The organism is Caldifarcimen microaerophilum (assembly GCF_055387105.1).
Window position 1 is genome coordinate 114,574 of record NZ_AP038914.1, and the last position, 461,373, is coordinate 575,946.

Genomic DNA, 461,373 nt, shown 5'->3' on the forward strand with positions numbered 1-461,373 from the left:
CACCCCTTCCCGTTTGCTCACGTCTTCCGGCGCGATGTGAAGGGTCCCGTCCGGCTGGACAAAGATGTGAACACTCTCCCGGGGAAGATCCACCCCCTGAGGGACCACAAGCCGGGTGGGAAGGGGAAGTTCCAGGAGATCCCGGGGGTCCCGAACCTCATGGGTTCCGGGATAACCCCGGAAGTCCCTCCAGTCCCAATCTGGCGCGGTATAGACATAGTTTTCGTCATGGATCGTGGCCACAAAGGGGATCTTCCGGGCGAGAAATGCTTCCCAGAATCTGCGGGGAAGGGGATGGGTCTCGTCCACCCTTCCGTCGGGGTGAACGATGCGGGCCCCGTTTTCGGCCACGAAGGGGAGGTCCGCCCGGAGTTCCCGAACATAGGGCAGAGCGGTTCCCACCCTCCGGGCGGTGGCCACCAGGACGTGCCCCCCCATGAACCGGAAGGCGTGGACGGCATCCCGAACGGCGTCCGGGATCACCTTGTTCCGGGTGAGGAGGGTTCCGTCCAGATCCAGCACCAGAACCCGGAAGGGGGGCATCTCAGAGTCCCGCAGCCTGTTTCGCGAGTTCGATGCCCTCCACCATATTCCGGAGCTTGGCAAAGGCCACCTCCCAGGACCGGGTCCTGAGGCCACAATCCGGAGCCACATACACCCGTTCCGGCTCCCCGATCACATCCAGGGCGAACAGAATTCGATCCCGGACGAGTTCGGGAGGTTCGATGAAGTCCGAGTGGACGTCCAGTACCCCCAGCCCCACCACGAACCGGGTGTCCTTGAGAAGGTTCAGGGTGTCCACGTAGCCGGGGCGTTTTTCAGGAGACACGCCGGGTTCCCGGCTGTCCCGGTTGGCATATTCAAAGTGCATTTCGTGGATGACCCCTTCCAGATCCCGGATGTGAGGGAACAGAGTGGAATAATCCGAGAAGCAGATGTGCATGCCAAAAAACACCTGATCGGCCAGGTCTCCCACGCTCTCCCGGGTGACTTCCACAAAGATGGGAATTTCGTCCGGGTGGGTGGTGGCCGCCGGTTCGTCGATCTGGAGAAACCGGGCGCCGGCTTCGGCCAGGGCTTTCAGGTTGGGATACAGGATCTCCCGGGCCATGTCCATGAGGAACGCCCGCCGGGCATCTTTGCGAGCATGAAGTCCCGCTGCGGTTCCAAGGGGAACGTCCCGGAGATAGAATTCGTCAAAGGACCAGTCCACCAGGGTATAGACACCCGTGACCGGAATTTTCACCGGCCGGGTGGCGAAGGACGCGATGGTGCGGTATTCCTCAAGGTGATAGGGTTCGGGAAGGGAGGGGCGTTCCACCACCGCGGCTTTGCGATAATATTTGTTGTCAAAACTTTTCACGTGCCCCAGAAACCGGAACCCCCGGATCCGGCGAATGGGGTATTCGTACATCTCCACCCGGTGCTGCTCCCCGTCATACACGACATCCAGTCCCGCCTTCTCCAGAAGCCGCACGGCCATCCGGGAGGACCAGGCCACCAGGGCTTTTTTCTCTTCCGGAGAAAAACCTTCCCGCCGGGAAAGAACCTCCAGAAGGGCTTCACCATCCGGGAGGAGATCCAGGCGTTCCAGCCAGATCCGGGCTTCCTCCAGGTCACGATCCGAGAGGGGACGCCCTCGCAGGGCCTTGACCCGCCAGTTGGGCTTGGCCAGCGATCCAATTTCGTGGGCAAGAAGAGGCTTTTTCATGCGTAACGCTCCCTGAGTTCCTGAAGAAACCTCACTTTCCGGTCCGCCACCTCCCGCGGAAGGAAATGGAAGTCCGCCGAACCGGAAAACCCCAGGAAAGCGGGGTTCATGGAGAGGGCGATCTCCACCACCTCCTGAACCACCTCCGGGGTTTCCATGAGGGAATTGGTGGTGTCCACCACCCCCAGCACCAGCCCCATGCCTTCGGGAAGGCGAAAGGCCCGGAGATCCGTGTGGGTGAGGTCCACGCCCACCCCGTCCACGGGAAATCCTGCGAGCGCATCCGCCAGGGGTACGGCGGAGCCAAAATAAAGATGAAGCACAAAGGTCAGGCCTTCTCCCTGTTTCCGGAGATGTTCAAACACGGTACGCTGGAGATGAAGGGCATCGGGATCTCCGGTGTAGGGGGCAAACCCCTCCATCCAGGTGATGTGCCGGATCCCCCGATTTTGGAGCCCTTCCAGCACCCTGCCGAGAAGGGCTCCCGCACGATCCAGGTTGAGATTGCTCATGCGGGAAAGGGTCAGGGGGCTCGGGAGGATGGCGTGGTTGCCAAAACGGAAATACCGGTCCAGCCAGGCATCCGGAACCTCATCGGGCAGTTGGTCCGGAAAGTGCAGTTTCCGGAAGAAGGTGTTGGTTTCAAAATACCGGGTGAGGGCGCCGATCCGGGCTCCCCCGAGCTCGCCAAAGGGCCGGACCAGATCCTGCCACGCGAGAAGACCGTCGCTCACCCATCCCGAGGTTTTCTGCAGGGCCTTGAGGGCTTCACCATCCTCCTGGAACGCCCGTTCCAGGGTGGGGGTGTCGATCCGCCCGCGGTCGTGATCCCGGGTGGCCTGAATCAGGGATTCGCTTCGGGGATAGAGTCCCGTGAGACAGACGAAGGTGTCCATCCAATCACCTCCTGAATCCGGTGCAAGGTATAGGCCGCAAGGGCCAGGTTGTTGTACATCACGTGCTCCATGTTGATCCCCACATAGGGGGCGTAGGGTTTTAGCTCCTCCACGAGACGTTCAATGGCCTCCAGACTGATCCGCTCCATGGTATCGGGGTGTTTTTCGAGCGTTTCCAGGAGGGGTGGAGGAATCACCACCCCCAGCCAGTGAAGAAACTCGAGATCTTTGGGTCTGGAGATGGGTGCCACGCTCACGTAGATGCGGGCGGGTGGGAGACCCTCGTGTTCGGCAAGCTCAAGATAGGCTTCCAGGACCGGAACGAAATGGCTTAAATCGTACACGATTTGCGAGAGAAAGCCCTTCATCCCGGCGCGGGTTTTTCGGAGGAGACGCTGAGGTTCACCCCTCCGGTGGAAGATGGTGATCCCGAAGGCTTCCGCACCCCGGGGGAGGAGACGCATGGCTTCAATGGGGGACGGTCCGGGATAGGAAATGGTGCGAGATTCGCCCCCCACCAGGACAAGGTGGGGAAAGTGACGGGCGGTGGCCGTGGCCCATCGCTGGAATTCATCGGGGGGGAGGAGAACGGTCACCTTGTTGATGAGGAACCGGACGTCGGGGAGGAAGCCCCGGAGGATCAGGGCAAAATCCACGTTGTCCACCTTTTCCCGGAACGGCACCACCCGGGGTCCCCGGGTTTTCTCCTCCACAATTTCCGGCAGACTGATGGTGCGGACCCCGGCCATGCGGGCCACACTGGCGATCTCAAAGGCTTTCCGGCGGATGCGGGTCTCATCCCAGTCCGCCGGGGGTGGAATCACGGTCAAAATCCGGTGCACAACCCTCCCCCTTTTTCACATCTTCTGCGGGTGTGAAGGATACAAATCCGGAGAGAACCTGTCAAGTTGACCGTCAACCCGGATTGGGTTATAATTGAACAACTGAAGCAGGAGGTCAGCAGGATGCGGGATCAGGCGGCGGGGTTCTTCTCCATGTCTCTGGGGCGGATGGGCGTTTATCCTGCTTCTCTCTTCCCCACAACCCGGCATCGCCACACACAGGTCCATTCGGACCGGGGTTTTTCCCAAAAACAGGAGGTTGGATGATGCGATGGTGGACAGGTGCAACCCTGGCTCTCGTCCTGGGAGCCCCAGCCCTTCAGGCCGGTGAAGGCCTGCGGGCACCGGAGCGTCCGCGGGACGTGCACGCGGCGAAGAAGGAAACGGTCCGCAAGGGCGCTCCGAGCGTGCAATACAAAAACGGCGTGATCCCCTGGCGAGGGGCGCGGGTCCTGGGCTTCACTCCCACCCAGGTCCTGGAGACCTTCGACAACGGGATTGACACCTCCCCCACCGGTCTCTGGGAGAGCATCCTGGACGGGAATGGTGACGGTGTGGCCTGGGACACATCCTCCACCGTACCGGGTGCCCCAACCAGCTTTGTGAATCCGCCCGGCGCGGTGTATGATGACGATGCAGCGGGGAGTGGCGCGGGGCCCGGTGTGGAGGCCATCACGACCAAGCCCATTGACTTCACCATGTTCCAGAACGGTGACACCGTCCTCCTTTCCTTCTACTCCAACTTCCAGATCTACAACCAGGGCGGCGGCGAATATGCGGCGCTGGCGGTCCAGCCTAAGGTTTATGGCGTCTGGGGGAACTGGGACACGGTGTGGATCCATACGGGAAGCGACCGCATCGCCCAGGAGATCGTGGATCTTTCTCAGTATGCCCTTGCCGACAGCATCAAACTCTCCTTCGTGTTCGTGGATTCGGCCGGCACCTGGGGCTGGGGCTGGGGGATTGACGACATCGCCCTGGGCACCCTCACCTCCACCGTGTTCCTCTCCGAAGACTTTGAGGCCTGCAACCTGCCCGCCGGCTGGACCACCCAGGACGGCAACAGCGACGGGTTCACCTGGACCGTGGGCACCACCAGCGACCTCTCCTCCTGGACACCGCCCAACTATGGCACGTGCTACGCCTATTACTCGGACGACGATGCAGGGTCGGGGGCCGGTGCAGGGGAAGAATGGCTGATCTCCCCCGCCGTGAGCCTTTCCGGGTTCAACGGGCTTCTGGGGCTATCCTATGACTTCGGATTTCGCATCATTGATTCGGTGAATGAGTCCACGGTGGTGTATGTCCGGACCCACGACGGGACGGCCTGGGGGAACTGGACGGAGGTGGCTTCTTATGGCGGCGCAGACATGAGCCTCAGCGAGGACCTGGACATTTCCGCCTTCCTGCCCGCCGAGAGCATCCAGGTGGCCTTTGTGTATAAGGACCTGGATGATGGTTGGTACTGGGCGGTGGGCGTGGACAACGTGATGCTGTATGAAATCATCCCGCCCACCACGGACGTGGGGGTGGTGAGCCTGGACCCCGGTGCAGCGGGCGTGGCACCGCCCTCTTTCGATCCCACCGTGGTGGTTAAAAACTACGGGATCACCCAGCAGTCCTATCAGGTCCATCTCCGGATTGAGGACACCCAGGGGAACATCCTCTTTGAGGACTCCACCGCCCTGGCCTATCGCCACAGCGGGACGGTGGACACGGTGATCTTCCCCACCTACACGGCCAACCTGGGCGACACCCTGGTCCTCACCGCCTGGACGGATCTTGCGGACGACAACCCCAACAACGATATGCTGTCCCACACGGCTGTGGTGGTGAATGCCAATGACGCGGCGGTGACGGCCGTTTCCGGGCCGGCTTATGGCGACCCCCTGTTCTCCTATGTTTTCCAGGTGGACGTGGCCAACGTGGGCGCCAATGCCCTTTCCCCGGTGGACGTGGAGGTTTCCTTCATTGATCAGGCCACAAACACCCCGGTGTTTGTGGAAACCCTGACAGTGGCCACACTGGATCCTCAGACCACGACCAGTCTGACCACCTCGCCCTTCCAGCCGCCGGCGGAGAACACCACCTATCTCGTTCAGGCGGTGAACCTCACCGCGGACGACGACGCCACCAACGACACCGCCACCTTCACCTTCTCCACCCAGATCGCGCCCATGGGCACCGTCCTGGCTTCCTACACCTTTACCACCCTCCCCACCTATGACCTGGCGGGGATCACCTATCGGGAGGACAACCAGAAGTTCTATGTTGTGAGCATGAACACCCCCGGCGTGTATGAACTTGATCCCGTGACCGGCTCCCTCACGCTCCTGTTCAACACCAACAATTTTGGAGCCCCTGGCGGCGACATCCCCTGGGGCATCGCCTTTGACCCCACCGACACCACCCTCTGGCTCACCCAGATTGGGCAGGATGCATCCAGCAACGTCCAGTATCTGTACGGCGTCAAATACGACTTCACCGGTTCCGTCCTGGACACGGTGGATCTCATGGCCCTCACGGGTCAGGGCTACATCGCCGGCATGGACTATTTCCCCCGCACCTATGAGAACGGGCAGACGGTGGGCGGTTACTTCTGGGCCGTGGGGGTGGCGGATCCCACCTGGCAAAACATGGCCAACATCTGGAAACTGGACCTTGCAAACGGCACGGTGGTGGCGCAGCTTCCCAACCCCGATGCCTCTTCCTATCGCGGTGTGGCCTATTACGCGCACGGCGTGAACCTGGTGTTCCTGGGCGGCTGGAACCAGGACGCCGTTCAGGTCTGGGATTCCACCCTTTCCACCATGCTCGCCTCCTACACCGCGAATTCGGTGGCCGACTTTGACCTGTGGGAGGATCTCACCCACTATCAAGCCCTCCTGGTTCAAACCGTTCAGGATCCGGACAACATCATCCAGGTGGTGGCTCTGGGCATGCCCTGGCAGGTGGACGTGAACGAGACGCCGGCACCCGCCGTGATTTCCTTCGCACCTCGTGGGATTTCCCGCGGCATGGCGGTGGCGACGCTGGCCCTTCCGGCTGCAGCCGACGTGAAGGCCGAGGTGTTTGACGCCACGGGCCGGCGGGTGGCGCAGGTGTTCAGCGGCAGACTCTCGGCGGGTGTCCACGAACTGCGCTTCAACGCGCCGCGGGCCGGGCTCTATTTCTGGAAGGTGAAAGCGGGTGACCGGACCTTCCAGGCCAAGACCGTGGTGGTGAAGTGACGATGACGGGAGGGGCTTCGCCCCTCCCGATGCAAAACCGGGGGCGCCTTCGGCGCCCCCTTTTATTTCGATGGGAATTCCTGCGGAATTCCCATCGACCTCCTGAAAACCCAGACCCCAAAGATCTCTGAAATTCCGTCCCCGCCTCATCGGAACCGATCCCCTTTCTCCTCCCCCTGGCGGATGTCCCAGGAACCGTCTCTCCATTGCCGACTTCCCGACTTCTGGGCTTCCGTACATCCGTTCAATCTTCCTGCAGGTCGTGCACAATATTTTGTGATTTTGTGTATCGAAGGGATACGCCATGACTCCCCTACCGCGGCCAGAATCTTGACTCAACCTTCCTCGCGTGGGGATCCCAACATGGAAGATTGTGCCGGAACTTACGGGATCCCCATGCATTCCTCCCGGGAACGCATGGGTTGATCTTTCGGGGTCCCCATCCAGTTTCCAGAGGAAACTGGATGGGGCGGCTTCTCCCCTCTCCTGGTGGGACGGGTCGGGGAGGGAGAACGATCGGGGCTTTGGCCCCTATAGACGAGACCGCGGGAGCACCCCGGTGCTTTTCTATGCCATGATTGTTGTATCAAACGGGGTGCCGGGGTCCCCCTGCTATCCCTTTTACAATCAGGCGGGTGTTCTCCGGGGCCCCCAGGCGATTTCTAAAGAAATCACTTGGGGTGTTCTCCGGGCCCCCCCGTGATTCCTGGAGGAATCGCAGGGGGTGGGGATTTCAGGGTACCACGATTCTGCGCACGTCCTTCCCGGACCGGAGCACATACACTCCGGGTTCCAGCAACCACACCTCCACTTTCCCCGGTGCAAGTTGTCTCCGTCCCACCCTCCGGCCGTCGGAGCGAAAGACTTCCACCACCGTCCGGGACGACGACACGAGACGAAGGCCCCGGGGCATCACCCGGACCACAAGGCCGCTTCTCCGCGAAGGTCCTTCGGCCACGTCCGTTCGCCGGAGTACGGTGACGGTGGGTCCGGGCTGGAGAGCAAGGGAGAGGTCCCCGCCGCTTGTGTTGATGGCTCCGTTTTCATCCACATCCAGCCACAGACCCGCATACACCTGCCAGCTCCCCTCCGAAAGGGTGTCCGGAAGGACAAACAACCGGCTGAAGGTCTGACTCCCGGGGATGTACGTTACGGGAAGGTCCCGAGGGGGGTCATCCACCCACACCGTCCAGTGGAGAGACGCCCCCACCATGCCGTGGGGAAGGGTGTCGCCCGCATAGGAGATCACGGAAACCATCAGGGTCAGGGTATCGCCCGGCTCCAGGGTGTCCGGCCAGGCATCCACCGACACAATCCCCACCGGGGACGCCAGGACATATCCACCGGGTTCGTAATAGTGGTCTGCCATCCAGGTCCAGGCTTTCCCCTGCGATGCCCAGCGGGACGTTCCCCACTGGCACATCCCCCGACCGTGACCGAAACAGGCGTGGCCTGCATCCACCCCATCCGGAATGCAGGGCCAGGACGAACCCGTCCCGGCATAACCGTCTCCACATCCGCAGTCGTTGTTCTCGGCAGAGTATTCCGAATATGCATAGGCCCCGTTGTTGGAAAGCAGGACGCCTGTTGTGTGTTTCACCGCGTCCACCACGGAGGCATACACGTCGCTTCCGTCCCACACCTGGCAGTAGGTGTTGTTGCAGATGTCGTAGGTGCCTGAGATGGGATGGGCGGTGTACCAGGCGCCGTATGTGCGGTACGCCACGCTTCCCGCCCGCAGGGAATGAGTCGGCCAGGAGGCAATCCACTCCTCATCCAGCCCGCTCCGGACATAAGTTTCCAGCGGCATAATCTGAACGGACGAACAGGAACGCCCCGAACAGTTCGTTCCCACCCGGATCACCTGCGGCGGAATCAGCAGGTCGGTCTGGAGAGCCGAGCGGTCTTCAGGAGGTGGGAAATCCCCCGTTCCCTGACCGTGGAGTTCTTGCACCGTGTCCACACCCTCGCCCGGCTGAAGGGTTACCTTCAGGATCATGGCTCCTTCCACCGCCAGCACCTCCCGGATCAGCGTGCGGTATCCCGTGAGGGAGAACCGGAGGGTTTGACGTGGCAGGGTGTGGTGATCCGCAACGCCCGCCGGAAGGGAGAGAACAAAGCTCCCGTCTTCATTCGTCCGGATCCGGTCGTTCACCCAGACGCCTTTGAGGGGCTTTCCATCGGGGTCGGTGACATAGCCCCGAACGGTGAGCATACCCTCCACCATTTCGGGAAACGGCGGGGGTGTGAGGGGTTCCAGCCAGACCGTCACGTGGGGAGGCGCTTCCTTCCGGGTATCCAGCGTGAAAGACAGGCTCCGGTAGCCCGGCGCATGGACCGTATAGCGAGTTCCGGAAGCCGAGGTCACAGACCGGACGGAGGCGGAAACCACCCGACCAGTCCAGGCATCCCGCACCACGAAAGGAGACCCCCCTGCGGTGAGGAAGAGGAGCAGGCTAACCATCTCCCTCTATCCTCCTGTGTATTCTCGTCAGCGAACAAGAACCACCACGGGCATTTGAACCATTGTTTCATCTCCGGTGACCCGGAGGATATACACCCCTGGAGAAAGGGATAGCGGGATAAGCGTTTCTCTGGAAAGGTTCCGGGTGAGGCTCAACCGGCGACGCCCCTGGGCATCAAAGGCCTCAAACCGGACACGTCCCTGAAAGCCCGACAGAAGAAGGCGATCGCCGAGCCACAGGGCCCGGGGCTCCGGCTGCGGGGAGATTTCCGCAACCGGCGTGATGACCGGGGCTTTCCAGATCCCCCGACCATGGGTCGCCACCACCAGTTCGCCTCCCCGGAGCTCCATGTCGTACACCTGGGCGTTGAGGGACCCGAGTTTCGTCCACGTGGTCCCCCCATCCTCCGTGGAGAACACCCCCTGTTCCGTGCCCACATACACCACCCCCGCAGAGAAATCCACCGCCATGGACAGGCAGTCCAGCGTGCCGGGAAGGTCACCGGACACATCCGTCCAGGTTGCGCCCCCATCGGGGGTGTGAAGCACCCGGGGGCCGGACGCGTTGGGGAACCACCACCCCACGCAGGCATACACCTCTCCCCCATCCGCAGGGTTCACCACGAGATCGTTGATGCGCTCATAATTCCGGCTCAGGACAGGACTGCGGTTCTCCCAGGTGAACCCCTGATCCGGGGTGAAGAACACGCTTCCATCGGAAAGACCGACATACAGACTCTCGCCCGAAGCCGCGGCCAGAGAGAGGATCACGGCGCCCGGGGAGAGGGTCCCGCTGATGGACGTCCAGGACGCGCCGATATCCGTGGACATCCACACCCGCTCGGTGCCCACAAAAAGCAGGGAATCTCCCACGTTCTCCAGAACCCCGTTGGCCCAGTCCGCATCATCCCCCGCACTTTGCCAGGGCTCCGGTACACTTTCCTGGGTCCAGGTGGGACTGGGATAACCTGACGTCAGGCGATAACGGGTGAGATACCACATCCGAATGTAGGTTTTGAAAAACCGGTCCTGGCCTCCCTGAAGGGTCCAGGTGGTGGGACCTCCATCCCCCGAGGCATACACCCGCCATTCCGGGTGGTTATACCGGATCATGGTCCCGTTGTCCTGGGTCCCCCCCACCACAAGGTCGGGGCTTGTGGGGTGAACGCTGAGGGTGTAGAACTGGGTGAGGGCCAGGGTTCCGTTCAGGTTGATCCAGGAATTGCCCCGATCGGTGCTTTTCCACACACCGCCATCGGTGGCCACCCACAGGGTGGTGTCGGGACCAAAGGCGATGTGATGGATGTCGGGGTGGAGCCGTCCGTTCGAGCCCCGATCCGTGAGATCCACATAGCTTCCGGCCTGAAAATCGCCTCCTCCGGCATCCGTCACCGTGATCCGGACGAGTCCAAACGTGGAGGGATCGTAGGGGAACACCCCTCCGGCGTACACGGTGAAGGGATCGGCGGGATCCACGGCCAGGGTGTGATTGTAGAAGCCCTGGCCTCCGAGATAATCCGGAGCACCGTCCACGAGATCCCAGGTCACACCGGCGTCCGTGGAGATATAGAGACCGAGCAACGTGTAATCGAAGGAAGAGCCAAAGCTTGCATACATCACGTCAGGATTGGAAGGGGCAAAGGCGAGTTGCGCCCGATAATAGCCGGAGGAGGGCAGGGACGGGATCTGCGTCCAGGTGTTTCCACCGTCCGTGGAGCGAAACACCCCACCCTCACGGTCGGCAGCCAGAACGGTGTCGGGGTGAAGGGGATGGACCAGAACGTCCGTGGTGGGTCCGGAACGGCGCCAGTTCCAGGTTGTCCCGCTGTCCGGTGAAAAGGCAAGCCCCGTTCGGTTGGCCACATAGATCCAGGAGGGACGTTGCGACGGGATCACGATCCGCGCAATATACTTGCCCACCTTCAAACTGGAGGCGATCTTCACCCAGGTGAGCCCACCGTCCGGCGACCGGAAGAGACCGTCGCCGTATCCGCAGTCCCAGCAGTTATGAAATTCGCCCGTTCCGTAATACAGAATGTTCGGGTCGGTGGGGTCAAAGGCCAGCGCACCCCCAGTGAGGACGGGGAGGTGATCGGTGAGGGGAACCCAGGTGGTTCCGCCATCTGTGGTTTTCCACACCCCTCCACCTGCAGAGGCAATATAGGCGGTCTGGGGATCGGTCGGATGGGGAAGCACCCAGGACACCCGTCCGCTCACGGTTCCATCGGACCAGTATTCCCCGGTCGCGGGGGAGGGCCCCAGGAAAACCCAGGGAGAATCCTTGGCCGTGCGGTGAATGAACCGGGTTCCTTCGGGGACCCGGTCCGGTGCGGTGGAAAGGGGTGGATCAAAGAATTTTGCATCCAGAAAGGTTTCGCTCATCCCGGGGATGTTGCCTTTGCGGTTTCGGGAAAGGTGGGAGAGATTCTGCTGGTGGGTGGAACGAACTTCCAGGGGATGTTCCTGATGCTCCCGGATTTCCCGGGAGATCTTGAGATCCAGCTCGCTGGGGGAAACCCCGGCGAGGAGAACAACGGAAAGCAAGAACATGGGAGCACCTCCCGGTTCGGACATAGGGTGCACCGTTTTTCGAGTTTTGTCAAGCCCGGATTTGACAGACCCCCCCGGAAAGGATACACTTTAACACCATCTCAGTCAAAGGAGGAAGGCCATGGCACTCAAACATCCCACCCGAGGGGAACATTATGTGGTGGAACTTTCGGGATGCGATCCCGAGGTGATCGGAAACGTCGCCCGGGTCCAGGATATTATGACCGAGGCTGCGGAGCGGGCCAACACCCAGGTGTGGGCGGTGTCCTTCCATCGGTTTCCGCCGAACGGCGTGTCCGGTGTGGTGGTGATCTCCGAGTCTCACCTGTCCGTGCACACCTGGCCCGAAGTCGGGTACGCCGCCCTGGACATCTATACCTGCGGCGAGCAATCCCTTCCTGAAAAGGCCGTGGAATACGCATCCCAGGCCTTTCGGGCTCAGAGCATGCACATCACCGAAATCACCCGGGGACTGGACGATGGCGACCAGGTGTTCTATCACAGCATCATCACCTGGGAAGAGGATGTGAAGCCGCGGGAGACCGAACCCTTCGTGGAGAACAAAAGCCGGACATCTGTCCACACACACGAAAACAACGAGAATCCCTGACCCGCACCGGATGATCGTTTCTCCTTCCATCATCGCCGCGGACTTCTCCTGTCTGCGGGATCTTATCGAGGCCAGTCGTGACGCACCCTGGCTCCATCTGGATGTGATGGACGCGCACTTTGTTCCCAATCTGACCTTTGGTCCCCTTGTGGTGAAAGCGATTCGCACCCACACGGACCAGGTGCTGGACACCCACCTCATGATGACCCACCCCCACCGGTATCTGGAAGCGTTCATCCAGGCCGGGAGTGACCTGGTCACCGTGCACGTGGAAAGCCAGGCGCCCTTTCCCGAAACCCTCCGGCGCATCCGGGAACTCGGCGCTTCGCCGGGCATCGCCCTCAACCCGGAAACCCCCGTTTCGGCGGTGGAGCCTTATCTCGAAGAAGCGGACCTCGTGCTGGTCATGAGTGTCCATCCGGGGTTTGCGGGGCAGAAATTCATCCCGGAGGTTCTCCCAAAGATCAGACATCTTGTGGAACTCCGCAAACAAAAGAATCTGTCCTTCCGGATTTCCATTGACGGTGGCATTCAGGAGGAGACCGCGCCCATCGCGGTGGAGGCGGGGGTGGACGTTCTGGTGGCGGGGAGTTTTGTCTATCGCTCCTCCTCTCCCCGGGAACGAATCCGATGGCTTCAAAACCTTGGAGGTGCACGATGAACGTGGAATCCATCCGGACCGTGGGGGTGATCGGTGCCGGCACCATGGGCAACGGGATTGCCCATGTGTTTGCCCAGCATGGGTTTGATGTGATTCTTGTGGATGTTTCGGAAGATGTGCTCCAGAAAGCCCTGGGCACGATTGAAAAAAACATGAGCCGTCAGGTGAACAAAGGCATCCTCACAGAAGAAGCCAAACGCGAAGCCCTCGCCCGTATCCGGACGGCCACCCGCCTGGAAGAACTCCAGGACGTGGACTTCGTGGTGGAAGCGGTGGTGGAAAACAAAGAGGTCAAAAAGGACGTTTTCCGCAGGCTGGACGAGCTCACGCGTCCCGAGGTGGTCCTTTCGTCCAACACGTCCTCCATTTCCATCACCGAGCTGGGAGCTGTCACGTCCCGACCTGAGAAGGTGATCGGTATGCACTTCATGAACCCCGTCCCGGTGATGAAACTCGTGGAGGTGGTTCGGGGCCATGTGACGGCGGACGACGTGGTGGAGGCCGTGGTGCAACTCGCCCAGAAGCTTGAAAAAGTGCCTGCGGTGGTGAACGACTATCCCGGCTTCGTGGCCAACCGGATCCTCATGCCCATGATCAACGAGGCCTGCTTTGCCCTGATGGAAGGGGTGGCGGATCGGGACGCCATTGATACGGTGATGAAACTCGGGGCCAACCATCCCATGGGTCCCCTGGCCCTTGCCGACCTCATCGGGCTGGACGTGGTGCTCTTTATTCTCGAAGTCCTCTATCGGGATCTCGGGGATCCCAAATTCCGTCCCTGCCCCCTTCTTCGCCGGATGGTGGCGGCCGGACACCTGGGGAGAAAGACGGGACGGGGATTCTATGTTTATGAATCCTGACCGGAGGGCGGGAAGGGCAGCGTCAGCCCGAATTCCCGCTCGATAAACGCCGATAGAACGGTGAAAAAGGATTCCTTCCCGCCGCAGGACGTGCAGATCCAGCGCACGGGGTCTCCGCCGTTTGCCATGCTCTGTCCGCAGAGGCGACAGGAGGGAAGGGGGTGCCCCAGAACCTGAAGAAGGTCCAGCCAGAATTCCGCGAATTCTTCCCCGGACTTTAACCGGGGCCACCGATCCCAGAACAGGGGAAGGACCTCAGGCCCCGCCTCTGCGGGAAGGTGGCGAAGGAATCGGAGAATGGGGCCCGCGTATCGGGCCCACGACCACCGGGCAGGAGGGGTGAACACCCTCTTCTGAACCCGGATCTGTCCGGTGAGCGTGACGATGCCCTCCGCAAGACTCCCCGGGGGAAGGAGGAGGCGGCCCCGGTCCACGGAGAGAGCCCTGCCCTGATCGTTCAGATACCGGGGCGGTTTTCTTCCAATCACCAGGAGACGTGTCCGTGCCAGCGCACTTCCCCTCCAAGTTCGACCACCGGAGAAGGACCGGCCACCCCGAGTCCCCGCAAAAGGATCTGCCAGTCCCCCCAGCTTCTGCGAACCCCAAATTCCCCATAACCAGACGACACCGGAACGGAGGCGTGCATCCACCAGAGGTGGGTGGATTCACTCGCCATGCCCGCCCGGAGAAATCCCCAGGACCGGGAATATCGAACCTCCACCCGATGGACCCCTTCACTCACCCCCCATTTCCAGGACCACGGGGACTGGACCAGGCGGATCCAGCCGCCGCCTTCCCAGAGCCCCCCATACCCCCTCAGATGCTCTGTCCGGATGGAGACGTAGCCCCGAAGGGAGACATCTTCCGGCGTGCCCACCCACTGAAGACGGATCCCCCAGGAAGGAAATCGCAGGGACAGCCGGGTTTCGTGCTCCTCACGCAGGGGAGACCACCGCCAGATCCACCGGAGGGCCTGTCCGGGATACAGCCCCACCAGGGCAAGGGTATGGGACCCGGTTGTCTCCGGGAAAAGTTCCACGCCCAGGAATCCCGCACGAACACCGGCCCAGACGTTTTCCTGATGGGGGGCATACCAGATCCAGAAGTGTCTTCTGAACCCCACGCCGATCAGAGAGTCTGGCCAGACAAGATCCCACCGCCAGTCCCTCCATCCCGGATGGAGCCACACCCGAACGACGGAATCCATGCGGGGATGCTCAGGCTCTTCCTCCGGCATGCGGAGGCGGGACCACAGGGAGCGAGGAAAAGGACCCGCCCATCCGGTGATCGGGCGGAACGTCCCCGCATGAAACCAGCGGGAGGAAAAAACCCAGCGATAAGACGTGTCCGCCATGCGCAACTGCGACCAGAAAGACCAGGTGCGTCCGGAGACTTTTCCGCTCACACGGGGGCGTGTGGTGGTGGATGCGAGAACCCGGAAAAAGAGGTTGTCTCTGGGCTTGAGAAGAAGCCAGGAGTCAAGGAAGGGCCGAAGGTCCGGAGACAGGCCGGTGCGCCGGAAAAAATCCTCCCAGGAACGAAAGGAACCTGCCCGGCGCGCCTGAAGAATGGCCCGCACATCTGAGTCCGAGAAAAGGGGAAAGCGGGCAAGGTCTTCAGGGGCAGCTTCCTGGACCCACACCGGGTCGGGAAGCTGCCATGTGCCCCAAAGAACTTCAAGACTCTCCGGTGGAAGAACCGCCGGGTCCCCCACCAGCAAAAGGGTGAGGATCACCTCGTGCTCACCCTCTCAGGGCAGGGTGAGCGAAATGAACCCCATACGCTCAAGCAAAAGTCCCAGGATGCCCAGAAAATTGAGCACCGTAAGAAGCCAGAGTATCCACACCAGGCGGGTCAGGGTTCGGGTCGTCCCCCGGAGTTCAGCAATGTCCACCGCCGCGGTCTCCAGGGCCTTCCCCCGCCGAACCACACTCTGCAGGCGAGAAATAATGGGGTCGAACGCCTTTTTCAAGGCGTCTTCGATCCGGCTTTCCACATCCCCCGGCATCCCAACAGCTCCCCCGCCTGCACCTGCCCCTTCGATCTTCAGGAGAATCTCGTCCAGCTTCTGGAGCACCGTATCCATCTCCCCGCCGACAGGAATCCCCACACCACCGACGGCCCCCACGTCGGCATCCGCGAGCCCTGCGCTGGCCAGGGACGGAAAATCTTCCCCCCCACCGGCTGCTCCGGCTGAACCGATCTTTTCCACAGCCTCCCGGAGTTCAGGCACCAGATGCTCCAGAGACATGGCGATTTTCTGAATGTCCTCCGAAAGGTGCTCCACGCCTGAGGCTACGGACGCAAGTTCGTTTTTGAGGGCGTCCATGTCCTCCTTGGAGGCCATGTGGGTATAGATTCGTTTGAGAAGCCCCACCAGGGCTTCCTGGAACGTCGGGGGTTTGCGTTCAGCCATCCCCCACCTCCTCAGGTTTGATGTTCATCCGCCCTTCACCCGTTGGGCAAAAGGGCGCGCACGCGTTTTTCATCCGCAGCAGAGACCAGTGCAGGCTTCCGGAGACGCCGAATCCGCTTGCTGGGCTTTTTGGTTTTCAGATGACTGTTCCCCGCTTTGAAGCGGCGAATCTTGCCCCCTCCGGTGATTTTGAACCGTTTGGCGGCGGAGCGTTTGGTCTTAACCTTGGGCATGATCTTCCTCCTTGTTTTCTTCGACAGCTTTCTTCATGGCCCGTTTTTTCGATGAAAGCGGACGGATCACGGTGATGAGGTTCCGCCCCTCCAGACGGGGAGGCTGTTCCACCTCGCCCACATCCTCCAGGGCCTCGAGCATCCGATCCAGTGCCTGGCGTCCTACCTCCGCGTGGGCGATGGTCCTCCCCCGATAATAGATCCGAACCCGGACCTTGTACCCCTTCTCCAGAAACTCCCGGGCCCGGCGGGTTTTCACACCGAGATCATGCTCTTCAATGGTGGCCGAGAAACTCAGTTCTTTGACCTCGCCTGCGTGGAGCTTCGCTGAATCGGCCTTTTTCCTCGCCTCTCTGCGTCGTTTCTTTTCCTGATACATAAACTTCCCATAGTCCAGAATCCGCGCCACAGGGGGGCGTTCATTGGGCGCCACTTCCACGAGATCCAGCCCCATTTCCTCGGCCATACGGATGGCTTCGCGGGTGGGCATCACCCCAAGGGGTTTCCCGTCGGGACCGATCACCCGAACCCGCGGAACACGGATTTGATAATTCACCCGATACCTCAGGTCAGCGATGGTGCACCTCCTGGTTGGTTGTTTCCGAAAGAACAAGGGTTTCACCCGGATGATTGGCTTTCACAAGCCTCGAAAGAATTTCGTCCACCGGAAAAGCTCCCTGATCCCCGTCCCCGTGAAGGCGAACGGCCACCTTCCCGTCGGCCATTTCCCGCTTGCCCACCACGAACATGACGGGGATCTTCCTGCTCTCCGCTTCCCGGATCTTGTATCCCACCCGCTCGTTCCGGTCGTCCACCTCCACCCGGATCCCTGCCTCCTTCAGCCGCTCGGCAATCGTACGGGCATACGCGTTCTGGGCATCGGTGATGGGGAGAATCATCACCTGGATCGGAGCAAGCCAGAAGGGAAAGTTCCCGGCGTAATGTTCGATCAGCACACCCAGGAACCGCTCAAAGGAACCAAACAGCGCCCGGTGGATCATATAGGGACGGTGTTCGCCTCCATCCGGCCCCCGATAGGTCAGCTGGAAACGCTCCGGGAGGTTGAAATCAAACTGAACCGTGGACAGCTGCCACCGCCGCCCGATGGCATCCCGGAGGATGATGTCGATCTTGGGCCCATAAAACGCGCCACCCCCTTCATCCACCGCGTATTCAAGGTCCATCTCCTCCAGCGCCTCCGCAAGGGCCCGGGTGGCGTGATCCCACATCTCGAGGCTCCCCACGTATTTCTCCGGGCGGGTGGACAGATAGATCTCAAACGTATCAAATCCGAACATGCGCAGGAGATCAAAGGCAAAACGGACCACGCCCTGAACTTCTTCCTTCGCCTGATCCGGCGTGCAGAAGATGTGGGCATCATCCTGGGTGAACCCCCGAACCCTCAGGAGTCCGTGGAGCACCCCAGAACGCTCATACCGGTAAACGGTGCCGATTTCCGCAAGGCGAAGAGGAAGATCCCGATAACTGCGGGCCCGGTGTTTGTAGATCTGGATGTGGAAGGGGCAGTTCATGGGCTTGACAAAATACGATTCGTGCTCCGAAAGTTTCATTTCCGGAAACATGTTTTCCCGATACGCCTTGAGGTGACCGGACGTCTCCCACAGAAGGGATCGTCCCACATGGGGGGTATAAACGATCTGGTACCCCCGGGCGTCATGCTCTCTGCGCCACAGATCCTCGATCACCCGCCGGATGGCTGCCCCCCGGGGAAGCCAGATGGGAAGGCCCGGCCCCACTTCTTCACTGAAGGTGAAGAGTTCCAGTTCCCTTCCCAGTTTCCGGTGGTCTCGACGCAGGGCCTCCTCCCTCCGGGCCAGGAAGTCCTGGAGTTCCTCCTCCGTGGGGAAGGAAACCCCGTAGATCCGTTGAAGGACCGGGTTGCCTTCCTCTCCCCGCCAGTACGCCGAGGACGCCGAAAGGACCTTCAGCGCGCCGATGTACCCGGTGCTTGGCACATGGGGACCCCGGCAGAGATCAAGAAACTTCCCCTGGCCATACACCGTCACCGTGTCGCCTTCAATCTCCTCAAGAATTTCCAGCTTATACGGTTCGTTGAGTTCTTCAAACAGTTTCCGGGCTTCTTCTTTGGTCAGGACCTTCCGGAAGACCTTTTCGTCCCGGGCCACGATCTCCTTCATCCGGGCCTCGATGGCCTCCAGGTCCTCCGGAGTGAAGGTGTAGTCGCCCATATCAAAATCGTAATAAAATCCCTCTTCGATAGGAGGTCCGATGGTGAGTTTGGCCTGCGGGAAGAGTTCCTTCACCGCCTCGGCCAGAATGTGGGCGGTGGAGTGCCAGTAGACCTCCCGGCCCTGCGGATCCTCAAAGGTCAGAACCTCAAACACCTGGGCATCGTCTTCCACCGGGCGAAAGAGGTCCCACAGCATCCCATCCGCAGTGCGGGCCACCAGATACCGGCGATCCGGGGGCAGCACGTCCAGCAGGGTTTGTCCCGGCTGGACCACATACTCCTTCCCTTCCGGTGTGCGAACCAGCGCCATTCCTGATTTTCCTCCCGTGCGGTATTTAATGGTACAGGATAACGCGGCAATTTTTCAACTTACCACTTCGCCACCGCCCAAGTTTGCGCGATACACATAGTGCCCCACGAATGAATTGGCATCAAATGCCACGCCATCCCCTGAACGTCCTTCATGATCTCCATACAATCGCTCTGGGCGAAACGATGGCACGGAGACGACGAAAAAGGCGACTCGCTCGCAAAGCTTTTCTCCCTCCAGGTAGTCTGGTGTATACGGGAGAACACGATCAGGATTTCAAGATCCGGTGGATGCGCTATGACACGGATCATGTCCAGGAGGGAGAGACCGCAGATCCTGACAAAATCCCTGCTCTGGTCAGGACACCAGGGTTCACCTGGGTGGATGTGGTGGGTCTCTATCGCGTTGACGTCCTGGAGCACCTGGGGCGCATCTTCAACATTCACCCCCTTGTTCTTGAGGACATCGCAAATGTACACCAGCGCCCCAAAATTGAGGATCACGATCAATACTTTTTTTCGTCCTGCACGTCCACGATTTCGATGAGACAACCGACGAGGTTTCGTCCGAGCAGGTGAGTTTTATCCTGATGGATCATGTGCTCCTCACCTTTCGAGAAAGCGAGAGAAGCAAGTTTGAATCCGTAAGAGGGCGCATCCGGCAAGCACGGGGACTGATCCGCCGACGCCTTCTGGAAGATCTGCTCTATGTCCTGATGGACACCGTTGTGGATTATGAGTTCATGGTGCTTGAAAAACTTGAAGAGAAGAGTGAACCCTTCGAGGAGCATATTTTCTCACAGCCCCCGGTTCTGATGTGGTTTCCGACCTTCACGGTTTACGAAAAGACCTCCATGAGTTGAGGAAGTCCATCTGGCCGCTCTGCAATGCTCTTGCCTCCATTTCACGGGGGGAGTTCCCCCGGTTGAACGACGTGAAGATTTATTTTCAGGACGTCTATGATCACGGTCTTCGCGTCATGGACGCTCTGGATTCGTTGCGGGATACGGTGGGAGGGCTTCTGGATATGTACTTTTCCAGCATCAGCACCCGAACGAATGAAATTATGCGCGTGCTGACCATCATTGCCACCGTATTCATGCCCATCACCTTTATTACAGGAGTTTATGGGATGAACTTCCGCTACATGCCAGAGCTCTACTGGAAATGGGGTTATCCGGCGGTGCTTCTTCTTATGGTTCTCGTGGCAACAGGCATGGTTCTCTACTTCCGGGGAAAGGCTGGCTCTGAGAAGAACGTTCCCCCTCCATCCTGTATCTTTCCCTTCCTATGGTTGTCCTGCTTTCCCTGCTTGCCTCCGCGGTCTGGTCCCTGAACCCGGTGCTCCTTGCGCGGGCGCTGCGAAGGGAGCACCCGGTGGGCATCCATGCGTTCCGGATTGCGAGCATCGCCGTGGTGCTGCTGCCGTATGTGCTGTGGAAGGGCTCGGTCCCCAATGATCCCATGACCTGGCTTCTTCTCACGGGGGCAGCCCTTGCCGGACCGGTGTTTGCCTGGCTTTTCTATATCCTTGCCCTGGAACGTCTTCCCATTTCCATTGCCCATCCCCTGGTGAACAGTTTTGCCCTTTTTGCCATCGGGTTCGAAATCCTGATCTGGGGGATCGTCCCTCCGCCCCTCGCCTGGGTGGGGGTCTTGCTGATCCTTCTGGGGATGGTCCTGTTTCAGCAGGAATCCCGTGAGGAATCGGGCGCCCGTCGGTCCATGACCGTGGCCGGTCTTCTCTTTGCCCTGGCCACCAGCTTCCTCTGGGGGATGGGAAGTGCGCTGTTCAAGGCGCTGGTGGTCCGGATGGATATTTACACGCTTCTTTTTTACCGGAGTACCATCGCCACCGTCCTCCTTTCCCCCCTCCTCTTCCGGTTCCCTCTCCGGACATGGGAGGGCCGGATCCTGGCCGCCCTTTCCGGAATCCTGAACGACGTGGGGGGACTCTGGCTCTATCTCACGGCCATCCGGCACGCGCCCCTGTATCTCGTGGTTCCCCTTTCGTCCCTGAGCCCTGTGCTGGCCTATTTCTGGGCCCGGGCGTGGTTTTCCGAGGCCTTTCGGGCCCGGCGGTGGCTTGCGATCTTCGCCATCGTGATCGGAACCGTGCTCCTTTCCCGGGTGCGCGGTTGAAGGTCTCACGCGCAATGCGTATCTTTCATTTCATGAAACGAAATCTCCTTCTCCTCGGGTTCTTCGTCCTCTTCGCCTGCAGAACGGTCCCGCCCGGAACCGGATCACCGGGGCGATGGCCCCACCTTCCGGAACAGGCGTTGTTCAGGGGAGACATCACCCTTCAGACGCAAACCGCTGTCCATCGGGGAGACTTTCTTCTGCGATACGATCCCGACAGCGTTGCCTTCCTTGCCAAAGGCATCCTGGGCTTCTCCCGAAGCTTTCAGGGAACGGTGGCGGAAGCCCCTTCCGAACTCCAGGCCCTCCTGAGCCTCATCCACCCCTCCTTCTGCGGCACTCACCAGATCTGCACACCCGCCGGCACCCTCTCCGTCCACGGCTCCCCCCTCCCCACCCACCTCGAAATCCCCGGACGCCTCCGGATCCGGATCCTCCGGTGGACCCGTGAAAGGGGGTACGACCTCCCGGTGGAATGGGTGTTTGAAGGCGAGGAGGGGAGCGGGAAGATACGGGTGACGGATTACCGGGTGGAATAGACGATCACATACAGCCCGTCCACCATGGGCCAGTCTTTCCCCACCCGGCGATAGTGCTTTTTGCGCTCCTCTTCGGGGAGGCGGATAAAATCCTCCACCGGAATCACGTCCGCCCGGACGAAACCCCGGGCCAGGTCGGTATGGATGGCCCGGGCGGCCTCCACGGCCGGTGCACCTTCCGGAATCAGCCAGAGCCGGGCTTCTTTCTCGTTTCCGGTGTAAAACCGGATGCGGCGTGTCGCCTGGAGCAGGGCTTCCAGAAGGGTCTCCCGGAGAGAACGGAGCCCATAGGCTTCCCGCAGTTCTTCGGCCTCCTCAGGAGGAAGGTCCCGGAGTTCTTCCTCCACGGGCAGCACCGTCTCCACCACCGGAAGGTCCAGATCCTCAGGCGGAGGTGGACCTTCTTCTCCACGGTTCCAGACGATGATTTGAGGCAGCAGGGTGACAAAGCCATATCCCAGGAGTTCGCGCCGCTCCGGATCGGTGAAGGGCACTTCTGACAGGGGGGTGCCCTTCTCCAGCGCCTCCCGGGCCTTCTGAAAGGCCGAGAGACGGTGTTCGGGCGCATGGCGGCTCCGCACTTCTTTTTCCACCCGATCCATCTGACGCTCCACCCGCTCAAGGTCGGCAAGGAGCAGGCGGTCCATCAACGCGTCCACCGACCCCCCGGAAAACGCACCCACCACATGAATCAAAAGGTCAAAGCCAGAGATCTCCGTGAGGATCTGACCGATCCGGTCTTCCCGGAACGCCTTGCCGAATCCGTCGTAATCCACAAGCTCCAGGGGATACCCCGTGATTTTTCTCGCCTTCACCACCTGGGCCAGGGCAAGGAGCCGTTCGTCTTCCAGAAAGACGGTGACGGGGGAGCGTTCCAGCCCCGACAGGGCGCGAACCAGGGACGTTTTTCCGGAAAAGGGAAGGCCGATCACGCCGGCGATCACCGGTGGACCTCCAGGAACGCATCCCGAAGTGGGGCTTCGTTCTCAAACACCTTCCGCAGGACCCGCTCTTCTTCCTCGGTGAGGATCACGTTCCGCCGGCTCATCATCCGTCGGGCCACCTCCAGGGCCTTGTCCAGGCCAAACACCTCGCACCGGTCATCGGTGAGGAGCACAAAGGAAGGCACCATTTTCGGCGAAAAGGTGGTCCGGGCATACACCGCCCCCACCCCGATGGTGGTTCCTGTGGAAAGGGCCGCCTGGATGCCTATCTTGCTGTGATCCCCGAAAACACTGCCCAGGAACGCCGTTTCCGTGTTCACCTCTCCGGAGGGAAGATGCAGCCGCACAGGTCCATAGGTGTTCTTGAGGTTGCTCGTGGTGGCCCCGGCCCCGATGTTCACCCAGGATCCCACATAGGAGTTCCCTAAGAATCCGGCATGCTGTTTGTTGGAGAATTCCTGAAAGATGGAGGCGTGGATTTCTCCACCCACCTTCGAGGTGCTGCCGATGGACGTGTCTTTGAGGTGACTGTGGGACCGGATCACGCTGTGGGCGCCGATATACACCGGTCCTTCCAGGACCACAAAGGGCTCGATTCGCACGTGTTCCTCGATGTGGATGGGGCCGTTGCGAGAATCCAGCACAACGGGACCTTCGATACGCGCGCCGGGAGCCATGTGGAGGGCGTCCCCCAGCACGGTGGGGGTGTGCTGAAATTCCCCCTGGAGGTCCCGGGGGAGTTCCAGCCGCATATCGTCAAAAAAGAACTGCTCCCGGTGGAAACGAAACACGTCCCCCCAGCCCCGGAGGACATGAAAGCCCTCCGGGAGAGGGTGGCCGTCTGCGCCGTCCATGAACGCCCGGAGAAAATCCTCATACTCCAGATAGCCCATCATCAGGCGCCCCCGGTCGTCCACCAGCCGGTCACCGGGCGCGAAGTTTTCAAGGAGAAGCTCCACTTCGCTTGTTTCGGGAGGAAGAAGGGCGGCGTTGATCCAGATGCCCCGGGTCCCGGGCGCAACCTCCCGGGTGTTGCGGGTTCGGCGAAGAAAACTGGCAAGAACCGTCCTGCGGGTGGAATAGAAGGAGAGCGAAACCCGGAGACTCCGTTCCCATTTCTCAAAAATCCGGAGCATGCCCACCCGCAGGGACCAGAGGGGACGGGTGGCCGTGATGGGCCAGAAGGCCTCAAAGGTCGCATCTTCAAAGATTACGATGTGGGTTTCCATAGAACCTCCTCCAGAAAATCCCGAAGGTTGTGCCGTTCAAGCGCCTGAAACAGATCAGAACGAAGACGCGTTTCTCCCCCCACCCGCGAGAGAAATTCCTCCCAGAGATGTTCCTGGATCACGTTGCGGAAGGTGGACCAGATCCGCTCCTCCCGCCGTCGGGATCGAATTCCCGTGGATTCCAGGTATTCCCGATGTCGTGCAATGGCTTCCAGGACGTCGTCCAGGCCCTCTTTGCGCACGGCAACCGTGGTGAGAACCGGGACCTCCCATGGGCTTGCCTCAAGATCCGGAGGGAGGTCCACCCGGTCATGCCCGGCCTTGGTGGAGGTGAGGGCTTCGCCCATCCGGAGCGCGGTTTCGATTTCCCGAACAAGCCTCCGGGCGCCTTCCCGATCGGCTTTGTTCACCACGATGATGTCCGCGATCTCCATCAGCCCCGCCTTCATCGCCTGGATTCCATCACCCGATTCGGGAACCAGCACCACCACCACCGTGTCGGAAGCCTCCAGCACGTCCAGTTCGATCTGACCCACCCCCACCGTTTCCGTAAGAATCACGTCAAACCCCATGGCGTCCAGGAAATCGGCGGCGATCACCGTGGCCCGGGAAAGCCCACCCAGACTTCCCCGGGTGGCCATGCTCCGGATATACACCTGCGGGTGCATCCCCGCTTCCGTCATCCGGATGCGATCCCCCAGAAGGGCCCCCCCCGTGAAGGGGCTCGTGGGGTCCACGGCAAGCACCCCCACCCGGTGGCCCTGTTCGGCGAAGGCCAGGGCGAGGAGATTGGTGAGGGTGGACTTTCCGGCTCCCGGGGGCCCGGTGATGCCAATCCGGTGAGCTTTCCCCGTTTCGGCAAGAACTTCCTGAAGAAGGCGTTCCCGGAACTCCGGATCATTTTCAATGCGGGAAAGGATGCGGGGGACGATCAGGCGATCCCCTGCCTCAACCCGGCGTTTCAGCTCATGCACCTTCATGGCAGATCCTTCGTTTCAGGCGTTCCCGGATCAAAAGGGTTGTGCTCCAGCCCTCCCGGAGTGGAACGAGTTCCACCCGCCCCCCGTGGGACTCCACCCAGGGACGCCCCACCACGTCTTCCGGCCGATAATCCCCCCCCTTCACCAGAACATCGGGGGTGAGCATACGGATCAGATTTTCCGGGGTATCTTCGTCAAACCAGGTGACCGCGTCCACCCACCGGAGGGCAGCCACAAGTTCGGCCCGGACCTCCAGGGGAAGAAGGGGACGACGGGGACCTTTCAGGCGAGCCACCGAAGCATCCGTGTTGAGGGCCACGATCAGCCGGTCTCCCAGCCGGGCCGCCTCGCGGATCACGTGAAGATGGCCGGGGTGGAGGAGGTCAAAGCACCCGTTGGTGAACACCACCACCTGACCCTGCGCTTTCCACGTGCGAACGAGATCCCGCAGTGCCTCCCGGTCAAGGATGGGGGCCGGTGTGGATTCCATCGGCGGATCAGAGCACCGAAAGGAGGTCTTTCATGGCAATGAGCGCTGCCCCATAGGCGGGTGTGGCCACGGAGTGCTCCACCCGCGCTCTGGGGAACTGCTTCTGAATGGCCTGCCGGGTGCGGTGGAAATAGTAGGTATTCTGAAAAATCCCCCCGGACATCTTGACCGTGAAATCCTCGGGAAGCTGCAACTCCCGGTACGTGGATTCCACGAGCCGGGCGATCTCGTCGGTTCCTTCTTCCACGATACGATCCGCCACCGTATCCTGAGCCATGGCTGCATCCAGCACCAGGGGCGCAAGATCCGCAATCCGCTTCTGGGGATCGGCATAGAAATAGGGAATGGCCTCCACGAAATCCTCCATGGCCGTCTTCTCCAGAATCTTTTCCACGAGCTGGGTGGCCGGTCCCCGTCCCTCAAAGGCCTTGATGGCGGCCATGAGTCCCTGAAGGCCCAGCCAGAACCCGCTTCCTTCGTCGCCAAGGAGAAAACCGTAGCCTCCCCGCCGGACTTTGTTGCCCAGGGCATCCTGGCCATAAGCGATCATCCCCGTGCCTCCCACCACCACGATGCCCGGTCGTCCCAGGAGGGCGGCATACGCTGCCGTTTCCAGGTCACTCGTCACCACGATATGTCCGATGTCGGTGAGGTGCTCTTTGAGGGCGTTTCGGAGGCTTTCCCGTTCCTCATCCCGATAGAGTCCCGCCACACCCACCCCCACGGCCTGGATCTCCTGGCCGCTCCGGGAGAGGAATTCCAACACATAGAGCACGGTGTGCACGACGTATTCCTGGGGAACCAGCTGATAATTGAGACCGGTGGTGATCACGCTGTCCTCCACCTTCCCCGAAAGGGAAAGAAGAACCCCTTTGGTGCTGGTTCCACCGATGTCAATTCCGACAATGTATTTGCTCATGGCACCCTCCTACCGGAGCACCTGGGCGGCTTTCAGAAGGGCCGCGACAAAACGGTCAATCTCCTCCCGGGTGTTATACAGATAAAAACTTGCCCGGGCAGTGTTTCCGGCAGCCAGCCGGGTGAGGAGGGGCTGGGCGCAGTGATGGCCCGACCGGATGGCAATCCCCTCCTGATCCAGAATATAGGCCACATCATGGGGATGCACGCCTTCCAGGTTAAAGGTGATCACCCCCACCCGGCGGTCAGCCGTTTGAGGACCATACAGGATCACACCGGGAATTTCCTGAAGGCGTTCCAGGGCATAGCGGGTGAGCTCCACCTCATGGGCAAGGATGGCCTCCATGCCCACGGATTCAAGGTATTCCACGGCCGCAGCCAGACCGATCCCGCCCGCGATGTTGGGAGTTCCGGCTTCAAACTTCCAGGGAAGTTCGTTCCACTTCGCCCCTTCCAGCGTGACTTCCGAGATCATGTCCCCGCCATACAGGAAGGGCTCCATGGCCCCCAGGAGATCCTCCCGTGCCCACAGAAAACCGATGCCCGTCGGACCCAGCATTTTGTGCCCCGAGGCCACGTACACATCCACCCCCAGGTCCTGCACATCCACCGGAAGGTGGGGAACCGCCTGGGCTCCGTCCACCACCACCAGGGCCCCCGCTTCCTTCGCAAGAAGCGCGGCTTCTTTCACCGGATGGACGATTCCCGTGATATTGGAGACATGCCCCAGGGCAACGAGCCGGGTGCGGGATGTCAGAAGTTTGCGTACATCGTCCGGCGTCCACCGCCCTTCATCGTCCACGGGAACGTATTTCACCTGTGCGCCGGTCACCCTTGCCACAAACTGCCAGGGCACCAGATTGGAGTGGTGTTCCGATACGGTGGTGAGGATCTCATCGCCTTCTTTCAGATTGTGAAGGGCCCATCCGTACGCCACAAGATTCAGGGCTTCGGTGGCGTTCCGGACAAACACGATTTCCCGCCAGGAGCGGGCGTGGATGAACCGGGCGACAGCACGGTGGACCTGTTCGTAGGCTTCGGTGGCTTCAAAGCTCAGGGTGTGGGGGCTTCGGTGAACGTTGGCGTTGTAGGTTCTGTAAAACCGGTCCATCGCTTCGATCACCTGCCGGGGGCGCTGGGTGGTGGCGGCGTTGTCCAGATACACGAGAGGTTTTCCGTTGACCTCTCGATTCAGAATGGGAAAATCGTTGCGAAGGGCTTCGACGTTCATTCTCCCACCTCAACACGTGCGCGATCCAGGCCATAGAGGGCGGCCTTCAGGACCTTGAAGGACAGAAGGGCACACTTCAGGCGGATGGGGGAGAGGGGAATCCCCAGAAGCTTCAGGAATTCGTCTTTGGAGAGGTTTTTCACCTCCTCCAGGCTTTTTCCTTTCACGTGCTCGGACAGAATGGAGGCGGACGCAACGGAGATGGCACACCCCTGACCCTTGAACCGGATGTCTTCGATGTGGTCGTTCTGGATTTTGAGCTGCACGGCGAGGTGATCCCCACAGGAAGGGTTCCCGTCCTCGAACGAGTGGGTGGCGTCGGGGAGGTCTTCCCCGAAATTCTGGGGATTTTTGTAATGTTCCAGAATCCATTCCCGATAAATATCCATCCTTCCCTCCTTCGGGCGTTTGTGGATATTCTAAAGACCCGTGCCGGGTGTATCAACGTCACCCGGTGAAGGTGAGATCCTCCACGGTGGTCAGGCGCCCGCGATACAGAAAGGTGATCTGACGCAGTGCGGCCTGCATGTCAAATTCGGTGAGGGCCGAGATTCCGTCCACGGGGACCACGACGTTGTAATACCGGAGGGCGGCGCTTCCCGCGGTGTGGAGCACGCAGATATTGGCCACCGTTCCCACCACCACCACGTGTTTCACGCCCCGAAGGTGAAGTTCGTGGTCCAGGGCTGTGCCGTAGAAACCGTCGTACCGGAGTTTTTCAAACACCCGTTCGTTTGGAAGGGGCGCCAGTTCTTCCACGATTTCCCAGCCCCAGGTGCCTTTTCGGCAGTGTTCTCCCCAGATTTCCCATTCCGGATCGCCTTCGAAATGGGTGTCCTGGGTGAACAACACGTGGGCCCCGCTTGCGCGGGCTTTTTCAAGGAGTTTCTGAATGGCGGGGATGGTGTCTTTCGCGGTGGGAACGACGAGTTTCCCGCCTTCCTTCACAAAATCGTTCTGCATATCCACAACGATCACGGCGCTTTCCCGCGCCGGGAGCTGAACGGGTTCGGGTTCAGGAATATCGGGACGTTCCACCATCCGGCTCATGGTCCTCCTCCTGTTTCTTCCCGCGTGTCCGACTGATTTTAGTTTACGATCTCACAACCGAACCTTCAGAGGCGTATTGCCTCACGAGAAAATCTATTCGAACCCAAGTCGTTGCCTCATGAGAAAATCTATCCCAACACATGGAGATCTTCCTCCGCAGGCTCTGGAGGGGTCGCAAGGGAGAAAAGACGTTCCTGTAGTGAGAGAATCCGTTTCCTTAATTGAACCACACCCAGCTAAGCAAATCGCTCCCGAAGTTTCTCCTTCACCTCCTCCGGTACCCTCGGATTCCTTTCACCCCACGGAATTCCTTTGGAATTCCGTGGGGACCCCGTAAAATTCGCGACACGATTTTAGCAAGTCCAAGTCTTCTCCACGTCTTTTCCACCAGCTTCATCGTCGGTTTGAAAAAGTTGACGAAAATGGAATACAACCGCTCCACCTCCTCCAGCACCTCCAGTGCCTGGGGCGTGTCATACCGGAAATGACCCACCAGTCTCCGCGCCACATGGCCGTTCTTCTGTTCCACATAGCAGTTGTCGTTTTTCTCATAGGGCCGGGATCGGGTGAAGGTGATCCCCTTCTCCCTGCACCAGGTCATAAGATGATGGTTGATGAAGGAACTGTCATTGTCGCAGTCAATGCCCTTGATGGGGAAAGGAAATCGCTCCACGAGAATTTTCAGCGCTTGATGGGTCCATACCCGGGCGCGGTTTTTCACAGGGTGCATCTCCGTCCAGCCGGTATGGACGTCTGTTGCCACTAAAGTCAGGGCAAAATCGCCCTTTGCACTTCCTCCATCATGCCCCACCAGGTCGATTTCGATGAAGCCGGGTTCGGCTTCGTTCCAGTCGGCGAAGGTTCGAATGGGGATCTGGTGTTTGAGGTGTTTCCCAGGACGGGCAGGATCACCCCACGAAATCTCTTGGAGATTTCGTGGGGACCCCGAAAGTAAGGGGGTCCCCGTGGTGTTTCCTTGAGGAAACAGCACGGGGTGAAGGCTGCACGGGAAGTCCAGGATGGTCCATAGAGCAACGAGGGCTTCCCGAATGTCTTCGCCGTAGATGGGTTTGCGTTTTCGCTGGATTTTGATGTTGGGATCAGCGACGACGCGGATGCGAGGGCCGTTGGGGGTATGGAAGGTGACGGTTTTTCGGGCATTTCGGAGGAGGAAAGAGGCGTAGGCGCGGTTGTAGCCGGTGAGGGAACAGAATTCGTCGAGGATTCTATACGCTCACCCCATGAAATTCCTGGCAGAATTTCATGGGGACCCCCGAAAAGCAGGCAAAGATTGATTTTTACGGGCCCCCCTGCGTTTCCGTGCGGAAACGCAGGGGGTGAAAGAAGGGTACGGGAGATTTCATGTGGATTCTTTCGTGAGGCAACCATGTCTTTTCGTGTAGATTTTAAATGAGGCAATGCGAGAGGTTGAACTGTCCTGTTCTCCGGTGTACAATCACACCCGCCGGAGAGGGGTAGGATGCGTTTGCTGGTATGGGTGCTGATCGCTGGAGGGTATCTCATGCTTCCCCGGTTCTGGGGACCGGGGTGGGTCGTGGTGGGCTCAGCTCCGGTTGTGAACGCGGGGGACCGGAATCCTGCCGAGTGGAAACTGTATGTTTTGAACATCCACAATCATGTCCGGGTTCTTTCCGCAGCGGCCCGGTTCCCGGACGGTCGGGTGTATGTGGTGGCTGCCGAAGCGCCGGACACCGCCCCTTCACTCTGGAGCATTCCCGCGGTCCGTGTGGTCTCCCTCACCCTTCCTCCGGAAGCCTGGCTGGGGCGCGAAGAAGGACCTCATCGGTTTGTTCTGGAAATCACACTGACCTATCCGCGGGCACGAGGCATGCCCTGGAATTACCGGTATGAGCAGGTCCAGGTGCTCCGAACCTGGACCCAAACCCTGAGCGTGGTGAAATACTGATGGAAAAGCACATCGTGGTCCTGGGCGGCGGGGCCTGGGGGATCACCCTGTCCATCCTCCTTCACCGGAATGGGCACCGGGTTACCCTGTGGACCCGCTCCGAAGAGAAAGCGGAGCTCCTCCGCACCCGACGGGAAGATCCGCGACGACTTCCCGGAGCCTATCTCCCCGAATCCGTGGAGATCACCACCGATCTTGCCTGTGTGGAAGAAGGAGATTACGTGCTCTTTGTGGTTCCCAGCCATGCCCTCCGTGACGTGGCCGCGCGGGTGGCCTCCTTCCGGTTTCCGCGCCGGGTGATTTCGGCGACGAAGGGCCTGGAAATCGAAACGGGTAAGCGGATGTCCCAGGTGCTTGAGGAAGAACTGGGTCCGGTTTCCATTGCCGTGCTGTCGGGTCCCTCCATTGCCCGGGAGGTGGTGGAAGAAGTGCCCACATCCGTGGTCATGGCTTCCATAGACGAGGCCTATGCCTGGGAGACCCAGGCCCTGTTCCACGGGGAATGGTTCCGGGTGTATGTGCAGAAAGACGTGGTGGGGGTGGAACTTGGCGGGGCCCTCAAAAACGTGATGGCCATTGCGGCCGGCATGGTGGACGGCATGGGGCTGGGCATCAACGCCAAAAGCGCCCTTCTCACCCGGGCCCTTCACGAGATGGTGCAGTTCGGCCTTCGTCTGGGGGCCGAACCCATGACCTTCGCCGGTTTGTCCGGCATGGGAGACCTGATTGTCACGGCATTTTCCCGCCATTCCCGGAACCGCCATGTGGGTGAGGCCCTGGGGGAGGGGGCTCCGCTGGACCGGATCCTTTCGGGCATGACCATGGTGGCCGAGGGGGTGAAGACCACGGAAGCCGCCTATCGTCTGAGCCTGAAGCACAACATCCGGGCACCCCTCACCCATGCGGTTCATGCCGTCCTGTATGAGGGGAAAACGCCGGAGGAAGTTCTGCGGTCTCTCCTTGAGCGACAGCCCAAGGTGGAATTTGATTTTTCTATCATCCGAGAGCCATGACCCGGATCCACCGTCCCGCGGTGGCAGGCCAGTTTTATCCCGCCCATCCCGGAGAACTCCGGCGGACAGTTGAGGAACTCCTTGCCCGGGTGGAGGCACCGGAGATTCCGGATCTCGTGGGCGTGCTTTCCCCCCATGCGGGCTATAGGTTCAGCGGTGCAGTGGCTGCCCTTGCCCACAAAACCCTGGCCACCTCGGTCCCGGAGCCGGAAGGGATCCTCCTTCTGGGCCCCAGCCATTTTGTGCCTTTTCGCGGGGTGGCTGCCCCGGAAGCCGATCAATATGAAACCCCTTTGGGCACCCTTGCCCTTCCCACTGAAGTGCTCGAGGATCTCCAGCGAGAAACCTTTCTGTTTGTCCGCAGTGAAGTGCCTCACCTTCGGGAACACTCTGTGGAGGTCCAGATCCCGTTCCTCCAGGTGCTTTATGGCGAGGCCCTTCCACCCCTTCTTCCCCTGGTGGTGGGCACCCTGATGCACGAAGACCTGGATGACCTTGCCCATGTGCTGGCACCCCTTGTGGACACGTGGGTTGTGGTGGTGAGTTCCGATCTCTACCATGGATACAGCGTGGAAGAGGCCCAGCGGATGGACCAGGAAACCCTGCGTGCGGTGGATCAGATGGACGCCCACACCTTTCTGGAGAGCCTTCTCGCCGGGGATGTGATGGCCTGCGGGGGAATTCCCATTGCGCTGTTCAAGCGGATGCTGGAAGCCCGGGGGTCTCACATCTTTGACGTGCTGGCCCACACGAATTCCGCAGAGGTCACGGGCGTGTATGAGGGCTATGTGGTGGGATATGCCGCGGGTGTATGGATGGAGGAAGAGAACGATGAAGCCTGAAGAGCGACGTCCAGGGGGATGGGTGCTGGGGCTTGTCATGGCGGTGGTGTTTGGCGCCGCCAATGCCTATCTCGGTTTGAAGGCCGGAATGACGGTCTCGGCTTCCATTCCTGCGGCGGTGGTTTCCATGGCCATTCTGCGGGGGCTGTTTCGCACGGGCAGCGTGCTGGAAAACAACATCGCCCAGACCATCACCTCGGCGGGTGAGTCTCTCGCGGCCGGGGTGGTGTTCACCATTCCGGCTCTGCTTCTTCTCAACCTTCCCGCCGGAGTGATCCGAATTTTCCTGCTTTCCGCCATCGGGGGCGTGCTGGGCATCCTGGGCTTTGCCTTTTTTCGCAAACAGCTGATCGAGGAAGAGCACGGTGTTCTCCCCTACCCTGAAGGGACGGCCTGTGCGGAAGTGCTCCAGGCACCCGAGAGAAGCCGTGAAGAGGCCCGCTTTGTGTTCATCGGGATGGGGGTGGCGGCCTTTTTCAAAACGCTGTTGCAGGGGGGTCTCTTCCGGAGCATCCCGGGCGTATTGTTTCCCTCCTTCACCTATGTTGCCATGGATCTCACACCGGCTCTGGGCGGTGTGGGCCTCATTCTCGGGAGAAAGATTGCGTCCTGGGTGTTCGCCGGGGGCGTGCTTGGATGGGGGGTGCTCCTTCCTCTGATCCTTTTCCTCCGGGAACAGGGGCTTGCTTCGGCCGACGAAGCCTATGCCCTCTGGAGTTCCACCATCCGGTATATCGGCGCGGGGGCGGTTCTGGCCGGGGGTGTGGTGGCGTTTCTTCAGGCGCTCCGGGCTCTTTTCGTTCGCCGGGATCACCTGCTTGCGGGAGGGCTATCCGGCCGCTGGGTTCTGGGGGGACTGTTCCTGCTTGCCCTGGGTCTTCTGGGGTTTGGCCTGCATCCCGTGGCCGTGGTGGCCACCCTTCTGTTCGGTCTTCTCTTTGCCGGGGTGTCGGGGCGCATCACGGGGCTGGTGGGGAGCTCCTCCAACCCGGTGTCCGGGATGACGATCGCCACTCTGGTCCTGATCTCCCTTCTCCTGGTGCAGATGGGCCAGTCCGGTCCATCCGGCATGCTGATGGCCCTCACGGTGGGGGCGGTGGTGTGTATCGCGGCGGCGGTGGCCGGGGATACGGCGCAGGATCTCAAGACGGGCTTTCTCGTGGGGGCGACCCCCCGGGTGCAGCAGATGGCCGAACTGCTCGGGGTGCTGGTTTCCGCCCTCGCCATTGGGTGGGTGGTGCTGCTTTTGCACGAGACGTACGGCATTGGATCCCGTGCCCTTCCCGCCCCCCAGGCCACCCTGATGCGTCTGGTGGTGGAGGGGGTCTTTCAGGGAGGACTACCCTGGACGCTCATCGGCATCGGGGCTGTGATCGCTCTGGTGTTCGAGCTTCTGGGCATCGCCTCACTTCCGGTTGCGGTGGGGCTTTATCTCCCCCTGGAACTTTCTCTCCCCATCTTTTTCGGTTCTCTCCTGTCCCGGGGGACGGGACAGGAGGTGCTCTATGCTTCCGGGATCATCGCCGGGGACGCCCTGGTGGGGCTGGCCTTTGCCTTTCTTGCCACCCTGGGGTTTCACGCCGCGTTCCCGTGGAGCCTGCCTGCGTGGCTGGGTGTGCTGATCTGGTGGGGCGTGTTGATGGGCTATCGAAGGGAGAGGAAATGATTCGTGGGCCGTGGAGGACTCGAACCTCCGACCCCCGGATTAAAAATCCGGTGCTCTACCAGCTGAGCTAACGGCCCACGCGGGGGTAAGTATAGGGAAAAGTTCCCGTTTTTTCAATCCCTCGCTTGACAATCCCGTGGCCGTTGTAAATAATCTGGGCGTGGTTCAATGGAGGGTTTCGGGCATGAAAGAACAGGAGGGTGACGATGCGAAAGGGAGGGTCTTTTCTGGCGTTTCTCTCCGGCATGGTGGTGGGTGCGGTGACGGCCGTTCTTTTTGTCCCTGAGTCCGGTGAGGAAACACGCAGGCGCCTGAAAGAAACCGGACTTCGACGGCTCCGGGACCTGGAAGACGAGGTGCGGCGACTGCGGGAAGAAGTTGAGCGGAAGTTCCGGGAACTCCGGGAAGCCCGCGCGACCGGAGAGGCGGAGGAAGAGAGCGGAGAAGAGCCGTCCGGTGAAGAAGCCCAGGTGAATGTTGAAATTTCTGGTGAGACAACTGAACAGGAGACCGAGGCATGAAGACCATCCGTGTGGGGATCAACGGGTTCGGCCGGATTGGCCGCCAGGTGTTCAAAATCGGATATCGCCGCCCGGAACTGGAATTCGTGGCGGTGAACGATCTCACGGACAACCGCACCCTGGCCCATCTGCTGAAGCATGACTCGGTTTTCCGCACGTTTGAGGAGCGGGTGGAAGCGAGAGAAGACGGCATTCAGGTGGGCGATCGGTTTCTGAGGGTTTTTGAGGTGAAAGATCCCGCCGGTATCCCCTGGGACGAACTGGGTGTGGACGTGGTGGTGGAGGCCACCGGACGATTCCGCTCCCGGTCCGATGCGGCCAAACATCTCCGTGGAAGCGTGAAAAAGGTGGTGATCACGGCGCCGGCCAAAGGGGAGCCGGCGGACTACACGGTGGTGCTGGGGGTGAACGACGAGGGCCTGGACCTTGAGAAACACCACGTCATCTCCAATGCGTCCTGCACCACCAACGCCTTTGCCCCCCTCGTGAAGATCCTCCACGAAAACTTCACCATTCGTCGGGGCGTGATGACCACCGTCCACAGCTACACCAACGATCAGCGCCTTCTGGACGCCCCCCATTCGGATCTCCGTCGGGCCCGGGCAGCCGCCCTTTCCATCATTCCGACATCCACCGGGGCGGCCAAGGCCATTGTGGAGGTCTATCCGGAGCTGAAGGGCCGCCTGCAGGCCCTTTCTCTGCGGGTGCCCACCCCGGACGTTTCCCTTGTGGACTTCGCTGCTGAAGTGGAGCGGGCGACATCCGTGGAAGAGGTGAACCGCCTCTTCCGGGAAGCGGCTGAAGGGTCTCTGAAGGGCATCCTGCGATATCTGGACGAGCCTCTTGTGTCCACGGACTTCATCGGTGACCCCCACTCCTCCATCTTTGACGCCACGCTCACCCAGGTGGTGGACGGCCATCTTGTGAAAGTGTTTGCCTGGTATGACAACGAATGGGGCTATTCGGCCCGTGTTGTGGACCTTCTGTCCCTGATTGCCCGGCGACTGCCATGAACCTGCCCACGCTGCACAATTTTTCGGACGATTTCTGGAAAGGCCGGCGGGTGTTTGTCCGCCTGGACCTGAACGTCCCCCTGCAGGATGGTCAGGTGGCGGATGACACGCGGATTCGTGCGGCACTGCCCACACTGGAGCACCTCCTCTCCCGGGGAGCCCGTGTGGTGGCCGCCTCCCATCTCGGTCGCCCCAAAGGAAAACCCGACCCCCGGTTCTCTTTGAGGCCTGTGGCAGACCGTTTGCGTGAACTTCTGGCTTATCCGGTTTCCTTCGTGGAAGCGGTGGTGGGCGCTGAGGTGGAACGGGCGGTGGAAGCCCTGCCGGAAGGGGGACTTCTCCTGCTGGAAAATCTCCGATTTCATCCGGGTGAGACCGCCAACGACCCCGAGTTTGCCCGAATGCTGGCCGCGCCTGTGGAAGCCTATGTGAACGATGCCTTTGGGACGGCCCATCGTGCCCATGCGTCGGTGGCGGCTCTCCCGCGGCTTCTTCCCCACCGGGCGGTGGGATTGCTCATGGAGAAGGAGCTTCGCTGGCTTTCCTTCGTGAAAGAGCGGCCGGAACGCCCCTATATGGTGGTGCTGGGAGGTGCCAAGATTTCAGACAAAATTCCTCTGGTGGAGGCGTTTCTGGAGCGTTCGGACCGGATTCTGGTGGGGGGTGGCATGGCCTACACTTTCCTCCGGGCCCGGGGGGAGCCGGTGGGACGCTCTCTTGTGGATGAAGAGCATCTGGACGTGGTCCGGGGCTGGCTGGAAAAGGCCGGAGACCGATTTGTCCTCCCGGAAGATCATGTGGTGGTCCGGAACTTTGAAACGGGCGAAGGACGGCAGGAGGTTGCCACCATCCCGGAGGATGCCATGGGCGTGGATATCGGTCCCCGCACGAGGGCGCGGTATCGGGAGGTGCTGGGAGAGGCCCGAACCGTCTTCTGGAACGGCCCGGTGGGTGTGTTTGAAAAGGCCTTTGCTGCAGAGGGGACCCGTGCCCTGGTGGAGACGCTGAAGGAGTTGCATCGTGCGGGGCGGATCGTGGTGGTGGGTGGGGGTGATACGGCGGCAGCAGCCCGGACCTTTGGCATGACAGAACAGGACGCCACCCACATTTCCACGGGAGGAGGGGCCACCCTGACCTTTCTCTCGGGCAAACCCCTGCCTGCCCTGGAGGCACTCTCAGGATCATGATCTGGGCCCTGCTGTTCCTGGTGGGTGTGACCATTCCCGAGGCGGAGGCTGACCTGCGGGCCGGTCGCTATGCCGAAGCCCTCCAGAAGTTTGAAGAACTCTATGCCCTGGATCCCTCCAACCTGAAAATTCTTGAGGGACTTGCCCGTTCCTATGAGGGTCTGGGGCAATACGAGGATGCCCTGCTCTATTACACCCAGCTCTACCAGGCCGACCCCGGGAACGTTCGCTTCCGCCAACGGACCTTCCAGCTCGCCATGCTGCTTGCCCGCCGCTACCGGGAGATGCGGGACTGGGATCAGGCCCGATCCTATCTGGAACTTGCCGTGGAGGTGAATCCCCGGGATGGGCGGGCCTGGTTGTGGTATGCCCAGGCGCTGGAACGCCTGGGAAGACGACAGGCGGCCCTTCGGGCTTATCGCCGGGCTGCTCGTCTGGGGGTTCCGGAAGCCCGGGAAGCGCTGAAACGACTTGCTCCTCCAGAAACCCCACCCCCCCAAACAACTGGACAGCCGGAAACGGTGCAGAAAAAATCCGCGGCTGCCCCGGTGGAAACCGTGCAGACGCAAACGGACAGCCTCACCCGCCTGGTCACCGCCCTCAAGGAAAGCCTTGCCGCGCTGATTCTGCGGAAGTCCTATGATTCCGCCATGGTGCTTGCGGACAGCATCCTGAAGCTGAGCCCCAACGATCTGGGCGTGGCCAACCTTCGCCTTCAGCTTGAGGAGAAACTTCGTCCGGAAAAGGGAAAACCTGCCCCTCTGCCCATACAGGAACCGGAGCCTTCGGTTCCCTGGACAGAGCGACTTCTGGACCGGCTTGCCGCATGGGGAGCCCCCCTTGCGGCCTTTCTGGCCCCCTATCCGGACTGGATGGTCTGGGGAGGGGGAGGGCTGCTGCTCTTGATTCTGATCCTGTTGTGGGCAAGCATCCGGGCTTCTCGCCGCCGGAGGCGGGTGACACGCACCGTTCGTCCCGGCCCCGCCCCTGCCCCAGGAACCCGGACCGCGACGTCGGTTCCCTCGCCTTCCCCGGCCCCATCGGAACAGCCTGCATCCCGTTCTTCCGCTCCATCCTCTCCTGAACCCCGCCCGCAACCTGCCCCATCCGCACCGGCGCAGGGAACGTCATCGCCGGCGTCTTCACCCCCATCGCCTTCTCCGGCGAAGCCCGAGGTCCCCGTTCGGGAAGAACCGGTGGACGAGGTGTGGGCCACCAATCTGGAAGAAGCGCTGAACATGGCCCGGGCGATGGATGAGGAAGAAGAAACCCCACCCGTTCAGAAACCCCGCGGCAATCCCAGGAAGATGATCAGCGCCCTGGTTCTCATCGCCATGGGGCGCAAACAGGGGGGCTTCCAGAAAGACCTCACCCATGGGGTGTTCTTTGGTCCGGGGGGATATATCATCCACGCCCAGTGGGGCAACGATCTTCAGGGAGAAGACGCCCTCCGGTATATCATCGAAAACGTCAACCCGGAGGAACTCAAATTCGTGCCGGGGGCCATCCCGCCCGTGAAATTCACCATGAAGATGTCACCCAAGGCCCTCCGGGAGTTTTTGAAGCGCTATCAGCAGGAAGGGTGAGATGTGGTATGTTCTGGCCGCTGCAAGCCTCCTCTTTTCAACTCCCGACACCACCGACAGCCTGCGCAAAGCTGCAGAAGGACTCAGACCCCGAGAAGATTCCACCCAGCAGGCCATTCGTCATGTAACCCGGCGGGTGCTCTCCAATGAGGAATTCTTGGATGCCCTGATTCAGGTGGGGGCGGTGTTCCTTGCGTACAGCGTGATCGGAGATCCCCGGCACCGCGCATTTCCCATCCGGGAGATCCGGGCAGGGGGCATTCACACGCCCAATGACCTGTATCAGGGGTATTTTCTGGAAGGTCGGGCACTGGATTTCCCCGGGAGGATGGGGGGATTGGCTCTGGGGGCTTCCTGGCTCCATTTTGAAGACCCTTCCACCATTCTGGTGGTGGGGCTGGGTGGACTGGTCTGGACCCTGGGCAACCGCTTTTTCCCCCTGGTTCTTTCGGTGGGCGGATCCTATGCGGATGCCAATCTCCCGGACTATCCCCTGTATGGCGTGGGGGGATACGCGGAATTTCAGCCCTTCCACCTTGCCCTTCCCGTGTGGCCGGTGGTGCGTTATGAGCACCATGTGTACACCTACGACTGGGGATACAAACCCGGGAATCTGTGGGGGTGGAGCTGGGGGGTGCGGGGTGCGCTGGGACCCTTCCGGTTCTTCTATCTTTTCCGGGATCTGAGAGCGGGCGGCACGCCCTTTGTGTTTCGCGTTCTGGGCATCGGTATCGCAGGCTGATGGAGTTTCCCCGTGAGATTCGCGGTCTTCTCGAGGTTTTGATGAAACTCCCCGGTATCGGGGAGAAAACTGCGGAGGAAATCCTCCATGCCCTTCTTTCTCACCCGAATCTCCTGCAAGAACTTCGCTCCGCCCTGGAGGAAATCCAGGGACTTCAGGTGTGCAGCGTGTGCGGATCCTGGACCCGGGAAAGCCCGTGCACTTTCTGCACGGACCCCTCAAGGGAGGCCCGTCTTCTCGTGGTGGCTTATCCCCGGGATGTCTGGTTGTTTGAACGCACCGGGTTCCGGGGACGCTATCACGTTCTGGGTGGCCTTCTCTCTCCTCTGGATGGCGTACATGCGGAGGATCTCCGGATGGAATCTCTTCGTCTGCGCCTTCGCGAAGAACGGTGGGATGAGGTGATTCTCGCGCTGGGTTCGACCTTTGAAGCCGAGACCACCGTATCCTTTCTGGTGGAATGGCTCCGGGATCAGGGAATCGCCCTTCCCATCACCCGGCTGGGCGTGGGGTTGCCGGTGGGCAAGGCACTGGATCGACTGGACCTGGACACCCTCCGGGAAGCCCTGGCCAGCCGAAAACCCGCGGACACCGCTCCTTCCTGAACCTGTGCCCCGTATTCTTCAGGTCTCCTGGGTGGCGTTCCTTTTCCTTTTTGCGTGGCTTGCCTTTCCCGTGTTGCCTGTGGACTTTCGGGACGGCTGGTGGTATGCCTGTTTCGGTCGGGCCATGGCAGAAAGCCGCAGCCTCCATGTGCCCGTGACGGAGTGGGTCCTCCGGGGGACGTGGTTTCACCGTCCTGCGTGGCTCTATGGACTCTGGGCGTATGGGCTTTTATCTCTTTCGCCGGTGGTATGGCTTCTTGGGGAAGCCGTTCTCTTTGGTGGGATTTTCGGGAGAATGTTCTGGCGTCTGGGAGATGAACTGAGCCTCTCCCCGGTGCGCCGAAGTTTTGCCCTGCTCCTTGCGGGCTGGCTGGTTTTCCCCCAACAGTGGCTTCGTCCGCAGATCGCCCTTGTCCCCATCGTGGCAGGACTGTGGCTCTGGATTGCGCGGGATCTCCGGGGAAATCGTCCATCTCCCGCATGGATCGTCCTCCTATCCGCCCTTGCAGGCAATCTCCACGGGGGTGTTCTCCTCCTCGGGGGAATGCTCGGAGTGTGGGCAGTGATGCAGAAAAATCTGTCCCGGACGGCGCAGGGGTTTCTCGCCTGGGGGCTGGGAAGCTCCCTCCATCCCTATTTCCCCGAACCCTGGCGAACCAATCTGGAATTCGCCCTTCACCCCCCCGGTGTGGCGGAATGGGAGCCCCTTCTTGCCCGTGGTTTCCGGGAGTCCCCCGGGGTCATGGCGCTCTGGCTTCTCCCGGTGCTGATCCTGATCCTTGTGGCGTGGAGGCTCTGGAATCGCAGGGAAGCCCGGTTTTTCCTGATCACCACGGCCCTCATGTTTGTCTTTGCCTGGTTCAGGGCCTCCCGTTTTGTCACCTGGGCGCTTCTGGGAGCAAGCCTTCTGGTACCTATGGCCTGGCCGCGGCGGTGGAGGATCTCTTTCCCACTGTTGGCAGGAATCCTGTTTTCCCTCGCCCTTCTGGGGGTGTTTCGTTTCCCCTGGGTGGAGGATCGGGTGCGCATCCGGGACCTGGCTCAGATCCCGCCGCCTCCGGGGCTCACCTGGGGTGTGGGGCGGGTGGCCCATGTCCTGTGCTGGGTGTGGCCGGAGACACCCCTCCTGAACACCGGACTGGACGCCATCCACCCGGACCTTGCCACCGCCCGGCGTGCGGACGTGCGGTTCGTGGTCACCCATGATGAAGAAAATCCCGGCGCTGGCAGGGTTCTCGCAGAGATAGGAGCAAAAGAAGTCCGGCGTTCCGGGGCCTATGCGTTGTGGGAAATGCCCTGAGAAATCCTGTATTCTGAACACGCCGCAGGAATGAAATAGGGAGAACCGGAATGTGTACCGCGATTGTTCTGGTTGCGGTTCTGACGGGCCAGATCCAGCCCACCTGCAACTTTTTCTTCACCGATACAACAGGGGATACCCTGACCTGGATTCTGTCCACCGATGGGGTGGGGGCGACCTTCAACGTCTCCGTCACCCGGGAACCGTCCGGAGAATACGTCTACACCTACGGATTCCGGAACGACCCGCAGAGCACGCAAAATGTTATGGAATTTCTTGTACAGATTGCCGGATGGGATACGACGCGAGACACGTTCATCGTGGTGGATTCGATGAAGGGACCCTATGGCTGGGGCGGCTCCACCACACCCCTCACCGGGACCTATCCCTCCTGGCTTGATCCCAACCGGGATTCCCTTCCCATCGCCATTGTGGACCCCCTCACCGGCGAAACCCTGCGGGCCGGGAAACTCCCGCCCGAACTCTGGAACCCCCGTCTCCGGCATCGGTATGGTTCTTTTGCCTGGAACACCTTACGGCGTCCCATCGCGCCCGGGGATACGCTGGACAGCCTGGTGGCCTTCGTCCCCTATCCTCCCGACCCTGCGCATTATTTGCTGATGGGCGACATTCTTTCTAATGTGGATACGGCCGATACGAACCCCCTCTATCCCAACTCCCCTCCCAAATGGTGGGTGGATTCAGGAGCCTGGCATGCCTATGTGGCCATGGACACCTGTGAGAATGAGCATGATTATCGGGAGTTTCCCTTCGCCGGTGTGGGACCCGGCTGGCCCGTTCCGGACTGGCCTTCGGCCTATGGGCATCTGATGGACCGCGTCCAGCGGGTGGATTCTCTGGGCTGGTTTCTGGATCCTGCCCTCCGAACAGAACTGGAGCAGGACCTGAACGCTGTGTATGCAGCCTGCAAGCGCGGGAATGTTTTGGACGCCTTCCGAAAACTCTCCCGGGCTATGAACCGGCTGAATGCCGGACGGGGAACGCGGATCAACGACTTGGGGTATTTCGTGCTGTATTACCGCTTTCTGGAGACAAGGGAAAAACCGCTGAATGCATCGGGAGTAGACGGGTTCCGGTAAGGGTGGCTTTCCGGAAGTGTTCCGTGCAAAAGCCCCATGAATACTCGCTTGAATTCGGAACACAAAAGATTTGTGACAAACGCCCACCCTCCTGAAGGTTCGCCCGTTCCTGTCTATAATTGAGACATGCTGCGCTTCGTTTCCATCGCCGATCTCCATCGCGCATACCGGGAAGGATTGCTCACGCCCCTCGAGGTGGTGGAACACTATGAGCAGGTGATCCAGGAGCGGGACCCCCACATCAACGCTTTCATCACCCCCACGCTGGAACTCGCCCGGGAACAGGCCGCCGCTCTCAAGGACCCGCAACCCTCTTCGCCCGTCTGGGGTGTACCTCTCGCCATCAAAGACAACATCGCTGTTCGGGACGTGGAACTCACCTGCGGTTCCCGCATCCTTCTGGGCTATCGCGCACCTTACGATGCGACGGTCATCGCTCGCCTCCGAAAGGCCGGCGCGATTTTCCTGGGCAAAGCCAACATGGACGAGTTTGCCATGGGTTCATCCGGAGAAACGTCCCACTTCGGACCCACCCGGAATCCCCTGAATCCCGAATTCGTTCCGGGAGGGTCATCCTCCGGATCCGCCGCGGCGGTGGCGGCGGGCGAGGCGCTGGCGGCCCTTGGCTCTGACACCGGGGGGTCCATCCGTCAACCTGCGGCGTTCACGGGACTTGTGGGCTTCAAACCCACCTATGGACGGGTTTCCCGATATGGCCTGGTCGCCTTTGCTTCCAGCCTGGACCAGATTGGCCCCATGACCCTCACGGTGGATGATGCCATCCGGATCTATGCCGTGATCGCGGGTCCTGATCCCCGGGATGCCACCAGCCTGGAAACGCCGGTTCCCCCTTATCCGGAACTTCTCAGGATCTCCCGGGAGGTCCCTGTACGGACCGTTGGGGTCATTGAAGATTTTCTTGAATCTCCCCACCTGGACAGCCGGATTCGGAACCGACTCGAAGACGTGATCCGTGATCTCGAAAACGAAGGCTTTATGATCAAACGAATCAGCCTTCCCTCTCAACGCTATGCCATTCCCACCTATTATCTCATCGCCACCAGCGAGGCGTCCTCCAACCTTGCCCGGTATGACGGCACCCGGTATGGACTGCGGGAGGAGGGGAACGATCTCCTCTCCATGTATGCCCGGACCCGGGGGAAGGGGTTTGGTCGGGAGGTCAAGCGCCGGATCCTTCTGGGGACCTTTGCCCTTTCGGCGGGATATGCGGAGGACTTCTATGTCCGGGCCTTGAAGATTCGGCGTCTCATGGCTGAGGATTTTGCCCGGGCCTTTGGTGAGGTGGACATCCTGCTTGCCCCCACCACCCCCTATTTCCCCTTCCGCATCGGGGAGAGAAAAGATCCCCTGGAACTCTATCTTGCCGATCTCTTCACCGTGGGGGTGAACCTGGCGGGCCTTCCGGCCCTTTCGCAACCTGTGGGGAAGGTGGATGGATGGCCGGTGAGTGTGCAGTGGATTGCTCCCCACGGAGAAGAACCAAGGCTCCTTCGCATGGGATTGTTCATGGAAGACCTGTACAAGGAGGATTCTCATGGCACTTAGAGACAATTGGCCGAAATATGTGTGGATGACGCGGGACGGGAAAGATGGAGATTTTATCCCCACCGAGCAGGCCACCGTCCATGTGATGACCCATGCCCTTCATTATGCGTCCAGCGTGTTTGAGGGCATTCGTGCCTACAACACGAAGCGAGGGACGGCGGTTTTCCGTCTGAAGGACCACCTCCGCCGGCTCCTGGACTCGGCCAAAATCTACCGCATGGAGACGCCCTACACCGTGGACGAACTCGCCGAGATCACCCTGGAACTCATCCGGAAGAACGGGCACAAAGCCTGCTATATCCGTCCCCTCATCTTCCGTGGGTTTTATGAACTCGGTGTGCTCCCCTTCAACTGTCCGGTGGAAGTGGCCATCATGACCTGGGAATGGGGACGGTATCTCGGGCCCGAGGCGATTGAAAAAGGTGTGGACGTGATGGTGTCTTCCTGGAACCGGATGCGTCCCAACACCATGCCCGCCATGGCCAAAGCCACCGCCAACTATGCCAACGGCCAGCTGGTGAAAATGGAAGCCCACCTCTACGGGTTTGCCGAGGGGATCATGCTCACCTCGGAAGGCTATGTGGCTGAGGGTTCTGGAGAAAACCTCTTCGTGATCCGCGACGGTGTGATCTACACGCCTCCCATCCATCAGTCCATTCTCCCCGGCATCACCCGGGATTCGGTGATCAAACTGGCCCGCCATCTCGGCTATGAGGTGGTGGAAACCCTGATCCCCCGCGAGATGCTCTATATTGCGGACGAGGTGTTCTTCACCGGAACCGCCGCTGAAATCACCCCCATCCGGTCCATTGACAAAATCCCCATCGGGAAGGGAGAGCGGGGACCCATCACCCGCCACCTTCAGGAAGAGTTTTTCAAAATCGTGAACTGGGAAGTGGAGGTGCCATGGGAGGATTGGCTGACACCCGTATACGAGAACTGAAGGTGGTGATCGGGGCGGACCACCGGGGGTTTCCGCTGAAGGAGGCCCTCCGGGTCCGCCTCCAGCAGGCGGGCGCGGAGGTGGTGGATGTGGGCACCTATGAGCCGGAGCGAACCTCCGATTACCCCGATTTTGCCCAAAAGGTAGCCCGGGCCGTGGCTTCTCAGACGGCCCATTTCGGCATCATGATCTGCCACACGGGCCAGGGATCCTGCATCGCCGCTAACAAGGTGGCCGGTGTGCGGGCGGCGCTTGTCTGGGACCGGGAAATCGCCTATCTCGCACGGGCGCACAACGACGCCAACGTGATCTGTTTCCCCGGAAGTTTTATCCCCATCGAAACGGCGTGGGAAGCCCTGGTGGTCTTCCTCACGACCCCCTTTGAAGGGGGCCGTCACGCCCGCCGGGTTCAGAAAATCGAGGCCATTGAGCGGGAAACCCTTGCCTCTCCTTCGAGGGAGGCCGTGGAGGGGTGAAGCCATGGAGGTCCTGACCCTTCAAACAAGGCGCCGAACGGAGTTTGTGGACATCACGGATCGGGTTCAGGAGGTGGTGCGGCGTTCGGGGATTCGCTCCGGGATCGTGGTGGTGTATTCCCCCCACACCACCGCCGGGCTCACCGTGAACGAGCACGCCGATCCGGCCGTCCGGGAAGACATCGGCGAGACCCTGGACGATCTTGTACCCCGGAGCCGGCCCTACAAGCACCTTGAGGGCAACGCCGACAGCCATGTGAAATCCAGCCTCATGGGACCGTCCCTCTCCCTGATTGTGGAGGACGGAAAGATCCAGCTCGGAACCTGGCAGGGGATCTTTTTCTGCGAGTTTGACGGTCCCCGAACGCGGAAGGTGTGGATCCAAATCCTGGGCGAATAGATTTGAATGGAAGGTCCATTCTCCCGCCCGCCTTTTCCTCCCCTTCGTCCTGACCCCCGGGAGTTTTCTCCTGAGATTCAGAAAACGCTGATCCGCCTCCAGAACCGTCTCCGGGATTTTCGGTTTCTCACCGTGCTGGGGATTTCCCTTCTGCTCGCTGCAGTCGTAGCAATCCTGTTTCTCCGGATTTTTGTCGGCCTGTTCCTGATCCTGCTCGCCTTCCTTGCAGGGATTGTCGCGAGCATCGTGGATGCCACGATTCGGTGCCCTTTCTGTGACGAGCATCTCCGTCTCCGGTTTCGAGGAGAGGTGTGGATGACGGTCAACTTCTGCCTGTATTGCGGGAATCCTCTGTCCGTTTCGGCTCCACCTCCCGTGGAGGTCGTATCGCCCGAGGATCTTCTCCGTATGCACCGGAGGGCGCGAGAGATGACGGTGTTTGGGGGACTTTCTGCGCTTGCAGGCGTGTTGTTTCTGGGATTGGCCCGGATGTTCTCGGCCCAGAAGACCGCGATGACCGCGGCTGTTTCGTTCGGTGTCGGCGTTTTGTTTCTGATGCTGGGGGCAGGAATGTATTTTCATTTTCGCTACCGGTGCCCTTCCTGTGGGCAGTGGATCCCCACCCTTCTTCTGGAATCCGTCCGTTTCTGCCCTCGTTGTGGGGTGCCTTTTCATCCTGCCGGACCCGACCGGGCGTGACCGCCGAACACACCCGACCCCTGTCCCCTGCGTTGCAGGGTGGGACGCTCGCCCTCTGCATGAGACCGGAAGCCGCACCTTGTTCATCTGGGATGGGGGGTGTATGATGAAAGGCTTTCTCTGAGTTTCTCCCGTTTTGCCCGGAGGTCCGCGTGGTTTCGTCCATTCGCCGCCTTCTCGTTGCCAGCTTCCTCTGGTCGTTCGGAGGGATGTTCGTGTTTTTCATCCTGAACTTCCACCTGGAGGCGCTGGGCTACTCCCGGGACGCCATCGGTCTGGCCCAGGCGGTGATTTCAGGGGTCGGGGTGGTGTTTCTCCTCCCCGCCGTCTCAGACCGGGACGAAGCGCCCCGGAGCTTTCGTGTGGAACATCCTGCGTCATGGACGGCCCTGAGTTTTCCTCAGATTCTTGTGGGGTTTGGAGCCGGGCTGGTGATTCCCTTTCTCAACCTGTACCTTCGGGAAAAATTCGGGCTGGACTATGCCCAGGTGAGCTGGATGTTTGCGGTTTCCTCCCTTGCCACCGCCCTCTCCATGCTCCTTCAACCCCGGTTGAGCCGACGGTTCGGTCTTGTCCCCACCATCGCCCTCATGCAGGGCCTTTCCCTTCCATTTCTTGCTGCCCTTGCCTGGGCGCCCTGGGTTCCGGTGGTCACGGCAAGCCTCCTCATCCGGGGTGCCCTCATGAACTCCGCGTGGCCCGCCTTCAACGCCCTCTCCATGCAGTGCCTGGGGCAGGAGGAGCGGCCCGGTTTCATCGCTGTCCAGAGCGCCCTCTGGAGTCTCACCTGGGCGGTCTCCAGCGCCCTGTCCGGAAGGGTGCAGGATGCTCTGGGCATCCGGGCTTTCACATTCTTTTCGGGGGAACACTCCTGCTGTATGGACTGGCCACCCTCTACTGGGCGTGGATTTTCCCCCGCCTTTCTGGCGTGTGTGGACGGTCCCGGCCGGGTTCTGTATAGTTTTCCCTGATGCGGTGCCCCGCGTGCAGTCGGCGAACGGAAATCCGGGTGGTCCGGGAGGTGATGGTCCACGGGTGCCCGGAAGGCCACGGGATTTTTGTGCGGCAGGAAGAACTGATGCAGATTGTTTTTGCCGAACTCCCCTCCCTTCCCGTACCCCTTCCGCCCGCGCCTCCACCCCAGCATCCCTGCCCCTTTTGCGGCCATGCGCTGAAAGAACGGCGAGTGGGACCCGTTCCCATCTGGCAGTGTGAGGGATGTGGCGTAATCTGGGTGGAACGCCACCGGTGGGGGGAACTCATCGCGCTGAGCCGTCACGTTTTCCCCTTCACCCGTTCACAGTGATCATGACCTGGGGACTGTATGTGCATATCCCCTTCTGCTCCCGGGCCTGTCCCTACTGTGCCCATTTCAAGGTGGAGTCCGTGGACCGGGATCTCCACACCCGCTTCGTGGAAGCCCTCCTCAGAGAAGCCCGGATGGAAGCCCCTCGCTGGCCCACCCGTCACCTTCGGACCGTTTTCTTTGGAGGTGGAACCCCCAGCCTGCTGGATGATGCCCTTCTGGCCCGGCTGATCCAGGGTCTTCAGGAGGTGTTTGATTTTTCGGAAGTGGAAGAGTTTACGGTGGAGATGAACCCGGAACACGTGACACCGGAGCGCCTCGCGCGGATGAGAGAATTCGGGGTGAACCGGGTTTCTGTGGGCGTCCAGTCGTTTTCAGAGAAGCATCTTCGCTTCCTGGGCCGGACCCACACCCCCCACACCCTCAACAGGGCGCTGGACGCCCTTTCCTCCTCCACCCTCACCTCCTGGAGTATGGACCTGATGTTTGGCATGGCGGGCCAGTCCCCCGACGACTTCAAAGACGACCTGCTGCAGGCCCTGTCCTTCGATCCCCCGCACCTTTCTACGTATGAACTCACCCTGGAGCCCGGTACGCCCTTTTCCCTCCGGGCCCGGAAGGGAGAGCTTCTGCTTGCCGACGAGGAAACCCGGCGGGCCATGTATGTGCTTCGGGAAGAGATCCTGACGTCGACAGGTCTCCAGCGGTATGAAGTCTCCAACTTTGCCCGGACAGGGCACGAAAGCCGTCACAATCTCCTCTACTGGCTCCGGCAGAACGTGCTGGGCCTGGGTCCGGGAGCGGCAAGCCTGCAGGGCAGGATCCGCTGGACCAACCGGCACCGGCTGGATGCCTATCTTGAAACTCTGGAACAGGGGATATCCCCTCCCCGCTCGGTGGAGCGCCTGTCGGATCGGGAGGTCCTTCTGGAACGGGTGTTTCTCGGTCTCAGACTTTCTTCCGGGATCGCCCTTCCGGGGGCCCTTCGCGACAGGGCTCTGGAGGAACTTCCGTCCCTGGTGGAAGAAACGACGAAGGGGATTCGGCTTTCCTTCCCGGAGGGTGTTCTCCGGGCTGAGGGCGTGGCCCTTCGCATGGTGGAACTGTGGGAGGAACACCATGAACGCCTGGACGCTGGCACAGTATCTGGACCGTCTGTATCCCCCCATCCCTGAAGATGCGTCGCTGAACGGCCTTCAGGTGGAGAACTCGGGACGGGTGGGGAAGGTGGCTCTTGCGGTGGATGCGAGTTTTCACGCCATCCAGGAAGCGGCACGACAGGGCGCCCATTTTCTGATCGTTCACCACGGGCTTTTCTGGAAAGGTCAGGACATGCTACCCCGGGGAACACTGGGCAAGCGTTTGCGGCTCCTGTTTCAGCATGATATCGCCCTGTATGCGGTGCATCTTCCGATGGACGCCCACGCCGAACTGGGGCACAACGCCGAAGCCGCCCGTCGCCTCCAGCAGGAGATTCCCTGCACCGCCCTGCCTTTTCTTTCAGGAATGGGGCGGATCCTGACTCTTGAGCGTCCCCTGCCAGTGCGCGCCCTGATCCGTCTTCTGGAACGGGTGCTGGAGGCCCCCCTCGTGAGCCACTGGGCCCATGGCCCGTCCGCCATCCGGCGGTTCGCCTTTGTGTCGGGATCCGGTCTTCTGGGCCTTCAGGAGGCGCTCAACCACGGGATTGACGCGTTTGTGACGGGTGAACCCAAATACAGCGCCTTTTTCACGTTAAGAGAAACAGGTGTCCACGGGATTTTCCTGGGGCACTATGCCACCGAACGCCTGGGACTTCTGGCTCTGAAAGACCACCTGGAGCTCCAGGGCCTCTCCACCGTATGGATTGAGGAAAACGTTCCGATCTGAGTCAGTCGGAGCGGAGGCCTGAACCCGCAAGGTGCCGTCCCCCATCCACCCGGATGATTTCGCCGGTGATGGAGGTGGTGGCAAGGAGGAAGCGGGTGAGATCCGCGAGGTCGTCCATGGAGACCTCCCGCCGGAGAGGGGTCTGGTCCAGCACTTTCTGCCAGGCTTTTTCCGGGAGGTCCGGGGGCCGCCACACCGGTCCGGGGGCGATGGCGTTCACCACGCCCCAGGGGGCCATTTCCTTGGCCAGCGCACGAACGGCCGCGTGGAGAGCCCCTTTACCCAGAAAATAGGGAACGTAATCCGGATAGGGAGACGTGTCCACCGCCCAGTCTCCGAACACCACGGCGTGAAACTGGACTTCCAGACAAGCCGGATCCGCATCTTCCCGAAAAACCTGGACCATTTCCACGAGGCTTCCGGCCATGGCGTAGAAGTGGTCCATGAGATGGGACGGTTCCACCGATCCGAAGGGGGTTCGCCGGTAGGGCGAGGCCAGATGGACCAGCCCGTGGACGGGCCCTCTTTCCCGGGCAAGCCTTGCCACCCGGGTGCCCTCCCCGGGATGGGCAAGGTCGGCCTGAAGGACATCCACCCGTCGTCCCAGGGCCTGGCCCTCTTCCCGGAGGGCCTCGACCGCTTCCCGGGAAGATCGGAACACGACCACCAGATCATGTCCGTCCTTGAGGAGGCGGGAGGCAATCACCCGCCCGATCCGGCGGGTTCCGGTGAGGACGATCCGGCTCATGACAGAACGATACAGTGTGAATGTCGAATCTTCAGGGAAGCGGGGGCGACGGAGCAGCAGGAGAAGATGTCACAGAAGAGGACCGGACGTTTCAGGGCCCTCCGCGGTTCCTCGAGGAACCGCGGAGGGCATTCCTGGATTATCCGGACTGAAGGCGTTTCTGGGTTTCTTCCCGCAGGGCACGGAGTTCGGACAGTTTCTTTTCCACCTGGGCCATCATACCGGACATTTGCGCTGCGGACTGCTCAAAGGAGCGTCCCAGAACCTTGAGAAACAGAAAGAGGAAACCCAGGCCGTGCTGAACGTCGGGGTCCGAAAGCGCCTTGACGAATCCCATGGGCCCCATGCGGGGAGGATTTTTGAGAAGTTCCGGTGTAAACTCTTTCCCGAGCTCCTTTGCGAAGTTGTTGAACATCACGGTGATGATGGTGGGCTCGATGAGCTCCAGGATATGGAGGAAATAGGAAAGGTTGGCAAAGATTTTGAGGAGCTTGGGATCCGTGAGATAGGCTGTGGCATCTGAAAATACGTGGGCAGCTTCTTTCAGAAATTCGAGGCTCCCCTCCTGGTGCATCTGCACCAGGAGGTCCATGGTCTCCTGGAGTGCCGCGAGGGCCTTTTCGTCTTTGACTTCAAACGTCATGAGAAACCTCCTTTTGGTCACAGAAGCTGGGCAAACCAGAGGGCTTCAAACAGCATCTTGGCCAGACGAACCGCCTTCCCCCGTCCCAGCACACCGCAGGAAGGCGGGCCCTCCAGTTTCATGATCTGGGTGAAATCACACATGGGAAGCACCGCGTCGTCCCCGAAATCCATGATGCACATGGCCACAGGGTTGAAGCTCTCGCCCACAAATCCGCCCTTGATTTCTGCGGTGATCTCGTTGGCCACGTATTCAGCCTGAAAGTGCACCACCACGCCGGCAGGAGGGAGGTTCAGGGAAGGGTTGATCATGTCGCCGATCAGAAACATGTTGGTGTGCCGGGCGTGCCGGAAGGTCTCCGGGTCCACAATGGGAAAGCCGCGGGGGTCATGGGGGCCCAGATTCTGGAGGAGCCGACTGGGCTTGTGTGGGGGCACCATGATGAGGAGGTCAAACGGAACCTCCCGGCCGTCTTCACTCACCACCACCTTTCGGGATTTGTCAATGCGGGTCACGTTGAAGTTGCCTTCGAACACCACACCTTTGTTTCCGAGGATTTCCGTGATCAGACCGCTGATGGCGGGCCCCATCCCCGCAAGGGGCGCCGGATCGGGATGAACCAACGTGATGCGGGATTGTTTGCGAAGCATCCGGGAGCGGAGGACAAAATCCAGCTGACCGGCCACCTCATAGGGGGCGGGAGGACACCGGTAATAGGGCCCTGTGACCCCGATCACCACATCTCCTCCCTGGAAGGCCTTGATCGCTTCCCGCATCTTCACAGAAGCCTCCGGAGACCAGGGATGATGGGCCACATCAAACCCTTCCATGAGGTCATCGTGGAGCTCCGCACCCAGAGACACCACCAGAAAGTCATACGCGAGCTTTCCGTTTTTGAGTTCCGCCTGCCGCTCTTCCGGATGAATGGCCACCACCTCGTCCTGAATCACCCGGATGCCTTTCCGTTCGAGCCGTTTCAGGGGCCGACGGACCTCTTCCAGTTCTTTGTATCCCAGCGCGACCCAGGGGAACGAGGGCATGAAATAGTGATACGGCGAACGGTCCACCAGGGTAATCTCCACATCTTCTCCCCGCAGATTTTTGGCAAGCCGGTTGGCCGCCACCACGCCCCCGGAGCCACCTCCGAGGATCAGGATACGTTTCATGGATCACCTCCCTTGTTTGGATGGGGCCATCGAGACAAGCCCGACAATTTTAAGTATACAGATTCGAACGGGAACAGTTTGTGGAAAGGAAAAACTTGACCTCAGAATTCCCGGTTACGGTCCCACCACGATCCGGCGGAGGGATGCGCCAGGGTCAGCTGGGATCATCCAGTAGAGACCGGGAGGAAGGCGGCCTGCCCTCGCCCGGACAAGACGCCCATCGGGTGTGAGGAGAAGCGCGGAGGAAGGAACTTGCCGGATCAACTGGAGGTTTCCGCCGGGTGGGCGCCCTTCGTCAGCGGAAACCGCACCCACCCGGTAGACCCGGAGGGAGTCCACCGCGTCCATCCACAGCGCACCGGAGGATGTTCCGAGGGACACGCTGGAGGAGGCCACCGGAAAGGTGTCCAGCTGTCCACCGGGAATCCACCCTCCCGAACCCTCTCTCACAAAGGTCTGGAGTGCGCCTGTTCCGTCCGATTGCCGCACCCATACCACCAGATCCAGAAAGGAATCCCCGGAAAACTCAAGGGATGCCATGGTGATGCCTGAATCGGCCACCAGAGGTCCCCACGCGACCCCCTGGGGCTGATCCTGAAAGGTTGTGATCCCGTTGCCCGAGATCGGAGATGCCCATTCAGGTGCGCCCGAAGGTCCGACACCCATAGAAACCATGTGGAGGGTGAGAACAAAAAGGGTGTCGCTGCCCGTCCCTGTGGTGTCCCCGCTCGAGTCCAGATCAACGCGATCAAATCCCACAGGGGTTGCAATGCGAACGCGGTCCACCCATCTGTCCCCATCCCGATCCAGAGCGAGGAAAGCGTAAAACTCCTCGGGCTGGCTATAGACCAAGCGGGGATGCAGGCCGAAGGTGTCCAGGGTGTGGGCTTCCAGCATGCCGTCACGGAGGAGAAGGAGATCCGTCTCACCTGCAGGCGACCAGAAGTCTCCGCACAGAAAATCCACCCATCCCGTGATGCCCGATGCCACCGTCACCGGATCCGCCCCCGGACGAAGGCGAACCCGGAGATCCACAGGCTGTGTGGATCCGCTCCCGGCGGCATACACCACGTCCAGCACACCGTCTCCCTGCACATCGCACAGCGCCACATCCAGCACCCCGGCCGTGTCCTGAAAGGTGTCCGCGGGGATGAATCCGGAGGATCGGTGAAGATACAGGGTGATGAACTGGCCGAGACGGTGGCCCACCGCCATATCTCCCGTGCCATCTCCATCCAGGTCACCGGATGCAAAGGATCGGAAATCCGCAAACCGTTCCAGCGTCTGACCCGGTTCAAACTGCGCGCCGAGCAGCGCTGGAAGGAAGAAAATCAGCAATCCCACGCAGTCTGTCCGTCCCATCCAGCCAAGGATCCGGGATGGGGGCCGGTCTGTCAAATCGGGGAAGCGGATAACCGATGATGCGGTCCAGAAAAACCGTCCTCTTTCGAACTCTTCCGGGGGCGACGGGCGCATTTCTGATGGAAAGCTCAAGAATGAACGGGTGGGAGAAAGACGCCCACACTTTCCACAACCCACGGAACCCCCGCCCAATCAGGGGCTCATGGGCGATTCCCTTATAACCCTGCGGGGGGCTGGGGCGTGGGGGTTGAACGCAACCGCGGATCGGACGCGTACACCGCGTCCACCCGGCGCCGGATTTCGCTCACCGACAGTCCTTTTTCCACACCGTCCTCCACCCGGAGCATGATGTCCACGCAGATGTTGCAATAGGCGCCGTGATCATCATAGCCCTTCGAACCCCGCAGAAAACAACTCCGGATGCTCCGGTGTCCGAGCCGCCCGCATCCACAATAACAGGGCACATAGTCCAGCGCCGGATGACCTCTGAGCCGGTCTGCCGCAAGATAGGCCGCATAGGCCCGGGGATTGGATCGTGCGGTCACTGGGATACGGGTGGACTCTCGCTGGATCACCCAGAATCCCCAGAGGAGGAACAGGCCGGCTCCTGCCCCCCAGACAACCCACTTTTTCCGGTTTTTGCGTGTTCTTCTCATGGTCACACCTCCCGATCAGGAAGATCTACCTGTTTCCACAGCATCTAGGCGTTGATGGCCACCACGACCGTGGAGAGGCTCATGAGCAAAGCCCCCACAGCCGGAGACAGAAGGATCCCCTTGAAGGCCAGGACGCCTGCGGCCAGGGGGATGGCCACCAGGTTATATCCGGTGGCCCACAGAAGGTTTTCCTGCATCTTCCGGTACGTAGCCCGGGAAAGAGAAAGGAGGGCCACCACATCCCGTGGGTCGTTCCGCACCAGCACGATGTCGGCGGACTCCACCGCCACATCCGTTCCTGCGCCGATGGCAATCCCCACATCCGCCTGAACCAGCGCGGGGGCGTCGTTCACCCCGTCTCCCACCATGGCCACAACCTTTCCCTGCTCCTGGACTTCCCGAACCTTTGCCGCCTTCTCGTGGGGAAGCACTTCAGCAAAGAACTGATCGAGCCCCAGTTCCCTGGACACCCAGGCGGCCACCGCCCGGGCATCCCCCGTGAGCATCATTACTTCCAGCCCCATGGTTTTGAGACGCTTCACCGCTTCCCGGGATTCCGGACGGATCCGATCCGCCAGGGCAATGGCTCCCAGAGGTTTCTCCTCTTCGAGCAGAAACACCACGGTTTTGCCTTCCTCCATCACCCGCCGAACGTCCGGATGATCCACCGTCACATCGCGCTCTTTCAGATACCCTGGGCTCACCACGCGATAGATTCGGCCCTCCACCCGTCCTTCCACGCCCCTGCCAGGAAGCGCCCGGAACTCCTCCACCTTCGGAGCCGATCCCTCGAAGCTTTCCACAATCCCACGGGCGATGGGGTGTTCAGAGGAAGACTCCAGCGCCGCAGCGATCCGGAGAATTTCCCCTTCCGGCCGATCGCTCAGAGGAATGATGTCGGTGACGCCGAACCGGCCTTCGGTGAGGGTGCCGGTTTTGTCAAAAATCACAGCCTGCAGAATCCGTGCCCGTTCAAAGGCCGAGCGATCCCGGATCAGAAGGCCGTTCCGTGCGGCAAGGGTGGTGCTCACGGCAACCACCAGGGGAACGGCCAGCCCCAGCGCATGAGGACAGGTGATCACCATCACCGTAACCATCCGCTCCATGGCAAAGGCAAAGTCTTTCCCGAGAGCAAGCCAGGTTCCCAGCGTGAGCAACCCCACGCCAATGGCGATCAGGGTGAGCCAGAAGGCCACCCGGTTGGCCAGGTCCTGGGTTTTGGAACGGGTTTCCTGGGCCTGTTTGACAAGCTGGATCACCTGTGCAAGATAGGTGTCCGCTCCGGTTCGCTGCACCTCGATCACCAGCGCCCCTTCGCCGTTGATGGCCCCGCCGATCACTTCGTCTCCCGGTTTCTTTTCCACCAGTCTGGACTCTCCGGTCAGCATGGATTCGTTCACACTGGAGCGCCCATCCACCACCACACCATCCACCGGAATCCGCTCCCCGGGCTTGACCAGAACCCGATCGCCGGGTTCCAGCATATGGACCGGGACCTCTTCCACCGAGCCATCCGGGCGAAGGCGATGGGCCTCTTTGGGAATCAGCGCCGCAAGTTTCTCCAGGGCCCGGGAGGCCCCCAGAACGGATTTCATCTCAATCCAGTGACCCAGCAACATCACGTCAATCAGGGTGGCGAGTTCCCAGAAGAACATTTTGCCGGGGAAGCCAAAGACCACCGCCGAACTGTACCCATAGGCCACGGTGATGGCCAGAGCGATCAGGGTCATCATGCCCGGCCTTCTCCGGGCCAGTTCTTTCCTCATCCCGGAAAGAAACGGCCAGCCACCGTAAAAGTAAACCGCAGAGGAAAGGCCCCACAGAATCCAGAGCTGTCCCGGAAAGGTGAAGCGGAAACGGAACCATGTCTGAAGAGCGGGGGACAGGATCAGAATTGGAAGGGTGAGGAGCAGACTGATCCAGAACCGACGGCGGAATTCGGCCACGTGATGAGCGTGCCCCCCTCCATGATCTCCTCGGGCACTTTTGTGTCCGGTGTGCCCCGAATGGCTTTCCCGGTTCACCGGAGAATGCCGGTGATCCCCGTGGGCACGGTCGCTGTGCCCATGGGAAGGTCCAGAATGCTCTGGATGGGGCCTTTTCATGTTGTAACCTCCTCAGGGGCGTGTTGCGGTTCGCCCCCGTGGTGGGGCCGGACACAACAATCCAGAACTTCCCTCATGGATCCTGCATCCGGCAGATGCAATCTTCCCCCTGAGAATGATCAGCCCGGCATGTCATGGATTCCCTCGCACCGCAACCCAGAAGGGAAATCCCTCCACCGGAAGGGTTTTTTCCACCTGAAGAGACGGGAGGTCCACCACCACCACACCTGTCAGGGTGGTGACATAGGCACGCTTTCCCTGGAGATCCGATCGCACGCCATGAGGTCCCTGTCCCACCGGAATCCTCCGAACCACGGACAGATCCCTGACGGAGACCACGTTGAGACGGTCGGATCCGATCCCGGTCACCAGCACATAACGCCCATCCGGTGTGACGTCCACACCGTGATGTCCCCGGGTGAGGGGAATCCGGCGGATGATCTCCCAGCGGGTGAGATCCACCACGCTCAGGGTGTCGTCCTCCGCGCCTGCAACGAACAGAAACTTCCCATCCGGCGCGAGATCCAGATTATGGGGAGCACCGGGAACGTCCAGGCTCCGCAGGATTTTGTGGGCTTTCCAGTCCACCTCCACCACCCGGTTTTCCCCCTGAACCGTCACATAGGCGGTTTGCCCATCGGGAGAAAACCGGATGTTGTGGGGCATCTTGCCCACATGAATTTCCCCCACACGTCTCCCTTTCTGAAGGTCCAGCACCGCCACCGTTCCGTTCCCCTCTTCCGCAACCAGAGCCACAGATCCATCCGGGGAGACCTTGACCCCTTTGGGACTCTGTTTGACCGCTATGGTATCCAGAATTTCTCCGGTGGACGCCCGGAGCATGAACACGCGGTTTTCGGCAGAACTCACGGCGAGAAGCGTGTCCCCACCCGGACTCATGGACACGTAGGTCGTCACTGGACCCGTGGGGACCACCTGGATGGAATCCCCATGGAGAATTCCCACCCCTCCCCCGGCGCGGAGGGTGAACACCGTGGGGCTCATACCGATAAGAACACTCAGGAATCCCAGCATGGCTTGTTCTCCTTACCCGTGGGCCAGCAGCCCCCCAATGGACGCGGTGACGCTCACAAGAAGAGCGACGACAAGGCTCCAGATACGGGCCCACCGGCGGGTGGCCGGGAACCTGAAAAGGAGCGCCCAGAGAAAGAGGGAAAGGGTGGTGGCATAGCCCAGGATCTCATGGCGCTCCACCCAGGGGGCTTTGGGAGTACCTTCGAAGGGAGAGGCCTGAAAAAGACCCGTGACGACGGCTACAACTGCCGAAATCGCGGCAAGCCACACCAGGATCTCCCCCGATGCCTCCAGTCCCGGCCACCGGAGGGCAAGCCACACGAAAAGGACAGCCACCAGGCTCAGGGCAATGGGGAAGTGGATGAGCTTGTTGTGGAAATGTTCGGTGAGGCTCCGGATCAGGCTGGGCCCTTCCGGTTCAGAAGACAAAGTCCCGGGGGAGGGTTCCCCTCCCCCGGGGGGCTGAAGCTGGCCGTCCTGGACGGTGTCGGGCACCGGGGACACGGCATGCCCCTCATGGGCCGACAGGAGGCCACCGCCCAGGAGGAGAAAACCTGTGAGAATCACCCCTCTCATGGATTTTGTTCTCCCCTCCGGAGATACGCCTCCGGGTTCTTCTTGAAGGCCTCCAGCGTTTTGCGGGAGGCAAAATAGAGAGCTTTCCCCTGATAGCTGTAAATGATGGCCCGGGATTTTTTCACCCGCTCGCCGCTCACCGGATCCCGGGCCCAGATGAAGCGGTCGGGATTGGCTCGAATGGCCGCAGCGCACCCCGGACAGCAGCCGTAGTAGGTTTCCCCCTCAACCTCCACGGGGATCAGGTCTCGAGGATACACGTCGTCCTGAGTCATGCACACGCGAGATGCGGGAACCACACCGTCCGATGGAACAGACGCGGCCATCCCGGGTGGAACGAGATCCTTCCCCGCTTCTTTCCACTGGAGAATCCCTCCCGCGTTGAAAACGTGACGATAGCCCTGTTCCCTGAGCATGCGGGCAGCCTGCTCCGCCCTCCGTCCAGAGCGGCAATAGAGAACCACCGTGTCTTTTTCGGGATCTACCGGAACAGGGCGTTTCTTCGTGGCAAAAGCCTCCACAGGGATCAGCGTATCGGTTCCGGGAATGATCCCAGCCTGATGTTCTTCCAGCGTGCGGACATCCACAAGAAGAAACGACCGTTTTCCAGCTTCACGCTCTTTCAGCCAGCGGGAGAGCTGATCGGGCGTGAGGCGATGGCCCGTGGACAAAAGGGCGAGGGTGATCATCCACAGCGCTTGCATGGCCCCTTCCTCCTTAGGGTGCAAACCCGTGTTCGAGATTCAGGATGGTTTCCCGATCCATAAAGTAGTCGTTGAACATGGTTTCGTATTCGAAGGAGAGGAGGAGTTTCAGCGAGTGGTTGGTCTCGTAACCGGTCAGAGGAACCAGTCCCGGGGAAATGGTTTCGAACTCATACTGGAGACCAATGTCCATCCCGGCCCCGATCTGGTAAAATGCGCCCGCGATTGCCTTCATGCGCTGTTCTCCCTGATCGGGATAGGCACGCAAAGCCCCGGTGAGAGCCACGAGAAGCCGGGGAACCTGATAGGGGCTGCGCAGAAAACTCAGACTTGCCACAACCGCGTAACTCCGGGCTCGAGCAAGATCCCGCGGTCGCTGGAGTGAGGACTGACGTAATGTCTCCACCCCCGGAGTATAGGAACCCTGGAGCCTGAATTCCCAGTTGGCAAGGGGGTTCTGGGTGAGATTCAGATCAAGTCCCGCAGTCACCGTGTGAAGCAGTGCGTCGTTCAGGTCATCCAGCTGCTGGACATCATATCGAACCCCCAGTTTTCGTATGCGACCGGAAAATCGAACCGGGTCGGGAAGGCGATAGGCCATCTCAAGAGAAGCCATCTGCACGCCAAACTTGTCCAGAGGGGCACCTGAAGCATCGGTGACAGCCAGATTGCTCACCTGCAGTCGTTCCACGATGCGTGCCTGGTGCTGGAAAAGCGTGATCCGGGCCACATTTCCATAAAGATCGTACTCGGTTGCAGGGGCATCGGAAAAAGCGTTGAGCACATAGGCATAATCCACCAGATCGTCGTCCCGGAGGGTGGGAAATTCGAGGACAAAGTTTTCCAGGCGGCTTCGCCCCACAAGCAATTCCCACGACTGACTCCACCAGAACACGTGGGCCTGATCGAAGTAGATCTGCCCCAGACGGCTGTCGGCATCGGGGAAGGTGAACCCGATCACCGTTCCCATCACCTGACCCCGGTTCACCCCATAGAGTTTTCGGTCCAGCCGGAGAAGCAGATAGGTGTCGGAGAAGTCGTTGATCAGTTCGGTCTCACGATTCTGGCCGATCAGAGCGACGTCGGTGTTCAGAGAGACCAGTCCCCGTCCTCCAAGGGTGATCCGTGGACGAACCTCCTGGGCCCTTCCGAAAGCAAGAGGAATGAGAAGCCCTGTGATGAGAAACCATCGGGCGATCAGCGTCTTCACATGGAGCTTCATGGTGCACCTCCTCACTGATCCAGGCTCACCATGGGTTTGAACCCATCCCGTTCGGCCATCTCTTCATATACGAGCAGGGTGAGCATGCCACCGGGATACACACCGTTGTTGGTCACGCGCGTTGTGATGTGATCGTGAAAGGTCCAGTAGCCGGGATTGTATCCTTCGATGACGATATCTTTGGTCTGACCCGGCGCGATGTCCAGCGTGTTCATCTTGATGGGGTGGGGGAGGGGATTGCCATCCACCGCCACCCACCAGAACTGGTGCCCGTGGAGGTGAAGGGAATGGATAAGCTCTCCCGCGTTGATCAGACGAACCCGGATGGTTTCTCCCTGGCGAATCAAAATAGGGTCGGTCATGGGATAGGATTTTCCGTTGATCGCAAAGAAGTTGGGGGTGAGATCTGCACCTTCACGGCTCTGGTTCCGTTCAGGAAGATACGGGGGGATCCAGCCCTCTTCCACCGCTTTCAGAAACTCCTGAACGTTCTTGAACACCGCCAGGGTACGCGCGTCGAGTTTCCCGTGTTTCATGAGCCAGATCCGCTGTTTCATCCGCTCAAGCATCCGGTTGAACTCATCCCGCAGAAAGAAGGAATCAAAAGTCTCCAGGACCAGTGTGTAATCCCGGCTGTACTGAAAAGTCTTCTTGATGGGATCATCGTCGGATTCGATGATGATGGCTCCATGCATGGCGTGGGCCATATGGAAAGGTGTGGCGAAATGGCAGTGGTACCAGCGGGTCCCGGCAGGATACGCCCGGAACTTATACACAAAGGTCTGTCCCGGCATCACCGGTTTCTGGGTAACGTAGGGGACGCCGTCGTGTTCGTAATACACGTCCACACCATGCCAGTGGATGGTGTGGAGAAGTTCGGTTTTGTTCGTGAATCGCACCCGCACCCATTCCCCTTCCTTCACCCGGAGTTCGGGACCCGGAACCTGGCCGTTGAATGTGAGCATGTGAAGCCTGACACCTGGAAGGAGTTCGTGGAGGGTGGTGACCACATCAATGTTAAATTCCCGGTCATAGGTGAGCCCCTCATCTTTCTGTGGGGGGATCGGTATTTCTTCTTTCTCCCTCCACTCAAAGGTTTTCCAGTCATACGCACCCAGTTTGCCGGCCATCAGCATGCCTGCGGCTCCCGCTGCTGCGGTCTTCAGAAACCCTCTCCGGTCCATTCTGCGCTGGGTTTTCTGGGATTTGTTCACGTCGGGCCTCCTTGTTTCCCGGTTTCCCCTACCCCCACCCGGGTCCATCACACGAACCTGGACTCAAAGGGCACCGGGTTCTGCACCGTGAAGGCCGCCGGGCACTTCTGGTCGGCCAGGGTGCGGATTTCCTCCAGCACCTCGCCCGGCGCGTCAGACTCCACATCCAGTTCGATCCAGACCTTTTCCACAATGGGTCCCTCTTCGATCTCAAACACCGCCTTCATGTTCACCACCGAGGCTCCCCGAACGGAAAGTCTGCGGATGTCCACCCCCTTCTGGGCCGCGATGGTCATGAAGGTGGTGGCATAGCAGGAGAGCATGGCAAACACGCAGTACTGCACGGGATTGGGGGCCGTGCCCTCACCGCCGCTCGGTGGAGGTTGATCCGTCACGAGTTCCACCGTCCCCCGGGGATATTCCAGGGTGGCTTTGAACTGGCCCGGTCCATCCACCACCAGCCACTGGCCTTCCACCAGGAACTCCTTCTTCTCCGGGAACTCACCCCGGAGGATCTTCTCCCGTGTCTCCTCGAGGGCCTTCAGGTTGATGCGGTTTCTCAACATGGTCATCCTCCTTTTTGGGTTTTATTTGGATGGGACCTAAAACGCGTAGTGCATCCCAACAATGCCCTTTTCACCTCCTTTGGCCTGAAAATCATAAAGGTATTCTGCGAGCAACTTGACATTGGGGGAAATATAGACTTGCAGATATCCGTTGATCCAGGTTCCTCTGTCCGGAAAAGATCCCGTTTCGGCACCCACGTGCTGGAGAGCCACCTGACTGGATGGTTCTTCAGGCTTGAGATTCCTGAATCCCTCCACTCGCAAACCCGTGAGCCACACGGAGGATGGGATATATGTGAGCTCGATATACCCCGTTACAAATTGACCCGGATCACCGTCTCCGTGGGGGTTGCTCTGGGTAGCATAGTATCCTACACCGGAAAGGAGCATACGCGGATTCAGAAACAGATCAACATCCACTCCACTTCGCGTGTATTCGTCAGAAACATGCCCTCCTTCCGCCATCAGGACCGGCGCCGGCGCGTCTTGTGGAGGCTCAATTTCAGCTTCTCCAACCTGTGCAAACAGACCTGCCTCTCCCCGCGCAAACGTGCGCCGAATTCGGGCAAAAACCCCACGATAATCTGTTTCGCGAATAAAATCCAGAAAGGCTGTCCACTTCCCCAGGAGGTTCAGTGCAATTTCAAAAGCATGTTTGGAAGAGACCAGCTGGTCGGGATTCATCCCCAGACGTGCCTCATATGCCTTGGGTTCAAAATGGGTCATCAGAGTTTTGCCCGGAGAATTGGCAAGGGGAAGCTCGAATTTACCGAGACGAAAGGAAATCGGCATCCCCGGAACGGTCCAGCGAGCCCAGGCTTCATGAAGTTCGCCAGGACCGTCGTTGAGCACCAGATGGTGATGGAGGTAGGCCGAAAGGTTGGGACCGATCTGGCCTCCCGCGAAAATCTGGAAGGCCTGAACCTCGAACTTTCCCTCCTTCACATCTCGCCCTTCAAAACCAAAACCGGACATTCCCTGGAGCGCCACGGGGAAAAAGTCCTTCCACTCCCAGGGTCCCTGGAAGGCGGAAGGATCCTGCAGGGTGTATCCCCTGTCCCGGAAGGTTTTGCCAAAGGGATTGAGCCGGGGATACGCCACGTGGCAGGACTGGCAGTTCATGCCCGTCTGCCGGGCGAAAGCCGGCAGACTGCTTGCGTCCTCGGGCATGCCCAGGAATGCCAGCAGGGCCGCCAGAGTGAGGATACGGCGTCCGTCCTTCATGGCACACCTCCTGCTGGGGATGGAGGAACAGACGATTCCTCCATCGGTTTGACCTTCGGGAAACCTTCCCGAAGGTAGGCCACCACACTCCAGATATCCTCTTCGGTGAGCAGGCTGTCAAAAGCCGGCATGGCCGTTCCCCGCAACCGTCCTCCCCTTCGGATACGTTCAAAAAAGTATCCATCCGGAATGGCCGGGACCTGCGCAAGAGCCCGGAGGGCCGGGGGCGGTGGAAAGAGTGCCTGAGCAGCCGGTCCATCACCCCATCCATCAATCCCGTGACAACTCGCACAGAACGTCTCATACACCCATCGTCCCCGGGCCAGGACGGAATCCGTAGGAGGAAGGGGGTTGCGGGCAGCAAAATCCCCTCCATAGGGAGGCATCATCCACCGGTGGTGTCCCCACCACCCTCCCCACCATCCTCTTCCCGGAAATCCCCACACCCACAGGAGCCCAAAAAATCCTGCCAGCACCAGGGCGGCACCCAGCCAGAGATCCTTTCGGGATCTCATGGAGAGGTTTCCTCTGTGCGTTCCGAAGCATCTTCCTCCTGAAGGGAAGGAAATCCCGCTCGCATATACAGGATGATCTTCCAGATCTGCTCTTCGTTCAGAACCTCTTCCCATGCTGGCATGGCGCTGCCAAAGGCCTGACCACCTTTCTGGATCCGCCAGAAGAGATAGCCGTCCGTGGTCATGGGCATGGCCACCGTATGGGCCAGAGGCGTGGGGGGCGGATTGAGCTGCTGGCCGGCGGGCCCATCTCCCCATCCTCTGGAGCCGTGACAGGTGGCACAGTACTGCTCGTAGAGTTTTCCTCCTTCTGCAATACGCTCCGGTGTGGGGTCAAGGGGATTGGTCATCCGGGCATATTTTGGGGGTATGGAGTGAAAGGCCTGCATCCGGATCCGCATCCAGCCCCCTTCCATCATCATGGGTCCTCCCCTCATCCCGGGCACGGCTCCCAGGGGCAGGGCCAGCAGCAGACCACCCAGGGTCCATAACAACCGGGATCGTCCGGGACCGTTCATGACGTCTCCTCCAGGTCTTTTTTCATGTTCAGGTACTCCTCCCGGGTGATTTCTCCCCGGGCATAGCGTTCTTTCAGGATGGTGAGGGGATCCCTCTGTGTTCCGGGAGGCGGAGATCCCGGTGCGTTGCCGTTGGGGAGAAAAGAGCGGATAAGATAGAAAATCCCCACCAGAATGAGCAGCCAGAACAGCACACCCAGAAACATACCCCATCCTCCACAGCATCCCATGCCCCACATCATCATGATGGCCTCCGTTGCAGGGGAGGGCGGGGCTCACGCCCCACCCTCCGGTTTTTCGCTCGATCATTCATCGCTTTTGTCCGAAGGTGCAGAGGGACCGGGCATCATGGGCATGTTTCCCATCCGCTGCATCATCTCCTGCATCTGGGGAGACGGCATACCGTGCATCATGGGCATGCCACCCATTCCCATCATCCCCTGCATCCCGAAGAGCCTGGAAAAGGCTTCGGCCCCCAGAACCTTGCGAAGTTCCAGAATCCCTTCCCGGTTGATTTTCTGAAGTTTCATCCGGGCCTGGTTCAGGCGATCAAAGGCTTTTGCAAGGTCGCGCTCCGAAGTTTTGGAGTCCTGGAGCAGCGTGGCCAGCTGGATCTTCGCGATCTGGACTTCCGTTTTCTGCCGGAGAAATTCGGGGAGTTTCGTGTTGACAAGATCCCGCAGGACTTCACCCTTGTCAGGTGCCATCTGCCGGGCCTTCATGAGGAGGTGGGGAAACATGGGCTCCATCATCATCATCCCGTGCATCCCCATCATGCCTCCCATCATTCCGTGCATGGCCATCATCCTGCCACCCATGCCACTCATACCGCCCATCCCGCTCATGTTCCCCATGGGCTGGGCAGATAGGGTTCCCACCAGCAGGAGTGCTCCTGCAAGCGTGGAGAGTTTCTTCATGGTCCTTCCTCCTTTTTTGAGGTTGATGTACTTCATACCCGGGAGAAGTATACACCCCCGGATGAAGCCTGTCAAATACCCCATGGATGTATCTGGTTTCACATCTCGCGCTCCCGCGCTGCCATGCTCCGGATCCTCCGGGCGTGGATGAGGTAATACACCGCCGGAAGCACGAAAAGGGTAAGGAACGCTGTAGAGAGAATGCCTCCGAACATGGGTGCGGCGATGCGCTTCATGATGCTTGCACCCGGACCGTGCCCCCACATCAGGGGCGCCAGACCCAGAAGGAGGGCCATCACCGTCATCATCACCGGGCGAAGACGTTCCACCGCTCCGGCAAGAATGGCCTCTTTCAGGTCCTCCAGGGTTTTGAGCCGTCCCGCCGCTTCCCATTCCTCCCGGTATCGGTCCAGGAACATCCACAGGATCACCCCGATTTCGGCCGCCACCCCCAGGAGAGCGATCACGCCGACCCCGACCGCCACGGAGAAGTTGTACCGGAGAGCCCACAGGAGCCAGATGCCGCCCACCAGCGAAAAGGGCAGGGTGAGCATCACCGCAAGGGTGGGAAGCATGCGTCCAAAGTTGAGATACAAGAGGAGAAACACCACCGCCAGGGTGAGAGGAAGAATGGTGGCCAGGCGCTGGTTCGCCCGGGCCATGTATTCGTATTGCCCCGAAAAGCTGATCCGATAGCCTGGGGGAAGATCCAGGTTTTCATCCAGCATGGTGCGGAGTTTCCGGACAAATCCGCCCAGATCATCCGTCTTCACATCCACGAACACGAAAATCACGGGCACCGCGTCTTCGGAGAGCACCAGGTTGGGTCCTTTGCGAAGCTGGATGTCCGCCACCTCTGAAAGGGGAATCCACGCACCGGGCTTGCCCGGGAGGGTGAGGGGAAGGTTCCGGATGGCTTCCACGTCGTCCCGCAGATCCCGGGGGAGGCGGACGATCATCCGATATCGTTCCCGCCCCTTATAGATGGGAAGGCCCATCAATCCTCCCAGGGCCATCTCCACCACCTGGTTGACATCCTCCAGACGGAGCCCATACAGTCCCAGTTTGTGACGGTCGGGACGGATGTCCAGATAGAGATTCCCCAGAAGACGCTGGGCCACCACACTCCGGACTTCGGGAAGCATTTTGGTGTGCATTTCCACCTGGTTGGCCAGGACCTGGAGGGTCTCCACACTGGGCCCATAGATTTTCACCCCCACCGGTGTACGGATTCCCGTGGTGACCATGTCGATCCGGTTCTTGATGGGCATGGTCCAGATGTTGGGGAATCCGGGGACCTTGAGCACGCTGTCCATCTCTTCCACGAGTTTCTCGAACGTCATCCCCTTGCGCCATTCTCTGGGATCCTTCAGGAGGATCACGGTTTCGATCATGGAAAGAGGTGCGGGATCGGTGGCCGTTTCGGCGCGCCCTGCCTTGCCAAACACCAGTTTCACCTCCGGGAAGGTCATGAGAATGCTATCCTGAATCTGAAGAATTCTCCGGGCTTCGGTGACCGATAGGCCGGGAAGGGTGGTGGGCATATACAGGATGCTCCCCTCTTCGAGCGGAGGCATGAATTCCGAGCCAATCCGCCGGGCGACAGGGATGGACACGAGAAGCACCACCAGAGCCGCTCCCACCATCCGCCACGGATGCGCCAGGGCCCGGCGGGCAAGGGGTTCGTAAAACCGGTGCAGGATCCGGTTGACGGGGTTTTTGTGTTCAGGAGCCACCTCGGGACTGATCAGAATGGAAAGGAGAGAGGGGGCCAGGGTGACGGAAAGGATGGCGGCAAAGAGCATGGAAAAGGTTTTGGTGAAGGCGAGAGGTTTGAAGAGACGTCCTTCCTGAGCTTCCAGAGCAAAGACGGGGAGAAAGGAAACGGTGATCACCAGGAGGGAGAAGAAGAGAGGACGTCCCACTTCGACGGTGGCCTGATGGATGGCCTGGAGACGTTCCTGATAGGTGAGCCGCCCTCCCTTCCGGTTCTGAGCTTCCTCAATGCGTTTGTGGGCGTTTTCGATCATCACCACCGCCGCGTCCACCATCGCTCCAAGAGCAATGGCAATGCCCCCCAGGCTCATGATGTTGGCCGTGATCTTCATGCCCGCCATGGGGATGAAGGACAGGAGGATGGCCACCGGGAGGAGGAAGATGGCCACCAGAGCGCTCCGCAGGGACCAGAGGAACACGATGGCCACGAGGGACACGATCACAGACTCCTCCACCAGAGCCCGAAGCAACACGCCGATGGCTTTGTGAATCAGCTCGCTCCGGTCATAGGTGGTGACCACCTTCACCCCTTCTGGAAGGGTGGACTGGAGTTCCTGGAGACGGGTTTTCACCCGGTTGATCACCCGGAGGGCGTTTTCTCCCTGTCGCATCACCACCACACCGCCCACCACATCCCCCTGTCCGTTGAGATCCGCCACGCCCCGGCGGGGGGCCGGTCCGAACTGGACGTGGGCCACGTCTTTGACATAGACGGGCCTCCCGTCCCGGCCCCAGCCCACCACCGTGTTTTCGAGATCCTCCAGGCTTCGGACATACCCCAGGCCCCGGATGATCACCTCCCGGCCTTCCCACTCGAAGTTTCGTCCTCCCACGTCCCGGTTGGCCTTCCGAACCGCCATCATGAGATCCCGAACCGCGAACCCGTGGGCGGCGAGTTTCACCGGATCCACGACGATCTGATATTCTTTCACCAGACCCCCGACGCTTGCGACTTCGGACACGCCCGGCACGGCCTGGAGGGCATACCGGAGATACCAGTCCTGAAACGTTCGAAGATCGGCGAGGCTCCAGCGACCGGTGGTGTCCACCAGGGCATACTGGAACACCCAGCCGAGACCTGTGGCATCCGGTCCCAGGGTGATGCCCGCATCGGGGGGAAGGTCTTTCTGGACCTGTGCAAGGTATTCCAGCACGCGGGAACGGGCCCAGTAAAGATCCGTCCCCTCCTCAAAAATGACATAAACGAAGGCGTTACCGAACATGGAATAACCCCGCACCGTTTTCACACCGGGTGCGGAGATCAGGCGGCTGGTGATGGGATAGGTGACCTGCTCCTCCATGAGATCGGGACTCCGTCCCATCCAGGAGACGTGCAGGATCACCTGGGGATCCGTGAGATCCGGGATGGCGTCCAGCGGTGTGCGAAACAGGCTGTATGCCCCGATCAGCGTGGCAAGAAACGTGAGGAGAAACACCAGCCCCCGGTTCCAGAAGGACCAGTCAATCAACGCGCGGATCATGGTCAAAAGCTCCTTTTGTCTTTTGTTGAGGATTCTCTGCCTTTCTCATCAGTGCGCATGTCCTCCCCCACCGGTGACGGAAAGCCGGCTCTCTGCATCCAGCAGGAACGTCCCCTGCGCCACCACCGCTTCGCCTTCTGAAAGGCCTTCGGTGATCGCGGCCCAGGTGTCGGTAAGGGCCGTCACCTGAACTTCCCGGGGCATAAAATGGTTGGGAGAAGTTTCCACGAAAACGATCCAGGTGTTGCCGGTCCACACAAGCGCGTTTCGGGGGACACGCAGCACATCCGACAGGGTCCGGGCGATCCGGAGCACCGCACTCATCCCGGGACGGAGTTTCACGCCGGGATTGGAAAATTCCGCCCGCATCTGGAGGGTTCTTGTGCGGATCTCCGCTGTGGGAGAGAGAAAGATCACTTTCCCGGTGAGGGTTGTGCCGTCCATCAGGGACACGTCCACCCGATCCCCTTCCCGGACAAAGGCCAGATCTTTTTCAGGGAGGAAGGCTTCCACCCACACCCGGGAGAGGTCCACAATTTCAAAGGCCTTCTGCCCCGGACGGACCCGGTCTCCCTCATACACCCGTTTGTTCATCACCACGCCCGAGACGGGGGAAAGGAAGGGAAGTTCATACAGCACCGTGTCCTGCGTTTCCAGATAGGCGATCACTTCCGGGGAAACACCGAGAAGCCGGAGACGGGTGCGCACCCGGGCCTCCAGGCGGGCATCCCCGCGGGCCCGAGCCTGAAAGAACTCCTCCTGCACCTCGGCAAGGGTGGGGGAATAAAGCCAGAACAGGGTGTCTCCCTTCCGAACGGTTTTCCCCTCATAGTCCGCCAGAAGGCGGGTGATCCATCCATCCACCCGGAGGGTGATGGACACCCGGCGATCCTCCGGCGTGCGCACTTCCCCGGCAAGCCGAAGTTCTTTTCGCACCGTTCCCCGCTCCACCTTTGCTACCGCCACACCGATGGCCTGACGGATGGCCGGAACGAGCTGCACCATGCCATAACCTTCCGGCATGGCAACCTCCTGGCCCGCCCCGGCATCCGTCGGTTTTTCCGACGTCTGGTGCTCCGAGGGGGCCGCATGATCACTGTGCTGGGCGAAAAGACGCCCCGCGGACAGCAACAAAAGCGCAAGCCAGAAAACCTGGCCAGGCCGGTGAAAACGAACTCCAAACATGGTTCTTCCTCCTTTTTATTCCACATCCCAGCGATCGTACAGGGCCCGAAGCTGGACCCGGGTCACAAAGAGATCCCGCCGGGTTTCGTCCAGGTTTTTCAGAATTTCGAAGCGCTTGCCGTAGACGTCCAGCCATTCCAGATAACTGCGTTTCCCCGCTGTGAAGGATTCCTCCACCGAGGCGAGGAGCGTCTCCACTTCCCGAAGAGCTTCCTCCAGACGAACCTTCCGCACGGCAAGTGCTCGCAGACGGGCGGTGAGACTCTCCACCAGCGAACGGGTGGCGAGATCCGCCTCTCTCCGGTTTGCCCGGGCGGCGGCGAGCATGGCAGACGTGGAACGGTAAAGGGAAAGCTGCTTGACAGGAAACAGAAGGGGCACGGTGAGCATGGCCTGAGTCATGGTCATGCCCGACCGTTCCATTTGCATCACCTGAACCTGGATGGAGGGGAGGAAACTCCACAGGGCCCGACGGTTCTCCCGGAGACGCAGGCTTTCCAGCAATCGGCTTCTTTCCTGAGGCAGGCTCGGCGCATCAGGAGGGGAAAAATCGTCCTCCGGGATCCCCTCCACGGCCGGAAGGCTGTCCAGGTCCAGCAGGGCCTGAAGACGTGCCTGCGCTGCATCTTCCATGGCCCGGGCCTTTTCCAGCTGGGCTTCCAGCAGGAGACGTTCCACCTCAAAGCGGGTGGCCTCCATCAGGGGACGTCCGGTCTCATAGCGCTTCCCTGCGACACCGGTCGCCTCTTCCAGCCGCTTCCGATAATCTTGAATATAGTGGATGAGCGACCGGGCGTAAGCAAGGTCCGCATAGGCCCGGGAAACTTCAAAAAGAATCTGGCTCCGCGCAGAAGCGACACGCCAGGATGCAAGGTCGCGACGGGCCTGTGCTGCACGGTAGTTTTCCCAGAGCACCAGAGGAAAGGGCGTGCGCTGGGCAATCATCCATCCCCGCTCACTCCAGGGGGCCTCCATGGGGTCGAAGGTGTATCCCACCATGGGATCGGGAGGGAGGAGGGCCGGGAGGGTCTGTTGAGAAGCCGCCTTTGCCTCCATACGAGAGGCCTGGATGGAGGGATTGACTTCAAGGGCTCGCCGGAGGGCTTCCGGATAGGAAAGCGTTCCTCCGGTCTGAGCCAGCATCATCCACAGGATCATGGCCGGACCTCCGGGGTTTGAGGGCCATGGGTGCCCCATCCGATGGGGCGGGGGGTGCAGGGTTGGGTGGTGTTCCTCATACCTTTCCTCCTGTTTGGTTTTAAGGTGCTGGAATGCCCAAAACCCTCGGCCGCCTCAGGAGCGGCGGGTCGGGAGGAGGAAAGGCGGGATCAGCAGAGGAGGGCGACGGTATGAGCCCGGATCAGGGACAGTGGGGGTGCACGTCCCTCCGAAGAGGAACGGATCGGCTGCGTCTGTTTTCCCGGGAAAAGGGGGTCCACAGAGAGGGGAGAGCCCACGGAATACACACCGGGGAGTTCTGGAGACTTCAGGACAAGGGTGTGCGTCCCTTGAATCCCGTGGCAACCAACCATCGGGGCTTCATGGGGCAAATCGCACATATCCGCGGATGCATGCCCCATGGAAACGCAACACGAAACCTCACACGATGGCTCCGCCGCGGTGTTGGGAGCGTTTCCGAAAAGAACCACTGCCAAAATTACCGGATACATGACCATAGTATATGCCTCCGAAAAAGCTCTGTCAAGGTCGAGGATGAAGGTTCGGGCCTCACCATGGACAATATGAAACCAGGCCGAAACAAAAAGCGGGAGGAAAATCCATGACACCGAACGAGGCTTATGAGAAGTTGCTTGCCTGGAGCAAGGAACTGGCCCATCTCTCGGCTGCCACCAGTCTTCTTTACTGGGATATGCGCACCAAGATGCCCCGGAAAGCCACACCCTACCGGAGTGAGGTGGTGGCTTTTCTCGCCGGCGAACTCCACCGGCGCCGCACCCGCGCCGAGGTGGGAGAGTGGCTCGCTGCTGCATCCGAAGGGGACTTCACAAAGGATCCCCTCTCCCCTGAAGCGGTGAACCTCCGGTGGTGGAAACTGGGATATGAGCGGAGCCAGAAATACCCCGAAGCCTGGGTGAAGGAGCGGGCACGCCTTGCCACCGAGGCGGAAAAGGTGTGGGAGGTGGCGCGGCGGGATGACGATTTTTCCCTCTTCGCGCCGTACCTTGAGCAGCTGGTGCAAATGGCCCGGGAGGAAGCCGAATTTCTGGGCTATGAAGACGATCCCTACGATGCTCTGCTGGACCTTTATGAACCGGGCATGACCACCCGGCGCCTCCGGGAAATCTTTGAACCCCTGGCCCGGGAACTTCCGGACATCATTCGTGACCTCCCGCAGGCCACCCCCGATCTCCGCCCTCCCTATCCCCAGGCGGTTCAGGAGGAGTTCATCCTCCAGGTGTATGCCCACTGGGGGTTTGACGCAGAGGAGTTTCGTCTGGATACCACCGTGCATCCCTTCTTCACCCGGATCACCCCCGGCGACCTCCGGATCACCACCCGTTATAGCGAAGAGGATTTCCGCCAGGCCGTGTTCGGGGCCTTCCATGAAGCCGGCCATGCCCAGTATGACCGGGGGCTTCCGGCAGAACACTGGGGCACGCCCCGGGGATCGTCCATTTCCCTCGGCGTTCACGAATCTCAGTCCCGTTTCTGGGAAAACTTCGTGGGGCGGAGTCCCGCCTTCTGGGAGTTTTTCTATCCCCTCTTCCAGAAGATGTTCCCGCAGCACAAAGAAACCTCCCTGGAATCCTTCCTCCACACGGTGAACGAAATGCGTCCTTCGCTCATCCGGGTGGAGGCGGATGAAGTGACCTACAATCTGCACATTTTCCTCCGGTTCGAACTGGAGCACGCCCTTGTGAACGGCGAACTTTCCGTGATGGATCTGCCTTCGGCGTGGAACGAGCGGTTCCGGGAGCTGCTGGGCCTGGAGGTCCCCTCCAACCGGGAGGGCGTGCTTCAGGACGTCCACTGGTCCCATGGTTCTTTTGGATATTTCCCCACCTACGCTCTGGGCAACATCTACGGTGCGGCGTTCCATGCCCGTCTCCGGGAAGAGCTGGACCTTGAGGATCTCTTCCGGAAGGGCGAATTCCTTCCGGTGTATGAATGGCTCCAGAAAAACGTCTATGCCTGGGGGAAAACCTTTGGTCCGGAGGAGCTTGTGGAACGGGTGACCGGCAAGCCGGTTTCCGCCGAACCCCTGCTTGCCTATGTGAGGGAGAAGATTGCCTTTCTGAAAACCCTCCGGGTATGATTTTCCTGATCGTTTCCTTCTCCACCCTGGGGCTCACCCTGCGCTCGGCGGCAGGGCCCGCCGAGCGCGCCCTCCTCGGATTTCCGGAAGGGTTCTATCAGCCCGCCAGGGCCTGGTGGACGGCGCCCGGATTCTGGATGGGTGCCAGCGTGGGCTGGAAAGGTGAGCGTTCCGACACCCTGGTTCTTCTGGACGATCCGTCCATCGACCCGGACTCCGTGCCCTTTGAGGTCCCCATCCGTCTCCCCCTCACCACCCACCTGGATGCAACCGGCGGCGTGAGTTTTGTGGGCGGGGCGATCTCCACCCGGTGGGGCATGATGGGTGTGGGCGCAGGGGGTGGACTGGGCAACACCCTCGCTCTGGGGGGATCTTCCCGGCAGGTGCTCACGCTGGATGTGACCTTTGAGGACACCCTGACCCACCAGGATATCCCCGATCTGGACCCTCAGGAGCGGATACCCGTGTCTGTCCGGCTGCAGGGAGACCTGGAGATCACCCTCACCGGAGACGTTTCGTTCGGGGAGTCCCGAACGCCTTTCTTTCTGCATCTCGTCCGGGAAAAACCCTGGGGAAGCTGGGGGGTGGGACTTCTTCTGGAAGACGTGCGGATTCGCGGGGCGGGAAGCGCGGGAGTGGGGCTGGATGCATCGGCCACCACACGGGCAAGCGCCGTGGTGGATACGACGACCGGCTGGTCCCTGGTGGGGAATTTTGCCGGAGCCTTTCAGGACAGCACCCTCTTTGCGGTTTCGGTCACGGGCGAACTCCGGGCGCTCCAGCCGTCCCTCGGTGTGGGAGCCCTCCGCAGGTTTTCCCTCTGGCGCCTCCGGGGAGCGGTGGATGCGGGACTCTGGGCCACCCTCCCGGTGGACGCTTCGGGGGACCTTCGTGTCCGTGTGCTCGTGCCCACCTCCGAGCCTGCAGATGTCGCGTGGAGCTGGGACAGTCTCCAGGTGGACACCACGGCGCGGGTGATCCAGGGGGGTGGAACCCTTCAGATGGGAGCCCTGAAGGACACCGTGGTGGATCTGGTCCACGAGACGGGGACCTTCCACCTCCCCGGTGTCTGGGGAGGTCGGCTCGGGCTGAGCTTCGGCGTGGGCAGGGTGGACGTGGCCCTCTCAGGGGCGTTCACCGGACAGGGAGGGAGTCTCGAGCGGACGGATCTTCTGGCGGATCTGGGGTTGAATTTCCGGGTCTTTTCCCTTCACGGGATGGGAGGTCTGGTTTCTGCCCGCACGCACCTGGGCGAGGTTTCCACCGGGTGGCTCCCCATGGCCTATGGCGGCCTGCGTCTTGCGTTCCGGGTGGCCCGGCTGGACATCCGAACGGGGTTGCTGTATCAGAGTTCCCAGGCCGCCTTTCAGTTCCTTTCCCGGGAGGGAAGCCTTTCCCGGCCGATGTGGCTTCTTGCGGTGGGATACCGGATGTGAGTCATGGCACAAAATCGGGCGTTTGAGGCACTGCCGGAGCGATACGATTCCTGGTTTGAGCGACATCCGGATGCCTATGAGGCCGAACTTCGCGCGTTGCGGAGGGTACTTCTCCCCTTCCGGAAAGGGCTTGAAGTGGGTGTGGGAAGCGGGAGGTTTGCCGCCCCTCTGGGCTTTGCCTTCGGTGTGGATCCCGCCCTCGCCCTTCTCCGACAGGCCCGTGCCAGGGGACTCCGGGTGGTTCGGGGTGTGGCGGAACATCTTCCCGTACGAACCGAATCGGTGGATGCGGTTCTCCTGGTGACCACGGTGTGTTTTGTGGATGATCTGGACCGCACCTTCCGGGAAATCCACCGGGTGCTTGTGCCCGGCGGGTTTCTGGTGACCGGGTTTGTGGACCGCGATTCATGGCTGGGCGAGCGTTACCTCCGGGAGAAAGAGCGGAATCCCTTCTATCGGGACGCGACCTTTGTTTCCACGCCTGAACTTCTGGAAAAACTCAACGCAGCCGGGTTTCGGGCGGAGCAGGTGATGCAAACCCTGTTTGAGAGCCAGGAGCACCCCTATGGCGAGGGACGAATCCAGGACGGATACGGCACGGGAGCCTTCGTCGCCCTCCGTGCCCGGAAGGCTTAAGCGCTGGCTGTTTGCAGCCCGGATCCCCACCCTTCCGGCCGCCCTATCCCCTGTGGTGGTCGGGAGTGCGCTGGCCTTTCGGGACGGATCCTTCCATTGGCTCGCGGGACTGGCGGCGCTGTGGGGGGCCCTCTGGATCCAGATCGGCACCAACTTTGTGAACGACCTGTATGACGGCCTGCGGGGGGTGGATCGTCCGGAGGATCGTCTCGGCCCCCCCCGGGCGGTGGCCCTGGGCTGGATTCCTCCGGACACCATGCGCCGCGCAGCCTGGCTGGCCTTCGGGCTTGCGACACTGGCCGGGGTGTATCTCGTGTTCCGCGGAGGGATCCCCATCCTCGTGATCGGTCTTCTCTCCATTCTTGCAGGATGGGGATACACCGCCGGGCCCTTCCCCCTTGCCCGCACACCCCTGGCCGATCTGGCGGTGCTGGTGTTCTTTGGTCTTGTGGCTGTGGGGGGGACCTATTATGTCCACACCCTGTCCCTTTCGCCCGATGCTCTCCTTGCCGGTGTGGCCGTGGGTGGACTGATCACCAACATTCTGGTGGTGAACAACGTTCGGGACCGCTTCTCCGATGCCCGTGCCGGCCGGAAGACCGTTCCCGTGCTGCTGGGGAAGCGGGGAGGACTCCTGGAATATGCCTTTTTCCTCGCCCTGGCTTATGGCATCGCCCTTCACCTTCAGGCCTGGCTTGCCGGCATCACCCTGCCCTTTGCCCTTCTCCAGTTCCTTCGTCTCGCACGGGAGGAAGGCCCGGCCCTCAACCGGGTGCTTGCAGGGACCGGAGCCACCGTGTTTTTCTATGCCCTCACCTTCTCGCTGGATGTGGCCTTTTTGCGTTGAAAAATGACGGAAAAACGTGTATACTAAAAGTCTCATATCCCTTTCTTTCTGGGTCATAGCATTCGAGCAAGGAGGCGCAGGATGGAAGTTCTTGTGCTCTTAAAGAAAGTCCCCGACACGGGAATCCCCCTGAAGGTCACGTCGGATGGTTCGGACATTGACCGGACGGGGATCACCTATGTGATGAGTCCCTACGACGAGTATGCCCTGGAGGCCGCCCTCCGTCTCAAGGAAGCCGGGAAGGTGAGCGGGATCTCGGTGCTCACACTGGGCGACGCCGGTGCCGAAGAAATTCTGCGAACCGCCCTCGCTAAAGGTGCCGACCGCGCGTTCCGGATCGATGCGGAGAACTTTGAGCTCCTGGACGGATGGGCCACCGCCCGGGCCATCCACGCGTGGTTGAAGGATCAGAGCTTTTCCCTGATCCTTGCCGGGAAAGAGGCGGTGGACGACGCCTCGTCCCAGGTGCCTTTCTATCTCGCATCCTTTCTGGGATGGCCGGCGGTGAGTTATGCGGTGGACATGGACGTGGAGGGCGAACGGGTCCTGGTGGAGCGGGAGACGGACCGGGGCGAGGAGAAGCTGGCCCTTCCCCTTCCGGCAGTGGTGGCCTTTGATCGGGCAAGATATGAACCCCGCCTGCCCAACCTCCGGGGCATCATGCAGGCCAAACGCAAGCCCATTGAGGTGATCAGCATCGACGTGCCCGCTCCATCCATCCAGCGGACAGGACTGGAGATGCCCCCACCCCGGGAAGCCGGCCGGGTGACCACGAGCGAATTCCCCCAGAACGTGGAAGAACTCATCCAGTTTCTTGAGGAAAAGGGTCTCATCTGAGGAGGTGGACCATGATTGTGGCCTTTGTGGAAACCCTTGACGGCGTCCTGAAAGACGTGGCGTTTGAAACCGTTTCGGTGGCGGCACGGGTGAAGGAGGCCCTGGGGGGCGAGGTGGTGGCAGTGGGTGCCGGGAAAAAACCGGAGAACCTTGAACACCTTGGAAAGTTCGGCGCGGACCGGGTGATCTTTGTGGAGGATGAGCGGGTGGAATACGCCGCTCAGGCCCGGGCCCATGCCGTGCTGAAGGCGCTGGAAGGCAAAGAGTTGAAGGCGGTGGTGTTCCCCGCCACCAAGCCCGGGAAAGAAGTGGCGCCTTTTGTGGCAGCGGGACTTTCGTCCCCCATGCTCACGGACATCGTTGACCTTTCCTTTGACGGTTCGGCCCTCGTGGCGAAGAAACCCCTGTATGCCGGCAAGGTGATCGGCACCTTCCGTCTGGAAGCCCCCGTGCTCATCTTTTCTCACCGTCCCAAAGCCTTCGGGGCGGACGAGAAAGGGGGCGAGGCTCCGGTGGAGGTGATTCAGGTGGACCTCCCCGATGAAGCCCTGCGGCTGGAGGTGGTGGAGATCAAAGAGAAGGAGAAGGGCGAGGTGGATGTGGCGGAAGCCGATTACATCGTTTCCGGGGGCCGCGGTATGGGTGGACCCGAAAACTTCAAACTCCTCTATGAACTTGCGGACGTGCTCACGAAGCTCACGGGCAAAAAAGTTGCCGTGGGTGCCTCCCGTGCTGCGGTGGACGCGGGATGGATGCCCCACTCCCACCAGGTGGGTCAGACCGGAAAGGTGGTGTCTCCTGAACTTTACATCGCCGTGGGGATCAGCGGTGCCCTCCAGCATCTCGCCGGCATGCGCACGTCCAAGTATATCGTGGCCATCAACAAGGACCCCGAAGCCCCCATCTTCAAACTCGCCGACTTCGGCGTGGTGGACGATCTCTTCCGGGTGGTTCCCGAACTCACGAAGCGCCTGAAGGAGAGGGCCGGGGGATGAAGACCTCCCTTGCCCACACCCTGGAATTGGAGGAACACCGGATCCTCCGGGAAACGGTCCGCAAGTTCGTGGACGAGAAGGTCCGCCCCGTGGCGGCCGAAATGGACGAACGGGATCACTTTCCCCGGGAACTGTTCCGGGGGATGGCGGACCTGGGGCTCACCGGTCTCATGATTCCGGAGGAATACGGGGGGTTTGGGGAAGATCTCCTGGCCACCGTGATCGCGTTCGAAGAGATAGGGCGGGCCAGTCCCGCCCTGTCTCTTTCTCTGCTGGCCCACACCATCCTCGCGGGTGTTCCCATCACGAGATACGGCACGCCCGAACAGAAATCCAGGTATCTTCCGAAACTCGCGTCGGGCGAATGGATCGGAGGCACCGCCTACACCGAACCCAATGCCGGTTCGGACGCGGCGGCCATCCAGACCCGGGCGGAAAAGGTGAAGGGGGGCTGGAGGCTTTACGGCAGCAAGGTGTTTATCACCAACGGTTCGGAGGCCAGCCTCCTGGTGGTGTATGCCAAAACGGATCCCGATGCAGGACACCGGGGCATCACCGCCTTCCTTGTGGAGGTCCCGACGGAGGGGTTCAGCGTTTCCAAGAACTTTGAAAAGATGGGCATGCGGGGGTCTCCCACCTCCGCCCTGTATTTCGACGGCGTGTTTGTGCCCGAAGAAAACGTGCTCGGAACGCTGAACCGCGGGTTTTATCAGGTGATGCACGGGTTCAACGTGGAGCGGATGACCATTGTGGCCATTTCCGTCGGGATTCTCCAGGAAGTGCTGGAATGGATGCTGGAACATGCCTCGGTGCGCAAGCAATACGGCCGCCCCATCGGTGCCTTTCAGCTCGTCCAGGAGAAAATTGCCCGGACCTTTGTGGATCTGGAACTTGCCCGCACCTACCTGTATCTTGCGGCCCGGGAATACCATCCCGAGGAAGACTGGCGCTTCCCGGCCGCAACCATCAAGATCTTTGCCGCGGAACAGGCCACCCGCAGAGCTCTGGACGGCATTCAGGTCCTGGGGGGCTATGGTTACACCCGGGAATATCCCCTGGAGCGTCTGATGCGGGATGCCAAACTCATGGAAATCGGTGCCGGAACCACCGAAATGATGATCCGGGTGATCGCCCGGAGTTTGCTTCGCCGGTGGGGACTCTCCGAGGAGGACCTTGAAGGTTCGTGAGGATGGACCTATAGATAAAGCGGAGGCTGGCTTAAGGAGGTTGGCTTATGCGACTGGATGAATATGAGAAGAAAGGGGAGCGCCCGTGGTTGACGTTTTATGGGAAGAACGTTCCCGCCCATATTCGCTATCCTGAGGTGCCCCTCTATTTTCTTCTGGACGATGCCCGGGCTCGGTTTCCCCACCGTCCGGCCACGCTCTTTTTCAGGAAAACCCTGACCTATGAGGAACTCTTTGAGCGGGTGGAGGCCCTGGCCACGGCGTTCCAGAAAACCCTGAAGATCCAGAAGGGAGATCGGGTTCTGCTGGTGCTTCCCAATTCTCCCCAGTTTGTCATGTCCTTCTATGCCATTCTCAAAGCCGGGGGCATTGCGGTTCAGGGAAACCCCCTCTACACGTCTGACGAACTCCGGTATGAGGTGGAGGATTCCGGCGCCCGCTATGCCATCACCCTGGATTTTCTCTATCCCAAACTGGAACCTCTCCTGGAGGAGGGCCTTCTGGACGGCATCGTGGTGGCCAGACTCCAGAGCGAAATGGGCTTCCCCTACAACATGCTTTTCCCCCTGAAGCTTCGCAAAGAGGGGCGCTCGGTGAAGGTTCCCGACCGCCCGGGCATTTTCCATTTTGAAGAGCTCCTCAAAACCGAGCCGGACTGGCGAGCACCCTCCATCCATCCGAGGGAAGATGTGGCGCTGTTTCAGTATACGGGAGGGACCACCGGAAAACCCAAGGCGGTGATGCTTTCTCACTTCAATCTGGTGGTGAATACCTATCAGATCATCGCCTGGTCGGAAGATGTGCGGTATGGGGAGGATAGCCTGCTTGCGGTGATTCCCTTTTTCCACGTGTACGGGATGAGCGTCGCCCTGAACTTTGCCATCGCCACTGCCAGCCGCCTGATCATCCATCCCCAGTTCCACGTGAAAGATGTGATACGGGATCTGGAACGCTACAAAGTGGCCTTCTTTCCCGGCGTGCCGGCCATGTACATTGCCATCCTCAACCATCCCGACGTGAAAAAATACGACCTCTCGTCCGTGCGGGTGTGCCTTTCCGGTTCGGCGCCTCTTCCGGTGAAGGTGAAGGAGGATTTTGAGCGCCTCACGGGCGCCAAGCTGATTGAGGGCTACGGTCTTTCGGAAGCCTCTCCCGTCACCCACAGCAATCCGGTGTATGGCCTCAACAAACCCGGATCGGTGGGCATCCCCTTCCCCGACACCCTGGCGGCCATCGTGGATATGGAGAAGGGGGAGGACGTGCTTCCTCCAGGGGAAGAAGGGGAACTGGTGGTGAAGGGACCTCAGGTGATGCTCGGATACTGGAACCGGCCGGAGGAAACCGCGAAAACCCTGCGGAACGGCTGGCTCTATACGGGGGACATCGCCCGGATGGACAAAGACGGGTATTTCTATATCGTGGACCGCAAGAAAGATATGATCATCGTGGGGGGCTACAACGTGTATCCCCGGGAAGTGGAGGAGGTCCTTTATCAGCATCCCAAGGTGAAAGAGGCGGCGGTGGTGGGCGTGCCCCATGAGTTCTACGGTGAAGTGCCCAAGGCGTTCATCGTGCTCAAGGAAGGGGCGACCGCCACGGAGGAGGAGATCCGGGAGTTCCTTGCCCAGCATCTGGCGAAATACAAAATCCCCCATGAGATTGAATTTCGGGATGAACTCCCCAAAACCTTTGTGGGGAAAGTCCTGCGTCGGGAACTCCGGGAAAAAGAAGCCGAAACCAAGGAGTGAGTCATGGTTTATCAGGACCTGGTGGTCCGGAACAACACCAAACTGGTCCTCCTGGTGGCCGATGGCCTGGGAGGGTTGCCCCATCCTGAGTTTGAACACAAGACCGAACTGGAATACGCCCACACCCCCCATCTGGATCGTCTGGCTGCCCGTTCGGCCCTGGGGCTTCACCTGCCCCTTTCACCCGGCCTCACGCCCGGGAGCGGTCCTGCCCATCTGGCCCTTTTCGGATATGATCCCTTCGAATACCGTCTGGGCCGGGGAATCCTGGAGGCGCTGGGCCTGGATGCACCGCTGGAGCCCGGCGATGTGGCCCTCCGGGGGAACTTCGTCACCCTGGATGCTTCCGGGAACGTGGTGGATCGTCGGGCGGGCAGGATTTCGGATGACGAGGCCCGTCCCCTCCTCCTCCGGCTCAAGAACGAGATTCCTTCCGTGGAAGACGTGGAACTCGTCTGGGTGCCGGGCAAAGAGCACCGGTTCGTTCTGATCCTGCGGGGGACCGATGTGTCCGATAACGTGTCGGACACGGATCCGGGACGAGAGGGCGTCCCGCCACTGGAGGCCCAGCCCACGTCTCCCGCGGGGGAAAAGGCGGCCCGGGTGATCCAGGCCGTGATGGAAAAAGCCCGGGAGGTGCTTGCCGGGGAGAAGGCCAACGGTGTGGTGTTCCGGGGTGCGGCTTCCCTTCCTTCCATCCCCTCCTTTGAGGAGCGGTGGGGACTCAAGGCGATGGGGCTTGCCTATTATCCCATGTACCGCGGCCTGGCCAAACTGGTGGGCATGACCGTTCCCCACGTGGAAAGTTTTGACGAAGCGCTGGAAAAGCTCCAGCAGGCGTGGGAGAGCTTTGACTTTTTCTTCATTCATTTCAAGGAAACCGACAAGAAAGGAGAGGATGGAGATTTCGCGGGCAAGGTTAAAGCGATTGAACGGCTGGATGCCGCGTTACCCACGATTCTGAAACTCAACCCCACCGTTCTGGTGGTTACAGGGGATCACGCCACGCCGGCCCTCTATCGATCCCATTCCTGGCATCCCGTGCCCCTTCTCCTCCACGGCCCCTTCAGCGGCCACGACGGCGTGGAAGCCTTTTATGAGAAGGTATGCCGTCAGGGAAGCCTTGGAGTGATGGGCGCTCCGGCCATTCTCCCCCTCATGCTTGCCAACGCAGGGCGGCTCAAACGCTATGGAGCTTGAGCTTTTCCAGGACCCTGTCCGCGTTCCCCTGGGGGATCGGGAACTCGAGATCACACCGGTGGGGGAAGGGGTCTTCCGGTTTGCCCTGGACGATTCGGTGAAGATCATTGCCGTGGAAGGGGACCGGGCCCGTATCCAGCTGATGCCTGCATATCTGGATCGTCCGGCCCTCCTCATGTTTGATCCGCCCATCGCCCTTGCCCCCAGAGGACGGGCGGAGATTTTTGTGACCCTGCCCGTGGGCGTGGAAGTGGTCCTCCTTGAGAACGGTTCGTCTGTGCCTGTATACGAGATTCTTCCTCCAAAATTGAAGCGTGCCTGGTTTGGGGACATGGAGAGCGGTGTGCTCGTCTATGCCGTTTCCGCCCAGATTGTGGAAGATCCCTCGTCTGCTCCCGCAGATCGGTTTACCGTGCTCCTCCCCCTTTCCATCCGATCCGAGGACCAGACCTCCCACGATCTTCGCCATCTTCTTGTGGACACGCCCCAGCTTTCCATCTATGAGAACGAGGAGGGCGTCCGGTTTACGGAAGTGGTGGACGTGATTGTGACGGAGGAGCGGATGGAAATCCGGTACACGGACCGACCGCCGGACCGGGGACTCCGGGAGATCCGGAAGGGGCTTGAAAGTGCCCAGCTCCATGGCCTGGATCGGCTGGCCCGGAGGACGCTCTCCCGCTGGAAGCAGCTTCTCCGTCCCTTTGATCCCTTTGGAAATTGAGGAGGCCAACCATGGAATGGGCGTCCGCATTGTTCCAGACTGCGCTGAAGACCGTGGAAGCCAACCGGGAGGCGATCCTCGGATTTGGCCTGAAACTCCTTGGAGCCCTTGCCCTTCTTCTGGCCGTACGCATCTATTTGCGGCGCTTTCACCGGCGGTGGTTGCGTCAGCTGGAACCCCAGCTCGGACGCCACACCACCGCGGTCATCACCCGGTTCTCCGCCTATGGCGTCTGGCTCCTCTGGTTTCTGGGGGTGCTTGTGCTGTTCGGCGTCAACCCCGGAACGCTGTTTGCAGGTCTGGGGCTCTTTTCGGTGGCCATCGGTTTTGCCGCCCAGAAATCCGTGTCGAACCTGATTTCAGGTCTCTTCATCCTCTTCGACCGTCCCTTTGAAATCGGCGATTTCGTGGATATTGGGGGAACCATTGGCACGGTTGCCGCCATCGATCTTCTGTCCACCAGGCTGCGCACCCCGGACAACCTCCTGGTCCGGATTCCCAACGAAACAGTCCTGGGGAGCGTCATCCGGAACTTCACCCACTTTGACATTCGCCGGCTCGCCCTCCAGGTGGGCGTGGCCTATGATGCAGACCTGAAAAAAGTTCAGGAGGTCCTCTACCGGGTTCTTTCGGAACATCCCATGGTGCTTGCGGATCCGGCACCCCGGGTGATGCTCACGGAGTTCGCGGATTCTTCCATCAACTTTGAGGTGTGGGCGTGGGTGGAGCGGGTGAACTTTCTGGATGCGAAAACCCAGATCGCCCAGGCCATCAAGGAAGCCTTTGATCGGGAAGGGATTGAGATCCCGTTCCCCCAGCGGGTGGTGTATCTCCATCAGAGCGCGTGAGATGCGCTGGACGGGTGAACGGGTGGCGGTGACGGGCTGCGGGCAGGCGGGGCGTTCCATCTTCCGTGCCCTGAACACCCTGGGCGCGCGGGTGTACCTCTCGGAGTTGCGCCCAGGCTGTGATCTCGTGGGGCCCCGGGTGGAGACGGGCGGACACGGCCCCCTTCTCCACGAGGCCGACTGGATCCTTCCCAGTCCGGGGATTTCGCCCTTCCGGTATCCCCTGCGCTCCCTGCCCATGCCCCGGATTGGAGAGCTGGACGTGGTGGCACCCACCTGGACTGGACCAACGGTCGCCGTCACGGGAACCAACGGGAAAACCACCACCGTGGCCCTGCTTTCCCACGTGCTTCAGGTGTCCGCCTGGGGCAACATCGGAAACCCTCTGGGAGATTCCCTTTTTTCCCGGGGGCTGCGGGTCCTGGAACTCTCCAGTTTTCAGCTTCATTCTACGCGCCTCTTCCGGCCCACCATCGGCGTTCTTCTCAACATCGGCGAGGATCACGGAGACTGGTATCCCTCCCAGGATCTCTATGTCCAGGACAAGCTCCGGATGTTCCGGGATCAGACGCCGGAGGAATGGGCGGTTCTCCCCCGGGCGTGGGAGGAACGACGTCCGGGCAGAGGCAAACGCCTGTTTCTGGACGGAATCCCCGGGATCGTGCAGGAAGGGGACCGGTATGAGATTCAGGTGGGCAACCTTCACCGGTCCGGGACCCTGCCCCGCTTCTCGCCTTTCCGGGTGTTTGATACTGCGGTGCGGGTGGTTCTGCTGGTGGGCACACTGCTCGGTCTGTCGGTGGAGCGGCTTCACGGTCGTATCGTGTCCTTTGAGGGACTCCCTCACCGGATGGAAGCCCTGGGGGAGATTCGGGGACGGCTCTGGATCAACGATTCCAAGGCAACCAACCCCCATGCGGTGGAGGCGGCCCTCCAGGAAGCCGAACGGCCGGTGGTGCTTCTTCTGGGAGGGCTCAACAAGGGGCTGTCTTTTCGGGGGCTGGCGGATACAGTTCGTCGGTCGGTTCGTCACCTGGTGGTGTTCGGTGTATCCGGTGAGGAGATCGCCCGGGAACTGGAAGGGACGGTGCCCCTGACGCGGGTCTCAAGTCTTGAAGAAGCGGTCCAGACCGCCCTTCGGGTTTCCCAGCCCGGAGACTGGGTCCTCTTTTCGCCAGGCTGTGCGAGTTTTGACGCCTTTCGCAACTATGCCCATCGGGGGGAGGTCTTCCGTGAGATCGTACGGTCCCTCGCTTAATCCGCCGGTGGTCCTTGCGCTTGCGGTGATGTTTCTCCTTCTCGTGGGGGTGGTGGAATACTACTCCGCCATGGTGTATGCCGAAACCATCGAAATCACCCGGCTCTTCCCCCCGGAGTTTCTCAAATACGGTCTGCGGATCCTCCTTGCCCTGGGGGTGTTTATCTGGGTTCAGTGGGTGGACCTGCGGGCCTGGATCCACCCGGATTACGTTTCCACCGACCCCGGCTGGATCCAGCGAATCCCCTATTACCGGATCATCGCGGTGGTGACCCTGGTGCTTCTTGTGCTGGTGCCCTTTTTCGGAAAAGAGGTGGGGGGAGCCCGCCGGTGGATTTTCGGATTTCAGCCGGCGGAACTTGCCAAGGTGTTCTGGGTGATGTACCTTTCCCGGTATCTCTCAGAACTTGAAGAGGATCCCACCCGCAGTTTTTCGGCCTGGATTCCACCTCTCGTCGTGCTGGGACTTCTGTCCTTTCTCATTGCCCTTCAGCCCAACATCTCCACCATCGGCTTCCTGTGGCTCGTGTTTTTCGCCTATGTGGTGCTTGCGGGTCCGGTGTGGGCCCTTTTTCTCTTCGCCCCCCTGGGAATGGCAGGGTTTGTGGGGATGATCAAACTCTTTCCCCATGCCGCCCGGCGGGTGGAAAGTCTGGTGTCGGGGGAACTGCCGGAACAGGTGCAGATGGCGCTGGCTGCCATCCACGAAGGAGGACTGCTGGGCAAGGGACCCGGTCGGGGTCTTCTCAAGTTTGAGATCCCCCAGGCCCACAACGACTTTATCTTTGCCGTGATCGGGGAGGAAATGGGTGTGGTGGGGATGACCCTGGTGATCCTGGCCTTTCTCGCTTTGCTGTGGGCAACCTATCAGGCCCTTCAGTCCCGCCGGCTTTTTGACGATGAGAAGCTCCTGGTGTATGGCGCGGGCATGGTCCTGGTGCTTCAGGCGTTGGTCCATATCGGCGTAAATCTGGGGCTTCTTCCCCCCACGGGACAGGTGCTGCCTTTTGTGAGCCGGGGAGGCTCCAACCTGGTGGTGAGCGCATGGTGTCTGGGGATTCTCTGGAAAGGCCTCGCCGAATCGCACTCCTGACCGGAGGGACCGGCGGGCACATTTTCCCCGCCCTTGCCGTGGCCCATGCGGCCAGAGAGGTGGGGGTGGACGTGGTGGTGGGGATCGGAAGTCCCCACCTTGAGCGGGACTGGGGCGATGCGGTGGTGTATGAGGCCCCCCGTCTGCGTCCGGTCCACCGGGCGTTTCGGTCCCTTCCCCGGATCCTCTCACTTGCGGGAGAATGGCGAAGACGCCTGGCGGATGCGGATGCGGTCCTCGCCTTCGGAAGCTATGCCTCCTTTCCGGCCCTTCTCGGTGCGCTCCTGGCCCGGAAACCCCTGTATCTCCACGAACAGAACGTCCTGCCTGGAAGGGTCACCCGCCTCTTTGCGCCCTTTGCCCGGCGGGTTTTTCTCTCCTTTCCCGGCAGTCTTTCCCGGTATCCCCGGAAAGGCGAGTGGGTGGGGAATCCCATTCGTCCGGAGCTCTTTGCTTCAAGGGAAGGATGGACCCGGGAAGCCGCACGCCGGTTCTATGGCCTTCCGGAAAACAGCCTGGTGGTGGGCATCTTTGGAGGAAGTCAGGGGGCCCGGGGGCTCATGGAGAAAACCCTCCCGGTGCTGGTTCAGAAGGATGTTCCGGCGATCCCTCTTGTTATCACGGGAGAAAAACTCTTTCCGTGGGTGGAAGAGCGCTTTGGCGGGACCCGGGCGGTGCTCGTTCCCTTTGAGGAGGATATGGGACGGTTTTACACGGCGGTGGACGGTGTGATTTCCCGGGCGGGGGGCGGATCCATTGCCGAACTCATGACGTTTGAGATTCCCTCGCTGTTCGTTCCCTTTCCGTTTGCGGCGGACAACCATCAGGTGGCGAATGCGCTGGAGGTGGTGCGCATGGGGGCCGGAGAGATGATGGAGGAGAAGGACCTCCATCCCCGGCGCATCCGGACCTGGATCCGGCACCTTCAGGATCGGGATTACCGGGAGCGCCTCCGGGCGGGCATGCGAAAGCTTGCCCGTCCCCGTGCCGCATGGGACATGGTGAACAGGGTGCTGGAGGATCTCTCCCATGCCCCTTCGTCGGATTGAAGCCGTCTGCGCGTAAGGATCGAAATCCTGCGTGAAATGTTCCATTGTACACGACCTCCGGTGGTTTTGGGGGATTCATTCTCACCGGTCAGGTCGTCACAGGGAAGAAACGCGCTTCACCACCCATTCCAGATGTTCCCGCACCAGCGGGGAGGGCTCCTCCCTGAGGCGGGCACGCAGAAAGGCAAGGGCACGGTCCCGATCCCGGGGAACGCGGCGAACACGATCCAGCCAAGCCAGGGCGGCATTTCGCCGTAAGATTTCTGCCCGGATTCTTCGCAGGGGCGTGCCCGCAAAGCGGGTCCGGAACGTTTTTTCCTCCATGCTGGACGCTTCTTCAAGGGAGGGAACGTCCGGAATCCTGAGCTTCAGGGGAGTCTCCGGACGAACCTTTTCGGAAAGGATGTTCTGGTTCCAGGGGCACACGTCCTGACAGATATCACAGCCAAACAGATAACCCGCCATACGATCCCGCAGGACCTCCGGAACGGGATCGGTCCGGTTTTCGATGGTCTGATAGCTGATGCACAGCCGTGCGTCCAGAACGCCGGGTTCCCGGAGGGCTCCGGTGGGGCATGCCTCCAGGCACCGGGTGCAGGAGCCGCACAGCGTGAACACGCGTTCCGGGTCTTCGGTGCCTTCCGGGTTCTGGTCGGCCCATCCCTTCCGGTTGAGGTGCCACCATCGGGGGCGGGGGGAAGAAGGGAGTTCCAAGTCGGTGAGAATGGCGGCGATCAGGGTGTAGCTTCCCCATCGAGGATGAATGAGAAGGGTGTTTTTCCCGATGAATCCCAGGCCGGCCAGGGTCGCGTAATCCCGTTCCAGAAGGGGACCCGAATCCACGAAAAAGCGGGAGCGCGCGGACAGTCCGGCTTCCTCGAGGAACAGCCTCCACACCCGGCGAAGACGCCGGTGAAGCACGTTGTGGTAATCCTGATACCGGGCGTAGTGGGCGATGCCTCCACCGGAAAACGGGCTGTAGGGGGCAAGAAAAACCACCACCGATCGGGCACCCGGGAGAAGTTCCTCTGGATTCACGCGGAGATGGGCGGTTCGGGCGAGCCAGTTCATATCGGCTGCATAGCCCTTCTCCAGCCAGCGAAAAAAGACCTTGCGGGAGGGAGCCGGCACGGCGGGAGCCACACCCACGGCCACAAACCCGGCGTCCCGGGCGAGGCGTTCCAGGCGGTGGATCACGGGATTCAGGGGGAGACCAGGATCTTTTCGAAATACCGGATGGTCTTTCGAAGGCCCTCTTCCAGCGGAACCCTGGGAGACCACGCGAGAATCTGGCGGGCCCGGGAGATGTCCGGCCGACGACGGCGGGGGTCGTCTTCCATGGGATCCACAAACTGGATCCGGGCAGAGGATCCTGTGAGTTCCAGAATTTTGCGGGCAAGATCCAGAATGGTGTATTCTTCCGGATTTCCAAGATTCACGGGATAGGCGTAGTCCACATCCATCAGCCGGCGAATCCCCTCCACCAGATCCTCCACATACTGAAAACTCCGGGTCTGGGACCCGTCACCGTGCACGGTGAGATCTTCTCCCAGCAGAGCCTGACGGATGAAGGTGCTCACCACCCGGCCGTCATAGGGGTCCATCCGGGGACCGTACGTGTTGAAAATTCGGCAGATCCGGGTGGACAGGCCGAACATCCGGTGATAGGCCATGGTGAGGGCTTCGGCATAGCGTTTCGCCTCATCATAGACGCTCCGCACCCCCACGGGGTTGACATTACCCCAGTAATCTTCCGGCTGGGGATGGACCAGAGGATCCCCATACACCTCGCTTGTGGACGCAAGGAGAAAGGACGCACCGGTTCGGCGAGCCAGCTCCAGGAGATGGCGGGTTCCTTCGGCGTTCACCCGCAGGGTTTCCAGGGGTTTTTCCAGATACCGGGGGGGACTGGCAGGGCTTGCCAGGTGAAGGATCCAGTCCAGTTCTCCCTCCACCGGGAGGGGCTCCACCACGTCATGCTCAAGGAATTCAAAGGTCGGATACGCCTGAAGGGGGTCCAGGTTTTCCCGGCGCCCGGTGAGAAAGTTGTCCACCCCGATAACCGTGTGGCCTTCCTGAAGAAGGCGCTCGGCCAGATGACTCCCCACAAAACCCGCAGCGCCCGTAAGAAGAATCCGCATCTTACTGGGTGGCCGTGCTGAAGAGCTGCCAGAGGTTCACGGCCGAGACCACGGCCAGGGAAAGGTCCCGCAAGATGGACACGATGCGCTGGAGGCGGACGGTGCCGATGGTGGGAACCAGAATCACGTCGCCGGGTTCCAGGGGCCGGAGGGTGTCCTGGCCGAAGAGCACCCTTTCCAGATTGATCACCTCGTGGGTTCGGGATTCGGTGTGGGCGATGCGAATGGCCTTGAGGTTGGCACGGTCGGTGGGACCGCCGGCCATGGCCAGCGCATCCAGAAGGGTTCCACCGTCCTTGATCCAGAAGGTTCCTGGCCGTTTCACCTCTCCCATCACCGAGATCCGGATCTGGATGCCGCCCCCTTCTTCCGGAGGGGCGGGACGGAAGTCCTGGGCAGCCAGCAGGGAGGGAAGGAGAAGAAGCCAGCTCCACTTCATCAGTACGCTCCTTTTCCGGTGATCACGACCCGAAAGGTTTTGAGAAGAATATACACATCCAGCCACATGGACCAGTGCTGCACGTAATAGGCATCCAGAAGCTGCTGCATCATCACGTCCCCGTCGCTGCGGACGAGAACCTGCCAGAGCCCCGTGATGCCCGGAAGGGCCCGCTGACGGAGGCGCCGGATCACGGGAGAATAGCGGTCCAGGTGATAATCCGGGAGGGGACGGGGCCCCACCAGGGACATTTCGCCCCGGAGGACATTCCAGAACTGGGGAAGTTCGTCGATGCTGGTTTTGCGCAGGATTTTCCCCACAACGGGAAGAATGCGTGGGTCATCTTTGATTTTCTGAAACTGCTCCCACTCCGCACGGAGATGGGGAAAGCGTTTGAGATAATCAAAAAGCCTTCGCTCCGCATCCACATACATGGTGCGGATTTTCCAGACCCGGAAGGGTTTTCCGTGGAGCCCTTCCCGGACGTGGCCGAAGAAGGGTCCGTGACGATCCATCAGGAACACAACCAGGGCGGCCAGGGCGATGACGGGGAGAGAAAACAGGAGAAAAATGAGGGCCAGGATCCAGTCCAGGGGGCGTTTGAGGAAACGGTAGGGCCAGGTCTGAACGTCCGAGCGGTGAAAAGGCCCCTGGACCCGGAGAAACTGATACACCGCGTTAAACCCGAGAAAATGGCGAACGAAGTCCCGGATCACAAAACCCGTGAAGGCAGACCCCACCAGGATGGGAAAAAGAGGAAGGGCGCGGTGAAAGGGGATGGAGAGGAGAAAACCGGTGATCACCCAGGAGAGAAGGTGAATGAAGAACATCCGCCGGAGTTCCGACACTTCCTGAAGGGGCGGATGGCGAAAGAGTCCTGCCGCCAGATAGGAAACCCCAAGCACCGCTCCCCACAGGAGGGGCAGGGACCAGCCCGGAAACACCATCTGGGCCACCAGACTCGCCAGGGTCCAGTTGGCCAGGTCCCCCAGCCCATGGGCCAGGCGCCAGATTCCTGGAGAAGGCAGGGGAAACCGTTCAGACTCCACCCGGGGCGCGGGAAAGCTCATGGACGCACAAACCCTCCTGTCCGCGGCATGGGGATAGTATACACAATTCCGGAGGGAACTTCAAAAACCCCGGTAGGTTCCGGTGCATCCATCGTATTCTGCGAGATAGCCGCCGAGATGAGCATGTCTCCCCCGAACCACAAATCCCGCGGGACCTCTGGGGCAGGGGAGAAACTGGACTTCCAGGGTCACGTCCCGACTGACCTGAACGATGTTCGACTCCGTCCGGATCCCGTTCGTGAGGGAGCAGGATGCCGGACCGGGTCCACAGGGGTTGGGCTGCATGGCGGTGGGAAGCTCGCCATAGAGGGATTGAAAATGGGCGATGGCGCTCACCGCGTTGCGAACGTCACTTCGGACCGCTCCCCGATACGCGCTTTGACGCTGCCGGGAAAACATGGGTAAAGCGATGGCCGCGAGAATGGCCACAATGGCCACCACCACCAGGATCTCAACAAGGGTGAAACCTTTTTGCCGTTTCATCGGGCAGTATAATACAGAAGCACGCGGGAACCTTCATGCAGGCCCCCAGGAATTTGAAGGTTCTCACAGGGGTGCGTATAATTGAGCCAACAAGGAGGCGAGACATGAAGAAGGGCATTCATCCAAAATATGAGCCGAAAGCTGTGATCCGCTGCGCATGCGGGAACGAGATCGTCACCGGGTCGGTGGTGGCCTCCGTGGAGGTGGAGGTGTGCTCCAAGTGTCACCCCTTCTATACCGGTGAAATCCGGCAGATCTTCGCCGAGCGCGGCGGTCGTCTGGAACGGTTCCGGAAAAAATACAACTGGGATCACTGAGATGAGACGCGCGCTTGGGCTTTTGTTGCTGGGAGCGGTGGCCTGTGCTCCCCGTCAGACGGTGCAGGAGGAAACCGCCGAAGTGCCGGCGGAAACCCTGACGGTGCTGGACACCATCCAGGTGGAGACGGTCACGGTTCAGGAAGAACCCGTGATCACGTTTGATGAAACCCCTGCTCAGCCTTCTCCTGAGGCCCCGGCGACGCCCCCGCCCCCTGCCGAGCCGGCCCCGCCTCCTGAACCCCGGGGGATGAAAGTTCCCGGCTTCCGGGTCCAGGTGTTTGCGTCCATGTATCGGGACAAGGCCGAGGCGTTCCGGGACGGCATCGTGGCCCAGTGGGGGGTGAAAGCCTATGTGGTGGAGGAATACGATCCCGCCCGGGGGCTCACCCTCTTCAAGGTCCGTGTGGGCAATTTCCGGGATCGGGCCGCGGCGGAGGCCATGCGGGACCGCATCCGCACCGTGTGGGGTTACACCGACGCCTTCGTGGTGGAAGATCAGGTGGAAGTGGAACGCTGACCCCCGCTTCAGTGCAATCGGGGGGGTGGTGTACTGATGTTCGCTGCGGGATTCCGTATATGATTCGTCTATTTCCCCGCTTTTCTGTGATGCCGTCCCGGTCCCATGGTATCGGTGGTTAGGCAAACTTCAAAATACCTTTCAGAGCCGAGTCACATTCACCGCAAGCGAATGTTCCAGGCGTTGGATTTGTTCATGAATTCACGGGTTTGCCGGAAGGTGCTGTGAGAGGACAGGAGGTGAGCCGACCGTAATGGCCGTGTTCAAACTCAAAGCCCCGTATCCCCCGGCCGGGGACCAGCCGAAGGCCATCCGGGAGATCGTGGAAGCCTTCCGGAGCGGGGAGCGGTTCGTCACCCTCCTGGGCGTCACGGGAAGCGGCAAAACCTTCACCGTGGCCAATGTGATTGCCGAACTCGGCAAACCTGCCCTGGTTCTCTCCCACAACAAAACCCTGGCCGCTCAGCTTTTTGCCGAACTCAAAGAGTATTTCCCCGACAACGCCGTGGAATACTTCATCAGCTATTACGACTATTACCAGCCCGAAGCCTATGTCCCCGAAACCGACACCTACATCGAAAAAGAAGCCGACATCAACGAGGACATCGAGCGTCTGCGCCTTCGAACCACAGCAAGTCTCCTGGAGCGAGACGACGTGATCGTGGTGGCCAGCGTCTCCGCCATCTATGGCCTGGGAGACCCGGAGGAAACCCGGAAGTTCTTCTTCCTGATCGAACGGGGCATGGAACTGGACCGGGACGCCTTTCTCCGACGCCTGGTGGACATGCAATACACCCGGAACGACGTGGCCCCTGAACGGGGCACCTTCCGGGTTCGGGGGGATGTGGTGGAGGTGGTGCCGGCCTATGAGGAGTTTGTGGTGCGGGTGGAGTTCTGGGGGGACACAGTCGAGCGAATCACCCTGCGGGATGCCACCACCCGGGAGGTGCTGGAGGAGCGCACCCGGTATGCCCTGTATCCCGCAGGCCACTGGCTCACGTCCGAGGAAAAACTCCAGCGGGCCATTGCTTCCATTGAAGCCGAACTGGAGGAACGCCTGAAAGAACTCCGCGCCCAGGGGAAATTCCTGGAAGCCCAGCGCCTGGAACAGCGCACCCGGATGGATCTGGAGATGCTCCGGACCACCGGAACGTGCCGGGGCATTGAGAACTATTCCCGCCACCTTTCCGGACGGCCTCCCGGCTCAAGGCCTTTCTGCCTTCTCGATTATTTCCCGGAGGACTTCCTTCTGGTGATCGACGAGTCCCACGTGACCATCCCTCAGCTTGCAGGGATGTATCGGGGAGACAGGGCCCGCAAAGAAACCCTGGTGGAGTTCGGGTTTCGCCTGCCTTCCGCCCTGGACAACCGTCCTCTGAAGTTTGAGGAGCTGGAAGCCGAGTTTTTCCGGCAGGTCCTTTTCGTTTCGGCCACACCGGGGCCTTATGAACTGGAAAAATCCTCGCGGGTGGTGGAGCAGATCATCCGGCCCACGGGACTGGTGGATCCGGAGATTGAGGTTCGTCCAACCGAGCATCAGATGGACGATATCCTTGCGGAGGTGCACCGCCGGATCGAACGGGGGGAGCGGGTTCTGATCACCACCCTGACCAAGCGGATGGCCGAGGATCTGGCCCTGCACCTCACCCGGTATGGCGTGCGGGCAAAATATCTCCACTCCGAGCTGGACGCCATTGAGCGGGTGAAACTCCTCCGGGATCTCCGTCTGGGGGAATTTGACGTGCTGGTGGGGGTGAACCTCCTGCGGGAGGGGCTGGACCTTCCCGAAGTTTCGCTGGTGATGATCCTGGATGCGGACAAAACGGGGTTCCTCCGGTCTGAGCGCTCCCTCATCCAGATGGCCGGGCGGGCTGCCCGGAACGCTGCGGGGAAAGTGATTCTGTATGCGGACGAGATCACCGAAGCCATGCGAAAAGCCATCGAAGAAACCGAACGGCGGCGCAAACTCCAGATGGAATACAACCGGGTTCACGGCATCACCCCCCGAACCATCCGGAAGTCTGTGGACGAGATTTTGAAACTCACCCGGGTGGCGGATGAAAAGGTGTTCACCCGGGAAGACCAGGGGGTGGAGGAAGAAATCCAGATGCTGGAGCGCAGCCTTCCCCCCTATGCCCTGGTGGAGGAACTGGAGCGCAGAATGCGGGAAGCGGCCGATCTCTGGGACTTTGAGCGGGCGGCCCGCTTCCGCGACGCCCTGTTCCGGGTGAAGAAAAAAATCCGGGAAGCCGAAAGCCCATCCTCCTGAAAAGCTTGCACGTTCAACCCAATGATCCACCGTTGAGGCCGTCCGGGCGGGCTTCTGACTGCTCTTTCTTTGGTCCCCACGCGGTTTTCCAAAGAAAACCGCGTGGGGTGCGTTAGGGGGGGTTGACAACGGGCCGGTTTCGTCGTATAGTATATACAGGACCTGTTGAGAGGAGGTGGTCTATGAACATGTTCAGCCATCCCGCGTGGGGCAGGCTTCTCCGGGATGAGACAGGTGCAACCGCTGTGGAATATGCCATGATCATCGGACTGATTGCCCTGGCGACCTTTGCCGTATATCGCTCGGTGGGTCAAAAGGTCTTCAGCATCATGGAGCAGATGAACATCCACCTCGGAAACGCCACCAAGACCTATTCTCCCAGCTGATGGCTGACCCCGTCTGGGAACCGTCCTTCTATTCTCGCAAAAGCCGGCTCGCCGAAATTCTTGAAAGGAGGGGGTTGTCGTATTCCGAATTCCTTGAACGCTCTTTCCACGACGTGGAGGCGTTCTGGACGGAGTTTTTCGAGGACGCCCATCTCCCCTGGCCGGTTCCCTTCTCCCGGGTCCTGGATCTCTCCCGGGGCAAGCCCTGGCCCCGGTGGTTCGTGGACGGGCGGATCAACCTGGCCTGGTGGGCCACCGGTCGGTGGGCACAAGAGGCTCCCCATCAGGTGGCCGTGATCTGGGAAGACGAATCGGGAGTCGTCCAAACCCGCACCTTTGGAAGTCTGGATCGGGACGTTCGCCGCTTTGCAGCAGGCCTTAAAGCCGTGGGGCTTCAGCCCGGTGACCGCGTCGGGGTTTTTCTTCCGCTGAACCTCCACGCCGTGATTGCCCTCCTGGGCGTGGCCGCGGCCGGGGGGATCGTGGTTCCCCTCTTTTCAGGCTTTGGCGAAGAAGCCATCCGGATTCGGATGGAAGACAGCGAGGCCCGGTTTCTGATCACCCAGGGGAAAGCCTCCCGTCGGGGAAAAACGGTACCCATGCTGGACATCGCCCGAAAGAGTGTGGCGGGTCTCCCCCACCTCCAGCACATCATCGTGTTCGGTCCTCCCGACCTTCAGGAACCCGTGGAGATTTCAGCCGACGCCCTGCTGGATCACGATCCGATGGAAGGGTATCCCTGGTTTGACGCGGAAACGCCCTTCATGCTGATCTACACCTCGGGAACCACCGGAAAGCCCAAGGGAACCGTGCACGTCCACGCCGGATTTCCCGTGAAAGCGGCTCAGGACATGGTGCATCTCTTTGATGTGCAGCCCGGGGATGTGATCACCTGGCTTACCGATCTGGGATGGATGATGGGTCCCTGGCTGGTGCTCGGGGGCCTTTCCCTCGGAGCAACCGTCCTTCTGTATGACGGGGCGCCGGATTATCCTGTTCCCCACAGGCTGTTCGACGTCTGGCTTCGCCACCGTGCAGGTCTGGTGGGGCTTTCGCCCACCTTTGTCCGGGCCGTTCGGGGAAAGGTTGACGACTGGCTTGCCCGGCAGGACCTGGGAACCATCCGGGCCATCGGCTCCACCGGAGAACCCTGGACCGAAGAAGCCTGGTGGTGGACGTTTGAACACCTCGGACGGCGAAAGGCTCCCATCCTGAACTACTCCGGAGGCACCGAGATCTCCGGGGGGATTCTGGGCTGTGTGGTGGTTCGCCCCCTCGCACCCCTTTCCTTCAACACCGCTGTGCCCGGTGTCCAGGCCGATGTGGTGGACGAAGAAGGGAAATCGGTGGTGGATGAGGTGGGCTATCTCGTGGTGCGCAACGTCAATCCGGGCATGACCCGCGGGTTCTGGAACGCCCCCGAGCGGTATCTTTCCACCTACTGGTCCCGATTCCCTGACATATGGTTCCACGGAGACCTTGCCCGCCGCACCCACGATGGTTTCTGGTTTATTCTGGGACGGGCCGATGACACCCTGAAGGTGGCCGGAAAACGTCTGGGCCCTGCGGAAATGGAGAACGTGGTCGCCCGTCATCCGGCTGTGAGGGAAGCCGCGGTGGTGGGCATCCCCCATCCGGTGAAGGGGGAGGTTCCGGTCGTTTTTGTGGTCCTGAAAGAAGGGGAACCCTCCGAAGAACTTGTGGAGGAAATCCGGCACTGGGTTGCCGAACGGATGGGCAAAGCCCTGGCCCCCCATGCCGTTCACGTTGTTCCGGATCTTCCCAAAACCCGGAACGCCAAGGTGATGCGCCGGGTGATCCGCCGGGTGTATCTTGGGGAAGACCCGGGTGACCTCTCCGCTCTCGTCAACCCGGAAGCTCTGGAGGCCATCCGGGCACTGCGCTCCGGAAAAGAGAACGCATGAGCCTCTTCCCTCTTTTCCTGATCGTTCTGGAAACTTCTTCCACGGTTATCCCGGGGCTGGATCTTCCGCCTTCTCCTCCTGCGGTGATCCGGGACCCCTGGTGGGGACGGGACAAGGCCTGGCACTTTGCCGTCAGCCACACCCTGAGCAATGCCCTGGAATCCCGAACGTCCCTGGGGTGTTTTGAAGCGGCCAGCTTCACGTTCGGCGTGGGGGTGGTGAAAGAACTGGTGGACTGGAAAATCCGGCGCACCTTCTTTTCCTGGAAAGACCTTGTCTATGACGCCCTGGGTTCCGCGCTGGGGTGCGTCCGATGGTGAGTCTGGAGCCCTTTTCCATTGGCACGTTCTCGGATCCTGATGGCGGGACCGGTCTGACGGTTCTTCTGATGCCGGAAGGAGCGCTGGGGGCCGCCGAGATCCGGGGGATGGGCCCGGGGACCCGGGAACTCGCCCTTCTTTCTCCTTTCACCGCGCCGCGGATTCACGCGTTGGTGATTTCAGGGGGGAGTGCCTTCGGCCTCGCAGCCTGTGACGGTGTGGTGCGCTTTCTGGAAGAACAGGGTGCGGGGCACCCCACCCCCTTTGCCCGGGTTCCCCTGGTGGCGGGGACGGTGATATACGATCTCAACATCGGAGATCCCCGGCATCGGCCGGGTCCGGAGGAGGGCTATGAAGCCGCCCGGCATGCCCGTCCCGAGCCTCCGGAGGAGGGTTCAGTGGGAGCGGGCACCGGCGCAACTGTGGGCAAATGGGCCGGGCTTTCCCATGCCACGAAATCGGGTCAGGGATTCCGGATGATCCGTGAAGAAGACGGATGGGTGGGTGTACTGGCGGTGGTGAATGCGGTGGGGGATGTGCTCGCCCCGGACGGACGGGTGCTGGCGGGTGCCCACGACGAACGGGGGTTTTTTCAGGACCGCGGAGAGATCTCCTTTCGTCTCAGGCAGAACCTCCCCAACACCACCCACCTGGTGGCCTTCACCCCCCTTCCCCTATCCCGGATCCAGACCCATCTTCTGGCCCGACGTCTTCACCTGGCCATGGGTCGGGCGATCCGACCCCTTCATACGCGATGGGATGGGGATGGAACGTTCGTGTTCACCCTCCGGGACGAGCCCATGGATGAGGGAAGGTTTGAGCTCCTGAGCGAAAGGGTTCTCCGGGCGGCGGAGGATGCCATCCGCCGTGCCGTACGATTTGCCTCCTCCCTGCACGGCTTTCCCGCTCTGGAGGATCTCAGAAGCGGGTGGCCGACGGAAAGTGAAACCGGGGAAGGGCCATAGCCGGAAAGCGCCCGCCGGTGGCGGGCTGGATGTCATACCGCTCAATCGTTCCCACAAGCTCCCGCTCTCGGGAGATACCGGCGATTTCTCCAAACACCTCAAGAAGGGAAACGTGGAACCGGAGGTTTCTCACGCCCCCCACGATCTCCCCCTTTTCCACAAGAAAGGTTCCGTCCCGGGTCATCCCGGTCAGGCGTGCATTCCGGGGATCCGTGACGTTCACATAGTGGAAGCGGGTGACCAGAAGGGCCCGGTCAAACTGGTTCAAAAGTTCCTGAAAGGAGCGATCTCCCGGCTGGATGTGAACGTGGGCGGGATAGGGGAATCCCCCGAAGAAGTTCATGCCATGGCCGGTGCTCACCGCGCCCATCTTGGTCGCAAGGCGCAGGTCATACACCGGTCCGTGCACCACGCCCTTCTCCACAAGGACAAAGGGGTGTTTGGGAATTCCTTCTGCATCAAAGGGCATGGGAAATCCGTCCGTGGGATCGTCCACCACGTGGAGGGAAGGATCGAACACCCGGCTGCCAAACCGGTCGAGAAAGGCGGAATACTTTTCATCCACCGCCTGGGCGCTGAAGCCGATCCACCCGAGAAACCCGAAGAGGTCGGCCACCGCAAGGGGCTCCAGGATCACGGGCCAGTCTCCGGGTGAGACCTCCCTCGGGTTCGCCGACATCCGCGCCTTCCGGACCGCCCGTTCGGCCACGGCGTGAGGGTCAAGCAAACGGATATTGGGATGGGTTTGCTGTGCCCAGCCCGTTCCGCCTTCTTCGGCAAAGGCGTTCACCCACAGGGCAGCCCCCGTGGTTCTCCAGAAAAGGCGGAGCCCCTCGGTGTTGAGCAGGGCCACTTCGTACGTCTGGGTCTGGGTGGCCCCGAACACCTCCACATCACCTGCCATTTCAAAGACCCTCTTGACCTGCTCGGCCCGGTCGGTGGGCGTGACCTGGGCGGTGGCCTCCACATACCCCACATCCGAATCTTCCTCCCGCCCGGGGACCAGGTGGGGGAGATAGGGATCATCCGGCGCGTGTTCCAGAAGGGCGCGCGCCTGCTGAACCCCCTCCAGAATTCCGTCCAGATCCGTGCGGGTCCACCACACCACGGCGGCCTGACGACCATGACGGAGGCGAAGTCCAACATGGATAGAGGATCGGTCCACGCTCTGATGGATCCGGCTGTGGGCAAACCGGGTGAGACCGAGCACCTCATGGAGCACCACCACCTCGGCGGCATAGCCTTTGGCCGCCCGGAGCACGTTTTCTCCAATGTCCATCAGGGTTTCTTTCATGTCACCACCCCAGAAGCTTTTTGGACAGGGCCTTGTATTTCAAATGTTCCGCAAAGGTCCGGGCGAAAAAGTGTCGTCCCCCCGGTGCCGCCACAAAATAGAGATAGGGCACGTCCGCAGGATACAGCACGGCACGGATGGAGGATTCGGAGGGGGAAGCGATGGGGGTCGGAGGGAGACCGGGGTTGCGGTAGGTGTTGTAGGGAGACAGGACGTCCACATCCTCAAACGTGGGACGTTTTCCGGTGGGGAGGATATACTTGATGGTGGGGTCTGCGGCGAGGGGCATCCCCCGGCGGAGCCGGTTGTGAAACACGCCGGCGATGATGGGTTTTTCATCCTCCCATATGGCCTCTTTCTCCACAATGGAGGCGAGGGTGAGCACTTCGTGCAGCGTCCAGCCCATGCTGTCAGCCCGGGGTTTCAGGACCTTCCAGCGCTTCATCAGCTCGTCCACCATGGATTCGATCACCTGCCGGGCCCCCACACCCAGGGCGAAATAGTACGTTTCAGGATAAAGATAGCCTTCCAGATGGGGCAGGGTGTCGGGAATCTCGGGGTATTTCCGGTGGAGGTTCTGGATAAGGTGGGGATCCTGGGTGCGCGCCAGGAACGTGTCGGCGGGAATCAGGAGGGAGTCTTCCACAATCCGGGCGATCCTTTTCAGGGTGGCCCCCTCCGGAACAGTGATCCGGACAAGATACACGCTCTGGGGCCGGAAGGCAAGGGAAAGGACGATTTCCGCAAGGGGAGCCGGACGGGTGAACACATACCCTCCCGCCCGGATTCGCCGATCCAGTCCCGTGGTTCGAAGAAGGGCATACATCATGACCGGATGCCGAAGCACGCCCTTCTCTTCAAGGAGATCCACCACCTGGGAGGCCCGCGCCCCCTCCGGGATCAGGATCCGGACCTCCTCTTCGCCTTTCACCAGGAAGAACACACCATACAGCCATGCGGCCAGAAGAAGAAGGAACGTGAGAAATGCGGCGTTCTTTCCCACTTCTCGGGGAGACATGGTCACGGGGTTCAGGACTCGTCGTCCTCGTCTTCCGCTTCGGCTTCTTCGGCAAGCTGAACGGGTTCCGCGTGGTGGATGAACACCTCGTATTCCATCTCGTGGAGGATGCTGGCAAGGCGGTCAAACCGTTGAGAGGGGGCGTCCTCGCACTGAAACACCTCCACGCGGCCTTCCACCTTCCAGGGGATTTCGGAAGGCCGGAACATTTTGAGGAGCACCTTGCGGATGCGCAATTCGTGGACGGGATCGTCATACCGGGCGATGAGATAGCGGGAGGGATATTGCATGTTCTCATCCTGGAGGGGCGAGGCCTCCTGAAGAAGGGCAACCCGGACGAAAGGAATGGACGACACGCCCGGCAATCTCCGTTTCCGATAGCGGAACACCCGGAGCACGTTCCCCGTCGGAATGAGCTCCACAAGCCCGGCACGGGCGTCCTGGAAGTGGATGTTGGACGACCGGGGAATCCGCGAAAGTTCCCGCAGTTGTCGGGCGTATTCCCGGTTCCGGGTTCGGCGCAGAAGATCCAGAACCTCACGGATCTGGAGGTTCAGGTTCTCCACCCGCTCATACATCTGCTCCAGGTCCTGATGGATCTGCTCCAGATCCTTTTTCCGCTTCATCATCCCCGGGTGACCTCCTCAAGCCATGCAAGATAGGCCGGATGGCCCCCCACCACGGGAAGGACCAGAAACTCCGGAACCTCGTAAGGGTGCAGGGCGACCAGTCGCTCCCGCAACGCCTCCACCCGATCCGGATGGGTTTTCAGGATGGCGAACACCTCTCCGTCCTCCACCATCTCCCCTTTCCAGCGATACACCGACTGCACGGGAAAGCGGGAGATGCAGGCCGCTAGGCCCTCTTCCACCAGGGTGGTCACGATGGACCGGGCGGAGTTTTCGTCCGGAAAGGTGGTGAACACCACCACCGCCCGTTCAGGACGATCCTTCATGGCCCTTTTCTCCAAAGAGGCGGACGTATTCCTTGTACATGCACCGGTCCTGAATCACAATCAGACCGGCCTCTTCGGCTTTTTTCGCGGCCTCATCGTGACGGATCCCCTCCTGGAGCCAGAGCACCTTGACATCCCCACGCTGTTTCAGGCGTTCCAGCACCTGATCCACCACCTGGGGGATTTCGTGGGAAGGTCGGAACACGTCCACAATGTCAATGGGTTCGGGGACGTCCAGAAGGGTGGGATAGGATGTGCGTCCCAGGATTTTCTCGTGGAAGGGGTTCACCGGAATCACGTTGTATTTCCGGGCGATGAAAAAGGCGGGAACCCGCCGGGCGGGCTTATCCGGGTTGTTCGACATGCCCACCACCGCGATGGTCCGGTATTCGGTGAAAATGTTCCGAAGGAGATCGTCCGTAATCGTGGTCATGGTTGCACCTCCCTTTGCCTGTGGAGGGAAGTATAGAGGACGGGCAAAAGACTTTCAAAATGCGGAAAAATCCGCTGATTCCGCGCTATTCCACGACGATCTGAAGACGGCCCACCAGGGGCATGATGAGGGACTGTTTTTCCAGACTTCCCCGCTGGAGCATCACGTGGTTGGTGCGGGCCGGAAACTCGCCCATGACAGGATCCACCCAGACCCACTGGCCGTTGAGATACAGGGCGTCCCAGGCGTGATAATAATAGGCGCCGTTCTGATACACCAGACCCACGATCACCTCGGTGGGAATCCCCAGCGCCCGGGCAAGCCCGCCGAACAGGGTGGCGTGTTCGTTGCAGTCTCCCTGCATGGACTGAAGAACTTCGGTGGATGTGGGAATGGTCACAGACGGGACCTTGCTCAGGCGGTCAAACACCCAGCGAAGGAGGGCTTCTGCCATGGCCACGGTGTCCGTGAGCCCTTCGGTGATCTGGCGGGCGAGGTCCTGGACCACAGGATCAGAGGGCTGGAGATAGGGGTCATCGGAAAGGTACGGCGTGAGATCCTTGACCGTGTCCCGTTCTGTTGGACGCCAGGGGTCCCGGAACCGGATTTCCACCCAGGCGGTGTCTCCCCTCCGTCGAAGAAGCCGCTGGGGACCGAAGTCCAGCACCACCTCATCTGTCACAGGAAAGATCTTGAGCACCAGACGATGGGCCCGACCGATTTTGAACACGCTGCCCTGGGGACGGATGGAATAGCGTTCCAGAAGATTGACAAGCTTTTCGGGCAAACTCACTTCGTTCCGGGGCTTTCGAACCGCTTTCAGGTCCAGGTCCCCGGAGAAGGCAACGACCACTCCGTTTTCCACCCGATAGGTCGTCTGTCCCCCCGTGTGCACAAGGGCAAAGCCTTCGGAGGTTCTCCGGATCACTCCCGGCGAAAGGTTCAGAACGGACGGATCAAACACCCGAACGGATTCCTCCTTCACCATGCCCTTTTCGATCATGGGGATCAGGAGAGCGGGGAGAACCAGACGATGCCCTCCCAGGGAGAAAGTCCGGGTCACCGTGTTTCCTGAGGGGGTTGCAAGGCGAATCTCCAGACTGTCCTGCCAGATGCGCCCCTCCATGTCCACCTTCTGGTCCGTGGTCTCCATGGAAAACCGGAACTGTTCCACCTGCATCCGGCTGTCGGTGACCGCCCACAGGGTGGTCCGCATTTCCTTCGCAGCACCCAGCATATTCACCCGGATGTGGAAGGTATCGTTGATCACCCAGCCTCGTTTGGCGGGGTGGTAGGCCACCACCTCGTAACCCACGGGAGATCCTTTCAGGGTGATGGAAAACGCCACCTCCCCTCCCCGCAGAAGTGCGGGATTTACCATGAAACCAAGAAGGGGCCAGACAGTGAACCAGCGGGGAACGATCTTCATGGGATCACCACCTTGATCGTTTGATGCCCTTCCCGCACGACAAAGGTTCCGGAAAGGCGATGGACGCCCGGCTTGAGCCAGCGCATCCGCCCCAGGGGGTCCACCACCTGGAGAGCCCGATGGACCACCAGCGCGCCGGGACGCAGGGTGAACAGACGGACGCCCGCCTTTCCTCCCTCCTCCTTCACGCCGGTGGGCGTGAACTGCCAGACATCGGAGGAGGCACCGGCCGTATACACATAGGCACTTCCCAGAGAAAAGGACGACACGGCCACATCCTGATAGGTTCCTGCCAGAAAACCCACCCGGGTGCAGGAGGCGGGGTTCAGAATGTCATACACGCTGACGCCCTGGTTTTCTTCGATCAGGAAAACGTACTGGGGAGAACGGTAGCGAACCCGTATCACCGGTGCGGATGTGGGGCACTGGCCGAGGCGAACGGGCGAAGACGGGGTGTTGATGTCCCACACTTCCAGTCCCTGATCGGTGCCTGCAAAGACCCAGAGGTTGACCGAATCCAGATCCACCGCGCGGGCGGTGGCGCCGAGGGTGGCCGTTCCCGCCTCCACGACACTGGAGGGATTGGTCACGTTCAGGATCCGCAGGGCGGTGCCTCCCACGACATAGGCAAAATCTCCCCACACCCGGAGATCCTGAAGCACGCCGCTCCAGCTTCCCATGAGGGAGGGGAGGTACGGATTGGTCACATCGTAGATATCCATACCCGAAGGGGTGGCGACATAGGTCACGGTTCCCCGGGCGTCGATGGCCAGGGCGCTTCCCCCGGTGGTGTACGCAGCCTGGATCTGGGAGGGATTCCAGACATAGAAGACCTGCATGCCCGAGTCCGGTGTGGCCATCACGAGCACGTCGTTCCCGGAAAAGGCGAGATCCACCCCCTGACCGGACGGGATAGAATCCAGGGCGGAAGGGGTTGAGGGGAAAGACACGTCCACGCTGTACAGGTGGGATGTGCCACCCACCCAGAGGGTGCTGGAGAAAAGGCGCAGACCCCATGCTGCATCCCCCACGGGAAGGGGGGCCACAAACTGAAACCCCTGAGCCACCATGAGCCAGATCATGCCGCTTCTCCTGTTGTGCAACGATATTATACACCGTCCCCATCGGGGCTGCAATCACAGGGGGTGGGGAAGTGGAAAGAGAACGGTGGTGGGCCCGGGTGGAATTGAACCACCGACCTCACGCTTATCAGGCGTGCGCTCTGACCGACTGAGCTACGGGCCCAGTGGAAGCGTTATCATTATAACCTCGGGACAGGGACCTGTCAAGGTAGGCCCCCCGCGGGGCGTAGGGCCTTCCCGACCCGGTCAGGGCTCCACGAGCGCCGGCGTGTATTGCTTCAGCCGGCCCTTGAGGGTCCCGAAGAAGAATTTGGCCGTGATTTGAACGGGGATTCGCCAGGCGTCGTCCGTGATCCAGACGAACATGTCCCCCGACGTGTTCAGGATGTTTTTCCCTTCAAACTCGGGCTTCAGCACGAAGGTCGGCATGGGCACGCCCTGAAGAACCAGGGTATCCCGGCGGACCACACGCACCGGGAGAACGCTGGACCGGTGGTCCACATGATAGGGAAGGAAAAGGGTGTCGCCCACATCCAGGGAGTCCACCAGGCGGACGTAATAGAACACCGAGAGGGGGTCCAGGGCGCCAGGGGGAACGTCCCGCACCGTGTCCGGATCTTTGCCGGGGGAAACGTAGACGGCGAAGGAATCTTCGGAAAAATAATCAATCACCCGCTGATAGGTCTTCCCTCCCTCCCGGAGGTCTTTCTCATACCGGAGGCTTGCCCGTCGGGCAGTGTCCATCCAGGAATAGATCCAGTCCGCCACCGTGTAGACCCAACCGAAACTCCCGGCCGTTCGGGCAAACAGGGAGAGTTTATAGGCGGTTCTTCCCCTCAACGTATCCAGCCCGTGACTGCGGAGGGTGAGTTCTCCGGCATACAGAAAACCGAAGTGGACGTCCATGACGATGGTTTCCCCCCCCGCGAGGAGGGCCTCCACCCCCGTGTTCCAGCCCGTGAGGGCAAGCAGGAGGAGCCCGGTCATGAAAGGGCTTCCACGAGCCGGCGATAGGTGGCTTCCAGGGCTTCCGGAATCACCTTCGTGTCGGCGATCACGGGCATGAAGTTGGTGTCCCCCTGCCAGCGAGGGACAATATGGAGGTGGAGGTGCTGATCAATGCCCGCCCCGGCAATTCTTCCAAGGTTCATTCCGAGATTGAAGGCGTGAGGCGAAAACACCCGCCGCAGAAGTTTGAGGGCTTTCTGGGTGAGGTGGTCCATCGCCAGGAGTTCGTGATCCTGGAGGTCTTCATAGGCGGCCACGTGGCGAAGGGGAGCCACCATGAGATGGCCGGTGTTGTAGGGGAATTTGTTCATCATGAGGAGGGCGTGATCGGTGCGCACAAGCACAAGGTTGTCCACGCCGGGTGGCTCCTGGGCCACCCGGCAGAACAGGCACGTGTCCTCTTCGTCCACGCTGGAGAGATAGACCATCCTCCAGGGCGCCCACAGAACCTTCATCCGATCACTCCGAGCTCTTTGCCCACCTTTTCAAACACCCCCAGGGCGAAATCCAGGTCTTCCCGGGTGTGGGTTGCCGAAAGCATCACCCGGATCCGGGCTTTCCCACGAGGAACGGTGGGATAGCCGATGGCCTGGGCAAAAATCCCTTCGTCAAAGAGCCGGCGGGAGAATTCCTGAGCGAGTTTGGCTTCGCCCAGCATCACCGGCGTGATGGGCGTGACGCTCTTGCCCAGATCAAATCCGAGTTTGCGCATCTCTTCTTTGAAATAGCGGGTGTTCTCCCACAGACGGTCCACCAGTTCGGTGGACTCCGCCAGAATGTCCACGGCCGCAATACAGGCGGCCACGTCCGGTGGTGTGACGGCGCTGGAGAACAGGAAGGGCCGGGCTTTCTGCCGGAGGTATTCCACCAGTTCCCGGGACCCCGCCACATAGCCCCCCACCACACCAAAGGCCTTGGACAAGGTTCCCACCTCCACGTCCACCCGCCCATGAAGGCCAAAGTGATCCACAATCCCCCGTCCGCCGTGGCCGAGCACACCCTCGCCGTGGGCGTCGTCCACCATCAAAATGGCGCCGTATTTCTCGGCAAGATCGGCGATCTCCGGAAGGGGAGCGATGTCCCCGTCCATGGAGAACACCCCGTCCGTGACGATGAGCATCCGCCGGTATTTGCCCTGGGCCTCCTGGAGTTTTTTCTCCAGGTCTTTCACGTCGTTGTGGGCATACCGGATGATCTCCGCCCGGGAGAGCCGGCACCCGTCAATGATGGACGCGTGGTTCAGCTCGTCGGAAAAGATGGCGTCTCCCCGCCCCACCAGGGCCGGGATGGTGGCAAGGTTGGCGTTGAACCCGCTCTGAAAGGAGATCACCGCTTCCGCACCCTTGAAGGCTGCAAGTTTCTCCTCAAGTTCCAGGTGCAGTTTCATGGTGCCCGCGATGGTCCGGACGGCGCCGGGTCCCACGCCATAGGTGTCAATGGCTTTTTGGGCCGCCTCCCTCAACGCCGGATGGTTAGCAAAGCCCAGATAGTTGTTGGAGCACATGTTCAACACCCGCTTGCCGTCCACCACGATCCAGGCACCCTGCGGGCTTTCCAGGGTGCGGATGTGGACATAAAGCCCCGAATCCTTGAGTTCCTGAAGTTCTCCGGGGATGAAATCCAGTCCGGGCATGGTGTCCCTCCCTGTTAGCGGCGAAGCATCTCTTCAAGGTCCTGAATGAGTTCCCGGTATTCGTAGATTTCCTTGATGAGCTTTTCCATCTGTTCCCGGTCGCCTTCTCCCTCTTCCCGCTCCAGACTCTCAAAAAACGCCTGCCCCAGGCGCGCATACGCATCCCGCAGCTCTTCCCGGAGACGGATCAGGTGATACCGGGTGCGCAGTTCGTCCATGGCCTCCCGGGCCTTGGTGGCCGTCTCCTGGGCAAACTGGCGAAAGAACTCCCGCCACACGCGGAGTTCCCGATGAAGTCTTGCCTCATTCATCATTCTCCTCCTTGTTCAGGCCGGCTGGAGATAGTCAGCCAGAATCACACGGACCTTGTCCTGAAAACGGACCCGGATCTGGTCCCCCTCCACCGCCAGGACCTTGCCAAAGCCGAATTTCGGATGAAACACCCGGCCCCCCCGCGCGAAAGGTGAGGTACGCCGCACGGGTTTTTCTTCCTGGGGCTTCTGAGGGGCAGGGGCAAACCCTTCCAGGTGAAGGGGCTCTTTGAGATGATCCGGAATCTCCCGAACAAACCGGGAGACCTCCAGGTGGGGATACCACCGGCGAATCCCCCGGGTGCGGGCAGAAAAGAGATAGGCCTCTTCTTTTGCGCGGGTCAGGGCCACATAGAAAAGGCGGCGCTCCTCCTCCACCTCCGATCCCACCGCGTTCTGATGAGGAAACACCGTCTCTTCAAGACCGGTGATGATCACCACGGGGAATTCCAGGCCCTTGGCCATGTGTACGGTCATCAGGGTGACCGCGTCTCCGGGGAGGGGCTCGTCCATGCTGGTCCACAGGGCGATGTGCTCCAGATAGTCCGCAACGAGTCCCGGCGGGTTTTCCTGGGCAAACCGGGCCATGCTGGCAAGGAGTTCTTCCACATTCTCCCAGCGCATCCGTCCTTTCCGCTCGTCCCCATCATATGCCTTGATATACCGCTCATAACCGACCCGTTCAATGATCTCCCGGGTGAGGTCCGCCACGGGAACCTCCCGGGCCTTTTCCCGAAGTTCATCAAAGAAGGCGTGCAGGTTCCGGAGGGAGGTGGAAGGATGCCGGGCCATGGCATCGTGGAGGGACATCCCTTCCGAAGCCGCGAGTTCCATCAGGCTTGCCTGGGTGCGGGGACCGATTTTGCGGGGAGGGACGTTCAGGATGCGAAGGAGGGAGATGCGGTCGGAAGGCTGGACGATCACGCGGAGATAGGCAAGAAGATCCTTGATCTCTTTCCGTTCATAAAACCGGGTGGCCCCCACCAGTTTGTAGGGGATTCCCATCCGGCGGAAGGCTTCTTCCAGAGCGCGGCTCTGGGCGTTGGTGCGATACAGGATCAGAATCTCCCCCGGCGAACGGTTCAGATTCCGGATGAGGGTGGCCACGGCCAGGGCTTCTTCGTATTCATCCCGGGCCTCAAAGAAACGGATGGGAGAACCCGTCTCGTTCCGGGTGAACAGGCGCTTGCCCAGGCGCTCCCGGTTGTGGGCGATCACCGCGTTGGCCGCTTCCAGGATTTTCTGGCTGGAACGGTAGTTCTCCTCAAGATAGATGATCCGGGCACCGGGAAAGTCGTTCTGAAACTCCAGCACGTTCCGGATGTCGGCGCCCCGAAAACCATAGATGGACTGATCTTCATCCCCCACGGCAAACAGATTTCCGTGGATTTTGCTCCACCGTTTGAGGAGTTCATATTGAATCCGGTTCGTGTCCTGATATTCGTCCACGTGGATATATTCAAACCGCTCGGCAAAGCGGGTTTCCACCTCGGGGAAGCGGTCAAAAAGTTCCAGGGTTTTCACAAGGAGATCGTCAAAGTCCATGGCCCCCATATCCCGGAGGGTTCGCTCATAGGCCCGGGCGAGTTCCACATCCTCGGGGTCCATGTCCGTGAGGCGCTTCTGTTTGTATCGGGAGAGGAACTCCAGAAAGGCTTTGCGATCCCGACCTTCCGGGAGGAGGTCTTTCAGGATCCGGCGCTGATCTTCCCGATCCAGCACCACGAATTCCCGGGGATAGCCGAGAAGGTGGGCATGTTCCCGCAGGATCCGGAGTCCCAGGGCGTGAAAGGTGCCGAGCCACAGGGCGCGGGCCCGCGCGCCGACCAGGCGTTCCAGGCGCTCCCGCATTTCCTGGGCGGCTTTGTTGGTGAAGGTCACCGCCACCACCCGGCTGGCCGGGACATCGCGGGTGGCAAGGAGATAGGCGATCCGGTGGGTGAGGACCCGGGTTTTCCCCGAACCCGCGCCCGCCAGCACAAGCACCGGTCCGTCCAGGGTGGTGACCGCTTCTCTCTGGGCTTCGTTCAGATTTTCAAGAATGAGATCGGTGGAAACGCGCATGAACTCCATCCTCTCGGTTTGTCGGTTCTGTGGGGAATATACAGCACCCGGCACGGAACGTCAGCGCACGCTGAGTGAGCGACGACGCCCCTGAAGGATCTTCACAGATCCCCACCCGAAAAGAGAAAAAACATAATACTTACTCGCCTTTACCCACCGGCGCCTTCCCACACTCCCAGCGCGACGGTGTGGGTGTATCAGGCGACCATGTTCATGTTTCGCGACACGAGAAGTGGACTTCTACGTTCAACCGGCCTTGTACCGGGATAGGCGTTTTTCAGCCTCTTCCCGGGACAAAATCTCCAGAGTCTTCTTCCGGGCCTCCAGAATGCGCTGAACGGCCAGAATGCACGAAACCGGAAACGTCCACCGCGTGATTTTTCCGAGGGGCCCCTCATATTCGGAAAGGGGAAAAGGTTCATCGTCCGCGATCGCGTCAAAAGCTCGAAGCGCCCACCAGTTTCCCTGCTTGCCTTTGCCATAGCCGAGTTCTTGGTGCTGCGTGAAGACGATGAATTGCTCCTTCTCAACGTACCCCCATGCCATTTCCTGTCTCCTTGCCATCACTTCAACGTTTGCCTGCTCTTCCCGGTCCCTTTCCGCTCACGGCACCACGATCCGTCCCCGGTCCACACGATCCCTCCACCTCACCTCCACCACGTGCACACCGCCTTTCAGCACCTTCCCCAGATCCCGCTCCACATACCCCCCTTCCCTCATCACAAGCCGCTCCTCATACCGCTTCCGTCCCACCACATCCCACACACGAATCAACACCTCCCCACCGTCCGGCACACCCACCCGCAGCACGCCCTGCCGCATCAACCGACCCCGATCCCAGCCGAACCGGACCACCGGACGCACGTCCTCATCCATCACCCCACTCTGTCCTTCGCCCCGCCCCACCGACGCCAGAACCTGACCACTCCCGAACAGGGCAATCCGACGAAGGCCCACCGCCTTCCCTTCCTCACCCCACAACCGGAGCTTCAGCGTGTCCCCCGCGCCTGAACACACCGGCAGCCGTACGCCCTTCCACACACCCGATTCCACCGGGATCGCCTCCGCCCCACACCCCAGAAGTTCCGCCCACACCGTGTCGCTTTCCACCTTCATCATCAAAAGATCCACCACGCCCTCAAAGCCCGAAACCGGAATGGCATACACCAGCGTATCCCCCACGTCCTGTCCAAACGCCTCTCCTCCCGTCGTTCCGTCCCGGGCCACAAGCCACCGTGAAGGGGTTTCTCCACCGAGCACTTCATACGCCACCCGGTCGGTCCGGAAACCTTCAAGGGGAACAGGGAGATCGCCCCACACCATCGACCCCTTCACCCCGCCGAAGCCCGCGTGGATCACCAGACCCGAATCGTCCGGAAGCACCGTCCCGATCTGAATCCTGGGGGCCACAGCCACCACAAACCCGCCTTTCCCGGCTTCCTCCACCACCAGACGGGTGTTTTCCCCGTCGTTCAGCGTGGACACCCGCCACAGCCCGATCCAGGACGTATCGGGATTTCCGCCGAGAAGGGAAGGAGGCCCTTCCTGGCGAGACGCTGGAGCGGGGGAGGTGCTCCAGACATAGCCGAGGCTGGTGCTGTCGATGGCCACACCGCCATACAGGCCCGGTCGGCGGCGGGCGGTGAAAAGGTCCAGACGATACCGGGTCCGTCCGGTCCGAAAGTCCATCCCCGCATACACCGGCTGAACCTCGGCATGGGCCAGGCCCGGAAGGCCCAGGTCCACGGTTCGATACACCCGGTTGTTGGCCACATCGATCACAAAGGCCTGGACGCTGGCCGTGGAATCTTCCGGCGAGCACACGACCACCGCATACCCCACCGCCTCCTCAAGATCACAGGCACGGAAAGAGCCAGGGAGGTCCAGGGCTTCCTGCCCTACCGTCTGATACCGCCAGCCTCGTGTGTTGTGATGCCCGTCATCAAACCTGTACACGACGCCGATCCCCGGCGAAAGTCCTGCGATGTCCACGTAGGGAAAGTCGGTAAAGTCCCTATTGATTCCCACCTGCTGCACACCGGATGCCACTTCCCAGATTCGGATACCGCTTTGTCTGTTCGACTCGAGCCTCCATGGAACGGCCACCCAGAACCGGCCTACACCATCTGACACGCTGAGGGGACCCTTGAGATCTTCCTTCCCTCCAAGGGTATCCAGAACGGTGGAGGTGTATCCTGACCCGCCGTCCCAGATCACGGCGCGGATGGCGTGAAGACCCGCGGTATCCTCAAACACCACCCACAGCCGCCCGAGACTGTCTACACCTGCACCCATACCATGTTCCTTCACCACGCCCTGAAGGGGAACGGTGATCTCTCCCACCCCCGTCCACGTGTTCCCGTTCCGCTCGTACCGGCGGATATAAAGGTTCCCGTTCCCGAGGAGCTGGGCTGCCCACACGGTGTTCCCCTGTTCGGCCACCACAGGTGGGATGGGGACCCAGGGGGAATCCACCCGGGTGGTCACGCCTGCCGACACCCACACCGGCCAGTTGAAACACCGGGGACGGCTGTCTCTGAAACTCATGAGATACCCGAAATATGAATAGGCCGGTGCGTTCTGGTTGATCCAGGCAAAGGCCAGGGCGTTTCTTGTGAACCGTTCGGCACTGGGCAGGCCTATCTCCCCGTCCAGCGCGTGTTCCGCATACCCCACGTTCCGGAAATTGGGCCCCGAAAGGACAAGCCGAAACGCGGTATCCGGCCCGAACGCCCGAAAACTCCGAACACGGTATTCAAACGCCTGGCCCGGAGAAAGCACGTCCTGGACCAGTGTCGCCGTGGAACTCCACACCGTGTCGATTACGCTCCAGGAACTCCCGCCCGGCGTTGTCCGTTCGATCACGAATCCGCTTCCTTTGGCAACGTTGGGGTAATAGGCCAGCCGGATGTTGATCTTCGTGGAATCGCTGCAGTCGCTCCAGAGGGGAACATGGCCGGGTGGGTCGAGAATCCGGAGGGTTTCGCGGGATGGAGGTGGTGGGGAAGTCAACGCACGGTTTCCGTTGGGGCCGAGGGGTCGGCGGGAATAAAGGTAGAGGATGACGGTGTCATCCAGGGTGGGGAAGGCGTTCCAGAGGGGGACGTTCCAGGGGATGGTGCCGGTTCCGGAAGAGGAGGTGCCCAGGATATAACCCCGGCCGGAGCCGGCCATCTGGATGCTTGCGGCCACGTGAACGGCCCAGGAAGGTTTGTTGTTCCAGGAGATCTGGATGCCGGAGTCGGTGATGGTGGCGGCGTCGAGGGTGGGGTTGGGGACGATGAGAGTATCGATCCACACAACGTCGGAGTAAAAATGTTGGTTGGTACCGTTGATGACCGTGTCCCGTGCAGCGTACAGGCCGATACGGATGGCGTTCGTCCCGGTATTCGGTGGTATATGATTCCATGTGCTGTCGGACCAGGCGATGAACCCGCTCGTTCCGTTGGCATCAGCAATCTTCTGACCCCACGCAACCGTATCCCCATCCCACGTCCTTAACCAGAAGGCCACCGAATACCGCGTCTCATAGGACGAACGATCGACCCACGAGAACGCCAGCCCCGAATCGGTGATGGTGAGAGAGGGATTGCCGGGGGCGTTGAGTTTGGGTTCCACGGGAAGAACGTAGGGCCAGTAATGCTTCGGGTCCTGAAGGGGATCTTCGCCCGGACGACATACAGGGTCACCGTTCTTGAAATACGTCTGATAAAACACGTTGTTGTGGATCTCCGGACGCGTCTGATATGGTCCACGATAATCCGATTTTAGCATGGGATGAAAAGCCGACCAGTTGTTGATCTCCGCTGTTTTCACTTCCCAGAACAACGTATCCCTTCTTGCAGGCGGTCCCTGAGGCGCAAGCCAGTCCGAAAGATCCACCCGCAAATGATTCCAGCCACCCCGCGGATCCTCCGCCTGATATCGACCAACGAACCGAAAATCCAGCGAATCCAGCACAACGTTCGTATCACTCACCGGCTTCACATACACCCGTGTTGGTCCAAACGTGATCAAATCATAATTCAGCCAGACTTCCTTCCGCCAGTTCTGTGTGTCTTCCACATAGACAGGGGTATTCGTGTATCTCAACGTTGCCCGACCCGACGATGGATCGTATCTTCGAAAATCCAGACGAAAAACCCCCGGTTGAGGAAACACATTCCCCTGCACATCCCACATCCCTCCAAGCACCCCCGCTTTCCGTGAAAACACCCACCTCCCATTATAGTCAAAGTACCTTCCCGATGACGGCCCCGCCGCAAAACGATCCATATACACCGCCTTCCACCCCGGAGAAAGAAGAAGCCGATATTGCCCCTGGTAACTCGATCGCTGATTGGGAGGCAACACCGTGCTGTAACGCTGCCACGCTGCAATATGTCGTCGATACCGCTGGTATTCCTCCTGATCCAGATCCACCGCACACGACGCAAGCTGGTCAAATTTGGTCGTGTCCGACAAATAACTCATCCACCCTCCAGGAAGATCATCAATACAGTCAAAATTCAACGCAAAAGGCTGAATCGGAAGGGTCATGTTCCGTAGACCATATTCGATCACCTCATCGTGCAGAAGCTTGTCCACAAGATACGCCACCATACCCAAGGTAGCCAAAGCTCCTGAATACGGCGGAGGCAAAAATCTCGAGACCCATCCCACCAGAGCACCCCAACACAGATCACTGGTACCCACATAAGGAGCCAAACGATTGGCTTCGTGTTCTTTCACATCCCAAAAACTCCACTCCGGATGCAGCATCGCCCATCCCACGTTCGTCACATCTGTTGCATTCGTTTTCTCGTAACCCATGACAAGAAATGCCAGAATCGCTGAACCTTCAAGAAGAGCTGACAACCGCTCCGCTGTCATCCCGCTCGCACGATATCCCACCCCATGAAATGCTTCCACAAAACCCTGCACCCATGGAAGAATCGTATCCTGATACATGGACATCCAGTGCCGACCATCGCGCCTGTACACTTCCATCGGCCCGTATTCCCCGGGAACAATGGATCCATTGGTAATCAGATTGATCCACATCAGCTTCAATGGCGTTGCCACTTCCGAAGGAGGAATAAAACTTGGCGACATCGTCTCAAAAAAGATCTCGTAGATCTCAAGGAAACTGTTCCCGTCTTCCGGAACAAACCCAAGAAGGTTATACCCATAACCTGCATGAGCAGGCTGATACACCATATGCACAAACAAATCCTGAATCACGTGAGCATAGGCGCCATAAATCAGGGCCTTCTTCTTGGGGGACCAGTCCGTGCGTGACCGCGCATACTGCACCATCTGCCATAACCTGGCTACGTTGGCATTCGGCGGCGGATCATTGGGGTCATTGAAACGAATCAGCCGCAGCCGATTGGTGTTTTGCCTGTCGACCAGGGTGGAATAGGTGTTCTCTTTGATCCGAAGAGGAGCCTCCACATCCACACACGGAGCCTGAATCTCATACAAATTCTTCACGATCTTCGCAGCTCCCCGTTGACTCGCTTCATCCAGAAGATCGGGCAACATCGCCCCCCACAGATAGGCGTGCCACGTCATGACCGCATTAAATCGAGTCCAGTAGTCTCCACTCCACAGGTCCATCAAGGCCTGGTAGAACTCAGGATCAACACTTTGCCATACCTCGGGCGTCTTCCATGTAAGATAAACGTGTTCGGGAAGACTCCATGCATTCAGAATCGATATCCCTCCAAGGAGCATACCGACAGACACACCCCATGACCTCATGGTGTACCTCCCGGTTCCACAAACGTCAACAACACATCCCATTGCCCAAACCGTTCCGCCTCATCGTACAGATTTTCTGTCCACACCACCGCAAATCGCCTCCCCACGCTATCCCACGCCGGTTGAAACACCACCGGCGGTCTTCCCTGATCAAACTTCCGGATGACCCGCGCAGGGCTCCAGCCTGATCCATCAAAAAATCGCACCGCCATGTTGAGCGTATCCCCATCGGCCCCTTCCACATGACCCCAGTACACCACAACGGCCTCTCTTTCTCCTCCCACGGTCGCCACGTCATAAGCCCCGTAATTCGCCGGTCTCGGCACCTCGATCCAATCTCCCTTTTGCCCCCAGTAACACACCACTTCCACATCCCTCGGCGTGGGATCTGTACCCCGGAGCAGGCCACAAACCCACACCCGTCCCTGAAACAGGCTGATCCCGTGAGGTGCCGCATCCATTCTCCCCACCGGATAGGTTTCCCATGTTCCTGATGGTGTGCGAACCGAACATTGAAGCACATCCCCAAACCCCGAGGCTCCCCACACCACATGCACCCCGCCCGTTGAGTCCACGGTCATGAAGGGATTGAGTCCGATGGGAACGTTTTCTTCATACACATCCCACACCCCATCGGGCGACCTTGAGGCATAATGCCCTCCCCAGATCACATGCACCCGCCCCGCCGGATCCACACCCACACGCGCCTGTTGGATCCCAATGTTGTTCGCTTTCACGGTCTCCGGAGCCATCCAGGTCCCATCTACGTCTCGCATGCGATACATCACCATCATAGGTGGATTAATCGCCGTTGTATCATCCATGTATTCCTCCCACACCACATGCACCCGTCCCCACCGGTCGACGGCGACAAAACACCCCCATGTCGGTCCCGTTGAAACTGTATCCACATCTGTCCATTCTCCCTGAATCCGTGCACGAAAAACACACCTCAGATTGCCGTAATCATACGCTGACGTCGTCGATCCCCAAACGAGATAAAGATTCCCTCCCGAGTCTGAAACCATATCGGGAGACGCGGAATATAGCGTATCACACGACACGTTGATGGGATCTCCGTTCAGACAGCCCTGATTCGTTGAAGGTTCCTCCTTCGTCGGCGCGGAACACCGCATGCCGAGAGAAAGAACCGTCAAAACCAGAACCAACCATCCCCGCCTTTTCGTCATGTCTGGAAGGTAAAGAAAAACTTCCGAAAATTCAAGCCCCCGCGCTCTGACCGCGGAACGAACCTCGAGATGGCGTTCGTTCCGGTGCCGAACGGAATGTGGTTCCACGTGCTGTCTGTCCAGGCGATGAAGCCGCTCGTGCCGTTGGCATCAGCAATCTTCTCGTCCCACACAAGGGTGTCTCCACGCCACGTTCTTAACCAGAACCTCACCGAATATTGTGTCTCATAGGACGAACGATCCAGCCAGGTGAAAGAAAGTCCCGAATCGGTGATGGTGAGTTGAGGATTGCCGGGAGCGTTGAGGCGATCGACAAGAAAAGGAGCCGCCACCCACACGGTGTCATTCAGCCACTGTTCAGCCCACACCGTGTCCTCCGATCCCACAGGGTTGAGTATGCCTTGCAACGTATCCCCGTTTTCTCCCCACGGATGGATTCGAAGAAGCCCGGTGGAAAGTTTCACCCCCACGCGTCCCACCTGAGAACCAAGAACAGGATTGTCCCACCAGACCCGTACGCGCTCTTCATCCAGCGCCTCCGCATGGACCACCGGCCGCGCAATCGGATGGCCATATAACGTCACTTCCGCCATCTTTCGAACAGGATGCTCTGAATGCAGAACTTCCCATCCATTCAGAAAAGAAACGATATCTTCGGGTTGATAGGTACTCAGGACCGCCTTGATTTTCAGCCCTGGCTGTTGTTGTCCTGGAAGCCGCCCATATCCCTCATCGTCCAGGATCACACCGTCCAGGTCCGGGGTGGTGTCGTGATCCCAGATATCCCAGAAAACCTGCATCACGGCGCCTTCCACAATCGTTCCATCCGTGTTGTTCAGATCGCATCCTACCCGAGCCGGATACCATCGACCGTTTTTGTAGTAAGAATAATACGGTTCCGGGTACACATTACTCCAGTGGTAAGCAACATGATATTTCGTTGTCCCGTCCGGCTATATGTTTACATCCGGAAGGGGGGAGTCGGTTCATGATGGCCTCCCGGATGCTTTGATGGCTTCAAAAGCTGGAATGACAACCTCTCCTCTGTACACCTCCTCCGGTGTCGCATACCCCAACGCCTCGTGAGGACGATCCGTGTTGTACAGCCTGATCGCCTCTTCCACCGCCCGACGCAACGACCCCTCGTCCGGAAATCCCTCCCCAAGCCCATACTCCCCCTTCAACGTCCCAATCGCCCGCTGGGCCCCCACGGCGTTTCCTTCAGGAAACGCCGTGGGGTACTCTACGCATTCCCCTTCCGACCCATGCTCGCCTGAATTCCCTGCCTTTCCAGATACTCCACGTACCGCCGGTTCGTGTACTGCACCCCATGGTCGCTGTGATGCACCATCCCCTCCCGCTTCCACAACGCGCCTTCCACCGCCATCTGCAGTGCCTCCAGCGCATAGGTCCCCTCCAGGCTCCGACCCACCCTCCATCCCACGATCTTCCGGCTGTACAGGTCCATTACAACAAACAGATACCGGAAATCCCCGCCCACCGGCAAAAACGTGATATCTGCCACCCACACCTGGTCCGGACCCGTGACCCAGAAACCCTTCAGACGATTGGGAAAAGTCTGATCTCCGGATCTTGTGGTCCGAACCCGGGATCGCGGGGATGGCACCGTCAGATCCGTCTCTCGAAGAAGGGCATACAGCCTGTCCCGTCCCATCCGGATCCCTTCTCGTTCCAGAAAGGGCTTCAACTTCACAAGAAGTTTTCGCCCGCCCATCCGGGGGTGCTTCCTCCGGATCATCTGGACCATGAAGATAACCTTCTCCTCCTCTTCTCGCCTTCGTTTCTCCCGACGCTTCTTCTGATAGTACGCCTGGCGGGTGATCCCCATGGCTCTGCATACGGCTTCCACCGTCACCCCCGGTCCTCCTTTTTCTCTCGCCCGTTCGATGATCTCCGTCCGTTTTTTTTCGCGAGGTCCTTTCCATACGTCTCCTGATAGATCTCCAGCGTACCTTCCAGAACGGCCTTTTCCACGGCCAGACGGGCGATGGTTTTCTCCATCCAGGCAATCCGGCGACGGAGTTTCCGGATCTCGGCTTCGGCGTCGTTTTCCGTTCCCGAAGTTACAGGTGGATGCACGCTGTATTGCTCAATCCACCGCTTGATCGTCATGGTGCCTCCAATGCCATACTTCCTCCGGAGGGATGATAGCGAAGCCCCTTCCTCATATTCCCGGACCACCTGAAGTTTGAAGGCTTCCGTGTACCGTTTTTTCTTGCTTTTTCCAGACATTTCTTCTCCTCCCCCGACCCCCCTATGATACACCCAAAAATGTAAACGTTTTTCCGGACGGGTCACTCGCAACAGCGGATGGACGGCCATTCCCTCCCCCTTGACGGGGGAGGGTTCGGGTGGGGGTGTCCATGAGGTTTACGGTTTGAAAGGTTTTGCGTAAATTAAACATGGAGACGTGAAACAAGGAGGTTGGGTCATGCATCGGTGGATGTTGATGGGAGGGGTGGTGGCTATGGTTTTTACCCTACCTTCCAGGGTCTACGGGCAATCCATGCAACCTGAAGACTACACCTGTAGCAAGGTAAGAGGCACCAGCAAAAAGTTGAAGCTGTCCGATATTCAGAAGGGATGGGACGATGTGAAAAGAAGGATTAAGAGCAGAGAACAGGCGCTTGAGTATTTCAGAAAACTGCAGGATTACTCGTTCCAGGAAGCGATGGAGACAGGAAGATACGCATCAACCTGGATCAGCATTGCTTTTCGGGTTGTGGGGCAATATTTGACCTGTGAGGACAAGCTCAAGATTATTCAAAGGGATCTGGAGTTTTACAGGAAGCATGAGGATATGCTTCCCGAGACGTATCCGTGGCAACTGAAAGGCATGGAGTGTGCGAAGGACTTTATTCGATCGGAGTTGAAGAAGAAAAACCTGAGCCGGATGTACCGGGGATGGCTCATCGTCCAGGCAAGCTATTTCTGGTATGAAGAATTCAGAGATTCCCTCCTCGCCGTCGCAAAGGACAAACGATACCCATGGGGCGTGAGACAACTCGCCGTCTTGAGTATTCCTCTGCATGACACCTCGGAAAAAGTAATCCAAACTCTCGTTGAATTGGCAAACGACAAAACGAAGTTTAAAATCCCGGTCGGTGGACGCGTGAAGCCAAAACCTATGAAGGACTGGTATCCTATACGGGAAGTAGCAATCATTACTCTGTATTACATGAAAAAACAGGATCGCCTTCCAGAGAGAATCCGTAAAGAATGGGAATCTTATGAAGTTCCTAAAGCTCAGAACAGACCCACCCTTCTGACACAGAATTCACCACCTTTAAAGAAACGTGCCCTTGTCCCGGTAGCAATTTATTATGCCAAAGATGCCGAAGTCCAGCAAAACTGGCCTGCATGGTATTATTACTGGAAGCAGGTGATTGCAAATGCGGTTGGATTTCCCGAACACAAAATCCTGTACCTTACCTCCTCATACCAGTGTCCCCACAGGGGTTCCAGAGACGTTATTGGCTGTTATTTTCTGGGGGGCGACGCGGTGTACGTCACCCCTCTTGCAGCGGAAGCGGATGGACCTTATGGAAGCGATCGTCGGTACGAAGGGATTGATCTGATGGGGGTAACGGTACTGCATGAAAAAGCTCATTACGACTATTTCTGGACAAACTGGGCTCCATTGCTGCAGGATGAGAATGGGGGAATCGACCTGAACCGCATTCCACTGTTTGATCACGACAGAGATTTGATGGTGGATTCTCTGGAACCCAACACGGTGATGGTGGGAAATGCACAGGTGTGGTTTAACCCACGTAACCCCCAAACGCACAGGTTTTATATGCAACCTGTGGATGACAACGAACTGTGGGCGTATTTGCACGAGTGTCTCTGGGAAAAAGGGAGTGTGGATCATCTGGACTGGTCATGGGGGCCATACAGCAAACAGAAGAACCTGGAATTGCCCCCGGTTCTCACCGATCCCGAAGTGATCATCATCAAACCCACTTCAGACCAGGATCGGAAATGGGTCTGGGGAAAACCCGGTGAAAAGCTTCCTCTCCTGGCTGAAGAACGGCTGGAAGGGGTTTACGATTCACAGGGTTTGGTCTATCTTGATAAGACAACCGTCCAACCAGGAGGTTTGATATGATCCTTGCATTCTGGGTATGGATGATGGTGGCTGAACCGCCGACGCCGGGAGCACCTCCGAAATCCAGAGTTTTTGTCCTCAAAAACGGAGTGGAAGTTCATCCCCTCCCCGATGGCATTGCGTTCATCCAGAACGGAAAAACTCTCCATAAGTATACCTTTCGGGAACTGGGAGGCGAGCCCAAGGATCCATGGTGCAAGGCATTCTTTGTAGACGACCTGGAAAACGGGACAGTACTGATAGGATTTTGCGAACAGTTCCTCGGAGCCGAAGGAGGACAACGTGGTTCGGTAGCATGTTACTTCACCGATAAAGGCGAGAAGAAATGGTGCGCAAAAGGAGACTTTTCCTCATGGTATGCAGATACGCTTGCCAGGTTTTTCGTGGGAGGACCCATTTCCACGTGGCCTGAAGGACCTGTTGAGGTTTTCAGCGAGAAGAAGCATATCGTCCTCGAAGGACGGGGGTATTTCGATGTTATCTTCAGAGATTCTCTGATCGTGTTTGATTTCTCGGATTTGCCCTTAAACTGGCGTACCTCAGGATCGGCTACCCGTCAACCCATGAAAGAGGTCCTTGGGCTCCTTTTTCAGGACGAGCAGGTATTTGTAGTGGACACATTCCTTCCCGATGACTTCTACAACGTAACGGATGCACATGTTTCCGATAAGGAACTCATCGTAATCCTTCGACCGCGAACTAAAAAAATTCAAGGTGAAAAGGTTCTTCGACTTTCATCCTTTCGCCCATTGGAAGAAGACACGTTGAAATTTTCCCCACCTGGAGGCAACCCATGAGCGGAACCGTGATGTTGACTCTACTGCTTTATCCCTGGCCTCTGCTCCCACAAACTTCTCAACATTCAATCTCTGGCACGGTTGGAGAATACCGTGCAAATCCCCCGCATCTCCACTCAGGTGTCGATATTCCCGGCTCATTTGACGTATACGCACACGAAACGCTTGTGGTAAGGTATGTTGCGATCGTACCAACACGTACCTGCGGAAGTAATGATACAACCGTTGTAACGGAAACTCTAAACGGTACCGGTTTCGACTTCGTTCACACCCGCCCCGCCGATGGGGTGGAGGCGGGCGATACCCTGTATCCCGGTGATGTTGTCGGCCACACACAGGCCGCGAACAACTGCTGGAACGAACACCTCCACTTCGAAGAAGCGGATGGCGGGCTCAATCCCCTGCGAGGTGGGGGACTGGATCCCTACACCGATACCGCCCCACCCGACATCGAGTCCCTGCGCGTCGTGCACCATGACAACAACATCCAGACCCTCGACACCCTCTGGGGCAAAGTCGATCTCGTCGCCAAAGCCCGGGACCCTCAAAGCCTCGGAACCAGCCACACAGGCCTCTACCGCGTCGGATTCAACCTCCACCGGCCCAATCAATCTCAACCCTTCCACACCCACGAAGCCGTCCGCTTCAACAGCATGCGCGATAAGACCTGGAACCTCGTGTACCATTCCCAATGGAGCTCCATGAGTCCCATGCGGATGTGGTATATCGTGACCAACACAGGAAGTGAAGACCAATTCTGGAACACCAAACTGAGAGCCGGAGAACAGTGGAACGGAGGGAATGCCACCACGCCGGCGGAGGCAAAGACCGGAGATGGAATCGTGGAGATCCACGCATGGGGATGCGACATTCAGGGGAACTGTGATACACTGGTTCAGCGCATGGTGGTGGACAATTTTGGGCCGTATGTGGAGATGGTGGTGATGGGACAGGGGGCGAAGGGATACCTGGCCGGATGGCCGTCGAGCGGCGTGGACGAAAACAATCTCGGGGACCTGATTGTGAGCCAGAGAGACACCCTGGTTCAGGGCCAGGCTGTTGACCTGTGGTTGCTGTTTTCGGAACCTCTGGATCCTTCGAATCGGGATCTGGAGATTTGGGTGAGATATGAGAACACGGGAAGGGAATACGTTGTGAGTCGTGTGGATGGAAGATGGGAAGATCGCGACGTGGACGGGGATGGAAATCCGGAGAGTTTCTGGGATGGTGAGATTTTGATTCCTGGGGATGCGTCGAAAGGAGACACGGGGAAGGTTTACCTTGTGATCGGAGGGACCCTTCGGGACCAGGCGGGGCATGAACTGGACCGTGATCCCCGAACGATACCCCATCGGGATGATCAGGGGAGAATGGTGGGGATTGAAGCGGGAGCGGACGAGAATCACTGGTTCTGGGTTAAACCCGGGGGTGTATGCCTTCTTTCCCACTCTCCTGGTGACGGAGATCAGGGGGTGCCGGTGATTTCGCCGATTGTTCTTTCTTTTTCCCGCCCCATGGATACGAGTTCGGTGAGGGCGGGATTATCCATTTCACCTTCTTTTCTCTGGCAATGGGAATGGACCTCGGACCTCAAAACCGTGACCATCCGCCCCACCGACACCACCAGAGACCTCTGGTATGCCACCACCTACACCGTCTCCCTCGACACCACCATCGTGCGCGATACCGCCCACAACCCCCTCAACGCCTCCCACCAGGGGAGGGGAGAAAGATTCCTTTGGAAGGGGTTTACGGTTTGAAGGAGTTGGCGTAAATTAAACATGGAGACGTGAAATAAGGAGGTTGGGTTATGTATCGGTGGATGTTGATGGGATGGGTGGTGGCTATGGTTTTTACCCTACCTTCCAGGGTCTACGGGCAATCCATGCAACCTGAAGACTACACCTGTAGCAAGGTAAGAGGCACCAACAAAAAGTTGAAGCTGTCCGATATTCAGAAGGGATGGGACGATGTGAAAAGAAGGATTAAGAGCAGGGAACAGGCGCTTGAGTATTTCAGAAAACTGCAGGATTACTCGTTCCAGGAAGCGATGGAGACAGGAAGATACGCATCAACCTGGATCAGCATTGCTTTTCGGGTTGTGGGGCAATATTTGACCTGTGAGGACAAGCTCAAGATTATTCAAAGGGATCTGGAGTTTTACAGGAAGCATGAGGATATGCTTCCCGAGACGTATCCGTGGCAACTCAAAGGCATGGAGTGTGCCAAAGACTTCATTCGGTCGGAGTTGAAGAAGAAAAACCTGAGCCGGATGTACCGGGGCTGGCTCATCATCCAGGCAAGTTCCTTCTGGTATGAAGAATTCAGAGATTCCCTCCTCGCCGTCGCAAAGGACAAACGATACCCATGGGGCGTGAGAGAAGATGCCGTGGTGAGTATTCGAGACACATCAAAAGAAGCCATTCAGACCCTTCTTGAACTTGTGAACGACAAAACAAAAATCAAAGTCCCTGTCTCTCCATGGTCCAAACGGAAAAAAGACTGGTATCCTATTCGTGAAGTCGCTATCATCAAACTCTACAAATTGAAAAAACAACACCTCCTCCCCGAAAAGGTCCGCCGGGAATGGGAAAAGCAATACGAAGGCCCACAGGTCCAATATCTGAAGATCACCCCTCAAGGGAAAAAGAAGCGCGCGCTGGTTCCTGTGGCAATTTACTTTGAGAAAAATGCGGTGATCGAAGGGACAAATTGGCCTGCATGGTTTTACTACTGGAGACAGGTGATCGCCGATGCCGTCGGATGGACACCCGATAAGATCCGATTCCTGCAATCCCCCTCGGATTGCAATGTCCAGGGTCTGGAACTCCCTGGAGGGTGCTATCAGCCTGGTGACAACGGCGTGTTCGTGACCTCTCTGGCTTCGGGTGCAGGACATCAATACAACAGCGATGAAACGTATGAAGGAATTGACCTCATGGGAATGACCGTGGTGCACGAAAAAGCCCATCATGATTACTTCTGGACAAACTGGGCTCCGGTGCTCCAGGACGAAAATGGCAATCTGGATTTTGATCGCCGACCGCTCTATGACGGAGACAACGACTGGATGGTGGACTCGGAGGAACCAAGAACAGTGATGGTGGGAAACGCACAGGTCTGGTTTGATTCTCTGAAAACAAAGACCCATATGTTCTATTCCCAAAGGATGGCAGACAATGAGCTGTGGGCATCGCTGCATGGCTGTCTCTGGGAGAAAGGGAGTGTGGATCATCTGGACTGGTCGTGGGGGCCATACAGCAAACAGAAGGACCTGGAATTGCCCCCGGTTCCCACCGATCCCGAAGTGATCATCATCAAACCCACCTCAGATCAGGATCGGAAATGGGTCTGGGGAAAACCCGGAGAAAAACTCCCTCTCCTGGCTGAAGAACGGCTGGAAGGGGTGGCCTCGATTCGATGGGGACTTAAGGTGGGAAATGACAGTTTCAGCGTCGAAACGGATCCGGGACAAGAAGGAGAAATGGTTAATGTTCTTCCTAACTGGCCCCTGGACAACAACGATTTCGGATATGCATTGCTGGAAGTAGAGCCTCAATGGTTCGTATGCCTGACTGACCACTCACCCAAAAGCGGAGATCAGGGGGTGCCGGTGATTTCGCCGATTGTTCTTTCTTTTTCCCGCCCCATGGATACGAGTTCGGTGAGGGAGGGATTATCCATTTCACCTTCTTTTCCCTGGCAATGGGAATGGGGGTTTACGGTTTGAAAAGTTTTGCGTAAATTAATCATGGAGACGTGAAACAAGGAGGTTGGGTCATGTATCGGTGGATGTTGATGGGATGGGTGGTGCTGGGAATTGTGGGGAGACTGGAGGCACAGCAGTATGATGAACCTACGGATTACACCTGTGAGATGGTTCGAAGCCCAAGCCCAAAGTCTGGTTCTCCTTACGGAAGATGGAAGGAGGTCAGTTCGCGAGAGGAAGCAATTACGTATTTTCAAGAGTTGCAAGAGTGGACTCACCAAAAGGCCATAGAAGAAGGTGCTGAACGGTCTGGATTCCTGAAAAACGTGCTCTACCGCATCGGGAATTACCTAACTTGCGAGGATAAGATGAAAATCATCGTGGAGGACATTCGATTTTACGATAAACATCAGGATCTGCTTCCACAGAAAACTTTCCCCTGGTCTCTCAAAGGCATGGAGTGTGCCAAAGACTTCATTCGGTCGGAGTTGAAGAAGAAAAACCTGAGCCGGATGTACCGGGGCTGGCTCATCATCCAGGCAAGTTCCTTCTGGTATGAAGAATTCAGAGATTCCCTCCTCGCCGTCGCAAAGGACAAACGATACCCATGGGGCGTGAGAGAAGATGCCGTGGTGAGTATTCGAGACACATCAAAAGAAGCCATTCAGACCCTTCTTGAACTTGTGAACGACAAAACAAAAATCAAGGTCCCTGTCTCTCCATGGTCCAAACGGAAAAAAGACTGGTATCCTATTCGTGAAGTCGCTATCATCAAACTCTACAAATTGAAAAAACAACACCTCCTCCCCGAAAAGGTCCGCCGGGAATGGGAAAAGCAATACGAAGGCCCACAGGTCCAATATCTGAAGATCACCCCTCAAGGGAAAAAGAAGCGCGCGCTGGTTCCTGTGGCAATTTACTTTGAGAAAAATGCGGTGATCGAAGGGACAAATTGGCCTGCATGGTTTTACTACTGGAGACAGGTGATCGCCGATGCCGTCGGATGGACACCCGATAAGATCCGATTCCTGCAATCCCCCTCGGATTGCAATGTCCAGGGTCTGGAACTCCCTGGAGGGTGCTATCAGCCTGGTGACAACGGCGTGTTCGTGACCTCTCTGGCTTCGGGTGCAGGACATCAATACAACAGCGATGAAACGTATGAAGGAATTGACCTCATGGGAATGACCGTGGTGCACGAAAAAGCCCATCATGATTACTTCTGGACAAACTGGGCTCCGGTGCTCCAGGACGAGAACGGAAATCTGGATTTTGATCGCCGTCCACTCTATGACGGAGACAACGACTGGATGGTGGACTCGGAGGAACCAAGAACAGTGATGGTGGGAAACGCACAGGTCTGGTTTGATTCTCTGAAAACAAAGACCCATATGTTCTATTCCCAAAGGATGGCAGACAATGAGCTGTGGGCATCGCTGCATGGCTGTCTCTGGGAGAAAGGGAGTGTGGATCATCTGGACTGGTCATGGGGGCCATACAGCAAACAGAAGAACCTGGAATTGCCCCCGGTTCCCACCGATCCCGAAGTGATCATCATCAAACCCACTTCAGACCAGGATCGGAAATGGGTCTGGGGAAAACCCGGTGAAAAGCTTCCTCTCCTGGCTGAAGAACGGCTGGAAGGGGTGGCCTCGATTCGATGGGGACTTAAGGTGGGAAATGACAGTTTCAGCGTCGAAACGGATCCGGGACAAGAAGGAGAAATGGTTAATGTTCTTCCTAACTGGCCCCTGGACAACAACGATTTCGGATATGCATTGCTGGAAGTAGAACCTCAATGGTTCGTATGCCTGACTGACCACTCACCTGGAGATGGAGATCAGGGCGTGCCGGTGAACCAACCTATCATCTTGAGTTTCAATCGTCCGATGGATACGGCCTCTGTGAGACAGGGATTGAACATCACACCGGGATTTCAAAAATCACTGATCTGGAGTCCCAATTTAAAACTTGTCAGCATCTTTCCTTTGGATCCCACCAGAGACCTCCGGTATGCCACATTTTCCCCCTCCCCCAACCCCTCCCACCAGGGGAGGGGAGAAAGCACTCGCAACAGCGGATGGACGGCCATTCCCTCCCCCTTGACGGGGGAGGGTTCGGGTGGGGGTGTCCATGGGGTTTACGGTTTGAAGGATTTGGCGTAGATTAATCTTGGAGACGTGAAACAAGGAGGGTTAAAATGAGGTGGTTGGTTGTTTTTCTGGTCATGGCTACACCAGTCTGGCTTGAAGCCAGAGATTATACCTGTTACGATGTACGTCAGGGTAGCGGCGGAGGCCAGAACCAGAAAGAGTTAACCAATCCATACATTCCCTTTGATAGCACCCGAATCCAATCGAGGACAAGTGCCCTGGAATTTGTCAAGGAAGTGCAGCGAAGGGCTCATCTTCAAGCCCTTGAAATGGGATCCGAGCGGAGTGTGCCCGTGGATTGGGCACTAAGTAAAGTGGCGAAATACCTCACCTGCGAAGACAGTCTGAAAATCATCGTGGAGGACATTCGATTTTACGATAAACATCAGAATCTGCTTCCACAGAAAACTTTCCCCTGGTCTCTCAAAGGCATGGAGTGTGCGAAGGATTTCATTCGATCGGAGTTGAAGAAGAAAAACCTCAGCCGGATGTACCGGGGCTGGCTCATCATCCAGGCAAGTTCCTTCTGGTATGAAGAATTCAGAGATTCCCTGTTTGCCATTGTACTGGACACAACCTGGCCACGGGATTTCCGAATCATCGCCATTACCTCCCTGCGTGATACCTCGGATACAACCCGTAACTTCCTCCTACACGTTCTCACAACTCCAGAACTGGAAACCTGGAAAGCAAGAGTCTACGAATTGGGCTCCATTCAGCACGAAGCCTACATCATGCTTAACTTCCTTGGGCTTGGAAAATATATCCCCGACAGTATTCGAAGTTACTATGAGGAAAAAATCAGAAAGGAAGTGTGGAGTTTCCCAAAATATGTGACGACTTTCAACGTCGCCTACTATTTCCCATACCGTCGAAAGCTTCAGGGATACCTACCGGCCTGGTTTGCTTTTTGGAAAAAAGCGATCGTTCAATTTACTCCCGCTTTGAGTGAAGGTGAAGTGGTTTTCGCAGATGTTTCCCAATGTCATCACGACAATGCGATGGGATGTTACCTTGGAGGAAGAACGGTTGCGGTAACAGAGCGTGCGGGTGGAATGGGAAGTCCCTACGGAATTGGTCCAGACTACGAAGGGATTGATCTGATGGGGATGGTGGTGTTTCATGAATTGGCCCACAGGAACATATCCGATGCCTCGAGAGAAGGGGATATCGATTCCGATGGAGACAGGATTCCGGATCGTGTAGAAACGGCGGGGATATGGGTTGGCCAGGGCACGTTTCGGCCCAATGCGTACCTTTTTACCTCAGATCCCACACGCAGGAGAACTCACACGTTTTATGGATTTACAGCGCCGCCGTACGCTCCTGATAAGGAGTTCGATGATGAAGAGATTTATGCACTTGCACAGGGGTGTGTATGGGAACCCCATATGGCGGATGCGCTGGACTGGTCATGGGACGACGGAGGGAGTCTGAGCCGACAGGAAGATATTCCACTGGGAGGGCTTGTCGAAGACAATTTAATTCGGATTGTTTTTCCGCGGTCAGAATGGGATCGGCGGTGGGTGATGAGAGCGAATGAGAGTTTTGTTTTGCGTGCAGAGGCAAAAGATACGAACGTCAAGATGATTCGTTGGGACATCGAGGTATGGGAACCCGAGAGAGGGAAAAGTGTGGTCAAGACGTACTGGACGAGTCCCGGGGAGGACCTGGTCCTGACGGAAGAGGAGGTTATGAACTTGGAGAACTGGTATCCCAAGCGTATTGAGGATTTTGGGGTGAAAGAGGTGCGGGTTGAAGGGGTGATGGGGGTATGTCCTATTATGGATTTCGAAGAGAGGAAAAACGGTGCACAGGGTGTGCCTGTCACTGCCAATATTCGACTCCATTTCACCCGCCCCATGGATACGAGTTCGGTGAGGGCGGGATTAAACATATCACCCTCTTTTCTCTGGCAATGGGAATGGTCCAGTGACCTCAAAACCGTGACCCTCCGCCCCACCGACACCACCAAAGACCTCCGGTATGCCACCACCTACACCGTCTCCCTCGACACCACCATCGTCCGCGATACCGCCGGCAACCCCCTCAACGCCTCCCACCAGGGGAGGGGAGAAAGCACTCGCAACAGCGGATGGACGGCCATTCCCTCCCCCTTGACGGGGGAGGGTTCGGGTGGGGGTGTCCATGGGGTTTACGGTTTGAAGGATTTGGCGTAAATTAATCTTGGGGACGTGAAACAAGGAGGGTTAAAATGAGGTGGTTGGCTGTTTTTCTGGTCATGGCTACACCAGTCTGGCTTGAAGCCAGAGATTATACCTGTTACGATGTACGTCAGGGTAGCAGCGGAGGCCAGAACCAGAAAGAGTTAACCAATCCATACATTCCCTTTGATAGCACCCGAATCCAATCGAGGACAAGTGCCCTGGAATTTGTCAAGGAGGTACAGCGAAGGGCTCATCTTCAAGCCCTTGAAATGGGATCTGAACGGAGTGTGCCTGTGGATTGGGCACTAAGTAAAGTGGCGAAATATCTCACCTGCGAAGACAGTCTGAAAATCATCGTGGAGGACATTCGATTTTACGATAAACATCAGGATCTGCTTCCACAGAAAACTTTCCCCTGGTCTCTCAAAGGCATGGAGTGTGCCAAAGACTTCATTCGGTCGGAGTTGAAGAAGAAAAACCTGAGCCGGATGTACCGGGGATGGCTCATCGTCCAGGCAAGTTCCTTCTGGTATGAAGAATTCAGAGATTCCCTCCTCGCCGTCGCAAAGGACAAACGATACCCATGGGGCGTGCGCAGAATTGCAATTGGAAGCATACCTGAATGGGACACATCAGAAAAAACAATTCAAACTTTGCTGGAACTCGTAAATGACAAAACCAGGCTTAAAAAACCCGTATCTCCATGGTCCAAACAGAAGGAAGATTGGTATCCCATTCGGACAGTAGCGATCATCAAGCTGTATCGGATGAAAAAGCAAGATCGTCTCCCCGAAAAGGTCCGCCAGGAATGGGAAAAGCAATACGAAGGCCCACAGGTCCAATATCTGAAGATCACCCCTCAAGAGAAAAAGAAGCGCGCGCTGGTTCCTGTGGCAATTTACTTTGAGAAAAATGCGGTGATCGAAGGGACAAATTGGCCTGCATGGTTTTACTACTGGAGACAGGTGATCGCCGATGCCGTCGGATGGACACCCGATAAGATCCGATACCTGCAATCCCCCTCGGATTGCAATGTCCAGGGTCTGGAACTCCCTGGCGGGTGCTACCAGCCTGGTGACAACGGCGTGTTCGTGACCTCTCTGGCTTCGGGTGCAGGACATCAATACAGCAGCGATGAAACGTATGAAGGAATTGACCTCATGGGAATGACTGTGGTGCACGAAAAAGCCCATCATGATTACTTCTGGACAAACTGGGCTCCGGTGCTCCAGGACGAAAATGGCAATCTGGATTTTGATCGCCGTCCATTCTATGACGGAGACAACGACTGGATGGTGGATTTTATGGAAGGTGATACAGTTTTTGTGGGCAACGCAAAAGTGGCTTTTGATCCAACTTTTATGGAGACTCATAGGTTTTATTCGCAGCCTTTATCGGACAATGAGCTGTGGGCATCGCTGCATGGCTGTCTCTGGGAGAAAGGGAGTGTGGATCATCTGGACTGGTCATGGGGGCCATACAGCAAACAGAAGAACCTGGAATTGCCCCCGGTTCCCACCGATCCCGAAGTGATCATCATCAAACCCACCTCAGATCAGGATCGGAAATGGGTCTGGGGAAAACCCGGAGAAAAACTCCCTCTCCTGGCTGAAGAACGGCTGGAAGGGGTGGCCTCGATTCGATGGGGACTTAAGGTGGGAAATGACAGTTTCAGCGTCGAAACGGATCCGGGTCAAGAAGGAGAAATGGTTAACGTTCTTCCCAACTGGCCCCTGGACAACAACGATTTCGGATACGCATTGCTGGAAGTGGAGCCTCAATGGTTCGTATGCCTGACCGAGCATTCTCCCAAAAACGGAGATCAGGGTGTGTCCGTGCAGGAATCAGTGATTTTGAGTTTTAATCGCCCCATGGATATTTCATCTGTCCAAAGGGGGTTCAGACTGTCCCCTCAAATCCCTTATCCCCTTCTTTACACCTGGACACCGGATTTAAAAACCGTGATCATCTCTCCGTTTGACTCACTGCACGGATTCCGCTATCTTACTGAATACACCGTCTCCCTCGACACCACCATCGTGCGCGATACCGCCGGCAACCCCCTCAACGCCTCCTGCGCCCAACCGTTCTCCTTCACCACCGACTCCCTCCACCTTCCCACCGACGTGACGCCCGCTTCCTCCCCCAAACTCGCCACCCTCCCACCGGACGACTCCGCCTCTCTCACCAACCGCTACACCTTCCAGGTCCCCTTCGCCGAAACCCTCACCCTCATCTTTTCCGTCACAAACGAAAACCCGCGCGCAGAATCCGTCCGTGTCATCCACGACCTCCTCATCCCCTCCTCCATTCTCGTGCTTTCCCACGATCCTGACACCACGGTGTGGCTTCAGCCGGGGGAAACCTATCAATCCACCATCCAGGCCATCGATCCCCGAACCCCCGATTCCTGCTATGCGGGAAGCTATCAGAACGACAGGATCCTCCTCCGGGTGAAAGCCTGGGTCCCCGGTTATCTCCAGTTCCAGCAATCCGAAGAAATCGAGATCCGCCCCTCTCCCGTCGACGGCCCCTGGGTTCTGGCCTCCAGCCCTGCAGAAGGCGAAGACGGCGTTTCCCCCACACCCCCCATCCGCATCGTGTTTGACCAGATCATGGATACCACCACAGGAGGCCCAATCACCATTGTCCGATGGGATCGGTCCACAGGTTCCTTTGAACAGCATGTCGTGGAATATGCCTGGCAAAATTCATCCACCGTTTCAGGAAACCTCGCTCCCGGCGATTCCCTTGGCGTGTGCAAAGTGTATACCCTTTCTGTGCCCCATCAATTCCGCAACCGGTGCGGTGCACCGCTGGATCGAAATGACGACGGGGCTCCAGAAGGCTACACCGCAACGTTTCGAACCGTCACACCGGAAGTTTCGGTCTCCGTTCCGCCCATCGGTGTGGTGCCTCCCGGCGAGGCCCAAACCGTCCCCATCTATGTCCATGTCCGACCCCGGGAGTTCAAAGATCGCGTCCGGGTTTGGGCTTCGGGAGGAACGGTGAGCCAGGACCAACAGGGAAACTACTTCCTGACCGTGGTGGGAAGCGAGTCCTGCACGCCCTGCCGGGCCAGGGTGTTCGCTTCTCTGAACGTTCCCTGCGACACGGTGGACAGTCTCCCCGTAACCTGGGCGTCCCGCACGGTCCGAAGATACGTGAGTGTCACACCAGACGATCCCACCGGTCCGGACGAAAACGAAGAAGTGCCTCCGCCTGTCGAATTCCCCACCGATCTTCTTGCCCCCACACCGGATATACGCCCCTATGTGGGCATTCTGAGCGCGCCTCAAAGTGCGGCGCTGCAGGCTGCGTTGTTCGATGCGGGCGTTCCCAGTGTGGAAGTGGATTTCAACACCGACTCCATGAAGTTTGAAGTGCTCGGGATCTCCTGGATCCCTTTTGACAGCCTCCGGGTCCTCTTCATCCCCACCGACGGCCTGGTTCCCTTCCAGAATGTGCCTGCATTTGCAAGCAGCATCGCAGACTTTGTCTCCCGGGGTGGTGTGCTTGTGGTGTTTTCGCAGAAAAATTCGCAAGCGTATGAGGTCCTTCCTCGCGCTGACGAACTCACCGTCACCGGATGGGACGAGGAACGTCAGTGCGCCTCATCCCAGACCTATTTTGACACATGGCATCCCCTGTCCTGCGGGTTTGGATTCGACAGATCCTATCTCGCAACCGACGGTTCGGTGGTGGAGGCTCCCGCGGACGCCGTATGGATGGTGCGGAAAGTGACCAATGCGCAGGGGGCAGCCGTGATCTATCCCTTCGGTCAGGGGTATGTAGTGGTTGCCCCAGGTTATCCGGACTGGGACTACGCCCGGGGACGGCTTCCAGCGCTCACCCAGCGATGGCTGGCCGGCCTTGCCTTCTGGGGATTTGCGCCCCATGAGGGACACGAGATTCAGGCCGGACAGAGCGCATCAGGTCTCGCGTACACGCTGGTCCTTCCCGATCTATCCGTGCACCGTCTCGTCCCGTTTGTGTTTTTCTACTCCTGGTGGAACCTTCATCCGGACACCCTCTGGCTGGACACACTCGTCGTTTCTGACTCGATAGATAGCCTGAATCTGGTGCTGGACATTCCGGCCGGACTTTCTGCTGGCGTGTATCCGGTGAATGTCCGCCTTCTTGGATCCGGAGATTCTCTCCTTCGGGACATGCCTGTGGGCTGGCTTGCCGTGCGTTCACCAAACATCCAGCCGGAGAACCCGGCGGGAAGCCCGGTTCGCGCCTGGTTCACCGTCCGGAGTCAGAGCGACACCCGCATCGGAGATACCCTGTGGCTGCATGTGAAAAACCTTTCGGATTCGGTTCTTGCCCTGCGAGTGGGAATAACAATGTGGCATGATTGGGCTAACATGCTGGTGGATACCCCATGTACCCTTGCTCCCGGCGTTGAGGTCCAACTCCCGGTGAAAATCACCCTGGACCTTCCAAGAATCCTCGGACGCGGAAGAATTTTTGAGGCCTCGGTATACGATGCGGATTTAAGAGTTTCTACATCTACAGCCATACGTCTCAATGTTTCCCTGTCCTTTGATGCTTCCTTCCAAGTTCACACGTTTTTGCAGAACCACGTGTTCTCCCGTCTCATCCCCTTTACCTTCAGATTCGTCACGGACAGTCCCCTGGATGCCCTTCCCCTCCATATTTCTGTCAGGGCCACCAAGGAGGATTCGTTATGGTGGATAGATACGTTTTTTGTTACGGTTGATACACCCGGAATCTACACCCTTCAGGACACCCTGTGGCCTTCACCGCCCCTTTCTCCAGGGAAATACTACCGGATTGAACCGTCCATCCTGGTTGACAGCTTACCTGTTTCTCTCACTTCTGCAATGGTCGTGCCCATAGACCCGTATGGTGCCCGGGACACACTGAAAATGACACTGGATTCTTCCCATGTCTTCCTGCGCGTGGAGAACCTCGTGACGGATTCCAGTTTCGTGATCGAGAGTCTGGAGGTGGTGACCCGCCTTGAAGCGGTGGACACCGACACACAGGTGCTGTTCACCGACACCCTTTTTTTCCCGCAACTCGCTGCAGGAGCGCGAATCGACACCCTTCTTCCCCTCCCGGCACTTCCCTTTATCCTTCGTCCGGCCTGGCTAGACACCTTCCCCCCTTACAAACGTTATTTCTGGACTGTCACACGACGTTCGGCAACCCTGCCCTATCTTCGAAAATCCCGCTTCGAAATCATCCGCCCAGGGATTCTAATTCTGGACTCTGCAAGCACAACGTCAGGCGTCGAAGGGGGAACCTTTTTCTCCATCCTGAAAATCCGCGCAGGATTCAACCGTCAGAATCCCCGGGTACGTTGGGAAGAAGCCCGATTGTTTGTTGCCCGCGACCCGGATTCGCTGGGCGGCGCTCCCGATACCCTGGAAATCGTCCTTCGGCCTGACACAAGTCGTGATCTTTTCGACGTGGACACGCTGATCCCCTGGTCCTTCACCCTCCTTCCCCCACGGAGTGGCCTGTTCTTCCCCACCATACGGGTGTTCCGATCGGCCGGCGATCCGGCCGATACCCTGACCTTCCGGACACGCCTCGTCATCCCTCCTTCCGCCTTTCTCTGGAGTATCCCCGAAACCCTCACCGCCGGACAGGGATACACCCTCATCCTCTCCAACGTCGGCGGGCTCTCCGACACCCTCATCCTGGACACCCTGTATATCTTCCCCTCCGAAGGAACCTTTCCCGTTGCCATCCTCACCTTCAACGGCGCTTCGCTCATCGTGGACCCCGGTGCAACCTCCACCTTTCCCTCTCCTGCACCCCTTCCCCTCCTCCCCTCCGGCTGGTATCGCTTTCGCCTTGTGGCCCGGGGCAACCCTTATTCACCCGCTCACTTCGGCCAACACGCTTTCATCCAGGGCTGGACGGACTCCATCCAGGTGGACGCCCTCCAGGATGTGTATCTGGCCGGCCAGTCCCCCACCACCACCTTCTCCCTCAGCCACCATGGCCCTGACCTCCCCGCACGCATTTCCCTTACCTTCCTCCGAAACGCCGAAGGTGTCCAGGAATCCACCCTGGTTCTGGACGGATGGAACCACGTGGATCAATATGGAGGTGTGGACTGGGACCCCTCGCGGGGATGGGTGATCCGGGACTCCGCCGAAACTTGGAACAGGCGGGGATTTTCGGTCAACCTCTCGAACCTTGCCAAATCGGGAAGTCCGGTCCCCGCACCTTCCCGCCTGGAACGGTTCCGCAAGAACCTCGCCCTCCACACGAAGGGGTCACCTTCCCCACCCCCTCGCCTGAACGTCACGTATTCCCGTGTTCTGGTGGCACCCGAAGATTCCATCCTCACCCACCTCCTGGTGGTGGGCGACACCTCCCGCCTCCTCACCTTCGACGACACCCTCTATGCGGTCATCCAGTCCCTCACCCTGCCGGACGCGGGAGGATTTGAAGATTTCGTGCAAGCAGGAGGTTTTCTCTTTGCCTCTCAGCCAGACTCGGGACGGGTCCTGAAATTCTCCACAAGCCCCCTCGCCGTGCTTGACACCCTTGTCTTCAACCAGCCCACCGGCCTCGGGATCTTCGGCAACGAACTTCTGGTCACCGAACTGGGAACGGGGCGAATCTATCGCCTGGATCCTGCCACCGGCGCCACCATCCGCTCCTACACCGGGTTCTCCGCACCGGTGGACGCGGATCAGATCGGAAATCGCCTGGTGGTGAGCGATACGGCGGGCGGCGGGACGCTTGCGCTGGTGGATACCTCCACGGGGACACCGGTCCGCACCCTCGCCTCCGGCGTGTTCACACAGGTCCTTGCCGGTCACTTCGGGGAAATCTTCGCCTATGCTGCCGACTCGGGAAGATTCCTGGCCTTCGACACCCTCGGAAACGCCATCCCCTTCGACGGGGGTCCCGCCGTATCCAGCTATCCCCACTGGGCCCGGGGGATCGTCCCCATTCTCCTCCAGGGAGACCTGGATCTCTCCTGGGGCACCTACGCCACCGTCGACCGCTTCGAGGTGAAAGGGGGACTCACCGGCGAAGTGCTCTATCGGGTCTTTGACATCGGCGCTGACCTCCTGGAATGGCTTGACATCAACCACACCGATCCCACGGTCCCCGGAACCTCGGTGAGTCACCGGTTCCGGTATGATTGCGCTGCTTTCAAACGCGCCGAACTCGGAACCTGGTATCCCCTGGATTCCCTTCTCCTCCTCTCCCCCGCATCCGACTCGGCATGTCCCTGGCCCTCCACCGACCTGGAGATCCATGTGCGTTTGACCCGGGTCACCCACGCCACAACTTCGCCGGTCTGCCCGGCTCTTGCGCTCACGGGTCTGTTTCGCTCCCCGGAGACCTGGGTGTGGGATACGCTCTGGGAAGACACCCTCACCGAAGGCTTCATTCAGGTGGACACCCTCCTTCCTCCACCGGACTCCTTCCCCGAGGGAGATTACCGGGTGGAGATTCTCCTTGAAAGCACAGATTCCCTGGGCCTGCTTGTTGCCCAGGCCGAGGATGTCTTCCGGGTGGACTCGAGCGGCGTGGTCGCCCGTTTCCTCCCCGGTCCCAACCCCGTCTGGCCAGGGGAATCCCTCACCGTGTTCCTGGACCTCCAGAACCTCTCCGACAGCCTCTATTCCTCGTCCCGACTGAGAATCTTTACCCTGGATACCACATTCCTCGACACCCTCCTGGATCTTCCCTCCGGATTCCGGGACACCTTTGCCGTGAATCTCACAGCGGACAGCCTGATCCTCCGGGCGGAAGTCCGGAAAGACTCCCTTCTCCTCTCCCGGGCCGTGCGGATGATGGAACCGGAATCGGTGGGGTTTGAGCCTGACACCGTGATGGTTCCCGACACGGTGGGGGCGGACACCTTTGAGGTGAGCCTTGCGGGAACGGTGGGCTGGGTGACCTACGATCCCTTTGAGGGACGCATGATCGTGCCCCGTGGACGGGACGTTCCGGTGAGGATCCACCTTGCCTTTCAGGATACCGCCCTGCAGGAGACGCTGTTTGCTGAAGGGCGCGTGGAACGGACCTGGCATCTCGCGCCCACTCTGCCCCGATCCGACACCCTCCAGATTTCCGTGATCACGCCCAACGACACCTTCCAGGTCACCCGGGTCCTGACCTTCTCTCCTCAGGTCCAGATTCTTCTTGCCGACAGCGTGGTTCGCTGGAGTGATACGGTGGGCACCGTGGGCACGCTGCTTCAGGTGTCCGGTCGGCCGGACTCGGGATGGATGGACCTTCAGGTTCTGGCCGAAACCGAAGGTCCCCCGGATACGATCGTCCACCTCACCGAAGGGCTTCTCCTTGCCCCGGACACCATGAACTGGCAGCATCCCCTTGCCCTCGTGCCCGGAGATTACACGGCCATCCTCCGGGTGGGCACCGGCGGACTGGAACTGGATCGGGATTCCTTCCGGATCCGGGTTCGCCTGCCCTATCCGGTGCTTCTCTCCTGGTGGGTGGACTCCCTTGCCGATGAAAACGGCATCGGCGTCCACGCGGTTCTGGAAAACCCCGTTCCCCGGCCCCTCACCGGCGAGATCCGTGTCTCCTATGAAGCCGGCGAAGCCGACAGCCTCTTTACCCTGGACAGCCTCGCCCGCGACACCCTCACCCTCTGGCTCCCTCCCGCACCCCGCCCCGACCGATTCGGCCTCACCCTCCAGCTTCTTGAAGGCGGTGTTCCCTATCTCTGGGACGGTCGGCAAGTGTTCTTCCGCCCGATCTTCCAGCTGACCTATCCCGAAACCCTCCACGCCACCATGGGGGATCGGATCGTGATCCCCTTCACCCTCACCAACCACGGCACCGCCTATGCCTTCGATACCCTCCGGTGGGTCTGGGGCGAAAACGAGGAGTTCCGGGCCGTTTCCCTCTGGCCCGGGGATACCCTCCGGGATTCTTTCATGGTCTTCTTGCCCCCCGCCTTCGTGAGCGCGGTGGAACGTCCTTACTTCGAACTTGCAGGACAGACCTGGATCATGACCCTCCGGGTGGACGGCCTTGGTGTGGAAGACTCCTTCTTCGTTCCACGAGCGGCACGGGTGGGCGATACGGTCCAGATTCAGGCCATACTGGAAAACCGGAGCATCGTGCCCTTCCGGGGATTCCTCACCTTCCGGTATCACATGCAGGAAACCACCCTGGCCCTTGAACTTTCCGGACAGAAGATCGGGTTTCTCCCCGTGGACACGGCGCTTGTCCCACAGGATACGCCGGCGGTGTGGATTTCGCCCGTCCTGGCCGATACGGTGGACTCGGTGCGCGTCAGCCTGTTCGGAGACAGCCTGCAGCATGTGACCGTGCACGTGCGACGGGTGGACACCCTGACCCCGTGGATGCCCCTCGAAAGTCTTTTCGGATACATCGTCTATCAGGTCCGACTTCGCTTTACAGACACCGCCCGGGTGGACAGCCTGGTCCTCCACCGGTACCGGGGTGGGATGGCTCAGGACACGCTGATTCCAACTTTTCCTTCTCCGTCGGACACGTTTGTGTGGGCGTTTGTGATGGACACGGCCGGACCGACGCAGGATGTGTATCTGGAGGTGGACCACGAGAGCGGGCGGGGCGTGCTCTGGACGAGCCGGAAAATTCAGGTGGCGACGGATTCCTTGACGGTGTATCCCGAACGCCCCCGCTACGGGATTGGCGACACGCTGCGACTGGTGGTCCAGAGTCTTCGACCGGACACGCTGTTTTTGAATCCGGGGGTTCTGGGAGAAACCCTTTCGGTGCCGGTTCGGGTGGGGGGCGATACGGTTCTGATCGGGCGTGTTCCTCCCCTTGTGAGTGCGTCGTATTCGGTGGGGTATCGGGGGTTGTATGGTGACACGGGCCGGGTGTGGGTGGATGTGGAGGGGTTCAAGGTGGGGGTAATGGAACTGCGGGCACAGCAGGGACCGCCGGAGTCCCTGGGGGTATGGATGCGGATCCGGAGTGAGCACCGGTCTCCGGACAGCCTTCAGGTTCGCCTCCAGCTTGCGCAGGATGACACGGTCCTGCTTCTTGACGATACGGTCTGGACGCCCTTCCAGGCACCGGAGATGATTCTCACCCACCGGGATCGCCTTGCAGGTGGACACAACGGGATGGCGCGGCTTGCGTATGAACTGTTCGCCCTTCCGGAAAGCCTGCGGCTTGCCTCCGGGATGATGTGGATTTCCCTTTCGGGACTGGATCATGCGGGACCGGTGGTCACCGGGACACGGGTGGACGTTCCGGACGACACCACACAGCCGGTCCGCCTTGCCCTTGCCGTGGAGGACGAAAGCCCGGTGAGCGGATGGTTCCTGGTGCGTCGGGATACGGTGTGGGATACGTTGCAGGCTTCGGTGTATGGCGATACGCTGGTGGCCCTGGTCTGGGGAGGCGATCGCCGGCCGGTGGCCTGGTTCGCATGGCTTGTGGATGCCGACGGGAACACCACCCGCTGGCCGTCCGGAACCTGGCCGGAAACCTATGGCTATTTCCGCCGTCCGGTGGAACTCACCACCCAATTCGAACGGGTGGTGAACAAACGGGGAGATCGCCCCGTCCTCCTCTGGCGCCATCCGGGTGAAGAAGTGGTGTATGCCAGAGGCCTCGATGAACGGTGGATCGTGGTGGACACCACCCGGACCGTGGACGTGGTGCTCCTTCCCTCACAGCTTCCCGCCGTGATCGAGGAGATCCGCTTTTTCGGGGTGAGTGGACGGATTCGTGCCGAAATCCTTGTGGGAGACTCCCTGCGGGCCGCCGAAGAACGGGCGTTTTCAAGAGAAGGATGGAAGACCATTCCCTTCCACGTGGAGATCACCGACACGCCGGTGGTGCTCCGGTTCCGGGGTGCGCCGGACGGCGTGATGGGGTTTGTGAATGCGGATCGGCGGGTGGTGCTCACGGGAGGGATTGCCGGAACGCCCCTGCTTGTGGTGCAATACCGGTATCCCGTCACCTATCGGGTGGAGCGGGAGCGTCTTGCACCTGTCCCGGGTGCTGTGCGGATCTGGCCCGCCCTGACGGGATCACCCCTCGCCGACACCCTTCCCGGAGAAGGCGTGTATCACTACACCCTTTCCCTGGTTCTCCCCGACACCACGAAATCGGTGGACGGTGCGGTGGTAACTGTGGAAGGCGAAGGGCCTTGGGTGGGGTATGTGGGGAGCGTTCTGGACACCTCATCGCAGATTCAAAAAATCTCGCGCTTCCGGGTGTGGGATGCGAGCGGGGTTCGACGGGTGGTGGGCTTGATTCGGGATGGAAGGAAGTGGGAAGAGGTGGAACCCTTGGCCTTCGCAGGGGATACCGTGGCGTTTGCCCTTCCCCTCGGGGTGAACCGGATGTGGGTGGAGGCGGAGGATCACGCCGGTCATCGGATCCGGAGGGGGCCGTTCTATCCGGTGATTCACGGCCTCTCGGGCGTTTTGAGAGACACCACGCTGACCGGATGGGTCTTTGTTACGGGAGACGTGACCATCCCCGAAAGCGTCCGGGTGGCGCTTCAGGGTGCGCAGATCGTTCACGCACCGGGAGACGGCGAACAATCCGGATGGAACCGAAGCCGGATCGAATGGGTGGTTCGGGGACAGCTTCAAGGAAGCGATTGCAGGTTTCTCTCCGGAGGTGAACCGGAAGCCTGGGGGATCCGGGCCGAAGGGGGCCGGGTGGTTCTTCGGAACTGCGCGTTCACCGGCGGTCCGTGGGGGGTGTATGGATGGGGCGAAGGCGTTCTGGAAGGCAACCGCTTTGCAAAACAGGAACGGGCCGTCGGGATCACAGGCGGCACCTGGGTCCTCCGGGGGAACCGCTTTGATGAGGTGGGGACAGCCCTTGTCCTTGCAGGATCAAGCCCTTCGGATCGGGTGGTGCTTCGTCAGAATCGGGTGGAGCGTGCCCGGGTGGGGATTCGGGTGGATTCATGGAACGGTGCGTTCTGGGCGGATCTCTATCGCTCACCCGGAGAATTCCCTGCAGGCCTGAACGCCTTCTTCCAGACCGATACCGTGCTGATCAACCGGAGTCCACAGCCGTTGTTCTTCGGCGGGAATTTCCTGGGAACGGTGAATCTGGACTCTCTGGATACCCGTGTGGTGGACGATGAAGAAGGGGTGGGGGGTCCGGTGGAGGTGCTTCCCACCTACACGATGGGCGGGGTGGAGAAAGACACCACGCTGTGCCATCCTCTTCTGCTTGCGGGAGACTGGCTGATCCCCGAGGGGGTCCGGGTGAGCGTGTGTCCCGGGTTTGCGGTGTATGCCCTGGCAGGATACGATATGAGCCGGGCGGGAGAGGATTCGGATCGGGTGGAGCTGATCGTCCGCGGGGAATTGAACGTCGAACCGGCGCATGAAAAGCGAGAAGGGCTTCGTCTTCTTTTCACAAGCGATCGGTGGGCTCCGCAACCGGGTGACTGGGCAGGGATTTTGATCCATTCACCGGTGGATCTCGAGCTTTCGGGCTGGAAGGTTGTGGGGGCCATGCGGGGACTTGAGGTTCAGTCTGCGGGGAAAGCGCCCATCGCCGTGACCCTTCGGGACATGGTTTTCGAACATACCGGAACGGCGCTGGACCTTCGGAATGTGAGGGATTTTGAGGTGGAAGGGTCGCGCGTGGTGCAGGCCGAAACGGTGCTCGTGGCCGGTTCAGGGAGGTTTGAAGGAAACGTGGTGCGGGAAGGCAAGGTGTTTGTGGTGCACACCGGAAAAGATACGCTGTGGGCTCGATGGAATGACTGGGGTGTGTATGAATCGTCCGAAATCGCCCGGCGCATCCTTCCCGGACAGGGGGTGGTGATCTGGGAACCCTGGCTCAAACCGGGTGAAGTTGGGTCCGGTGTTCAGGCAGCCGATGCCCGTTCGGAAGGGATTCGTGTGGTGGGTGGACGGGGTGCGATTCGGGTGGTCTGGCACGTGGAGGAACCGGAGCGCCTGGTGGTCCGCGTGTTTGATGTGCTGGGTCGGGAGGTTGGAACCCGGCGAGGGAGGGTGAGAGGACAGGGGAGGTGGGAATGGAAGGTTCCTCCGGGTGTGTACGGTGTGGAGGTGATGCGGGGCGAACGGCGGATGTGGAAAGTTGTGATCCCGGGGCGATAAAGGCGGGTGCGAAAATCGGCTCCGGGCCGAACGCAGCCCCATTCCTCTCAGGGAGATGTTTCCCATCCGCCTCACGGGGGTGGAGGCCCACGCCTGCGACAGAAGTCCATCGCAGGTTTCTCGCCAGCATCGTGCGTGAAAAAACCGTGCGGGGCGGATGAAACCCGCCCCGCACAAAAATTATAGCCTTATCCTGCGCCCTCACTCACCCAGCGGGATGGGCGTGGGCGTCTCCTCTCCCGGCTGAGAGGTCTCTCCAGTTTCGCCTCCGGTTGTGCCTTCTTCGGGGATCACGGGAACCACAGGGACTTCCTCAGGGGGCGCTTCCACCTGCTGAACCTGCTGGCGCTGGAGTTCCTGCAGAACCACGGACTGGACGGCGGAAGAGGGGTGCATGGTGGAAAGGAGAAGGGAGAGCAGGGCATAGACCACGCCCAGCCCCACGGTCAGGCGGGTGAAAAGGGTGGGGGCCTCCCGCACACCCAGAACCATCTGAACACCACCGCCCCCGATCCCGGCGGAAAGCCCGCCTTCCCGCGGCTCCTGCACCAGGATCACCAGGGTCATGATCACCACGATGACCACATACAGCCCGAGCAGGATTCCGAAGAGCATCAGGCAGCCTCCCGGACCTGGGACTTGAGGGCCTCCGCTTTCTCCCGAACTCGACCGAGGATTTCTTCGGAAAGCGTCTCCACCTCTTCGTCCCGGCGCTCTTTCAGACGAACAATTTCTTCGATCTCGGGAAGTTTGAGGAGTTCTTCCACAGGAACACCGGCGGCGATGGCGTCGTGGCCGATCTCATAGAACCGCTTGATGGTGGTCATCATGCGGTGCTGCTTGGGCAGGCTGCAGGAGGCGTCAATCTCGTGGAAAGCGTTCTGCTGGAGGAACCCTTCCCGCAGGAGCTTCCCGATCTCAAGGAGCAGGCGTTCGTTGTCCTGCAGGGCATCCGGCCCCACGAGGAGCACGATTTCCTGGAGTTCGGCTTCTTTCTGGAGAATTTCCTGTGCCCAGCTCCGCAGATCGGGCCAGTCTTCGGCCACGTTCTCCCGGAACCAGCGGTCCACGAGGCTGGTATAGAGCGTGTAGGAGCGAAGCCAGTTGATGGCCGGGAAGTGCCGACGGTGGGCAAGGGAAGAATCCAGCGCCCAGAGGGCCCCCACCACACGGAGGGTGCTCTGCACCACGGGCTCGGAGAAGTCTCCACCCGGAGGGGACACCGCACCCACCGCGGTCACCGATCCTTCCTGACCGGTGAGGGTGACCACCCGTCCGGTCCGCTCATAGAAGGCGGCAAGACGGGAACCGAGATAGGTGGGATATCCCTCTTCTCCGGGCATCTCCTCCAGACGGGAGGAAATCTCCCGGAGGGCCTCCGCCCAGCGGCTGGTGGAGTCCGCAAGGAGAAGCACATTGTAGCCCATGTCACGGTAATATTCCGCCAGGGTGATCCCGGTGTAAATGGAGGCTTCCCGAGCCGCCACCGGCATGTTGGAGGTGTTCACCACCAGGATGGTCCGGTCCATAAGGGGCCCGCCCCGCAGCGGGTCTTCCAGCTCCGGAAACTCCACCAGCACCTCCGTCATCTCGTTGCCGCGCTCCCCGCACCCGATATACACCACCACGTCCACCAGGGCATATTTGGCAAGCGTCTGCTCGGTCACCGTCTTTCCGGTCCCGAATCCGCCGGGAAGGGCCGCGTTCCCTCCGAGGGCGATGGGGAAAAAGAAGTCGAGAATCCGCTGGCCCGTCCGCAGGGGCACCACCGGGCGCTCCTTGTCCCGGAAAGGACGTCCGATCCGGACCGGCCACTTGTGGGCAAGCTTCACCTCATAGGTCTTGCCCTCTTTGTCACGGAGAACTGCCACGGTGTCGTTCACCGTGAACTGCCCTTCCTGGATCTCCACCACCTCAAAGGTCTCTTCCATATCCTCCCGGTCCAGAACGGTTTTCCCCTTCAGGTTCGGGGGAACCATCACCCGGTGGACGATGGAATGGGTTTCCGGAACTTCCCCGATGATGCTCCCGAGTTTGACCTGATCGCCCTTCTTCACCGTGGGCTGGAAGGGCCATTTCTTGTCCACGGGAAGGGAAGGCACGTCCACCCCTCGCTCCACGAAGTCACCCCGGAGTTCCCGAATGGCATCCAGAGGGCGCTGAATCCCGTCAAATGCGGTGCCCAGAAGCCCGGGACCCAGGGTCACGGCCAGGGGCTGGCCGGTCCGCTCGATGGGCTCACCCACAAAGAGACCGGAGGTCTCCTCGTACACCTGGATGAAGGCCCGATCTTCGGAGAGACGGATCACCTCCCCGATCAGGCGCTCCTTCCCCACAAACACGATCTCGTTCATCTGGGCCCCTTTCATGTTTTTCCCGACCACCAGGGCCCCGGAAATCCGTTCAATGACAGGCTGGCTCATCCTGTGCCTCCTTATTCCACGTCGTGACCGGCATCCTCCCGGATGTCGGATTCAAACTTCTCCGCATCTTCCCACCGATCCTTGAGTTCCTGCATGAGTTTCGGAAGGGTGGTGTATTCCATCTCCTTCAGTCCCAGGCGGTGGGGCTCAAAGGGACCCATCCGCCGGAGATAGTTGGCGAGTTCGTTGGCCTGACGGCGGGCATCGTCAAAGGAGGGATCGTCAAAGAGATCCCGCGGTCCGATCAGTTTCCCCTCCGCGATCTGGAATCCGGCCGCAATCACCCGGGGAGGACCGTCAAACCGGGTGGGATTGGCCTGGTAGAACGCCACGGGCATCGTGGGTCCGTGATGGGACCCCCGCATCCATCCCGGAACGATCCATGGAGAGGCGAACGGCTCCAGAACTTCTCCCACGGCGGGGAAACCGGACTGGGCCCGGACGATGAGCACGGGATCGTCCTTGCCGATATACCGCCCGGCAATGAGAGAGAGACGCTGGGTGGAGGAAGATGCCGCAATCTCACCATCCGATGCGCGAAACACACGGCGAATGGTGTATTCCTCCGGCGCACCGATGAAGGCAAGGAGTTTGTAGAGCTCCTCGGGAGCCTTGAACTTGATCACCCGGTTGTTGTAGAGATCCATCACTTCAAAGATGAAGCCCTGGCTCATGCTGGGGTCGATAACCAGGCCCGGGGTGTTGAATGGATCTGCAAACATTTTATACAGCGGAAGATTCCATGCCCCCGGCGATGTCTTGTCCGCCATGAACACGATGACGGGCTCGGAAGGGCGCTCCTCAAACTCCATCTCAGCCACGCCGGGCCCCATCCCCTTCACGTTGCCAGAGAAGGTGTCGGCAAGGAGATCCTGCCCGGCCCCATACAGTTTGAGGCGGCGGGCTTCCTGGGTGGCCTCCATGAACGTATCCCAGGCGAGTTTGTGGATCTCACCGCTGTCAGGCCCCTTCGTGTGGGTCATGATGAGCTGGAGATCGTCTCCCACACTCATCACCACATAGTCCAGAATCAGACCGTCCTCTTTGGCTTTGCGGAGCTCCTCATCCGCCACCTCCTTGAGGCGGGGATGGATCCCGGAGTGCCCCACATAGCCTCCGATGTCAGCCTTGATCACGCTGAGGGTGACCTTCATCCTTCAAAACCTCCCGTTTGATTGTTTGTTATTCAGCGAAAAAGACCGTTCGCGTCCACCTTCCCTGTTGAGACACCACCCGGATCCGATAGACCCCGGGCGCCATGGGTGGGAGAAGAGCCGATGCCCCACCCCCAAGAACTCCGGACCACCAGGTCCGCCCGGACGCATCCATCACCCGGACCTCGGCACGGGGGATCGTCGGAACAAGTTTCAATTCCCGACCCCGCATCACGAGGGGGGCCATCTGCGCTCCTTCCTGGGGGTTCTCAACCACACCCACCGGATCCACCCGGAAAATCCACAGACCGCTCTGCATATCGCTCACATACACATAAGGCCATCTCACCATGACACCCCAAGCGCCGTAAAAATTGCGGGCGTTGGAAGAGGGGTAGGTATCGTATTCGGCGACGAGAGCAGGGGCTGCTGGATTCCGGATATCCAGCACCACGAGACCTGCGGTGTAGTGAGAAACAAACGCAAGGCTGTCGCCCACCACCTGGATGTTGTGAGCAATGGGGGGACCGTAGTTAAAAGATCCTACGAGCGTCCAGGGATCGGTCTGGGTGGACCAGATCCAGACAATCCCTTCTCCCACCTCATCCGCGTGAACAACATACTGCCTGCTCTCCGTGGGCCACACCGCGTGCCCCCAGGAACCCTGCCCTGCCTGAAGGGTCGGAGAACCGCCAACGAGAACGGGACTGGAAGGCGATGAGACGTCGAAAGCCCGAAGAATACCTCGAGGCCACCCGATATCGTCGTTTCCCGCAGCCACGTAGAGGGACTCCCCCACCACCGTGATGTCGTGGGCTTCATAGGAGAGAAGGGCTGGATCAACAGAGGATAGCGTCACGAGATGAACCGGCTGGGAAGGATCGGAAACGTCCCAGATCTCCACCTCTTCTGCCGTGTAAAGAATCCCGCCTTTCACAAAAAGGTTGTGGGTGCCGTTGGGGAGGGGCACTTTGCCCGCAAGAACGGGGTTTGCAGGATCGGAAATGTCCCAGATAAGCACGCCCGCCGTGTCCGCGCATCCTCCCCAGCACTGGTTGGCCACATAAAGATAATTCCCCTCCGCCTTGAGATCCCAGGGAGCCTCCAGCCGGGAGTCCGTCACCGTGGAAAGGATATAGGGATTCTGGGGATCCGCGACGCTCACGATGTGAACGTAAGGCGTGTCTCCCCAGGGTGCGACCACAAAAACCAAGGTATCCTGAGCCCAGAGATCCGCAAGCCCCCCCACCGCCTGGAGGTTGGCCAGGGGCGATAGCTGAATCTGGGCCGTGAGCGTCCACAGCAAAAGGGTCATGGTTTCCCTCCGGGCACCTGAATCATGGGGATCAGGTTCTGATCAAAGGGCATGATGATCACGGTGTTGTTCTGGGAGGACAGCACATCCTTGAGGCGTTCAATGTAATACCACTGGAGATATTCCCTTGTCAGGGAGGCCCGGATGATGCGCTGGGCCTCGGCAATCCCCTGGGCTTCGATGATCCTCCGCTCCTTTTCCTTCTCCTCTTTCTCCAGCACAAACTGCATTTTCTCAGCTTCCTGCTGGGCCACGAGTTTGGCCTCGATCGCCCGGACGAAGTCCTGGGGCAGGCGAAGCTCACGAACCCGGACGTCCACGATCTCGATCTTTCCGGTACGGTTTTTCACTGCATCCCGGATTTCCGCATCAATGGCCTCCTCCACCGCCTTGCGGTTCTGATAGAACTCCACCGCCCGGAACTGGCTTGCGATGTTCCGGACCGCCGAACGGATGGTGGGCCGGAGAAAGTTGGTTTCCCAGTCCCCGTTATACTGGACATAGAGTTCGGCCGCGCTGTCGGGCACCACCCGATAGACCACCGTCATCTCCACCACGATGGGAAGTCCGTCTTTCGTGAGGACATCAATGGGCTCCTCCCGCCCTTCCGTCTCCCGATCCGAGGTGAAGTGGAGGGCCACGTTATACACGGGAACCCGGAGAAGTTGCTGAATCGCCGGGATATAGAAGCCCACAAACCCGTCCCCCGTTTCCTCCATCTTCACCTTCCCCAGAACCTTCCACACCCCCACAAAACCCGTGTCCACCACCCCCACCGCGCACCCGGTGAGGGTGGTGGAGAACAGCACGATCAGCAGATTACGGAACAAGGATTTTCCGCGTTTCTTCATGCGAGGCTCCCTGTGCCCGGAGGAGCATCACCCCCCGCACACCCCGGGGGAGTGCGAGCCGGGTGGGTCCGTGAACGCGCCCCGATGTGGTGAGAATCCGCCGTCCCAGGGCGTTCCAGACATCCACCCGATAAGGCGCTCCTTCCGGAAGGTCCCAGGCGAGTTCCAGTGTCCGCCCCCGGACCCCCACCCGACGAAGGAGACGGGGTGAGAAAGACCGAACGGGTGTCTCCTCCACGGGCGTGCTGTATCGCTCGCCGAGGGAAACGAGAAGAAGTTTCTTCGTCCCAAACCCGTCATCCTGGGTCACCCAGGCCCGGGCGGTGCGGATCAGGCTGGAGTTCGCCACGAAGTCCACCCCCTGAATTCCGTTCAGGAAAATTTTCGCCCGGTTTACGGGGGTGAACACCGAGTCTCCCCAGAAAAGGGAATCAAACTGGTATTCCACAAAGGCCACCTCGTCACTGCGGGAAAGGAGGAACCGGCGGGTTCCGTCCCACACATGGCCGAGACCGGTATAATCCACACCCCCCGGCATTTCGTAGGAGCGCTCATAGATGGGGTCCACCGTGAAGTTGATCCGGTACACCTGGGGGTTGCCAAAGCCGGGAGAAGGAACGGAAGCCACATAGAGTTTCGCCGTGTTGGGATCCCAGTCCAGGCCCATGGGCACACCATAGAGATCCACTGTGTCCGCCCAGTTCAGCGTGTCCAGAAGGGTGCCCGTGGTGTCCACCTTCAGGAGATACTGGCCATACAGTGCCGTGTTTGCCGAGTCCAGATACATGCTGACCCAGAAAAATCCGGAATCGGGGACATAGGCAAGATCCAGGGCGTATTCCATGATCTCCTGGGTGTAGCCGGAGGGCGCCACATGGGGCACCTCAAACTTTTCCGTGAGGGTGGACGTGGAGGGATCAAAGTGATAAACGAAATACCGGTGAGGCCCGGACGGAGGGTTCCCCGTGTTGGGCTCGGCAACCAGAAGGAAAAGTCCGTTCTGACCCCAGATGGCATCCAGCCCCCGGAGATATCGGCCGGCGGGAAGGGAACCGGAAAGGTCGTAGGAGGCGAGAATCTGCCCCACTTCCGCAGGGGTGAGGTCAAAGGTGGCGGAAAGGGTGTTGTTGGCCGTGAAGGGATCACCGGTCGCGGTGAGGGTGGCGGCGATCACATACCGGTCATCCAGGGCGAGTCCGGTGATGGCGGGAAACTGGACCTGCTGGGTGCTCTGGGGAGAAAGGGTGACAGGCTGGGACTGGCTGTAAAGGGGCCCGTTGCCGGCGGTGTCGAACACCTCCACCGTCAGCGTGGCGTTGATGGAAGCCGATGGATCGTTGGAGAAAATCTCCACCGTGACCGGGACGTTCTGCTGCTGGGACTCGGGGACCCAGCCGTTGGGGCTCACGATGGAGAGCACCCCCACATCCCCTGCGAGACTCCAGTCCCCGAGAAGCCGAACGTTGTCCACCGCCGCGCCCCATCCCCAGGCACCGTTATCCGCATACACAAACCGGATCAGAACGGAATCGGCCGAGAGATAGGCCGCGGAAAAGGTGTGGGTGAAGTGTCCGGTGTCGGCAAGCTGCGTGGATTCGTAAAGCACCTCCGGTGTGCTCCAGGACCCACCACTTTTGTAGGCTGCCTCCACCCGGAAGGTGTCCCCTCCCACAGCATAAAAGGAGTAGTCGAACTCCAGAACCAGCTGGGACAGGGTGAATCCCGGCAGACCCATCACCCGCTCGAGCACCTCCTGGGTGGCCGGGGCGGACGAGCCGGCCGCATCGTCATTGTACACGGCAAAGGATCCGGAGAACCCGGAAGCCGTGGGAAATCCGCCGGGGAACGAAAAATCGGCAGACCAGGTCACGTTGTCCCCGTTTCCATCCGTAACGTTCCAGAGCCCCAGGCTGTCAAAGGGCTCGTACATCAGGGTAGAGAGGGCGGAGACCACAAGCCAGATCATGGAGATTCCTCCTGTTTGACAAGGGGGAGGGGAAGGGAAAGGGTGTCCCCATCCCGGATCACCAGAGCCTGAAGGGTGTCCCCCCAGGCATGATCTCCAAGAACGGCCATATAGGCATACAGATCCTCAAGAGTGTCGCCATCAAAAGCAAGGAGAACATCGCCCTTCTGGATGCCGGCAAGAAAGGCCGGCCCTCCATCCCGAACCCCGGTCACCCGGACGCCGGGACCTTTGAAGGTGTAATCGGGGATGATGCCCAGGCGAACCTTCATCCGAACATCCCCCGTGCTCACCTGCATGCGTCCACCCGTTTCCTGATAGGTGAGATGATCCAGCCGGTCCACCGCCTGGAGAAACCGAAGGGCATACGTGGCCACCCGGGCCATCCCATCCCAGTTGATTTTCTCCACGTCGTCCGTGATGCGGTGATAATCCTCATGAACTCCGGTGAAGAAAAAGGTGACCGGAAGGCCGGCCGTGTAGAAGTTCATGTGGTCACTTCCTCCGAAACCCTCCGGGGAAAACTCGGGGGTGAGACCGAGTCCGGTGGTGTCCAGGGAGGCGAAGAGGGAATCAAATTCTCTGGCGGTTCCGGAGCCCGTCACCACCAGCCGGCCCTCCTCGTTGAGCCGGCCCACCATATCAAAATTGACATACAGCAGGACGCTGTCTTTGGGGAAGGGAAGATGTTTCGCAAAATACGCGCTCCCCAGGGCACCGATCTCTTCGGCCCCCCAGAAGGCCACGAGAACGTTGTGGCGGAGGGGATGCTTGCGGAGATACCGGGCAAGGGCCATCACCATGGCCACGCCCGATGCGTTGTCATCGGCGCCGTTGTGAGGGGCAAGGGTATCCGGGTCCAGCGCGCCGCTTGAAGGCCCGCCCAGCCCCAGGTGGTCATAATGAGCCCCCAGAATGATCCACCCGGATGCAGGGTCCTTGCCAGGAATCCAGCCCAGCACGTTGCGGGAGGGAAGCTTTTTTCGATCAATGGAAATCCGGACCTTCAGGCGAAGGGACTCGGGTTTGAAGGGATGAGGATTCAGATCCCTATCGATCGCCTGGTGAAGGGAGTCAAAGGGGATATAGGGTTCCAGGATCTCCCGGCGGATCTGAAGGGCCAGAATCCCCGCGTCTTCCGTGGACACGTTTCGAGGGAAGGGGGTGAGTTCGTCGTCCTCGTGCAGGGGGTCGGTGACAAAGATCACGGCTTTGGCCCCGTGCTCCCGGGCATTCCGGGCCTTGAACCGGAGGTCGGAAAACAGGGAGGGGAAAGGCGTTCCAAAAAGGCCCTTCGGGTCTTTCTCACGGGGCTCGTGCCGAAACACCACCACCCCCATCCCGGAGACGTCGCTGCCGTGGTAGTCGTCGTACCGGTATTTCTTTGTGGTGATGCCGTAGCCGGCGAAGTACAGAGGAACGTCCGCCTCGCCTGAACTGGAGAAACTCAGGGGGATAAAATCCTTCCCGGGCTTGAGCTCCAGGGTTTCCCGGGGCGTGATGAGCCAGGCCCGGGTGAGAACGGAATCGTATCCCCGGGTCAGGGACACGTCAAAGGTCTGGAAATAACCCGTATCGGCGAAGGGCGGAATGCCCGCCTGCTGGAGCTCTCTCTCGAGGAACAGCGCCGCTTTTTCCTCAAACGGCGTTCCTGCCCGTCGCCCCTGCAGACTGTCCGATGCCAGCACGTTCAGCGTAAAAACAAAATCACTCCTTCCAAACGGAAGGGCCAGCAACCCGAGCCAGAGCATCCTTGCCTCCTTTGGAGCCAATTATACCCGAGATAGACTGAACCATCAATTCACACGCACCCATTGAATATTCAAATCCCGGCGCGTATAATTGGGCCATGGACGAAAGAGAAGAGCTTTTCCCGGTGGATCCGGGGCCTCTCACCCCGGCCGACATCCGCAATCACAGGTTTCCGAAGCGCATGACGGGGTATGACCCCGAACAGGTTCATGTGTTTCTGGATTCGGTGGCCGAACGCATGGAAGCCCTCCTGAGGGAAAACGAGACCCTGCGAACCGACGTGGCCCACCTGCGCGCCGAGGTGGATCGCCTCAAAAAAATCGAAGACCTGATGCGTGAAACGCTGGAAATGGCCAAGCAAAAAGCCGCCGAATACCAGACCCGTGCCGAGCAGGAAGCCCGAAAAATCCTGGACAACGCCCGGGAAGAGGCCGAGAAAATCATTTCCGACTCCCAGCAACGGGCGGCCGCCCTCCGGGAAGAAATCAAGCACCTGGAGGAACAGCGCAAAGCCATTGTGGAGGATCTCCGGGCCCTGGCCCGGGAAATTCTCGGCCTTGCCGATGCCTTTGAAAAAGGGCGGAGGGAAAAAGCACGATGAGCCATCCCACAACAGATCTCAAAAAGCGGATTCTGGAAGCGGTGGCCTTCGTCCGGGAGGAGAGTTCCATCACGCCTGAGGTGGCCATCATTCTCGGAAGCGGCCTCTCCCACCTTGCCGATGCGATTGAAGAAGACGCGGCCATTCCCTACTGGAAAATTCCCCATTTTCCCGTTTCCACCGTCCCCGGTCACCCCGGTCGCCTCATCCTCGGACACCTCTCCGGGCGACCGGTGGTGGTCATGCAGGGCCGGTTCCATTATTACGAAGGATATTCCATGCAGGAAGTGACCTTTGGGGTCCGGGTGATGCGGATGCTGGGCGCCCACACCCTGGTGGTCTCCAACGCGGCCGGGGGAGTGAACCCCGAGTTTCAGCCCGGAGACCTGATGCTCATCCGGGATCACATCAACCTGATGCCCGAAAACCCTCTCCGGGGACCCAACGATGAGAGCCTGGGCCCCCGTTTCCCGTCCATGCACAACGCCTATGATCGGGAACTCCGGAGGCAAATCCGGGAGATTGCGGAGCGCCTGAACATCCCGCTCCGGGAAGGCGTGTATGTGGCCCTTCAGGGCCCCAATCTGGAAACCCCCGCGGAATATCAGATGATCCGTATTCTCGGTGGAGATGCGGTGGGGATGTCCACCGTTCCGGAGGTGATTGTGGCCAACCATATGGGGATGCGGGTTGCCGGGTTTTCCGTCATCACCAACGTTCCGGATTTTGCATCCCCGCGGGAAACCACCCACGAGGAAGTGATCGCGGTCGCCCGGCAGGCGGGCGAAAAACTCTCCAGACTGGTGGCTGAACTGCTCAAGGAAATCGCCTGAGAGGGGGACAATCCATGGGACCCATCACCCTCCTTGCAGGGAATGCATCCCGCAGGCTTGCCCGGCGCATCGCGGCCGCGCTGGGGATCGAACTCACACCCGCCATCGTCAGCCGATTTGCCGACGGTGAAATCCGCGTCCAGATTCTCGAAAACATCCGTGGAACCGACGTGTTCATCGTGCAGAGCACCAATCCGCCGGCGGAACATCTCTTTGAACTCCTCCTTCTGGTGGATGCGGCCAAGCGGGCATCGGCGGCACGCATTACGGCCGTGATTCCTTATTTCGGCTATGCCCGTCAGGACCGGAAAGACCAGCCCCGTGTGCCCATCTCGGCAAAACTCGTGGCCAACCTGCTGGAAACGGCCGGCATCCACCGGGTGCTGACCCTGGACCTCCACACCGACCAGATCCAGGGCTTCTTCGACGTTCCGGTGGACAATCTTTATGCCACCCCCGTGTTCAAGGAATACTTTCAGAACCTTCCGCCCAACACGGTGGTGGTCGCTCCGGATGTGGGCGCCACCCGGCGGGCCCGGGCCATCGCCAAAAAGCTCGGCAACTTTCCCATCGCCCTGATTGACAAGCGCCGTCCGGAGCCCAACGCCGCCGAGGTGATGCACGTGATCGGGGAGGTGGAAGGCAAAGAGGCGCTCATCGTGGACGATATTCTGGACACGGGCAGCACGCTGGTGAAGGCCGCCCAGGCCCTGCGGGAGCACGGTGCGGTTCGGGTTCGTGCGGCCATCACCCACGGTCTCTTTTCCCGGGATGCCCGGACCAAAGTGGAGCAGTCCGTGCTTGAAGAGGTGGTGATCACCGATTCCATTGAACTCCCCGAAGAACGGTACCCTGCAAACAGTGTGGTCCTCTCGGTGGACCGTCTTCTCGCCGAAGCCATCCTGCGCATCCACGAAGCACGATCCATTAGTGAACTGTTTGCCTGATGGTCTCCCGGCTCCGGATCATCGGCGGCGCATTGAAGGGACAGACCATCCAGGTCCCGCCCCGAACCCGCCCCACCCTGGCGCTGGTCCGACGGGGTGTGTTTGATCATCTGGGACAAAGGGTGGTTGGCACACGGGTGCTGGACCTGTTTGCAGGGACGGGAGCCATGGGGATCGAAGCCCTTTCCCGGGGAGCCGAGCGGGTCTGGTTCGTGGAACGTTCCCCCGCTGCCCTCAAGGTTCTCCGAAAAAACCTGGGATCCCTGGGTCTTCTGACCCGGGCACGGGTGGTTCCCATGGACGTGCTGAATCTTCTGAACGGCCCGCCGCCGGAGCCTTTCCATCTGGTTTTTGTGGACCCCCCTTATGGCTTTCGATCCTGGGAAAAGCTGTTCGAGGCCTTGAGCCACTGGGTGATTCCGGAGGGCCGGGTGGTGGTGGAAACTTCCCGCCGGGACCCCCTCCCCGCCTTCCGTGGCTGGGAATTCGTCTGGGAGCGTGAGTATGGCGAAACACGGATCCGGATCCATCGCCGTTTATCCGGGGACCTTTGATCCCATCACCCTGGGGCATGTGGACCTGGTGGAACGGGCCCGGCGCCTCTTCCCCCGGGTGATTGTGGCCGTGGCCGTGGCCTATCACAAGAAAACCCTTTTCTCGCTGGAAGACCGGATAGCCATGGCCCGGGAATCCCTGGGACATCTGGAAGGCGTGGAAGTTCATCCCCTCACCGGTCTCCTGGTGGACTTTCTCCGGGAACACGGGGCCCGGGTGATCGTCCGGGGTTTGCGGGCGGTGTCCGATTTTGAATTCGAGTTCCAGCTTGCTTGGATGAACCGGAAACTCGCACCCGACATCGAAACTGTGTTCCTGATCCCCGCCGATGAACATGCCTATGTCTCCTCCACCCTGATCCGGGAAATTGCCATGCTGGGTGGGGACGTGCGGCCCTTTGTTCCGGAACCCGTGGCACGGAGACTCCGGGAGCGTTTCGATGGCTTCTGAACGGGAGGCCCCCTGGACCGAACACCTGGAGGAACTGCGCCTTCGCCTTTTCCGTGCCCTGATCGTTTCGGTGGTTGCGGTGGTGGTCCTGTTCGGGGCAAGTGATGTTCTTCTCAAACTGATGATCCACCCCCTGGGGGATCTCCGCCCCCACACCTTTGCCCTGGAAGAGGCTTTTCTGGTCCGGATGAAGGTGAGTTTCTGGGCCACGGTGTTTGTGCTTCTTCCCTATTATCTGTTTGAACTCTGGGGTTTTGTGAAACCCGGACTCTATCCCCACGAACGAAAGTGGATCGGCGGAGGGCTTCTTGCTGCGGTGGTGCTGGCCTATCTCGGCCTTCTCTTTGCCTGGGGAGCCTTTCTTCCCCTTTCGGTGCGAGCCCTTCAGAATTTTCTGGGTGACACCTTTGTCCTCACCCTCCGGGCCGAGAGTTATCTGAAATTCCTGGTGTGGACCACCCTGGCGTGCATGGCCCTGTTTGAAATGCCTCTCGCCTTTGCCCTGCTCTCCCGGATCGGCCTTCTGGATCCGGAACAGCTTGCCCGGAACCGCCGGGGCTGGCTCATCACCCTGGTAACAGCTCTGGCCATCATCACGCCCTCGGTGGACATGCTCTCCCTCATCCTGGTGACCGTTCCCCTGTGGATTCTCTTTGAGATCAGCCTGAATGTGGCCCGGGCTTTCCGCCCGAAAGAAAGTGAAGACGAAAACGGGGAGGGTGCCCCCCTCCCCGAGTGAAGGTCTTCCAGAGCAAAGGTCAGAAGCGGAAAATCAGGTGCTGGAGAAACCGTTCCACCTCCTGAGGGCTGGATCCCTCGAGATGGAAAGACGTGACATACACCTTCCCGTCCCCATAAGTAAACTCTTCGGAATAGGGAACCACCACCGGTCCCTGATCCGGACTGGCCGGTCCCTCCACCAGGACATGGGTTCCCGTGGCAACCGCCGTGTCCAGCATGATCCACCCCCCCAGAAACTGCACCATGAAGGTGTCCAGACCCACCGCGTTCACGAGAAGCGAGTCCACCGCCCAGGCCAGGGTATCCATCGGTTGCCCCCCGTAGGGATAGCCCTCCATGGCCTCTTCCATCCAGAGATGGATCTGGTTGTCAAAGGGCATGTCCGCAAAGAAGGGGATGGCCAGGTCCGAAACGTAGAGACGACCCCCGTTGTCCACAAAGTTCTTCATATTCTGGAGATACGTGGCTGTGTCGGCATAAAGCTCATTCGCCCCACAGTTGATGAAAATCATGTCGTATCCGCTGTAAAAGTCCGCCGAAAGGAGGGTATCGGTGGTTTGATAAAAGTCGTACGTGAGCCCCAGGGAATCCAGAATGTTCTGCACGGCATCATAGGCGCCATAGAACACGGCCAGACGCACCCCGCCCTGCGAAAGATTCACGGCGGCTGACGTGGTTCCGGACGGAACGGACTGGGTAAAACGGTTGGAGAAAAGGCCGGCCTGCACCACCACGCTTTTGTCCCCGGCGGACATCCCCTGAAGCGTGCCCTGGCCGTTTGCATCGGTGGTCACACCGCAGTCCTCGCCCTCCACATACACCACCGCACCGGGAACCGGAAAGCGTCCGTTGGGGGAACGCACCTCCACCTGAAACACCGCATCACCCTGGCCGCAGGAGGCAACCCCCACCGGAAAATTCCGGGGGTCCAGGGTCGGTTCCTGAGGGGTGGGCCCAGTGGGTTCTTTCTTGCAGGCAAGCACCCCCACCAGGACAACCCCCATCAGCATCCATCGTCTCATCGCACACCTCCTGTTCGAAATCCAGATTAAACATAGAGCAAAAAAGGCGAACGCCGCGTGAGGAATCTCACACGCTCTCTTTCCAGCCGTGCCCACACCTCTTCCACCCTGCCTCTCTCCAGAAGGGGCCGGATCCAGGACGCCCCCAGGAGAAGATCAATGGCCGGCACGTCGTCCCGGAACTCATACCGGGTGGTTCGCCAGGCAAATTCGGGATACTGCACAAGATGGGCAAGGAGGGTGTATCCCGCAAGGAGAGGGGAGAAGACACGGGGATCCGTGACATGCAGAAAAGCCCCTTTCACAAGCTGTTCGCGGTATTTGTGAAAGGTCGGGATATAGGCGATGGGGCGCAGGTGCGCACCGGGGATCAGGACGTCCCGGGACAGACGGAGGGGATCCACCCAGGGGGCACCGAACATCTCAAAGGGGCGGGTGGTGCCCCGCCCTTCGGAAACGTTGGTCCCCTCCAGGAGGCAGGTGGCACCATACACCCGGGCGGTGGACGGAAAGGGCATGTTGGGAGAAGGGGGAACCCAGGGAAGGCCGGTGTGTTCAAAAAGCATGCTCCGGCTCCACCCGGAAAGGGGGACCACCTCCAGATCGGCCTTCCACCCTTCCGTCTCGTTCCACAGGAGTGCAAGCTCCCCGGGCGTCATGCCGTGGAGCACGGGAATGGAAAAAGCCCCCACAAACGATCGAAGCTCGGGCTCCACGCCCCCTCCCTCCACGCGCTCACCCCCCAGGGGATTGGGGCGATCCAGAACCAGCACCTTCACGCCCACCCGGGCGGCCTCCTGGATCAGAAACGCCATCGTGTACACAAAGGTGTAATAGCGAACGCCCACATCCTGGAGATCCACCACCACGAGATCCAGATCTTCCAGGTCCCGGGGAGAGGGGCGGAGGCTTTCGGGGGTGGAACCGTACAGACTCCGGAGGGGAAGTCCCCAGACCGGATCTTTCTCCTCCTCCACGGCCACCTGGTCCTGTGCCTCGCCGAAAAGGCCGTGTTCCGGTGTAAAAACCCGCCGGGGAACAAGCCCTTCCCGGGAAAGGAGTTCGAGAATGAAGGTCCCGTCTCCGGCGATGGAGGCAGCGTGGATCAGAAGGCCAAAACGCCTGCCCTTTAGCGGGGCAAACCGGAGACGAACCAGTTCGTCCAGGCCTGTGCGGACCCGCCCCACACCACCCCCTCAGAGGCAGGGCCTCACAGGGTGTCCGCATCCTCCAGGCGGAACCCCACCTCCAGAACCACCTGGTATTCTTTCACCCGGCCCTCGGCAAGGGCACCCCGGATCTCCTTCACCTCAAACCATCCCAGGTTCCGGAGGGTCTTGCTTGCACGGGCAATGGCTTTCTGGATGGCATCTTCCAGGGACTCTCCGCTGGTTCCGACGATCTGAACCTTTTTATAGACGGCCATGATTTCCCTCCCTGTGTTTGGGTTTTCTCAAGGATACAGGGTCCCCCGCGTTTCGTCTGTGAGAAATCGCACACTCATCCCACAATGTCTTCCCCACCATCCACGTTGATCACGTTCCCGGTCATCCAGTAGAGGTCACGATCCACCAGCACACCGATGGCTTTGGCCACATCTTCCGGCGTGGTGAGGCGGTGATGGGGGTTCCGCTCGATGGCGATCTCCATAAACCGCTCGTGTCCAGGGATTTTCCGGAGGGCGGGGGTGTCCGTTACGCCGGCGCGGATGGCGTTGGCCGTGATCCCCCGGGGCGCCAGTTCCAGGGCGAGCTGGCGGATATGGGACTCCAGGGCGGCTTTGGCCGCCGAAACCGCTCCGTAATAGGGCATCACCCGGTGACCTCCCGAACTGGTCATGGCGAAAATCCGGCCTCCTTCCCGCATCAGGCCCCGCATCACCAGATCCTGGACCCAGTACACCAGCGTGTGGGCCATGACCTCCAGGGTCATGGCCATCTGCCTGCGGGTGATGGGTCGGTCCTCAGGCTTCGAGGGAACATAGGGAAGGAGGGTTCCGAAGGCGAGAGAATGGAGCAGAACGCGGACGTGGTGGTTTTCCTTGCCCCCGTGCTCTTCAAAATGCGCCTCCACCTGATCCAGCACCTCCTTCTGCTTCTCCTCATCCGCGGCGTTCACGTTGAAGAAAAGGGCCTCTCGCCCGGCCTTCCGAATATCTTCCTGAACGGCCTCCGCCAGGTGAAGCGTGGCTTTCCGGTCCAGATGCACGCCGATGATGTGAAAGCCCCGCCGGGCGAGTTCCCGTGCGGTGGCCGCGCCAAACCCGCTGGATGCGCCCAGGATCAGAGCCCATTCCTGCATGGATTCACTCCAGGGTTTCGCCGGGCTTCAGCACTTTCACCCGATCCTTCCATGCCCTACCCAGCGCGTCCACAAGAGCCTCGGGCGTCCCGGTGAGAAGGGGGAAAGTACCCCAGTGGATGGGAACCACAGCCAGGGGGTCGATCTTCCGGATGAAATGGGCGGCCAGACGGGGCCCCATGGTGAAAAGATCGCCGATGGGAACCAGGGCCACGGTGGGACGGAAGAGATCCCGAATCACGTCTTCGGTGCCGGTGAACCCGGTGTCTCCGGCGTGATACACCACATCGCCGTTGTCAAAGGCGAGTACAAACCCCGCCGCTTCGCCTCCCACGAACACCTCACCGCCCACATCGGCCCCGCTGGAATGGGTGGCTTCCACCATGGTGGCGGTAAGGTCACCCTGACGGTAACTTCCCCACTTGTTCATCCCCACAAGCTGATCCTCCGGAACCCCCTGACGGCCGAGGAAGAGCATGAGTTCATAGATGGCCACCACCTTCGCCCCGGTGGCTTTCGCGATTTCCACCGTGTTCCCCACATGATCCGAGTGACCGTGGGTGAGAAGAATGACGTCCACCCCTTTCTGAATCACTTCGTCCTTCGCTCCCGGAGGGGCCGAGGGGTTTTCCAGCCAGGGATCCACCAGGATCCGGAGTCCTCCCGGAGACTCAACGAAAAACGCCGCATGACCATACCAAGTGAGCCGGGTTCCCTTCAGCACACCCATGGACCACCTCCCTTTTGGTTGACGGTTGGGTTCATTATAGAGACCCCAGAAGGAACCATCAAAAGGCGCACTGAAGTTCACCCATGAGTTCGGACACCTGGGTATAGGGATTGGATGAACGTGTGGTGGACACGTTGAATCAAGGATCTCCATTCTTTGAGCGGCAATCGCCATTTCTTCTCAAGCAGGATAAAAGGTCCGGAAAAGCGTTCCCATCTTGCAGAGCCTGTACGACGGAGAAGTTCCTGACGCACCTCTCCTCCAAGAAGCAGCACAATGCCGTAGACCAGGAGCATAAATCCTACCAGCTTTTCCATCACCGCTTGTTTCTTGCTCATCACATCTCCCAACCCCAGCAGGCTTTTCATGTCCCAAAACGTCCTCAATCTCCATCCGCCTGCGGTACAACCGCAGCGCTTCTTCAGGCTCCAGTGTGGTCATCAGCCACAGGGGTTCCTTCTGGCCCCACTCCCACACCCCGATAACGTTGACCTCCACTTCCCCACGGTATCGCAGCCCCCGAAAGACCACTTTTTCTCCAACAGGACATGTGAGATGGACCTTTCGTCCCTCGGCGTCCAGAAAAACCGGAGGACGGGATCCCATTCTCAAGCGGATCACGAAATTCATCCCCGCTTCCCGCAGATGGCGAAGGAGAGTCGTATAGCTGAATTCCCGGTCCATCACAAGGGGACGATTTCCAGAGAACCTTCCAGGAAAGAAGCGTCAGGATGTGGACGGCATTTCGTGAACTTCCCGTATCTTTGAGGGTTCTTGAAGAGAAGGTGGTATGCAAAGGGGATGGCGCGTCCTCGCAGAGGGGCAGCGAGAACGAGGAGCCAGAAGCCGCGGGTTTTGCCATCTTTCAGGGTCCCGACGTATTCTGTCTTGCGGGCCTGGGGTCTTTCGATTTCGGTGACGTCGGCGATCACGAAGGGAGCGGTTTCGGGGAAAAGCCTCCAGAGGGTTTCATGGGGATTAAAATGTTCGAGGAAGCGCTGGATACGCTTATACGCGGCGCTTTCAGAAACGCCTTTCATCTTGCGAGCCATGGAAGAGATCCGGAGTGACCGGGCGTCCAGGAGAGCATGTCCGATTTCCGTTGCCCGTTTTGCGAGAGAAGGATCGGGAAAAAGAACTTGCATGAACGACTTCAGGGGTATAAACTTCCTCATGGGGATCCTCCTTTCTTTTCGTTGTGTCTCGTTCAGAAGGGAAAGTATACAGCTTTCCCCCGGAGGATCCCCACCTCCCTTTCACTCCTGTCCGAACTCTTGTCCGGAGGTCAGGCGCAATCTTGAAATGACCACCCTCATTGCGTATACTTGAGGCATGAACATTGTTATCGCGTCCGATCTCACCCGGGATCTGTATGAGAAGGCCGCCCGGATGGCCAAAAGTGACGAGCCCATTCTCATCCTGGGGGAAACGGGCACGGGGAAAGAGGTTCTGGCGCGATACATCCACGAGCATTCCAACCGGAAAAACCGGCCTTTTCTCCCCATCAACTGTGCGGCCATCCCGGACCACCTGATCGAAAGCGAACTGTTTGGCTATAAAAAAGGCGCCTTCACCGACGCTTACCGGGACAAAGAAGGCCTGCTGGCCATGGCCCGGGGAGGCACGGTGTTCCTGGATGAAATTGGTGAACTCCCCCTTTCTGTTCAGACCAAACTCCTCCGGGCCATCGAAAGCCAGGAAATCCTTCCCCTCGGCGCCACCACCTTTCAAAAGGTGAACTTCCGCCTCATCGCCGCCACCAACCGGGACCTCTTTCAAGAGAAGGAAAAGGGCGGGTTCCGATCCGATCTCTTCTATCGTCTGGGCGTGTTTATTCTGGAGGTCCCGCCCCTGCGGGAACGTCTGGAAGAAATTCCGGCTTTCGTGGAGTTCTTCCTGCGGGAGATGGGGATGGTCAAAGAGGTGGACCCCCGGGTGTATGAACGCCTGATGTGCCACACCTGGCCGGGGAACGTTCGGGAACTGCGCAACGTGGTCCGCCATGCCGCTCTCATGAGCCAGGGATCCCACATCACGGTGGAAGACCTCCCGCCCTGGCTCCTCTCCACCTGCCGGGCACCCGAAACCCTCAAGCACGGGACCCTGAAAGAAAAGGTGGATTGCTTTGAAGCCACCATTCTGGAGCATTACCTTGACGCATTCAAAGGCAACCTTGATGAGGCCCTGAAACAGCTCGGGATTTCCCGGAGCAGCTTTTATCGCAAACTCAAACGCGTCAGAGAGATCGAATAAGGAGGGATTCCATGCAGATCCGTGTGGGCGCTGCCGTGAGAATGGATGGCGAACTCTATCTGATTCTGGATGCCAAGCACACCCACAAAGGACGGGGCGGTGCCACCATCACCGTGAAACTCAAAAACCTCACCACCGGCGCCGTTCAGGAGGTGACCGTCCGGGATCCGGACGTGCTGGAAGAAGTTTTTCTGGAGCGAAAACCTGCCCAGTATTCCTACACCACCGGCGACACCTACCACTTTTACGACACCACCACCTTTGAAGAAATCGCCTTCTCCCGCTCTCAGATTGAAGATCTTTTGCCCTTCCTGAAGGAAGGGATGGAGGTCACACTGCTCTATGCGGACGGCAAACCCGTGGCGGTGGAACCGCCCAATTTCGTGGAACTGGAAGTGGTGGACACACCGCCGGGGGTGAAGGGCGACACGGTGTCCGGAGGAGGCAAGCCCGCCACCCTGGAAACCGGCCTGGTGGTTCAGGTTCCCTTTTTCATCGAGGTGGGCGATGTGGTTCGGGTGGACACCCGCACGAAAAAATACATTGAACGCGTGCGGAAAGGGGGTGGCTCGTGAAGTGGTCCTGGGATGAACTGCTCCGGCTTGTGGAGGTTCTGGAAAAACGGAACATCCACGAAATCGAGGTGGAAGCCGAGGGCGTCCGCATCCGTCTCCGAAAAGAGCCCCATGGTGTTCTTGCCGGTTCGCCTCCTGAAATCAGCGTTCCGTCTCCGTCCACACAGGACATTCCTTCGACCCCCGCTCAGCAGTCTCCGGCCCGAGAGGTGGCTCCGGCCCATGCAGGGGAAGAGCGTCCCGAAAAGGACTATTATGCGGTGCGCTCTCCCATTGTGGGGACCTTTTATCGCGCGCCGGCCCCCGGAGCCGATCCCTTTGTGGAGGTGGGGGATTTCGTGGAGAAAGGGCAGGTCCTGTGCATCGTGGAGGCCATGAAGGTGATGAACGAAATCGAATCCCCGGTGGCGGGAAAAATCGTGGATATCCTGGTTCAGAACGGGGAACCTGTGGAATACGGTCAGGTGCTGTTCCTCATTGACACCCAGGCCACGCCCGGATGATCACCGTCGTCGTTCCCGTATACAACGAACGCGACAACATCGAGGAGACCTTTCGTTCCCTCTCCGCCGTTCTGGATCAAACGGGAGAAGATTGGGAACTCCTGTTTGTGGACGACGGATCCACCGACGGTTCCTTCGAGGTCCTGAAGCGCCTCCACGAAACCCATCCGGACAGGGTCCGGGTCCTCCGGTTTATCCGGAACTTTGGAAAAACTGCCGCCCTCACCGCAGCCTTTCGCCGGGCGCGGGGAGAGATCATCATCACCATTGACGCTGACCTCCAGGAAGACCCCGCCCACATTCCCGAGTTCCTTGAAAAGATCCGGAACGAAGGTTTTCACCTGGTCTCCGGCTGGCGGAAAAAGCGCCAGGATCCCCCTTCCAAAACCCTGCCGTCCCGCCTGTTCAACTTCGTGGTTCGGACCATGACCGGGGTTCCCCTCCACGATTTCAACTGCGGATTCAAAGCCTATCGCCGGGAAGTGGTTGAGAACATCAGGCTCTACGGTGAATTTCACCGCTTCATCCCCGTGCTTGCCGCCTGGAAGGGATTTCGGGTAACGGAGATCCCCGTGCGTCATCGCCCCCGCCTTCGCGGGCGTTCCAAATTCGGCTGGAAGCGAATGATCCACGGCTACATTGACTTCGTGTCCGTGTATCTCCTCACCCGTTTCCTGAAACGCCCCATGCATCTTTTCGGGGGGGTGGGAAGCCTGCTCTTTCTCCTGGGGGTGGCCATCAACGCCTATCTTTCCTATGAAAAACTCATGTACGGGGTGGGCCTGGGACATCGGCCCCTTCTCCTTCTGGGGATCCTGCTCACCCTCTCGGGCCTCCAGCTCCTGGTGGTGGGTCTTCTGGGGGAAATGCTCCGTTATCACCACTACGATCCCCGGGACGAATACGTTCTGGAAACCGAACTCGGTCCCCCTTCAGGGGGCTGAGTCCTCACACCCGAAAGATTCTCCGGGATTCAGAAGCGGGATCAGGGCGGCGCGGAGGCCGTGAACATAGAGTTCCTTTCGATCCATATCTCCTTTCGTGAGAAAACCGATGGCGCCCAGATCGTGTTTGGTGCGGGCACGCCCTGCCGCTTCATCCACGATGTGCCCCATCTCCTCTCCAGCAAGAAGACGGGAAATCCAGGTTTCGGGGATGGGGAAAAGGGGAGATGCCCCCACGCCCCGACGCCCCGTTCGATCCTCCACCACCGCCACCCCGAAGGCAAACCAGCATCCCCAGAGCTGGGCGATTCCCCCCTCAATTCCCACAAACATATCCACCTCGTCGGCACCGGGCAGACGCCGAAGGGCCTCCACCCGTCCCATGGCACCCCGCAGGGTTTCTGCTCCCACCGGCTGGTCGGAAACCCCGCTCGGTACAGCCATCCCCTGAACGTTCAGGTCGTTGAACCACCGTCCCAGCGCTTCCCGTGTGGCCTCAATTTTAACCGGATTGGTGGATCCCACCCAGATCTTCATCCTTCTTCCTCCATACCGACAAAGCGTTGCAAAGGTTTCGGCCAGCGGTGGCGGACCCATCCGGTGAGACCGGCAAAGGCCTGGATTCCACGACCCACCCATGTGGTGAAGGGGTCCTGGGTGAGCCAGGAGAGAGCAAGGAAGGGGGTGTAGACGCCGAACCGGAAGCGGGAGAGGGACTGGTCATTCCCCCGGTATCCCGCAAAGGCCATCCGGTAACCCGCACGGCGCACATCTTCCACCACCGCCGGATCATATCGGTTAAACGGATAGGAAAGCACACGAACCTCCGTATTCAGGAGATCCTCTAAGATTTCCCGGGATTTCCGGAGTTCCCGCTCCCGCTCCGCCGGGCTCAGCCGGGGAAGATCGGGATGGGTGTGGGTGTGAGACCCGACTACCCACCCCGCACGGTGGAGTTCCAGAAGATGCTCCCGATCCATGTGGAAAAGTTTTTTCCCGAAAGTCGCATCCCACGAAACCCGCTTCCCCAGACTCCCCGTCACCACAAACACCATCCCCACCGCCCCCATCCTTTGCAGGGCGGGATAGGCTTCCCAGAACACATCCACAAGGGCGTCGTCAAAGGTGACCACCGCCGCCGGGCGTCCCGCTTCAAGGGTCCCCAGGAGTTCCTCCCGTGAGGCGGGGAAGGGGAAACGCCTCGACAGCCAGGCGAGATGCGCCCGGAACTGACGGGGTGTGACCCATGTCCCTCCCCGCACCGGCGGACCTACCTGGTGATACTGGAGAAGGAGGGGACGTGTTTTGAACGCGCGCGCTGCCATGTCGTATAATGCCAGAGCCACCGGGCCGCTTCCCGAAAGAGAGGGGCAGCCACCGCCCCCCCGCTTCGCCCCTTCGTCGGTTCATCGATCAGGACATACATCACGTATTCCGGCTGTTCCGCCGGGAAATAACCCACAAAGGAAACAAGCAGCCGACGGAAAGAATACCGTCCAGTCAGGGTGTCCACCTTCTGGGCCGTCCCGGTTTTTCCGGCCACCAGAAGTCCTGGCACACGGGCTCTCCTTCCCGTTCCCCGCTCCACCACCTGAAGGAGGGCTTTCCGGAGGGAGGCAATGGTTCCCGGTGAAGCGATGGTGCGGATGGGTGGTGGCGCACGGGTGGGATCCTCCCCGATCTGGAGGATCAGCCGGGGCGGAAGGAGTTTGCCACCGTTGGCGATGGCGCCATACACGAGAGACACCTGAAGGGCGTTCACAAGATATCCCTGCCCAATCGCCACCGAAGCAAGGTCCACACTATCCCAGGAGGCAAACGCCCGGATTTTCCCCGGATCCTCTCCGGGAAAGCTGAGGCCTGTGGGCGAACCCACCCCCAGACGCCGGAGGGTGGTGTAGAGCTTTCGAGGACCCAGCCGGAAAGAGAGTCTGGCCGTGGCGATGTTGGAAGACCATACCAGGGCCCGTTCCAGGGTTAGAAGCCCCACCGCCGAATCCGAACTCTCCCGGAACACGTGGCGCTGGATACGGATGCGGCGTCCAGGGACCCGGACGGTGTCCGTAAGGCGAAAGCCGGATTCAAAGGCAGTGAGATATGTGGCCACCTTCATCACCGAGCCGGGTTCATAGGGTGCGGTGAGAAACTGGAGGGTCCCTTTACGGGGGGGATATTCCACCCAGGACAGGATTTCCCCCGTCTGGGGATCGAGAAGAAGGATGGCCCCCCGTTGAGCCCCTACCGCGGGAACATAGGCGGAAAGAAGGGCGTAGAGGTGGTCGGAGATGTCGGGATCCACCGAAAGGGTCACCGGTGTACCGGGGCGGGCGTTGTGGGAGGGATAGAAGGGCGGAATCAGAACCGCTCGTCTCCCCCGCTGATGCACAAACACCACCTCATAGCCTTCTGCTCCTTTCAGGATGTCTTCCAGCCAGAGCTCCAGTCCCGAGCCCCCCACCTCGTCGCTCCTCAGATGCCCGACGATGGGAAGGAGGGCATCCTTGTGAGGAAGGGCACGGGCGTAGCCAGGAACGATGCGAATTCCCTGAATTCGCGCCCTTCGGAGGGCTTCATCCACCTCCCGGCTGTAACGAATTTCCCCCACATAGGTCAGATAGCCCGGCCTCACCCGGGGCACCCGCAATCCATAGCGCAGGAGTTTTCGCTGAGAGGCGTGCTTTTGATAGGCGTAGATCTTGAGCACACCGGTGCTCGTGGCCAGGGGATATCCGTTCCGTCCCCGAATGTCCCCCCGGGGCGCGTGGGTCTTGATGCCGATCCGGACGGGTCTCGGCGGTTTAACGTCCCGGACGCTCAGAAGAGCGATCCGGATGAGGGCCACCCCCGCGAGGAGCCAGAGAAGGAAAAAGGGCCCCCGGATCCGCCACCTCGAAACCTGATCCAAGAAAACGCTGTCGTAACCGTTCATACGCATACTCCCGATACACCTCGGCCTGGATCCGACGGAGTTCCACCTCCTTGCGCAGACGCTCCACCTCCAGGCGCCGGAGCTCCCGTGCCCAGGCAAGAAGCAGGCTATTGGCGAGGGTGAGCACACCCAGCCAGAATCCGAAGACCATCATCCAGCGCCAGCGCATCCTTTCGCTCCTTCTCATAGGCCCGCAGGCGGGCGCTCCGCGCCCGGGGATTCTGTGCCACTTCCTCCCGGGAGGGAGACCGGCCTTTGGGGAAAAGTTCACGGGCTCCGGGGAAGCGACGGACGCATTTCACCAGGCGGTCTTCCAGCGAGTGATACGACAGCACCACCAGCCGTCCCCCCGGCGCCAGCACGTTCCATGCGGCCACCAGCCCCCTCTGAAGGACATCCAGTTCCCGGTTCACCCAGATCCGCAACGCCTGATATACCTTCCGGAGCAGACGAACGCCGGCTCGGGGGGCATGACGCAGCACTGCGTCGTTGAGTTCTCCCACCGTGCGGGGTTTCGCCTGAAAGATCGCGCGGGCGAGGGGTAAGGCCCCACGGATCTCTCCGTAGGTCGAAAGGATCTCCGCCAGACGGGGCGGGTCCAGTTCGTGCCAGCGGGCATACAGAGGAAACCCTTCTTCCGGATCAAATCGCATGTCCAGGGGCTCCTCCGTCTTGCGGAAACTGAACCCTCGCCCGCTTGCCTCCAGCAGAAAGGACGAAATCCCGAGATCCAGCAGCACGCCCCGCCGGGAAACCGGCGGCACCAGGTCCTGCATTTCATGATAAGAGGCATGCACCGGTTCCACCTGCGGAAGGTCCTTCACCCGCTTCACCAGTTCCTGAAAGGTGATCGGGTCTTTCTCCATCGCAAGGACATGTCCTTCCGGACCCACGTCCATGGCCATCGCCCGGGTGTGCCCACCCAGACCCGCCGTGCCGTCCACCACCTGATCGCCCTTCCGGAGGGCCAGGGCCTCCAGCACCTCCGTGAGCATTACCGGGCGGTGACCGCCGACGGGGGACAGGGGATGGATCTGGAAAGTTCGTCGGGCCATGAGAACGCAAAATGCCAGAGGGCGCACAACCCGGGACGCACATAGGGATCCGGAGGTAAAAAGATCACTGTATCCGGATGGAACATCTCGTACACCTCCGGTTGGACGTCTCCCGTGATGTCCACAATCCACCGGGGACGGAGCCGGAGGGCGTGTTCCAGGTTCAGAGGAAGATATCCCTGTTTGGCCACCGCGTTCACAAAACCTACCTGTGAAAAGAGATCGTCATAAAAGGTTGTTTTGCCCGCCACATACAACCCCTCCAGGCTTCCCGCCGCACGGGAGACCACGATGAGCACCGCCGGTGAATCTGCACGAGCCGGAAGGTTTTGCACTTTTTCTCGAAGATCCGTGATCAGGGAATCTCTGGCCGGTAATTCCAGGAGATGCGCAAGCGTTTCCGTCGCGGCCAAGAGATCCTGCAGACCGGTTCCAGGGATCTCCCGGAAGGGGATCCCGAGTTTCCGTAAGGCGTGTTCAAAAAGGGGGCGCTGCGTGTCGGTGAGAAGGACCAGATCCGGACGCAGCCGGGCAATGGCTTCAAAGCTGGGATCGGCAAACCCTCCAACCCGGGGAAGGTGTTTCACCGCGTGGAAGGTGTCGTGCACGGTGACGCCCACAAGTTGGCGTTCCCCTCCCAGAAACAGGATCATTTCCGTGATGCTGGGGGCCAGGCTGACCACCCGGAGCGCCACGAACAGCAGGATCATGCGTGGCCTTCCCGGTGTTCGTCCACCTTCCGTTCAACATCAAGAAGAAGCACATCCAGCGGCTTGAAAATGGTGGGGTCGGGAAGTCGTGCCGGGAACCCCCGGAGGAACTGAACGTGGGTGGGAGGGGCTTCCACCGAGGTCACAAACAGGCGTACCACGGCGGGCTCACCGGTGAGCCGCCCGATCTGGGCATGGATCACCATGCCGTCTTTCAGAAAAAGCCAACCCCAGGATTTCCGGGTGAGGACTTCCAGGGTTCCGGTGGCGCCTTCCAGATGGAGGGTGGTGAGCACGTCCTCCAGGGTATATTCCCCTTCCTGCAACGTCCCCGTGAACCCCCGGCTCTCACCGATCTCGGAAAGCCATGCATCAAATGGAAGACCCAGGGGACGTTTCCATACCGGTATGGCCGGTGTGGGAATCCGGACCGGTTTTTCAAGCCAGAAGACGGGAATCATGGAAGGGTGTTTGCGTTTGAGCTCGAACATAAACTGGATGGTTTTCACATGGAGGGCACTGTGATGGAGGATGAAAAAATCCGGCGCATACAGAAGGATATGCCGTCGCGCTTCTTCTTCAGACTGGGCAAACAGAAGCTCGTGTCGGCTTTCCATCGCCCACATCAGCGCCGCCGTCATGGCGGGGACATTTTTGATCAGGAAATAGGCGCGGAAGGACGAAGGCATGTCACAGGCGGGGGAGGAACTTCTGCAGGCGTTCCCGGACGCACCCCGTGGGACGGTCCGGATGGGGGTGACCCAGAACGCGGTCGATCTCACGGCGAACGGGTTCCCGACCCCAGGTCCGCTCCAGCCGCTTCACAAACCGGTGAAGACCCTCGGTGAGGGCCTGTTCCAGATCCTTCCGGGTGAGATCCCGCTCATGCACGGTCCGGGGATTGCGCAGGAGGGTCCTGGTGAGAGGGGCAAGAGATGTCCAGAACACCCATCGCACCAGAATTTTCCCCCACCGTCCCTCCAGTCGGGTCACCAGAAATCGAACGCAGTGAAGGACTTCCTCAAAATCCTGGAGGAGCTTGGACCGGATGACCGAGATCAGATCGTCCATCCGTTCCCGAATAAAGGCCTGAAAGGGAGAGAACTTCTCAAGCCCCCCTTCCATCCACACCCCCACCCGGACGTCCTTCCGTGGATGAATAAAGAGGGATTCACCGCTGTATTCAATGCCGATCCATTCCGGGGTTCCCCACTCCGCCGTGAGGTCCGGGAGTTCCTGGAGAAAGGTCAGAAGCCCCCCCGAATCCACCTGGTTCAGAAGATCCGAAGGATGCGGGGGTTGAATCGCAAGGTCCATTTCATCGTCCGAGGCCACAAACCCCATCTTTGCCCGGGTAAACTGGAGAACCGTTGCCTGGATATCTTCGGATTTCAGCATCACCGTGCTCCTGTAATGATCTGTTCCATCTGGAAGAGGACGTCGGTTTCCACAAACGCCAGTTTCGCGGTGTCCAGCCACACCACATACAGATCCTCCCCCTCCAGTCGGGCCCAGAGCCACCGGTTTTTCTCGGGGAAATTCATGAGAATTTTGCGGGGGAGCGCCCGGTCTTTGTGCACCCCGGCCGCGGCGTTGAACAGAAGCATCACACGGTCCACCCACCGCTGAGCCTGTTCTCGAACCTGCCGGAGTTCCTCTGCCGAGCGCGAGGTATGTGCATCCCGCTCACCAAACCCCCGGGCTCCTCGAACCCTGCCCTGAAAAGCGTAGATCACGCTTTCAACCCCCGGAACATCGTGAAAAATTCGAATGGCACGCTGAAGGCGGGGGTCGTCCACACGTTCCTCCGCACTTTCCGGAATCCGGATGTCGGTTTCCACACCAGCGGGAAGATCGTCATCCCCTGGAAGTGACTGTGCAACCGAGAAAAAGGGGTCCTGAAAGCCCATGTTGTCCAGAACGGTTTCCAGGGACACAAACACGTTCTTGCGGGGAGGGGGATCCGGCAGTTCCCGCACCAGGAAAGAAAGGTTTTCCGACTGCAGAATTTCTCGAAGGGCGGAAATGCCCTCCCGTCCTCCCAGCTGGGCGGCGTGGAGATTGCCCTTCACAAACACCACCTGACCCTTTTCGGTGTCGGTGGACACCTCCACCAGAGCGGAATCCCCATCCTCCGCCAGGGCGTTGCACACACGAATCAGCTCCTGAAGACCCTTAAAAGAGCCACGAATCATGCCCTCATCTCCCGGAGTGCACCCCCCAAGAGCAGGGTGGCACCGAGAACGGGCATCACGGGCGCCAGAGGGGTTGCAAAGGTCACAAACGGCATGGTGGTCAGTGCAAGGCCGAGAAGGCCCGCCAGCCAGATGCCCCACGAAAGACCAAAGGATCCTCCCAGATAGAGTACCAGCATGGAAAGACCCAGGGTCAGAGGAGGGACCGAGACCGTCCCGCCGGGGAGTGCGAGACGCAGCGCCACAAGCCATCCCCCTCCATAACCAAGCAAACCCACCCACCACAAATTCGCCCCCACCAGATGAAGAAACGCACCCAGTGCAAACAGAAGGTGTCCGCCCCACAACAGCCACACGCCCCATGAGGAGAGATCCGGAGCCGCAAGAGGCGCAAGGAGGTTCAGAATGCTCGCCAGAATCCAGGCAACCATCCCCCAGATCACAAGGGAAAGATGGAACACCCCGGAGAACACCCTCTGCAGGAGCATCCAGAAAAGCACAACAGCATGGAAGAGAACCAGCACCCCGAGGATGGGGAAAAACCGGCTCTCCACCAGGGACGCAATGGTGGCATCCTGAGTGGACAGCTCAAGACCCACAAAGAGGGCGATCCACCATGCATAAAGCAACAGCCGATGCGTTCTCATCGGCTATTATCATACGCCTTGCCCAAAGGGTTGTCAACCACAGATCTGACACGACTTCTGGTTCAGCGTTTCCTGATCGCACGCCTGGCGCAGGATATCTTGACAGACCCCGTTTTTCCGTGTATCCTGTTCTGAAACTTGACCCAAACAGTCAACAAAGGAGGTGAAGGATGAAGGTCTATCGCTTTCAGATCGAAGGAATGGGATGCCCTGGGTGTGCCCGGAAAATCGCCTTTTTCCTGGAACAGGCCGGCGCGCAGGGGGTGACGGTGTCGCGAGAAACCGGAGAGGCCGTGGTGCAGGTTCCGGAAACCGTCGCCCCGGAAACCCTGGCCGCCATCATTGAAAACGCCGGACACTACCAGGTGGTGGCCATGGAGGAAGTGACGGGATGAGCGAGGCCCTCTCCCCCAGACAGGTGAAAGAAGCCCTCAGGGACATCTCGGACTGGCACGTCCGGGACGGCAAACTCGTCCGGGAAATCCGAACCCGGAACTGGCGGGAAACCCTTTTCCTGGTGAACGGAATCGCCGCCCTTGCCGAGGGTGCCAACCACCACCCCGACCTGGAAGTTTCCTATCGCACCCTCCGCATCTGGCTCTGGACCCACGAGACCGGGGGGCTCACCGAGCGGGACGTCCACCTGGCTCGCACGATCGAGGACTGGCTCAAGCGGGTTCTGGACTGAAGCGGGCGGGCGCGTAGGCTTCGCTTTCAGCCGGGGTTTTGCCTTCCACCATTGCCCGGACCCACCGGGCGGTGAGTTCGGAAAGAAGGATGCCGTTCCGGTAATGCCCGGTGGCTGCGAGGATCCGGGTTCCGGGAATCCAGCCTACGATGGGAAGAAAATCCGGGGTGCCCGGTCGAAGACCGGCCCAGTGGACCTCGGGCTTCCTTCCGGCAAGGTTCGGAAAGAGACGCCCGGCAAGGGAACGCAGCCGTTCCCGGCCCCCTTTCGTCACCCGGTTCCGGAACCCCACCTGCTCCACGGTGGCACCGACGTATTGAAAGGTTCCTTTCGGCAGGGCATACCCCCGGGCTGTCCACACGATAGAAGGCACCTGAACACCCGAATAAGCGATCATCTGTCCCCGCACCGGGATCACCGGAACGAAGGGGCGAAAGTTTTGAGGAAGAAGACGGGAACTCCACGCTCCGGCGGCAAGCACGGCCCACCCCGCCCGGAGCGTACCCCTGTCCGTCCGGATTTCCACGTGATCTCCTCGGGGGAGAAGCCGGGTGACCGTCCATCCCACGCGGAGATCCACGCCGGCACGGAGGGCAAGCCGGGCATACGCCCGAACCAGTGCCTCCGGGAGAAGATGGCGTTCGTTGTGGGTGATCAGCACCGGTCCAGACGTACGAAGATGGGGGAAAAGACGCCGGGCTTCCTCTTCACCCACCCACTCCACCGTCCAACCCCTCCGGGCATACCGGGCGGCCACACCCCGGAGATAGGTTTCCGCACCTTTTCGTTCCAGGGGCACGTGGATCAATCCCCCCGGCGAAAGGCCGATGCGCACGCCCGTAAGATCTTCCAGCATGGGGATGGTCTGGAGGAGGACATCAAACGCCTGAAGGAGGAGGGTCTCAAAATGTTCCGGCTCCGCGTTTTCGGCAAGGGGGGCCAGCATGCCGGCGGAAGCACCGGTGGCACCGCTTCCCACCCCCTCCCGCTCCACCACCATCACACGGTATCCAGCTTCCGCAAGCCGGGAGGCGGCGGCAAAGCCGATCACCCCTCCCCCCACCACCACGCCGTCCAGTGATGAATCCGTCTGGATGGCGGGTCCCCTCCGGGATGAGGTTCCCGTCTCAGCCTCCGCCGACCGCATACACCAGCTCCACCTCGTCCCCCTCCTGCAGGGTTCGTTCATCCAGCGATCCGGAAGGAACGACCTCGCCGTTCACCGCCACCGCGATCCGGCGCCCGGCAATACCCAGGATCTCGAGCAACCCCTGAACCGTGGTTCCTTCCGGAACCTCCACGGGTTCTCCGTTCACCCGAACCGTCACAACGTTCCTCCCGTGAGTTCTCTTTTGAGGGCTTCGGCCGCCCTCCGGGGATCGGGGGAGAGGGCGATGGCCGATATCACCGCCACACCGGCGACCCCGGCACGCATCACGTCTCCCGCGTTTTCTGGCGTGATGCCGCCAATGGCCAGAACGGGGCGGGATGAAACCTCCACCACCTTCCGCAGCTCTTCCACCCCTTGCGGGGGACGATCGGGATGAGAAGCTGTGGGGAACACGTTGCCGAACATCCAGTAGTCCGGGTCCTCATCGGGAGGAGGTTTGCCGTGGAGGGATCGGCCGACCAGGAGTTCGGGGAACTGCACACGCACAGCCCGTGTGGGGAGGTCGTCTTCCGGGAGGTGGACACCGTCGGCGCCCACGAGCCGGGCAACGTCAGCGCGACGGTTGATAAGAAGGGGGACGCTGTGGGGCGTGATCCATCGAAATTCACGCGCCCGGGATACAAACGTTTTCCACGCGGTTCGGCGTGCTCGCACCTGGATCATGTTCACACCGCCGGCGATGGCCTCTGCCACGATCCCGGGCCACGGAAGATCCCGATCCAGATCCACCACGAGCATCAGCCAGGGCGGAGGGGGCAGCCGGTTCATCACCTGCTCACGCCCTCCGTCCGGGAACGCCCTCGGTGGGACTTGAGGGTTCAGCGCCCAGTTTCCTGGGGATCCGTCCCGCAAGATAGGCTTTTCGCCCGGCCTCCACGCCCAGGCGGAAGGCTTCTGCCATCAGGGCGGGGTTCTTTGCCTTCGCGATGGCGGTGTTCACAAGCACCGCATCCGCCCCGATCTCCATGGCGAGGGACGCGTCAGACGGGGCACCCAATCCTGCATCCACCACCACCGGCACGCGGGCATTTTCGATGATGATCTGAAGCTCTTCCAGGGTGAAAATCCCCATGCCGGAACCGATGGGCGAACCCAGGGGCATCACGGTGGCACACCCCATCTCCTCCAGCCTTTTGGCCAGCACCGGGTCTGCGTGGATATAGGGGAGGACCACAAAGCCCTCCTTGAGAAGGATCTCGGCTGCCTGGACCGTGCCCACCGGGTCCGGAAGGAGATACCGGGGATCGGGAATCACCTCCAGCTTCACCCAGTTGGATCCCGTGAGTTCCCGGGCCAGACGGGCAATGTACACAGCCTCCTCCGCCGTCCGGGCTCCCGCCGTGTTGGGAAGGATGGTGTAGCGGTTCCAGTCGATCTTGTCCAGCAAGGTGGGTTTTCCGGCCCGCAGATCGTCCAGGTTCAGCCGGCGGATGGCCACCGTCACGATTTCCGCACCGCTTGCCTCCAGGGCCGCCAGCATCTCCTCATCCGTGCGGTATTTGCCCGTCCCGATCATCAGACGGGATCGGAACGCCTTTCCCGCGATGATCAGGGGGTCTTCAAGCTGCGTGACCATGCTCATGGTTTTTCTCACAGCGTGACCGGCTTGCGCCGAAGGGTTTTTTCCACCAGATTCATGGGGCAGAAGGGACCGCACATGGAGCAGGCTTCGGTCTTCGAACCCCGGTCCTCAAAGATGGCGCGGGCTTCTTTGGGAAAGAGGGCCAGTTCAAACTGGCGCTCCCAGTCCAGGGCATACCGGGCTTTACTCATCTCCCGGTTGCGGGCAATGGCTTCCGGATTGCCGCGGGCGATGTCGGCCACGTGGGCTGCGATCTTGAAGGCGATGAGGCCCTCCTTCACGTGCTCCGGCGAGGGAAGGGCCAGATGCTCTGCGGGTGTGATGTAGCACAGCATGTCCGCGCCATACCATCCTGCCAGGGCACCGCCGATGGCGCCGGCGATATGATCGTATCCCGCTGCCACATCTGTGGGGAGCATGCCCAGGATATAGAAGGGCGCGCGATTCGTGAGTTTTTTCTGGATCTGGACATTGGTGAAGATCTCGTTGAGGGGAATGTGCCCTGGACCTTCCACCATGGCCTGGACACCGGCTTTCCGGGCCCGCTCCACCAGTTCACCGATCAAAAGGAGTTCCTGGATCTGAGGACGGTCCGTGCTGTCCGCCAGGCTTCCCGGCCGCAATCCATCGCCCAGCGAAAGGGTCATGTCGTATTCCCGGGCGATCTCCAGAAGGCGGTCGTAATGCTCATACAACGGGTTTTCCTGCTCGTTGTGGAGCATCCAGGCGGCAAGGAGCCCGCCTCCCCGGGAGACGATGCCGGTGATCCGATCCGTGTTCTGATAGCGCCGGAGGCTTTCCCAGGTCACTCCCACGTGCACGGTGATATAATCCACGCCCTGCTTGCCATGCTCCTCGATGACTTCAAAGAGGTCGTCGGCCGTCATGTTGAAAAAGGAATTTTTCTCCTTCGCTGCCCGGAATTCGGCTTCATAGATGGGAACGGTGCCCACGGGGATGGTGGATCGTTCCAGAACCAGCTGGCGGATGGCCCGGAGATCCCCACCCGTGGAGAGATCCATGAGGGTGTCCGCACCGTATTCCAGGGCAATGTCCACCTTCTCGAGCTCTTCTTCGATGTTGACGTAGTCGTAAGAGGTTCCCAGGTTCACGTTCACCTTCACCCGGAGGCCTTCACCGATCCCGGTGAAGCGCTCCAGGGTGGTGTGGTTAGGGTTGGCCGGAATCACCACCCGGCCCGCGGCCACGAGTTCCCGGACTTCTTCGGGGGATTTCCCTTCGGCCCGGGCCACATATTCCATCTGGGGAGTGATTTTTCCGGCGCGGGCGGCTTCAAGCTGCGTCATGGCTCACCTCCTTGTGCTTTCGCACATCGCTTCCCGCCGGGAGGGGGGTGGAACCTGAAAGGAGGGGACGCTGGGCTTTCCCTCCGCCGGCATGACCCGGATCAGGTTCCAGGGGTCGGACCCGCCTTCAGGGTCCCTCTCAGCCGGGTTGCCCCGACTCCCCCAGCCCAGCCTGGTTCATGTTCATTATACACGTCTCCTCGTAAACTTTCACGGGCTGGAGGTGCCGTACGGGAGAGCGGATTTTGACGCGGAGATCACAGACTCCGGCTCAGGCGAAAGGTCACGACCGGTCCCCGAAGAGGATAGCCCTCCAGCAAGCCTCGCGTGTTGTCCACATATCCATCCCATTGGAGAGAGGGAAAAAGACGTTCCACACGAAGACCCACATCCCAGCGCTTCCGGCTCCAGCGAAGGTCCACCGCACCGTCCAGGCGGGGGGGAAGGAGCCGGGTGGCCGCACGGTTGGCCGCCCGGATGCCCGTGTAGGTGAGGCGAAAACGAAACATCCAGGGGCTTCTCTGAACGTTCCACTGAAGGGCATACAGGATTTCCGGGCGATAGGGGAGGCGCCGCCCCTCCCGATCCCGGTGGCGGCTCAGCACGGCATGAACTGACAACCCTCCCCCTTTCACCGAAACCTCCCCCCCCACATGCCGGGTAAATCCGCTGTTCCGGGGACGCCACACCCCGCCTTCCTCCGGCGCCCAGATGATAAGCCCTTCCATCCACCGGACAAACCCGCGTATTTCCAGCGGGGGCCGGAACCACACGGCCTCTCCACCCCACGCAAACTCAGGTCGCAGATCCGGGTTTCCTTCCGCAAAGGCGGTCCGGGGCCAGAAAAGATCGTCCAGAGTGGGTGCCTTCCGGGAAGCAAACAGCGATAAAAACGCGACACCGGCTGGAACGACCACCTTTCTGGAGATACGGGTGGACAGGCCGGCAAAAGGCGGAAGGGTGATCCCTTCCACCGCCAGTTCTCCATACCCTTCTTTCCCCTGCACGGTGACACCCGCCCGAACCTCTCCCCGAAGACGCCGGCCGATCTCGGAACTCATCACCCCCCGAACAAGCCCTTCCTGAAAGAAAGAAATCCCTCTCCATGACGCGCGATGGTACAGGTCCACCACGCCCCCGGTGTGCCGGGCCGTATTGGGAAAGGGAGGACCGGAACGGTACCCCCTGGACTGAACCAGCACGGTGAGATCCCCCCATGCGAAGCGCTTCCCTCCCCAGAGGCGGACATCCTCCTGCCGGGCTTCCTGAGGAAAACCCTCCCGGGCCGGTGTCTGGATCTCCCGATAGAAGGCTTCGAGAAGAGCGGTTTTCTCCGTCCACAGAAACCGTGCCCCTCTGCCCTGTGTCCCTCCTTCCACGGATCCAAGCCCGTGCCCGCTGCTCCACCCGGTCCGGAACCATGAGCCTTCGGGAGATGCGGTCCATTCCCCAAACACGTTCGGTGTGGGCCGGACCACCGCATTCACCACGCCCACAAGAGCCTGTCCGCCATACAGGGAAGACGCTCCGCCTTTCATGACTTCCACCTGTTGAACAACATCCCACGGAAGGGTGGAGAGGTCCACGCTCTCGCCCTGAGGTGGGTGATAGGGGAATCCGTTCACCAGGACTTGAACATCGGTGCTCCGGCTTCCAAGGAAGGACGCCGTCTGGAGAGACCATGGCGGACCGTAAGAAACGGGGAATCCGCCGATCAGGGCGAGATCTCCAGGTGTGCCATAGAGATTTTCGGGAGCAAGAAGGTCCACGGGAAGAGGGAGGTCGCGGTGGCGGGAAGGAATGCGGGTGGCCACCACCACCACCGGTTCCAGGGTATCCTGTGTCTGAATTGTGTCAGCAGAGACGAGAAGGAAAAGAGGAAAGAGATTCATGATTCAGGTGCGCCCCCTCCTCCGGAGGGGGCGCACGGTGTTCACCAGATCAGAACCCGTCCGGCGAAACGGGCATTCAGTCGCAGGAGATATACCCCCCGGGGAAGATCCAGCCGGATGTGCGCTTTTCCATAGCCCCGGACGGCTTTCACTTCCCGTCCCGCCACGTCCACAACCCGCAGGGTCCAGGCTCCCGGCCGATCCACCCAAAGCACCCGTCCCTGGAGTCGCACGCCTTTCGGAACCGGCGCTCCTTCCGCCACGTCCACATCCGGATTGACCACCATGCCATCGTAGAAGGAAAGCCCCACGGCACCTGATCCCACGGGGATCTCGGCCACCAGCGTGTCCCCCGCAGGATCGTAGGCCACCAGACGACCGTTTCCGGCGAAATTCGGCTCCAGGAAATAAATCACCCCGGAAGAGTCCCGATAGGGTGTGCCGGAAAACCCTGTGAACGCCGTAATCTCCTGGGCGACGCCCCCCTCAACGCGAAGCACCACTTGGCTCCAGTCGGCGCGGTACCCCGACACATAGAAGGTCCGGGTGGCAGGATCCTGCCAGATAGCGGTGGGGAAGTACGTTGAAAGGTCCAGCGAATCCAGGCGGGTCCCATTCGGCAGGAGGATTTTCAGGAGTTTGCCTCCGACGGTGGCGTAATCCCCGGTGCACAGGAGCCACAGGGTGTCGCCCTCCACCACCCCCGTCTGGGGATTCACACACAGTTTCGGGAAAGAATCCACCGCCTGCCCGGTTGTGGCGTCATGGAGATAGATGCCCCCCGTATCGGCGAGAAAGTTGCCCCGGTCATACCCGGTGACGATCACCACAAACTGACTTCCCCACGCCCGGACACCTTCCGGCGAACGGCCGGTGGGGGCGTAGGTGGTGGTGTTCCCCTGAACCAGGGCCACGGTATCGGAGGCATAGAGGGTGATCAGCGCTTCACCGGATGGACCGAAGGCCATGCTGTAGGGGTTGCTTCCTGGAGGAAGCGTCCAGGGGGCGAGGGGAGTGAGGGAATCGGCGCGGAAACGATAGACGGTGGCCTCTCCCGACGAAACCACGTAGAGGACGGTGTCCCGGACGTGGGTTTCGTTGACCCACACGCCGGAGAAACTCTGTTCCGCGTAGATCTGGAGAGGAGAGACCGACGCACCCTGGATTTTTCCATCTCCTTCGGCCACCCAGAAGAGGGTCCGGGCCGGGAGCACACCCAGGGCGAGGAGCGTGAGCACACCGTACCGCAGCATGTCCGACCTCCTGTTGGGTTTGAAGGTTTCTGGGTGTGTCCCGGGGAAAAGGGAGGAAGGGCGATGCGGGCCCTGCCCCTTACCCCCGGGGGCATTCCCCTGGTCTGCGGGTCGGTCTCCCGGCTTCCGGCATCAGGGAACCGCCTTCCCGGATGGCGAGCCTTTCGACCCCACCATCCAGTGGCGTTCAGGTTCCCCTGCCCCGAACGGGGCGCCGGTCACGGTTGCGGGGGCAGCGTGGGATTTTCACCCACTTCCCGGCACCCGCAGACAGCCGCAAAGATACAGCACCCATCGCGAACGGTCAGGGCGTGGAAAGGATCTGGCAGGATCTGTATAATCCATTCCAGAACCCGAGCAAGGAGGTCTGGCCCATGGCCATCCCCACCTTTGAGGACATCCTTCTTCCTCTCCTGGAAACCCTCGCCGATGGAAAGCCCCATGCCCTGCGCGATCTCATCGATCTCCTTGCAGACCGGTTTGCCCTCATGCCGGAAGAGCGTAACGATTTGATTCCGAGCGGAGGGCGTCGGTTCGATAATCGGGTATGGTGGGCACGGCTCCATCTGGTGAAAGCGGGACTTGCCATGAGCCCTCAGCGGGGATATCTCCAGATCACACCGGAGGGAATGAAGGTGCTCCAGTCCCATCCCCGCTCCATTGATCTTGCCTTCCTTCGTCAGTTCCCTTCCTATCGCGCCTGGGAGGAAGAAAACCGTCAGCGTGCTGCCCGTCGCCGGCGTTCAATTTCCGGGATATCCAGCGCTTCCCAGGTGGAGGAGGCATCCACCCCGGAAGAAAGAATGGAACACGCCTATGAAGATCTCCGGGAAGCCCTGGTGGAAGAACTCCGGGAGCGGCTCTCCCGGGTATCTCCGGAATTTTTTGAACGCCTGGTGGTGACGCTCCTCGTACGGATGGGATATGGTGGGACCTTACGGCAGGCCGCCCAGGCCGTGGGCCGATCCGGGGACGAAGGGATCGACGGGGTGATCAAGGAAGACCCCCTCGGTCTGGACGTAGTGTATATTCAGGCCAAACGGTGGGGGCTCCCGTAGGACGTCCCGAAATTCAGAAATTTGTGGGGGCGCTGGAAGGAGTGAAAGCCCGGAAAGGGGTGTTCATCACCACCTCATCCTTCACCCGGGACGCACGGGACTACGTCCACCGGATTGACTGCCGGATCGTGCTCATTGATGGTCAGACACTGGCCGAACTCATGATCGACCACAATGTGGGAGTCACACCCGCAGGGACTTTCGAAATCAAACGTGTGGACCACGATTTCTTTGAGGGGAGGGCCTTTGAGGCAGGTCTTCAGGGGATGTGGGTCGGCATCAGGCGGCGAAGGGCCCGTTTTCCCAGACCCGTAAGCACTTCATACACAATGGTTCCTGACATCCTTGCCCAGTCATAAGGCGACATGGCTGGAGTCTCCCCGAGAAGCACCACCTCTTCCCCCACCTCCGGGACCGGCCCGTCCGTGAAGTCCACCATCAGAAGGTCCATGGTGACCGCCCCCACCATGGGGAAACGCTCTCCGGCATACACCACCCATCCCCGGCTGGAGAGCGCCCGGGGAAGGCCGTCTGCATATCCCACCGCCACCACACCGATCCGGGATGGCCGCGTTGTGCGGTGTCGCCAGCCATAGGAAATCCCGGCGCCAGCGGGAACGTCTTTGATCTCCACCACCGGAGCTTTGAGGCGGAAGGCCGGAACCAGCCCATCTGCCTTCTCCGGTTCCGGTGCAAGACCCCACAATCCCAGTCCCACCCGGGGAAGGGTTCCCTGAAGCCACCTTTCCCCTGCAAGGGACAGGGCCGTGTTGGCCACGTGGATCACGCCGTCAGGATGGGCCACCCGGAACAGCCGGATCCACCGGCGGGCCCGCTCCACAAGAAGCGTATAGCCCTCTGGATCTTCCCAGGGGGCCAGGGGAAAATGGAGCATCAGACCCGTCCAGGGATAGCTTTCCAGCACGGTCTGCGCAAGATCTTCGGAAAGACCCATCCGGTGCATGCCGATGTCCACATGGAGGTGGAGTCCGGGACGGGGGGATGTCCCGAGCAGGTCCAGGATCCGCCGGGATCCCACCGCCACCTGAAAAGGAGAGTTCAGGAGATCCCGGATTTCTGCAGGGTCAGCCGGGGCATAGAGCACCAGGATCCGCTGGGGGGGAACCCCCTGCTCCCGGAGGGCCTCCGCCTCCTCCAGGGTGGCCACGGCGAAGGCAAAAATTTCATCCGGCGCGTCCTGAAAGGCCTGCACCACCGCCTCCACCCCCAAGCCATAGCCCTCATCCTTCACCACCGCAATTCCTGAAGATGCACCGATCCGCTCCCGGAGAAAGGTGAAATTCCGCCGGATGGCGGCGGCGTCAATCTCGAGAAGGGGACGCATCCTTCCGGCGACGGAGTTTGCCCCGCAGGAATCCAAAGGCAAGCCGCCCCACCAGCCGGTCCAGCCCCAGGGATTCCGGGCGAAACCGCACGAGAGGGTGTTCCTTCAGGAGATCCAGCGTCTCCTGTGCCGAATCGGAGAGTTCGCCCACCTCCTCCTCCAGACGATCCGTCAGGCGCTCAAACCGTTCCGTTGCCCGCTGGACAGAGCGCAGAAGCACCCGGAGGTCCACAATGACCATGAACAGGGCAAAGGCCAGGGCAAGGATCACAAGGTCAAGGAAAAGCACCGAGATGGCGATCACCCAGAGGGGTGTGGTGCTGATGTCCATGCCGTTCCTCCTTATTCAAACTCCACGTCGCCCCGCCGGCGGACGGTGCGACGTTTGCTCTGGCGCCGCATGGCCCGTCGCTGGGCTCGGGAGAGACGGGGTGCCTGCCCACCGGCCGGCTGGGGAGAGGCCGGACTTCCCCCCGCGGGAGCGCCGGCCTCAACAGGTTCCTCCTGAACGCTGGGTTTGAAGGCCACCATCCGTTCCCTCAGGCGCCGGCTCACCGGCAGGGTCACCTGAGGAAGCGGAATCCGGAAGAGGGTCTGGATGCTCTCGTCCCGGATCCGGCGCATGAGCTCCTCAAACATCCGGAAACTTTCCTGCTTGTATTCCACCACCGGGTCCTTCTGGGCATAGGCCCGGAAGAAGACCCAGGTCTTGAGGTGATCCAGCTCATACAGGTGCTCCCGCCACGCCCGGTCCAGCACCGAGAGAAGGACAAAACGCTCCATCTCCCGCATCTTCTCCTCGCCGAAGGCCTTCTCCCGCTCTTCATACGCCCGGCGGATGATGGCGAGCACCGCCTCCCGGAGGGCCTGGCGATCAGAGGTGGGCTGGATGGTGTGAAAGTCGGTGAGAAACTCCAGCGCCAGCCCACGACGGAATTCGTCCCAGGGCCACTCCTCAAAGGGAAGATCCGAGGCAAAGAGGCTTTCAATGCGCTCGTCCACAATGTCCTCGATATAGCCCCAGATCACATCCCGGAAGTTTCCTCCCTCGATGAGTTCATCCCGCATCTCATAGATCACTTCCCGCTGCTTGTTCATCACATCATCATACTCAAGGAGACGCTTCCGGATCTGGAAGTTGTGCATTTCCACCCGTTTCTGGGCGTTTTCGATGGCCCAGGTGGCCGCTCGGGACTCCTGAGGTCCTTCGTCTTTCCCCCATCGGTCCATGAGTTCCATCACCCGGTCGGAACCAAACAGGCGCAGGAGATCGTCCTCCAGGGACACGAAGAATCGGGAAGCGCCGGGATCGCCCTGACGTCCGGCCCGTCCCCGGAGCTGGTTGTCGATCCGGCGAGATTCGTGGCGCTCCGTTCCGATCACATAGAGGCCGTAATAACCCCACGTGGATTTGTCGTTTTCGTCATAGGGTGGAATGCCGCCCCGCTTCATGGCTTCCTGCCACATCCGGGTGGGATCTTCTTCAATGGACGCCAGAACCTCCTTCACCTTCTCCGGATCGTAGGGATCCAGCACACCCGGTCCCAGCTTGATGTCCGTGCCACGACCGGCCATGTTGGTGGCAATCGTCACCGCCCCTTTCTGCCCGGCTTTGGCCACGATGTGGGCTTCCTTCTCGTGGTGCTTGGCGTTCAGGACCTGGTGGGGAATGCGCCTCGCCCGGAGCATACGGGAGAGGACTTCCGAAACCTCAATGGACGTGGTGCCCACCAGGATGGGACGACCGAGTTTGTGCCAGCGGATGATTTCGTCAATCACCGCCTGATATTTTTCCTTCTTGGTCCGGAAGATGATGTCGGGATAGTCAATCCGGCGCACCGGACGGTTGGTGGGGATCACCACCACGTCCAGTTTGTAGATCTCCCAGAACTCCTGCGCTTCCGTTGCCGCCGTCCCCGTCATCCCGGCCAGTTTTTCATACATCCGGAAATAATTCTGGAGGGTGATGGTGGCCAGGGTCTGGGTTTCTTCCTGGATGCGCACCCCTTCTTTGGCCTCCACCGCCTCATGAAGCCCGTCACTCCAGCGGCGACCGGGCATGAGCCGTCCGGTGAACTCGTCCACGATGATCACCTGGCCGTCCTGCACCACATAGTCCACGTCCCGCTCATAGAGCATATACGCCTTGAGAAGCTGCTTGATGGCATGGTTGTAGTCCATCCTCCGGGTGTATTCCTGATACACCCGCTCCTTCTCCGCAAACTTCTCCGTCGGGGAAAGGTCCTCCCGCTGGTCGATCTCCTCCACCACCACCGCGATGTCGGGGATGTGGAACAGGTCTTCCAGGCGCTTGTCCAGACGCTGGAGGAATTCCCGCCCCTTGTCGGTGAGTTCCACGGTGTGGCCCTTTTCGTCCACCACGAAATAGAGCTCCGCCTCCAGTTCGTGCATCTTCTTTTCGCGCATATAGTCCAGCTCCACCTTGTCCACCAGCCGGAGCATGTCGGGCTCCTGGAGGAGTTTGAACAGGCGCTTGGATTTGGGATGGCCTTTCCGGACCTGGAGGAGTTTGCGGGCGGCTTCCATCCGTTCGCCTTTCGCAAGGAGTTTTTCCGCCTCGTCCAGCAACTGGTGAACAAGGCGCTTCTGGGCCTGGGCCACCCGTTCCACATAGGGCTTCATCTCCCGGTAGTGCTCCACGTTGGAGCGCTCCACCGGACCGGAGATGATGAGGGGCGTCCGGGCTTCGTCAATCAGGATGGAGTCAATTTCGTCCACAATGGCATAGATGTGGCCCCGCTGGACCTTCTGGTCTTTGTAAAACACCATGTGGTCCCGGAGATAATCGAACCCGAATTCGTTGTTGGTCCCATAGGTGATGTCGGCCCCATAGGCTTTGCGCCGCTCCTCCGGGTTCATCCCGGACTGGATCACATCCACCGTGAGGCCCAGGCTTTCAAACAGAGGCCCCATCCACTCCCGGTCTCGCCGGGCCAGATAGTCGTTCACCGTCACGAGATGGGCGATCCCCCGGGGCTCCCCGTCCACAAGAAACATCTCTTCCCCGCGGAGCCCCCGCGCCCGGCCCATGATGGCGTTGAGATAAAGGGGCATGGTGGCCACCAGGGTTTTCCCTTCGCCCGTGGCCATCTCGGCGATCTTGCCCTGGTGAAGCACGATGGCACCGAGAATCTGGACGTCATAGTGGATCATGTCCCACTCGTAGGGCTGACCCGTGACCTGCCATTTCTTCCCCACCAGACGACGGGCCGCCTCTTTCACCAGGGCATAGGCCTCGGGAAGGATTTCCATATCCGGCTCGCCGTCGGCCAGACGGCGGGTGAACTCCTCGGTTTTCTTGAGGAGATCCTCGTCGGAGAGCTCGTGATAGGTTTCATAGATTTCATTCACCCGGTGAACGGTGGGCCAGAGTTTTTTCAAAACCCGCTCGTTCCGGGTGCCCAGCACTTTGGACATAACCCATTTCAGCACGTTCCTCACCCCCTGTGTGGTGTTCTCGCGAAATCCCGAGCGTGTGGGCCTTCGCGTGTGAAGGAAGGATACACGCCCGGAAAAGAACCTTCAACGCCTGCGGCTGCGTTCCGCAAAAGATCCACACCCCGGCGGACGGCAGAATGTCACAGGACGGTCTATGAGGAGGGGTTGACGAGGTCTGGGCAAAATCGTATATATTAAATAACCGGCCAGTCCAAAAACGGCGAGAAGAAAACAGGGAGGTCGAGATGTTGTGGATGTTGCTGTTCCTGGTCCCTTCACCGGAGCAACGTTTGATGACGTGGGATGTCCTTCCCAGGGCATCCCACGGGGTGCTTGCCCATCTTCAGATGAGTGAGTCCCGGAGAACTCCTCCGAAAATGCCCTCCAAACCGGAATGGGTGAAGGATGAGATCGTGGTGGGGTTTCGGGCTTCTTCCAAACAGACGCTCGTATCCGCGCTGCAGGCACGAGGATACCGGGTGCACAAAAGCAACGACGTCCTCAAATTCGTGGTGTTCAAAATCCCTAAAGGCAAAACGGTGGATCAGGCCATCCAGGAACTCCGGGGTCTGAACCTGTCCGGCGTTCAGTATATTACCCGGAACTACATCGCGTATGCTCATGGGTTTCGGCAGATATGGAGCGCCAACCGGAAAGATGTGGACGTCCCCGCCGATGCCCTCCTGGACATCCAGTATAACCTTTATCTTGTGAAGGTTCCCAAAGCCTGGCGTCTCACCAAAGGCGACTCCTCCGTGGTGGTGGCTGTGCTCGATACAGGGCTGTCTTATCGAGACGCTGCCATCCCCACAACTGAGCAGCACTGCGGGATTTTCAGCTGCGGCGTGAACGGACAGTACGCGCGGGCCCTGGAAGGGCCAAAACGCGTGAAAATCGTCGGAGGGTCGGACGTGGTTCACGGAGATGACACCCCCGATGCCGAAACAGCCCACGGAACCCATGTGTCCACCACCATCGCCCAGCAAGCTCATGAATTCTATCTGGCCGCCCAGAACGGATATGTGGCAGGAGGTGCAGCCGGCATCGCTCCAGAAGTGACCATCATGCCCATCAAGGTGCTGGACTACGACGGCTCGGGATCTTATACCGACATTGCCACGGGGATCCAGCTCGCCGCGGACTCCGGCGCTCACATCATCAACATGTCCCTGGGAGGTCCCACAGATGATCCCTCCATTGCCAGCGCTGTGCAATATGCTTACAGCAAAGGCGTGCTTCTCATCGCTGCCTGCGGCAACGAAAGTGCGACAAACTGCTCTTATCCCGCCGCGTACCCCGAAGTCATCGCGGTCTCGGCCATGGATTATGGCTACAACCTGGCCAGTTATTCCAACTCTGGCCCAGAGGTGGAACTCACCGCACCTGGCGGGGATTACGACCCCAACACCGGAGGAAACGAAGATCTGAACGGAGACGGCTGGGGGGACTGGATCTATAACATTGCTTTCCGAGAAACACAAGATTTATTAGGGAATCCGGTGAACTACCCGGAAAGCCTGCGTCTGTCCGGTTATGCTGGCACGTCCATGGCTTCTCCCCATGTGGCGGCCATTGCCGCACTGGTGAAGAGCGTGAATCCCTCTCTGCCTGCCGAGACCATCCGGGCCATCCTCCAGCAAACAGCCGTGGACATCGGAGCGCCAGGGGTGGACACGGAGTTCGGTTATGGACTGGTGGATGCCTGGGCTGCCTGTTCCACCGCCGCCGCCCGGCGCTCCACACCTCTTCCCGTTCTGGATTCCATCATTGTGGACCGACCGTCCACCCCATGGGGCGTGACCTGGACCCGGACGAGCGGTCAGGTGGACACCTTCTGGGTGGCCTATCCACCTCAACAACCCGGGGTGCTGGACTGGTTTTCCTTTTATATCCGCCTGAAAAACTATGGTGGAAACGGATCTGTCCGCGCCCGTCTCATCGCCCGGTCGGCCGGGGTTCGGGTGAACGCCACCTATGGGGAAGCGGATTACGGCACCATGGCCCACGGCGCCACGGCAGACGGGTATTTCCGGATCCATCTGGATGATACGGTGTCTCTCAACCGGGTGCTCTGGTTCGCCCTGGCCTTTTCCTATGATGGCGGAACGACCTGGCCGGATACGCTTGGGGACTTTTTCATCCCGGTAGGGGCTCCGCCTCTGTGGCTTGTGTATGACGATTACACCGGGCTGCCCATGAACATTGACGGGACTCTCTATGCCCTGCGATCCCACGCCGAATGGTATGAAACCACCGTTGGCCGATACATCGCCTCGGGAGCGAAGGGGACTCTCAACTATCTCCCCTGGTACACAGGACTCATGGGGCACCCCACGTACGATCAGGGCATTATGGATCTCACCTCCCTGAAGACCCCTGAGGTGGTCATCTGGTGGATGGGGGCAGACAACCGCAACGGGCTCTCGGCTCTCGCCGGAGACACCTCCGCGCTGGCGGCTTTCCTCAACGGAGGGGGTGACCTGTTCTTGACCGGCCAGGACTATATCCGCGCAGATTACCGGGGGACCACCACCTTTGCTGCGGGAAGTTTCCCGTATGATTACCTGGGGATTGCTTCGATCACGGCGAACGTGGATTCCTGCACGGCCGTGGGGGATGCCTTTGCCGTGAGCGGAGTGGATGCAGGCCCTCCCCAGACCGATGATTTGAGCTTCACCCTCTACTGCGGGGGACCCTCGTCGGCTGCCGATTCCGGATGGCCCCGGGTGTATTCCGACCAGATCACAGCTGTGTCGGGATTTGTGAGCAGTTTGCAGAACGGTGGAGGGAGTGATCTCGCCATCCGAACCAATGTGATTCTTGCCGCCACCACACCGTCCAAGCGATGGGTGGGTCTTTTGCCCCTTGAATCCCAGACCCCCGGAGCATCCAGCGATTCGCTGATTTTCCGGTTCCTCTCATGGGCCAACACCCCGCTTGTGGCGGCTTATGTCACCAACGCCCTCGCGGTGGGAGAGAATCCGGGGGTCGCGGGTCGTGTCCAGATGACCTATGCACCCCGTTTGATGCTCCGGCTTTCCCCCGCACAGAAGGCGTCATACCGCATTCTTCTGTATAACGTTCTGGGGAGAAAAGCCCGGACCTGGGTCTTTCGCCCACCGTATGAGGGGGACATTCAACTTTCCCCCAGAGGACTGCCTGCGGGCATTTATCTTCTTCAGGTTCTGGAAAACGGGACTTCGCTTGGAACCTGGAAGGTGATTCTGCGGTAACGATGAGAACAGGATGGAACTGGACAGCTTGGAGCCGGCGTGCCCCATCAATCCGTATCTTAATCTGAGCCCGGCACAGCACGCGGCCCACGCTGAAGGAGCTGGAGAAAGATTTTCCGGAGTCCTCGCTCCCCCGTCAGGCGACTGAGGTCCTCCAAGGTTCCCTCCGCGATTTTGCGCCCTTGATAGATTACGACAATCCGATCTGCAAGATGCTCCACCTCTTCCATGAGGTGGGTGGAAAAAAGCACCGCTTTCCCCCCATCCCGCGCCTCCCGCATCGTTTCCTCCACCAGCATGCTGGTGGGCACGTCCACCCCCCGCGTGGGTTCATCCAGGACCAGGAGATCCGGATCGTGAAGAAAGGTCCGCGCCAGGGCAAGACGCTGGCGAAATCCCGTGGACAGTTGACCCGCCCTCCGCTTTCGGACAGCTTCGAGTCCAAACCGCTTCACCGCCCATTCCGCCGCTTCCTGCCGGGCACGCCCCTCGAGTCCCTGAAGGCCCGCCCAGATCACGAGATGCTCCTCCACGGTGAGATGACGATACAGCCCCGGTTCGGGCGGAAGATAGCCCAGACGCCGTCTGTACGCCCCATCTTCGCGGAAAATGCCTTTCCCCCTGAACCGGATTTCTCCCCGGGTGGGGGGAAGCAGGGTGGCAATCATCCGGAAGGTGGTGGTTTTCCCGCTCCCGTTGGGTCCGAGAAGGGCAAGGATCTCCCCCGCGTAGAGGTCAAAATTCAGATCCTGAACCGCCATCACCGGGGATTTTCCGAATCGAGGAAAGTGACGGGTCAATCCACGGACCGAAAGAACCGGTTCCCTCAGCGAAGCCACAGCCATCCCCTCCGATAGACTGACAGTGCAAGCCAAAAGAGCAGCAGCGCCCAGATCAGGTGAAGTCCCGCACTGAGACCCAGGGCCTGTCCCACCGGAAAGCCGGCCAGAAACAGATTCAGATAATGGGTCAGGGAACCGATGGGAAGCACGTTCACAAAGGGCAGGCTGAAGGGGAGGGCGGACAGAGAGACCGCACCAAAATAGATGGTGATCACCAGTCCGTTCAGTGCCTGTGCCTCTTTGATGGACGCGGCAAAACTTCCCACAAGGAGAAAGGACAGGGCGCTCACAAGGCCTGCGGGAAGCAACAGAACCCACACCGCAACAAGACGCCAGGCTTCAGGAGACGACGAAGAGCCAAACTGCAGGTTCCGCAGATTGAAAAGCACGATTCCGGCTGCGATCATCCCCGCCAGGGAGGCAATCACCATCTTGCTCATCACGATCCCTTCCCGCGATACACCTGTGGCAAGAAAGGGCTCCATGGTTCCCCGTTCCTTCTCGCCGATGGAGAGATCCGTGGCGATCTGCATGGACGCCATGAGGAGAAACACCACAGCCAGATACACGATAAAGCGGGTGGAGAAACGCTGAATCTGTCGAGCCCAGGGGTTTGCGGCCTCCTCCGCCTTGCCTCCCACCGCCACGGGGAGGATCTCAAAGGGAGGGCGATAGCCCGCACCGGAAAGAAAGGCCTTCAGGTCCTGCTCTTTGAGGTCTTCCAGAAGGGTCTGGAGAGCCTGAAAGGCGTCCAGGGACTGAGGATCGTCCTTCCGGTAGAACACCTTGAAGGTGTCCTGCGCGCGAACCAGTCCGATCTCGCCTGCACGATTCAGGACAGCCTGCTGAGGGTCTTCCACCGGAACCACCCGGAACCGCCGGGTAACCGGTTCAGGAAGGGTATCGGAGGGATAAATTACCAGGCGGTAACGGGGAAGGGCGGGGATCTCTTCGGAACGAAACGCCCGTTCAAGGGCCCAGGCGGTGAGCCAGGAAAACAGGGTGGGGGTGAGAAACACCAGGGCCAGGGCTCGCCACTCCCGAACGGTCTGGAGGAATTCCTTGAGGAGAAGGACGCCCATCAACCCGCGTTCTGAAGCTTCAGAAACGTCGCGAGCGCTTCGTTGCGCAAAATGATCTCCCGGATGTTTTCTGCAGAAAAGGACGAATAGCGATCCATTTCCCCGATCAGATCCTTTCGAATTTCGAGCGTCAGGCGTGCCAGGGCTTCGGAAAGGGTTTTGGCATCTTCCTCTGTGAGATGGCGATCCCAGGCCACACGGTTGAACACCTCAAGAAATTTCTGATATTCCTGAAGCACCCGGGGACTGGCCACCACGGCGAGGCGATGGGTCACAAACCAGAGATGAACGAGATCCGCATCCTTCACGTCACGACGGAGCACCAGCTCTTCAAGCCGGTTAAAAAAATCCAGGAACGTCTGCGCCTTGAGCTCGAAATACCGGAGATTCTGCTCCTTCTGGAGTTCCACCAGGGTCTGCTTGTTCAGAAGAAGGGCCGTGATGAGAATGGTCACGATGGATCCAAGGAAAATCAGGAGAATTTCCTGGGCAAAGGGAAGACGTTCGGACGTGAAATACCCCGAACGGAAGAAGGCATAGCCTCCCACCATCACCAGGAGGGTGAGCGTGAGAAGGAAGGCATTTTCCATCTGGAGGCGCGTGAGTCTCTTCATCCCCGCACCACGAAGTTCACCAGTTTCTCCGGCACATACACCACCTTCACAACTTCCTTCCCCTCGAGGTGACGGGCCACCCGTTCGTCCTTTCGGGCGGCTTCCAGCACGGTTTCCCTGTCCACCCCCCGGGGCAGACGGATCACCGCCCGGAGTTTCCCGTTCACCTGAACGGGGATCTCCATCTCGTCCGCCACGGTGTAGCGCGGATCTTCCTTTGGATAGGGATGCTCAAACACGCTGTCTTCATAGCCCATCCGGTGCCAGAGCTCTTCCGCAAGATGGGGGGCAAAAGGAGCAAGAAGCAGGACGAACGTCCGGAGGGCATGGGCAAACACCGGAGCGTCTTTCACGGGTGTGTCATACAGCGTGTTGAGCAGGGTCATGAGTTTCGCAATGGCCGTGTTAAAGGAAAACCGGGCAAGATCCTGCCGGACTCCCTGGATGGTCTGATGCAGGGCGATGAGGAGTTTGCGTTCTTCTCCTTTCACTCCCTCGGGAACGCTCTCCGGAGGGTGCTGGGGCATGTGATCCATAAAGAGACGCCACACCCGCTGGATGAAGGAGCGGGCCCCTTCCACGATCCCGCTCGTCCACTCAAAATCCTTGTCCGGGGGTGCGGCAAACAGGATGGCCACCCGGGCCACATCCGCTCCATACTGCTTCACAAAGGCCCCCACCGGTTCAATGTTCCCCCGGCTCTTGCTCATCATCTCCACCCGCCACTCCAGGGCGTGTTTCTCTCCCTCCACCTTGTGATAGGCCGTGCCGTTCTCCTCAAACACCTCGCCCTCTCCCACCACCCGCAGACATCGGGGGCAATAATAGAAGCCTTTGAGCACCAGCCCCTGGGTGAACAGGTGATCGAAGGGCTCGTCCACCGGAACCAGTCCCCCATCGTGAAGGACTTTCGTGATGAACCGGGCATAGATGAGGTGCTTGGTGGCATGTTCCGCACCACCGATATACTGGTCCACGGGCATCCAGGCCTTCACCTTCTCCACGTCAAAGGGAGCCTGGTCGTTGTGGGGGTCAATGAACCGGAGGAAATACCAGGACGAATCCACAAAGGTGTCCATGGTGTCCGGATCCCGGCGGGCCGGACCGTGGCACCGGGGACAGGTGGTCTCGATAAACTCGGGCACATCCTCAAGGGGGGAACGTCCGGTAGGCTGGTAGTTTTCCACGTTGGGCGGAAGGAGGACGGGCAGATCCTCCTCGGGAACCGGCACGATCCCGCACCGGGGGCAGTGGATCATGGGAATGGGGGCACCCCAGTAGCGCTGCCGGCTGATGAGCCAGTCCCTCAGGCGATAGCTCACCGCCGGTCCCCCCAGGCCCCGCTTCTTCAGGTCTTCCTGGATGGCCCGGATCCCTTCATCGGAGGAAAGCCCCGTGAAGGGACCGGAATTCACCATCACCCCTTTCTCCTCAAAAGCCTCGGTCATGGAAGCGGGGTCGGGAGGATCCCCGTCTGCGGGGCGGATCACCACCCGGATGGGAAGGTCATGTTTGCGGGCAAACTCAAAGTCCCGCTGATCGTGGGCCGGAACCCCCATCACCACCCCCGTTCCATAGCTTGCCAGCACATAGTCACCCACCCAGATGGGAATGGGCGTGTCCAGATAGGGATGACGGGCGTAGAGCCCCGTGAACACCCCGGTTTTTTCTTTCTTTTCCGTCCGTTCCCGCTCCGATTTCCGGAGCGCCTCTTCCACATAGGCCTCCACCTTTTTCCGGTGTTCCGGTGGCATCACGGGAAGAAGCTTTTTAAGGAGGGGGTGTTCCGGTGCAATGGTGAGGAAGGTCACCCCGAAGAGGGTGTCCGCCCGGGTGGTGAACACCGGCAGGCGAACCTCCGGATATTTGACCAGGAAGTGGATCTCTGTTCCCTCGCTCTTCCCGATCCAGTTTTCCTGCTGCCGGATCACAGACTCCGGCCATTTTCCCCGAAGTTTGTTGAGATCCTGCAGGAGGCGTTCGGCATAGGCGGTGATTTTGAAAAACCACTGTTCCAGCTCCCGCCGTTCCACGGGTGTTTTGCACCGTTCGCAGGTTCCGTTCTCCAGCACCTGTTCGTTGGCCAGAACCGTTTTGCAGGAGGGGCAGTAATTCACGAAATCCGATTTTCGATAGGCGAGGCCCCGGTGATAAAGATAGAGGAAAAGCCACTGGGTCCAGCGGTAATAGTCGGGATCGCACGTGGCGATCTCCCGGTCCCAGTCATAGGAGAGTCCCACCAGTTTCAGGTGATGTTTGAAGGTGGCGATGTTGTTGTAGGTCCACTCGCGGGGATGCACACCGAACTTGATGGCGGCGTTTTCGGCCGGGAGACCAAAGGCGTCCCAGCCCATGGGGTGAAGGACCTCGAACCCCTCCATTTTCTTGAGGCGGGCCACCACGTCCCCGATGGTGTAGTTTTTCAGGTGGCCCATGTGCAGATCGCCGCCGGAGGGGTAGGGAAACATCTCCAGGACGTAATATTTGGGTTTTCGAGGAAAATCAGGGGTGCGATACAGTCCGCGCTCTTCCCAGAATTTCTGCCACTTTGGCTCAATGTCCCTCGGGTTATAGGTGCTCATCGCTCGCCTCCGTGTTTGGCGTATATTGTGGGGAAAAGACCGCGAACCTTCAGGGGGGAAGGGCTTCTTTTCCATCTGAAGCAAGCAAAATTCTGCACTTCAGCGAACCCAAAATCGCGATTTCCCGTCGTTTCGAACAAGGCCATGCGAGATGTTGACGATATGGGACCTTCACTGTATGATTGTAGCGTTCACCCAAACTCAAAAGGAGGGTTGCGATGGCCTATGTGATCACGGAGCCCTGCATCGGGACCAAAGACACCTCCTGCGTGGAAGTTTGCCCTGTGGACGCCATTCATCCCCGGCCGGATGAGCCCGAGTTTGAGTCGGCCGAGCAACTCTATATCGATCCGGAAGCCTGCATCGACTGCGGCGCCTGCGAACCCGCCTGCCCGGTTCAGGCCATCTTCCCCGAGGACGAGGTTCCGGACAAGTGGAAGGATTTCATTGAAAAGAACCGGGCGTATTTCCAGAAATAATCTGCTCCGCTTTTCGTGATTCCACACCCCCCATCCTGCCGGTGGGGGGTGTTTGTTTTTAGGCCCTGTTTCATCAACAGGAGGTTCAGCCATGTCCGATGTTCGCATTGAGAAGGATTCCATGGGAGAGGTTCAGGTGCCGGCACAGGCCTACTGGGGTGCGCAGACCCAGCGCGCCGTGGAAAATTTCCCCATCTCTGGCTGGCGGATGCCCCGACCCTTCATCCGGGCCCTGGGGCTCATCAAACGGTATGCCGCCGAAGTGAACGCCGAACTGGGTCTGCTGGACCGCCGGATCGCCGACGCCATCATCCAGGCTGCCGAAGAGGTGATCGAAGGCAAGTGGGATGATCATTTCCCCGTGGATGTTTTCCAGACAGGTTCGGGGACCTCGTCCAACATGAACGCCAACGAAGTGATTGCCAACCGGGCGAACGAGATCCTGGGGTCCCCCCTCGGGAGCCGCAACCCCGTTCACCCCAACGACCACGTGAACCGCGGGCAGTCTTCCAACGACGTGATCCCCACCGCCATCCATATTGCTGCCCGTCTGGAACTCGAAAAGCTCCTTGAAGCCCTTCGTGAGCTCCATCAGGCCCTGGAAAAGAAAGCTGAAGAGTTCAAAGACGTTGTCAAAATCGGGAGAACCCACCTTCAGGATGCGGTTCCCATGACCCTCGGGCAGGAGTTTTCGGGCTACGCCACCCAGATCGCCCACGGCATTCGTCGGGTCGAAAACACCCTGCCCCATGTGGAGGAACTCGCCCTGGGTGGAACGGCGGTGGGAACGGGTCTCAACACCCACAAAGAATTCCCACCCCGCGTGATCCGGAAAATCGCCGAGCGCACGGGGATTCCCTTCAAGGAGGCCGAAAACCGCTTTGAAGCCCTGGCCGCCCGGGATGCGATGGTGGAACTGATGGGCGCCCTCAACACCCTTGCCGTGAGTCTGATGAAAATCGGCAACGATCTGCGTCTCCTTTCCAGTGGTCCCCGGACCGGGATTGCCGAGATCACCCTTCCCGCCCTTCAGCCCGGAAGCTCCATCATGCCCGGAAAAGTCAATCCCGTGATTCCCGAGATGATCATCCAGGTGGCGGCATATGTGATGGGAGCGCACCTTGCGGTGACCATTGGCGGCCAGAACGCCCCCCTGGAGCTCAACATCATGAAACCCCTCGTCGCCCACCAGGTGCTCTGGTCCATCCACATCCTCACGAACGGCGTGAAAACCTTCACCCACAAGTGCGTGGTGGGCATCGAGGCCAACCGGAAACGCTGCGAAGAACTGGTGGAATGGAGCATGGCGCTGGTGACTCCGCTGGCGCTCAAAATCGGTTATGACCGGGCCGCACAGGTGGCTTATAAAGCCTATAAAGAAGGCAAAACCGTCCGGCAGGTGGTGGTGGAAGAAGGCATCCTGAGCGAGGAGGAGGCGGCCAAAGTGCTGGATCCCCGGAGCATGCTGGGGCCCTATGAATAAAAACCGGAGGGGGCGGAGATGGGTTTTCTGCGGATGAACCTGCGAGATCGCCGGGAAATCCAGATTCTTGCGTGGCTGGTGGCTTATCTCCGCCCCCATGCCCTTTCCTTTGTCCTCCTGTCCCTCCTCACCCTCCTTCTCACGCTGGTGGAACTCACCCTCCCCTACTGGATCAAGGAGGGCATTGACCGGGCGGTGGTGCCCGGGATGCGGGGGGAGATCCCCCTGGATGCGGTGTATGGCGGGTTGCTCCGGTATGGAGGGCTGTATCTCAGTGCACTCGTTCTGGTGCTTGTGCTTTCTGTGATCCAGACCTACGGTCTCCAGGCCATCGGACAGCACATCATGGCCCGGATCCGGGAGGACATCATCCGGCATTTCCTGGACATGCCGGTGGAGGAACTCGTGCGGCACCCGGTGGGCCGCCTGGTCACCCGGGCCACCAACGACGTGGCCGCCCTCAACGAGCTGTATGTGACCGTTCTGCCCGTTCTCTTCAAGGACGTTCTTCTCATCGTGGGGGTCCTTGTCATGCTGTTTCTCATGAACACGCCCCTCACCCTCGCCCTCCTCACCCTGATCCCTCCCCTTCTCGTCCTGAGCTATGTCTTTCAGGTGAAGCTCCGCAGGGCTTATCTTGCCGTCCGCCGTTTCCTGGCCCAGCTCAACGCCTTCGTCCAGGAACATCTGTCGGGTCTTGAAGTGCTCAAGTCCTTCCTGGCCGAACCCTTCTCCTACAGACGATTCGTTGTCATCAACCGGGAACTCCTGGATGCCTATCTGGAACAGATCCGCTTGTTCTCCATCTTCCGTCCCACCATTTCCTTCATGCCCACCCTGGCCACCGCCATCATCCTCTGGATCGGGGGCGGGCAGGTGATCCGGGGACTCCTCACCTTCGGTGCCCTGGTGGCCTTTCTGGACTATATCAAAATGCTCTTCACCCCCATCCAGGATCTTGCCGAAAAGTTCAACATCTATCAGTCGGCCCTGGCTTCCTCCCAGCGGATCCACGATCTCCTGTCCACCCCGCCCGAACGGAAAGGTGGGCGCATCCTTGAGTCCTTCCGGGGAGAGGTGGAGTTCCGGGATGTGTGGTTTGCGTATGAACCGGAGAAGTGGGTCCTCCGGGGGGTGTCCTTCCGCCTCAACGTGGGGGAGAAAGTGGCCCTGGTGGGCCCCACCGGTGCAGGCAAAAGCACCATTGTGAACCTGCTCCTTGGCTTCTACACCCCTCAGCGGGGCGAGATCCTTGTGGATGGCGTCCCTCTCTCAGAACTCGACCTCGCCTGGTGGAGGAAGCAGATTGCATGGGTGGCCCAGGACACCTTTCACATCGAAGGGGATCCGGTCAGGAACGTGACCCTCTTTGCGAACTTTCCGGAAGAAAAGGTCCACCAGGTCCTGGAAGACCTGGGGCTCCGGGATCTGCGGGAGGGCCTTGCGTCCGGGGAGAAACAGCTCGTGGCCATCGCCCGGGCCTATCTGTTTGCCCCCCGTATCCTGATCTTTGACGAAGCCACCAGTCATATGGACTCTTTCACCGAGCAGCGGGTGGAGCGTCTTCTGGACCGGCTCCTTGAAAACCGGAGCGCCCTACTCATTGCCCACCGGCTCTCCACCGTGCGCCGGGCGCACCGGATCCTTGTGCTGGAGGGTGGTGAAATCGTGGAAGAAGGAACCCACGAGGAACTCCTTGCCCGAAACGGACGGTATGCCCTCTTCTATCGCCTCCATTTTGGTGTGGCCGCCTGACCGGTCCGTCCCCGGGAAAGGAAGGTGCACGTGGGCGCACTCTGGTTGATCCTGCTGGGTCCTGCTTTCCACCGCCTTTTCGTTGTGTCGCCCCTCCCCCCGGACACCCTTGCTCAAGGGGATCCGCGCGCGGGTTCTTCGTATTCCCCCGACCGGATGGTTCTCACGCCGGACCGGCTGATTCTGGAAGACACCCTCCCATCCGGGACCCTTCAGATTCGCCTTTCCGGACTATCGGGCGGCATGGGGGCGCTGGAAGATCTTCAGGAAGCCCGGATCCGTTATGCAACCCCCGGAGCCGTTCTCTCCGGTGGGCTCTTTGCGGTGAACCCCGTTCGAGACCTTCGGGTGATGGGGCTCCAAGCCTCCAGCCGCACCCTCACGGTGTGGGGCGGTGAAACGAGGAGCCGGAAAACCGAACTCTGGGTCAACCTCCAGTCGGGGGTCCGGGGCCCCTATCTCCTCCCCGTGGTGGAGGATCCCTCCGAGATTGAGGTCTGGTGGCGGGGACGCCCTCTGCCCCGGGATGCCTATCGGATTGAACCCGACGGAAGTCTCTGGCTGGAGGGATTTCCCGACATTCTGTCCGGCGATCGCCTCCTGATCCGGCTCCCCCTTGCCTCCCATCAGCTGGTGGCCGGTCTGGAGGCCCGGATGGCCTGGAGTCAGGCCATTTTGATGCATGCCCTCCCGACCCGTATCAGTCAGGCGGCCTATGACACCTCCGGAGGCATTTTTGTCTATGTGGGCCCGGGGCTGGGAAAGGTCCAGCCCGTGTTTCTTCCGGTGGGGGAAGGACAGGGGGACTATCGGTTTGATCCGGCCCTCGGAGGATTCCGGTATGTGGGGCCGGGGGCAGGAACCCACCGGGCCCGACTGGACGCATCCGGGGAAGAAACCCTGCTCGGTGTGATAGGAGAAACGAACGCCCTGGGGCTTGAAGTCTGGGGGGCTTCCCGTCCAGGAGGAACCGCATCTTCGGGACGGATTCAGGTGGGGAACTCATCTCTTCGTGTGTGGGGCGGTGTTCGGGACACCAGCCTCCACGCGGGGACCTTCCAGCCGGGGCCGTGGACCCGGTGGGTGGGCGGAGCCCTGCATGTGGCCGGGCTTCACCTGGAAGGGGAAGGGGCCCCCGAAACGGGAGAGGGACGATGGGATCTTTCCGCCCGGTCCGGGTGGGGATGGGTTCAGACCAGCGGGATCCGGGAGAACACGCTGTCTGCCGCGGCGGATGCCGGCGTGGCTGCAGGGAAGGGCCTCTTTCTGGTTGGACGAACGACGGTCTCTCCCCTGGACACCCTGGTGTTCGGGGGGCTCCGGTTTGAGGGAAGTGAATTCCGGATGGATGCCGGGATTCGCCTCCAGAACGGCCAGCCACGGGAAGAACTCCGGCTTCAGGCCCGCAGGGCCTGCAGCCGTCTGGAAGCCCTGTATGTGGGGGGTGAACCCTTCCAGGGCACCTTCCGATGGTGCCGGGGCACTCTCCGGGGAGAGCACAGGCGAGAATGGAGCCTGTTTCCGGAACGATACACCTATTCCACCCGACCCACCGTGATTCAGCGCCATCGGGTGCAGTTCGGTCTCCTCACCACCTCCTTGCTGTGGGACGAACAAAACCGTTTCCAGATCCGGCTTGAACTCGCCGGAGCCCGGGGCGGTGTGGGCTGGACGGAATCCAGCGGAGGGGAACGCTTCCGGGACGTTCAGGCCTTCTGGTCTTCGTCGTGGGGGGCAGTTCAGGCCTCCTACAGCCGAACGGAGGGAATGCTGGCGGCCGAGGTCTTCTCTTCATCTTTCCGGCTGCGCAGAGGGGTATGGTCCCTTCTGGGGGCCTATGACCGGCGCAGTGGCACCCTGAACGCCGAACACACGGGCGGGGGAATCGGATATGCGTTACGATGGAGAGGACTCCAGGCGAACGTGGAAGGGTGGTACCACGAGACCCATCAGCCCAGCTGGTATCGGGCGTTTCCCCGGGGTCTGGAACTCCGTCTTTCCTTTTCAGGGGTGTTCGAGCTGGACGGCGGCGTGCTCACCCTTTCGGGAGGCCTGGTGGCCCGTCAGGACGGATGGGTCGCGCCGTCCGCCACCTTTACCTATCGGGGAGGAGAACGGTGATTTCGAAACTTGCGGCTCTTGTGGAGCTGATGCGCCCGGGAAACGGTCTGATCGGGTGTGTTGCTTTCCTGCTGGGAATGGCCATCGGAGAGATTTCCCTGCCTCTCCAGCACCTCGCCTGGAGTTTGGGCGTGATTATGCTTGCATATGGTTTCGGGAATGTGGACAACGACGTGGTGGACTTCCGGGTGGACCGGCGGGTTCACCCGGAACGCCCCCTTCCTCAGGGGAGGATCTCCCTCCATGCTGCCCGCTGGTTCCGCGTTCTCCTGGCCGCGGGTGCCCTGGGATGCTCCCTTCCTCTGGGGATTCCTGCTTTTGGGTTTGTCGCAGCGATGCTGATGTGGACGTGGGTGTACAACCGTTTCGGAAAGCGGTGGCCCTTTGGAGGAAACCTGATGGTGGCCGTGGCGGCCTCGGGGGTGTTTCCCTTTCTGCTTCTTGTGAGCCACACCCGGGACGAACGTCTTTTGTGGGTTACGGGGTTTTCCCTTCTTTTCCACCTGGTGAGGGAACTTGTGAAAGACTGTGCGGACCGGGAAGGAGACAGAGAAGCGGGCTACCGGACGGTTCCGCTGGTTCGGGGGCCCCGATTCACCCTGAACCTTGCCCGCTCCCTCCACCTCCTCCTGATTCTTCTGGTTGTCCTTGCTTCTCTCCGGGGTGCCTTCGGGGGACCGGGCTATCTCGGGCTCACCCTTGGAGGGTACGGTCTCGGGGGACTTGTTCTCCTCCTTCGCACCTACCCCACACCCCCCTCCTGCGCCCGATCAGCCCGGGGACTGAAGTTTCTGCTGGTTTTCGCTTTTCTGGGGCTTTTGCTCGGGCGTTAGCGCAGAACGGCGCAGGCGATGCGCTTGCCCGCGGCTCCTGCGGGCTGGGATTTGTAATCGTCCGGCCCTTCGTGGATCACCACCGCCCGTGCCTCCGCAAAGTCTTTCTCCGAAAGCCAGGGGATGAAAAGCTCCACCGCGAACGTATCCGCCACCCCATGAATGTTCGGAAGATCCCCTGCGTGGAATCCTTTGGGGTTCAGCCATCCGTGTTCGCTTCCAGACGGATTGTAGTGTCCTCCGGCCGATTTGAAGTCGGGAGGAGCACAGTTACCCTTTTCGTGGATATGGAGGGCGTGGGTTCCCTGGGGCAGGGTGGCCTCCAGCGTCAGGATGACCCCATGAGGGGTGGGGGTGATCTCCACATGACCGATGGATTGACCTTCGGGATTGACCAGAATTCCGGACACGGCGATCATCATCCAGATCATGATTCTCCTCCCTGTTTTGTTGTTCGCCATCCATTGTGCAAGTCCGGGGGTGACCTGTCAAGAGGGACTGGGCTGGCCTGTCCAGGCCGGGTCCGTCACGGGGTGGAAGGAGAAGGAGTCGCCTGAACGCTCACCCGAACGCTTTCGGGGTCCACCCGGCTGAGAGGTGGGGAAAGGAGAGGAAGAACGGTGTCCCGAACCCCCGAATCGGCAACGATTAGCGTTTCGGTGATCACCGCACCGAGCGTGTTGAGAACCGTTCGGGGTCCCCGAACACGCACCCGGGAAGGTTTCACCGCCCTGGAAAGAACCACCAGCCCTTCCGACACCCGGAGGGGCACCTCCACCTCCACTGTACGGGTCCGAATACGGTCCACGGTGAGGAGAATGCTCGGTGGAATCACCCGCACACCGGCCGGCGGATCCGCTGCGAACCGGATGTTCTCCGGCTCCAGTGAAAAGGCGTTGCGGCCCAGCCGCGCCCGGGACAGACGCAGCGAATAGACGGGAGGAGGGGCAAAGGCATGGAGAAGAAGGACCTTTCCGCGATCCTGAAGTTCCACCCACACCGTGTCCGGCTCCACCTCCACCACCACATAACGGGAGGTGTCCAGTCCGGAGATGGACAGAACCAGGGGACGGCGAAGGGTGTAGACCTCTTCCGTTTTGGCGTGAAACCACAGTCCCCCCGCCAGAACAAATGACAGAAGGAGAAGCCCCCGATCCGTCATGGAAACACGATCCTGAACGCCTGATCCACGGAATCCACCAGGTGGAACGTGATGTCTTTCCGGATGTGCTGCGGGATCTCCTCAAGATCCTTTTCGTTGAACCGGGGGAGGAGGATCTCCCGGTAGCCCGCCCGGTGAGCCGCGGTCACCTTTTCTTTGATGCCCCCCACAGGGAGAATTCGTCCGGTCAGGGTGATTTCTCCCGTCATGGCCAGTCCCTCCCGCGGGGGACGATCCAGAAGGAGGGAGCACAGGGCGATAAAAATGGTGATCCCGGCCGACGGTCCGTCTTTGGGCACGGCCCCCTCGGGAATGTGGATGTGAAAATCGTATCGCTCAAAGAAATCTTCCTGAATGCCATACTGGGGAGCCCGTGCCCGCAGAAGGGACAGGGCCGCCTGTGCCGATTCCTCCATCACCTTGCCGATCCGGCCCGTCAGGGTCAATTGTTTGCCCCCCGGCATTTTCAGGGCCTCCACATACAGCACCTCTCCACCCACCGGCGTCCAGGCAAGACCCGGCGCGACCCCCACTTCACTCCGGCGACGCACGAGGTCCGGCGGGAACCTGCGGGGCCCCAGATAGGCGTGCAGGTTTCGGGCCGTGATGGAAAACACGTCCGGAGGAGACTCCTCCGTGGTGAGACGCATGGCGATTCGGCGGGCCACCCGGTGGAGTTCCCGCTCAAGGTTTCTTACCCCGGCTTCACGGGTGTAGCCCCGGATGATTTCGAGCAGGGCTTTTCTGGAGAAGCGGACCCGAACCCCTTCCAGACCGTTCTCTCTGAGCGCCCGGGGGATCAGATAGTGGCGGGCGATCTGGATTTTATCCTCATCCACATAGCCCGGAATTTCGATCACTTCCATCCGGTCCAGGAGGGGGGCGGGAATGGTGTCCACCATGTTGGCCGTGGCGATGAACAGGACGCGGGAAAGGTCAAAGGGAATTTCCAGATAATGATCCGAAAAGCTGTGGTTCTGCTCCGGGTCCAGCACTTCCAGCAGAGCCGCCGCCGGATCGCCCCGAAAATCCATCCCCAGTTTGTCAATTTCATCCAGCATGAACACCGGATTGCGGGAACCGGCCTGTTTCAGGGCCTGGATGATCCGTCCTGGAAGGGCGCCGATATAGGTCCGGCGATGGCCCCGGATCTCTGCCTCGTCCCGGACGCCCCCCAGGGAAATGCGAACGAACTTTCGCCCCAGAGCACGGGCGATGGACCGTCCCAGGGACGTTTTCCCCACACCTGGCGGTCCCAGGAAACACAGAATGGGGCCTTTGACGTCCTTTTTGAGTTTGCGGACGGCCAGGAACTCCAGGATCCGCTCTTTCGCCCGCTCCAGGTCATAGTGGTCCTGATCCAGGATCTTCCGGGCCCGGCGAATGTCCAGCCGATCCCGGGTTTCCACGTTCCAGGGGAGGGACAGAATCCAGTCCAGATAAGTGCGAACCACGTTGTATTCGGGGGAGGCAGGCTGGATCCACCGGAGGCGTTCCCATTCCTTGAGGGCCACCTCCCGGGCGTGTTCCGGGAGCCCCGCCTTTTCGATCGCCTCCCGGAGCTCGGCGAGTTCCCGCTCCCGGTCGTCCATCATGCCGAGCTCTTTCTGAATGGCCTTGAGCTGTTCCCTCAGGAAATATTCCCGCTGTCCCCGGGAGATTTCGCTCTGGACTTCCTCCTGGATCTTGCGGGAGAGGCGAAGCACCTCCAGTTCCCGCTGAAGGAGCTTCAGGACCTCCAGGGCACGGGTCCGGGGATCCAGAATCTCCAGGATCCGGACCTTGTCCTCCAGAGAAAAGGGAATGTGGGTGGCGATGAGATCGGCCAGGTTTCCAAGGTCGGTCGTGTTGAGCACGGCCGTGATGAATTCATCCGGGAGGCCGTCTTCCGAAAGACGCTGAATTTCCTGGACACTTTGATACAGGGACTGCTGAAGGGCTTCCGTTTCCCGGGTTTTCTCCAGGGGAGGCTCCTGAAGGATCTCCACCCGTGCAACGAGATACGGCTCCGTCTGCACCCATTCCAGGACGCGCAGGCGGTCCAGCCCCTGGATGTCCACCCGCATGACGTCTCCGGGGAGGCGGAGCATCCGGAGAATCCGGGCCCGAACCCCGACAGTGTAAAGATCCTCCGGGGAAGGATCCTCGATCTCCGGATCTTTCTGGGGCACCACCCCCACGATCTTCTCCCCCCGGGAAAGGAGTTCATCCACCAGTTTCCGGGAGGATGGGCGTCCCACCATGATGGGAAGGGCAATACCCGGATAAAGCACACCTCCCCGCAGGGGAAGAACCGGAAGTTCAAGAATCTCTTTTTCGGTCATGGCTTCCATCAGATCCTGAGGCGTCTCACTCATGGTGTTCTCCTTCCTGAACAGGGATCTGGACGGGGGGTTTTCGAGGAATGATCAGGATGAGGATCCCGTCCGCGAGGCGGCTCTCGATGCCGTCCACATCAAATCCCCCGGGGACTCTCATCTCAAAACGAAAGGGTCCTGCCGGAATCCCCATGCGGAGAAACCGGCGAACGGGCGGAAATCTGCGTTCCCCGGTGGTCACCCGCAGAACCCGATCCTCAAGCACAATCTCAACGGCCTCCCCGGGAATCCCCGGCAGCGCCAGTTCCACCACCAGGGCCTCCGGGGTCTCATACACGTTGGTGGGCGGCTCATCCACCCGTTCCATCCAGAACACTTCAAAGCGATACCAGCTCATCACTCCCACTCTATGGTTGCGGGGGGTTTGCTCGTGATGTCATACACCACCCGATTGATCCCTTTCACCTCACCCACAAGACGAACGGCCAGCCGATCCAGCAGGGCATGGGGGAGACGGGCCCAGTCCGCCGTCATGCCGTCTTCGCTCACCACGGCCCGAATGGCCAGAACCCAGGCGTAGGTCCGGGCATCCCCCATGACCCCCACCGTGGAAAGGGGAATGAGCACCGGGAAAATCTGCCAGAGGTGCTCATAATACCCGCCCTTCCGGGTTTCTTCCTCAATGATGGCATCCGCCTCCTGAAGGAGGGCCACCCGGTCGGGTGTGACCTCTCCCAGAATCCGAACGGCAAAACCGGGGCCGGGAAAGGGATGACGGGTCACCACTTCCTTCGGTAACCCCAGCATCCGGGCAATACCCCGCACCTCATCCTTGAACAGTTCCCGGAAGGGTTCCAGAAGCTCAAACCCGAGCTCTTCCGGAAGCCCCCCCACGTTGTGATGGGTTTTGATGGTCGCGGCAGGACCGGTGGAATGTCCGCTTTCGATCACATCCGGATACAGCGTGCCCTGGGCGAGGAACCGGACGTTTCCCGGAAGATTTTGCGCCACCTCCCGGAACACCTCAATGAACGTGTGCCCGATGATCTTCCGCTTCTCCTCCGGATCGGTGACGCCGGCAAGACGCTCAAAGAACCGCTCCCGGGCGTCCACGATCTGGAGGTGGCGAAGAAGGGCGAACGTCCGTGCCACCCGCTCACGTTCCCCCTTTTTGAGAAGCCCGGTGTCCACAAACACCGCATAGAGCTGATCCGGGATCACACGGTGGAGAAAGGCGGCAAGGGTGGAAGAATCCACTCCGCCCGACAGGGCGAGAAGCACCCCCGCATCGCACACCTGTTCCCGAATCTCCCGTTCCTTCTCCCTGAGAAAATCGGCGAGTTTCCAGGATGGGGAAAGACCAGCGCCCCGAAAGGCAAACCGTTCAAGCATTTCACGGCCATACTGTGTGTGGGACACCTCCGGGTGGAACTGGACGGCAAACAGACGGCGCTCCGGGTGTTCAAAGGCGGCAAAGGGTGTGGCCTCCGTGCGGGCCGTGTGGATGAATCCTTCCGGCAGGGCTTCCACCCGGTCGCCATGACTCATCCAGACCCGAAAGCGCGCCGGGAGCCCTTCAAAGAGCACACCCGGGGTGATCACCTCAAGCTCGGCAGGGCCGTATTCCCGGCTTTCCGCCGAAACCACCCGTCCTCCCAGTTCATGGGCCATGAGCTGAAGGCCATAGCACACCCCAAGGATGGGAAGGTTTCGTGTCCACAGGGAAGGATGGGGACGGGGGGCACCCGGCTCATACACGCTCCGTGGACCTCCCGAAAGGACCACCGCCCGGATGGACGGGTCGTCCAGGGGAGCATCCGGAGGAAGAATTTCAGAATAGACCTGGAGTTCACGAAACCGCCGGGCGATCAGCTTGGTGTACTGCGACCCGAAGTCCAGAATGGCGACCTTTTCCTGAACCTTCATAGCTGTCCGATGTCCTTCCGGTAATGCATGCCCTCAAAGTGGATCTTTTCCACCGCCTCATACGCCCGTTTGCGAGCTTCCTCCATGCTCCCTCCGAGCCCCACCACCGTGAGGATCCGGCCTCCTGCTGTGACGACCTTCCCATCCTCCATCCGGGTTCCCCCGTGGAACACCACCACATTTTCCATGGATCGCACGTCGTCCAACCCCTCAATCACCCGTCCCGTTTTCGGACGTTCCGGATAGCCTTCGCTTGCCAGGACCACCCCCACGGCAAACGTCCCCGGGTCCAGCTCAAACCAGGTTTCCTCCAGATCCCCTTCCCGGGCAGCAACAAGAACTTTCAGGAAGTCCCCCTGAAACCGGGGCAGAAGCACCTGGGCTTCGGGGTCCCCCAGACGAACATTGTATTCCAGCATGAACGGTCCCTGTTCCGTGAGCATGAGCCCGAAATACAGGAATCCCAGATAGGCCATGCCTTCCTTTCGCAGGCCTTCAAACGTAGGGAACACCACATCTTCATAAATGGCCGCCCGGATGGTCGGATCGGTGTCCGGAACCGGTGAAATGGCTCCCATTCCCCCGGTGTTGGGTCCTTCATCTCCGTCCAGCAAACGCTTGTAATCCCGGGCTTCCCCAAAGTGCCGGAACATTCTTCCGTCCGACAGAACAAACAGGGACGCTTCTTTGCCGGTGAGAAAGCGCTCCACCACCACCCGGCGACCGGCCTCTCCCAGCGCCTTTTCCACGAGCAACCGCTCAAGGGTCTCCTTGAACTCGTCCCGGTTTCGCACGATGAACGCACCCTTTCCGCCTGCAAGCCCGTCCGCCTTCACCACCACCGGAGGATCCCACCGTTCCACCACATCAGGTATGGACGAGGGGTCTTCCACCACCTGGAAAAACGCCGTGGGGATTCCATGACGTTCCATGAACTGTTTGGCCCAGACCTTGCTTGCTTCCAGCTGAGCTGCGTCCTGCGTTGGGGCCAGGCAGGGGATCCCTTCCTCGGCCAGGGCTTCCTGAATGCCCATGGCGATGGGCTGTTCAGGTCCTACCACCACAAAGTCAATATGGTTTTCCCGCGCAAACCTGACCAGGGCGGGGAGATCGGTGGCGTGGATGGAAACGTTGTTGGCAATTTCGGCGGTCCCGGCGTTGCCGGGGGCGACAAACAGTCGTCGCAGTGTGGACGACTTTGCAATCGCCCAGGCAAGCGCATGTTCTCGGGCACCACTTCCAATCACAAGTACATTCATGGGAACCTCCTTCTCTTCCGGCAGAAACGTGGTGAATTGTCCGGGAGAACACCTGAACCATCAAGAATATTTCCCCCTTGACTGCGATAGAACCGGAGGCTGGGTGGTTCTCAGGGGCGTCCCGGTTCAACCCACCGCCACCGGACATCCAGCCTCCAGAGCCCAAGCCGTCGGGCTTCTTCCCGCGCTTCCCGAAACTCCCTCGCCGTGAGAGGGCGATTGAGTTCCGGATACCGCTCTTCGCCCACCAGGCCTGCGGGGTGATACTGATCCATGAGGTTCAAATACACGTCCGGGCCCAGCGTTTCCCGGATCCATCGGAGAATCGCCCGCGTCTCCTCCAGACATCCCGGCATCACCAGGTGGCGGATGAGCACCCCCCGCAGGGCCAGGCCCTCCTCGTCCACCACCAGATCCCCCACCTGCCGGTGCATCGCCCGTATGGCCCTTCGGGCCACCTCCGGATAATCTTCTGCCCGAAGATAGCGTTTCGCACGTTCGGGGCTCCAGAACTTGAAATCCGGCATATAGATATCCACGATTCCATCCAGGAGGCGAAGGCTTTCCAGGCCATCATAGGCACTGGTGTTATACACGATGGGCAGATTCAACCCCCGTTCCACCGCAATCACCAGGGCCTCCAGCACCTGGGGCACGACGTGTTCGGGTGTGACCAGGTTGATGTTGTGACACCCTGCCTCCTGGAGGGTCAGCATCAGGGCCGCGAGTTCCCCCGCCTGGACCGGCCGGGCCCCCAGACCTCGCCGGCTGATCTCGAAGTTCTGGCAGAACACACACTTGAGATTGCAGAAAGCGAAAAAGATGGTGCCGCTCCCCCGCCATCCCCGGAGCACGTCCTCCTCCCCAAAGTGGGGAAAGGCACTGGCGACGTCCGCCCACCGTCCCGACAGGCACAGACCTCGCTCGTCTTTCAGGCGATTCACGCCGCACACGCGGGGGCAAACCCGGCAGGATGCAAGCATCTCCCGGGTTCTTTCCGCCCGTTCCCGGAGTTCGGCAAGGGAGAGCCTCCGGTAGGCCGGGAGGAAGTCCCGGCGACGCTTCACAAACCCGTCAAAGATGGATGGGAGACCGCGGATCATGACATGGTGTAAGATACAACGTATCCGGCGAAACCGCAAGGTTTGCCCGTGTTGAGCCGAACGTACGCTTTATTCCGCCGTAGCCCGGATGAGCCGGGTTCTCACAGGCGAGGCACACGATGGAGCAGGTTGCCCGGTTGATGTTTCTGACATCGACGTGTATCATTCAAGCATGACGAAAATGTGGAGGATGATAGTTCTTCTGCTGGGGCTCACGGTGGGATTGGAGGTGGTCTATCACCATACGGACATCGCCCACGCCGCCTCCCCCTCCGCGGAAGTCCAGGTGGTGTGCCACCGCAGTGAGGCGGCACCCAGCTTCACCCCCCTTCTTCCGGCCCTGCCCGCCCACCGCGTCATTCTCCCACATCACAAACTCACAGAAAACAGGCCTCTTATTCCCCTGTTTTCCCCCCAGGTCGGCCCTCCATCCGCCTGGTTGAGAAGCGTGATTCTTCTCTGTTAAGGCCGTTCTGACCTTCGTCTCCTGATTGTTTCTTTTCACCCCCCGTTGAACAAGGAGGCATTGTATGCTGGTATGGATGCTTGTGGTGCAAACCTTAACCCTGGAGCAGGCGTGGAACCTTGCCCTGCAGGGGCCACAGTGGAAGGCCATGAAAGAAGAACTGGCCCTGCGAGAGGCGGAAAGCATGGAAGGGATTTTCTGGGAAAACCCGTCGTTCGCTCTGGAGGTGGAGGAGGCCCCGCGCACCGGACTCACTCAGGGCCTGCAAACCCTGCGGTTTTCCTGGGCCCTCCCCCTCTCACCTTCCACCTGGTTTGCCCGAAAAGGACTCCGTCTCACCCGGGAGCAAAATGCATGGCTGGAACAGGCCATGATGGCATCCCTTCGGGCGGAAGTTGTCCGCAGATTTGTTTCGGCTCATCTTGCCCGGAAGCGTCTGGAGATCGAGCAGACCCGGCTCGCCATCCTGGACACGCTGCTCGAATACACGGAAAGACGTCTGCGCAAAGGACGTTCCCACCCCGCAGAACTCGCCCGGATGAAAGCACGGCGAGACCGCCAGGAGGTGGTTATCGAAGAAGCCCACGTGGCCGTCGTCCGGGCCGATCAAGAACTCCTGGAACTGTTTCCAGAAGGCGCGGCGTTCGACAGTCTTGCACTCACCTATACCCTTCCAGCACCCGACGACACCCTTCTCACGAGTCTCCGGGAACGGCTTGCACGGTCCCCTCAAATTCGGTCTCTGGAGACCGAGATTCAGAGACAAAAAGCTCTCGAACGCAGGGCAACGTGGGCCGTTCTTCCCAATCCGGAAATCGAAGGGGGACCTCAGTGGGGGCCGGAGGGTGATTTCATCTCGCTGGGGCTTGGGGTTTCCATTCCCCTTTTCGAACGAAACCAGGGGGAGCGTGCCTTTCGCAAGGCGCGTCTTCGCCAGGTTCAGTATGAAGTTCAGGCCGTTCGGATTCAGCTTGAACGCAGACTTCAGGCGGCATGGGAGGCCTTTCACCATGCGTGGACCCATCGCAATCGTCTGCGTTCCTCCATCCTTCCGGCCCTTGAAGAGGCCTATCGCGCCTATGAGCAGGGGTATCTCCGGGGAAGGTTCGACCTGACCACCCTGCTCGATGCGCAGGCCGATCTCCTGGAGGCCCATCTTCAGGCACTGGAAGTGGAAGAAAAGGCGTGGGAGGCATGGCTTCAAATCTATGAAATCCTTGGACAGAAGGAGGTGTGGCCATGAAGATGCGTACACTGCTTCTCTATGCGGGAATCTTTTGGGGAGGCATCGGTGCCCCGGGATTGCTCGGGGCTGAGGAAGAACACGCCCATGAACCCGAGGAACAGGAGGTGGTCCGCCTGGATGCTTCTGTAATGGAAGAATTCGGCATCCAGCTGGATACCGCGGGGCCAAGGGAACTGGTGGTGGAACACGTCTTTCCCGCGGAGGTGATTCTCCCTCCGTCCGGGAAAAATGAGGTACGCGCCCGGTTTTCGGGTCTGGTGACCCGGATTGTCCGGGAGCTTGGCAGTCGGGTTCAGAAAGGGGATACCCTGGCGTGGATCGAAAGCGACGAGAGCCTGGTCCCCTATCCGGTGGTGTCCCGGATCAACGGCGTTGTCGCCCGGCAGCTTGTGGCCGAGGGGGAGGCGGTGGAGGAGAAAGATCTCCTGTTCGTCGTTGTAAACCCTCGCCTGCTCTGGGCAGCCATCACCATCTATCCCACCGAGATCGGAAAAGTTCGGAAGGGGCAGCGGGTACGCCTCCGGTACAACGGCCAGGAAGTCCGCTCCACCCTTCGATTTGTCGAACCCGTGCTGGATGAGCACACCCGGACCACCCGGGCCTACGCCGTTCTCCAGAACGCACCCAAATCCTGGAAGCCCGGCCTGTTCGTGTGGGCCCATGTGGAGGTGGACCGTCAGCGTGTCCCCGTGGCCGTGGCCCGGGAAGCCCTGATGCGGGTGGAAGGCCGCTGGGCGGTCTTTGTCAAGGAGGAGGACGGATTTCGCCCCGTTCCGGTGAAAATCCTGCAGGAAGACCGGCAGTTTGCTGCAGTGGAAGGGCTGAAACCTGGAACCCCCTATGTGAGGAAAGGGGCTTTCACCCTGAAGGCAGAGATGGAGAAGGGCCTGTTCGGCGAAGGTCACGGACATTAGGAGGCGCGCCATGCGGCGATTTTTCGAGTGGGTGTTGCTTAACAAACTGGTGGTGCTGTTCCTGACCGCCCTGGTGCTTGCGGCAGGGTGGTGGTCCTACCGGAATCTCCCCCTGGACGCCTTTCCGGACGTGAGCCCCAACCTGGTTCAGATTTTCACCGAAACCCATGGCCTCGCGCCTGAGGAGGTGGAAAAGTACGTCACCTATCCCATTGAAGTGGCGATGAACGGCCTGCCAGGGGTGAAGAAAATCCGATCTGTGTCCAACTTCGGGCTCTCGGTGGTGAACGTGTACTTCGAAGACGACGTGGACATCTATTTTGCCCGTCAGGTGGTGAACGAACGCCTGCAGGAAGCCCGGGAGCAGATCCCCGAAGAGTTTGGAGAACCGCAGATGGGCCCCATCACCACGGGGATGGGGGTGATCCTGTATTATCTGGTCGAGGACACCACCGGCCGCAGTGACCTCATGAAGCTCCGGGAGGTCCAGGACTGGATCGTGAAATACAACCTCCAGACGGTTCCAGGTGTGACGGAAGTGCTCTCTCTCGGGGGATTTGTCCGGCAATACCAGGTGCTGGTCCATCCCGCTGCCCTTCTCAAATACAACCTGACCCTTTCGGACATCGCGGACGCCGTTCGACGAAACAACGCCAACACCGGCGCCCAGTTCATCATCAAAAACCGGGAAGAGCTGCTGGTTCGCTCGGTGGGGATGGTCCGGAATCTGAAGGATCTGGAGCAGGTGGTGGTGAAAGTGGAGGATGGCCGACCGGTCTATCTGCGGGATGTGGCCACCATCACCTTTGGTGGAGAGATCCGGCGCGGTCTGGCCACGATGAACGGGGAAGGAGAGGTGGTGGCCGGATTGGTTCTCAAACTCTTCGGAGAAAACACCGCAAAGGTGATCCAGAACGTCCACGAGCGGATTCGAAGCATCAACCGGATGCTTCCCGAAGGGTTCCGGATTCTTCCCTATTACGATCAGGCCAAACTGGTGTTCAAAAGCATCGAGACCGTATCCAGCGCGCTTCTTCAGGGGATCGTGCTCATCATTCTGGTTCAATTTCTGCTGGTGGGAGGCCTCCGCCCCAGTCTGGTGGTTCTGGGAGCCCTTCCGTTTTCCCTTGCGGTGGCGGTGATCCTGATGCGTGTGACGGGGATGTCCGCCAACCTCATGACCTTCGGGGGACTGGCCATCGCCATCGGAATGCTGGTGGACGGGGCGGTGGTGATGGTGGAAAACATGGCCCGATGGTTAAAGGAACGTCCTGAGGGAGAACCCGCTGCCCACGCCATCGTTCGGGCTGCCTCCGAAGTGGCCCGACCGGTGCTCTTCGCCACGCTGATCATTATCCTGGTGTTCGCCCCGATTCTTGCACTTTCCGGAGTGGAAGGGAAGATGTTCCGTCCCCTGGCGACGACGGTGGTGTTTGCCCTCCTGGGTGCACTGATCTATGCCCTGTTTCTGAGCCCGGTGCTGAGTGTCCTTGTGCTGAAGGCTTCCCAGACAACCGACCTCTCCGACCGGATCCTGTCGGTGCTCTTCCGGTATTACGCCCGCCCTCTTCAGTTTTTCGTGGATCGGCCTGTCGTTGGGGTAGGGATTGCGATATCGTTGCTGGTTCTGGGCGTGGTCGGGTTCTCCCGGCTCGGGTCAGAATTCGTTCCGCGGATTGACGAGGGGGACATCCTGATCCGCATGACCATGGCTCCCTCCATTTCCCTTCCTGAGGCCAAAGAAACCGTTCTCCGGTTCGAGCGGCGGATTCTCCGTGAGTTCCCGGAAATCGAGAGAGTGGTCACCCGCATTGGGCGGGGAGAAACCGGTGCCCATTCCGATCCTACCAACACCGCAGAGGCTTTTCTCCAGCTGAAAGACAAAAAGCACTGGCGGTTTAAGAATGTGGAAGAGCTCCTTGCCGCCATGAGTGAGACCTTCGAGACGTTCCCCGGCGTCCAGTTCAACTTTTCCCAGCCCATTGCCATGTCCATTGACGAGTTGCTTACCGGTGTTCGGGCGGAACTTGCCGTCAAGATTTTCGGACCCGACATTGACACCCTTAAAGCTCTCGCTTCCCGGGTCGAGGCCATCATCCGTGACATCCCGGGGGCCGCTGACGTTCAGAAAGACCAGATCACCGGGACTCCCCAGGTGCGGATCCGGATCAACCGAGATGCCCTGGCTCGATATGGCATTCAGGTGGAGGACGTTCACGAAACCCTGCGCATGGCCATCGGAGGAGAGTCGGTCAGCCAGGTGTTTGAAGGGGTAAAGCGCTTCGATATTTTCGTCCGTTACGTCCCCGAAGCCCGGTCCACCGTGGAGGCGATCCGGGATCTCCTCGTTCCCGGTCCCGGGGATCTTCGCCTTCCTCTCAAAATGCTTGCCGAGGTGGAGGAGGTGGTGGGTCCCCGACAGATTACCCGGGAGGACAACCAGCGGTTCATCACCGTTCAGTGTAACGTTCGGGGGCGGGACATGGGAAGTTTTGTGGAAGAGGCCCAGAAGCGAATCGAGGAGGAAGTCACCTTCCCACCGGGCTACAGCCTCACGTGGGGTGGACAGTTTGAGCTCCAGCAAGAGGCAAACCGTCGGCTGATGGTGGTGATCCCCCTCACCCTGCTCACCGTGTTCGTTCTTCTCTACCTTTCCTTCAACCATCTCAAAAGCGCCCTCCTGATCCTCCTCAACATTCCCCTTGCCCTGGTTGGAGGTGTGTTCGCCCTTCTGCTCACAGGACAGAACCTTTCCGTTCCTGCGTCCATTGGGTTCATCTCCCTGTTCGGCATCGCACTTTCCAACGGCATGGTGCTGGTGACCTATTACAACCAGCTCCTTCGTGAGGGTCTTCCGCTGAGGGATGCGGTGATCCGGGGAAGCATGCTTCGCCTGCGTCCGGTGCTGATGACGGCATCCACCACCGCCCTCGGGCTCATTCCCATGCTCTTTGCCACCGGAACCGGAAGCGAGGTCCAGAAACCCCTTGCCACCGTGGTGATCGGGGGACTTGTGACCTCCACCGTTCTCACCCTTCTGGTGCTCCCCGCGGTGTACCGCTGGTTTGCCTATCGCCCGGAAGTGGAAACCGTACATCATTAACGTTTCTCACGGGGGGAAGAGATTTCTTCCCCCCGTCAAAACAGGAGGTGGATCATGGGCCTGAAATGGGTGGTGGCCTACATCAAGCCTCACCGGCTGGATCGGGTGGTGCTCGCCCTCGAAAGGCTGGAACACCTTTCCGGGATGAGCGTGTGTGACGTGAGGGGATTCGGACGGCGGGAGAACGACGTGGAACTGCCTCAGGACCGGGTGCGGGATTTCGCCCCATATGTCCGGCTGGAGATCTTCTGTCGGGAAGAGATGGTGTCCCAGGTGGTGGAGACCATCCTGCACCACGCCCACACCGGTCTTCGGGGAGATGGGAAAATCTACGTGATTCCCGTGGAGGACGCATGGCGGATTCGGACACAGGAAAGGGGGCCGGAAGTGGTGTGAACTGAACATTTCTTCCTGATCCTGTACCCTTTTAGCCCATCAAAACAAAGGAGGTTGAACCATGATGCCCCGGTGGCTTCGCTATCCTCCCATCCGGGACCCGCTCCTGGCCATTCTGCCCGGAGGTCTTGGATGGTGGATGGAACGTGTTTCGATCGGTGTCCCCTGGCTGGCCATTCTCCTGATGGTTCTGGGGACAGTTCTGGCGGCCCGCCACTGGTTGAAGGAAGGTCTCGAAGAACTGGTGGAGGAGCGAGAGGTCTCCATCGAGATCCTGATGCTTGCTGCCATTGTGGCGAGCATGATCATCGGGTTGTGGGAAGAGGCCCTGACCCTCTCCGTGCTCTACGGACTTGCCGAAGGGGTCGAAGAATACGCCTTTGAAAACACCCGGCGGGCCGTTCGGAAATTGCTGGACATGCTCCCCCGAACCGCCCGTGTGATCCGCAACGGCCGGGAGGAGGAGGTTCCGATCGAAAGGATCCGGCCTGGAGACCGGATTCGTCTTCGTCCGGGGGATCGTCTTCCCGTGGACGGCGTGATCGAAGAGGGCGAGACCACCATGGACGAATCCGTGCTCACCGGTGAGTCCATGCCGGTGGCCCGGCGGGCGGGGGATGAGGTGTATGCCGGCACGCTGAACGTGGAAGGGAGCGTGGTGGTGCGGGCAACCACGCCCGCTTCTGACAACACCCTCACCCGGATCATCCACCTGGTGGAGGAGGCTCAGGAAACCCGCACCCGGGCGCAGCATTTTGTGGCACGGTTCGGAAAGGTCTACGCGCCCATTGTGCTTCTCGCGGCCCTGGGAATGATGGCAGGGTCGTTTTTCTTTGGAGAGGGCCTTTTCTATCGGGCGGTGGTGTTCCTGGTGGCCGCCTCTCCCTGCGCCCTGGTGATCTCCATTCCCATCTCCGTGGCTTCAGCCATCGGACGGGCGGGGAGACAGGGCATCCTGATCAAGGGAGGACTTTATCTTGAAGAGATGGCCAAAGCCCGGGTGGTGGCCTTTGACAAAACCGGCACCCTCACCCGGGGCGAGGTGGGGCTTCGAGCGATTCGGGCGTTTGACCGGTCGGAAGAAGAGGTTCTTTCACTGGCGGCCAGCGTGGAACAGCACTCGGAACATCCTCTGGCCCGGGCGGTTATGGACGAAGCACGAAAGCGGGGGGTCAAGATCCACGAAGTGGAAGGATTTCGAGCGATCTTCGGCAAAGGGGTCGAGGGAGAAGTCCATGGAAAACACGTTCAGATCCTTTCCGTGGGAGAGGCAACGCGACGTGGGCTTTCCCTTGACGGAACGGTTCAGGAGCAGATTGACCGGTGGATGGATGAAGGGTATTCTGTCTCGCTGGTGGTGGAAAACGCGCGTGTGATCGGCGCTCTTGCGTTTGAGGATCTTCTCCGGGAAGATGCAGCGGAGGCGGTGAGGGCGCTCAAGCAGCTGGGCCTCAGGGTTGTGATGCTCACCGGAGACCATGAACGGGTGGCCCGGGCGGTGGCTCGAAGGCTGGGACTGGATGAGGTGATGGCGGAACTCAAACCGGAAGACAAGATGGAAGCGGTGGACCGGCTGATGAAGCGATACGCCCATGTCATCATGGTGGGAGACGGCGTGAACGATGCACCGGCCCTGGCCCGGGCGTGCGTGGGTGTGGCCATGGGAGATCGAGGGATTGCAGCGGTACTGGAAACGGCCGATGTGGTGCTGGTGGGAGGGCGGATCCGCAAGGTGGCCGACGCCATCCTCCGGGCACGACGAGCTCAGAAGATCGCCCGTCAGAACGTGGCCTTTTCCATTCTCGTGCTTGTGGTGCTGATTCCCGGTGCCCTGGTTGGGTTGCTCACGGCCATCCAGGCGGTGGTCGCCCACGAGGTTTCCGAACTCCTGGCCACCTTCAACGGTCTGCGGGCTTGACCCCCTGTTTTCCTGTTCCCTCTCCGTTCGGGGAAGAGCGGGCCGGGTCTTCCACAGCGGGAAACCCGGCCCGCATATACAGGATCACCTGCCAGATCTGTTGTTCGGACAGCACGTTTTTCCATGCAGGCATGGATGACCCCCACGCCTGTCCTCCTTCCTGAATCCTCCAGAAGAAATAGCCATCCCCTCCCCCATGCATCCAGATTGTGCGGGCGAGAGGGGTGGGAGAAGGGTTCAGACCGGCAGCCGCAGGTCCATCACCCCACCCGTTGACACCGTGGCAGGATGCACAGTACTGCCGGTACAGTTTTCCTCCTTCCCGGATGTTTTCAGGCGTTGGAGGGAGGGGATTCTGAAGCATCCAGTAGGCGGAGGGAATGCTATGCATCGCCTGCATCCTGACCCGCATCCACCCCTGTGCGCACATTCCTCCCATCATTTGACCCATAAGCATCACCCCGATCCATGAGACCATGTCAACCTCCTGGTTCCTGTGACGTTCCTTATCCTTTGTTTAACCGTGGGCAATGACCCCGCCCACGGCGCCAGTGAAGGTAAGCAGAGCCAAAACCACAAGACTCCAGGGGTGGGCAAGCCGGCGGAAGGGACGAAACCGGAAGAAAAAACCCCAGACAAAAAGGCTCCCCGCCGTGAGGAGCCCCAGCACTTCATGCACCTCCACCCAGTCATGCTTGAAGGATGCCTCAAACGCATCCTCCTGGCCAAGGCCGGTGGCCACGGCGAAAAGAGAACTCGCCGCCGCAAGCCACACGAGCATCTCGCCGGAGGCTTCCAGGGTCGGGAACCGGAGGGCAAGGAACACAAACAGCACCGCCACCATGCCCAGGGCGATGGGGAAATGAACCAGCTTGTTGTGAAGATGGTCAAAGATTCCCTTCTGAAGGGCCTGAAGCAGGCTGGAGGACGATGCTTCCTCGCCGGAAACCGTGAGAACCATATCGGCTGACTGGACCTTTTCTTCGTGATTTTCATGGGACCATACCCGTGCGGGCAGGAGGAAAACAAAACTCACCAGGATGATTTCTGACCAGCGCATGGCTCACCTCCCCGTTCGGGATAGTATACAGCGTCTCCCCCGGAAAGTTCAGGCCACACCTTGTATAATTCGCTTATGTACCGGTGGTTCTGGATGGTTCCCCTGATGACGGTTCTCCCCGGACGGGGTTGGGCTCGACCGGGGTACATGCGGGCCCTGCCCCCGGAAGCCCAGCGCTGTCAGATTTGTCATTTTACCCGCTCAGGGATGGAAGGTCCCAACGCGTTTGGAAAAGAGTGGAAAACCCACGGCTCGGTTCAGGCCATTCTGGACCTGGACAGCGATGGGGATGGGTTCACCAACGGGGAAGAACTCCGGGCGGGAACCCTGCCCGGGGATCCCCGGGACTATCCGAGGGCACGCCGGGGCTTGTCCCCAGCCTGGATCGGGGCCATGGCCCTCCTGCTCCTGGGGGGTGCAGGCTTCTGGATGAAACAAAGGAGGCAGGAATGAGTTTCAGCACGCTTGGAACCGTTTTACTCTGGTTTTCTCTTGGGCTCACGCTGTGGGGCGTGGTGCTGGAGGTGGCCGGGATTCTCCTCAACCGACCCGCCTTCCGCGAATCGGCCATCCGGGGATTTCTCGCGGCATCAGGCATCCTTACGCTTGCAACCATCCTCATGGCCATCGCCCTGGTTCGGGCGGATTATTCCATTGAATACGTGGTTCTTCAGGTCAGCCAGGGCATGGACTGGCCCTTCCGGATTTCCGCCCTCTGGGCGGGAATGGAAGGGTCCATGCTCTTCTGGTCCTGGGTGACCTCCCTTTATCTCGCCGTGCTTCTCTTCGTCACCCGAAAGGAGCGCCATGAGGAATTCCACAGCTGGGCCTACGCCGTGATCGGCGTGGCCCTGGGCTTTTTCATCCTCATCACCACACGGTTTTCCAATCCCTTCGCCCCCTACACGGGAATGCCCGTTTCGGACGGACGGGGCATGAATCCCCTTCTCCTCAACGTGTGGATGCACACCCATCCCGTGTCCCTCTATCTGGGCTACACCGGTTTCGTGGTGCCGTTCGGATATGCCATCGCATCCCTTCTCACCGCGGACGTTCACTCCCGATGGGTCCGGTTCATTCGGATGTGGGTGATGGTTCCCTGGATCTTTCTCACCATCGGCATCCTGTTTGGGGGCCGCTGGGCCTATCTGGAACTGGGATGGGGTGGCTACTGGGCCTGGGATCCTGTGGAGAATGCAAGCCTGATTCCCTGGCTTACGGCCACCGCCCTCCTCCATTCCATCATCGTTCAGGAAAAGCGGAACATGCTCAAAGTCTGGAATGTGTTCCTCGCCGCGCTCACCTTTGTGTTTGCCCTCACGGGGACCTACATCACCCGAAGCGGTGCCCTCACCTCCGTCCACGCCTTTGCCCAGTCGGAACTGGGGCCATGGTTTGCGGGTGCGGTGTGGGCCACCCTCATCTTCACCACCGGCCTGATCCTCCTGCGCAAAGACGCCCTTAAGAGCGATCACCGGCTGGAAACCCTGTTTTCCCGGGAGGGGTTTTTCCTTCTCAATAACTGGGTGTTCCTGGCTCTCGCCCTGACCGTGGCCTGGGGCACGCTGTTCCCCCTGGTCTCCGAGGCTTTCACGGGCCACAAAATCACCGTGGGGGCCCCCTTCTTCAACCGGGTCACCCCCTACCTCTTCTATGCCATGATGTTCCTGATGGTGGCGGCACCCGTGGTCTCCTGGCGGAGAGGGCAGTGGGGTCCCTTCCTGAAAGCCCTGGGGCCTCCCGCCGTCCTTGCTCTGGGGACGGGTGTTCTGTTCTGGGGTGGGGGGTTCCGGGGACCGGGAGTGTTCTCCGGCGTGTTCCTGGCTTCATGGGTTCTGTTCACCACCGTGTACGAAATCCTGCGGGTGGCCCGGGTCCGGATGCGCCGCAGAGGAGAAGATGCGCTTCAGGCCCTCTGGAAGGTGATTTCTCACGATCGGCGGCGGTATGGCGGTTACATCGTGCACATGGGCGTGGCTTTTCTGGCGCTGGGAGTCGTGGGAAGCTATGTGTTCCAGGAACGCCTTGAGCTCGTGATGAAGCCCGGCGACACCGTGACCTTTGCCGATCACACGGTCAGCCTTGAGCGGGTGGAGCCCGGCCGGGAAAGGGACTATTCCTTCCACCGCGCCATCTTCCACGTCCGAAACGCGCGAGCGGAAAAAACGCTGGTGAGTGAATACCGCTTTTATCCCAAGTGGAACATGAACACGTCGGAAGCCGCCATCTGGCCCCAGCTTGCAGGTGATTTTTATGTCGTTTTAAACGGGTTCGTTTTCGAAACGAAGGAGGCCACCACCGTTCTGTTCTGGAATCCCCTGGTGGGGTTTGTGTGGCTCGGTGGACTGGTGATGATCCTGGGCGGGGCGTTTGCGCTCTCTCGGCGGAAGAAGCGGGTGCATCCACGGGTTCAAACCGGAGAAGTGGTGTCATGACGGTCTTTCTCCTGGGAATTCTGGCTTTTGCCGTGGCGCTGTTTGTGCTCTGGCCGCTCGTGATGGGAAGCCGGGCCTACCGTGCCCGGAAATCTCCACAGGAAGAACTTCAGGAGCGGCGAGACGTGCTTCTTCGTGAACTCCGGGATCTGGAAGTGGACCGGGAGGCGGGCAAAATGGATCCTGCCACCTATGAAGAGGTGCGGGCACGCCTGGAGCGTGAACTGGCGGAAGTGCTGGCCCTTCTGGAAATACAGGGGGAACGGTGATGCTCCGGGAGATCTGGAAGTTCCTTGCCGTGCTTCTCGTGATTCTCGGGGTTATGGTGGGATACGGCGTGTGGGAACAGCAACGGGTTCGCCCCCGTTCGGCCATCACCGTGGACGTTCCGGCACCCCCCCTGGTCCTTCAGAAAATCGGCCCGGATGGGACGCTGCTCCCCGAAACCCTCCGTCTTGAAGATTTGCGGGGCTCCTGGGTGGTCCTGAATTTCTGGGCATCCTGGTGTGTGGAGTGCCGCCGGGAAGTGGGTCTTCTCAATGCCTTTCACCGGACCGTCCTGCAGGACAGCCTCCCCATCCGTGTGGTGGGCGTGAATGTGTGGGATACCCCCTCGGGGATTCGCTCCTTTCTCCGCCGGTTTCCCATTGAGTTCCTCAACGGGCGAGACCTTTCTGGAACGGCCGGCGCACGATACGGCCTCACCGGCGTCCCCGAAACCTTCCTGGTGGACCCTGAAGGCGTGATCCGGGACCATGTCCTGGGCGCTGTATCGTCATCCTGGCTGACACAGGTGCGTAACCTCGTGGAGGGTGCGGGTGCTCCAGACCGCCCAGCTTCTCATCCCTGAGATCCGGGAGGCCCTCCAGAGCCGTCGGTTCCGGGAACTGAAGGAAATGCTTTCCCGGATGTGGCCCCATGACGTGGTGGAGGTGCTGGAGGCCCTTTCTCCCCAGGAAGCGGTGATTCTCTTCCGTCTTCTTCCCAAAGACCTTGCCGCCCATGTGTTTTCAGAACTTGATCCTGATCTCCAGGAGCGTCTCCTCCAATCCTTCACCGACCGGGAGGTGCATGAAATCCTGGAGGAACTGGATCCGGACGACCGGACTGAACTTTTTGAGGAGATGCCCGCCGGGGTGGTCCGGCGGCTCCTCAAAACCCTGACACCCGAAGAACGTGCCCAGATTCAGGCCATCCTGCAGTATCCGGAGTCCTCGGCGGGGCGTTTGATGTCCCCTGAGTTCGTGGAAGCCCATGCCCACGAACGGGTGCGGGACGTGATCAAAAAGGTGATCGCAAAAGCCCAGGTGTTTCCGGAAGAAGTCCTCCACGAGGTCTATGTGATCGATCGGGAACGAAGGCTCCTGGGAAGCGTTTCCCTGGTTCGTCTTCTCCGCGCGCCGTGGGATCAGAAGGTGGGAGACCTGGTGGAACGGGAACCGGTGGCCGTTTCTGCGTGGGATGACCAGGAGGTGGCCGCACGGCTCATTCAGAAATACGACCTTCTGGCATTGCCGGTGGTGGATCGGGAGGGGCGCCTGGTGGGCGTGATCACGGTGGACGACGTGCTGGACGTGCTGGAAGAAGAAACCGCGGAAGACTTCCTGCGGTTTGCCGCCGTCGCCGATCCGGAAGACCGTTACTTTTCTTTGTCTCTGTGGGAGCGAATCCAGAAACGCTTGCCCTGGCTTGCAGGCCTGGCACTCCTCGCAAATCTTTCATCCTTTGTTCTTCATCGCTACGAATGGCTCCTTGAACAGATGGTGGTCCTGGCCGTGTTTATCCCCATCCTCAACGGAACGGCCGGAAACACGGGCTCTCAGGCCGCCAGCTTTGTGATTCGGGCCCTGGCCACCGGTGAACTGGAATCCCGTGATTGGGGAGCGATTCTCAGGATCTGGCTGAAAGAACTCGTGGGGGCCTTTTTCGGGCTGTCCCTGCCTCTCGCCGCGGTGGTGGCCCTCTCCACCTGGATCCGGACGGGAGATCTCCTGTTTGTGGCCATCACCGCCTCCACCATGATGGTGGTGGTCCTCCTGGCCAACACCATTGGCTTTTTTCTCCCAATCCTTGCCCGACGACTGGGCCTGGACCCTGCAAGCATCTCGGCGCCTCTCAACGCAACCCTGAACGACGCCCTCACCCTGCTCCTTTATTTCTCCCTGGCCCGCCTGATGCTCAGTCACTTCGGAACCCTGCCGGGAGGTCCGGGATGATCGCGGTCATCCAGCGGGTGAAGGAAGCCTGGGTTCAGGTGGAAGGGCGGGAAATCGCCCGGATCGGACAGGGGCTCCTGGTCCTTGTGGGGTTTGAAAAGGGCGATCCTCCTGAAGCCCTTGAAAAATGTGTGAAGAAAGTGATTTCCCTGCGGGTGTTTGAGGACGAACGGGGGAAGATGAACCTGGGCCTGGATGCGGTGAACGGGGCCATTCTCCTCGTCCCCAACTTCACCCTGGCCGGCGACATCCGGAAAGGACGACGGCCCAGCTGGGACCGGGCTCTCCCACCGGATGAAGCCCGGGAACGGTTCCAGGAACTTGTGGAACGTTTCCGGGAAGCGAGTCCCTATCCTGTCCAGTCAGGCGTCTTTCAGGCCCACATGGAGGTGGGCCTTGTGAACGATGGCCCCGTGACCCTCATCTGGCGGTATCCGGAGTAGGGATCATGCTGTTCTATTCCCGCCTTCTCGAACAGGCCCGTCTGGCCGGTGTGGTGGAGGAGATGGCGGACGGGGACATCCGGTGGCTCCGGTTTCAGGACGACTTCCGGGGGCTGGACCGGGGCACGGTGGTGCTGGGGAGTCGCTTTGTGTTTGCCTACCCCCATATTCCCCGTCTCACCTCCCTGGTGGGGGGCATCCGGCGGTTTATCCACAGGCCCTATGTGGTGGAGGAGAAAATCGACGGCTACAACGTGCGGGTGGTGATGCACGAGGGGAATCTCCTTGCCTTCACCCGGGGAGGATTTCTCTGTCCCTTCACCATGGACCGCCTTCCGGACTTCCTGTCCCCGGAGTTTTTTGAAGACTATCGGGACGCCGTGCTGATCGTGGAGGTGGCGGGTCCGGAGAACCCCTACATCGAGGTTTCTCCTCCCAACATCGAAGAGGACATCCAGATGTTCGCCCTGGATGTGATGGAAGAGGATGCCTTCTGGGATCCTTTGAGGCGGCACGAGGTGATCGAGGCCTATGGCCTTCTCCAGCCCCGGCGGTGGGGGCCTTTCTCCCCCGATGAGCCCCAAAAAGCCCTGGAGGTCCTGCGCCTTCTGGATGCGGAAACGGTGGAGGGGATGGTGCTCAAGGAACCACGGGAAGTGCTGGGCCATCAGGCCTACAAGTATTACACGCCCCGGGCCACCCTCCGGGATCTCGCCGCGGACAGCGATCTCCTGTTTGAACTTCCTCCCGAATTCTTTGTCTCCCGTATCCAGCGGCTGGGCATTGCCCTCGCCGAGCTGGGGGAGGTGCCGAACGATGGGCTGTTCCGGGACCTGGGCGAAAGCCTTCTTTCCGGATTTTTTGAGGTCATCCGCCGGTATCCCCGAAAGCGGTCCGTGACCCACACCCTCACGGTTCGGGTGCACGACGAACGGACGGTGGACAAACTCATGGAGCAGTTTTCCCGCTCCCGGGTGGTTCGGGTGAGGGAAGTGAACCGGCGGGTGGGGGACGATGGGCTTCTGCACGTGACATTTGAAAAAACCTACATGCGGGCCACATCCATCCTGAATGACTGGATGAAAGGGAGCACGGTGATTGAGTGAACTCCGGGAAGGACGGGCGCATTTCCATCTTCCGGAGGACCACCGCCTGTTTTTCAACCCCCGGGGGAAACGCGCGCGGGATCTCGGGGTGCTGGCCCTGCGGGTGATCGCCCGACGTCTGGACGAACCCCTGGTCCTGGCGGATGCCTTCACCGGGATCGGCGCCCGTGTGATCCGCTATGCTCTGGAAGTTCCCGGGCGAATCGCCCACGTGTGGTTGAACGACGGTTCACCGGTGAGCGTGGTGGAGGCCCTCCGCCAGCTGCACCTCAACCAGTTGGACCTTCCCCTGTCCATCCGGGTGCGGGAGGCCATCCGGTTCTTCTGGGAGCTGGCGCAGGAAGAAGCCTATCCCCACTGGATTGACCTGGACACCTTCGGCTCCCCTTCCCCTTTTCTGGATCACGCCTTTCTGGCGGTGCGCCTGCCGGGCTATGTGTATTTCACCTCCACCGATACCCCTCCCCTCTGCGGTCTCCGGGTGCGGGCGGCGGTGCGCAACTACGGCACTTACACCTCACGAAGCGTGGCCTGTCACGAACTGGGACTACGGGTGCTGGTGGGGGAAGCCATCCGGGCCGGAGGGCGCCGGGGCCACCGGATCCGTCCGGTGTTTTCGGTGTATGACGGGTATGCCTTCCGGATCCTGGTCCGGGTGGAACGGGGAAAGGAAGACTTCCCGTATCGTTCCTTCGGTATGGTGGCCGAATGCCCCGTCTGTCACGCCTTCTTTTCTCACACTCTTTCGGAATCCCCGCCCACCCGGTGTCCGTATTGTGGGGGTGAGGAACTTCGCCGGACCGGACCCCTTTGGCTTGGGGCCCTTCATGACCCGGACTTTGTTCAGGCCATGCTGGAGAACCTGGAACCCTGGTTTGAGAAAGAGAAGCAGGTGCGGAAGCTCCGGAAGTGGCTGGGAACCTTGGCCCGGGAGATCCCCTCTCCTCCCTTCTTTTATCCCCTGTCCATTTATACCCGTCACCTCGGGGTGACCATCCCTTCCTCCCGGGATGTGGTGCGGGCACTCCGGGAACAGGGCTATGAGGCAAGCCTCACCCACATCACCGGGCAAGGGGTGAAAACTTCAGCACCTTTTGAGGTCTTTCTTGCAACGGTGAGAGCGGTGGCCCTTCGCGGCTCTTAGCGGGTCCAGATTTCGATCCGGGGAACCCGGAATTCTCCCGGCTGGAAGAAGCGCACCTCCACCTTCCAGGAAGCGGTGGAGAAGGGAATCTGCTCCCGGAAAAAGCCCATGAGATAGTTGGCCTGATCCACCCCAAGGTATTCGGGATCGGCATACACGTAGATCTGGGCACTGGTCCGGGTGTGGGTGAGGAGCACGTTCACCATTTCCTGAAGCGGTCCGCGGAAGGCTTTCGGGAGAGGCACGGCCGTCTTTTCCTGGAACACCACCCGGGAATCCCAGATGGCCACCGTCTCCCCGGTGGGGACCCGGGTCAGGATGGCGGGGACTTTCACGATGCCCACAGGCGTGGTCCGTTCCTTTCCACGAGGGGTGATGCGAGTGACCATAACCGAATAGGCTTCTCCGGGAATGATGGGTGTGCCTCCCTCGGTGATGCCGTCCCACACGATTTTTTCCGGCGGGGCACCGTTTCCTTCAAAGGTTTTCACAGGGTTTCCCAGGGCATCAAACACCTCCACCCGCCAGCGCTTATACCGGGAGCTTTTCTTCAAGTGGGGAAGCTCCAGCACCACCTCCGGCGTGATGGTGGGATCCACCGGGGGTTTGCGAAGGTAAGGCTGGGGAAGGCGGGAAGCCCGAACCACCAGGCTTTCCGCCGGGAGGAAAAATCCAAGCATGAGCTGACGGTTGGAGGCGGTGAGGAAGGAATCCATCACCGATCGGGCCGGAACGGCAAGGATGGAAAGGGGCTTTTCCGCATCCTCAATCCGGAGCTGGGCCTGGGCCTCCACCACCTCCTCTTCGGTCTGTCCGGTCTGAAACGTCTGCGTCGTGTCTTCCTGGGTTTCCTGGGCCGTCTGGCTCTGGAGGACCAGGGGCCAGAGCAGGAGAAGGATCATCCCGAACCTGGTCGCCTTCACGATCTCACGCCTCCTTTCACAGCAGTCGGAACACCACGGTGAGCACGCCCCACTGATCCTCTCTCGTGGAGATCGGGGCGAATTTCCACTGACGGAGGGCCTGAATCACGGCCTGATCCAGATCCGGCCATCCCGAAGACCGGACCACCACGATGTTGGGTCGAACCCTGCCGTCCGGCGATACCCAGAACTTCACCTGAACCACCCCTTCCCGCCCTTCCCGAAGAGCCCGTGCGGGATAGGTGGGCCGGACCCGGCGCAGAATCTTCCGGTTGGCAATCTGACCCGTGACTTCCATGGAGGGCTTCCGGCTTCCCGACGCAGGTTTTTCCAGAATGTTGGAGGGGGGTGGGGGAGGCGCGGGCTTGGCGGGCGTCTGGATTTCCGGGCCGGGGGAAACGGGTTCCAGAGAGATTCCCGGTGTTCCCCCTCCACCTCCGCCGCCTCCCGGAAGACCGGTGCCACCGCCCAGTCCGGAGGAAGCCGAAAGGTCAACCGAGGGTTTGACCTCAGGCTGGGCGAGAATCTCCCGTGTTCCGGAAGCCCCACCCGACTGAATCACCACGTCGGCGCCTTCCAGTCCGGTGGAGAGATCCAGATCCCCCGCGTCCACCTTCACACCCAGATCCACGTTGGCCGAAAGGCCGGACGAAAGATCCAGCTGGGGTTCCGTGGAGGGCTCCAGCGAGGGTTTCATGGAAGGCGAGAGGTCAACTTTCGGGGCGGAGAGTTCCAGCTTGGGTTCGGGAAGGTTGGGCTTCAGGGGAGCGGAAGGAAATTTCTTCTCTCCAGAAGGACCGGGCTGTTCGGTTCTGGCAAGGATCTTTTTGACCTTCGGGTTGCGATAGCGGGCACGGGGGCTTTCCTCCAGGTAGGTCACCTCCCGGAAGGTGATGGTGGGTGCGGTGATGGACGCCCGGGAGGTTTTGAGATAAAAGAGAAGCAAAAGGTGCAGAATCAGGGAAAGCCCCAGGTACAGGCTCCGATTTTCCCACACCCGTGCCACCATCGTCATGGGGATATTCTACGCTCTGGACATCGAAGCGTCCACATCAAATCGCCACCATCGAGGACACCATCTCTCCGAGATCCACACCCGCAAACACCAGTTCACCCCGTTCCGCCTGGGCAAGAAGGTGATTCCGGAGGCTCTCCAGCGCCCGGAGCAGGCTTGCCGGACGGATCCCCATCTCCACCGACTGCTGGGCCTCCACGAAGGCCGCCAGGTTGTCCGCAAGCTCCACCACCTGACCCCACACGGGCCACGCCTCCAGCGGGCTGGACAGGAGAACCTCATCCTCCACCCCCACCTCCATGCCGGCAGGGGTTCTGCGCTTGTTGGCGAATTCCTCCAGCGAGAAATATTCCAGCTGGTCCCGCAGTTCGGGGTATCCCTCCTGGGCCACCAGATCCAGCGCCTCCTGAAGAAGTTCCGCCTCAATGGCCTTGATTTCGTCGTAACTCGCCTGGTCCTCTTCTTCCAGCGCCTCCACCCCCTTCCGATCCCGCAGGACGGAAACAAACCACTCTTTCACCGGTCGGACGATATCCCGCGTGACCGCCTCCGCAAGGTCGTGAAACAGCGCGGCGAAATAGGTGACCGTGACCACCGGCGGGGGGTTGTCCATCCCATACAGAATGCCCTTCTGATGGAAGATGTGGTTGAGAAACATCCAGGTCAGGGTGGCCACATACACGCTGTGCCCCATCACAGAGGTTGGGGGCATTTTGTAAGTCTGACTCCATCGCTGCTGATAACGAAGTTTTTCCAGCACATGGTTAAACCGGGCCATGGGGCGGGCCAGGAGAAAGGTGTGAAGGGCTGGAAGGTCCGAAAAGGCATGGAGTTCCGAATGGATCTCTTCCTCAATCCGGTGCATCTCCTCCGTGTCGGGATTGACCTTCTTCAGAAGCTCAAACTCCCGCAGCGTGACGAATTTGGAGGCGCACCGGAGGAGCCGGAAGGTGTGGGTGCGCACATGGGAGGGATAGGTCACCTCGGGGTCCTGGTGGAGAAAGAGGTCCAGAAGACGCACGCTCTGGGGGTCCAGAAAGCGGCTCACTTCCTGGATCACATGGCGGTTCATCCGCACGAGCACTTCGGGCTTGTTTTTGTAGAGCCGGGACGATACGGCAGGCTTCAGATCGGAAAACACGATCTTTCGGAGAAGGTGAAAGGTCCCCCCGGCCACCAGATGGGTCCAGTCCACGGACGCTCCCCGGGCTTCTTCCATCCGGCCCATCAAAAAGGCCACCATCATCCTGTGACCGTGCCGGTCCATCTCCACGAGAGGGATGGGATGGATGTTGTCATTCCAGCGCCGGATAAAATACCCTTCAAACAGCCGTTTCAGGGTCTCCCCCGTCAGGGCCATGATGCACCTCCAGGGGTTTCAGGAATTGAAGGCGATAGAGTTCCCGATAGAGGGGGCTTGTTTTGAGGAGTTCCTCATGACGCCCCTCCGCCACCACCCTTCCCCGCTCCATCACCACAATCCGGTCCGCCTGAAGCACGGTGGCCAGGCGGTGGGCGATGATCACCACCGTCCGGTCCCGAAACGCCCGGTGCAGAGCCTCCTGGATCCGATCCTCCGAAAGGGCATCCAGGGAAGCGGTGGGTTCATCCAGAATCAGGAGATCCGGATCCCGGAGAAGGGCCCGGGCCAGCGCAATTCGCTGACGCTGTCCACCCGAAAGCCGAATGCCCCCCTGTCCCACCCGGGTGTGGAGCCCCTCGGGCAGTTCCTTCACGATGTCCATCACGTCAGCCGCTTCCAGCGCTCTTCTCACGTCTTCCTCCGACGCGTCCGGACGGGCATACAGGATGTTCTCCAGAAGCGTTCCGGAAAAGAGATACACCTCCTGGGGGACGATGGCGATGCGCTGACGATAGGAGAGGGGGTCATAGGTGGCAAGATCCATGCCGTCCACCAGGATCCGGCCCCGGGTGGGCCGGTCAAAATAGGCAAGAAGGTCCACCAGGGTGGTCTTTCCCGCTCCGCTCGGTCCCACGAGCGCCACCGTCTCCCCTTTCCGGATGAAGAGGGAAACACCCCTCAGGGCATGGGTTCCGTCCGGATAGTGGTAATGGACATCCTCCAGACGGATCTCCCGGCGAAGTCCCGGGAAGGTCTTCCCCTTCACGGAAAAGGGCTTTCGCTCGGAGGGGAGGGCGAAGATTTCCCGCACCCGTTCATAGGCAGAAAGTCCATTCTGGATGCGGTGATAGGCCTGACCCACCCGCTTGAGGGGCGCAAGGGTGGACAGGATGGCGGCGAGAAACACCAGGAATTCGTCTGCGGTGAGCTCACCCCGGGCAAGAAAGTGCCCCCCCACCAGGAGCACCACCCCCGCCATCACGGCGGAAGCAAATTCTGAGATGGGAGAGTTGAGTTCCCGGACGGCAACCAGTTTGAGTCCCGCGAGAAACAGACGCTGGTTCTTGTGATGGAAGGTCCGGGTTTCCCGGTCTTCATACCCGAACCCCTTCACCACCTTCATTCCCTCAAGGCTTTCCAGCACGTGCTGCCCCATCTCCCCCATCCGCCGGTGGAGTTTTTCGCTTCGCCTGCGGATCCACCGCCCCACCCCGTTGATGAGTCCCCCCATGACGGGAAGGACGATCACGGAGAACAGGGTGAGCTTCCAGCTCGTGGCCAAGGCCACCCCCAGATAGGCCACCCCCGTGAGCGCCTCCCTCAGCGCGGACAGGACCCCCATGGCAAAGGTTTCGCGGAGAACGGCGATGTCGTGGTAAAATCGGGAGATGAGTTCCCCCGTGTTCATCCGGCGGATCTGGTGAAGGGGCATGTTGATCACCTTTTCAAACAGCGCGTTCCTGAGGTCCCGGATGAGTCCTTCCTCGAAGGAAAAGGCGAGGATCTGATAGGCATAGGTCACCACCCCCCGGAAGAAATACACCCCCATGATGAGCAGAGCGATTCTTCGGAGGGCCACATCCCGGGGAACGTCAAACAGCCAGGATTGAAGCCATGCGCCGAGAGGGGCAAGGATTCCTTTCTGGAAAAGGGAAGGGAGGCCCTCCTGACCGAAGAGAACCCGGAGCACCGGGGACAGAAAACCGATGGAAATTCCCTGAACCACCGAAACGCTGAGCATGAGGAGGAGCGTGAGGACCAGCACGCCCACTTTTCGCCTCAGAAAGGGCCACAACCACCGGTAATAGCTCAGGAGGGAAGTTGTTCTTTCAGGGTTTCCCATAGGTCCTCCGAAAGGGTCAACGCACCCTGGATGGGAAGGGGATCCAGAAGCACGGTCACCAGCCCCAGGCGAAGAGCCTCACCCGCCAGGACCCCTGAGCCCACATACACCCGGGCAAGGGCGAGAAGGGCCCGGAGGCGGGGCACCGACCAGGCGCTCAGTTCCGCATGGCTCAGAGGGACAGCCTTCCAGGATGAAGGGACGTCAAGGCCGTCCTCGGTCACCACCAGCACTTCCCCTTTCCAGTCAAACCGCCCTTTGAGGAAATCCACCACGGACTTTTCTTCATTCGGATCCACCGGCGTCCGGAGGGGGACCCAGGGCACACCGACCATGGCGAAGGCTTCCCGCCACCGATCCGGATAGGGTGCATTCAGGCGAAACACGAACGTTCCATGCTCGTGGAAGGCAAAATGGGGACCTGCAAGATGGGGATAGATGGCCCGAAGCCATGCAGGGGCAGGGGGCTCCTCATCCAGATCCCAGAAAGCGGTGAAGGTGAAACCCGAAAAAAGGTCCGCACGATCGGGCTTTTCCGTGTTCAGGGAAAGCAGGGTCAGGCCCTCCATATGATGGTGGGCCAGGGGAAACAGAGCAGGTGGAGAGAGAACCACAACGGATCCGCCTTCCAGCGTCTCCCGAAGGGCATGGACGGCGTCCAGAGCCACCGAGGCCAGCGCCGGATGGGCAGGAAGCCGGACCAGAAAGGGGCCCTTTCGCGGTGCCGTTCCATCAAACCGAATGCGAGGAGGTTCAGGGAGACGCCGGCGCCACCACATCAGGAGAACCTCATCTCCACCCCCATCTCCCGGAGGGCACGGGCCAGGCTTTCCGCCGGATCAATCCGGAGGGTTCGGGAACGGTAACGCTTGCCGTTGAGACGAATCAGAAGGGGATGGCTTCCAGGATAGGCTTGGAGCAGGGAGACAAACTTTTCCACCCAGGCCTCGTCAAACGTGGAGGGGAGCACACACTCCACCGGTGCCTCGGCCAGACGCTTTTCCAGGTCCTCCAGGGCCGCCGCCCGAAGAACCGGGGTTTCCTCTTCTCCTTCGGTGGAAAGGTAACCCTTGCACCACACCACCCGGTCCAGCGAAAGGAGATCCCCTGCCTCGTTCAAAAGGTCTTCAAACACCAGAACCCGGAGACGGTTCCCCTCATGATCCTCAAGCTGGAGGTCCGCATATCGGGTCCGACCCCGCCGGACCTGGAGTTCCACAATCGCCCCCACCACCTCCACCGTGTTGCCCGTGTGCTCATCCAGGGCATCAAAGGTGGGAAACCGTCCTGCCACCACCTCCCGGAACCGGTCCATGGGATGGGCAATCAGGGGGAACCCCAGGACCTCCCGTTCCATGGCAACCCGCTCCTCCACCGCGTCTTCCACAGAACGGTCCACCCGGGAAGCCGCTTCCTGAAGCATGCCGCCAAACAGTCCGGGGGTCATGGCGGTGCGGGTGGGTTTGGCAAGGCGGGGGATGGCCTCCAGAAGGGCTTTGCGGGACGGTTCCAGAGCGTCAAACGCCCCGGCCTTCACCAGACTCTCAATCGCCCGCTTGTTCCAGTTTCCCGAAGCGTGCATGCGTTCCACGAAGTTTTCAAAGTTTTCAAACGCCCCCCCCCGATCCCGCTCCTCCACCAGTGCGTCCACGAACTTTTTGCCCACATTTTTCACCGCCCCCAGACCATACCGGATCAGGCGATCCCCTTCCAGTTTGAACTCCCACTCGGAGGCGTTCACATCGGGGGGGAGGATCTCCAGACCCATGCGATGGGCTTCCCGCACAAAGAGATAGGCCTTTTTGTGAAAATCTCCCGCCACCATTTCCGCTGAAAGGGTGGCCGTCATGAATTCTGCGGGGTAATGGGCCTTGAGAAAGGCCGTCTGATAGGCAATTAGGGCATAGGCGGCCGCATGGGACTTGTTGAAGCCATACCCTGCAAACGGAACGATATATTCAAAGAGGGCTTCCGCCTTGTCCCGGGGGACACCCCGTTCCACCGCTCCCTCCACAAACCGGGCCTTCATCTGCGCCATCACTTCCGGCTTTTTCTTCCCCATCGCCCGGCGGAGAAGATCGGCTTCGCCCAGGGAGAACCCGGCCACCCGGGCTGCAATCTGCATGATCTGCTCCTGATACACAATGGTGCCATAGGTTTCTTCCAGGATCTCTTCAAGTTCGGGAAGCATATAGGTGATGGGGGCTTCCCCGTGCTTGCGCTTCACAAAGTCCACGTGCATCCCGGAAGAAAGAGGCCCCGGGCGATACAGGGCGTTCACCGCAATGAGATCTTCAAACCGTGAAGGTTTGAGCATCCGGAGGAGCTCCCGCATGCCCCGGCTTTCCATCTGAAAGATCCCCAGCGTATGACCCCTGGAGAAAATCTCAAAGGTTTTCGGGTCGTCCAGGGGGATACGCTCCAGATCAAAGTCGGGGTCCCGCTTTCTCACAAGCTCCTCCGTCTTCTCCAGGATGGTGAGGGTCCGGAGCCCCAGAATATCCACCTTGAGAAGCCCCACCATCTCCAGGGATTTCATATCAAACTGGGTGGAAATCTCCCGGTCACCGCTCGTATGGCGGAACAGAGGAACGTAATCCGTGATCCGACCGGGGGCGATGACCACACCGGCAGCGTGGGTGGAGGCGTTCCGGACCTGCCCCTCCAGTTTGCGCGCGTAATCAAAAAGTTCTGGGTATTTTTCCACGAAAGGCTTGAGTTCGGGAACGCTTTCCAGCGCCTCTTCAAGGGTTGAGCCCTGTGGGATGAGTTTCGCAATGCGGTCCACCTCCGCAAGGGGGATTCCCAGCACCCGTCCCACATCCCGGATCACGGCCCGGGACAGCATGCGGCCGAAGGTGATGATCTGAGCCACACTGTCCTTTCCAAACCGCTCCCGGATGAACCGGATCACCTGATCTCGCTTCTGATCGGAAAAGTCAATGTCCACGTCGGGAGGAGACACCCGTTCGGGGTTGAGGAAACGCTCAAACAGCAGGTTATACCGGAGGGGATCCAGCCGGGTGATGCCCAGGGCATAGAGCACCAGAGATCCCACAGCCGACCCCCGGCCCGGCCCCACGGGAATCCCCTTCTCCCGGGCGTTCCGAACGATTTCCCAGATGATGAGGAAATACCCGGCATACCCCATTCGTTCGATGATGGCAAGTTCGTGCTCCAGGCGCTCACGATAGGCGTCCGGAATGGCCTCCCCGAACCGGCGCTTCAGGCCTTCCAGGGCAAGGTGGCGGAGGTAACGATCCGCACTCTCAAACTCCGAAGGGATATCGAACTGAGGGAGGTGGACCCGGGTGGGGTCCAGGGAAAGCTCGATGTTCACCTTCTCGGCAATTTCCAGGGTGGATCGGAGGGCTTCCGGGACGTCCCGGAAGATCTCCCACATCTCTTCGGGCGTGCGGAAATACACCTGATCGGTGGAGAGCCGGAACCGGTCCTCATCGGAGAGTTTTTTGCCCGTGTTGATGGCGAGGAGCACCTCCTGCAGGCGGGCATCTTCCCGGTGGATATAGTGCACGTCGTTGGTGGCCACCACCCGGAGGCCATACCGGGGCGCCGCCCGGAGGAGAAACGCGTTGATGATGCGGCTTTCCTCCACCCCCACATCCTGAAGTTCCAGATAGAAGCGCTCCGGGCCAAAGAGATCCACAAACTTCGCAATCATCTGATGGGCGGCCTCCTCACCCCGGTGGAGGAGGTTCTGGGCAACGGGGCCCTTGGGACAGCCCGAGAGAACGATGAGATGTTCGTGGTGTTCGGTGAGGGCATCCCAGTCAATCCGGGGCTTGTAGTAATAACCCTCAACATAGGCAAGGCTGGAAAGACGCATCAGGTTCCGGACCCCCTCGGCGTTCATGGCCAGGAGGGTGAGGTGGTAATAGTCCTTCTCCTTCTCCCTGCGGGAGGTGGGCGCCATATAAGCTTCCATCCCGATGATGGGTTTGATCCCGGCATCCCGGGCTTTCTGATAGAACTCCACCATGCCAAACAGGTTCCCGTGGTCGGTGAGGGCGAGGGCGGGCATGTGGAGCTCCTTCGCCCGGGCCACAAGATCCCCGATCCGGGCCACCCCGTCCAGCAGGCTGTATTCCGAATGAACGTGAAGGTGGACAAATTCCTTCATGGTGAGCTTCCCGAGGGCTGCTGTTTGGGGAAAGGATACCCCGCCCGGGACGAACCTTCAAAATGGGGGCAGAACCGGCATCATGCCGGAAATCCCCTCACGGTGTGGAAGGAGCACAGGTCATCTCCCGATCTCCGTCCGCAGGCCCCCCGGGAACACGGAGTTTGCGGCTTACCGTGCATTGAAAAAGCACATCGGACGGCGTGGGTTGACGGAAAATCCAGATCCTCCAGGAAAGGTCCAGTTCCACGGGTGGGGTTGTGTCAGGTGGCGTGAACACCGTATCAGTGATGAGAGGCTGGTTCGCCGGGGAGGAGGCGTAATACACCACATCCACGCCGGAAATCCGGGGAGAAAGGGGCTGTTCCAGCAGATGTTGTGCGATTTTACACGCCACACGGGCCAGGAGCGTGTCCTGACTCATCACGCAGAGGATGCTGAGAGGAAGGGTTTTGGGAAACGTCAGCCGGGTGTGGAGACCCAAGGAAGCAGGAGGATAGGGGTTTTCCCATGCCCTCCCCCCCAGTTTGCGCTGAAGGATCCGGATCTCCCCTCCGCACGTTCCGCACAGAGGGCACCCCCAGACGGTGTCCGCACAAACAGGCCACCAGATATCGTCAGGATCCCCCTCCTTCCCGACCCGAACAAGGGTCATCCGGGTGTCGGAGATCTCGAGATCGGTCATCCGAATGCGTTTCCCTGAATCCTGCGGAGATCCCACGGGATGCATATCAACCTTCACCGACACGCAGGATGTGAGCATTCCGGCCACCGGATGGAGCCGGGTCAGAGGTCCCTTCAGGTGGAAACAAAACACTTCCGGGGACCTGAATTCATAAATTTTCTTTCCCAACCGGAGGAGCCCCAGCTTTTTCAGGACGTTATACGGGAAGGGCAGAAGGTCCGGCGTGATGATGCGGTCCAGATCCAGGGTTTCGGGCGGAGGAGGCGGACTCGGTGGATCAAGGAGGAGACTCGTGAGGCTGTCCCACGCCACAAGATAGGACCACTGGTGCCGGTCCGGAATGGGTCGGGAGAGAACCCGGTGGAAATCCGCCCGATCCGCGGGAAGAAGAAAGGACTCCGCGACGGACCGGAGCTCGGGATCCATCAGCAGATGAGCGAACAGCACCGGGCCCATCCCCTCCTCCACCAGTGCCTCAAAGAGATGGGTCCCCAGTATATCCTGCTGGCGCATGGTATCCAGGAAGGTTCGTACGGATGGGGGAACGGATCCAGGTGGACGGGACGAAGGGCTGCACGCCACCGCAGCACCAGCGAGAAGCATCCAGAATCCGCGCATGCTTGTGTAGCTCCTTCAGACGGAGAGAAGTATAGTTGTGCGCGGGCGCAAAATCAAGCCTGAAGTTCACCCATGAGTTCGGACACATGGGTAGATGGATTGGATGAACGTGTGGTGGACACGTTGAATCAAGGATCTCCATTCTTTGAGCGGCAATCGCCACTTCTTCTCAAGCAGGACAAAAGGCCCGGAGAAGCGTTTCCATCTTGCAGAGCCTGTACGACGGAGAAGTTCCTGACGCACCTCTCCTCCAAGAAGCAGCACAATGCCGTAGACCAGGAGCAAAAATCCTACCAGCTTTTCCATCACCGTTTGTTTCTTGCTCATCACATCTCCCAACCCCAGCAGGCTTTTCATGTCCCGGAATGATTCCTCAATCTCCATCCGCCTGCGGTACAACCGCAGCGCTTCTTCAGGTTCCAGTGTGGTCATCAGCCATCAAGGTCACCCGCCTCCACGCCCACGTTGACTAACGTATACTTTCCGGGGGCCCCATGGCGTTTCCGGAGGGAAACGTCATGGGGTGAGAGATGGCGCAGGAGAGTCGTATAGCTGAATTCCCGGTCCATCACAAGGGGACGATTTCCAGAGAACCTTCCAGGAAAGAAGCGCCTGGATGTGGACGGCATTTCGTGAGCTTCCCGTATCTTTGAGGGTTCTTGAAGAGAAGGCTGTCATGGCAAAAGGGATGGCGCGTCCTCGCAGAGGGGCAGCGAGAACGAGGAGTCAGAAGCCGCGGGTTTTGCCATCTTTCAGGGTCCCGACGTATTCTGTCTTGCGGGCCTGGGGTCTTTCGATTTCGGTGACGTCGGCGATCACGAAAGGAGCCGTTTCGGGGAAAAGCCTCCAGAGGGTTTCATGGGGATCAAAATGTTCGAGGAAGCGCTGGATACGCTTATACGCGGCACCTTCAGAAACGCCTTTCATCTTGCGAGCCATGGAAGAGATCCGCAGTGATCGGGCTTCCAGGAAAGCGTATCCGAGGGGAAAGTATACAGCTTTCCCCCGGAGGATCCCCACCTCCCTTTCACCCCTGTCCGAACTCTTGTCCGGAGGTCAGAATCAAGCGCCTTGAAAGTTTCTCTCACGGCATGTACCCTTTAGGCATGCTTGCGGTGTTCAAAGCCCGGCGCAACACCCCCACCGTGTGGGTGGGGAAGGTCCCCGTCGGTGGGTCCCATCCGGTGGTGGTTCAGTCCATGACCAACACCGACACGGCCGATGTGGATGCCACCGCCGCCCAGATTCTCGAACTCGCAAAAGCGGGAAGCGAGATTGTCCGGATCACGGTGAACACTCCGGAGGCCGCCCGGGCCGTCCCCCGGATCGTGGACAAGGTCCGATCTGCGGGATGGGACACGCCCATCGTTGGGGACTTTCACTTCAACGGCCACATCCTTGTGGAGCGCTTTCCCGAAATGGTGGACGCCCTGGACAAACTCCGCATCAACCCCGGCACTGTCGGGCGAGGACGGCACCAGAACGCCAACTTCCAGAAAATGGTGGAAGCGGCACTGAAACACGACAAGCCCGTCCGTATCGGCGCCAATTGGGGCTCTCTGGACCCCCATCTCCTCACCGAACTTATGGACGAAAATGCCCGTCTTCCCGAGCCCCGGAGCGCCCACGAGGTCACCCTGGAGGCGCTGGTCCAGTCCGCCCTTCGCTCGGCTGCCCTGGCGGAAGAGATGGGTCTTCCTCATGACCGGATCATCCTCTCGGCTAAGGTTTCCCGGGTGCCGGATCTGGTGTGGGTGTATCGGGAACTTGCCCGCCGGAGCGACTATCCCCTCCACCTGGGCCTCACCGAAGCGGGCATGGGGGACAAGGGCGTGGTGGCATCTGCCCTCGGAATTGGCATGCTCCTTGCCGAAGGCATCGGAGACACCATCCGGGTGTCCCTGACCCCCCGACCGGACGACCCCCGGACCCGGGAGGTGGATGTGGCCATGCAGATCCTTCAATCTCTCGGGCTTCGCCAGTTCTTCCCCGACGTCACAAGCTGTCCCGGTTGCGGCCGGACCACGTCCACCTTCTTCCAGGAACTGGCCGAAGAGGTGACCCGCTTTCTCAAAGCCCGGATGCCGGAGTGGAAAAAGCGCTATCCGGGTGTGGAAAATCTCCGGGTGGCCGTGATGGGGTGTGTGGTGAACGGTCCGGGAGAGTCCCGCCACGCCCACATCGGCATCTCCCTGCCCGGCGCAGGGGAAGCCCCGAAAGCCCCCGTGTATGTGGACGGCGAGCTCTTCACCACCCTGGAAGGACCGGACATCGCCGAACGCTTCAAGGAAATCCTGGAAGACTACGTGGCTCGCCGGTTCCGGCCTGAAGTCCGTCATGAACCCGTCGGATAACCGGGCCCTCCCCGGCCCCTGGTCGGTCGCCCTGGAAATCCTCCGGAAAGACCTGCTCCTGGAGCTTCGCTCCCGGGAGTTTCTGTCCAATCTCGGGGTGTTTCTCCTTCTCGTGCTGGTCACCCTGAACCTGGCCTTCCAGGGACTCCCCCTGGCCCTCCACCTGCTTTTTCCGGGAGCCTTCTGGGTGGCCATGCTGTTTGGCACCGTGCTTGCCTCCTCCCGGAGTGTGATGATCGAGATGGAAGAACGGGCCATGCGCTCTCTGGCCCTGCTCCCCGTGGACCGGAGCGTGATTTATCTTGGAAAAGTGCTGGCCCTCTGGCTCTTTCTCCTCCTGGCTGCCCTGGGGGGCAGTTTCCTGGGGGTGGTGCTCTTCCAGGTTTCGGTGAAGGCGGTGGGGCTGTATGTTTTCCTTCTGGTGCTTGCCAGTTTCGGCCTCGCAGCCCTGGGAGTTCTGCAGAGTGTGGTGGGCTTCTGGGCGCGCACGCGGGAGATGCTTCTGCCACTCCTGATCCTGCCCATGGCCGCGCCCCTACTGCTCGCTGCCATCCGCCTCACCCAGGAGTCCATGCAACCCCGCCCCTTGGGCGTGGGCTCCTGGCTTGTGCTCCTCGTGATGTTTGACCTCCTTTTCCTCACCGTGGGGCTGTGGCTGTTTGAAGAGGCGCTGGAAGAATAGCCCGGGCCCATTGAAGAAACGCCCTTTTCTTTGTATAATCCCCAAAACACAAAAGGAGGAGGTCTGCCATGAAATATGCGGTGGTGGACGTTCAGGGCACACAGGTTCGGGTTGCCGAAGGGGATCGTGTGGTGCTGAACCGTTTTTCCGGCACGGAGGAAGGTGAGGAGATCGTGCTGGACCGTGTGCTTCTCCTTCGGGACGGGGACCGGGTGGATGTGGGGGATCCCTATGTCCCCGCGAAGGTGGTGGCCCGGGTGGTCCGGCACTTCAAGGGTCGGAAAGTGCAGGTGTTCAAGTTCAAACGGCGGAAAAATTACCGCGTCCTCCACGGTCACCGTCAGCCCCTTTCTGAGGTGGAGATTGTGCGGATTGAGTCCGGGGGGTGATCCCCATTTCCCTTCTCTTTGTTGCCTCTGCCCTGATTCTCGGCCCCCTCAGGGATACCCTTCTCCCCCTTCCTGAGGGGGTTTCTGTTCGATCCGTTCAGCCCCTGGGCACCCCTCCCGCCCGGGTGGACACGCTGGAATCCTTTGGGGAAGTGCACGCCCGGGTGGTGGATACCCTTCCGGAATGGGGTTTCCGCCTGGAAGAGCACGAGGGCCGGCGTTTTCTCCGCATCCGTTCGACAACACCCCTCACCGTCCGGGTGGAATGGGAGTCCCATCCCGTCTCCCCCCGTCCCGCAACCCTTCGAGACACCCTGGACCTCCTCATCGTGGCCCCTCGACGGTTCCGATCCGCTGCCGAAGTGTATCGAGATCTTCGGGAACGGGACGGTGTGCGCACCGAGATCGTGGACCTGGAAGATGTGCTCGCCGCGGGAGATGCCCCTGCCCGCGCTCTCCAGACCTATCTTCAGACCCGGGCTCAGGAGCAACCCATCCGCCACGTTTTCCTGGTGGGACCGGTGCCGGAGGTTCCCGTGGTGTTCACCCGTGTGGACGGGATCTACTCGCCCCTCCCCTTCTATGAACGGGTGCCCACCGATGTCTTTTTTGCGTATGCCTATGACGGTGCCTGGAACGCGGACGGGGACACGCTGGTGGGCGAAGCGCAGGACGGGGTGGACCCCCGGTACATGACCCGTCGCTTCAACATCGGCCGGCTGGTGATCCAGACCCCGGAGGAATTCCTTCGGTATGCCGCCAAGGTGGACCGATATCTCCACACCCCCCGGCCCGCCGTGCGGTATGTTCTCCACGGTCCGAAGATCAGCCCGTCCCTGTACGGGAGCACTTTTCTCTCCGGCGCCGAGACCTATCTCCCGGGGGATGTGAAACCCGTGAAACTTTATGAAGAAAACGGGGTGATTCCCGAAGACACCTTCTTCGCCCGGCTCCAGGAGGCTTCCCTCTTCATCGGCGTGGCCCACGGATACAACGACCTGTATGAGATCAACTATTCCCCCTGGGTGGACGCACGGATTCCCCGGTTTGTCATGGACACCACCTATCCTCCTTTCGTGTTCTATCCCATCGCCTGCGAGCTTCTTGCCTTTGACGAAGGTGCCCTGGGCGTGTGGAGTCTCCTCGGGGAGGGGGGTCCGGTGGCGGTGTATGGCATGGCGCGGCTGGACTTCCCGGACTATTCCCAGTATCTCGCCCTGTGGTTCATGCAGGCCCTTCAGAATGGTGCCCGGACGCTCGGAGAAGCCGACGCCTTTGTCCGGGAAAACCTCCGGATGTACACAGGGCTCTACAACTCCGTGCCCCGGTATCTGTTCTTCGGCTACACCCTCCTGGGCGACCCCTCTCTGCCCGTTTTCACCCGACCCCTTGAAGTCCTGGATCCCGCCAGCTTTTCCCTCACCATCCAGCCCGCCCCGGGTGGGTGGCACATCACCGGAGGTCGTCCGGAAAGCCGGCTGGTGGTGGAAAGCACCGCCCGGGAGATCCACCACTTTCCTTACGATCTCCTGATCCCCTCCGCGCCCCCGCCCCGCCTCCGGCTGATCCTTCCCGGGACCATCCCGGCCGAAACGGTGCTGACCCTGCGGCCCGACGAGCGCGCCGACCTGGACATCCAGGCTCCCGAAGAGGCCACCCAAGGGGACACCCTCCGGATTCAGGTGACAGCCCGCAGCCCGGTGGAAGGCACCCTTCGCGTCCTCCTCCCCGACACAACCCTCCTCCAGACGGTGATCGGTCCGGAAACCCTGACGCTGGCGTGGCAACCTTCGGTCACGGGGTTTGCAAAAATTCACGCCCACCTGGACACACCGGAGGGGGACCTGGAAGCCCTCCACACCGTGCGTGTCTATCCTCTCTTTCCGACCCTTCTCGGCGTTCTTGTGGACACGCCTACGGTCCGGGTGGTGCTGAAACACGCACCTCCGGCCTGGCGGGGCGGCCGGCTTGTCGCCGGAGGCGACACCCTGCCCCTTCCGGACTCGGGGGAGGCTCCCCTGTGGTTTTCCCCTCCCGTGATGACCGGTGAAACCCTTGCCCTCACCTTCCTCATCCATGCCTTCTCCCGGGAAACCACCATCGTCCTGTCCGACACCCTTGCCCGAACAGGGGGGCTGGTGGCCCGGTCTGTCCCCGGGGGCGCCGAACTCTTTGCCACGGATTCCCTGTGTGACGCCTATGCCTTCCCCGGCCTTTCCCTCTGGCTGGACCGAAATGATCTGCCCTTCCGGATGGAGGGGGAAGGTGCGTTCCCGGTGGATTGCGTGCGGAAAGGGGTGGGGATGCCCGCCGGGACCCTCCGCACACGGATGGGGCCTCCGGTGCGTCCCCCCTATCCCGTCCTCCGGCCTGAGTTTCTGGTGACCCAGACCGGTCCCCTCCCCGGGCGGTTCCTGGATCCCGGAAGATCGGAGATCGCCCTCATCGGCCAGGACGGGCGGATCCACCTGCTGGATGCCCTCACCGGGGAGGTGCTCCTCTTGGTTCCCCCGGAAGCCCCCATCTCCGAAGTGTTCCGGGATGCGGTGCGGGCGGATCTGGACGGAAACGGGACAGACGATCTGGTTTTCGTTCAGCGAGGTCCGGGCGGTTTCCGGGGCCTTCTGAACGGCAGCGTGTTCTTTGTTTCGGCACCGGTGTCCGTGGTTCGCACCCCCCTTGCCTGGGATCTGGATGGGGATGGAAAGGATGAGATTTACACCACGTATGGACGTGCGATCCTGCGTTTGCGCGTTTTGACGGTTCCCACCGTGGACACGCTGGCACTGCTTGCTTCGGGTTCCTGGACATCCCGGGTTGCCCTCGCACCCTCCCGAACCGCCCTCCTGGCGGGTGCAAACCTGGGCGGGACCTATGCCCTCCTCCAGATCAGCCCCACGGGAACCCTGGATACCCTCGGAACCCTTTCCGCTTCCGTTCAGGACCTTGTCGTGGGAGATGTCCACCCCGACACGGGTCTCGAAATTGTGACGGTGTCTTCGGATTCGGTGCGCATCTGGAAAGACACCGCGCACCTCGCCTCGTTTGCCATCACCCTGCGGGCTCCGGACCCCGGCCTGGTGGACGTGGACGGCGATGGGGTTCTGGACGTGGTGCTCAAGGTGAAGGACTCCACGGGCACCCAGTATCAGGTGGTGGCCCACCGGTATGACGGGACTGAACGCTTCCGCTCACCGGAATCCTGGGAAAATGGCCTCTCCTTCCCCACCCCCCTTGCGGGATGCGGCTCCCGGGTGATCTATGGGAACCGGGGCGACAACCTGTATCTCTGGGGTGGGGAACCCCACAGCCTGTTCCTGGGCCACAAGCTGGGCGGTGGCGTGTTCGTCGGAACGAACGGTGCCCTGTGGATCGCTTCCTTCCTCGGTCCGCTCTGGGTGCTGGAGACCGGCCTGACCTGCGCCCCCACCGACTGGCGCACGGCCTATCACGACCTTCACCGCACCGCCCACGCCGGCGTGAGCGATCTCCTCGTCCGGCGGGAGGAAGGCAACAGACCCGGTGTTTCCCTGCGCCTTCCCCGGGTGCTCCGGGCATCCCGTACCCCGGTTCTGGTGCTCCCGGGCCTGCGGGTGTATGACCCTTCGGGCCGTCTCCTGGGGGTGGATCGCATCCGGATCCGGGGACTCCCCTCCGGTGTGTATGTCCTTCAAACCCCTTCAAGCCGGCAGAAGGTGCTGATCCTGCCATGAAGGACCGGCTGGAAGAGCTGTACCGGGAAATCCTCCACCGTGTGGAAGCCCTGGAACGGGAACTCGCCCGGCCGGAGGTGCTCGCCGATCGGGGACGTTATGAAGAGCTTGTTCGCGCCTTGAAAGAATGGAAGGAACCGGCGGAGGCCGCCCGGGAATATTTTGCCACCCGGGAAGAACTGGAAGAAGCCGGGCGTTTGCTCGAAGAAGAGACGGATCCCGACATGCGGGCGTTTCTCAAAGACGAAATTGCCCGGCTTGAGGACAAACTGGGGCGCCTGCGCCGGGACATCCGGCGGGCCCTTCTTCCCCGGGACCCCATCCACGAGCGAAATGCCGTTCTGGAGATCCGGGCAGGCGCCGGGGGTGAAGAAGCTGCCCTGTTCGCCGGAGACCTGCTCCGCATGTATGTCCGCTTTGCCGAACGCAAGGGATTCCGGTCCACCGTGACGGAACTCCAGTCCAGCGACCTCGGTGGAGTGAAACGGGCGGTCCTTCTGGTGGAAGGGAAAGGGGCGTTCGGTCTTCTGCGTTATGAATCCGGTGTCCACCGGGTCCAGCGTATCCCCGTCACGGAAAGTGGCGGGCGAATCCACACCTCCACTGCCAGCGTGGTGGTTCTGCCCGAAGCCGAAGAGGTGGACGTGGAGATCCGCCCCGAGGATTTGAAAATCGAGACCTTCCGGGCAAGCGGTCCCGGCGGACAGCACATGCAGAAAAACGAAACGGCCGTCCGGATCACCCATGTCCCCACCGGGATTGTGGTGGTGTGTCAGGACGAGCGCTCCCAGCACCAGAACCGCCTCAAGGCCATGCGCATTCTCCGGGCCCGGCTGTATGAGCGGGAACTGGAGCAAAAGCGCCGGGCCGAGCGCCACATGCGCCTGGTGGCCATCGGCACCGGAGATCGGAGCGAAAAAATCCGGACCTACAACTTCCCCCAGAACCGGGTGACCGATCACCGGATCAACCTGACCCTGTATCGTCTGGAGGAGATCCTGGACGGGGACCTGAACGAACTCCTGGAGGCCCTGCAGCAGGAAGATGAGCGCCGACGCCTTGAAGACCTGGAACGCGCTGGTGCGGAAGCTCTCCGGGCACGTCTTGGCTCCGGAGGATGAAGCCGCCTGGATGATCCAGGCCCGCACGGGCCGATCCGTGTTCACCCACCCTTTCACCCGCCTGTTCCCCGAAGATCGGGTGGCCCTTCTCCAGTGGGTGGAAGGCCGAAGGACCGGGCGTCCCCTGGCCTATCTCACCGGAACGGCCTTCTTCTGGGGAAGGTCTCTTCAGGTCCTTCCGGGCGTGTTTATTCCCCGTCCTGAAAGCGAGGCGCTGGTCGCCGCCCTCCTGGAACACCTCCCTCTGGGTTCCCTCCGGGTGGTGGACCTGGGAACTGGCACGGGCGCCCTTCTCCTTGCCCTCCTTGTGGAACGCCCGCAGGCCACGGGCTTCGGTGTGGACATTTCACGGAAAGCGCTGTCGGTGGCCCGTGCAAACGCGCGGCGATGGAAGGTGGAGGAGCGTGCCCGCTGGATCCGGGCACGGGGAGAGGCGCTGCCCCTCCCGGCGGATTCGGTGGACGCCGTGATCGCCAACCCGCCCTATGTTCCTGAGGGATGGGAGAGTCCGGACCCGGCTGTGAAGGAAGAGCCCGCGGAAGCCCTGTTCAGCCCCGGTGGGGTGGGACATCTCCGGACCTGGCTCCAGGAGACCCTCCGCATCCTTCGGCCGGGAGGCTGGGGGGTGATGGAGATCTCCCCGGTGATCCTGGAGTCCGTCCGTGAGGTCATGGACCAGGCGGGGGTACCGTTTACGCTCGTTCGGGATGTCTCTGGAGAAGTTCGGGGAGTTTTGTTTCAGAAGGGCTGAGAAGCGGAAAGAAGCCTCCTGAGCCCTTCAAACTCCCGCAGGACCTCCCGGAGGGACGCTTCTCCCTTTTCAACCCGGTCCATGGTTTCCTCCAGACGCCGGGTGAGGTCCTCGCTCACAAGATCGCCGTGGTGTTTCACAAGCCAGGCATACACCTTCTCCCCCAGGCGGGTGGGCCAGAGATACCCGCCCCGTTCCACCACGTATTTCCGGAGAAGAAGGGTCTCCACAATCACGGCATAGGTGGACGGCCGGCCCAGCCCCCGGCGTTTCATCTCCGCCACCAGTTCCCCCTGGGTGAAAGGCCGGGCCCTCGGAACGTCCCGGATTTCCACATCCCGCACCGGACTTTCCCGGAAAAGGGGTGGAACCCCGAGGAGGCGATAAAATCCGGGCTCCAGAATCCGCAGAGGGACAGTTTCTTCCACACGGATGCCTTCGGCTTCCAGCACAAGACGCCCGGTTTCCAGACGTGCAGGCGCCATCTGGGACGCCATGAAGGTCCGGAAAATGAGGTCATACAGGGCCACCGCACGATCCGGATGATCAAGGTTCACAAGCCCCGCCGAAACCTGTTCCTGGAGATCCTCCGGTGGAAGGGGACGGGTGGGACGGATGGCTTCATGGGTCCCTTCTTCTCCCCACGCCCGGGGAACAAACAGTTCCTCACCAAACTGTTCCACAATCCAGGGCCGGGCCACCTGGAAACGCCCGAAGGTGGACACGTGGGTGCTGTCCGTCCGGTGATAGGTGATGTACCCCTTTTCAAAAAGTTCCTGCAGGAGGGCCATGATCTCCCGGGCCGAAAGCCCCAGGGCTCGATGGGCTTCCACCAGCACACGGTCTGTGGTGAAGGGCGGATGGGGAGAACGCGTCTCCTCCTGAACGCTTTGAACGGAAAGGGTGTATGTTCCCGATGCAAGGGCGCGTTGAAACCTTTCGGCGTCTTCACGGGTCTCAAAACGCCGGGCAAAGGCAAAATCCCCGATCTTCCACCGGACTTCCGGAACCTTTTGTTTCGCTTCACGGGCACGTTCGATCACCCATCCCAGCACCGGACTCTGCACCCGGCCGGCCGAAAGGCCCGTCTGGCCCAAAGCCTTCCAGAGCCGCTGGGAAAGGGTGAACCCCACCCATCGGTCCAGAATCCTCCGGGCAAGCTGGGCCTTCACCCGGTTCAGATTGGCATCCCGCGGAGATGCAAGAGCCTCCCGGAACGCTCGGGGGGTGATCTCATGGAACTCCGCCCGGTGAAGGTTGGGTTGATAGGGACGAAGCCACTGGATCAGGTCATAGGCGATTTTTTCCCCTTCCGCATCCGGGTCGGTGGCCACCAGCACCTCGTTCACCTCAAAGGCAATCCGGCGAAGCCCCTCCAGAAGATCCTTCTTATCCCGTGCCCGCCCGCCGCATTTCCGCTTCACATCCTCCGCGTCCACCACCTGTTCTCCCGTGTCCAGACAGCGTTTCAGCGTGTCATACACGGGAAGGTATCCCTCATCCCCTCCCCGCTCCACCCCGAAAAACCCCGCATCCCGGACGAGATCCGTGACATGCCCGAGAGAGGCGGCAAGGAGCAGATACCGATCCTCTCCAGGAATCTCATACACCACCGCATCCTGCACCCTGCGCATCTGGGGCTTTCCGAAAAAGGACGCGAGGGTCCGGGCTTTGGTGGGCGACTCCACCACCACCAGGGTGGCCGGAAGGCGCACTTCTTTGCCCCCCGTCTGCCGGCTTTCATCCAGTTCCTTCCGGATCGCTTCAAGGTCCACGTCCTCAAGGGCCTGAAAGATCACGTCCTGGTGCATCATCTGGAGACGAAGCCGCCGGATCAGGCTGTTCATCGCCCGTTCGTTGTCATAGAAAACAAGAGAAAATCCACGGGTGAGCCGTCCGCGGAGCAGGCGGGACGTTCGGCCTGTGGCCTGGATATAGGTGGTGGCGTCTCCGATATAGGCGACGGGCTGTCCGTCTTCCACGGCAAGGGCCACATCCGGACGGGAACGGAGACGCTCAAGAAATTCCGGACCTGACAGGAACGTTTCCACAAAGGCGGAGATTTCTTCAAGAAGTTGCGCGTGGGCCTCAAGCCGGGAAGCGCCCAGCAGAGGTCGCAGACGGGCAACGTACGCCCGGGCACGAATCTTCTCCTCCCCTTCCAGAAGGGGCATCATGAGGAGAAGAAGGGAAAACAGCCGGGGAGGAGAGGATTCCAGCGCGAGGGGAATACGCCGGACAGGAGGCTCAAGAAACAGGGCATAGCGGAGGATCTCCGGCATGTCCACACCCCGAACCAGGGGGTTGTGGGGATGGGCCACCCCCACGGCCAGATGAAAGGGTTCCTCTCGCATCCGCTGGGCGAGTTCATCCGGGTCCATTTCCCGATAGGACAACACCGTGAGCCCCTGTTTCCGGAGTTGGCCCACCACCTCATCCACCGCTTCCCGGCCGAGCAGTTCGGAAACGAACAGCAGGCCTCCGCCCCCCAGGATCTCCACCAGACGCGGAATCTCCTGAAGGGCGGATGGAACCTTCCGGCGTGCCCGGGCGTCCACCACGTTCCGCAGGGTGGACGTGGCCTGCTGGACGGAAAAGCCCAGAAGACGGTCAAAAAGGCGCACCGTCCGGGGATGGGGCCGAAAGGTGGCCGAGGACATCACCACCCGGGTGGGGATCTTCTCCCGAAGCCGGGACAGGCGGAGTTCATCCTCCTCCCGCATCCATGGGCGCAGGGCTTCTTTACGGGCCCATTCGGGAAACCCCAGGAGTTCCACCAGCCGGTCCACGCCCCGCCCCCGCTTCAGGAACGCATCCACATCGTCAATCACCACAAGGCCAAACGTGTGCCGTTTGAGATCCTCAAACCGCCGGTGGAAGAACTGGACCGTCCCCACAAGAATATCAAAGGCACCGGCTTCAAAGGCTTCCTGAACCTTCTTTCGGGACTCATACAGGAGCACGTTCTTCGGAAGGCCCACGGTTCGGGCAAAGTCCATCAGGCGATCCCGGACCTGGAGACCAAGAAGCCGGGTGGGGACCAGGAACAGCACCTTCCCCTGAACAAACAGGGAAAGGACCAGGCTCCAGGTGGTCTTGCCCATCCCGGGGGGAGCGGAGATGGCAAAGGACTGCTTCAGGAAAAACCGGCGAGACCACGTTTCCTGAAGGGGAAGAAGGTCGTGTCCCGTGGTCTCCCGAAAGAAGCGGGCGAAGGATTGGACGTCGTTCAGAGCCGTGCAATACGCTTCCAGTTTCTGGGGAGAAGAAAGGAGGGCGCAGAGGCGGGAGGGTTCAAGGGCTTCGGGGGGCATGTCGGGGAGGCACCGGCGACACACCCCACCACGGCCCATGCGTTCGTCGCTCACCGGACCCCCGCAGGACGGACAGGCGGAACGATAGACAGCGAGCATGGGGAAAGTGTAGGGCCACAGAAAGGGAAGGTCCACCCGCTGGCGCCCCGGGCAGGACTCGAACCTGCAACCTACGGGTTAACAGCCCGCCGCTCTGCCTGTTGAGCTACCGGGGCGCGTGTCGTTGATTATACACAATCCTCCCCGAAGCTGCAAATCCTGCAGGGGATCAGGACTGCCCATAGGGCATGGGCGGTTTCACCCGGGGCCAGGCATGAACCAGAAAGAGGAGACAGGCCCCGGCCTCAAGGATACGTCCGGCCGTGAACCCCGGGATCCAGTCCAGAACCAATCCCAGATTGAGCAAGATCAGGGCAGCGGCAGCGAGCTCCTCCCGCCCCCGACGGATTCCGAATTTGGGCAGAATCCAGTATGCGATGCTCATCGTAAACTGGAGCATGAAACCCACCGCCATCCATTCCACGTGATGATCCACGAGGGCCCCGGACCCACCGGGCCATCCCAGGGTCCTCCGGGTGATTTCCAGGGCACCCACGAGGGTGGACGCAAGGAAATAGCCAAACGCAAGGCGCACGCCCACACGGGAGAGAAGAGGCATCAGCGTCCCACCTTCCGGATCCGTTTCCAGATCACAAGGGTGAACGCCAGGCCTCCCAGCCACTGGACCCATGCCGAACCCGCAAGAAGAAGGCGGACCCATTCGCGGGTGTAGCCGGAAAGGAAAAGGGGCTCCGAGATCACCCGTCCCCAGAGACCCGCAAGGAGAAAACCATACGCCAGGGCCACGGGACCTTCAGGACCCCGGACCTGCTCTCTGGAATACCGGGGAAACATCCAGTGGGCCACGCCAAAGATGAGAAACACCAGCCATCCCACAAAGAAGAGGTGGAGGAAGGCGGGGCGATAGGGATAATCCAGACCCTTCCACGCCCAGAGAAACAGCGCGAGGAACAGGTGAACAAAAGCGGTTTTCACATACAGGCGGACCAGGGTGGGCATGGATTATCCCTTCACCACCCCGATGGGACGCTGACGGGCCACCTTCCGGGAAAGGCCCACCCGATCCACCACGTCCACCACAAGGTCGAGGTCTTTGTAAGCTTCCGGGATCTCTTCCCGAACCGTGGCGTGGGAGGCCGCCCGGATTTTCACACCGATGGCGGCGAGCTCCTGATAGACGTTTTTGGAACGGGCCATCCGATCGGCGGCTCGGCGGGAGAGCTGGCGCCCGGCTCCGTGACAGGTGGAACCGAAACTCTTCTCCATGGAGGCGTGGTTCCCCACAAGGATATAGGAACCGGTTCCCATGCTTCCGGGAATCAGAACCGGCTGCCCGACGGACCGGTACACTTCCGGAATGGCGGGATGTCCCGGAGGAAACGCCCGGGTGGCGCCTTTGCGGTGAACCAGCACCCGGCGTTTTTCCCCGTCCACCACGTGGTCTTCGATCTTCGCGATGTTGTGGGCCACGTCATAGATGAGGCGCATCCCTAAGGATTCGGCGGATTTGCCAAGAACGCGCTCAAAGGACTCCCGCACCCAGTGGGTGATCATCTGCCGGTTGGCCCAGGCGAAGTTCGCCGCGCTGATCATGGCCCCCAGATAATTCTGGGCTTCGGGGGATGAGATGGGGGCGCAGGCCAGCTGGGGATCCGGCACCCGGATGCCATACCGGGGCATCACCCGCTTCATGATTTTGATGTAGTCGTCGGCAATCTGGTGACCGAAGCCCCGGCTCCCGCAGTGGATCATGATCACCACCTGGCCTTCAAAAAGTCCCATGGCCTCCGCGGCTTCGGGATGGAAAATCCGTTCCACCACCTGGATCTCCAGGAAGTGGTTGCCCGATCCCAGGGTTCCGATCTGAGGACGTCCCCGCTCCATGGCCCGGTGGGAAACCGCCTCCGGGTTGGCTCCCGGCATCTGTCCGTTTTCTTCCATCCGCTCCAGGTCGCTCTCCCAACCATACCCGTTTTCCACCGCCCACCGGGCCCCCTTCACCATCACCTCCCGGAGTTCCTTCGCCGAAAGGCGGACTTTGCCTTTGGCGCCCACGCCGGAAGGCACGTTCCGATACAGAAGGTCCAGAATCCGGTCCAGATAGGGCTCCATCTCATCCCGGGTGAGGTCGGTCCGGATCATCCGCACACCGCAGTTGATGTCAAACCCGATGCCACCGGGAGACACCACACCCTCGTCCATGTCCATCGCCGCCACCCCTCCGATGGGAAACCCATAACCCCAGTGGATGTCCGGCATGGCATAGGAAGCCTTCAGAATCCCGGGAAGGGTTGCCACGTTGGCCACCTGCTCCGGGGCCTTGTCCTGAAGGATATGCTGAATGAGCTGGCGGGAAGCATAGATGATGCCGGGAACCCGCATGCCCGGCTTGTAATCCTGGGGAATCATCCAGGTGTTGGGCGCAATTTCCTTGATGGGTCCCTTCCATCCCTCAGCCATGGTGACGGGCCTCCTCTTCTTTCACCTTCTCCCGAATGCTGTCCACAAAGGCTTCGTCAAACAGATGGGGGGCCTCCACATAGATCCCCCGGCCAACGGCCGCGAGTTTTCCCTTCACGGTCAGGCGTCCTTCTGCCCGGATGCCCCACCGCCCCCGATCCGTGATGCGGGCTTCCACCTTCACAGGTGTGTTCAAAGGCACAGGGCGATGATATTCCACCTCGAGTTGCACGGCCACCACCCGGTGCCCCTGACCCCAGACCGCCATGCCCATGGCCTCGTCCAGCACGGCCGCCAGCGCACCCCCATGGGCAAACCCCGGCGGTCCCTGTTCGTGGACGGTGAAGGTGTGTTCTGCAACAATGGACCCGTCCTCCATGAGGATCCAGCGAACCCCCATACCTTTGGGGTTCTCCGAACCGCACACAAAGCACGGACCATGTTCGGGAAAGGGGATTCCTTTCATGGCGTATCAATTCTACAGATTCTCATTCGGCCTTTCACGCACGGACCTTCCCATGTGCCATAATGAGACAGGTGAACCGTTTGCACATCCCGGGATGAAATTTCCATGAAGATGCTGTATGATTCTGGCATACGGAGGTGAGACACGGGATGAAGCGGCAGGAGGGGCTCATTTCGGTGGTCATTCCGACCCACCTTCCGAGATACCCTCTCACGAGGAAGGTGTTGCAGGCCCTTCGCAACCAGGAAGATCCCGGTCCCTTCGAGGTTCTGGTCTGCACGGACGGACCCGTGCCCCCCTGGTCCCGTGAATTTTCCTTCGCCCGGTGGCTTGCGGTGAAGGATCCCACCCCGGCGGCCAAACGCAACCGGGGCATGGAGGAAGCCCGGGGAGACCTGATCCTCTTTCTGGACGATGACGTGATCCCCGAACGGGGCGTTCTGCGTGCCCACCGCCAGGGACACGCGCAATTCCCTGACGAAAACGTGGTTTTGATCGGCGAAGTGGTCTGGCCTCCCGAGGTTCGCCAGACCGCCCTGGGTTTCTGGGTGGAATGGGGACATGCCTATCTGGATTACAAGCGGTGGAAAGCCGGACAGACCGTGCCTTCCTATGCCTTCTATGCAGGGCATCTGTCCGGAAAACGCTCGTATCTTCTTCAAACGCGTTTTGATCCGGGATACCGTGCCCTGGCCTATGAAGATGCGGATTTTGGTTTTCATCTGCCCGGACTCCGCATCGTGTTCTGGCCTCAGGCACGCGCCCTCCACGACAAGGCCCTCACCTGGAACGACATGGTTCGGAGAGCGCAGGCCATGGGCACAATGCGGCCTTATTTTCTCTCCCGCAATCCTCACCGGAAACGCCGGGTGGAAGGTGTGCTGAAACGGGGCGCGTTTTTGTTCAGGCATTTCAAGCATCTGGACGCCGTTGCCGAACGCCTGGCATACCATCCCCGCCCTCTGGGCCTGGTGTATGCCCCCCTTTTCACCCTTGCCACCCTCGGGCACTTCGTGGACGCCCTGATGCGTTCACCGTTCGCCCCGGATGCTGTATACCCTTCCCTGTCTCAGCCGGAAGGGCCCACCCCTTCCCTCGCACACGCGAAGGGTTGATCTGTGGACATCAGCATCGTAATTCCCTCCCGGGCTCGGGAGGATATGCTTCGTTCCCTGCTGGGTGCCCTGGAAACACAGCAGGAAGGTCCGGCGTTTGAAGTGATCGTGGTGGAGGACGAAGAGGAGAGGCGCTATCACCTCCCGAACGTTGGCTTTCCCCTTCTGCACCTTGCCGGAGGGGGCAGGGGCCCGGCGCACGCCCGGAATGTGGGGGTCCGGAACGCCCGGGGCCGGTGGATCCTCTTTCTCGACGACGATGTGGACCCCGCCGACCGGGACTTTCTGGTCCGGCTTCACCACGTGATCCAGAGGCTCCAGGAACCCGCCGGAATCCTGGGGCGGGTGGACTGGCATCCGGAGGTTCCCCTGAACGCCTTCCGGTGGTGGCTGGACCACGGAGGGCCTCAGTTTGCCTTTCACCGCCTCAAACACGGGACCCGGGTCCCGGGGCGCTATGTGTCCACAGCCTGCTTTGCCCTTCCCCGGGACGTGGCGGAACAACACCCCTTCGATGGATCTTTCCCCTATCCTGCCTATGAAGACTGGGACCTCGGAATCCGCCTGGAACAAGCGGGAATCCCCATCTGGTATCGGGAAGACCTTCGGGTGCTTCACCGGAATGCACCGGTTCTCTCCCGTTATCTCCAGCGCGCCTGGCGGGTGGGCTGGTCCCGATCCCGTCTGGTCCGGAAACATCCGGAGATCCGAACCCTGATCGAGCGCCTTCCGGGAGGGGTGACCGCCGGCTGGCTTATTTTCGAACTTCTGGGAACCCTGCTCCTTCCCCTGGCGCGGCGCGTGGAGCACCTTCCCCCCGCCTCCACGCCTTGGGTGGGGTGGGTGTTTGAGGTGGTTTACCGGAAAGCCTTTTTTGAGGGGTATGTGGGGGGGCGGCGTTCGCCGCCCCCCTGAGGACATCACTCCATGGAGGAACCGTTCTCAGGTGCAGCGGACTGGAGAGCGGGGGAGCCTCCCTGCATCATGTCAAACACCTCGCTGAGGGCGTTCCGGAACTTGTCCACATCCTCCTGGAAAATCATGATCCGGTGTTTGACCGTTTCCCCATCGGCCGTGCGGCGCTTCTCGGAGATCACGAGGTAGTATTCCCCCCGGCGGTTCTGCTTCACGTCGAGGAAATAGATGCGATGACCGGCGAGGATCCTTGTGCTGTAGACGGCTTGCTCCATGACTCTCCTCCTTCCCTCAAAAGGTTCACAACCACACCGGCCCCCACAACCCGGGTCCCGTCATACACCACCGCCATCTGACCCGGCGCCGGGGGCCATACCCGGTCCTCAAAGCGTATCCGCCAGAATCCCCCCTCCTCCTGGACGAGCTCCCCCTGAACCCCGTGATGGGTCGAACGCACCTTGATACGATACGTTCCTTCCAGGATTCCCTTCGTGAGCATGCGAACCCGGAGTTCCTTCACCCACACGGCCTCTTCGGGGCCCACCACCACCACGTTCCGCTCCACGTCCACATCCACCACATAAGCCCGGTATCCGAGGGCCACCCCCAGCCCCCGTCGCTGCCCCACCGTGAAGAGGGCGGCTCCGGGATGCTGCCCCACCACGTTGCCTTCAAGATCCACCACCGGCCCCGGGCGAAGGACAAGCCGGTTCTGAAGGAATTTCCGGACATTTCCCTCCGCAAAACAGATCTCCTGAGACTCGATCCGGGACGCCGTGGGCAGGCGATGTTCCCGGGCGAGGGCACGAACCTCCCCCTTGGTTCGCGTGCCCAGCGGAAACAGGGTGCGGGAAAGGATCCCGGGGGAAAGAAGGGCCAGGAAATAGGACTGGTCCTTCCGGACATCCACAGCCTCATGAAGTGCGCCTTCCACGACCCGGGCAAAGTGTCCGGTGGCGATCCAGTCCGCCCCCACATCCCGGGCAAAGGACAGGAGCCGGGAAAACTTGAAAAACCGGTTGCAGAACAGGCACACGTTGGGGGTTTCCCCCCGATCATAGGCGTTCACAAAACCCCGGATGATATACCGGTCAAACGTTTCGCGAAGATCCACCACATAATGGGGAATGTCCAGCACGTGGGCCAGCCTCCGGGCGGCCTGGAGAGCCTCCACCCCGCAGCAGGTTTTCCGGAAACTCCCCCGATCGTCATACAGCCAGAACGTCACCCCGATCACGTCGTATCCCTGCTCTTTCAGGAGGAACGCCGCCACCGAACTGTCCACGCCCCCCGACAGACCCACCACCACACGCTTCACAGCAGAGCCTCCGGCAAAAACCCTTCTTTTGGCGTGAAGGAAAGATCGGGTGGGAAACGATCCGGAGCAAGGGGTTCTGGATCCAGTCTTGGCTCCATCCCGGTCATCCGGGCCGCCACCACCTGGGCCACCGCCGGCGCCCGCATGAAGCCCAGTCCGTTCATCCCCACCACCACCCAGAGCCCCTCCACACCCGCAAGAGGCCCCGCCAGGGGACGACGGTCGGGCGTGGCCACACACGGTCCCGTCCAGCCCCGCACGAACCCGGCCTGATCGGCCACCTGAACCCGATCGGGGAGCACGGTGGCCACTCGCTCCACAAAGGCGGTGTTGGCAGGGCGTTCTTCCAGGGTGTCCGGTGCCTCAAATTCCGTGCCGTCCCCCACGATCCAGTGGGTGGGATTCTCCGGCCGGGTATACACCCCGGTGTCCACATCGTGGAGCATGGGGGCATCCAGGGGTGTGGGAAACACCACCACACCCGCCTGGGTTTTGTAGGTGGCGATGGGGAGTTTCAGGCCCACCCAGTCCAGAAACATCCCCGTCCACGCCCCCGTGGCAAGCACCACCCGCGGCGCCTCCAGCAAGCCTTCTTCTGTGAGAATCCCGTGGATGCGTCCATCCCGGACGCGCAGCCCCTCCACCACGTTGAGGAGGGAAAACCGGACCCCGTGGGATTTCAGATACAGATAAAGCGAATAGAGATAGGCCGCCCCGTCCACATACACATCCTCCACCGACCAGATCCCCCCCTGAAGGTCGGGATGACGGAGCCAGGGCCATCGGTGAGCCACTTCTTCCGGCGGAAGGAACATGGCCGACACCCCTTCCCGGTGATACAGGGACAGCAGATCCCTCAGCACATCCCGGGTCCGGGGGGAATAGGACAGGCGAAGAAGGCCATACTCCCGCAGGCGAAGAACACCCTGGGAACGATCCGCCACATACCGGTAAAAATTCAGCGAATGACGGGCCAGTTCAATGTCATAGGACGTGTCATGCAGAAGGCTCACAATCCCCACCCCCCGACCGGAGCTCCCCGCACCCAGGAGGGCCTGGTCCACCACCACCAGGTTTTTCATCCCATACTGGTGAAGCCAGTAGGCCACGGAAAGTCCGGAAAGGCCCGCACCCACCACCACGGCGTCGTAGGTCATTCACGCCTCCCCGTGAAGAACGCCCGGATGGCGCCTGTGATCACATCCACGTCTTCATCGGTGAGGAAGGGATGCATAGGCAGGGTGAGAACTTCCCCGGCCATCTGTTCGCACACGGGAAACGCCCCCTGGCGATAGCCAAGGTCCCGCAGGGCCGGCTGGAGATGGGCCGGGATGGGATAGTGGATGCCCACCCCGATCCCCCGGGACATGAGGTGCTCGCGGAGAGCATCCCGCACATCGGCCGGGACCCGGATCACATAGAGGTGATACACGTGATAGGCCCAGGGAGCCTCCACCGGTGTGATCACCTCCAGACCCTGCAGAGACTCCGTATACCGGCGGGCAAGTTCCCGCCGACGCTCGTTCCAGGCATCCAGTTTGGGCAACTTCAGGTTCAGCACCACCGCCTGCAATTCGTCCAGCCGGCTGTTGGTTCCCACCAGGGTGTGGGTATATTTGTCCGTCTGTCCGTGAACCCGCAGGAGACGGAGGCGTTCGGCAACGTCGTCCCGGGAGGTGGCCACCGCACCGCCTTCTCCAAAGGCACCGAGATTTTTCGTGTAATAAAAACTGAACGCGGCCGCATCCCCCAGGCTCCCCACCGTTCGCCATTCGCCTTCCATCTGTATGCGGGCGCCGTGGGCCTGGGCCGCATCTTCCAGCACAAGGAGATCGTGTCGCCGGGCAAGGGGAAGGAGTTCGTGCATGGGTGCGGGATGACCGAAGAGATGCACCGGAAGAAGGGCGCGGGTGCGGGGCGTGATGGCCGCTTCCACCGCGCGGGGATCCATGGCGTAGGTGTGGGGGTCAATGTCCACAAGCACGGGCGTGGCGCCCACGTGGAGGATGGCCTCCACCGTGGCAAAAAAAGTGAAGGGGGTGGTGATCACCTCATCCCCCGGTCCCACGCCCAGAGCCTGGAGCGCCAGGTCCAGGGCTTCCGTTCCGCTTCCCACACCCAGGACATGCCGAACGCCCAGATATTCCGCGAAATCCCGTTCAAACCGCTGAATCTGGGGGCCCAGGAAAAGGCGCATGTCGTGGAGCACCCCATCCCAGGCCTGGAGAAGTTCCTCCCGGATGTCCAGATATTGTGCCCGGAGATCCACCAGAGGGATGGTTCGGGTCGTGTTCACCATGTTCCTCACCGTTTTGCGCGGGGTTGATCCATGGGGAAACGCTGCGAGGGGCGGGACTCGAACCCGCACGGGCAAAGCCCACCAGATCCTAAATCTGGCGCGTCTACCAGTTCCGCCACCCTCGCCCAGCGAAACGCGTCCATCGGCACGCATAAAGTGTACACGGTGCCGGGAGACCTGTCAAGGAACAGACTTACCCGTCGGTAAGTTACCTTGCGCCCTCTCAAACATTTGCCTCATTTGTGGAATCCCATTATCCCTTTCGGAAAAAGAAGTCTCAGTTTGAAATCTGGCCATTCGAGGAGAAAAGATCGGGGTACGTCAGCATCCCGAGAGACAGACGAGATGCCGGGGCGTTGGGATACCCGCGAGCCTGTAAGGAAGAGGCCGGTCCGAAAAAGGTAACGGATGGGGCATGGCGAGTGATATAACAGCGTCCCCCTTCCCCGCAACAGGCAGGGTAGAGCAGAGTTCGTTCGGGATCGCAGGGCCCATGAACTTGAAATTTCGGATCGATCGATATACTCTCCATAACGATGAAGGGACTTCTTGCCGGTCTTCTTCTCTCGGCCCTCCAGGTTCAGGGCGTGGCCGGGAAGAAGGGAGTGATGCTCGTCTTTGACGCCTTCGAGCCCGCAGGCATCCAGGAAGTGGGACTCCTGTTCCTCCCCTCCCGGGGGAAATCCTCCGGCGATCCCCTGGCCCGGAAGGTGTGCACCCTTTCGGGGAAAGCCCCTTCCATCTGTGCCCGCGCCCACACGGTGAGGGTGAAGCGTTTCCCCCTCCCTCCGGCGAGGCTTCAGGACACGGTGATGTGGGTGATGCGGGATGGGTGGAAGCGCGGGGCGGGAGAGGTGGGGCTGTGGGTTCGAGGGGTGGATGGGAAGGTGGAGGTGGGGTGGTTGAAGGAGGGGGTGGGCTTGCAGGTGGTGGGGGACACCTTCCGCTGGCCTTTTGCGGGCTATGATCCGGGGCAAAGTTACACCTATCCATGGGGCGTGTATCCCGATGTGAACGTGCAGTGGTTCAAGTTCTGGACATGGGGAGATATGTTTGTGACCGAAGTGAAATCGGCGGTGAGTGATGGTCGGCTGTATATGGCGAATGGAGGTGAGGTGCTGGAGGTGATGGATGTGGAGACGGGTGAGGTGGTGGATTCGGTGGAGATGGTGTCGAATGTGAATGCAGCGGTGCTGATTGGGGATTCGTTGCTGGTGGTGGCGAGCACGTTTGGGACGCTGGAACCGGAGAAAGACACGACGCTGAAGCTGTTTCGTTTGCCGGATCTGGAGCTGGTGTGGGGGATGACGGGGTTGAAAGCGGTGCAGTCGGTGATGGTGGTGGGGGACACGATTGTGACGGGAGGAGCAGGAGGGGTGAGGGCGATCACGGTGGACGGGCGGATCATTCAGCGCTGGCCGTTGTTTGGATGGATCCAGGTTCCGGTGCTGGTGTCGAACACGGTGCTGGTGGAGTGGGGGGAGGGGGGGAATCTGGTGTTTTATCGGTGGCCCACGGAGGATACGCTGTGGGTTTACCCGGCAGGAAGTGGGGATTTGCGCTCATTTCCTGATGATCCTAAGGGGGTGTGGGTTATGGAGTTTGACCGCCCTTTACTGCGGTTAGTCTTGCAGCAAAATCTTGTAGAAACGGTTTCGGTGAGTCCAGAATCCTACCCTAGCCTAGCATTTTGGCATGATACTTTGGTTGTTTCTGAGCTTTTCTGGATTTGGAATAGCCATCTTATTGGAAGCACACTCAAGGTGTGGGTTCCAAAAGGGTGCGGTCCTAGTGGATGGCAGGTAGAGGAGCGATTTTTTGTGTATATTGCAAAAGGGGGAGGAGGCCTCCTTTCGCTCAGCGGGGGAAAGAGTGGCCTTCCTGCAGTGTGGATGCCAGCACAGTATGGTTTCGTTGTTGATCCAAAGTCCATTTCTATAGACAGTCTTGGAAAGATGCCAGGCAACTGGGAAGAGTGGGAATACTTTGTAAGCAACTCTTTCTTTTATCCCCTGTTTTATCGTGACCTTGTCATTCATGCCAACCGGATGGGGCGGTTTGTGTTGCGGGGGCAGAGCCAACCGCCACCGGGATGGGGTGAGGTGGAACGTCCCGTCCGGCTGGTGGTGCTCCCCCGACGGGTTCGGGTGGAACACATGCCCGAAACGTGGGAGGGGGTGTCCTTCTGGCTTCAGGACATGCTGGGTCGCAGGGTGGTTTTGGGAACGGTGCGGGGAAGGGTGCTGGAGGTGGGGCCGTTGAAGCCGGGGATGTATCGCCTTCGCATCGGCAACACCTGGATTCGGAAGGTTGTGATTTTCTGAAGTTCTGGCACGATGTTGTCCCACCGCGCCACAGCCTGTATCCTTTTCCCATGATGATCGGACTGGTGGTCGCGTTTCTGGGGCTCGGGGTGCCCTCCCTGGAGCAGGGTGGTTCCACCACATCCGTCCAGATGGGATATGTCTCCGGCATCGGGAGTTACATGCAGGTGGACCGCACCTCCCGCATGGCCTTCGGAAACCACACGCTGGAGCTGGGGGTGGGTTGGTTCCGGCTGAGCGGCGAAAACACCCTGTATCTCCGCGGCCGGTGGGACTATGTCCGTCCCGGTTTTCAGATGACCGTGATGGGCTCCATGCCCCTGCTCCGGGAACAGGGCTTTCCCCGGTTGATCCCCTGAAGCGCAGAAGGATTGCGCTTTCTGGAGCCAGGAAGGTGATGGATGGGGAGTGTGAAGGATCTCGTTGTGCTCTCTCCCCCTGAACCGGACCGGACCGGCATCGGCCGGTTTTTCTTCTCCGACCGTTATTCCGTCTTTGACTGGGGCGAGATGCCCGACACCATTCCCGGCAAAGGCGCCGCCCTCGCCCTCATCGGGGCCTGGTTTTTTGAGGAGATGGGACGGCGGGGCATCCGCCATCATTACCGGGGACTGGTGGAACACGATCAGGTCCTTTCCCTTTCCCGTCTCTCGAACCCTTCCTCTGTCATGGAGGTCCGTCTGGTCCGGGTGATCCGCCCCTTCCGAACGGAAACGGGTTATGATTATCGGGTGCTGAAGAATGTGCGCGGAAACGTTCTCCTCCCTCTGGAGGTGATCTATCGCCGGGCTCTGCCGCCGGGATCCAGCGTCCACCGCAGGATTGCCCGGGGCGACCTGACCTGGGAGGACCTCGGGCTTTCCGGGCCTCCGGAAAGCGAACATCTTCCCCATCCCGTGCTGGATTTCTCCACCAAACTGGAGCCCCTGGACCGGTATCTCACACCGAACGAAGCCCGGGAGATTTCGGGGCTGTCAGACGAAGAATTCGCCCGCCTCCAGGAACTTGCTCTGGCCCTTGTCGAACTCATCACCGAACGCATGGCCGACCTGGGGATCGAAAATCTGGACGGCAAGTTTGAATTTGCCCTGGACGAACACCGGAACCTGATGGTGGTGGACGTGGTGGGGACCCCCGACGAATGCCGGTTTGCCTGGAACGGAATCCCCCTGAGCAAGGAACTCCTCCGGATGTATTACCGGAACACCCCCTGGTACGGGATGCTGGAGGACGCCAAATCCCGGGGGGTGGAGGACCTGCGCAAAGAGGTTCCCCCGCCCCCTCCCCTTCCTCCCGTGTGGCTTCAAACCGTTTCGGCCATGTATCAGGCCCTGGCCAACGCGGTCACGGGCCGGCGCTTTTTTGACGTTGCCCCGCTTCCAGAGGTCCTGGAACGGATCCGGGAACTTCTGTCTTCCCTTGAGAGGGTTGCATAAAAACCATACAGGAGGGTTTCGATGCTGCTTGTGCTTGTTCTTCTCCCCCTTCTGGACGGCCAGATTTCCCCGCAGGAGGGCTGGAACCTTCTGGGGGTGTCCACCATCACCGGCGCAACCATGGAAGGCGCGGATCTGGACAGCCTTTTCGGGGCGGTAGGTCCCGACAGTCTGTATCTTGCTCTCTCCACCCGGAATACCCAGAACTGGAACACGTCCTATGCCTTTGGACTGGACCTGGACGGGATCCCCGGAAACGGGTTTGACCTTCAGGAAGGAACACCTGACGCCCACGGACGGTCCATCACCTTCACCGACAGCCTCTATCTGGACAACCGCCTCTTCAGCCTGAGCGTGGACGCCGAACTGTATCTAGACTGGGATGCAACGCAAAACACGCTGACACCGGTCCTCTATGTCTGGGACGGTTCGGGCTTTGTCCCGCGGGGCGGGGTGAACGTGGCCTGGTCTTCGGATACGGGCGGTGTTCGGGTGCTGGAACTTGCCGTGGCCGTGGATTCCCTCGGGGGACGGGTGGCGCACCTCATCGCCTGGACCACCAGCACCACAGGATCTGCCCTGGACTGCATCCCCTCCGACGCCGCATGTTCGGACAACGCGGACGAATTCACGGACACCGACACCCTCACACGGTTTGTGCGGCTTTCCCCCTGGAAACGCCAGGGTGCGGTGATTTCGGAGGTGATGTATGACGCCCCCTCAGGTTATCCGGAACCCACCTCCGAATGGGTGGAAATCTTCAACCCCACACTGGACACCCTGGACCTTTCGTTTGCCGTCTTTTCAGATGATCCCAATCCCGGCGCAAGCGAGGGGTATGTGCGCCTCCCCGCCGACGCGGTGATCCCGCCGAACGGGTTTCTTCTGCTCGTCAACGACGCAGACACGTTCAGCACCTACTGGGGGAACCTTCTTCAGGATCCCCTGTATGCCGGAACGCCCGTGTATGCCTATGGTCCCTTCCGGGTGGGGTCCATCAGCCTGGCCAACACCGGCGATGACGCCCACCTCTTTCAGCCTGAATTCCCCTCCCCCTGGGACTCACTGCTGGAGACGGACGCCGTGTGGTGGGGGAGCGGTGGGGATATGGGTTCAGCGGATGCGGCCGTGGATGCCCCCGCGGGCTCGTCCATCGAGCGAAACCCCCAGAGCTATCCCGTCTGGTCGGGTCTCCCGGCGCAGGACTTCTTTGCCAACCCGACCCCTTCGCCCGGAAACCTGCCTCCTCAGGTGATGGACATCACCTTCCCCACGCCGGCCTCCGGGGGACGGTTTGTGGTGAGTGCCACGGTGAGAGACTTTCTGCCGCCGGGGGACGGTGTGGTGGCCGACACCCTGTTCTATCGGTTTTACACCACCGCCTCCGGATGGGGACCCTGGTTCGGTGCCCTTCGGGACTCGTCCCTTCTGGGCACAGCCTTCTACAGCTTTGACACCACCGCCACCGGTGCGGAATCGGTGCACTATTACATCGTGGCCGTGGACCTTCAGGGCGTGCGCTTCGGCGACACCGTGCTCACCGGCATCCGGACCACCGGGGTGGTGGAATCCCCGGTTTCCGGGGCTTCCGTTTTCCTCGTCCCCCATCCCCGTGGCATCCGGGTGGGGCCCCACTCCCGCCCCCTTGTCCTTGAGGTGTTTGACGCATCCGGACGGCGCCTTCTCCGGCACTTCCTTCCCCCGGCCAACCGCAGTCGTCTCCTGCCTCTTCCCCTGCCCCCTGGCATCTACCGGGCCCGGATCAACGAAAAGGCGATCCCCATCCTTCGTCCCTGAAACGGCGAGGAAGAAGTTCGGGGATTCTCAAATTTGAGACAAAGAGGTTGAAAATGCAGGGGGTTATTCTGGCAATGCTTTTGCTAAAACACTGGCATGACCTTCCTGGCTGTCTCGGAGAAGATGGTGCGCATCCGGGAATCCGCCCGCCGGCTGGCGGAGGTGGGGGATCCCATTTTGATTGTGGGAGAAGTGGGGACCGGGAAAGAGCACCTTGCCCGGTGGATCGCCTATCTCCGGGGGGACGAAGAAGCCTGGGTCCGGATCGACTGCCAGCAGACGTCCCATGAGGAGCTCTCCCGGTATTTTGATCAGTTTCCCCTCCGGGGGACCTGGTTTTTCCACCGGGTGGACGAAATGCCCCAGGATCTCCACCCCTGGGTTTTCCGGGCCCTGGAAACGCCTCCCATCCGGGTCGTGGGGAGTGCCTTGCCCGTGTTTCTCCAGACCGCGGAAAAACACCCGGCCCTGCGCCAGATCTTTTATCGGTTTGTTCACACCCTTCATCTTCCTCCCCTCCGGGAGCGTGCGGAGGAAATCCCCCACTTTGTCCGCTATTTCCTGAACAAATGGGATGCGCCGGATGTGGAGGTATCCCCGGAGGTCCTGAAGATCTTCATGGCCTATCCCTGGCCCGGCAACCTCCTGGAACTCCGGAACATCCTGTATCAGCTTCTCCTTGCCCACCAGGAGGAAAAGGTGATCCTCCCGGAGCACCTCCCCGGATGGTTCACCCGCCGGGTGCCCTTTCCGCCCAGTGGCCTTTGATTCCTGCTCATTCGGGGAAAAAGGTGTATACTTTATTATAGCACCTTGACAATAATATCTTTCCTACGCGTCAAGGTCCTTTGACCTTGGTGGAACTTTAACAAAAAAGGAGGCTGGTCATGTCCACGATTGAGGCTCCTGAGATCAAAAAGGGGCTGGAAGGGGTCTATTTCACCATCTCCAACGTGAGCGCCATCAACGGGCAGGAGGGAAAGCTGGTCTATCGGGGCATTCCCATTGAGGAACTTGCAGAGCACTCCAGCTTTGAAGAGACCTCCTTCCTCCTCATCGAAGGCAGACTCCCGAAGCGGGACGAACTGGAGGTCTTCACCCAGACCCTCCGCCGGAACATGGACATCCCCGGGCAGGTGGTGGACGCCCTCAGGAAACTCCCGAAAAGCACCCATCCCATGGACGCTCTTCGATTCGGGGTGAGTGCGCTGGTGGGCTTCGATGCGGAAGTGATGGATCCCCGGGAGGGGCTTGCCCTGATGAGCAAGGACGAGGAAGCCCGGAAAGCTTACTGGGAAAAGGGCAAGCGCATGGGGATCCGTCTGATCGCCAAGTTCCCCACCATCGTGGCCGCCTGGCACCGCATCCGTCAGGGACTTCCCGTGGTGGATCCCCTTCCCGATCTCTCCCACGCGGGCAACTTCCTTTATATGATGTTCGGTGAAAAACCCACCCCCACGGCAGAACGGGTGATGGACGTGGCCCTCATTCTCCATGCCGCCCACGGGATGAACGCCTCCACCTTCACGGCCATCGTGATCGCCTCCACCGCTGTGGACATGTACAGCGCCATCGCCGGTGCCATCGGGGCCCTGAAAGGACCCCTCCACGGCGGAGCCAACCAGCTGGTTCTCGCCCAGCTCCGGGAAATCCAGGCCCGGGGCGGTGTGAGCAAGATCGAGGAGTGGCTGGAGGACCTCCTTGCCAAGAAAGGCCGGGTGATGGGCTTCGGACACCGGGTGTACAAGGCCTATGACCCCCGGGCACGGATCCTGAAACGCTGGGCCGGGGAACTCGCGAAAGAGAAGGAGCGGGAGCTCTATGAGATCGCGGTGAAGCTGGAGGAGATCAACATCCAGAAACTCGGCCAGAAGGGCATCTTCCCCAACGTGGACTTCTACAGCGGTCTGGTGTACGGCGCCCTGGGCATCCCCACCGACTTCTTCACGCCGATTTTTGCGGTGGCACGGGTCTCCGGATGGGTGGCGGACGTCCTGGAATACTGGAAGGAGAACCGTCTCATCCGTCCGCGGGCCTGGTATGCCGACCAGGTGTGGGATCGCCCCTACGTGCCCATCAACGAGCGCTGATTTCGGGAAAAACCGAACGGCGGGGGCGGGCAGAGCCCGCCCCCTTTGTTTTTCTTCCATGCTGTATACTGAACGCATGGCGGTGAAAGTTCGGGAGGTCCGGGTGCGCGCCATCGTCCAGAAAAGCCGGATTCCCGGCGTGGACGGGGTGCTCACCCCCTACAGCGGATGTGCCTTCGGGTGCACCTATTGCTATGCCGCCTTCACCCGGAAGTTCCACCGGGGCGACGAGCCGTGGGGCGGATATGTGGACGTCCGCATCAACGCCCCCGAACGCCTCCTTGCCGAACGCCACCGGATTCCCCGGGGCGGCACCGTCCTCCTCTCCTCCGTGACCGACCCCTATCAGGGGGTGGAAGCCCAATACCGACTCACCCGCAAACTCCTGGAACTTCTCCTTCCACGGGAAGACGTCCGGGTCCGGATTCTGACCCGTTCGCCACTGATCCTTCGGGATCTGGATCTCCTCCGGGCCTTCGGGGACCGTCTGGAGGTGGGGCTGTCCATCACCACCGATCGGGAAGTCGTCCGGAAGGTGTTTGAACCCCGGGCGCCCTCCATCATGAAACGACTGGAAACCCTGCGGGAGCTTTCCCGGGCGGGGATTTCGGTGGACGTGCTCCTCGCTCCCCTTCTCCCCCTCAACCCGGCACGCTATGCGGCCCTCGTGGGTCCCTTTGCCCGCACCGTATGGGTGGATCCCCTCAATTACCCCTGGAAAGTGGAACGCCTCCTCCAGCGTGTGCGGGCCGAATTCGTGCTGGACCGGCGGTGGATACAGGAAACCGTGGACGCCCTTCATGACCATCTTGGGAAAAAACTTGCCCCCTCCCGGCGGATGGAAACCCGGGAAGTCCTTTAAGAGGACGGAACCGTGCAGGCCATCTGCCCCTTGAGAAGCTGAACGTTCTGATTCCACACCTCAAGAAGTTCGGGCGATGCTTTGATGAGAAGAAGGTTCTCGTCATTCCGGGTGGCCGCGCTCCGGGAAAAGTTATACGACCCCAGGAGAAGCCAGCGATCCAGACGCATGGCTTTGTGGTGAAACAGGCGTGAATCCCGATCCCGGCACACGGGAAGAACACGGGCAAGCCGTCCGAGATCGCTCCCTGAGGGTTCGTCCTTTTCTGCAAGGACCTCCACAAACACCCCCCGCTTCCGGGCATCCAGCAGCGCCCGGGCAATCCGGTCATCCGTGAGGGTGAGGGCCAGGACCTGAAGGGTGTCCCGTGTGCGCCGTATCCGGGAAACCAGAAGATCCGGAACGTCCATGTCCGGAGAAAACCACACCTCCAGCGTGTCCCCAAACCGCACCGGCGATTCCTTCCCGCGGTTGCCGAAGACCTTCCGGGAGAACATCTCCTCAAATTCCCTTGCGTAAGCCCGGGCAACCCCCTGATGACGGACAAGGACGATGTGGTTGGCCTGTTCACACAGTCCATCCCGGGTCCAGTTGGCCGAGCCCGTGATCACCACCTCATCGTCCACCACGATAAACTTGTTGTGCATGAGCCCCCCTTTCGGGCGAAAAACCACCGGGATACCGTGGCGGGCAAGCCTCCGGAAGGCCCGGCGGTTCCTCCGCCTTCCATCCGCGACCACCCGGATGCGAACGCCCGATTGGGCTTGCTCAAGGAGAAGGTCCTCCAGGGGCTTGAAGTCCAGGTTATAGAGGGCAAGATCCAGCGAACAGCACGCATTCCGGAGCACCCCTTCCACGTCCGGAGGGATCCGGCAGAACCGGTCGGGGAGGAACATCAGGGTATAGGTGGCGCCGTGAAAGGGGCGACCCACGGGCTGGAGCCACCGCTTCACGAAAAAGACCAGCGCAACCAGCAACCAGAGAAGGACTGGCCCGACCCTATGCCCCATGGGATGCGGCAAGACGGGTGAGACGTTCCACCATCCGGTCCACGTGCACCTCCCACCGGGCCCGTCGCTCCACCACCTGACGGTTCACAACGCGGACTTCCTCCGGTGCCCGGATGGCCCAGTCAAGCCCCATGGCCAGGAGATCCGGACGGCCTGCCGGGAACAGATAGCCCGAAAAGGCGTGAAGAACCCACTCCCGGTTGGCCGGAAGGTCCGTGACCACCGGAATGCACCCCCGGCTCATGGCTTCCAGAAGGGAAACCGACGTGGAATCCACCAGCGGACTGGCGAGATAGATGTGCGCTCCATCCAGAATCTCCCGGATTTCCGATGCCGGGCGCCTTCCCCAGAACCGGACACGCGCTTCAAGACCCAGCCGGGCCACTTCCTTGCGGACCCGCTCCTCCAGCGATCCCCAGCCCACAAGGTCCAGCCGGATGTCCAGGCCCTCCCGCACCGCACGGGCAACGCCCCGCACAAGGGTGAGGGGGTCCATGTCCGGGTCCAGCCGCCGGGTGGACACCACCCGCCAGGGCGGGGCCGGAGGTTTTTCGGGAAGGGGCGCGAACCATGCTTCCGGAAGCCCCCAGGTCATGAAGTCCACCCGATCCGGGAGAATCCCCCACACCGTGACGAGATCGTGCAGCATATCTGTGCTGTCCACGTTGATCCGGTCGGCATGACGGAGAATGCGCCGGGCAATCCACCGGTGAAGGGGCGTTTTTCTTGCAGAAAACAGGAGATCCGACCCCCAGATCATAAGATAGGTGGGGCGAAGGCCAAGTCTCCAGGCAAGAAGGCCATAATTGGCCAGGCTCACCGCCACCGTGACATCCGGTGAGAACCCGGCCATGCTCTTGCGGAGGCGCGAAGCGGACAGGACATACCGGAGTTGCTGCGGATGACGGATCACCGGGGGGACAAACACTCCCTCACCCTCAAACGCCTCCATGGAAAAGGCCCGGACCTCCAGCCCCCGCTGTGCGAGGGCATCCCGAAGCCTCCCGGTGTGAACGGTGGCGAGATCTCCCAGGAGGGCCACCCGAAGGCTCATGGGCGCTCTCCAAAGATGGCCCGCCCGATGCGGATGAGGGTGCTTCCTTCCAGCACGGCAAACCGCCAGTCTTCCGTCATCCCCATGGAGAGAACGGGGAGGGACAGGCCCAGCCGCTCTTCCAGCCGATCCCGGATCTGCCGGAGGAGGGCAAAGGCGGCGCGGGAGCGCTTTTCTTCCACGGGATAGGGTCCCACGGTCATGAGCCCCTTCACAGCCAGCACCTCCCGACGGAGGATCTCTTCCACCAGCGCCTCCACCTCCTCCGGGACCACCCCGTGTTTCTGCGGCTCGCCCGAGGTGTTCACCTCCACCAGAACGGGATAGGGCGTCCGGTCGGCAAGGTTTAGAAGCCGGGCCTCCATCACGTCCACCAGAGGAATGCGGTCCACCGACTGGACCATGTCACACCACCGGAGGGCATCCCGGACCTTGTTCCGCTGGAGATATCCCACCAGATGAAGTTCGGCTTCCGGAAGCTCCTCTCTCATGGACGCCCACTTGGTTTTCACTTCCTGGACGCGGTTTTCCCCGAACAGCCGGAGCCCCTGGCGATAGGCTTCCCGGATGCGTTCCGCCTCCACCGTTTTCGTGACCCCCATGATCCGGGGCAGGGGCAACCCGTGGCGTTCGCAGAATTCCCGGACTTCCTCAAGAAATTCGCTGAACCGGACCTTCATACATCTCCTCCAGAAGATCCAGAAAGGCGGGCGGGGGATAGGGAACCCAGATCCCCCGGTATCGTTCCAGAAAGCGGGGCTCGTGGAAAGGTGAAAAGAGCACGCCTTCCGGTGCGATCACCACCCGCCGGACTTCCTTCCATGACAGGGTCTGCGCTTTCCCCATCCGGATGAGGGTGATGCCTTCCCGGGACAGCCGGACCCGCCAGGGAAACCAGAAGTCTGCAAGCCAGGCCACCAGGAGGAAAAAGGCAAACAGCCCGCCCACCAGCCCCACCCACACATAGGCCAGGGTGGCCACCCCCACCGTCCACAGCCCGGCCGTCAGTGCCCGGAAAGGCGCCTGACGGGCTGGCCAGATTTCCATCTCCAGGATCCTATCCATCCCTGCAGGTTCCGGAACAGGCGGTCCCGGTGTTCGGTCAAAATGGACTCCGGATGAAATTGCAGTCCCAGAAAACCCCGGTCTTCACAGCGGAGGGCCATCACCTCCCCCAGGTGATCCCGGGCGGTGACATAGTCCGGTGCGAGGTCCACCACCAGGGAGTTGTATCGCATGGCCCGGAATCCGGAAGGAACGCCCTCAAAGGGCGGGGCGCCCGTGTGGAAAACGGGCGTGGTCTTGCCGTGGAGAATCCTCCGGGAAGGTCGGATCGTCCCGCCCAGGGCAAGGCCCAGCATCTGATGGCCCAGACAGATCCCCACCACGGGAATCCGCCCTTCACATTGCCGGATGAGGGCAAGGGAAGCGGGATAATCCTCCGGGTGTCCCGGCCCGGGGGAAAGCACCACCCCATCCCAGGCGGCAGGAGAAACCGGAAGATCCCGGAAGGACACCACCTCCACCCCAACCCCCAGCCGGAGGAGTTCCTGCACGATGTTGAAGGAAAAGGAATCCTCGTGGTCCACGAAAAGCACGTTCATGGCAGGCGCACCGCCGTGCTCCAGTAGGCCGGCTCCAGTTCTTTCCACAACGCTTTCAAAGGCTCCAGATTCATCCTTCCCATCGCAAGGGGCAGAAACAGCCGAACCGCGTTCATTCCGGTCACCACCTCCGCCCGGCGAAGGTCCGCCAGCGTGAGGTCCCGAAATACCAGAGGAACAGAATGTGCCTTAAGCATACGGTACACAAACCGTCGCATCACGCCGTTGAGAGCCCCCGTTCGCCCCGGAGGGGTGCACCACACCCCGTCCACAAAGCACAGCAGATTGGCCCGGGCGAGGGAAACCACCCGATCCTCCCGCAGAAGGAGGGCTTCGTCATACCCCTCCTGTTGTGCCCGTGCCTGTGCCTTCCAGAAGGGTTCCCAGTCCCCCACCTTCCACCGGCGGAAGGGTCCCTCAAAAGAGATGGGGCAGACGGTCCTCCAGGCCCACTGTGGAGCCGGCTCCACAGGTGCGCGCTGAATCGTGTGCGCCTGCGGGGTGAAGCCGATCCTGACCCGAAACCGTCCTTCGGGGAGGTCCTTCAATGCGTCCCGCAGGGTCCGGACCACTTCGTCCCGGGACGGGGGAGGATTCCAGCCGGCCGATCGCATCCCCCAGAAAAGGCGGTCCACATGAAGGGAAAAGAGGGGAACCGTGCGGTTTTCCACCCGGAGGACGGTGAAGACTTCGGGTAAACTCATGATGTCAGGAAAGCCATCTTGGCAAGGAGTTCCTCCCATTCCGCCTCCGGAGAGGAGTCCAGGACAATGCCGCCCCCCGCGCCATACAGGGCGGTGGTGCCCGCCACCTGAAGGGTGCGGATGGCAATGGAGAACACGGCTTCCTTCCAGGGATACACCACTCCGATCGCGCCGGTATACACCCCCCGGGCCCATCCCTCCAGCTCTCTCAGAATCTCCACCGCCCGTTTTTTCGGGGCACCCGTCACAGACCCTCCCGGGAAGAGGGCGTGAAAGATTTGCGCAGGGTGTGCGGCTTCCGGACGAAGTTCAGCCTCCACGACGGAGATCATCTGGTGGACGGTGGGAAAGCTTTCCACCGCAAAGAGGATGGGCGCGGACACGCCGCCGGGGAGGGCAATTTTCCCCAGGTCGTTCCGCAGGAGATCCACAATCATCACGTTTTCCGCCCGGTCTTTTTCCGCATTGCGGAGATCTTCCCGGAGGTTCTCGTCCTCTTCGGGGGTTTGTCCGCGGGGGCGGGTGCCTTTCATGGGGACGGTCCGGATGCGACCGTCCCTCAGGTGGAAGAAAAGTTCGGGGGAAAAGGAGAGGACCGCCTGATGGGGTGCGATCTGGAGATAGGCGGCAAAGGCGGTGGGTTGCCTTTCCAGAAGGCTGTGGAACACCCCCCAGGGGGATCCTTCCAGCCTCCAGGAGGAGGAAACGGTGTAGTTTGCCTGATAGATGTCCCCTCTCCGGAGGTGTTCCCGGAGAGCCTGGATTTTTCTCCGATAGGTGGAAAACGATTCGTGGAGGGTTTCAAACGTCAGCGTCCCCGGGACGACACGGGGAAGGGGCGGGGTTGCAGGTTTGCCCGAGGAATGCCGAAACCCCTCTTCCGGAGATCCGATCCAGAAGTCCTCAAACACGCCCAGCCAGATTTCCGGAAATCCAAGCGGTGGTTCCGGTGCAGGGAGGTCCAGCGTGTGGCGATAGGCGGTGTATCCCACATAGCCCACCACAAGGCCCGGGGTTTCCCTGAGCGCATCCAGTTCGTCCCAGGATGTGACGATCCGGGTGGGCTCCCGGGCCACCACCCACCGCTTCAGGCCGTGCTGCGGTCGAGGAGAGGCAAGGAACACAAATCCGGCGTGCATGCCTGGAAGATACACGAAGGGACGCGAATGGGCAAGGGAGCTTGTACTGAGGTTCACCCATGAGTTCGGACACCACGTTTTTGTTCCGGATAACGCAATCGAGATCGAGGACATCTGTGCTCCCCCTCCCCCAGCCCCTCCCACCAGGGGAGGGGAGAAGACACCTTGAAGCCGTGGATGGTTACGCCCTCCCCCTTGATGGGGGAGGGTCGGGGTGGGGGTGTCCGAACTCTTGTCCGGAGGTCAGAGCTTGTACCCTCAGGTTCACCTGTGCCATCGTAGACCCCCTACCCTTCCCGCCCAAAAGCACCCCCGAAAATGGAAGTACGAAGAGAATCTCCTCCCCTGGCGGGAGGGGGCGATATTCGAACTTCGTGGATGACAAACCGGGGATCGTTCTGTATCTTTTCCTCCGAAGAGAACAAACATGCGGCTTCCTGTTCCAGCATCCGTTCTGGAAAAATTTGCCCACGGGATCCGGGAGGGGAGGTGGGAAGGGTGGGGTGTGATGCTGGACATCGTGGGCTTCACCGCCTTCACCGAGGAACTTGAACGCACCTATGGTTCCCGCGGACTGGAACGGCTGGTGGACCATCTCCGGGAAGCCTATGAGGAGATCTTTTCCATCCTCCGGGACCACGGCGGGGAAGTGATTCAGTTCACCGGTGACGGCCTGATTGCCTGGGTGGGAGATCCCGACCGCACCCATGCGGAAACGCTTCTCAAACGCCTTCTTGCTTCGTCCCGCACGCTGGTGTTCCGGGGAGCCCTTCTCGCCGGTCCTCTCCGGTGGAAAATCGTGGAGCACAGGCATCATGCCCTGTATGTGATCTTTGGCGAAGCCTTTCTCCCGGATCACTGGCTCTCTCTCCCCCGGACCTCCAGCCCTCTCTCCAAAGACCCTTCCGAACCTTCGCCTCCCTCCCCCTCTCCGCGGGGTTTCTGGAGGGGCGCCACGAATCACGATCTGGTCAGCCGTTTTCTCCCCTTCTCGGTCCTCTCCGGCCCGGACGAAGGGGCCTTCCGGGATGTTGCGGTGGTGTTTCTTCTCCTGGATCGCCGCCCTCTGGACGATCCGGAAGAAGACGCCCGCAGCCTCCTGGATGCCGCAAAAGAAGCGGGCGGATGGATTGCACGGATGGGGTTTTCGGAAAAGGGTCTGGAGGCGCTGGTGCTTTTCGGGGCACCCCGCGCCCGAGAGGGGATGATCCAGCGGGCTCAGACCTTTGTGGCCCGGGTCCGGGAACGGATGGGTGAGCGGATCCGGGGAGGCCTTTCCACAGGCCAGGTGTTTGCGGGATGGGTGGGCGGCGAACGGGGAGAATACACGGTGATGGGCAGTGCGGTGAACCGGGCCGCCCATCTCGCCCTGGAGGCTCCCTGGGGAACCGTCCGGGAAGAACTGTCTATCCTTCACCGATCTGCTCCCTATCCAGTGGTTTCCCCTCCCTTCATCGGACGGGAAGGGGCCTTTGAGGCCCTGGAGCATGCCCTGGAGCGAACGGTGGAACACGGGCCTGAGGTGGTGCTCATCACCGGACCGCCGGGCATCGGAAAGTCCCGGTTTCTGGAAGAGGCAGTCCGTCGCCTTCTGCCCCATCGGGCCTTCCTCATCCAGGCAGACCCGGACAAACCTCCCCTGGAACCCCTCCTTGAATTCCTTGAGCGCTGGATCGGAGCCCGGCCTGGAGAATCCACCTTCCCGGAAGCGGTTTTCCGGCTTCTTAAACCCCATGCCTCCACCGGGTCTCGCCCTCGCTCCCGACTTGACGACCTCCTGAAACCGGGGGTTCAGGAGAGCCTCGGAATCACGCGATGGCTCGTGGATCTGGTGGACATTCTGGTCCGCCTCACGAAGGATGAAGGACCTCTGATTCTGGCCGTGGATGACATCCTCTGGCTCGACCACGCTTCCCTTGAGGCGATCCGGGGCCTTCTGTCACGGGACCGCCTCCCCCTGGGTCTCTGGGCCACCGCACCGGGAAGTGGGGACGTCCCCATCGGGAAGATCTCGGACACCCTCCGCCTCGCCCCCTTCACCCGTAAGGAAATCCGGCGGTTCGTCTCCGCGCTTCTGGAAGGTCCTCCAGATCCCTCCTTCGTTGCCCTCCTGGAAGAGCGAAGCGGAGGCAATCCTCTCTTCCTTGAGCACATCCTCCTGTATCTCCTCCGGGCCGGGAAGCTGGTCAAGGACCGGGGCTTCTGGAAACCCGAAGGAGAGGTCACCCACCTGCCCTTCCGCATCCGGGAGGTGATCCTCGCCCGCTTTGACCAGCTGGACACCCACACACAGGAGGTTCTCTGCACCGCAGCGGTCGCGGGAAACCGGTGGAAACTGGCCTGGCTGGAATGGCTCTTTTCCTTGCAGGACGTGGACGCTGCTCTTTTCCGGGCATCAGAGGCCGGCTTTCTCCGGATTGATCCCCCCTGGGGAAGGTTCACCCACGCCATGATCCGGGATGTGCTTCAGGAGATGCAGACATCCCGTGCCCGGGCGCGGAGGCACCTTGCCCTTGCCAGAGCCCTGGAAGAAGAAGATCCGGTTCTCGCAGCCCTCCACCATTTCCGTGCATGGGAACTGGGACAGGGAAATTCGGAAGAGGTCCGAAACCGTCTGCAAAAGGCCCTTGAACAGACACGGGGTACGGATCCCCATGTGGTCCTGAGCCTCCTGGAAGCCCTGGAAACCCTGGACATCTCTCCCGAAGACCGGATCAACGTCTATCTGGAAAAGGGCAAAATCCACGGACGTCTGGGCAACTGGGGGCCCGCCGAAGAAATGTTTCGATCCGCCGAAGCCCTGGCCCGGCGTTTGGGTCGTTCAGACCTGGTGGTGGACGTCCTGAAAGAGCGGGCTTTCCTGTCCATGCTCCGGAGTGACCACAGCGGGGCGCTCCATCTCCTGGACGAAGCTGAAAAACTCGTCCTCCATGCGGGAGATCACGAGCGTGTGGCGGGGATCGAAAACGTTCGAGGGATGGTGTACTGGCACCAGGGAAGGCCCCTTCAGGCTCTGGAAGCTTTTCGCAGGGCTCGGGAAGCCGCCGGTCGAGCCGGGCGAAACGATTTCGTGATTCGGGCCCTGAACAACATCGCCAACGCGCTGGACGATCTGGGGCATCACACCGAGGCCGAGAAGTGTTACCGGGAATACATCCAGTTTACTCGAAGGGACAACAACCCTCTGCGGGAAGCCTCCGGCCTTCTGAACCTGGGGGGGAATCTTCTCCTGCAGGAACGATATGACGAGGCCATCCAGGTGCTCCGGCACTCCCGCCGGCTTCTTCAAAATCTCCGGCATCTCCGCGGGCTTGCCAGCGCAGATCACAACCTGAGCATGGCGCTCATGGAGCGCGGTCATTACGGAATTGCACTGCGCCATGCCTTCCGGGCCCGAAGAATTTATCAGGTGCTGGGATTTCGCAAGGGTCTCGCCATGATTCACGGGGTGATGGCCGAAATCTTTCGGCGAACCGGCCATCCTTCTCGCGTCCGAACTCACATCCGCCTGGCCCTCCGGTATGCCCGAAAGGGAAACGTGCCCTATGCCCGGGCCGAGGCGCTCCTTGTCCTTGCCGAACTTTTGCGAATGGAGCGTCGCTGGGTGGATCTCCATCAGGTGGCATTACGAATCAAACATCTGGGGGACAGGATCAATCATCCGCGGTTTCAGTTCGCCTCCCGGGCTTTTCTGACCGAAGCCCGACTCCACCTTTCGGGCTCCGGCCCGCTGGACGAACTCCACATCCTTGAGAGGTTCGCGCGAACCCCGGGAGATCAGGCCTGGATTCTGGAACTCCGGTGGCATCTTACCGGCAATGCACGGTACCGCGAAGAGGCCTGCCGTCTCCTCCGAACCCTCTATGCTCGGACGGGCCGGAAGCTCTATGGGGAACGACTCCGGCGGCTGGGGTGCTCGTGACCGCCCGGTTCACTCCTCCATCCAGACGATGATGAGATCCACATCCACGCGGCCCATCCGTCGGGGGTGCCCCCGGCGCCGCTTTTTGTGGTGGTGTTCCTCGGCTTCCGCCACGGACAGCAATGTGCGCACCCGATCTTTCCACACGGGTGTCGGGGCAAGACGAAGGGCGATTTCAAGCTCCCGTTCCGCTTTCTTCGGACGATCACACACCAGCGCGCTTGCCCCCAACCCAAAGTGAGCCCGGAAGTTGTCCGGGTCCCACCGGAGGGCCTTTTCAAACTGCTCCTGCGCCGCACGGCAGTTGCCCCTTTTCAAAAGTTTCACCCCATTCCGAAGATGCACCTCGGGCTGAGGGGGTGGGGCGGGAGGTGCGGTGACGCAGGCGGTCAGAGCGAGGAAGAGACCGGCCATCCACAGACCTTTCCGGTTCATGGCTTGCCTCCTGTTTGTGCCTGAAGGATACACTCTGACAGACGTCCTGTCCCCCGATCAGGTTCCTGACACCCTCTCCGAACCTCATGGATCCCAACACCTGTACCTTCCTCATGACGTTCCTTTGCTCGATCCGGGAAGCACCATCCGGTCCCCTGAATTTTCGCGGAATTTGGCGTATAATACACAACACTTTTTCTCATCTCTCGTTCTGTCCGTGTCATCGGGCACATGCCCTGAAACAAGGGAGGAGAAAATGAAACTTCTCGAATATGCCTCCAAAGAAGTCCTCGCATCCTTTGGCTTCCCCGTGCAGAAAGGCATTCTCGCCCGGAATCTTGAGGAAGTGGAGCAGGCACTCTCCCAACTTTCCTTCCCCGTGGTGATCAAGGCGCAGGTCCCCGTGGGCGGGCGAGGCAAGGCCGGCGGAATCAAACTGGCCTCCTCCCGGGAAGAAGCCCTGGAAAAAGCCCGCGCCATCCTGGGGATGGAGATCAAGGGCATCCCGGTGAAGAAAGTGCTGGTGACCGAAGCGGTGGACATTGAAAAAGAATATTACGTGGGGGTTGTGCTGGACCGCAGGAACCAGACCTACACCCTGATGGTGAGCCCCGAAGGGGGTGTGGACATTGAGGAGGTGGCCCGCACCAAACCCGAAGCGATTCTGAAATATCCTGTGGACATCCTGGTGGGGCTTCCGGATTACAAGGCCCGGGAAATCGCCTTCTGGCTTTTCGGCGACTGGGCCCTGGTGAAGCAGGGCGCGCCCATCCTGAAGAAACTCGTGGAAACCGCTCTGGCGGTGGATGCACAGCTTGCGGAGATCAATCCCCTGGTGAAAACGCCGGAGGGCAACCTGGTGGCGGTGGACGCCAAGATTGTGCTGGACGACAACGCCCTCTATCGCCATCCCGATCTGGAAGACAAGCGCGACCTGGATTATGAGAACAAAGAGGAACTGGAAGCCAAAGAGGCCGGTCTTTCCTTCGTGAAACTGGACGGGGACATCGGCTGTGTGGTGAATGGGGCGGGGCTCGCCATGGCCACCATGGATGTGGTCAAGCACTTTGGCGGCGAACCGGCCAACTTCCTGGATATCGGCGGGAGTTCCCGTCCCGAAAAGGTGATCAAGGCTCTGGACATCATTCTCCGGGACCCCCGGGTGAAGGTGATTTTCTTCAACATCTTCGGGGGTATCACCCGAACAGACGATGTGGCGAAAGGCCTCATTGAGGTGTTCAAAACCCGGGAAGTCCCCGTGCCGGTGGTGATCCGCCTCACGGGGACCAATGAAGAAATCGCTCACAAACTCCTTCAGGAGTCGGGCCTTCCCCTGGTGGTGGCCTCCACCATGGCGGAAGGGGCTCAGAAGGCGGTGGCCCTTGCACGGGGGCAGGCCTGAATGCACAGAGCATCGGGTGCCGGCTTTTTCCGCACAGGAGGTTTTCCATGACGCCTCATCCCTTCTGGGGTCTGGGGATCCATTTGCTGGTTTCGGTGGTCCTTGCGGTGGGGCTCATCCTCGCGGGAGCCCTGCTTCGCTATCGGGTGAAAACCCCCCCGCCCTCCCGTGAGGAAACCTACGAATGCGGCGAAACGCCCTTTCACGAAGCCCATGTGCGCATCCCTGTGAGCTTCTATCTCGTGGCCCTTCTCTTTGTTCTGTTTGATCTGGAAGCGGCCTTCCTCTTTCCCTGGGTCTTCGCCCTTCACGGGGAGTCCGTCCCCCGCACCTTCGTGTTCTGGGAGATGGTGATCTTCCTGCTGGTGCTGTTCCTGGGCTGGGTGTATGCCCTTCGCAAAGGAGATCTCGCATGGCAGAGGTGAAACCCAAACGCCTGGAAGATATTGCCGACGAGGTGATCCATTTTCCGGGTGGGGGCATTGCGCTGGTGCGGTCGGACGTGCTCTTTCACTGGGCACAGAAATCCAGTCTCTGGCCTCTCACCTTCGGTCTTGCCTGCTGCGCCATTGAGATGATGGCCACCTTCGCCAACCGGTTTGACCTGGACCGCTTCGGCATGATCATGCGTCCCACCCCCCGTCAGGCGGATGTGATGATCATCGCCGGCACGGTGACCATCAAGATGGCTCCCCGCATCCGGAAACTCTATGACCAGATGCCCCATCCCAAATGGGTGATCGCCATGGGAAGTTGCGCCATCTCGGGCGACCATTACCGGAACATCTATTCCGTCGTGCCCGGTGTGGATCAGGTGATCCCCGTGGACATCTATGTCCCCGGCTGTCCTCCCAGCCCGGAAGCCCTGACCGAGGGCATTCTGGCCCTGCAGAAAAAGATCATGGAGGGGAGCCATGCCCGCTCCTGAGGTGGTGAGCGCCCTGGAAGTCCGCTACAATGCCACGCCGTTCCCTCTGGGTGTGGTGGTCCCACCCGCCTCCCTGAAAGAAATCCTCAAAACCCTTCGGGACCAGTACGGATACCGGCACTATGTGCTGGCTTCCGCCACGGATCGGGGAGAAACCCTGGAGGTGGTCCACGGTGTGCGCCACCCCGCCTCCGGCGACGTGATCTTCGTGAAGGTGGAGGTCCCTTCCGACGACCCCCGCGTCCCCTCCGTGGTGGACATCTATTCCGGGGCCGACTGGTATGAGCGGGAGGTGTTTGACCTGTTCGGTGTGGTGTTTGAAGGCCATCCCAACCTGAAGCGCATCCTCCTCCCGGAAGAATACGACCGCGGCCATCCCCTCCGGAAGTCTTTCAAAGCCGGAACGCCCTATGAACCGGGCTACCGTTTTGAGGAGCAGGTGCCATGAGTCTCCAGATCGTGGAAAAGGAATTTGGCGAACTTGCCATGAACATGGGGCCGCAGCACCCCTCCACCCACGGGGTGCTCCGGCTGGTCCTCCACCTTTCGGGAGAAACCATCGTCAAGGCCGAACCGGTGATTGGCTATCTGCACCGGGGTGTGGAAAAACTCTCGGAAGAACTGGGATACGATCAGCTTGCCCCCATTTTTGAACGGGACGATTATCTCGCCCCCACGGCCAACTCCCTCGCCTTTGTCCACGTCGTGGAACAGGCCGCCGGGGTGGAGGTTCCTCCCCGCGCCCGGTATCTCCGGAGCCTGATGGCAGAACTCCAGCGTGTGGCCAGCCATCTGGTGTGGCTCGGCACCTTTGGACTGGACCTGGGCGGAGCCCTCGGGGGCGGAACCACGGTGTTCATGTATTGTTTCCGGGAGCGGGAAAAACTCCTGGACATCTTTGAAACCTGGACCGGAACCCGCTTCCACACCAACTTCAACCTGATCGGGGGCGTGCGGTATGACCTCACCGGGGATCTCGCCCGCGAGATCCGGAAAACGGTTCAGGAGATCCGTTCCGCCCTGGATGAAATCCTTGCCCTCACGCAGGAATCGCCGGTGTTTCTGGAGCGAACCCGGGGGGTGGGCGTGATCTCCCGGGACCTGGCCCTTTCGGTGGGTGTGGTGGGACCGGTCCTTCGGGCGTCGGGTGTGGCCTTTGACGTGCGCAAAGCGCAGCCCTACGACGCCTATCCGGATCTGGAGTTTGAAATTCCCGTCCGCACCGAAGGGGATGTGCTCGCCCGGTTTGAGGTGCGGATTGAAGAAATCCGGCAGTCCCTGCGCCTGGTGGAGCAGATTCTGGATCGCCTTCCGGACGGGCCCATTTTCTCCCGCAAGCCCATCAAAAACCCCAAAGTGTTCCGGATCCCCGAAGGGGAGCATTACGCGGCCGTGGAGTCTCCCCGGGGAGAACTGGGGATGTATCTCGTGTCCGACGGAACCTTCAAGCCCTATCGCCTCAAAATCAACGCGCCGTCCTTCGCCAACCTGCAGGTGGTTCCCCACATCCTCCCCGGACATCTCGTGGCGGACGTGGTGGCCATTCTGGGGTCCCTGGATCCGGTGCTCGGAGATGTGGATCGCTAAGGAGGCCTGCCATGCATGACGCCCTGCTTGCGTTCATCTGGTCGGTGGCCCTTCTGGGGGTGGGGATGACGGTGGTGGCCTATCTCACCTGGCTCGAGCGGAAGGTGGCCGCCCGCATTCAGAACCGGGTGGGGCCCTATTATGTGGGACGCCCCCACGGATGGCTCCAGCCCCTCGCCGATGTGGTGAAACTCCTTGTGAAGGAAGACATCGTTCCCCGGAATGCAGACCGGCTCCTGTTCAACCTGGCTCCCATCCTGGTGATCGTCCCGGCCCTGATGGGCTTCGCCTTCATTCCCGTCGGAAAAGACCTGGCCCTGGTGGATCATCCGCTGTCCCTTCTCCTGATGCTGGCCCTTGCCTCCCTCACCCTTCTGGGGATCTTCGCCGCAGGCTGGGCTTCCAACAACAAATACGCCCTGATCTCCGCCCTGCGGATGGTGGCCATGCTCGTGGCCTATGAGGTCCCTCTGGTCCTGGCTCTTCTGGCGCCGGCCGTGATGGTCGGCAGTTTCCGTCTCGTGGACCTGGTGGAGGCGCAGCACACCCTCCCCATGATCCTCCAGTTCCCGGTGGGGACCCTCAGTTTCCTGGTGTTTCTCATCGCCTCTCTGGCCGAGATGAACAAAACCCCTCTGGACCTCATTGAAGCGGAATCCGAACTCATCGCCGCCTACAACACCGAATACGCGGGCATTAAATTCGCCCTCTTCTATGCAGGCGAATACGCCCACACCTTTGTGCTTTCACTCCTGGCGGCCACCCTCTTTCTCGGAGGTTATCTCGGACCCGGACTTCCGGGAGCCCTCTGGCTTCTCCTCAAAGCCCTCCTGGTGTTCCTTCTTATCCTGTGGATTCGGTGGAGTTTTGTCCGGCTTCGGATTGACCAGGCCCTGGCGCTGAACTGGAAATACCTGTTTCCCCTTGCCCTTCTCAACCTGCTCCTTGCAGGCTTTCTCACTCTTTAAGGAGGCATGCCATGGCTTCGCTGGGTTTGATTGTTCGGGGAAGTTTGAAGGCGATGAGGGTGACGCTGCGGAACCTGTTCCGCCGCCCCATCACCGTGATGTATCCCCATGAGAAGCGCCCTGTTCCCCGCTCCTGGCGCGCCGGGGGATTTGCCCTCACCCTGGACCCGGAAACCGGTGAGGAAAACTGCATCGGCTGCCGCCTGTGCCAGTTCATCTGCCCCTCGCAGATCATCTCGGTGGAAATGGTGAAAGGGGAACCCCGGAAGAACGGGAAAGGGGCCACCTATGCCAAATCCTTCACCCTGAACTTCCAGGCGTGCATGCAGTGTGAGCTGTGCGTCCAGGTGTGTCCCACCGACGCCATTGTGATGCTCCGGGAACTTCACACACCCACTTTCTCCCGGGAGGACCTGTTCTACACCAAGGAAAAACTTCTGGAAAACGGACGGCGAGCGCTGGAACAGCCCGAGCTCCTCTCCTTCACCACGGGTGAACGTCTCCGGGAATGGACCGATGCCAAAAAAGGAGCCGCCTCATGAATCCCGTGTTTGCCCTCCTCGTGTTCGTGGTCATGATTTCGTCCCTTGGGGTGGTGCTTTCCCGGAGCGTGTTCCGGGCCGCCTATTTCCTGGCTTTCGCCCTGGTGGGAACGGCCTTTCTGTATCTGGGCATGTCCCCCCTGTTTGCCGCCGTGCAGATCCTCCTCTACACGGGTGGCGTCCTCACCCTCGTGATCTTTGCCGTGATGCTCGCCGGCAAGCCCGAACTGCCGAACGTGTTCCACAAACCCCTCCAGGGACTGGTGGCGGCCCTCCTGGTGTTCTTCGCCCTTCTCTCCCTCACCGCCCGTCTTCCCGAACCCGATCCGATGACGTCCATTTCTGCCGACGTGTTCGCCGCCTATTTCTTCCGTCAGGGCGCGCTGGCCTTTGAGATCCTGTCCCTGCTCCTTCTTGCCGCGCTGTTCGGGGCCCTGGCCGTGGCCCGCAAACAGGGAGGCGAAGGATGAGTTTCCGCGGACTGCTCTTCCTTTCGGCCTGGATGTTCGCCACCGGGATTTTCGGCATCCTGTCCCGCCGGCACGTGGTGGCCCTGATGCTCTCCATTGAGCTGCTTTTCAACGGCGTGAACCTGGCCCTTCTGACCTTTGCCTGGGCCTATGGGGTTCTGTCCGCGGCTTCCCTTGCCTTTCTGGGCATCGCGGTGACGGTGGCGGAAGTGGCGGTGGGACTCGCCATCTTCCTGCTGGTGGTGCGTCTTTCCGGAACGGCCGCGGCGGACGAACTCGCGGAGCTCAGGGGATGATGCTCATCCTCCTCGCCCTGGCCTCCCCTCCTCCTGAAATCTACGGCGTTCTCTATGCAGAAAGGGAACGTATGACGCTCATGGACTACGTGATGGATCCCGAAGGGGATGTGCGGTGGGCTGGATGCAGTTTCCGGATCCCTCCCACCTGTTTCAAAAGCCACGACGGACAGTGTCTGGAAAAAACACAGCGATGGGAATGTCCCATGGGCGGTTATGCCGTGGTCACCGTGACCGGCCACACCTTTCTGGGCTGGAAAATGGAGGTGCACACAAACTATCGGGATGGGGTGATCCGAACCGAACCGGCGACCAACCGGCGCCCCTATACTTTCATCGCACAGCTCCGGGATCTGGACGATTCGTTGACCTTTGATCTGCGCCTTCACCGGGAGCGCAGAGAAGGCTGGCCGGAGGTGGTCACGGCCAACGGGACGGTGGAATTCGACCGGACCTCTATGCGTTGGGAACACCGGGTGGAGTTCAAGGACTTTGTCCTTCTCCTGGGCGACTGGGAGACGGCCGAAACGTACGTTCCCTTGCAATATCATGGAACCCTGAAGGTGGACACAAAAAGTCCCGGTTGCCGGTCCGGAACTTTCAGGGTGGAGACGGTGGGGACGTGGAAGTTGCGGGTGGACGATCTTTTCCTGTATGAACCGGCTGAACTGAAGGTGAACGGCGTGCGGTTTGTGCTCACGCCAGAGGGAGAGATTCTCTATCGCGGAAAACCGGTGAAATATCCAGACTGTTACTATCCAGGGTGGTTGCATGACTCGCCATAAGGAGGCATGACGATGGAAGCCTTTTACGGCGTGCTGTTCTTTCCTCTTCTCTCCTTTGCCCTGCTTGCGGTGATCCCGCCCCTCAGGCGGTCGGGGAAAGGTGCCGCCTATCTCTCCATCACCGCCATCACCCTTTCCCTTGCCTCGGCGGTGACGCTGTTCTTCGCCTATGACGGGGACGTGCACCACCTCTCCTGGGTGTGGATTCCCCTCGAGCATTTCCCCCCGCTCCAGATCGGGTTCCTGGTGGACGGGCTTTCCGTGGTGATGGCCCTGGTGGTGGCGCTGGTCGCCTTTGCGGTCCAGGTCTATTCCCTGGGCTACATGAGTGAAGAACCCCCCGCCTCCCTCGGTCGGTATTACACCTACCACAGTCTGTTCGCCTTCTCCATGCTGGGACTCGTGTTTGCGGACAACCTTCTGGAAGCCTATATCTTCTGGGAACTCGTGGGGGCGTGCTCCTATCTCCTGATCGGCTTCTGGTTCTACAAACCTTCCGCTGCCCGCGCCGCCCTCAAGGCCTTCTGGACCACCCGGCTGGGGGACGTGGGGTTCGCCCTGGGCATTGCCGTGCTGTTCGCCCACTACGGCTTCCTTTCGTATGAGAAACTCTTTGCCCTGGAGCCCTCCCACGCCCTCTTCCTGGGCCTTCTGGGGGTGTATGTGGGGGCGATGGGCAAAAGCGCCCAGTTCCCCCTCCACATCTGGCTTCCCGATGCGATGGAAGGTCCCACGCCGGTCTCCGCCCTCATCCACGCCGCGACCATGGTGGCCGCCGGTGTGTTCCTGATGGTCCGCCTGATGCCCGCCCTCCAGAACGCGCCGGAGCTCCTCCACATCGTGCTCTGGATCGGCGCCATCACGGCGTTTCTTGCCGCCACCATGGCTCTGGTGGAACGGGACATCAAGCGGGTGCTGGCTTTCTCCACCATCAGCCAGCTGGGCTACATGATGGCGGCGGTGGGGGCCCTTTCCGCCGGTGCGGCCTTCTTCCACCTCTTCACCCACGCCTTCTTCAAAGCCCTGCTGTTCCTTGCCGCCGGAAGCGTGATCCACGCCATGCACACCAACGACATGTTCGCCATGGGTGGTCTCGGAAAGCCCATGCGCTGGACCATGATCCTCTTCCTGGTGGGCGCCCTGGCCCTGGCAGGGATTCCGCCTTTCTCCGGCTATTTCTCCAAGGACGAGATTCTGGTGGCCACCGCCCATGCGCCCGTGCCTTTTGCCCTCCTGGTCATCACGGTGTTTCTGACCGCCTTCTATATGTTCCGGGCCTTTTTCCTCACCTTCACCGGGGAACCCCGTGACCCTGAACATCACCCCCATGAATCCCCGCTGGTGATGCTCTGGCCCATGGGCGTGCTTGCCCTTCTTGCGGTGGTGGCGGGCTTTTTCGGCCCCACCGTCCACGGTATGCTGGAACACACCCTGGGCTTTGAACACCTCCATCACGGCGAGGGGGCTCACCCGGCCTGGATTCCCTATCTCGGTCTGGGTCTGGGACTCCTGGGGATTCTGGTGGCCTGGATGGGCTATGCCCGGCGGGTGTTCCAGCCCGAACGGGTGTATGAAACCTTCTATCCCGTGGCCTATGTCCTCAAGGAACGGTATTTCATCGACCACATCTTTCTGGTGCTCTACTGGGTGGGCTACAACATGGTGGCGACGGTGGTGGGGTTTGTGGACCGGTATATCGTGGACGGTGTGGTGAACTTCGTCACCTGGGGCACCTTCGAGATCGGGAAAGCCCTGCGACGCTTTCACAACGGGGTGGTGCAGGACATCCTTCTGGGTGTGGTGGTCGGGTTTCTCCTTCTCGCGTTCCTTGCAACCGGATTTTAAGGAGGGCGAACGATGAATCTGCTATCGGTGTTCCTTCTCTCCCCCTTTCTGGGTGCGGTGCTTCTCTTCTTTGTCCCGCGGGGTGCGCGGGGGCTCATTCGCCTGGTGGCCCTGCTTTCCGCCCTGCCTCCCCTGGTGTTGTCCATCTATCTGCCCTTTGTGTATGACACGGCCCACGGAGGTTTCCAGTTTCTGGGGGAGATTCCCCTCCTTCCGGAGCTGGGGATTGCCTATCGTGTGGGGGTGGATGGCATCTCCATTGCCCTCCTTTTCCTCACCGCGGTGATCTACATCACGGCCATTTTCACCTCCTGGCGCATCCACACCCGGGACAAGGAGTTCTTCATCTATCTCGCCCTCCTGGTGACCGGCGTGTTCGGCGTGTTTGTGTCCCTGGACCTCTTCCTGTTCTTCCTGTTCTATGAGCTTGCGGTGCTCCCCATGTACCTCCTCATCGGCATCTGGGGATCCACGAAGGAAATCCCCGGGAAGGGTATCTTCGGGTGGACCTATGAAGCGCTCAAGGTGGGCACCAAAGAATACGGCGCCATGAAACTCACCCTCTATCTCCTGGTGGGTTCCGCCTTCATCCTTGCGGGGATCTTCTATCTTGCGGTTCACGGCGGAAGTTTCTCCTATCTGGATCTCCAGGAGCGCCTGTCCCTTCCCCCGGACGTGGCCCGTGTGCTCTTCCTGATCTTCTATGTGGGATTCGGGGTGCTGGCTGGCATCTGGCCCCTCCACACCTGGTCTCCGGACGGTCACGCCGCCGCACCGGCCGCCGGGTCCATGATGCACGCGGGTGTGCTCATGAAACTGGGCGCCTATGGGGTGCTCCGGGTGGGGTTCGGCCTCCTTCCGGGCGCCGGAGCGGAGCTCGCCTGGCTTGTGGGCACCATCGCGGTGATCAACATCCTGTATGGCGCCTTCGGAGCCGGATGGCAGGATGACATCAAATACCTCATCGCCTATTCCTCGGTGTCCCACATGGGGGTTGTGATGCTGGGAATGGCCACCCTGACCGAGCCCGGTGTGGCGGGATCGGTCTATCAGATGGTCTCCCACGGCATCATGACGGGCCTCCTGTTTACCATCGTGAACCTGGTGTATCACAAAACCCACGTGCGGGAAATCTCCCGGATGGGGGGGCTTGCCCATAATCAGCCCGTGCTCGCCACGGCCTTCGTGGTGGCGGGAATGACGTCCCTGGGCCTGCCGGGACTCTCCGGGTTCGTGGCAGAGTTTCTGGTGTTCCTGGGGGCCTTCACGAGCCAGCATCCCTGGTGGGCGGTGCCCGCCATTGTGGGGGCGCTCCTCACGTCCATCTATGTCCTGCGGGCCGCCAAAAACATCTTCTTCGGTCCCGCACCGGCCCACAGCGTGGAGGACGCCCAGGGGAGTGAGGTGGTGAGCATCGTGTGTCTGGTGGCGACCCTGGTGTTTCTTGGCGTTCTGCCCCGCTTTCTCCTGGACAGCCTTCAGCCCACGGTGGTGGCCTTTCTGAAACTCTTTGGAGGATAACCATGCAGGCCATGAGTCTTTTGCCGATCTGGGTGATCCTTGGAACGCTGGGTATGGCCTTTCTCCTGGATATCTTCGGCCGTCCACGTCAGGCCCTTCAGGTGGCGACGCTCGGGACTCTGCTGGGGCTGGTGTCCCTTATCTGGACACCGGATGGAGCGTTTCTTGGTCTCTCAGTGGACGCCTTCGTCCGATATGCCCAGGCTGTTCTCCTGGGGGCTGCTGTGCTTGCTCTCCTGGCAAGTCCCGCCTATCTCCGGTACGCCCGCATGGAGCGTGTTGGCGGGGACTACACCCTCCTCCTTCTCTTCACCCTCATTGGGGGCATGCTTCTGGTGAGCGTTCGGGACTGGCTCGCGCTGTTCGTGGCGTTTGAGCTCCTCTCCATTCCCCTTTATGCGGCAGCCGCCCTGAACAAGCGCAGCCGTCTGGGTGCGGAAGGAGCCCTCAAGTTCTTCCTGTTTGGTTCCGTCTCGTCCGCCTTCCTTCTTCTGGGCGTGGGAATGATGACCCTCGTGTCGGGCGATTCTGTCTTCTCCTCCGTGGTGGTTCGGGAGGCTTTCCTTCCGGCCGGGCTTGCCCTGCTTCTCGTGGGCTTCGGGTTCAAGGTGGCCATGTTTCCCTTTTATTTCTGGGCTCCCGACGTGTATGAAAGCGCGCCCACGCCCCTGGTGGCCTTCCTCTCGGTGGCTCCCAAGGCAGCCGGAATCCTGATCCTCTTCCGGATCATGCAGGATGTGGTGATTCCCGCCGGGCTTGGGTCGGCCCTTGCGTGGGTGGCCCTGGCCAGCGCCCTCACCATGATTGTGGGGAACCTCCTTGCCCTGCCCCAGACGAATCTGAAGCGGCTTCTCGCCTATTCGGGTGTGGCCCACATTGGCTATGTCCTGGCGGCCCTGGCTTCGGGCTCGGTGGAAGGGGCTGGCATGAGCCTCTTTTATTTCACCGTGTATCTCTTTTCCAACATGGGCGCCTTTCTGGGTGTGGCGGCCGTGGAGATGATGGGGCTTCCCCCCACCTTAGAGGGGGTGGCCGGACTGTTCCGGCGAAACATGACCCTCGCCATGGCCTTTCTCGCCTTCCTCCTCTCCCTCGGGGGGATTCCCTTTGTGCTCGGTTTCTGGAGCAAGCTGTTCGTGTTCTTCGCCGCAGCCCGGGCGGGATTGTGGTTCCTTGTGTTCCTTGGGGCACTTCTTGCGGTGGTGGCGCTGTATTATTATCTCAATGTGGCGCGGTGGATGCTCATTGTGGAGGAAGGGCCCAGCCCCACTTCACCGGCGCCGGGTGAAGTGGTGGCGCTGGTGGTGTTTGCGGCCCTCGTGGTGGTGGTGGGAGGGCTTGCACCCCAGGTGCTTGCCCACCCCGCCCTGATCGCAGCAGGAGGGTAGGATGAACAAAGTGCTCATTGCGGGTCTCAAGAAGGGGTATCTTGAGACCCTGGAAAAGTGGCTCCAGGATGAGGATATCCCCTTCATCTGGGGTGAATCGCTGGAGGAAATCACCCGGGTGGTGGAGCGGATTCTGGAGGATCCGTCGGAAATTCGGGTGGTGGTGACGGATCTCGTGCTCCGGGACGTGGGCGGCATGGACTTCATTGACTGGCTCCGGCGGGAGCTGCCCACGGCGCAGGTGCTGGTGGTGGGTCCCAAATTCTCGGAGGTCCTCCAGCACATCCTGGAGAGTGAGGTGGAAAACGTTCAGGTGCTGACGGGACGGGAGATCGAGCGGAACCAGATCCTGCCGGTGATCCGGTCCGGGCTGAAAGCCGTGGCCGGTTTTGAGGGCCGGGTCACCGGCATGTCCCTGTTTGACTTTCTCCAGCTTCTCTCCATGGGAGGCTATTCGGCCACCCTTCGGGTGGAAAATCCCCGCCTGGGTCGGAGAGGAAGCATCTTCATGCGGGAGGGGCAGATCTTTCACGCAGAAACCCCGGAAGAAAAGGGCAAATCCGCCCTGTTTGAGATGATGCGGTGGCGCTCCGGGACGTTCGTGGTGGAACCGGAGGTCCCCCCGGACGTGCCCCGCAGCGTGCGGGAATCCACCGATTTTCTGCTCCTCGAATTCGCCCGGCTCATGGATGAATCCGGACAGCCGGTGCGTGCCCAGAAGGTTCCCCATCAGGAGGAGCTGGACCGCATCTTCGCCCGGATCGAGGCGGAGGTTCCGGGCTTCATGGGGGTGGCGCTCTTCAACGTGGAGGAGGGTGAACCCATCTATTACCGCACCCCTCACCCGGAATTCACCTTTGTGACCACCGCCCGGCTCTACAGCGAGCTCATGAACCTGGTGGCGGACACCACGGAAATCGCCACCCGGGGAAAAGAGACCCGGGATATGGTGGACATGGTCCTCACCCGGGACGTGAACGACGTGATCGTGATGATCCCCCTTGCGGGGTTGAAATACGCGACGCTCCTCATCTATGCCCGTGGAGAGGGGGAAGGCGGCGAGACGGGCATCGCCATCATGGACCGTTACCGGGAGGATCTGGAAGCCATCGCCCAGATGCTGGGGTAGGGATTATGCGGAGCGCCCGAAGCCACTAAATTCCGGGTGAGACCGGGTTTCCTCCATTCTTTCACCTGAGTGCTTCCCCTATTTTTCATCGGGCAGGAGGTATATTATTGCTGATAATGTGTTCTTAAAGACTAATCTCCGGGAGAACCCACCCACCGCCGGATGTCAAAGGGTGGGTCAAACCCCTCCCGGAGGGGATCTTCGGAAACTTCTCCGTTGCAGGTGTGGATGTGGAGATCCCCCGGATCCAGCACGCCCCGGGGTGGGCGGTCCTCAGAAAAGAGGGCCACATGGCGGTCATACACCAGGAGATCCCCGGGCTGAACCCCGGAAGGCCCCACCGGAACAGGACGCCCACGGGCATCCACATACCGGTCCCCTGAAGGGTGAACCTTCCGGAAGAGAGTCACCAGATACCGGTCAAACGCCCCACCCTCGTGGAAGGCACGGCTGTTGCGGTAGGGGAGATCCAGCCCCGTGGAGCGACGAAGGACCGCCACCATGAGATCCGCACAGTCCGCACCGATGAACCGCTCGGCCTGGTGGGCTTCCGGGGGGTCCTGATCCCGGAGAGACGCCGAACCGTAGATGTAGGGGAGGCCAAACCAGGCATAGGCCAGCCCCACCAGGCTCGTATCCCGGGCGATGCTCAGCCGGTGAACTCTGTCGGAGATTCCCCGCTTTTCCACAGCCTCCGCACCGGGCGAAGCCACCTCCTGCTCACCGTATCGGATCTGAACCTTGAAGCGCATGGTTCCGAGGTTGGCCCCTCCCGGTGCCCCCTTCAACACGGTGGGGCGAACGTCACAGGGGGCCGTCCAGCCCGTGTCAAACGGCGTCTCCACATACGCAAGCCGGGCCCACCAGCCCGGATTTTCCGGTCCGTTCCGGTATGCCGGATGGGCATTTTCCACCTTGAACCAGCGGATCTCCGGCTTTTCCCACTCCTCCCGCCAGGGACGGACGCCTGCAACCCCCTGAAGGGACAGAGGTCCGCCGGTGGTCCAGAAGGTGTCCTGGTCCAGGGCAACCTTCACCACCGCCTGAAGGCGACAGGAATCCCCGGAAAAAAGGAACTTCGATCCCGGTGAGGGAGGGGATCCCGAAAGGATCAGAACGGAGAGGATGTGGAGGGTGTCCATGACAAAAAGGCGGGGCCATTCGGCCCCGCCCCAAGGTTCAGTCCAGGGTGTGGTAGGTTTCCCAGCGGTGTTCCAGAAGCTTCTGGACCCGATCCCGAAACCGCCGGCTGGGCATGCGGGAGAGGGTGGGACCGAAAAAGCCCATCGCCATGAGGAAACGGGCTTCCTTCGGTGACAGCCCGCGGCTCTGGAGATAAAAGAGCTTTTCCTCATCCAGCTTGCCCACGGTGGCCGAGTGGGTGGCCCGCACATCGTCCGCCTGGATTTCCAGGCTGGGGATGGAGTCAGCCCGGGCTTTGGAGGAGAGCATGAGGTTGTGGTCCGCCTGGAAGGCGTTGGACTTGAGCGCACCGGGACGGATCCGGATCATCCCCTCAAACACCTTGCGGGCTTCATCCGACAGCACCGCCTGGGAAAGGAGCTCGCCCTGGGCGGCCGGAACCGCGTGATTGAGCTCGGCATACACGTCCACGAGCTGATGATCCATGAGCTGGAAAAGCTCCGTGTAGTTGTTTTCCGAGCCTTCGCCATAAATGTCAAAGAGGTTCCGGACATAAGCCTTCCGGGTCCCCAGGGTGGCGGCGGCAAACTGGACCTTCGCATCCCGGGAGGTTCGGGCATACCGAAAATCGGCGAAATAGGTGTTGCCCTGGAGGTTCTGAAGCAGGCTCACTGTCACCTCTGCCCCGTCACCCGCCACCACATCCACCCCGTGGACCACCAGGGTGGGATCTTCCAGGGTCACGGAATGGACCTCCTGAATCACCTCCACCCGGGCAAGGCGCTCGGCCACCACCAGGAGATAGAAGGTGTCCAGAAGCCCCTCCTCATCGTAGAGATGAAGAACCCGCACGCCGCCGGGGATTTCGGTGTCCTTCGGGACGTGGAGCACCCAGGCGTTTTTCCAGAGTCCCAGGAGAAGTCCGGCAAACCGGTTGTCCGAAAAGGCGCGGGGACCGGCCATGAAGGCCTCCCGCACCCCAGGGACGTCCAGGGCCTCCGACACGGGGAGAAGGCGCACTCCCTCACCTTCCAGGTGAGGGTACCCGTTCACCACGGTGAGAAGAACCGACGCCTCTTCCCGGCGGGCCGGGACGTCATACGCGAGCTTCCCCGCCACCGCTTCCGGCGAACGGAGGGCGCCCTCAAGTTTCCACGCACGCCCATCGAGTTCCCGGAACTGGGCATATCGGGATCGCGGGAACCCATCAAACTGCTCAAGAATCTGTAATCCATGCTGACGAAACTCCTTCAACGGTTCCGGGGTTGCCTGAAGAAGGCTTTCCCCAAAGGTTTTGATGTCGCTCATCGTGATCCTCCTTATCCCACCGAGCCTTCCATCTCAAGCTGGATGAGACGGTTGAGCTCCACGGCGTATTCCAGCGGAAGCTCCTTGGTGAAGGGCTCGATGAAGCCCATCACGATCATGGTGAGGGCTTCGGCCTCCGGGATACCGCGGCTCTGGAGATAGAAGATCTGGTCCTCGCCGACACGGCCCACCGTGGCCTCGTGCCCGATGGTCACATCCTCTTCCTCAATTTCGATGTAGGGATAGGTGTCCGTCCGGGACTCCCGGTCCAGAAGGAGGGCGTCGCACTGGACATTGGCTTTCACGTCCTTGGCCCCCTTCATCACCCGCAGAAGACCGCGATAGGAAGCCCGTCCGGTCCCCTTGGAGATGGACTTGGACACGATCCGGGACGTGGTCTCCGGTGCCATGTGGATGATCTTGGCCCCCGTGTCCTGGTGCTGGCCATCCCCGGCATAGGCGATGGACAGCACCTCACCCCGGGCTTTCGGACCTTTCAGGATAATTCCCGGGTATTTCATGGTCACCTTGGAGCCCAGGTTGCCGTCCACCCATTCCACGAAGGCGCCCTCATAGGCCACGGAGCGCTTGGTCACCAGGTTATACACGTTGGTGGACCAGTTCTGGATGGTGGTGTAGCGCACGTGGGAATAGGGTTTGGCGATGATCTCCACCACCGCGGAGTGGAGAGAGTCTTCGGAATAGATGGGCGCGGTGCACCCCTCAATGTAGTGGACGGATGCACCTTCTTCCACGATGATCAGGGTGCGCTCGAACTGGCCCATGGCCGCGGCGTTGATCCGGAAATAGGCCTGCAGGGGAATGTCCACCTTCACGCCTTTCGGCACATACACAAAGCTTCCCCCGCTCCAGACCGCGGTGTTGAGGGCAGCAAACTTGTTGTCCGTGTAGGGGACCACCGTCCCGAAATACTCCTTCACGAGATCCGGATATTCCCGGAGGGCGGTGTCCATATCCGTGAAGATCACGCCCTGTTTGGCCAGGTCCTCCCGGATGGAGTGATACACCACCTCCGATTCGTACTGCGCCCCCACACCGGCCAGGAACTTGCGCTCCGCTTCGGGAATGCCGAGCCGCTCAAAGGTTTCCTTGATGTATTCCGGAACTTCGTCCCAGGACCGGGCCTGACGGTCGGTGGGGCGAATGTAATAGGTGATTTCGTCAAAGTTGATCCCGGAAAGATCGGCACCCCAGGTGGGCATGGGCCGGCGGATAAAATGCTCATAGGCTTTGAGCCGGAGTTCCCGCATCCAGTCCGGTTCGCCCTTGATGTGGGAGATCTCCTCCACGATCCGGCGGGAAAGCCCCTTCGGGGTCTTATACACATAAAGCTCGGGATCCTTGAAGTCATATTTTTTCAGATCCACCTGAATGTCGGGTTTCTCCACCGACATGGTTCACCTCCCTTTCAGGCAACCCCCACTTCCTGGAGGATCCAGTCATAACCTTTCTCCTCCAGCATGTGGGCGAGTTCAGGACCGCCGGACTTCACAATCCGGCCGTCCACCATCACATGCACAAAATCGGGTTCAAGATAGTTCAGGATCCGCTGATAGTGGGTGATGATCAGGGCACCGAAGTCGGGACCCTTGAGGGACTTCACCGCTTCGGCCACAATCCGCACCGAGTCAATGTCCAGCCCGGAGTCCGTTTCGTCCAGGATGGCGATCTCGGGCTTCAGGGTGAGAAGCTGGGCGATTTCCGTGCGCTTCTTCTCCCCGCCCGAAAAGCCCACGTTGAGGTAGCGATCGGCGAATTCATTGGGCAGTTTCACCACATCCAGGGCCTGCTCCAGCTGCTTGCGGAAATCCAGCAGGGCTTTGCCCTTGAGGGCCTCCGGATCTTCCGCCCGCGCCTTCACCGCAGCCCACAGAAACTGGGAAAGGGCCACCCCTTCGATCTCCATGGGATATTGAAAGGCGAGAAAGAGACCGAGTTTGGCCCGCTCGTCAGGGGAGAGTTCCAGGATGTTCTCGCCCTTGAAGAGCACTTCCCCGCCCAGAACCTCATATTTGGGATGACCCATGAGGGTCATGGCCAGGGTGGACTTTCCGGAGCCGTTGGGCCCCATCACGGCGTGGAACTCCCCTTTGTTGAGTTCCAGGTTCATGCCTTTGAGGATTTCTTTTCCTTCCACCGCCACCCGAAGGTCGCGAATCACAAGATCGGCCATCGTTCCAACCTCCTTCTTGTTGTCAAATTTGACGCTCAAAGTCAACATTAAGGATACACGCCGGACGGGGGCGTGTCAAGGGATCGTTCCACGGTCGGCGTCCATGGGCGTTGATGATATGAAGCCCACGACGTATAATACCCCCATGAGCGTTGCCCTTCCGTGGGGTCCGTGGGTTCGGGAGAAGAAAATCCGGCCCTACATCACCTGGCTCGAAGCGGCCGGCGTGCGGGTGGTGCGTGCCGAGCGGGTGGAGGACCTCCGGTTTGCCGAACGCCTGCTGCTTCCGGGAGGTCCGGATGTGGACCCCCGGTATTACGGTGAACAGAATCGCTTTCCGGACAAGAACACCATCGATCCGGGACGGGACACGCTGGAATTTGCTCTCCTGGAAGAGGCGATGGAACGGGATCTGCCGGTGTTTGCCATCTGTCGGGGCCTTCAGGTTGTGAACGTGTTTTTCGGAGGAAGCCTCTATCAGCATCTCCCCGCGGAGCACCCTTCCTTCCTGCACCACGCCCGGCTTGCGCCGGAGGATCCCCTTCCGGAACACCCGGTGATGTTCCTGGGGACTCCTCCAGTGCGCTATCGCCTCAACACCCATCTTGCGCTCGTGAATTCGTCCCATCACCAGGCCATCCGGCGGGTGGCGCCCTCTCTTGAAGTGGGGGGCGTGGCACCGGACGGTGTGGTGGAGATGGTGTATGCACCGGATGCCCGGTTTCTTCTGGGCGTTCAGTGGCATCCGGAACGGGAGCCTGAAAAGGAGATTTCCACCATCCTTCGAACCCGGTTTCTTGAAGCGTAAGGAGGTTGACGATGATCCTTGTGAACGAGAACACGCGTGTGGTGGTGCAGGGAATCACCGGACGGGACGGGTCCTTCCATGCGCGCCTCATGAAAGAATACGGCACCCACGTGGTGGCCGGCGTCACCCCCGGCAAAGGGGGACAGGACGTGGACGGAATCCCGGTGTTCAACACCGTTCGGGACGCGGTGGAACAAGCCGGTGCCAACACGTCCATCATCTTCGTGCCGGCCCCCTTCGCCGCCGACGCCATCCTGGAAGCAGCCGACGCCGGGGTTTCCCTCATTGTGGCCATCACGGAGGGGATCCCCGTTCAGGACATGGCCCGGGTGCTTCGCATCCTGCGGGACAAAGATGTTCGTCTCATCGGACCCAACTGCCCGGGGGTGATCTCCCCTGAGGTCGCCAAGGTGGGGATCATGCCCGGTCACATTTTCAAAAAAGGGCCCGTGGGGGTGATCTCCCGGAGCGGTACGCTGACCTATGAGGTGGTGGCGGCCCTCACCGCAAAGGGTCTGGGCCAGTCCACGGCGGTGGGGATCGGCGGAGACCCCCTCATCGGCACGCGCTTCATTGATCTTCTGGAGATGTTCGAGAAGGACCCCGAAACGGAGGCCATTGTGCTCATCGGCGAGATCGGCGGGACCGACGAACAGGATGCCGCAGCCTATATTCGGGACCACGTGACCAAACCCGTTGTGGCCTTTGTTGCCGGACGGACGGCGCCCCCCGAGAAGCGGATGGGCCATGCGGGCGCCATCATCTCCGGCGGCGAGGGCACGGCCGAAGAAAAGATCCGCGCCTTTAAGGCGGTGGGGGTGAAGGTGGCTGCCATCCCTGCCGAGGTGGCGGATCTCGTGGCCGACGCCCTGGGTCGATGAAAGCTCTTCTTCTCTTCGGTGCGCTGGTGGCCGGCTTCCTGGCCCTTCTCCTCACCTGGAAGGGGCCCCAGCGCACCCTGGCCCAGCGTGTAGCCGGAGGCTTCCTGGCCCTCCTGGGTCTGTTCTGGTTCCTGGGACTTGCGAGCCACGCCCTCCATCAGTCCCCCAACTGGATGGGCACGCTGGGGCAAACCCTGGCCGGGGTGACCACCCGATACCTGGGCTGGTTTCTCGCCTTCTGGACCAGTCTCCTTGTGCTCGTTCTGGGGAGCATCCACCTGGCCCGTCCCCGGGAACATCACCCTCTCCTTGCAGGCCTGGTGCTGTATGGTGGGGTCTGGATTGCCCTTCTTCTTCCCTTCTTCCACCTCCCCTTTGACGAGGGGATTCTCCCCCGGATGCTGTACGGTGCCCTCCGGGAAGTCTTTGGCCCCGTGGGTGGCGTGCTCATCCTGAATCTCCTTCTCGCGGCCACGCTTGCGGCGGCCTGGATGATCCTGCGGGGACTTGCGTCCGGTTCCCGTTCCACGTCCTCTCCTGGGGAAGGACCCGCAGACACCCTGGCCATGCCGTCCACCCTGGCGGGTCTGATCGGGTCCGAGGAAGATGAAGAACCCGGAAGTGCCAGCCCCCCGGACTCTCCTCCGTCCCTCTTTCCCCCGCCCTCCCCAGATGCGGAGACGCCCGAACCGCCGGAAGTCCTCCCGGACAACGGGAACCCCCCGGAATCCTCTTCGTCCTCAACCCTTCGCCCCACGTCCTCGGGATTGAAATCGGGATTGAAAGAGGTCCACACCCCCCTTGTGTATCCCAAGAGCGAGGCGCTGGTTTCCCTGCTTTCGGATCCGGTGCCTTCGGAGCGGGTTCCGACCGAGGTGTATGAAGAGCAGGCCAAACAGCTTCAGGACGTCCTGGAAGAGTTCGGGATCTCCGGGAAAGTGGTGAATTTTTCCCCCGGCCCGGTGGTCACCCGATATGAATATGCCCCCGCGCCGGGGGTCAAAATCTCCCGCATCACCCAGCTCGCGGATGACCTGGCCCTCCGTCTCAAAAGCAGCCAGATCCGGGTGGTGGCTCCCCTTCCCAACAAAGGTCTCGTGGGCATCGAGGTCCCATCCCCCAAGCGGCGGACCGTGCACCTCAAGGAACTGGTGGACCGTCCGGAATTCCGGAAGATGCATTCTCCTCTGGCTTTTGCCCTGGGTGTGGACCCGTCGGGCTATCCCATGTTTGGAGACCTCGCCAAAATGCCCCACCTGCTCATCGCGGGGGCCACGGGCTCCGGAAAATCCGTGGCCATCAACACCATGATCACCAGCATCCTGTTCCGGGTGGGTCCCGAGCAGGTTCGCTTTCTCCTTGTGGACCCGAAACGGGTGGAACTTTCCTTTTATGAAGGCATCCCTCACCTTCTCATGCCCGTGATCAAAGAGAGCGAAGCCGCCGTGGAGGCCTTGCGACAGGCGGTGAAGTGGATGGAGTTTCGCTATAATCTCCTGGCCAAAGCGGGGCGGCGGGATATCGGCTCCTACAACCGCTGGGCTCAGAAATCGGGCCAGTCCCTCATGCCGTATATCGTGATCATCATTGACGAGTTTGCCGACATCATCCTCACCTCCGACCGGAAGGAGGTGGAAGAACCCCTTGCCCGCCTGGCCCAGATGGCCCGGGCGGTGGGCATCCACCTGGTGGTGGCCACTCAGCGCCCATCCGTGGACGTGATCACCGGAACCATCAAGGCGAACTTCCCGGTCCGGATTGCCTTCAAGGTGGCGTCCCGGGTGGACTCCCGGACCATTCTGGACCAGCAGGGGGCGGAAAAACTCCTGGGGAAAGGGGACATGCTCTTCATTCCCCCGGGAGAAGCCGAGCCCATCCGCCTCCACGGACCCTACATTTCCGAGGAGGAAACCCGGAAGGTGGTCCACACCCTGATCGAGCAGTATCTGCGCCGTCATCTCCTCCAGCGACTGCCTTCCTTTTCCAGCGTGGACGACTTCATCCAGTCCGTTCTGGATGACGGGCACTATGTGGCCTTCATCCGGGACGACGAACCCGGCACCGAGGAGCGGGTGTATCACTTGGTCCGCAGAATCCAGGAACACGCCGGAGTGAACACCCAGAAAGCCATGGAGGTGATCCGGGACATCCGGAAACACTATTATCTCCCCATTCCGGAACTTCAGGCCGCTCCCATCCAGCACATGCGCCTGCGGGACCTTTCGGAGGACGAACTCCGGGTGATGGTCCAGCAGGTGGTGGGTTTTGCCGAAAGCAACCGGAAACGGATCACCGAGGAAGAAGGTGCGGATCTCCTGGGTGTTCCTGCGGCCCTCATACGGGAGCTGTTTGCGGAGATGAAACGGGTGGGCATCCTGATGCCCCCGCGAGGAAAGCGCGGAGGTGCGTGGCGACTCCGTGTGAACGACCATGAGGCGATGGAGCGATGGGAAAAACGAAAAAGCAGCAAGCCAGGAAACTTCTGATCGTTGAGTCCCCCACCAAGGCCCGCACCCTGAAGCGGTATCTCAAAGGGGTGGAGGTCCTGGCGTCCATGGGGCATGTGAAAGACCTCCCCAAGAGCGATTTCGGGGTGGATCTTGAGACGTTTGAACCTTCCTACCGGGTGCTGAAAGGCAAGAAAAAGGTCCTGGATTCTCTGAAAAAAGCCGCCCAGCAGGCAGAGGAAATCTATCTCGGCACCGACCCGGATCGGGAAGGGGAAGCCATTGCCTATCACATCGCTGAGGAAATCCGGAAAAAGGCGCCCCAGAAACCCGTTCACCGGGTTCTGTTCTTTGAAATCACACCCGAGGCGGTCCGGGAGGCTCTCCAGTCTCCCCAGGAACTGGATCTCCGGAAGGTGGAGGCCCAGAAAGCCCGGCGGATTCTGGATCGGATCGTGGGCTACAAGGTGAGTCCGGTGCTCTGGCGGGTTCTGCGCCAGACGAACCTTTCGGCGGGACGGGTCCAGACGGTGGCTCTCCGGCTTCTGTGCGAGCGGGAAGAGGAAATCCAGGCCTTCAAGCCCCGGTCCTATTATGTCCTCCGGGTGGTTCTTGAAAAAGACGGCGTGACGTTTGAGGCCTTCCTCCGGGGACTGGGGAAAGAAAAACCTGCGGGCCAGAACGTTCAGCTGGACAAGGAAACCGCCGAGGACCTTGCAAGCCGGCTTCAGGGGAAAACCCTCCGGGTGGAACAGATCCTCCGGAAGACCCGGAAAATTTCTCCACCCCCGCCCTTCAAGACCTCCACCCTCCAGCAGGATGCGGCCAACCGCCTCCGGTTTTCCGCCGCCCGCACCATGCAGCTTGCCCAGAGGCTGTATGAGGGGCTGGAGGTGGAAGGGAAAACCCGGGGGCTCATCACCTATATGCGGACAGACTCCGTTCGCCTCTCGGAAAAGGCCGTCCGGGCCATCCGGAAGTGGATCAAAGCCCACGTGGGAGACGATTACCTCCCGTCCCGCCCCCGGCAATATCAGGACAAAGGCCCGGCCGTTCAGGGTGCCCACGAGGCCATCCGGCCCACGGCGGTGGATCTCACGCCAGAACGGGTGGCCCGGGACATCGACAGAGACGCCGCGCGGCTGTATGACCTCATCTGGCGGCGGGCGGTGGCCAGCCAGATGAAACCTGCAGAAGTGGAAAAAACCGACGTGATTCTCCGCCACGAAGATGCCCTCTTCGTGGGTTCAGCCCAGAAACTTCTGTTTGACGGCTTTTTCAAACTCTACGGCGATCCGCCGGAGACCTCCGAACTCCCTCCCCTTCAGGAAGGGGAAGTGATCCGCATCCGTTCCGTGGAGGTGCTGGAGCGAACCACCCAGCCTCCTCCCCGCTACACGGAAGCCACCCTGGTTCAGACCCTGGAGAAACTGGGGATCGGACGACCGTCCACCTATGCCCCCACCATCCAGACCCTGTTTGCGCGGGGGTATGTGGAGCGGATGGGCCGGGCCCTCAAGCCCACGGATCTGGGGATGACCGTGTATAAGCTTCTGATTCCCCGGTTCCCCGATCTGTTTGAAACCTCCTTCACCGCCCGGATGGAAGAAGCCCTGGACCGGATCGAGGCGGGGGAAGAAGACCGGAAAGCCCTGCTCAAACGGTTCTATGCGTCCTTTGAAGAAACCCTGAACCGGGTGATGGAAAACCTGGACGAGATGCGGGATAGCCTCACCGAATCCACCGATGAGGTGTGTCCCGAGTGCGGGGCGCCCCTGGTGAGCCGGTGGGGAAAATACGGACGGTTTCTTGCCTGTTCCCGCTATCCCGAGTGCACCTATACCCGGAACATCACGTCGGGATTGCCCTGTCCTTCCTGTGGGGAAGGAGAACTTGTGAAACGGAGAGCCCGCAAGGGAGGACGCACCTTCTGGGGCTGCAGCCGGTATCCCGCCTGCACCTACACCACCCGCGGGACTCCCACGTCTCAGGCCTGTGAGGTGTGTGGATACCCCGCCCTTTTCCGGTATGGACGAAAAACCTTTTGTCCGAAATGCGAACTTGAAAAGGAGAAAAAACAGGAGGCCAAGGAATGAGCGAGGTTCGGGACATGGTGATTGTGGGCGGTGGTCCGGTGGGCCTTTTCGCAGCCTTCTACGCCGGATTCCGGGGGATGAAGGCCACGGTGCTTGAGGCCCTTCCGGAGGTCGGCGGTCAGCTCACCGTGCTTTATCCCAACAAATACATTTACGACGTGGCAGGTTTCCCCAAAATCCTGGCCAAAGACCTCGTGGCCAATCTGCTGGAACAGGCCCGGCGGTACGACCAGGAGATCCGGACGGAAGAACCGGCTCAGGACCTTGTGCGGCACGACGACGGAACCTTCACCGTGCGCACCCCTAAAGGGGAATATCCCACCAGAAGCGTGCTCATCACGGCGGGAATCGGACGGTTCACCCCCAACACCCTGGATCGTCCGGGCGTGAAAGAATACGAAGGCAAAGGCGTGTTCTATTTTGTCCGGGACCCGCAGGATTTTAAAGACAAACGGGTCCTGGTGGTGGGCGGCGGTGATTCGGCGGTGGACTTTGCCCTGATGCTGGTGGGAGTGGCCAAGTCGGTGACCCTGATTCACCGGAGAGACCGCTTCCGTGCCCACGAGTCCAGCGTGAAAGAGCTCTTCGCCTCACCCGTGAACGTCCGCCTCTTCCACGAACTCAAGGAAATTCGGGGTGACGGTGAAAAACCCACCGAAGCCGTGATCTTTCACAACCAGACCCAGGAAGAAGACACCCTCCCGGTGGATGCCGTGATTCTGGCGCTGGGATACCGGGCCAACCTGGGTTCCATCGCAAACTGGGGACTGGAACTGGAAGGGCGAAACATCAAGGTGAACTGTCGCATGGAAACCAACATCCCCGGGGTGTATGCGGCGGGGGACGTGGTGTATGTGGAAGGGATCGGAAATCTCAAACTGCTGGTTCTGGGCTTTGCCCAGGCGTCGCTGGCGGTGAACGTGGCCAAGATCCACGTGGACCCCTCAGCCAAACTCTTCCCCGGCCATTCCTCCAATCTGGCCGAGGCGGCATCCAAATCCTGACCCTCCGGGGGTCCAAACAAGGAGGTGAACGATGCGTGCACTCATGATTCTTGCGATTCTGGCTACGCCACTTGCGGGGGTTGCGGCCGATTCACACGGGCACGAGCATGAGCATGAACACGCGGTGAAGGCTGAAAAGGTCACCCTCTCCGGTGTGGTGAGCGGGGCGGTGTGCGGCGTGCACGGGATGGGTTGCACCCACAAACCCGATCCGGAACACCATTTTGAACTCCTGGGTCTCTTCGTGGACGGCAAGGGCTTTTTCTTCCTGATCAACGTTCCCCCGGAAGCCCTCCGCAAGGTGAACCGGGAAGACGTGACCGTCGAGGGCGAGCTCTATCCGGACATGCACGCGGTGTACGTCCACACCCTGCGCAAGGGCGATCAGGTGATCTTCCAGCAGACCCCCCACAAACACGATCACGATTAAGCGTCTGAAGGGGAAAGCCCTGTCTTTCCCCTTCCTGCCGGGAATCTGAAACAGGGAGGTTCACGTTGGCACTGAAACTTGTGATTGCCGGTGCAGGCAACATCGGGCGTTCCACCGCCCTTCTGGGGAAATACTTCTTCCGGGATGCAGAGATTTTTGTGGGGGACATGAACCCCCGGCGAGCGGAGGCGGTGGCATCCCTTGTGGAGGGTAAAACCTTTGCCCTTCCGGAGGAGGGGCTTTCCGACGACCTTCTCCGGGTTCTGGAGGACGCCACGGTCCTGGTGGACTGCCTTCCCGGAAAGGAAGCCACCCGGATGGCGGAAGCAGCCCTCCGGACCCGGACCCATTACATCAACCTCACCGAACATATCCACGCCACCGAAGCCATCACCCGGATGGTCCGGGAAGCCGGGGAGGTATCTGTGGGCTTTGTGCTCCAGGCCGGTCTTGCCCCGGGGTTCATCAACGTGCTGGCCGTGCATCTGGCCTCGGTGTTTGAAGACCGTTTTGGTGCCCATCCCGCCGACATCCGGATGCGGGTGGGCGCCCTCACCCCGCGGGTGTCCTCGCCCCACTTCTACGCCCTCACCTGGAGCAGCATGGGGGTGGCGGTGGAATACGTGAAGCCCTCCATCGTGATCCGGGAAGGAAAGCGCACCCTCCTCGCTGCCCTTTCAGAGCCGGAAACCCTGGTGCTCAACGGCGTCACCCTGGAAGCCGATCTCACCTCAGGGGGTGCAGCCAGCACGCCGGAACACTTTGAAGGAAAGGTGGACCGTCTGGATTACAAAACCCTCCGCTGGCCGGGGCATTTCGCCTGGGTGCGGGACTTCCTGTCCGGCCTTCCTGATCACCTTTCGGATGAGGAGCGGATCCAGGCCCTGCACGATCATCTGGTGCAAAACGTCCCGGTGGTGGAGGAGGACTGGGTGGTGGCCTATGCCGTCGTCCTGGGCCGGGATAAAGAGGGTGTGTTCCGGAGCCTGGACCGGATGGTGGATGTCCGGCCCGGTGTGTTCGGAGGGCATCGCCTCTCGGCCATTCAGGCCACCACCACGGCAGGCGCTCTCCAGGCCCTGGACATCCTCCTGGAGCATGACCTCCGGGGCGTGATTTTCCAGACCGACCTCCCGGCCGAAGACTATCTCCGGGGCCGGATCATCCGGGAGGTCTATGGAGATGTGGCTTTTCCGGAAGCTCCGGGCGGTGCGCGTTGACAGGCTTTTCACCATCCTCTATCCTTCCCCCGGACGGGAGGTAATGGGGTGATTGTTCTGTTCTTAGCCTTTGTGGGAGGGCTGGATTTCCTGAGTTTCCCCGATGCTCCGCCGGTGGGAGGGACGGGCGTTTCCGCCCTCCGGTGGTGGGCGGGCGCATCCATCGTGCGCCTGGATGTGGAGGCTTCACCCTGGACGGGGGGGCTCCGATATTTTGATTTCGGAGAGTTTGAGGCCCAGACGGAGGTTCCCCAGGACAACCCCGTCCGGTTCCGCCCCTATGCGCTGGAGGGCTGGATCGGGCGGCGTTATCCCATGGACCCCCGCCTTTCCGTCACGCCTGCCCTGGGAGGATTTCTGTTCAGCACACCGGAATATCACCTCCAGGGCGCTTTTCTTCATCTGATGTTCCGCTATCGTCTGGAAGGAAACGTCCGACTTCCGGTCACCCCCCTCCTGGACGGAGGGGTACGGTATCTCGGGGTGAATCCCCAGAGCTACGCCGAACTGGTGGATCTCCCCCAGATCTTTTTCCTCCGCCTTCTCTTCCCCCATCCCCGCTTCCGGGTCGCCCTGTTCTGGCGATCCGTTCAGGCCTATGGCTCACGGGACTGGTTCCGGGGGCCCGGTGTGGAGCGGGGGGTGGAGGCCACCTACCGTCATCCGCGGTTTACGGTGGGGGCGGAATTCCGGGACGGAAGGGAACTGGATCCCTTCCGGGTGTTCGTTGCCCTCCCCTACGGCCCCTGGACGGTGTTTTATCGCCACACCTTCACCCGGTCCGTGGAGGACCTGGTGCAAATCGGAGTGCTGTATCATGGCCGTTCTGGATTTTGAACGCCCCATCGTGGAGCTTGAGCGGAAGATTCAGGAACTCTCCCTGGCGGTGCGGGACCGCCCGGAACTCCAGCAGGAGCTGGATGCCCTTCGGGCACGGCTCCGGCATCTCCAGGAGGAGGTGTTCTCCCGCTTAACCCGGTGGCAGAAGGTTCAGCTCGCCCGCCACCCCGACCGGCCCCACGCCCTGGACTTCATCCACGGGATGACGGAGGTCTTTGTGGAACTTCACGGGGACCGAACCCTCCGGGACGACCCTTCCGTCGTGGCGGGGCTCGGGCAAATCGGTGACTTCCGGGTGGCCATCATCGGGCAAGAGAAGGGACGGGACCTGAAATCCCGGCAGTTCCGGAACTTCGGGATGCCCCAGCCGGAAGGATACCGGAAAGCCCTCCGGACCATGAAACTCGCGGAGAAGTTCGGCCTTCCGGTGGTGACCTTAGTGGACACCCCCGGCGCCTATCCGGGCATTGAGGCCGAACAGCATGGCCAGTTCTATGCCATCGCCCGGAACATCTACGAAATGCTGGGACTTCGCATCCCCCTGGTGACGGTGGTCATCGGAGAAGGGGGATCGGGAGGGGCGCTCGCCCTTGCGGTGGCGGACCGGGTGTATGCCCTTCAATACAGCATCTATTCCGTGATTTCGCCGGAAGGCTGCGCCTCCATTCTCTTCCGGGATGCGGCACGGGCGCCGGAAGCGGCGGAAGCCCTGAAACTCACCGCGGAAGACCTCCTGGCGCTGGGCGTGGTGGACGGTGTGATCCCCGAGCCGCTGGGCGGTGCCCACCGGGACCCCCACACCACCATCCAGTCCACCCGGAAGGTGATCCTCCAGGCCCTGGAGGAGCTTTCCCGGATTCCGGAGGACGACCTTCTCTTTCGCCGAAAAAACCGGTATCTCCGGTTCGGTGTGTTCGAGGAACTGCATGGGGAAACGGAACAAACGTCCTGACGCTTCTCGCAGGGATCTGCCGGAAGGCCTCCTGATCGCCCGGGAAGGTCCCCATTTCCGCCTTCGCACGGAGGATGGCCGGGTGCTTCGGGCGCTGGTGCGAAGCCGGATTCTCCGGACCCACGGGCCCGTGGTGGTGGGAGACCGGGTCCGGTTCCGGGAGCTCCCCGGTGAGGAGGCCGTGGTGGAAGAAGTTCTGCCCCGGACGTCCTTTTTGCCCCATCCCCCTGTGGCCAATGTGGATCAGGTTCTGGTGGTGGTGAGCCTGGTGGAGCCCGACCTGGACGAATGGTTCCTCAACCGTGTGCTGGTGGCCTCAGAAGCCTTCGGACTGGAAGCCCTCATCGTCCTGAACAAGGTGGACCTCGTGCCCCCGGAAGAGGTGGAAACCTTTCGGGAACGGTATGGGCAGAAGGTGGGCTATCCCGTCTTTCCCACGAGCGCCGTCACGGGTGAAGGGCTGGAACGTCTTCGCGAAGTGCTGCGGGACAGGATCAGCGTCCTTGCCGGACCCTCCGGCGTGGGCAAATCCGCCCTGCTCAACCGCCTGATCCCCGGCGCATCCCTCAAGACGGGAGACGTTTCGGAAAAAACGGGTCGGGGTCGGCACACGACCACCTGGGTGGAACTCCTTCCCCTTGACGACGGCTGGGTGGCCGACACCCCGGGCTTTTCCCGTCTGGACCTGGGCGCCTGGATGGAGCCGGAAGAACTGGATCAGTATATGCGGGATTTCCAGAAATTCCTGCCCTGTGCCTTCCGGGACTGCACCCACACGGAGGAACCCGGCTGCGCCATCCGGGAGGCGCTGGAACGCGGGGAACTGGATCCCTTCCGCTACCGTTTCTATTTTGCACTGAAGGAAGAACTGGAAGAGGCCCGGGCGTGGCGACGGAAAAAGCGGTGAGCGCCGGATGACCCTTCTCGTTGTCGCCCTGCTTTATGGCACCCCCACCCGCATGGACACCCTCATCCGGGACGGGCTGGAGCTGGTGTATGAGCAAAAATATCCGGAAGCCCTGTTTCTCTTTGACGACATCGTGCGTCAGTGGCCGGACGAGCCCGCAGGGTATCTCCTGAAAGCCGCCACCCTGGCCACCTATATGCTGGACTACACCACCTATGAACCGGAAAAAGACTTTTACGCGCTTGCGGAAACCGCCATCCGGAAAGCCCGGGCAAGGCTGGAGGTGGTGGAGGATCCCCGGGAGCGGGCCTGGCTGTTTTTCTTTCAGGGAGCGGCGTTTCTGTATCGTGCCGAGCGCAAAGCCCGTCATTCCGATTATCTGGACGCCGCCAAAGACGGATGGCGGGGCTACAAATCGCTCATGAAGGCGGTGGAGCTGGATTCCACCCTGTACGATGCCTATCTCGGGATCGGAACGGTGCACGTGGCGCTGGCGAAAATTCCCGGATGGATCCGGTTTTTCATGCCCTTTCTCCCTCCGGGTGATGTGGAGCGAGGCCTGCGGGAGATGCGCCTTGCGGCGGAGAAGGGGCGGTATGTCCACATGTTCGCCCACGACGCCCTGGCCTACACCCTGGCCTATCTGGGGCGTCCCCGGGAGGCGCTGCCTTTTGCCCTCTACGCCGCCCGAAAATACCCTCAGAACCGCAACTTTCTCTGGACGCTCGCGTATGTGTATGGGCGGATGGGCCGCTGGCGGGACTGGTTTGAGGTGCACAAGGCCATTTTCTTCCTGACGGTGCGGGATCAGTTCCGGTCCACCTATGATGTCGCCCTTGCGACGCTGAAACTGGCGCAGGGGTATTACTATATCGGACGCAAAGCTGAGGCGCTGTGGTATCTGGAGGTGGCGGAGGGGCTCATGTGGCAGGCGGATCAGAACCTTCCCGAGTGGGGCCGTCTCAAGAAGAGCGTGGATGAACTGTACCGGAAATTGGGGAAATCACCCCGGGGACCCCTTGCCGCTTCAGATCCCGCAAAGCTCCGGTCGGTGCTGGACTCCCTTCGGGCGCAGGGGGGATAAAAAGAAACCGCGCGCCCGGGAGGACTCGAACCCCCAACCTCCTGGTCCGTAGCCAGGCGCTCTGTCCAATTGAGCTACGGGCGCGCAGGCCCTGTTAGTATACGGAACCCCCGCGGAAACATCAAGACCCCCATGGCAACTCAAGCGGACTCCCTTCCTTTGCAAAAACCGGGAACTGTCAAAAGGGACAACGCTGGAATAAGAATCTGGTAAAAATCTTAGGTGATTCATCAATCTATTCCACCCTCAGGAGCTCCAGAAATAACTCATAAAGATCCTCATCACGATGATTGTATCGATACTCCAGTTCTTTCAAATAATACGGAAACCACCGAGATGATAACCCATGAAACTGCATCAGCCGTTCCTTCGCATAACTCCAGAAACCCTCAATCCCGTTGATATACACCTTCCCGTTCTTAAAACGCTTCCCATGGTCGATTCGCTCATGACGAAATCCGTACATCACCAGGCTGTCATAGCCTTTGAACTGATCCGTGTACACCAGACTTCCCCTTTTCACCTTCCGAATCGCCTCCCTTAACAACGTTTCTGCCTTCACATCCTTCACCACCTCCACTTTCACCTTCCCACCACGCTCCAGAATCCCAAACACCGGAATCTTCCCTTCCGCCCCCCTCCCTCTCTTGCCCTTCCTCCGACCTCCAAAGTAACTCTCATCCATCTCAATCTCCCCCCACAAAAGATCGTCTTTCGTCGCCTCTTCCACAATCTTCTTGCGAAAAAGCATGTACAAACGCCTCACCGTGTTGTACGCAAGCCCCAACTCTTTCGACGCACGCAAGACAGGAATCTCCAGCTCAAACATTTTCAACGCCAGCAAAAACTGGCCATATTTCACACCGGATCGCTCCAGCACACTCCCCTTCCTCACCCCCCATTCCCGCTTACATCCATAGCACTTATACGATTTCCTCCGCGCACGCTTCACCTTGTCGCTCCCGCAGTACGGACACGTGCGAAACGTCTTGAGAATTCCTTTCTCCCGTAAAAACGCTTCCGCCTTCTTTTCGTCCGATGCAATCTTGCTTAATTGAACCAGGTCCATCGTTTCCCTCTTCTGTTGCCTTTTAGTATACACTAATGGACCCGTTTAATCAATCACCATAATTAATTCTTTGATCCATTCCTTGATGATATGTAGTTGCATCACTATTTCCAAAAACAAGAGGGCCCCCTAACAAAGCTCCAAGCTCCCAAAGGCGAAGTGGTTCAGCTTCAAAATCTAAAGTATAATAATCTCCATTCTCATCTTGAATAGTTAAGACTTTTGGAAACAATAATATGTTTAAGGTGTCAGCCGCATTAAAAGGAATTCCTACAGCCAGTCTTGTAGAATCAGCTTCTAAAACTCTACCTATACCATATGCATTAGTATAATCCGTATATTTTGAATTTGGGTTCACCGGTCTAATCCAAAATACAAATCCTGGATTAATTCTAGTTTCATTTTTCTTTTCAAAGCCTTTCACTCTAACTAAATATTCTAAATTAACCTTATTCTTATCTTTATTTCTTTCCTTCTCACGATATCTCAAATTAAAATTTCCTCCTAAATGAGGCAATTTTCCTACAAAATGTCCTCTCCATTTTGTTTTAATATCAACAAAGTAATTGCCTTTAGGCAATCTCCTCAAATCTAATTTACCTTTGCCTCTTAATCTTGCAACTACCCTGCCAGCAACATCATAAATATCTACTTCTTCCACACCTCTAATCTTACTCAAATCTAAAATTCCATTCTTATATTGTAAATAAACTTCTTTTTGCCTTAAACCAGGATCATTACTTTCAGAAACTTGAACAGGATTCAACACCAATCTCTTATGGAGTTCATTCGCTTGCACAGTATCTTGTAACAATAATAATGTGTTAGGATCATTTATTCCTAACAATTGTTGCCAATCAGGAGGAACACCTCCTAATGGTAGGAATGAGTAAGATACAGTGGTATCGCGAAGTTGAGGATCATGATTAATTCCATAATATTCTATACGCCAAGAACCTCCAACATTAGGCCATTCAATATGTGTTTGATAAACCTCAACTCTAAAAGAATCCGGACAGACGTCCACCCAGGTGGCAAGGGTCTCGGGGACGGCGGGACCCCGGAGGGTGTCTTTGAGACAGAAGATGTTGAGATAGAGGGTGTCCTGGAGGGTGGTCTGGAGGGCGGAGGATGAAGAACGGCTTCCTCCCACCCCAAGGAGGGCGGAAAGGATCACCATCGCCAGCCGAACACGCATCCGTCCCTCCAGGTGTCAACGCATCGTTCGTGATGATAGGAGAAGATGAAAGATCTGTCAAGGGGGGTCATTTCACCGAAGTTGCCGAATTCAGCAGGAAGCTTCACCTCCCCGCAATGAACAAGAAAAGCTATGTCGGAAAGAGGCCATGTCCGGACTTCTGTCCCCACAACAAACCCTCCCCGTGGGGAACGGGGAGGGTGGGGGTAGGGGTTGCCTCGTACCAGAGAGGGGACTGTCTTCCAGCAAAAATTTTGCCAAAATGGGGGACAGGGCAGAAAGGGCGTTTGGACACGAATTCACCGGGCAAATTCCGGCTTTCCCCTTTTCGCCCCATCTTCACTTTTGAGAAAACGGGGGGTTGGGGTGCGTCAAAGATGAGACGGACCCAGGGGCGAGCCTTTTCCAAGGTCCAGCCCGTGCACGCCCGGAAGGTCCAGCCTCAAAGCCCGGAAAAGCGCGTGGCGCCGTCCCACGGGACCTTCCAGAAGGTGGGTGAACACCACCGGAAGGGATCCGACCCTCTCCAGGGCGGAAAGAAAGGTCTTCAACCGGGGCAGGGGACCCAGAAGTCCCGGCTTCACCACGGCCACCGCCACCCACCCTTTCCGGATCCACGCCGTGGCCATCTCCATGCAATCCCGCAAACTCTCATCCAGCGCCACGCGGATGCCCGCCCGTGCCAGGCTCTCCACACACGCTCCATCTGCAGGAGCACAGGGCTCCTCCACAAAATCCAGGGGAAGGCGCCGGAGCATGGGGACGAGTTCCTTCAGGTCTTCGGGACCAAACGCGCGGTTCGCATCCAGCCGGAGCTGAAGTTCCCGGGGCGGGTTCTCCACCCAGAAGGCCACATCGTCCAGGGTCCGGACCTTGGCCTTGATCACCCGATACCCCATTGCCCGGAGGCGTTCTTCCACACCCGGCTCCCACACCCATACACCCTTTGCCTGCCTTTTTCCGGGTATCCCGGCGTGGGCATGGGTGTGGACCCGTCGGTCCGGAGGGACGAGATCACGAAGGGTGCGCCCCCGTTCGCGGGCACGGAGCTCCATCATGGCGGACTCCAGTGCAAACGCAAAGGGTGCAGGCCAGTCCTTCAGGCGCGCCTCCATCTCCCGGGCTGTGCCATTTCCCTCCCTCTCCGGCGGTTCCTGATGATCCAGAGGGGCGGCTTCCCCCCGACCGCACAGGGAGCCCCGGCACAGGGTGAGAATCCAGGATAGGCGGAGAGGAACACCCTCAAGCCGGCGGGATTCCCACCGGAAGGTGGTTTCATCCATGGGGGGCAAGGGGGGCCGGGACCCGGGCCAGGCGGATCAGGTTGGTGGATCCCCGCTGTCCAAAAGGCACGCCCGCCACGATCACCACCCGGCACCCCGGCCGGGCAAGGCCCATCTCCACCGCCTGACGGAGGGCAATGGCCACCATGTCATCCGTGTTGGCCGGTGTGGGAGCGGTGGTGCTCCGCACCCCGAAATACAGGGTGATCTGGCGGGCCACCCGTTCATCCGTCGTGAGGGCGAGAACGGGAACCCTGGGACGGTATCGGGCAACCCGCTGGGCAGTCGCACCGGATGAGGAAAAAACCACAATGAGATCGGCCGGAAGGGTCTCGGCCAGATCCACCGCGGCGTGGGCCACTGCATCCTGAGGAGCAGACAGGGGTTCCGGCCGCTGTTGAAGGAGGGTTCCCTGAAACTCCTCAGACGCCTCCACCGCCCGGGCAATCCGATCCACCACCCGAACCGCCTCCACCGGATAGTCGCCCATGGCGGTTTCCGCAGAGAGCATCACCCCATCGGAACCGTCGAAGATCGCATTGGCCACGTCGGTCACTTCCGCCCGGGTGGGGGAAGGATTGTGGAGCATGGACTCCAGCATCTGGGTGGCGGTGATCACGGGTTTTCCTGCGTGTCGTGCTTCCCGGATCAGGCGTTTTTGCACCAGGGGGATTTCGTGGAGGGGCAGCGCCACCCCCAGATCCCCGCGCGCCACCATCACACCGTCCGCTTCTTTGAGGATTTCCGAAAAATGCTCCACCGCACCCGGTCGCTCGATCTTGGCCATCACCCGCACATGTTCGCCCCCCAGGCGGGCAAGCTCCTGGCGAAGCAGACGGATATCGTCACCCCTGCGCACAAAACTCATGGCCACCCAGTCCACCCCCATGTCCACTCCGAAGCGGAGATCCTCCAGATCCTTGGGTGTGAGGGGGGGAATGGGGAGCTCCAGACCCCGCACGTCCAGTCCGCTCCGGGAGGTGATGGGGCCACCCGCTTCCACCGTGGCCACCACATCGGAAGGGCGAACCTCCCGGACCCGGAGAACGATCTGCCCGTCCCTGAGAAGAACCCGGTGACCGGGGGCAAGGGACCGGAGCAGTTCGGGGATGGGAACGGGGAGAAGATGGGCGTTTCCTTCCTTGACCTCCGAAGAAAGGATCACCTCATCGCCGCGGCGGAGTTCCACCGTGTCGGGCACAAGTTTTCCAATGCGGAGCTTGGGGCCCTGAAGATCCTGAAGGATCACAACCACCCGCCCCAGATCCCGGGCGATGGATCGGACCAGAAGCATCACCCGCCGGTGAATGTCGTGATCCCCATGGCTGAAGTTGAGACGGACGACATCCACCCCCGCCTCAAGGAGCCGCCTCAACACCTCAGGGGTCCAGGATGCCGGCCCCACGGTGGCCACAATCCGAGTCCGCCGGGCGTCCATCAGGAAAAGGGCGGTGTGGTGTAGAGGGCGCGGAGTTCCTCCAGGGGGATCTTCTCCCCATCCGCTTCCAGAACAAACTCGTCCAGGACCTGCCCCACCACCTGCCAGGGAAGGCCCTCCTCTTCCAGAAAGGCCATCACCTGATCCCGGAAAGAAGGTGGAACGGTGATCACAAACCGGCTCTGCCACTCCCCGAAGAGGGCCCGCTCTTCCATATCCCCGAAATAGGCAAATCCCAGGCCACTTGCAAAGGCACCCCGAAGAAGCGTGAACAGGAGCCCACCCAGACTCACATCATCCACACTGGCCACCCACCCCCGGCGCTGGAGTTCCCGGATCACCTGGTGAAGACGCTTTTCAAACGCCAGGTCCACGCCGTCGGGGGCATAGGTGTCCTCACCATAGAGCACCCGGAGATATTCGCTCCCCCCCACCTCGCCCACCGGTTTCCCCACCACCCAGATCTCGTCCCCGGGTGTGCGGAAATCGGGAAGAAACACCTTCCCCACAGGAACGAGCCCCACCATGCCGATGATGGGCGTGGGGTCAATCCGGTGACGGGGGGACTGGTTATACAGGCTCACATTGCCCGACACGATCGGAATCCCAAAGGCTTCCGCCGCTTCAGCCATTCCCCGGGTGACCGCATCCAGCTGGGCATACACCTCCGGGTCTTCCGGATTGGCGAAATTCAGGCCGTTGGTGAGGGCGATGGGGTCTCCTCCCACCGCCACGATGTTCCGGGCCGCTTCCGCCACCACGGCTTTCCCTCCTTCATAGGGATCCAGGGCCACCCAGCGGGAATTGCCGTCCACCGTCACGGCAAGGTGGACGTCTTCCACCCCCTCATCCTCGGGATGAGGACCCACATACCGGAGTTCCACCACGGCCGCACCGGCTTTCCCCGGGGGAACCAGGGTGTTGCCCTGCACGGTGTGATCGTATCGCTCATAAACCCACGCCTTCGACCGGAGATTGGGGGACTGGAGAAGTTTCACAAGGGTCTCTTTCAACCGAACCACGGAGCGAGAAGGGGCACGCCGTTCCTCACGCCTCGGGGACTTCACCGGATAGACCCGCAGGGGAGGATCCAGAAGGGCGGGGAGAGGAACGTCCAGCACGATCTCGCCCTGGTAGGATGCCCGGAACACGGGCTCTTCCAGCACCTCCCCGATCTCCGCATGGGGGAGGTGCCATTTCCGGAACACCCGGAGAAACGCCTCCACATGTTCCGCCTCCACGCACGCGATCATCCGTTCCTGGGATTCCGAAAGCAGAATCTCTTCCGGCGTGAGGGGTTCCCGGAGAGGCACCCGGTCAAGGTACAGGTGAACGCCCACCCCTCCTTTGGCCGCCATTTCAGCCGGGGCGGTGGAAAGGCCGCCCGCTCCCAGGTCCTGAAGGCCGATCAGCCCGGGAAGGGGAAGGATTTCCTGAACCACCTCAATCAGGAGTTTCTCATAAAACGGGTCTCCAATCTGCACGTTGGGCCGTTTTTCCTCCACTTCCTCCGCAAGGTCTTCCGAGGCGAAGGTGGCTCCGTGGATCCCGTCCCGTCCGGTTGTGGAGCCAAAAAGGAGAATTTTGCTGCCGGGTTTCTTGAGGATGGCCTGTTTGAGACGATCCAGACGCACAACCCCCACACACATGGCGTTCACCAGGGGGTTGTCGTTGTAATGGGGATGGAAGAAAATCTCCCCCGCAACAGTGGGGACGCCGGTGGCATTGCCGTAGAAGCTGATGCCCCGAACCACACCCCGGGCAAGTTCCCGGGTGCGCGGAAGGGCCGGGTCACCAAACCGGAGGCTGTCGGCAAGGAGGAGAGGCCAGGCCCCCACGGCAAGGATGTCCCGCAGAATCCCTCCCACCCCCGTGGCCGCCCCGTGGAAGGGCTCCACCGCCGAGGGGTGGTTGTGACTCTCGATTTTGAAGGCCACACCGATCCGGTCGTTGATCCGGACCACACCGGCATTTTCTCCTGGGCCCAGCAGGGTCCGTGGGCCCCGGTTGGGAAAGCGCTTCAGAAAGGGCTTGGACGTTTTATAGCTGCAGTGCTCCGACCAGTTCAGGCTGAGCACCGCCAGTTCCACCCGGGTGGGGGGGCGACCCAGCCGCCGGGCGAACTCGTCCATCTCTTCGTCCCGGAGACCCCAGGAACGCCCCAGCGCGCGCAGGTCTTCTGTCATTCCTCCTCTTCCTCTTCCTCCCAGAACGTCTCGATTTCCTCTTCGGACTCAATCTCCATGAGCTCTTCTTCGATTTCGGAAAGTTCGTCGTATTTCTCCTGAAAAGCGCTCTCCAGATCTTCCGCAGAGATTTCTCCCTGGCGCGCCCGTTCCACCAGATCCGCGATTTCGCCCTCAATTTGGGCGATGCGCTTCTGGAGGTAATCCAGGCGTTCCGTGTAGTCCTCCGGGAGTTCTTCTCGCAGGGAGTCCAGATAGCTGTTGATCTCGCCAATCACGTGCCACCACCCTTCGAGCTCATCGGTGGCAGACTGCCAGACACCCAGAATCTGATCATCCGTCATGCCGGCCATGGCCTCCTCCTTGTTCGCTCCACTTCGGGATGGTGCAAGTTATACAGCCTGGGCACGGACACTTCAACGCGGGGGTCAGACCAGACCACGAACGCGATGGATGGCCTCAGGAGGTATGCGGAGAAGACGCTCCATCCTGGTTTCAAAGAACCACCAGGGCTTTCTCCGGAGCCACACCGGAACCACCCGGAATTCACGGGAAGAAAACTCGGGATGATGGGCGTGGAGGATGACTTCTCCCTCCACCTCATAACATTCCACAATGTCCCGGGCAAGGGGGTGGCGAAAGGGCGGCGTCAGGAGACCCATCCGGTCCAGGTCCTCCAGGGTCCGAACGCCGTCTTTTTCCAGCCTTTCCAGGATCTTCATCCACACCCGGAGGCTCACCAGGGCGTCCCATCCGGCCCGATGACTGGTGGGCACTGAGATCTGCAGGGCTTCGGCCACCGCCCGAAGGGAATAGCCGGGAAGGCCCCGCAGAAACCGCCGGGACACCTTCAGGGTGTCCACACCGGGAAGAAAGAGCGGGGGAAAACCGGCCCGAACCCGCTCGTGGTTCACGAAAGGCATGTCAAACTCCATCACGTTGTGCCCCACCACCACATGGACCCCCTCCAGCAGTTCCTCCCATTCCGGGACGGTCTCGTGAAAGAGTGGGGCCCCTTCCAGCATGGCCTCGTCAATTCCGTGAACCTGGCGGGCACGGGGGTGAATGGGCCGGTCCGTCCGGACCAGGGTGGCATAGACCCGGGGGGTTTCATGAAGTCGCCCCACGGCAAAACCGATCTCGATCACCCGGTCGTACAGGGGGGAAACTCCGGTGGTTTCCACATCCAGCCCCAGGAAGACCACCTCACGCACCGATCGAGCCAAGGACATCCTCCACTTCCTCAACGATCGCGTTCACCCTGCGAGCCCCCTCGTCCCGAAGTCTCTGTGTCCCCTTTTCAAGACGTTCCCGGAAGGCGGCGTCCTGGAAAAAGTGCTGAAGAAGGGGGGCCAGACCCTCTCCGTCCGTCTGAACCCCGGCACAGAACCGGAGGATCTCCTCTTTCATGTCCTGCACGTGTCCGGTGAAGGGCCCGAACACCACGGGACGCCCGCTGTGGACAGGCTCCATCAGGTTGTGCCCCCCATAGGGGGCAAAGGTCCCGCCCACCACCACGCAGTCCGCCACCCCATAGAGACTTGCAAGCTCCCCCAGCACGTCCACCACAAGAACGTCTTCCCCGGAAAGACGGTGGCCTTCCCTCCAGCGCCGGAAGCTGAATCCGCGGTTTTGAAGGCGAGATAAGAGTTCTGGAAGCCACCCGAAATGACGGGGGGCGAGGATCCAGCGAACGCCGGGAAGGGTCTCTCTCAAATGGTCCATGGCGGAAAGGATCACCTCCATCTCCCGGGAGCGCAGACTTGCCACCAGAATGACCGGGATGCCTTCCCCCAGACCCAGGTCCTCCCGGCGCCAGCGCCGCTCCAGAACAGGCGGGAGATACCGTTTCCAGTTCCCCGTCACCCGGATGGCTTCCCGGCGGGCCCCCAGTCGCCAGAACCGCCAGGCATCCCACTGGGTCTGGACGAAGAGCCTCTCGAAGCGAGAGAGCGCCGGGCGAAACATCCCCAGCATGCGGTAGAACTGAAAGGTTTTCCGGGTCATCCGGCCGTTGAAGAGCACGAGGGGCACGTTCCGCCGGGATGCCTCCACCAGGAGGTGGGGCCAGAGCTCGGTTTCCACCAGAGCAAGGGCCCGGGGTCGGTGGGCAAACACCCGTTCCAGCGCCGGAGGGTGATCCAGGGGAAAGCGAAAGACCGAGGCCTCCCCGGAGAGAAGGCGCACCGCCCGCTCATATCCCCGGGCGGTGGTGGTGGAAACCCAGAGGGGAAACCTCCGCCGGATGCGCTTGAGAAAGGGAACCACGCCGTGGAGTTCGCCCACCGAGGCCACGTGGACCCACAGGGCACCTTCTCCTTCAGGCTCCGTGGGAAAGGAGGCAAGTTCCCGCAGGATCAGCGGAGCGGCCAGGCGGTGGGCCAGTCGATAGGGCGCCAGCATCAATCAGGGGTAGATCCGATCCACCAGGCGGGGGAAGGGAATGGCTTCCCGAACGTGGCGGATGCCGGTAATCCAGGCCACCGTCCGCTCCAGTCCCAGACCAAAGCCCGCATGGGGTACCGTTCCGTATTTCCGCAGGTCCAGATACCATTCGTACGGTTCCAGGGGAAGGTTGTGCTCCCGGATATAGCGAACCAGCGTCTCGTAATCCTCTTCTCGTTCGCTCCCTCCAATGATCTCCCCATACCCTTCGGGAGCCAGCACGTCCACACACCGTGCCCGGTCCGGTTTTTCCGGATCCCGCTTCATATAGAAGGCCTTGACCGCCGCGGGATAGTGGGTCACCATGACCGGGCGATCAAAGCTTTCCGAAATGGCCGTTTCTTCGTCCGCACCGAAATCCTCCCCAAAGGGGAAGTCCAATCCCTTCTTGTGGAGAAGGTCCACCGCCTCATCGTAGGTGATGCGGGGAAAAGGTTTCTGGATGGCCTCCAGTCTGGAGATGTCCCGCTCCAAGATGTCCAGTTCCATCCGCCGCCGGTCCAGCACCCGCTCCACCACATAGGAGAGCATATCTTCAATCAGAGCCAGAAGATCCTCCAGGGTGGCATAGGCCCATTCGGGTTCCATCATCCAGAATTCGGCGAGGTGCCGCCGGGTTTTGGACTTTTCCGCCCGGAAGGTGGGGCCAAAACTGTACACCTTCCCGTGGGACATGGCCAGGGCTTCCATATAGAGCTGGCCAGACTGAGAAAGATAGGCGGGCTGACCGAAATAATCGATCTTGAACAGCGTGGTGGTTCCCTCCACCGCCATGGCGGTGAGGATGGGGGGATCCAGCCGGATGAATCCCCGCGCGTGCATGAAGTCTTCCAGCGCTCGTACCACTTCGTCCCGGATCCGGAGAATGGCCCACTGACGCCGTCCCCGAATCCAGAGATGACGCAGGTTCAGGAGTTTTCCCACGTCCGGAATGTTCTCTTCCCGGACTTTGGGGATGGGATAGTCTCCGGGGTTCTGGATCACCTCCAGGTCCACGAGATCCAGCTCCACGCCCCCCGGTGCCCGGGCGTCTTTTCGAACCTTTCCCCGCACGATGATGGAGGACTCGTAATAGAGGTCATCCAGGAGATCAAAAACCTCCGGCGCAACCTGGTTTTTCACAGCCACCACCTGCACAAAACCCGTTCCGTCCCGCACGATGAGGAACCGAATCTTTCCGGATGAGCGCTTGTTGTGGAGCCAGCCCCGGAGCTCCACCGTTTCCCCCACATGTTGGGCGAGATCTTCAATATAGACCCACGGTGTCATGGGATACCTCCTCCAGAACCCCCCGTTCGGTGATCCAGCCCCGGATCAGATGAGCCGGGGTCACATCAAAAGCCTCGTTCAAAACCGGCGTGTTTTCCATGGTGATCCGGCAGGACCGGACCCGCCGGACTTCCTCCGGACTTCGCTGTTCAATGGGGATGTGGCGCCCGTCCGGAAGGGAAGGGTCAAAGGTGGACAGGGGCGCCGCCACGTAAAAAGGAACCTCAAAATGGTGGGCAAGGACGGCGAGCATCAGCGTCCCGATCTTGTTCGCCGTATCTCCGTTGGCCGCCACCCGATCCGCCCCCACAATCACCGCGTCCACGGCTTTGCGGGCGAGAAGGGCAGCCGCCTGGCTGTCCACAATCAGGGTGTGGGGAAGCCCCATCCGGGCGAGTTCATACACTGTGAGCCGGGCGCCCTGCAGGACCGGCCGGGTCTCCAGGGCAACCACCTCCTTCAACCGACCCCGCCGGTGGAGTTCATACACCACCCCCAGGGCGGTGCCGATCCCGCCTGTCGCCAGAATCCCCGTGTTGCAGATGGTCATCACCCGAACGGGTTTCAGGAAAAGATCTGCCCCGTTCCGGGCAATGGCAAGTGTCCGCTGTTTCTCATCTTCGTGGATCGCCCGGGCTTCCTCCACCAGATCCCGACCTTCCCGGTGGGCCTTCTCCATCCGTTCCAGGGCCCAGAAAAGGTTGACCGCCGTCGGGCGGGTTTTCCGCATCCGGTCAAGGACCGGTTCCACCGGTTCCCCCCGAACGGAAGCGAGGGCCACGCCATACGCCGCGGTGATGCCCACCAGGGGGGCTCCGCGCACCACCAGGTCTTCAATGGCCCGGGCCACATCCTCCGGGGTCCGAAGCTCGCGGATGATTTCCTCGTCCGGAAGAAAGCGCTGGTCCAGCGCCCGCACGGCGGGAACACCGGGATCAAAAGCGATCACCTCAAAGGGAAGGGTCATGGGAGGATTTCAACGTGGAGACGGGGGGATTCGAACCCCCGACCCCCGGCTTGCAAAGCCGGTGCTCTCCCGTCCTGAGCTACGTCCCCACGTCCGAGCCAGAATCAGGAATAAGATTTCTGCGAACCTTTGGATTTCAGTTTTTTCAGGCGGAATTTGTCCTCACGCTCACGATCTTCCAGCACCTGCCGGATGAATTTCACCTGCTCACGCAATTCCGGGATCACCTTCTGCTCCAGAGCGTTCACCCGCCGGGTGGTTTTCTTGATCTCCTCCCCGAGCTTCTTGAGACGGATTTCCATGGGCGCGAGGGCCAGGAGGATCTCCACCGCCTCTTCAAACCGCTCCGCAGCAAAATCGATGCGGGTGGACACGGTGAGGGGGCTGTAGCCCCGCTCCAGAAAGCGCCGGCGAAGCTTCACCCCGGCGATGTCCAGCATCTTCACGCCCCACATCTTCCGCTCTTTCATCTCCAGGGCAAGGTCCTTTCGCCGGGTCACCATGGCGGTGGATGCCAGGCGTTCCGGACCATCCACCCCCAGCGCCAGGGTGAGCACCCGGGTCGCCTGCTGCAGGGCACGATCCAGCTCCCGCTCCTTTTCAAGGAGGGGCTCGATCATCTTCCGGAACTCGGCAAAGAGGGCGTCTCGCTTGGTTTTGAGAAGACGAACCCCCTGCTCCGCCACCTTGATCTGGCGCCGGAGAAGCAAAAGGTTCATCCGGGTCGGGCTAACCTGTTCCATCGCTATCCCTCCGATTGGTGGAAAGTATACGGAAGGCGCATCGTTCCATCAAACCATCCGGTCCACCACAAACCGGGCGAAGGCGAAGGCGCTGGTGAACGCCGGCGAGACCGCATTCAGGATGTGGACCGCATCCCCATCCTCCGCCACCACATAGTCCATCACCAGTTTCCCCCGTTTCATGTCCACAAGCTGTGCCCGGAGACCGATCCTCCGTTCGGGAAGCAGGTCCTCCGGTTGAAGGGCGGGAAACAGACTGCGAGCATCCTCAAAGAAAAACCGCCGCAGGTATTTCCGGGTTTCGCTGAAGGCGTGCCTCCTGAACGCCGGATCCCGGAAAAACAGGATCCCTTCCCGAGCCAGGATGGAAAAGGCCTCCCGGTCCATGCCCCGGAGAATACCGTAATGCTTTCGTCCCAGGGCGGGAATGGCGGTGGGACCCACCCACACCTCGCCGTTGGGCCAGGGGGTGAAATGGACCCCCAGGAAAGGCAGACCCTTCCGGGGTGCCGGATAGAGGTTCCGGAGGATCCGGGGTGCAAGCCGGGGGTGAAGGCGATAATAGATCCCCTGAAAGGGAAGCACCCGAAGATGCCGGGCCACCCCGAAGGCATGGGCCAGCCGGTCCGCACCCATCCCCGCTGCATTCACGAACCGGGTGAAGGAGATGTCTCCGTCCGTGGTGTGCAATCTCCCCGATCCCGCCGGTCCCAGGCACCGGACCCCCAGCCGGATCTTCACCCCCTGCGCAAGGAGATCGGCCTTCAGGGCCTGCATCACCCGGTGGGGAAGGGTGGTCGCCGTGAGAGGGGTAAAGAGCGCCCGATCCACCGTCCGGGCTCCGGGAAACAGATCCTCCAGTTCTTCCTCATCCACCCAGGAGATGGGCGCGCCGTTGGCGGTGGCCCGCCTGTAAATCTCCTCAAGGGTCTCCAGATCCTCTTCGCGACGCGCCACCACCACCTTGCCTGTCTCCAGCAGGGGAAGGCCCTTTTCCCGGATGTAGTCCCGGAGGAGGCGGTGTCCCTCCAGACAGAACCGGGCTTTGTGGCTCCCGGCCGGATAATAGATCCCCGCGTGAAGCACCCCCGAGTTCCGTCCCGAAGCGTGAAGGCCCACATCCCGCTCCTCTTCCAGCACCATCACCTCCGCACCCCGGCGGACGGCTTCCCGGGCAATGGACAACCCCACGATGCCCCCACCGCAGATCACCCACATGCAGACAGCCTCCCCGGGCGAAACAACGGAAAATGTCTACACTCGCATGAACACCTCAAAGAACCTCTCCTGCGAACCTGTCCTGGACGCCAAATGTATCTTCCCACACGCACAAACCCGTTTATTCCCCTTCGTAATGCCCCACTTCCACAGGGTTCGCCGGATCCGACACGTCCACCACGCGGAGTCCGTCCCACCCATCCGCGACATAGGCGTAATTTCCCGCAATGGCCAGGTCTTCTGCATTTTCCGGTGTGTCATACGCCCCAACTTCCCTCGGATTCGCCGGGTCCGACACGTCGATCACACGAAAATTATCATCCACGACATAGGCGTAGCGCCCCGAAACCACCACGGCCTTGGCATACCCCGGCGTATCGTATGCTCCCACTTCTCTCGGATTTTCCGGAACCGATACGTCAATGACACGGAGACCACCCCTCTGATCTGCAACATAGGCGAAATTTCCCGAAATCGCCACGTCTGCTGCATACCCCGGTGTATCGTATGCTCCCACATCCACAGGATTCGCCGGGTCCGACACGGCCTCGGCATACCCTGGCGTGTCATAAGCCCCCACCTCCACGGGATTTTCCGGATCCGATACGTCCATCACACGGAGGCCGGCTTTTCGAGCCGCAACATAAGCGTAACGCCCCGAAACCACCACGGCCCTGGCTTCATCCGGTGTGTCGTAGAACCCCACTCTCCTCGGGTTCGCCGGATCCGACACGTCCATCACCCAGAGGCCCCCCGCGCTCACCGCTCCATAAAGTTTTTGGGATGCGGCGTCGTACCACAGGTCTGCGATCCATCCATACCCCTCAATCTCCCCAACCCGCCTCATTTCACCCCCATCCGACACAGCCAGAACATGAACCTCCTCCACAGATGGACCGTGCCCCTCTGACCGCGACACACCCGCAAACACAAGGTTGCGCCCTCCGTCCACGGCTACGCTTTTCACGATCGTCTGCCTCATACCCCACGGAAAGAACGGAAAAAGTGGGTTGAAACACCCCACCCCCAGCACCCCTCCGCTCAGCACCGCGACCCTGGTAGCCAGCCATACCCTGCGCATCGCTGTTCCCCTGTTTGCCTCCAGCGATCCAGAATCAAGTTTAGTTCAACATCCCCGTTCGTGCAAGATGCGGGCGCAGGTCTCCCCGGCCCGATGTTTTCCCGCCCGAAGGCTGTCCATAGAAGCATTGAAGTTCAGACAGGACCTGAGCCTCTGCCTCTTTGACGGGTCAGGGAGATGAGCGTCACCCGAAATCCGGCAAAGTTATGCCGTTGTCTTTCCATCGTGAAAGCCCTTACAATGCCACGGATTCGCGGTCATGAAAAATCCCCCTTTGCCAGAGCCGATTCGGAACAATGCAGGCAGGAAAACCCCGCTGGATAAACTTTCACCATGCTACCGGATGTGCGTGGAAGCACGTCGTCCCGGGATCATGTCCATTCCGGCATCCGGTTCACGACCATCACCCGGGGCTCGGTGAGGGCGTCCATGGCATAGCGGGGACCTTCCCGCAGAAGACCAGATGCCTTGGCCCCACCGTAGGGCATGATGTCCGCCCGATAGGTGGGCACATCGTTCACCATCAGCCCTCCGACCTCCAGTTCCTCAAAGGCTTTCAGGATCTTTCGGATGTCATGGGTGAAGAGCCCCGCCTGGAGGCCATACCGGCTGTCGTTCACCCGCTCCAGAGCCTCGTCAAAATCGGCATAGGTTTCGAGCAGAGCCACGGGGCCAAACACCTCCTCCCTCCAGAGGAGCGTGTCGTGGGGGACCTTCTCCACCAGAATGGGCTCGGGAAGGTCGGAAAGTTTCTCGGGGTCTCCAAACACCACCTGTGCCCCCCGGGAAAGGGCTTCGTCCAGAAACGCCTTCACTTTCTGGACAGCCCCCGGCGTGATCAGAGGGCACAGAAGGGCCTCCCGGTCCACCGAATGAAGGGCGTGGATCAGGGCGTCCCGGAAGGAATCGGCCACCTTTTCATGAACAAAGATCCGCTGTACGGAGATGCAGACCTGACCGGAATAACCAAAGGCGCCTGTGACGATCCGTTCGGCGGCAAAGGGAAGATCGGCATCCTCCTCCACGATCACACCGGCATTGCCCCCCAGCTCCAGGATCACCACCTTCGCCGCCGTGATTTTCTTGAGATGCCAGCCCACCTGGGCGCTTCCCGTGAAGGACAGGACCGCAACCCGTTCGTCCCGGACCATCCGTTCGGCCCGCTCGTTGGTGGTGGGCACCACCTGGATGGCTTCAGACGGAAATCCCGCCTCCCGCAGAATTTCTCCCAGCACCACCGCCGTCACAGGCGTGGCCGGTGCGGGTTTCAGGATCACCGGTGCACCCACAGCCAGTGCCGGCGCCACCTTGTGGAGGGGCAGGTTCAGGGGATAGTTGAAGGGTGTGATGGCGAGAACCACCCCGTAGGGAACCCGGCGGACCACCGCCCACCGTCCGGCGCCCAGCGGTGTCTGGTCCAGGCGGAGGTGCTCATCCCGCCAGGTCCAGGCCTCCGCGAGGGTGGTCTGGAGGGTGACCCGGGCACGGGCCACCTCGTTGCGGGCAAGGGGCAGGGGCTTGCGGTTTTCCTTATGGATGAGCTCGGCCAGCTCCTCTGACCGGCCCTCCACCAAACGAAGAGCCTTCTCCAGGGCTTCAAGCCGTTTGAACAGGGGCATGCGGGCAAAGGTCCTGCGAAAGGCAAAAGCCGTCTCCAGGGCAAGTTCAATCTCCCCGTCGCCCGCAAGACTCACCCGCCCTGCCGGGCTTTCCTGAACCTCCGACGTGTGAAGTTCTCCGGGACCTGCAAGAAGGGGATAGGTTTTCATGGCGCCACCTCCTCAAAAATGTGGGAATGTTCCGGCGAGGCAATCAAAACGTAACGAAAATTTCGCGCATACACCCGGACATGAAAACCCCGCCTGATGAAACGCTCTTTGAGAGTGAAGGGTGTGAAAAAATTTCCGGGCTCGCCCAGCGCGCGTTCGGCAAAACGGAGGATCTTTCCCATCACGGTGGAAGGATCAAAGTCATACATCACGAGATACCCGCCCGGTGCAAGGAGGGTGACCATCTCCTCCAGCGCGGCATCCACGTCCTGAAAATGGTGGAGGGCTTCCCCCACGCATACCGCGGAAAAGGCCTTCTCCCGAAAGGGAAGGCCCGGCGTTCGGGCGAGGATGGGGCGAATCCCCTCTCCGTAACGGAGCATGCCCGGCGCGGGATCGGCCACCCAGACCGGAAGACCCCGGGGACGGGCGAGAAGGGTCCCCATCGTCCCGGTTCCCCCTCCCACATCCAGCACCTTTCCGTTTTCAGGAAGCAGCCACCCCACCATCTCCAGAACCGACCGGACCCATGGGGGATAGAGAAGGGGTCCCACCTTCTGGAAAACCCAGCCCGACACGCCCAGACGGAAGGGCAAGGCCATCGCCTTTCAGGTGAGATGCTTCTTGAGGAAATAATAGGTGAGGCCAATGATGGTTTTGGCGTCTTCAAACTCCCCCGCAAGGAGCATGGTCAACGCCTCATCCTCCGGAAGTTCTTCCACCTCCAGAATCTCGTCCGGATCCAGGTTCTGCTCACCCTTCACAAGGTCCCGGGCAATCCAGAACGTCATCCGTTCGGTGGAATAGCCCGGCGCGACATAATAGAAAAGGAGGAACTCCCACGATCCCGCCCGATAACCGGTTTCCTCCGCAAGTTCACGCTTTGCCGCTTCCAGCGCCTTTTCCTCTCCGTGATCGCACTTTCCTGCGGGGAGTTCCAGAATGGTTCGACCCAGGGCATGGCGGTATTGCCGGGTGAACACGATCCGGCCTTCCGGTGTGATGGGCAGGATGGTCACGGCCGGCGCATATTCCACCACTTCAAAGTCCACGGTTCGACCGGTGTCCGGGAAAAAGAGGGTGTCCACCCGCAGGTTCACCACCCGCCCGCGATACACATACCGTTCCCCCCGTTTTTCCACCCTTCTCATCGGCGGCCTCCTTTCCGGACAAGTTCGCTCTTCCGTTTTTGAACAAACCGGATGGGGGTGCCCACAAGGCCCAGGCGATCCCGGAGTCTGCGTTCCACAAACCGGAGGTAGCTTTCCGGCCAGGGGTTTTCCACAACGATCAGGATGGTGGGCGGCTTGCGCCCCACCTGAGCATAGCGAAAGGCCCGGGTGGGGGGATGGTATTCGTCCAGGATCTCATCCAGCGCCCTCACCAGTTGTGGATGGGGGATCCGGCGCTTCCACTCCCGGTGAACGGTCCGGATCAGCTTTTTGAGATACTCCACGTTTTCGCCCGTTTTCGCGCTCACAAACAGGAAGGGGGCAAAGTCCACAAAGGGCAGGGCATCCTTGATGCCCTGAAACACGGCGGTCCGTTCTTTCGAGGGAATCAGGTCGGATTTGGAAAGGCCCACCACCAGCCCTCTTCCCTCCTCCACCACCATCCGGAGGATGTTCCGGTCCACCCGGGTAACCCCCTGGGTGAGATCCAGAAGAACCACCGCGACTTCCGCAAATCGGACAGAACTTTCGCTTCGAAGAGACGCCCAGTAACTCACCTCATCCGGATAACGCCGGAGGATCCCCGCCGTGTCCACAAAGACAAAATCCTCCACTTCCACGTCCACCGCGTCCCGGGTGGTCCCCGGCACATCCGATACCACGGTGATCTCCCGCCCGGCGATCCGGTTCAGCAGAGACGACTTGCCCGTGTTGGGTTTTCCGAGAAGGGCCACCCGGATCCGGGAGCCCTCCTCTTCCTCAAGAGGCCGGTATCCCTTTTCGGCAAGGCGGTCCACGATCCGGTCTTTGAGTTCCAGGAGTCCCTCCCTGTGGGCCGCGCTCACCAGGAGAGGCTCCCCATACCCCAGGGAGAAAAACTCATAGGGATCGGGGTTTTTGATGTCCGCCTTGTTGGCCACCAGGATCACGTCTTTCCCGAGTTCCCGAAGCCATTGAGCGATTTCCGCATCCCGGGGGTGAAGACCGGCCTTCAGATCCACAAGGAAGAGGACCAGATCGCTTTCCCGGACAGCCCGTTCAATGTGGCGTTTGACCTTTTCAAACACCTCGTCTTCTTCGGGAGGATACAGCCCGCCCGTGTCCATGAGTTCAAAGGCGTAGCCCTCATGGTGGAGGGTTTTGCGCAGTCCGCCGCGGGTCACCCCGGGGGTGCGATCCACGAGAGCCAGGGGTTTGCCCACCAGGGCGTTGAACAGGGAGGACTTGCCCACGTTCACCCGGCCGACGATCACCACAAGGGGAAGTTTTCCACGAATTTCCATGCCTTTAGTATACGCGCAGGAGAGCGAACCTGCACCTTTCCGCGTTGACAGTCAGCCGGGAAAACTGTACCATTCGGGCCGTACGGGAGACATCCATGACCCTTCGTCGTGTGCTTGTGGCCAACCGGGGTGAGATTGCCCTGCGGATCATCCGGACCCTCCACGCCCTCGGGCTTGAGGCCGTGGCGGTCTTCTCCGATGCCGACGCTGGAAGTCCCCACGTGGACGCCGCCGACATCGCCCTCCCCATCGGGGGAACCACCCCGCAGGAAAGCTACCTCCAGATGGATCGGATCCTGGATGCAGCCAAACAAGCCGGCGCCCAGGCCATCCATCCGGGATACGGTTTCCTCGCGGAAAACCCGGAGTTTGCCCGGAAGGTGCAGGAAGCAGGGCTGGTGTTCATCGGGCCGAAACCCGACGTGATGGCCCTCATGGGCGACAAGACCCGGGCCCATGCCCTTGCCCGGAAGGCGGGTGTCCCCACCCCTCCCGGAGGGGTGCTGGTGTCCGGCCCCGAGGAAGCACAGAAAGCCGCAGAAAACCTGGGGTATCCGGTGGTGATCAAAGCGGCCGGCGGAGGCGGTGGGAAGGGGATGCGGCGGGTGTATGGGCCGGAGGAACTTGCCCACCAGGTGGAAAGCGCCATCCGGGAAGCCCGGAGCGCCTTCGGAGATCCCCGGGTGTTTGTGGAAAAGTGGATTGAGCCCGCCCGACACGTGGAGGTCCAGGTTCTGGCCGACCATCACGGAACCATCTGGATTCTTGGGGAGCGGGAATGCAGCCTCCAGCGCCGCTATCAGAAAATCATTGAGGAAACCCCCTCACCCGGGATTTCCGAAGACACCCGAAAGGCCCTCCACGAAGCGGCCCGGAGGATGGTGGAAGCCGCCGGTTACACCTCCGCCGGGACGCTGGAGTTTCTGGTGGACCGGGAAGGGAACTTCTATTTCATGGAGATGAACACCCGGCTTCAGGTGGAACATCCGGTCACCGAAATGGTCTGGGGGCTGGATCTCGTGGCCTGGCAGATCCGGGTGGCCCGGGGTGAGCGTCTTCCGGATCTTCCCTTCACCCCCCGGGGACATGCCATCGAAGCCCGGATCTATGCCGAAGATCCCTATGCCGGGTTTCTTCCGTCCACCGGGGATCTCCTTGCCCTGCACCTTCCCCACCATCCGGGAGTCCGGGTGGATCACGCCCTCCGGGAAGGCCTCGCCATCCACGCCTTTTACGACCCCATGCTCGCCAAGGTGATCGCCTGGGGGGAAACCCGGGAGCAGGCGCGAGCCCGTCTGGTGGAAGCCCTGAAAGATACAGCGCTTCTGGGGGTGATGCACAACATCGGTTTCCTGATCCACCTTCTGGAAAGCGACGTATTCCGGAATGCGGAAACCTACACCACCACGGTGGAGGCCATGACACCCGAACCTCCCGATCCCCCGCCGGAAGTTCTGGTGGCCGGTCTTCTTTCCCAGCCAACACCCTCCAGCCCGCCGCCTGAATCGGTGCCCGCGGGCGACCCCTTTTCGCCCTTCAAAACCCTTGGGCGATTTCGGATCGGAGAAACGTCATGACGTCCCGTTTTTTCCGCATTCGGGGACAGGTGGTGGAGGTGCGGGGAAGCCTCCACGAGGGAGAGGTCCGGCTGGAACATCCGGTCTCCCGCGCGTGGGGCGTTTCGCGGGATGGGAAGCGGGTGGTGCTGGTGGAGGGACACACGCGAATTCCTCTGTGGGTTGCTCAGGACCGAAACGGCGGGATCTGGGTCTCCTTCAGGGGGGAAGTGTTTCGCCTGGAACCGGCCCCTCCCCGTAACCGTCCGGCGAGAACGGAACACCCGGAGGAGATCTCCTCCCCCCTCACGGGCAAAGTTCAGAAAATCCACGTGCGGGAAGGGGACCGGGTGGAGGAAGGCGCGCCTCTCGTCACGGTGGAGGCCATGAAAATGGAATATCACCTAACCGCACCGGCCCCCGCCATGGTGCAGGCCATTCCGGTGAAGGAAGGAGATCTTGTGGATCTCGGCCAGGTGCTGGTTCGCCTTTCATATCCCCCGCCGGATCATCTCCAGCCAGGCGGGGAGGGAGGGCGTCTGGCGGAGGAGTGATCCCCGCGCCACCAGCTCCCCCAGGGCATCCACCACCCGGGGATGATGATTGCCTCTCATTTCTTCCAGCACCACCTCCGGCGGCTTGGGTGGGCGATAGTGCCGGTTGGGCGACGTTGCCGCCTCAAAGGTGTCGGCGGCCGCCAGCACGGCCCCCATCATGGATAGTTCCTGACGGGTGAGTCCCCGGGGATAGCCGGAGCCGTCCACCCGCTCGTGATGTTCGGCCACCACCCGGGCCACCCCGGGCATTCCCAGAAGGTTCAGGGCCTCCACGCCATAAGCCACGTGCTCCCGGATCAACTTCCACTCCGCTTCCGTGAAGGGGCGAACGCGGTTCAGAAGGATCCAGGGAAGATACAGTTTTCCGATATCGTGCACCAGCCCGGCGATGGCCAGGGACCGGGGGAACACAGCCCGGCGGAGGGAAGCGTCTTTTTCTGTGAGCACCCGCCCGATCCAGTAGGCGATCCAGCTCACCCGGAGGGAATGGTCCCCCGCAGTATACAGGTCCTTCTCCGCAAGAAGCTGCAGGAGGGCTCGAAACAACTCTTCATATTGTGCGAGCAGGTTCCCCTCCACGCTCCCGGGAAGCCCACGCAAGAGAATCAACGCCGAATACAGGATATCCCGTTCCCGAAAGAACGCCCCACCTTCCATGGCCAGGCGGAGGGCCTGGCGCAGGGCGGAAAGAGAACCCGTCCGCCCCTCCCGGAACTCGATCACCGCCTGATAGAAGTGCATCGCCGCGGCGAGTTCCGGCGACCTTTGTTTCCTCCGGGACAGGACATACCGGATCAAACGCTTCGCGCGCTCATACCCGTCCAGATGGAGATAGGTTTCCGTCAGCACCGGCCAGGCAAAGGTGTAAAAATCAGGGTAGCGTGCCCGATGGGCATGAAACTGCTGAAGGGCACGGGTCAGTTCCCGGACCTCCTCCCGGGTGGGGCGCATCTCTTCCCCCCTCAGCGCACGGGTTCGGAACCGGTGAAGGAGAAGATGAACGCGGTTGAGATAGACCACCGGCAGGCGATAGGCGATTTCGGGATCGTCCAGCCCCTGATGGATCAGGTCTTCTTCCACCCGGTTCCACCGGAGGGCCTCGTCCCAGCGATGGGCATATTGATGATAGAGGGCGGCCACGCGGGCGGCAAACACCCGCGCCCGGAGGAGGGCACGGTCCTCCACCAGAAGGTCCTCCACGCACCGAAGGGCGTCTTCAAACAGGCCATAGGTGCAGAGATACAGGGCAGCCCGGGCTTTCAAAAACTCGCTGCTTCCCTCATCGGGGCACCGATCCGCCAGCGACAGAAGCACCTGGGCAGCCAGATAGGGGTCCCCCTTCTCCCGGATCAGGCGGGTGAGTTCGAGGAGGGCGCGAAATTCCACAGCATTAGCATTCGCGCTGTCACATGCGGTGAGATCCTCAAGGAGGCGGGGGGCGATGTCCCGGTCCCACCGTTCCAGCTCCTCAAACGGGGCCCGCACCAGGGAGGGTATCCCCTGAAGCCTTGCCTTCCATCGCTCGACAACCCCCTGAGACATGAACGCTCCCCCAGCCCTCGGCTATATAAACTATGGTCGGAGAAGGAGGGTCTGTCAACCCACTTCACCGAACGCGGGCGTCGAGAGCCTCCAGCAACGGGTATCCCCCCTGGAATCCTTTGAGCCGGACCAGCACATCCGCCACCACCCCGGAGACCTGCTCCCAGGGCTGACCGGTTGTTCTGCGCTCCACCACAAGGGATTTCCCCTGGAACAGGAGGAGAAACCGGAGGAGATGCTTGCTTTTCCGGCTTCGCTGAAGGATGCGTGCCCCCTGCAACACGAAGGTGGGGTAGGGATTCCCCATCCCAAAAGGCTCCAGCTTCCGGAACTCCTCGGGGAGACGGGGATCGTCCAGCCATCCCGGCTCGGGCAGCACAAAATCCACCTCCACCTCCGGCTCCGGGGGCTCGGGCAGATTCTCGTCCACATAGGCCACCAGCGCCTCCCGGAGCTCAGGGATCCGTTCTCGACGCAGGCGCAGACCCGCCGCCATCCGGTGCCCTCCAAAGGCTTCCAGGAGATGCCGGTGGGCGTGGAGGGCTTCAAAGAGATGAAAACCGGGGACGCTCCGTCCGGAGCCTTTGCCCCAGCCGTCTTCCACCGCGATCACAATGGCGGGCCGTTCATACCGTTCCACAAGCCGGGAAGCCACAATGCCGATCACTCCCTCATGCCAGCCTTCCCCTTCCACCACCAGGACGGGATGGTCCCGCAGATCGGTGGACTCAATCCGACGGGACGCCTCCTCCACAATGGTCCGCTCCAGACTCTGGCGCCGGCGGTTTTCCTGATCCAGAAGCCGTGCCAGCTCCAGGGCCCGCTGGCCCTCGGGGGTGGTGAGAAGCTCCAGCGCGATGCGGGCGTGGCGGAGGCGGCCCGCCACATTCAGCCGGGGGCCAAAGATGAAGGAGATATGCCAGGGGCTCACGGTTTTTCCCCGCAGCCGGGCGACCTCCTGGAGGGCTTTGAGGCCCGCCTTTCGGGTCTGGGAAAGAACCTTCAGTCCGTAATGCACCAGGATCCGGTTTTCCCCCACCAGCGGCATGAGGTCCGCCACCGTACCCAGCGCAACCAGGTCCAGGTCCCAGTAGAGCGCAGATTTATCCAGATCCAGCGCCGTATACAGGGCATCCAGCAGCTTGAACACCACCCCGACCCCGGCAAGTTCTTCGCCATCCCGCAGCAGTTTCGGGTTCACGAGAGCCACGGCATCCGGCAGGTGCTCCTGGGGGAGGTGATGGTCCGTGACCACCACATCAATGCCGTAGGAACGGGCGAGTTCCACCTCCTCCACCGCCGTGATCCCGCAGTCCACGGTGATGATCAGGGAGGCGCCGGCCGATTTGGCGTGTTCCACCCCCTCTGCCGAAAGGCCATAGCCCTCCTCAAACCGATCGGGGATATAGGCCACCACGTCCGCTCCCAGTCTCCGGAGATTTCGCACGAGAAGAGCCGTGGATACCACACCATCCGCATCGTAGTCACCGTGGACCAGAATCCGTTCCCGGTTTTTCAGCGCGGCGACGATCCGGTCCACCGCCCGTTCCATGCCGGGGAGAAGAAAGGGAGATGAAAGGGCCTCAATCCGGGGAAACAGAAAATCCTCCACGCTGTCCGGCGGAATCCCCCGGGAGGCGAGAAGGGCCTGGGTGAAGGGTGAAAACGAAACCTCTTCCCTCACCTCCGGAAGGGTTTGCTTGAAAATCCAGCGCACGGAAAAGCTCCTTTTGCCCTTAAAGATAGGGGGGCGGACATGAACCTTCAAAGTTCGCCCAGGACAGGACGAAAACCCGCCCTGTGCCCCGTTCAGGTCAGGGTGAGGATCACCCTCCCCCAGCCATGCTCGGAGATCCCAGGCCCCGACTCTTTCCATGATGAAAACGATTTCCCCCGGTCCGGCTTCCGGGGTGGGAAGCCCTTCCAGCACCTCCAGCTCCCCTAAGGTCCTTCAACACGATGGCTTTCATGGTCACTCTCCTGTTTCCATATGTTCTGTCATTGCAGTCCCGACAGAGTATGCTGTCAACCGCGGTTTGATGCTTTCGGGAAGAAGGTGTATACTTGATGAGAACCCTTTGAAACCAACAGGGAGGAGGGGCATGGGAGCATTGCTTCTGGTGGTGGGTGTGGTTTTTGTGGTGGGGCTTCTTGTGGTGTTCTGGGCCATCGGGACCTACAACCGGCTGGTGGCCCTCCGCAATCAAGTGGATCAGGCCTGGGCCAACATTGATGTCCTGCTCAAACGCCGGTTTGACCTCATTCCTAACCTTGTGGAAACGGTCAAGGGGTACATGAAACACGAACGGGAGACCCTGGAAGCCGTGACCCGGGCACGGGCCCGTCTGGGCCAGGCCCGGACCCCGGAAGAACGCATGCAGGCGGAGGGCCAGCTCTCCCAGGCGCTGGTCAACCTTTTCGCGGTGGCCGAGCAATATCCCGACCTCAAAGCCAACCAGAACTTCCTCCAGCTTCAGCAGGAGCTCACCCAGACGGAAAACATGATCGCGTCCCAGCGTTCCACCTATAACAACGTGGTCCGAACCTACAACACGGCCATCCAGGTCTTCCCGGCCAGCATCCTGGCCGGAATGTTCGGTTTCCGGGAACGGCCCTATTTTGAAATCGCCGAACCCGGAGAGCGGGAGGCTCCCCGCGTCCAGTTCTGAATCGAAAAGGAGGTCAGCGGTGATGCGCAAACTTCTTGGCATTCTCGCGATTCTCGTGCTTGCAGCCTTTGCTCTCTCCATCCGGATGGACTGGTTCAGCCCGATCTTTGCCGATTCGGAACTTGTCTTCGCGCCCGCTTCATCGGACACGGTGTCTCTCCACTCCCCTTTCACGCGGGTGGCGGAGCGGGCCATGCCTGGCGTGGTGAACATCGCGGCGGAACAGGTGGTGGGCACCACGCCCTTTGAGGAGTTCTTCCGGTTCTTCCAGTTTGAACACCCCCAGATACCCCAGCAGGAGCAGACCATCACGTCCCTGGGTTCCGGGTTCATTTTTGCCCACAAGAAAGACCGGTATTACATCCTCACCAACAACCACGTGATCCGGAACGCCAAACGGATCGTGGTCCGGCTCGTGGATGGAAAAGAGTTCCGGGGCGAGGATGTGGAGATCGTCGGGGCCGATTCCCTTTCGGATGTGGCGGTCCTCTCGGTCAAAACCAAAGAAAAACTCACGGTCCTTCCCCTGGGGGATTCGGACAGCCTGAAGCCCGGCGACTGGGTGGTGGCCATCGGCAATCCCTTTGGCTTCAACAATACGGTTACGGTGGGCGTGGTGAGCGCGGTGGGCCGATCGGGCCTCCGGATTCCCGAAGGGCCGGAATTCCAGGACTTCATTCAGACGGACGCGGCCATCAATCCCGGCAACTCCGGTGGTCCCCTCCTGAACATCCGGGGTGAAGTCGTGGGGATGAATTCGGCCATCACCTCTCCCAATCCCATGAGTCCTGGAAACATCGGCATCGGTTTTGCCATTCCCATCAACTATGTGAAGACCATCGCCCTCCAGCTCGTGGAGAAGGGCGTGGTTCGGCGTGGATTCCTGGGTGTGATCATCCAGGAGGTCTCCTCGGATCTCGCTGAGGCCTATGGGCTGGATCATCCCTACGGTGCGCTGATCACCGAAGTGCAAAAAGACTCTCCTGCGGACAAAGCCGGGCTGAAGGACGGGGATCTCATCATCGAGGTGGACGGGAAACCCGTTCACTCTGTGCAGCATCTCCGGATCCTGATTTCCAGTCATGAGCCGGGAAGCAAAGTCAACCTTACCGTGGTGAGTCCGGACCGGAAGCGACGGACCGTCACCGTCACCCTGGGAGAATATCCCGGAACGCCGGTGGCCGCGACACCCGGGAATGAGGAGGAAGAAGAGGCTCCCTCCCGGGAGGTCACATGGCGGGGGGCGGTGGTGGTGGACGGCCACAGTTTCACGGCCCGACAGATCCTGGGTGAAGAGGTGGACGGAGTGGTTGTGGTGAAGGTGAAAGAAGGAAGCCCGGCCGCCGAGGCGGAACTCCAGCGTGGTGACGTGATCGAAAAGATTCAGGATCAGCCCGTGAAGTCCCTGAAGGACTTCCAGAAGGTGATTCGGCGCTACGCCTCCCAGACGGTGGCGGTGAAGGTGCGCCGGGGGGCCCGCGCCGTGTTTGTGCCCATCCGACCGGAGTGAAGCCATGATGCTCCTCCTGCTCGCCCTGCCCATCCAGGTCGGGAAAGTCCCGCTCTATTCGCAACCTTCTTTTCTGGCTCCGGTGGACACCGTCCTGGTCCGGGGGATGGAGGTCAAGGTCCTCACCGAGCAACCGGGATGGAAGCGGGTGGCGGTCCCGGCCCTTCAGAAAACCGGCTGGATTCCAGCCACGGCCCTGGAACGCCCGAAGCTCCTCCTCCCCGGAAAAGCCGGGAGGAAAGGGGACGACAAGGCTGTGGCTCTGGCAAGCAAGGGTCTGGCCTCCATGCTCCAGAAACAGGAAAAAACCCATGCCGGCGCCCGGGAGGCGCTGGAACACCTGGATGAGCTTGCCGAGCTCGCCCTTCGCCATCTGGCTGACTTTGCTGCGGAAGGAGGGCTCCGATGAAGCGGATGCTGCTGCTTTTCCCTGTCTTCCTCGTCTTCTCGAACTGTGCCACGGCGCCATCCGTGGCCTTCACAGGGAACTCCGATCTTTCCAGAGCCCTCCGGGTCGCCCGGGTGGCAGGGGAGGGATTCCGGCCCTTCACCCCTGAAGAAGAAGACGCCATCGGTCGCTCCGTGTTCCTGGAGATCCTTTCCCGGTATCCCCCCGTTCCCGACGACAGCCTGCAGATGTATGTGAACAGTGTGCTTCTTGTCCTGGTTGCCCACAGCGATCGCCCGGTGACGTTCAGGGGATGGCGTGCTGCAGTGGTCCAGGCCGACATGCCCAACGCTTTCTCCACTCCGGGAGGGTATGTGGCCATGACCCTTCCCCTGCTCAAGCTCGCCGAAAGTGAGGACGAACTCGCGGCAGTCCTGGCCCACGAAGTGGCCCACGTCACCCTCCAGCACGGCCTCAACAGTGTTCGCCGGGCCCGCCGGGCTTCCATCGTCAAGGTTCTGGGAACAGAAGTGCTGGACCTCTCCGACTATCCGAAGCTCCTCCTGGATGTGGCCACCGATCTCACCCATCTTCTCCTGGAACGGGGGTTTTCCCGGGGAGAGGAGATGCAGGCGGATTCGGTGGCGTTTGTCCTCCTGGTCCGTTCGGGCTATGACCCCACCGCCCTGATCCGGGTGCTCACGAAAATCGCAGCCCTGGAGTCCTCTTCCGGCCCGGGGATCCTCCGGACTCATCCGCCGGCCCCCGAACGGATCACCCGGGTGCGGAATTTCCAAGTCCCGACAGAGGTGGCGATTCCTCCCGCGCGGGCAGCACGATTCGCCCGCTACACGGAACCTTACCGGTGAGCCATCGGAGGCTCTCTTTCCTTGTTCTTTCCGGGGGGATGCTCCTGGTGGGGCTCGGGGTGGCCTTTCTTCCCTCCACCACAGTGGAACTCCGTTTCCGGGACCTCGCCTTTCGCGTGCTGGATCGCTTCCAGTCCCCTCCCCCCAATCCCCGGATCGTCCTGATCGCGGTGGATCAGCAGAGTCTCCGGGATTTCGCCCAGGTGGGGGTGGTCTGGCCCTTCCCCCGGGCGTATTACGGTCTGGTGGCTTCCTTTCTCGCCCGATCCGGGGCAGAAGCCCTGGGGGTGGATCTTCTGTTCACCGAACCGTCCGTCCATGCAGGGGACGATGAGGCCCTGCGAGACACCCTCCTCGCCCTTTCCATGCCCGTGGTTCTGGCGGCCTTCGTCGGCCAGGAGGGTCCCCAGGTGGAACCGCTGTTCCTGTGCCCTTCGCCCGCCACCCCTCCGCCCGAAAACCTCACCATGGGACCTGTGCCTATCCTTCAGGAAGGGGCGGCGGCGGTGGGCAATGTGGCCGAACATCCAGATCCGGACGGCGTGTTCCGGAGAATCCATCTCCTCACGGAAAACCACCTGGGTCTCATCCCATCTTTTTCCGCCGCACTGTGGAGTGTGATCACCCGGGCCTCGCCGTGCGATCTCCCCGGGACCCTCCTTCTCCCACCCATCGGAAATCCCGAGCGCCGGTATCCGGTGGTTTCCTTTTCCGAGGTGGTTCGCTGGGCATTTGAGGGCAAACCCATGCCCCTGTTCAAGGATCGCATTGTCATCCTGGGCACAACGGCGCCGGGGCTCAAGGACGTGCGCCCCACCCCCTATGCATCCACCACCGCCGGGATGGCCATCCATGCGTGGGCTCTGGAAAGCCTTCTGAGATCCGTTCATCTCACCCCCCTCGGGGGATGGCCGGCCCGGGTGCTGTGGATATCACTCCCCTTTCTCCTCCTGCTCCTCCGGTTCCCTCTTCGCAAAACCCTGACCGGAACGCTGCTTCTTGAGGGGGGACTGCTCTTCGGGATGGTGGGGGTGGATCTCCTGCTTCTGGGCGCAGGGTATCTGGATGTGTCTCTGTTTCGCCTCTTGCTCGCCTGGGCTGCAAGCCTTCTGGTGTTTCAGACCTGGCTCTACCGCGAGGAAGGGCGCCAGCGTGCCTTCATCCGGAAGGTCCTCTCTCTGTATCTCGCCCCCGAAGTGACCCGGGTGCTCCTGGACGATCCGTCCCGCCTGCGTCTGGGGGGTGAGCGCCGGGAAATCACCGTCTTCTTCTCGGATGTCCGGGGGTTCACCACCCTTTCGGAAAACCTCCCGCCCGATGTGCTGGTGGAGGTGATGAACGCCTATCTGGACCGTGTGACCGAGGTTCTGTTTCAGCACGGAGCCACCCTGGACAAATATCTCGGCGACGGGGTCATGGCCTTCTGGGGTGCCCCTTTGTCCCAGCCCGATCACGCCCGGAGAGCCTGCATGGCGGCCCTGGACGTCCAGGAGGTGGTGGAGGATTTTTCCCGCTCCCTGCGGAGAAAAGGACTGCCCGCCCTCCGGATCGGCGTGGGCCTGACCACGGGTCCCGCTGTGGTGGGGAACTTCGGCTCTGCCCGGCATTTTGACTATACGGCGGTGGGCGACACGGTGAACACCGCCTCCCGGCTGGAAGGGCTCACCCGGATGTTCGGTGTGGATATCCTGATCCATGACGAAACCCGCCGGGCGGCAGGGGAGGGTTTCCACGTCAGGAAAATGGGCCGGGTGCGGGTCAAGGGGAAACAACAGGCCATCGAAATCTGGGAACTCCGGAGAGAACCCTATCCCGACCTCCCTCTCTGGAACCATGCCCTCCAGGCCCTGGAGCAGGGCCGGCTGAAAGAAGCCCTGCGGATCTTTCAGCGCCTTTCGGAACTGGATCCCGCAGCCGCCTTTTACGCCTCCTGGCTCACCGAAAAACCGGACGAGGTCCTCGCCCATCAGGGAGTGCTGGTGTTTGCCACGAAATAAGGTGGACCCCTCCCCTCTTTCCGTGATCCTTCCCCATCCCCCCTGGGGACCGCTTTCCTATCTGGGAGAAGCCCCGCGGGGTGCCGTGGTGTATGTGCCCCTCCAGGCACGGCTCACGGTGGGCGTGGTGTGGGGGGAAGGCGAAAGGCGGGATGGACTCAAACCCATCCTTGCCTCAACGGGGGCCATTCTTCCTGGCTGGGTGATGGCCTCCATGGAACGCCTGGCGCATACCACGGAGCATCCTCCGGGGTATTTTCTCCGGTTTGCCCTCCCTCCGGGCGTGGAAGATTTGCCCCGCCTGCAGATCCGTCCCCGCGTGCTTCCCGTTCATGTGCCAGGGGTGCGGTCTCGCCTTTTGAACGCCCTGACCGACCGGAGATGGCGTTCCTGGAAGCGCCTGAAGAAGATGACCGGGGCCACCTCCCGGGACCTGTTTCGTCTTCTTGATGCGGGAGCCGTGGAGGTCCGGGAGATTTTCCCCAAACTTGCCGAGAGAGTGCGGACCACCCTCCCCGGCGGGGAAGATTTTCCCCGGGGCGTGATGTTCGGACTCACAGCACAGCAGAAACGCCAGTTTCTCCTCTCCCGATCCCAAAAACGCTCTGTTCTTCTCTGGTGCGCCGACTCTGCCCTTGCCGAACGCTGGGGGCATGAGCTTGGGTGGCCCGTGTATACCTCCACCACCCGGCTGGCTCTCCGTCGCCGCATATGGCGGGAAGCGCTGGAAGGTCGCCTGAGGGGTGTGGTGGTCACCCATGCGGGGTTTCTTTTCCCCCTCCCGGAACCCGACGTGATCGTGGACGAACCCTGGATGGAAGGTTTTTTCTTCCGGGAGAGTCTCACCCTGTCCGACGTGATTCCAGCGCTTGCCACGCGGGTGGTGGTCCTCCGGTCGGCCCCTGAACCGGAAGAAGGACGTCGCCCCGACTTCACCATCCTCCGCCGCCTTCCGGAGCGGAGTCCGGTGTGGGACGTGTTCCGGAGCCCCCGCCCTCTCTGGGCCCGGATGGGACGGGCGCTGGAACGGGGGCACAATGTGGCCATCTGGGTGGAACGGAAGGGCTATGGACTTTTGCTGTGTGACGCATGCGGATGGCGGGCCCGCTGTCCCCGGGATCACGTTCCGCTGGTCCTGCACCGAAAACCCGAACCCCACCTGGTCTGCCCACGATGTGGTTTCACCCAGCCCCCTCCCCATCACTGTCCGGTATGCGGCGGGGAAACCCTGCGAACCCGCGGGCGGGGGATGGAATTCGTGGCCGAAGAGGTGAAGGCGCAGTTCCCCCACGCCCGGGTGCTCACCCTCGCCGGAACACCGGGATCTTCCTCCTCCCCCCACCGCCTGCTTCACCTGTGGGAGAAGGGGGGAGCGGACGTGCTGGTGGGGACCTGGGCGGCCCGCGCGGGGTTCGTCCACCCCGCCGTCCGGATGCTTCTGGTGTGGTATCCGGAAACCTTTCTACACACCCAGGCAGAGGAACAACGCCTGGCGCTGCGCCTTTCCTGGCTCACCTGGATGGGGGAGGGTGAGAACGTCCTTCTCACCTTTCGGGAGGATCTTCCCCTCTTCCGTGCGCTGAAAGAAGGAACCCTTCGCTCCTATTTTCGAAGAACCTTCCGAAACGCTCAGGAGTCCCCCTGAAGAAGGGGAGACACGATCACGCCGGTGCCTGTGGCCTTGGCTTTGTACAGATATTCATCCACCACACGGAGGGCATCCTCCGCATTCCGGGGAAGATGGGTACTGTCCACCACCCCCATGCAGAACTGGACGTTCAGTTCCCCGGGCAGCGCAACTTCTTTCCACCGCTTTTTGATCTGAGAAGCCACATACAGTCCCTCCTGCAGGGAGGTGCCGGCCAGGACCAGCACAAACTCATCCCCGCCATACCGCACAACCACGTCCGATTTCCGGAGATTCGTGCGGAGGAAGGAGGCCAGCGCCTTCAGCACCTGATCACCGGTTTCATGACCATAAGTATCGTTGAGGGCTTTGAATCCGTCCAGATCCAGCATGATGAGGGAGAAGGGCGTCCCCTCCGTATCACTCCGCTTGAACAGCTCATCCAGGAGAGGGTATAGCACCCTGCGGTTGAACACCCCGGTGAGGGGATCCAGGGACGCGAGTTTCTCATACTGCACCGCCTTGAGGTTCACCTCCCGGAAACTCTGGACAAAGGCGTCCACCGGATGGAGCAGATACACATACCCGTGACGGACGGGGACCTTCCACACCAGATATGCCCGGTTGTTGGGTGTGAGCACATAGGAGGTTTCCCGGGAATCGAGCGGAATGGCCCCAAAAAGGTCCTCCAGGGTTTTCCCCCGGATCTTTCGGGGAGCCAGGAGATTCCGGGCGGTTTCGTTCTCCCACACCACCCGGTGCCGAAAGTCCGTGAGGAGCAATCCCACCGGGAAACCGGTCATGAGCTCCCGGGATAGGGAGGGAATGAAGGCCACTTCAGGCTCAAACAGACCATCCCGATAGCCCAGGTGAACAAACAGGGCCACAGCTCCCAGGAGAAACAGGGCATGCCCTTCCAGCACAAAAAGTGCAAGGAAAAGCCCGAGCAAAGCCATCCCCCACAGGAGATTCCGGTGAAAGGCGTGCTCCTGGAGGCGAAGCACCCAGAGCGCATAGCCAGCGCCCAGGACATACGTGGCTGCCGTCATCTCGGGACGGGATACGATTCCCGTTACCAGGGCAAGAAGCGCGCCACCTGCAACCGTCAACCGCACAAGCCAGGACCGGGGCGAGGGGAAGAGAAGCGTCAGCGCCAACAGGAACAACACGGACGCAAGGAAGGAAATCGCCGGAATGGGGGGAAAAACAAAGCCCACCCACATAAGGGACAAGAAAAGTCGGGGGACCAGTTTCCGCTCTCCGGGAAACACCCAGGTGAGAACGGCTGGAACAAGAGCCACACCGGACATATGAAGGATCACCCACCCCCTACGCGCGTTCGCCCGCTTCCGTCAGGAGCGAGCGGGAGAGGAGAGTCCGGAGGGCGAACACGAGAAGGAGAAGATTGAGAAAGAGCTCCACGGCTACGATGGCGTACAGGAGGGCCCCCTGACCGGGGGAAGACCTCATCACCCCGGGAAGGACCGCGCCCGCGTACCACAGAAGGGCCAGGCTCACAGTGATCCAGAGGAATCCTGCAGGGGCCAGGACCGCCAGGCGATACAGTGCGGAAGGCACGTATGCCCGGATCACCCAGATGGCCACCGTCACCAGGGCGATGGAGGCAAGCATCTGATTGGCCCCTCCGAAAGCGGGCCAGATGAGGCGCCATCCCCCGCCCCAGGCCATCCAGGTCCCCAGGGCCACCACCAGGACCGCCCCCGTGAGAGCGTTTTCAAAAAGCCGGAACGGAAGCAGCTCCCGCACCACCATCCGGCCGATCCGGGCGGTGGTGTCCAGGGTGGTGAGGGCAAAAGCCGAAACCCAGAGGGAGGCCAGGACGGACACGGTGGCCCCAGGCAGACCCAGGGTTCGCTCCACCGCCAGACCGTAGGCGCGGGAAAACACCCCCACGGGTCCGCCCACCTCCCGGATCCATCCCACATACCCTGCGGCGATGGCTCCGGACAGCAGGGGCTTTCCTGCAAGGACCTCCGCACCCAGGGCGGCCAGGGACAGCACCACCACCGTGGACAGGAATCCCTCCGTCAGCATCCCCCCGAACCCCACAAACAGGGCATCGCTTTCTTTTGCAAGCTGCTTGGACGTGGTACCACTTGCCACCAGAGCATGAAAACCTGAAAGCGCGCCGCAGGCAATGATCAGGGGAACCACCGGCCAGAAGGGCGATGGGTGTCCCGCCACCACATGGGCCGACCAGGTGGTGAAGGCGGGCCAGGTCAGATGTCCTCGCAGGAGAAGCAGCGCCAGCGCACCCAGGAGCAGGCCACCCCAGAGGAGGAAGGCGTTGAGATAATCCCGGGGCTGGAGGAGCACCCAGACGGGGAGGGAGGAGGCCACCACCGCATACACCCCCAGGATGACCAGCCAGGTTTGCGAGGAAAGGTGGAGGGGGAAAAAGAATCCGCCCGCCACGGCCAGGCCCGTGAGCACAAGGCCCACCAGGGTTCCGGGGATGAGACCCAGGGAAGACCGGTACAGGATCCATCCGGTGAGGAGCGCGGCCAGAATAAACAGCAGGGATGCGGTGGCCACCTCCCCATGGGCGGCAAACAGGGAGGCGATGATGGAGGCAAAGGCGGCCACGATCAGGATAACGGTGAACAGGATGAAAAGCTGGAACAGGACACCGGCTCGGGAGGACATCAATCGTCCCGCAAGCCACTGCACCGAACGGCCGTCGTTGCGGACGGAGGCCATGAGAGACAGATAGTCGTGGACGGCCCCGAGGAACACGTTGCCCATCCAGATCCAGAGCAGACCCGGCAGCCACCCCCAGGCCATGGCAATGGCCGGTCCCACGATGGGCGATGCCCCGGCAATGGAGGCAAAATGATGACCAAACAGAACTTCCCTGCGTGTGGGGACAAAATCCATCCCGTCATAAAACCGGTGGGCCGGCGTGGGCCGGGCATCGTCCACACGGAGAAGACGCCGTTCCAGGCGCTTTCCATACAAGACATACAGGGCGAGATACAGTCCCGCCGCGAGAAGAATCCCCAGGGTGGCCATGGTTCACCCTCCCCCAAAGCGGGACTGGGCCTGCCGTTTCAGCGCATACAGATGGGCCATGCCCACCTTCTCCAGATAGGCCCAGTGATCTTCCACACCGTAGATCCATTCCTCCAGGTAAGTCCGGGTTCCTTCCGGGGTTCGGGCCGCCTCCAGAAACATCCGGAGATGTTCCTCATCCCGTTCATAGAGGTAGGCCATCTCCCCCGGATGGGACCCAAAGGGGGCATGCACCACGGCATCCACCAGGAAATAGGGGATCACCGTACGATCGGGATAGGCACGGATCTCCTCCGGAGAGACGATCTCCTCTGCGCTGATGATCAGGCGCTTGCACGCCCGGGCCAGCTCCGGAGCAAATCCCACGATGCCGTCAATCTGGGCGTTCCCATAAACGTCCGCCCGGTGGACGTGGATGATGCCCACATCCGGAAACAGGGCGGGAAGAAGGGCGACAGGTTTTCCGGTCCAGGGATCCCGAATCACTCGAGCCGCGCTTTTCCGGAGGGTGTCACTGCCCAGCATGCTCCGGACCGGAATGAAGGGCACCCCCATGGCCGCGGCTTTGAAGCGCCAGGACAGGGCACCGTTGGACCATTCCGTCACCCGGACCCGACCGCTCTCCACCGCCCGGCGAAGAATGCTGGAAAGGCCCAGCACCTCATAGCCCACATAGGTGAGATCCACGGCGTCCACCAGATCCGCCGCAAGGAGAAAGTCCACTTCCAGCAAACCCTGTCCCGCAACCTTCAGGTTTTTCTTCCCCTGGCGGACGATTTCCCGCACCACGGACAGGGGGGCCCGAACCGTTCCATACAGCTCCACTGCAATGTAATCCCCGTCGTGGACCAGGCGTTCCACCGCCTCCTTTTCGGTCATCAACTTGGGAACAAGGGCACGGGGTTTTTGAGCCGCCACCTGACGAAAGGCCTCCACATCAGGGGGGGAGAACAGCTCTCCCTTCCCGATCTCGAGGATCTCCAGGGTGTCCCGGGCGCTCACCGCTTACGCTCCCGCTTGGGCGATCCCGAAGCTGCCGCAACAGGCTCAAGCTGGAGCAGCTCTTCCAGGGTCATCACCCGCGCTCCGCCCTCCGGATCCATGAGCTCCACCTTCTCCTGCAGATGCATCACCTTCACCACCTTGAGTTCCACCCCCTCCGGATCCCGATAGACCGCACCGATTTTCGGCAGACGTTTGTGGAGCTCTTCATAGACCGGAAGTTCATACCGCAAGCAGCACATCAGCCGCCCACACACCCCGGTGAGGCGATCGGGCGCCACAAAAAGGAACTGTTTCCGGGCCATGTCCAGGGATACGCTTGGGATATCCTTCATGAACAGGGTGCAGCACAGTTCCCGGCCACACACGTCAATGCCCCCAAGCCACCGGGCGTGGTCCCGCGCCCCCATCTGCTCAAACGTCACCCGAAGGTGCAGTTTTTTGGAGAGGGTCCGCACCAGGTGATCCAGCTGGAGCCGGTCATCCGCGATATACACAAAATGGACATGTCCCACCTGTTCGTTGAGATCCGTGCGCACGATACGGAGGTTTTTGTAGCCCTGATCCCAGAGGAAAGCCCGCGTCATGTTCTTGAGGAGCCGGAGTTTGGTCTCCCGGGGCATGGGCTCCAGACGCAGGATCTGACCCTCCGGAGGCTTGGAGGAGACCCCGCGAATCTTCACGGGAAGGGGATGTTCCTCTCCTTCCACATAGGCCCAGGCGATCACACCCCGGGGCACGCTGGGGCCACGATAGGCCCACCGTCCGAAACCACCACCAATCACCGAACCTTCAAGCGTTGTTCCGTGTCCCATGGCCGATTGGGGTTTTGACCGTCAGGTCTTTCAGGGTAATCCGGGAAGCATGTTGAAGCATCAGACGATAGATTTCATCCCACACCGTGTGGGCACCACACGTTTCATACACCGGGCACTCGTCCACCCCCACCAGACAGATACCCCCGGTGAGGTCCATCTCTCCCAGGAGACGCACGATGTCCAGAAGGGTGATCCGCTCGGGGTCCACGTTCAGACTCACTCCCCCTTCTTTTCCCCGGTGGGTGCGGACAAGCCCCACCCCCGCCATCTGATTGACGATCTTCTGAAGATAGGGAAAGGGAATATGCTGATTCTCCGAAATCTGGCGGGAGGGCACCACCTCGCCCTCGTGAAGGGTGAGTTCGGTGAGGATCCGCACCGCATAATCCAGCCTTCTCGAAATGTTGAGTTTCATGCTCTAATCATAAAGGCATGCTTCCTGACTGTCAAACGTCCGAATAGATTTTCTCGTGAGGCAATACGACGTCGAGGACTTGCCTTGAGGTATCTTCTCCCCTCCCCCGATGGAAGGGGCTGGGGGAGATGTCCGAACTTTAGGGCACAGGTCGTCTGAAAAGACTACGGAAAGATGACTGTTTCCCCTCACCTCCGGGGCGGTCCCTCCGGGAAGGGAATGCGGTTCAGGATATACCGGGCGCGGTAATACAAAACGTAAAATGCCTCGTCCTGAATGTGCCCCTGGTTGTGAAGACGCTCCAGGGTGTTGAGAAACCGTTCCAGCGTGGCGCGATAGCGATCCAACCGTTCTTCCCGTGCCCACCGAAGGGCCTGCTGAAGAAGCCGGGCAAGACGATCATGCGCCCGTTCACTCATCCACCCGATGGCGAAAGCCGTGTCGTTCCGGATCTGGAGGTGAATCACCATGGAGTCCAGGGACTGCGGTGGCAACGGTCCCGGACCCACCGTCCGCCCGTATTTGCCAGGTCCAAAGGGAGTTTTGCCCCAGAAAATCTTTTCCAGCGTGTCCTCGGCTTCTTCTGTAATGATGGGAACGGTAAGGGTCGAATCATAACCCTCTGCGTACCACCAGCTGATATCCGGAAGCTCACGGCTTATGAACACGAGCCCGCTCAGGGTGTCACCAGGGCGAAGGTGATCGGATAATCCAAGCCACAGGGGATAGGGAAAGGTATCCGCTTCGGGTGGTACGCCAGGCGAGATTTTCTTGCCAGGTTGATGATCATGGACCCAAACTTTCCCTTCCCATGTTTTCCATTCAGGAGATACAAAGCCTGGAAGACCAAATCGTTTGATGGGTTGGCCACTCTCAGGGTGATTCCAGACCGTATAGTTGTAGACGTAGAGTGTCTCGTCGGCTGCGGAAACACTCTCCTGTACGGTGACCCAGACATCAGCAACAAAGTTATCCAGGACCGGAACCATAAAGAAAGGCGATGGATTCACAATAGGCCCCGTGATCCAAAGCAGCATAAGATTCATGGTCCCCTTCTCCTGTTAACGAGAAACAACTCTGTAATGGTAGTGGTGACGAGGTTGTGTCGAGTCGCCATTGTAATACTCGTAGCCGCCCCGTACGTCCACCCTTAAGGTTCGTTCAAGTTCAGGAATCAACGTGTCAATGACCCACTGTTCCAGTCGGAAATGTCCCCGTTCCTCGATGGTGATGGTTCGGGTGGAATCCACTCGAATCACGCGTGTGATCGTGGAATCCCCACCCATATCCACACGCGTCCCGTCGTCGTGCGTGTGGTGCGGAGGATTCCAGTTCTGTCTAAAATCATACAGCCCTCCCCACGGCAAAGCCATATCGTTGATCCAGACCTCCTCCCCACCTCTGGACTGATACCGCTCGGCAAACGCCTGGAGAAACGCCACAAGCATCGGAGTCCCCCAGTGACTCTCCGGATGATTGCTCCGATCCGGAATCAGGCGATACCCCCGCCCTGGCTGAAGTTCCACAAGCCCCGGAACCCGAATGATAAGGGTTTCCACCCTGGCTGGCGTTGTATCTCCCGTTGAATCCGGTCCCACATACACCTTGACAAGTTCTTTTCCGCTGATTCTCGATGAACGATAGACCGTGAAGAACGTTCCCGCCGTATCGGTCACCCCCACCGTATCCCGCTTGAATATCCCGATTGGACGGGAATGATTATGATAATGCCATCCGGAAGAATCCACTGGATGGATGCGGACCTTGACCGGAACCTGTGGAATCCCTTTGCCCCTCCGTGGATGGAGAACCTGGACCGTGATGCGGGTGGTGTCGGGCTGGCCCACACTTGAGGGCAAAATGGAATCCGGGAGAAGTGTAACACTGACCCGCGGCATCACCACCACCTCCATGGTGTCCGCAAGATATTTGGAGAAAAGATCATGAGACCACGCCATCACCCGGTATCGCTTCCCGATTTCCATCCCGAAATCCACCGGAATCTGCGCTATGTCGTTCAACCCCGTCCAGGCAAACACACGGAAAACCGTATCCTTGATCACCGGACCCACCGTGTTTCCGAGGGAATCCACACCCACCACACGAATCCCCACATCCGCCCAGGAATTCTCCCGGATCCGGAGATTCACCGTGTCCACCCCAAACACCGTATCCACGTCCGCCCCCGTTCCGGACACCAGTTCCAGTTCCAGAAAGTCATCCTGCAACCACAGATCGTCCACCACCACAGGAGGCTGGGTTTGAAGATCCTCCTTCCCACCCCTCCGCTTTGCCGGAACCACCACAGGAGCATACCAGGCCTCCGCCCGCACCCTTCCCGGATATACCGTGATGCAATCCAGATACCGGTGACCCCCGATCCACACGGAAGAGGCAAATCCCAGGCCCCCGGGTCCCCAGTCGTTCAGATCGCTTATCGTATGCCAGATCGTGTATCGCAAGGTGTCCCAGATCACCCCACCGGTGACACAGGCATCCCCCGCCTCGGGAAGGTTGACCTCCCAGATCCACTTCCACACAGCCGTCAGGGCCGCCGTGTCCACACTGTGCAGAACAAGCGACGAAAAGAAACATTCAAGCAAATCCACCACCGCCCCCGTCGAATCTCTCGCCTCACACACCCACCGGACATGAACCGTATCCCCAATCCGGAAATTCTTCGCCGTCAAAAAGGCATAGGCTGTGAGGGTGTCTGTCACCCGCACTGTATCCAGATGAACCGTATCTTCAATCACGATCCCATCCAGCGTATCCACAGGGACCAGCGTGCCCCACTGAAGATCCTGGAGCTCAAACACTTCCTCACTTTGCGCCCAGAGCGGAAGAGAAAACACCAAACACAGCAACCCGATCTTCTTCATCGCCCTGCTCCTGCGAGGAATCTTCCCTTAAAAGAACCCAGGGGACTCTGGACCCGAAAGAGATAGATCCCGGCAGGCAATCCCTGAAACCGAAGAAGATGCCGCCCTGCAGGAACGTGAATGTCCCGGGAAAGCACCCTTCGTCCGAGAACGTTGAACACCTCAAGATGGACCGATATCGGTTCCGGAAAAGAAAAGCGAAGGGCACCCGGAAGGCCGATCACTTCGGGGTGAACAGGCGGGGCTGAGGAGCCGAAAGAGAAGGGAAGGGCGTCGGCTTCCCAGGTACGGACCCAGAATGTGCGAACGCTCACCTCCCGTGGAACAAGGTGGACCAGTGTCCGAAATCCCTGGCGACTCACCACCGCCTTCATGGGTTTTCCCTTCGGAGCCACTGCAAGGGGAATTTCCCGGGTCTGGACGGGGAGCGAATCGGGGAGAAGGAAAGGGGACACGGGGATCATCGTGACAAAGAACAAGAGAGCATGCGCCATCAAAAACCCTCCTGTTTTGTCCGGCCTTCATGATACCCCCCCTGACGGTTTGTCAAGGGGCACACAGGGTTTGTCAAAAAGGTCCCCGAGTGCTGAACGTTCGTGGGTGAGAAGGTCATTTTCAGGCATGAGCAGGGATAGGTTGATTTGCGAGGTCGAGGCCCGCATTGCGGCGATGTGGATTGCGTAGCAGCCCGGGATGCCGCGAAAGTATCCTCGGAGAATTGATCCGGATGGCGGAGAACAGGACCTACCGGAGTATCGCGCGGGAGGAAGAAGCAAGAAGGTTTCATGAACCGCCCCCCTCCCGATGGAACCATAGGGGATAGCCAACAGGACACCGGACGGGCTAACTCCGCGGGTGAAACTTCCGCACGGCCTCCCGGAGACGGGCCAGATCCAGATGGGTGTAGATCTGGGTGGTGTTCAGGGAGGCATGTCCCAGCAGGGCCTGGAGTGTCCGGAGGTCCATTCCGCCCATCAGGAGATGGGTGGCAAAGGAATGCCGGAGCATGTGGGGATGCACATCTTTCTCAATCCCGGCTTTGCGGGCGTATTTCCGGAGCAGTTTCCACACGGCCACCCGGGTGAGATGCCCCCCCCGGCGGGTGAGAAACACCCGGGACGTGTTCCGGTGGTTCCACGCCGGTCGAACCTTGTCCAGATAGGCTGACACCCATTCCACCGCCGCGTCCGTGAGGGGAACCACCCGATCCTTGGAGCCCTTGCCCCGGACCCGGACCAGCCCGTCCTGGAGATCCAGGTGGGGAAGTTCCAGCCCCACCGTTTCGCTCACCCGGAGACCGCTCCCGTACATCACCTCCAGAAGGGCCCGGTCCCGGATTCCCTGGGGACGCTTCGTGTTGGGCGCGTCAAGGAGACGCTCCACCTCTTCCACCGTGAGGAACTGGGGCAGGGTTCGGGGTTTCCGGGGAGCCACCAGAAGCTCCGCCGGGTTCTTTTCCCGCAGGCCCTGCATCACGAGATAGCGATAGAATCGGCGAAGGGAGCTCACCATTCGGGCCACAGACGATGGAGCAAGTTGCCCATCCAGCGATGCCAGAAAGGCCCGCAAATCCTCTTCCGTGGCGTCCAGAAGTGTCCGGTCCATCAGGGCAAGAAAATCCTGGAGTTTGCGAAGGTCCCGGGCATAGGCATCCAGCGTGCGGGGCGAAAGCCCCCGCACCGTGGCAAGGTACCCGAGAAACCCTCTGAGAATTCCCTGTTCCCGTCTGCGGCTCATCACCGGATCTTCAGGGTTGCCAGGGCCAGCACGGAACACACGACCGACAGAAACCAGAACCGGGCGACAATTTTGGTCTCCGGCCACCCCAGAAGCTGAAAATGGTGGTGCAGAGGGGCCTTGCGGAACACCCTTCGTCCTCCCAGGGCCCGGAAGGTGAAAATCTGAAGGGCCACACTCAGCGTTTCCATCACGAGCATTCCCCCGGCCACTGCGAGCAGAATCTCCTGCTTGGCGATCAGGGCCAGGACCCCCAGAATCCCGCCAAGTGCCTGACTTCCCGTATCCCCCATAAACACTTCGGCCGGGTGCACATTATACCAGAGAAACCCGAGAACCGCACCGGCAAAGGCCGCCCCCACCACCGCCGCCTCCCCCGCATGGGGGATATACAGCACGTTCAGGTAATCGGCAAGGGCCCGGTGTCCGGCGATATAGGTCACCACGCTCATCACCGCCAGGGGAGGGAGCACCACCCCTCCTGCAAGGCCATCCAGACCGTCGGTAAGGTTCACCGCGTTCACGCTCCCCACCAGCACGAAAAAGGCAAACACCGGATACAGCACTCCCAGGGGGATCAGGAGATTTTTGAAAAAGAGCACCTGGGTGACATCGGGGGGAAAACCGGGAATGTGGAGTTCGACAAACCGCCACACGGCCAGGGCCAGTACCCCCTGAAAGAACAGCTTCCACCGTTTGGGAAGGCCCCGTTTGTGATACCGGACCTTGCGGAAATCGTCCCAGAACCCCAGAAGCCCCATATACGCCGGCACAAGCAGGGCAAGCCACGTCCAGGGAACCCCGGGTCGGGCAAGAAGCACACCCACAGCAAGGGCAACGGTCACAAACACCAGCCCCCCCGCCGTGGGCGTCCCAGCCTTATCCCGGTGTTCGGGGAGCTCTTCCGAGATCACCTCCCGAAACCCCAGGCGACGACTCGCCCGGAGATAGAGGGGCATCAGAAGGACCACCAGCAGAAACCCCAGGGAAGCGGCGAGAAAACTCCGGAAGGTGATGTAGCGAAACAGGTTGAAAACGATCCACTCATCCCGCAGAGGAAGAAGAAGCTCGGCGAGCACGGGCAGCCTCCAGGATGCGTTCAAAGTTCATGGCGTTGGACGCCTTGAGAAGGACCAGGGGAGCCGAAAGGAGGTCCTCCAGTGCCTCCCGGATCAGGCTTTCCACATCGGGGAACCACTGGGCGGGCACACCGTGAAGGGCTGCCTCTTCTGCAATCCAGCGGGCACGCTCCCCCACGGCATAGAGGTTCCGGTAACCCAGGCGGGCCACCTCCCGACCCACCCACCGGTGCCAGCGCTCGGATTCGTTTCCGAGTTCCAGCATATCTCCCAGCACCACCGCGGCCACCAGGGACCGGTGTTGAAAGCTCACCAGGAGATCCTGCACCGAGAGGGGATTGGCGTTGTAGGCATCGTGCACCCACCGGCTTCCGCCGAGATCCATCGCCGTCTTGCGTCCCCACACCCCCGGAAACGTCCGGATCCGCTCCCGCACCGCATCGTCCGGCAGCCCCAGCGCCCGGGCCACCGCCCACACCACCCCGGAAAGCAACCGGGCACTCCGGGTGTCCTGCCAGGCTTCCTCCAGGGGCGGGGCTTCATGATCCTCCAGGGTGGGCGGAAAGAGCTCCCGAAAGACCAGGGTTTCATCTCCCGGGAAAGGAGGATGGAACACGCGGCCCCCCTCCGGGAGGAACCGCAGAACGGTGAGTTTTTCTTCGAGGTAATGCCGATAGGACCGGAAAAATTCCAGGTGGGCGGGGCCCAGGGCTGTCAGGACCAGATCCCGGGGATGGGCCAGGTCCGCAAGAAGGGCCATTTCTCCCGGCCGGTTGATCCCCAGTTCATACACCACCCAGCGGCTTTCCGGGGGCGTGTTCAGAATGGAGAGAGGAAGGCCAATCGTGCTGTTGTAGGATGCAGGGCTCGCATACACCGCACCGAACGTACCCAGCACGTGACGAAGGAGTTCTTTTGCGGTGGTTTTGCCGGAGGTGCCCGTCACCCCGATCACATGCCCCTCAAGCCCCCTTCTCCACCAGCGGGCCAGCCTCCAGAGCGCCTCCCGTGTGTCCGGGACCACCAGGGCCGGGAGGATCTCGGTGGGCCGGCTCACCAGGGCCGCGACCGCCCCCCTTGCCCTCGCATCCTCCAGAAATTCGTGACCGTCATGGTGGGAACCGGGGAGGGCCACGAAAAGATCCCCCTCCTGAACAACCCGGCTGTCCACGACGACCCGCTTGATGGGAAGGGAGGCCGGAGCTTCCACCCCCAGCACGCGGGCAAAGGAGGCAAGGTCCCGTTTCATCAGGACCTCTGGGGAGCCCGGAAGGGCCGGCCCATGCCGTAATATTCAAACCCGGCGCCGGTCACCCGGTCCACATCCAGCGCATTCCGCCCGTCCACCACCACCGGGGTGCGTACCCGCTTCCGGAGGGCCTCAAAATCCACCTCCAGAAACTCCGGCCACTCCGTCACCAGAAGGATGGCATCCGCACCTTCGGCGGCCTCTTCTGGAGAGGAGGCATAGACGATGCGGGGCGGATCTTCGGGATACACCTTCTTCATGGCGTTCATGGCATGGGGATCATAGAGACGCAGAAGCGCCCCTTCGTCCAGGAGTCTCCGAATCACCTTCAGGCTCGGTGCCTCACGGAGATCGTCCGTGCCGGGTTTGAAGGACAGCCCCCAGACGGCCAGGGTTTTGTCTCGGAGCACCCACAGGGCGTCGTGAAGGTGTTCCATGAACACGTCCACCCGCCGCTCGTTGATCTCGTGGACCGCTTTGAGCAGGGAGAAGTCCAGCCCGTAATTCTGTCCGATCCAGTAAAAGGCCTTCACATCCTTGGGGAAACAGCTTCCGCCGTATCCCAGACCTGCCCCCAGAAAGGCCCGGCCGATGCGGGGGTCCAGCCCCATCCCTTCGGCCACCTGGGTCACATCCGCCCCCGTGCGCTCACACAGATCCGCCACCATGTTGATGAAGGAGATTTTCATGGCCAGGAAGGCGTTGCTCGCATGTTTGATGATCTCGGCCGTCTCGATGTCCACCACGAGCTTGGGGGCGTCGATCTTTTCATAGAGTTTCAGGAGGATCTCCCGGGCTTTCCCGTTGTCCACACCGATCACAATCCGATCCGGTTTCAGAAAATCCTGAACGGCTGAGCCCTCCCGGAGGAACTCCGGATTGGAGGCCACTTCGATGGTGGCATCCCGGCGGGCATACCGGCGAACGGTTCGCTTGATCCACCGGGCCGTCTCCACCGGGACCGTGGATTTTTCCACGAGAAGCTTGTAGCCCGAGATATACTGGCTGAGCTCCCGGACCACCCCTTCCACCTGGGAGAGATCGGCCGATCCGTCAGGGCGCGAAGGCGTCCCCACGCAGATGAAAATCACGTCGGTCCGTTCGGCCAGTTCCGCCAGGCTGTCCACAACGGAAAGCTGCCCGCTCTTCCCATGCTTTTTGAGAAGGTCGTCCAGCCCGGGCTCAAAGAAGGGGCCTTCCCCCCGGCGGATCTTCGCGAGTTTTTCCTCATCCTTGTCCGTTCCCACCACGGGGAACCCCAGTTCGGCAAATCCCGCTGCGCTCACCAGGCCCACATGGCCCAGCCCCACGATTCCGATTCGCAAGGTCTCCACCGACATCCTCCTTCCTGTCCTCGTGTTCTCGTTTCCCTATCAGGGACGCTCCACGGCCATGGCCACCGCTCCACCTCCACCCAGGCAGAGGGCGGCCACCCCTTTCCGGGCGTTGTGGCGTTTCATGGCATAAAGGAGGGTGACCAGGACCCGGGTTCCGCTCGCGCCGATGGGGTGCCCCAGGGCAATGGCCCCACCGTGCACGTTCACCTTGCTCCAGTCCAGTCCCAGTTCCTTCCCATCCGCAAGGATCTGCGCCGCAAAGGCCTCATTGATCTCAAAGAGGTCCACCTCGTCCAGCGTCCATCCCACCTGAGCAAGGAGCTTCCGGATGGCGTCAATGGGGGCAAAGAACAGCTCCTTCGGCTCCCGGAAGGCCGCCGCATATCCCCGGACGATCCCCTGGACCTCCACACCGTATTCCTTCACCGCATCTTCTGAAAGCGCCAGAATGGCCGCCGCACCGTCCGAAAGGGGCGGCGCGTTCCCGGCGGTCACGGTGCCGTCTTTTTCAAAGGCGGGCGGGAGTTTGGCGAGTTTCTCCAGGCTGGTATCCCGACGCGGGGTTTCGTCCGTATCCACCACAACGGTTCCCCTCTTCCGGTCCTCATAGGTCACCGGAAGGATCTCGTCCTTGAAAGCCCCTTCGTCGATGGCCCGGATGGCTTTCTGATGGCTTTCCAGCGCAAACCGATCCTGTTCCTCTCTCGAAATTCCGGCTTTTCGGGCGGTGTATTCAGCCAGATTCCCCATGTGGACGTCGTTGAAGGCACACCACAGACCGTCGTGAAGCATGAGGTCCTTGAACTCCACATGGCCGTATTTCACGCCGCCCCGGAGCCAGGCCGCATGGGGGGCATGGGTCATGGATTCCATCCCGCCTGCAAGCACCACCCGGGCGTCTCCGGCTTTGATGGCCTGGGCGGCAAGCATCACCGCCTTGAGCCCGGAACCACACACCTTGTTGACGGTGAAAGCCGGGATGGTGGGCGGGAGACCGGCCTTCACGGCAGCGATCCGGCCAGGACTCTGACCGTTCCCCGCCTGGATCACGTTGCCAACGATCACCTCGTCCAGCCGATCTTCCGGAATCCCCGCCCGGCGGACGGCTTCCCGAAGAACCAGGGCACCGAGATCCGTGGCCCGAAAACGCGACAGATTCCCGAGAATTTTTCCGATGGGGGTTCGCACGCCCCCGGCAAGATAAACGTTCATGCTTCTTCCTCCTCGGGTGAAACGCTCAGAACCTGTCCCTGTGTTCCCGAATCATACACAATCCTTCCCCGTTCAATCCGGAGGAGACGCTTGCTTTCCACCTGGGGGAGAAGGGTATAGTTGTGGGTGGCCATCACGACGGTGACCCCCTGAAAATGCACGTCTTTCAGAATCTCCAGAATTTCATGGGCGGTGGAAGGATCCAGGTTCCCGGTGGGCTCGTCGGCAAGCAGAAGAATGGGATCCCGGACAATCGCCCGAGCCAGGGCCACCCGCTGACGCTCACCCCCGGAGAGCTCGTGGGGATAATGATTCATGCGGGAAATGAGCCCCAGATCGGTGAGCACCTCCCGAACCTTCTCCCGGACCCGTGCACCCCGATAGCCCATTACCTCAAGGGCGACGGCCACGTTTTCAAACACCGTTCGGTCCGAAAGGAGACGAAAATCCTGGAACACCACCCCGATGCGGCGACGAAGTTCCAGAATGTCCTTTCGGGATATGGACGAGGAGTTGTATTCCAGCACCTGGACAAATCCTTCGTCCGGAAGGAGATCAAAATAGATGTGGCGCAGAAACGTGGTTTTCCCCGATCCCGTGGGTCCCAGGAGAAACACAAACTCCCCTTTTTCGATGGAAACGGTCACATGATCCAGCGCCTTCCAGGAACCATACGACGTGGAAACGTCATAAAAGAGCACGATCTCTTTCATCGAACCACCCAGACTGTGGTGGGCGCGTCCCTGAGCACGCGTTCTGTGGTGGTGCCCAGGATGGTTTCCACAAGCCCCCGGGGCCCCCGTTTCGGAGCCATGATCACCTTGGCAGGATGGAGTTCTTTGATCTTGTGGAGGATCTCCACGCTGGCCTGACCGAAGGCGATCTCATGGGGTACATCAAAGGGCTTGAGGAGCTCCTGGGCCCGCTTCCGGGCTTCTTCCGCGAGCATCCGGGCCTTTTCCTCGTCCCTCAGTTTGGGAAGCACGGTGAAGGTGAGCACCCTTGCCCCCGTATGCCGGGCAAGGTCCACCGCCACCTCCACGGCTTTGAGGGAAGGTTCGGAAAGGGCGAGGGGAACGAGGTAGAGGGGTGTCTTCTTCTGCTCCTCGGCTCCCCGGCGGACCACCAGGACGGACACCGGTGCCTCCCGGGCCACCCGGAGGGCGGTCCCCCCCACCAGGATACGCTCCAGAATGTTGTATTTGTGGGCCCCCAGCACGATGAGATCGGCCCCGGTCTTTTGCTGAACCTCCAGGATCTCCACGGCGGGGAACCCCACCCGGAACTCGGTCTCCACCTCAAGATCCGGTGCCACACGGCGGATTTTTTCCAGAATCTGCTCCATTTCCCGCCGGGCTTCCCGCTCCTGCTCGTCCATAAATCCGGCCGTGTAAAAATCAAACCCGGAACCGAGTTCAAAGGGGATCTCCACCGGCCGGATGACATGAAGAAGGGTGAGGCGGGAACGGTAATACCGGGCGAGTTCCAGCGCCTTTTCAAGAACCATCCCCGTCGCCGGGGTGAAATCCACACCAACCAGAATATGGGACCACATGGGCCACCTCCCTCAGAACAAACGATAGGCCGTCAGAACCAGCGTGTTCACGAGAAAGATTTTCAAAAAGAGTATGCCCAGAAGCACGAACAGGGGGGACAGGTCCAGCATCCCCACCACCGCAAAGGGAACGGTGCGGCGAACAAACCGGAAGACGGGTTCGGTGACGGATCGGATGGCCTGGACGATGGGGTTGTAGGGGTCTGCATTCACCCAGGAGAGGATCACGGCGATGATCACCACCCAGGTGTACACATCCAGCACCACCCCGATCACCTTCGCAATCGCGAGGAGCAACTGACCGATCACGTACATGGATTCCCCCTGTGCCCTTTAAGGATACTCCAAAGGCCACAGCCCTTCAAGCCTTCAAGGGCGGAAGAAGAACCTCCGGAGATACGTCCGAAGGAAAGGGACACACCCCAGATTCAGGATGGCGGTTCTCTCAATACCGCCATTTTCCCGGTCTTCAGGGGTCCACGATCCTCGCTGGATCCCCAGGGCCGTGCCCTGCGGCCCACCGGACAAGATCACTTCCCCTCCCGCCCCATGCGTATCCCCATGTCCGTGTATGCCTTCCGTGCAAATCCCGGTTTCGCGTCCATCTCCCGCAATTCTCAGCGGGTTCGCAAAAGGGAGGGGAAATTGCGCGCGTAACACAACAAAGAACCCACCATCCACCACGGCGGCAGCACACCGTCCCGATCCTGGTGGTCAGAAACCGGTATACTGGCCCGTACAGGAGTTGTACCGGGCCTGCCAGTTCCTCCGGCGAATCTCCCGGTGCTCTCCCCGGAGTTCAAACCCCTCGCTCCCATCCGGACAGGTGATCCGTCGATACCGGAGAGTCACCCCCCGGCTGACGCTCACGGCGTTGTTCAGGACCTCCCCCCGTCGTCCCCGGAGACCGCACACCGCCGGACCAGGGCCGCACCGCCGTCCTCCCACAAACCGCCGGGGATAGTGATCATATTGCTCTGCAAAAGCCATGACGGCGGCCACGGCGTTGCGAAGGTCGCTGCGAACGGCATTCCGATAGGCGGACTGGCGGTAGCGGGAAAACACCGGGAGGGCAATGGCCGCCAGGACGGCCACAATGGCCACCACCACCAGGATCTCCACCAGGGTAAATCCTCGGATGTTCTTCATGTGAAAACTCTTACAGCCCGGTCTTTGAACGTTCAAGAGAGGGAATTCCGGGGACAGTTTCGGGGGTGGGGTCCCATTTCGGGACGGTGACGGTTGACAGACCACAGGTTATCGCCTATATTTAATGCTGATGAAAGACCGCAGGATCAGGGTTCTCATCGCGAAACCTGGGCTGGATGGCCACGATCGGGGGGCCAAGGTGGTGGCACGGGCCCTCCGGGATGCAGGGATGGAGGTGATCTACACCGGTCTCCACAAAACGGCCGAGCAGATCGTGGAAGCCGCCCTTCAGGAGGATGTGGATGCCATCGGCGTGTCCATTCTCTCCGGAGCCCACATGACCTATTTCCCACGGATTCTCCGTCTCATGCAGGAAAAGGGGCTGGAGAACGTCCTTCTGTTCGGGGGCGGGATCATCCCGGAAGACGACGCCCGAAAACTGGAATCCATGGGCGTGGGCCGGATTTTCGGACCCGGAACGCCTCTCAAAGAGATCGTGGCCTATGTGCAGGAGTGGTACGAAAAGGTTCGCAAACCCTATCTTGAGGCCCTGGAGCGCGAACTCGAGCTGGGCTGATGGAGGAACGCACCCTGCCCCCGGGCGAACTCCTTTTCTCTGGTGAGATTCTTCACCAGCGCCTCCACACAAGCTATCTGGACCTTCCCCGTTATCTGGACTTCCTGAAAGCGGACCGGTTTTCCGGGCGGGTGGAGGTGGTGTTCGACGAGGTGAGTTTCGCGGTGGACTATTTCGACGGAACCTTTGTCCGGGCCTTTGAAGAGCATCGCACCCATCAGGGGCTGGAAGAAGGGCGAGAGGTGGTTCCGCTGGAATCGGAGGACGTGGCCCGGAAACGGATGCTGGATTTTCTGGAAGAGGGGATGGACGGGTGGGTGGACGCCACAAGCTACGATCCGGCGGTGTTTTCCGTGCTCGTCTCTCTCCACAAAGCGGAACCGGTGGTGATCGGCGTCCACGGAGAGGATTTTGACCTGGAGAGTTTTCTGAAAGAGGTGGAGCCCTCCGAGTTCTCCGGATTTCTGCGCAGTGAAGATCACCGTGTGTGGCTTTTTTTCCACGAGGGGCATCCCGTTCAGGCGTTTCTGGAGCGAACACCCGCAAAGGTGGAGGACGTCCTCCCCCTCCTCTCCCGGGCCACCTTTTCCATCTATTCCGTGGAGCGTGCCCTGCAAGAGGTGGAAATCCGCCACCACCGTGAGGTGGCCAACGAAATTCTGTCTGAGGCGTATGCCCAGCTCAACGATCTTCTCACTGCCGGCCTGCCTTATGGTGTGATCGAGGCCACCCAGGGGATGGAGCTCACCCTCCGGGAGGTGATGCGGGAGATGGCCGAGGAGTTTCCCTTTCTGGATCCACTGGTGGGGGTGGTTCAGGTGGAAGAGGGGAAAATCGTGCTCTCCAATCCCGAAAGTCGTTCCCTTGAGGAGGTGGTTCAGGCGGTGTGGAAAGCGCTGGATGAAGCCACCTCCCGGTTCATCCGGAAATACGAACTGGATCACCTTTCCGAGATGGCCCGGCAGATTCTGGAGGAGGCCCACACCCGGCTCCTCACCGTGCTTGGACTTGAGAGTCTCTCATGAGAAAAAAGATCGTTTTCGCCCTGGGTGTTCTGAACCTTGTTGTGGCCGGATCTTTTCTGGCCAACTATCTTCTCCTGGGGAGCGTGGCCACGAGCGTTCAGCGCATCGTGGTCCTTTCCCGCATTTCCTCGGGTGTGCCCACCGTCGCCTATGCGGCCGCCCAGCTCTTTTCCACCCGGGATGTTCGCTTCGCCGGTGACATCCAGCGAGAAATAGCCGTGATGGACTCCCTTCTCCAGGTTCTGCCGGACGAAGAGAAGAACCACCTTCTCCAGAGATTCCAGACCCTCCGTCAGGAGGTGGATTCCCTCCTCGCCGGGCTTCCCCACCGGATGCCCCGCAAGACGGTGTTCCAGAAACGTTACGCCCGGTTTACCCGGAACTCCCAACCCGTCATGCAGGACCTCCAGACGGCCACCCAAGCGGAGATCCAGGCTCTCAGCCGCCACATCCAGGTTCAGCGAACCCTGGCGTTTCTGCTGATGCTTCTCGCCCTCGCCGCCACCCTGATCCTCCCCTTCCTGGTGGTGCGGTGGGTGCTCCAGCCCCTGCACAGCCTCTCCATGGCCCTTCACCGGATCGGCCTGGGGGATCTGAAAACGCCGGTGGCGCTGCCGGACGATCCGGACCTTCGCCCCCTGTTTGAGCGGGTGGACGAACTCCGGAGAAACCTGGAAGAAACCCAGAAACGGCTCAGGAGAATGCATGGGGAACCTCGCGCTTGAGGGAGGGATCCCCGTCCGGGATCGCCTGCTTCCCTTCCACCGTCCCTGGATCACCCCGGAAGACGAAGCGGCGGTTCTCGCGTCCCTGCGTTCGGGCTGGCTCACCACCGGTCCTGCCGCCCGAGCCTTTCGGGAAGTGCTGGAGAAAGACCTGGATCGTGCCGTGGTCCTCACCAATTCCTGCACCTCCGCCCTGTTTCTCGCTCTCAAACTCGCGGGAATCCAGCCCGGTGACCGGGTTCTTCTTCCCAGCCTGACCTTTGCCGCCACGGCCTCCGTCGTCATTCATCACGGGGGCATCCCCGTGTTTGCAGACGTGGACGCCCGGACGGGCCTCCTCACACCCGAGATCATCGAAGATGCGCTGGAGCGCATGCCGGACATTCGGGGCCTCATCACGGTGGACTACGGGGGAAACCCTGTGGATTATGCGGCCATTCACGAGATCGTTCAGCGGCGTGGTCTTTTCTGGGTTTCCGATGCCGCCCACGCCCTGGGGAGCACCTATCGTGGAGAACCTGTGGGCCGGCACGCCCCTTTCACCGCATTCAGTTTTTATGCCACCAAAGTGGTCACCTCCGGCGAAGGCGGGGCCCTGGTTCTCCGGGATCCCGATCTCCGGGATCGAGCCGAACGCCTCACCCTTCACGGTCTTTCCCGCGAATCCTGGAGCCGGGCCCAGGGGCGTCTGCCCTATTATGAGGTTCAGGAACCCGGCTACAAGTTCAACCTCCCGGATCCCCTGGCAGCCCTGGGCCTGTCCCAGTACCGGAGGCTCCACCAGGGCACGGCCATGCGCCGCCACATGCTGGAAGTGTATCGCCAGGCCTTTGCCGATCTGCCCCTCCGATGGATCGAATCCCCTCCCCATGGTGAATCCAACGTCCATCTCGCTGTGGTGGTGCTGGATCTGGAAGCCCTACGGGAAAACCGCGACTGGATCATTCAGGCCCTCCGGGCGGAGGGGATTCAGACCAGCGTTCACTTTGTCCCCCTCCATGTCCATCCCGCCTTTCGCCCCTACCATGAAGCCCATCCCCTTCCCCTCCCCCACACCGAACATCTGGCACCGCGCCTTCTCTCTCTTCCCCTCTCCCCCGCCATGAGCCATCGGGACGTGGACGACGTGGTCCGTGCGGTGCGCAAGGTTCTTCAGGCCGTTCGTCGCTGATGCGCATCCTGATCACCGGAGGAACGGGCCAGCTCGGCAAGGCGCTCCACGCGTTCCTGGAAAGGGAGCGTCCGGCCTATGAGGTCCGGGCCCCCGGTCATCGAGATCTGGATGTGACGGACGAACGCGCCGTGCGGGAAACGCTGACTTCCTTTCGGCCGGACGTGGTGGTGCACCTCGCGGCCTGGACCGACGTGGACGGCTGCGAGCGCGATCCGGATCGTGCCCGAAAGGTCCATGTGGAGGGGACAACCCACGTGATTCGGGCAGCTGAGGCAATGGGATGCCGGGTGTGGATGGCCAGCACCGACTATGTGTTTGACGGGGAGAAAGGCCGCCCCTACGTGGAAGACGACCCCACCCATCCTCTCAACGTATACGGCGTCACCAAACTTGAAGCCGAGCGGGTTGCCCTGGCCTATCCCCGGGCCTGGGTGGTCCGCACGAGCTGGGTGTTCGGGGATGGGAACAACTTTGTGACCAAACTCCTTCGCTGGGCCCGTCAGGGTCGGCTTGAAATCGTGGCCGATCAGGTGGGAAGCCCCACCTTCACGGAGGATCTGGCTCCGGCCATCGTCCGGTTCTTTGAAGAGGATCTCCCTCCGGGCGTGTATCATCTCGCCAATTCGGGGGAAACCACCCGCTATGCGTGGGCGAAATCAATTCTTGAGGCCGCCGGATTGAACGTGCCCCTTCTGCCCGCCTGTTCCTCGGCCTTTCCCTCCCCGGCCCGGCGGCCCCGGTCCACGCCCCTTTTTCCCCGCCGCTGGCTTTCTCTGGGCCTTCCCTCTCTTCCTCCCTGGGACGAGGCCACCCGGCGATTTGTCCGCACCCTCCGCCCATGACCAACCGGGAACTTGAGACCTTCCTTCACTCGCTCCTCGGGGACGAATGGCCCCTGTTCCTCCAGTGGATGGAACGCTCCCTCAAACCCGTGATCCGCACCAACCTCCTCCGGATTTCCCCCGATCGCCTTCGCGCCCGCCTGGAAGCTCAGGGATTTGAACTTGAGCCCCTTCCCCTCCATGCCGGAATTTTCCGGGTGAAGGCCTGGCCCTTTCCCCTGGGGAACACCCTGGAGCATCACCTGGGGTATTTTTATGTGCAGTCCCTGGCCTCTCTTCTTCCGCCCCTCCTTCTCGCACCCCGGCCGGGTGAGCGGGTGCTGGATCTTGCCGCAGCCCCGGGCTCCAAGACCACCCAGATGAGCGAAATGATGGCCAACCGGGGCGTGATCGTGGCCAACGACATTGACCGCAAGCGCCTGCGGGCCCTGGCCAACAACGTGGACCGTATGGGGGCGCTCAACGTGGTGATCACCGAAATGGACGGGACTCGCTTTGGGACCACCCACACCGGTTTCTTCCACCGGGTTCTGCTGGACGCCCCTTGCTCGGCCCTGGGAACCCTCCACGAAAACCGGGAAATTCTCCGCTGGTGGGGGTTTTCCAAAGTGCGTCGCCTGGTGGGCCTCCAGAGAAAACTCATTCTCTCGGCGTGGGATGCCCTGATACCGGGCGGTGTTCTGGTGTATTCCACCTGCACCCTGACGCCGGATGAGAACGAAGAGATCGTGGCCCATCTCCTTGCCTCCCGGGAAGGGGTGGAGATTCTGCCTCTGCCCGAACGTCCGGGCATCCGGTTCCGCCCCGGTCTCACCCGCTGGCGGGACCGGACCTACCCCGAGGTTCTCGCCCGAACTGGACGGCTTCTGCCCTTTGAAAACGACACGGAGGGGTTTTTCCTGGCGCTTATCCGCAAGCCTGACTGATCAGAACATGTGTCCCAGGGCAAAGATCACCTGAGGCTTTCCGGTCGGAAGGGCCTCCGCCACATCCAGGCGGACGGGCACGGCCAGACTGTGGAGACGGAACCCCAGCCCCAGGCTGTGACGAACCTTTTCCTGGAGGGGCCACCGGTGATCCAGCACCCCCATGTCCCAGAACACCGCAGCCCCCAGAGGAACGCGGATCCCGAAGATCCGGATCCCCCGACCCCGCACCCGGACCTCCAGGTTGGCGTTTCCCAGGAGGGTTCCATAGCGGAAATCGCTTCCTTCCACCCGATAGGACCCCACCCCATTGAGGGGGTATCCCCGCAGGCTTCCGTCCCCCCCGAGGGTAAACAGGTCCACCAGGGCAATGGTGGAGGGGTCCGGAAGCCCCCAGAAGCTTCCTCCCCGCAGACGGACTGCAAGGGTCACGTCCCGTCCGGGATGGAGGTAGGCCCTCAGGTCCAGCACCGATCGCTCAAACGTGTGATTTCCCTGCAGAATCCCGCCCGCGTGGGTGTGCCCCAGAAAGACCCACAATCCTTCCCTCGGATCCAGCGGCTGATCCCGACCCTCGTAGGTGAGGGTCTGCTCCAGGGTGTTGGTGATTCCGGCCTGGCCGGTGAAGTTTTTGCGCCAGCTCAGGGTGGTCCGGGAAAAAAGCCGGCGATGCCAGGTTTTCTCGAGGCTCCAGGACAGGGAGATCTCCCGGGTCAGCCGATCCACATCCAGAAGATACACGGCCTGGAGATTGCTGGACAGGTTGAGCCCGAAAAAAAAAGGTTCCCGATAGGAGAGGGCAACCCGCTCATAACTCAGGCGATCCAGCTGACTGAACCGGATGGAACCGGTGGCCTCCACCTCCACTTCCTGGGCGTTTCCGAAGAGATTCCGGTGCCCCCCTCCCGCCAGGCCTTCCAGCCGGTCGGGGGACTGGAAACCCGTGCCCATCCGAACAAACCGCGGACTTCGTTCCTGCACCTCGAACACCAGGCGAAGGAACAGGGTGTCGGAAACCCTGCGGAGGGTGTCATGACGATACGCCGCCGACTGCACCACCCGCATGCGATAGAGATTGGCCAGGGCTTCCTCCAGGCTGGATTGCCGAAAGGGTTCCGGTGGATGGAGGCCGGTGGCACGGCGAATTCGGCGGACAGACAGCCCCCCATCGGTGATGGCCTGAACTTCCTGGATGATCACAAAGGGTCCGCTTTTCAGCCGGTAGCGCAGCACCACCCGGGCGCTTTCCCCCTTTTCGATGGCGCGTTCCAGGGTGGCAAAGGGATAGCCGCGATCCTGATAGAACCGCACGATTTCTCGTTCCCTCCGGCTCAGCATGTCCAGGTCCAGGGGTGTGCCGGGCGTCACAAGACGCGCCAGACGGGACGGGTCCACAAGCGGCCCCGCATCCTCCACCACCACCTCCTGGATCCGGTATCGGGGGCCCTCCTTCACCAGAAACCGCACCGCCTTTCCCCTTTCCACATCCTCCACCTCAAATCGGATGGACACGTCCAGAAACCCCTTTTCCCGATACAGATCCTCCATCGTCCAGGCCGCCCGGGTCAGGAGGGGTCGGCGAAACACCTCGCCCCGGGAAAGTCCCGTGACCGTCAGAAGTTCCCGATCACTGAAAAAACGATTGCCCTCCACCGTGAAGGAAACCAGGGGGACGGCGATCAGGAAGCCCAGAAAACCCATACCGGATCTCCTTCGGCCAGGCCGAGACGGTCCCGGGCACTTCCGTTGCGCACGCTGATCTCCAGTTCACCGCACGAACCGACGAGGGCCAGGAGTTCACCCTCCGGGACCTCGCCATAGGTTCGAACCAGGGGAACCCAGACCTTGCCGGCCTGGATCCGCACCCGTCTGCCCCGCAACCAGTCCCCGGGAATGTTGGTGATCAGGTTCCCGAAATGATCCACGGCCACCACCTCGCCCCGGATCCCGTCCGGGCGCAGTTCGGGACGGCGCGGATCCAGCCACACCAGATCCTCCGGATCCACCGGCTCGCCCAGGTCATGGGGATGGGCCCCCGCGAGCAGTCGGGCGGCCGCCGGAGCAAACACGTCCCTCCCGTGAAAGGTGGACGAGGCGTCCGAAGGAACGGGCAGGGCGCTCACCGCGGTGAGTTCCCCCCGGAAGGGTGTGATCACCCCATTGTCGGGGGCCACCCCCCGGGAACCATCCCGGAGGAGAAAGGCCAGGGCCCGCCGCGCAGTGCCCACACCGGGATCCACCACGATGAGCCAGGTGGCCTCCGGAGGGGCATACGCCCGGCTGCACCGGATCATCCGCACGGCCACACCGATGTTCTGAGGGGGCACACCGTGGGAGAGATCCACGAAATTCACCCCCAGATCGGGAGAAACCTCCCGGAGCACCACGAGCTTCATCACCCCCACATAGGGGTCCATCAGTCCAAAGTCGGTGAGAAGGATGAGGGCTCGGGAAGGCATCACAGTCCCTGTCCGCAAACCGATCGGGCTCGCTCAAGGGAGGCGTACACCAGATAGCTCCGGAACACCCGACGGACATAGTTGCGCGTTTCCCGGAACCCGATCCACTCCGCCCAGAGCAGGGGGTCCTCTGCCGGGATGGCAAGCCATCGCCGGGCGTGTCTTTCCCCCGCGTTATACCCGGCCAGGGCCGCAAACACATGGGGGAACGCTTTAAGAAGACCGGAAAGGTAACGGACACCCACCCGGATATTGGTCTCCGGATCGGTGAGGTTCACGGGTTTCCCCACCACCCTTTCCGCCGTATAGGGCATGATCTGCATGAGCCCCACCGCTCCTGCAGGGGAAATCGCCCGGGGATCAAAATGGCTTTCCTCTCGCATGATGGCCCACACCAGGGCGGGATCCACCCCCAGTGCCGGAGCCACCTCGCACACCACACGCCGGTAGGGCCGGGGAAACAAATAGGGAAGCATGCCTTCCCAGTCTCCGGTGCGTGTCGCATACCGGAAGGCCCACCGGAGGGCGAGGGGGGTGTGTCCCCACCGGGAGGCCTCCCTCACGAGATCCTTGAGGGCCTGAGCCGGAAGGGTGTCCGGAAGCCACCAGGTCTCGCCGAGACGGGCAGCCCAGAGCCACGACGGGTCCACCACCGGCGGGGGGTCCAGCACAAGGGGAGAAACCAGGGTGTCCTCTTCGACATCCGCCCACCAGTAATAAGAATACCAGGCCGGATATTCTTCCACCTGACGTCCCGTGCGCCGGAGCCAGAAGGACGCCTGCTCTTCCAGGAACCGGTCGGTGGCCCAGGATCGGGCGCGGGCGAACCAGGTCTGGGCGGTTGCGGTGTCCCCCCGGGTGAGGGTGACGATGCCCAGCTGAAAGGCGAGGTCTCCACTCCGAAACCGGCGCGCCAAGGGCGCCACGTCCCGGTATCGCTCCGGATGCCGGAAAAGGTAATGGGCGGTGAGGTGGGCAGCATAGTCCGTGTAGCGGGCGGAGCGTCGCTGAAGAAGGTCCCGCAGGATGGAGGGATAATGGGGAGTCCCGGCGTAATAGGCGGCGATCAGAGCCTGAAAGGTTCGCTCGGGGGAAAGTTTCCGGAAGGCACGGCGGTAACGCCGGTACACCTCCAGCGCCCGCCGATACCGGTCGGCCCGGTAATAGGCCAGAAACCGCGCCTCCACCTCCCGTGAAGTTCGGGGAATTCGGATTTTCCGAAGGACGTCCCGAAATCGCCGCCGGGCCAGAAGATAGGCCAGATGGGCTTCCCTGGAGGGCCGGTATTGCCCCACCGCCCGCTCGGCCCATGAAGATTCCGGAAACCGCAAAAGGAGGCTGTCCCACCATCGGGAACGCCGGGCAGGATCCATCACACCCCGCCAGAAAAGCGCCGCCGCCGGGAGAAAACGCTCCATATCCGAGAGAAGGGCAAACAGGAGGGCGGTGTCCCCCGCCTCTTCGGCGAGACGCACCATATCCGGGAGGTGGGTCCTTCGCCTTGTCGGGGGAAGATCTTCATAAAATGCCAGGGCATCCCAGGGCCGGTCGGTTCGCAGAAAAACCTGCACCAGCCGGTCCTTCGCCCACAGGTCAAGGGAGGCGTCGTGGAGAAAAGGGCGCACCAGGGGAACGGCCTGGTCCGGGGCCAGATCCAGCAGGGCATCTGCCAGGAGAAGGCTCTCGGCACGGGTCCGGGGTGGGGAAAGGAGGACCCGGAGGGATTCGTTCCAGCCCAGATGCCGGAAGGACACCGCCCGGACCCAGCGGTGGAGGGGGAGGGTGTCCTCCACCGCAAGTCGCGCGGCTTCCTGAAACATGCGATCCTGAAAGGCAGCCAGCGCCGTCCAGGCAAAGAAAAAGGCAATCATCACCGAGATTATAGGCATTTTCCCCCGTCCCATCAAGGTGAAGGACTGAAGTTCACCCATGAGTTCGGACACCCGGGAAGAGGGATTGGATGAACGTGTGGTGGACACGTTGAATCAAGGATCTCCATTCTTTGGGTGGCAATCGCCATTTCTTCTCAAGCAGGACAAAAGGCCCGGAGAAGCGTTTCCATCTTGCAGAGCCTGTACGACGGAGAAGTTCCTGACGCACCTCTCCTCCAAGAAGCAGCACAATGCCGTAGACCAGGAGCATAAATCCTACCAGCTTTTCCATCACCGCTTGTTTCTTGCTCATCACATCTCCCAACCCCAGCAGGCTTTTCATGTCCCGGAACGATTCCTCAATCTCCATCCGCCTGCGGTACAACCGCAGCGCTTCTTCAGGCTCCAGTGTGGTCATCAGCCACAGGGGTTCCTTCTGGCCCCACTCCCACACCCCGATAACGTTGACCTCCACTTCCCCACGGTATCGCAGCCCCCGAAAGACCACTTTTTCTCCAACAGGACATGTGAGATGGACCTTTCGTCCCTCGGCGTCCAGAAAAACCGGAGGACGGGATCCCATTCTCAAGCGGATCACGAAATTCATCCCCGCTTCCCGCAGATGGCGCAGGAGAGTCGTATAGCTGAATTCCCGGTCCATCACAAGGGGACGATTTCCAGAGAACCTTCCAGGAAAGAAGCGTCTGGATGTGGACGGCATTTCGTGAGCTTCCCGTATCTTTGAAGGTTCTTGAAGAGAAGGTGGTCATGGCAAAGGGGATGGCGCGTCCTCGCAGAGGGGCGGCGAGAACGAGGAGCCAGAAGCCGCGGGTTTTGCCATCTTTCAGGGTTCCGACGTATTCTGTCTTGCGGGCCTGGGGTCTTTCGATTTCGGTGACGTCAGCGATCACGAAGGGAGCGGTTTCGGGGAAAAGCCTCCAGAGGGTTTCATGGGGATTAAAATGTTCGAGGAAGCGCTGGATACGCTTATACGCGGCGCTTTCAGAAACGCCTTTCATCTTGCGAGCCATGGAAGAGATCCGGAGTGACCGGGCGTCCAGGAGAGCATATCCGATTTCCGTTGCTCGTTCTGCAAAGCGAGGATCCGGAAAAAGAACTTGCATGAACGACTTCAGGGGTATAAACTTCCTCATGGGGATCCTCCTTTCTTTTCGTTGTTTCTTGTTCAGCAGGGAAAGTATACAGCTTTCCCCCGGAGGATCCCCACCTCCCTTTCGCCCCTGTCCGAACTCTTGTCCGGAGGTCAGGAAGGAACGTTCGATGGTTTCCCTGTATCGTATTGACCGACCGTTCAGTTGATCGGAGGCACACCATGTCCATTCGCAACTGGTGGAACCGGTATCGTCCCAAAGAGCACGGCCTGGTGGTGATGACCCTCCAGGTGGTGGTCCTGGGCAGCGTGCTGGCCGTGCATCACGGCCCTGCCTGGTGGAGCGGTCTTCTTCTGGTGGTGTTCATGCCCTTCTTCCGGGAAATCCAGCGTCAGATGATCCTCCGGGGGGATCGGCCCCAGGACTGGTTTTTTGCACTGGCCGGTGGGGGCATCCTGGTGGGCAGCCTTGCCGTACTCCGCCCGGACGTGATGCCGGTCATCTGGGGACTCATTTTCCTGCTCGCCCTGGACGGATGGTTCCAGGCCCAAACCGCCTCAAGGAGCCTGGCGGCCGAAAGCCTCGGGGTGGCCGGGCTCGGACTGATGCTGGCCTTTGTCCTCCACCTGGGCGGACGCCCCTGGCTGGAAGCGTTCTGGATCGCGCTGGGGTTTGGTCTGGTGGCGGAAGAGGGGGTGCTGTTCGTGCGTCATCTCGCCGCCTCCCGGGGAGGGCGGGGGCAGATGAAAACACTTGCGGGGTTTTCCGTGCTTGCCACCCTGATCGCGTTGGCCGTGTATCCCCCGGGAACGGCGCTCTTTCTTGCCATTCTGCTGCTCGGAAAAACGTTTCTCGCCCGCATGTGGCGCCCCCCCACCACCCGGCGGGAGTTCCGGAGACTGGGGTGGATGGAAACCGCCTACACCAGCGTATTTCTCGTGGGGTGGATCCTGCTCTACCGCCCCTTCTGAGACCGGTCGCCCGCCCGGTAGTGGATCACCCGGACCTTCTCCATCGTCACGAGCCCTTCGGGAATCATCTCATCCAGAATGGGGAGGATCTGCTGGATTTTTTCTTCTGTGTCCACCACCTCCACCACGATGGGAAGATCGGTGGACAGGCGAAGCACATGGAGGGTGTGGAGAACGCTGTGGGCACCGTAGCCCATGATGCCCCGAAAGACGGTCGCCCCCGCAACACCTTCCTGCCGCAGACGCTCCACCAGCGCCTGATACAGGGGTTTCCCGTGATACCGATCCTGTTCCCCGAAGAAAATCCGCACGAGAACCCCCTCGCCTTCAATCCCTCTCATGTTCACCTCCTGAGGAGCAGAACGCGGACCATGACCATACCCAGAATCACCATCAGGGGCCCGAGAAGCACCTGGGAGGCGTAAAGAAAGAACGCCGGCCACGTCCGGGATTCAAGGAGTCGCACCGCCTCCAGTGAAAAGGTGGAAAAGGTGGTGAAGGAGCCCAGAAACCCCACCAGGAAAAACAGGCGGGCGGGCACGGGAAGGGCGATCACCTCGCTCACAAACGCCTCCATCACCGCCCCCATCACCAGCGATCCCCCAAGGTTGACCGCCACGGTTCCCCAGGGGAAATCGCCGTGGAACCACCCGGTGACCACCCATCGTGCCACCGCACCGAGAAACCCTCCGGCACCCACCCAGATCACGTCCATCATGGGCCTATGATAGATCCCCCACCGCGAACCATCTGAAGGGGGTGCTTGATGATTCCTCTCTCACACTGGAACATTGAGTATATGCCCAAGGTTTTCGTTGCAGACCTGGTTTCCGGTCGGACAGCACGAGAGGTTGAAACGTATTTCGCCCTGCTTCAGGTGGAACCCCGACAGGGCCCTCAGCAGGCGTACTGGCTCCTCACCCTGTCCGACGCCACCGGTCAAATTCAGGCCTATGTGTTTGAAGACCTCGCCCACCGGGTGAAGGAACTCGTCCCGGGCCGGGTGTATGCCATTCGGGGGTTCTATCAACCGGATCAACGCAGGATTAAAATTCGCGACTTTTCCCTTCTGGAATTCTATACCCTCGCCGATCTGGTCCCGGTCACACCGGCGGACATCCAGGAACTGGAACAGACGTTTTTCCGGTTTCTCCACAGCGTGGAGGATCCTCCGCTGCGCCACCTTCTTCGCTATCTCTTTGAGGAACGCCAGGATATCTGGGAGAAATTCCGCAAAGCCCCTGCGGCCAAAAAGTTTCATCACGCCTATCTCGGCGGCCTGCTGGAGCATGTGGTGAGCCTCCTGGCCCTGGCCGATGCCTATGCCCAAACCCATCCGGATGTTCGGCGCGACCTTCTCCTGGCCGGCGTGATCCTGCACGATCTCGGAAAAATTGACGAATTGACGTATTTCCCGGTGATCGATTACACGGATCAGGGACGGCTCCTCGGTCACATCATTCTGGGGTATGAGCGGGTGAATCAAGCGATTGAGGAACTTCGAAACCGCGGCGTGGAGTTTCCCGACAACCTCCGCCTGGCCCTCCTCCACATGATCCTGGCCCACCACGGAGAAAAAGCCTGGGGCTCACCGGTGGAACCTCACACCTATGAGGCCCAGGTCCTCCACTTTCTGGACAATCTGGACGCCAAAGCCTGGATGTTCCGTCAGGCCCGGGAAAGCGAGGAGGAGGGCGCCTGGGTGTGGCAGGAGGGCCTGCGGAAACAGGTCTTTCGGGATTATTAAAAACAGGAGGGTTATCATGAGCACCCTGAATCCCTGGGATGTTGCAAGGGCGCAGTTTTTTGAGGCGGCGGATTTCATGGGTCTGGAAGAAGGCTTCCGCAAAATTCTCTCCCACCCCAAACGGGAACTCATCGTCCACTTTCCGGTCCAGATGGACGACGGGCGGGTGGAGGTGTTCACCGGCTACCGGGTTCAGCACAACATCGCCCGGGGCCCTGCGAAGGGCGGGATCCGGTATGCCCCGGATGTGAACCTGGATGAGGTGCGGGCCCTGGCCATGTGGATGACCTGGAAAACCGCGGTGGTGAACATTCCCTTTGGTGGAGCCAAAGGCGGGGTACGGGTGGACCCCCACACCCTGAGCGAACGGGAACTGGAGCGCCTCACCCGCCGGTTTGCCACGGAGATCTCCATCCTGATCGGGCCGGAACGGGACATCCCCGCCCCCGACGTGAACACCAACCCCCAGGTGATGGCCTGGATCATGGACACCTATTCCATGCACAAGGGCTATTCCGTCCCCGGTGTGGTCACCGGCAAACCCGTGGAGATCGGCGGATCGAAAGGCCGCATTGAAGCCACGGCTCTGGGATCCTTCTATGTCACGCTGGAGGCTCTAAAACGCCTCAACGTCCCCCTGGAAGGCGCACGGGTCTCCATCCAGGGCTTTGGCAACGCGGGACAGTTTGCAGCAAGGATTTTCTCGGAAGCCGGGGCACGGATCGTGGCGGTGAGTGACTCCCGCGGGGGTGTGGTCAATCCCAAAGGTCTGGATGTCCAGCGGCTGCTGGAGGTGAAGCGAAAAGAACGGACTGTGGTGGCCTATGAGGACGGAGAGAAAGTGGGGCCGGCGGATGTCCTGGAGCTGGACTGCGACATCCTGATCCCGGCGGCTCTGGAAAACCAGATCACGAAGGAAAACGCCGACAAGATTCAGGCCAAGGTGGTGGTGGAAGCCGCCAACGGTCCCACCACACCGGAAGCGGATCGGATTCTGCACGATCGCGGCATTCTGGTCCTTCCCGACATCCTGGCCAACGCCGGGGGGGTGACCGTGTCCTATTTTGAGTGGGTGCAGGACCTCTATTCCTTCTTCTGGGATCACAACCGGGTGCGGGAAGAGCTCCGTAAGGTGATGGAACGGGCCTTTCACGAGGTCTTTGATAAGGTGGATACCCTGAAGGTGCATCCGCGGCTGGCCGCTTATGTCCTGGCCATTGAGCGGGTGGTTCAGGCCATCAAGATCCGTGGGATTTACCCATGAGTCCATGAGGGGCGGTGGCGTTCCATGCTCCGGCTTCAGGAAGCTCTTCTCCTCTTCTGTGCCCTGGCCCTGTCCGGGCTGGGGCTTCTCACCCTGAACGCCATCGCCCCGTCCCTTGCCCTCCGCCAGGGCGTGTGGCTGGGTGTGGGGCTACTCGCCTATGGCCTCGTCCGGAATCTCTCCCCCCGAACCCTCGTTCGGCTTGCCTGGGCCGGATACGTGCTGCACCTTCTCCTCCTCTTTGCGGTTCTCGCCGTCGGCAAAGGTCCCGTCCACCGGTGGCTGGATCTGGGGGTATTCACCTATCAGCCTTCCGAGGGGATGAAGGTGATCCTCACCCTCCTGTTCCCCCACGTGGCCTATCCCCTGTATCTTGAAAACCTGCTCCGGGGGGGTGCGCTGGTGGGTGCGGCCAGCATCCTGGTGGCCGTGGAGCCCGACCTGGCCACCGCCGGCGTGATCGGGCTCATCGCCTTTATCCAGACCTTCCTGGCCGGACTTTCCCTGCGCTTTCTTCTCCTTGCCGTGAGCCTGCCTCTGCTGCTCATCACCGTGGTGATCCCCTGGTTCTTCTGGGTCCTCCTGGGGGCCGGGAGTCTTTTGATTCTGACGGCCTCCCTGGGGCGGGGGTACTGGCTGTTCTATGCGTCCCTCATGGTGCTCGGGGGCGTCCTCACGCCCATTGTGTGGAACCGGGCGTTGAAACCCTATCAACGGGAGCGGATCGTCCGGTTTTTCCGGCCTGAAAATCCGCGGGCATCCTGGCAGGCCTATCAGGCCGAAATCGCCGTGGGATCCGGAGGACTCTGGGGCAAGGGGTACGGCAAGGGAACCCAGAAGGCCCTCCGCTTCCTCCCCGCCGCCCACACGGACTTCGTGTTTTCCGCATTTGCCGAGGAATGGGGGTTCGTGGGAGGCGTGGTGGTGTTTCTCCTCTTCGGTCTCCTGATCGGTAATCTGATCGCCTGGGGCAGTGCACTCCCGGACCCACGGGATCAGCTCGTGGTGCTGGGAATCGCCGGTTTCTTTTTCCTCCACGCGGGGTTCAATCTGGCCATGAACCTCCGGGTGTTTCCGGTGGCGGGCCTTCCCCTCCCCTTCATGAGTTACGGGGGAAGCCATCTTCTTGCAGAATTCGCCCTCCTGGGCATCGCCCAGGCCCACTTCCGGGCGACCTGGAAAAAGTGATCAGAAAGAAAAGGGCAGAAGCACACCCAGGAGATACAGGGTGGAATAGCGAAAGACCAGGTGCGGACGGGTTCTTCTGAACAGCACCCCCCCACACACCCCCACAAATCCCAGCGTCAACCCCCACGCCCAGAGGATACCCCAGAGGGGCGCCCGGCCGGTGAGGGAGAACAGGGCCACCACCGGGAGAAGGGAGGCGGCATACAGCAGGGTGAGCAGATCCGTCCAGAACGCCCCGTGGGTTCGGGGGAGGACGGGGATTTCCGCCTGACCGTAATCCTTTGCCTTCATCCGGGCAAGGGCCCAGAAATGCGCGGGCTGCCAGAGGAAGAGAAGGGCAAACAGAAGGGTGGCTTCAAGCCCCCACGTGCCCCGGGAAGCCACCGCACCGATGGCGGGGGGAAGGGCTCCGATCAGGCTCCCCACCACCGTGCTGTAGGGACTCCGGCGCTTGTGCCAGGTGTACACGGGGGTATACAGGATCACCGTGAGAGCCGTAAGCCCCACGACGGTCCAGGAAATAGGGGTTAACAGCGCAAGGCCTGCGAGAACATGCAGGGTTCCCATGAGAAAGACGGTCCGGGGTCGAACCCGCCCCGAAGGGATGGGACGATTGCGGGTGCGGGGCATCCGGGCGTCCACGTCCCGATCCATCCAGTGGTTGAGCATCGCCGCCCCTGCCGCCGCAAGGCCCACCCCCAGCACCGTGAGCACCCCCTCAACGAACGTTCCCCCACCCATCCGATAGCCGATCCCCACCGTCCACAGGACCAGAAACACGATCCGGATTTTGGCGAGTTCAAGATAGAGCCGAAGGGTCCTCATGCGCCCCCGTGTCGAAGGAAAATGGCCCAGGCATCCAGAAGGGAGAGCCCGAGAAGGAGGGCGATGGCGAACAGCGTGAGGCCCAGGTAACTCCAGGTCAGCTTGCTTTCATACAGAAGATGCATGAAAAAGAGGGCCACCAGCGCCGCCTTCACCGTCGCGATACCCACCGCCACGATCACGTTCCAGGCGCCCAGGTTGACCTGCGCCACGGCGACAGTGATCCAGGTGAGCACCAGGAGCGCCCCATACACGGCGCCGTACACCCACCAGGGGGTGACATGGGCATGGGGTTTGTCGTGGAGCATGGCCGTCCTCCTTTATCCCACAAGATAGAGCAGCGGGAAGAGATAGATCCAGATCAGGTCCACCAGGTGCCAGTAGAGCCCACCGATCTCCACCGGTGCGAAATATTCGCGGGAGAAGTGTCCCATGAGGTTGCGCACCAGAAGCCAGAACACCACCAGGATGCCGGCATACACGTGCAGGGCGTGAAGACCCGTCATGGCGAAATAGAGACCGAAGAAGAGCTTTTCCCCATCCGGCAATGCCATGAAGGCGGGACCACCGGGATAGAGTCCGTGATGGATCTTCGCCCCATACTCGACAGCTTTCACGAAAAGAAACGCGATTCCAAACAACAGGGTAGCGGACAGGAACAGGGTGGTGAGTCCCCGTTTGCCCCGCTGAGCGGCACCCACCGCCAGAGCCATGGTGAAACTGCTCGTGATCAGAATGACCGTGTTGATCGTTCCCAGCGTCAGATTGAGTTCCCGGTGGGCATGGTGAAAGGCGTCCAGATGCAGGGCCCGGAACACGCCGTAGGCCGTGAAGAGAACGGCAAAGAGCATAAGCTCGGTGATGAGGAAAAGCCACATCCCGAACTTGGCGCCGCTGTATCCGGCAAGCTCTTCCTTTTCCGCCACCAGCGCCTGGATGTGCTCGGCCGTGCTCATGCGACCACCTCCTCAACTTCTCCCTTCACGTGAATTTTATCATACGCGTACGGCCCGTGTTCCACCTTCACGGGTTCGTGGAAGTTGTGAAGGGGCGGGGGAGAGGACGTCTTCCATTCCAGGGTGAGTCCACCCCAGGGGTTGGCCGGCGATTTCCGTCCCCGGAAAAGGGAGTGGAGAATCACACCGAGGGAAACAAACAGTCCGAGGGCGAGCACATAGGACCCGAGGGTGGAAAGCTGGTGAAGCCCCTGGAATTCGGGGAGATAGTCCCAGTAGCGCCGGGGCATGCCCCGGGACCCCATGATAAATTGCGGAATGTAGGTCAGGTTAAAGCCCAGGAAATACAGAACGGCTCCGATCTGCCCCCAGCGTTCGCTGTAGAGTTTGCCGGTCATCTTGGGCCACCAGTGGAACAGGCCGGCCAGAAAACCGGTGAGCACCCCGCCCATCATGGTGTAGTGGAAATGGGCCACCACGAAGTAGGTGTCGTGAAGGTGGACGTCCGTCGCCAGCGAGCCCAGGAAAAGGCCGGTGAGTCCCCCGATGGTGAAGAGAAGAATGAAGTTGAGGGCATAGAGCATGGGGGTGCGCAGGCGGATCTGACCCCGATAGAGGGTCATGGTCCAGCTGAACACCTTGATGGCCGTGGGGATGGCCACAAAGAAGGTCAGAAACGAGAAGATGATGCCCGCCAGTTCGGACATCCCGCTCACGAACATGTGGTGACCCCACACCAGGAAGGAAATGGCGGCAATGGCCATGCTGGAAAAGGCGATGGCCCAGTACCCAAAAATGGGCCGGCGAGAATGCACGGTCACCACCTCCGACATCACGCCCATGGCCGGGAGAATCATGATGTACACGGCGGGATGAGAATAAAACCAGAAAAAGTGCTGAAAGAGCACAGGGTCTCCGCCCATGGCCGGGTTGAAGATCCCGATGTGCAGGATCCGCTCAAGGCCGATGAGGAGCAGGGTGATCCCCACCACCGGCGTGGCCAGAACCTGGATGATGCTCGTGGCATAGAGGGCCCAGATGAAAAGGGGAAGGCGATTCCAGGTCAGACCGGGGACCCGAAGGCGGTGGATGGTGACAATGAAGTTCATCCCGGTGAAGATGGAGGACATGCCCAGGAGGAAGGCTCCCAGAAGCACCACCACGACGGTGTTTTTCGTGAGGATGCTGTAGGGGGCATAAAAGGTCCACCCCGTGTCCACCGCCCCACCCAGAAGGGTGAGCATCATGAGCAGGGTCCCCGCCATATAGAAATACCAGCTGGCCAGGTTCAGACGGGGAAAGGCCACGTCTTTGGCGCCGAGCATGATGGGAAGCAGAAAGTTTCCGAGGGTGGCGGGAATGGCCGGAATGATCACGGTGAAGATCATCAGGGCCCCGTGAAGGGTGAAGACCCGGTTGTACGTCTCGGCGTCCATGATGGTTTTTCCGGGGGCGAGGAGTTCGGTCCGGATGAGGAGCGCCAGGACGCCGGCAAGGAAAAACATGGTCAGGATGGAGACCAGATAGAGGATGCCGATCCGTTTGTGGTCCAGGGTGAGAAGCCAGGACCGGAGACCCTTTCCTCCCTCTTCATAAAAGCTTGCGTGGTGTTCACGCACCGCCATGGTGAAACCTCCTTCGTTTTTCCCGAATCCAGAACATGCCCAGCATCACCCCCACCAGGAGGGTGGTCAGGAGGCCGGCAAGCTGCATCACCCGCACGGCCAGAAGGGTGTATTTCCCCGTCTGGGGATCATACCGGTAGCAATAAAGAAGCACCCGATCGGTGATGCTCCCGATTTTGCCTTCTCCCGCTTCCAGAAGGGCGAGTTTCAGGTCGCGGGGGTTGAAGTTCACCCCATAAAAATACCGGGAGATCACGCCATCCGGCGTGAGGACCATGATCACGGCGGGGTGGGCAAACATGACGGGATCGTCCTGAACCTTCCGGTAAGGGAACCCGACGGCATCCGCGAGCCTCCGGATCTCACCGGAATCCCCCACCGCAAACCGCCAGGCCTCCCGGGACACAATCCCGTGGCGATAGGTTTTGCTCGCCTCCCTTGCTTTTTCGGGGGTGTCTCCCGGGTCAAAACTCACCGTGAGGAGGCGAAAATCTTTCCCGGCTTTCAGGTCCATCCCCCGCAGGGCGTCGGCGATTCCATCGAGAATCATGGGGCAGAGCATGGTGCAGGAGTAATAGGCGAAGGAGAGCACCACCGGTTTGCCGTCTCGCAGAAACGACTCCACGGTGAAGGCTTCCCCCGCGTCGTTCACAAGTTTCACGTCCAGGGGAATCTGCTCTCCCAGGTGTTCCTGGACCTCAAGCTCCTGGAGATCCGCGGGCGTCTGGTTGGGAAGGCCTGGAGAGGGCGACTGGACGGCGCCAAAGGCGAAAAGGATAGCAATCATCACTTCAGGCTTTTGATATATGCGATCAGGGCGCTCAGTTCTTCTTCGGAAAGAAGGCCCGCAAAGGGCGGCATCACGGGATTGAAGCCTTCCACCACATCGGCCGCGGGATTCAGGATGGAGTTCCGGATATAGTTTTCGTCGGCGACCACTTCCCGTCCGTCAGCCAGGCGGACGTTATGACCGAACACCCCCTTGAGCGAAGGACCCACGCCGGGTGTGCCGTCCACCGAATGGCAGGCGTTGCAGCCCTTGGCTTCAAAAAGGGCTTGACCGAACGCCACCGGATCCTGTGAAGTCGCTGCGGCGGGAACCGCTGTTCCCTGGCTTTTCCGCCTATCATACTCCTCTTTGGGGACCACCTCCAGGGTGGCCAGCATGCGCGAGTGTGCTGCACCGCAGTATTCGGCGCAGTACACGGTGTAGGTCCCGGGGTTGGCCCGGAACCAGGCATAGGTGTAGCGCCCGGGCACGGCGTCCATCTTCACCCGGAAAGCAGGGACATAGAACGAGTGAATCACGTCCGATGAGGAAAGGATCACTTTGACAGGCGTGTCGGCGGGAATGACCACCCGGTTCACGGAAACCTGGCCGTCGGGGGTACGGAATTCCCAGAGCCACTGGCGGGCGTTCACCTGAAGTTCAAAGGCCTGCGAAGGCACCGCACGCTGAAGGGCAAACGCCTTCCATCCCAGATAGAAAATGCCCACAACCAGGATGAATGGGATCACCGTCCAGGCAATCTCAAGCTGGACACTCTCAAAGGCGGGAAGGATCTCCGGGTTGTTCCGATACCGGAGCACGAACACAACAAGCAGGGCAACGATCAAGAGGAAGAAGAAGGCGCTCAGGCCAAAAATCACCCAGAACACCCGGTCCACCGCGGGTGCAAAGGTTGAAGCAGCCTCCGGCAGCATGGACAGACCTCCCTGTGTCTCAACCTTGCATCAAAAATCTCATTTGTGGGACGTATTGTCCAGAGGGCGGTGAGAAATGTCAAGAGATGCCCCATGGAAAATGTGGGGTGGCGCAGGTGTCTCAAAATTGCACCTGACCGTGATTGACCCGTGCTTGAAATGCCCGCAGGGGTTCTCTATTCTTTCTCCATGTTCAATGCAGACATCGCCGTTGTGGGTTCCGGGTTCGGGGGATCGGTGGCCGCCCTCCGCTTTGCGGAAAAAGGCTACCGGGTGGTTGTCCTGGAAAAGGGCCGGGCCTTTCAGGAGGAAGATTTCCCCGAGAGCAACTGGAACCTGCCCCGGTGGTTGTGGATGCCCCGACTGGGCTTTCATGGTCCCTTCGCCCTTCACTTTTTCCGTCACGTGACCGTGCTGTCCGGGGTCGGGGTGGGGGGCGGATCCCTTGTGTATGCGGCCGTTCTGGAAGAACCTTCCCTCCCCTTCTTCCGCCATCCCGCCTGGCGGGACCTGGACAACTGGGCAGAGGTGCTCCGCCCCCATTATGCCACGGCCCGGAGGATGCTGGGCGCTGCACCCACTCCCCATGAAGGACCGGCTGATCACGCCCTCCGGGAACTTGCCCGGAGGCTTGGGCGAGAAGATGCCTACCGCACAACCCATGTGGGCCTTTCCTTCGGTCAGCCCGTGGTGGGCAAAGACCGAACGGTGTGCGTGTTCTGCGGAGGGTGCATGCTGGGGTGCCGGTATGGGGCGAAAAACACGCTGGACGCCAACTATCTCTACCTTGCCCAGCAACGGGGCGTGCGCATTCTCCCCCGGCACGAGGTGCGGGCCATCCGCCCTGTGAGAGAAGGTCGGGAAGGGTATGCCCTCCATGTGAAAACGCCCCGCGGAGAAGAGGTGATATGCACCCGCGGGGTGGTTCTGGCCGCCGGCGTGCTGGGAACTGTCCAACTTCTTCTGGCCATGAAACGGGAGGGCTATCCCCTTCCTCCCGAGGTGGGACGCAACGTGCGGACCAATTCCGAAAGCCTCATCGGCATCATGACCCGGCCGGGAATGGGGGATTTCTCCGAGGGCGTGGCCATCGGTTCCATTTTGAAACTCGGGGACGACCGGCATATGGAGGCGGTTCGCTACACCCGCACGTCCGGTTTCTGGCGCCTTCTGGGGGCACCCCTTGCCGAAGGTCCCTTTCTGAGACGCCTGGGCCTTGCCCTGTTCTGGCCCCTCCTGTGGCCCCGTGCGTTTTTCCGGAGTCTGTGGCCCTGGCCGTGGGGGGAGCGGTTTGTGATCCTTCTCTACATGCGCGTGGAAGGGGATGCCACCCTGGCCCTGGATCTGCGGGGAAATCGCCTGGTAACCCGTGTGGAAACGGGCGATCCTCCCACCACCCGCCTGAAAGAGGCCCGGGACCTTGCCCGGATGTATGCCCAAATCGTGGGCGGCATGCCCTTTGTGCTCTTCACCGAAAGCCTTCTGGACATCCCCACCACCGCCCATATCCTGGGGGGTGCCCCCATGGGAAAGGTGGTGGATGCCCGGTTGCGCCTTCCCACCCTCCCCAACTTCTGGATCATGGACGGCTCGGTCATTCCGGCCAATCCGGGGGTGAACCCTTCTCTCACCATCACCGCCCTCGCCGAACACGGCGCCCATCATGCCCGGCTGGAAACCCCTGAACGTCGGGGTTGAGGAGACCGGGATCGCCACGGCTTCGACACCGAGCCCCTGCCCTACCTTGACATTCTTGTGGGCATGGTGTATCCTTTCGGGGATAATGCAAAAGGAGGCCGCCGCTGAAGGGGGATATTCTCCTTGTTCTCGATTTGTCGGATGACCCGTGGCGGGGTATTGTCGCCACGCTGGATCTGGGTGGGCTCACCATCCGGAAACATGCGGAGGTCCCTGCGCGGGGGTTCCGTCGAGGGATGATCACCGATATGGAAGCGGCCCGTGAGGGCCTGCTCCGTCTGCTTGACGGTCTGTCCCTCTCTTCCCGGAGCCTTCCGCAGGAAGCCACCATCCTGATCTCCGGGGAAATCGAATATGAAGACGTGGAGGGATCCGCTGAAGTCCCCCGGGGTGAAATCACACGGCGGCACATTGAGGAAGCCCACCGGCAGGCCCAGCTGTCTCCCCGGCGGAGGGGGCATGCCTTCGGGACCCAGATGGAGAAAATCCAGTTCTACCCCATGTTCTATATCCTGAACAGCAACGAGCATCACCGCGTTCAGTCTCCCCTGGGCATGCGGGCCTCCCACCTGACGGTTCGCGGGCACCTTCTGCTCGCCCACAGCACGTTCGTCACCAATTTGCGTCAACTCCTCCGAAGTGCCGGCATCCATTACCACGACTTCCATCTTCGATCCTTTGGCACATCCCACTGGGTGGTGACTGAGGCGGAGAAGGACGCAGGGGTTCTCGTGCTGGAGACGGGGGAGTCGGTGATGGACGGGGTGGTGTGGTTTGAGAGACAACCCATCCGGTTTTTCTCCTACAGCGGAGGGTGGAAGGACTTTGTGCGAAGCATTGCGGACACGTTCCACATTCCCCTGGATGCGGCCCGGGAAGTCCTGAAAACCTATGGGGAGCTCTATGACGCCGGGCATGTGGGCGTCCCCAGCAAAATCGAGATCACGGTGGGGGATCAGGTGTTTGCCATTCCGAGGCGAGAGCTGATCGAGGTGCTTCATCAGGTGGCATGGGACATGCTGTCGGATCTGGAGAAAACCTTCCTTCATGACCCGGATGTGGGACGAAACTGGCTGGACTTTGCCCATGCCGTGGTGATGAACGGAACGTTCCTCCTCCTTCACGGCATTGACGCCCTTATTGAAGAGCTGTGGGGCAAACAGGTACGGATCCCCCCCACGCCTCCCGAAGAGGTGATTCAGATCATCCGGGATGTGCCTCCGGGTGAACGGGAGGACTTTCTGGAAAATCCCGGGCTGTTCCCCCTTCTCGGGATTGCCCTCTGGCGGGCTCGCGAACGCCGGGCGCGCCCGGTTCTTGCATCCACCACCAACGGGATGGGGTTTCCCACCCGTTTACGTACATTCTGGTCGCAGCTCTTGGAGAAATTAAAAATCGTTTGATCCGGGAGGTGAGAGGATGGACAAGGGTTTCGGGGTGCCCCGCGTCGTTGTGGTCGGGGTGGGGGGATGTGGCGGCAACACCATCGACCACCTGGTCGAGTTTGGCGTGCAGGGAGCGGATCTGCTCGCTCTCAACACGGACATGCAGGACCTGAACAAGATTCAATCTCCCAAGAAAATCGTTCTCGGACCCAACGTGACCCACGGCCTGGGGGCCGGCATGCGGCCCGAGCTCGGCGCCAAAGCCATGGAGGAGTCGCTGGATGACGTGCTCGCCGAGCTGGAAGATGCCCACATGGTCTTTCTTGTTGCCGGCCTGGGCGGTGGAACGGGCTCCGGTGCCCTTCCCGTGCTGGCACGGGCCCTTTCGGAGCGACATCCCGAAATCCTCACCCTGGCCATGCTGGTTTTGCCCTGGAGAGGCGAAGGCGCCTATCGTCGTCGGGTGGCCGAGGAATCCCTTGAAGAGATCAAACAGTACGTGGACAGCTATATCATCCTCCGCAACGATCGCCTGACCGAACTTGCCGAACAGAAAAAATTCACCCAGGCCCTGAAAGAAGGGAGCATGGTGGTCTTCCGTTCGGTCAAGGGTATTGTGGACATCATCGCACGGGCCGGGGTGATCAACGTGGACTTTCAGGATGTCCGGACCGTTCTGGAAGAAGGGGGACGGGCCCTCATGGGCATCGGCTATGCCGAGGGACAGGACCGCGCCATCCAGGCCGTGGAGAAAGCCCTCAAAAGCCCTCTCCTGGACGACATGTCCATCCAGGGGGCACGGAACATCCTGGTCAACATCCTGTTTGATGAGGACGAACCCGATACACGGGAAATCGAATCCATCATGGAATACGTGATGGAAGAAGTGGATCCGGATGGATACGAGCCTCTCACCGCCTATGGCATGGCGCAACATGAAGGCCTGGGCAACAAAATCCAGATCACCCTTGTGGTCTCGGGAATTTCGGAAGAGCTGCCCCCACCCTCCCGACGGAGCCGTCTTTCCCGCCCCGCTCCCCGTCATCCCCGGGATTCCCGTGACATTTTCCCCACCTGGAGGAGGGAGCGGCGCGACATTCCACCGTATATCCGCCGGATTCAGGAGTGAGGTGGCGTGAGCCAGCCGTCCGTGGAGGAGGTCCTTCAGGAACAGATCGCCCGCCACACCGCGCTGGCGGATTCCTTCGTGGTGGCACGCATCCGGTTTTCCCCTTCGGTGAATCCGGACGAAACCATCCTCCACCTTCGCCGGTTCATCAAGCGAAGTGACATCGTCCTCCGGATTCCCGGAGGTGTGCTGATCCTGTTTCCCCACACCCCCAGTGCCTATCTTCACCGGATCGAGGAGCGCCTGCAGTCCATTCTGGAGGGCCGTGTCGCGGAAATGGTCCTGAAGGCCTTCCCGGACGACGGGAACTCCCCTCAGGATCTTCTGGAAGGAACGGCGCCCCGGCGGGTGACGACGTCCCGTCCAGACGATGCGTGGGGGGTGTATTTTGCATCTCCTCTCAAGGTGCTCCACCGGGCCCATGAGCGGGCAAAAGATGGACAGGCCCTGGCGGTGAAACTCCAGGGGCACCCCTGGACCGAACCGGGGCGGTTGCTGGATCAATTCCTGGAGAAGGTTCGCCGGGAAGTTCGGGTGGTGGACCTGTCGGTCATGGAAGGGGAGGAGGTGGATTTCAACCTGTGGAAAGAGTTTTTCGCCGAGGTTTCTGAAGATCTCTCCCCGCGGTCCGTGGCCCGGTCCCTTCAGGATGTGTATACCCTCTGGGTGATCCGGTCGCCCGCCCGGCTTCCCAAAGAGGCGTTTCCGTATCTGCGCGCCATCTGGAACGCGCTCCCCCCGGGCACGTCCCTCCTGCTTCTCTTTGTTCAGGAAGCGGACGAAACCTTTGCTCATCAGGCTGCATTTGAGCAATTTCTGCGCCTTTCGGATGCCCTCATCGAAATCCGCCTTTTCCCCCTCACCCGGGACGATTTTCTCCACATGGCCCGCAACATCCTCGCCCTCTCCCTGCCAGTGGAAGAGCTGGAGCGCAAATTCATCCTTTCCGGAGGATATCCTTCCCTTCTGTTTCCCATCCTGGATCGTGACCTCTCCTTCTTTTACCGGTTGCTGAGCCCTCCGCCTGAACCCATTCGTCTGGCCACCGAGCGGGCCCGCGGGGTGATGAAACCCAGCCTGTTCCAGTTCCTTCAGACCCTTTCTGTCCTGGGCCCCACCTTCACCATGGATTTTGCCCAGAGTCTGTTTGCTTCAGAAGACCCCGTGAAACTCCGGACCTTTCTGGAACGCGCCGAGCAGGAAGGTTGGCTGCGGCGGGAGGAGACGCGGTGGGAATTTGTTCCCCCTCTCTTCTGGAAGGGCCTCTATGCCACCCTTCAGCCACCGGTTCGCCGTCGTTTTCACAAGATCGTGTTCGATCACTTCCAGGCCCGAACGCTGGAAAGCCAGGACATCCAGTTCCTCCTGCAGATGGTCTGGCACGCCTGGGGCATGGAAGATCCGGGCAACGCCCTTTCCGTTTTCCCTTCTCTGCTTGCCTCCGCATCCCACGAGGAGCAGCAGGTGCTCCAGTGGCTGGACGGGTTTCTTGAGGACTTCCGGGACGCCCCCCTTCCCTATCCCGCCCTGGAACAGACCCTGAGCGGTGCCGTGAACTTCCTCCTGGCCCGGGGCGACGCCCGTGCGATTCCCTTTGCGGAGCGTCTTCTGGAACAGGCCATGGGGGAGGAAGCCCGTGCCCGGGCCGCCCTCTTTCTCCTGGAAACCCGCATCCAGCTTGGAGATTTTGCCTATATGGACAGGATCCTGGACGATGCGCGGGTTTCCCGAATGCTTCAAGACAATCCGGAAATGAATCTCCGGATCCGGCTTCGCCAGAGTGTTGCGCGGTGGCTCATGGGTGAAATCCAGGCAGGCAAGGCTCTTCTTGAGGAAAGCCGCCGGGCCCTGTTCACCATGGCCGCCCGATCCCGTGGAACCCTTCCCCTTTCTCTTGAACGCCTGTTTGGCGAACTTCACACCCTGGAAGCAGCCTACGCCCTGGTGGGGGGCTCCCCCGGGCAGGTCCAGCCTCTTCTGGATCAGGCCTCCCGAAGGGCACGACCCGAAGGCTTCACCCTGTTTCTCCGAAACGAAATCGAGGGGATGGCCTCCTTCTTTCTCGGATCGCCCCCCCCTTCCGGAAAGACGGTTCAGGCCCAGATCTGGCAGGCCTTTCATCAACTGGTTCACGGAGACTGGGACCACCTCCGGTCCCGTCTCCACACCTGGAGAGAAGAGCACTCCCGATATGGCCGGCTGGCCCATGCGCTCCTCTCCTGGCTCAACACCCTGCAGCGTCTCGAACGACCCGACCCTCCCGCCCCGGGAGATCCCTCCTGGGTCCAGGCCCTGCTGGCCTGGCTGGATGCCACGGTGGCATGGGTGAAGGATGAACCGCCTCGCTTCCGGAGCTGGACGATACAGGTGGACGAAACCCACGTCCCGGCCCGGGTGCTCCAGGGCATGGCGGAGATGGTGGACCGTTCGGACGTTCTGCCCCATCTTATAAATGCCGCTGAACCCTATCCTGTATTGCGGGCCCTGCTTCTGGAGTGGGCGGGGTGGTTGGGATATCGCCGGGATGGGATGCTGGAGTCCGCGGCGCGGGAAGCCGGGAGTCCCTGGCTGGAAGCCCGCGTTCAGGCCATCCGGGCAGGTTCGTCCCGGGGTCTGCTGGAGCGGGAAGACCAGTGGGCGCTCAAAGCCCTTGAAAAACTCAGACGGACGGTGCAATGAAACTCCATCTTCTCAAAGCCAAACTTCACCGGATCCGGGTGACCGGAAAAGCCCTGGATTATGAAGGAAGCCTGCGGGTGGATCCCGTGTGGATGGACGCGGTGGGGCTCCTTCCCTATGAGCACATTGAGGTGTATAACGTGTCCAACGGGATGCGCTGGACCACCTATGTGATTCCCGGGACCCCCGGGCGGGGCGAAGTGGAACTCAACGGTGCGGCGGCCCGTCTGGGCGAGGTGGGGGACCTGCTCATTGTGTCCGCCTTCGTCTGGCTGGACGAAGAAGAACTCTCGACCTTTTCCCCCCGTGTCGCCCTGTTTGACGGGGAGAATCACCTGATCGAGGTCCGGCGCCTTCCCATCCAGTCCCCCGGGATTCCATCCACGTCCTGAACGGTCCATGAAGGATTGTCCCGCTGTCACCCTTGAACAGGCTCAGGAAGCCATCCGGTGGATCCGGGAAGCCTATGCCGTCGTGTTTCGGGGGGAAACACCCCATGCCCTCACCGGAGGAGTGTGGGATGAGCCTGGATGTCCCGGCGTGTTTGTGACGCTGTGGACCTTCCCCGAACGGGAACTCCGTGGGTGCATCGGGGTGCTGGAGCGGCGATCCCTGGGGGAGCAGATCCGGTGGAGTGCCCTTCAGGCTGCCTTCAACGACCCCCGGTTTCCCCCTCTGCTGTCCCGGGAACTCCCCCACATCGTGATCGAACTGTCCCTCCTTTATGGGTTTGAAGAGGTCACACCGGACGAAGCCCCCCGGCGTCTCATGCCCCATGTGCACGGCGTGGTCCTCTCTCTGGGCTTTCATCGGGGGCTTCTTCTCCCGGAAGTTGCCGAAACCATCCAGGCCCAAACCGGAGAAGACATGCTCCGGGCGGTCGCCCTCAAAGCGGGACTTCCGGAAGACGCATGGCAGAGTCCAAAAGCCCGGATCCAGCTCTTCCGGACCCGTCGTTTCATGGAAACCCGGCCCGGGGGTCCCGTGGAAGAACTCTCCTCCGCCTGATTTCCACCCCCATGAGTCTGAACCCCCTGGACGTGTACCTGGTGAGCAGGGAACTCGAAAGCTTCCTGAGAGGCGCACGCATCCGGGAGGTCCGTGTCACAAACCACAGCCTCTGGGTGCGGATGGATCACCCGCCCCACCTGTTCGTTTCCCTCCACCCCTCCCACCTGGGCGTCGCCCTTTCGGAGGAGGTCTCCGGTGAGGAACTCCCTTTCTTCACGCAGCTTCTTCGCAAACGAAGCATTCAGCGTGTTCGGACGCGCACGGGGGACCGGATCCTCTTCGTGCGGGCGGGAGACCGGGCTCTGGTGGTGGAGTTGACCGGGAAACACCGGAATGTGCTGGTTCTGGATGAAGACACCCGCGTCCTGGCGGCGCGGTTTTCCGCCCGCCTTGCCCCGGGTGAGCCCTATTCTTTCCCCCCCCCGCCCCAGCCCGATTTCCGGACCCTTCTCCAGACCCGGCCTGACCGTCTTTTCCGGGTGGCCCCCTATCTGGAACGGGTTCCGGACCCCATGGCCTATGTGTGCACCGCCCTCCGCCACCCCCAGCCCGTCCTGGTGGAACGTGCCGGGGGGGCCTTCCTGGCTCCTCATCCCGTCCCCCTTCAGAAGGGAGAGCGAATGCACCCCCTCGCCACCTTTTCCGAGGGCTTTCTGAGCCTTCTTCCCCCCGAAAAAGAGGCCCTCCCCCCGCCGCGACAGACCGCCTCCTCCCTCCGGGAACGGCTGGAGCGGGAACGGGAGCAGCTCGCCCACCATGAAGCCTACCGGCGCATTGCCGAACGCATCCTCCGGGAATTCCCCTCTCCCCCGGCAGAACCCATCCTCCTCCGGGAGGACGCGGTGGAGGTGGTGCTCCATCCGGAAGACAATCCTATCGAAGTGGCCGAATCGCTGTTTGCCCGGTACAAGAAGATGAAACGGGGATATGAAACCCTTTCCCGGCGGCTTGCAACTCTGGAAGAGCTCGAAGAGGGTGAACCCACGCCCTCCCGTATCCCCTCGCCCTCACCTTCCCGGGAGGTTCGGCGGCCCTATCGGGTGTTTCGCGGCCCGGAGGGAAGCCGGATCCTGGTGGGCCGGTCCGCTGTGGACAACCACCGCCTCACCTTCCACCTTGCCCCACCCCACGCCTGGTGGTTTCATGGGAAGGATCTTCCCGGCGCCCATGTGGTGATTCCGGACCCCCATCCTCCGTCCCCGGACCTGGAGGAAGCGGCCCGGATCGCTTTGTGGTTTTCCGATGCCCGGGAGTCCGGAGCCGGAGAGGTGTGGGTGACCCGGCGGCGATTCGTCCGGAGTATTCCGGGACAGCCTGGGAAAGTTCGCATACAGAAGGGCGAGGTGTGGCGGGTCATCCTTCCCGAAGGCTGGTCCCCTACTCCATACGAACGCTGACATACACCCAGGTTCGCCCCCCGGGGAGTCCCCGGGCAAGCCAGAGTCCCACATTCTCCCGTTCGATTCGCAGGGCAACGCTCCAGAGGGGGGAAGCCCCCCGTTCCCACAGGCCCTCCAGAAACAAACGAAGAAAGGGAGGGCCCAGCCCCCCATACCCTCTCACCCCCCGAAGAAAGCGTCCTGTACCAGGCCAGCCACGAAGTCCACCGGGGCCTCCCCGGGGCTCGGCCAGCACAGAGTCCACCAGGGTTCCCGCCAGAACGAGCCCCCCTCCTTCCCCCCAGGAGCCCTCAACGGATCCCCGAAGACGGACAAACACCCCTTCCCGCCTGAACAGCGCCCGGATGGAAAGGGTGTCCCTGCCTTTCTGGACCCCTCCCCAGGCGACAACACCTCCGCGGACGGTGGTATCCCACACGCCGTGAAGACCGGCGCCCAGGATGACCTTCTCCCATCCCCATTGCATCCCCCCTTCCACGGACAGGGCGGGCTGATCCGCGTTGAAATACGCCAGGGCTGCGGTCCCCTCCACCGGAACGGTCAGGGGACGACGAAGGTCCAGCCGGGCCCATTCCCGATCTCCCTCACCTTCCACCTGGAGATCCATCCGGGTGAGCCAAGCCGGGATCCACCCGGAAAGACGGCCATTTCCCAGAAAACCCGTCCGGTTCCAGGTGAGGGTGGCCCGGCCCCGGGGCGGGGGAAGGGACCACCGCACCACGGGATGGGTTCCATCCCAGCGGAGATCCGTGGCGAACCCCACCCGCCCAAGCCATGAACGAAGTTCCTGGACCCTGCTCATGCGAAACACCCCTCCCGAACGCCCCTGAAACCATCGAAGAAGGGTGCCGTGGGGAGGATGAACCCGGATGGCGCCCGCGGGAACCAGGGGCCCCTCATCCACATAGGCCGTGTCCTGTCCAAAGCGCAGGAAGGTGGCAAGGGGATAACCCCGGTCGGCCAGTTCCTGAAGAACGATCCGGGACGAAGAAGGCGGACGATCCAGGCAGAAGACAACCCCGTGGCCCACGATCGGGAAGGGACAGGCAAACCAGGTGGCGAACACCAGGATCACGGCACTTCCGGAATCCCCACGAGCCCCTGAAACGTGGCGGGAGGATGCCGGGTGACGCCCGAGAGCACGAGGACGGGGGTGAGCCCCAGGCGGCGCGCCCCTTCCACATCCGTATCCATCCGGTCCCCCACCACCCAGATGTCGGGGGAAGGGGAAAGCCCCAGAAGCTTCAGGGCATGAAGGAACATGGCCGGTTCGGGTTTCCCGAAGGCCCGTTCGGGCGGTCCCCATGCCGCGGAAAGAGAGCTCACCAGAGCCCCGGCTCCCAGATCCAGCATCGCCTCCGCGGGATACGAAACGTCCAGGTTGGTGGCCCAGAAACGGGCGCCTTTCTGGAGTTCGTGAAACGCTCGGTTGAGCCGTTCATAACAGGCGGTTCGGTCCATGCCCACCAGCACCACCTCGGCATCCTGTTCCACGGGACGAAGTTTTGCCTCCTCCAGTTCAGCCCGAAGCCCCTGTTCTCCGATCACAAAAACCCGGCGATACCCCTCCTCCCGCAGGGCTGCGGACGCCACCCTTCCGCTCGTCACCACCCGGGGGGCGTCAAAGCCCAGCTGCCGCAGGCGATCCTCCACCTCCCCGTGGTGGCGGGTGCTGTTGTTGGTGAGGAACACCACCGGAACGCGGCGGGACCATGCCCGCATGCGCTCCAGGTTTTCCTCAAGGACCCGGTTTCCCCGCCAGATCACACCGTCCAGATCACACAAAATGGCCCGGGGGAGTTTCATGATCCGATGTGGCCCAGCACCGCCGCTCCGATGGAAGCACAGTGGAAGTTGATCCGCTCCAGCCCCGAGATCACGTCCAGATGGATGGTGCTCGTGGAAAGGGTTTCCTGCAACCCCTGGGCCAGGCGATCCAGGTGTCGCCCATAGAGTTCCCGTGCATACTGGTTGATCTCGTCCCGCCGCTCCCACGCCCGCTTGGCCAGGGAGGGATCCCAGGAGGTGAACGCCCCGAGGGCGAGTTCAAAAGTCTGGAGCACTTCCCGGTGCAGACTCTCCAGATCTTTCCATCCCTCTTCGGAAAAAGTGAGCCCTTCCCTTCGCATTTTGTGGGCCATGGGCATGAGGTCCCGGGACACGATGTCCCCGATGTGCTCAATTTCTCCCAGCACGTGGAGGGTGGCCACCATCCGGCGGGTGAGGGATGCGGGCATTTCGTGTTCTTCCAGCAGGCGGGAAAGGAACGGGGTGAGGGTGCGCTGGAGGGCGTCGATCTTGTCATCTTCCCGGAGAATACGCTCGATGAGGGCGACATCCCGGGTCCGGAAGGCCTGGAGGCTTTCCCGCACCATGAAAAAGGCGGTGTCCGCCACCTGTAGAACCTTGCGCTGAATGTGGGTCAGGGCGACTTCGGGGTGTTCAAAAAGCTCGGCGCTCAGGGCATCGGTGGGCAGGGCGCTTTCCTGCACGGGCACCAGGCGGATCACCAGTGCCTCTGCGAACCGGAGGAACGGCATGGCCAGCGCGGCCACTCCCAAGTTGAACAGGGTGTGGGCGTTGGCGATGGCCTGGGCCTCCGACCCCGAAAAGGAATGGATCCAGTCGCTCAGGGGGGATGTCCATTTCCAGATCAGGAGCACACCCGTGAGTTTGAAGAGCAGGTGGGCCAGGGCAACCCGCCGACCGTCCACCCCACCTCCGCTGGCCGCCACCAGCGCCGTGAAGGTGGTGCCCACATTGGCCCCCAGGATGATGGGAAAGGCGGCCTCCAGGGACACGAGATGCTGAAAGGCCAGGGAAAGGAGAATCCCGATCACCGCCGCGCTCGAGTGGACCAGGGCTGCGAGGACGGCGCCCAGAAGGAACCCGGCCCAGGCATAGTCCGCCTGCATGGATGCGAGGGCCCGGGCGACTTCCGGATAGGGTTCCAGATAGCCCGCGGCCGAACTCATGAGGGCAATGCTGTAAAACACGAGACCGAAACCGAACAGAGCCCGCCCCAGGGAACGATAGACGGGCAATCGCCGCTCCACCACATACCCCACCGCCACCACAAGAAGAGCGAGATCGAACACGCCCAGGGCAAGAAACTGGACGGTCAGGGTGGTGGCCACCCCACCGCCCAGAACCGCGGCCAGGGCGGAGCGCAGGGGCACCCACCCCGCATCCACAAAGGAGACAAGGAGAACGGAAAACGCCGTGGACGACTGAAAGGCCAGTGTGGCCAGAAAACCGCCCAGAAAGCCGGTCCAGGGACGCCGGGCGAGGCGCCACAGCACGTTACGCACCCGCACCCCCGCAAGTTCCACCAGGCCGCGGCTTCCACGCCGGAACCCAAAGAAAAACAGGGTGAACCCCCCGATGAACAGCACGAGGAGTCGCAGAAGATATCCCCGGTCCAGCACCCATCCCCGGAGGGTCACCACGTCCGTGTCCTCCAGCAGAGAAAAAACGATTTTGACTTCTCCCGGCTTCTCAAGGGGAGGAAGAGCAACCTCCACCCATCCCCGGGCGTCGGAAGAGAGGGTCTCAATCCAGTCCCGCTCGGGTGTGGCGATGGCCACGGTAACCGGGACACCGGGGACCGGGACCGAGTCCATCACCATCACCCGAAAAGGGGAGCGAAAGGGATGTCCAACGGTGGTTCGCTGTCCGTTTCCTGAAAGGTCCATGCCGGTGAGGGAATCCACGGGGAGATGGAGGGAGAGGGCGGCAAGGAACCAGAGCATCATGAGGCAAGCACCTCCCTCAGGGCTTCAAGGACGCGCTCTGCCTGTTCCGGCTCCGTCCAGCGACCGGCGCTCACCCGCACGGACCGGCGTGCATCCCGTTCGGCGTATCCCATCGCGAGAAGGGTGGTGGAGGGGCGTCCACGGCCGGTGGTGCAGGCGCTCGAACTGGAGACGGCGATTCCGCGGATATCCAGTGCCGCGACCATCCGGGTCCCTTCCACAGGGGAAAGAAACAGGGTGGTGTTGGGGAGACGGAGAGTGGAAGGGGCAACCACGGGAAGTCCCAGGGCATGAAGCCCCTCCTCCAGACGTTCCCGGAAGGCCAGTATCCGGGCGCGATCCTCATGGAGCCTCTCCTGGGCCACCTCCAGAGCTTCCGCAAAAGCCCATGCAAGGGGTGCGGGTTCCGTTCCGGGCCGGAGTCCACTCTCCTGTTCCCCCCCATACGCAAGGGGTTCCAGGTCCACATCCACCGGCCGGATGAGGGCCGCGATCCCCCGTGGGCCATACACTTTGTGGGACGAAATCACCAGGAGATGGGCTGCACGCCCCCACGCCAGGAGGTCCTCCTTCCCCGGGATCTGGGAGGCGTCCGCCAGCCACAGCGCCCCGTGGCGTTCCACCCGCTCCCGGATGGCCTCCAGGGGTTGAAGAACCCCGGTTTCTCCGCTTGCCGCCTGAATCACAACGAGTTTTGCACCCCTCTCAAGCGCCCTGTCCAGGTCTGCCAGGCGAATCTGGCCGTTTTCCTCCACACCCATCCAGCACACCGGATGCCCGGAGGCTTGAAGCCGTTCGAGGGGGCGCAGGGCGGCCGGGTGTTCCACCCGGGATCCCGCAAGGGGAAGTCCGGGATTCCGGCGGGCAAAACCCAGAATGGCAAGGTTCAGCGCCTCCGTTGCCGACGCCGTGAAGATCACTTCCTCCGCCCTCCGTCCCGCCGCGGCGGCCACCCGTTCCCGGGCTTCTTCCAGCATGAACCGGGCTTTCTGCCCAAAACGGTGCAGGCTGGACGGGTTCCCGAACGTTTCCATCGCCTTCACCAGCGCTTCCCAGACCCGGGGATCCAGAGGGGTGGTGGCGTTGTAATCCAGATAAAGCATCACCGCCGGGGTTTTTGCGCTTCAAGGGATGCAATATGACGCAGCGCCTGCTCCCGGAGGAGTTCCACCCCAAGGTTCTGGAAGATCTTTTCGGCCTGGCGGAAGGACCGGAGGGCCCGGGGAAGATCCCCCAGGAGGGTGTAGACCTTTCCCTGATCCAGATAAAATTCCCCACGGACCATGGGGATTTTGAGCCTCCGGAGAAGGTTGCGGGCCCGCTGAAGGCTGTCCAGGGCCTCTTCACCTCTTGAAAGGGCTGCCAGGGCCTTGGCCCGGGTGAGATAACCGTACATCCGGGTCGTTCGCCCGCGAAGGCGGGGAAGCACGTCATCCAGGACACGGATCCCTTCTTCCAGATGCCCGGTTTCCCCCTTTTCCAGTTCGGTTTCAAGAACGGTGAGCCACCACCAGAACCGCTGCCGATCGTCCGCAGGAGACATGTTCGGACGGAGTTCTTCCAGCATCACCCTCGCCCGTTCAGGTTCACCGAAAAGAACGTGAAAATACGCCTTTTCGAGTCTTCGATAAAAGACGTTCCCGACCTGCTCCTGATCGATGGCGTGTTCCAGGGCAAGATCCACAAATCCCAGGGCCCGCTCCTTTTCTCCCCGATAGGCATACGCCCAGGCGAGCTGGCCATAAAATCCCGGAAGGATCCGCCGGTAGTCCATTCGGTGCGCGAGGAGAACGGCCTCCTGGAGGGCCTGGATGGCCGCCTCCACATACCCCATGTGGTTGTACACCACCCCCAGATCACCCAGGGTGACCATTCGCCCTTCCAGATAACCGATGGAATCGTACACCGCAAGGGCTTTCTGATAATACTTCAGGGCTTCCTCCAGACGATCCTGATCCAGGAACAGCCCCGCCAGGTTGGTGAGGATCACCCCTTCCCCCCGGCGATCGCCCAGAGAGCGATAGACCTCAAGGGCCTGATGATAAAGTTTTTCGGCCCGCTTCCACTGTTCCCGCTCCTCATGGATCTGGGCCTGGAGGTTGAGGAACTTGGCTTTCACCTCCCCGTCCATCCGGATGATATCGTCCTGAACCCGTTTGAGGAGTTTCTGGGCTTTTCCGTATTGCTGGAGCTGAATGAGGGCCCAGGCCTCTTCCAGGACCAGCCGGATCCGGTGAGGGGTTTCGGGGATCCTCTCTTCAAAACGTCGAGCCTCTTCCAGCGCTTCCCGGTGGCGCCCCCGGGCCACCAGAAGCTGGATCCATGCGATCACCGCCTCCCCCAGAAGATCCTCCGGAATGTCTGAGGCGTGAAGGAGCTCCTGAAAGGCGGCTTCTGCGGCATCGTATTCCCCGAGAAACCAGAATATTTTGCCCCGGCGGAACAGGATCTGATATCGCTCCGGGTCCGAAGAGACGTTTTCCAGAGCGAGTTCAGAAAGCCGCAGAGCCGAGGGATAGGCATAGATGGCCATGGCCTCATCCACCGCCTGGAGGAAAGCCTGAAAGGCCCGAGATCGTTCCCCTGCGTGGTGGAGATGAAAAGCCAGCACCTCGGAAGGCCATCCCCCTTCCCGGGCGATCTCGGCAGCCCGGGCGTGGAGGGCCCGGCGACGCAGGGAAGACATCCGGTCCAGCACGGCCTCCCGGATGACGTCTTCCCGGAAGGCAAAGCCCTCCCGGCTCTCCTCAAGGAATCCCACCCGGGCCAGGTCCTCGAGGGTATCCAGAAGGACCGGAACGGGGTGTCCTGTGACCCGGGCAAGGGTGTCCAGGTCAAACCGGGGGCCCACCACCGCCGCAGCTTCCAGCACCCGGGCGTGGTCCGGGGAGAGCAATCCCAGCTTATAGGTCACCAGAGTCTCCACGCTCCGGGGAGGGCTGTAGTTGGGAGGCAGGCGCAGTTCCCACACGTTCCGGAAACGGAGATACCCGTGGCGATAAAGGTCGGACAGGATTTCGCCCACCAGATAGGGATTCCCTCCAGAAAAGCGGTGGAGGGTGTCCACGATGGCGTCGTCGGGGGCCATGTGCAGGGCACGCTGAAGCAACACCCGGACCTGTTCCCGGGAGAGAGGAGGAACGGCGATTTCCGTGACCCTGCCTTCCCGGTGGAGGGCGTGGAGATAAGAGACAGCCACCCGTTCCTGCTCCTCCTTCCGGAGGGTGGCCACAAACCGGATCCCCGAACGCAGAAGGAAATACAGGAGCTCCTGACTGGCCTCATCCAGCCACTGGAGATCGTCCAGCATCAGCACCTCGGCCGGAGCGGCTTCAAAAAGCCGGAAGATGGCTTCAAACATTCGGGAGCGTGAACCCTTTGGGTCCGGACTCCGTTCCAGGAGATGGCGGAGATCCCCGGCATACACGGGAGGCAACGTCTCAAGAAGATTCGGGTGGGCCTGAAGGATGGCCTGGAGGATCTCCATGAAGGGGGCATAGGGCATGCCCTGAAAGAGGGCATACGCGTTCCCCCGGAAAAAGGGAACGCTCCGCGTCCGCAGGAACTCGGTGACCAGCCGGGTTTTTCCGATGCCCGCCGGCCCGGTGACCAGCACCAGCCCCGGATGCCGGGCGAAAGCCTGCTCCAGAGCCCGTTCCTCCCGGATCCGGGAAATAAAAGACACGGGCCATTCCAGGGTAGGGGTCCGGGTGTGGGCGGACTCCACCCGGTTCCGTCCCAGGTTCTTGGCTCGATACAGCGCTTCATCCGCACGGGCAAACAGATCGTTGAGGGTCCAGCCGTCCACCGGGAAGGTGGCCACGCCGATGCTGGCCGAAATGTCATGCCCGTGCAGGGGAGTTCGCCGGAGGTCCTCCATGAGCCGGTTGGCCACCTTCCACGCGGTGTCCTGATCGGTGTGGGGAAGCACCAGGATGAACTCGTCCCCTCCATACCGGATGATCAGGTCACTGTGGCGAAGGCGGGCCCGGAGAAAGCTCACCAGCTCCCGAAGAACCGCGTCCCCCTCCAGATGACCGTAAGTGTCGTTGATGGCCTTGAAGTTGTCCAGATCCAGAACCAGCATGGAAAGGGGAAGGCCCAGGGAACGCATCTCCTCAAACACCTGAGGGAGGGCTTCCCGCAGGTACCGGCGGTTCAGGGCCCCGGTGAGATCATCCCGATAGTGATCCGAAAACTCCCGCATGGAGTTAGTATATACACTCCTGACCGGCTGTTCAAACAAAGGGGGGCAAATGCCCCCCTGCCCTCAGCTTCTCAGGGCCGCCACGGGTTGTTTCCAGGGAAGGGGCCACTCCTCCTGTTCGAAGAAGAACTTTTCCTCTCCAAAGGCGGGAGTGAGCTCATCCAGCCAGGTGGCCTCGGGATCAAACCGGGCAAAGAACGGACGGTGGACCCAGTCGGGATTCCGTCCCTGGAGAAACCGGAGAACGAACACCTTTTCGCCCCGGATCTCCGCCACACCCAGAACCTGGACCTTCCCGGGTTTGGCCGACATGCTGGGACCCCGCACCGTGCGGGCGAGACCGCTCACCTGCGAATAGGCCTTCCGGAAGATCTCCCACGCCCGAACCAGGGGGAGGGCGAAGTAGTGGTGGGCACCGGTATCCCGGGCCACAAACATATAATAGGGAACCAGTCCCAGGTTCACCTGGGTGCGCCACATCTCGGCCCACACGTCGGGGTCATCGTTGATATGGCGGATTACCGGCGACTGAGTCCGGATCTGGGCGCCCGTGGACCGGATGCGCTCAATGGCCCTGCGCACCACCTCGGTGGACAGCTCCCGCGGATGGTTGAAATGGGCCATGATGGCAAGGTGTTTTCCGGCCTTCACGATCTTCTCAAAGATCCGGAGAAAGTCATCGGCCTCCCGATCGGTAACAAATTTGTAGGGCCAGTACGCCAGGGCTTTGGTTCCGATCCGGATGTTCCGCAGATGAGGGAGGTCCGCTTCCAGCAGAGCGTCAATGTAGGCCCCGAAGATCTTCGCACTCATCACCATGGGATCTCCGCCGGTAAAGAGGAGATCGCTCACCTCTGGATGCGCCTGGAGATAGGCGATGACGTCCTCAATTTCTTTCATGGCGAACTTCAGATCGTCCATGCCCACAAACTGGGGCCACCGGAAGCAGAAGGTGCAATAGGCGTGGCACGTCTGCCCCTGGGAGGGGAAGAAGAGCACGGTTTCGTAATATTTGTGCTGGATCCCGGGGAGTTTTTTCCCGTTGAGTCGCGGTACGTTGAGCTCCATCTGGCCGGCGGGATGCGGGTTGAGTTTCATCCGGATCCGGATGGCCTCGTTCAGAATCTCTTCCTGAGGGGCATTACGTTTCAAAAGGGAGGAAATCGCTTCAAAGTCTTCGGGAACCAGCATTTCGGGCTGGGGAAAATTGAGCCGGTAGATGGGATCGTCCGGCACCTTATCCCAGTCAATCAGCTCGTTCACCACGTAGTTGTTGGTTTTGAAGGGAAGCACCCTTCCCACCACTTCAATGGCCCAGCGGTATTCTTCCGGAAGTTTCTGAATCTGGGGAATTTTGGTGTAATTGTGAAGACCATACGCCTGATACCGGTATCCCTGCATCATGCGTCCTCCTTGTTCGTTCGCACCCACCCCTCTGCACAATGCCATTATAGAGAAAAGCCGGATGGATGTCAAGAAATGCCCGAGAAGCCGGAGAACTGAACGCGCTCTGGGGGATACCTTCTTTGCAAGCCCAATGCGTATCCTGATCTTTCTATCGCTCCGCCACACATACGGACCAATCAAAAAGGGGCGGCCTTCGGCCGCCCCCAAAGGTTCAAAGACCTCCCTCCGATCAGCGCACCACCACCATCCGGCGGGTGAGGGTTTTTCCGGGCGTGGCAAGCTGGAAGAAATACACGCCCGTCGGCAGCTTCATCGCCGCACGAATCCGGTGCTCACCGGCCTCCAGCCGTCCCTTAAAGGGCACGGCCACCCGCCGACCCGCCGGATCATACACCCGGATCTCCACGTCCTGTGTGGTGGGGAGGGCCAGCCGGAATTCCATGGCGCCGCGGTAGGGCCGGAGGGCAAACTGCAGGTGCCGGACCGCCGGTGTCACGCCTTCGGCCACCTCCACATAAGGATAGGTGGTGAAGAGAACGGCCCGACCCGAGTCAATGGGCTCCGCTCCCTGATAGAGCATACCGTCGTGGTAATACGCCACGCCATAGACGGTTCCGCTTCCGTCGTCATATTCAATCCCTACCGTGAAGTCGCTCTGAGGCGGCGTGCGGTTATACTGGACCAGAATTTCCCCATTTCCATCGGGGGTGGTGTGCACCGCGGGATCCAGGAAGATGATCTGAAACTGCTCCAGATCGGAGGAGGCGCCGTAGTGGGGCACATCCACATAGGAGACGATGAACATGCCGCTCGAGGCGTCGTAGTCATACAGGATCTGTCCACCCGAAGAGGGATTCAGGTCGTCCCACAATCCGGCCACAAAGATGTCCGGTGCGGTGGTGGATCCAATGGGATCGTTGGAGAAATCGTTGGTTCCGGGATCGGGACCCAGGGCCACCCACCCGTTGGAGCCCACCCAGAGGGTGTTGTAGGACTGGCCATAATAGGTGAAGTTGAAAGGCAGGGACACGGAAGCCCGGTCGTCATCGGCAAGGGTCAGGGGCGTGCCGGTGCCCGTGATGTCCACCCAGCCGAAGGTGGGGGCATGGGGGTGATAGGGACCGTCCGTGTTGTCCAGGGCAATGTAGGGCCCACCCGCGATATCCGGCGTCCAGAACACCTTCCCGATGGTCAGAGACGTGGTGAAGGTGTCCACAACGTTCGTTCCCGAGAGGGCGAGGGTGAGGCCGGCGGAGGCTCCGTTAGGGATGGACGCCGCGGCGGTTAAGGTGAACACCAGCGTCGCTGTGTCACCGGGGAGAATGTCCCCCACCGTCTGGGGCGTGCCTCCCACCGCGAGGTCGGCCAGGGAGGAGGCAAGGTCCGCCTGCACCCCCAGGGCGGTGTCCGTTCCCATGTTCACAAGTTTCCACACCAGGGTGGCCTGCTCACCCGGATCCACCACGCCGTTGTTGTTGGCACCGGGGAAGGTGTCCAGCACCGTGGTGCCCTGACTCACGAGCACCGCCCCCGTGAGGGGCACGTCCTGCTGGAGAATCACGTCGTCCACATACCAGCCGTCCCGGGTCACCGACCCGTCTGTTTCAAGAAGGAACCGGACATAAACCTGCTGACCCATGAACTGGGAGGGAATCTGAAGGGTCTCTGCCACCCATGTGCTCTGGGTATCGGTGTAGCTCCCGATGGTGGTCCATGCGGCGTTGTCCGCCGTGTCCGTGGCCACCTGGACATAACCGTAGTCATATCCGGACTCGATGTCGTATTTGTGGGAGAAGATGATCCGGGCGAAATAAGCATCCGAAAGGTCGAAAGGCGTGGTGTGGACCAGATAGTTGTGGACATTGTTGCCGTAACTCCCACCCGGTGAATCGGTGTAGGAGGAAGGCGGAGAGTTGTAATCCGCCGTGGTGAGACCCCAACCCTGGTTGGTTACCCAGGGGCCGACGGAAGAAAAGTCATACTGGAACCAGGTGTAATAGGTGGGCTGGCCCAGCTGCACCGTCAGGGTTTCGCTCCGGGCGTATCCCCCGTCTGCGGTGATGTCCACCACGAACTGCGCAGACACGCCGGGGCGCCAGCTGGAGGCAACCGTGAAGGCAAACCCGTCGCCGGACGACGTGTCCCCCTGCACCAGGGTTCCATAAGCTGAAACGTTATCCGTGATGGTGACGGCCGTATCCGCTGGCGGAAGGACGCTCAGGGTGGCATTCACGTTGGAGGCGTCCAGCCCCAGGTTCCGCAGGCGCACATAGAACACCACGCTCTCTCCCGGATCGGCGATGCCGTCGTTGTTGCCCGAGGCGTCGTTCACCGTGTAGCCGGCCACCTTGACGAAGGGGGCGTTCAGGCCCGGGGTACTCTGGATGACTTTCAGGGCGTTGATCCGGCCCCATCCGTAGTCGTTGTTGGGATAGGGGGCGCCCTGAGAGGGCTGGTCCACACCGTAGTTCGTGAGGATGTCATAGATGGTCATGTAGTCCAGCGTGGGGTTCATCTCAAACATCAGGGCGATCACGCCCGTGACATGGGGTGTCGCCATGGAGGTGCCGTCCCAGGTCTGATACCCTCCCCCAGGCACACTGGAGCGAATTCCAGCACCCGGAGCGGAGATGTCGGGTTTGATGTAGTTCCAGTCCGGGCGGCTCCAGTAGGTGGTGTCGGCATAGAGCCCTGTGTTCGGCGCAGGTCCCCGGCTGGAGAAGCTGGCAATGTTGTCGGCATTGTCCGTCGCCCCCACCGCGATCACAATGGGATAGTCTCCTGGACTTCCCACGGTTCCGGACCCGGGACCACTGTTTCCGGCGGCAAACACCGGGATGATGTCCATGGCCCGCCATCCCGTCCAGAGATCGTTCCACAGCCAGGTGTCTCCACCGCCGCCACCCCAGGAGTTGTTCACCGCCTTAAGGTCCAGCCCGGAATCCGCCTTGAGGGAGGTGAACCACTGGACACATTCGATAATGTCCGCATCCGTACCACTTCCACCGGAGTCGAAGGCTTTGCAGGACGCAATCTGGGCGTTGTAGGCCACGCCGATGTCGTCGGCAAAGGGACCCGGTCCGTCCCCTCCGGCGATGGTCCCGGACACGTGGGTCCCGTGCCCGTGGTCGTCATAGGGTGTGGTCTGACCGCCCACCGCATCGTGGAAATAGCCGGAGAAGTTTCCGCTGAGGGCAGGGTGGGAGGGATCAATTCCGGTGTCCAGTACCCCCACCAGGACCCCCTGGCCGGAGAGACCATACTGACTCCACACCGAGTCCGCCTTGATCCGGGCGATGTTCCACTCCACCGCATTCACCCGGGGCGGGTGTTTCGTGGCCGTAGAGGGTTTGCCCAGGACGTGGAAATCGTGCCGAACGGGACGAACCACCTTTACTTCCGGAAGGGCGGCGAGCGTCCGGATCACATCGGGTTTGGCTTTGACATACAGGGCGTTCACGATCCAGAAGGATTTCCACGCCTCCACATCGGGGGACGCGGTGAGGATTTCCACAGCCCGGGACTGGGTGGTCCGGGCGACGTTCCGCTTGAGCTCGGCCATCTCATGATAGGTAAGACGACCCTTGTAGGGGAGGAGGTCCACCTGGTCGGAGAACACCACCAGGGCCTCCACAGGGTTACTCCCGGTCAGGGCAGGTTCCAGTTCGGGGTGAATCACCCCCGCCCACGCCACCACCGGGAGAGCGAGCAACCACCAGCGCATCATGCACCTCCTGTTTGAAACGACATGGGAGGATTATACGGCTTCCCTCTCCCCCTTGCAACTTACCCATGGGTAAGGAAATCCATCGCAATAGAACCCGAGGGACGCCACGTTTTGGCACGGAAAGGGGTGGCGGCCCGATTTGGGAAGGCCCAAAAATCACCGGGGAAGGATAAGCACTTTCCGTCCCTTTTCCACTTCAAACACAAGCCCCGGAGCCCGGGGCTCCGGGAGGACCCGGCCCAGGAGATCCACCACCCGTTTCTCTCTGGGCCGGGGAGCCAGGTTGGTCCTTTCCGAAACAATCCCGGAGACCCCGCCCGACAGCGCGGTGAGGGATGTGCAGGAGGAATCCACCCAACCATGCCCGATCGTGCCGCCCTGGGTGAACACGACCCAGAACCCTCCTTTCGGGTGGGGGGCGGGCCCGGACGTTCACTCGGGCACTCCCACCATGACACCGCACACAAAAGAGCCCGAATCCTCCGACCTGACCCATCCGGAAAAACGGACAGACACCTTGCCAGCACCCTCCTTCCGTGTGGCAACCGACGGCCGGGTGGGTGGGTCTTCTTGACAAATCCTTCAAAGGCAATCAAAATCATGCCATGGCTTTGAAGCGGTTCGGGTGGCACAGGGGGTCTGGACCCTTCCTCTGGCTTGTCTGGTCTTCCGGGTGTGTCTATCCCCTGAACGGTGAAATGCCGACTCCCTGCCATCTTGACAGGTCCCGGTGGATTGGATACAATATGGACCGACACGGGCGGGAGTAGCTCAGTGGTAGAGCACCAGCTTGCCATGCTGGGGGTCGCGGGTTCGAATCCCGTCTCCCGCTCGTTTTTTCTTCAAGGGGGTATCCTTGACGCACCGTCCCGAAGAATTCAACGTCCGCCTTCAAAAAGTTCAGACCCTCCGGGAATGGGGGCTTGAGCCCTACGCCTATCGCTTTGATCCCACCCACACCCTGAAGCAGGTTCAGGAGGCCTTTGACACCCTGATGGAGGCCGGCACCCCCGTCCGTGTGGCCGGACGGGTGATGGCCAAACGGGTGTTCGGCAAACTCGCGTTCGCCCATATTCAGGAAGACGGTGTCCGCCTCCAGATCGCCCTGGAACGAAACACCACCCGCTCCCCCGTGGAACAGGAACCCAACGCCGTCAAGTTCTTCAAGAAGTTCGTGGACCTGGGGGACTGGATCGGTGTGAGCGGAACCCTTTTCCGAACCCAGAAAGGCGAACCCACCCTCCGGGTGGAAGCCCTCACCCTCCTCGCCAAGAGCCTTCTGCCTCTGCCGGAGAAGTGGCACGGCCTCCAGGATGTGGAAACGCGTTATCGCCAGCGCTATCTCGACCTCATCGCCCGCCCCGAAGCCCTGGAGATCTTCCGAACCCGCACCCGGATTCTGAACTTCTTCCGGGAATACCTGGCGGGACTGGGCTTCCTGGAGGTGGAAACCCCCGAACTCCAGCCCGTATACGGCGGTGCCGCCGCCCGTCCCTTTGAAACCTATGCCCACGCCCTGGAAAGCAAACTGTACCTTCGCATCGCCACCGAACTCTATCTCAAACGCCTGATTGTGGCCGGCTATCCCCGGGTGTTTGAGGTGGGCAAAGACTTCCGCAACGAGGGGATTGACCGTCTCCATTTCCCCGAATTCACCATGCTGGAAGCCTATGCCGCCTTCTGGGACTACACCGACTGGATGAACGTTACCGAAGACCTTCTGTCCCGGCTCGCCCTCGCCCTCCACGGGTCCTATGAGGTCACCTTTCAGGGCCAGACCCTGTCCTTCCGTCCCCCTTTCCGCCGGATCTCCTTCATGGAAGCCCTCCGGGAGCACACCGGTGCCGACCTCCTGGAGGTCTCCGAAGAACGCCTCCACGCCATCGCCCGGGAAAAAGGGCTGGAGCACCCGGAGAAACACACCCGTGCCAAACTTCTGGACAAACTCTTTGACCTTCTCGTGGGAGACCACATCACCCATCCCACCTTCGTGATGGACCACCCCAAAATCCTTTCCCCCCTTGCCAAGGCCCACCGAACCGACCCCCGCCTCACGGAACGCTTTGAGCTTTTTGTCGCCGGGATGGAGGTGGCCAACGCCTTCAGCGAGCTCAACGATCCCCTGGATCAGCGGGAGCGCTTTGAGGCTCAGCTCCGGGAAAAGGAAAAAGACCCCGAAATCCCTGCAGAAATCGACGAGGACTTTCTCACCGCTCTGGAGCACGGGATGCCTCCCACCGGGGGCATCGGGTATGGGATGGATCGAATCGTGATGATCTTCACGGATCAGCCGTCCATCCGGGACGTGATCCTCTTTCCGCAACTCAGACCGAGGGAGGGATAAAATGTTCAGGAAACTCAAAGGACTTCTCTGGCCGGCAGGGGCCCTGGCCACCCTGGCCGCGGGCTTTTTCCTGGGCCTCTCCATTGAAGGGGAAGAGGCCGCCCGGCTCCGGAAAACCAACCGGCTGCTGGGTGAGGTCATCCGGTATGTGGACCAGTTCTATGTGGAGGACGTGGACGTTCCGGAGATGGTGGAGACGGGCATCGCCCGCATGGTGAACAGTCTGGATCCCTTCTCTGAATTCCTGAAACCTGAAACCCGGGAGGAGTGGGACATCGCCACCCACGGAGAATACGGCGGGCTGGGGATCGTGATTTCCTCCCAGAACGGCGTGCTCACCGTGATCAGTGTGATGGAAGGCACCCCGGCCTATCGGGCTGGCATCCGTCCCGGCGACCGGATCGTGGAGGTGGACGGGGAATCCACGGAAGGGTGGTCCAGCCGGGACGCCGTCAAGCACCTCCGGGGTGAACCCGGAAGCCAGGTGACCCTCAAAATCGCCCGACCGGGACTGGACGACCTCATCGAAATGACGCTGACCCGGGAAAAGATCGAACTCCACACCGTGCCGTATGCGGCCCTCCTTCCGGGAAAGGTGGGGTATGTTCGGCTTTCTTCCTTCTCCGAAACGGCCTATGAGGAGCTCCGGAACGCTGTGGACAGCCTCCTCCAGGCGGGGGCACAAAAGCTGGTGCTGGACCTCCGGGACAACGGAGGCGGTCTCCTGAACCAGGCGGTGGATGTCCTGTCCCTTTTCCTCCCTCCCCGGAGTCTCGCGGTCTACACCCAGAGCCGGATCGAGCAGTTCAACGAAGAGTTCCGGACCTTCCGCCCCACGCTGGTCCCGGACACCATGCCGGTGGCGGTTCTGGTGAACCGGAGTTCCGCAAGCGCCACCGAGATCGTCTCCGGTGCCCTTCAGGATTATGACCGGGCCGTGATCATCGGGGACACCACCTTCGGGAAAGGTTCCGTCCAGCGAATTTTCTCCCTGTCCGAGGGCTATGCCCTCAAGCTCACCATCGCCAAATATTACACCCCCTCCGGACGCTCCATCCACCGCGCCTTCCACAAAGGGGACCAGAAAGACACCCTGGAATACCACACCCTGGTCCTGAAACGCCCTGTGTATGGGGGAGGCGGGATCGCACCGGATGTGGAACTCCGGCCTCCGGAGATCCCCCGGTTCGTCCTGTCCGCGCTGGGCAAAAACCTGTTCTTCCAGTTCGCCGTGGACTATGCTGGCAAGCACCCCAGACCGGCCTCTCCCGATGACCTCTCCCTTTCGTCTCAGGAACTGGAAGCCTTCCGGCAATATCTGCAGGAAAACGGAATCGATTTCTCCTCCTGCGACTGGGATCAGGCCCGGGACTGGGTGGAACGCTATCTGCTTCAGGAAATTGCCGAAAAGTATTTTGGCATGAAGGGGCGCTACGCGGTGATGCTCCGCACCGATCCCGTGATGGACTCCACCCTGAAGATCCTGTCAGAGTTCCGCAATCTGCAGGATCTCCGCGCCTGGCTCTCAGGCTCCTGAGGGGCAACCGTGGCACCGCTTCAGACCCGCTGGATTCCCTGGGCGGACCTGCGTCATGTCTGGGAGGAACTGCGGGCTTCCTGGGAACTCCCCCAAACCTATGCCACCGCCTCCTTTTTTCTGGATTTCTTCCACGAACTTCCCCGGTTGTCCGTGGAGGTCCTCACGGTGGAAGCGGGTGGGCGCCGTCTCGCGGTGTTCCCTCTGGCCCGGCGGAAGCGTCTGGGGGTCTACCGAGAAGGTCACGCTCTCCCCTGGAACATGCCCGGAGGGGTGTGGATCTCACCCGCGGTTCCGGAGGCTCGCCGGATGGAGATCCTGGGAGAGATCCAGCGCAGCCTCCGACGTTTTCAATATTTCACCTTTCTGGACCGGTACGGAACGGTTGGACTGGCCTGGTCTTTTCCCAACCGGGAGGTGGTCCACCATGTCCTCCCCGCGGAGGCTGTCCCGTCTCCGTCTGCCCGGCGGACGGTGGACCGGGCCCGGGACCACTACACCGTTCGCACGCTGGATGGCGAAGCCTTCGCCGAACTCTATCCCCTCTACGTGGCCTTTCAGAAAATGAAACGGACCCCCCACCTGGATCGGGTGTTTTTCGACACCTTTTTCCGCACGATTCCGGAAGAGAACCGGATTGCGCTGGGACTTGTTCGGGATGGTGCCTGGGCGGGAGGCCTGCTGGGCGTGGGGGACGGGGAAGAAGCCCTGCTCCACACCATCTTCCTGGACCCTGTGGCCCGAAAGGAAGGGGGGTTTCATCTGCTGGTGGTCGAAGCCGCCCGCCTTGCCCGGGAAAAGGGCTTCCGCCGGGTGGACCTCGGGCATCACCCGTCCGGGCAGCCGGGGCTGGATCTTGTGAAAAACCTGCTGGGCGCGGAGGAGGAACGCGTCTTCCTCCACCTGTTCCCGGCCTGGATGTTCAACCTGAGAGGAGCGGGGAACCGTGTGTGGTATCGTCGGCGTGTACGCCCGTAAGGAAGGGCTGGATCTCAAGCGCATCCTTCACCTGGCCCTCTTCTCCCTCCAGCACCGCGGTCAGGAGGCCGCGGGATTCGTGGTATCCGACGGACACCGGGTCCAGGGATTCAAAGATCTGGGGTCGGTGGAAGCGGTGTTCTCCCGCGCACCGGAACCCGCACTCCAGGCGGTGATGGGCATCGCCCACACCCGCTATTCCACGGCGGGGGGAAGCCGGGCCTGGCAGAACGCCCAGCCCCTCTGGGTGTATCACCGGGGGAAACCTCTCGTGATTGCCCACAACGGACATCTCCACCGGGCCCCTCATCTCCGGGAAGGGATGGAAAACCGGGGGGAGATTTTCTTCACCACCTCGGACACGGAAGTGTTCCTCCGCCTGTATGCCCGGACCACCGGAGACCCTCCTGAACGTCTCCGCGGTCTTGCCCGGGATCTCCCCGCCGCCTACAGCATCATCCTCCAGGACGGTGAGCGGCTCCTTGCCTTCCGGGACGCCTTCGGATTCCGGCCCTTGGTGATGGGCGTGTATGAGGATTTTTATCTGTTTGCTTCGGAACCCGGCGCCTTTTATGAACTGGGCGATCCCCTCTTCTGGGAGGAGATTCGTCCGGGTGAGGTGGTGTGGGTGGAAAAGGGCGAACTCCACAGGAACATGTACAAGAAGGCGCGAAAACCGGCTCCCTGCGTGTTTGAACTCATCTACTTCTCCCGTCCCGACGGCGTGTTTTCGGACGTCTCCGTGTATGCCTTCCGGGAGCGTTCTGGCGAACTCCTGGCACAACGGGAAACCCGCTCCATTGACGTTGTGGTGCCGGTGCCGGATTCGGGGCTTGCGGCAGCGGTGGGGTATGCCCGGGCGCTTGGAAAGCCCCTGCGATTCGGCCTTGTGCGCAGTCACTATGCCGGACGGACGTTCATCCGCCCCACGCAGGCGGAGCGGGCCCGTTCCGTGCGACGCAAACTCATCCCCATCCGGGAGGTGCTGGAGGGGAAATCGGTTGCGGTGGTGGACGACTCCATTGTCCGGGGAACCACATCCCGCCGGATCGTGGAACTCCTCCGGGCGTATGGTGCCCGGGAGGTCCACTTCCGTGTGGCTTCTCCCCCCATCGTGGCCCCCTGTCACTTCGGGATCGACATTCCCACCCATGAAGAGCTCGTGGCCTACCGGAACGATCCGGAGGGGGTGGCCCGGGGAATCGGGGCGGATTCGGTGGTGTATCTCTCCGTGGAGGATCTCCAGCAGGCCGCGGGCCGCAACGATTTCTGTTTCGGGTGTTTCACAGACCGGTATCCCGAAGGCAGCCTCTGACATCCCCCGTTGACAGATTGATGGGCAAGGTGTACGCTTTGGGCAAAGGCCATGCGGTGTCCGTTCTGTCACGCTCCCGTTCCGGAAGGAGGTCGCTTTTGCCCCTCCTGCGGTCAGCGTGTGGAGGAGGTCCGGGAGAGCTTTGTTCCCGTGACCGTGCTGTATGTGGATCTCTCGGGATACACCCGTCTGGTTCAGGACCGATCCCCCGAAGAAGTGGCCGAAATCATGGAGGGCTTCTTCCGCATCGTGGAAGAGGAAGTGAACCGAACCGGGGGATTTCTCTATCAGCGCCTGGGCGACGGCGCCCTGTGCATTTTCGGATATCCTCATCCCCTGGAAGACGAAGCCGAACGGGCCCTCATGACCTGCTGCGCCCTGAAAGACCGGACGGGCGAACTTCCAGAAGGGCTGTCCGTCCACGGGGGCGTGGCCACCGGAAAAGTGCTGGTGGTGTCGGGACGGGAGGTCCGCTTTGTGGGCACCCCCATGAACCTGGCGGCCCGGCTCCAGGACGTTGCGCCCCCCGGAACCTTCCTGGTGGACGAAACCACCTACCGTCTGACCCATCACGCCTACACCCTGACCCCCGCCGGAGAGATCTCCCTTCAGGGACTTGACTCCCAGCGCATCTATGCCCTGCAGAGCGTTCGGGAACAGGGGCTCACCTGGCGAAAAGAAAACCTTCCCCGGGACGTGTTTGTGGGCAGAACCCGAGAACTCCTGGACCTCCTGTCCTCCCGGGAGCACTTTCTTCAAAACCCTCAGCCCCACGTCATTCGCATCATCGGTGAGCCCGGAGTGGGGAAAACCCGGCTTGTGGTGGAGTTCCTCAAAGCCCTTTCCCCGGATGAACGGGTGGTCATCGCCCGGGCCCTCCCCTACGGCATGCCGCCTTTTGGGCCTCTCATCTATGCCCTGCGACGCCTGTCCTCCTCCGAAAAAGTCGGAGAGCGAACCCACAACCCCCTGTTCCAGGCAGCACCGTCCGCTCTTGTCGAAATCCAGAAAGCCCTTTCTCCCGATATGCTCCTCGCCCCGGACGAAGCCTTCCGGATCTTCCTCCAGACCTACCGGGAATTGCTCACCCGGCCCACCCTTTTTATTCTGGAGGATGCCCAGTGGGCGGACACCTTCACCCACCGGGTGATCACCACCCTTCTGCGTCAGGGGCTTCCGGTGTTCCTCATCCTGATCGCCCGGAAACCTCTGCGGGAAGACACCATCTGGCGGGAAACCCTGCAGGAGATGGAACGGGAGTTTCCCGCCCTGGTGTTCCGGCTGAGGCCGCTCACCCCCGAAGACGTCCGAACCTGGTGGGAGGCGGTGTGGGGCACGCGCCTTTCTGAGGAACGCCTGCAATCCATCCTCAAGCTCACGGGCGGTCTTCCCCTTCTTCTGGAGGAATATGCCCGGCATCTCCAGGAACGCCCGGACGACCCGACCCCTCCGCGACATCTGGAAGAGCTCTTCCTATCCCGGATTTCCCGGCTTCCTCCGGAAAGTCAAACCCTTCTGGACATGGCTTCCCTGGTGGGCCAGATCTTCTTCCGGGAACCCCTGGAACAGGCCCTGGCATGGGACCGGGACACCTTCGAGAGAGCCCTTGTCCCCCTTCTGGCCCAGAACCTCGTCATCCGGAGAACGGTTCGACAGCGGGAAGACTGGGAAGAACTGGCTTTCCGGCATATCCTTCTTCAGGAAACCGTGTTCCGGAGTCTTCCCCGGACCCGCCGTCGGGAGCTCGCCCGCAAGCTTCTCCGGGTGTTTCAACAGGAGGAGGTTCCCACCCTCCAGCACACCCAGATGCTGGCACGGTTTGCCTGTTTCGCCGAAGACGCCACTCAGTTCCGCGATGCCCTGTTCAGGACGATCCAAAGCCTTTCTTCTGCCGGTGCGTGGCGGGAACTGCTAGATTTCCTTGATGAATTTCCGGACCTTGACCGGCTCCTGTCCCGGGAGGACCTGGGGGAGATCGGAACCTACCGGGCGGAGGCATGGCTGGAGATGGGCGATCACGAGGCCGCCCGCTCGCAGCTTGAGCAAAACCGGGAGCTCGTGGGCGAGAAACCCCGGGATCAGATCCTCCTCGGGACCCTCCTGGAGCACGAAAGCCGCTATGAGGATGCGCTCAACGTCCTGGAGCGCATCCAGACCACAAACCTCAACGAAGAACGGAAACGTCTCCAGGAACTGATCTGGGTCAATTACCTGATGGGGAGATTCAGGGAGGTGGAGCGCCTGTGGGAAGTCTGCAACGCCCTCCCTCCCCCCGAACACCCCCTGGACCGTGCACGGCTTCTCAACCTTCGGGCCAACACCCTCCCGGAGAAGCGGGGGAAAACCATTTTTACCCTGCGAAGGGAGGTGCTTGAAATCGCGCTGGCCCACGGGTACGCGTCCATGGAAATGACCATTCGCAACAACATGGCGGGGCTTGCGGCAAGGGGACACATCGGGGAGGCCCTCCTCCACCTGGAACGGTCTCTGGAACTTGCCCGAAAAATCGGCAATCCCCTGGGAGAAGCCATCACCCTGTATAACCTGGGGGAGACCCATTACACCATCGGGGCGTTTCAGGAGGCCCACGCCCATCTGGACGCCTATCTCTCCCTGAGTGCCCGGATCCACAATCGTCTGGGCTTTGTTTATGGCCACTTTGTGAAAGGAACGCTCGCCCGGGAGGAAGGCGACCTCCAGGAGGCTCTCCACCACTTCCAGCAGGCCAGTTCCTGGGCTCACAGGCTCCAGAGCGATGCCCTGCGTGCCATGGTTTTATTTGCATACGCCTGGCTCCTTCTCGAGATGGACCGGGCCGCTGGAGGGGAACTTGCCCGGTGGGCGTGGCCCCGCTGGGATGTCTTCGAACAGACCTTCTTCCTGTGGCGGTGGGGGGAACACCCGGCGGTTCAGCGATGGGTCCCCCACCCCCGCCCCGGCGTGGAGGATCTTCTCCGCGCCTCCTTGCCCCACCTGGCCTGGAACACCTGGCTGGACTGGTTTCTTGAAGTGATGGAGCGGGAACCCGCCTGGCAACCTCGACTTTTGTGGAAAGCGCGCCTCATCGCCCGGTTCGTGTACAGGAACACCCCGGAATCCCTCCGCCACCACCTGGAGCACCACCCCAGGTATGGCCTCCTTCTCTGAAAAAACAAAGGGGGGAGCGGCCGCTCCCCCCGGATCGTTCAGGCACCGCCTGCGATCAGTGAAGAAGCCCCAGGCGCTTCCGGACTTTCTTCGCTTCGTCCTCGTTGAAGTTCACAAGTTCCAGCATGGCCATCTCGGCACCGTCGCCCTTGCGGGGTTCCAGCCGATAGAACCGCACGAACCCGCTGTTCCGATCAGCAAACAGCCCGGGGAAAACCTCAAACACATAGTTGGTGAACACACGGTCCACCAGAAAACGCCGGGCCTGCCTGCGAGAGGCAAGATCTCCCTTTCGGGCAAGGGTAATCATTTTCTCCGCATAGCGCCGGACCTCTTTCGCTTTGGCCAGGGTGGTGGTGATCCGGCCATACAGGAAAAGGGAACGAACCTGATTCCGGAGCAGAGCCCTCCGGTGCTCATGATCCCGACCGAGTTTGCGTCCCCGCTTAAGATGCCTCATGGGCTTCCTCCTTCAACCTGAGACCCTTGCGTTCCAGCGCCTCCCGGATCTCGTCCAGAGCTTTTTCTCCGATTTTGGGAAGGGCAAGCACCTCGCTGGCCGAGAGGTTCACAAGCTGTCCCACCGTTGTGATGCCCGCATCCTCCAGTGCACGGGCGACGCGAGCCGAAAGCCCGAGGGTACCGATGGGTTCATCGGACGCTTCCACCTGCGCGCGGGAGACAAACTGGATGCGTTCAAAGGCATCCGACAGGGTCCGCGCCGCATGGAGAAAGGCATCCTCCGGGTCCACCGTCCCGTCCGTCCAGACCTCCAGCACCAGCTGATCATAGTCCGTGCGGGCGCCCACCCGGGTACCTTCCACTGTGAAGTTCACCTTGCGAACCGGGGAAAACAGGGCATCGGTGAGGATGTACATCTGCGGCAGGTCCTGAATCTCCGGGAACTCCTGATCCAGCTCCTCCGCGGGAACATAGCCGATTCCCTCATACACCCACATCTCAATCCGCAGAACCGCCCCCTCGTCCGTGAGGGTGGCAATGTGCTGGTCGGGATTGGCGATTTCCAGTTCTCCGGGCAGTTCCAGGTCCGCCGCCGTCACCTCCCCCGCACCCCGCTTGTTCAGAAACACCTCCGCCTTGCCCGTGAATCCACCGGCTTTCCGAAAGCGAAGGCGTTTCAGGTTCAGGATCAGGGTGGGAACGTCCTCCAGCATACCGGAAATGGTGGAGAACTCGTGGAGGACCGGTCCGTCCGTTCCCTCAATCCGAACGGCCACCACCGCAAGCCCCGGAATGGAGGAAAGGATCACCCGCCGCAGGGCGTTACCCAGGGTGTGACCGTAGCCCCGGGAAAGGGGACGGATCACGAACCGCCCATACCCATCCTTCTTCTCCACAACCAGCGTTTCTTCCGGAAAAACGAGTTGCATCGCGTTCCCCCTTACTTGGAGTAGAGCTCGATGATGAGCCGTTCGTTAATGGGATGGGTGATGTCCGCACGGACCGGAAGCCGTTCCACACGCCCGCGGAAATGGTCTTTGTCCACCGAAAGCCAGGGCACCACCTCGTCCGGACGGATGGCTTCAAAGGCCTCCTGAACAAAGGGATTGTTGCGCATCCTGGGGGCAAGCTCCACCACATCGCCGATCCGGACAAGATAGGAAGGAATGTCCACCTTCCGGCCATTCACCAGCACGTGCCCGTGCCGCACAAGCTGGCGTGCCTGGGACCGGGACGAGGCAAATCCCAGACGATACACCACGTTGTCCAGGCGCCGCTCCAGAAGGGACAGAAGGTTTTCCCCCGTGTTTCCGCCCATCCGGCGAGCCATTTCAAAATAGCGACGGAACTGTCCTTCCAGCACACCATAAATCCGCTTCACCTTCTGCTTCTCACGAAGCTGCAGACCATAGATGGAGAGTTTCCGGCGGCGGCGAGAGGGACCGTGCTGGCCCGGAGGATATTTCCTCCTCTCCAGCGGACACTTGGGCGAAAAGCACTTGGCCCCTTTCAAAAAGAGTTTTTCTCCTTCCCGACGACAGAGCCTGCACTTGGGTCCGGTGTACCGTGCCATCACACCCTCCTGCGTTTCGGGGGACGGGGTCCGTTGTGGGGAATGGGGGTCACATCCACAATGGCCGTGATCTGAAGCCCCGCGCTCGCAAGGGCACGAATGGCCGCCTCACGACCGGGACCGGGACCTTTCACCCGCACCTCCACCTGGCGCACCCCCAGGGCATAGGCCTCTTCCGCCGCACGACGGGCGGCAAGGGATGCAGCAAACGGGGTTCCCTTCCGGGTTCCCTTGAATCCGGCCGTACCCCCGCTCGCCCAGGAGATGGTGTTGCCCCGGGTGTCGGTGATGGTCACGATGGTGTTGTTGAAAGTGGACTGAATGTGGGCAATCCCCACAGGCTCTATGTGTTTGGCGCGTTTACGCTTGAGCGCTGCCTGACTGGGTCCCCGACGACGTCTTGCCATTGCGCGATCTCCTTATCCTTTTCGACTCCGACGAAACATGTTCCCCCGCGGCCCCTTCCGGGTCCGGGCGTTGTGACGGGTCCGCTGTCCACGCACGGGAAGGCCCAGCTTGTGACGGATTCCACGGTAGCAGCCGATCTCGATGAGTCGCTGAATGTTCCGCTGAACCTCGGCCCGGAGGGCACCTTCCACCTTGTAGTTGTTCTCCACTTCCTGCCGCAGGAGGGTCACCTCTTCCGGGGTGAGATCCTTCACCCGCTTGGAGGGATCCACACCGGTTTTCTCAAGGATTTTCCGGGAGGTGCTCCATCCGATGCCATAAATATAGGTCAGCGCAACATCAATGCGCTTGTTCCGGGGAAGATCCACACCTGCGATGCGAGCCATCCTCTCACCCCTGTCTCTGTTTGTGCTTCGGGTTGCGTTTGCAGATCACATACACCCGACCTTTCCGCCGGATAATCCGGCAGTGTTCACACATCTTTTTGACCGATGCACGAACCTTCATGTCATAACCTCTCGGTTCATATAAACCCATCCAACCAGGGGAGAGCGCGATTGTTCGAGGAAGCCCCATTGATACAAAACTTAAAAAAAGCAAGTGAGGATTGCGCGAGAGGAAGGAGGGGAGTTTCTCTGTAAAGGAGGTGATCCAGCCGCACGTTCCCGTACGGCTACCTTGTTACGACTTCGCCCCAGTCACCGACCCCACCCTCAACGACCTCCCTCCCTTGCGGGTTGGGCGGGCCGTCTTCGGGTGAAGCCGGCTCCCATGGCGTGACGGGCGGTGTGTGCAAGGCCCGGGAACGTATTCACCGCCGCTTTGCTGATCGGCGATTACTAGCGACTCCGGCTTCACGCAGGCGAGTTGCAGCCTGCGATCCGAACTGGGGGTGGCTTTAGGGATCCGCTCCCCCTCACAGGGTCGCTTCCCTCTGTACCACCCATTGTAGCGCGTGTGTAGCCCCGGGCATAAAGGCCACACGGACTTGACGTCATCCCCACCTTCCTCCGGCTCATCGCCGGCAGTCCCCTTAGTGTGCCCAGCCGGCCTATAGCCGCCGTGGCAACTAAGGGCAGGGGTTGCGCTCGTTGCGGGACTTAACCCAACACCTCACGGCACGAGCTGACGACAGCCGTGCAGCACCTGTGCCGGCTCCCCAAAGGGGTCCCCCACCCTTTCAGGCAGGGTACCACCGGCATGTCAAGCCCGGGTAAGGTTCTTCGGTTAGCATCGAATTAAACCACGCGCTCCGCCGCTTGTGCGGGCCCCCGCCAATTCCTTTGAGTTTCACCCTTGCGGGCGTACTCCCCAGGCGGCCCACTTATCGGTTTCCCTTCGGCACGGAGGAGACTTCTCTCCCCCACACCTAGTGGGCATCGTTTACGGCCAGGACTACGGGGGTATCTAATCCCCTTCGCTCCCCTGGCTTTCGGGCCTCAGCGTCAGGCGCGCCCCAGGGACCCGGCTTCCCCACCGGCGTTCCGCCCGATATCCACGCATTTCACCGCTACACCGGGCGTTCCGGTCCCCTCTGACGCCCTCTAGCCGGGCAGTTTCGGATGCAGCCCACCGGTTGAGCCGGTGGATTACACACCCGACACACCCGGCCGCCTACGCCCCCTTTAAGCCCAGTGATTCCGGGCAACGCTCGCCCCCCCCGTATTACCGCGGCTGCTGGCACGGGGTTAGCCGGGGCTTCCTCTGGGAGTACCGTCAAGAGACAGGACTGTTCGCCCTGCCTCCCTTCGTCCTCCCTGACAGGGGTTTACACCCCGAAGGGCTTCTTCCCCCACGCAGCGTCGCTGGGTCAGGGTTTCCCCCATTGCCCAAATTTCCAGCCTGCTGCCTCCCGTAGGAGTGGGGCCCGTGTCTCAGTGCCCCTCGGGCCGGCCGCGCTCTCACGCCGGCTACCCGTCATCGGCTTGGTGGGCCATTACCCCACCAACTACCTGATGGGCCGCGACCCCCTCCCCCGGCGGGAGCTTGCTTCGCAGAGGCCCCCTTTCACCTCCATGGGATGCCCCACAGAGGCTGTATGGGGGATTAGCCCCAGTTTCCCAGGGTTGTCCCCCTCCGGGGGGCAGGTTGGTCACGTGTTACTCCGCCGTCCGCCGCTAAGGTTGCTCCCACTAGGAGAACAACCCCCGCTCGACTTGCATGGCTAAGGCACGCTGCCAGCGTTAGCCCTGAGCCAGGATCAAACCCTCCATAGGGAAATCCTGTCTCAATCACCGATACCTTCCTCTCACGCAATCCTCACTTGCCAAAGATCACTTGCCCGGATTTGCGAGCCTTATAAGGATACACCTCCCCGGAGGAGATGTCAAGATCCGGGGGTCTGGCCTCCGGACAAGAGTTCGGACAGGAGTGAAAGGGAGGTGGGGATCCTCCGGGGGAAAGCTGTATACTTTCCCTGCTGAACAAGAAACAACGAAAAGAAAGGAGGATCCCCATGAGGAAGTTTATACCCCTGAAGTCGTTCATGCAAGTTCTTTTTCCGGATCCTCGCTTTGCAGAACGAGCAACGGAAATCGGATATGCTCTCCTGGACGCCCGGTCACTCCGGATCTCTTCCATGGCTCGCAAGATGAAAGGCGTTTCTGAAAGCGCCGCGTATAAGCGTATCCAGCGCTTCCTCGAACATTTTAATCCCCATGAAACCCTCTGGAGGCTTTTCCCCGAAACCGCTCCCTTCGTGATCGCTGACGTCACCGAAATCGAAAGACCCCAGGCCCGCAAGACAGAATACGTCGGAACCCTGAAAGATGGCAAAACCCGCGGCTTCTGGCTCCTTGTTCTCGCCGCCCCTCTGCGAGGACGCGCCATCCCCTTTGCCATGACCACCTTCTCTTCAAGAACTCTCAAAGATACGGGAAGCTCACGAAATGCCGTCCACATCCAGACGCTTCTTTCCTGGAAGGTTCTCTGGAAATCGTCCCCTTGTGATGGACCGGGAATTCAGCTATACGACTCTCCTGCGCCATCTGCGGGAAGCGGGGATGAATTTCGTGATCCGCTTGAGAATGGGATCCCGTCCTCCGGTTTTTCTGGACGCCGAGGGACGAAAGGTCCATCTCACATGTCCTGTTGGAGAAAAAGTGGTCTTTCGGGGGCTGCGATACCGTGGGGAAGTGGAGGTCAACGTTATCGGGGTGTGGGAGTGGGGCCAGAAGGAACCCCTGTGGCTGATGACCACACTGGAGCCTGAAGAAGCGCTGCGGTTGTACCGCAGGCGGATGGAGATTGAGGACGTTTTGGGACATGAAAAGCCTGCTGGGGTTGGGAGATGTGATGAGCAAGAAACAAGCGGTGATGGAAAAGCTGGTAGGATTTATGCTCCTGGTCTACGGCATTGTGCTGCTTCTTGGAGGAGAGGTGCGTCAGGAACTTCTCCGTCGTACAGGCTCTGCAAGATGGGAACGCTTTTCCGGACCTTTTATCCTGCTTGAGAAGAAATGGCGATTGCCGCTCAAAGAATGGAGATCCTTGATTCAACGTGTCCACCACACGTTCATCCAATCCATCTACCCAGGTGTCCGAACTCATGGGTGAACTTCAGCCGGGGGTCGAATAGATTTTTCCGTGAGGCAACGACCCCCTGAAGTCGCTGACGATGGGAGGGATCAATGATCGAAATTTATCAGCGGCTGGGAAGTGCGCCGGTGCAGCCCGGTCCTAATATTTTGCGTACACCATCCCGGGGGTGAATCACCCGACGGTCCACCAGGAGCAGGGTATCCCCGGGAGTATAAATCCACCGAATGCGCTCCAGGGGGCGCTCCGCCTCATAGGTCCACTCGGGCACCGATCCCCACGCCCGTCCATCCAGTGTCATCCAGAAGAACTGATTGCCGTTTTGGGTAATAACCGTGATCGCATCTATCCCGGGCCCCCAGGTTGCACACCGAAGGGTATCCGCATAAACGTACAGGGTTTCCACTGCATCCCCTGTGCGGCGGAACAGAACGTTTTCGATACAGAAGGTATCTTCCGAAGGAGACCACGCCACATCACCGCGGAACGCAGGGATGGGAAGGAAAATCCGTAAATCCTGCGGTAAATATGACAGCACGAGACCGGAAGAGTCGCTGAAAACGTTCCAATTTCCCCGGGGTGATCGGAAAAAGGACAGCGCACCCCAGACAACCGAGTCGATCACCACATAAGGAAACGCCTCCTGCCGAGAAAACACAAGGCACCCGGGAGGGTTCCATCCATCATTCTCACACAGGCTCATCACGTTTCCATGATCTCCGATATAGAATCGGGTTTTCCCATACAGAATTCCGGGAACACCCACCTCGCATTCACTGGGGGATGCACCCCGGGGGGGACGATCCGCAGCACATCCCCAGGCCATGTATGCTTTTTGCAAGAATTGTGGGGGATCATACATGAAAAAATACGCACTGTCGTCTTCAAAGATGATGCGAGAGAGATAGTTCTCCGTGCCGAACAACCCGGCCCGAAACCCCTCATACCGGGCGATCGCACCGTGCTGAAAAAGCCTCCCTGACGGATCCACATCCGGGGATCCACACCACTCGCTATAGCTCCACCCGTTGCAACCGCTCAGCGCGAAGAAGAAGGGGGTCCAGAAAAATATACGGCTACGTCCAACCATAAGCTGAACATCCCCTGTGGGTTCCGTCCCCACCAGACGATGTGATGGTAGGGCACGCGAAAAGAAACCAGCACCCCGGACATTCCAAGGACACCGGACAGCCAGATCTCGTCCAGTTTGAGAAGGGTCTCCGAACGCCCCGAACCCGGAACTGTTCGGATTTCTCCCCTACGCCAGAGGACCTCCACGCCCCACCAGGCCCGGGTAGAAAGGGAGGACCGCACGGCGAGGCCAAGGTGAACAGGTGGTGCATACAGGAGCCCATACAGACGAGGGGCCAGACGAGTCAGGAAACCAACATGAAACGCAAAGAAACCGGCAACCCAATTCGGTGTGGTCATCACCACCCCGCCTGACATCGCTGAACAACGCCTGTCGGAGGTCATCAGGTCTGCAAAGGTCCAGAACATAACGATATATCCCTCGCACAGAGTTGGTGGGAAAAGGGTGGACAGCGTCCCGCGAAAACCGAAATAAACAAACCCATTTGACTTTCCAGGCATGGGCAAGATGGGATAGGTGGCAACGACCATCCAGAGTATCGCCCCGACCATCGGGAATAGTATACGGCTCCAGCACTGAACCGTTGAAGGTCTGCTGGACTTCATCGATCACCTCCAAGGAAGAACCTTCATCAGTTCAAACCGATCACACATCAACGAAACCTAAATTATCTGAAACGATCGACATCCCTGCTGTATATCAAAGACGGCATCCGGGTTCCCCTAAGGCACTGGTTCGAAGACTTCAGCTTCCCATGATATCATGCTATCTGGACAAGAATTCCGACACCCTAACCGACCGCCTCCCAGTTCGAATCATCTCCGGAGGTCAGTCACAGGTGGATGAAGGGGCGGGATGGATGGCGTATCCTTACGGCATGCGCGAACTTGCAGACGGTCTTCTCCTCGGTGTACTGCAGGGGCTCACCGAATTTCTTCCCGTCTCCAGTTCGGGCCATCTCGTGCTCGCCCGGCATCTCCTGGGGCTTCGCACGCCCGGCATCACCCTGGAGGTGCTGGCCCACGGGGGGACCCTCCTTGCCATCGTGCTGTATTTCTGGCGGGACATTCTCTCCATGTTCCGAAAGCCCCGTCTGCTCGGACTTGTGGTGCTGGGAATGCTCCCGGCCGGTCTTGCGGGCCTGTTCTTCGACGACGTGGTGGAACGTGCCTTCGCCCATCCCGGTACGCTCGTGATTACCTTCTTCCTAAATGGTCTGTTTCTTCTCTCCACCCGCACCCGATCCCCCCGGGATGACCTGACTCCGTCCCGGGCGCTTCTTGTGGGCGTGGCCCAGATTGCCGCCCTTTTCCCCGGCATATCCCGGTCCGGTTCCACCATTGCCACCGCTCTCCACGCCGGTGTGGACGCCGATCGCGCCTTCCGTTTCTCCTTTCTCATCGGGTTTCCCCTCATGGCCGGTGCCCTCCTTCTCGAACTTCTGGACGGGAACTTCCAGGCTCTTCCCCCTCTCCTGAGCCTCTCCACCTTCGGTGCCTCCCTGGCCAGCGGACTCCTGGCTCTGGTGTGGCTCCGCCGGTTCACCCTGACCGGACGGCTCTGGATGTTCGGTGCCTACACCCTTGCCCTTTCCGGACTGGTGGGACTATGGTTGCTCTTCTGAATTTTCTCCTGGCCTTCCAGCCCTTCTTTGCCCTTTCGGTGGACACGTCTCTTGCCCGGTTTGCGCCGGCGGTTGGAGACACCGATCTCGGCCAGATCTACATCCAGGCTTTCAACAACGCCCAATCTTCCATTGACGTGTGCATCTATTCCATCAACCGGAACGACATCACCGATGCCCTCATCGCCGCCCACAACCGGGGCGTGCAGGTGCGGGTGATCGCCGATTACAACAATTATACGGGGTCGGACCACGTGTATTTTCAGGCGATGCAGAACGCGGGCATCCCGGTCCTTCACAGCGCAGCCGGCCAGAACACCAGCCACACCATGCACAACAAATATGCCATCGTGGACGGATACCGGGTGATCACGGGATCCCTCAACTTTTCAAGCCCCACCACCGACGCCAACCACGTGGTGGTGATGGACGATTCCGCCCTCGCGGCCGTGTTCCGCCAGGATTTTGAAGAGATGTGGGGGTCCTCCGGGCCCTTCCCCGATTCCCAGGCTTCCCGCACGGGCACCCGGAAGCTCACCCCCGCCGTCCATCACCTCACCGTAAACGGCCACGACGTGTATGTGTTCTTCTCCCCCCAGGATCCCTTCACGGTGCTGGACACTTTTCTCTCCGTGGTTCGCACCACCCGGTCCCACGCCTTTTTCGAGCAGTGGTTCTTCACCCTGGGGGAAATCGCCGAAACCCTCCGGATGGTGTGGGAACAGGGAGCGGTGGTGGGGGGTCTCTTTGACGAAGGGAACTGGCTGGATCCCGACCGGAACTCCGAATCCTGGTGCCTGGTGGGCGATCCTTCCTGTGTGGGAACGCCCTGGGACCCGCCGGCCTGGGTGGCACCGGATGGCCTTCAGGGCAGGCTCCATCACAAGGTGGGGGTCTTTGACGACCGGTGGGTGGCCTTCGGGTCCACCAACTGGACCTACAACGGTTTCTTTTCCAACGACGAAAACCTGGTGCTGGTGCTCTCTGACACGCTGGCCGATGCCTTTCTCCAGGAACTCGCAGCACGGTGGCAGGAGGCAAGCAGCACCGGGAAACTTCCCGGACACCTCCGAACGGTGAACGTTCAGATGACCGGTTCCGACGGGGACAGTTCCTCCTTTGCCGGACGGCGGATCGGCGGGATCTGGACCGTGGCCACCCCCCTCAGCGGAGATCTCTACGCCGTGGTGGATTCGGTGTTTCCCTTTCCCTGGCAGGGGCTGGTGGTCCGGCTTCCGGGTGGCCCTTTTTCCCCCGGAGACCGGGTGCACCTCCACGGGATGATCGCGGAAAGCCTTCACACCACCCTGGTGGTGGCGGACACCGTGTGGACCGAAGGGGCCTACCCTTCTCCTTCCCCCTGGCCCGTATCGTCCCTGTCTTCCCTCCTTCAGGAGGCCTATGAAGGGGTGTTTGTGGAAATCGGCCCCCTCCAGGTTCTCCGTTCGGGAGGGGGACGCTTCACGGTGGGGCAGGGTTCCGACACCCTGGAAGTGGGGCGGTGGGGCGGGACGTTTTCCCTTCCCCCCGCAGGCGCGCACGTGATCCTTCGGGGTGTGCTGGTGGAAGACACCCTGGGCTGGACCTTCCTCCCCTCCCCCGGCGACGGGGTTGTGGGCGTGCGGGAACACCGTGTGCGTGTCGTGCAAGACCGGAGGTTGCCCCTGTTTGACCCCCTGGGCCGCAGGCTGGCCCGACCGGGAGGGCTCCAGATCGTTCTTCAAAAGGGGAAGAAAATCCTGCTTCGATAGGAGGACACCATGTCACCCCGTTTTCGCGCATGGCGGGACCGTTTCCTGGGATTTGTCACGGCCATCTTTCTCCTGTCAGGACTTTCCTTTGTAATCTTGGACCGGTGCGTCATGCCGGCCTACACCCGGCACGGTCAGGAGGTGTTTCTTCCCGATGTGACCGGCCTTCCCCTCAACGAAGCCCTGGACAGCCTGGCCGCCCATCGTATCCCCCTGGAAGACGTGGACACCATCGCCTCCACCCAGCCGGAAGGCACGGTGGTTCGTCAGGACCCCCATGGCGGGATGCGGATCAAGAAGGGCCGGAAGGTCCGTCTGGTGGTGAGCGGCGGTCCCGACTATTGATCCGACACCGGCCGGATGGCGGTGTGGAGAAGGAAGAGATACATCAGGATGGCGTTCAGGTAGTGGAGGCTCACCACCCCCACGTTCACCCGGGAAAGCACCGTCCAGGCCCCCAGGGCGATCTGGAGCACCACCAGCCCGAGAAAAACTCTCGCCCACCTCCGGCGGATGAAAAACAGGGGAAGAAGAGCAAGAGCATAGCCCAGAAAGCGGTGGGTGAGGTGAACGCCCAGGGCGTGGGTCATCACCGGGGGAAACCAGGCGCCCCCCACACAGGTGGGGAATTCGGGACAGGCCAGGGACGCCTTGCTGTGGCGAAGAACGCCCCCGATGAAGACCTGCAGGAGTACCAGCCCGACCATCACCAGGGCGGCGCGATCCACAAGGATCAGGCGTTCGGCCTTTCGGGCGTCCGCCCACACGGCAAAGAAAAAGAGGCCAAGGATGAGAAAGGCCGTCACCAGGTGAATGGAGGTGATGAGGACGGGAAGTTCCAGGAACACCACGATGCCCCCGAGGGGGATCTGGACGGCAAGAAGAACCAGCACGGCCAGGAGGAGTTTGCGAGAGAGTGCAGGGCCCTCTTTCCATAGCGTCCATGCGGAGACGAGAATCAGGACGGTGGTCACAAGACCCAGCAGCCGATGGGTGAACTCCACCCAGGCATCCCACCGGGGAGGAGGAATGAGCCGTCCATAGCAGAGGGGCCAGTCCGGGCATCCCAGCCCTGCCCCCATCACGCTCACCAGATTGCCCATCACCATGAGGGCGATGATGGTGCCCACCGTCACCCAGAGCAGTTGATTGCGTTTCATTCCAGAACCTCCAGGGTTCCTGCCTCTTCCGGGATCACCGGCTGTGGATCGGGGAGGGGAGACCAGAGATGGGCAATCCCTTCCCTCGTGGTTCGTGTCCACAGAGGGAGTCCGGCAACCCGCACCACCACCCCCACAAGCCCCTCCCCTTCCCGGTGCACCCGCACCACCCGCCTCCAGGGCTCCGGTCCACCCAGGAGATGAACCAGCGCGGCAAACAGGGCGTTCACAAACTCAGGAGGGTACGCCGGTCTCCGGATCACAAACCGGAGTCCGGTGTAATGGATCAGGCGGTAAAAAGAAGTTCCCCCCACCCGGTGGGGAAGGCCCATCCGGTGAAGGGTGTGGGCAAGCCGGCGCGCCGGACCTTCGGATCGCTCCTCCGGAACCCCCGGGAAAAACCCGATCCTGGGCTCATCGAGGCTCTCCTCAAACATCACGGTGAGATCGGGACGGACCTCGTTCTGAAGAAACACCCGGTCCACGTCGGACATACCTTCCGGCGGGATATGGACGTCTGCTCCGAAAAAGGCGCACCATCCTGCAAGGAGACGAACCACCTCGGGAGGACCTTCCAGCCACAGCTTCCGGTGGAGCACGCCGTCCAGGAGGGGCTCAAGGAGAACCTCTTCACCGGAGGCACCCTCCTTCCGGAGCACCCCATAGCCCCGGGCCCGGAAGGTGAGGGGTCCCCTGCCGGGTGTGAAAAACCACCCGCCCGGGAGGGGGTGGAACACACCTGAAGGCGTGTGGATGTCCACGTTCTCCAGGACCTCCCCCGTCCGGGCATCCCGGATCCGGCCGAACTGATAGGTCCGCCGTTCCTGATAGGTGAGTTGCCCAACTCCGCTGAATCCGGGAAGATCCACCTCCAGCACCCCGCTCCCCCGGGGAAGGCGCACCACCAGATGGACCTCTCCTCCGGGCCGGGTGCGTTCGTCCCGCTCAAGGATTTCTCCGTCCTGGAGGCGGAGCCCCACCCGCAGCCCGGGCGGCGCCGGCCGCCCGAAGGGGTCCACAACCCGGATCCGAACATGGGAGGGGATCCGGAAGGACAGCGGATAGGCGTGCATCACAAATCCGTGCACCGGCTGTTCCACCGAAACCGGCGCCTCAAAAGGCAGAGATGGAACCCCCTCCAGTGTGAAAAACTGCGCCCGAACCGTCCACCGACCGGCGGGAAAGTCCCGGGGGATCCGCACATGAAACCGATCTCCTTCGTCATCGTCCACAGCAAGCCGCTGATCCCCGAGCCAGATTTCAAAGGTGGAGGGATCCACCGGCCCCTCCACCGAAAAGCTCAGCACATCTCTTCTTCGCTCCATCTCGCGGATCCGGGGAACGGTTCCCCCGGTCCGGTCCAGAAAGGCTTCCACCGCCCGGGCCAGAATTTCCGCTTCCAGGGAGGTCCCTTCCCCCAGCAGAAAGGCTTCTCCGTCTTCATGGAGGAGATAACACGCCTCGGTGAGAAGGCTCACCCGATCCGGCACCAGCACCCGATAGGTTGCGGGAAAGGGCTCGGGATGGGGTGGAAAGGGCCAGCGGGGGTCCTGAAAGGCCCGGATCACCTCCCGGGCAAGCTCAAGGGAAGGATGGATCCGGACAAGGGGAACATAAAATTCACCCCGGTTCAGGAGGGGAGGTCCCTCGGCGGTGGCGTTGTGATGGATGGAGATCCAGAGGTCCCCTTCCACCGCCACCCGTTCGTCCAGGGCGCGCTCCACATCGTCTTCCCGGGTCAGGACCACCTGCAGTCCCAGGGCCCGCAGGCGCGGGGCAAGTTCCCGCGCCACCCTGAGGTTGACGTCTTTCTCCAGGGTTCCCCGGGGACCCCGGGTGCCCGTCTGCCCTCCTCCGTGGCCCGGATCCAGGACCACCCGCAACGGCCTGCCCGCCATGGATCAGAGTTTGATCTCAACCGTGTGGCGATCCCGCACCTTCTCAATGAACGCTTCCACCGCCGCCTGGAGTTTCCGCCCAAACAGAATCTGCCGGAGCTGATCCTGCACCTGTTCGAAGGGCGGGGTCTCGCCACCCCGTTTCTCCTTCACCATAAACACCCAGAATGCGCCCTCAAAAAACACCGGATCACTGATCTCACCCGGCTTGAGCTCCCGGATCACCTGCGCCACCTCCGGCGGGAGAAGATCCAGCCGTTTCCACCCTGCATCGCCTCCCAGATCCCGGGTGGCATGATCGTCGGAATATTTCAGGGCGAGTTTGGAGAAACTCTCCCCCTTCCGTGCCCGCTCGGCGATCTCCTGGGCAAGCCTCTTTGCCCGAAGGGTGTCCTGAACGGTTTGCTCGGCCCGGAACATGATGTACCGGAGAACCACCGACTGATCGGTCAGGGTGTCCACCTTGAAAATGGCATAACCCAGGGGAAGGCGCTGGGGCGGAAACACCGTTCCGGGTTTGGCTTTCAGGATTTTGTCCGCAAGGGTGTCCGGGAGGAGTTCATAGAGGCCCGATCGGGGAATTTCTCCCACCAGACCGCCCTTTTCCGCCGAGGCCCGGTCGTCCGAATACTGCCGGGCGGCCTCCTCAAAAGAAAGTCCACCTTTCGTGATCTGATCAAACACTTTCCGGGCCTTTCGGGCCGTCACCTGAAGGGCTTCATCGGAAGGTTTCACCAGCACCACGATCTGATAGAGCCGGACCTCCTCCGGCTGGCGGAGGGTGTCCTTCACCTGCTCATAAAAGGCCTGAAGTTCATCCGGCGTGATGGTGACCTTCGGCGCAATCCGTGTCTGGACAAACTTCTGAACCAGAAGATCCTCCCGGACCCGATCCCGATAGAGATCCTTGAGCTCCTGCCGGGAGGTGTTGTTCTGCTTCAGCATGGCGTCCAGCTGTTCCTTTCCAAACTGTTTTTCCAGCTCCTGGAGCTGGGCGTCCAGGTTCTGTTCCACTTCCTCATCCGTCACCTGAAGGGCGGTATCTTTCCTGGCCTCAAGATACAGGATTTTCCGCTTGATCAGTTCGTCCAGCACCACCCGCTCCAGGCTGTCCACCGTTCTGGGATCCGCCTGGGCGAGAAGAGGCTGGGGAACCATCATAAAGAGGGCTTCCCGCACCTCGGAAAGCATGATGGGTTCGCCGTCCACCAGTGCCGCCACGCGGTCCTGGGGTGCACTCTGGACCAGAAGCCCGAGGAGCAACATCCAGTTCATCCAGATCCTCCTTGTTTTTTCCTGGTCAGGGACGTGTGTCCACAAGATGCCGGGAGCGCAGTTCCTGAATCAGGGTCTCCCGGCGTTTCATGCGCTCATGTTCCATAAAAAAGGCCCGGATACGGTCAAGGGGAATGAGGACATCCTCCGCCCGGGTCACATCGGTGATCCGCACCAGCACCCAGAAACTGTTGAGCCGGAGCGGTCCCACCACCTCCAGGGATTTCTCCGGCACCGGAACACGGGACCAGAGGGATTCCGGAAGATGGCTCACCACCCACTCGCCCAGCACCACATCTTCGGCAAAGGTATACTGGGTCTCCGGCACCCGATCCAGGGCATCGCCAATCCCCGAAAGGGCCCACCGGCGCTTCAGAATGCTCTGGATCCGCGGGGTTTGCGTGCTGTCTTCATAATACACCGCCACCACCGTCGCCCGAACCCGGAAAAGATCCCCGTATTGCTCAAGAAACCGGGCAAAGGCTTCCTGCGACACCGCTTCCCGGGACAGGTCCTCCAGGAGCCAGCTGGCCACCGCCGACACTTCCACGAGCTTCAGCTTTCGGCGGATGTCCGGACGCTCCAGATAACCCCGGGCAAGGGCTTCCTCATACAGGGCCACCTGGTTCTTCCACTCCTCCACCACCTGTTCCTGCTGCTCCCGGGAGAGCTTCGGGAAGGGAATGCCATACCACACAAGGTCCGAATCCGTCACCACCACATGCTGACCCACCACCACCGGTGTGCCCTTCGGCTCCACGTTGTCCTCACAGGCGGCGAGACCCACGACCAGAAACCCCGTCGTTGCCCATCGAAACCAGTTCATCCACCCGTTCACCGAGCACCTCCTGATTGGCTCGCACAAAGAAAATCTGTCCCTTTCTCACCCGGACGCGATCAAATCCTTCCCGCGCCGCACGGATTCGCGCACGTGCCAGACCCAGGAGCACCTCCACCTCCCGGGGTGGGGGACCGAACCGATCCCGCAATTCCTCCGCAAGCGCCTGAACTTCCTCCTCCGTGGTGGTTTCAAACAAACGGCGATACACCACCGTCCGGGTGGCTCCGTCCGGGATATAAGTATCCGGGATGAAGGCGGAATCTTCCAGCGTGACCTCCACCTGACTGGGGCGCTTCCCCGAAAGGAAAGACACCGCCTCCTCCACCAGACGGAAGAACAGACCATAGCCCAGCGCGTGGGCGGTGCCGTGCTGGGCAAGCCCCAGGAGATTTCCCACCCCCCGCTGCTTCATGTCCATGGTGGCAATGGCCATGCCGCTTCCCAGATGGGCGTATTTCCGGAGAACCTCCAGGCGGGTTCGGGCCTTTTCGCTCGCCTTGCGATCGTGGAAAAAATAGGCATAGGCCTGCCGGGTGCTCCGCCCCACCCGTCCCCGCAGCTGATGGAGCTCCGCAAGACCGAAGAGCTCGGCTTTCTCCACGATCAGGGTGTTGGCTTCCGGGACGTCCACGCCGGTCTCGAGCAGAGCTGTGGCCACCAGAATCTGGATGTCCCCGGAGAGAAACCGGAGGAACACGTTTTCCAGCTCCTTCCGGCTCAGCTTCCCGTGGGCGAGCCCCACCCGCACGCCGGGAAACCAGTCCTCCATCATACGCTTCCGTTTCAAAAGCCCCCGGATCCGGTTGTACACATAAAACACCTGCCCTCCCCGACCCAGTTCTTTTTCGACGGCATAGCGCACAAGGTCGGGATCCCACGCGCCCACAAAGGTGGCCACCGGCATCCGTCCCCGTGGCGGGATCTCCATCACCGAGAGATCGTAGATTTTGCCCAGGGCGGCATACAGCGTGCGGGGGATGGGGGTTGCGGTCATGCGCAGGGTGTCCACGGTGGGATACCGCTCCCGGAAAAACTCCTTCTGTTTCACCCCAAACCGGTGTTCCTCATCAATCACAAGGAGCCCGAGGTCGCGAAAGTCCACCCTTTCCTGAAAGAACACCCGGGGGGTGGCAATCACGATGTCCACCATGCCCTGCTTCAAGCCTTCCAGAATCACCCGAACCTGCCGGTCGGACTGGAATCGGGAGATCACCTCCACCCGGAAGAGTTCGCCCAGCCGATCCCGGAAGGTCCGGTGGTGCTGGAGGGCCAGAAGGGTGGTGGGCACGAGCACCAGGACCTGCTTTCCGTTCCACACCGCCACCGCCGCCGCCCGAACCGCCACCTCGGTTTTTCCAAACCCCACATCTCCGGCGAGGAGGCGGTCCATCGGCCGGGAAGAGGCCATATCCTGAAGCACTTCCTGAAGGACCCGGGTCTGATCGGGGGTTTCGTCATACGGAAAGGTCCGGGACAGATGCTCCAGGAGATCCTCCGGAATCTGGAAGGCAAAGCCGGGCTGGATTTGCCGGAGGGCGTGGATTTTCAGGATGGTCTGGGCATAGGCCAGGATGTCCTTCTCAAACTTCCGCCGTCGCAGGAGCCATGAGGTGCTTCCCAGGCTGGACAGGCGGACCCGATCCGGATCCTCCACCGGATAACGCTCCAGAAGGTCCAGACGGTGAACGGGAACGAACACGGTTCCGTCCCGATAGATGAGTTTGACCGCATCATAGGTCTTTCCGGCGTGTTCGATCCGCTCCAGTCCGGCAAACCGGCCCAGGCCATAATCCCAGTGAACCACCACCTCGCCAGGTTCCAGGCGATGGGGGTCCTCGATGCGCTCACCGAGGCGTTTCCGCTTCTCCACCACCAGGGGATAGATCTCTCCGGCCGAAAGGAGAACCACGCCGGCGTCTTCCAGCACCGCGCCCTCTTCAAACAGCCCTTCGTGGAACTCCGCCACTCCCTCCAGTTCTCCCACCCAGGGGAGTTTTCGCTGCGAGGGAAGAAGAAAGAGCAGAACCCGAAAGCCCGCTTCCCGCATCTTTCGGGCGAAGGCCACCAGTCGGGCGGGATCACCTCCGGAGGGCGGGGTGGGATGAACCCCGTCCTGAGGTCCCTCCTGAAGTCTCACCCTTCGGGGCTTCACCGGTGTCTGTCCGAGATACAGCAGGAGTTCAGGGAGGTTGCCTTCGCTTCGCTGGGTGAGGGGGTGAAACCGGCGAAGGGAGGCGATCACCTCCCCGTCCACCTCCAGGCGCACCGGGTCCTCACCCCCCCGGGGGAACACGTCCAGGACACTCCCCCTTCGGGCCCACTGCCCCTCTTCCACCACATAGTCCACCCGTTCATAGCCCGCCCGGGTGAGGCGTTCCCCGAATTCCCAGGGATCCAGTTCATCCCCGGGCCGGAGGAACCACTTTTCCGTGGGCATCAGGAGTTCCGGGAGATCCTCCCCTTCCCGGAGAAGCAGGACGTTTTTCCGGGTGGGGAGAAGGGAAGGCTCCCGGGGATCCGCCAGGAAAATGCCGGGAAATGCTGGAAGACTGCGGGAAAGGGCGAGGTGGAGGGCCGAGGAAAGCCCTTCCAGCACGAGCACTTCCCCTTCCCGCGCCGCATTCGCCACCCACAGGGCAACCAGACCCTCCGGCCACCCCGTCCGGGGCGGATGGGAGGCAAGCCAGGTTCGGAGTTCCTGCCGCTCGCGCACACGCATGACGTTCAGGGATATGATACGGTGCGGTGGATGAACGGGGAAGACCGACCCGTCCAGAAAAACGTTAACGTTTACCATTTTTGGGTGTATCATAGGGGGCTGGGAGATGGGGAAATCTCCAGTCCTGTGAACTTCAAGGAACCGTGTTGAAGGTCCAGGAATCGGAGAGTATCTTTAGGCAGAATGTTGCGAAAGGAGGTTAAGGCATGGCTGCTCTGAAAACGTTTCGGATACATGAAGAGGACTGCGAAGAGTACGTAGATAAGGATGCACTAAGAAAACACCGCGGACAAAACACCCTGTGGGTTTCTGTCAAACAACGTCTCTCAGAACATCTTCCGCACCTGGATGACTTCAACGCACGACCCTGGAATCCCCGTTCTGATTGGCTTATGCTGCACTTTTACAATCCTAACATAAAGGTTCGTTCGGACTCTGACTGGCAAAACCAGGCCCATTTCTTTTTCTCTCGAGATAAAGATGAACGGATCATCCGTTTCGGAACTATGGTAGAATGGCCCACCCAAAATCCATCCGATGGTCGCGATGCGGATCGTCTCGTGAAGCATGTAAAGGCGGGCGGAGAATTTGTGGATGTGTTGCATGAGAAACTTCAAAATCTATATAACCTTATTCGAATGCGACTTCCTTCTGATATTGCGGGAAAGGTGATTATAGGTGGGAGAAAGAATGAAAATGGCGAACCGATCGAGGTCAACATAATTTTCGACACCCGGGAAACGCAAGCTGTGTCAAAGGAGAAAGTTCAAGAACTGCTGCGTAAATACGTTGCCAACGAAGAGGGTGAGCCCATCCTTGGCGGAAATAAACCTTACAACGCCTGGCTCGTTGGCATTGAGATGTCCTGCAATGACGCGGTGCGGCTGGATGAACAGGCGGAAAAATCCGGAAGAGGGCTGGTCGAGCTCGTCGCCGAAACTTTTGTCACCCTCTGGCCGCTTTTTGAGTTTCTCTGGCCAGAAGATGTCTGGAACAGGGCCAGCAATCCGGGTCATGCTGGAGAGGACTTGAAGGCACAAAAGATCATTGAACACGTGAAAGAAGCCGAAACATTGCTCAAAAGCTTTCCCCCCAACCTGATCCTTGCAGGTCCTCCCGGAACCGGCAAGACCTGGACAGCCAGGCTGATTGCCTATTATCTCATCACCGGAAAAATCCCCGATCTGGAAAGCAACTGGCAGGAAGAACTGAACGACGATACATACCGTGACCGGTGGGCGCTGGTTCAGTTCCATCCCGCCTACCACTACGAAGACTTCATCCGCGGCATTGAGGTTAGGGTCAAAAAAGAGAACAAAGGGAACGAGAACAACGAGAACAAAGAGAACAACGAGAGCGGTAAAGAGAACGGTCAGATCACCTATGAGATCGTGGACCGGGTTTTCGCGAAAATGGCCAAAAAAGCCCGTGAGGATGAGAACAATCCCTACGTCCTCATCCTGGACGAGATCAACCGGGCCAATCTCCCCGCGGTCCTCGGCGAACTCATCTATGCCCTGGAATACCGGGACTCCACGGTGAACACCCTTTACGGTGGTAAAATTACCGTGCCGAAAAACCTCTATGTGATCGGCACGATGAACACGGCGGATCGCTCCGCCGGGAGACTGGACTACGCCGTCCGTCGGCGCTTCGTCTTCATCCCCATGCCCGCCGATCCAGAGAAGGCTTCGCCCTTTGCCCAACCGCTCATGGAAGCGGTGAACCGGTGGATCGAAGACAACGCTGCCCCCGACATCGTGCCGGCCGATATTGCCGTGGGACACACCTATTTCATGGGCGATCGGGACACCGTCGCCTTCAAATTCCTCTATCAGGTGGTCCCCCTGCTTGCTGAATATATCGCCGACGGCTTGGTAAATGCGGAGCGAGAAGGCAGAGGTTTTCATCTTTCTCTCAAAATTGGGGGCACTTCTCACGAGTTTATTATCCAAGGGGCGCAACTTTTTGAGAAGTCTGGAGTACCTGTGTCCGAAGAAAAGGTCAAGGAGCTGTTTCAGTGAACTTCGTCACGACGAACGCCCTGTTCAAAGGAACGGCTCATGGTGATCCGTGGGTCAGGTGGCGCCTGAATGGATCGATTTTGCGTTACTGCACTGTAGCTACTCGAAAGTGCGGTGGTGGAGCATAAGCCCACAAACACAGGAGGTTTATGGTGAACAACGTATGGTACATTCAGCTCCATCCAAACAAGAAATACAGACCAGATTGGTTTAAGGATTTTAAGGATAAGGAAAATAAACCGGTGTTTCAGAGTGGGGCCGAAGCCGTAAAACACTACGTCGAAAAGGATGGTGTGATCGGCATGGGAGTCTGGAAAAAAGGCCGAGACGATGTTGAGCGTTTCACAAAGAAACTCAAGCCAGGGGATCTCGTTTTCGTATGGTATAACGATGAAGGTGGAACGTGGTATCAAGCTATTGTGAAGGTACGCGATGACAAGGTTTATCTGGATCGATCCAAGAAGGAAAGTCTGGAAAGTCCGGAAATTCTGGAACAACTTGAAGTAAAGGTCGAGAAAAAAACAGCTCCAGATGGGGTATGGTTCCCGCTTTTTCGGTCTGTTGAAGTGATTGCTTCCTGGGATGAAAAACGCATTGACTACCATCCACAGGGGACGTTTGCTCTCATCCAAAAAGAGGAGGTAAAGGCTCAAATCAAACAGATCTTGAAACAGGCAGAACAGGAGAAAAATCTTGAGAAAACACGGGCCCTCATTGACCGCTTCCCCAACCTCATCCTCTCCGGTCCGCCCGGAACCGGCAAGACCTGGACCGCCAAACAGATCGCCTACCTTCTCATCACGAGAAAACTTCCTTCCGGAAACTGGGAGGCCGAACTGGAGTCGGAAGAGATCCAGAAACGCTGGAAACTGGTGCAGTTCCATCCCGCCTACCACTACGAAGACTTCATCCGGGGCATTGAGGTCAAAACCAAGAACGGTCAGATCTCCTATGAGATCGTGGACCGGGTTTTCGCGGAAATGGCCGAAAAAGCCCGGAAGGATAAGAACAATCCCTATGTCCTCATCCTGGACGAGATCAACCGGGCCAATCTTCCCGCGGTCCTCGGTGAACTCATTTATGCCCTGGAATACCGGGACTCCACGGTGAACACCCTTTACGGCGGTGAAATCACTGTGCCCAAAAACCTCTATGTGATCGGTACGATGAACACTGCGGATCGCTCCGCAGGACGCCTGGACTACGCCGTCCGCCGGCGCTTTGTCTTCATTCCCATGCCCGCTGATCCAGAGAAGGCTTCGCCCTTCGCCCGCCCGCTCATGAAAGCGGTGAACCGGTGGATCGAAGACAACGCTGCCCCCGACATCGTGCCGGCCGATATTGCCGTGGGACACACCTATTTCATGGGCGATCGGGACACCGTCGCCTTCAAATTCCTCTATCAGGTGGTCCCCCTGCTTGCCGAATACGTCGCCGACGGCCTGGTGAACACAAACAGAGACGGAACCAACATCCCTCTCACCCTTGTAATGGCAACGGAGACGGAGAAAAAAGAGTTTTTCATTCGGGGCCTCACACTCCTCGATAAGGAGAAAAAACCGGTCACCGTCGATCAGGTGAAAGAAGAACTGCTGAACGGGAGAAAATCCGAGTACCCCTGAGAAATTAAAAACAGCTGGAGGCCTCCCGTGATCCTTTCCGTGAAAGAATATGAAGCCATCCAGGACATTCAGATACGCATTGAATCATCCCTCGACCACGAAAAAGAAACACACGTAATCCTGACGTACAGCGGAAAAGAATTCAGGTTTTCCCTTCGTGATCTGGATAACCCTGAGGAAAACCCGCTCGGTCTGGAGCTTGCTGTGGAGGAAGAAAAGGGGGAAGTGAACCTTCGCGCTTCGTCCCGTGTGGGACTCATGCCTTTGCCGGGAAACCGGGACCTTTATCTTCGGGTTTTGCCGAAAATGGAGCATCTTGACGCTGCGGCCATGTTGATGGACGTGCTTGGTCATCCCGTGGCGCAAAAGCACGTTCAGCAAAAGATAACTTATGACATCCGGGTGGATCTCCCTCCAGTGGAGGTGAAAGAGGTCCCGTCTGTGTATTTGCCCATGCTTCTTCTTGCCTATCTCCATACATTGAATCCTCTCGTTCACCGTGGGCTTGAAAAGGGTTACCGCGTGAGGGATCACACCCTTCGGGGAAGGGTTCGGGGCCGGATTCTGGTGGGGGCAACCCTTCGACAGCACCATCTTCGGGGATACCGGGATCGGGTGGAAGCCCGGATTTTTACTTTTGAAGAGGATACCCTCGAAAACCGCATTCTCTATGCCGCGCTTGTGAAAGCCGAACACGCCCTCTCCATCCTTTTGCCAAAAGATTCACGGGTGAGGGACCTGATCCTGCGCCCCAAACAGGCCTTTCTCGAACGAGTTTCGCTCGTGCGCATTCTGCTTTCCGATCTGGTGCAGGCTCAAACAAGCCGTATCCGCCCCGACTACCGCGAGGCCCTGCGACTGGCGGGAGCCATTCTCCGTACGCTGGGATACGACCCCCTCGCCCATCACGAAGATATCCGTGTGCGCCGGGTTTATCCCTTCTGGGTGGATATGAACGAACTGTTCGAGCGGTATGTGGAAGTCAAACTCCGCAAGCAAGAAATTGCGTTTCCTGTGGGTGAAAAAGAAATCCGGGATTACGAGGTCTATGCAGGATATGGCCAGGGAGGCGGGGTTGAAACGGAAGTGAAGAAATTGCGTCCGGATTTTGTGATCGCGTGTCAAAACGGGGATCTCATGATTGCCGATGCCAAATACAAACTCCGGTATAACACGGATCGAGACACCCTGAAAGAAGATCTTCAGCAGATCGCCCTGTACGGGCGAATCGAACCCGAAGAACTTTTCAAGCAGTACACGGGGAAAGACCGGGGTTCCTCGAATCACAGGGAGTGCCCCATGTATCTGTGGATTCTCTATCCTGCCGAGGGCGATCAACATCCGGCATTTTTCCATAACTTTGTCCGTATGGGAAAAATTCCGGTCAAGGTTCCTTTACGCCCATAACGGAAGGGTGGAAGGGTTTTTTATTCCCTGATGGGTTCGTCTTTCATGATCTCGCCGTCCCGGATGTGGAGCACCCGCCGGGCGTGCCGGGCCACGTCCGGGTCGTGGGTCACCAGGATGATGGTCCGGCCCTCCCGGTTGAGTTCATCAAACATCTCCAGGATGGATGCACCCGTCCGGGTGTCCAGGTTCCCCGTGGGCTCGTCGGCAAGGAGAATGGACGGGTTGTTCACCAGGGACCGGGCGATGGCCACCCGCTGGGCTTCTCCTCCGGAAATCTCAAGGGGCGTGTGGTCCGCCCGGTGAGCCAGCCCCACCCGTTCGAGGAGTTCCAGCGCCCGCCGGCGGCGCTCCCGGGCCGGCACACCCGCATACATCATGGGAAGTTCCACGTTCTCCAGCACGGTGAGCCGGGGCAGGAGATTGAACCGCTGAAACACAAACCCGATCTCCTCCCGGCGCAAACGTGCCCGTTCCTCATCCGTGAGAACAGACACCTCCACCCCCTTCAACCGGTAGGCCCCCGACGTGGGGGTGAGAAGGCACCCCAGGATGTGCATCAGGGTGGACTTGCCCGAGCCCGACGGCCCCATGATGGCCACGTATTCTCCCTCCTCCACCGAAAAACTCACCCCCCGCAGCGCCGGGACGTCCACTGTCCCCCGGCGATACACCTTCACCAGGTCCCGGGTTTCCAGCAGGATCACCGTCTCCTCCGGGGCATGCCGACCTTCCGACGAGGGCCTTGCCGGGTGGAGAGCTCCTCCATCTCCACCTGGACCGTCTGACCTTCCCGGAGTTTTCGCTGAACGGAGGACGGCCCCACCACCACCGTATCCCCTTCCGCAAGGCCTTCTTTGACCTCCACAAAAAGATCCGCCCGGAGACCCGTCCGGATCCAGACCTTCTGAACCCTGCCACCGGACACCCTCCACACAAAGGCGCCCTCACCGTCTTTCCCGATGGCGGCCCGGGGAATCCGGAGCACGCTGTCCAGACGTTCCACAAGGATTTCCGCGCGGGCGTTCATCCCCGGAAAAAGCCCCTCCGGGAGATCCTGCAGTTCAATTTTCACCGGAAACACGGTTCCTTCCTGGGAGCTCTGGTTGAAAAAGTCCTGGGGGATCCCGGCGAGGGCTGAAACCTTTCCCCGGAGGGGGCGCCCCGGCAGGGCGGTCACAAACACCCGGGCCGGAAGACCCGGACGGAGGGTGGGCATTTCCGTCTCGTCCACCAGCACCTCCGCATAATACCCCCGGGTGTCCGCAAGGACCATGAGCACGTTTTCACTCACGTTGAACCCGGTGGCGATGGCCTGGTCCCCGGGTTCCTTGTAGACCCGGAGGACCACGCCGGAAAAGGGCGCCCGGACCACCGTTTTGGAAAGGCGCACCTTCGCCTCTTCCAGGGCATAGGCCTGGGCTTTGAGCTGGGCTTCAAGGGCCCGGAGATCGCTTTCCAGGTTCTGGACATCCACGGGCGAGACCAGAGAGTCCGCCAGAAGTTTCTTCGCCCGTTCCAGATCCCGCTGGAGCTTGCGAAAACGGGCGCTGTCCGCAAGGAGCTGGGCGGAAAGCTCCAGCACCCGCGCCCGGTATTCCGAGGGATCAATCACCAGCAGGGTATCCCCCTCCCGAACGGTGTCCCCTTCCTTCACCCGCACCCCGAGAATTTTTCCACTCACGTCCGGGAGAATCTCCGCCTCCTGAACGGCGTGGAGCACGCCCTCCACTTCCACGGTTTTCTCAAGACGGCCCCGCTCCACCACCGTCACCCGGACGGTGACCTCCTTCCCCCGGAGTTTGCGGACCCCCAGGCCCGCGATCAAAAGAAGAACAAGCGCACCAGCAATCCAGACAATCCGTTTCATCGCATCACCTCCCAGGCACGCCGTGCACGGTGAACAAACCGCTGGGCACGAAAGCCGATCCAGGCTTCCTGTGCCTCCAGATATTGATCCTGAACCTCCAGGAGCTCAAGAAGGGAAACCTCCCCCAGGGCATACCGTTTTTCCGCGAGCTCCCGTGCCCGTTTCGCCACGTCCAGCGCGGCATGGCGCTCTTCTTCCTGCACCGCAAGAAGACGCTCCTCCCTCGCCAGGCTCCGGGCCTGCGTCAGGGCTGAAAGATAGGCCGAACGGGCCTGAAGTTCCGCAAGGCGCGTGTTCGTCTTCCGGCTCCAGAGTCCAAACAGATACCGGTCCAGCGAGAACTGAAGGGAAATCGTCCATCCGTCCATATAGCGCTGGTCCCGTGTGAGGTCCGACCAGGCCGGAAGGTCATACGCCGATTTGCTCCAGGTCCATTCCATGGAAACTTCCGGCAGGAAGGAGGCCACCCCGGCAAGGAACGAAAGGCCCGCATAGAACCGGGACTTTTTCGCTCGCACATACCCGGGCTCCCTCTCGGGCAAAGGGAGGGGAAGATCCTCCAGATCCGGAGGGGCGAGGGTGTCCCGGAGTTCCTCCAGTCCCAGAAGGGCCGCAAGTTCGTCCAGGGCGTCCCGGGCGTTTTTTTCCGCCTCCTGGAGGCGGGTCTGAGCCTGGAGATAGGCGTATTGCGCGTTGAGAAGATCCAGTTCGGTGGCCGCCCCCAGCTCCATCCGTCTCCGGGTGGCACGGAGAGCCAGTTCCGCGCTTTCCATCCGGGCTTTCCGGAGTTTCAGGGCCTCCTGGGCCTGCCAGGCGCGGGCATAGGCCTGGGCCACCTGGACATACAGGTTGTATCGCGCCTGCCGGCGGGCCAGCTCCTGATCCGTCAGGCGGGCCCGGGCCTGGAGGGCTTCTTCGATCCACGCCGGAGAAAAGAGGACCAGGCGCAGGGAAAGGACGTGGCTGTAATACCGGTCCGGTGCAACGGGAAGGGGAAGGCTGGGCGGGGCGGTGAAAGCGCTGGTGTAGCGTGCGGACACGCTTCCCCAGGGAAGAATCCCGGTCACGCTCTGAACAAAGGCAATCCGGGCCTGCTGGACCTGGACGTCCGGAATCTGTCCCTCCGGTCCACGAAGGGCCTGCTCCCAGGCCTGTTGAAAGGTCAGTGTCACCAGAAACATCAGCACCGTGTTCCGACCTCCGGGTTATTCGTAACTCAGGGCTTCCACCGGATCCAGACTGGCGGCCCGGCGGGCGGGATACACACCGAAAAAGAGGCCCACCACCGTGGAGAATCCCAGCGCCACCAGGACGCTCCACAGGGGGACCGCCGCGGGGAGGGGCGTGAACACCTCCACGAGTTTGGCGATGCCGATCCCCAGGGTATACCCGATGGCCCCCCCGATGGAGGTGAGCACCACCGACTCCACCAGGAACTGATACAGGATATCGTTCCGAGTGGCACCCACGGCCATCCGGATCCCGATCTCCCGAGTGCGCTCCGCCACCGACACCAGCATGATGTTCATGATGCCGATCCCTCCCACCAGCAAAGCCAGGGAGGCAATGCCGATCATGGCGGCAAAGATCCCCACGGTGATCTGGCGGAAGGTCCCGATCAGGGCTTCCTGGGTGTTGATGGCAAAGTTTTTTTCTTCCTGAAAGGAAAGACCCCGGCGGATGCGGAGAAAGTCCTCGACCTCCTGAAGCATCCGCTCCAGCGGGACCTCCGGGTTCTGCTTCAGAGCAATGGTCACATAGCCCCAGGCCCGGCCCCACAGCCCCCGGGGGCGGGGGAAGATCCGGGTGCCGGTGGTAAAGGGAACATACGCCACCGCGTCAAAATCCTGCCCCAGGAACGAACCCCTGCGGTCCAGGATGCCAATCACCCGGAAATGGCGGCCTTCCAGCGTGACGTATTCTCCCAGGGCCTGATCCGGCGGGGTGTCGGGAAACAGTTCGGTGAAGGCCCGATAGCCCAGAACGATGACCTGTCGGCGAAACAGGGTGTCTTCCTGATCGAACACCCGTCCCGCCAGGAGGTTGTATCCCGAGGCGAGGGGGAAGTCGTCCGTGGTGGCGGTGACCTCCACGCTGACGGAGCGGGTCTCCCGCTGGAGGGTCCGGGACCGTCCCCAGATGTTCACATAGGCCTTCTGAACGGACGGCAGGGTCTCCAGCGCCCGGGCATCGTCCACGGTGAATTCGGGGCGCCGGGCATATTCCAGGAGTTTCTGCCGGTCCGGCCGCCCTCCCATCAGGAACCATTCCCGCTTGGACACATAGACCAGGTTGCCCCCGATGGCGGAAAAGGATTCGCTCACATAGCGGTTGATCCCCTCCACGATGGAAACCATGGCGATGACGGAGGCAATGCCGATCACCACCCCTAAGGTGGTGAGGACCGCCCGGAGTTTGTGGGCGGTGAAACTCCGCCAGGCCGTTTGAAAATAGAGCAGAATTCGCATGGGGTCTCCGGTCCGTCCGATACAGTCCTAAAGATACACACCCACCGCCTGACCGTCAAGCATCCCGCCGACCGGAGAGCCTTCCCGGAGCGCGTCTCCCTCCACGAGACCCACCCAAACAGACCGACCGGTCGGAACGAATCTGTGGCCAAAAATCGAAACATAATGAACCTTATGTCATGGTGGGAGGTCCTTCCCGGAAAAACGGGGGCTGGAATAGGTCCGTTTCGTCAACACAGCCGATCTCATCATCCCCTTCCGGCGAGGTGGGCAGAAAGGGAATGCAATATGTGCATAATGCATGCATATAGACCTGGGGCATAGCGGGGAATGTCCACGGATCGAACAGGGCGTGAATCATGGCGCCTCGGGATGACCCGGATCTGGCTGCACCACCTGTACTGTCGATGGATAATCGTGTGTGTGGGGGGGACACGGTGCAACCTCCGGGAGATGGCTGCAATACGGAGAGACGAGCCATAAACGGTGAACCCGTGTCCGGGATCCGGGGAAGAACACCCGAACGTTTCAACTCCCAGAAGGGCAAAACTTTCGTGATCACCGGCGCCAACGCGGACATCGGGTATGGGGATCTTCGTTTCAAAACGGGAAGACGAGCTTAACAAGTTGTGGAGAAAGTAATCCCTCGACCCCCTTTTCGGGGATCTAAAAAATGTAATGCATGCCCCAAAGCCGAAAAACCAAGCCTTATGGGTACCGCTTTTGATGACCTTCTGCGCTCCGAAATCCGACGGCGCAACCCCCGAGCTATTGAACATCGACTCATCGGAGATCACGACGCGGAAAAAGTGAATCATCTTCATCTCGCCAGGAAAATCGTAAAATCTAACTCAAAATTCCTGAACTACTCGTTTCCGCACAGTGTTTTTCACACCCCCAGCCGGTGAAAGACACCCTCCGGAAGGGCGCGAAGAAGGGCCATGATGATTCGCCAGCGCCACGGCGTATAGAGCACCGAAGGGCGTCCCCGCCGGATGGCCCGGTGAACATCCCGCGCCACCACCTCCGGATCCACCGCAAGCAACCCGGTGTTCAGGTGCTCCGTCATCTTCGTGCGGACCACACCCGGCTTCACCGTGATCACCTTCACCCCCGCCTTCCCGAGACGCCCCCGCAGACCGCTTGCAAAGGCCGATAACCCCGCTTTGGCACTGCCGTACACGTAGTTTTTCTTCCGCCCCCGATCCCCCGCCACCGACGAAAACACCACCAGCACCCCCCGCCCCTGCGCCTCCATCCGGTTCGCAAGGTGATGGAGCACCGAAACCGCACCCAGAAAGTTCACCTCCAGAATCCTGCGGGCCTCCTCCCAGTCCTGCTGAGCCTTTGCCTGATCTCCCAGCACCCCGAAGGCCACCACCCCCACGTCCACCGGTTCCTCAAAAAGTTTCGTCACGAGGTCTCTGTGGGTTTCATAGGCCGTTGCTTCAAAGGGATGGACCCGGGCTTCTTTCCCGAAACGGACGGCGAGATCCCGGGCAAAGCGCTCCAGATATTCCGTGTCCCGGGAGAGAAGGTCAAACCCCACGTCTTCCTCAAGCGCCGCCATCTGGCGCACCAGCGCCTGCGCCATGTCGCTTCCCGCTCCGAACACTACGACCCGCACAGTCCCACCCTCCGTCCAAAATCGGAACACAGCACCCCTTTCGGGTCCATCCGGGCTTTCCACTCCCGGAAGGCTTCCACCCGCTCGCCATACACCGCCTCGAGAAGTTCCGGCGTGAGAAAGGCGTCCTTGGTGAGGTAGACCTGGCCTCCCGCTTCCGCCGTCTTCTCATACACCCGGCGGGCAAACCCCTCCAGTTCCGGAATCCGCGGATAATCACAGGCAAGGGTCCATCCGGGTCTGCCAAAGCCCAGAAGGCCCCGGCTCTCTCCCATCCGCTTGAGCACCACGAGATAGGGCAGGACCGGACTTTCCTCAAGGAGAAGTTTCGCGAACGCCTCCACCCGCTCGTCCGGCACCACCACCTGGATCTGAGCCATCCCCTCGGGACCGTAGAGGCGGTTCCAGTGGGCAAGCCCGTCGAGGGGATAGAAGAAGGCGCGGACATCCACCAGACCCTCCCGATCCCCCCGGGTGTCGTAATACCAGGCGTTGTGAAGGCGGATGAGTGCCGGTGTCAGGATCCGTTTGTGAAGGTCCGGCACGGGGAGGGCGCCGGTCGGAACCGGTTGGAAGGCGGGTTTTCCGGGAGGAAGTTCGGAAGCCGGAAGGTGGTCCCCGAAGAAGATCACACCCCGGCCGAAGCGGGGCCCCCGGGCAAACCCATCCACCCAGGCCACCGCATACCGGTGGTGGGGATCGCCTTCCCGCATGGCCGAAAGGAGGCGTTCCAGATCCTCCACCCTTCTCCGGCGCATCCAGATCCAGGAGGTGCCCACCCCCAAGAGTTCCAGCTCCATCTCCAGAATCACGCCCAGAAGTCCCAGACTCCCCGCAAGGGCTTCAAAGGCCGAATCCTCCGGGGTGAGGTCCACCACCCCCTGCGCGGGAAACCACACCCGGACCTTCCGCACCCACCGGGCAAAATCTCCATCATGGTGGTGATTTTTCCCGTGAATGTTGCTTGCAAGCGCACCCCCCAGGGTGACCTCCATCGTTCCTGGCGTCACCGGAGGAAACCAGCCCCGGGCGAGGAACACGGTGAGAAGATCCCGGAAAGTAACACCCGCCTCCGTCCGGAGGATGCCTTTTCGTTCGTCAAAGGACAGGAGAAAGGGGTGGCGGGTGAGATCGGCCACCCGGTCGGCCAGGGCCTGATCCGCATAGCTCCGGCCCTTTCCCCGGGGAATCCACCCCGCCGGAATCTTTTCCAGCACCTGCCACCGACGGACAGGAACAACGGATGCTCTCCGTGGGGGGCTTCCCCAGCCCCGGATCACCCGTTCCACAGACTCCATAGCACAATCCCCGCATACACAAGTCCGGCCAGCAAAATCCACGGATCGGTGAGAAGATCGTCGGAAGGTTCCCCGCGGTTCAGGTTGTGGGTGAGATGGTAATACCGGAACACCCCGAACACCGCCACGGGAACGGTGTAGACCATGCCCGGACGGGCGTGCTGGATGGTGTAGAGGGTATAGACCACCAGTGCGAGTGAAGCCGCGAGGAGCATGAGCTGGTCCAGATAATAGACGGTATACATCCGGAGGGCCTTCCGGTGCCGGGAGGCCTCCCCTGAGAGCAAAAGGATTTCGTGCCGGCGTTTGCCCAGGGCAAAGAAGAGCGCCAGGAAAAACACGGTGAGGAAGAGATACACCGAAACCGGCACGTCCACCGCCACCGCCCCACCGTACACACGAAGGAGAAACCCGGCTGCCACTGAGAACACGTCCAGAAGGGGGAGATCCCGGAGGAGAAAGGTGTAGAGCAGGTTGTTGGCAAAGTAAAGGAGCACCACGAAGAGAAGGTGGCCGGACACGCTTTCGGCCACGACAAAGCCCACAACCAGGAGAAAGGCCGAAAGGGTGATCGCCTGCTGCACCGAAACCGCGCCCCGGGCGATGGGGCGCCGGCGTTTCACAGGATGAAGCCGATCCGCCTCCCGATCCGCCACATCGTTCAGGATATACACAGACGAAGCCACCAGCGAAAAGGCAAGAAAAGCCAGGATCACCGGAACGAGATACAGGGACCACTCCGCGGGCGGGCGACCGAACACAAGGGGCACCACCACCAGAACGTTTTTCACCCACTGATGGGGACGGAGGAGCTGGAGAAAATCCCGGAGCCCCGCCCTCATCCCCCCGTTTCCCGGCGATAGATCTCCAGAACCCGGTTCAGGATGGATCGGGTCACTGGACCGGGTTCTCCCTCACCCACCGGCGTGTCTTCCACCCGAACCACCGGCACCACGTGGGCGGTGGTGGAGGCGAGAAACATCTCGTCATAGGAAGGAAGGTCAGCCCGCCGGAGGGGGGTCTCCCGCACGGGAATGTCCAGATCTCTGCAGGCTTCTTCCACCACCTGCCGGGTGATCCCCGGGAGGACGGGCGTGGAAGAGGGAGTGGTGAGCACCGCTCCGTTGTGGACGGCAAACAGGGTGGAGGAGGATCCTTCCACGAGTTGCCCCTCTTCTGTCACGAACACCCCCTCAAAGGCGCCCTTCAGATGGGCTTCTCCTTTGGCCAGCACGTTGGGAAGAAGCTGGATGGTTTTGAAGTGCACCCATTTCCACCGGATTTCGGGGAACACAGCCACCGACACGCCGCGGGTGTAGATCTCGTCCGGATATCCCTCAAAGGGCCAGATGGCCAGAAACCAGGTGGGTGGTGTGTCGGGCGAGGGAAAGGCGTGGCTGCGGGGAAACTGGACCCCCCGGGTGACCTGAACATAGATCAGCGCTTCCCCTTCGGGGGATGCGTGTTCCAGCAGACGATCCACCAGTTCACGGACCTCGTCCCGGGATTTCCAGAGATCCAGCCGGATCCCCCGGGCACTCGCCTCCAGCCGTTCCAGATGGGCTTCAAGTCGGAAGGGATGGCCGTTTCGAACCCGGATCACCTCATAGATCCCGTCTCCGAACAGAAACCCCCGGTCCATGGGCGAGATCCGGAGCTGATCCAGGGGTGCCCACACCCCGTTGAGATAACCAAAGGCGTTCATATCCGTTCACTCCAGGTGAAAGGCGGGATATTGTATCCCGGCACCAGGTTCAGGGTGTCCACCCCGATCCACCAGTTATCAATGAGCCGGGCGGGTCCCACGTGGGCGGCGATGGCCAGAAGGCTTCCCCGCTCCACCCGTTCCACCGGTTCAAGGGTTCGCCCGTGCCGAATGTCCACATAGTCCACCGCCCGCACCCCCGGTGTGGATTCAAGCACGTTCCGGACTTCCTGACGCATCCGTTCCGGATCCGTCTCTCCACCCTCGAAAAGCTCCTGCGCCCTCAATAGCCCGCGATAGAGGGCAAGGGAAGCCTCCCGTTCCTCCGGGGAAAGATACCGGTTCCGTGAACTCATGGCCAGCCCGTCCACCTCCCGGATGATGGGCATGGACACAATGGTGGTGGGAATGTTGAGATCCGCCACCATCCGCTCGATCAGCCGCCACTGCTGAAAGTCTTTCCGACCGAAATACGCCCGGGTGGGAAAGGCAAGGAGCAGGAGCTTGGTCACCACCGTCGCCACACCCCGGAAATGGCCCGGGCGAAAGGCACCGCAGAGGGGCCGGGACAGCTCCGTCACCTCCACATAGGTCTGGAATCCCGGGGGATACATGCTTTCGGGGGTGGGCATGAACACCAGGTCCACACCCAGGGCCTCCGCCTTCCGGAGGTCCCCTTCCGGATCCCGGGGGTAACGGGACAGGTCCTCATTGGGTCCAAATTGCGTGGGGTTCACAAAGATGGAGATGCTCACGACGTCGTTTTCCTCCCGGGCGCGGTGAAAGAGGGAGAGATGTCCGTCGTGGAGGGCGCCCATGGTGGGCACAAACCCGATGGTCTTTCCCTCCATCCGGAGACGGAGGGAAAGGTGCTGAAACTCCTGTGGATCCCGAATCACCTGGATGGCCATTGGATCACCTCGAGTTTGACTTTTCCCGTTCCATCCCGGACAAGACCGATGGCCTTCGCCGCACCATAGGAAAGGTCCAGAATCCGGCCACGCTTCCAGGGGCCCCGATCGTTGATGCGGACCACCACGCTCTTGCCGGTCTTGAGATAGGTTACACGAACCAGGGTCCCGAAGGGAAGGGTTCGGTGGGCCGCCGTGAGGGCATGCATGTCAAACACCTCGCCCGATGCGGTTCTCCGGCCGTGGAATTTGGGGCCATACCAGGAGGCGATGCCCACCTGAACATATCGGCCTCCCGCCTCGGCAGGCGGCATGGGTTCGTCCACGCGGGGAACGCTCACGCATCCCCCCAGCACCAGCAATCCCGCGATCCAGAGGGTCCGGAGGTTCACCGTTCGTCCCCCACGATGGTCATGGCGATGGCATCCTGAACCGTCTGGTGGTTGGGGTCCAGGAAATACTGGAAAAACCCAATCCCCAGCAGCGCCGTGGAAATCACATAGCCGAAAGCCCGGGCAAAAGCTTGGATCCAGGTGATGCGCTCATCCAGAAGGGAAAGCACCCGGATCTTCATGAGTTTCTTGCCTGGACTGGACCCGTTGGTGAGGCGAAACCAGAGGGTGAAATAAACCAGATAGGGCCCAATCATCAGGAGATAAAAGATGGCGTCTTCTTCCGGCCGCCCGGAGGGGAGGAGATAGGGGGCAACGTAAGGATAAAGGGGTGTGAAAAGGAGGATCACATAGAACAGGTTGGCGAGGAGGGTGGCCAGGGCCAGGTCAAAGAGAAACGCCACCGCCCGTTTCCGGAAACTTGCAAGGGGTGTGCCCGCAAGCTCCCGCATGCGAGGGGTGACCCGATAGGGCTCATAGGTTCTCATGGGGTGGCCTCCCTGCGATCCCGGGGTTTGAGCAAAGACCTGCCCCCCTTGCGAATGCGGTAATGGAGCGCAGGATACGATGAGCCGGTGCAGGCCAGGCCCAGGTATCCCCCTTCCAGGTACTGGCCTCTCATCCCGAGGACCAGCGTGTCCCCTGTGAGGGTGAAGGGCAGCCACCAGCGATACCGGTCACGGTGATGACGATAAACGTTCGCAACGCTATCGGCCATCGAAAAGGGCAACCCTACCCCGGATCCTCGAAGGGTTTCCCCACGCGTTGTGACAAAATCCATATGAACAATCCCGGAAGGACAAAACCACAGGAGATCCAGGGTGTCGGGCAGGGTAATGGGCCGGGGATGCCCGGACGAATAGCGCAAAGGCACCGGTGCAAACCCCACAAAGAGTGTTTCACTCCCTGGAATTCCCACATATCGAGCTTCCCTGATGTACTCCCCCGAAACCGGATCCTGTGCGCCCACCGATACCATCGGCGTATCCAGATACCCTCCGGTGGTGATCAACTGGTCCAGTAACCGCATTTCTCCTCGCGTGCCGTTGTGCTCCGCCCAGGGGAAAGAACGCGCCAACGTATCCGGAAGATCGACGGATTCCAGCAACACGATCACCCATACACGATCTTGTGAGCGAAGGGTGTCGGCATCCTGACTTCCTCTACCTTCGCCCGGATGCGTGAAAAGATCACACGCCGAACATATCAGTGCAATCGCCACAGGCAACGTCCCCCACCTCATCGTCAGTACCGGATGTCAAAATCCTCAAATTCCCCTGTGCAGGGTTCCTCCTGGACGTCCACCCGGTCCACCCGGGCGAGGGGCGGTCCCTCGCGGCAGATGGACAGAACCGCGTCCACGGCTTCAGGGGAACCCTCAAACACCGCTTCCACACGGCCGTCCGGAAGGTTCCGAACCCAGCCTTTCACACCGTGACGACGGGCCGCATCCCGGGTGAAGGCCCGGAAAAATACCCCCTGCACCCGTCCGGAGAAAAAGACATGGAGACGCTTACACGCCGGCATGGGCAAACACCTCGTGGATGGCCCAGAAGCTCTCCGGGTCCAGCGAGGCACCCCCGATCAACGCCCCGGCCACTTCCGGAATTCGGGCAAATCCCTCGGCGTTCTCCGGCTTCACACTTCCGCCATACAGCACGGGAACGTCCAGTCCCCCTTTCGCCCGGAGATGTTCCCGGATCCGGCGGTGCATGACCTGGGCGTCCTCCGGCGTTGCGGGGACGCCCGTGCCGATCGCCCACACCGGTTCATAGGCCACCACCAGATGGTTCCAGTGTTCCACCGGAATGCCTTCCAGGGCAAGGTCCAGCTGCCGGAGCACCACCTCTTCGGCTTTCCCCGCCCGCCGCTCCTCCAGCGTCTCCCCCACGCACAGGATGGCAGGCAGCACCGGCAGGGTCCGGGCAAGCTTCTTCTGGATCCGCTCGTCCGTTTCGCAGAAGAACTTCCGCCGCTCCGAGTGCCCCACGATCACGAAGTCCACGCCCACTTCCAGGAGCATGGGCAGGGAGATCTCCCCGGTGTAAGCGCCTTTTTCTTCTTCGTGGACGTTTTGCGCTCCGATCTTCACGCCCTCCAGCCGGGACTCCAGGGCCACCTGAAGGGAAACGAAGGGGGGCGCCACCCAGGTTTCGATGCCCGGGAGGGCTTTCCACCGATCCCGGAAGACCTGGAAAAAGGAGCGGGTCTCCCGTGGTCCATGGTGCATTTTCCAGTTGGCTGCAAGAATCCGCATCCTGTCCCTCCTTTCGGTGGTGTTATGATACCCGAAAGGGGATGGTCCTTCAAGAAGGGACCGACAGGACATGCGCTGAAATCACATTTATGGGGAAACAACACGGTGCCGACAGAAGCAGCCGGCACCGGAGGAAAAACCGTGGGGATCAGGAGGAGTTCGCTTTGATGGGGACGACGATCTGGACCCGCTGCCGGCTGTCGGCTTCCTTCATTTCGATCACCAGATTGGAGAGGTCAAACACGGGATATTTGGCCAGGAGCTTGCGGATGTCCTCCTGGAGATCCTCCAGCATCCCCGGAGGGAGCACACCCCGGTCGATCATGATCACCATGGAAAGACGCTGTTTGGCCATCTCCCGGGCCGAAGGCTCCCGGCGACGCCCCAAACCCTTCAGGTACCGCAACATAAACCCCTCCCGTTATCGCCCAAAAAGCCGTTCAAGAAAAGACCGTTTCACCTTGGAGAGTTCATCAAAGGGAAGGTTCTCCCCATCCAGACGGGCCGCCACGTTCCGGAAGGCATAACCGGCCGCACTGTGGTTGTTGAGGGCCACGGGCTCGCCCCGGGCGCTGGCCTCCACGATCCGGGAGTCCTCCGGAACGATGCCCACAAGGGGAATCCGGAGCAGGTCCTCCACGTCTTCTGGTGCAAGGGTCTCCCCCCTGCTCACCCGATCGGGCTGGACGCGGTTCACCAGGGCATAGGATTCCTTCTTCTCCATGGACTCCAGCAGGCCCACCACCCGGTCGGCATCCCGCACAGAGGTCACCTCCGGATTGACCACCACCACCGCCACATCCGCCGGGGTGACCGCCACCCGGAACCCGTGCTCAATGCCTGCAGGGCAGTCGATCAGCACGTAATCGGCAAGATTCCGGTAATAATCCACAAGCTGGGCAAACTTTTCCAGATCCACCAGTTCTTTTCCTTTCGTCTGGGAAGCTGCCAGGAGATAGAGGTTGGAGGTGTGCTTGTCCCGGATCAGGGCTTTCTCCGGCGTGACATGCCCCTCCAGAACGTCGATCACGTCATACACAATGCGGTTTTCCAGGCCCAGAACCATGTCCAGGTTCCGGAGCCCCACATCGGCGTCAATTACAATCACACGCTTCCCGCGAAGGGCCAGGGAAATGCCCACGTTGGCCGTAGCCGTGGTCTTCCCCACCCCTCCTTTGCCCGAGGTAAAAACCACCACGCGGCTCATGAGGCCCCTCCTCGTAAATAGGTTTCAAGGGACGTGATTTCAATCCGGCCTTCCCGGCCGTTATAATAGGCCACCTCCAGACCCACAGGCCCCTTCTTTCGCGACTTCTGGGGGAACACCCGGTAGGGTGAGCGGGCAAGGAGATCCGCGATGCCAATCTGCTGGGGTTCGATCCTCAGGGCCACCACCACCGCATCCGTGCGATCCGGGACCCCGGCATAGGCCACCCCATACACCTCACCCAGCACGAAAATGCTTCCTCCGGCGCGAACATAGGCATCCGGATTCACATTGCCCACCACCACCAGATCCCCCTCGCTCTCCACTTCCCGCCCACCCCGGAGATGGCCTGTCACCACCTGCAAAGCTCTGCGCTCGGGGGACCGCTCCTCTGCGCGACGGGGGGGCTCAGCCGGGGCGCGTCCCCCTCGATCCGGAAGGGCCGCGATTCCCTCTCCCTGGAGGCGCGCCAGCACATCTTCCAGAAGGCCATTGGGTGCCTGCACCACCAGGGGTGTGGACCGAAAATCATCCCGCACACGCAGGGTGTTCAGGAGCTCATCCACCTCTTCCCCCCGCTCCAGGAACACACGGAGAGCGCGGATCCACGTTCCCTGCAGTCGCATGCCTCATTTATACGGGATGGACCCGGTTTTTTCAACTTTTCTCCGCTGAAGTTCACCCATGAGTTCGGACACCTGGGTATAGGGATTGGATGAACGTGTGGTGGACACGTTGAATCAAGGATCTCCATTCTTTGAGCGGCAATCGCCATTTCTTCTCAAGCAGGATAAAAGGTCCGGAAAAGCGTTCCCATCTTGCAGAGCCTGTACGACGGAGAAGTTCCTGACGCACCTCTCCTCCAAGAAGCAGCACAATGCCGTAGACCAGGAGCATAAATCCTACCAGCTTTTCCATCACCGCTTGTTTCTTGCTCATCACATCTCCCAACCCCAGCAGGCTTTTCATGTCCCAAAACGTCCTCAATCTCCATCCGCCTGCGGTACAACCGCAGCGCTTCTTCAGGCTCCAGTGTGGTCATCAGCCACAGGGGTTCCTTCTGGCCCCACTCCCACACCCCGATAACGTTGACCTCCACTTCCCCACGGTATCGCAGCCCCCGAAAGACCACTTTTTCTCCAACAGGACATGTGAGATGGACCTTTCGTCCCTCGGCGTCCAGAAAAACCGGAGGACGGGATCCCATTCTCAAGCGGATCACGAAATTCATCCCCGCTTCCCGCAGATGGCGCAGGAGAGTCGTATAGCTGAATTCCCGGTCCATCACAAGGGGACGATTTCCAGAGAACCTTCCAGGAAAGAAGCGTCTGGATGTGGACGGCATTTCGCGAGCTTCCCGTATCTTTGAAGGTTCTTGAAGAGAAGGTGGTCATGGCAAAGGGGATGGCGCGTCCTCGCAGAGGGGCGGCGAGAACGAGGAGCCAGAAGCCGCGGGTTTTGCCATCTTTCAGGGTTCCGACGTATTCTGTCTTGCGGGCCTGGGGTCTTTCGATTTCGGTGACGTCAGCGATCACGAAGGGAGCGGTTTCGGGGAAAAGCCTCCAGAGGGTTTCATGGGGATTAAAATGTTCGAGGAAGCGCTGGATACGCTTATACGCGGCGCTTTCAGAAACGCCTTTCATCTTGCGAGCCATGGAAGAGATCCGGAGTGACCGGGCGTCCAGGAGAGCATATCCGATTTCCGTTGCCCGTTCTGCAAAGCGAGGATCCGGAAAAAGAACTTGCATGAACGACTTCAGGGGTATAAACTTCCTCATGGGGATCCTCCTTTCTTTTCGTTGTTTCTTGTTCAGCAGGGAAAGTATACAGCTTTCCCCCGGAGGATCCCCACCTCCCTTTCGCCCCTGTCCGAACTCTTGTCCGGAGGCCAGTTCTCCGACATCTTTTCCTCCCGACACCCCAAAAAATCCCCGTGGAGACAGTGTTTTCGGGAGGTTGAAGGTCTCTCACGGCTCCTGTACACTTCCGGAAACCCCTGTGAGGAGGTGTCATGATGGGATATGCACCGGAAACGCGGGAGATGATGGAGAAAATCCGTCGTCTCAAGAAAGAAAAACGGGCCGTGATCCTGGCCCACAATTATCAGGTCCCGGAAGTCCAGGATGTGGCCGATTTCGTGGGGGACTCCCTGGGACTTTCCCGGAAAGCCCGGGACGTGGACGCCGACATCATCGTGTTCTGCGGGGTCCATTTCATGGCGGAAACCGCCAAAATCCTGAACCCCGAGAAGAAGGTTCTTCTGCCGGACCTTGAGGCCGGGTGCTCCCTGGCCGACAGCATCACCGCCGAGGACGTCCGGCGGTGGAAAGCCGAACACCCGGATGCCCTGGTGGTGGGATACATCAACACCACCGCCGAGGTGAAAGCGGAGTGCGACGTGTGTGTCACCTCCAGCAACGCCGTGGAGGTGGTGGCAAGCCTTCCGGAGGACCGGGAAATCCTCTTTCTCCCCGACATGTTTCTCGGGGCCTATGTGGCCCGGAAAACCGGCCGCAAGATTCACATCTGGCCGGGCGAATGCCACGTGCACGCCCGCCTGGGATTCCACACCATTCGCCAGGCCCAGAAAGCCCATCCGGAAGCGACCCTCCTGGTCCATCCCGAGTGCGGATGTTCCACCTCCTGCATGTATTTCGCCGAGGAGGGAAGTTTGGGGGACAAGGTGCAAATCCTTTCCACCGGGGGGATGATCCGGCATGCCTCCCAGAGCCCTGACACCACCTTCCTGGTGGCCACCGAAGTGGGCATCCTTCATCCCCTTCGCAAGCATGCCCCGGAGAAGCGCTTCATTCCGGTGGATCGCGAAGCCATCTGCCCGTATATGAAAACCATCACGCTGGAAAAGGTGCTCCGGAGCCTCACGGATGAGGTGTATGAGATCACCGTGGACCAGGAGATTCGGGAGCGGGCGCTTCAGGCGATCGAGCGGATGCTGGAGGTGGGCGTATGAGGCGCATACTCCTCCTTCTCTTCCTCCCCACCCTTCTGGTTGCGGATTCCTTTGACGCGGGCGCGGTGTTTCTCCTCATTTTCCCCGGTGCCCGGGCCACCGGTATGGGTGCAGCCTTCAGCGCTATCGCGGACGACGCCACGGCAAGTTATTTCAATCCCGCTTCCCTGGCCCGGTTCACCCATCCCGAATTTACCCTGATCCATTCACCCTGGCTTCCCGCACTGGCACCGGACATGTATTACGACTTTCTGGGGGGCGTGTATCCCCTTCCGGGAGACCGGGGGGTGGTGGGAGGCCATATCATCTATATGAACCTGGGGAAGGTGGAAATCCCCGAACCCGTGCCGGCGGCCTGGAATCCCTTCAGCGTGGCCCTTCAGGTCTCCTATGCCCGGGAGGTGGGGCCCGGCCTCTATGCCGGGATCGGCGGCAAGGTGATTTATGACTTCCTGGCACCCGAAGACGTCCTGCGGGCCATCTACCAGACCAATGTGGCGGGCGGAAACGCGGCGTCGGTGGCCCTGGACGCCGGGGTCCTGTATGAGGCGCCGTACAACACATCTGTCGCGGTATCTCTTCAGAACATTGGGCCTGCTCTGCGATACACCTCCCTGGACACCACGGGAACCCCTCTTCCTGAGCTCCTCCGGCTGGGGGTGGGCATCGACACCACGCTGAACGAACTCTTCCGCATCCGGTTTGCCGTGGACCTTCACAAGGTGATCGTGAACATCCTGAATGACTACAAAAACTGGGGTGTGGACACCATCCTGAAAGACACCTGGGTGAGCACGGGGCTGGAAGTGAATTACGGCCAGTTTGTGGCCCTGCGGGTCGGGTATTTTGTGGACAAAACCGGTGCGCGGGAAGGCCTCACCTGGGGTGGAGGGATTCAGTTTGGTAACTTTGCTGTGGACTTCGCGGATGACCGGTATATTTATTCCTTCACAAGTTCTTCCGGCAACTGGCGATTCCAGATCTCCTATCGTATGAACCTTCCGGCCGGCCCACCGGCCTCCACCACACCCCGCTCCCCCAAACCCGAGAGTCCATGAGACAGGGCCTTCTCCCCGGAATTCTCACATCCGCTGTGCTGCTTGCCTGTGGTTCCCCTCAGGGGGAGGATCTTGCCCTGTGGCATGCCCTGGGGGGGCCGCTGGGCGTGACCCTGCGTTCTATCGTCGCGGACTTTAATCAAACCACAGGGACTCGCCTCAAGCCGGTGTTCATGGGGAATTACGCCACCCTTTCCCAGAAGCTCATGGCCGCGGCAGTGGCGCGAAAACTCCCTGTGGCCGGGCAGGTGTATGAATCCTGGACGTCTGAACTCCAGGAGGCGGGCAAACTCGTTCCCGTGGGAACCGACTTCCTCCCCGACTCCATCCTGAACGACATCTTTCCCCCCTTTCTCGAAGCCAACACCTGGGACGAGACCCTCTGGACCTTCCCCTTCAACAAAAGCGTCCCCGTTCTCTATTACAACCGTGCCCTGTTTGACAGCCTGGGACTCACCCCTCCCCGCACCTGGGAGGAATTCCGGGATCTCGCCAGGAGGCTCACGGTGGACGCAAACGGCGATGGGGTTCCGGAGCGGTGGGGCACCGCCTTTCCCGTGGACGTGTGGCTGTTCACGTGCATCCTGTATCAGAACGGGGGGAAGATCTTTGACGGAAACCGCGTGGCGGTGGCGGATTCCCCGGGGGTCTGGGCCCTTTCCTTCCTGAAAAGCCTGCTGGATGAAAAGGTGGCCTATCTCGCCACCGGCTACAGCCACCAGGACGATTTCGCCGTGGGACGGGTGGCCATGGTGTTCGGAACCATCGTCTCGTATCAGTTTCTGAAAGACCGCCTGACCTTTCCCCTGGGTGTGGCTCCTCTCCCTCAGGTGGACCCAGACCATCCCATCACGGTGATGGCAGGGACCAACCTGGCCATGTTTGCCGGATACCCGGACTCCGCCTATCAAACCGTCCGGGACTTTCTCCGGTTTTTCCTGCGTCCTGAGGTTCAGGTCCGGTGGGTGCTGGGAACCGGATATCTTCCCCTCCGGCGAAGCGTCCTGGACCACCCCGGCCTTGAGGGGCTGTTCCGGGATGTGCCGGGCATGCGGGAGGCCATGCTTCAGGTGTCCTATGCCGTCACCGAGCCCCGGGATCCGGTGTGGTTCACCGCCCGCCGGTATCTTTCCACCGAAGGCCTGGAACCCGCCCTCCGGGGCGTGCTTACGCCGGAAGCGTCGCTGAAACGGGCGGCCCGGATGATCGAGGTGGAACTCCGGCGGCGCCTTCTCCTTGCCGGTCATCCATGAAACGCCTGTTCCTGGTGTCCACGTCCCCCCGGCGACGGATGCTCCTCGCCCGGCTGGGCTATGCCTTTGACGTGGTTGCCCCGCGCTGGAAAGAGCCCCCTGTGGCCCGGCAGATCCTTCCGGATTACACGGTTTCGGTGGCCTGGCGAAAACTGGAAAGCGTGCTGGACGTGGTTCCGGACCGCCAGGCGGTGTTTCTGGCGGCGGACACCGTGGTCTGGAAAGAGGGCGAGGTTCTGGGCAAGCCCCGGGATCTTGAAGAAGCCCGACGTTTCCTGAAACGCCTCTCCGGAGAAACCCACTGGGTGTTCACCGCCCTGGTGCTCTATGACCGCCTGGAAGATCGCCGGTGGCAGATGCTCGCGAAGACAAAAGTCCGGTTCAAACACCTCACGGAGGATGAAATCCGATGGATTCTGGAACAGGACAACCCCCTGGACAAAGCCGGGGGTTATGCCTTTCAGGGCACGGCGGGACTGTTTGTGGAATCCATCGAAGGAAACCTCTACAACGTGATCGGACTGCCCATCCCCCATGTGGTGGAACTCCTCCGGAAAACGGGGCTGGAGCCCGACCTGGATCGGGGGATGCTGGGTGCCCCACAGGGAGAGGAAGATTGATGGTTTTTCTTTGGGGCTGTACGCTTATTCTGTCGTTGACGCGGGGGAAACCCCACCAAACAGGAGGTTGCTCCATGAAGAAGCTTCTCACCGCAGCACTCCTCGCAACACCCCTCTCTGCCGGAGGGATGGGGTCCGTGTATGCTTCCTTCGGCTGGGGCCAGGTCACCCAGATGTACGACGCGGATGGAACCGCGCAGGACCTGGGGCAGGATGCCTCTCTCCAGGTTCTGAACCTCCATCTCGGCGGTTCCTACACCGTCCTCTCTCTTCCCACCCAGAGCGTGTTCGTTGGGGGTAGGCTGGCCCTCCAGCAGCGCAGCTTCTCCATGACCTTGTCGGGACAGAGCATGGATGCGTCCAGCGGTTTTGCTCCCCAGGCCTTCACCGTGTTTGCCGGGCTCCGGGGACCGCTCTATATGGCCAAGCTCGGGTTTTCCGCTGATCTGGGGCCCAAAGCGGAAGCGGCGGATGAATATGAAAACTCCGACCGCCAGCATGACATCTTTGTGAAGGCGGCAGCCTGGCTTCCCAACCCCATGTTCGCCCTCTCCGGGTATCTGGCCTATCACTTCACCCTTGCCCGCAGTGAAGAAGTGCTTAACACCACCGTTGACGTGGACAACGGTGACTGGTTTGAGATCGGAGTGAAGGGCGGCTACAAGATCCCCATGGGCGAGATCGGGCTCGTCCTGAACTACATCCTGAAAACGGCGATGTCCGTGGACGGCAACACGGTGAACAACACCGACGCCTATCTCATCACGGTATATCCCTATGTGAAGATCGCCCCGCCCATGAGCCCCGTGTCCTTCATGCTGAAACTCGCGGCCATGGAGGAATACGCCTATTACGGCTTCTCCCTGGCCGGCAAGAACGCGCCCGTGACCCGTCTCGGATTCACCCTGGGTGCCATGATGAGCCTGTAAGGATTTCCCGGGGCGGGGCATAGCCCCGCCCCTTCTGTTTCTCTGATCACGATGATGTGGTCTTTCCTTTCCCTCATTCTGTCATGGATTCCACTCTCCCTTTCTTCTTCACGGGGCATGGCCTGGACCACCGTGGGATGGGGAAGGGTGGATGCCTGGTTTGATTCCTTTGGCACAGCGCAAGCCGCTCCTCCCGGCGAATTTCTCGAAGCCTTCCAGATCGCCGCCGGGGGGCTCTACCGTTTTCACCCCGATCCCGGATACCCCTTCCGGGTGGGCGCTCTGCTCACCATCGCAAGCCAGCGCCTGATCACCTCGACCATGACGTTTAAAAGCGGGATACAACCCCAGGGGTTCTCCCTGTTTTCCGGGTTTGTTCATCCTTCTTTTCAGGCTTTTGCCGGTGTGCAGGCCGACCTGGGCGTGCCACCTCCCGATGAACAAACCCTCCCCGTTTCTGACCGGCAAACCGCCTTCTTTTTCCGGATCAACGCTCAGAAACGATTTCTTTCATGGAACCTCACGGGATCCTTTTTCCATGTCCTCACATTTCCCCGAACGGAGCACACGTCGGGGCTCACCCTGGAGACCGACGACGGGGACTGGTTTGAAGTTTCCCTGGGGGCGGCCCATCGTTTGCATCGGGGAGAGGTGGGCCTGCTGCTCACCTGGACGCACAACACTGCCATGAGCCTCAACGGACGTTCGGTGGATGGGACCGCCTCCACCCTTCTTTCCGTGATCCCGTACGGTGCCCTGATCACCCCACCTTTCCGGTGGGAGATTCGTGCGGGGACACCCTTTGAATCCATCGCCCCGGGTCTGGCTCTCCTGGGGAAGAATGCCCCCCGGACCCGGCTGGGTTTTCAGATCACCCTTGCCTTTCCCTTCAAGGAGGCATGAGATGCCCACCCTTGCCGTGGTGAAAGAACACTTCCCCCATCGGGGGATTGACGAACACCGGGTGGCCCTGACCCCGGCAGGCGTGGAGGAGCTTGCGGAATACGGCATTTCCATCGTGGTGGAGCAGGATGCGGGGAGCGCTGCCGGATTTTCCGACATGGAATACCAGAGTGCCGGTGCCCGGATCGTGTATTCCCACGAAGAAGCGCTGGGAAGAGCCGATATCCTGGTGAAAGTGGCGCCACCCACGCCGGAGGAGGTCTCCCTGCTTCCGGAAGGAAGTTTTGTGTTTGCCTTCGGGTATCTGTCCGTGGCTTCCTCCCGCCTTCTTGAGGCACTCCGGGAACGCAAAACAACCTTTTTCTCTCTGGAACTCCTTCAGGAACGGGGAGGATACCGCCCCATCCTGGCCACATCCAGCGAAATCGCGGGTCTGCTCTCCCCTCAAATCGCTTCCCAACTTCTGGAGAGCCCCCGCGGCGTGGGGATTTTGCTCCCCGGGACCTCGGTCATGCCCCCTGCGGATGTGGTGATCGTGGGCGCAGGTGTGCTGGGGCGTTTCGCTGCCCGGTCCTTTCAGGGCGCCGGGGCAATGGTGTATGTGCTGGATGTGGACCTCCAGAAACTCCAGCAGATCCACAACGACCTGGGGGTGGTCACGGCACCGGCCACCCGCTTCAACCTTCGCAAATTTTCATCCTTTGCCGAAGTTCTGGTTCTTGCCGTCTCGGTTCCGGGCAAGCCCGCTCCCCTTCTCTTCACCGAAGACGATCTCCGGGCCATGCGCCGGGGCGCGGTGATTCTGGACTTTTCCATCGATCATGGCGGGAGCACGGCGGTCACCCGGGCCCGGGGTCCCCAGCGGGATCCCTATGTGTGGGACAACCGCATTTTCTTTGCCGTTCCCAACGTGCCTTCCCGCGTCGCCCGCACCGCAAGCCATGCCCTGACCTATGCTCTCCTTCCCTATCTCAAAATGTTCCTTGAACACGGCTACCCCGACGTCCTCCATGCCTGTCCCGGACTCATGACTGCCCTCACCGTGCGAAACGGAGAACGGGAGTCCGCAGCATGAGCCTCTCCAACCTGTATGCCTCCAGGAAAGTTTCCCTGGATGATGCGGTGACCACCATCCAGAACGGAGAGCGGGTGTTTGTCTCTGGCAACGGAGCCACACCCTTTGCCTTCCTTCAAGCGCTCGCCGAACGCCTTCGAGACCTGGAGTCTCTGGAGCTCGTCCACGTGCTTCTCCTCGGAAAGGACCCCCTGGATGCCCCCGAAATTCGGGACCGGGTGTTCCACCGTTCTCTTTTTGTGGGACCTTCGGATCGGGAGGCGGTGAACGAAGGACGGGGGGGCTATGCCCCCACCCATCTCCACGAGATGCCCCGGCTTTTCCTGGAAGGCCATATTCCTCTCGATGTGGCCGTAATCCACACCTCTCCACCGGATGAGCACGGCTTTCTGTCTCTGGGGGTTGAGGTCCTCCTGTCCAAAGCCGCCGTCCATGCGGCCCGGCGTGTGATCGCCCTTGTGAACGAGCACATGCCCCGCACCCACGGGGACTCCTTCGTCCACCTCTCCCAGGTGGATCTCATCGTGGAACATGCCACCGAACTCCCGGAGCTGAACCGGAAACAGCCCACGGAGGTGGAATTCCGGATCGCGCAGTACATCGCGGACATGATTGAGGATGGGGACACCCTCCAGCTGGGCATCGGAGGGATCCCGGACGCGGTGCTTCAGCTTCTGGAAGGACGCCGGGATCTCGGCATTCACACCGAGATGATCTCGGACGGCATCATGGAAGGTGTGGAAAAAGGCATGATCACCGGGATGCGCAAGACCCTGCACCCCGGCAAGGTGATCGGAACCTTTATCCTGGGCTCCCGCAGGCTCTACCGGTTTGTGCACGACAATCCCCTGTTTGAACTCCACCCCGCCGATTACACCAACGACCCCTACCGGATCGCCCAGAACGAACGGATGGTGGCCATCAACTCGGCGCTGGAGGTGGACCTCACCGGCCAGGTGTGCGCGGACTCCATCGGGACGTACATCTATTCCGGATTCGGCGGTCAGGTGGATTTCATCCGGGGTGCCGCGAGGTCCCGCGGTGGACGCCCCATCATCGCCATGCCCTCCACAGCAAAAGGTGGAACGCTTTCCCGGATTGTGTCCACGCTCAAACCGGGAGCCGGGGTGGTGACCACCCGGGCGGATGTGCACTATGTGGTGACCGAATATGGGGTGGCTCATTTGTTCGGGAAAACCCTCCAGGAGCGCACCCGCGCCCTCATCGACATCGCCCATCCAGACTTTCGGGAGGAACTGGAACGGGCAGCCTGGGAGCGCAAACTCCTCTCCCGATCCTTCCCGGGCTTTTCACCGGAGCCCTGAACCGCCCGACCGTTTCGGTTTGATGCTTCGCGGTTTTCCGCGTATAATTGGCGTGTTCCCGCCCTGAACGCAAGGATTGGGGATGCGGGGTTGATGGGGCGGATGAGAGTCGTAAATAAAGGAGGTTTATTGTGCGGTTTTCGCGGTTTCTGGCACCCACGCTGAAAGAGGATCCCAAAGAGGCGGAGGTTCTCTCCCATCGCCTGCTTCTGCGGGGTGGCTTTTTCCGCCCCCATATGAGCGGGGTGTTCATCTTTCTCCCCCTCGGATGGCGGGTGCTTCAGAAGGTGGCCCGGATCATCCGGGAAGAAATGGACCGGATCGGGGCTCAGGAAGTTCTGATGCCGTCTCTCACGGCCAGCGAGGTGTGGAAGGCCACCGGCCGGTGGGAAGCCTTTGGACCCGATATGTTCCGCCTGAAAGACCGGAAAGGGCGGGATCTTGCCCTGGCTCCCACCCATGAGGAGCTCATGACCCTCCTGGCGAAAAACCACTTCCGGTCTTACCGGGATCTGCCCCAGATCCTCTATCAGATCCAGACCAAATTCCGGGATGAACCCCGGCCCCGGGGTGGCGTGCTCCGCTCCCGGGAATTTGCCATGAAAGACTCCTACAGTTTTGACGCCACCTGGGAGGGGCTGGACGAATCCTACGCCCTTCATGACCAGGCTTACCGCAGGATTTTTGACCGGGCGGGGCTTCAATACGTGGTGGTTTCGGCATCTTCCGGTCTCATGGGTGGAAGCCAGTCCGAGGAATTCATGGTGCTTTCGGAAGCCGGAGAGGACCGGCTTGTGCTTTGCGAATCGTGCGGTTATGCTGCCAACATTGAGGTGGCAGAGGGCAGGCGGACGGATTCCACCGTTTTTTCTCCCTTCCAGACCCGGGAAAAGGTCGACACACCGGGTGTGCGGAGCGTGGAGGAAGTCGCGCAGTTTCTCGGCGTGACACCGGAACTCATCATCAAAGGACTGGTGGTCCGGACCCCCACCCGCATGCTTATGGTTCTGGTTCGGGGGGATCGGGATCTTGCCGAAAGCAAACTTCAGCGGGCGCTGGGAGAAGAAGTGCGACTGGCCACACCCGAAGAGGTTCTCTCCGTGTTCGGGGTGCCCATCGGTTTTGTGGGACCGGTGGATGCGCCCCCGGAGGTGGAGATCATCGCGGATCTGTCGGTCCAGACTGTGGAACGGGGTGTGGTGGGTGGAAACGAGGAGGACACCCACTATGTGGGCGTCACCCCCGGGGTGGATTTCCCCGTCTCCCGGTATCTGGACCTGGCCCTGGTGAAAGAAGGGGACCGCTGCGCAAAGTGCGACGCGCCCCTTTCTTTCCGGAACGCCATTGAGGTGGGACACATTTTCAAACTGGGAACCAAATACTCTGAGGCGCTGGGGGCCTTTTTCACCGATGCCGAAGGGAAGGAGCATCCCATCATCATGGGCAGCTACGGCATCGGCCTTGCCCGGGTGATGGCCGCGGCGGTGGAGCTGTATGCCGACGCAAAGGGCATTCGCTGGCCCATCTCCATTGCGCCCTTTGAGGTGGCCCTTCTGGATCTGGATCCCGGGCGTTTCGGGAGCACGTCAGAGCAGCTGTATACCGCCCTTCAGGACAGGGGCGTGGAGGTGGTCTGGGACGACCGGAGCGTGTCGGCGGGTGTGAAGTTCAAGGATGCGGACCTGATCGGATATCCCTTCCGGCTGGTGGTTGGGGAACGGGGGATGAAGGAAAACAAGGTGGAACTTCAGCGCCGGTGGGACGGGACCTCACAGCAGGTTTCGGTGGGCGAGGCCGTGTCCCGCCTTGCCCAATGGGTGGATGATGAGAGAAGACATTATCACACGGGTTGAGGAGATCATTGCCCCGATCCTGGAGGCCCACCGGTATGTGCTGGTGGACGTGGAACTGCGGGGCCGACCGGGACGGTTTCTCCTCCAGATCTTTGTGGACCGGGAAGCCGGGGGCATCACCATCCGGGAGCTCAAAGCCCTCTCGGAGGAGATTTCCGCCCACCTGGACGTGGAGGATCCCGTTCCGGGACGCTACACCCTGGAGGTCTCCTCGCCCGGTCTGGACCGTGTGCTGAAAAAAGATCGCGAGTTTCGCTGGGCGCTCGGAAAGCGGGTCCGGGTCACGCTGACCTCCGGAGAGGTGGTGGAAGGCACGCTGGTTCACGTGGATGCCTCCACCCTTTCCCTTTCGGGAGGGGGAACCACCCGGGAGATTTCCCGGGAAGAGGTGGCCCGCGCCCGGCTTGCCGAACTTCCTGAACTTCGAAAATAACGTGGGAGGTGGGAGCATGGCCAACGCGTTTATTCTGGATTTCATTGAGTCCATCACCCGGGAACGCCGGGGAATCAGCCGGGAGTTTGTGGTGGAGACACTGGAATGCCTTCTCACAGACATCCTGGCCAAAACCTGGCGGGCTCCGGAAACGGAAGAAACCCGGAAGTGGAAAGAAAACAAGTGCAAGATGGAGCATCCCTTTGTTCGGGTCCGCCTCAACCCCCAGACGGGGGATCTGGACATCCGGGTTCGGCGAACGGTGGTGGAGCGGGTGACCAATCCTCACTTCGAGATCTCGGTGATGGAAGCCCGCCGGAAACTGGGCCACGAACCGGTGATCGGGGAAAGCATCTGGGAAGAAGTTTCTCTGGAGCAGATTCCCCGCTCGGCCATCAAACGGCTCCAGCACCGGTTCAAAGACACCATTGTGGATGAGGAACGCCGTCAGATCGTGAAGGAATTTAAGCTCCAGGTGAAGAGCATCCGCCGGGGGAAAGTTCAGAAGGTGGATAAGAACGGACTCTTTGTGAGCATTGACAAGGTGGAAGGGTTCCTTCCAAACCGGGAGATGATCCCCGGTGAGCGCTATCGCCCGGGTGACACCCTCCGGGTGATGGTCCTCCGGGTGGACGAAGAGCGCCGCAATCAGCCGCAGATCATTCTGTCCCGAACCCATCCCGACTTTCTCCGGGGGCTCCTGGAAATGGACATTCCGGAGGTCGCGGAAGGGAAGGTGGAGATCAAAGCGGTGGCCCGCCGTCCGGGGGTGCGGGCGAAGGTGGCGGTGTGGAGTTCGGATCCCCGGCTGGATCCCGTAGGCATCGTGGTCGGCCATCGGGGAACCCGTCTTCTGCCCATCCAGCGGGAACTCCAGGGGGAGCGGATTGACGTGGTCCGTTATTCCCCGGATCCCGTGGAATTCGCTGCTCTGGCCCTTTCGCCCACCGATCCCCTGATCGCCTATCTCACCACCGACGAAGAAGGCAACGAATATATCCTGGTGGGTGTGCGGGACGAAGAGATCTCCGAAGCCAAAGGGAAAGAAGGGATCAACGTGATCCTCGCCTCCGATCTGGTGGGACGCCGGATTGAGGTGGTGGAGTTTTCCAAGGTTCCACCGCCCCCCAACGGGATTTCCATCTATGACCTGGACCTCCCGGAATCCGTTCAGCGCATCTTCCGGACAGCCCGGAAATACGTGTTCACCGAGGTTCCCTCCCTCGCAGAAATGCACCGGCTCGGGCTGGATGAGGACACGGCCATGCGGATTCTGGACGAGATTGAGCACAAACTGAGAGAAAGGGTGACCCATGCCTGAGAAAAAACCCAAACCCACCTCCCCCAAAGGGAAACGTGTCCGGGACCTCGCCAAAGAGGTCTCCCTCTCACCCAGCGCGGTGATGGACCTTCTCCGGGAGATGGGCTACCGGGTCCGCTCCCACCAGTCGGTGATCACGGAAGAAATGGAGGAAGCGGTCCGGGAGAAAATTGCCCAGACCCGGAAAGAAGCGAAAGAATCCCTGGTGCAGCGGAAGAAAATCTGGGGACAGGAGGAGCCGTCACGGGAAAAATCCCGGGAAGCCCAGCCGGCTCAACCCCAGGAGCGCGAACGCCCGACCCGAAAACCCCGCCGTCGTCCTCCCCAGAAAGCCCGCACCCAGGAACCTCCGGCAACGAAAGAAGAGAAAAAGCAACTTGTGATTCCCGGGCAGATCACCCTCCAGGAACTCGCCCACATGATGGGGGTGGAGCCCGTGGAACTCGTGAAAAAAACCCTCGAACTGGGGGTCCCCACCTCCATCAACCAGACCCTCACGGAAGACCTGGTCCAGCTCCTGGCCGAAAGCTATGGCTTTGAAGTGGTGACGGAGCGCGAAGAAACGTCTGCCCCTCGTCCTGAGACGGTGGAAGGGGAAGAGGAAGGGGAGCCCCGTCCCCCTGTGGTCACGGTGATGGGTCACGTGGACCATGGAAAAACCACCCTGCTGGACTATCTGCGCAAATCCTCGGTGGCCGCCCAGGAAGCCGGGGGAATCACCCAGCACATCGGCGCCTACCGGGTGCCGGTGGGAGATCGGTGGATCACCTTCATTGACACACCGGGACACGAAGCCTTCACCGCCATGCGGGCCCGGGGGGCCCAGGTCACGGACATCGTTGTGCTTGTGGTGGCCGCCAACGAAGGGGTGAAACCCCAGACGGTGGAAGCCATCAACCACGCGAAAGCGGCAGGTGTGCCCATCATCGTGGCCATCAACAAAATGGACCTTCCGGAGGCCAATCCGGATCGGGTGAAACGGGAACTTTCCCAGCACGGGCTGATTCCGGAGGAGTGGGGCGGCGACACCATCATGGTGGAAATTTCCGCCAAGACCGGGATGAACGTGGACACCCTCCTGGAAGCCCTGCTCCTCAAAGCCGAAGAACTGAACCTCCGGGCCATCCCGGAAGGTCCGGCAGCCGGAACGGTGCTGGAAGCCCGGCTGGATCGGGGCATGGGTCCCGTGGCCACCGTGCTGGTGCAGCGGGGGCGTCTCCACGTTCGGGACGTCTTTGTGTGTGGCACGACGTGGGGCCGGGTCCGGGCGATGTACGATGAACATGGCAAACGGGTGAAAGAAGCCGGACCGGCCACCCCCGTGCTGGTGCAGGGGTTCAGCGACCTCCCCCACACCGGGGATCGGCTGGAAGTGGTGGAAGATGAAAAAGTCGCCCGTTCCGTCGCCGAAGAGCGCTCAACGCTGAAGCGGGAGCAGTTGCTCCGGGGCGAGCGCACCCTGCGGATCAAGCGGGTTCAGGAGATGATCCAGAAGGGGGAAATCCGGGAGATTCCCTTCATCCTGAAAGCCGATGCCCTGGGTTCCGTGGAAGCCATTGCCGACGCCCTGTCCCGCATCGAGGTGCAGGGAATCCGTCCGGTGCTCATTCACTCCGGCGTGGGCATGGTCACCGAAGCCGATGTGGAGCTGGCGGATGCAAGCGGGGGGCATATCATCGCCTTCCACACCCGCCCCGACAGTAACGCCCGGAAGCTCGCCGAGGAGAAAGACGTGGAAATCGCCCAGTTCCGGGTGATCTACGAACTTCTCCAGCATGTGGAACGGGTGATCCGATCCTATGTGGAGCCCCAGTTCCGGGAGGTGGTCCTCGGACGGGCGGAGGTCCGCAAGGTCTTCAAGCTCAAGGTGGGTACGGTTGCAGGATGCCTGGTGCTGGAAGGGCGGGCCCGGCGGGATGCGAACGTGCGGGTTCTCCGGGACGGTGCGGTGATCCACACGGGGGAAATCGCCTCCCTTAAACACTTCCAGGAGGACGTTCAGGAAGTTCCGGCCGGGATGGAGTGCGGAATCCGCCTCAAAAACTTCCAGAAAGTCAAGGAAGGGGATGTGCTGGAATTCTTCACCCTTGAGGAAATCCCCGTATGATCGTGGGCGTGCTTGAGGTGGAATTGCTCCTCTTCGACGCGTCCTCTCTGAAGGAGAAGCGCAAAATCCTTCGGAGCCTCAAAGACCGGCTTGCAGGCCGGTTCAACGTGTCCGTGGCGGAGGTGGACGGTCAGGACCTCTGGCAGCGCAGCACCTTCGCCTTTGCGGTGGTGGGAAAGGACGGAGCCTATGTCTCCCGCATACTTCAGGAAATCCTTGAGTTTCTGGATCAGGACGCACGGTTTGAAATCACGGCACACCGGATGGAGTTCCGATGAAATCAACGCGCATCGTGGAAAAGAAAGTGGTAATCCCCAACCGGCTGGGGATTCATGCCCGTCCGGCCCAGCTTCTTGCCCAGGAAGCGGGCAAGTTTCGTGCTCGTATCGTGATTGAAAAGGACGGTGTGGAGGTGGAAGCCCGGAGCATTCTGGGACTCATGATGCTGGTTGCCGCCCAGGGATCGGTCATCACCGTTCGGGCGGAAGGTGAGGATGCTCAGGAGGCAGTGGACGCCATTGTGCGTCTCGTGGAGTCCGGGTTCGGAGAGGAATGAAATGGCACGGGAACACTCTCCCACCGAAACGACACCCCGTGAACGGGTGATCCGTGGGATTCCCGTCTCCAGCGGGATCGTGGAGGGAACCCTCCTGGACATCCGGCTGGAGAGCGGAGGAAGTCACCCCGCAACAGCCCTCGATCCCGAAGAGGAAAAAGAGCGTTTCCTTTCCGCGGTGGAGCGGGTGCTTGAAAAAATCCAGCAATCCCAGCGCTACCTGTCCCCTGAACTCCGGGGATTTCTGGTGTTTGAAGAACAGGTTCTCCGGGACCAGAACTTTCGCTCCCGGGTTCTGCGGCTCATTGAGGCCGGATATCCCGCCGAGCGCGCCATTGCCATGACCCTGGAGGAGTTCGCGCGCCCCATGGAACAGGCGGAATTTCCGGTGTTCCAGGACCGGGCCCGGGAACTCCACGCCCTGGCCCGGGTGCTTTCCCAGGAAGCCCGGAGCGGTCTTCCCCATCGCCTGACTCCCGAAGATGGGGACATCCTGGTGAGCGATCATCTGAGTGTCCAGGAAGCCATTGAGATCGTGCGCAACGGATTCAAAGGCGTCATCCTGACACGAGGGGGGAAAACCTCCCATCCCGTTCTTCTCCTTCGGGACTTTCGCCTTCCCCTGCTCATTCAAACCGAGGATTTTCCGGAGGAAAATGTGACCGGAACCCCGGCCATCCTGGACACCCGCCGGGGTCTGGTGATTCTCTGGCCATCCCCTCAAACTCGCAGCCAGTATCGGCAAATCCTCCAGGCCTGGGCAAATCGGGAAGCCGAACTCCTTGCCCTCCGGGAGGTGGAAACCTCCACCCGGGACGGGCTGGTGATCCACCTTCTGGCCAACGTGGAACTTCCGGAAGAGATTCCCCTTCTCAAACAACTCGGCATTCGGGGTGTGGGGCTGCTCCGGACCGAGATGCTTTTCCACACCCATCAGGGGGTGGATGAGCAGGAAGCCTTCTATCGTAAAGTGGCTGAAGATATGGCCCCTCACCCCGTGACGGTGCGTCTGTTTGATCTGGGGGGGGACAAAGTGCTGGATCTCCCCCAGGAGACCAATCCCTTTCTGGGCCTCCGGGGGGTGAGGGTGCTGCTCAGGGCGCCGGAGCTCCTTCACACCCAGATCCGTGCCATTCTCCGGGTGCACCGGGATACCCACAACCTCCGGATCATGATCCCCATGGTGACGTCCCTGGAAGAAGTCCTTCAGGTGAAAGAAATCCTCTTTCAGATCGGCCGTGAGGAGGGGCTTTCGGAAAAGGATCTTCCCCAGCTCGGCATGATGGTGGAAACGCCCGCCGCCGCGCTGATGGCCGAAGTTTTTGCCCACCACGTATCCTTTTTTTCCATCGGAACCAACGATCTCACCCAGTACGTTCTGGCCATTGACCGGACCCATCCCCTCCTGCAGTCGGAATTCCACCACCTCCATCCCGCCGTCCTCCGCCTCCTGTGGTTCACCGTGAAACGAGCGCAGAAAGCCGGGGTGTGGATCGGGATTTGTGGGGAAATGGCCTCGGACCTTGAAGCCCTGCCTCTCCTTATCGCCCTGCGGGTGGAGGAACTTTCCATGAGTCCCTCCGTCTATCTGGACGCCAAAGGCATCATCCATGCCCTGAACGGAGAAGCCACCCGGAAGCTCCTGGACCGGGCCCTCCAGGCCGAAACCCTCCGGGAAGTCCGGGAGCTCATCCGGGCCTTCTATCGGGAACACCTTCCCGAGATGGCCGACCTTGTCCTTCTCAACCAGGAGGAATCGTATGGAATATAAAGTGCTGGCCGTGATGCCCCAGAAACTCGCGTTCGGTTTTGAGCTTGCGGGCATTTCTTCCGTTGCCGTGTCCGAGCCGGATGAGACCCGGCGGGTGATCCGGGACCTCCTCCGGGCCGGCGATGTGGGCGTGGTGCTTCTCCACGAGAAGCTCTATGAATCGCTGGATTCCCGCCTCAAAAGCCGGGTTCTGGACAGCGTGATTCCCCTGTTTCTGGTGATCTCTCCGGAAGAAGCGGGGGAGCGGAACGTGGAAGCCTATGTGGAAAAACTCATCAAGGACGCGGTGGGTTATTCCATTCGCCTTCAGAAACACTCCGCCTGACCATGGGCTTCCCTGGTGGAACAACCGGCCGACTGTCTCAGTGGATCCTCCTGGGGCTTCTGATCCTGATCCTGGGGGTGGGTGGATTCTGGATCACCCGTCCCCGCGCGGGCATCCCGGCCCTCACGG

416 protein-coding genes, 7 tRNA genes, 1 rRNA gene, 5 pseudogenes and 2 riboswitches (2 of these 431 cut by a window edge) are annotated in these 461,373 nt (G+C 60.6%); of the genes and pseudogenes, 189 read left to right on the forward strand and 240 right to left on the reverse strand.

Going from position 1 to position 461,373, the window contains the following annotated elements:
- The 4 genes in view from AC6HU3_RS00555 to AC6HU3_RS00570 are tightly spaced (at most 1 nt apart) and all read right to left on the reverse strand, a layout consistent with a single transcriptional unit that may run on beyond the window.
- Window positions 1-543, reverse strand: the 5' portion of a protein-coding gene (locus AC6HU3_RS00555) for an HAD family hydrolase (protein ID WP_497473863.1). It extends 222 nt beyond the left edge of the window; the window shows 543 of its 765 coding nt (coding positions 1-543); it begins with the start codon at window positions 541-543; the stop codon falls past the left edge of the window.
- Window position 544: 1 nt separating this feature from the next.
- Window positions 545-1,711, reverse strand: a complete 1,167-nt coding sequence (locus AC6HU3_RS00560; protein ID WP_497473864.1) for a uroporphyrinogen decarboxylase/cobalamine-independent methonine synthase family protein — start codon at window positions 1,709-1,711, stop codon at window positions 545-547.
- Window positions 1,708-2,607 (reverse strand): hypothetical protein, encoded by a 900-nt coding sequence (locus AC6HU3_RS00565; RefSeq protein WP_497473865.1) that lies wholly within the window; start codon window positions 2,605-2,607, stop codon window positions 1,708-1,710. The genes AC6HU3_RS00560 and AC6HU3_RS00565 overlap by 4 nt, the downstream gene beginning before the upstream one ends.
- Window positions 2,556-3,449: a hypothetical protein gene (locus tag AC6HU3_RS00570; RefSeq protein WP_497473866.1), complete on the reverse strand. Its 894-nt coding sequence runs from the start codon at window positions 3,447-3,449 to the stop codon at window positions 2,556-2,558. The genes AC6HU3_RS00565 and AC6HU3_RS00570 overlap by 52 nt, the downstream gene beginning before the upstream one ends.
- Window positions 3,450-3,712: 263 nt before the next feature.
- On the opposite strand from AC6HU3_RS00570, the gene AC6HU3_RS00575 reads away from it, so the two are divergent.
- Window positions 3,713-6,679 carry a choice-of-anchor J domain-containing protein gene (locus AC6HU3_RS00575; protein ID WP_497473867.1) on the forward strand — a complete coding sequence of 989 codons (2,967 nt, stop codon included), beginning with the start codon at window positions 3,713-3,715 and terminating at the stop codon, window positions 6,677-6,679.
- Window positions 6,680-7,412: 733 nt separating this feature from the next.
- Here AC6HU3_RS00575 and AC6HU3_RS00580 read toward each other — a convergent pair.
- Complete coding sequence (locus AC6HU3_RS00580; RefSeq protein WP_497473868.1) at window positions 7,413-9,143, reverse strand: carboxypeptidase-like regulatory domain-containing protein; 1,731 nt, start codon at window positions 9,141-9,143, stop codon at window positions 7,413-7,415.
- A gap of 27 nt (window positions 9,144-9,170) precedes the next feature.
- The gene (locus AC6HU3_RS00585) at window positions 9,171-11,693 is read right to left on the reverse strand and encodes a VPS10 domain-containing protein (protein ID WP_497473869.1); all 2,523 of its coding nucleotides are present in this window, start codon (window positions 11,691-11,693) and stop codon (window positions 9,171-9,173) included.
- Window positions 11,694-11,814: 121 nt separating this feature from the next.
- On the opposite strand from AC6HU3_RS00585, the gene speD reads away from it, so the two are divergent.
- The 3 genes from speD to AC6HU3_RS00600 are packed head-to-tail and all read left to right on the forward strand — an operon-like array spanning window position 11,815 to window position 13,824.
- A complete protein-coding gene (speD, locus tag AC6HU3_RS00590; protein WP_497473870.1) occupies window positions 11,815-12,303 on the forward strand; it encodes an adenosylmethionine decarboxylase in 489 nt (162 codons plus the stop codon).
- A gap of 10 nt (window positions 12,304-12,313) precedes the next feature.
- Window positions 12,314-12,964: a ribulose-phosphate 3-epimerase gene (gene rpe, locus AC6HU3_RS00595; RefSeq protein WP_497473871.1), complete on the forward strand. Its 651-nt coding sequence runs from the start codon at window positions 12,314-12,316 to the stop codon at window positions 12,962-12,964.
- Window positions 12,961-13,824: a 3-hydroxybutyryl-CoA dehydrogenase gene (locus tag AC6HU3_RS00600; protein WP_497473872.1), complete on the forward strand. Its 864-nt coding sequence runs from the start codon at window positions 12,961-12,963 to the stop codon at window positions 13,822-13,824. Before rpe ends, AC6HU3_RS00600 begins: the two co-directional genes overlap by 4 nt.
- Here AC6HU3_RS00600 and AC6HU3_RS00605 read toward each other — a convergent pair.
- From AC6HU3_RS00605 to thrS, 6 genes are read right to left on the reverse strand one after another with little or no spacing between them, the layout of a single operon-like run.
- Window positions 13,812-14,312: a hypothetical protein gene (locus AC6HU3_RS00605; RefSeq protein ID WP_497473873.1), complete on the reverse strand. Its 501-nt coding sequence runs from the start codon at window positions 14,310-14,312 to the stop codon at window positions 13,812-13,814. The genes AC6HU3_RS00600 and AC6HU3_RS00605 overlap by 13 nt on opposite strands.
- Window positions 14,309-15,559 (reverse strand): ComEA family DNA-binding protein, encoded by a 1,251-nt coding sequence (locus tag AC6HU3_RS00610; RefSeq protein ID WP_497473874.1) that lies wholly within the window; start codon window positions 15,557-15,559, stop codon window positions 14,309-14,311. Before AC6HU3_RS00610 ends, AC6HU3_RS00605 begins: the two co-directional genes overlap by 4 nt.
- Window positions 15,560-15,574: 15 nt before the next feature.
- Window positions 15,575-16,240, reverse strand: a complete 666-nt coding sequence (locus AC6HU3_RS00615; protein WP_497473875.1) for a hypothetical protein — start codon at window positions 16,238-16,240, stop codon at window positions 15,575-15,577.
- Window positions 16,241-16,275: 35 nt separating this feature from the next.
- Window positions 16,276-16,473, reverse strand: a complete 198-nt coding sequence (gene rpmI / locus AC6HU3_RS00620; protein ID WP_497473876.1) for a 50S ribosomal protein L35 — start codon at window positions 16,471-16,473, stop codon at window positions 16,276-16,278.
- Complete coding sequence (gene infC, locus AC6HU3_RS00625; protein WP_497473877.1) at window positions 16,460-17,029, reverse strand: translation initiation factor IF-3; 570 nt, start codon at window positions 17,027-17,029, stop codon at window positions 16,460-16,462. Before infC ends, rpmI begins: the two co-directional genes overlap by 14 nt.
- 13 nt (window positions 17,030-17,042) lie before the next feature.
- Window positions 17,043-18,995: a threonine--tRNA ligase gene (gene thrS / locus AC6HU3_RS00630; RefSeq protein WP_497473878.1), complete on the reverse strand. Its 1,953-nt coding sequence runs from the start codon at window positions 18,993-18,995 to the stop codon at window positions 17,043-17,045.
- 185 nt (window positions 18,996-19,180) lie between these two features.
- Here thrS and AC6HU3_RS00635 point away from each other — a divergent pair, with 185 nt between their 5' ends.
- From AC6HU3_RS00635 to AC6HU3_RS00655, 5 genes are read left to right on the forward strand one after another with little or no spacing between them, the layout of a single operon-like run.
- Entirely contained in the window at window positions 19,181-19,573 is a 393-nt protein-coding gene (locus AC6HU3_RS00635) for a hypothetical protein (protein ID WP_497473879.1), read from the forward strand.
- Window positions 19,570-19,857 (forward strand): hypothetical protein, encoded by a 288-nt coding sequence (locus AC6HU3_RS00640; protein ID WP_497473880.1) that lies wholly within the window; start codon window positions 19,570-19,572, stop codon window positions 19,855-19,857. The genes AC6HU3_RS00635 and AC6HU3_RS00640 overlap by 4 nt, the downstream gene beginning before the upstream one ends.
- Window positions 19,812-20,330: a CorA family divalent cation transporter gene (locus tag AC6HU3_RS00645; RefSeq protein WP_497473881.1), complete on the forward strand. Its 519-nt coding sequence runs from the start codon at window positions 19,812-19,814 to the stop codon at window positions 20,328-20,330. Before AC6HU3_RS00640 ends, AC6HU3_RS00645 begins: the two co-directional genes overlap by 46 nt.
- Window positions 20,285-21,136, forward strand: coding sequence for a DMT family transporter (locus tag AC6HU3_RS00650; RefSeq protein WP_497473882.1), 852 nt, complete (start codon window positions 20,285-20,287; stop codon window positions 21,134-21,136). The genes AC6HU3_RS00645 and AC6HU3_RS00650 overlap by 46 nt, the downstream gene beginning before the upstream one ends.
- Window positions 21,137-21,168: 32 nt before the next feature.
- The gene (locus AC6HU3_RS00655; protein WP_497473883.1) at window positions 21,169-21,675 is read left to right on the forward strand and encodes a hypothetical protein; all 507 of its coding nucleotides are present in this window, start codon (window positions 21,169-21,171) and stop codon (window positions 21,673-21,675) included.
- Here the strand turns inward: AC6HU3_RS00655 and AC6HU3_RS00660 are convergent.
- The 9 genes and pseudogenes from AC6HU3_RS00660 to AC6HU3_RS00700 form a co-directional block, all read right to left on the reverse strand.
- Window positions 21,660-22,619, reverse strand: a complete 960-nt coding sequence (locus AC6HU3_RS00660) for a DUF933 domain-containing protein (protein WP_497473884.1) — start codon at window positions 22,617-22,619, stop codon at window positions 21,660-21,662. The genes AC6HU3_RS00655 and AC6HU3_RS00660 overlap by 16 nt on opposite strands.
- Window positions 22,616-23,848: a putative sugar nucleotidyl transferase gene (locus AC6HU3_RS00665; RefSeq protein WP_497473885.1), complete on the reverse strand. Its 1,233-nt coding sequence runs from the start codon at window positions 23,846-23,848 to the stop codon at window positions 22,616-22,618. The genes AC6HU3_RS00660 and AC6HU3_RS00665 overlap by 4 nt, the downstream gene beginning before the upstream one ends.
- Window positions 23,830-24,828, reverse strand: a complete 999-nt coding sequence (gene meaB, locus AC6HU3_RS00670; RefSeq protein ID WP_497473886.1) for a methylmalonyl Co-A mutase-associated GTPase MeaB — start codon at window positions 24,826-24,828, stop codon at window positions 23,830-23,832. The genes AC6HU3_RS00665 and meaB overlap by 19 nt, the downstream gene beginning before the upstream one ends.
- Window positions 24,815-25,318: pseudogene (gene rfaE2 / locus AC6HU3_RS00675) on the reverse strand (D-glycero-beta-D-manno-heptose 1-phosphate adenylyltransferase); the annotation flags it as partial. The gene meaB and the pseudogene rfaE2, both read right to left, overlap by 14 nt.
- A gap of 7 nt (window positions 25,319-25,325) precedes the next feature.
- A complete protein-coding gene (locus AC6HU3_RS00680; protein ID WP_497473887.1) occupies window positions 25,326-26,237 on the reverse strand; it encodes a BadF/BadG/BcrA/BcrD ATPase family protein in 912 nt (303 codons plus the stop codon).
- A gap of 9 nt (window positions 26,238-26,246) precedes the next feature.
- Window positions 26,247-27,467 (reverse strand): cysteine desulfurase, encoded by a 1,221-nt coding sequence (locus AC6HU3_RS00685; protein ID WP_497473888.1) that lies wholly within the window; start codon window positions 27,465-27,467, stop codon window positions 26,247-26,249.
- On the reverse strand, window positions 27,464-27,856 hold the full coding sequence (gene sufU / locus AC6HU3_RS00690) for a Fe-S cluster assembly sulfur transfer protein SufU (RefSeq protein ID WP_497473889.1): 393 nt from the start codon (window positions 27,854-27,856) through the stop codon (window positions 27,464-27,466). The genes AC6HU3_RS00685 and sufU overlap by 4 nt, the downstream gene beginning before the upstream one ends.
- Window positions 27,857-27,914: 58 nt before the next feature.
- A complete protein-coding gene (locus AC6HU3_RS00695) occupies window positions 27,915-28,508 on the reverse strand; it encodes a cysteine hydrolase family protein (protein WP_497536323.1) in 594 nt (197 codons plus the stop codon).
- Window positions 28,509-28,782: 274 nt separating this feature from the next.
- A complete protein-coding gene (locus tag AC6HU3_RS00700; RefSeq protein WP_497473890.1) occupies window positions 28,783-29,508 on the reverse strand; it encodes an integrase catalytic domain-containing protein in 726 nt (241 codons plus the stop codon).
- Between the two features lie 489 nt (window positions 29,509-29,997).
- Here AC6HU3_RS00700 and AC6HU3_RS00705 point away from each other — a divergent pair, with 489 nt between their 5' ends.
- Genes AC6HU3_RS00705 through AC6HU3_RS00720 form a run of 4 tightly spaced genes read left to right on the forward strand, consistent with a single transcriptional unit; the run spans window position 29,998 to window position 33,965 of the window.
- The gene (locus AC6HU3_RS00705; RefSeq protein ID WP_497473891.1) at window positions 29,998-30,444 is read left to right on the forward strand and encodes a hypothetical protein; all 447 of its coding nucleotides are present in this window, start codon (window positions 29,998-30,000) and stop codon (window positions 30,442-30,444) included.
- Window positions 30,444-31,457 carry an NAD(P)H-dependent glycerol-3-phosphate dehydrogenase gene (locus tag AC6HU3_RS00710; RefSeq protein ID WP_497473892.1) on the forward strand — a complete coding sequence of 338 codons (1,014 nt, stop codon included), beginning with the start codon at window positions 30,444-30,446 and terminating at the stop codon, window positions 31,455-31,457. The genes AC6HU3_RS00705 and AC6HU3_RS00710 overlap by 1 nt, the downstream gene beginning before the upstream one ends.
- Window positions 31,454-32,299: an AmmeMemoRadiSam system protein B gene (gene amrB / locus AC6HU3_RS00715; RefSeq protein ID WP_497473893.1), complete on the forward strand. Its 846-nt coding sequence runs from the start codon at window positions 31,454-31,456 to the stop codon at window positions 32,297-32,299. The genes AC6HU3_RS00710 and amrB overlap by 4 nt, the downstream gene beginning before the upstream one ends.
- Window positions 32,289-33,965: an OPT family oligopeptide transporter gene (locus AC6HU3_RS00720; RefSeq protein WP_497473894.1), complete on the forward strand. Its 1,677-nt coding sequence runs from the start codon at window positions 32,289-32,291 to the stop codon at window positions 33,963-33,965. Before amrB ends, AC6HU3_RS00720 begins: the two co-directional genes overlap by 11 nt.
- 4 nt (window positions 33,966-33,969) lie before the next feature.
- On the opposite strand, the gene AC6HU3_RS00725 is transcribed toward AC6HU3_RS00720, so the two are convergent.
- Window positions 33,970-34,042: transfer RNA gene (locus AC6HU3_RS00725), tRNA-Lys, on the reverse strand.
- Window positions 34,043-34,171: 129 nt separating this feature from the next.
- Here AC6HU3_RS00725 and AC6HU3_RS00730 point away from each other — a divergent pair.
- The 17 genes from AC6HU3_RS00730 to AC6HU3_RS00810 all read left to right on the forward strand — a co-directional run bounded on the left by AC6HU3_RS00730 (window position 34,172) and on the right by AC6HU3_RS00810 (window position 49,278).
- On the forward strand, window positions 34,172-34,486 hold the full coding sequence (locus AC6HU3_RS00730) for a YtxH domain-containing protein (RefSeq protein ID WP_497473895.1): 315 nt from the start codon (window positions 34,172-34,174) through the stop codon (window positions 34,484-34,486).
- Complete coding sequence (gene gap, locus AC6HU3_RS00735; protein WP_497473896.1) at window positions 34,483-35,499, forward strand: type I glyceraldehyde-3-phosphate dehydrogenase; 1,017 nt, start codon at window positions 34,483-34,485, stop codon at window positions 35,497-35,499. Before AC6HU3_RS00730 ends, gap begins: the two co-directional genes overlap by 4 nt.
- Window positions 35,496-36,686: a phosphoglycerate kinase gene (locus tag AC6HU3_RS00740; RefSeq protein WP_497473897.1), complete on the forward strand. Its 1,191-nt coding sequence runs from the start codon at window positions 35,496-35,498 to the stop codon at window positions 36,684-36,686. Before gap ends, AC6HU3_RS00740 begins: the two co-directional genes overlap by 4 nt.
- Complete coding sequence (locus AC6HU3_RS00745; RefSeq protein WP_497473898.1) at window positions 36,683-38,272, forward strand: tetratricopeptide repeat protein; 1,590 nt, start codon at window positions 36,683-36,685, stop codon at window positions 38,270-38,272. The genes AC6HU3_RS00740 and AC6HU3_RS00745 overlap by 4 nt, the downstream gene beginning before the upstream one ends.
- 1 nt (window position 38,273) lies before the next feature.
- On the forward strand, window positions 38,274-39,014 hold the full coding sequence (locus tag AC6HU3_RS00750) for a hypothetical protein (RefSeq protein ID WP_497473899.1): 741 nt from the start codon (window positions 38,274-38,276) through the stop codon (window positions 39,012-39,014).
- Window positions 39,014-39,619, forward strand: coding sequence for a recombination mediator RecR (gene recR / locus AC6HU3_RS00755; RefSeq protein WP_497473900.1), 606 nt, complete (start codon window positions 39,014-39,016; stop codon window positions 39,617-39,619). Before AC6HU3_RS00750 ends, recR begins: the two co-directional genes overlap by 1 nt.
- 31 nt (window positions 39,620-39,650) lie before the next feature.
- Complete coding sequence (locus AC6HU3_RS00760) at window positions 39,651-40,919, forward strand: hypothetical protein (RefSeq protein WP_497473901.1); 1,269 nt, start codon at window positions 39,651-39,653, stop codon at window positions 40,917-40,919.
- A gap of 50 nt (window positions 40,920-40,969) precedes the next feature.
- Complete coding sequence (locus tag AC6HU3_RS00765) at window positions 40,970-42,019, forward strand: hypothetical protein (protein ID WP_497473902.1); 1,050 nt, start codon at window positions 40,970-40,972, stop codon at window positions 42,017-42,019.
- Between the two features lie 126 nt (window positions 42,020-42,145).
- Window positions 42,146-43,585 carry an Asp-tRNA(Asn)/Glu-tRNA(Gln) amidotransferase subunit GatA gene (gene gatA, locus AC6HU3_RS00770; protein ID WP_497473903.1) on the forward strand — a complete coding sequence of 480 codons (1,440 nt, stop codon included), beginning with the start codon at window positions 42,146-42,148 and terminating at the stop codon, window positions 43,583-43,585.
- On the forward strand, window positions 43,575-44,528 hold the full coding sequence (locus tag AC6HU3_RS00775) for a branched-chain amino acid transaminase (protein ID WP_497473904.1): 954 nt from the start codon (window positions 43,575-43,577) through the stop codon (window positions 44,526-44,528). Before gatA ends, AC6HU3_RS00775 begins: the two co-directional genes overlap by 11 nt.
- Complete coding sequence (gene rpiB / locus AC6HU3_RS00780) at window positions 44,492-45,004, forward strand: ribose 5-phosphate isomerase B (protein WP_497473905.1); 513 nt, start codon at window positions 44,492-44,494, stop codon at window positions 45,002-45,004. The genes AC6HU3_RS00775 and rpiB overlap by 37 nt, the downstream gene beginning before the upstream one ends.
- A 4-nt stretch (window positions 45,005-45,008) precedes the next feature.
- A complete protein-coding gene (locus tag AC6HU3_RS00785; protein WP_497473906.1) occupies window positions 45,009-45,404 on the forward strand; it encodes a secondary thiamine-phosphate synthase enzyme YjbQ in 396 nt (131 codons plus the stop codon).
- 6 nt (window positions 45,405-45,410) lie between these two features.
- Window positions 45,411-46,103 (forward strand): hypothetical protein, encoded by a 693-nt coding sequence (locus tag AC6HU3_RS00790; RefSeq protein ID WP_497473907.1) that lies wholly within the window; start codon window positions 45,411-45,413, stop codon window positions 46,101-46,103.
- Window positions 46,104-46,255: 152 nt separating this feature from the next.
- On the forward strand, window positions 46,256-47,074 hold the full coding sequence (locus AC6HU3_RS00795; protein WP_497473908.1) for an MFS transporter: 819 nt from the start codon (window positions 46,256-46,258) through the stop codon (window positions 47,072-47,074).
- On the forward strand, window positions 47,074-47,409 hold the full coding sequence (locus AC6HU3_RS00800) for a TFIIB-type zinc ribbon-containing protein (RefSeq protein ID WP_497473909.1): 336 nt from the start codon (window positions 47,074-47,076) through the stop codon (window positions 47,407-47,409). Before AC6HU3_RS00795 ends, AC6HU3_RS00800 begins: the two co-directional genes overlap by 1 nt.
- A 2-nt stretch (window positions 47,410-47,411) precedes the next feature.
- Window positions 47,412-48,584 carry a radical SAM family heme chaperone HemW gene (gene hemW, locus AC6HU3_RS00805; protein WP_497473910.1) on the forward strand — a complete coding sequence of 391 codons (1,173 nt, stop codon included), beginning with the start codon at window positions 47,412-47,414 and terminating at the stop codon, window positions 48,582-48,584.
- Window positions 48,529-49,278 carry a Nif3-like dinuclear metal center hexameric protein gene (locus AC6HU3_RS00810; RefSeq protein WP_497473911.1) on the forward strand — a complete coding sequence of 250 codons (750 nt, stop codon included), beginning with the start codon at window positions 48,529-48,531 and terminating at the stop codon, window positions 49,276-49,278. The genes hemW and AC6HU3_RS00810 overlap by 56 nt, the downstream gene beginning before the upstream one ends.
- Before the next feature lies 1 nt (window position 49,279).
- Here the strand turns inward: AC6HU3_RS00810 and AC6HU3_RS00815 are convergent, their stop codons facing one another.
- The 20 genes from AC6HU3_RS00815 to AC6HU3_RS00910 form a co-directional block, all read right to left on the reverse strand.
- Window positions 49,280-50,026, reverse strand: coding sequence for an SDR family oxidoreductase (locus AC6HU3_RS00815; RefSeq protein WP_497473912.1), 747 nt, complete (start codon window positions 50,024-50,026; stop codon window positions 49,280-49,282).
- A 139-nt stretch (window positions 50,027-50,165) separates the two neighbouring features.
- The gene (locus AC6HU3_RS00820) at window positions 50,166-50,669 is read right to left on the reverse strand and encodes a helical membrane plugin domain-containing protein (protein WP_497473913.1); all 504 of its coding nucleotides are present in this window, start codon (window positions 50,667-50,669) and stop codon (window positions 50,166-50,168) included.
- Window positions 50,670-50,686: 17 nt separating this feature from the next.
- Window positions 50,687-51,835: an NAD(P)/FAD-dependent oxidoreductase gene (locus tag AC6HU3_RS00825; protein WP_497473914.1), complete on the reverse strand. Its 1,149-nt coding sequence runs from the start codon at window positions 51,833-51,835 to the stop codon at window positions 50,687-50,689.
- A 114-nt stretch (window positions 51,836-51,949) separates the two neighbouring features.
- Complete coding sequence (locus AC6HU3_RS00830) at window positions 51,950-53,197, reverse strand: FG-GAP-like repeat-containing protein (RefSeq protein WP_497473915.1); 1,248 nt, start codon at window positions 53,195-53,197, stop codon at window positions 51,950-51,952.
- A 215-nt stretch (window positions 53,198-53,412) separates the two neighbouring features.
- Entirely contained in the window at window positions 53,413-53,853 is a 441-nt protein-coding gene (locus tag AC6HU3_RS00835) for a PCYCGC motif-containing (lipo)protein (RefSeq protein WP_497473916.1), read from the reverse strand.
- 44 nt (window positions 53,854-53,897) lie between these two features.
- On the reverse strand, window positions 53,898-55,958 hold the full coding sequence (locus AC6HU3_RS00840; RefSeq protein ID WP_497473917.1) for a heavy metal translocating P-type ATPase: 2,061 nt from the start codon (window positions 55,956-55,958) through the stop codon (window positions 53,898-53,900).
- A 132-nt stretch (window positions 55,959-56,090) separates the two neighbouring features.
- Complete coding sequence (locus AC6HU3_RS00845) at window positions 56,091-56,993, reverse strand: YncE family protein (protein WP_497473918.1); 903 nt, start codon at window positions 56,991-56,993, stop codon at window positions 56,091-56,093.
- A 12-nt stretch (window positions 56,994-57,005) separates the two neighbouring features.
- Window positions 57,006-57,569 (reverse strand): DUF2231 domain-containing protein, encoded by a 564-nt coding sequence (locus tag AC6HU3_RS00850; protein ID WP_497473919.1) that lies wholly within the window; start codon window positions 57,567-57,569, stop codon window positions 57,006-57,008.
- Window positions 57,566-58,273, reverse strand: coding sequence for a rhodanese-like domain-containing protein (locus tag AC6HU3_RS00855; RefSeq protein WP_497473920.1), 708 nt, complete (start codon window positions 58,271-58,273; stop codon window positions 57,566-57,568). The genes AC6HU3_RS00850 and AC6HU3_RS00855 overlap by 4 nt, the downstream gene beginning before the upstream one ends.
- Before the next feature lie 13 nt (window positions 58,274-58,286).
- Entirely contained in the window at window positions 58,287-59,495 is a 1,209-nt protein-coding gene (locus AC6HU3_RS00860) for a hypothetical protein (protein ID WP_497473921.1), read from the reverse strand.
- A gap of 11 nt (window positions 59,496-59,506) precedes the next feature.
- Window positions 59,507-60,709, reverse strand: a complete 1,203-nt coding sequence (locus AC6HU3_RS00865) for a multicopper oxidase family protein (RefSeq protein ID WP_497473922.1) — start codon at window positions 60,707-60,709, stop codon at window positions 59,507-59,509.
- 47 nt (window positions 60,710-60,756) lie between these two features.
- Window positions 60,757-61,275, reverse strand: coding sequence for an OsmC family protein (locus tag AC6HU3_RS00870; protein WP_497473923.1), 519 nt, complete (start codon window positions 61,273-61,275; stop codon window positions 60,757-60,759).
- A gap of 36 nt (window positions 61,276-61,311) precedes the next feature.
- Window positions 61,312-62,499, reverse strand: coding sequence for a hypothetical protein (locus AC6HU3_RS00875; protein WP_497473924.1), 1,188 nt, complete (start codon window positions 62,497-62,499; stop codon window positions 61,312-61,314).
- Window positions 62,496-63,014 carry a c-type cytochrome gene (locus AC6HU3_RS00880; RefSeq protein ID WP_497473925.1) on the reverse strand — a complete coding sequence of 173 codons (519 nt, stop codon included), beginning with the start codon at window positions 63,012-63,014 and terminating at the stop codon, window positions 62,496-62,498. The genes AC6HU3_RS00875 and AC6HU3_RS00880 overlap by 4 nt, the downstream gene beginning before the upstream one ends.
- Window positions 63,011-63,532: a c-type cytochrome gene (locus tag AC6HU3_RS00885; protein WP_497473926.1), complete on the reverse strand. Its 522-nt coding sequence runs from the start codon at window positions 63,530-63,532 to the stop codon at window positions 63,011-63,013. The genes AC6HU3_RS00880 and AC6HU3_RS00885 overlap by 4 nt, the downstream gene beginning before the upstream one ends.
- Window positions 63,529-63,777, reverse strand: coding sequence for an SHOCT domain-containing protein (locus AC6HU3_RS00890; RefSeq protein WP_497473927.1), 249 nt, complete (start codon window positions 63,775-63,777; stop codon window positions 63,529-63,531). Before AC6HU3_RS00890 ends, AC6HU3_RS00885 begins: the two co-directional genes overlap by 4 nt.
- A gap of 60 nt (window positions 63,778-63,837) precedes the next feature.
- Window positions 63,838-64,449 (reverse strand): hypothetical protein, encoded by a 612-nt coding sequence (locus AC6HU3_RS00895; protein ID WP_497473928.1) that lies wholly within the window; start codon window positions 64,447-64,449, stop codon window positions 63,838-63,840.
- Between the two features lie 98 nt (window positions 64,450-64,547).
- Window positions 64,548-67,706, reverse strand: coding sequence for an efflux RND transporter permease subunit (locus AC6HU3_RS00900; protein WP_497473929.1), 3,159 nt, complete (start codon window positions 67,704-67,706; stop codon window positions 64,548-64,550).
- A 48-nt stretch (window positions 67,707-67,754) separates the two neighbouring features.
- Window positions 67,755-68,891 carry an efflux RND transporter periplasmic adaptor subunit gene (locus AC6HU3_RS00905; protein WP_497473930.1) on the reverse strand — a complete coding sequence of 379 codons (1,137 nt, stop codon included), beginning with the start codon at window positions 68,889-68,891 and terminating at the stop codon, window positions 67,755-67,757.
- A 15-nt stretch (window positions 68,892-68,906) separates the two neighbouring features.
- Window positions 68,907-70,049, reverse strand: a complete 1,143-nt coding sequence (locus AC6HU3_RS00910) for a TolC family protein (protein WP_497473931.1) — start codon at window positions 70,047-70,049, stop codon at window positions 68,907-68,909.
- Window positions 70,050-70,671: 622 nt separating this feature from the next.
- Here AC6HU3_RS00910 and AC6HU3_RS00915 point away from each other — a divergent pair.
- The 14 genes from AC6HU3_RS00915 (at window position 70,672) to AC6HU3_RS00980 (ending at window position 86,023) form a co-directional block, all read left to right on the forward strand.
- Entirely contained in the window at window positions 70,672-72,168 is a 1,497-nt protein-coding gene (locus AC6HU3_RS00915; protein WP_497473932.1) for a carboxypeptidase M32, read from the forward strand.
- Entirely contained in the window at window positions 72,165-73,604 is a 1,440-nt protein-coding gene (locus tag AC6HU3_RS00920; RefSeq protein WP_497473933.1) for a hypothetical protein, read from the forward strand. The genes AC6HU3_RS00915 and AC6HU3_RS00920 overlap by 4 nt, the downstream gene beginning before the upstream one ends.
- Before the next feature lie 3 nt (window positions 73,605-73,607).
- On the forward strand, window positions 73,608-74,240 hold the full coding sequence (locus AC6HU3_RS00925; RefSeq protein WP_497473934.1) for a class I SAM-dependent methyltransferase: 633 nt from the start codon (window positions 73,608-73,610) through the stop codon (window positions 74,238-74,240).
- Window positions 74,224-75,087 (forward strand): 1,4-dihydroxy-2-naphthoate polyprenyltransferase, encoded by an 864-nt coding sequence (locus AC6HU3_RS00930; protein ID WP_497473935.1) that lies wholly within the window; start codon window positions 74,224-74,226, stop codon window positions 75,085-75,087. Before AC6HU3_RS00925 ends, AC6HU3_RS00930 begins: the two co-directional genes overlap by 17 nt.
- A gap of 81 nt (window positions 75,088-75,168) precedes the next feature.
- On the forward strand, window positions 75,169-75,924 hold the full coding sequence (locus AC6HU3_RS00935; protein WP_497473936.1) for an electron transfer flavoprotein subunit beta/FixA family protein: 756 nt from the start codon (window positions 75,169-75,171) through the stop codon (window positions 75,922-75,924).
- 11 nt (window positions 75,925-75,935) lie between these two features.
- Window positions 75,936-76,919 (forward strand): electron transfer flavoprotein subunit alpha/FixB family protein, encoded by a 984-nt coding sequence (locus AC6HU3_RS00940; protein WP_497473937.1) that lies wholly within the window; start codon window positions 75,936-75,938, stop codon window positions 76,917-76,919.
- A complete protein-coding gene (locus tag AC6HU3_RS00945) occupies window positions 76,916-78,106 on the forward strand; it encodes an acyl-CoA dehydrogenase family protein (protein WP_497473938.1) in 1,191 nt (396 codons plus the stop codon). The genes AC6HU3_RS00940 and AC6HU3_RS00945 overlap by 4 nt, the downstream gene beginning before the upstream one ends.
- Window positions 78,107-78,153: 47 nt before the next feature.
- On the forward strand, window positions 78,154-79,854 hold the full coding sequence (locus AC6HU3_RS00950; RefSeq protein WP_497473939.1) for a long-chain-fatty-acid--CoA ligase: 1,701 nt from the start codon (window positions 78,154-78,156) through the stop codon (window positions 79,852-79,854).
- Between the two features lie 3 nt (window positions 79,855-79,857).
- Window positions 79,858-81,054, forward strand: a complete 1,197-nt coding sequence (locus tag AC6HU3_RS00955) for a 2,3-bisphosphoglycerate-independent phosphoglycerate mutase (RefSeq protein WP_497473940.1) — start codon at window positions 79,858-79,860, stop codon at window positions 81,052-81,054.
- Window positions 81,044-81,775, forward strand: coding sequence for a DUF432 domain-containing protein (locus tag AC6HU3_RS00960; protein WP_497473941.1), 732 nt, complete (start codon window positions 81,044-81,046; stop codon window positions 81,773-81,775). The genes AC6HU3_RS00955 and AC6HU3_RS00960 overlap by 11 nt, the downstream gene beginning before the upstream one ends.
- 11 nt (window positions 81,776-81,786) lie before the next feature.
- Window positions 81,787-82,623 (forward strand): mechanosensitive ion channel family protein, encoded by an 837-nt coding sequence (locus AC6HU3_RS00965; RefSeq protein WP_497473942.1) that lies wholly within the window; start codon window positions 81,787-81,789, stop codon window positions 82,621-82,623.
- Window position 82,624: 1 nt separating this feature from the next.
- The gene (murD, locus tag AC6HU3_RS00970; protein ID WP_497473943.1) at window positions 82,625-83,881 is read left to right on the forward strand and encodes a UDP-N-acetylmuramoyl-L-alanine--D-glutamate ligase; all 1,257 of its coding nucleotides are present in this window, start codon (window positions 82,625-82,627) and stop codon (window positions 83,879-83,881) included.
- Window positions 83,856-84,974: an FtsW/RodA/SpoVE family cell cycle protein gene (locus tag AC6HU3_RS00975; protein ID WP_497473944.1), complete on the forward strand. Its 1,119-nt coding sequence runs from the start codon at window positions 83,856-83,858 to the stop codon at window positions 84,972-84,974. Before murD ends, AC6HU3_RS00975 begins: the two co-directional genes overlap by 26 nt.
- Window positions 84,926-86,023, forward strand: a complete 1,098-nt coding sequence (locus AC6HU3_RS00980; protein ID WP_497473945.1) for a UDP-N-acetylglucosamine--N-acetylmuramyl-(pentapeptide) pyrophosphoryl-undecaprenol N-acetylglucosamine transferase — start codon at window positions 84,926-84,928, stop codon at window positions 86,021-86,023. The genes AC6HU3_RS00975 and AC6HU3_RS00980 overlap by 49 nt, the downstream gene beginning before the upstream one ends.
- 96 nt (window positions 86,024-86,119) lie before the next feature.
- Here AC6HU3_RS00980 and AC6HU3_RS00985 read toward each other — a convergent pair whose 3' ends face one another.
- From AC6HU3_RS00985 to AC6HU3_RS01005, 5 genes are read right to left on the reverse strand one after another with little or no spacing between them, the layout of a single operon-like run.
- A complete protein-coding gene (locus AC6HU3_RS00985; protein WP_497473946.1) occupies window positions 86,120-87,220 on the reverse strand; it encodes an epoxyqueuosine reductase in 1,101 nt (366 codons plus the stop codon).
- A gap of 5 nt (window positions 87,221-87,225) precedes the next feature.
- Window positions 87,226-88,164 (reverse strand): UDP-glucuronic acid decarboxylase family protein, encoded by a 939-nt coding sequence (locus tag AC6HU3_RS00990; RefSeq protein WP_497473947.1) that lies wholly within the window; start codon window positions 88,162-88,164, stop codon window positions 87,226-87,228.
- A gap of 1 nt (window position 88,165) precedes the next feature.
- Complete coding sequence (locus AC6HU3_RS00995) at window positions 88,166-88,603, reverse strand: polysaccharide biosynthesis/export family protein (RefSeq protein WP_497473948.1); 438 nt, start codon at window positions 88,601-88,603, stop codon at window positions 88,166-88,168.
- Window positions 88,603-89,673, reverse strand: coding sequence for a sugar transferase (locus AC6HU3_RS01000; RefSeq protein ID WP_497473949.1), 1,071 nt, complete (start codon window positions 89,671-89,673; stop codon window positions 88,603-88,605). Before AC6HU3_RS01000 ends, AC6HU3_RS00995 begins: the two co-directional genes overlap by 1 nt.
- A gap of 60 nt (window positions 89,674-89,733) precedes the next feature.
- Window positions 89,734-90,156 (reverse strand): type II secretion system protein, encoded by a 423-nt coding sequence (locus tag AC6HU3_RS01005; RefSeq protein WP_497473950.1) that lies wholly within the window; start codon window positions 90,154-90,156, stop codon window positions 89,734-89,736.
- Window positions 90,157-90,260: 104 nt separating this feature from the next.
- Between AC6HU3_RS01005 and rpmE the strand changes: the two genes are divergently transcribed.
- From rpmE to AC6HU3_RS01040, 7 genes are all read left to right on the forward strand, one after another.
- The gene (gene rpmE, locus AC6HU3_RS01010; protein ID WP_497473951.1) at window positions 90,261-90,473 is read left to right on the forward strand and encodes a 50S ribosomal protein L31; all 213 of its coding nucleotides are present in this window, start codon (window positions 90,261-90,263) and stop codon (window positions 90,471-90,473) included.
- 1 nt (window position 90,474) lies between these two features.
- Window positions 90,475-90,993 (forward strand): SPOR domain-containing protein, encoded by a 519-nt coding sequence (locus tag AC6HU3_RS01015; RefSeq protein WP_497473952.1) that lies wholly within the window; start codon window positions 90,475-90,477, stop codon window positions 90,991-90,993.
- 253 nt (window positions 90,994-91,246) lie between these two features.
- Window positions 91,247-93,262: an excinuclease ABC subunit UvrB gene (uvrB, locus tag AC6HU3_RS01020; protein ID WP_497473953.1), complete on the forward strand. Its 2,016-nt coding sequence runs from the start codon at window positions 91,247-91,249 to the stop codon at window positions 93,260-93,262.
- A 182-nt stretch (window positions 93,263-93,444) separates the two neighbouring features.
- Entirely contained in the window at window positions 93,445-93,648 is a 204-nt protein-coding gene (locus AC6HU3_RS01025) for a Flp family type IVb pilin (RefSeq protein ID WP_497473954.1), read from the forward strand.
- Complete coding sequence (locus AC6HU3_RS01030) at window positions 93,648-95,573, forward strand: AMP-binding protein (protein ID WP_497473955.1); 1,926 nt, start codon at window positions 93,648-93,650, stop codon at window positions 95,571-95,573. The genes AC6HU3_RS01025 and AC6HU3_RS01030 overlap by 1 nt, the downstream gene beginning before the upstream one ends.
- Entirely contained in the window at window positions 95,570-95,893 is a 324-nt protein-coding gene (locus tag AC6HU3_RS01035; protein WP_497473956.1) for a hypothetical protein, read from the forward strand. Before AC6HU3_RS01030 ends, AC6HU3_RS01035 begins: the two co-directional genes overlap by 4 nt.
- Complete coding sequence (locus AC6HU3_RS01040; protein ID WP_497473957.1) at window positions 95,887-96,858, forward strand: P1 family peptidase; 972 nt, start codon at window positions 95,887-95,889, stop codon at window positions 96,856-96,858. The genes AC6HU3_RS01035 and AC6HU3_RS01040 overlap by 7 nt, the downstream gene beginning before the upstream one ends.
- Here the strand turns inward: AC6HU3_RS01040 and AC6HU3_RS01045 are convergent.
- The 20 genes from AC6HU3_RS01045 to AC6HU3_RS01140 all read right to left on the reverse strand — a co-directional run bounded on the left by AC6HU3_RS01045 (window position 96,812) and on the right by AC6HU3_RS01140 (window position 117,273).
- Window positions 96,812-98,152 carry a TldD/PmbA family protein gene (locus AC6HU3_RS01045; protein ID WP_497473958.1) on the reverse strand — a complete coding sequence of 447 codons (1,341 nt, stop codon included), beginning with the start codon at window positions 98,150-98,152 and terminating at the stop codon, window positions 96,812-96,814. The two genes, AC6HU3_RS01040 and AC6HU3_RS01045, sit on opposite strands and share 47 nt — an antisense overlap.
- A gap of 1 nt (window position 98,153) precedes the next feature.
- Window positions 98,154-99,170, reverse strand: coding sequence for an endolytic transglycosylase MltG (mltG, locus tag AC6HU3_RS01050; RefSeq protein ID WP_497473959.1), 1,017 nt, complete (start codon window positions 99,168-99,170; stop codon window positions 98,154-98,156).
- 11 nt (window positions 99,171-99,181) lie between these two features.
- On the reverse strand, window positions 99,182-99,799 hold the full coding sequence (locus AC6HU3_RS01055; RefSeq protein WP_497473960.1) for a hypothetical protein: 618 nt from the start codon (window positions 99,797-99,799) through the stop codon (window positions 99,182-99,184).
- Window positions 99,796-100,125: a divalent-cation tolerance protein CutA gene (gene cutA / locus AC6HU3_RS01060; RefSeq protein WP_497473961.1), complete on the reverse strand. Its 330-nt coding sequence runs from the start codon at window positions 100,123-100,125 to the stop codon at window positions 99,796-99,798. The genes AC6HU3_RS01055 and cutA overlap by 4 nt, the downstream gene beginning before the upstream one ends.
- The gene (locus AC6HU3_RS01065; protein ID WP_497473962.1) at window positions 100,109-100,558 is read right to left on the reverse strand and encodes a CoA-binding protein; all 450 of its coding nucleotides are present in this window, start codon (window positions 100,556-100,558) and stop codon (window positions 100,109-100,111) included. The genes cutA and AC6HU3_RS01065 overlap by 17 nt, the downstream gene beginning before the upstream one ends.
- Before the next feature lie 85 nt (window positions 100,559-100,643).
- Window positions 100,644-101,987, reverse strand: coding sequence for a transglutaminase-like domain-containing protein (locus AC6HU3_RS01070; protein ID WP_497473963.1), 1,344 nt, complete (start codon window positions 101,985-101,987; stop codon window positions 100,644-100,646).
- On the reverse strand, window positions 101,984-103,069 hold the full coding sequence (locus AC6HU3_RS01075) for an LVIVD repeat-containing protein (protein ID WP_497473964.1): 1,086 nt from the start codon (window positions 103,067-103,069) through the stop codon (window positions 101,984-101,986). The genes AC6HU3_RS01070 and AC6HU3_RS01075 overlap by 4 nt, the downstream gene beginning before the upstream one ends.
- Before the next feature lie 86 nt (window positions 103,070-103,155).
- A tRNA-Ile gene (locus AC6HU3_RS01080) sits at window positions 103,156-103,232 on the reverse strand.
- Between the two features lie 83 nt (window positions 103,233-103,315).
- Complete coding sequence (locus AC6HU3_RS01085) at window positions 103,316-104,056, reverse strand: DUF3108 domain-containing protein (RefSeq protein ID WP_497473965.1); 741 nt, start codon at window positions 104,054-104,056, stop codon at window positions 103,316-103,318.
- Window positions 104,053-104,532 (reverse strand): HIT family protein, encoded by a 480-nt coding sequence (locus AC6HU3_RS01090; protein WP_497473966.1) that lies wholly within the window; start codon window positions 104,530-104,532, stop codon window positions 104,053-104,055. Before AC6HU3_RS01090 ends, AC6HU3_RS01085 begins: the two co-directional genes overlap by 4 nt.
- Window positions 104,529-105,710 (reverse strand): glycine C-acetyltransferase, encoded by a 1,182-nt coding sequence (locus AC6HU3_RS01095; protein WP_497473967.1) that lies wholly within the window; start codon window positions 105,708-105,710, stop codon window positions 104,529-104,531. Before AC6HU3_RS01095 ends, AC6HU3_RS01090 begins: the two co-directional genes overlap by 4 nt.
- A 14-nt stretch (window positions 105,711-105,724) precedes the next feature.
- Complete coding sequence (locus tag AC6HU3_RS01100; RefSeq protein ID WP_497473968.1) at window positions 105,725-106,021, reverse strand: hypothetical protein; 297 nt, start codon at window positions 106,019-106,021, stop codon at window positions 105,725-105,727.
- Window positions 106,022-106,036: 15 nt separating this feature from the next.
- Window positions 106,037-108,085, reverse strand: a complete 2,049-nt coding sequence (locus tag AC6HU3_RS01105; RefSeq protein WP_497473969.1) for an ATP-dependent helicase — start codon at window positions 108,083-108,085, stop codon at window positions 106,037-106,039.
- Window positions 108,086-108,331: 246 nt separating this feature from the next.
- Window positions 108,332-108,631 carry a hypothetical protein gene (locus tag AC6HU3_RS01110; protein WP_497473970.1) on the reverse strand — a complete coding sequence of 100 codons (300 nt, stop codon included), beginning with the start codon at window positions 108,629-108,631 and terminating at the stop codon, window positions 108,332-108,334.
- A gap of 57 nt (window positions 108,632-108,688) precedes the next feature.
- On the reverse strand, window positions 108,689-113,830 hold the full coding sequence (locus AC6HU3_RS01115; RefSeq protein WP_497473971.1) for a hypothetical protein: 5,142 nt from the start codon (window positions 113,828-113,830) through the stop codon (window positions 108,689-108,691).
- Complete coding sequence (locus AC6HU3_RS01120) at window positions 113,827-114,615, reverse strand: hypothetical protein (protein WP_497473972.1); 789 nt, start codon at window positions 114,613-114,615, stop codon at window positions 113,827-113,829. The genes AC6HU3_RS01115 and AC6HU3_RS01120 overlap by 4 nt, the downstream gene beginning before the upstream one ends.
- A 401-nt stretch (window positions 114,616-115,016) precedes the next feature.
- Window positions 115,017-115,820 (reverse strand): hypothetical protein, encoded by an 804-nt coding sequence (locus AC6HU3_RS01125; RefSeq protein ID WP_497473973.1) that lies wholly within the window; start codon window positions 115,818-115,820, stop codon window positions 115,017-115,019.
- Between the two features lie 186 nt (window positions 115,821-116,006).
- Window positions 116,007-116,231, reverse strand: a complete 225-nt coding sequence (locus AC6HU3_RS01130; RefSeq protein ID WP_497473271.1) for an integrase core domain-containing protein — start codon at window positions 116,229-116,231, stop codon at window positions 116,007-116,009.
- Window positions 116,232-116,263: 32 nt separating this feature from the next.
- Window positions 116,264-116,896 (reverse strand): IS3 family transposase, encoded by a 633-nt coding sequence (locus tag AC6HU3_RS01135; RefSeq protein ID WP_497473272.1) that lies wholly within the window; start codon window positions 116,894-116,896, stop codon window positions 116,264-116,266.
- Entirely contained in the window at window positions 116,893-117,273 is a 381-nt protein-coding gene (locus tag AC6HU3_RS01140) for a transposase (RefSeq protein WP_497473649.1), read from the reverse strand. The genes AC6HU3_RS01135 and AC6HU3_RS01140 overlap by 4 nt, the downstream gene beginning before the upstream one ends.
- 199 nt (window positions 117,274-117,472) lie before the next feature.
- On the opposite strand from AC6HU3_RS01140, the gene AC6HU3_RS01145 reads away from it, so the two are divergent.
- Window positions 117,473-119,152 (forward strand): hypothetical protein, encoded by a 1,680-nt coding sequence (locus tag AC6HU3_RS01145; RefSeq protein ID WP_497473974.1) that lies wholly within the window; start codon window positions 117,473-117,475, stop codon window positions 119,150-119,152.
- Entirely contained in the window at window positions 119,149-119,949 is an 801-nt protein-coding gene (locus tag AC6HU3_RS01150) for a hypothetical protein (RefSeq protein ID WP_497473975.1), read from the forward strand. Before AC6HU3_RS01145 ends, AC6HU3_RS01150 begins: the two co-directional genes overlap by 4 nt.
- 239 nt (window positions 119,950-120,188) lie before the next feature.
- Here the strand turns inward: AC6HU3_RS01150 and AC6HU3_RS01155 are convergent, their stop codons facing one another.
- The gene (locus AC6HU3_RS01155; protein ID WP_497473976.1) at window positions 120,189-120,635 is read right to left on the reverse strand and encodes a hypothetical protein; all 447 of its coding nucleotides are present in this window, start codon (window positions 120,633-120,635) and stop codon (window positions 120,189-120,191) included.
- Between the two features lie 24 nt (window positions 120,636-120,659).
- On the opposite strand from AC6HU3_RS01155, the gene AC6HU3_RS01160 reads away from it, so the two are divergent.
- From AC6HU3_RS01160 to AC6HU3_RS01180, 5 genes are all read left to right on the forward strand, one after another.
- Complete coding sequence (locus tag AC6HU3_RS01160; protein WP_497473977.1) at window positions 120,660-121,709, forward strand: Ig-like domain-containing domain; 1,050 nt, start codon at window positions 120,660-120,662, stop codon at window positions 121,707-121,709.
- A 50-nt stretch (window positions 121,710-121,759) separates the two neighbouring features.
- Complete coding sequence (locus AC6HU3_RS01165) at window positions 121,760-123,679, forward strand: Ig-like domain-containing domain (protein ID WP_497473978.1); 1,920 nt, start codon at window positions 121,760-121,762, stop codon at window positions 123,677-123,679.
- Between the two features lie 50 nt (window positions 123,680-123,729).
- Window positions 123,730-125,823, forward strand: a complete 2,094-nt coding sequence (locus AC6HU3_RS01170) for an Ig-like domain-containing domain (RefSeq protein WP_497473979.1) — start codon at window positions 123,730-123,732, stop codon at window positions 125,821-125,823.
- Between the two features lie 35 nt (window positions 125,824-125,858).
- Complete coding sequence (locus AC6HU3_RS01175; RefSeq protein WP_497473980.1) at window positions 125,859-127,991, forward strand: Ig-like domain-containing domain; 2,133 nt, start codon at window positions 125,859-125,861, stop codon at window positions 127,989-127,991.
- 257 nt (window positions 127,992-128,248) lie between these two features.
- Window positions 128,249-141,058 (forward strand): Ig-like domain-containing protein, encoded by a 12,810-nt coding sequence (locus AC6HU3_RS01180; RefSeq protein ID WP_497473981.1) that lies wholly within the window; start codon window positions 128,249-128,251, stop codon window positions 141,056-141,058.
- Window positions 141,059-141,259: 201 nt separating this feature from the next.
- On the opposite strand, the gene secG is transcribed toward AC6HU3_RS01180, so the two are convergent.
- Genes secG through AC6HU3_RS01215 form a run of 7 tightly spaced genes read right to left on the reverse strand, consistent with a single transcriptional unit; the run spans window position 141,260 to window position 150,518 of the window.
- Entirely contained in the window at window positions 141,260-141,673 is a 414-nt protein-coding gene (gene secG, locus AC6HU3_RS01185; RefSeq protein ID WP_497473982.1) for a preprotein translocase subunit SecG, read from the reverse strand.
- Window positions 141,673-143,481: a V-type ATP synthase subunit A gene (locus tag AC6HU3_RS01190; protein ID WP_497473983.1), complete on the reverse strand. Its 1,809-nt coding sequence runs from the start codon at window positions 143,479-143,481 to the stop codon at window positions 141,673-141,675. Before AC6HU3_RS01190 ends, secG begins: the two co-directional genes overlap by 1 nt.
- 11 nt (window positions 143,482-143,492) lie before the next feature.
- A complete protein-coding gene (gene fbp, locus AC6HU3_RS01195; protein ID WP_497473984.1) occupies window positions 143,493-144,635 on the reverse strand; it encodes a fructose-1,6-bisphosphate aldolase/phosphatase in 1,143 nt (380 codons plus the stop codon).
- A 28-nt stretch (window positions 144,636-144,663) separates the two neighbouring features.
- Entirely contained in the window at window positions 144,664-145,950 is a 1,287-nt protein-coding gene (locus AC6HU3_RS01200) for an LVIVD repeat-containing protein (protein ID WP_497473985.1), read from the reverse strand.
- Window positions 145,947-146,801, reverse strand: a complete 855-nt coding sequence (locus AC6HU3_RS01205) for a prohibitin family protein (protein WP_497473986.1) — start codon at window positions 146,799-146,801, stop codon at window positions 145,947-145,949. Before AC6HU3_RS01205 ends, AC6HU3_RS01200 begins: the two co-directional genes overlap by 4 nt.
- Complete coding sequence (locus AC6HU3_RS01210; RefSeq protein ID WP_497473987.1) at window positions 146,770-148,767, reverse strand: hypothetical protein; 1,998 nt, start codon at window positions 148,765-148,767, stop codon at window positions 146,770-146,772. The genes AC6HU3_RS01205 and AC6HU3_RS01210 overlap by 32 nt, the downstream gene beginning before the upstream one ends.
- The gene (locus tag AC6HU3_RS01215) at window positions 148,764-150,518 is read right to left on the reverse strand and encodes a M20/M25/M40 family metallo-hydrolase (protein WP_497473988.1); all 1,755 of its coding nucleotides are present in this window, start codon (window positions 150,516-150,518) and stop codon (window positions 148,764-148,766) included. Before AC6HU3_RS01215 ends, AC6HU3_RS01210 begins: the two co-directional genes overlap by 4 nt.
- 98 nt (window positions 150,519-150,616) lie before the next feature.
- On the opposite strand from AC6HU3_RS01215, the gene AC6HU3_RS01220 reads away from it, so the two are divergent.
- From AC6HU3_RS01220 to tatC, 6 genes are read left to right on the forward strand one after another with little or no spacing between them, the layout of a single operon-like run.
- Window positions 150,617-151,120, forward strand: coding sequence for a DivIVA domain-containing protein (locus AC6HU3_RS01220; protein ID WP_497473989.1), 504 nt, complete (start codon window positions 150,617-150,619; stop codon window positions 151,118-151,120).
- Window positions 151,117-151,953, forward strand: coding sequence for a purine-nucleoside phosphorylase (locus AC6HU3_RS01225; RefSeq protein ID WP_497473990.1), 837 nt, complete (start codon window positions 151,117-151,119; stop codon window positions 151,951-151,953). Before AC6HU3_RS01220 ends, AC6HU3_RS01225 begins: the two co-directional genes overlap by 4 nt.
- A 14-nt stretch (window positions 151,954-151,967) precedes the next feature.
- Window positions 151,968-152,900, forward strand: a complete 933-nt coding sequence (locus AC6HU3_RS01230) for a ribose-phosphate diphosphokinase (protein ID WP_497473991.1) — start codon at window positions 151,968-151,970, stop codon at window positions 152,898-152,900.
- Window positions 152,900-153,454: a 16S rRNA (guanine(966)-N(2))-methyltransferase RsmD gene (gene rsmD / locus AC6HU3_RS01235; protein ID WP_497473992.1), complete on the forward strand. Its 555-nt coding sequence runs from the start codon at window positions 152,900-152,902 to the stop codon at window positions 153,452-153,454. The genes AC6HU3_RS01230 and rsmD overlap by 1 nt, the downstream gene beginning before the upstream one ends.
- Complete coding sequence (coaD, locus tag AC6HU3_RS01240; protein ID WP_497473993.1) at window positions 153,405-153,905, forward strand: pantetheine-phosphate adenylyltransferase; 501 nt, start codon at window positions 153,405-153,407, stop codon at window positions 153,903-153,905. Before rsmD ends, coaD begins: the two co-directional genes overlap by 50 nt.
- Window positions 153,895-154,644, forward strand: coding sequence for a twin-arginine translocase subunit TatC (gene tatC, locus AC6HU3_RS01245; protein ID WP_497473994.1), 750 nt, complete (start codon window positions 153,895-153,897; stop codon window positions 154,642-154,644). The genes coaD and tatC overlap by 11 nt, the downstream gene beginning before the upstream one ends.
- A gap of 19 nt (window positions 154,645-154,663) precedes the next feature.
- On the opposite strand, the gene AC6HU3_RS01250 is transcribed toward tatC, so the two are convergent.
- The 8 genes and pseudogenes from AC6HU3_RS01250 to AC6HU3_RS01285 all read right to left on the reverse strand — a co-directional run bounded on the left by AC6HU3_RS01250 (window position 154,664) and on the right by AC6HU3_RS01285 (window position 159,844).
- On the reverse strand, window positions 154,664-155,668 hold the full coding sequence (locus tag AC6HU3_RS01250) for a carboxypeptidase-like regulatory domain-containing protein (RefSeq protein ID WP_497473995.1): 1,005 nt from the start codon (window positions 155,666-155,668) through the stop codon (window positions 154,664-154,666).
- Window positions 155,669-155,694: 26 nt separating this feature from the next.
- Window positions 155,695-156,855, reverse strand: coding sequence for an exo-beta-N-acetylmuramidase NamZ family protein (locus AC6HU3_RS01255; RefSeq protein WP_497473996.1), 1,161 nt, complete (start codon window positions 156,853-156,855; stop codon window positions 155,695-155,697).
- A 23-nt stretch (window positions 156,856-156,878) separates the two neighbouring features.
- The gene (locus AC6HU3_RS01260) at window positions 156,879-157,097 is read right to left on the reverse strand and encodes a dodecin (RefSeq protein ID WP_497536324.1); all 219 of its coding nucleotides are present in this window, start codon (window positions 157,095-157,097) and stop codon (window positions 156,879-156,881) included.
- A gap of 71 nt (window positions 157,098-157,168) precedes the next feature.
- Entirely contained in the window at window positions 157,169-157,969 is an 801-nt protein-coding gene (locus AC6HU3_RS01265) for an enoyl-ACP reductase FabI (protein WP_497473997.1), read from the reverse strand.
- A 4-nt stretch (window positions 157,970-157,973) separates the two neighbouring features.
- The gene (locus AC6HU3_RS01270; protein WP_497473998.1) at window positions 157,974-158,699 is read right to left on the reverse strand and encodes a metal-dependent hydrolase; all 726 of its coding nucleotides are present in this window, start codon (window positions 158,697-158,699) and stop codon (window positions 157,974-157,976) included.
- A gap of 77 nt (window positions 158,700-158,776) precedes the next feature.
- Window positions 158,777-159,067: a hypothetical protein gene (locus AC6HU3_RS01275; RefSeq protein ID WP_497536328.1), complete on the reverse strand. Its 291-nt coding sequence runs from the start codon at window positions 159,065-159,067 to the stop codon at window positions 158,777-158,779.
- A 52-nt stretch (window positions 159,068-159,119) separates the two neighbouring features.
- Window positions 159,120-159,383, reverse strand: a pseudogene (locus tag AC6HU3_RS01280) (transposase); the annotation flags it as partial.
- Complete coding sequence (locus tag AC6HU3_RS01285) at window positions 159,383-159,844, reverse strand: hypothetical protein (protein WP_497473999.1); 462 nt, start codon at window positions 159,842-159,844, stop codon at window positions 159,383-159,385. The gene AC6HU3_RS01285 and the pseudogene AC6HU3_RS01280, both read right to left, overlap by 1 nt.
- 187 nt (window positions 159,845-160,031) lie before the next feature.
- Here AC6HU3_RS01285 and AC6HU3_RS01290 point away from each other — a divergent pair, with 187 nt between their 5' ends.
- Genes AC6HU3_RS01290 through AC6HU3_RS01305 form a run of 4 tightly spaced genes read left to right on the forward strand, consistent with a single transcriptional unit; the run spans window position 160,032 to window position 162,974 of the window.
- The gene (locus AC6HU3_RS01290) at window positions 160,032-160,952 is read left to right on the forward strand and encodes a sigma-54 interaction domain-containing protein (protein ID WP_497474000.1); all 921 of its coding nucleotides are present in this window, start codon (window positions 160,032-160,034) and stop codon (window positions 160,950-160,952) included.
- A gap of 11 nt (window positions 160,953-160,963) precedes the next feature.
- Window positions 160,964-161,527 (forward strand): elongation factor P, encoded by a 564-nt coding sequence (efp, locus tag AC6HU3_RS01295; protein ID WP_497474001.1) that lies wholly within the window; start codon window positions 160,964-160,966, stop codon window positions 161,525-161,527.
- Entirely contained in the window at window positions 161,524-162,030 is a 507-nt protein-coding gene (accB, locus tag AC6HU3_RS01300) for an acetyl-CoA carboxylase biotin carboxyl carrier protein (RefSeq protein ID WP_497474002.1), read from the forward strand. The genes efp and accB overlap by 4 nt, the downstream gene beginning before the upstream one ends.
- Complete coding sequence (locus tag AC6HU3_RS01305) at window positions 162,027-162,974, forward strand: glycosyltransferase family 2 protein (RefSeq protein ID WP_497474003.1); 948 nt, start codon at window positions 162,027-162,029, stop codon at window positions 162,972-162,974. Before accB ends, AC6HU3_RS01305 begins: the two co-directional genes overlap by 4 nt.
- On the opposite strand, the gene yjjX is transcribed toward AC6HU3_RS01305, so the two are convergent.
- Genes yjjX through AC6HU3_RS01355 form a run of 10 tightly spaced genes read right to left on the reverse strand, consistent with a single transcriptional unit; the run spans window position 162,963 to window position 170,510 of the window.
- Window positions 162,963-163,511, reverse strand: coding sequence for an inosine/xanthosine triphosphatase (gene yjjX, locus AC6HU3_RS01310; protein WP_497474004.1), 549 nt, complete (start codon window positions 163,509-163,511; stop codon window positions 162,963-162,965). The two genes, AC6HU3_RS01305 and yjjX, sit on opposite strands and share 12 nt — an antisense overlap.
- Window positions 163,508-164,320 carry a polysaccharide deacetylase family protein gene (locus AC6HU3_RS01315; protein ID WP_497474005.1) on the reverse strand — a complete coding sequence of 271 codons (813 nt, stop codon included), beginning with the start codon at window positions 164,318-164,320 and terminating at the stop codon, window positions 163,508-163,510. The genes yjjX and AC6HU3_RS01315 overlap by 4 nt, the downstream gene beginning before the upstream one ends.
- Window positions 164,245-165,879, reverse strand: coding sequence for a peptidoglycan D,D-transpeptidase FtsI family protein (locus AC6HU3_RS01320; RefSeq protein ID WP_497474006.1), 1,635 nt, complete (start codon window positions 165,877-165,879; stop codon window positions 164,245-164,247). Before AC6HU3_RS01320 ends, AC6HU3_RS01315 begins: the two co-directional genes overlap by 76 nt.
- A complete protein-coding gene (locus AC6HU3_RS01325) occupies window positions 165,773-166,072 on the reverse strand; it encodes a hypothetical protein (protein ID WP_497474007.1) in 300 nt (99 codons plus the stop codon). Before AC6HU3_RS01325 ends, AC6HU3_RS01320 begins: the two co-directional genes overlap by 107 nt.
- On the reverse strand, window positions 166,011-166,958 hold the full coding sequence (gene rsmH / locus AC6HU3_RS01330) for a 16S rRNA (cytosine(1402)-N(4))-methyltransferase RsmH (protein ID WP_497474008.1): 948 nt from the start codon (window positions 166,956-166,958) through the stop codon (window positions 166,011-166,013). The genes AC6HU3_RS01325 and rsmH overlap by 62 nt, the downstream gene beginning before the upstream one ends.
- Window positions 166,898-167,668 (reverse strand): ABC transporter substrate-binding protein, encoded by a 771-nt coding sequence (locus AC6HU3_RS01335; protein ID WP_497474009.1) that lies wholly within the window; start codon window positions 167,666-167,668, stop codon window positions 166,898-166,900. The genes rsmH and AC6HU3_RS01335 overlap by 61 nt, the downstream gene beginning before the upstream one ends.
- The gene (locus tag AC6HU3_RS01340) at window positions 167,665-168,357 is read right to left on the reverse strand and encodes a DUF4388 domain-containing protein (RefSeq protein ID WP_497474010.1); all 693 of its coding nucleotides are present in this window, start codon (window positions 168,355-168,357) and stop codon (window positions 167,665-167,667) included. Before AC6HU3_RS01340 ends, AC6HU3_RS01335 begins: the two co-directional genes overlap by 4 nt.
- Before the next feature lies 1 nt (window position 168,358).
- Complete coding sequence (locus tag AC6HU3_RS01345) at window positions 168,359-169,066, reverse strand: hypothetical protein (protein WP_497474011.1); 708 nt, start codon at window positions 169,064-169,066, stop codon at window positions 168,359-168,361.
- Window positions 169,066-169,863 (reverse strand): hypothetical protein, encoded by a 798-nt coding sequence (locus tag AC6HU3_RS01350; RefSeq protein ID WP_497474012.1) that lies wholly within the window; start codon window positions 169,861-169,863, stop codon window positions 169,066-169,068. The genes AC6HU3_RS01345 and AC6HU3_RS01350 overlap by 1 nt, the downstream gene beginning before the upstream one ends.
- Complete coding sequence (locus tag AC6HU3_RS01355) at window positions 169,860-170,510, reverse strand: hypothetical protein (RefSeq protein WP_497474013.1); 651 nt, start codon at window positions 170,508-170,510, stop codon at window positions 169,860-169,862. The genes AC6HU3_RS01350 and AC6HU3_RS01355 overlap by 4 nt, the downstream gene beginning before the upstream one ends.
- Window positions 170,511-170,680: 170 nt before the next feature.
- Between AC6HU3_RS01355 and AC6HU3_RS01360 the strand changes: the two genes are divergently transcribed.
- Window positions 170,681-170,905, forward strand: coding sequence for a heavy-metal-associated domain-containing protein (locus AC6HU3_RS01360; protein WP_497474014.1), 225 nt, complete (start codon window positions 170,681-170,683; stop codon window positions 170,903-170,905).
- A complete protein-coding gene (locus tag AC6HU3_RS01365) occupies window positions 170,902-171,198 on the forward strand; it encodes a 4a-hydroxytetrahydrobiopterin dehydratase (RefSeq protein ID WP_497474015.1) in 297 nt (98 codons plus the stop codon). Before AC6HU3_RS01360 ends, AC6HU3_RS01365 begins: the two co-directional genes overlap by 4 nt.
- Here the strand turns inward: AC6HU3_RS01365 and AC6HU3_RS01370 are convergent.
- The 7 genes from AC6HU3_RS01370 to AC6HU3_RS01400 form a co-directional block, all read right to left on the reverse strand.
- On the reverse strand, window positions 171,179-172,345 hold the full coding sequence (locus tag AC6HU3_RS01370; RefSeq protein ID WP_497474016.1) for an NAD(P)/FAD-dependent oxidoreductase: 1,167 nt from the start codon (window positions 172,343-172,345) through the stop codon (window positions 171,179-171,181). The genes AC6HU3_RS01365 and AC6HU3_RS01370 overlap by 20 nt on opposite strands.
- On the reverse strand, window positions 172,326-172,526 hold the full coding sequence (gene thiS / locus AC6HU3_RS01375; RefSeq protein WP_497474017.1) for a sulfur carrier protein ThiS: 201 nt from the start codon (window positions 172,524-172,526) through the stop codon (window positions 172,326-172,328). Before thiS ends, AC6HU3_RS01370 begins: the two co-directional genes overlap by 20 nt.
- The gene (locus AC6HU3_RS01380; protein WP_497474018.1) at window positions 172,523-173,137 is read right to left on the reverse strand and encodes a thiamine phosphate synthase; all 615 of its coding nucleotides are present in this window, start codon (window positions 173,135-173,137) and stop codon (window positions 172,523-172,525) included. The genes thiS and AC6HU3_RS01380 overlap by 4 nt, the downstream gene beginning before the upstream one ends.
- Before the next feature lie 7 nt (window positions 173,138-173,144).
- On the reverse strand, window positions 173,145-173,951 hold the full coding sequence (locus AC6HU3_RS01385; RefSeq protein ID WP_497474019.1) for a thiazole synthase: 807 nt from the start codon (window positions 173,949-173,951) through the stop codon (window positions 173,145-173,147).
- Window positions 173,952-173,959: 8 nt separating this feature from the next.
- Complete coding sequence (gene thiC, locus AC6HU3_RS01390; protein WP_497474020.1) at window positions 173,960-175,258, reverse strand: phosphomethylpyrimidine synthase ThiC; 1,299 nt, start codon at window positions 175,256-175,258, stop codon at window positions 173,960-173,962.
- A 60-nt stretch (window positions 175,259-175,318) separates the two neighbouring features.
- A riboswitch (TPP riboswitch) is annotated at window positions 175,319-175,432 on the reverse strand.
- A gap of 83 nt (window positions 175,433-175,515) precedes the next feature.
- A complete protein-coding gene (locus tag AC6HU3_RS01395; protein WP_497474021.1) occupies window positions 175,516-177,150 on the reverse strand; it encodes a TonB-dependent receptor plug domain-containing protein in 1,635 nt (544 codons plus the stop codon).
- A 41-nt stretch (window positions 177,151-177,191) separates the two neighbouring features.
- Complete coding sequence (locus tag AC6HU3_RS01400; RefSeq protein WP_497474022.1) at window positions 177,192-178,403, reverse strand: NHL repeat-containing protein; 1,212 nt, start codon at window positions 178,401-178,403, stop codon at window positions 177,192-177,194.
- Window positions 178,404-178,495: 92 nt separating this feature from the next.
- Window positions 178,496-178,686: riboswitch (cobalamin riboswitch) on the reverse strand.
- Between the two features lie 28 nt (window positions 178,687-178,714).
- Here AC6HU3_RS01400 and AC6HU3_RS01405 point away from each other — a divergent pair.
- Together AC6HU3_RS01405 and AC6HU3_RS01410 are read left to right on the forward strand one after the other, a co-directional pair.
- Window positions 178,715-179,461, forward strand: a complete 747-nt coding sequence (locus AC6HU3_RS01405; protein WP_497474023.1) for a restriction endonuclease — start codon at window positions 178,715-178,717, stop codon at window positions 179,459-179,461.
- Between the two features lie 41 nt (window positions 179,462-179,502).
- A complete protein-coding gene (locus AC6HU3_RS01410) occupies window positions 179,503-179,820 on the forward strand; it encodes a restriction endonuclease (RefSeq protein ID WP_497536274.1) in 318 nt (105 codons plus the stop codon).
- Here AC6HU3_RS01410 and alr read toward each other — a convergent pair.
- From alr to secA, 3 genes are read right to left on the reverse strand one after another with little or no spacing between them, the layout of a single operon-like run.
- Window positions 179,721-180,806, reverse strand: a complete 1,086-nt coding sequence (gene alr / locus AC6HU3_RS01415) for an alanine racemase (RefSeq protein ID WP_497474024.1) — start codon at window positions 180,804-180,806, stop codon at window positions 179,721-179,723. The two genes, AC6HU3_RS01410 and alr, sit on opposite strands and share 100 nt — an antisense overlap.
- Window positions 180,784-181,137: a hypothetical protein gene (locus AC6HU3_RS01420; protein WP_497474025.1), complete on the reverse strand. Its 354-nt coding sequence runs from the start codon at window positions 181,135-181,137 to the stop codon at window positions 180,784-180,786. The genes alr and AC6HU3_RS01420 overlap by 23 nt, the downstream gene beginning before the upstream one ends.
- 11 nt (window positions 181,138-181,148) lie before the next feature.
- Complete coding sequence (gene secA, locus AC6HU3_RS01425; protein WP_497474026.1) at window positions 181,149-184,259, reverse strand: preprotein translocase subunit SecA; 3,111 nt, start codon at window positions 184,257-184,259, stop codon at window positions 181,149-181,151.
- Between the two features lie 251 nt (window positions 184,260-184,510).
- Here secA and AC6HU3_RS01430 point away from each other — a divergent pair, with 251 nt between their 5' ends.
- Window positions 184,511-187,498, forward strand: coding sequence for a S8 family peptidase (locus AC6HU3_RS01430; RefSeq protein WP_497474027.1), 2,988 nt, complete (start codon window positions 184,511-184,513; stop codon window positions 187,496-187,498).
- A 59-nt stretch (window positions 187,499-187,557) separates the two neighbouring features.
- On the opposite strand, the gene AC6HU3_RS01435 is transcribed toward AC6HU3_RS01430, so the two are convergent.
- From AC6HU3_RS01435 to leuS, 4 genes are all read right to left on the reverse strand, one after another.
- On the reverse strand, window positions 187,558-188,259 hold the full coding sequence (locus AC6HU3_RS01435) for an ABC transporter ATP-binding protein (RefSeq protein ID WP_497474028.1): 702 nt from the start codon (window positions 188,257-188,259) through the stop codon (window positions 187,558-187,560).
- A gap of 65 nt (window positions 188,260-188,324) precedes the next feature.
- Complete coding sequence (locus AC6HU3_RS01440; protein WP_497474029.1) at window positions 188,325-189,422, reverse strand: ABC transporter permease; 1,098 nt, start codon at window positions 189,420-189,422, stop codon at window positions 188,325-188,327.
- Window positions 189,422-190,036, reverse strand: coding sequence for a hypothetical protein (locus AC6HU3_RS01445; protein WP_497474030.1), 615 nt, complete (start codon window positions 190,034-190,036; stop codon window positions 189,422-189,424). The genes AC6HU3_RS01440 and AC6HU3_RS01445 overlap by 1 nt, the downstream gene beginning before the upstream one ends.
- Window positions 190,033-192,618, reverse strand: a complete 2,586-nt coding sequence (gene leuS, locus AC6HU3_RS01450) for a leucine--tRNA ligase (RefSeq protein WP_497474031.1) — start codon at window positions 192,616-192,618, stop codon at window positions 190,033-190,035. Before leuS ends, AC6HU3_RS01445 begins: the two co-directional genes overlap by 4 nt.
- Before the next feature lie 218 nt (window positions 192,619-192,836).
- Here leuS and AC6HU3_RS01455 point away from each other — a divergent pair, with 218 nt between their 5' ends.
- The 5 genes from AC6HU3_RS01455 (at window position 192,837) to AC6HU3_RS01475 (ending at window position 199,289) form a co-directional block, all read left to right on the forward strand.
- Window positions 192,837-193,097: a 4Fe-4S dicluster domain-containing protein gene (locus tag AC6HU3_RS01455; RefSeq protein WP_497474032.1), complete on the forward strand. Its 261-nt coding sequence runs from the start codon at window positions 192,837-192,839 to the stop codon at window positions 193,095-193,097.
- 91 nt (window positions 193,098-193,188) lie between these two features.
- The gene (locus AC6HU3_RS01460) at window positions 193,189-194,580 is read left to right on the forward strand and encodes a class II fumarate hydratase (protein WP_497474033.1); all 1,392 of its coding nucleotides are present in this window, start codon (window positions 193,189-193,191) and stop codon (window positions 194,578-194,580) included.
- Window positions 194,581-194,598: 18 nt separating this feature from the next.
- Entirely contained in the window at window positions 194,599-196,335 is a 1,737-nt protein-coding gene (locus AC6HU3_RS01465) for an ABC transporter ATP-binding protein (protein ID WP_497474034.1), read from the forward strand.
- Window positions 196,336-196,365: 30 nt separating this feature from the next.
- The gene (locus tag AC6HU3_RS01470; protein WP_497474035.1) at window positions 196,366-198,456 is read left to right on the forward strand and encodes a hypothetical protein; all 2,091 of its coding nucleotides are present in this window, start codon (window positions 196,366-196,368) and stop codon (window positions 198,454-198,456) included.
- Window positions 198,453-199,289: a UbiA family prenyltransferase gene (locus AC6HU3_RS01475; RefSeq protein ID WP_497474036.1), complete on the forward strand. Its 837-nt coding sequence runs from the start codon at window positions 198,453-198,455 to the stop codon at window positions 199,287-199,289. The genes AC6HU3_RS01470 and AC6HU3_RS01475 overlap by 4 nt, the downstream gene beginning before the upstream one ends.
- Here the strand turns inward: AC6HU3_RS01475 and AC6HU3_RS01480 are convergent.
- The 7 genes from AC6HU3_RS01480 to AC6HU3_RS01510 all read right to left on the reverse strand — a co-directional run bounded on the left by AC6HU3_RS01480 (window position 199,286) and on the right by AC6HU3_RS01510 (window position 207,057).
- Complete coding sequence (locus AC6HU3_RS01480) at window positions 199,286-199,720, reverse strand: superoxide dismutase family protein (protein WP_497474037.1); 435 nt, start codon at window positions 199,718-199,720, stop codon at window positions 199,286-199,288. The two genes, AC6HU3_RS01475 and AC6HU3_RS01480, sit on opposite strands and share 4 nt — an antisense overlap.
- Before the next feature lie 95 nt (window positions 199,721-199,815).
- Window positions 199,816-200,451, reverse strand: coding sequence for a CdaR family protein (locus AC6HU3_RS01485; RefSeq protein WP_497474038.1), 636 nt, complete (start codon window positions 200,449-200,451; stop codon window positions 199,816-199,818).
- Entirely contained in the window at window positions 200,448-202,808 is a 2,361-nt protein-coding gene (gene lon / locus AC6HU3_RS01490; RefSeq protein ID WP_497474039.1) for an endopeptidase La, read from the reverse strand. Before lon ends, AC6HU3_RS01485 begins: the two co-directional genes overlap by 4 nt.
- Window positions 202,801-203,166: an Hsp20/alpha crystallin family protein gene (locus AC6HU3_RS01495; protein WP_497474040.1), complete on the reverse strand. Its 366-nt coding sequence runs from the start codon at window positions 203,164-203,166 to the stop codon at window positions 202,801-202,803. Before AC6HU3_RS01495 ends, lon begins: the two co-directional genes overlap by 8 nt.
- A complete protein-coding gene (gene guaA / locus AC6HU3_RS01500) occupies window positions 203,166-204,695 on the reverse strand; it encodes a glutamine-hydrolyzing GMP synthase (protein WP_497474041.1) in 1,530 nt (509 codons plus the stop codon). Before guaA ends, AC6HU3_RS01495 begins: the two co-directional genes overlap by 1 nt.
- Complete coding sequence (gene purD, locus AC6HU3_RS01505; protein ID WP_497474042.1) at window positions 204,692-205,954, reverse strand: phosphoribosylamine--glycine ligase; 1,263 nt, start codon at window positions 205,952-205,954, stop codon at window positions 204,692-204,694. Before purD ends, guaA begins: the two co-directional genes overlap by 4 nt.
- A 110-nt stretch (window positions 205,955-206,064) precedes the next feature.
- Complete coding sequence (locus tag AC6HU3_RS01510) at window positions 206,065-207,057, reverse strand: radical SAM protein (RefSeq protein WP_497474044.1); 993 nt, start codon at window positions 207,055-207,057, stop codon at window positions 206,065-206,067.
- A 172-nt stretch (window positions 207,058-207,229) separates the two neighbouring features.
- Here AC6HU3_RS01510 and AC6HU3_RS01515 point away from each other — a divergent pair, with 172 nt between their 5' ends.
- From AC6HU3_RS01515 to AC6HU3_RS01540, 6 genes are all read left to right on the forward strand, one after another.
- On the forward strand, window positions 207,230-207,523 hold the full coding sequence (locus tag AC6HU3_RS01515; protein ID WP_497474046.1) for a hypothetical protein: 294 nt from the start codon (window positions 207,230-207,232) through the stop codon (window positions 207,521-207,523).
- 64 nt (window positions 207,524-207,587) lie between these two features.
- The gene (locus tag AC6HU3_RS01520; protein WP_497474047.1) at window positions 207,588-208,766 is read left to right on the forward strand and encodes a TolC family protein; all 1,179 of its coding nucleotides are present in this window, start codon (window positions 207,588-207,590) and stop codon (window positions 208,764-208,766) included.
- Window positions 208,763-209,683 (forward strand): efflux RND transporter periplasmic adaptor subunit, encoded by a 921-nt coding sequence (locus AC6HU3_RS01525; RefSeq protein WP_497474049.1) that lies wholly within the window; start codon window positions 208,763-208,765, stop codon window positions 209,681-209,683. The genes AC6HU3_RS01520 and AC6HU3_RS01525 overlap by 4 nt, the downstream gene beginning before the upstream one ends.
- Window positions 209,684-209,693: 10 nt before the next feature.
- Window positions 209,694-212,786 carry an efflux RND transporter permease subunit gene (locus AC6HU3_RS01530; protein ID WP_497474051.1) on the forward strand — a complete coding sequence of 1,031 codons (3,093 nt, stop codon included), beginning with the start codon at window positions 209,694-209,696 and terminating at the stop codon, window positions 212,784-212,786.
- A gap of 54 nt (window positions 212,787-212,840) precedes the next feature.
- Window positions 212,841-213,182, forward strand: coding sequence for a P-II family nitrogen regulator (locus AC6HU3_RS01535; protein ID WP_497474052.1), 342 nt, complete (start codon window positions 212,841-212,843; stop codon window positions 213,180-213,182).
- A gap of 61 nt (window positions 213,183-213,243) precedes the next feature.
- A complete protein-coding gene (locus AC6HU3_RS01540) occupies window positions 213,244-215,100 on the forward strand; it encodes a heavy metal translocating P-type ATPase (protein WP_497474054.1) in 1,857 nt (618 codons plus the stop codon).
- Here AC6HU3_RS01540 and AC6HU3_RS01545 read toward each other — a convergent pair.
- Together AC6HU3_RS01545 and AC6HU3_RS01550 are read right to left on the reverse strand one after the other, a co-directional pair.
- Window positions 215,081-215,491 (reverse strand): c-type cytochrome, encoded by a 411-nt coding sequence (locus AC6HU3_RS01545; protein ID WP_497474056.1) that lies wholly within the window; start codon window positions 215,489-215,491, stop codon window positions 215,081-215,083. The genes AC6HU3_RS01540 and AC6HU3_RS01545 overlap by 20 nt on opposite strands.
- Before the next feature lie 126 nt (window positions 215,492-215,617).
- Entirely contained in the window at window positions 215,618-216,160 is a 543-nt protein-coding gene (locus tag AC6HU3_RS01550) for a DUF2231 domain-containing protein (RefSeq protein ID WP_497474057.1), read from the reverse strand.
- Window positions 216,161-216,235: 75 nt separating this feature from the next.
- On the opposite strand from AC6HU3_RS01550, the gene AC6HU3_RS01555 reads away from it, so the two are divergent.
- From AC6HU3_RS01555 to AC6HU3_RS01590, 8 genes are read left to right on the forward strand one after another with little or no spacing between them, the layout of a single operon-like run.
- Entirely contained in the window at window positions 216,236-216,613 is a 378-nt protein-coding gene (locus AC6HU3_RS01555) for a thrombospondin type 3 repeat-containing protein (RefSeq protein ID WP_497474059.1), read from the forward strand.
- Window positions 216,610-218,595 carry a heme lyase CcmF/NrfE family subunit gene (locus AC6HU3_RS01560; protein WP_497474061.1) on the forward strand — a complete coding sequence of 662 codons (1,986 nt, stop codon included), beginning with the start codon at window positions 216,610-216,612 and terminating at the stop codon, window positions 218,593-218,595. Before AC6HU3_RS01555 ends, AC6HU3_RS01560 begins: the two co-directional genes overlap by 4 nt.
- Window positions 218,592-218,864: a c-type cytochrome biogenesis protein CcmI gene (gene ccmI / locus AC6HU3_RS01565; protein WP_497474063.1), complete on the forward strand. Its 273-nt coding sequence runs from the start codon at window positions 218,592-218,594 to the stop codon at window positions 218,862-218,864. Before AC6HU3_RS01560 ends, ccmI begins: the two co-directional genes overlap by 4 nt.
- Window positions 218,864-219,445: a TlpA family protein disulfide reductase gene (locus AC6HU3_RS01570; protein ID WP_497474064.1), complete on the forward strand. Its 582-nt coding sequence runs from the start codon at window positions 218,864-218,866 to the stop codon at window positions 219,443-219,445. Before ccmI ends, AC6HU3_RS01570 begins: the two co-directional genes overlap by 1 nt.
- Window positions 219,414-220,811, forward strand: a complete 1,398-nt coding sequence (gene mgtE, locus AC6HU3_RS01575) for a magnesium transporter (RefSeq protein WP_497474066.1) — start codon at window positions 219,414-219,416, stop codon at window positions 220,809-220,811. The genes AC6HU3_RS01570 and mgtE overlap by 32 nt, the downstream gene beginning before the upstream one ends.
- Window positions 220,808-221,254: a D-aminoacyl-tRNA deacylase gene (gene dtd, locus AC6HU3_RS01580; protein WP_497474068.1), complete on the forward strand. Its 447-nt coding sequence runs from the start codon at window positions 220,808-220,810 to the stop codon at window positions 221,252-221,254. The genes mgtE and dtd overlap by 4 nt, the downstream gene beginning before the upstream one ends.
- Before the next feature lie 5 nt (window positions 221,255-221,259).
- Window positions 221,260-222,360 (forward strand): RNA ligase, encoded by a 1,101-nt coding sequence (locus AC6HU3_RS01585; protein ID WP_497474070.1) that lies wholly within the window; start codon window positions 221,260-221,262, stop codon window positions 222,358-222,360.
- The gene (locus AC6HU3_RS01590; protein WP_497474071.1) at window positions 222,353-223,504 is read left to right on the forward strand and encodes a hypothetical protein; all 1,152 of its coding nucleotides are present in this window, start codon (window positions 222,353-222,355) and stop codon (window positions 223,502-223,504) included. Before AC6HU3_RS01585 ends, AC6HU3_RS01590 begins: the two co-directional genes overlap by 8 nt.
- Here AC6HU3_RS01590 and AC6HU3_RS01595 read toward each other — a convergent pair.
- From AC6HU3_RS01595 to AC6HU3_RS01640, 10 genes are all read right to left on the reverse strand, one after another.
- On the reverse strand, window positions 223,501-224,427 hold the full coding sequence (locus AC6HU3_RS01595; RefSeq protein ID WP_497474073.1) for a hypothetical protein: 927 nt from the start codon (window positions 224,425-224,427) through the stop codon (window positions 223,501-223,503). The genes AC6HU3_RS01590 and AC6HU3_RS01595 overlap by 4 nt on opposite strands.
- Window positions 224,428-224,443: 16 nt before the next feature.
- On the reverse strand, window positions 224,444-225,442 hold the full coding sequence (locus AC6HU3_RS01600) for an energy transducer TonB (protein WP_497474075.1): 999 nt from the start codon (window positions 225,440-225,442) through the stop codon (window positions 224,444-224,446).
- 37 nt (window positions 225,443-225,479) lie between these two features.
- Window positions 225,480-226,802: a YfbR-like 5'-deoxynucleotidase gene (locus AC6HU3_RS01605; RefSeq protein ID WP_497474076.1), complete on the reverse strand. Its 1,323-nt coding sequence runs from the start codon at window positions 226,800-226,802 to the stop codon at window positions 225,480-225,482.
- Complete coding sequence (locus AC6HU3_RS01610) at window positions 226,765-228,648, reverse strand: ABC transporter ATP-binding protein (protein WP_497474078.1); 1,884 nt, start codon at window positions 228,646-228,648, stop codon at window positions 226,765-226,767. The genes AC6HU3_RS01605 and AC6HU3_RS01610 overlap by 38 nt, the downstream gene beginning before the upstream one ends.
- Window positions 228,615-229,427 carry a hypothetical protein gene (locus AC6HU3_RS01615; RefSeq protein WP_497474080.1) on the reverse strand — a complete coding sequence of 271 codons (813 nt, stop codon included), beginning with the start codon at window positions 229,425-229,427 and terminating at the stop codon, window positions 228,615-228,617. The genes AC6HU3_RS01610 and AC6HU3_RS01615 overlap by 34 nt, the downstream gene beginning before the upstream one ends.
- Window positions 229,427-232,789: a DNA polymerase III subunit alpha gene (gene dnaE / locus AC6HU3_RS01620; protein WP_497474082.1), complete on the reverse strand. Its 3,363-nt coding sequence runs from the start codon at window positions 232,787-232,789 to the stop codon at window positions 229,427-229,429. The genes AC6HU3_RS01615 and dnaE overlap by 1 nt, the downstream gene beginning before the upstream one ends.
- Window positions 232,790-232,886: 97 nt before the next feature.
- Window positions 232,887-234,092, reverse strand: a complete 1,206-nt coding sequence (locus AC6HU3_RS01625; protein ID WP_497474084.1) for a hypothetical protein — start codon at window positions 234,090-234,092, stop codon at window positions 232,887-232,889.
- Window positions 234,093-234,158: 66 nt separating this feature from the next.
- A complete protein-coding gene (locus AC6HU3_RS01630) occupies window positions 234,159-234,524 on the reverse strand; it encodes a transposase (RefSeq protein WP_497474085.1) in 366 nt (121 codons plus the stop codon).
- A complete protein-coding gene (locus tag AC6HU3_RS01635) occupies window positions 234,524-234,661 on the reverse strand; it encodes a hypothetical protein (RefSeq protein ID WP_497474087.1) in 138 nt (45 codons plus the stop codon). Before AC6HU3_RS01635 ends, AC6HU3_RS01630 begins: the two co-directional genes overlap by 1 nt.
- 157 nt (window positions 234,662-234,818) lie before the next feature.
- On the reverse strand, window positions 234,819-235,031 hold the full coding sequence (locus tag AC6HU3_RS01640) for a hypothetical protein (protein WP_497474089.1): 213 nt from the start codon (window positions 235,029-235,031) through the stop codon (window positions 234,819-234,821).
- A 167-nt stretch (window positions 235,032-235,198) separates the two neighbouring features.
- Here AC6HU3_RS01640 and ispG point away from each other — a divergent pair, with 167 nt between their 5' ends.
- The 6 genes from ispG to AC6HU3_RS01670 all read left to right on the forward strand — a co-directional run bounded on the left by ispG (window position 235,199) and on the right by AC6HU3_RS01670 (window position 243,102).
- Window positions 235,199-236,446, forward strand: a complete 1,248-nt coding sequence (gene ispG, locus AC6HU3_RS01645; protein ID WP_497474091.1) for a flavodoxin-dependent (E)-4-hydroxy-3-methylbut-2-enyl-diphosphate synthase — start codon at window positions 235,199-235,201, stop codon at window positions 236,444-236,446.
- Window positions 236,430-237,128 carry a heme exporter protein CcmB gene (locus tag AC6HU3_RS01650; RefSeq protein ID WP_497474093.1) on the forward strand — a complete coding sequence of 233 codons (699 nt, stop codon included), beginning with the start codon at window positions 236,430-236,432 and terminating at the stop codon, window positions 237,126-237,128. The genes ispG and AC6HU3_RS01650 overlap by 17 nt, the downstream gene beginning before the upstream one ends.
- Window positions 237,129-237,196: 68 nt before the next feature.
- A complete protein-coding gene (rplU, locus tag AC6HU3_RS01655; protein WP_497474095.1) occupies window positions 237,197-237,517 on the forward strand; it encodes a 50S ribosomal protein L21 in 321 nt (106 codons plus the stop codon).
- The gene (locus tag AC6HU3_RS01660; protein WP_497474096.1) at window positions 237,514-241,230 is read left to right on the forward strand and encodes a C25 family cysteine peptidase; all 3,717 of its coding nucleotides are present in this window, start codon (window positions 237,514-237,516) and stop codon (window positions 241,228-241,230) included. Before rplU ends, AC6HU3_RS01660 begins: the two co-directional genes overlap by 4 nt.
- Complete coding sequence (gene prfA, locus AC6HU3_RS01665) at window positions 241,227-242,351, forward strand: peptide chain release factor 1 (protein WP_497474098.1); 1,125 nt, start codon at window positions 241,227-241,229, stop codon at window positions 242,349-242,351. The genes AC6HU3_RS01660 and prfA overlap by 4 nt, the downstream gene beginning before the upstream one ends.
- Complete coding sequence (locus AC6HU3_RS01670) at window positions 242,290-243,102, forward strand: N5-glutamine methyltransferase family protein (RefSeq protein WP_497474099.1); 813 nt, start codon at window positions 242,290-242,292, stop codon at window positions 243,100-243,102. Before prfA ends, AC6HU3_RS01670 begins: the two co-directional genes overlap by 62 nt.
- Here the strand turns inward: AC6HU3_RS01670 and rgy are convergent.
- From rgy to AC6HU3_RS01700, 6 genes are all read right to left on the reverse strand, one after another.
- Entirely contained in the window at window positions 243,090-246,515 is a 3,426-nt protein-coding gene (rgy, locus tag AC6HU3_RS01675) for a reverse gyrase (protein WP_497474101.1), read from the reverse strand. The two genes, AC6HU3_RS01670 and rgy, sit on opposite strands and share 13 nt — an antisense overlap.
- Before the next feature lie 40 nt (window positions 246,516-246,555).
- Window positions 246,556-246,631 (reverse strand) — tRNA-Asn (locus AC6HU3_RS01680).
- 53 nt (window positions 246,632-246,684) lie between these two features.
- Window positions 246,685-247,074, reverse strand: coding sequence for a hypothetical protein (locus AC6HU3_RS01685; protein ID WP_497474102.1), 390 nt, complete (start codon window positions 247,072-247,074; stop codon window positions 246,685-246,687).
- The gene (locus tag AC6HU3_RS01690; RefSeq protein ID WP_497474103.1) at window positions 247,074-247,475 is read right to left on the reverse strand and encodes a hypothetical protein; all 402 of its coding nucleotides are present in this window, start codon (window positions 247,473-247,475) and stop codon (window positions 247,074-247,076) included. The genes AC6HU3_RS01685 and AC6HU3_RS01690 overlap by 1 nt, the downstream gene beginning before the upstream one ends.
- 3 nt (window positions 247,476-247,478) lie before the next feature.
- Window positions 247,479-248,936, reverse strand: coding sequence for an RtcB family protein (locus AC6HU3_RS01695; RefSeq protein WP_497474105.1), 1,458 nt, complete (start codon window positions 248,934-248,936; stop codon window positions 247,479-247,481).
- On the reverse strand, window positions 248,929-249,402 hold the full coding sequence (locus AC6HU3_RS01700; protein WP_497474107.1) for a PaaI family thioesterase: 474 nt from the start codon (window positions 249,400-249,402) through the stop codon (window positions 248,929-248,931). Before AC6HU3_RS01700 ends, AC6HU3_RS01695 begins: the two co-directional genes overlap by 8 nt.
- Window positions 249,403-249,551: 149 nt before the next feature.
- Here AC6HU3_RS01700 and AC6HU3_RS01705 point away from each other — a divergent pair, with 149 nt between their 5' ends.
- Complete coding sequence (locus AC6HU3_RS01705; protein WP_497474109.1) at window positions 249,552-250,517, forward strand: glycosyltransferase family 2 protein; 966 nt, start codon at window positions 249,552-249,554, stop codon at window positions 250,515-250,517.
- 3 nt (window positions 250,518-250,520) lie between these two features.
- Complete coding sequence (locus AC6HU3_RS01710; RefSeq protein ID WP_497474111.1) at window positions 250,521-251,432, forward strand: glycosyltransferase family 2 protein; 912 nt, start codon at window positions 250,521-250,523, stop codon at window positions 251,430-251,432.
- Between the two features lie 5 nt (window positions 251,433-251,437).
- Here AC6HU3_RS01710 and AC6HU3_RS01715 read toward each other — a convergent pair whose 3' ends face one another.
- The 5 genes from AC6HU3_RS01715 to AC6HU3_RS01735 form a co-directional block, all read right to left on the reverse strand.
- A complete protein-coding gene (locus tag AC6HU3_RS01715; RefSeq protein WP_497474113.1) occupies window positions 251,438-251,707 on the reverse strand; it encodes a DUF3276 family protein in 270 nt (89 codons plus the stop codon).
- Complete coding sequence (gene mnmA / locus AC6HU3_RS01720) at window positions 251,644-252,750, reverse strand: tRNA 2-thiouridine(34) synthase MnmA (RefSeq protein WP_497474115.1); 1,107 nt, start codon at window positions 252,748-252,750, stop codon at window positions 251,644-251,646. Before mnmA ends, AC6HU3_RS01715 begins: the two co-directional genes overlap by 64 nt.
- A complete protein-coding gene (locus tag AC6HU3_RS01725; RefSeq protein ID WP_497474117.1) occupies window positions 252,747-253,907 on the reverse strand; it encodes an NAD(P)/FAD-dependent oxidoreductase in 1,161 nt (386 codons plus the stop codon). The genes mnmA and AC6HU3_RS01725 overlap by 4 nt, the downstream gene beginning before the upstream one ends.
- Window positions 253,904-255,049 carry a DegT/DnrJ/EryC1/StrS family aminotransferase gene (locus AC6HU3_RS01730; protein ID WP_497474119.1) on the reverse strand — a complete coding sequence of 382 codons (1,146 nt, stop codon included), beginning with the start codon at window positions 255,047-255,049 and terminating at the stop codon, window positions 253,904-253,906. The genes AC6HU3_RS01725 and AC6HU3_RS01730 overlap by 4 nt, the downstream gene beginning before the upstream one ends.
- A gap of 42 nt (window positions 255,050-255,091) precedes the next feature.
- Window positions 255,092-255,174, reverse strand: a tRNA-Leu gene (locus AC6HU3_RS01735).
- 411 nt (window positions 255,175-255,585) lie between these two features.
- On the opposite strand from AC6HU3_RS01735, the gene AC6HU3_RS01740 reads away from it, so the two are divergent.
- From AC6HU3_RS01740 to AC6HU3_RS01770, 7 genes are all read left to right on the forward strand, one after another.
- Window positions 255,586-257,373 carry a hypothetical protein gene (locus tag AC6HU3_RS01740; RefSeq protein WP_497474121.1) on the forward strand — a complete coding sequence of 596 codons (1,788 nt, stop codon included), beginning with the start codon at window positions 255,586-255,588 and terminating at the stop codon, window positions 257,371-257,373.
- A gap of 50 nt (window positions 257,374-257,423) precedes the next feature.
- Window positions 257,424-257,732 carry a hypothetical protein gene (locus AC6HU3_RS01745; RefSeq protein WP_497474123.1) on the forward strand — a complete coding sequence of 103 codons (309 nt, stop codon included), beginning with the start codon at window positions 257,424-257,426 and terminating at the stop codon, window positions 257,730-257,732.
- A 42-nt stretch (window positions 257,733-257,774) separates the two neighbouring features.
- Window positions 257,775-258,809: a phosphoribosylaminoimidazolesuccinocarboxamide synthase gene (gene purC, locus AC6HU3_RS01750; RefSeq protein WP_497474125.1), complete on the forward strand. Its 1,035-nt coding sequence runs from the start codon at window positions 257,775-257,777 to the stop codon at window positions 258,807-258,809.
- A gap of 21 nt (window positions 258,810-258,830) precedes the next feature.
- A complete protein-coding gene (locus AC6HU3_RS01755) occupies window positions 258,831-260,606 on the forward strand; it encodes a lamin tail domain-containing protein (RefSeq protein WP_497474127.1) in 1,776 nt (591 codons plus the stop codon).
- Between the two features lie 96 nt (window positions 260,607-260,702).
- Window positions 260,703-261,374, forward strand: coding sequence for an AAA-type ATPase lid domain-containing protein (locus AC6HU3_RS01760; protein ID WP_497474129.1), 672 nt, complete (start codon window positions 260,703-260,705; stop codon window positions 261,372-261,374).
- Window positions 261,375-261,493: 119 nt separating this feature from the next.
- Window positions 261,494-262,696, forward strand: coding sequence for a citrate/2-methylcitrate synthase (locus tag AC6HU3_RS01765; protein WP_497474130.1), 1,203 nt, complete (start codon window positions 261,494-261,496; stop codon window positions 262,694-262,696).
- Between the two features lie 58 nt (window positions 262,697-262,754).
- Window positions 262,755-263,558, forward strand: coding sequence for an SPL family radical SAM protein (locus tag AC6HU3_RS01770; protein ID WP_497474132.1), 804 nt, complete (start codon window positions 262,755-262,757; stop codon window positions 263,556-263,558).
- On the opposite strand, the gene AC6HU3_RS01775 is transcribed toward AC6HU3_RS01770, so the two are convergent.
- Genes AC6HU3_RS01775 through pabB form a run of 7 tightly spaced genes read right to left on the reverse strand, consistent with a single transcriptional unit; the run spans window position 263,555 to window position 269,069 of the window.
- Window positions 263,555-264,568 carry a phospholipase D-like domain-containing protein gene (locus AC6HU3_RS01775; RefSeq protein ID WP_497474133.1) on the reverse strand — a complete coding sequence of 338 codons (1,014 nt, stop codon included), beginning with the start codon at window positions 264,566-264,568 and terminating at the stop codon, window positions 263,555-263,557. The two genes, AC6HU3_RS01770 and AC6HU3_RS01775, sit on opposite strands and share 4 nt — an antisense overlap.
- Entirely contained in the window at window positions 264,558-265,622 is a 1,065-nt protein-coding gene (locus AC6HU3_RS01780; RefSeq protein ID WP_497474135.1) for a glycosyltransferase family 4 protein, read from the reverse strand. Before AC6HU3_RS01780 ends, AC6HU3_RS01775 begins: the two co-directional genes overlap by 11 nt.
- The gene (locus AC6HU3_RS01785; protein WP_497474137.1) at window positions 265,619-266,302 is read right to left on the reverse strand and encodes a YggS family pyridoxal phosphate-dependent enzyme; all 684 of its coding nucleotides are present in this window, start codon (window positions 266,300-266,302) and stop codon (window positions 265,619-265,621) included. The genes AC6HU3_RS01780 and AC6HU3_RS01785 overlap by 4 nt, the downstream gene beginning before the upstream one ends.
- The gene (locus tag AC6HU3_RS01790) at window positions 266,274-266,669 is read right to left on the reverse strand and encodes a hypothetical protein (RefSeq protein WP_497474139.1); all 396 of its coding nucleotides are present in this window, start codon (window positions 266,667-266,669) and stop codon (window positions 266,274-266,276) included. Before AC6HU3_RS01790 ends, AC6HU3_RS01785 begins: the two co-directional genes overlap by 29 nt.
- Entirely contained in the window at window positions 266,627-267,226 is a 600-nt protein-coding gene (locus AC6HU3_RS01795) for an anthranilate synthase component II (protein ID WP_497474141.1), read from the reverse strand. The genes AC6HU3_RS01790 and AC6HU3_RS01795 overlap by 43 nt, the downstream gene beginning before the upstream one ends.
- Window positions 267,223-267,930: an aminotransferase class IV gene (locus AC6HU3_RS01800; RefSeq protein ID WP_497474142.1), complete on the reverse strand. Its 708-nt coding sequence runs from the start codon at window positions 267,928-267,930 to the stop codon at window positions 267,223-267,225. Before AC6HU3_RS01800 ends, AC6HU3_RS01795 begins: the two co-directional genes overlap by 4 nt.
- Window positions 267,927-269,069, reverse strand: coding sequence for an aminodeoxychorismate synthase component I (gene pabB / locus AC6HU3_RS01805; RefSeq protein WP_497474144.1), 1,143 nt, complete (start codon window positions 269,067-269,069; stop codon window positions 267,927-267,929). The genes AC6HU3_RS01800 and pabB overlap by 4 nt, the downstream gene beginning before the upstream one ends.
- Before the next feature lie 427 nt (window positions 269,070-269,496).
- On the opposite strand from pabB, the gene AC6HU3_RS01810 reads away from it, so the two are divergent.
- Complete coding sequence (locus AC6HU3_RS01810; protein ID WP_497474146.1) at window positions 269,497-272,991, forward strand: ATP-binding protein; 3,495 nt, start codon at window positions 269,497-269,499, stop codon at window positions 272,989-272,991.
- A gap of 9 nt (window positions 272,992-273,000) precedes the next feature.
- Here AC6HU3_RS01810 and AC6HU3_RS01815 read toward each other — a convergent pair whose 3' ends face one another.
- Window positions 273,001-273,426 (reverse strand): tetratricopeptide repeat protein, encoded by a 426-nt coding sequence (locus AC6HU3_RS01815; protein WP_497474147.1) that lies wholly within the window; start codon window positions 273,424-273,426, stop codon window positions 273,001-273,003.
- A 256-nt stretch (window positions 273,427-273,682) separates the two neighbouring features.
- On the opposite strand from AC6HU3_RS01815, the gene sucC reads away from it, so the two are divergent.
- From sucC to AC6HU3_RS01885, 14 genes are read left to right on the forward strand one after another with little or no spacing between them, the layout of a single operon-like run.
- On the forward strand, window positions 273,683-274,828 hold the full coding sequence (gene sucC / locus AC6HU3_RS01820; protein ID WP_497474149.1) for an ADP-forming succinate--CoA ligase subunit beta: 1,146 nt from the start codon (window positions 273,683-273,685) through the stop codon (window positions 274,826-274,828).
- Between the two features lie 47 nt (window positions 274,829-274,875).
- Window positions 274,876-275,253 carry an NADH-quinone oxidoreductase subunit A gene (locus tag AC6HU3_RS01825; RefSeq protein ID WP_497474151.1) on the forward strand — a complete coding sequence of 126 codons (378 nt, stop codon included), beginning with the start codon at window positions 274,876-274,878 and terminating at the stop codon, window positions 275,251-275,253.
- The gene (locus tag AC6HU3_RS01830; protein ID WP_497474153.1) at window positions 275,241-275,756 is read left to right on the forward strand and encodes an NADH-quinone oxidoreductase subunit B; all 516 of its coding nucleotides are present in this window, start codon (window positions 275,241-275,243) and stop codon (window positions 275,754-275,756) included. Before AC6HU3_RS01825 ends, AC6HU3_RS01830 begins: the two co-directional genes overlap by 13 nt.
- A complete protein-coding gene (locus tag AC6HU3_RS01835; RefSeq protein ID WP_497474155.1) occupies window positions 275,743-276,204 on the forward strand; it encodes an NADH-quinone oxidoreductase subunit C in 462 nt (153 codons plus the stop codon). Before AC6HU3_RS01830 ends, AC6HU3_RS01835 begins: the two co-directional genes overlap by 14 nt.
- On the forward strand, window positions 276,201-277,343 hold the full coding sequence (locus AC6HU3_RS01840; RefSeq protein ID WP_497474156.1) for an NADH-quinone oxidoreductase subunit D: 1,143 nt from the start codon (window positions 276,201-276,203) through the stop codon (window positions 277,341-277,343). The genes AC6HU3_RS01835 and AC6HU3_RS01840 overlap by 4 nt, the downstream gene beginning before the upstream one ends.
- A gap of 11 nt (window positions 277,344-277,354) precedes the next feature.
- Entirely contained in the window at window positions 277,355-278,311 is a 957-nt protein-coding gene (gene nuoH, locus AC6HU3_RS01845; protein WP_497474157.1) for an NADH-quinone oxidoreductase subunit NuoH, read from the forward strand.
- A gap of 11 nt (window positions 278,312-278,322) precedes the next feature.
- The gene (locus AC6HU3_RS01850; protein ID WP_497474158.1) at window positions 278,323-278,853 is read left to right on the forward strand and encodes a NuoI/complex I 23 kDa subunit family protein; all 531 of its coding nucleotides are present in this window, start codon (window positions 278,323-278,325) and stop codon (window positions 278,851-278,853) included.
- Window positions 278,850-279,323, forward strand: coding sequence for an NADH-quinone oxidoreductase subunit J family protein (locus tag AC6HU3_RS01855; RefSeq protein ID WP_497474159.1), 474 nt, complete (start codon window positions 278,850-278,852; stop codon window positions 279,321-279,323). Before AC6HU3_RS01850 ends, AC6HU3_RS01855 begins: the two co-directional genes overlap by 4 nt.
- Window positions 279,320-279,619, forward strand: coding sequence for an NADH-quinone oxidoreductase subunit NuoK (gene nuoK, locus AC6HU3_RS01860; RefSeq protein ID WP_497474161.1), 300 nt, complete (start codon window positions 279,320-279,322; stop codon window positions 279,617-279,619). The genes AC6HU3_RS01855 and nuoK overlap by 4 nt, the downstream gene beginning before the upstream one ends.
- Window positions 279,616-280,404: a hypothetical protein gene (locus tag AC6HU3_RS01865; protein WP_497474163.1), complete on the forward strand. Its 789-nt coding sequence runs from the start codon at window positions 279,616-279,618 to the stop codon at window positions 280,402-280,404. The genes nuoK and AC6HU3_RS01865 overlap by 4 nt, the downstream gene beginning before the upstream one ends.
- Window positions 280,405-280,410: 6 nt before the next feature.
- Window positions 280,411-282,249, forward strand: coding sequence for an NADH-quinone oxidoreductase subunit L (nuoL, locus tag AC6HU3_RS01870; RefSeq protein WP_497474165.1), 1,839 nt, complete (start codon window positions 280,411-280,413; stop codon window positions 282,247-282,249).
- Window positions 282,250-282,261: 12 nt separating this feature from the next.
- Complete coding sequence (locus AC6HU3_RS01875) at window positions 282,262-283,770, forward strand: complex I subunit 4 family protein (RefSeq protein WP_497474167.1); 1,509 nt, start codon at window positions 282,262-282,264, stop codon at window positions 283,768-283,770.
- Window positions 283,771-283,772: 2 nt separating this feature from the next.
- The gene (locus AC6HU3_RS01880) at window positions 283,773-285,158 is read left to right on the forward strand and encodes an NADH-quinone oxidoreductase subunit N (RefSeq protein ID WP_497474169.1); all 1,386 of its coding nucleotides are present in this window, start codon (window positions 283,773-283,775) and stop codon (window positions 285,156-285,158) included.
- 1 nt (window position 285,159) lies between these two features.
- Window positions 285,160-286,287, forward strand: coding sequence for a DUF4388 domain-containing protein (locus AC6HU3_RS01885; RefSeq protein WP_497474171.1), 1,128 nt, complete (start codon window positions 285,160-285,162; stop codon window positions 286,285-286,287).
- Window positions 286,288-286,418: 131 nt separating this feature from the next.
- Here AC6HU3_RS01885 and AC6HU3_RS01890 read toward each other — a convergent pair whose 3' ends face one another.
- Genes AC6HU3_RS01890 through sufC form a run of 4 tightly spaced genes read right to left on the reverse strand, consistent with a single transcriptional unit; the run spans window position 286,419 to window position 290,932 of the window.
- Window positions 286,419-287,429 (reverse strand): NlpC/P60 family protein, encoded by a 1,011-nt coding sequence (locus tag AC6HU3_RS01890; protein ID WP_497474173.1) that lies wholly within the window; start codon window positions 287,427-287,429, stop codon window positions 286,419-286,421.
- 37 nt (window positions 287,430-287,466) lie between these two features.
- Window positions 287,467-288,738 (reverse strand): Fe-S cluster assembly protein SufD, encoded by a 1,272-nt coding sequence (sufD, locus tag AC6HU3_RS01895; protein WP_497474175.1) that lies wholly within the window; start codon window positions 288,736-288,738, stop codon window positions 287,467-287,469.
- Between the two features lie 11 nt (window positions 288,739-288,749).
- Complete coding sequence (gene sufB, locus AC6HU3_RS01900; RefSeq protein ID WP_497474177.1) at window positions 288,750-290,153, reverse strand: Fe-S cluster assembly protein SufB; 1,404 nt, start codon at window positions 290,151-290,153, stop codon at window positions 288,750-288,752.
- Window positions 290,154-290,167: 14 nt separating this feature from the next.
- Complete coding sequence (gene sufC, locus AC6HU3_RS01905) at window positions 290,168-290,932, reverse strand: Fe-S cluster assembly ATPase SufC (protein ID WP_497474179.1); 765 nt, start codon at window positions 290,930-290,932, stop codon at window positions 290,168-290,170.
- 145 nt (window positions 290,933-291,077) lie between these two features.
- Here sufC and AC6HU3_RS01910 point away from each other — a divergent pair, with 145 nt between their 5' ends.
- The 11 genes from AC6HU3_RS01910 to AC6HU3_RS01960 all read left to right on the forward strand — a co-directional run bounded on the left by AC6HU3_RS01910 (window position 291,078) and on the right by AC6HU3_RS01960 (window position 303,601).
- The gene (locus AC6HU3_RS01910; protein WP_497474180.1) at window positions 291,078-291,740 is read left to right on the forward strand and encodes a gamma-glutamyl-gamma-aminobutyrate hydrolase family protein; all 663 of its coding nucleotides are present in this window, start codon (window positions 291,078-291,080) and stop codon (window positions 291,738-291,740) included.
- Between the two features lie 11 nt (window positions 291,741-291,751).
- Window positions 291,752-292,621, forward strand: coding sequence for a succinate--CoA ligase subunit alpha (gene sucD, locus AC6HU3_RS01915; protein WP_497474182.1), 870 nt, complete (start codon window positions 291,752-291,754; stop codon window positions 292,619-292,621).
- Window positions 292,618-295,107 carry an FtsK/SpoIIIE family DNA translocase gene (locus AC6HU3_RS01920; protein ID WP_497474184.1) on the forward strand — a complete coding sequence of 830 codons (2,490 nt, stop codon included), beginning with the start codon at window positions 292,618-292,620 and terminating at the stop codon, window positions 295,105-295,107. The genes sucD and AC6HU3_RS01920 overlap by 4 nt, the downstream gene beginning before the upstream one ends.
- Window positions 295,068-297,164, forward strand: coding sequence for a type I DNA topoisomerase (gene topA / locus AC6HU3_RS01925; RefSeq protein WP_497474186.1), 2,097 nt, complete (start codon window positions 295,068-295,070; stop codon window positions 297,162-297,164). The genes AC6HU3_RS01920 and topA overlap by 40 nt, the downstream gene beginning before the upstream one ends.
- Window positions 297,161-298,168, forward strand: coding sequence for an NAD(P)/FAD-dependent oxidoreductase (locus AC6HU3_RS01930; RefSeq protein ID WP_497474188.1), 1,008 nt, complete (start codon window positions 297,161-297,163; stop codon window positions 298,166-298,168). The genes topA and AC6HU3_RS01930 overlap by 4 nt, the downstream gene beginning before the upstream one ends.
- Window positions 298,169-298,199: 31 nt before the next feature.
- Entirely contained in the window at window positions 298,200-298,598 is a 399-nt protein-coding gene (locus tag AC6HU3_RS01935; protein ID WP_497474190.1) for a hypothetical protein, read from the forward strand.
- 65 nt (window positions 298,599-298,663) lie between these two features.
- Window positions 298,664-299,818, forward strand: coding sequence for a saccharopine dehydrogenase family protein (locus tag AC6HU3_RS01940; protein ID WP_497474192.1), 1,155 nt, complete (start codon window positions 298,664-298,666; stop codon window positions 299,816-299,818).
- A 48-nt stretch (window positions 299,819-299,866) separates the two neighbouring features.
- Window positions 299,867-300,655 (forward strand): hypothetical protein, encoded by a 789-nt coding sequence (locus tag AC6HU3_RS01945; protein WP_497474194.1) that lies wholly within the window; start codon window positions 299,867-299,869, stop codon window positions 300,653-300,655.
- The gene (locus AC6HU3_RS01950; RefSeq protein WP_497474195.1) at window positions 300,636-301,610 is read left to right on the forward strand and encodes an acetyl-CoA carboxylase carboxyltransferase subunit alpha; all 975 of its coding nucleotides are present in this window, start codon (window positions 300,636-300,638) and stop codon (window positions 301,608-301,610) included. The genes AC6HU3_RS01945 and AC6HU3_RS01950 overlap by 20 nt, the downstream gene beginning before the upstream one ends.
- Window positions 301,585-302,517: a ribosome small subunit-dependent GTPase A gene (gene rsgA / locus AC6HU3_RS01955; protein ID WP_497474197.1), complete on the forward strand. Its 933-nt coding sequence runs from the start codon at window positions 301,585-301,587 to the stop codon at window positions 302,515-302,517. The genes AC6HU3_RS01950 and rsgA overlap by 26 nt, the downstream gene beginning before the upstream one ends.
- 7 nt (window positions 302,518-302,524) lie before the next feature.
- Entirely contained in the window at window positions 302,525-303,601 is a 1,077-nt protein-coding gene (locus tag AC6HU3_RS01960) for a tetratricopeptide repeat protein (protein ID WP_497474199.1), read from the forward strand.
- A 10-nt stretch (window positions 303,602-303,611) separates the two neighbouring features.
- Here the strand turns inward: AC6HU3_RS01960 and AC6HU3_RS01965 are convergent.
- The 19 genes from AC6HU3_RS01965 to der form a co-directional block, all read right to left on the reverse strand.
- Window positions 303,612-303,685 (reverse strand) — tRNA-Arg (locus AC6HU3_RS01965).
- A gap of 151 nt (window positions 303,686-303,836) precedes the next feature.
- Window positions 303,837-304,670 carry an IS1595 family transposase gene (locus AC6HU3_RS01970; protein ID WP_497472928.1) on the reverse strand — a complete coding sequence of 278 codons (834 nt, stop codon included), beginning with the start codon at window positions 304,668-304,670 and terminating at the stop codon, window positions 303,837-303,839.
- Between the two features lie 49 nt (window positions 304,671-304,719).
- Window positions 304,720-305,868, reverse strand: coding sequence for a T9SS type A sorting domain-containing protein (locus AC6HU3_RS01975; RefSeq protein ID WP_497474201.1), 1,149 nt, complete (start codon window positions 305,866-305,868; stop codon window positions 304,720-304,722).
- A 371-nt stretch (window positions 305,869-306,239) separates the two neighbouring features.
- Window positions 306,240-307,151: an enolase C-terminal domain-like protein gene (locus AC6HU3_RS01980; RefSeq protein WP_497474203.1), complete on the reverse strand. Its 912-nt coding sequence runs from the start codon at window positions 307,149-307,151 to the stop codon at window positions 306,240-306,242.
- Entirely contained in the window at window positions 307,144-308,589 is a 1,446-nt protein-coding gene (gene pyk, locus AC6HU3_RS01985) for a pyruvate kinase (protein ID WP_497474205.1), read from the reverse strand. Before pyk ends, AC6HU3_RS01980 begins: the two co-directional genes overlap by 8 nt.
- The gene (purL, locus tag AC6HU3_RS01990) at window positions 308,589-310,775 is read right to left on the reverse strand and encodes a phosphoribosylformylglycinamidine synthase subunit PurL (RefSeq protein WP_497474206.1); all 2,187 of its coding nucleotides are present in this window, start codon (window positions 310,773-310,775) and stop codon (window positions 308,589-308,591) included. Before purL ends, pyk begins: the two co-directional genes overlap by 1 nt.
- Window positions 310,772-311,128 (reverse strand): hypothetical protein, encoded by a 357-nt coding sequence (locus tag AC6HU3_RS01995; protein WP_497474208.1) that lies wholly within the window; start codon window positions 311,126-311,128, stop codon window positions 310,772-310,774. The genes purL and AC6HU3_RS01995 overlap by 4 nt, the downstream gene beginning before the upstream one ends.
- Window positions 311,129-311,203: 75 nt before the next feature.
- Window positions 311,204-312,001, reverse strand: coding sequence for a 3'-5' exonuclease (locus tag AC6HU3_RS02000; RefSeq protein ID WP_497474210.1), 798 nt, complete (start codon window positions 311,999-312,001; stop codon window positions 311,204-311,206).
- Window positions 311,982-313,178, reverse strand: a complete 1,197-nt coding sequence (locus AC6HU3_RS02005) for a 3-deoxy-D-manno-octulosonic acid transferase (RefSeq protein ID WP_497474212.1) — start codon at window positions 313,176-313,178, stop codon at window positions 311,982-311,984. The genes AC6HU3_RS02000 and AC6HU3_RS02005 overlap by 20 nt, the downstream gene beginning before the upstream one ends.
- Before the next feature lie 3 nt (window positions 313,179-313,181).
- Window positions 313,182-314,489, reverse strand: coding sequence for an asparagine--tRNA ligase (gene asnS / locus AC6HU3_RS02010; RefSeq protein ID WP_497474213.1), 1,308 nt, complete (start codon window positions 314,487-314,489; stop codon window positions 313,182-313,184).
- Window positions 314,467-315,456: an S-methyl-5-thioribose-1-phosphate isomerase gene (gene mtnA / locus AC6HU3_RS02015; RefSeq protein WP_497474214.1), complete on the reverse strand. Its 990-nt coding sequence runs from the start codon at window positions 315,454-315,456 to the stop codon at window positions 314,467-314,469. The genes asnS and mtnA overlap by 23 nt, the downstream gene beginning before the upstream one ends.
- A 15-nt stretch (window positions 315,457-315,471) precedes the next feature.
- A tRNA-Ala gene (locus tag AC6HU3_RS02020) sits at window positions 315,472-315,545 on the reverse strand.
- Window positions 315,546-315,560: 15 nt separating this feature from the next.
- A complete protein-coding gene (locus AC6HU3_RS02025) occupies window positions 315,561-316,199 on the reverse strand; it encodes a V-type ATP synthase subunit D (RefSeq protein ID WP_497474215.1) in 639 nt (212 codons plus the stop codon).
- A gap of 48 nt (window positions 316,200-316,247) precedes the next feature.
- On the reverse strand, window positions 316,248-317,417 hold the full coding sequence (locus AC6HU3_RS02030) for an NAD(P)/FAD-dependent oxidoreductase (RefSeq protein WP_497474216.1): 1,170 nt from the start codon (window positions 317,415-317,417) through the stop codon (window positions 316,248-316,250).
- A gap of 121 nt (window positions 317,418-317,538) precedes the next feature.
- Window positions 317,539-318,384: an LVIVD repeat-containing protein gene (locus tag AC6HU3_RS02035; protein ID WP_497474218.1), complete on the reverse strand. Its 846-nt coding sequence runs from the start codon at window positions 318,382-318,384 to the stop codon at window positions 317,539-317,541.
- A gap of 485 nt (window positions 318,385-318,869) precedes the next feature.
- Window positions 318,870-320,267: an aldehyde dehydrogenase family protein gene (locus AC6HU3_RS02040; RefSeq protein WP_497474220.1), complete on the reverse strand. Its 1,398-nt coding sequence runs from the start codon at window positions 320,265-320,267 to the stop codon at window positions 318,870-318,872.
- Entirely contained in the window at window positions 320,264-320,869 is a 606-nt protein-coding gene (locus AC6HU3_RS02045) for a class I SAM-dependent methyltransferase (RefSeq protein ID WP_497474222.1), read from the reverse strand. The genes AC6HU3_RS02040 and AC6HU3_RS02045 overlap by 4 nt, the downstream gene beginning before the upstream one ends.
- A gap of 6 nt (window positions 320,870-320,875) precedes the next feature.
- Window positions 320,876-321,418 carry an NUDIX hydrolase gene (locus AC6HU3_RS02050; RefSeq protein ID WP_497474224.1) on the reverse strand — a complete coding sequence of 181 codons (543 nt, stop codon included), beginning with the start codon at window positions 321,416-321,418 and terminating at the stop codon, window positions 320,876-320,878.
- A complete protein-coding gene (gene der, locus AC6HU3_RS02055) occupies window positions 321,415-322,722 on the reverse strand; it encodes a ribosome biogenesis GTPase Der (RefSeq protein ID WP_497474226.1) in 1,308 nt (435 codons plus the stop codon). Before der ends, AC6HU3_RS02050 begins: the two co-directional genes overlap by 4 nt.
- Before the next feature lie 95 nt (window positions 322,723-322,817).
- Here der and AC6HU3_RS02060 point away from each other — a divergent pair, with 95 nt between their 5' ends.
- Window positions 322,818-324,299, forward strand: a complete 1,482-nt coding sequence (locus AC6HU3_RS02060) for an acetyl-CoA carboxylase biotin carboxylase subunit (protein ID WP_497474228.1) — start codon at window positions 322,818-322,820, stop codon at window positions 324,297-324,299.
- Window positions 324,296-324,832: an acyl-CoA carboxylase biotin carboxyl carrier protein subunit gene (locus AC6HU3_RS02065; protein WP_497474230.1), complete on the forward strand. Its 537-nt coding sequence runs from the start codon at window positions 324,296-324,298 to the stop codon at window positions 324,830-324,832. Before AC6HU3_RS02060 ends, AC6HU3_RS02065 begins: the two co-directional genes overlap by 4 nt.
- Here the strand turns inward: AC6HU3_RS02065 and AC6HU3_RS02070 are convergent.
- Together AC6HU3_RS02070 and recJ are read right to left on the reverse strand one after the other, a co-directional pair.
- Entirely contained in the window at window positions 324,770-326,320 is a 1,551-nt protein-coding gene (locus AC6HU3_RS02070; RefSeq protein WP_497474232.1) for an HD-GYP domain-containing protein, read from the reverse strand. The genes AC6HU3_RS02065 and AC6HU3_RS02070 overlap by 63 nt on opposite strands.
- Window positions 326,321-326,441: 121 nt before the next feature.
- Window positions 326,442-328,094, reverse strand: coding sequence for a single-stranded-DNA-specific exonuclease RecJ (gene recJ, locus AC6HU3_RS02075; RefSeq protein WP_497474234.1), 1,653 nt, complete (start codon window positions 328,092-328,094; stop codon window positions 326,442-326,444).
- 385 nt (window positions 328,095-328,479) lie between these two features.
- Here recJ and AC6HU3_RS02080 point away from each other — a divergent pair, with 385 nt between their 5' ends.
- Genes AC6HU3_RS02080 through AC6HU3_RS02105 form a run of 6 tightly spaced genes read left to right on the forward strand, consistent with a single transcriptional unit; the run spans window position 328,480 to window position 335,455 of the window.
- A complete protein-coding gene (locus AC6HU3_RS02080) occupies window positions 328,480-329,046 on the forward strand; it encodes a LemA family protein (protein ID WP_497474236.1) in 567 nt (188 codons plus the stop codon).
- Window positions 329,047-329,068: 22 nt separating this feature from the next.
- Entirely contained in the window at window positions 329,069-330,556 is a 1,488-nt protein-coding gene (locus AC6HU3_RS02085) for a Do family serine endopeptidase (RefSeq protein ID WP_497474238.1), read from the forward strand.
- A 4-nt stretch (window positions 330,557-330,560) separates the two neighbouring features.
- The gene (locus AC6HU3_RS02090) at window positions 330,561-330,965 is read left to right on the forward strand and encodes an SH3 domain-containing protein (RefSeq protein ID WP_497474240.1); all 405 of its coding nucleotides are present in this window, start codon (window positions 330,561-330,563) and stop codon (window positions 330,963-330,965) included.
- A complete protein-coding gene (locus AC6HU3_RS02095; RefSeq protein WP_497474242.1) occupies window positions 330,962-331,813 on the forward strand; it encodes a M48 family metalloprotease in 852 nt (283 codons plus the stop codon). Before AC6HU3_RS02090 ends, AC6HU3_RS02095 begins: the two co-directional genes overlap by 4 nt.
- Window positions 331,810-333,810: a CHASE2 domain-containing protein gene (locus AC6HU3_RS02100; protein WP_497474244.1), complete on the forward strand. Its 2,001-nt coding sequence runs from the start codon at window positions 331,810-331,812 to the stop codon at window positions 333,808-333,810. Before AC6HU3_RS02095 ends, AC6HU3_RS02100 begins: the two co-directional genes overlap by 4 nt.
- Window positions 333,797-335,455, forward strand: coding sequence for a primosomal protein N' family DNA-binding protein (locus tag AC6HU3_RS02105; protein WP_497474246.1), 1,659 nt, complete (start codon window positions 333,797-333,799; stop codon window positions 335,453-335,455). The genes AC6HU3_RS02100 and AC6HU3_RS02105 overlap by 14 nt, the downstream gene beginning before the upstream one ends.
- Here the strand turns inward: AC6HU3_RS02105 and AC6HU3_RS02110 are convergent.
- The 17 genes from AC6HU3_RS02110 to AC6HU3_RS02190 form a co-directional block, all read right to left on the reverse strand.
- Window positions 335,440-336,759, reverse strand: coding sequence for a GGDEF domain-containing protein (locus AC6HU3_RS02110; RefSeq protein ID WP_497474248.1), 1,320 nt, complete (start codon window positions 336,757-336,759; stop codon window positions 335,440-335,442). The two genes, AC6HU3_RS02105 and AC6HU3_RS02110, sit on opposite strands and share 16 nt — an antisense overlap.
- 7 nt (window positions 336,760-336,766) lie before the next feature.
- Window positions 336,767-338,470 carry a carbon starvation CstA family protein gene (locus tag AC6HU3_RS02115; protein ID WP_497474250.1) on the reverse strand — a complete coding sequence of 568 codons (1,704 nt, stop codon included), beginning with the start codon at window positions 338,468-338,470 and terminating at the stop codon, window positions 336,767-336,769.
- A 3-nt stretch (window positions 338,471-338,473) separates the two neighbouring features.
- A complete protein-coding gene (locus AC6HU3_RS02120; RefSeq protein WP_497474252.1) occupies window positions 338,474-339,472 on the reverse strand; it encodes a CoA transferase subunit A in 999 nt (332 codons plus the stop codon).
- A complete protein-coding gene (gene ricT / locus AC6HU3_RS02125) occupies window positions 339,469-340,287 on the reverse strand; it encodes a regulatory iron-sulfur-containing complex subunit RicT (protein WP_497474254.1) in 819 nt (272 codons plus the stop codon). The genes AC6HU3_RS02120 and ricT overlap by 4 nt, the downstream gene beginning before the upstream one ends.
- Window positions 340,265-340,705 (reverse strand): RrF2 family transcriptional regulator, encoded by a 441-nt coding sequence (locus tag AC6HU3_RS02130; RefSeq protein ID WP_497474256.1) that lies wholly within the window; start codon window positions 340,703-340,705, stop codon window positions 340,265-340,267. Before AC6HU3_RS02130 ends, ricT begins: the two co-directional genes overlap by 23 nt.
- A gap of 188 nt (window positions 340,706-340,893) precedes the next feature.
- A complete protein-coding gene (locus AC6HU3_RS02135; RefSeq protein ID WP_497474258.1) occupies window positions 340,894-341,751 on the reverse strand; it encodes an FIMAH domain-containing protein in 858 nt (285 codons plus the stop codon).
- 15 nt (window positions 341,752-341,766) lie between these two features.
- Entirely contained in the window at window positions 341,767-343,587 is a 1,821-nt protein-coding gene (locus tag AC6HU3_RS02140; RefSeq protein ID WP_497474260.1) for a hypothetical protein, read from the reverse strand.
- Window positions 343,584-344,081, reverse strand: a complete 498-nt coding sequence (locus AC6HU3_RS02145; protein ID WP_497474261.1) for a T9SS type A sorting domain-containing protein — start codon at window positions 344,079-344,081, stop codon at window positions 343,584-343,586. Before AC6HU3_RS02145 ends, AC6HU3_RS02140 begins: the two co-directional genes overlap by 4 nt.
- A gap of 349 nt (window positions 344,082-344,430) precedes the next feature.
- Entirely contained in the window at window positions 344,431-345,324 is an 894-nt protein-coding gene (gene xerD / locus AC6HU3_RS02150) for a site-specific tyrosine recombinase XerD (RefSeq protein WP_497474263.1), read from the reverse strand.
- The gene (mraY, locus tag AC6HU3_RS02155) at window positions 345,324-346,403 is read right to left on the reverse strand and encodes a phospho-N-acetylmuramoyl-pentapeptide-transferase (RefSeq protein ID WP_497474265.1); all 1,080 of its coding nucleotides are present in this window, start codon (window positions 346,401-346,403) and stop codon (window positions 345,324-345,326) included. Before mraY ends, xerD begins: the two co-directional genes overlap by 1 nt.
- Window positions 346,369-347,652 carry a UDP-N-acetylmuramoyl-tripeptide--D-alanyl-D-alanine ligase gene (locus AC6HU3_RS02160; protein WP_497474267.1) on the reverse strand — a complete coding sequence of 428 codons (1,284 nt, stop codon included), beginning with the start codon at window positions 347,650-347,652 and terminating at the stop codon, window positions 346,369-346,371. The genes mraY and AC6HU3_RS02160 overlap by 35 nt, the downstream gene beginning before the upstream one ends.
- Window positions 347,652-348,986, reverse strand: coding sequence for a UDP-glucose dehydrogenase family protein (locus AC6HU3_RS02165; RefSeq protein WP_497474268.1), 1,335 nt, complete (start codon window positions 348,984-348,986; stop codon window positions 347,652-347,654). Before AC6HU3_RS02165 ends, AC6HU3_RS02160 begins: the two co-directional genes overlap by 1 nt.
- A gap of 39 nt (window positions 348,987-349,025) precedes the next feature.
- On the reverse strand, window positions 349,026-350,201 hold the full coding sequence (locus AC6HU3_RS02170; protein WP_497474270.1) for an acetyl-CoA C-acetyltransferase: 1,176 nt from the start codon (window positions 350,199-350,201) through the stop codon (window positions 349,026-349,028).
- Window positions 350,198-350,914, reverse strand: coding sequence for a cell division ATP-binding protein FtsE (locus tag AC6HU3_RS02175; protein WP_497474272.1), 717 nt, complete (start codon window positions 350,912-350,914; stop codon window positions 350,198-350,200). The genes AC6HU3_RS02170 and AC6HU3_RS02175 overlap by 4 nt, the downstream gene beginning before the upstream one ends.
- A complete protein-coding gene (locus AC6HU3_RS02180; RefSeq protein WP_497474274.1) occupies window positions 350,911-351,756 on the reverse strand; it encodes a universal stress protein in 846 nt (281 codons plus the stop codon). The genes AC6HU3_RS02175 and AC6HU3_RS02180 overlap by 4 nt, the downstream gene beginning before the upstream one ends.
- A gap of 12 nt (window positions 351,757-351,768) precedes the next feature.
- On the reverse strand, window positions 351,769-352,071 hold the full coding sequence (locus AC6HU3_RS02185) for a YggT family protein (RefSeq protein WP_497474275.1): 303 nt from the start codon (window positions 352,069-352,071) through the stop codon (window positions 351,769-351,771).
- A 399-nt stretch (window positions 352,072-352,470) separates the two neighbouring features.
- Window positions 352,471-352,905: a prepilin-type N-terminal cleavage/methylation domain-containing protein gene (locus AC6HU3_RS02190; RefSeq protein ID WP_497474277.1), complete on the reverse strand. Its 435-nt coding sequence runs from the start codon at window positions 352,903-352,905 to the stop codon at window positions 352,471-352,473.
- Window positions 352,906-353,035: 130 nt separating this feature from the next.
- Between AC6HU3_RS02190 and AC6HU3_RS02195 the strand changes: the two genes are divergently transcribed.
- Genes AC6HU3_RS02195 through AC6HU3_RS02220 form a run of 6 tightly spaced genes read left to right on the forward strand, consistent with a single transcriptional unit; the run spans window position 353,036 to window position 358,174 of the window.
- Entirely contained in the window at window positions 353,036-353,482 is a 447-nt protein-coding gene (locus AC6HU3_RS02195) for a cobalamin B12-binding domain-containing protein (RefSeq protein WP_497474279.1), read from the forward strand.
- Window positions 353,482-354,507 (forward strand): hypothetical protein, encoded by a 1,026-nt coding sequence (locus tag AC6HU3_RS02200; RefSeq protein WP_497474281.1) that lies wholly within the window; start codon window positions 353,482-353,484, stop codon window positions 354,505-354,507. Before AC6HU3_RS02195 ends, AC6HU3_RS02200 begins: the two co-directional genes overlap by 1 nt.
- Entirely contained in the window at window positions 354,504-355,232 is a 729-nt protein-coding gene (locus tag AC6HU3_RS02205; protein WP_497474282.1) for a HAMP domain-containing protein, read from the forward strand. The genes AC6HU3_RS02200 and AC6HU3_RS02205 overlap by 4 nt, the downstream gene beginning before the upstream one ends.
- Complete coding sequence (locus AC6HU3_RS02210; protein WP_497474284.1) at window positions 355,213-356,403, forward strand: DegT/DnrJ/EryC1/StrS family aminotransferase; 1,191 nt, start codon at window positions 355,213-355,215, stop codon at window positions 356,401-356,403. Before AC6HU3_RS02205 ends, AC6HU3_RS02210 begins: the two co-directional genes overlap by 20 nt.
- The gene (gene rfbD, locus AC6HU3_RS02215) at window positions 356,403-357,248 is read left to right on the forward strand and encodes a dTDP-4-dehydrorhamnose reductase (RefSeq protein ID WP_497474286.1); all 846 of its coding nucleotides are present in this window, start codon (window positions 356,403-356,405) and stop codon (window positions 357,246-357,248) included. The genes AC6HU3_RS02210 and rfbD overlap by 1 nt, the downstream gene beginning before the upstream one ends.
- On the forward strand, window positions 357,245-358,174 hold the full coding sequence (locus AC6HU3_RS02220) for an NOL1/NOP2/sun family putative RNA methylase (RefSeq protein WP_497474287.1): 930 nt from the start codon (window positions 357,245-357,247) through the stop codon (window positions 358,172-358,174). The genes rfbD and AC6HU3_RS02220 overlap by 4 nt, the downstream gene beginning before the upstream one ends.
- Here the strand turns inward: AC6HU3_RS02220 and AC6HU3_RS02225 are convergent, their stop codons facing one another.
- Genes AC6HU3_RS02225 through AC6HU3_RS02240 form a run of 4 tightly spaced genes read right to left on the reverse strand, consistent with a single transcriptional unit; the run spans window position 358,175 to window position 363,225 of the window.
- Entirely contained in the window at window positions 358,175-359,875 is a 1,701-nt protein-coding gene (locus tag AC6HU3_RS02225) for a BamA/OMP85 family outer membrane protein (protein WP_497474289.1), read from the reverse strand. It abuts the gene before it with no gap.
- Complete coding sequence (locus tag AC6HU3_RS02230; RefSeq protein ID WP_497474291.1) at window positions 359,854-360,633, reverse strand: SAM hydrolase/SAM-dependent halogenase family protein; 780 nt, start codon at window positions 360,631-360,633, stop codon at window positions 359,854-359,856. The genes AC6HU3_RS02225 and AC6HU3_RS02230 overlap by 22 nt, the downstream gene beginning before the upstream one ends.
- Window positions 360,633-362,504, reverse strand: a complete 1,872-nt coding sequence (locus AC6HU3_RS02235; RefSeq protein WP_497474292.1) for a lytic transglycosylase domain-containing protein — start codon at window positions 362,502-362,504, stop codon at window positions 360,633-360,635. The genes AC6HU3_RS02230 and AC6HU3_RS02235 overlap by 1 nt, the downstream gene beginning before the upstream one ends.
- Window positions 362,505-362,556: 52 nt before the next feature.
- Window positions 362,557-363,225, reverse strand: coding sequence for a transposase (locus AC6HU3_RS02240; protein WP_497474294.1), 669 nt, complete (start codon window positions 363,223-363,225; stop codon window positions 362,557-362,559).
- Between the two features lie 612 nt (window positions 363,226-363,837).
- Between AC6HU3_RS02240 and AC6HU3_RS02245 the strand changes: the two genes are divergently transcribed.
- On the forward strand, window positions 363,838-364,587 hold the full coding sequence (locus tag AC6HU3_RS02245) for a YwiC-like family protein (RefSeq protein WP_497474296.1): 750 nt from the start codon (window positions 363,838-363,840) through the stop codon (window positions 364,585-364,587).
- Here AC6HU3_RS02245 and AC6HU3_RS02250 read toward each other — a convergent pair.
- Window positions 364,572-364,928: a DUF190 domain-containing protein gene (locus AC6HU3_RS02250; protein ID WP_497474297.1), complete on the reverse strand. Its 357-nt coding sequence runs from the start codon at window positions 364,926-364,928 to the stop codon at window positions 364,572-364,574. The two genes, AC6HU3_RS02245 and AC6HU3_RS02250, sit on opposite strands and share 16 nt — an antisense overlap.
- A gap of 2 nt (window positions 364,929-364,930) precedes the next feature.
- Complete coding sequence (locus AC6HU3_RS02255) at window positions 364,931-365,305, reverse strand: fluoride efflux transporter FluC (RefSeq protein ID WP_497474299.1); 375 nt, start codon at window positions 365,303-365,305, stop codon at window positions 364,931-364,933.
- A gap of 81 nt (window positions 365,306-365,386) precedes the next feature.
- Between AC6HU3_RS02255 and AC6HU3_RS02260 the strand changes: the two genes are divergently transcribed.
- The 3 genes from AC6HU3_RS02260 to AC6HU3_RS02270 are packed head-to-tail and all read left to right on the forward strand — an operon-like array spanning window position 365,387 to window position 368,786.
- Window positions 365,387-366,334: a 3'-5' exoribonuclease YhaM family protein gene (locus AC6HU3_RS02260; RefSeq protein WP_497474301.1), complete on the forward strand. Its 948-nt coding sequence runs from the start codon at window positions 365,387-365,389 to the stop codon at window positions 366,332-366,334.
- Between the two features lie 16 nt (window positions 366,335-366,350).
- A complete protein-coding gene (locus tag AC6HU3_RS02265; RefSeq protein ID WP_497474303.1) occupies window positions 366,351-367,598 on the forward strand; it encodes a Glu/Leu/Phe/Val family dehydrogenase in 1,248 nt (415 codons plus the stop codon).
- Window positions 367,599-367,622: 24 nt separating this feature from the next.
- On the forward strand, window positions 367,623-368,786 hold the full coding sequence (locus AC6HU3_RS02270; protein WP_497474305.1) for an FtsW/RodA/SpoVE family cell cycle protein: 1,164 nt from the start codon (window positions 367,623-367,625) through the stop codon (window positions 368,784-368,786).
- On the opposite strand, the gene cyoE is transcribed toward AC6HU3_RS02270, so the two are convergent.
- The 6 genes from cyoE to coxB are packed head-to-tail and all read right to left on the reverse strand — an operon-like array spanning window position 368,787 to window position 373,896.
- The gene (gene cyoE / locus AC6HU3_RS02275; RefSeq protein ID WP_497474307.1) at window positions 368,787-369,611 is read right to left on the reverse strand and encodes a heme o synthase; all 825 of its coding nucleotides are present in this window, start codon (window positions 369,609-369,611) and stop codon (window positions 368,787-368,789) included.
- Window positions 369,608-369,919, reverse strand: coding sequence for a cytochrome C oxidase subunit IV family protein (locus AC6HU3_RS02280; protein WP_497474309.1), 312 nt, complete (start codon window positions 369,917-369,919; stop codon window positions 369,608-369,610). Before AC6HU3_RS02280 ends, cyoE begins: the two co-directional genes overlap by 4 nt.
- A 12-nt stretch (window positions 369,920-369,931) precedes the next feature.
- Entirely contained in the window at window positions 369,932-370,567 is a 636-nt protein-coding gene (locus AC6HU3_RS02285) for a cytochrome c oxidase subunit 3 family protein (protein WP_497474311.1), read from the reverse strand.
- Window positions 370,564-372,192, reverse strand: a complete 1,629-nt coding sequence (locus AC6HU3_RS02290; protein WP_497474313.1) for a cytochrome c oxidase subunit I — start codon at window positions 372,190-372,192, stop codon at window positions 370,564-370,566. Before AC6HU3_RS02290 ends, AC6HU3_RS02285 begins: the two co-directional genes overlap by 4 nt.
- Complete coding sequence (locus tag AC6HU3_RS02295; protein ID WP_497474314.1) at window positions 372,179-372,979, reverse strand: SCO family protein; 801 nt, start codon at window positions 372,977-372,979, stop codon at window positions 372,179-372,181. The genes AC6HU3_RS02290 and AC6HU3_RS02295 overlap by 14 nt, the downstream gene beginning before the upstream one ends.
- Window positions 372,979-373,896: a cytochrome c oxidase subunit II gene (gene coxB / locus AC6HU3_RS02300; protein ID WP_497474315.1), complete on the reverse strand. Its 918-nt coding sequence runs from the start codon at window positions 373,894-373,896 to the stop codon at window positions 372,979-372,981. The genes AC6HU3_RS02295 and coxB overlap by 1 nt, the downstream gene beginning before the upstream one ends.
- Window positions 373,897-374,085: 189 nt before the next feature.
- On the opposite strand from coxB, the gene AC6HU3_RS02305 reads away from it, so the two are divergent.
- The 7 genes from AC6HU3_RS02305 to AC6HU3_RS02335 all read left to right on the forward strand — a co-directional run bounded on the left by AC6HU3_RS02305 (window position 374,086) and on the right by AC6HU3_RS02335 (window position 383,195).
- Window positions 374,086-375,594: a GMC oxidoreductase gene (locus AC6HU3_RS02305; protein WP_497474316.1), complete on the forward strand. Its 1,509-nt coding sequence runs from the start codon at window positions 374,086-374,088 to the stop codon at window positions 375,592-375,594.
- Between the two features lie 134 nt (window positions 375,595-375,728).
- Entirely contained in the window at window positions 375,729-376,997 is a 1,269-nt protein-coding gene (locus tag AC6HU3_RS02310; RefSeq protein ID WP_497474318.1) for a cell division protein FtsA, read from the forward strand.
- A 16-nt stretch (window positions 376,998-377,013) separates the two neighbouring features.
- Entirely contained in the window at window positions 377,014-378,108 is a 1,095-nt protein-coding gene (ftsZ, locus tag AC6HU3_RS02315; RefSeq protein ID WP_497474320.1) for a cell division protein FtsZ, read from the forward strand.
- Window positions 378,109-378,114: 6 nt separating this feature from the next.
- Window positions 378,115-380,787: an ATP-binding protein gene (locus AC6HU3_RS02320; RefSeq protein ID WP_497474322.1), complete on the forward strand. Its 2,673-nt coding sequence runs from the start codon at window positions 378,115-378,117 to the stop codon at window positions 380,785-380,787.
- Window positions 380,784-381,179 (forward strand): aspartate 1-decarboxylase, encoded by a 396-nt coding sequence (panD, locus tag AC6HU3_RS02325; RefSeq protein WP_497474324.1) that lies wholly within the window; start codon window positions 380,784-380,786, stop codon window positions 381,177-381,179. Before AC6HU3_RS02320 ends, panD begins: the two co-directional genes overlap by 4 nt.
- Before the next feature lie 7 nt (window positions 381,180-381,186).
- Window positions 381,187-381,795: an AmmeMemoRadiSam system protein A gene (gene amrA / locus AC6HU3_RS02330; protein ID WP_497474325.1), complete on the forward strand. Its 609-nt coding sequence runs from the start codon at window positions 381,187-381,189 to the stop codon at window positions 381,793-381,795.
- An 11-nt stretch (window positions 381,796-381,806) separates the two neighbouring features.
- A complete protein-coding gene (locus tag AC6HU3_RS02335; protein ID WP_497474327.1) occupies window positions 381,807-383,195 on the forward strand; it encodes an NFACT family protein in 1,389 nt (462 codons plus the stop codon).
- Here AC6HU3_RS02335 and AC6HU3_RS02340 read toward each other — a convergent pair.
- From AC6HU3_RS02340 to AC6HU3_RS02375, 8 genes are all read right to left on the reverse strand, one after another.
- Window positions 383,176-384,273, reverse strand: a complete 1,098-nt coding sequence (locus AC6HU3_RS02340; protein WP_497474328.1) for a hypothetical protein — start codon at window positions 384,271-384,273, stop codon at window positions 383,176-383,178. The genes AC6HU3_RS02335 and AC6HU3_RS02340 overlap by 20 nt on opposite strands.
- On the reverse strand, window positions 384,270-385,004 hold the full coding sequence (locus tag AC6HU3_RS02345; RefSeq protein WP_497474329.1) for an HAD-IIA family hydrolase: 735 nt from the start codon (window positions 385,002-385,004) through the stop codon (window positions 384,270-384,272). Before AC6HU3_RS02345 ends, AC6HU3_RS02340 begins: the two co-directional genes overlap by 4 nt.
- Window positions 385,001-386,953, reverse strand: a complete 1,953-nt coding sequence (locus AC6HU3_RS02350; RefSeq protein WP_497474331.1) for a Na/Pi cotransporter family protein — start codon at window positions 386,951-386,953, stop codon at window positions 385,001-385,003. The genes AC6HU3_RS02345 and AC6HU3_RS02350 overlap by 4 nt, the downstream gene beginning before the upstream one ends.
- The gene (locus AC6HU3_RS02355) at window positions 386,950-388,056 is read right to left on the reverse strand and encodes a cysteine desulfurase family protein (RefSeq protein ID WP_497536275.1); all 1,107 of its coding nucleotides are present in this window, start codon (window positions 388,054-388,056) and stop codon (window positions 386,950-386,952) included. Before AC6HU3_RS02355 ends, AC6HU3_RS02350 begins: the two co-directional genes overlap by 4 nt.
- On the reverse strand, window positions 388,056-391,160 hold the full coding sequence (locus AC6HU3_RS02360; protein WP_497474332.1) for a diguanylate cyclase: 3,105 nt from the start codon (window positions 391,158-391,160) through the stop codon (window positions 388,056-388,058). Before AC6HU3_RS02360 ends, AC6HU3_RS02355 begins: the two co-directional genes overlap by 1 nt.
- Window positions 391,161-391,223: 63 nt before the next feature.
- On the reverse strand, window positions 391,224-392,564 hold the full coding sequence (locus tag AC6HU3_RS02365; protein WP_497474334.1) for a KamA family radical SAM protein: 1,341 nt from the start codon (window positions 392,562-392,564) through the stop codon (window positions 391,224-391,226).
- 232 nt (window positions 392,565-392,796) lie between these two features.
- On the reverse strand, window positions 392,797-396,291 hold the full coding sequence (locus AC6HU3_RS02370) for a S8 family serine peptidase (RefSeq protein WP_497474336.1): 3,495 nt from the start codon (window positions 396,289-396,291) through the stop codon (window positions 392,797-392,799).
- A 159-nt stretch (window positions 396,292-396,450) separates the two neighbouring features.
- Window positions 396,451-396,684: a hypothetical protein gene (locus tag AC6HU3_RS02375; RefSeq protein WP_497474338.1), complete on the reverse strand. Its 234-nt coding sequence runs from the start codon at window positions 396,682-396,684 to the stop codon at window positions 396,451-396,453.
- A gap of 370 nt (window positions 396,685-397,054) precedes the next feature.
- Between AC6HU3_RS02375 and AC6HU3_RS02380 the strand changes: the two genes are divergently transcribed.
- The 6 genes from AC6HU3_RS02380 (at window position 397,055) to AC6HU3_RS02405 (ending at window position 405,615) form a co-directional block, all read left to right on the forward strand.
- Window positions 397,055-397,126, forward strand: a tRNA-Gly gene (locus AC6HU3_RS02380).
- 24 nt (window positions 397,127-397,150) lie between these two features.
- A complete protein-coding gene (gene lysS / locus AC6HU3_RS02385) occupies window positions 397,151-398,638 on the forward strand; it encodes a lysine--tRNA ligase (RefSeq protein WP_497474340.1) in 1,488 nt (495 codons plus the stop codon).
- A gap of 1 nt (window position 398,639) precedes the next feature.
- Complete coding sequence (locus AC6HU3_RS02390) at window positions 398,640-400,175, forward strand: S41 family peptidase (protein WP_497474342.1); 1,536 nt, start codon at window positions 398,640-398,642, stop codon at window positions 400,173-400,175.
- A gap of 9 nt (window positions 400,176-400,184) precedes the next feature.
- Window positions 400,185-401,153: a GNAT family N-acetyltransferase gene (locus AC6HU3_RS02395; protein WP_497474344.1), complete on the forward strand. Its 969-nt coding sequence runs from the start codon at window positions 400,185-400,187 to the stop codon at window positions 401,151-401,153.
- Window positions 401,122-402,468, forward strand: a complete 1,347-nt coding sequence (purF, locus tag AC6HU3_RS02400) for an amidophosphoribosyltransferase (protein ID WP_497474345.1) — start codon at window positions 401,122-401,124, stop codon at window positions 402,466-402,468. The genes AC6HU3_RS02395 and purF overlap by 32 nt, the downstream gene beginning before the upstream one ends.
- A gap of 51 nt (window positions 402,469-402,519) precedes the next feature.
- Complete coding sequence (locus AC6HU3_RS02405) at window positions 402,520-405,615, forward strand: ATP-binding protein (RefSeq protein WP_497474347.1); 3,096 nt, start codon at window positions 402,520-402,522, stop codon at window positions 405,613-405,615.
- 55 nt (window positions 405,616-405,670) lie between these two features.
- Here AC6HU3_RS02405 and rplQ read toward each other — a convergent pair whose 3' ends face one another.
- The 7 genes from rplQ to AC6HU3_RS02440 form a co-directional block, all read right to left on the reverse strand.
- On the reverse strand, window positions 405,671-406,075 hold the full coding sequence (gene rplQ / locus AC6HU3_RS02410; RefSeq protein WP_497474349.1) for a 50S ribosomal protein L17: 405 nt from the start codon (window positions 406,073-406,075) through the stop codon (window positions 405,671-405,673).
- On the reverse strand, window positions 406,062-407,006 hold the full coding sequence (locus AC6HU3_RS02415; RefSeq protein WP_497474350.1) for a DNA-directed RNA polymerase subunit alpha: 945 nt from the start codon (window positions 407,004-407,006) through the stop codon (window positions 406,062-406,064). Before AC6HU3_RS02415 ends, rplQ begins: the two co-directional genes overlap by 14 nt.
- 11 nt (window positions 407,007-407,017) lie before the next feature.
- Complete coding sequence (gene rpsD / locus AC6HU3_RS02420; RefSeq protein WP_497474352.1) at window positions 407,018-407,650, reverse strand: 30S ribosomal protein S4; 633 nt, start codon at window positions 407,648-407,650, stop codon at window positions 407,018-407,020.
- Entirely contained in the window at window positions 407,650-408,057 is a 408-nt protein-coding gene (rpsK, locus tag AC6HU3_RS02425) for a 30S ribosomal protein S11 (protein WP_497474354.1), read from the reverse strand. Before rpsK ends, rpsD begins: the two co-directional genes overlap by 1 nt.
- A gap of 12 nt (window positions 408,058-408,069) precedes the next feature.
- Window positions 408,070-408,444 carry a 30S ribosomal protein S13 gene (gene rpsM, locus AC6HU3_RS02430; RefSeq protein ID WP_497474356.1) on the reverse strand — a complete coding sequence of 125 codons (375 nt, stop codon included), beginning with the start codon at window positions 408,442-408,444 and terminating at the stop codon, window positions 408,070-408,072.
- Between the two features lie 4 nt (window positions 408,445-408,448).
- On the reverse strand, window positions 408,449-408,565 hold the full coding sequence (gene rpmJ / locus AC6HU3_RS02435) for a 50S ribosomal protein L36 (RefSeq protein ID WP_497474359.1): 117 nt from the start codon (window positions 408,563-408,565) through the stop codon (window positions 408,449-408,451).
- 132 nt (window positions 408,566-408,697) lie between these two features.
- A 16S ribosomal RNA gene (locus AC6HU3_RS02440) occupies window positions 408,698-410,274 on the reverse strand.
- Between the two features lie 732 nt (window positions 410,275-411,006).
- Here AC6HU3_RS02440 and AC6HU3_RS02445 point away from each other — a divergent pair.
- Both AC6HU3_RS02445 and AC6HU3_RS02450 read left to right on the forward strand, forming a co-directional pair.
- Window positions 411,007-411,270: pseudogene (locus tag AC6HU3_RS02445) on the forward strand (transposase); the annotation flags it as partial.
- Between the two features lie 52 nt (window positions 411,271-411,322).
- Window positions 411,323-411,613: a hypothetical protein gene (locus tag AC6HU3_RS02450; protein WP_497536325.1), complete on the forward strand. Its 291-nt coding sequence runs from the start codon at window positions 411,323-411,325 to the stop codon at window positions 411,611-411,613.
- 88 nt (window positions 411,614-411,701) lie between these two features.
- On the opposite strand, the gene AC6HU3_RS02455 is transcribed toward AC6HU3_RS02450, so the two are convergent.
- Complete coding sequence (locus tag AC6HU3_RS02455) at window positions 411,702-412,685, reverse strand: hypothetical protein (protein ID WP_497474360.1); 984 nt, start codon at window positions 412,683-412,685, stop codon at window positions 411,702-411,704.
- Window positions 412,686-413,565: 880 nt separating this feature from the next.
- Between AC6HU3_RS02455 and AC6HU3_RS02460 the strand changes: the two genes are divergently transcribed.
- Genes AC6HU3_RS02460 through AC6HU3_RS02470 form a run of 3 tightly spaced genes read left to right on the forward strand, consistent with a single transcriptional unit; the run spans window position 413,566 to window position 416,408 of the window.
- Window positions 413,566-414,312, forward strand: coding sequence for an undecaprenyl-diphosphate phosphatase (locus AC6HU3_RS02460; RefSeq protein WP_497474362.1), 747 nt, complete (start codon window positions 413,566-413,568; stop codon window positions 414,310-414,312).
- Window positions 414,297-416,063 (forward strand): phospholipase D-like domain-containing protein, encoded by a 1,767-nt coding sequence (locus tag AC6HU3_RS02465; protein ID WP_497474364.1) that lies wholly within the window; start codon window positions 414,297-414,299, stop codon window positions 416,061-416,063. Before AC6HU3_RS02460 ends, AC6HU3_RS02465 begins: the two co-directional genes overlap by 16 nt.
- Window positions 416,064-416,072: 9 nt before the next feature.
- The gene (locus AC6HU3_RS02470; RefSeq protein WP_497474366.1) at window positions 416,073-416,408 is read left to right on the forward strand and encodes a PASTA domain-containing protein; all 336 of its coding nucleotides are present in this window, start codon (window positions 416,073-416,075) and stop codon (window positions 416,406-416,408) included.
- Here AC6HU3_RS02470 and AC6HU3_RS02475 read toward each other — a convergent pair.
- From AC6HU3_RS02475 to AC6HU3_RS02495, 5 genes are read right to left on the reverse strand one after another with little or no spacing between them, the layout of a single operon-like run.
- A complete protein-coding gene (locus tag AC6HU3_RS02475; RefSeq protein WP_497474368.1) occupies window positions 416,402-417,223 on the reverse strand; it encodes a COX15/CtaA family protein in 822 nt (273 codons plus the stop codon). The genes AC6HU3_RS02470 and AC6HU3_RS02475 overlap by 7 nt on opposite strands.
- Entirely contained in the window at window positions 417,220-419,121 is a 1,902-nt protein-coding gene (locus tag AC6HU3_RS02480) for an N-acetylmuramoyl-L-alanine amidase family protein (RefSeq protein WP_497474370.1), read from the reverse strand. Before AC6HU3_RS02480 ends, AC6HU3_RS02475 begins: the two co-directional genes overlap by 4 nt.
- A 3-nt stretch (window positions 419,122-419,124) precedes the next feature.
- Window positions 419,125-420,396 (reverse strand): peptidylprolyl isomerase, encoded by a 1,272-nt coding sequence (locus AC6HU3_RS02485; protein ID WP_497474372.1) that lies wholly within the window; start codon window positions 420,394-420,396, stop codon window positions 419,125-419,127.
- A 25-nt stretch (window positions 420,397-420,421) separates the two neighbouring features.
- Window positions 420,422-421,234, reverse strand: a complete 813-nt coding sequence (locus AC6HU3_RS02490) for a hypothetical protein (RefSeq protein ID WP_497474374.1) — start codon at window positions 421,232-421,234, stop codon at window positions 420,422-420,424.
- Window positions 421,164-423,956 (reverse strand): DEAD/DEAH box helicase, encoded by a 2,793-nt coding sequence (locus tag AC6HU3_RS02495; protein WP_497474376.1) that lies wholly within the window; start codon window positions 423,954-423,956, stop codon window positions 421,164-421,166. Before AC6HU3_RS02495 ends, AC6HU3_RS02490 begins: the two co-directional genes overlap by 71 nt.
- Before the next feature lie 206 nt (window positions 423,957-424,162).
- Here AC6HU3_RS02495 and AC6HU3_RS02500 point away from each other — a divergent pair, with 206 nt between their 5' ends.
- A complete protein-coding gene (locus AC6HU3_RS02500; protein WP_497474377.1) occupies window positions 424,163-425,980 on the forward strand; it encodes an McrB family protein in 1,818 nt (605 codons plus the stop codon).
- On the opposite strand, the gene AC6HU3_RS02505 is transcribed toward AC6HU3_RS02500, so the two are convergent.
- Window positions 425,974-426,633, reverse strand: a complete 660-nt coding sequence (locus tag AC6HU3_RS02505) for a hypothetical protein (protein ID WP_497474378.1) — start codon at window positions 426,631-426,633, stop codon at window positions 425,974-425,976. The genes AC6HU3_RS02500 and AC6HU3_RS02505 overlap by 7 nt on opposite strands.
- A gap of 12 nt (window positions 426,634-426,645) precedes the next feature.
- Between AC6HU3_RS02505 and AC6HU3_RS02510 the strand changes: the two genes are divergently transcribed.
- Window positions 426,646-427,602, forward strand: a complete 957-nt coding sequence (locus AC6HU3_RS02510; protein WP_497474380.1) for an McrB family protein — start codon at window positions 426,646-426,648, stop codon at window positions 427,600-427,602.
- Window positions 427,603-427,629: 27 nt separating this feature from the next.
- Window positions 427,630-429,009, forward strand: coding sequence for a 5-methylcytosine restriction system specificity protein McrC (locus AC6HU3_RS02515; RefSeq protein ID WP_497474382.1), 1,380 nt, complete (start codon window positions 427,630-427,632; stop codon window positions 429,007-429,009).
- Window positions 429,010-429,029: 20 nt separating this feature from the next.
- Here AC6HU3_RS02515 and AC6HU3_RS02520 read toward each other — a convergent pair whose 3' ends face one another.
- From AC6HU3_RS02520 to AC6HU3_RS02610, 19 genes and pseudogenes are all read right to left on the reverse strand, one after another.
- Complete coding sequence (locus AC6HU3_RS02520; protein ID WP_497536277.1) at window positions 429,030-429,710, reverse strand: ABC transporter ATP-binding protein; 681 nt, start codon at window positions 429,708-429,710, stop codon at window positions 429,030-429,032.
- 2 nt (window positions 429,711-429,712) lie between these two features.
- A complete protein-coding gene (locus AC6HU3_RS02525; protein WP_497474384.1) occupies window positions 429,713-430,879 on the reverse strand; it encodes an efflux RND transporter periplasmic adaptor subunit in 1,167 nt (388 codons plus the stop codon).
- On the reverse strand, window positions 430,876-432,060 hold the full coding sequence (locus AC6HU3_RS02530; protein WP_497536278.1) for a TolC family protein: 1,185 nt from the start codon (window positions 432,058-432,060) through the stop codon (window positions 430,876-430,878). The genes AC6HU3_RS02525 and AC6HU3_RS02530 overlap by 4 nt, the downstream gene beginning before the upstream one ends.
- A 24-nt stretch (window positions 432,061-432,084) precedes the next feature.
- Window positions 432,085-433,347 carry an ABC transporter permease gene (locus tag AC6HU3_RS02535; protein WP_497474385.1) on the reverse strand — a complete coding sequence of 421 codons (1,263 nt, stop codon included), beginning with the start codon at window positions 433,345-433,347 and terminating at the stop codon, window positions 432,085-432,087.
- Window positions 433,348-434,236: 889 nt separating this feature from the next.
- Window positions 434,237-434,974: an SDR family oxidoreductase gene (locus AC6HU3_RS02540; protein ID WP_497474387.1), complete on the reverse strand. Its 738-nt coding sequence runs from the start codon at window positions 434,972-434,974 to the stop codon at window positions 434,237-434,239.
- The gene (locus AC6HU3_RS02545; protein ID WP_497474389.1) at window positions 434,962-436,272 is read right to left on the reverse strand and encodes an FAD-binding oxidoreductase; all 1,311 of its coding nucleotides are present in this window, start codon (window positions 436,270-436,272) and stop codon (window positions 434,962-434,964) included. The genes AC6HU3_RS02540 and AC6HU3_RS02545 overlap by 13 nt, the downstream gene beginning before the upstream one ends.
- The gene (locus tag AC6HU3_RS02550) at window positions 436,251-437,114 is read right to left on the reverse strand and encodes a decaprenyl-phosphate phosphoribosyltransferase (RefSeq protein WP_497474391.1); all 864 of its coding nucleotides are present in this window, start codon (window positions 437,112-437,114) and stop codon (window positions 436,251-436,253) included. Before AC6HU3_RS02550 ends, AC6HU3_RS02545 begins: the two co-directional genes overlap by 22 nt.
- Window positions 437,111-437,977: an aminotransferase class IV gene (locus AC6HU3_RS02555; protein ID WP_497474393.1), complete on the reverse strand. Its 867-nt coding sequence runs from the start codon at window positions 437,975-437,977 to the stop codon at window positions 437,111-437,113. The genes AC6HU3_RS02550 and AC6HU3_RS02555 overlap by 4 nt, the downstream gene beginning before the upstream one ends.
- The gene (panC, locus tag AC6HU3_RS02560) at window positions 437,974-438,882 is read right to left on the reverse strand and encodes a pantoate--beta-alanine ligase (RefSeq protein WP_497536279.1); all 909 of its coding nucleotides are present in this window, start codon (window positions 438,880-438,882) and stop codon (window positions 437,974-437,976) included. Before panC ends, AC6HU3_RS02555 begins: the two co-directional genes overlap by 4 nt.
- A pseudogene (locus AC6HU3_RS02565) lies at window positions 438,873-439,193 on the reverse strand (septal ring lytic transglycosylase RlpA family protein); the annotation flags it as partial. The gene panC and the pseudogene AC6HU3_RS02565, both read right to left, overlap by 10 nt.
- Window positions 439,194-439,276: 83 nt before the next feature.
- Complete coding sequence (locus AC6HU3_RS02570) at window positions 439,277-439,768, reverse strand: RDD family protein (protein WP_497474394.1); 492 nt, start codon at window positions 439,766-439,768, stop codon at window positions 439,277-439,279.
- Window positions 439,765-440,310, reverse strand: a complete 546-nt coding sequence (locus tag AC6HU3_RS02575; RefSeq protein ID WP_497474396.1) for a hypothetical protein — start codon at window positions 440,308-440,310, stop codon at window positions 439,765-439,767. The genes AC6HU3_RS02570 and AC6HU3_RS02575 overlap by 4 nt, the downstream gene beginning before the upstream one ends.
- Before the next feature lie 215 nt (window positions 440,311-440,525).
- Window positions 440,526-440,807, reverse strand: coding sequence for an acylphosphatase (locus tag AC6HU3_RS02580; RefSeq protein ID WP_497474398.1), 282 nt, complete (start codon window positions 440,805-440,807; stop codon window positions 440,526-440,528).
- Entirely contained in the window at window positions 440,794-441,537 is a 744-nt protein-coding gene (gene tpiA / locus AC6HU3_RS02585) for a triose-phosphate isomerase (RefSeq protein WP_497474399.1), read from the reverse strand. The genes AC6HU3_RS02580 and tpiA overlap by 14 nt, the downstream gene beginning before the upstream one ends.
- 148 nt (window positions 441,538-441,685) lie before the next feature.
- Complete coding sequence (locus AC6HU3_RS02590; protein WP_497474401.1) at window positions 441,686-441,946, reverse strand: cell division topological specificity factor MinE; 261 nt, start codon at window positions 441,944-441,946, stop codon at window positions 441,686-441,688.
- A gap of 12 nt (window positions 441,947-441,958) precedes the next feature.
- Window positions 441,959-442,744 carry a septum site-determining protein MinD gene (minD, locus tag AC6HU3_RS02595; protein ID WP_497474402.1) on the reverse strand — a complete coding sequence of 262 codons (786 nt, stop codon included), beginning with the start codon at window positions 442,742-442,744 and terminating at the stop codon, window positions 441,959-441,961.
- Entirely contained in the window at window positions 442,741-443,370 is a 630-nt protein-coding gene (locus AC6HU3_RS02600) for a septum site-determining protein MinC (protein WP_497474404.1), read from the reverse strand. Before AC6HU3_RS02600 ends, minD begins: the two co-directional genes overlap by 4 nt.
- A 52-nt stretch (window positions 443,371-443,422) precedes the next feature.
- The gene (locus AC6HU3_RS02605) at window positions 443,423-443,713 is read right to left on the reverse strand and encodes a hypothetical protein (RefSeq protein ID WP_497536328.1); all 291 of its coding nucleotides are present in this window, start codon (window positions 443,711-443,713) and stop codon (window positions 443,423-443,425) included.
- Between the two features lie 52 nt (window positions 443,714-443,765).
- Window positions 443,766-444,089 (reverse strand): annotated as a pseudogene (locus AC6HU3_RS02610) (hypothetical protein); the annotation flags it as partial.
- Between the two features lie 666 nt (window positions 444,090-444,755).
- Here AC6HU3_RS02610 and nadA point away from each other — a divergent pair.
- The 17 genes from nadA to AC6HU3_RS02695 all read left to right on the forward strand — a co-directional run.
- Window positions 444,756-445,715, forward strand: coding sequence for a quinolinate synthase NadA (gene nadA / locus AC6HU3_RS02615; RefSeq protein ID WP_497474406.1), 960 nt, complete (start codon window positions 444,756-444,758; stop codon window positions 445,713-445,715).
- Window positions 445,712-446,773, forward strand: coding sequence for a PorV/PorQ family protein (locus AC6HU3_RS02620; protein ID WP_497474408.1), 1,062 nt, complete (start codon window positions 445,712-445,714; stop codon window positions 446,771-446,773). Before nadA ends, AC6HU3_RS02620 begins: the two co-directional genes overlap by 4 nt.
- Complete coding sequence (locus tag AC6HU3_RS02625) at window positions 446,770-448,026, forward strand: ABC transporter substrate-binding protein (RefSeq protein ID WP_497474410.1); 1,257 nt, start codon at window positions 446,770-446,772, stop codon at window positions 448,024-448,026. Before AC6HU3_RS02620 ends, AC6HU3_RS02625 begins: the two co-directional genes overlap by 4 nt.
- Window positions 448,023-448,646, forward strand: coding sequence for a Maf family protein (locus AC6HU3_RS02630; RefSeq protein WP_497474411.1), 624 nt, complete (start codon window positions 448,023-448,025; stop codon window positions 448,644-448,646). Before AC6HU3_RS02625 ends, AC6HU3_RS02630 begins: the two co-directional genes overlap by 4 nt.
- Window positions 448,647-448,720: 74 nt before the next feature.
- Complete coding sequence (locus AC6HU3_RS02635) at window positions 448,721-449,575, forward strand: hypothetical protein (RefSeq protein WP_497474413.1); 855 nt, start codon at window positions 448,721-448,723, stop codon at window positions 449,573-449,575.
- Between the two features lie 51 nt (window positions 449,576-449,626).
- Window positions 449,627-450,478 carry a hypothetical protein gene (locus AC6HU3_RS02640; RefSeq protein ID WP_497474414.1) on the forward strand — a complete coding sequence of 284 codons (852 nt, stop codon included), beginning with the start codon at window positions 449,627-449,629 and terminating at the stop codon, window positions 450,476-450,478.
- Window position 450,479: 1 nt separating this feature from the next.
- On the forward strand, window positions 450,480-451,553 hold the full coding sequence (locus AC6HU3_RS02645; protein ID WP_497474416.1) for an alanine dehydrogenase: 1,074 nt from the start codon (window positions 450,480-450,482) through the stop codon (window positions 451,551-451,553).
- On the forward strand, window positions 451,550-452,878 hold the full coding sequence (locus tag AC6HU3_RS02650) for an acetyl-CoA hydrolase/transferase family protein (RefSeq protein WP_497474418.1): 1,329 nt from the start codon (window positions 451,550-451,552) through the stop codon (window positions 452,876-452,878). The genes AC6HU3_RS02645 and AC6HU3_RS02650 overlap by 4 nt, the downstream gene beginning before the upstream one ends.
- Before the next feature lie 131 nt (window positions 452,879-453,009).
- Entirely contained in the window at window positions 453,010-454,731 is a 1,722-nt protein-coding gene (locus tag AC6HU3_RS02655) for a proline--tRNA ligase (RefSeq protein WP_497474419.1), read from the forward strand.
- The gene (rimP, locus tag AC6HU3_RS02660; protein ID WP_497474421.1) at window positions 454,700-455,164 is read left to right on the forward strand and encodes a ribosome maturation factor RimP; all 465 of its coding nucleotides are present in this window, start codon (window positions 454,700-454,702) and stop codon (window positions 455,162-455,164) included. The genes AC6HU3_RS02655 and rimP overlap by 32 nt, the downstream gene beginning before the upstream one ends.
- 16 nt (window positions 455,165-455,180) lie before the next feature.
- Entirely contained in the window at window positions 455,181-456,485 is a 1,305-nt protein-coding gene (gene nusA, locus AC6HU3_RS02665) for a transcription termination factor NusA (RefSeq protein ID WP_497474423.1), read from the forward strand.
- Window positions 456,478-458,592 carry a translation initiation factor IF-2 gene (gene infB / locus AC6HU3_RS02670; protein WP_497474424.1) on the forward strand — a complete coding sequence of 705 codons (2,115 nt, stop codon included), beginning with the start codon at window positions 456,478-456,480 and terminating at the stop codon, window positions 458,590-458,592. The genes nusA and infB overlap by 8 nt, the downstream gene beginning before the upstream one ends.
- The gene (locus tag AC6HU3_RS02675) at window positions 458,589-458,870 is read left to right on the forward strand and encodes a DUF503 domain-containing protein (protein WP_497474425.1); all 282 of its coding nucleotides are present in this window, start codon (window positions 458,589-458,591) and stop codon (window positions 458,868-458,870) included. Before infB ends, AC6HU3_RS02675 begins: the two co-directional genes overlap by 4 nt.
- Window positions 458,867-459,148 carry an HPr family phosphocarrier protein gene (locus AC6HU3_RS02680; RefSeq protein WP_497474427.1) on the forward strand — a complete coding sequence of 94 codons (282 nt, stop codon included), beginning with the start codon at window positions 458,867-458,869 and terminating at the stop codon, window positions 459,146-459,148. Before AC6HU3_RS02675 ends, AC6HU3_RS02680 begins: the two co-directional genes overlap by 4 nt.
- A gap of 1 nt (window position 459,149) precedes the next feature.
- Window positions 459,150-460,919, forward strand: a complete 1,770-nt coding sequence (gene ptsP, locus AC6HU3_RS02685; protein WP_497474429.1) for a phosphoenolpyruvate--protein phosphotransferase — start codon at window positions 459,150-459,152, stop codon at window positions 460,917-460,919.
- Entirely contained in the window at window positions 460,909-461,244 is a 336-nt protein-coding gene (locus AC6HU3_RS02690) for a V-type ATP synthase subunit F (protein ID WP_497474430.1), read from the forward strand. Before ptsP ends, AC6HU3_RS02690 begins: the two co-directional genes overlap by 11 nt.
- A gap of 2 nt (window positions 461,245-461,246) precedes the next feature.
- Window positions 461,247-461,373 carry the start of a LytR C-terminal domain-containing protein gene (locus AC6HU3_RS02695; RefSeq protein WP_497474431.1) on the forward strand. It continues 302 nt past the right edge of the window, so 127 of the gene's 429 nt are visible here — the first part of the coding sequence; the start codon lies at window positions 461,247-461,249; its stop codon lies beyond the right edge, outside the window.

Coding starts and splice junctions, on each gene's coding strand:
- AC6HU3_RS00560 (WP_497473864.1), bottom strand. CDS start 1,711: ATGAAAAAGCCTCTTCTTGCCCACGAAATTGGATCGCTGGCCAAGCCC.
- AC6HU3_RS00565 (WP_497473865.1), bottom strand. CDS start 2,607: ATGGACACCTTCGTCTGTCTCACGGGACTCTATCCCCGAAGCGAATCC.
- AC6HU3_RS00575 (WP_497473867.1), top strand. CDS start 3,713: ATGATGCGATGGTGGACAGGTGCAACCCTGGCTCTCGTCCTGGGAGCC.
- AC6HU3_RS00580 (WP_497473868.1), bottom strand. CDS start 9,143: ATGGTTAGCCTGCTCCTCTTCCTCACCGCAGGGGGGTCTCCTTTCGTG.
- AC6HU3_RS00585 (WP_497473869.1), bottom strand. CDS start 11,693: ATGTTCTTGCTTTCCGTTGTTCTCCTCGCCGGGGTTTCCCCCAGCGAG.
- speD (WP_497473870.1), top strand. CDS start 11,815: ATGGCACTCAAACATCCCACCCGAGGGGAACATTATGTGGTGGAACTT.
- rpe (WP_497473871.1), top strand. CDS start 12,314: ATGATCGTTTCTCCTTCCATCATCGCCGCGGACTTCTCCTGTCTGCGG.
- AC6HU3_RS00600 (WP_497473872.1), top strand. CDS start 12,961: ATGAACGTGGAATCCATCCGGACCGTGGGGGTGATCGGTGCCGGCACC.
- AC6HU3_RS00615 (WP_497473875.1), bottom strand. CDS start 16,240: ATGGCTGAACGCAAACCCCCGACGTTCCAGGAAGCCCTGGTGGGGCTT.
- rpmI (WP_497473876.1), bottom strand. CDS start 16,473: ATGCCCAAGGTTAAGACCAAACGCTCCGCCGCCAAACGGTTCAAAATC.
- thrS (WP_497473878.1), bottom strand. CDS start 18,995: ATGGCGCTGGTTCGCACACCGGAAGGGAAGGAGTATGTGGTCCAGCCG.
- AC6HU3_RS00635 (WP_497473879.1), top strand. CDS start 19,181: ATGGCACGGAGACGACGAAAAAGGCGACTCGCTCGCAAAGCTTTTCTC.
- AC6HU3_RS00650 (WP_497473882.1), top strand. CDS start 20,285: ATGGTTGTCCTGCTTTCCCTGCTTGCCTCCGCGGTCTGGTCCCTGAAC.
- AC6HU3_RS00655 (WP_497473883.1), top strand. CDS start 21,169: ATGAAACGAAATCTCCTTCTCCTCGGGTTCTTCGTCCTCTTCGCCTGC.
- AC6HU3_RS00665 (WP_497473885.1), bottom strand. CDS start 23,848: ATGGAAACCCACATCGTAATCTTTGAAGATGCGACCTTTGAGGCCTTC.
- meaB (WP_497473886.1), bottom strand. CDS start 24,828: ATGAAGGTGCATGAGCTGAAACGCCGGGTTGAGGCAGGGGATCGCCTG.
- AC6HU3_RS00680 (WP_497473887.1), bottom strand. CDS start 26,237: ATGAGCAAATACATTGTCGGAATTGACATCGGTGGAACCAGCACCAAA.
- AC6HU3_RS00685 (WP_497473888.1), bottom strand. CDS start 27,467: ATGAACGTCGAAGCCCTTCGCAACGATTTTCCCATTCTGAATCGAGAG.
- sufU (WP_497473889.1), bottom strand. CDS start 27,856: ATGGATATTTATCGGGAATGGATTCTGGAACATTACAAAAATCCCCAG.
- AC6HU3_RS00695 (WP_497536323.1), bottom strand. CDS start 28,508: ATGGTGGAACGTCCCGATATTCCTGAACCCGAACCCGTTCAGCTCCCG.
- AC6HU3_RS00705 (WP_497473891.1), top strand. CDS start 29,998: ATGCGTTTGCTGGTATGGGTGCTGATCGCTGGAGGGTATCTCATGCTT.
- AC6HU3_RS00710 (WP_497473892.1), top strand. CDS start 30,444: ATGGAAAAGCACATCGTGGTCCTGGGCGGCGGGGCCTGGGGGATCACC.
- amrB (WP_497473893.1), top strand. CDS start 31,454: ATGACCCGGATCCACCGTCCCGCGGTGGCAGGCCAGTTTTATCCCGCC.
- AC6HU3_RS00720 (WP_497473894.1), top strand. CDS start 32,289: ATGAAGCCTGAAGAGCGACGTCCAGGGGGATGGGTGCTGGGGCTTGTC.
- AC6HU3_RS00730 (WP_497473895.1), top strand. CDS start 34,172: ATGCGAAAGGGAGGGTCTTTTCTGGCGTTTCTCTCCGGCATGGTGGTG.
- gap (WP_497473896.1), top strand. CDS start 34,483: ATGAAGACCATCCGTGTGGGGATCAACGGGTTCGGCCGGATTGGCCGC.
- AC6HU3_RS00740 (WP_497473897.1), top strand. CDS start 35,496: ATGAACCTGCCCACGCTGCACAATTTTTCGGACGATTTCTGGAAAGGC.
- AC6HU3_RS00745 (WP_497473898.1), top strand. CDS start 36,683: ATGATCTGGGCCCTGCTGTTCCTGGTGGGTGTGACCATTCCCGAGGCG.
- AC6HU3_RS00750 (WP_497473899.1), top strand. CDS start 38,274: ATGTGGTATGTTCTGGCCGCTGCAAGCCTCCTCTTTTCAACTCCCGAC.
- recR (WP_497473900.1), top strand. CDS start 39,014: ATGGAGTTTCCCCGTGAGATTCGCGGTCTTCTCGAGGTTTTGATGAAA.
- AC6HU3_RS00765 (WP_497473902.1), top strand. CDS start 40,970: ATGTGTACCGCGATTGTTCTGGTTGCGGTTCTGACGGGCCAGATCCAG.
- gatA (WP_497473903.1), top strand. CDS start 42,146: ATGCTGCGCTTCGTTTCCATCGCCGATCTCCATCGCGCATACCGGGAA.
- AC6HU3_RS00775 (WP_497473904.1), top strand. CDS start 43,575: ATGGCACTTAGAGACAATTGGCCGAAATATGTGTGGATGACGCGGGAC.
- rpiB (WP_497473905.1), top strand. CDS start 44,492: ATGGGAGGATTGGCTGACACCCGTATACGAGAACTGAAGGTGGTGATC.
- AC6HU3_RS00785 (WP_497473906.1), top strand. CDS start 45,009: ATGGAGGTCCTGACCCTTCAAACAAGGCGCCGAACGGAGTTTGTGGAC.
- AC6HU3_RS00790 (WP_497473907.1), top strand. CDS start 45,411: ATGGAAGGTCCATTCTCCCGCCCGCCTTTTCCTCCCCTTCGTCCTGAC.
- AC6HU3_RS00800 (WP_497473909.1), top strand. CDS start 47,074: ATGCGGTGCCCCGCGTGCAGTCGGCGAACGGAAATCCGGGTGGTCCGG.
- hemW (WP_497473910.1), top strand. CDS start 47,412: ATGACCTGGGGACTGTATGTGCATATCCCCTTCTGCTCCCGGGCCTGT.
- AC6HU3_RS00810 (WP_497473911.1), top strand. CDS start 48,529: ATGAACGCCTGGACGCTGGCACAGTATCTGGACCGTCTGTATCCCCCC.
- AC6HU3_RS00815 (WP_497473912.1), bottom strand. CDS start 50,026: ATGAGCCGGATCGTCCTCACCGGAACCCGCCGGATCGGGCGGGTGATT.
- AC6HU3_RS00820 (WP_497473913.1), bottom strand. CDS start 50,669: ATGACGTTTGAAGTCAAAGACGAAAAGGCCCTCGCGGCACTCCAGGAG.
- AC6HU3_RS00825 (WP_497473914.1), bottom strand. CDS start 51,835: ATGAAACGTATCCTGATCCTCGGAGGTGGCTCCGGGGGCGTGGTGGCG.
- AC6HU3_RS00830 (WP_497473915.1), bottom strand. CDS start 53,197: ATGGGACGGACAGACTGCGTGGGATTGCTGATTTTCTTCCTTCCAGCG.
- AC6HU3_RS00835 (WP_497473916.1), bottom strand. CDS start 53,853: ATGAGAAGAACACGCAAAAACCGGAAAAAGTGGGTTGTCTGGGGGGCA.
- AC6HU3_RS00840 (WP_497473917.1), bottom strand. CDS start 55,958: ATGAAAAGGCCCCATCCAGAGCATTCTGGACCTTCCCATGGGCACAGC.
- AC6HU3_RS00845 (WP_497473918.1), bottom strand. CDS start 56,993: ATGCTGGGATTCCTGAGTGTTCTTATCGGTATGAGCCCCACGGTGTTC.
- AC6HU3_RS00850 (WP_497473919.1), bottom strand. CDS start 57,569: ATGAGAGGGGTGATTCTCACAGGTTTTCTCCTCCTGGGCGGTGGCCTC.
- AC6HU3_RS00855 (WP_497473920.1), bottom strand. CDS start 58,273: ATGCAAGCGCTGTGGATGATCACCCTCGCCCTTTTGTCCACGGGCCAT.
- AC6HU3_RS00860 (WP_497473921.1), bottom strand. CDS start 59,495: ATGAAGCTCCATGTGAAGACGCTGATCGCCCGATGGTTTCTCATCACA.
- AC6HU3_RS00870 (WP_497473923.1), bottom strand. CDS start 61,275: ATGTTGAGAAACCGCATCAACCTGAAGGCCCTCGAGGAGACACGGGAG.
- AC6HU3_RS00875 (WP_497473924.1), bottom strand. CDS start 62,499: ATGAAGGACGGACGCCGTATCCTCACTCTGGCGGCCCTGCTGGCATTC.
- AC6HU3_RS00880 (WP_497473925.1), bottom strand. CDS start 63,014: ATGAGATCCCGAAAGGATCTCTGGCTGGGTGCCGCCCTGGTGCTGGCA.
- AC6HU3_RS00885 (WP_497473926.1), bottom strand. CDS start 63,532: ATGAACGGTCCCGGACGATCCCGGTTGTTATGGACCCTGGGTGGTCTG.
- AC6HU3_RS00890 (WP_497473927.1), bottom strand. CDS start 63,777: ATGATGATGTGGGGCATGGGATGCTGTGGAGGATGGGGTATGTTTCTG.
- AC6HU3_RS00895 (WP_497473928.1), bottom strand. CDS start 64,449: ATGAAGAAACTCTCCACGCTTGCAGGAGCACTCCTGCTGGTGGGAACC.
- AC6HU3_RS00900 (WP_497473929.1), bottom strand. CDS start 67,706: ATGATCCGCGCGTTGATTGACTGGTCCTTCTGGAACCGGGGGCTGGTG.
- AC6HU3_RS00905 (WP_497473930.1), bottom strand. CDS start 68,891: ATGTTTGGAGTTCGTTTTCACCGGCCTGGCCAGGTTTTCTGGCTTGCG.
- AC6HU3_RS00910 (WP_497473931.1), bottom strand. CDS start 70,049: ATGATCCTGTGGATGATGCTGGCTCAGACCGGAGGAACGCTTTCCTAT.
- AC6HU3_RS00915 (WP_497473932.1), top strand. CDS start 70,672: ATGACACCGAACGAGGCTTATGAGAAGTTGCTTGCCTGGAGCAAGGAA.
- AC6HU3_RS00920 (WP_497473933.1), top strand. CDS start 72,165: ATGATTTTCCTGATCGTTTCCTTCTCCACCCTGGGGCTCACCCTGCGC.
- AC6HU3_RS00925 (WP_497473934.1), top strand. CDS start 73,608: ATGGCACAAAATCGGGCGTTTGAGGCACTGCCGGAGCGATACGATTCC.
- AC6HU3_RS00935 (WP_497473936.1), top strand. CDS start 75,169: ATGGAAGTTCTTGTGCTCTTAAAGAAAGTCCCCGACACGGGAATCCCC.
- AC6HU3_RS00940 (WP_497473937.1), top strand. CDS start 75,936: ATGATTGTGGCCTTTGTGGAAACCCTTGACGGCGTCCTGAAAGACGTG.
- AC6HU3_RS00945 (WP_497473938.1), top strand. CDS start 76,916: ATGAAGACCTCCCTTGCCCACACCCTGGAATTGGAGGAACACCGGATC.
- AC6HU3_RS00950 (WP_497473939.1), top strand. CDS start 78,154: ATGCGACTGGATGAATATGAGAAGAAAGGGGAGCGCCCGTGGTTGACG.
- AC6HU3_RS00955 (WP_497473940.1), top strand. CDS start 79,858: ATGGTTTATCAGGACCTGGTGGTCCGGAACAACACCAAACTGGTCCTC.
- AC6HU3_RS00960 (WP_497473941.1), top strand. CDS start 81,044: ATGGAGCTTGAGCTTTTCCAGGACCCTGTCCGCGTTCCCCTGGGGGAT.
- AC6HU3_RS00965 (WP_497473942.1), top strand. CDS start 81,787: ATGGAATGGGCGTCCGCATTGTTCCAGACTGCGCTGAAGACCGTGGAA.
- murD (WP_497473943.1), top strand. CDS start 82,625: ATGCGCTGGACGGGTGAACGGGTGGCGGTGACGGGCTGCGGGCAGGCG.
- AC6HU3_RS00980 (WP_497473945.1), top strand. CDS start 84,926: ATGGTGTCTGGGGATTCTCTGGAAAGGCCTCGCCGAATCGCACTCCTG.
- AC6HU3_RS00990 (WP_497473947.1), bottom strand. CDS start 88,164: ATGCGGATTCTTCTTACGGGCGCTGCGGGTTTTGTGGGGAGTCATCTG.
- AC6HU3_RS00995 (WP_497473948.1), bottom strand. CDS start 88,603: ATGAAGTGGAGCTGGCTTCTTCTCCTTCCCTCCCTGCTGGCTGCCCAG.
- AC6HU3_RS01000 (WP_497473949.1), bottom strand. CDS start 89,673: ATGAGCTTTCCCGCGCCCCGGGTGGAGTCTGAACGGTTTCCCCTGCCT.
- AC6HU3_RS01005 (WP_497473950.1), bottom strand. CDS start 90,156: ATGAAACGGCAAAAAGGTTTCACCCTTGTTGAGATCCTGGTGGTGGTG.
- rpmE (WP_497473951.1), top strand. CDS start 90,261: ATGAAGAAGGGCATTCATCCAAAATATGAGCCGAAAGCTGTGATCCGC.
- AC6HU3_RS01015 (WP_497473952.1), top strand. CDS start 90,475: ATGAGACGCGCGCTTGGGCTTTTGTTGCTGGGAGCGGTGGCCTGTGCT.
- uvrB (WP_497473953.1), top strand. CDS start 91,247: ATGGCCGTGTTCAAACTCAAAGCCCCGTATCCCCCGGCCGGGGACCAG.
- AC6HU3_RS01025 (WP_497473954.1), top strand. CDS start 93,445: ATGAACATGTTCAGCCATCCCGCGTGGGGCAGGCTTCTCCGGGATGAG.
- AC6HU3_RS01030 (WP_497473955.1), top strand. CDS start 93,648: ATGGCTGACCCCGTCTGGGAACCGTCCTTCTATTCTCGCAAAAGCCGG.
- AC6HU3_RS01035 (WP_497473956.1), top strand. CDS start 95,570: ATGAGCCTCTTCCCTCTTTTCCTGATCGTTCTGGAAACTTCTTCCACG.
- AC6HU3_RS01040 (WP_497473957.1), top strand. CDS start 95,887: ATGGTGAGTCTGGAGCCCTTTTCCATTGGCACGTTCTCGGATCCTGAT.
- AC6HU3_RS01045 (WP_497473958.1), bottom strand. CDS start 98,152: ATGAAAGAAACCCTGATGGACATTGGAGAAAACGTGCTCCGGGCGGCC.
- mltG (WP_497473959.1), bottom strand. CDS start 99,170: ATGTCTCCCCGAGAAGTGGGAAAGAACGCCGCATTTCTCACGTTCCTT.
- AC6HU3_RS01055 (WP_497473960.1), bottom strand. CDS start 99,799: ATGATGAAGCGGAAAAAGGATCTGGAGCAGATCCATCAGGACCTGGAG.
- cutA (WP_497473961.1), bottom strand. CDS start 100,125: ATGAAGGATCGTCCTGAACGGGCGGTGGTGGTGTTCACCACCTTTCCG.
- AC6HU3_RS01065 (WP_497473962.1), bottom strand. CDS start 100,558: ATGACCACGATTACGGACGATCTCCTTCGGAACATTTTCACCGAATAC.
- AC6HU3_RS01070 (WP_497473963.1), bottom strand. CDS start 101,987: ATGAAGATCGTTCCCCGCTGGTTCACTGTCTGGCCCCTTCTTGGTTTC.
- AC6HU3_RS01075 (WP_497473964.1), bottom strand. CDS start 103,069: ATGATCTGGCTCATGGTGGCTCAGGGGTTTCAGTTTGTGGCCCCCCTT.
- AC6HU3_RS01085 (WP_497473965.1), bottom strand. CDS start 104,056: ATGACCGGGCTCCTCCTGCTTGCCCTCACGGGCTGGAACACGGGGGTG.
- AC6HU3_RS01090 (WP_497473966.1), bottom strand. CDS start 104,532: ATGAAGGTTCTGTGGGCGCCCTGGAGGATGGTCTATCTCTCCAGCGTG.
- AC6HU3_RS01095 (WP_497473967.1), bottom strand. CDS start 105,710: ATGCCCGGACTGGATTTCATCCCCGGAGAACTTCAGGAACTCAAGGAT.
- AC6HU3_RS01100 (WP_497473968.1), bottom strand. CDS start 106,021: ATGAATGAGGCAAGACTTCATCGGGAACTCCGCGTGTGGCGGGAGTTC.
- AC6HU3_RS01105 (WP_497473969.1), bottom strand. CDS start 108,085: ATGCGCGTTTCCACCGATCTCATTCTTGAAAATCTGAACGAAGCCCAG.
- AC6HU3_RS01110 (WP_497473970.1), bottom strand. CDS start 108,631: ATGGCATGGGGGTACGTTGAGAAGGAGCAATTCATCGTCTTCACGCAG.
- AC6HU3_RS01115 (WP_497473971.1), bottom strand. CDS start 113,830: ATGAGGTCATGGGGTGTGTCTGTCGGTATGCTCCTTGGAGGGATATCG.
- AC6HU3_RS01120 (WP_497473972.1), bottom strand. CDS start 114,615: ATGTATCGCATGCGAGACGTAGATGGGACCTGGATGGCTCCGGAGACC.
- AC6HU3_RS01125 (WP_497473973.1), bottom strand. CDS start 115,820: ATGCAGGTTTTCTGGGATATCTGGGATCACGACACCACCCCGGACCTG.
- AC6HU3_RS01140 (WP_497473649.1), bottom strand. CDS start 117,273: ATGTCTGGAAAAAGCAAGAAAAAACGGTACACGGAAGCCTTCAAACTT.
- AC6HU3_RS01145 (WP_497473974.1), top strand. CDS start 117,473: ATGCATCGGTGGATGTTGATGGGAGGGGTGGTGGCTATGGTTTTTACC.
- AC6HU3_RS01150 (WP_497473975.1), top strand. CDS start 119,149: ATGATCCTTGCATTCTGGGTATGGATGATGGTGGCTGAACCGCCGACG.
- AC6HU3_RS01155 (WP_497473976.1), bottom strand. CDS start 120,635: ATGGTACACGAGGTTCCAGGTCTTATCGCGCATGCTGTTGAAGCGGAC.
- AC6HU3_RS01160 (WP_497473977.1), top strand. CDS start 120,660: ATGCGGATGTGGTATATCGTGACCAACACAGGAAGTGAAGACCAATTC.
- AC6HU3_RS01165 (WP_497473978.1), top strand. CDS start 121,760: ATGTATCGGTGGATGTTGATGGGATGGGTGGTGGCTATGGTTTTTACC.
- AC6HU3_RS01170 (WP_497473979.1), top strand. CDS start 123,730: ATGTATCGGTGGATGTTGATGGGATGGGTGGTGCTGGGAATTGTGGGG.
- AC6HU3_RS01175 (WP_497473980.1), top strand. CDS start 125,859: ATGAGGTGGTTGGTTGTTTTTCTGGTCATGGCTACACCAGTCTGGCTT.
- AC6HU3_RS01180 (WP_497473981.1), top strand. CDS start 128,249: ATGGGATCTGAACGGAGTGTGCCTGTGGATTGGGCACTAAGTAAAGTG.
- secG (WP_497473982.1), bottom strand. CDS start 141,673: ATGCTCTTCGGAATCCTGCTCGGGCTGTATGTGGTCATCGTGGTGATC.
- AC6HU3_RS01190 (WP_497473983.1), bottom strand. CDS start 143,481: ATGAGCCAGCCTGTCATTGAACGGATTTCCGGGGCCCTGGTGGTCGGG.
- fbp (WP_497473984.1), bottom strand. CDS start 144,635: ATGAAGGTCACCCTCAGCGTGATCAAGGCTGACATCGGAGGCTATGTG.
- AC6HU3_RS01200 (WP_497473985.1), bottom strand. CDS start 145,950: ATGACCCTTTTGCTGTGGACGCTCACGGCCCAGATTCAGCTATCGCCC.
- AC6HU3_RS01205 (WP_497473986.1), bottom strand. CDS start 146,801: ATGAAGAAACGCGGAAAATCCTTGTTCCGTAATCTGCTGATCGTGCTG.
- AC6HU3_RS01210 (WP_497473987.1), bottom strand. CDS start 148,767: ATGATCTGGCTTGTGGTCTCCGCCCTCTCTACCCTGATGTACGAGCCC.
- AC6HU3_RS01215 (WP_497473988.1), bottom strand. CDS start 150,518: ATGCTCTGGCTCGGGTTGCTGGCCCTTCCGTTTGGAAGGAGTGATTTT.
- AC6HU3_RS01220 (WP_497473989.1), top strand. CDS start 150,617: ATGGACGAAAGAGAAGAGCTTTTCCCGGTGGATCCGGGGCCTCTCACC.
- AC6HU3_RS01225 (WP_497473990.1), top strand. CDS start 151,117: ATGAGCCATCCCACAACAGATCTCAAAAAGCGGATTCTGGAAGCGGTG.
- AC6HU3_RS01230 (WP_497473991.1), top strand. CDS start 151,968: ATGGGACCCATCACCCTCCTTGCAGGGAATGCATCCCGCAGGCTTGCC.
- rsmD (WP_497473992.1), top strand. CDS start 152,900: ATGGTCTCCCGGCTCCGGATCATCGGCGGCGCATTGAAGGGACAGACC.
- coaD (WP_497473993.1), top strand. CDS start 153,405: ATGGCGAAACACGGATCCGGATCCATCGCCGTTTATCCGGGGACCTTT.
- tatC (WP_497473994.1), top strand. CDS start 153,895: ATGGCTTCTGAACGGGAGGCCCCCTGGACCGAACACCTGGAGGAACTG.
- AC6HU3_RS01250 (WP_497473995.1), bottom strand. CDS start 155,668: ATGAGACGATGGATGCTGATGGGGGTTGTCCTGGTGGGGGTGCTTGCC.
- AC6HU3_RS01265 (WP_497473997.1), bottom strand. CDS start 157,969: ATGCAGGAATGGGCTCTGATCCTGGGCGCATCCAGCGGGTTTGGCGCG.
- AC6HU3_RS01270 (WP_497473998.1), bottom strand. CDS start 158,699: ATGGGTGTGCTGAAGGGAACCCGGCTCACTTGGTATGGTCATGCGGCG.
- AC6HU3_RS01275 (WP_497536328.1), bottom strand. CDS start 159,067: ATGAAAAGCCTGCTGGGGTTGGGAGATGTGATGAGCAAGAAACAAGCG.
- AC6HU3_RS01285 (WP_497473999.1), bottom strand. CDS start 159,844: ATGCAAGTTCTTTTTCCCGATCCTTCTCTCGCAAAACGGGCAACGGAA.
- AC6HU3_RS01290 (WP_497474000.1), top strand. CDS start 160,032: ATGAACATTGTTATCGCGTCCGATCTCACCCGGGATCTGTATGAGAAG.
- efp (WP_497474001.1), top strand. CDS start 160,964: ATGCAGATCCGTGTGGGCGCTGCCGTGAGAATGGATGGCGAACTCTAT.
- AC6HU3_RS01305 (WP_497474003.1), top strand. CDS start 162,027: ATGATCACCGTCGTCGTTCCCGTATACAACGAACGCGACAACATCGAG.
- yjjX (WP_497474004.1), bottom strand. CDS start 163,511: ATGAAGATCTGGGTGGGATCCACCAATCCGGTTAAAATTGAGGCCACA.
- AC6HU3_RS01325 (WP_497474007.1), bottom strand. CDS start 166,072: ATGCGCTGGCGCTGGATGATGGTCTTCGGATTCTGGCTGGGTGTGCTC.
- rsmH (WP_497474008.1), bottom strand. CDS start 166,958: ATGGCCCGACGAACTTTCCAGATCCATCCCCTGTCCCCCGTCGGCGGT.
- AC6HU3_RS01335 (WP_497474009.1), bottom strand. CDS start 167,668: ATGATCCTGCTGTTCGTGGCGCTCCGGGTGGTCAGCCTGGCCCCCAGC.
- AC6HU3_RS01340 (WP_497474010.1), bottom strand. CDS start 168,357: ATGCCTTCGTCCTTCCGCGCCTATTTCCTGATCAAAAATGTCCCCGCC.
- AC6HU3_RS01345 (WP_497474011.1), bottom strand. CDS start 169,066: ATGCTGAAATCCGAAGATATCCAGGCAACGGTTCTCCAGTTTACCCGG.
- AC6HU3_RS01350 (WP_497474012.1), bottom strand. CDS start 169,863: ATGATTCGTGGCTCTTTTAAGGGTCTTCAGGAGCTGATTCGTGTGTGC.
- AC6HU3_RS01355 (WP_497474013.1), bottom strand. CDS start 170,510: ATGAGAACGCATCGGCTGTTGCTTTATGCATGGTGGATCGCCCTCTTT.
- AC6HU3_RS01360 (WP_497474014.1), top strand. CDS start 170,681: ATGAAGGTCTATCGCTTTCAGATCGAAGGAATGGGATGCCCTGGGTGT.
- AC6HU3_RS01365 (WP_497474015.1), top strand. CDS start 170,902: ATGAGCGAGGCCCTCTCCCCCAGACAGGTGAAAGAAGCCCTCAGGGAC.
- AC6HU3_RS01370 (WP_497474016.1), bottom strand. CDS start 172,345: ATGCGGTCGGCGGAGGCTGAGACGGGAACCTCATCCCGGAGGGGACCC.
- AC6HU3_RS01380 (WP_497474018.1), bottom strand. CDS start 173,137: ATGAACCGGCTGCCCCCTCCGCCCTGGCTGATGCTCGTGGTGGATCTG.
- AC6HU3_RS01385 (WP_497474019.1), bottom strand. CDS start 173,951: ATGAGCATGGTCACGCAGCTTGAAGACCCCCTGATCATCGCGGGAAAG.
- thiC (WP_497474020.1), bottom strand. CDS start 175,258: ATGACGCAGCTTGAAGCCGCCCGCGCCGGAAAAATCACTCCCCAGATG.
- AC6HU3_RS01395 (WP_497474021.1), bottom strand. CDS start 177,150: ATGAATCTCTTTCCTCTTTTCCTTCTCGTCTCTGCTGACACAATTCAG.
- AC6HU3_RS01400 (WP_497474022.1), bottom strand. CDS start 178,403: ATGCTGCGGTACGGTGTGCTCACGCTCCTCGCCCTGGGTGTGCTCCCG.
- alr (WP_497474024.1), bottom strand. CDS start 180,806: ATGCGTCCCCTTCTCGAGATTGACGCCGCCGCCATCCGGCGGAATTTC.
- AC6HU3_RS01420 (WP_497474025.1), bottom strand. CDS start 181,137: ATGGACATCAGCACCACACCCCTCTGGGTGATCGCCATCTCGGTGCTT.
- AC6HU3_RS01430 (WP_497474027.1), top strand. CDS start 184,511: ATGTTGTGGATGTTGCTGTTCCTGGTCCCTTCACCGGAGCAACGTTTG.
- AC6HU3_RS01435 (WP_497474028.1), bottom strand. CDS start 188,259: ATGGCGGTTCAGGATCTGAATTTTGACCTCTACGCGGGGGAGATCCTT.
- AC6HU3_RS01440 (WP_497474029.1), bottom strand. CDS start 189,422: ATGGGCGTCCTTCTCCTCAAGGAATTCCTCCAGACCGTTCGGGAGTGG.
- AC6HU3_RS01445 (WP_497474030.1), bottom strand. CDS start 190,036: ATGAAGAGACTCACGCGCCTCCAGATGGAAAATGCCTTCCTTCTCACG.
- leuS (WP_497474031.1), bottom strand. CDS start 192,618: ATGAGCACCTATAACCCGAGGGACATTGAGCCAAAGTGGCAGAAATTC.
- AC6HU3_RS01455 (WP_497474032.1), top strand. CDS start 192,837: ATGGCCTATGTGATCACGGAGCCCTGCATCGGGACCAAAGACACCTCC.
- AC6HU3_RS01460 (WP_497474033.1), top strand. CDS start 193,189: ATGTCCGATGTTCGCATTGAGAAGGATTCCATGGGAGAGGTTCAGGTG.
- AC6HU3_RS01465 (WP_497474034.1), top strand. CDS start 194,599: ATGGGTTTTCTGCGGATGAACCTGCGAGATCGCCGGGAAATCCAGATT.
- AC6HU3_RS01480 (WP_497474037.1), bottom strand. CDS start 199,720: ATGATCTGGATGATGATCGCCGTGTCCGGAATTCTGGTCAATCCCGAA.
- AC6HU3_RS01485 (WP_497474038.1), bottom strand. CDS start 200,451: ATGACGGATCGGGGGCTTCTCCTTCTGTCATTTGTTCTGGCGGGGGGA.
- lon (WP_497474039.1), bottom strand. CDS start 202,808: ATGAGTGAGACGCCTCAGGATCTGATGGAAGCCATGACCGAAAAAGAG.
- AC6HU3_RS01495 (WP_497474040.1), bottom strand. CDS start 203,166: ATGAGCTGGTATCGCTTTGAAGTGTTCTGGATGGAACGGGTGGATGAG.
- guaA (WP_497474041.1), bottom strand. CDS start 204,695: ATGAAGGTTCAGGAAAAGGTCGCCATTCTGGACTTCGGGTCGCAGTAC.
- purD (WP_497474042.1), bottom strand. CDS start 205,954: ATGAATGTACTTGTGATTGGAAGTGGTGCCCGAGAACATGCGCTTGCC.
- AC6HU3_RS01510 (WP_497474044.1), bottom strand. CDS start 207,057: ATGATCCGCGGTCTCCCATCCATCTTTGACGGGTTTGTGAAGCGTCGC.
- AC6HU3_RS01515 (WP_497474046.1), top strand. CDS start 207,230: ATGACGAAAATGTGGAGGATGATAGTTCTTCTGCTGGGGCTCACGGTG.
- AC6HU3_RS01520 (WP_497474047.1), top strand. CDS start 207,588: ATGCTGGTATGGATGCTTGTGGTGCAAACCTTAACCCTGGAGCAGGCG.
- AC6HU3_RS01525 (WP_497474049.1), top strand. CDS start 208,763: ATGAAGATGCGTACACTGCTTCTCTATGCGGGAATCTTTTGGGGAGGC.
- AC6HU3_RS01530 (WP_497474051.1), top strand. CDS start 209,694: ATGCGGCGATTTTTCGAGTGGGTGTTGCTTAACAAACTGGTGGTGCTG.
- AC6HU3_RS01535 (WP_497474052.1), top strand. CDS start 212,841: ATGGGCCTGAAATGGGTGGTGGCCTACATCAAGCCTCACCGGCTGGAT.
- AC6HU3_RS01540 (WP_497474054.1), top strand. CDS start 213,244: ATGATGCCCCGGTGGCTTCGCTATCCTCCCATCCGGGACCCGCTCCTG.
- AC6HU3_RS01545 (WP_497474056.1), bottom strand. CDS start 215,491: ATGCATAGCATTCCCTCCGCCTACTGGATGCTTCAGAATCCCCTCCCT.
- AC6HU3_RS01550 (WP_497474057.1), bottom strand. CDS start 216,160: ATGCGCTGGTCAGAAATCATCCTGGTGAGTTTTGTTTTCCTCCTGCCC.
- AC6HU3_RS01555 (WP_497474059.1), top strand. CDS start 216,236: ATGTACCGGTGGTTCTGGATGGTTCCCCTGATGACGGTTCTCCCCGGA.
- AC6HU3_RS01560 (WP_497474061.1), top strand. CDS start 216,610: ATGAGTTTCAGCACGCTTGGAACCGTTTTACTCTGGTTTTCTCTTGGG.
- ccmI (WP_497474063.1), top strand. CDS start 218,592: ATGACGGTCTTTCTCCTGGGAATTCTGGCTTTTGCCGTGGCGCTGTTT.
- AC6HU3_RS01570 (WP_497474064.1), top strand. CDS start 218,864: ATGCTCCGGGAGATCTGGAAGTTCCTTGCCGTGCTTCTCGTGATTCTC.
- dtd (WP_497474068.1), top strand. CDS start 220,808: ATGATCGCGGTCATCCAGCGGGTGAAGGAAGCCTGGGTTCAGGTGGAA.
- AC6HU3_RS01585 (WP_497474070.1), top strand. CDS start 221,260: ATGCTGTTCTATTCCCGCCTTCTCGAACAGGCCCGTCTGGCCGGTGTG.
- AC6HU3_RS01600 (WP_497474075.1), bottom strand. CDS start 225,442: ATGACGATGGTGGCACGGGTGTGGGAAAATCGGAGCCTGTACCTGGGG.
- AC6HU3_RS01605 (WP_497474076.1), bottom strand. CDS start 226,802: ATGGCCCTGACGGGGGAGACCCTGAAACGGCTGTTTGAAGGGTATTTT.
- AC6HU3_RS01610 (WP_497474078.1), bottom strand. CDS start 228,648: ATGGGAAACCCTGAAAGAACAACTTCCCTCCTGAGCTATTACCGGTGG.
- AC6HU3_RS01615 (WP_497474080.1), bottom strand. CDS start 229,427: ATGTGGTGGCGCCGGCGTCTCCCTGAACCTCCTCGCATTCGGTTTGAT.
- dnaE (WP_497474082.1), bottom strand. CDS start 232,789: ATGAAGGAATTTGTCCACCTTCACGTTCATTCGGAATACAGCCTGCTG.
- AC6HU3_RS01625 (WP_497474084.1), bottom strand. CDS start 234,092: ATGCGCGGATTCTGGATGCTTCTCGCTGGTGCTGCGGTGGCGTGCAGC.
- AC6HU3_RS01630 (WP_497474085.1), bottom strand. CDS start 234,524: ATGACCACACTGGAACCTGAAGAAGCGCTGCGGTTGTACCGCAGGCGG.
- AC6HU3_RS01635 (WP_497474087.1), bottom strand. CDS start 234,661: ATGGACCGGGAATTCAGCTATACGACTCTCCTGCGCCATCTCTCACCC.
- AC6HU3_RS01640 (WP_497474089.1), bottom strand. CDS start 235,031: ATGGCTCGCAAGATGAAAGGCGTTTCTGAAGGTGCCGCGTATAAGCGT.
- ispG (WP_497474091.1), top strand. CDS start 235,199: ATGCTTGCGGTGTTCAAAGCCCGGCGCAACACCCCCACCGTGTGGGTG.
- AC6HU3_RS01650 (WP_497474093.1), top strand. CDS start 236,430: ATGAACCCGTCGGATAACCGGGCCCTCCCCGGCCCCTGGTCGGTCGCC.
- rplU (WP_497474095.1), top strand. CDS start 237,197: ATGAAATATGCGGTGGTGGACGTTCAGGGCACACAGGTTCGGGTTGCC.
- prfA (WP_497474098.1), top strand. CDS start 241,227: ATGAAGGACCGGCTGGAAGAGCTGTACCGGGAAATCCTCCACCGTGTG.
- rgy (WP_497474101.1), bottom strand. CDS start 246,515: ATGCTCGCTGTCTATCGTTCCGCCTGTCCGTCCTGCGGGGGTCCGGTG.
- AC6HU3_RS01685 (WP_497474102.1), bottom strand. CDS start 247,074: ATGCCTCTTCTCTCCCGTGTGGGCGTGCGCCTTGCGTTTGGCTATTTC.
- AC6HU3_RS01690 (WP_497474103.1), bottom strand. CDS start 247,475: ATGCCCACCCTGGTCCGCCTGTATGTGAAAACCGCTTTTGTTCACCTG.
- AC6HU3_RS01695 (WP_497474105.1), bottom strand. CDS start 248,936: ATGGCTGAGGGATGGAAGGGACCCATCAAGGAAATTGCGCCCAACACC.
- AC6HU3_RS01700 (WP_497474107.1), bottom strand. CDS start 249,402: ATGAAAGGAATCCCCTTTCCCGAACATGGTCCGTGCTTTGTGTGCGGT.
- AC6HU3_RS01705 (WP_497474109.1), top strand. CDS start 249,552: ATGAAGCGGCAGGAGGGGCTCATTTCGGTGGTCATTCCGACCCACCTT.
- AC6HU3_RS01715 (WP_497474113.1), bottom strand. CDS start 251,707: ATGGAGCAAGCCGTCTACAGCACAAGGATCCTCGCCGGTCATCGCATC.
- AC6HU3_RS01725 (WP_497474117.1), bottom strand. CDS start 253,907: ATGACCTACGACGCCGTGGTGGTGGGTGCGGGCCTTTCCGGACTTTCC.
- AC6HU3_RS01730 (WP_497474119.1), bottom strand. CDS start 255,049: ATGGTGAACACGACCCGAACCATCCCTCTGGTGGATCTCCGGGCACAA.
- AC6HU3_RS01740 (WP_497474121.1), top strand. CDS start 255,586: ATGAAGGGACTTCTTGCCGGTCTTCTTCTCTCGGCCCTCCAGGTTCAG.
- AC6HU3_RS01745 (WP_497474123.1), top strand. CDS start 257,424: ATGATGATCGGACTGGTGGTCGCGTTTCTGGGGCTCGGGGTGCCCTCC.
- purC (WP_497474125.1), top strand. CDS start 257,775: ATGGGGAGTGTGAAGGATCTCGTTGTGCTCTCTCCCCCTGAACCGGAC.
- AC6HU3_RS01755 (WP_497474127.1), top strand. CDS start 258,831: ATGCTGCTTGTGCTTGTTCTTCTCCCCCTTCTGGACGGCCAGATTTCC.
- AC6HU3_RS01760 (WP_497474129.1), top strand. CDS start 260,703: ATGACCTTCCTGGCTGTCTCGGAGAAGATGGTGCGCATCCGGGAATCC.
- AC6HU3_RS01765 (WP_497474130.1), top strand. CDS start 261,494: ATGTCCACGATTGAGGCTCCTGAGATCAAAAAGGGGCTGGAAGGGGTC.
- AC6HU3_RS01770 (WP_497474132.1), top strand. CDS start 262,755: ATGCTGTATACTGAACGCATGGCGGTGAAAGTTCGGGAGGTCCGGGTG.
- AC6HU3_RS01775 (WP_497474133.1), bottom strand. CDS start 264,568: ATGGGGCATAGGGTCGGGCCAGTCCTTCTCTGGTTGCTGGTTGCGCTG.
- AC6HU3_RS01780 (WP_497474135.1), bottom strand. CDS start 265,622: ATGAGCCTTCGGGTGGCCCTCCTGGGAGATCTCGCCACCGTTCACACC.
- AC6HU3_RS01785 (WP_497474137.1), bottom strand. CDS start 266,302: ATGAAGGTCCGGTTCAGCGAATTTCTTGAGGAAGTCCGGGAATTCTGC.
- AC6HU3_RS01790 (WP_497474139.1), bottom strand. CDS start 266,669: ATGGAAATCTGGCCAGCCCGTCAGGCGCCTTTCCGGGCACTGACGGCC.
- AC6HU3_RS01795 (WP_497474141.1), bottom strand. CDS start 267,226: ATGAACGTGCTTTTCGTGGACCACGAGGATTCCTTTTCCTTCAACATC.
- AC6HU3_RS01800 (WP_497474142.1), bottom strand. CDS start 267,930: ATGAGTTTACCCGAAGTCTTCACCGTCCTCCGGGTGGAAAACCGCACG.
- pabB (WP_497474144.1), bottom strand. CDS start 269,069: ATGCACGCCGGATTTGTGTTCCTTGCCTCTCCTCGACCGCAGCACGGC.
- AC6HU3_RS01810 (WP_497474146.1), top strand. CDS start 269,497: ATGCGGCTTCCTGTTCCAGCATCCGTTCTGGAAAAATTTGCCCACGGG.
- AC6HU3_RS01815 (WP_497474147.1), bottom strand. CDS start 273,426: ATGAACCGGAAAGGTCTGTGGATGGCCGGTCTCTTCCTCGCTCTGACC.
- sucC (WP_497474149.1), top strand. CDS start 273,683: ATGAAACTTCTCGAATATGCCTCCAAAGAAGTCCTCGCATCCTTTGGC.
- AC6HU3_RS01825 (WP_497474151.1), top strand. CDS start 274,876: ATGACGCCTCATCCCTTCTGGGGTCTGGGGATCCATTTGCTGGTTTCG.
- AC6HU3_RS01830 (WP_497474153.1), top strand. CDS start 275,241: ATGGCAGAGGTGAAACCCAAACGCCTGGAAGATATTGCCGACGAGGTG.
- AC6HU3_RS01835 (WP_497474155.1), top strand. CDS start 275,743: ATGCCCGCTCCTGAGGTGGTGAGCGCCCTGGAAGTCCGCTACAATGCC.
- AC6HU3_RS01840 (WP_497474156.1), top strand. CDS start 276,201: ATGAGTCTCCAGATCGTGGAAAAGGAATTTGGCGAACTTGCCATGAAC.
- nuoH (WP_497474157.1), top strand. CDS start 277,355: ATGCATGACGCCCTGCTTGCGTTCATCTGGTCGGTGGCCCTTCTGGGG.
- AC6HU3_RS01850 (WP_497474158.1), top strand. CDS start 278,323: ATGGCTTCGCTGGGTTTGATTGTTCGGGGAAGTTTGAAGGCGATGAGG.
- AC6HU3_RS01855 (WP_497474159.1), top strand. CDS start 278,850: ATGAATCCCGTGTTTGCCCTCCTCGTGTTCGTGGTCATGATTTCGTCC.
- nuoK (WP_497474161.1), top strand. CDS start 279,320: ATGAGTTTCCGCGGACTGCTCTTCCTTTCGGCCTGGATGTTCGCCACC.
- AC6HU3_RS01865 (WP_497474163.1), top strand. CDS start 279,616: ATGATGCTCATCCTCCTCGCCCTGGCCTCCCCTCCTCCTGAAATCTAC.
- nuoL (WP_497474165.1), top strand. CDS start 280,411: ATGACGATGGAAGCCTTTTACGGCGTGCTGTTCTTTCCTCTTCTCTCC.
- AC6HU3_RS01875 (WP_497474167.1), top strand. CDS start 282,262: ATGAATCTGCTATCGGTGTTCCTTCTCTCCCCCTTTCTGGGTGCGGTG.
- AC6HU3_RS01880 (WP_497474169.1), top strand. CDS start 283,773: ATGCAGGCCATGAGTCTTTTGCCGATCTGGGTGATCCTTGGAACGCTG.
- AC6HU3_RS01885 (WP_497474171.1), top strand. CDS start 285,160: ATGAACAAAGTGCTCATTGCGGGTCTCAAGAAGGGGTATCTTGAGACC.
- AC6HU3_RS01890 (WP_497474173.1), bottom strand. CDS start 287,429: ATGGACACCCTCCACATCCTCTCCGTTCTGATCCTTTCGGGATCCCCT.
- sufD (WP_497474175.1), bottom strand. CDS start 288,738: ATGAGCGACATCAAAACCTTTGGGGAAAGCCTTCTTCAGGCAACCCCG.
- sufB (WP_497474177.1), bottom strand. CDS start 290,153: ATGTCGGTGGAGAAACCCGACATTCAGGTGGATCTGAAAAAATATGAC.
- sufC (WP_497474179.1), bottom strand. CDS start 290,932: ATGGCCGATCTTGTGATTCGCGACCTTCGGGTGGCGGTGGAAGGAAAA.
- AC6HU3_RS01910 (WP_497474180.1), top strand. CDS start 291,078: ATGAGCGTTGCCCTTCCGTGGGGTCCGTGGGTTCGGGAGAAGAAAATC.
- sucD (WP_497474182.1), top strand. CDS start 291,752: ATGATCCTTGTGAACGAGAACACGCGTGTGGTGGTGCAGGGAATCACC.
- AC6HU3_RS01920 (WP_497474184.1), top strand. CDS start 292,618: ATGAAAGCTCTTCTTCTCTTCGGTGCGCTGGTGGCCGGCTTCCTGGCC.
- topA (WP_497474186.1), top strand. CDS start 295,068: ATGGGAAAAACGAAAAAGCAGCAAGCCAGGAAACTTCTGATCGTTGAG.
- AC6HU3_RS01930 (WP_497474188.1), top strand. CDS start 297,161: ATGAGCGAGGTTCGGGACATGGTGATTGTGGGCGGTGGTCCGGTGGGC.
- AC6HU3_RS01935 (WP_497474190.1), top strand. CDS start 298,200: ATGCGTGCACTCATGATTCTTGCGATTCTGGCTACGCCACTTGCGGGG.
- AC6HU3_RS01950 (WP_497474195.1), top strand. CDS start 300,636: ATGGCCGTTCTGGATTTTGAACGCCCCATCGTGGAGCTTGAGCGGAAG.
- rsgA (WP_497474197.1), top strand. CDS start 301,585: ATGGGGAAACGGAACAAACGTCCTGACGCTTCTCGCAGGGATCTGCCG.
- AC6HU3_RS01960 (WP_497474199.1), top strand. CDS start 302,525: ATGACCCTTCTCGTTGTCGCCCTGCTTTATGGCACCCCCACCCGCATG.
- AC6HU3_RS01970 (WP_497472928.1), bottom strand. CDS start 304,670: ATGGACCTGGTTCAATTAAGCAAGATTGCATCGGACGAAAAGAAGGCG.
- AC6HU3_RS01975 (WP_497474201.1), bottom strand. CDS start 305,868: ATGCGTGTTCGGCTGGCGATGGTGATCCTTTCCGCCCTCCTTGGGGTG.
- AC6HU3_RS01980 (WP_497474203.1), bottom strand. CDS start 307,151: ATGGATGAAACCACCTTCCGGTGGGAATCCCGCCGGCTTGAGGGTGTT.
- pyk (WP_497474205.1), bottom strand. CDS start 308,589: ATGGACGCCCGGCGGACTCGGATTGTGGCCACCGTGGGGCCGGCATCC.
- purL (WP_497474206.1), bottom strand. CDS start 310,775: ATGACAGAAGACCTGCGCGCGCTGGGGCGTTCCTGGGGTCTCCGGGAC.
- AC6HU3_RS01995 (WP_497474208.1), bottom strand. CDS start 311,128: ATGGCCGGCATGACGGATGATCAGATTCTGGGTGTCTGGCAGTCTGCC.
- AC6HU3_RS02005 (WP_497474212.1), bottom strand. CDS start 313,178: ATGCTGGCGCCCTATCGACTGGCCCACCGCCTGGCCGCTCCGCTGATC.
- asnS (WP_497474213.1), bottom strand. CDS start 314,489: ATGACACCGTGGGTCTATATTGAAGATCTCGCCCAACATGTGGGGGAA.
- mtnA (WP_497474214.1), bottom strand. CDS start 315,456: ATGACCCTTCCCTTTGAGGTGATCGCTTTTGATCCCGGTGTTCCCGCC.
- AC6HU3_RS02025 (WP_497474215.1), bottom strand. CDS start 316,199: ATGGAACAGGTTAGCCCGACCCGGATGAACCTTTTGCTTCTCCGGCGC.
- AC6HU3_RS02030 (WP_497474216.1), bottom strand. CDS start 317,417: ATGTGGGTGATCTGCGGTGGGGGCATCGTGGGGTTGTCCATTGCCCGG.
- AC6HU3_RS02040 (WP_497474220.1), bottom strand. CDS start 320,267: ATGAAAACCTATCCCCTTCTTGCAGGTCCCGGAGAACTTCACACGTCG.
- AC6HU3_RS02045 (WP_497474222.1), bottom strand. CDS start 320,869: ATGGCCTTGCCCTTCCGTCTGGGCGTGTCGGGCTGGGTTTTCCAGAAG.
- AC6HU3_RS02050 (WP_497474224.1), bottom strand. CDS start 321,418: ATGAGAAGGGTGGAAAAACGGGGGGAACGGTATGTGTATCGCGGGCGG.
- der (WP_497474226.1), bottom strand. CDS start 322,722: ATGGAAATTCGTGGAAAACTTCCCCTTGTGGTGATCGTCGGCCGGGTG.
- AC6HU3_RS02060 (WP_497474228.1), top strand. CDS start 322,818: ATGACCCTTCGTCGTGTGCTTGTGGCCAACCGGGGTGAGATTGCCCTG.
- AC6HU3_RS02065 (WP_497474230.1), top strand. CDS start 324,296: ATGACGTCCCGTTTTTTCCGCATTCGGGGACAGGTGGTGGAGGTGCGG.
- AC6HU3_RS02080 (WP_497474236.1), top strand. CDS start 328,480: ATGGGAGCATTGCTTCTGGTGGTGGGTGTGGTTTTTGTGGTGGGGCTT.
- AC6HU3_RS02085 (WP_497474238.1), top strand. CDS start 329,069: ATGCGCAAACTTCTTGGCATTCTCGCGATTCTCGTGCTTGCAGCCTTT.
- AC6HU3_RS02090 (WP_497474240.1), top strand. CDS start 330,561: ATGATGCTCCTCCTGCTCGCCCTGCCCATCCAGGTCGGGAAAGTCCCG.
- AC6HU3_RS02095 (WP_497474242.1), top strand. CDS start 330,962: ATGAAGCGGATGCTGCTGCTTTTCCCTGTCTTCCTCGTCTTCTCGAAC.
- AC6HU3_RS02115 (WP_497474250.1), bottom strand. CDS start 338,470: ATGGCCACCCTGGGGATTCTTCTCGCGGCGGGACTGTATCTCGCCCTG.
- ricT (WP_497474254.1), bottom strand. CDS start 340,287: ATGGGACACGGAACAACGCTTGAAGGTTCGGTGATTGGTGGTGGTTTC.
- AC6HU3_RS02130 (WP_497474256.1), bottom strand. CDS start 340,705: ATGAAACTCAACATTTCGAGAAGGCTGGATTATGCGGTGCGGATCCTC.
- AC6HU3_RS02135 (WP_497474258.1), bottom strand. CDS start 341,751: ATGAATCTTATGCTGCTTTGGATCACGGGGCCTATTGTGAATCCATCG.
- AC6HU3_RS02140 (WP_497474260.1), bottom strand. CDS start 343,587: ATGAAGAAGATCGGGTTGCTGTGTTTGGTGTTTTCTCTTCCGCTCTGG.
- AC6HU3_RS02145 (WP_497474261.1), bottom strand. CDS start 344,081: ATGGCGCATGCTCTCTTGTTCTTTGTCACGATGATCCCCGTGTCCCCT.
- xerD (WP_497474263.1), bottom strand. CDS start 345,324: ATGAGCCGCAGACGGGAACAGGGAATTCTCAGAGGGTTTCTCGGGTAC.
- AC6HU3_RS02160 (WP_497474267.1), bottom strand. CDS start 347,652: ATGAAACGGGACCTTGCCTCCTTTGCCCGCGTGCTGGGGGTGGAAGCT.
- AC6HU3_RS02170 (WP_497474270.1), bottom strand. CDS start 350,201: ATGAACGTTTATCTTGCCGGGGGCGTGCGAACCCCCATCGGAAAAATT.
- AC6HU3_RS02175 (WP_497474272.1), bottom strand. CDS start 350,914: ATGAAAGAGATCGTGCTCTTTTATGACGTTTCCACGTCGTATGGTTCC.
- AC6HU3_RS02180 (WP_497474274.1), bottom strand. CDS start 351,756: ATGTGGTCCCATATTCTGGTTGGTGTGGATTTCACCCCGGCGACGGGG.
- AC6HU3_RS02185 (WP_497474275.1), bottom strand. CDS start 352,071: ATGTACGTGATCGGTCAGTTGCTCCTCGCGATTGCGAAGGTGATCGGG.
- AC6HU3_RS02190 (WP_497474277.1), bottom strand. CDS start 352,905: ATGAAGAACATCCGAGGATTTACCCTGGTGGAGATCCTGGTGGTGGTG.
- AC6HU3_RS02195 (WP_497474279.1), top strand. CDS start 353,036: ATGAAAGACCGCAGGATCAGGGTTCTCATCGCGAAACCTGGGCTGGAT.
- AC6HU3_RS02200 (WP_497474281.1), top strand. CDS start 353,482: ATGGAGGAACGCACCCTGCCCCCGGGCGAACTCCTTTTCTCTGGTGAG.
- AC6HU3_RS02205 (WP_497474282.1), top strand. CDS start 354,504: ATGAGAAAAAAGATCGTTTTCGCCCTGGGTGTTCTGAACCTTGTTGTG.
- AC6HU3_RS02210 (WP_497474284.1), top strand. CDS start 355,213: ATGGGGAACCTCGCGCTTGAGGGAGGGATCCCCGTCCGGGATCGCCTG.
- rfbD (WP_497474286.1), top strand. CDS start 356,403: ATGCGCATCCTGATCACCGGAGGAACGGGCCAGCTCGGCAAGGCGCTC.
- AC6HU3_RS02220 (WP_497474287.1), top strand. CDS start 357,245: ATGACCAACCGGGAACTTGAGACCTTCCTTCACTCGCTCCTCGGGGAC.
- AC6HU3_RS02225 (WP_497474289.1), bottom strand. CDS start 359,875: ATGGGTTTTCTGGGCTTCCTGATCGCCGTCCCCCTGGTTTCCTTCACG.
- AC6HU3_RS02230 (WP_497474291.1), bottom strand. CDS start 360,633: ATGCCTTCCCGAGCCCTCATCCTTCTCACCGACTTTGGACTGATGGAC.
- AC6HU3_RS02235 (WP_497474292.1), bottom strand. CDS start 362,504: ATGATTGCCTTTTTCTTTGCCTGGACGGCGCTGGCTGCCTTTCAGGAT.
- AC6HU3_RS02240 (WP_497474294.1), bottom strand. CDS start 363,225: ATGCCGTCCACATCCAGACGCTTCTTTCCTGGAAGGTTCTCTGGAAAT.
- AC6HU3_RS02245 (WP_497474296.1), top strand. CDS start 363,838: ATGTCCATTCGCAACTGGTGGAACCGGTATCGTCCCAAAGAGCACGGC.
- AC6HU3_RS02250 (WP_497474297.1), bottom strand. CDS start 364,928: ATGAGAGGGATTGAAGGCGAGGGGGTTCTCGTGCGGATTTTCTTCGGG.
- AC6HU3_RS02255 (WP_497474299.1), bottom strand. CDS start 365,305: ATGATGGACGTGATCTGGGTGGGTGCCGGAGGGTTTCTCGGTGCGGTG.
- AC6HU3_RS02260 (WP_497474301.1), top strand. CDS start 365,387: ATGCCCAAGGTTTTCGTTGCAGACCTGGTTTCCGGTCGGACAGCACGA.
- AC6HU3_RS02265 (WP_497474303.1), top strand. CDS start 366,351: ATGAGCACCCTGAATCCCTGGGATGTTGCAAGGGCGCAGTTTTTTGAG.
- AC6HU3_RS02270 (WP_497474305.1), top strand. CDS start 367,623: ATGCTCCGGCTTCAGGAAGCTCTTCTCCTCTTCTGTGCCCTGGCCCTG.
- cyoE (WP_497474307.1), bottom strand. CDS start 369,611: ATGAGGACCCTTCGGCTCTATCTTGAACTCGCCAAAATCCGGATCGTG.
- AC6HU3_RS02280 (WP_497474309.1), bottom strand. CDS start 369,919: ATGCTCCACGACAAACCCCATGCCCATGTCACCCCCTGGTGGGTGTAC.
- AC6HU3_RS02285 (WP_497474311.1), bottom strand. CDS start 370,567: ATGAGCACGGCCGAGCACATCCAGGCGCTGGTGGCGGAAAAGGAAGAG.
- AC6HU3_RS02290 (WP_497474313.1), bottom strand. CDS start 372,192: ATGGCGGTGCGTGAACACCACGCAAGCTTTTATGAAGAGGGAGGAAAG.
- AC6HU3_RS02295 (WP_497474314.1), bottom strand. CDS start 372,979: ATGATTGCTATCCTTTTCGCCTTTGGCGCCGTCCAGTCGCCCTCTCCA.
- coxB (WP_497474315.1), bottom strand. CDS start 373,896: ATGCTGCCGGAGGCTGCTTCAACCTTTGCACCCGCGGTGGACCGGGTG.
- AC6HU3_RS02305 (WP_497474316.1), top strand. CDS start 374,086: ATGTTCAATGCAGACATCGCCGTTGTGGGTTCCGGGTTCGGGGGATCG.
- ftsZ (WP_497474320.1), top strand. CDS start 377,014: ATGGACAAGGGTTTCGGGGTGCCCCGCGTCGTTGTGGTCGGGGTGGGG.
- panD (WP_497474324.1), top strand. CDS start 380,784: ATGAAACTCCATCTTCTCAAAGCCAAACTTCACCGGATCCGGGTGACC.
- amrA (WP_497474325.1), top strand. CDS start 381,187: ATGAAGGATTGTCCCGCTGTCACCCTTGAACAGGCTCAGGAAGCCATC.
- AC6HU3_RS02335 (WP_497474327.1), top strand. CDS start 381,807: ATGAGTCTGAACCCCCTGGACGTGTACCTGGTGAGCAGGGAACTCGAA.
- AC6HU3_RS02345 (WP_497474329.1), bottom strand. CDS start 385,004: ATGAAACTCCCCCGGGCCATTTTGTGTGATCTGGACGGTGTGATCTGG.
- AC6HU3_RS02350 (WP_497474331.1), bottom strand. CDS start 386,953: ATGATGCTCTGGTTCCTTGCCGCCCTCTCCCTCCATCTCCCCGTGGAT.
- AC6HU3_RS02355 (WP_497536275.1), bottom strand. CDS start 388,056: ATGCTTTATCTGGATTACAACGCCACCACCCCTCTGGATCCCCGGGTC.
- AC6HU3_RS02360 (WP_497474332.1), bottom strand. CDS start 391,160: ATGCGGGAGTTTTCGGATCACTATCGGGATGATCTCACCGGGGCCCTG.
- AC6HU3_RS02365 (WP_497474334.1), bottom strand. CDS start 392,564: ATGATGCAGGGATACCGGTATCAGGCGTATGGTCTTCACAATTACACC.
- AC6HU3_RS02370 (WP_497474336.1), bottom strand. CDS start 396,291: ATGCGCTGGTGGTTGCTCGCTCTCCCGGTGGTGGCGTGGGCGGGGGTG.
- AC6HU3_RS02390 (WP_497474342.1), top strand. CDS start 398,640: ATGTTCAGGAAACTCAAAGGACTTCTCTGGCCGGCAGGGGCCCTGGCC.
- AC6HU3_RS02405 (WP_497474347.1), top strand. CDS start 402,520: ATGCGGTGTCCGTTCTGTCACGCTCCCGTTCCGGAAGGAGGTCGCTTT.
- rplQ (WP_497474349.1), bottom strand. CDS start 406,075: ATGAGGCATCTTAAGCGGGGACGCAAACTCGGTCGGGATCATGAGCAC.
- AC6HU3_RS02415 (WP_497474350.1), bottom strand. CDS start 407,006: ATGCAACTCGTTTTTCCGGAAGAAACGCTGGTTGTGGAGAAGAAGGAT.
- rpsD (WP_497474352.1), bottom strand. CDS start 407,650: ATGGCACGGTACACCGGACCCAAGTGCAGGCTCTGTCGTCGGGAAGGA.
- rpsK (WP_497474354.1), bottom strand. CDS start 408,057: ATGGCAAGACGTCGTCGGGGACCCAGTCAGGCAGCGCTCAAGCGTAAA.
- rpsM (WP_497474356.1), bottom strand. CDS start 408,444: ATGGCTCGCATCGCAGGTGTGGATCTTCCCCGGAACAAGCGCATTGAT.
- rpmJ (WP_497474359.1), bottom strand. CDS start 408,565: ATGAAGGTTCGTGCATCGGTCAAAAAGATGTGTGAACACTGCCGGATT.
- AC6HU3_RS02450 (WP_497536325.1), top strand. CDS start 411,323: ATGAAAAGCCTGCTGGGGTTGGGAGATGTGATGAGCAAGAAACAAGCG.
- AC6HU3_RS02455 (WP_497474360.1), bottom strand. CDS start 412,685: ATGGTTGGACGTAGCCGTATATTTTTCTGGACCCCCTTCTTCTTCGCG.
- AC6HU3_RS02460 (WP_497474362.1), top strand. CDS start 413,566: ATGCGCGAACTTGCAGACGGTCTTCTCCTCGGTGTACTGCAGGGGCTC.
- AC6HU3_RS02465 (WP_497474364.1), top strand. CDS start 414,297: ATGGTTGCTCTTCTGAATTTTCTCCTGGCCTTCCAGCCCTTCTTTGCC.
- AC6HU3_RS02470 (WP_497474366.1), top strand. CDS start 416,073: ATGTCACCCCGTTTTCGCGCATGGCGGGACCGTTTCCTGGGATTTGTC.
- AC6HU3_RS02475 (WP_497474368.1), bottom strand. CDS start 417,223: ATGAAACGCAATCAACTGCTCTGGGTGACGGTGGGCACCATCATCGCC.
- AC6HU3_RS02480 (WP_497474370.1), bottom strand. CDS start 419,121: ATGGCGGGCAGGCCGTTGCGGGTGGTCCTGGATCCGGGCCACGGAGGA.
- AC6HU3_RS02485 (WP_497474372.1), bottom strand. CDS start 420,396: ATGAACTGGATGTTGCTCCTCGGGCTTCTGGTCCAGAGTGCACCCCAG.
- AC6HU3_RS02495 (WP_497474376.1), bottom strand. CDS start 423,956: ATGCGTGTGCGCGAGCGGCAGGAACTCCGAACCTGGCTTGCCTCCCAT.
- AC6HU3_RS02500 (WP_497474377.1), top strand. CDS start 424,163: ATGGCTGCTCTGAAAACGTTTCGGATACATGAAGAGGACTGCGAAGAG.
- AC6HU3_RS02525 (WP_497474384.1), bottom strand. CDS start 430,879: ATGAAACGGATTGTCTGGATTGCTGGTGCGCTTGTTCTTCTTTTGATC.
- AC6HU3_RS02530 (WP_497536278.1), bottom strand. CDS start 432,060: ATGTTTCTGGTGACACTGACCTTTCAACAGGCCTGGGAGCAGGCCCTT.
- AC6HU3_RS02535 (WP_497474385.1), bottom strand. CDS start 433,347: ATGCGAATTCTGCTCTATTTTCAAACGGCCTGGCGGAGTTTCACCGCC.
- AC6HU3_RS02545 (WP_497474389.1), bottom strand. CDS start 436,272: ATGGAGTCTGTGGAACGGGTGATCCGGGGCTGGGGAAGCCCCCCACGG.
- AC6HU3_RS02550 (WP_497474391.1), bottom strand. CDS start 437,114: ATGAGGGCGGGGCTCCGGGATTTTCTCCAGCTCCTCCGTCCCCATCAG.
- AC6HU3_RS02555 (WP_497474393.1), bottom strand. CDS start 437,977: ATGAACGCCTTTGGTTATCTCAACGGGGTGTGGGCACCCCTGGATCAG.
- AC6HU3_RS02570 (WP_497474394.1), bottom strand. CDS start 439,768: ATGAGAACCTATGAGCCCTATCGGGTCACCCCTCGCATGCGGGAGCTT.
- AC6HU3_RS02575 (WP_497474396.1), bottom strand. CDS start 440,310: ATGCGGTTACTGGACCAGTTGATCACCACCGGAGGGTATCTGGATACG.
- AC6HU3_RS02580 (WP_497474398.1), bottom strand. CDS start 440,807: ATGCCGGCGTGTAAGCGTCTCCATGTCTTTTTCTCCGGACGGGTGCAG.
- tpiA (WP_497474399.1), bottom strand. CDS start 441,537: ATGCGGATTCTTGCAGCCAACTGGAAAATGCACCATGGACCACGGGAG.
- AC6HU3_RS02590 (WP_497474401.1), bottom strand. CDS start 441,946: ATGTTGCGGTACCTGAAGGGTTTGGGGCGTCGCCGGGAGCCTTCGGCC.
- minD (WP_497474402.1), bottom strand. CDS start 442,744: ATGAGCCGCGTGGTGGTTTTTACCTCGGGCAAAGGAGGGGTGGGGAAG.
- AC6HU3_RS02600 (WP_497474404.1), bottom strand. CDS start 443,370: ATGCGACTGCAGGGAACGTGGATCCGCGCTCTCCGTGTGTTCCTGGAG.
- AC6HU3_RS02605 (WP_497536328.1), bottom strand. CDS start 443,713: ATGAAAAGCCTGCTGGGGTTGGGAGATGTGATGAGCAAGAAACAAGCG.
- nadA (WP_497474406.1), top strand. CDS start 444,756: ATGATGGGATATGCACCGGAAACGCGGGAGATGATGGAGAAAATCCGT.
- AC6HU3_RS02620 (WP_497474408.1), top strand. CDS start 445,712: ATGAGGCGCATACTCCTCCTTCTCTTCCTCCCCACCCTTCTGGTTGCG.
- AC6HU3_RS02625 (WP_497474410.1), top strand. CDS start 446,770: ATGAGACAGGGCCTTCTCCCCGGAATTCTCACATCCGCTGTGCTGCTT.
- AC6HU3_RS02630 (WP_497474411.1), top strand. CDS start 448,023: ATGAAACGCCTGTTCCTGGTGTCCACGTCCCCCCGGCGACGGATGCTC.
- AC6HU3_RS02635 (WP_497474413.1), top strand. CDS start 448,721: ATGAAGAAGCTTCTCACCGCAGCACTCCTCGCAACACCCCTCTCTGCC.
- AC6HU3_RS02640 (WP_497474414.1), top strand. CDS start 449,627: ATGATGTGGTCTTTCCTTTCCCTCATTCTGTCATGGATTCCACTCTCC.
- AC6HU3_RS02645 (WP_497474416.1), top strand. CDS start 450,480: ATGCCCACCCTTGCCGTGGTGAAAGAACACTTCCCCCATCGGGGGATT.
- AC6HU3_RS02650 (WP_497474418.1), top strand. CDS start 451,550: ATGAGCCTCTCCAACCTGTATGCCTCCAGGAAAGTTTCCCTGGATGAT.
- rimP (WP_497474421.1), top strand. CDS start 454,700: ATGATGAGAGAAGACATTATCACACGGGTTGAGGAGATCATTGCCCCG.
- nusA (WP_497474423.1), top strand. CDS start 455,181: ATGGCCAACGCGTTTATTCTGGATTTCATTGAGTCCATCACCCGGGAA.
- infB (WP_497474424.1), top strand. CDS start 456,478: ATGCCTGAGAAAAAACCCAAACCCACCTCCCCCAAAGGGAAACGTGTC.
- AC6HU3_RS02675 (WP_497474425.1), top strand. CDS start 458,589: ATGATCGTGGGCGTGCTTGAGGTGGAATTGCTCCTCTTCGACGCGTCC.
- AC6HU3_RS02680 (WP_497474427.1), top strand. CDS start 458,867: ATGAAATCAACGCGCATCGTGGAAAAGAAAGTGGTAATCCCCAACCGG.
- ptsP (WP_497474429.1), top strand. CDS start 459,150: ATGGCACGGGAACACTCTCCCACCGAAACGACACCCCGTGAACGGGTG.
- AC6HU3_RS02690 (WP_497474430.1), top strand. CDS start 460,909: ATGGAATATAAAGTGCTGGCCGTGATGCCCCAGAAACTCGCGTTCGGT.